The organism is Duganella sp. HH101, from assembly GCF_001758795.1.
Classification (GTDB): Bacteria; Pseudomonadota; Gammaproteobacteria; order Burkholderiales; family Burkholderiaceae_D; genus Rugamonas; species Rugamonas rivuli.
The window spans coordinates 57,672-513,188 of sequence record NZ_LRON01000003.1 but is presented as its reverse complement, the minus strand read 5'-3'; the positions used below and the strand labels follow the sequence as shown (position 1 = coordinate 513,188).

General features: G+C 63.6%; 427 protein-coding genes, 3 tRNA genes, 2 pseudogenes and 1 riboswitch (2 of these 433 running past the window's edge). Of the genes and pseudogenes, 220 read left to right on the top strand and 212 right to left on the bottom strand.

Translation table 11 applies throughout. The features are described from left to right. The 4 genes from DUGA2_RS07485 to DUGA2_RS07470 form a co-directional block, all read right to left on the bottom strand. Positions 1-1,889: the 5' portion of a TonB-dependent receptor gene (locus tag DUGA2_RS07485; RefSeq protein ID WP_070268317.1), read on the bottom strand. 571 nt of this gene lie to the left of the window's left edge; 1,889 of the gene's 2,460 nt are visible here — the first part of the coding sequence; its start codon is at positions 1,887-1,889; its stop codon lies beyond the left edge, outside the window. 83 nt (positions 1,890-1,972) lie between these two features. Continuing rightward, positions 1,973-2,926: a FecR domain-containing protein gene (locus DUGA2_RS07480; protein ID WP_083296241.1), complete on the bottom strand. Its 954-nt coding sequence runs from the start codon at positions 2,924-2,926 to the stop codon at positions 1,973-1,975. Between the two features lie 2 nt (positions 2,927-2,928). Further along, a complete protein-coding gene (locus tag DUGA2_RS07475) occupies positions 2,929-3,435 on the bottom strand; it encodes a sigma-70 family RNA polymerase sigma factor (RefSeq protein WP_070268313.1) in 507 nt (168 codons plus the stop codon). A 91-nt stretch (positions 3,436-3,526) separates the two neighbouring features. Next, a complete protein-coding gene (locus DUGA2_RS07470; RefSeq protein ID WP_070268311.1) occupies positions 3,527-4,351 on the bottom strand; it encodes an arylamine N-acetyltransferase in 825 nt (274 codons plus the stop codon). A 124-nt stretch (positions 4,352-4,475) separates the two neighbouring features. Here DUGA2_RS07470 and DUGA2_RS07465 point away from each other — a divergent pair, with 124 nt between their 5' ends. Continuing rightward, positions 4,476-5,375: a hypothetical protein gene (locus tag DUGA2_RS07465; RefSeq protein WP_070268310.1), complete on the top strand. Its 900-nt coding sequence runs from the start codon at positions 4,476-4,478 to the stop codon at positions 5,373-5,375. Positions 5,376-5,398: 23 nt separating this feature from the next. Here the strand turns inward: DUGA2_RS07465 and lnt are convergent, their stop codons facing one another. The 4 genes from lnt to DUGA2_RS34775 form a co-directional block, all read right to left on the bottom strand. Then, complete coding sequence (lnt, locus tag DUGA2_RS07460; protein WP_229214620.1) at positions 5,399-7,852, bottom strand: apolipoprotein N-acyltransferase; 2,454 nt, start codon at positions 7,850-7,852, stop codon at positions 5,399-5,401. A gap of 5 nt (positions 7,853-7,857) precedes the next feature. Continuing rightward, positions 7,858-8,505 carry a hypothetical protein gene (locus DUGA2_RS07455; RefSeq protein WP_070268307.1) on the bottom strand — a complete coding sequence of 216 codons (648 nt, stop codon included), beginning with the start codon at positions 8,503-8,505 and terminating at the stop codon, positions 7,858-7,860. Positions 8,506-8,525: 20 nt separating this feature from the next. Further along, positions 8,526-9,620, bottom strand: coding sequence for a hypothetical protein (locus DUGA2_RS07450; RefSeq protein WP_070268305.1), 1,095 nt, complete (start codon positions 9,618-9,620; stop codon positions 8,526-8,528). Positions 9,621-9,978: 358 nt separating this feature from the next. Next, complete coding sequence (locus tag DUGA2_RS34775) at positions 9,979-11,511, bottom strand: methyl-accepting chemotaxis protein (protein WP_070268304.1); 1,533 nt, start codon at positions 11,509-11,511, stop codon at positions 9,979-9,981. Positions 11,512-11,631: 120 nt separating this feature from the next. Here DUGA2_RS34775 and soxC point away from each other — a divergent pair, with 120 nt between their 5' ends. Genes soxC through DUGA2_RS07395 form a run of 10 tightly spaced genes read left to right on the top strand, consistent with a single transcriptional unit; the run spans position 11,632 to position 19,887 of the window. Then, positions 11,632-12,966, top strand: a complete 1,335-nt coding sequence (gene soxC, locus DUGA2_RS07440) for a sulfite dehydrogenase (protein ID WP_070268302.1) — start codon at positions 11,632-11,634, stop codon at positions 12,964-12,966. After that, complete coding sequence (locus DUGA2_RS07435; RefSeq protein WP_070268300.1) at positions 12,966-14,027, top strand: c-type cytochrome; 1,062 nt, start codon at positions 12,966-12,968, stop codon at positions 14,025-14,027. The genes soxC and DUGA2_RS07435 overlap by 1 nt, the downstream gene beginning before the upstream one ends. Positions 14,028-14,058: 31 nt before the next feature. Then, the gene (soxY, locus tag DUGA2_RS07430; protein WP_070268297.1) at positions 14,059-14,517 is read left to right on the top strand and encodes a thiosulfate oxidation carrier protein SoxY; all 459 of its coding nucleotides are present in this window, start codon (positions 14,059-14,061) and stop codon (positions 14,515-14,517) included. Positions 14,518-14,546: 29 nt separating this feature from the next. Then, entirely contained in the window at positions 14,547-14,858 is a 312-nt protein-coding gene (gene soxZ / locus DUGA2_RS07425) for a thiosulfate oxidation carrier complex protein SoxZ (protein ID WP_071658875.1), read from the top strand. A gap of 10 nt (positions 14,859-14,868) precedes the next feature. After that, positions 14,869-15,675 (top strand): sulfur oxidation c-type cytochrome SoxA, encoded by an 807-nt coding sequence (gene soxA, locus DUGA2_RS07420; protein ID WP_070268293.1) that lies wholly within the window; start codon positions 14,869-14,871, stop codon positions 15,673-15,675. Positions 15,676-15,687: 12 nt separating this feature from the next. Further along, on the top strand, positions 15,688-16,308 hold the full coding sequence (gene soxX / locus DUGA2_RS07415; RefSeq protein WP_070268292.1) for a sulfur oxidation c-type cytochrome SoxX: 621 nt from the start codon (positions 15,688-15,690) through the stop codon (positions 16,306-16,308). A gap of 23 nt (positions 16,309-16,331) precedes the next feature. Next, complete coding sequence (soxB, locus tag DUGA2_RS07410; protein WP_070268290.1) at positions 16,332-18,050, top strand: thiosulfohydrolase SoxB; 1,719 nt, start codon at positions 16,332-16,334, stop codon at positions 18,048-18,050. Between the two features lie 6 nt (positions 18,051-18,056). Then, a complete protein-coding gene (locus tag DUGA2_RS07405; RefSeq protein ID WP_070268289.1) occupies positions 18,057-18,494 on the top strand; it encodes a hypothetical protein in 438 nt (145 codons plus the stop codon). Beyond that, positions 18,491-19,465 (top strand): MBL fold metallo-hydrolase, encoded by a 975-nt coding sequence (locus DUGA2_RS07400; RefSeq protein ID WP_070268287.1) that lies wholly within the window; start codon positions 18,491-18,493, stop codon positions 19,463-19,465. Before DUGA2_RS07405 ends, DUGA2_RS07400 begins: the two co-directional genes overlap by 4 nt. After that, the gene (locus DUGA2_RS07395) at positions 19,462-19,887 is read left to right on the top strand and encodes a DsrE family protein (protein ID WP_070268286.1); all 426 of its coding nucleotides are present in this window, start codon (positions 19,462-19,464) and stop codon (positions 19,885-19,887) included. The genes DUGA2_RS07400 and DUGA2_RS07395 overlap by 4 nt, the downstream gene beginning before the upstream one ends. A gap of 21 nt (positions 19,888-19,908) precedes the next feature. Here DUGA2_RS07395 and DUGA2_RS07390 read toward each other — a convergent pair whose 3' ends face one another. Both DUGA2_RS07390 and DUGA2_RS07385 read right to left on the bottom strand, forming a co-directional pair. Continuing rightward, positions 19,909-20,298: a type II toxin-antitoxin system death-on-curing family toxin gene (locus DUGA2_RS07390; RefSeq protein WP_070268284.1), complete on the bottom strand. Its 390-nt coding sequence runs from the start codon at positions 20,296-20,298 to the stop codon at positions 19,909-19,911. Then, positions 20,295-20,522, bottom strand: a complete 228-nt coding sequence (locus tag DUGA2_RS07385) for a transcriptional regulator (RefSeq protein WP_070268401.1) — start codon at positions 20,520-20,522, stop codon at positions 20,295-20,297. The genes DUGA2_RS07390 and DUGA2_RS07385 overlap by 4 nt, the downstream gene beginning before the upstream one ends. Before the next feature lie 578 nt (positions 20,523-21,100). Here DUGA2_RS07385 and DUGA2_RS07380 point away from each other — a divergent pair. Together DUGA2_RS07380 and DUGA2_RS07375 are read left to right on the top strand one after the other, a co-directional pair. Continuing rightward, entirely contained in the window at positions 21,101-22,081 is a 981-nt protein-coding gene (locus DUGA2_RS07380; protein ID WP_229214619.1) for a porin, read from the top strand. Positions 22,082-22,174: 93 nt separating this feature from the next. Continuing rightward, complete coding sequence (locus DUGA2_RS07375; RefSeq protein ID WP_070268281.1) at positions 22,175-23,263, top strand: type II asparaginase; 1,089 nt, start codon at positions 22,175-22,177, stop codon at positions 23,261-23,263. Between the two features lie 123 nt (positions 23,264-23,386). On the opposite strand, the gene DUGA2_RS32545 is transcribed toward DUGA2_RS07375, so the two are convergent. Next, the gene (locus DUGA2_RS32545; RefSeq protein ID WP_071658881.1) at positions 23,387-24,019 is read right to left on the bottom strand and encodes a carbonic anhydrase; all 633 of its coding nucleotides are present in this window, start codon (positions 24,017-24,019) and stop codon (positions 23,387-23,389) included. 461 nt (positions 24,020-24,480) lie between these two features. Here DUGA2_RS32545 and DUGA2_RS07370 point away from each other — a divergent pair, with 461 nt between their 5' ends. After that, entirely contained in the window at positions 24,481-27,345 is a 2,865-nt protein-coding gene (locus DUGA2_RS07370; protein ID WP_083296240.1) for an EAL domain-containing protein, read from the top strand. A gap of 88 nt (positions 27,346-27,433) precedes the next feature. On the opposite strand, the gene DUGA2_RS07365 is transcribed toward DUGA2_RS07370, so the two are convergent. Further along, positions 27,434-27,509: transfer RNA gene (locus DUGA2_RS07365), tRNA-Arg, on the bottom strand. 204 nt (positions 27,510-27,713) lie between these two features. Here DUGA2_RS07365 and DUGA2_RS07360 point away from each other — a divergent pair. Next, positions 27,714-28,265, top strand: a complete 552-nt coding sequence (locus tag DUGA2_RS07360; RefSeq protein ID WP_070268279.1) for a cytochrome c5 family protein — start codon at positions 27,714-27,716, stop codon at positions 28,263-28,265. Between the two features lie 53 nt (positions 28,266-28,318). Here the strand turns inward: DUGA2_RS07360 and DUGA2_RS07355 are convergent, their stop codons facing one another. The 5 genes from DUGA2_RS07355 to DUGA2_RS07335 are packed head-to-tail and all read right to left on the bottom strand — an operon-like array spanning position 28,319 to position 34,052. Continuing rightward, positions 28,319-29,647: a sigma-54 dependent transcriptional regulator gene (locus tag DUGA2_RS07355; protein ID WP_070268277.1), complete on the bottom strand. Its 1,329-nt coding sequence runs from the start codon at positions 29,645-29,647 to the stop codon at positions 28,319-28,321. Position 29,648: 1 nt separating this feature from the next. After that, entirely contained in the window at positions 29,649-31,421 is a 1,773-nt protein-coding gene (locus DUGA2_RS07350; RefSeq protein ID WP_070268276.1) for an ATP-binding protein, read from the bottom strand. 22 nt (positions 31,422-31,443) lie between these two features. Continuing rightward, a complete protein-coding gene (locus tag DUGA2_RS07345) occupies positions 31,444-32,235 on the bottom strand; it encodes an ABC transporter ATP-binding protein (protein ID WP_070268274.1) in 792 nt (263 codons plus the stop codon). 1 nt (position 32,236) lies between these two features. Then, positions 32,237-33,058 (bottom strand): ABC transporter permease, encoded by an 822-nt coding sequence (locus tag DUGA2_RS07340; RefSeq protein ID WP_070268273.1) that lies wholly within the window; start codon positions 33,056-33,058, stop codon positions 32,237-32,239. A gap of 25 nt (positions 33,059-33,083) precedes the next feature. Then, positions 33,084-34,052: an ABC transporter substrate-binding protein gene (locus DUGA2_RS07335; RefSeq protein WP_070268272.1), complete on the bottom strand. Its 969-nt coding sequence runs from the start codon at positions 34,050-34,052 to the stop codon at positions 33,084-33,086. Between the two features lie 336 nt (positions 34,053-34,388). Here DUGA2_RS07335 and DUGA2_RS07330 point away from each other — a divergent pair, with 336 nt between their 5' ends. Together DUGA2_RS07330 and DUGA2_RS07325 are read left to right on the top strand one after the other, a co-directional pair. After that, entirely contained in the window at positions 34,389-34,862 is a 474-nt protein-coding gene (locus tag DUGA2_RS07330) for a helix-turn-helix domain-containing protein (protein ID WP_071658880.1), read from the top strand. Continuing rightward, positions 34,862-35,440 carry a putative toxin-antitoxin system toxin component, PIN family gene (locus DUGA2_RS07325; RefSeq protein WP_070268269.1) on the top strand — a complete coding sequence of 193 codons (579 nt, stop codon included), beginning with the start codon at positions 34,862-34,864 and terminating at the stop codon, positions 35,438-35,440. The genes DUGA2_RS07330 and DUGA2_RS07325 overlap by 1 nt, the downstream gene beginning before the upstream one ends. Positions 35,441-35,443: 3 nt before the next feature. On the opposite strand, the gene DUGA2_RS07320 is transcribed toward DUGA2_RS07325, so the two are convergent. The 6 genes from DUGA2_RS07320 to DUGA2_RS07295 form a co-directional block, all read right to left on the bottom strand. After that, positions 35,444-36,001: a hypothetical protein gene (locus DUGA2_RS07320; RefSeq protein ID WP_070268267.1), complete on the bottom strand. Its 558-nt coding sequence runs from the start codon at positions 35,999-36,001 to the stop codon at positions 35,444-35,446. Positions 36,002-36,095: 94 nt separating this feature from the next. After that, positions 36,096-38,162 (bottom strand): M13 family metallopeptidase, encoded by a 2,067-nt coding sequence (locus tag DUGA2_RS07315; RefSeq protein WP_070268266.1) that lies wholly within the window; start codon positions 38,160-38,162, stop codon positions 36,096-36,098. Positions 38,163-38,250: 88 nt separating this feature from the next. Next, on the bottom strand, positions 38,251-40,266 hold the full coding sequence (locus tag DUGA2_RS07310) for a M13 family metallopeptidase (RefSeq protein ID WP_070268264.1): 2,016 nt from the start codon (positions 40,264-40,266) through the stop codon (positions 38,251-38,253). 189 nt (positions 40,267-40,455) lie between these two features. Then, on the bottom strand, positions 40,456-42,453 hold the full coding sequence (locus tag DUGA2_RS07305; RefSeq protein WP_070268263.1) for a M13 family metallopeptidase: 1,998 nt from the start codon (positions 42,451-42,453) through the stop codon (positions 40,456-40,458). Positions 42,454-42,508: 55 nt separating this feature from the next. After that, positions 42,509-44,722, bottom strand: a complete 2,214-nt coding sequence (locus tag DUGA2_RS07300; RefSeq protein ID WP_070268261.1) for a TonB-dependent siderophore receptor — start codon at positions 44,720-44,722, stop codon at positions 42,509-42,511. 98 nt (positions 44,723-44,820) lie between these two features. Further along, positions 44,821-45,402 carry a hypothetical protein gene (locus DUGA2_RS07295; RefSeq protein ID WP_070268259.1) on the bottom strand — a complete coding sequence of 194 codons (582 nt, stop codon included), beginning with the start codon at positions 45,400-45,402 and terminating at the stop codon, positions 44,821-44,823. Between the two features lie 362 nt (positions 45,403-45,764). Between DUGA2_RS07295 and DUGA2_RS07290 the strand changes: the two genes are divergently transcribed. Together DUGA2_RS07290 and DUGA2_RS07285 are read left to right on the top strand one after the other, a co-directional pair. After that, the gene (locus DUGA2_RS07290) at positions 45,765-47,219 is read left to right on the top strand and encodes a S41 family peptidase (protein ID WP_070268257.1); all 1,455 of its coding nucleotides are present in this window, start codon (positions 45,765-45,767) and stop codon (positions 47,217-47,219) included. 205 nt (positions 47,220-47,424) lie between these two features. Beyond that, on the top strand, positions 47,425-48,546 hold the full coding sequence (locus DUGA2_RS07285; RefSeq protein WP_070268255.1) for a beta-ketoacyl-ACP synthase III: 1,122 nt from the start codon (positions 47,425-47,427) through the stop codon (positions 48,544-48,546). Here the strand turns inward: DUGA2_RS07285 and DUGA2_RS07280 are convergent. After that, a complete protein-coding gene (locus tag DUGA2_RS07280) occupies positions 48,543-49,160 on the bottom strand; it encodes an FMN-dependent NADH-azoreductase (protein WP_070268254.1) in 618 nt (205 codons plus the stop codon). The genes DUGA2_RS07285 and DUGA2_RS07280 overlap by 4 nt on opposite strands. Continuing rightward, a complete protein-coding gene (locus tag DUGA2_RS07275; protein WP_070268252.1) occupies positions 49,157-49,600 on the bottom strand; it encodes a GNAT family N-acetyltransferase in 444 nt (147 codons plus the stop codon). Before DUGA2_RS07275 ends, DUGA2_RS07280 begins: the two co-directional genes overlap by 4 nt. Before the next feature lie 79 nt (positions 49,601-49,679). Here DUGA2_RS07275 and DUGA2_RS07270 point away from each other — a divergent pair, with 79 nt between their 5' ends. The 4 genes from DUGA2_RS07270 (at position 49,680) to DUGA2_RS07255 (ending at position 55,150) form a co-directional block, all read left to right on the top strand. Next, positions 49,680-51,119 (top strand): PLP-dependent aminotransferase family protein, encoded by a 1,440-nt coding sequence (locus tag DUGA2_RS07270; protein ID WP_070268250.1) that lies wholly within the window; start codon positions 49,680-49,682, stop codon positions 51,117-51,119. A 93-nt stretch (positions 51,120-51,212) separates the two neighbouring features. Continuing rightward, the gene (locus DUGA2_RS07265) at positions 51,213-51,665 is read left to right on the top strand and encodes a carboxymuconolactone decarboxylase family protein (RefSeq protein WP_070268248.1); all 453 of its coding nucleotides are present in this window, start codon (positions 51,213-51,215) and stop codon (positions 51,663-51,665) included. Positions 51,666-51,737: 72 nt separating this feature from the next. Further along, positions 51,738-53,465: a YbaL family putative K(+) efflux transporter gene (gene ybaL, locus DUGA2_RS07260; protein WP_070268246.1), complete on the top strand. Its 1,728-nt coding sequence runs from the start codon at positions 51,738-51,740 to the stop codon at positions 53,463-53,465. A gap of 53 nt (positions 53,466-53,518) precedes the next feature. Next, positions 53,519-55,150, top strand: coding sequence for a hypothetical protein (locus DUGA2_RS07255; RefSeq protein WP_141753208.1), 1,632 nt, complete (start codon positions 53,519-53,521; stop codon positions 55,148-55,150). Here DUGA2_RS07255 and DUGA2_RS07250 read toward each other — a convergent pair whose 3' ends face one another. Next, positions 55,151-57,196: an NADPH-dependent 2,4-dienoyl-CoA reductase gene (locus DUGA2_RS07250; protein WP_070268242.1), complete on the bottom strand. Its 2,046-nt coding sequence runs from the start codon at positions 57,194-57,196 to the stop codon at positions 55,151-55,153. 211 nt (positions 57,197-57,407) lie between these two features. Here DUGA2_RS07250 and DUGA2_RS07245 point away from each other — a divergent pair, with 211 nt between their 5' ends. Further along, on the top strand, positions 57,408-57,935 hold the full coding sequence (locus DUGA2_RS07245; RefSeq protein ID WP_229214618.1) for an SRPBCC family protein: 528 nt from the start codon (positions 57,408-57,410) through the stop codon (positions 57,933-57,935). A gap of 71 nt (positions 57,936-58,006) precedes the next feature. Here DUGA2_RS07245 and DUGA2_RS07240 read toward each other — a convergent pair whose 3' ends face one another. The 6 genes from DUGA2_RS07240 to DUGA2_RS07215 all read right to left on the bottom strand — a co-directional run bounded on the left by DUGA2_RS07240 (position 58,007) and on the right by DUGA2_RS07215 (position 63,260). Beyond that, positions 58,007-58,459 (bottom strand): hypothetical protein, encoded by a 453-nt coding sequence (locus DUGA2_RS07240; RefSeq protein WP_008443635.1) that lies wholly within the window; start codon positions 58,457-58,459, stop codon positions 58,007-58,009. A 24-nt stretch (positions 58,460-58,483) separates the two neighbouring features. After that, on the bottom strand, positions 58,484-58,927 hold the full coding sequence (locus tag DUGA2_RS07235; protein WP_070268240.1) for a DUF2721 domain-containing protein: 444 nt from the start codon (positions 58,925-58,927) through the stop codon (positions 58,484-58,486). 81 nt (positions 58,928-59,008) lie between these two features. Further along, entirely contained in the window at positions 59,009-59,965 is a 957-nt protein-coding gene (pip, locus tag DUGA2_RS07230; protein ID WP_070268238.1) for a prolyl aminopeptidase, read from the bottom strand. 89 nt (positions 59,966-60,054) lie between these two features. Further along, positions 60,055-60,795, bottom strand: coding sequence for an acetoacetyl-CoA reductase (gene phbB, locus DUGA2_RS07225; protein ID WP_008443632.1), 741 nt, complete (start codon positions 60,793-60,795; stop codon positions 60,055-60,057). A gap of 105 nt (positions 60,796-60,900) precedes the next feature. Continuing rightward, positions 60,901-62,079, bottom strand: a complete 1,179-nt coding sequence (locus DUGA2_RS07220) for an acetyl-CoA C-acetyltransferase (RefSeq protein WP_070268237.1) — start codon at positions 62,077-62,079, stop codon at positions 60,901-60,903. A 272-nt stretch (positions 62,080-62,351) separates the two neighbouring features. Continuing rightward, positions 62,352-63,260 carry a LysR family transcriptional regulator gene (locus tag DUGA2_RS07215; RefSeq protein ID WP_070268236.1) on the bottom strand — a complete coding sequence of 303 codons (909 nt, stop codon included), beginning with the start codon at positions 63,258-63,260 and terminating at the stop codon, positions 62,352-62,354. Positions 63,261-63,366: 106 nt separating this feature from the next. Here DUGA2_RS07215 and metE point away from each other — a divergent pair, with 106 nt between their 5' ends. The 4 genes from metE (at position 63,367) to minE (ending at position 67,753) form a co-directional block, all read left to right on the top strand. Continuing rightward, the gene (gene metE, locus DUGA2_RS07210) at positions 63,367-65,742 is read left to right on the top strand and encodes a 5-methyltetrahydropteroyltriglutamate--homocysteine S-methyltransferase (RefSeq protein WP_070268235.1); all 2,376 of its coding nucleotides are present in this window, start codon (positions 63,367-63,369) and stop codon (positions 65,740-65,742) included. Between the two features lie 139 nt (positions 65,743-65,881). Continuing rightward, on the top strand, positions 65,882-66,655 hold the full coding sequence (minC, locus tag DUGA2_RS07205; RefSeq protein ID WP_070268232.1) for a septum site-determining protein MinC: 774 nt from the start codon (positions 65,882-65,884) through the stop codon (positions 66,653-66,655). A 28-nt stretch (positions 66,656-66,683) separates the two neighbouring features. Further along, positions 66,684-67,499 carry a septum site-determining protein MinD gene (gene minD / locus DUGA2_RS07200; protein WP_026334797.1) on the top strand — a complete coding sequence of 272 codons (816 nt, stop codon included), beginning with the start codon at positions 66,684-66,686 and terminating at the stop codon, positions 67,497-67,499. A gap of 2 nt (positions 67,500-67,501) precedes the next feature. Beyond that, positions 67,502-67,753 carry a cell division topological specificity factor MinE gene (minE, locus tag DUGA2_RS07195; RefSeq protein WP_008443622.1) on the top strand — a complete coding sequence of 84 codons (252 nt, stop codon included), beginning with the start codon at positions 67,502-67,504 and terminating at the stop codon, positions 67,751-67,753. Here minE and DUGA2_RS07190 read toward each other — a convergent pair whose 3' ends face one another. Next, the gene (locus DUGA2_RS07190; RefSeq protein ID WP_070268230.1) at positions 67,754-68,266 is read right to left on the bottom strand and encodes a hypothetical protein; all 513 of its coding nucleotides are present in this window, start codon (positions 68,264-68,266) and stop codon (positions 67,754-67,756) included. A gap of 238 nt (positions 68,267-68,504) precedes the next feature. Here DUGA2_RS07190 and DUGA2_RS07185 point away from each other — a divergent pair, with 238 nt between their 5' ends. From DUGA2_RS07185 to DUGA2_RS07155, 7 genes are all read left to right on the top strand, one after another. Beyond that, entirely contained in the window at positions 68,505-69,194 is a 690-nt protein-coding gene (locus tag DUGA2_RS07185) for a response regulator transcription factor (RefSeq protein ID WP_008443614.1), read from the top strand. Between the two features lie 106 nt (positions 69,195-69,300). Continuing rightward, complete coding sequence (gene hemA / locus DUGA2_RS07180; protein WP_070268224.1) at positions 69,301-70,575, top strand: glutamyl-tRNA reductase; 1,275 nt, start codon at positions 69,301-69,303, stop codon at positions 70,573-70,575. Between the two features lie 96 nt (positions 70,576-70,671). Further along, positions 70,672-71,748: a peptide chain release factor 1 gene (prfA, locus tag DUGA2_RS07175; protein WP_043480141.1), complete on the top strand. Its 1,077-nt coding sequence runs from the start codon at positions 70,672-70,674 to the stop codon at positions 71,746-71,748. Between the two features lie 97 nt (positions 71,749-71,845). Continuing rightward, positions 71,846-72,313: a disulfide bond formation protein B gene (locus DUGA2_RS07170; RefSeq protein WP_070268223.1), complete on the top strand. Its 468-nt coding sequence runs from the start codon at positions 71,846-71,848 to the stop codon at positions 72,311-72,313. Then, positions 72,313-73,152 (top strand): peptide chain release factor N(5)-glutamine methyltransferase, encoded by an 840-nt coding sequence (prmC, locus tag DUGA2_RS07165; protein WP_070268221.1) that lies wholly within the window; start codon positions 72,313-72,315, stop codon positions 73,150-73,152. The genes DUGA2_RS07170 and prmC overlap by 1 nt, the downstream gene beginning before the upstream one ends. A 181-nt stretch (positions 73,153-73,333) precedes the next feature. Next, on the top strand, positions 73,334-74,932 hold the full coding sequence (gene gshA / locus DUGA2_RS07160; protein ID WP_070268219.1) for a glutamate--cysteine ligase: 1,599 nt from the start codon (positions 73,334-73,336) through the stop codon (positions 74,930-74,932). A gap of 13 nt (positions 74,933-74,945) precedes the next feature. Continuing rightward, positions 74,946-75,989, top strand: coding sequence for a histone deacetylase family protein (locus tag DUGA2_RS07155; RefSeq protein ID WP_070268218.1), 1,044 nt, complete (start codon positions 74,946-74,948; stop codon positions 75,987-75,989). Here DUGA2_RS07155 and DUGA2_RS07150 read toward each other — a convergent pair. After that, positions 75,986-78,379, bottom strand: a complete 2,394-nt coding sequence (locus DUGA2_RS07150; RefSeq protein WP_070268216.1) for a sulfite reductase flavoprotein subunit alpha — start codon at positions 78,377-78,379, stop codon at positions 75,986-75,988. The two genes, DUGA2_RS07155 and DUGA2_RS07150, sit on opposite strands and share 4 nt — an antisense overlap. 122 nt (positions 78,380-78,501) lie before the next feature. Here DUGA2_RS07150 and DUGA2_RS07145 point away from each other — a divergent pair, with 122 nt between their 5' ends. Continuing rightward, complete coding sequence (locus tag DUGA2_RS07145; RefSeq protein ID WP_229214617.1) at positions 78,502-79,263, top strand: GGDEF domain-containing protein; 762 nt, start codon at positions 78,502-78,504, stop codon at positions 79,261-79,263. 6 nt (positions 79,264-79,269) lie between these two features. Here DUGA2_RS07145 and tolB read toward each other — a convergent pair whose 3' ends face one another. Then, positions 79,270-80,553 carry a Tol-Pal system beta propeller repeat protein TolB gene (tolB, locus tag DUGA2_RS07140; RefSeq protein ID WP_070268213.1) on the bottom strand — a complete coding sequence of 428 codons (1,284 nt, stop codon included), beginning with the start codon at positions 80,551-80,553 and terminating at the stop codon, positions 79,270-79,272. 104 nt (positions 80,554-80,657) lie between these two features. Between tolB and DUGA2_RS07135 the strand changes: the two genes are divergently transcribed. The 5 genes from DUGA2_RS07135 to DUGA2_RS07115 all read left to right on the top strand — a co-directional run bounded on the left by DUGA2_RS07135 (position 80,658) and on the right by DUGA2_RS07115 (position 84,561). After that, positions 80,658-81,350: a methyltransferase gene (locus DUGA2_RS07135; protein WP_070268212.1), complete on the top strand. Its 693-nt coding sequence runs from the start codon at positions 80,658-80,660 to the stop codon at positions 81,348-81,350. Next, positions 81,347-82,609: a sulfotransferase gene (locus tag DUGA2_RS07130; RefSeq protein WP_070268211.1), complete on the top strand. Its 1,263-nt coding sequence runs from the start codon at positions 81,347-81,349 to the stop codon at positions 82,607-82,609. The genes DUGA2_RS07135 and DUGA2_RS07130 overlap by 4 nt, the downstream gene beginning before the upstream one ends. Next, complete coding sequence (locus tag DUGA2_RS07125; protein ID WP_070268396.1) at positions 82,606-83,424, top strand: arginase family protein; 819 nt, start codon at positions 82,606-82,608, stop codon at positions 83,422-83,424. Before DUGA2_RS07130 ends, DUGA2_RS07125 begins: the two co-directional genes overlap by 4 nt. Positions 83,425-83,589: 165 nt before the next feature. After that, the gene (locus DUGA2_RS07120) at positions 83,590-84,015 is read left to right on the top strand and encodes an organic hydroperoxide resistance protein (protein WP_008443571.1); all 426 of its coding nucleotides are present in this window, start codon (positions 83,590-83,592) and stop codon (positions 84,013-84,015) included. A gap of 93 nt (positions 84,016-84,108) precedes the next feature. Then, complete coding sequence (locus DUGA2_RS07115) at positions 84,109-84,561, top strand: GNAT family N-acetyltransferase (RefSeq protein WP_070268209.1); 453 nt, start codon at positions 84,109-84,111, stop codon at positions 84,559-84,561. 10 nt (positions 84,562-84,571) lie between these two features. On the opposite strand, the gene DUGA2_RS34390 is transcribed toward DUGA2_RS07115, so the two are convergent. Beyond that, entirely contained in the window at positions 84,572-85,312 is a 741-nt protein-coding gene (locus tag DUGA2_RS34390; protein WP_229214616.1) for a PAS domain-containing sensor histidine kinase, read from the bottom strand. Here DUGA2_RS34390 and DUGA2_RS34385 point away from each other — a divergent pair. Further along, entirely contained in the window at positions 85,311-85,847 is a 537-nt protein-coding gene (locus tag DUGA2_RS34385; protein WP_229214615.1) for a hypothetical protein, read from the top strand. The genes DUGA2_RS34390 and DUGA2_RS34385 overlap by 2 nt on opposite strands. Here DUGA2_RS34385 and DUGA2_RS07105 read toward each other — a convergent pair. Then, positions 85,801-87,183 (bottom strand): sigma-54 dependent transcriptional regulator, encoded by a 1,383-nt coding sequence (locus DUGA2_RS07105; RefSeq protein ID WP_070268208.1) that lies wholly within the window; start codon positions 87,181-87,183, stop codon positions 85,801-85,803. The genes DUGA2_RS34385 and DUGA2_RS07105 overlap by 47 nt on opposite strands. 191 nt (positions 87,184-87,374) lie before the next feature. Between DUGA2_RS07105 and DUGA2_RS07100 the strand changes: the two genes are divergently transcribed. From DUGA2_RS07100 to DUGA2_RS07085, 4 genes are read left to right on the top strand one after another with little or no spacing between them, the layout of a single operon-like run. Next, the gene (locus DUGA2_RS07100; protein WP_229214614.1) at positions 87,375-88,679 is read left to right on the top strand and encodes an efflux RND transporter periplasmic adaptor subunit; all 1,305 of its coding nucleotides are present in this window, start codon (positions 87,375-87,377) and stop codon (positions 88,677-88,679) included. 31 nt (positions 88,680-88,710) lie between these two features. Beyond that, positions 88,711-89,391, top strand: a complete 681-nt coding sequence (locus tag DUGA2_RS07095) for an ABC transporter ATP-binding protein (protein ID WP_070268205.1) — start codon at positions 88,711-88,713, stop codon at positions 89,389-89,391. Positions 89,392-89,409: 18 nt separating this feature from the next. Next, positions 89,410-91,800: an ABC transporter permease gene (locus DUGA2_RS07090; protein ID WP_070268203.1), complete on the top strand. Its 2,391-nt coding sequence runs from the start codon at positions 89,410-89,412 to the stop codon at positions 91,798-91,800. A gap of 14 nt (positions 91,801-91,814) precedes the next feature. After that, positions 91,815-94,262 (top strand): ABC transporter permease, encoded by a 2,448-nt coding sequence (locus DUGA2_RS07085; RefSeq protein ID WP_070268202.1) that lies wholly within the window; start codon positions 91,815-91,817, stop codon positions 94,260-94,262. A 58-nt stretch (positions 94,263-94,320) separates the two neighbouring features. On the opposite strand, the gene DUGA2_RS07080 is transcribed toward DUGA2_RS07085, so the two are convergent. Beyond that, entirely contained in the window at positions 94,321-95,184 is an 864-nt protein-coding gene (locus DUGA2_RS07080; RefSeq protein WP_070268200.1) for an FKBP-type peptidyl-prolyl cis-trans isomerase, read from the bottom strand. 128 nt (positions 95,185-95,312) lie between these two features. Continuing rightward, positions 95,313-97,193, bottom strand: coding sequence for a potassium transporter Kup (locus DUGA2_RS07075; RefSeq protein ID WP_070268198.1), 1,881 nt, complete (start codon positions 97,191-97,193; stop codon positions 95,313-95,315). 227 nt (positions 97,194-97,420) lie between these two features. Between DUGA2_RS07075 and rarD the strand changes: the two genes are divergently transcribed. Both rarD and ettA read left to right on the top strand, forming a co-directional pair. Beyond that, positions 97,421-98,296: an EamA family transporter RarD gene (gene rarD / locus DUGA2_RS07070; protein WP_070268197.1), complete on the top strand. Its 876-nt coding sequence runs from the start codon at positions 97,421-97,423 to the stop codon at positions 98,294-98,296. A gap of 82 nt (positions 98,297-98,378) precedes the next feature. Further along, positions 98,379-100,046 (top strand): energy-dependent translational throttle protein EttA, encoded by a 1,668-nt coding sequence (gene ettA, locus DUGA2_RS07065; RefSeq protein WP_070268195.1) that lies wholly within the window; start codon positions 98,379-98,381, stop codon positions 100,044-100,046. Between the two features lie 50 nt (positions 100,047-100,096). Here ettA and DUGA2_RS07060 read toward each other — a convergent pair whose 3' ends face one another. Together DUGA2_RS07060 and DUGA2_RS07055 are read right to left on the bottom strand one after the other, a co-directional pair. After that, positions 100,097-100,693, bottom strand: a complete 597-nt coding sequence (locus DUGA2_RS07060) for an outer membrane beta-barrel protein (RefSeq protein WP_070268194.1) — start codon at positions 100,691-100,693, stop codon at positions 100,097-100,099. A 185-nt stretch (positions 100,694-100,878) separates the two neighbouring features. Then, positions 100,879-101,484, bottom strand: a complete 606-nt coding sequence (locus DUGA2_RS07055; protein ID WP_070268193.1) for an alpha-ketoglutarate-dependent dioxygenase AlkB — start codon at positions 101,482-101,484, stop codon at positions 100,879-100,881. Positions 101,485-101,527: 43 nt separating this feature from the next. On the opposite strand from DUGA2_RS07055, the gene DUGA2_RS07050 reads away from it, so the two are divergent. Continuing rightward, positions 101,528-102,118 (top strand): molybdopterin-dependent oxidoreductase, encoded by a 591-nt coding sequence (locus DUGA2_RS07050; protein WP_070268192.1) that lies wholly within the window; start codon positions 101,528-101,530, stop codon positions 102,116-102,118. 100 nt (positions 102,119-102,218) lie between these two features. Here the strand turns inward: DUGA2_RS07050 and DUGA2_RS07045 are convergent, their stop codons facing one another. The 7 genes from DUGA2_RS07045 to DUGA2_RS07015 form a co-directional block, all read right to left on the bottom strand. Then, positions 102,219-102,581: a hypothetical protein gene (locus DUGA2_RS07045; protein WP_070268190.1), complete on the bottom strand. Its 363-nt coding sequence runs from the start codon at positions 102,579-102,581 to the stop codon at positions 102,219-102,221. Between the two features lie 246 nt (positions 102,582-102,827). After that, positions 102,828-103,652, bottom strand: coding sequence for a Rossmann-like and DUF2520 domain-containing protein (locus DUGA2_RS07040; RefSeq protein ID WP_070268188.1), 825 nt, complete (start codon positions 103,650-103,652; stop codon positions 102,828-102,830). Then, positions 103,652-104,254 carry a DUF924 family protein gene (locus tag DUGA2_RS07035; RefSeq protein ID WP_070268187.1) on the bottom strand — a complete coding sequence of 201 codons (603 nt, stop codon included), beginning with the start codon at positions 104,252-104,254 and terminating at the stop codon, positions 103,652-103,654. The genes DUGA2_RS07040 and DUGA2_RS07035 overlap by 1 nt, the downstream gene beginning before the upstream one ends. 2 nt (positions 104,255-104,256) lie before the next feature. Next, a complete protein-coding gene (locus DUGA2_RS07030) occupies positions 104,257-105,003 on the bottom strand; it encodes an MgtC/SapB family protein (RefSeq protein ID WP_070268185.1) in 747 nt (248 codons plus the stop codon). A gap of 52 nt (positions 105,004-105,055) precedes the next feature. Next, positions 105,056-105,313 carry a hypothetical protein gene (locus DUGA2_RS07025; RefSeq protein WP_008443543.1) on the bottom strand — a complete coding sequence of 86 codons (258 nt, stop codon included), beginning with the start codon at positions 105,311-105,313 and terminating at the stop codon, positions 105,056-105,058. Beyond that, positions 105,310-107,127, bottom strand: a complete 1,818-nt coding sequence (locus tag DUGA2_RS07020) for an aminopeptidase P family protein (RefSeq protein WP_070268183.1) — start codon at positions 107,125-107,127, stop codon at positions 105,310-105,312. Before DUGA2_RS07020 ends, DUGA2_RS07025 begins: the two co-directional genes overlap by 4 nt. Positions 107,128-107,562: 435 nt before the next feature. Continuing rightward, on the bottom strand, positions 107,563-108,252 hold the full coding sequence (locus DUGA2_RS07015; protein WP_070268182.1) for a Crp/Fnr family transcriptional regulator: 690 nt from the start codon (positions 108,250-108,252) through the stop codon (positions 107,563-107,565). Between the two features lie 139 nt (positions 108,253-108,391). Here DUGA2_RS07015 and DUGA2_RS07010 point away from each other — a divergent pair, with 139 nt between their 5' ends. From DUGA2_RS07010 to DUGA2_RS06960, 11 genes are all read left to right on the top strand, one after another. Further along, a complete protein-coding gene (locus DUGA2_RS07010; RefSeq protein ID WP_373994824.1) occupies positions 108,392-110,338 on the top strand; it encodes an AMP-binding protein in 1,947 nt (648 codons plus the stop codon). Between the two features lie 14 nt (positions 110,339-110,352). Beyond that, positions 110,353-111,186 (top strand): ABC transporter ATP-binding protein, encoded by an 834-nt coding sequence (locus tag DUGA2_RS07005; RefSeq protein WP_051077218.1) that lies wholly within the window; start codon positions 110,353-110,355, stop codon positions 111,184-111,186. Positions 111,187-111,188: 2 nt separating this feature from the next. Further along, positions 111,189-112,085, top strand: a complete 897-nt coding sequence (locus DUGA2_RS07000) for a branched-chain amino acid ABC transporter permease (RefSeq protein ID WP_210402537.1) — start codon at positions 111,189-111,191, stop codon at positions 112,083-112,085. Positions 112,086-112,094: 9 nt separating this feature from the next. Beyond that, on the top strand, positions 112,095-113,153 hold the full coding sequence (locus tag DUGA2_RS06995; RefSeq protein WP_070268179.1) for a branched-chain amino acid ABC transporter permease: 1,059 nt from the start codon (positions 112,095-112,097) through the stop codon (positions 113,151-113,153). A 34-nt stretch (positions 113,154-113,187) separates the two neighbouring features. Next, positions 113,188-114,498, top strand: a complete 1,311-nt coding sequence (locus tag DUGA2_RS06990) for an ABC transporter substrate-binding protein (RefSeq protein ID WP_070268177.1) — start codon at positions 113,188-113,190, stop codon at positions 114,496-114,498. Further along, positions 114,495-115,334 carry an ABC transporter ATP-binding protein gene (locus DUGA2_RS06985; protein WP_070268176.1) on the top strand — a complete coding sequence of 280 codons (840 nt, stop codon included), beginning with the start codon at positions 114,495-114,497 and terminating at the stop codon, positions 115,332-115,334. The genes DUGA2_RS06990 and DUGA2_RS06985 overlap by 4 nt, the downstream gene beginning before the upstream one ends. Before the next feature lie 20 nt (positions 115,335-115,354). Beyond that, positions 115,355-115,702, top strand: a complete 348-nt coding sequence (locus DUGA2_RS06980; RefSeq protein ID WP_070268174.1) for an MmcQ/YjbR family DNA-binding protein — start codon at positions 115,355-115,357, stop codon at positions 115,700-115,702. A gap of 6 nt (positions 115,703-115,708) precedes the next feature. Then, the gene (locus DUGA2_RS06975) at positions 115,709-116,965 is read left to right on the top strand and encodes a phenylacetate--CoA ligase family protein (protein ID WP_070268172.1); all 1,257 of its coding nucleotides are present in this window, start codon (positions 115,709-115,711) and stop codon (positions 116,963-116,965) included. A 100-nt stretch (positions 116,966-117,065) separates the two neighbouring features. After that, entirely contained in the window at positions 117,066-117,635 is a 570-nt protein-coding gene (locus DUGA2_RS06970; protein WP_008443521.1) for a hypoxanthine-guanine phosphoribosyltransferase, read from the top strand. Positions 117,636-117,657: 22 nt separating this feature from the next. Then, on the top strand, positions 117,658-118,746 hold the full coding sequence (locus DUGA2_RS06965; RefSeq protein WP_229214613.1) for a helix-turn-helix transcriptional regulator: 1,089 nt from the start codon (positions 117,658-117,660) through the stop codon (positions 118,744-118,746). A gap of 90 nt (positions 118,747-118,836) precedes the next feature. Then, on the top strand, positions 118,837-120,309 hold the full coding sequence (locus DUGA2_RS06960; RefSeq protein WP_070268171.1) for an amidohydrolase family protein: 1,473 nt from the start codon (positions 118,837-118,839) through the stop codon (positions 120,307-120,309). A gap of 14 nt (positions 120,310-120,323) precedes the next feature. On the opposite strand, the gene DUGA2_RS06955 is transcribed toward DUGA2_RS06960, so the two are convergent. The 4 genes from DUGA2_RS06955 to DUGA2_RS06940 all read right to left on the bottom strand — a co-directional run bounded on the left by DUGA2_RS06955 (position 120,324) and on the right by DUGA2_RS06940 (position 123,035). Beyond that, positions 120,324-120,782 carry a hypothetical protein gene (locus tag DUGA2_RS06955; RefSeq protein ID WP_070268169.1) on the bottom strand — a complete coding sequence of 153 codons (459 nt, stop codon included), beginning with the start codon at positions 120,780-120,782 and terminating at the stop codon, positions 120,324-120,326. Between the two features lie 65 nt (positions 120,783-120,847). Continuing rightward, entirely contained in the window at positions 120,848-121,801 is a 954-nt protein-coding gene (locus tag DUGA2_RS06950) for a nitronate monooxygenase family protein (protein WP_070268166.1), read from the bottom strand. A 98-nt stretch (positions 121,802-121,899) separates the two neighbouring features. Then, positions 121,900-122,808, bottom strand: coding sequence for an MBL fold metallo-hydrolase (locus DUGA2_RS06945; protein WP_070268164.1), 909 nt, complete (start codon positions 122,806-122,808; stop codon positions 121,900-121,902). Then, positions 122,805-123,035 (bottom strand): DUF1289 domain-containing protein, encoded by a 231-nt coding sequence (locus tag DUGA2_RS06940; protein WP_070268163.1) that lies wholly within the window; start codon positions 123,033-123,035, stop codon positions 122,805-122,807. The genes DUGA2_RS06945 and DUGA2_RS06940 overlap by 4 nt, the downstream gene beginning before the upstream one ends. A gap of 86 nt (positions 123,036-123,121) precedes the next feature. Between DUGA2_RS06940 and DUGA2_RS06935 the strand changes: the two genes are divergently transcribed. Together DUGA2_RS06935 and DUGA2_RS06930 are read left to right on the top strand one after the other, a co-directional pair. Then, entirely contained in the window at positions 123,122-123,535 is a 414-nt protein-coding gene (locus DUGA2_RS06935; RefSeq protein WP_008443502.1) for a hypothetical protein, read from the top strand. Between the two features lie 33 nt (positions 123,536-123,568). Continuing rightward, entirely contained in the window at positions 123,569-124,762 is a 1,194-nt protein-coding gene (locus DUGA2_RS06930; RefSeq protein WP_070268161.1) for a PHB depolymerase family esterase, read from the top strand. Here the strand turns inward: DUGA2_RS06930 and DUGA2_RS06925 are convergent, their stop codons facing one another. From DUGA2_RS06925 to DUGA2_RS06905, 5 genes are read right to left on the bottom strand one after another with little or no spacing between them, the layout of a single operon-like run. Next, on the bottom strand, positions 124,763-125,896 hold the full coding sequence (locus DUGA2_RS06925; protein WP_070268392.1) for a two-component system response regulator: 1,134 nt from the start codon (positions 125,894-125,896) through the stop codon (positions 124,763-124,765). Between the two features lie 13 nt (positions 125,897-125,909). Further along, entirely contained in the window at positions 125,910-128,969 is a 3,060-nt protein-coding gene (locus DUGA2_RS06920) for a response regulator (protein ID WP_070268160.1), read from the bottom strand. Positions 128,970-128,985: 16 nt separating this feature from the next. Beyond that, complete coding sequence (locus tag DUGA2_RS06915) at positions 128,986-129,192, bottom strand: cysteine-rich CWC family protein (RefSeq protein WP_070268158.1); 207 nt, start codon at positions 129,190-129,192, stop codon at positions 128,986-128,988. 5 nt (positions 129,193-129,197) lie between these two features. Then, positions 129,198-129,449, bottom strand: coding sequence for a zf-HC2 domain-containing protein (locus DUGA2_RS06910; RefSeq protein WP_070268156.1), 252 nt, complete (start codon positions 129,447-129,449; stop codon positions 129,198-129,200). A gap of 36 nt (positions 129,450-129,485) precedes the next feature. Then, positions 129,486-130,061, bottom strand: coding sequence for a sigma-70 family RNA polymerase sigma factor (locus DUGA2_RS06905; RefSeq protein ID WP_070268155.1), 576 nt, complete (start codon positions 130,059-130,061; stop codon positions 129,486-129,488). Between the two features lie 143 nt (positions 130,062-130,204). On the opposite strand from DUGA2_RS06905, the gene argB reads away from it, so the two are divergent. Together argB and DUGA2_RS06895 are read left to right on the top strand one after the other, a co-directional pair. After that, a complete protein-coding gene (gene argB / locus DUGA2_RS06900) occupies positions 130,205-131,098 on the top strand; it encodes an acetylglutamate kinase (protein ID WP_085946284.1) in 894 nt (297 codons plus the stop codon). Positions 131,099-131,152: 54 nt separating this feature from the next. Further along, a tRNA-Thr gene (locus DUGA2_RS06895) sits at positions 131,153-131,227 on the top strand. A gap of 24 nt (positions 131,228-131,251) precedes the next feature. On the opposite strand, the gene DUGA2_RS06890 is transcribed toward DUGA2_RS06895, so the two are convergent. Then, a complete protein-coding gene (locus tag DUGA2_RS06890) occupies positions 131,252-132,139 on the bottom strand; it encodes a TraB/GumN family protein (RefSeq protein WP_229214612.1) in 888 nt (295 codons plus the stop codon). Positions 132,140-132,197: 58 nt separating this feature from the next. Here DUGA2_RS06890 and DUGA2_RS06885 point away from each other — a divergent pair, with 58 nt between their 5' ends. From DUGA2_RS06885 to DUGA2_RS06875, 3 genes are read left to right on the top strand one after another with little or no spacing between them, the layout of a single operon-like run. After that, complete coding sequence (locus DUGA2_RS06885; protein ID WP_070268153.1) at positions 132,198-132,926, top strand: HAD-IA family hydrolase; 729 nt, start codon at positions 132,198-132,200, stop codon at positions 132,924-132,926. Positions 132,927-132,968: 42 nt separating this feature from the next. After that, positions 132,969-133,544, top strand: a complete 576-nt coding sequence (gene slmA / locus DUGA2_RS06880; RefSeq protein ID WP_008443486.1) for a nucleoid occlusion factor SlmA — start codon at positions 132,969-132,971, stop codon at positions 133,542-133,544. Positions 133,545-133,551: 7 nt separating this feature from the next. Continuing rightward, positions 133,552-135,423 (top strand): chorismate-binding protein, encoded by a 1,872-nt coding sequence (locus DUGA2_RS06875; protein ID WP_070268385.1) that lies wholly within the window; start codon positions 133,552-133,554, stop codon positions 135,421-135,423. On the opposite strand, the gene DUGA2_RS06870 is transcribed toward DUGA2_RS06875, so the two are convergent. From DUGA2_RS06870 to ftrA, 3 genes are all read right to left on the bottom strand, one after another. Next, positions 135,420-135,881: a GNAT family N-acetyltransferase gene (locus DUGA2_RS06870; RefSeq protein ID WP_070268152.1), complete on the bottom strand. Its 462-nt coding sequence runs from the start codon at positions 135,879-135,881 to the stop codon at positions 135,420-135,422. The genes DUGA2_RS06875 and DUGA2_RS06870 overlap by 4 nt on opposite strands. Next, complete coding sequence (locus tag DUGA2_RS06865; RefSeq protein ID WP_070268150.1) at positions 135,882-136,241, bottom strand: DUF1428 domain-containing protein; 360 nt, start codon at positions 136,239-136,241, stop codon at positions 135,882-135,884. It abuts the gene before it with no gap. 66 nt (positions 136,242-136,307) lie between these two features. After that, entirely contained in the window at positions 136,308-137,264 is a 957-nt protein-coding gene (ftrA, locus tag DUGA2_RS06860; RefSeq protein WP_070268148.1) for a transcriptional regulator FtrA, read from the bottom strand. A gap of 97 nt (positions 137,265-137,361) precedes the next feature. On the opposite strand from ftrA, the gene DUGA2_RS06855 reads away from it, so the two are divergent. Next, positions 137,362-137,802, top strand: coding sequence for a rhodanese-like domain-containing protein (locus DUGA2_RS06855; RefSeq protein WP_070268383.1), 441 nt, complete (start codon positions 137,362-137,364; stop codon positions 137,800-137,802). Here DUGA2_RS06855 and DUGA2_RS06850 read toward each other — a convergent pair. Continuing rightward, positions 137,749-138,405, bottom strand: a complete 657-nt coding sequence (locus DUGA2_RS06850) for a class I SAM-dependent methyltransferase (protein ID WP_168167768.1) — start codon at positions 138,403-138,405, stop codon at positions 137,749-137,751. The two genes, DUGA2_RS06855 and DUGA2_RS06850, sit on opposite strands and share 54 nt — an antisense overlap. Positions 138,406-138,503: 98 nt before the next feature. Then, the gene (locus tag DUGA2_RS06845) at positions 138,504-138,794 is read right to left on the bottom strand and encodes a hypothetical protein (RefSeq protein ID WP_070268381.1); all 291 of its coding nucleotides are present in this window, start codon (positions 138,792-138,794) and stop codon (positions 138,504-138,506) included. Between the two features lie 94 nt (positions 138,795-138,888). Here DUGA2_RS06845 and DUGA2_RS06840 point away from each other — a divergent pair, with 94 nt between their 5' ends. Then, positions 138,889-139,704, top strand: coding sequence for an ABC transporter substrate-binding protein (locus DUGA2_RS06840; RefSeq protein ID WP_141753206.1), 816 nt, complete (start codon positions 138,889-138,891; stop codon positions 139,702-139,704). A gap of 11 nt (positions 139,705-139,715) precedes the next feature. Here the strand turns inward: DUGA2_RS06840 and DUGA2_RS33355 are convergent, their stop codons facing one another. The 3 genes from DUGA2_RS33355 to DUGA2_RS06830 form a co-directional block, all read right to left on the bottom strand. Continuing rightward, positions 139,716-140,342, bottom strand: a complete 627-nt coding sequence (locus tag DUGA2_RS33355; protein WP_141753205.1) for a toxin — start codon at positions 140,340-140,342, stop codon at positions 139,716-139,718. Next, entirely contained in the window at positions 140,326-140,646 is a 321-nt protein-coding gene (locus tag DUGA2_RS06835) for a hypothetical protein (protein WP_070268380.1), read from the bottom strand. Before DUGA2_RS06835 ends, DUGA2_RS33355 begins: the two co-directional genes overlap by 17 nt. An 82-nt stretch (positions 140,647-140,728) precedes the next feature. Next, positions 140,729-141,331, bottom strand: a complete 603-nt coding sequence (locus DUGA2_RS06830) for a glutathione peroxidase (RefSeq protein WP_070268377.1) — start codon at positions 141,329-141,331, stop codon at positions 140,729-140,731. Between the two features lie 167 nt (positions 141,332-141,498). On the opposite strand from DUGA2_RS06830, the gene DUGA2_RS06825 reads away from it, so the two are divergent. Next, positions 141,499-142,563 carry a PHB depolymerase family esterase gene (locus DUGA2_RS06825; protein WP_229214611.1) on the top strand — a complete coding sequence of 355 codons (1,065 nt, stop codon included), beginning with the start codon at positions 141,499-141,501 and terminating at the stop codon, positions 142,561-142,563. 4 nt (positions 142,564-142,567) lie between these two features. Here the strand turns inward: DUGA2_RS06825 and DUGA2_RS06820 are convergent, their stop codons facing one another. Genes DUGA2_RS06820 through DUGA2_RS06805 form a run of 4 tightly spaced genes read right to left on the bottom strand, consistent with a single transcriptional unit; the run spans position 142,568 to position 148,010 of the window. Then, positions 142,568-144,022, bottom strand: a complete 1,455-nt coding sequence (locus tag DUGA2_RS06820) for an NAD-dependent succinate-semialdehyde dehydrogenase (RefSeq protein ID WP_070268142.1) — start codon at positions 144,020-144,022, stop codon at positions 142,568-142,570. Positions 144,023-144,033: 11 nt separating this feature from the next. After that, positions 144,034-144,876: a polyphosphate kinase 2 family protein gene (locus DUGA2_RS06815; protein WP_070268140.1), complete on the bottom strand. Its 843-nt coding sequence runs from the start codon at positions 144,874-144,876 to the stop codon at positions 144,034-144,036. A gap of 12 nt (positions 144,877-144,888) precedes the next feature. Then, positions 144,889-146,499, bottom strand: a complete 1,611-nt coding sequence (locus DUGA2_RS06810) for an NAD(P)/FAD-dependent oxidoreductase (RefSeq protein WP_070268138.1) — start codon at positions 146,497-146,499, stop codon at positions 144,889-144,891. Next, entirely contained in the window at positions 146,499-148,010 is a 1,512-nt protein-coding gene (locus tag DUGA2_RS06805; RefSeq protein ID WP_070268136.1) for a polyamine aminopropyltransferase, read from the bottom strand. Before DUGA2_RS06805 ends, DUGA2_RS06810 begins: the two co-directional genes overlap by 1 nt. 65 nt (positions 148,011-148,075) lie before the next feature. Here DUGA2_RS06805 and DUGA2_RS06800 point away from each other — a divergent pair, with 65 nt between their 5' ends. The 5 genes from DUGA2_RS06800 to speD all read left to right on the top strand — a co-directional run bounded on the left by DUGA2_RS06800 (position 148,076) and on the right by speD (position 151,550). Further along, complete coding sequence (locus tag DUGA2_RS06800) at positions 148,076-148,462, top strand: DUF350 domain-containing protein (RefSeq protein ID WP_008443470.1); 387 nt, start codon at positions 148,076-148,078, stop codon at positions 148,460-148,462. Positions 148,463-148,481: 19 nt separating this feature from the next. Then, positions 148,482-149,510, top strand: a complete 1,029-nt coding sequence (locus DUGA2_RS06795; RefSeq protein ID WP_070268134.1) for an SPFH domain-containing protein — start codon at positions 148,482-148,484, stop codon at positions 149,508-149,510. Between the two features lie 62 nt (positions 149,511-149,572). Then, complete coding sequence (locus DUGA2_RS06790; RefSeq protein ID WP_229214610.1) at positions 149,573-150,973, top strand: DUF4178 domain-containing protein; 1,401 nt, start codon at positions 149,573-149,575, stop codon at positions 150,971-150,973. After that, the gene (locus DUGA2_RS06785; protein WP_070268132.1) at positions 150,970-151,152 is read left to right on the top strand and encodes a hypothetical protein; all 183 of its coding nucleotides are present in this window, start codon (positions 150,970-150,972) and stop codon (positions 151,150-151,152) included. Before DUGA2_RS06790 ends, DUGA2_RS06785 begins: the two co-directional genes overlap by 4 nt. After that, the gene (speD, locus tag DUGA2_RS06780) at positions 151,149-151,550 is read left to right on the top strand and encodes an adenosylmethionine decarboxylase (protein ID WP_083296237.1); all 402 of its coding nucleotides are present in this window, start codon (positions 151,149-151,151) and stop codon (positions 151,548-151,550) included. Before DUGA2_RS06785 ends, speD begins: the two co-directional genes overlap by 4 nt. Here the strand turns inward: speD and DUGA2_RS06775 are convergent. Continuing rightward, positions 151,543-152,013, bottom strand: a complete 471-nt coding sequence (locus DUGA2_RS06775; RefSeq protein ID WP_070268130.1) for a hypothetical protein — start codon at positions 152,011-152,013, stop codon at positions 151,543-151,545. The genes speD and DUGA2_RS06775 overlap by 8 nt on opposite strands. A gap of 86 nt (positions 152,014-152,099) precedes the next feature. On the opposite strand from DUGA2_RS06775, the gene DUGA2_RS06770 reads away from it, so the two are divergent. Next, positions 152,100-152,468 (top strand): VOC family protein, encoded by a 369-nt coding sequence (locus DUGA2_RS06770; protein WP_070268128.1) that lies wholly within the window; start codon positions 152,100-152,102, stop codon positions 152,466-152,468. Here DUGA2_RS06770 and DUGA2_RS06765 read toward each other — a convergent pair. Then, positions 152,465-153,097 carry a glutathione S-transferase family protein gene (locus DUGA2_RS06765; protein WP_070268126.1) on the bottom strand — a complete coding sequence of 211 codons (633 nt, stop codon included), beginning with the start codon at positions 153,095-153,097 and terminating at the stop codon, positions 152,465-152,467. The two genes, DUGA2_RS06770 and DUGA2_RS06765, sit on opposite strands and share 4 nt — an antisense overlap. Before the next feature lie 79 nt (positions 153,098-153,176). On the opposite strand from DUGA2_RS06765, the gene DUGA2_RS06760 reads away from it, so the two are divergent. The 6 genes from DUGA2_RS06760 to DUGA2_RS32525 all read left to right on the top strand — a co-directional run bounded on the left by DUGA2_RS06760 (position 153,177) and on the right by DUGA2_RS32525 (position 156,672). Then, on the top strand, positions 153,177-153,986 hold the full coding sequence (locus tag DUGA2_RS06760) for a DUF6597 domain-containing transcriptional factor (protein WP_070268124.1): 810 nt from the start codon (positions 153,177-153,179) through the stop codon (positions 153,984-153,986). A 175-nt stretch (positions 153,987-154,161) separates the two neighbouring features. Then, positions 154,162-154,470 (top strand): type II toxin-antitoxin system RelE/ParE family toxin, encoded by a 309-nt coding sequence (locus DUGA2_RS32540; RefSeq protein ID WP_071658873.1) that lies wholly within the window; start codon positions 154,162-154,164, stop codon positions 154,468-154,470. Next, complete coding sequence (locus DUGA2_RS32535; protein ID WP_070359495.1) at positions 154,457-154,786, top strand: DNA-binding transcriptional regulator; 330 nt, start codon at positions 154,457-154,459, stop codon at positions 154,784-154,786. The genes DUGA2_RS32540 and DUGA2_RS32535 overlap by 14 nt, the downstream gene beginning before the upstream one ends. A gap of 237 nt (positions 154,787-155,023) precedes the next feature. Further along, a complete protein-coding gene (gene rsgA / locus DUGA2_RS06755) occupies positions 155,024-156,076 on the top strand; it encodes a ribosome small subunit-dependent GTPase A (protein WP_070268122.1) in 1,053 nt (350 codons plus the stop codon). 72 nt (positions 156,077-156,148) lie between these two features. Next, positions 156,149-156,367 carry a DUF433 domain-containing protein gene (locus DUGA2_RS32530; protein WP_071658872.1) on the top strand — a complete coding sequence of 73 codons (219 nt, stop codon included), beginning with the start codon at positions 156,149-156,151 and terminating at the stop codon, positions 156,365-156,367. Further along, positions 156,352-156,672 carry a DUF5615 family PIN-like protein gene (locus tag DUGA2_RS32525; protein WP_071658871.1) on the top strand — a complete coding sequence of 107 codons (321 nt, stop codon included), beginning with the start codon at positions 156,352-156,354 and terminating at the stop codon, positions 156,670-156,672. Before DUGA2_RS32530 ends, DUGA2_RS32525 begins: the two co-directional genes overlap by 16 nt. 3 nt (positions 156,673-156,675) lie before the next feature. On the opposite strand, the gene tet is transcribed toward DUGA2_RS32525, so the two are convergent. Beyond that, positions 156,676-157,857: a Tet(A)/Tet(B)/Tet(C) family tetracycline efflux MFS transporter gene (gene tet, locus DUGA2_RS06750; protein WP_070268121.1), complete on the bottom strand. Its 1,182-nt coding sequence runs from the start codon at positions 157,855-157,857 to the stop codon at positions 156,676-156,678. Between the two features lie 196 nt (positions 157,858-158,053). On the opposite strand from tet, the gene DUGA2_RS34900 reads away from it, so the two are divergent. Beyond that, positions 158,054-158,311: a DNA-binding transcriptional regulator gene (locus DUGA2_RS34900; RefSeq protein ID WP_307169709.1), complete on the top strand. Its 258-nt coding sequence runs from the start codon at positions 158,054-158,056 to the stop codon at positions 158,309-158,311. A gap of 53 nt (positions 158,312-158,364) precedes the next feature. Here DUGA2_RS34900 and DUGA2_RS06745 read toward each other — a convergent pair whose 3' ends face one another. From DUGA2_RS06745 to DUGA2_RS06675, 15 genes are all read right to left on the bottom strand, one after another. Continuing rightward, positions 158,365-158,757 carry a hypothetical protein gene (locus tag DUGA2_RS06745; RefSeq protein ID WP_070268119.1) on the bottom strand — a complete coding sequence of 131 codons (393 nt, stop codon included), beginning with the start codon at positions 158,755-158,757 and terminating at the stop codon, positions 158,365-158,367. Positions 158,758-158,816: 59 nt separating this feature from the next. After that, positions 158,817-159,239: a F0F1 ATP synthase subunit epsilon gene (locus tag DUGA2_RS06740; RefSeq protein ID WP_008443442.1), complete on the bottom strand. Its 423-nt coding sequence runs from the start codon at positions 159,237-159,239 to the stop codon at positions 158,817-158,819. Positions 159,240-159,299: 60 nt separating this feature from the next. Further along, positions 159,300-160,700 carry a F0F1 ATP synthase subunit beta gene (atpD, locus tag DUGA2_RS06735; protein WP_008443440.1) on the bottom strand — a complete coding sequence of 467 codons (1,401 nt, stop codon included), beginning with the start codon at positions 160,698-160,700 and terminating at the stop codon, positions 159,300-159,302. A gap of 30 nt (positions 160,701-160,730) precedes the next feature. Next, on the bottom strand, positions 160,731-161,606 hold the full coding sequence (atpG, locus tag DUGA2_RS06730) for a F0F1 ATP synthase subunit gamma (protein WP_070268116.1): 876 nt from the start codon (positions 161,604-161,606) through the stop codon (positions 160,731-160,733). A 61-nt stretch (positions 161,607-161,667) separates the two neighbouring features. Then, entirely contained in the window at positions 161,668-163,209 is a 1,542-nt protein-coding gene (gene atpA, locus DUGA2_RS06725) for a F0F1 ATP synthase subunit alpha (RefSeq protein WP_070268114.1), read from the bottom strand. A gap of 62 nt (positions 163,210-163,271) precedes the next feature. After that, the gene (locus tag DUGA2_RS06720) at positions 163,272-163,817 is read right to left on the bottom strand and encodes a F0F1 ATP synthase subunit delta (RefSeq protein WP_008443436.1); all 546 of its coding nucleotides are present in this window, start codon (positions 163,815-163,817) and stop codon (positions 163,272-163,274) included. A 2-nt stretch (positions 163,818-163,819) separates the two neighbouring features. Continuing rightward, a complete protein-coding gene (locus DUGA2_RS06715; protein WP_008443434.1) occupies positions 163,820-164,290 on the bottom strand; it encodes a F0F1 ATP synthase subunit B in 471 nt (156 codons plus the stop codon). 42 nt (positions 164,291-164,332) lie between these two features. Beyond that, a complete protein-coding gene (atpE, locus tag DUGA2_RS06710) occupies positions 164,333-164,596 on the bottom strand; it encodes a F0F1 ATP synthase subunit C (protein WP_371875058.1) in 264 nt (87 codons plus the stop codon). A gap of 72 nt (positions 164,597-164,668) precedes the next feature. After that, positions 164,669-165,469, bottom strand: a complete 801-nt coding sequence (gene atpB / locus DUGA2_RS06705; protein WP_070268111.1) for a F0F1 ATP synthase subunit A — start codon at positions 165,467-165,469, stop codon at positions 164,669-164,671. A gap of 21 nt (positions 165,470-165,490) precedes the next feature. Further along, on the bottom strand, positions 165,491-165,856 hold the full coding sequence (locus tag DUGA2_RS06700) for an ATP synthase subunit I (RefSeq protein WP_070268109.1): 366 nt from the start codon (positions 165,854-165,856) through the stop codon (positions 165,491-165,493). 286 nt (positions 165,857-166,142) lie between these two features. Further along, positions 166,143-167,030 (bottom strand): ParB/RepB/Spo0J family partition protein, encoded by an 888-nt coding sequence (locus tag DUGA2_RS06695; protein WP_008443426.1) that lies wholly within the window; start codon positions 167,028-167,030, stop codon positions 166,143-166,145. Between the two features lie 9 nt (positions 167,031-167,039). Further along, positions 167,040-167,810, bottom strand: a complete 771-nt coding sequence (locus tag DUGA2_RS06690) for a ParA family protein (protein WP_070268108.1) — start codon at positions 167,808-167,810, stop codon at positions 167,040-167,042. Between the two features lie 111 nt (positions 167,811-167,921). Then, a complete protein-coding gene (rsmG, locus tag DUGA2_RS06685) occupies positions 167,922-168,572 on the bottom strand; it encodes a 16S rRNA (guanine(527)-N(7))-methyltransferase RsmG (protein WP_070268106.1) in 651 nt (216 codons plus the stop codon). Further along, on the bottom strand, positions 168,569-170,512 hold the full coding sequence (gene mnmG, locus DUGA2_RS06680; RefSeq protein ID WP_070268105.1) for a tRNA uridine-5-carboxymethylaminomethyl(34) synthesis enzyme MnmG: 1,944 nt from the start codon (positions 170,510-170,512) through the stop codon (positions 168,569-168,571). The genes rsmG and mnmG overlap by 4 nt, the downstream gene beginning before the upstream one ends. A 155-nt stretch (positions 170,513-170,667) precedes the next feature. Beyond that, positions 170,668-171,432 carry a TSUP family transporter gene (locus tag DUGA2_RS06675; protein WP_070268104.1) on the bottom strand — a complete coding sequence of 255 codons (765 nt, stop codon included), beginning with the start codon at positions 171,430-171,432 and terminating at the stop codon, positions 170,668-170,670. 143 nt (positions 171,433-171,575) lie between these two features. Here DUGA2_RS06675 and DUGA2_RS06670 point away from each other — a divergent pair, with 143 nt between their 5' ends. After that, positions 171,576-172,742, top strand: coding sequence for an iron-containing alcohol dehydrogenase (locus tag DUGA2_RS06670; RefSeq protein ID WP_070268102.1), 1,167 nt, complete (start codon positions 171,576-171,578; stop codon positions 172,740-172,742). Positions 172,743-172,745: 3 nt separating this feature from the next. Here DUGA2_RS06670 and DUGA2_RS06665 read toward each other — a convergent pair whose 3' ends face one another. From DUGA2_RS06665 to DUGA2_RS06630, 8 genes are all read right to left on the bottom strand, one after another. Then, a complete protein-coding gene (locus DUGA2_RS06665) occupies positions 172,746-174,806 on the bottom strand; it encodes a 3-hydroxybutyrate oligomer hydrolase family protein (RefSeq protein ID WP_070268370.1) in 2,061 nt (686 codons plus the stop codon). Between the two features lie 124 nt (positions 174,807-174,930). Further along, the gene (locus DUGA2_RS06660) at positions 174,931-175,914 is read right to left on the bottom strand and encodes a branched-chain amino acid ABC transporter permease (protein WP_070268101.1); all 984 of its coding nucleotides are present in this window, start codon (positions 175,912-175,914) and stop codon (positions 174,931-174,933) included. A 10-nt stretch (positions 175,915-175,924) separates the two neighbouring features. Then, positions 175,925-176,809, bottom strand: coding sequence for a branched-chain amino acid ABC transporter permease (locus DUGA2_RS06655; RefSeq protein ID WP_043479584.1), 885 nt, complete (start codon positions 176,807-176,809; stop codon positions 175,925-175,927). Positions 176,810-176,901: 92 nt separating this feature from the next. Continuing rightward, positions 176,902-178,110: an ABC transporter substrate-binding protein gene (locus DUGA2_RS06650; RefSeq protein ID WP_070268099.1), complete on the bottom strand. Its 1,209-nt coding sequence runs from the start codon at positions 178,108-178,110 to the stop codon at positions 176,902-176,904. A 63-nt stretch (positions 178,111-178,173) separates the two neighbouring features. After that, positions 178,174-178,881, bottom strand: coding sequence for an ABC transporter ATP-binding protein (locus DUGA2_RS06645; protein ID WP_070268097.1), 708 nt, complete (start codon positions 178,879-178,881; stop codon positions 178,174-178,176). After that, positions 178,881-179,651 carry an ABC transporter ATP-binding protein gene (locus DUGA2_RS06640; RefSeq protein WP_008443410.1) on the bottom strand — a complete coding sequence of 257 codons (771 nt, stop codon included), beginning with the start codon at positions 179,649-179,651 and terminating at the stop codon, positions 178,881-178,883. Before DUGA2_RS06640 ends, DUGA2_RS06645 begins: the two co-directional genes overlap by 1 nt. A 123-nt stretch (positions 179,652-179,774) precedes the next feature. Continuing rightward, the gene (locus DUGA2_RS06635) at positions 179,775-181,403 is read right to left on the bottom strand and encodes a GMC family oxidoreductase (protein ID WP_070268367.1); all 1,629 of its coding nucleotides are present in this window, start codon (positions 181,401-181,403) and stop codon (positions 179,775-179,777) included. 29 nt (positions 181,404-181,432) lie between these two features. Then, positions 181,433-182,470, bottom strand: a complete 1,038-nt coding sequence (locus DUGA2_RS06630) for a nitronate monooxygenase family protein (protein ID WP_070268096.1) — start codon at positions 182,468-182,470, stop codon at positions 181,433-181,435. 446 nt (positions 182,471-182,916) lie between these two features. On the opposite strand from DUGA2_RS06630, the gene DUGA2_RS06625 reads away from it, so the two are divergent. Together DUGA2_RS06625 and DUGA2_RS06620 are read left to right on the top strand one after the other, a co-directional pair. Further along, positions 182,917-185,652, top strand: coding sequence for an EAL domain-containing protein (locus DUGA2_RS06625; RefSeq protein WP_229214609.1), 2,736 nt, complete (start codon positions 182,917-182,919; stop codon positions 185,650-185,652). 363 nt (positions 185,653-186,015) lie between these two features. Further along, positions 186,016-186,702 carry a 5'-methylthioadenosine/adenosylhomocysteine nucleosidase gene (locus DUGA2_RS06620; protein ID WP_070268094.1) on the top strand — a complete coding sequence of 229 codons (687 nt, stop codon included), beginning with the start codon at positions 186,016-186,018 and terminating at the stop codon, positions 186,700-186,702. A 49-nt stretch (positions 186,703-186,751) separates the two neighbouring features. Here DUGA2_RS06620 and putA read toward each other — a convergent pair whose 3' ends face one another. Next, positions 186,752-190,408 carry a trifunctional transcriptional regulator/proline dehydrogenase/L-glutamate gamma-semialdehyde dehydrogenase gene (gene putA, locus DUGA2_RS06615; RefSeq protein WP_070268092.1) on the bottom strand — a complete coding sequence of 1,219 codons (3,657 nt, stop codon included), beginning with the start codon at positions 190,406-190,408 and terminating at the stop codon, positions 186,752-186,754. Between the two features lie 212 nt (positions 190,409-190,620). Between putA and DUGA2_RS06610 the strand changes: the two genes are divergently transcribed. After that, the gene (locus DUGA2_RS06610) at positions 190,621-191,076 is read left to right on the top strand and encodes an Lrp/AsnC ligand binding domain-containing protein (protein ID WP_008443393.1); all 456 of its coding nucleotides are present in this window, start codon (positions 190,621-190,623) and stop codon (positions 191,074-191,076) included. 57 nt (positions 191,077-191,133) lie between these two features. Next, on the top strand, positions 191,134-192,699 hold the full coding sequence (locus tag DUGA2_RS06605; RefSeq protein WP_070268091.1) for a methyl-accepting chemotaxis protein: 1,566 nt from the start codon (positions 191,134-191,136) through the stop codon (positions 192,697-192,699). On the opposite strand, the gene DUGA2_RS06600 is transcribed toward DUGA2_RS06605, so the two are convergent. After that, entirely contained in the window at positions 192,700-193,668 is a 969-nt protein-coding gene (locus DUGA2_RS06600; RefSeq protein WP_008443389.1) for a LysR family transcriptional regulator, read from the bottom strand. 171 nt (positions 193,669-193,839) lie between these two features. Here DUGA2_RS06600 and DUGA2_RS06595 point away from each other — a divergent pair, with 171 nt between their 5' ends. Beyond that, a complete protein-coding gene (locus tag DUGA2_RS06595; protein WP_229214608.1) occupies positions 193,840-194,115 on the top strand; it encodes a hypothetical protein in 276 nt (91 codons plus the stop codon). 52 nt (positions 194,116-194,167) lie between these two features. Here DUGA2_RS06595 and DUGA2_RS06590 read toward each other — a convergent pair whose 3' ends face one another. The 5 genes from DUGA2_RS06590 to DUGA2_RS06570 form a co-directional block, all read right to left on the bottom strand. Then, on the bottom strand, positions 194,168-194,761 hold the full coding sequence (locus DUGA2_RS06590; RefSeq protein WP_070268087.1) for a chalcone isomerase family protein: 594 nt from the start codon (positions 194,759-194,761) through the stop codon (positions 194,168-194,170). A gap of 113 nt (positions 194,762-194,874) precedes the next feature. Then, positions 194,875-195,129 carry a YfhL family 4Fe-4S dicluster ferredoxin gene (locus DUGA2_RS06585; protein ID WP_070268086.1) on the bottom strand — a complete coding sequence of 85 codons (255 nt, stop codon included), beginning with the start codon at positions 195,127-195,129 and terminating at the stop codon, positions 194,875-194,877. A gap of 12 nt (positions 195,130-195,141) precedes the next feature. Beyond that, the gene (gene coaD / locus DUGA2_RS06580; protein ID WP_070268084.1) at positions 195,142-195,639 is read right to left on the bottom strand and encodes a pantetheine-phosphate adenylyltransferase; all 498 of its coding nucleotides are present in this window, start codon (positions 195,637-195,639) and stop codon (positions 195,142-195,144) included. Between the two features lie 108 nt (positions 195,640-195,747). Further along, a complete protein-coding gene (gene rsmD, locus DUGA2_RS06575; RefSeq protein WP_070268083.1) occupies positions 195,748-196,404 on the bottom strand; it encodes a 16S rRNA (guanine(966)-N(2))-methyltransferase RsmD in 657 nt (218 codons plus the stop codon). Positions 196,405-196,457: 53 nt separating this feature from the next. Then, a complete protein-coding gene (locus DUGA2_RS06570; RefSeq protein WP_070268081.1) occupies positions 196,458-197,339 on the bottom strand; it encodes a DUF6279 family lipoprotein in 882 nt (293 codons plus the stop codon). Between the two features lie 41 nt (positions 197,340-197,380). Between DUGA2_RS06570 and glmU the strand changes: the two genes are divergently transcribed. Further along, positions 197,381-198,745, top strand: coding sequence for a bifunctional UDP-N-acetylglucosamine diphosphorylase/glucosamine-1-phosphate N-acetyltransferase GlmU (gene glmU / locus DUGA2_RS06565; RefSeq protein ID WP_070268080.1), 1,365 nt, complete (start codon positions 197,381-197,383; stop codon positions 198,743-198,745). A gap of 380 nt (positions 198,746-199,125) precedes the next feature. Here glmU and DUGA2_RS06560 read toward each other — a convergent pair whose 3' ends face one another. Next, positions 199,126-199,578 carry an Lrp/AsnC family transcriptional regulator gene (locus tag DUGA2_RS06560; protein WP_008443372.1) on the bottom strand — a complete coding sequence of 151 codons (453 nt, stop codon included), beginning with the start codon at positions 199,576-199,578 and terminating at the stop codon, positions 199,126-199,128. Between the two features lie 139 nt (positions 199,579-199,717). Between DUGA2_RS06560 and glmS the strand changes: the two genes are divergently transcribed. Both glmS and DUGA2_RS34375 read left to right on the top strand, forming a co-directional pair. After that, complete coding sequence (gene glmS, locus DUGA2_RS06555) at positions 199,718-201,547, top strand: glutamine--fructose-6-phosphate transaminase (isomerizing) (RefSeq protein WP_008443368.1); 1,830 nt, start codon at positions 199,718-199,720, stop codon at positions 201,545-201,547. A gap of 93 nt (positions 201,548-201,640) precedes the next feature. After that, positions 201,641-202,585, top strand: a pseudogene (locus DUGA2_RS34375) (acyltransferase family protein); the annotation flags it as partial. A 16-nt stretch (positions 202,586-202,601) separates the two neighbouring features. Here the strand turns inward: DUGA2_RS34375 and DUGA2_RS06545 are convergent. Next, entirely contained in the window at positions 202,602-203,837 is a 1,236-nt protein-coding gene (locus tag DUGA2_RS06545) for a glycosyltransferase (RefSeq protein WP_083296236.1), read from the bottom strand. Between the two features lie 145 nt (positions 203,838-203,982). After that, entirely contained in the window at positions 203,983-204,588 is a 606-nt protein-coding gene (locus tag DUGA2_RS06535; RefSeq protein ID WP_070268073.1) for a TetR/AcrR family transcriptional regulator, read from the bottom strand. 98 nt (positions 204,589-204,686) lie between these two features. On the opposite strand from DUGA2_RS06535, the gene DUGA2_RS06530 reads away from it, so the two are divergent. The 11 genes from DUGA2_RS06530 (at position 204,687) to DUGA2_RS06480 (ending at position 214,636) form a co-directional block, all read left to right on the top strand. Further along, positions 204,687-205,967, top strand: coding sequence for an NAD(P)/FAD-dependent oxidoreductase (locus tag DUGA2_RS06530; RefSeq protein WP_070268071.1), 1,281 nt, complete (start codon positions 204,687-204,689; stop codon positions 205,965-205,967). Continuing rightward, entirely contained in the window at positions 205,964-206,740 is a 777-nt protein-coding gene (locus tag DUGA2_RS06525) for a DUF1365 domain-containing protein (protein WP_070268364.1), read from the top strand. The genes DUGA2_RS06530 and DUGA2_RS06525 overlap by 4 nt, the downstream gene beginning before the upstream one ends. Then, a complete protein-coding gene (locus DUGA2_RS06520) occupies positions 206,737-207,942 on the top strand; it encodes a cyclopropane-fatty-acyl-phospholipid synthase family protein (RefSeq protein WP_070268069.1) in 1,206 nt (401 codons plus the stop codon). Before DUGA2_RS06525 ends, DUGA2_RS06520 begins: the two co-directional genes overlap by 4 nt. After that, entirely contained in the window at positions 207,911-208,477 is a 567-nt protein-coding gene (locus DUGA2_RS06515) for a chalcone isomerase family protein (protein ID WP_070268067.1), read from the top strand. Before DUGA2_RS06520 ends, DUGA2_RS06515 begins: the two co-directional genes overlap by 32 nt. Then, the gene (locus DUGA2_RS06510) at positions 208,474-209,760 is read left to right on the top strand and encodes an MFS transporter (RefSeq protein ID WP_070268066.1); all 1,287 of its coding nucleotides are present in this window, start codon (positions 208,474-208,476) and stop codon (positions 209,758-209,760) included. The genes DUGA2_RS06515 and DUGA2_RS06510 overlap by 4 nt, the downstream gene beginning before the upstream one ends. After that, positions 209,757-210,290, top strand: coding sequence for a DUF3833 domain-containing protein (locus DUGA2_RS06505; protein ID WP_070268064.1), 534 nt, complete (start codon positions 209,757-209,759; stop codon positions 210,288-210,290). Before DUGA2_RS06510 ends, DUGA2_RS06505 begins: the two co-directional genes overlap by 4 nt. After that, positions 210,278-211,057 (top strand): SDR family NAD(P)-dependent oxidoreductase, encoded by a 780-nt coding sequence (locus DUGA2_RS06500; protein WP_070268062.1) that lies wholly within the window; start codon positions 210,278-210,280, stop codon positions 211,055-211,057. The genes DUGA2_RS06505 and DUGA2_RS06500 overlap by 13 nt, the downstream gene beginning before the upstream one ends. Continuing rightward, positions 211,054-211,479 carry a nuclear transport factor 2 family protein gene (locus tag DUGA2_RS06495; protein ID WP_070268060.1) on the top strand — a complete coding sequence of 142 codons (426 nt, stop codon included), beginning with the start codon at positions 211,054-211,056 and terminating at the stop codon, positions 211,477-211,479. Before DUGA2_RS06500 ends, DUGA2_RS06495 begins: the two co-directional genes overlap by 4 nt. Before the next feature lie 2 nt (positions 211,480-211,481). Next, positions 211,482-213,014 carry a cryptochrome/photolyase family protein gene (locus DUGA2_RS06490; RefSeq protein ID WP_070268058.1) on the top strand — a complete coding sequence of 511 codons (1,533 nt, stop codon included), beginning with the start codon at positions 211,482-211,484 and terminating at the stop codon, positions 213,012-213,014. Between the two features lie 103 nt (positions 213,015-213,117). Further along, positions 213,118-213,885 carry a helix-turn-helix domain-containing protein gene (locus DUGA2_RS06485; RefSeq protein ID WP_070268057.1) on the top strand — a complete coding sequence of 256 codons (768 nt, stop codon included), beginning with the start codon at positions 213,118-213,120 and terminating at the stop codon, positions 213,883-213,885. 16 nt (positions 213,886-213,901) lie between these two features. Then, entirely contained in the window at positions 213,902-214,636 is a 735-nt protein-coding gene (locus DUGA2_RS06480; protein ID WP_070268055.1) for a hypothetical protein, read from the top strand. 3 nt (positions 214,637-214,639) lie between these two features. Here the strand turns inward: DUGA2_RS06480 and DUGA2_RS06475 are convergent, their stop codons facing one another. From DUGA2_RS06475 to DUGA2_RS06410, 14 genes are read right to left on the bottom strand one after another with little or no spacing between them, the layout of a single operon-like run. Continuing rightward, the gene (locus tag DUGA2_RS06475) at positions 214,640-214,987 is read right to left on the bottom strand and encodes a ferredoxin (protein ID WP_008443347.1); all 348 of its coding nucleotides are present in this window, start codon (positions 214,985-214,987) and stop codon (positions 214,640-214,642) included. Then, entirely contained in the window at positions 214,984-215,976 is a 993-nt protein-coding gene (gene cobJ, locus DUGA2_RS06470; RefSeq protein ID WP_083296235.1) for a precorrin-3B C(17)-methyltransferase, read from the bottom strand. Before cobJ ends, DUGA2_RS06475 begins: the two co-directional genes overlap by 4 nt. Further along, positions 215,973-216,377, bottom strand: coding sequence for a cobalamin biosynthesis protein (locus tag DUGA2_RS06465; protein WP_070268053.1), 405 nt, complete (start codon positions 216,375-216,377; stop codon positions 215,973-215,975). The genes cobJ and DUGA2_RS06465 overlap by 4 nt, the downstream gene beginning before the upstream one ends. Further along, entirely contained in the window at positions 216,374-217,135 is a 762-nt protein-coding gene (locus tag DUGA2_RS06460) for a cobalamin biosynthesis central domain-containing protein (protein ID WP_070268051.1), read from the bottom strand. The genes DUGA2_RS06465 and DUGA2_RS06460 overlap by 4 nt, the downstream gene beginning before the upstream one ends. Beyond that, positions 217,132-217,938 (bottom strand): precorrin-2 C(20)-methyltransferase, encoded by an 807-nt coding sequence (cobI, locus tag DUGA2_RS06455; RefSeq protein WP_070268049.1) that lies wholly within the window; start codon positions 217,936-217,938, stop codon positions 217,132-217,134. Before cobI ends, DUGA2_RS06460 begins: the two co-directional genes overlap by 4 nt. After that, a complete protein-coding gene (cbiE, locus tag DUGA2_RS06450) occupies positions 217,931-219,253 on the bottom strand; it encodes a precorrin-6y C5,15-methyltransferase (decarboxylating) subunit CbiE (protein ID WP_070268047.1) in 1,323 nt (440 codons plus the stop codon). The genes cobI and cbiE overlap by 8 nt, the downstream gene beginning before the upstream one ends. Before the next feature lie 2 nt (positions 219,254-219,255). After that, a complete protein-coding gene (locus DUGA2_RS06445) occupies positions 219,256-220,446 on the bottom strand; it encodes a cobalt-precorrin-5B (C(1))-methyltransferase (RefSeq protein ID WP_070268045.1) in 1,191 nt (396 codons plus the stop codon). After that, complete coding sequence (locus DUGA2_RS06440) at positions 220,443-221,120, bottom strand: precorrin-8X methylmutase (protein WP_008443337.1); 678 nt, start codon at positions 221,118-221,120, stop codon at positions 220,443-220,445. The genes DUGA2_RS06445 and DUGA2_RS06440 overlap by 4 nt, the downstream gene beginning before the upstream one ends. After that, positions 221,117-222,091, bottom strand: coding sequence for a sirohydrochlorin chelatase (locus DUGA2_RS06435; RefSeq protein ID WP_070268042.1), 975 nt, complete (start codon positions 222,089-222,091; stop codon positions 221,117-221,119). Before DUGA2_RS06435 ends, DUGA2_RS06440 begins: the two co-directional genes overlap by 4 nt. Further along, the gene (gene cobM / locus DUGA2_RS06430) at positions 222,088-222,882 is read right to left on the bottom strand and encodes a precorrin-4 C(11)-methyltransferase (protein WP_070268040.1); all 795 of its coding nucleotides are present in this window, start codon (positions 222,880-222,882) and stop codon (positions 222,088-222,090) included. Before cobM ends, DUGA2_RS06435 begins: the two co-directional genes overlap by 4 nt. After that, positions 222,879-223,745, bottom strand: coding sequence for an energy-coupling factor ABC transporter ATP-binding protein (locus DUGA2_RS06425; RefSeq protein ID WP_141753204.1), 867 nt, complete (start codon positions 223,743-223,745; stop codon positions 222,879-222,881). The genes cobM and DUGA2_RS06425 overlap by 4 nt, the downstream gene beginning before the upstream one ends. After that, positions 223,742-224,476 (bottom strand): cobalt ECF transporter T component CbiQ, encoded by a 735-nt coding sequence (gene cbiQ, locus DUGA2_RS06420; protein WP_070268362.1) that lies wholly within the window; start codon positions 224,474-224,476, stop codon positions 223,742-223,744. Before cbiQ ends, DUGA2_RS06425 begins: the two co-directional genes overlap by 4 nt. Beyond that, on the bottom strand, positions 224,466-224,813 hold the full coding sequence (locus DUGA2_RS06415) for an energy-coupling factor ABC transporter substrate-binding protein (protein ID WP_070268358.1): 348 nt from the start codon (positions 224,811-224,813) through the stop codon (positions 224,466-224,468). The genes cbiQ and DUGA2_RS06415 overlap by 11 nt, the downstream gene beginning before the upstream one ends. Continuing rightward, a complete protein-coding gene (locus DUGA2_RS06410) occupies positions 224,810-225,493 on the bottom strand; it encodes an energy-coupling factor ABC transporter permease (protein WP_070268038.1) in 684 nt (227 codons plus the stop codon). Before DUGA2_RS06410 ends, DUGA2_RS06415 begins: the two co-directional genes overlap by 4 nt. Positions 225,494-225,608: 115 nt before the next feature. Continuing rightward, a riboswitch (cobalamin riboswitch) is annotated at positions 225,609-225,802 on the bottom strand. A gap of 84 nt (positions 225,803-225,886) precedes the next feature. Here DUGA2_RS06410 and cobA point away from each other — a divergent pair. Continuing rightward, positions 225,887-226,606 carry a uroporphyrinogen-III C-methyltransferase gene (gene cobA / locus DUGA2_RS06405; RefSeq protein ID WP_070268036.1) on the top strand — a complete coding sequence of 240 codons (720 nt, stop codon included), beginning with the start codon at positions 225,887-225,889 and terminating at the stop codon, positions 226,604-226,606. 1 nt (position 226,607) lies between these two features. Here cobA and map read toward each other — a convergent pair whose 3' ends face one another. Both map and DUGA2_RS06395 read right to left on the bottom strand, forming a co-directional pair. After that, positions 226,608-227,375, bottom strand: a complete 768-nt coding sequence (map, locus tag DUGA2_RS06400) for a type I methionyl aminopeptidase (RefSeq protein ID WP_070268035.1) — start codon at positions 227,373-227,375, stop codon at positions 226,608-226,610. Further along, on the bottom strand, positions 227,372-227,584 hold the full coding sequence (locus tag DUGA2_RS06395; RefSeq protein WP_008443292.1) for a ParD-like family protein: 213 nt from the start codon (positions 227,582-227,584) through the stop codon (positions 227,372-227,374). The genes map and DUGA2_RS06395 overlap by 4 nt, the downstream gene beginning before the upstream one ends. 85 nt (positions 227,585-227,669) lie before the next feature. On the opposite strand from DUGA2_RS06395, the gene DUGA2_RS06390 reads away from it, so the two are divergent. After that, entirely contained in the window at positions 227,670-228,596 is a 927-nt protein-coding gene (locus DUGA2_RS06390) for an AraC family transcriptional regulator (RefSeq protein ID WP_070268033.1), read from the top strand. A 10-nt stretch (positions 228,597-228,606) separates the two neighbouring features. Here the strand turns inward: DUGA2_RS06390 and DUGA2_RS06385 are convergent, their stop codons facing one another. Together DUGA2_RS06385 and DUGA2_RS06380 are read right to left on the bottom strand one after the other, a co-directional pair. Beyond that, the gene (locus tag DUGA2_RS06385; RefSeq protein WP_070268031.1) at positions 228,607-231,843 is read right to left on the bottom strand and encodes a S41 family peptidase; all 3,237 of its coding nucleotides are present in this window, start codon (positions 231,841-231,843) and stop codon (positions 228,607-228,609) included. A gap of 137 nt (positions 231,844-231,980) precedes the next feature. Next, entirely contained in the window at positions 231,981-232,862 is an 882-nt protein-coding gene (locus tag DUGA2_RS06380) for an SDR family oxidoreductase (RefSeq protein ID WP_070268029.1), read from the bottom strand. Between the two features lie 242 nt (positions 232,863-233,104). On the opposite strand from DUGA2_RS06380, the gene DUGA2_RS06375 reads away from it, so the two are divergent. Together DUGA2_RS06375 and DUGA2_RS06370 are read left to right on the top strand one after the other, a co-directional pair. After that, positions 233,105-234,370 carry an MASE1 domain-containing protein gene (locus DUGA2_RS06375; protein WP_070268028.1) on the top strand — a complete coding sequence of 422 codons (1,266 nt, stop codon included), beginning with the start codon at positions 233,105-233,107 and terminating at the stop codon, positions 234,368-234,370. Continuing rightward, positions 234,363-235,841, top strand: a complete 1,479-nt coding sequence (locus DUGA2_RS06370) for an acyl-CoA-binding protein (protein ID WP_070268026.1) — start codon at positions 234,363-234,365, stop codon at positions 235,839-235,841. Before DUGA2_RS06375 ends, DUGA2_RS06370 begins: the two co-directional genes overlap by 8 nt. Here DUGA2_RS06370 and DUGA2_RS06365 read toward each other — a convergent pair. Both DUGA2_RS06365 and DUGA2_RS06360 read right to left on the bottom strand, forming a co-directional pair. Continuing rightward, entirely contained in the window at positions 235,838-237,097 is a 1,260-nt protein-coding gene (locus DUGA2_RS06365; RefSeq protein ID WP_070268025.1) for a DUF2268 domain-containing putative Zn-dependent protease, read from the bottom strand. The two genes, DUGA2_RS06370 and DUGA2_RS06365, sit on opposite strands and share 4 nt — an antisense overlap. Positions 237,098-237,107: 10 nt before the next feature. Further along, entirely contained in the window at positions 237,108-237,845 is a 738-nt protein-coding gene (locus DUGA2_RS06360; protein ID WP_070268023.1) for a hypothetical protein, read from the bottom strand. A gap of 109 nt (positions 237,846-237,954) precedes the next feature. Between DUGA2_RS06360 and DUGA2_RS06355 the strand changes: the two genes are divergently transcribed. Further along, positions 237,955-238,611: a response regulator transcription factor gene (locus tag DUGA2_RS06355; protein WP_070268022.1), complete on the top strand. Its 657-nt coding sequence runs from the start codon at positions 237,955-237,957 to the stop codon at positions 238,609-238,611. On the opposite strand, the gene DUGA2_RS06350 is transcribed toward DUGA2_RS06355, so the two are convergent. Further along, a complete protein-coding gene (locus DUGA2_RS06350) occupies positions 238,608-239,633 on the bottom strand; it encodes a YhcG family protein (protein WP_070268020.1) in 1,026 nt (341 codons plus the stop codon). The genes DUGA2_RS06355 and DUGA2_RS06350 overlap by 4 nt on opposite strands. A gap of 149 nt (positions 239,634-239,782) precedes the next feature. On the opposite strand from DUGA2_RS06350, the gene DUGA2_RS06345 reads away from it, so the two are divergent. Further along, positions 239,783-240,454 carry a TMEM175 family protein gene (locus tag DUGA2_RS06345; RefSeq protein ID WP_070268018.1) on the top strand — a complete coding sequence of 224 codons (672 nt, stop codon included), beginning with the start codon at positions 239,783-239,785 and terminating at the stop codon, positions 240,452-240,454. A gap of 4 nt (positions 240,455-240,458) precedes the next feature. Here the strand turns inward: DUGA2_RS06345 and DUGA2_RS06340 are convergent, their stop codons facing one another. The 4 genes from DUGA2_RS06340 to DUGA2_RS06325 all read right to left on the bottom strand — a co-directional run bounded on the left by DUGA2_RS06340 (position 240,459) and on the right by DUGA2_RS06325 (position 248,203). After that, on the bottom strand, positions 240,459-241,139 hold the full coding sequence (locus DUGA2_RS06340) for a Fe2+-dependent dioxygenase (protein WP_070268016.1): 681 nt from the start codon (positions 241,137-241,139) through the stop codon (positions 240,459-240,461). Between the two features lie 68 nt (positions 241,140-241,207). Beyond that, positions 241,208-243,583 carry a catecholate siderophore receptor Fiu gene (locus DUGA2_RS06335; protein ID WP_070268014.1) on the bottom strand — a complete coding sequence of 792 codons (2,376 nt, stop codon included), beginning with the start codon at positions 243,581-243,583 and terminating at the stop codon, positions 241,208-241,210. A 217-nt stretch (positions 243,584-243,800) separates the two neighbouring features. Further along, on the bottom strand, positions 243,801-247,364 hold the full coding sequence (locus DUGA2_RS06330; protein ID WP_070268013.1) for a response regulator: 3,564 nt from the start codon (positions 247,362-247,364) through the stop codon (positions 243,801-243,803). 92 nt (positions 247,365-247,456) lie between these two features. Then, positions 247,457-248,203, bottom strand: coding sequence for an alpha/beta fold hydrolase (locus tag DUGA2_RS06325; protein ID WP_070268011.1), 747 nt, complete (start codon positions 248,201-248,203; stop codon positions 247,457-247,459). Between the two features lie 198 nt (positions 248,204-248,401). Between DUGA2_RS06325 and DUGA2_RS06320 the strand changes: the two genes are divergently transcribed. From DUGA2_RS06320 to fnr, 3 genes are read left to right on the top strand one after another with little or no spacing between them, the layout of a single operon-like run. Beyond that, positions 248,402-248,632, top strand: coding sequence for a DUF2892 domain-containing protein (locus DUGA2_RS06320; protein ID WP_070268010.1), 231 nt, complete (start codon positions 248,402-248,404; stop codon positions 248,630-248,632). Next, positions 248,629-249,147, top strand: a complete 519-nt coding sequence (locus tag DUGA2_RS06315) for an RNA polymerase sigma factor (RefSeq protein WP_070268008.1) — start codon at positions 248,629-248,631, stop codon at positions 249,145-249,147. Before DUGA2_RS06320 ends, DUGA2_RS06315 begins: the two co-directional genes overlap by 4 nt. 46 nt (positions 249,148-249,193) lie before the next feature. Then, a complete protein-coding gene (fnr, locus tag DUGA2_RS06310) occupies positions 249,194-249,952 on the top strand; it encodes a fumarate/nitrate reduction transcriptional regulator Fnr (RefSeq protein ID WP_070268356.1) in 759 nt (252 codons plus the stop codon). Here fnr and DUGA2_RS06305 read toward each other — a convergent pair whose 3' ends face one another. The 11 genes from DUGA2_RS06305 to DUGA2_RS06255 form a co-directional block, all read right to left on the bottom strand. After that, a complete protein-coding gene (locus DUGA2_RS06305; RefSeq protein ID WP_070268007.1) occupies positions 249,953-250,477 on the bottom strand; it encodes a FixH family protein in 525 nt (174 codons plus the stop codon). It lies immediately after the preceding gene. A gap of 10 nt (positions 250,478-250,487) precedes the next feature. Then, complete coding sequence (ccoG, locus tag DUGA2_RS06300; protein ID WP_070268005.1) at positions 250,488-251,873, bottom strand: cytochrome c oxidase accessory protein CcoG; 1,386 nt, start codon at positions 251,871-251,873, stop codon at positions 250,488-250,490. After that, complete coding sequence (gene ccoP / locus DUGA2_RS06295; RefSeq protein ID WP_070268003.1) at positions 251,870-252,823, bottom strand: cytochrome-c oxidase, cbb3-type subunit III; 954 nt, start codon at positions 252,821-252,823, stop codon at positions 251,870-251,872. Before ccoP ends, ccoG begins: the two co-directional genes overlap by 4 nt. Further along, the gene (locus DUGA2_RS06290) at positions 252,816-252,986 is read right to left on the bottom strand and encodes a cbb3-type cytochrome c oxidase subunit 3 (protein WP_070268002.1); all 171 of its coding nucleotides are present in this window, start codon (positions 252,984-252,986) and stop codon (positions 252,816-252,818) included. The genes ccoP and DUGA2_RS06290 overlap by 8 nt, the downstream gene beginning before the upstream one ends. A gap of 1 nt (position 252,987) precedes the next feature. Then, positions 252,988-253,614: a cytochrome-c oxidase, cbb3-type subunit II gene (ccoO, locus tag DUGA2_RS06285; protein WP_070268000.1), complete on the bottom strand. Its 627-nt coding sequence runs from the start codon at positions 253,612-253,614 to the stop codon at positions 252,988-252,990. 14 nt (positions 253,615-253,628) lie between these two features. Then, positions 253,629-255,056 carry a cytochrome-c oxidase, cbb3-type subunit I gene (gene ccoN, locus DUGA2_RS06280; protein ID WP_008443253.1) on the bottom strand — a complete coding sequence of 476 codons (1,428 nt, stop codon included), beginning with the start codon at positions 255,054-255,056 and terminating at the stop codon, positions 253,629-253,631. 97 nt (positions 255,057-255,153) lie between these two features. Next, complete coding sequence (gene ccoS, locus DUGA2_RS06275; RefSeq protein WP_070268353.1) at positions 255,154-255,309, bottom strand: cbb3-type cytochrome oxidase assembly protein CcoS; 156 nt, start codon at positions 255,307-255,309, stop codon at positions 255,154-255,156. Beyond that, a complete protein-coding gene (locus DUGA2_RS06270) occupies positions 255,309-257,792 on the bottom strand; it encodes a heavy metal translocating P-type ATPase (protein ID WP_070267998.1) in 2,484 nt (827 codons plus the stop codon). The genes ccoS and DUGA2_RS06270 overlap by 1 nt, the downstream gene beginning before the upstream one ends. Then, entirely contained in the window at positions 257,771-258,547 is a 777-nt protein-coding gene (locus tag DUGA2_RS06265) for a sulfite exporter TauE/SafE family protein (protein ID WP_070267997.1), read from the bottom strand. Before DUGA2_RS06265 ends, DUGA2_RS06270 begins: the two co-directional genes overlap by 22 nt. A 7-nt stretch (positions 258,548-258,554) precedes the next feature. After that, positions 258,555-259,973 carry an oxygen-independent coproporphyrinogen III oxidase gene (hemN, locus tag DUGA2_RS06260; protein WP_141753203.1) on the bottom strand — a complete coding sequence of 473 codons (1,419 nt, stop codon included), beginning with the start codon at positions 259,971-259,973 and terminating at the stop codon, positions 258,555-258,557. After that, a complete protein-coding gene (locus DUGA2_RS06255) occupies positions 259,970-261,613 on the bottom strand; it encodes a PAS domain-containing methyl-accepting chemotaxis protein (RefSeq protein WP_070267995.1) in 1,644 nt (547 codons plus the stop codon). The genes hemN and DUGA2_RS06255 overlap by 4 nt, the downstream gene beginning before the upstream one ends. 136 nt (positions 261,614-261,749) lie before the next feature. On the opposite strand from DUGA2_RS06255, the gene DUGA2_RS06250 reads away from it, so the two are divergent. Next, the gene (locus tag DUGA2_RS06250; RefSeq protein ID WP_070267993.1) at positions 261,750-262,547 is read left to right on the top strand and encodes a glutamate racemase; all 798 of its coding nucleotides are present in this window, start codon (positions 261,750-261,752) and stop codon (positions 262,545-262,547) included. On the opposite strand, the gene DUGA2_RS06245 is transcribed toward DUGA2_RS06250, so the two are convergent. Continuing rightward, positions 262,544-264,634, bottom strand: a complete 2,091-nt coding sequence (locus DUGA2_RS06245) for an EAL domain-containing protein (protein ID WP_229214606.1) — start codon at positions 264,632-264,634, stop codon at positions 262,544-262,546. The two genes, DUGA2_RS06250 and DUGA2_RS06245, sit on opposite strands and share 4 nt — an antisense overlap. Before the next feature lie 87 nt (positions 264,635-264,721). After that, entirely contained in the window at positions 264,722-265,654 is a 933-nt protein-coding gene (locus DUGA2_RS06240) for a DUF808 domain-containing protein (protein WP_070267990.1), read from the bottom strand. Between the two features lie 155 nt (positions 265,655-265,809). Between DUGA2_RS06240 and DUGA2_RS06235 the strand changes: the two genes are divergently transcribed. Both DUGA2_RS06235 and DUGA2_RS06230 read left to right on the top strand, forming a co-directional pair. Further along, the gene (locus tag DUGA2_RS06235; RefSeq protein WP_070267988.1) at positions 265,810-266,451 is read left to right on the top strand and encodes a LysE family transporter; all 642 of its coding nucleotides are present in this window, start codon (positions 265,810-265,812) and stop codon (positions 266,449-266,451) included. Between the two features lie 89 nt (positions 266,452-266,540). Next, the gene (locus DUGA2_RS06230) at positions 266,541-268,535 is read left to right on the top strand and encodes a DUF6600 domain-containing protein (protein WP_070267986.1); all 1,995 of its coding nucleotides are present in this window, start codon (positions 266,541-266,543) and stop codon (positions 268,533-268,535) included. Between the two features lie 113 nt (positions 268,536-268,648). On the opposite strand, the gene DUGA2_RS06225 is transcribed toward DUGA2_RS06230, so the two are convergent. Then, positions 268,649-269,134: a phage regulatory CII family protein gene (locus DUGA2_RS06225; protein ID WP_070267984.1), complete on the bottom strand. Its 486-nt coding sequence runs from the start codon at positions 269,132-269,134 to the stop codon at positions 268,649-268,651. Positions 269,135-269,220: 86 nt separating this feature from the next. Between DUGA2_RS06225 and DUGA2_RS06220 the strand changes: the two genes are divergently transcribed. The 4 genes from DUGA2_RS06220 (at position 269,221) to DUGA2_RS06205 (ending at position 272,017) form a co-directional block, all read left to right on the top strand. Further along, positions 269,221-270,036: a hypothetical protein gene (locus DUGA2_RS06220; protein WP_070267983.1), complete on the top strand. Its 816-nt coding sequence runs from the start codon at positions 269,221-269,223 to the stop codon at positions 270,034-270,036. Between the two features lies 1 nt (position 270,037). Continuing rightward, the gene (locus DUGA2_RS06215; RefSeq protein WP_070267981.1) at positions 270,038-270,823 is read left to right on the top strand and encodes a DUF2491 family protein; all 786 of its coding nucleotides are present in this window, start codon (positions 270,038-270,040) and stop codon (positions 270,821-270,823) included. Positions 270,824-270,849: 26 nt separating this feature from the next. Beyond that, positions 270,850-271,662: a hypothetical protein gene (locus DUGA2_RS06210; RefSeq protein ID WP_070267979.1), complete on the top strand. Its 813-nt coding sequence runs from the start codon at positions 270,850-270,852 to the stop codon at positions 271,660-271,662. Positions 271,663-271,741: 79 nt separating this feature from the next. Next, on the top strand, positions 271,742-272,017 hold the full coding sequence (locus DUGA2_RS06205; RefSeq protein ID WP_070268351.1) for a DUF493 family protein: 276 nt from the start codon (positions 271,742-271,744) through the stop codon (positions 272,015-272,017). 1 nt (position 272,018) lies between these two features. Here DUGA2_RS06205 and gcvA read toward each other — a convergent pair whose 3' ends face one another. Next, positions 272,019-272,918 carry a transcriptional regulator GcvA gene (gcvA, locus tag DUGA2_RS06200; RefSeq protein WP_070267977.1) on the bottom strand — a complete coding sequence of 300 codons (900 nt, stop codon included), beginning with the start codon at positions 272,916-272,918 and terminating at the stop codon, positions 272,019-272,021. Between the two features lie 122 nt (positions 272,919-273,040). Between gcvA and yfcF the strand changes: the two genes are divergently transcribed. The 4 genes from yfcF to DUGA2_RS32510 all read left to right on the top strand — a co-directional run bounded on the left by yfcF (position 273,041) and on the right by DUGA2_RS32510 (position 276,686). Beyond that, positions 273,041-273,676 carry a glutathione transferase gene (gene yfcF / locus DUGA2_RS06195; protein ID WP_070267976.1) on the top strand — a complete coding sequence of 212 codons (636 nt, stop codon included), beginning with the start codon at positions 273,041-273,043 and terminating at the stop codon, positions 273,674-273,676. A gap of 90 nt (positions 273,677-273,766) precedes the next feature. Further along, entirely contained in the window at positions 273,767-274,453 is a 687-nt protein-coding gene (gene lipB, locus DUGA2_RS06190; protein ID WP_070267974.1) for a lipoyl(octanoyl) transferase LipB, read from the top strand. Positions 274,454-274,484: 31 nt separating this feature from the next. Continuing rightward, a complete protein-coding gene (gene lipA / locus DUGA2_RS06185; RefSeq protein WP_070267973.1) occupies positions 274,485-275,483 on the top strand; it encodes a lipoyl synthase in 999 nt (332 codons plus the stop codon). Positions 275,484-275,582: 99 nt separating this feature from the next. Then, positions 275,583-276,686, top strand: a complete 1,104-nt coding sequence (locus tag DUGA2_RS32510; protein WP_083296231.1) for a TniQ family protein — start codon at positions 275,583-275,585, stop codon at positions 276,684-276,686. 2 nt (positions 276,687-276,688) lie between these two features. Here DUGA2_RS32510 and DUGA2_RS32505 read toward each other — a convergent pair whose 3' ends face one another. Next, positions 276,689-277,243: an HAD domain-containing protein gene (locus DUGA2_RS32505; protein ID WP_071658868.1), complete on the bottom strand. Its 555-nt coding sequence runs from the start codon at positions 277,241-277,243 to the stop codon at positions 276,689-276,691. 535 nt (positions 277,244-277,778) lie between these two features. On the opposite strand from DUGA2_RS32505, the gene DUGA2_RS32500 reads away from it, so the two are divergent. From DUGA2_RS32500 to DUGA2_RS33350, 5 genes are all read left to right on the top strand, one after another. After that, a complete protein-coding gene (locus tag DUGA2_RS32500; protein ID WP_307169664.1) occupies positions 277,779-278,051 on the top strand; it encodes a helix-turn-helix domain-containing protein in 273 nt (90 codons plus the stop codon). 168 nt (positions 278,052-278,219) lie between these two features. Further along, positions 278,220-278,510, top strand: coding sequence for a type II toxin-antitoxin system VapB family antitoxin (vapB, locus tag DUGA2_RS06180; RefSeq protein ID WP_373994822.1), 291 nt, complete (start codon positions 278,220-278,222; stop codon positions 278,508-278,510). A 237-nt stretch (positions 278,511-278,747) separates the two neighbouring features. Beyond that, the gene (locus DUGA2_RS06175) at positions 278,748-281,693 is read left to right on the top strand and encodes a TrlF family AAA-like ATPase (RefSeq protein ID WP_210402536.1); all 2,946 of its coding nucleotides are present in this window, start codon (positions 278,748-278,750) and stop codon (positions 281,691-281,693) included. 310 nt (positions 281,694-282,003) lie between these two features. Further along, positions 282,004-284,046 (top strand): hypothetical protein, encoded by a 2,043-nt coding sequence (locus DUGA2_RS06170; protein ID WP_229214605.1) that lies wholly within the window; start codon positions 282,004-282,006, stop codon positions 284,044-284,046. Between the two features lie 265 nt (positions 284,047-284,311). After that, a complete protein-coding gene (locus tag DUGA2_RS33350) occupies positions 284,312-285,238 on the top strand; it encodes a hypothetical protein (RefSeq protein WP_070267969.1) in 927 nt (308 codons plus the stop codon). Positions 285,239-285,428: 190 nt separating this feature from the next. Here DUGA2_RS33350 and DUGA2_RS06160 read toward each other — a convergent pair whose 3' ends face one another. The 7 genes from DUGA2_RS06160 to DUGA2_RS06130 all read right to left on the bottom strand — a co-directional run bounded on the left by DUGA2_RS06160 (position 285,429) and on the right by DUGA2_RS06130 (position 297,372). Continuing rightward, positions 285,429-286,556, bottom strand: a complete 1,128-nt coding sequence (locus DUGA2_RS06160) for a DUF3800 domain-containing protein (protein WP_070267967.1) — start codon at positions 286,554-286,556, stop codon at positions 285,429-285,431. 107 nt (positions 286,557-286,663) lie between these two features. After that, complete coding sequence (locus DUGA2_RS06155) at positions 286,664-287,419, bottom strand: HNH endonuclease (RefSeq protein ID WP_070267965.1); 756 nt, start codon at positions 287,417-287,419, stop codon at positions 286,664-286,666. Further along, positions 287,419-288,810, bottom strand: a complete 1,392-nt coding sequence (locus DUGA2_RS06150) for an ATP-binding protein (protein WP_083296229.1) — start codon at positions 288,808-288,810, stop codon at positions 287,419-287,421. The genes DUGA2_RS06155 and DUGA2_RS06150 overlap by 1 nt, the downstream gene beginning before the upstream one ends. A gap of 142 nt (positions 288,811-288,952) precedes the next feature. Next, a complete protein-coding gene (locus DUGA2_RS06145; protein ID WP_070267962.1) occupies positions 288,953-293,464 on the bottom strand; it encodes a hypothetical protein in 4,512 nt (1,503 codons plus the stop codon). A gap of 90 nt (positions 293,465-293,554) precedes the next feature. Then, positions 293,555-294,589 (bottom strand): AAA family ATPase, encoded by a 1,035-nt coding sequence (locus tag DUGA2_RS06140; protein WP_070267961.1) that lies wholly within the window; start codon positions 294,587-294,589, stop codon positions 293,555-293,557. Further along, the gene (locus tag DUGA2_RS06135; protein ID WP_070267959.1) at positions 294,574-296,142 is read right to left on the bottom strand and encodes an ATP-dependent endonuclease; all 1,569 of its coding nucleotides are present in this window, start codon (positions 296,140-296,142) and stop codon (positions 294,574-294,576) included. The genes DUGA2_RS06140 and DUGA2_RS06135 overlap by 16 nt, the downstream gene beginning before the upstream one ends. Before the next feature lie 162 nt (positions 296,143-296,304). Next, complete coding sequence (locus tag DUGA2_RS06130; protein WP_141753201.1) at positions 296,305-297,372, bottom strand: hypothetical protein; 1,068 nt, start codon at positions 297,370-297,372, stop codon at positions 296,305-296,307. Positions 297,373-297,519: 147 nt separating this feature from the next. On the opposite strand from DUGA2_RS06130, the gene DUGA2_RS06125 reads away from it, so the two are divergent. From DUGA2_RS06125 to DUGA2_RS32495, 5 genes are all read left to right on the top strand, one after another. Further along, on the top strand, positions 297,520-297,747 hold the full coding sequence (locus tag DUGA2_RS06125; protein ID WP_070267955.1) for a hypothetical protein: 228 nt from the start codon (positions 297,520-297,522) through the stop codon (positions 297,745-297,747). Between the two features lie 121 nt (positions 297,748-297,868). Continuing rightward, a complete protein-coding gene (locus DUGA2_RS06120) occupies positions 297,869-298,984 on the top strand; it encodes a hypothetical protein (protein WP_070267954.1) in 1,116 nt (371 codons plus the stop codon). Between the two features lie 131 nt (positions 298,985-299,115). After that, complete coding sequence (locus DUGA2_RS06115) at positions 299,116-300,150, top strand: hypothetical protein (RefSeq protein ID WP_210402535.1); 1,035 nt, start codon at positions 299,116-299,118, stop codon at positions 300,148-300,150. A gap of 127 nt (positions 300,151-300,277) precedes the next feature. Continuing rightward, entirely contained in the window at positions 300,278-301,132 is an 855-nt protein-coding gene (locus tag DUGA2_RS06110) for a hypothetical protein (RefSeq protein ID WP_070267952.1), read from the top strand. A 159-nt stretch (positions 301,133-301,291) separates the two neighbouring features. Further along, on the top strand, positions 301,292-302,554 hold the full coding sequence (locus DUGA2_RS32495) for a YiiX/YebB-like N1pC/P60 family cysteine hydrolase (protein ID WP_210402534.1): 1,263 nt from the start codon (positions 301,292-301,294) through the stop codon (positions 302,552-302,554). 249 nt (positions 302,555-302,803) lie between these two features. Here DUGA2_RS32495 and DUGA2_RS33345 read toward each other — a convergent pair whose 3' ends face one another. From DUGA2_RS33345 to DUGA2_RS06095, 5 genes are read right to left on the bottom strand one after another with little or no spacing between them, the layout of a single operon-like run. Beyond that, positions 302,804-303,097: a hypothetical protein gene (locus tag DUGA2_RS33345; protein WP_141753200.1), complete on the bottom strand. Its 294-nt coding sequence runs from the start codon at positions 303,095-303,097 to the stop codon at positions 302,804-302,806. A gap of 10 nt (positions 303,098-303,107) precedes the next feature. Then, positions 303,108-304,490, bottom strand: coding sequence for a ThiF family adenylyltransferase (locus DUGA2_RS32490; RefSeq protein WP_071658866.1), 1,383 nt, complete (start codon positions 304,488-304,490; stop codon positions 303,108-303,110). Positions 304,491-304,503: 13 nt separating this feature from the next. Then, a complete protein-coding gene (locus DUGA2_RS06100) occupies positions 304,504-304,947 on the bottom strand; it encodes a Mov34/MPN/PAD-1 family protein (protein ID WP_070267949.1) in 444 nt (147 codons plus the stop codon). Next, entirely contained in the window at positions 304,944-305,378 is a 435-nt protein-coding gene (locus tag DUGA2_RS32485; protein WP_071658865.1) for a putative metal-binding protein, read from the bottom strand. Before DUGA2_RS32485 ends, DUGA2_RS06100 begins: the two co-directional genes overlap by 4 nt. Continuing rightward, positions 305,356-305,667 carry a hypothetical protein gene (locus DUGA2_RS06095; RefSeq protein WP_070267947.1) on the bottom strand — a complete coding sequence of 104 codons (312 nt, stop codon included), beginning with the start codon at positions 305,665-305,667 and terminating at the stop codon, positions 305,356-305,358. Before DUGA2_RS06095 ends, DUGA2_RS32485 begins: the two co-directional genes overlap by 23 nt. A gap of 159 nt (positions 305,668-305,826) precedes the next feature. On the opposite strand from DUGA2_RS06095, the gene DUGA2_RS34965 reads away from it, so the two are divergent. Next, positions 305,827-306,141, top strand: a complete 315-nt coding sequence (locus DUGA2_RS34965) for a helix-turn-helix transcriptional regulator (RefSeq protein WP_071658864.1) — start codon at positions 305,827-305,829, stop codon at positions 306,139-306,141. After that, complete coding sequence (locus DUGA2_RS32475; protein ID WP_071658863.1) at positions 306,138-306,683, top strand: ImmA/IrrE family metallo-endopeptidase; 546 nt, start codon at positions 306,138-306,140, stop codon at positions 306,681-306,683. Before DUGA2_RS34965 ends, DUGA2_RS32475 begins: the two co-directional genes overlap by 4 nt. A 522-nt stretch (positions 306,684-307,205) precedes the next feature. Here DUGA2_RS32475 and DUGA2_RS32465 read toward each other — a convergent pair. From DUGA2_RS32465 to DUGA2_RS06080, 4 genes are read right to left on the bottom strand one after another with little or no spacing between them, the layout of a single operon-like run. Next, positions 307,206-308,219, bottom strand: coding sequence for a TniQ family protein (locus DUGA2_RS32465; protein ID WP_071658862.1), 1,014 nt, complete (start codon positions 308,217-308,219; stop codon positions 307,206-307,208). 5 nt (positions 308,220-308,224) lie between these two features. After that, positions 308,225-309,124, bottom strand: coding sequence for a TniB family NTP-binding protein (locus tag DUGA2_RS32460; protein ID WP_071658861.1), 900 nt, complete (start codon positions 309,122-309,124; stop codon positions 308,225-308,227). Beyond that, positions 309,121-311,028 carry a Mu transposase C-terminal domain-containing protein gene (locus DUGA2_RS32455; protein ID WP_083296228.1) on the bottom strand — a complete coding sequence of 636 codons (1,908 nt, stop codon included), beginning with the start codon at positions 311,026-311,028 and terminating at the stop codon, positions 309,121-309,123. Before DUGA2_RS32455 ends, DUGA2_RS32460 begins: the two co-directional genes overlap by 4 nt. A gap of 9 nt (positions 311,029-311,037) precedes the next feature. After that, positions 311,038-311,688, bottom strand: a complete 651-nt coding sequence (locus DUGA2_RS06080) for a heteromeric transposase endonuclease subunit TnsA (RefSeq protein WP_070267943.1) — start codon at positions 311,686-311,688, stop codon at positions 311,038-311,040. A 278-nt stretch (positions 311,689-311,966) separates the two neighbouring features. Here DUGA2_RS06080 and DUGA2_RS06075 point away from each other — a divergent pair, with 278 nt between their 5' ends. The 3 genes and pseudogenes from DUGA2_RS06075 to DUGA2_RS06070 all read left to right on the top strand — a co-directional run. After that, positions 311,967-312,203: a type II toxin-antitoxin system Phd/YefM family antitoxin gene (locus DUGA2_RS06075; protein ID WP_070267941.1), complete on the top strand. Its 237-nt coding sequence runs from the start codon at positions 311,967-311,969 to the stop codon at positions 312,201-312,203. Further along, on the top strand, positions 312,203-312,454 hold the full coding sequence (locus tag DUGA2_RS34960; protein WP_071658860.1) for a type II toxin-antitoxin system VapC family toxin: 252 nt from the start codon (positions 312,203-312,205) through the stop codon (positions 312,452-312,454). Before DUGA2_RS06075 ends, DUGA2_RS34960 begins: the two co-directional genes overlap by 1 nt. Next, positions 312,390-312,950 (top strand): annotated as a pseudogene (locus DUGA2_RS06070) (uracil-DNA glycosylase); the annotation flags it as partial. The gene DUGA2_RS34960 and the pseudogene DUGA2_RS06070, both read left to right, overlap by 65 nt. Here the strand turns inward: DUGA2_RS06070 and DUGA2_RS06065 are convergent. The 5 genes from DUGA2_RS06065 to DUGA2_RS06045 all read right to left on the bottom strand — a co-directional run bounded on the left by DUGA2_RS06065 (position 312,951) and on the right by DUGA2_RS06045 (position 319,200). Beyond that, a complete protein-coding gene (locus tag DUGA2_RS06065; RefSeq protein WP_070267939.1) occupies positions 312,951-314,072 on the bottom strand; it encodes a HupE/UreJ family protein in 1,122 nt (373 codons plus the stop codon). It lies immediately after the preceding pseudogene. Continuing rightward, positions 314,069-315,244 carry a hypothetical protein gene (locus tag DUGA2_RS06060; RefSeq protein ID WP_070267937.1) on the bottom strand — a complete coding sequence of 392 codons (1,176 nt, stop codon included), beginning with the start codon at positions 315,242-315,244 and terminating at the stop codon, positions 314,069-314,071. Before DUGA2_RS06060 ends, DUGA2_RS06065 begins: the two co-directional genes overlap by 4 nt. Positions 315,245-315,303: 59 nt before the next feature. Next, the gene (locus tag DUGA2_RS06055; RefSeq protein ID WP_070267936.1) at positions 315,304-315,543 is read right to left on the bottom strand and encodes a hypothetical protein; all 240 of its coding nucleotides are present in this window, start codon (positions 315,541-315,543) and stop codon (positions 315,304-315,306) included. Then, on the bottom strand, positions 315,540-317,069 hold the full coding sequence (locus tag DUGA2_RS06050) for a DUF4331 domain-containing protein (protein WP_083296225.1): 1,530 nt from the start codon (positions 317,067-317,069) through the stop codon (positions 315,540-315,542). The genes DUGA2_RS06055 and DUGA2_RS06050 overlap by 4 nt, the downstream gene beginning before the upstream one ends. 109 nt (positions 317,070-317,178) lie before the next feature. Further along, complete coding sequence (locus DUGA2_RS06045) at positions 317,179-319,200, bottom strand: TonB-dependent receptor (protein WP_070267934.1); 2,022 nt, start codon at positions 319,198-319,200, stop codon at positions 317,179-317,181. 145 nt (positions 319,201-319,345) lie between these two features. On the opposite strand from DUGA2_RS06045, the gene DUGA2_RS06040 reads away from it, so the two are divergent. From DUGA2_RS06040 to DUGA2_RS06020, 5 genes are all read left to right on the top strand, one after another. Next, positions 319,346-319,933, top strand: coding sequence for a sigma-70 family RNA polymerase sigma factor (locus tag DUGA2_RS06040; RefSeq protein ID WP_070267932.1), 588 nt, complete (start codon positions 319,346-319,348; stop codon positions 319,931-319,933). Beyond that, positions 319,930-320,634: an anti-sigma factor domain-containing protein gene (locus tag DUGA2_RS06035; protein WP_070267930.1), complete on the top strand. Its 705-nt coding sequence runs from the start codon at positions 319,930-319,932 to the stop codon at positions 320,632-320,634. The genes DUGA2_RS06040 and DUGA2_RS06035 overlap by 4 nt, the downstream gene beginning before the upstream one ends. A gap of 61 nt (positions 320,635-320,695) precedes the next feature. Then, positions 320,696-321,118, top strand: coding sequence for a PaaI family thioesterase (locus tag DUGA2_RS06030; protein ID WP_070267929.1), 423 nt, complete (start codon positions 320,696-320,698; stop codon positions 321,116-321,118). A 46-nt stretch (positions 321,119-321,164) separates the two neighbouring features. Then, the gene (locus DUGA2_RS06025; protein WP_070267927.1) at positions 321,165-321,638 is read left to right on the top strand and encodes a group 1 truncated hemoglobin; all 474 of its coding nucleotides are present in this window, start codon (positions 321,165-321,167) and stop codon (positions 321,636-321,638) included. Positions 321,639-321,657: 19 nt separating this feature from the next. Further along, entirely contained in the window at positions 321,658-322,539 is an 882-nt protein-coding gene (locus DUGA2_RS06020) for a DUF3034 family protein (protein WP_070267925.1), read from the top strand. On the opposite strand, the gene DUGA2_RS06015 is transcribed toward DUGA2_RS06020, so the two are convergent. Genes DUGA2_RS06015 through DUGA2_RS05995 form a run of 5 tightly spaced genes read right to left on the bottom strand, consistent with a single transcriptional unit; the run spans position 322,536 to position 326,154 of the window. After that, positions 322,536-323,054 carry a peroxiredoxin gene (locus tag DUGA2_RS06015; RefSeq protein WP_070267923.1) on the bottom strand — a complete coding sequence of 173 codons (519 nt, stop codon included), beginning with the start codon at positions 323,052-323,054 and terminating at the stop codon, positions 322,536-322,538. The two genes, DUGA2_RS06020 and DUGA2_RS06015, sit on opposite strands and share 4 nt — an antisense overlap. A 50-nt stretch (positions 323,055-323,104) precedes the next feature. Next, entirely contained in the window at positions 323,105-323,755 is a 651-nt protein-coding gene (locus tag DUGA2_RS06010) for a BON domain-containing protein (protein WP_070267921.1), read from the bottom strand. Continuing rightward, positions 323,748-324,344, bottom strand: a complete 597-nt coding sequence (locus DUGA2_RS06005) for a phosphoheptose isomerase (RefSeq protein WP_008443191.1) — start codon at positions 324,342-324,344, stop codon at positions 323,748-323,750. Before DUGA2_RS06005 ends, DUGA2_RS06010 begins: the two co-directional genes overlap by 8 nt. Positions 324,345-324,401: 57 nt before the next feature. Next, the gene (locus tag DUGA2_RS06000) at positions 324,402-324,752 is read right to left on the bottom strand and encodes a YraN family protein (protein ID WP_070267920.1); all 351 of its coding nucleotides are present in this window, start codon (positions 324,750-324,752) and stop codon (positions 324,402-324,404) included. 7 nt (positions 324,753-324,759) lie between these two features. After that, complete coding sequence (locus tag DUGA2_RS05995) at positions 324,760-326,154, bottom strand: penicillin-binding protein activator (protein WP_071658859.1); 1,395 nt, start codon at positions 326,152-326,154, stop codon at positions 324,760-324,762. A 10-nt stretch (positions 326,155-326,164) separates the two neighbouring features. Between DUGA2_RS05995 and rsmI the strand changes: the two genes are divergently transcribed. Beyond that, positions 326,165-327,073, top strand: coding sequence for a 16S rRNA (cytidine(1402)-2'-O)-methyltransferase (gene rsmI, locus DUGA2_RS05990; RefSeq protein ID WP_070267916.1), 909 nt, complete (start codon positions 326,165-326,167; stop codon positions 327,071-327,073). On the opposite strand, the gene DUGA2_RS05985 is transcribed toward rsmI, so the two are convergent. Continuing rightward, positions 327,074-327,724, bottom strand: a complete 651-nt coding sequence (locus DUGA2_RS05985) for a hypothetical protein (RefSeq protein WP_070267915.1) — start codon at positions 327,722-327,724, stop codon at positions 327,074-327,076. Between the two features lie 123 nt (positions 327,725-327,847). Here DUGA2_RS05985 and DUGA2_RS05980 point away from each other — a divergent pair. The 6 genes from DUGA2_RS05980 to DUGA2_RS05955 all read left to right on the top strand — a co-directional run bounded on the left by DUGA2_RS05980 (position 327,848) and on the right by DUGA2_RS05955 (position 335,565). Then, positions 327,848-327,924, top strand: a tRNA-Pro gene (locus DUGA2_RS05980). A 112-nt stretch (positions 327,925-328,036) separates the two neighbouring features. Next, the gene (locus tag DUGA2_RS05975; RefSeq protein WP_070267913.1) at positions 328,037-328,510 is read left to right on the top strand and encodes a MarR family winged helix-turn-helix transcriptional regulator; all 474 of its coding nucleotides are present in this window, start codon (positions 328,037-328,039) and stop codon (positions 328,508-328,510) included. An 11-nt stretch (positions 328,511-328,521) separates the two neighbouring features. After that, entirely contained in the window at positions 328,522-329,367 is an 846-nt protein-coding gene (locus DUGA2_RS05970) for a CPBP family intramembrane glutamic endopeptidase (protein WP_070267912.1), read from the top strand. After that, positions 329,364-330,116, top strand: coding sequence for a hypothetical protein (locus DUGA2_RS05965; protein ID WP_141753199.1), 753 nt, complete (start codon positions 329,364-329,366; stop codon positions 330,114-330,116). Before DUGA2_RS05970 ends, DUGA2_RS05965 begins: the two co-directional genes overlap by 4 nt. Before the next feature lie 322 nt (positions 330,117-330,438). Next, complete coding sequence (locus tag DUGA2_RS05960) at positions 330,439-333,213, top strand: TonB-dependent receptor (protein WP_070267908.1); 2,775 nt, start codon at positions 330,439-330,441, stop codon at positions 333,211-333,213. Continuing rightward, positions 333,214-335,565 (top strand): beta-galactosidase, encoded by a 2,352-nt coding sequence (locus tag DUGA2_RS05955; protein WP_070267907.1) that lies wholly within the window; start codon positions 333,214-333,216, stop codon positions 335,563-335,565. A 2-nt stretch (positions 335,566-335,567) separates the two neighbouring features. On the opposite strand, the gene DUGA2_RS05950 is transcribed toward DUGA2_RS05955, so the two are convergent. From DUGA2_RS05950 to DUGA2_RS05900, 11 genes are all read right to left on the bottom strand, one after another. Beyond that, a complete protein-coding gene (locus DUGA2_RS05950; protein ID WP_070267906.1) occupies positions 335,568-336,479 on the bottom strand; it encodes a hydroxymethylglutaryl-CoA lyase in 912 nt (303 codons plus the stop codon). A gap of 1 nt (position 336,480) precedes the next feature. Beyond that, a complete protein-coding gene (locus DUGA2_RS05945) occupies positions 336,481-337,413 on the bottom strand; it encodes a glyoxylate/hydroxypyruvate reductase A (RefSeq protein WP_070267905.1) in 933 nt (310 codons plus the stop codon). A 10-nt stretch (positions 337,414-337,423) separates the two neighbouring features. Next, complete coding sequence (locus DUGA2_RS05940) at positions 337,424-339,460, bottom strand: acetyl/propionyl/methylcrotonyl-CoA carboxylase subunit alpha (RefSeq protein ID WP_070267904.1); 2,037 nt, start codon at positions 339,458-339,460, stop codon at positions 337,424-337,426. Between the two features lie 64 nt (positions 339,461-339,524). Beyond that, a complete protein-coding gene (gene bioB, locus DUGA2_RS05935) occupies positions 339,525-340,574 on the bottom strand; it encodes a biotin synthase BioB (RefSeq protein WP_070268341.1) in 1,050 nt (349 codons plus the stop codon). Between the two features lie 17 nt (positions 340,575-340,591). After that, the gene (gene bioD, locus DUGA2_RS05930) at positions 340,592-341,374 is read right to left on the bottom strand and encodes a dethiobiotin synthase (protein WP_070267903.1); all 783 of its coding nucleotides are present in this window, start codon (positions 341,372-341,374) and stop codon (positions 340,592-340,594) included. A gap of 1 nt (position 341,375) precedes the next feature. Further along, positions 341,376-342,569, bottom strand: a complete 1,194-nt coding sequence (gene bioF, locus DUGA2_RS05925) for an 8-amino-7-oxononanoate synthase (protein ID WP_070267902.1) — start codon at positions 342,567-342,569, stop codon at positions 341,376-341,378. A gap of 2 nt (positions 342,570-342,571) precedes the next feature. Beyond that, positions 342,572-343,900, bottom strand: coding sequence for an adenosylmethionine--8-amino-7-oxononanoate transaminase (bioA, locus tag DUGA2_RS05920; protein ID WP_070267901.1), 1,329 nt, complete (start codon positions 343,898-343,900; stop codon positions 342,572-342,574). Between the two features lie 51 nt (positions 343,901-343,951). Next, a complete protein-coding gene (locus tag DUGA2_RS05915) occupies positions 343,952-344,749 on the bottom strand; it encodes an enoyl-CoA hydratase/isomerase family protein (protein WP_070267899.1) in 798 nt (265 codons plus the stop codon). 2 nt (positions 344,750-344,751) lie between these two features. Further along, on the bottom strand, positions 344,752-345,621 hold the full coding sequence (locus DUGA2_RS05910) for a dienelactone hydrolase family protein (RefSeq protein ID WP_229214603.1): 870 nt from the start codon (positions 345,619-345,621) through the stop codon (positions 344,752-344,754). A 13-nt stretch (positions 345,622-345,634) separates the two neighbouring features. Then, positions 345,635-347,257, bottom strand: a complete 1,623-nt coding sequence (locus DUGA2_RS05905) for a carboxyl transferase domain-containing protein (RefSeq protein ID WP_070267895.1) — start codon at positions 347,255-347,257, stop codon at positions 345,635-345,637. Positions 347,258-347,299: 42 nt separating this feature from the next. Beyond that, positions 347,300-347,734 (bottom strand): YchJ family protein, encoded by a 435-nt coding sequence (locus DUGA2_RS05900; protein WP_070267893.1) that lies wholly within the window; start codon positions 347,732-347,734, stop codon positions 347,300-347,302. A gap of 164 nt (positions 347,735-347,898) precedes the next feature. Here DUGA2_RS05900 and DUGA2_RS05895 point away from each other — a divergent pair, with 164 nt between their 5' ends. The 7 genes from DUGA2_RS05895 (at position 347,899) to DUGA2_RS05865 (ending at position 355,028) form a co-directional block, all read left to right on the top strand. Beyond that, positions 347,899-348,639, top strand: a complete 741-nt coding sequence (locus DUGA2_RS05895) for a GntR family transcriptional regulator (RefSeq protein WP_008443158.1) — start codon at positions 347,899-347,901, stop codon at positions 348,637-348,639. 11 nt (positions 348,640-348,650) lie between these two features. Beyond that, positions 348,651-349,529, top strand: coding sequence for an N-acetylmuramic acid 6-phosphate etherase (locus DUGA2_RS05890; RefSeq protein ID WP_070267891.1), 879 nt, complete (start codon positions 348,651-348,653; stop codon positions 349,527-349,529). Positions 349,530-349,625: 96 nt separating this feature from the next. Continuing rightward, positions 349,626-350,888 (top strand): MFS transporter, encoded by a 1,263-nt coding sequence (locus tag DUGA2_RS05885; RefSeq protein WP_070267885.1) that lies wholly within the window; start codon positions 349,626-349,628, stop codon positions 350,886-350,888. A 42-nt stretch (positions 350,889-350,930) separates the two neighbouring features. Continuing rightward, on the top strand, positions 350,931-352,592 hold the full coding sequence (locus tag DUGA2_RS05880) for a glycoside hydrolase family 10 protein (RefSeq protein ID WP_070267883.1): 1,662 nt from the start codon (positions 350,931-350,933) through the stop codon (positions 352,590-352,592). A gap of 16 nt (positions 352,593-352,608) precedes the next feature. Continuing rightward, the gene (locus DUGA2_RS05875) at positions 352,609-353,508 is read left to right on the top strand and encodes an N-acetylglucosamine kinase (RefSeq protein WP_070267882.1); all 900 of its coding nucleotides are present in this window, start codon (positions 352,609-352,611) and stop codon (positions 353,506-353,508) included. Between the two features lie 22 nt (positions 353,509-353,530). Beyond that, the gene (locus tag DUGA2_RS05870) at positions 353,531-354,400 is read left to right on the top strand and encodes an N-acetylmuramoyl-L-alanine amidase (RefSeq protein WP_070268339.1); all 870 of its coding nucleotides are present in this window, start codon (positions 353,531-353,533) and stop codon (positions 354,398-354,400) included. Between the two features lie 16 nt (positions 354,401-354,416). Further along, the gene (locus DUGA2_RS05865) at positions 354,417-355,028 is read left to right on the top strand and encodes a M15 family metallopeptidase (protein ID WP_070267881.1); all 612 of its coding nucleotides are present in this window, start codon (positions 354,417-354,419) and stop codon (positions 355,026-355,028) included. Here DUGA2_RS05865 and DUGA2_RS05860 read toward each other — a convergent pair. Next, entirely contained in the window at positions 355,025-356,002 is a 978-nt protein-coding gene (locus tag DUGA2_RS05860; RefSeq protein WP_070267880.1) for an aldo/keto reductase, read from the bottom strand. The genes DUGA2_RS05865 and DUGA2_RS05860 overlap by 4 nt on opposite strands. 111 nt (positions 356,003-356,113) lie before the next feature. On the opposite strand from DUGA2_RS05860, the gene DUGA2_RS05855 reads away from it, so the two are divergent. The 5 genes from DUGA2_RS05855 to DUGA2_RS05835 all read left to right on the top strand — a co-directional run bounded on the left by DUGA2_RS05855 (position 356,114) and on the right by DUGA2_RS05835 (position 360,667). After that, complete coding sequence (locus DUGA2_RS05855) at positions 356,114-357,010, top strand: LysR family transcriptional regulator (RefSeq protein ID WP_070267879.1); 897 nt, start codon at positions 356,114-356,116, stop codon at positions 357,008-357,010. A 214-nt stretch (positions 357,011-357,224) separates the two neighbouring features. Further along, the gene (locus DUGA2_RS05850; RefSeq protein ID WP_070267878.1) at positions 357,225-357,986 is read left to right on the top strand and encodes a hypothetical protein; all 762 of its coding nucleotides are present in this window, start codon (positions 357,225-357,227) and stop codon (positions 357,984-357,986) included. 2 nt (positions 357,987-357,988) lie between these two features. After that, positions 357,989-358,714: a phosphatidylcholine/phosphatidylserine synthase gene (locus DUGA2_RS05845; RefSeq protein ID WP_168167766.1), complete on the top strand. Its 726-nt coding sequence runs from the start codon at positions 357,989-357,991 to the stop codon at positions 358,712-358,714. Then, positions 358,668-359,669 carry a fatty acid desaturase gene (locus DUGA2_RS05840; protein WP_083296223.1) on the top strand — a complete coding sequence of 334 codons (1,002 nt, stop codon included), beginning with the start codon at positions 358,668-358,670 and terminating at the stop codon, positions 359,667-359,669. The genes DUGA2_RS05845 and DUGA2_RS05840 overlap by 47 nt, the downstream gene beginning before the upstream one ends. Then, on the top strand, positions 359,666-360,667 hold the full coding sequence (locus DUGA2_RS05835; protein ID WP_070267875.1) for a Gfo/Idh/MocA family protein: 1,002 nt from the start codon (positions 359,666-359,668) through the stop codon (positions 360,665-360,667). Before DUGA2_RS05840 ends, DUGA2_RS05835 begins: the two co-directional genes overlap by 4 nt. Positions 360,668-360,679: 12 nt before the next feature. Here the strand turns inward: DUGA2_RS05835 and DUGA2_RS05830 are convergent, their stop codons facing one another. Both DUGA2_RS05830 and DUGA2_RS05825 read right to left on the bottom strand, forming a co-directional pair. After that, positions 360,680-362,236, bottom strand: a complete 1,557-nt coding sequence (locus tag DUGA2_RS05830; protein ID WP_070267874.1) for a D-alanyl-D-alanine carboxypeptidase/D-alanyl-D-alanine-endopeptidase — start codon at positions 362,234-362,236, stop codon at positions 360,680-360,682. An 11-nt stretch (positions 362,237-362,247) separates the two neighbouring features. Next, on the bottom strand, positions 362,248-363,486 hold the full coding sequence (locus tag DUGA2_RS05825; RefSeq protein ID WP_070267873.1) for a nucleoside recognition domain-containing protein: 1,239 nt from the start codon (positions 363,484-363,486) through the stop codon (positions 362,248-362,250). Between the two features lie 108 nt (positions 363,487-363,594). On the opposite strand from DUGA2_RS05825, the gene DUGA2_RS05820 reads away from it, so the two are divergent. The 6 genes from DUGA2_RS05820 to DUGA2_RS05795 all read left to right on the top strand — a co-directional run bounded on the left by DUGA2_RS05820 (position 363,595) and on the right by DUGA2_RS05795 (position 369,297). Further along, positions 363,595-365,325, top strand: a complete 1,731-nt coding sequence (locus tag DUGA2_RS05820) for an ABC transporter substrate-binding protein (protein WP_070267872.1) — start codon at positions 363,595-363,597, stop codon at positions 365,323-365,325. A 20-nt stretch (positions 365,326-365,345) separates the two neighbouring features. Beyond that, a complete protein-coding gene (locus DUGA2_RS05815; RefSeq protein WP_070267870.1) occupies positions 365,346-366,263 on the top strand; it encodes a YihY/virulence factor BrkB family protein in 918 nt (305 codons plus the stop codon). 372 nt (positions 366,264-366,635) lie between these two features. Further along, positions 366,636-366,950, top strand: a complete 315-nt coding sequence (locus tag DUGA2_RS05810) for a helix-turn-helix transcriptional regulator (RefSeq protein ID WP_070267868.1) — start codon at positions 366,636-366,638, stop codon at positions 366,948-366,950. Further along, positions 366,947-367,429: an arsenate reductase ArsC gene (locus DUGA2_RS05805; protein WP_070267864.1), complete on the top strand. Its 483-nt coding sequence runs from the start codon at positions 366,947-366,949 to the stop codon at positions 367,427-367,429. Before DUGA2_RS05810 ends, DUGA2_RS05805 begins: the two co-directional genes overlap by 4 nt. Then, positions 367,429-368,712 carry an arsenic transporter gene (locus DUGA2_RS05800; RefSeq protein ID WP_070267863.1) on the top strand — a complete coding sequence of 428 codons (1,284 nt, stop codon included), beginning with the start codon at positions 367,429-367,431 and terminating at the stop codon, positions 368,710-368,712. The genes DUGA2_RS05805 and DUGA2_RS05800 overlap by 1 nt, the downstream gene beginning before the upstream one ends. Before the next feature lie 9 nt (positions 368,713-368,721). Beyond that, positions 368,722-369,297, top strand: a complete 576-nt coding sequence (locus DUGA2_RS05795; RefSeq protein WP_070267862.1) for a flavin reductase family protein — start codon at positions 368,722-368,724, stop codon at positions 369,295-369,297. A gap of 95 nt (positions 369,298-369,392) precedes the next feature. Here the strand turns inward: DUGA2_RS05795 and DUGA2_RS05790 are convergent, their stop codons facing one another. The 6 genes from DUGA2_RS05790 to DUGA2_RS05765 all read right to left on the bottom strand — a co-directional run bounded on the left by DUGA2_RS05790 (position 369,393) and on the right by DUGA2_RS05765 (position 375,964). Next, positions 369,393-370,520, bottom strand: coding sequence for an acyl-CoA dehydrogenase family protein (locus tag DUGA2_RS05790; RefSeq protein ID WP_070267860.1), 1,128 nt, complete (start codon positions 370,518-370,520; stop codon positions 369,393-369,395). A 24-nt stretch (positions 370,521-370,544) separates the two neighbouring features. Next, positions 370,545-371,213, bottom strand: coding sequence for an SDR family oxidoreductase (locus tag DUGA2_RS05785; protein ID WP_070267859.1), 669 nt, complete (start codon positions 371,211-371,213; stop codon positions 370,545-370,547). A gap of 4 nt (positions 371,214-371,217) precedes the next feature. Next, positions 371,218-372,417 (bottom strand): acetyl-CoA C-acyltransferase, encoded by a 1,200-nt coding sequence (locus tag DUGA2_RS05780; RefSeq protein ID WP_070267857.1) that lies wholly within the window; start codon positions 372,415-372,417, stop codon positions 371,218-371,220. Continuing rightward, positions 372,410-374,233 (bottom strand): bifunctional isocitrate dehydrogenase kinase/phosphatase, encoded by a 1,824-nt coding sequence (aceK, locus tag DUGA2_RS05775; protein ID WP_070267855.1) that lies wholly within the window; start codon positions 374,231-374,233, stop codon positions 372,410-372,412. The genes DUGA2_RS05780 and aceK overlap by 8 nt, the downstream gene beginning before the upstream one ends. 74 nt (positions 374,234-374,307) lie before the next feature. Then, positions 374,308-375,492: an isovaleryl-CoA dehydrogenase gene (locus DUGA2_RS05770; protein ID WP_070267851.1), complete on the bottom strand. Its 1,185-nt coding sequence runs from the start codon at positions 375,490-375,492 to the stop codon at positions 374,308-374,310. Between the two features lie 76 nt (positions 375,493-375,568). After that, a complete protein-coding gene (locus DUGA2_RS05765) occupies positions 375,569-375,964 on the bottom strand; it encodes a MerR family DNA-binding transcriptional regulator (RefSeq protein WP_070267849.1) in 396 nt (131 codons plus the stop codon). An 87-nt stretch (positions 375,965-376,051) separates the two neighbouring features. Here DUGA2_RS05765 and DUGA2_RS05760 point away from each other — a divergent pair, with 87 nt between their 5' ends. The 3 genes from DUGA2_RS05760 (at position 376,052) to DUGA2_RS33980 (ending at position 378,161) form a co-directional block, all read left to right on the top strand. Next, on the top strand, positions 376,052-377,092 hold the full coding sequence (locus DUGA2_RS05760; protein ID WP_070267847.1) for an MBL fold metallo-hydrolase: 1,041 nt from the start codon (positions 376,052-376,054) through the stop codon (positions 377,090-377,092). Between the two features lie 243 nt (positions 377,093-377,335). Continuing rightward, on the top strand, positions 377,336-377,743 hold the full coding sequence (locus DUGA2_RS05755) for a hypothetical protein (protein WP_008443116.1): 408 nt from the start codon (positions 377,336-377,338) through the stop codon (positions 377,741-377,743). Between the two features lie 247 nt (positions 377,744-377,990). Beyond that, positions 377,991-378,161, top strand: a complete 171-nt coding sequence (locus DUGA2_RS33980) for a hypothetical protein (protein WP_008443115.1) — start codon at positions 377,991-377,993, stop codon at positions 378,159-378,161. Positions 378,162-378,191: 30 nt separating this feature from the next. On the opposite strand, the gene DUGA2_RS05750 is transcribed toward DUGA2_RS33980, so the two are convergent. From DUGA2_RS05750 to DUGA2_RS05740, 3 genes are all read right to left on the bottom strand, one after another. Further along, a complete protein-coding gene (locus DUGA2_RS05750; protein WP_070267846.1) occupies positions 378,192-378,788 on the bottom strand; it encodes a UbiX family flavin prenyltransferase in 597 nt (198 codons plus the stop codon). Next, positions 378,781-379,092 (bottom strand): Grx4 family monothiol glutaredoxin, encoded by a 312-nt coding sequence (gene grxD, locus DUGA2_RS05745; protein ID WP_008443113.1) that lies wholly within the window; start codon positions 379,090-379,092, stop codon positions 378,781-378,783. The genes DUGA2_RS05750 and grxD overlap by 8 nt, the downstream gene beginning before the upstream one ends. An 81-nt stretch (positions 379,093-379,173) precedes the next feature. After that, a complete protein-coding gene (locus DUGA2_RS05740; protein ID WP_070267844.1) occupies positions 379,174-381,522 on the bottom strand; it encodes a Tex family protein in 2,349 nt (782 codons plus the stop codon). A 216-nt stretch (positions 381,523-381,738) separates the two neighbouring features. On the opposite strand from DUGA2_RS05740, the gene DUGA2_RS05735 reads away from it, so the two are divergent. From DUGA2_RS05735 to tatC, 30 genes are all read left to right on the top strand, one after another. Then, entirely contained in the window at positions 381,739-384,888 is a 3,150-nt protein-coding gene (locus DUGA2_RS05735) for a DEAD/DEAH box helicase (protein WP_070267842.1), read from the top strand. After that, positions 384,889-386,022, top strand: coding sequence for a PAS domain-containing sensor histidine kinase (locus DUGA2_RS05730; protein WP_070267840.1), 1,134 nt, complete (start codon positions 384,889-384,891; stop codon positions 386,020-386,022). A gap of 55 nt (positions 386,023-386,077) precedes the next feature. Further along, positions 386,078-386,758: a response regulator transcription factor gene (locus tag DUGA2_RS05725; RefSeq protein ID WP_008443102.1), complete on the top strand. Its 681-nt coding sequence runs from the start codon at positions 386,078-386,080 to the stop codon at positions 386,756-386,758. A gap of 99 nt (positions 386,759-386,857) precedes the next feature. After that, positions 386,858-387,559: a transposase gene (locus tag DUGA2_RS05720; RefSeq protein ID WP_070267838.1), complete on the top strand. Its 702-nt coding sequence runs from the start codon at positions 386,858-386,860 to the stop codon at positions 387,557-387,559. 192 nt (positions 387,560-387,751) lie between these two features. Continuing rightward, complete coding sequence (locus DUGA2_RS05715; RefSeq protein ID WP_070267836.1) at positions 387,752-392,479, top strand: glutamate synthase-related protein; 4,728 nt, start codon at positions 387,752-387,754, stop codon at positions 392,477-392,479. A gap of 36 nt (positions 392,480-392,515) precedes the next feature. Continuing rightward, entirely contained in the window at positions 392,516-393,979 is a 1,464-nt protein-coding gene (locus tag DUGA2_RS05710) for a glutamate synthase subunit beta (protein WP_070267835.1), read from the top strand. Between the two features lie 245 nt (positions 393,980-394,224). Further along, positions 394,225-395,043, top strand: coding sequence for an ABC transporter ATP-binding protein (locus DUGA2_RS05705; protein WP_070267833.1), 819 nt, complete (start codon positions 394,225-394,227; stop codon positions 395,041-395,043). Next, positions 395,040-395,825, top strand: coding sequence for a lipid asymmetry maintenance ABC transporter permease subunit MlaE (gene mlaE / locus DUGA2_RS05700; RefSeq protein WP_070267831.1), 786 nt, complete (start codon positions 395,040-395,042; stop codon positions 395,823-395,825). The genes DUGA2_RS05705 and mlaE overlap by 4 nt, the downstream gene beginning before the upstream one ends. Positions 395,826-395,873: 48 nt before the next feature. Further along, positions 395,874-396,344, top strand: coding sequence for an outer membrane lipid asymmetry maintenance protein MlaD (gene mlaD / locus DUGA2_RS05695; RefSeq protein WP_070267829.1), 471 nt, complete (start codon positions 395,874-395,876; stop codon positions 396,342-396,344). After that, on the top strand, positions 396,341-397,204 hold the full coding sequence (locus DUGA2_RS05690) for a VacJ family lipoprotein (protein ID WP_070267827.1): 864 nt from the start codon (positions 396,341-396,343) through the stop codon (positions 397,202-397,204). Before mlaD ends, DUGA2_RS05690 begins: the two co-directional genes overlap by 4 nt. Positions 397,205-397,235: 31 nt before the next feature. Beyond that, positions 397,236-397,877, top strand: a complete 642-nt coding sequence (locus DUGA2_RS05685) for a phospholipid-binding protein MlaC (protein ID WP_070267825.1) — start codon at positions 397,236-397,238, stop codon at positions 397,875-397,877. 11 nt (positions 397,878-397,888) lie between these two features. Beyond that, the gene (locus tag DUGA2_RS05680) at positions 397,889-398,314 is read left to right on the top strand and encodes a lipid asymmetry maintenance protein MlaB (RefSeq protein WP_070267823.1); all 426 of its coding nucleotides are present in this window, start codon (positions 397,889-397,891) and stop codon (positions 398,312-398,314) included. A gap of 185 nt (positions 398,315-398,499) precedes the next feature. Further along, positions 398,500-399,414: an ABC transporter ATP-binding protein gene (locus tag DUGA2_RS05675; protein WP_070267821.1), complete on the top strand. Its 915-nt coding sequence runs from the start codon at positions 398,500-398,502 to the stop codon at positions 399,412-399,414. Further along, on the top strand, positions 399,411-400,178 hold the full coding sequence (locus tag DUGA2_RS05670) for an ABC transporter permease (protein WP_070267819.1): 768 nt from the start codon (positions 399,411-399,413) through the stop codon (positions 400,176-400,178). Before DUGA2_RS05675 ends, DUGA2_RS05670 begins: the two co-directional genes overlap by 4 nt. Positions 400,179-400,193: 15 nt before the next feature. Then, complete coding sequence (locus tag DUGA2_RS05665) at positions 400,194-400,430, top strand: BolA family protein (RefSeq protein ID WP_070267817.1); 237 nt, start codon at positions 400,194-400,196, stop codon at positions 400,428-400,430. A 6-nt stretch (positions 400,431-400,436) separates the two neighbouring features. Then, the gene (gene murA, locus DUGA2_RS05660; RefSeq protein WP_070267815.1) at positions 400,437-401,687 is read left to right on the top strand and encodes a UDP-N-acetylglucosamine 1-carboxyvinyltransferase; all 1,251 of its coding nucleotides are present in this window, start codon (positions 400,437-400,439) and stop codon (positions 401,685-401,687) included. Between the two features lies 1 nt (position 401,688). Continuing rightward, positions 401,689-402,351, top strand: coding sequence for an ATP phosphoribosyltransferase (gene hisG / locus DUGA2_RS05655; protein WP_008443069.1), 663 nt, complete (start codon positions 401,689-401,691; stop codon positions 402,349-402,351). Positions 402,352-402,357: 6 nt separating this feature from the next. Beyond that, positions 402,358-403,674 (top strand): histidinol dehydrogenase, encoded by a 1,317-nt coding sequence (gene hisD, locus DUGA2_RS05650; RefSeq protein ID WP_070267814.1) that lies wholly within the window; start codon positions 402,358-402,360, stop codon positions 403,672-403,674. Further along, a complete protein-coding gene (locus DUGA2_RS05645) occupies positions 403,671-404,489 on the top strand; it encodes a site-specific DNA-methyltransferase (RefSeq protein WP_070267811.1) in 819 nt (272 codons plus the stop codon). Before hisD ends, DUGA2_RS05645 begins: the two co-directional genes overlap by 4 nt. A 13-nt stretch (positions 404,490-404,502) precedes the next feature. Then, positions 404,503-405,603 carry a histidinol-phosphate transaminase gene (hisC, locus tag DUGA2_RS05640; protein WP_070267810.1) on the top strand — a complete coding sequence of 367 codons (1,101 nt, stop codon included), beginning with the start codon at positions 404,503-404,505 and terminating at the stop codon, positions 405,601-405,603. Between the two features lie 18 nt (positions 405,604-405,621). Beyond that, positions 405,622-406,212, top strand: a complete 591-nt coding sequence (gene hisB, locus DUGA2_RS05635; RefSeq protein WP_070267806.1) for an imidazoleglycerol-phosphate dehydratase HisB — start codon at positions 405,622-405,624, stop codon at positions 406,210-406,212. A 6-nt stretch (positions 406,213-406,218) separates the two neighbouring features. Further along, entirely contained in the window at positions 406,219-406,857 is a 639-nt protein-coding gene (gene hisH, locus DUGA2_RS05630) for an imidazole glycerol phosphate synthase subunit HisH (protein WP_071658857.1), read from the top strand. A gap of 32 nt (positions 406,858-406,889) precedes the next feature. Further along, complete coding sequence (gene hisA / locus DUGA2_RS05625) at positions 406,890-407,681, top strand: 1-(5-phosphoribosyl)-5-[(5-phosphoribosylamino)methylideneamino]imidazole-4-carboxamide isomerase (protein ID WP_070267801.1); 792 nt, start codon at positions 406,890-406,892, stop codon at positions 407,679-407,681. After that, complete coding sequence (hisF, locus tag DUGA2_RS05620; RefSeq protein ID WP_008443045.1) at positions 407,681-408,442, top strand: imidazole glycerol phosphate synthase subunit HisF; 762 nt, start codon at positions 407,681-407,683, stop codon at positions 408,440-408,442. Before hisA ends, hisF begins: the two co-directional genes overlap by 1 nt. A gap of 24 nt (positions 408,443-408,466) precedes the next feature. After that, positions 408,467-408,928, top strand: coding sequence for a phosphoribosyl-AMP cyclohydrolase (gene hisI, locus DUGA2_RS05615; RefSeq protein WP_070267799.1), 462 nt, complete (start codon positions 408,467-408,469; stop codon positions 408,926-408,928). Continuing rightward, a complete protein-coding gene (locus DUGA2_RS05610; RefSeq protein WP_008443043.1) occupies positions 408,925-409,263 on the top strand; it encodes a phosphoribosyl-ATP diphosphatase in 339 nt (112 codons plus the stop codon). Before hisI ends, DUGA2_RS05610 begins: the two co-directional genes overlap by 4 nt. Positions 409,264-409,285: 22 nt before the next feature. Further along, positions 409,286-409,657: a histidine triad nucleotide-binding protein gene (locus tag DUGA2_RS05605; RefSeq protein WP_008443042.1), complete on the top strand. Its 372-nt coding sequence runs from the start codon at positions 409,286-409,288 to the stop codon at positions 409,655-409,657. Positions 409,658-409,782: 125 nt separating this feature from the next. Next, complete coding sequence (tatA, locus tag DUGA2_RS05600; RefSeq protein WP_026334731.1) at positions 409,783-409,986, top strand: Sec-independent protein translocase subunit TatA; 204 nt, start codon at positions 409,783-409,785, stop codon at positions 409,984-409,986. Between the two features lie 40 nt (positions 409,987-410,026). After that, on the top strand, positions 410,027-410,521 hold the full coding sequence (gene tatB / locus DUGA2_RS05595; protein ID WP_070267797.1) for a Sec-independent protein translocase protein TatB: 495 nt from the start codon (positions 410,027-410,029) through the stop codon (positions 410,519-410,521). Continuing rightward, positions 410,522-411,277: a twin-arginine translocase subunit TatC gene (tatC, locus tag DUGA2_RS05590; RefSeq protein WP_008443039.1), complete on the top strand. Its 756-nt coding sequence runs from the start codon at positions 410,522-410,524 to the stop codon at positions 411,275-411,277. It begins immediately after the preceding gene. A 9-nt stretch (positions 411,278-411,286) separates the two neighbouring features. On the opposite strand, the gene DUGA2_RS05585 is transcribed toward tatC, so the two are convergent. From DUGA2_RS05585 to DUGA2_RS05565, 5 genes are all read right to left on the bottom strand, one after another. Next, positions 411,287-411,964: a coiled-coil domain-containing protein gene (locus DUGA2_RS05585; RefSeq protein ID WP_070267795.1), complete on the bottom strand. Its 678-nt coding sequence runs from the start codon at positions 411,962-411,964 to the stop codon at positions 411,287-411,289. Between the two features lie 119 nt (positions 411,965-412,083). Further along, positions 412,084-414,036: a DUF885 domain-containing protein gene (locus tag DUGA2_RS05580; protein WP_070267794.1), complete on the bottom strand. Its 1,953-nt coding sequence runs from the start codon at positions 414,034-414,036 to the stop codon at positions 412,084-412,086. Positions 414,037-414,183: 147 nt separating this feature from the next. Next, the gene (locus DUGA2_RS05575) at positions 414,184-414,639 is read right to left on the bottom strand and encodes a CBS domain-containing protein (protein WP_070267792.1); all 456 of its coding nucleotides are present in this window, start codon (positions 414,637-414,639) and stop codon (positions 414,184-414,186) included. Positions 414,640-414,713: 74 nt separating this feature from the next. After that, a complete protein-coding gene (locus DUGA2_RS05570) occupies positions 414,714-418,877 on the bottom strand; it encodes a DEAD/DEAH box helicase (protein ID WP_070267791.1) in 4,164 nt (1,387 codons plus the stop codon). Positions 418,878-418,883: 6 nt separating this feature from the next. Beyond that, a complete protein-coding gene (locus tag DUGA2_RS05565) occupies positions 418,884-420,857 on the bottom strand; it encodes a S9 family peptidase (protein WP_070267790.1) in 1,974 nt (657 codons plus the stop codon). 114 nt (positions 420,858-420,971) lie between these two features. Here DUGA2_RS05565 and hemE point away from each other — a divergent pair, with 114 nt between their 5' ends. Beyond that, complete coding sequence (gene hemE / locus DUGA2_RS05560; RefSeq protein WP_070267788.1) at positions 420,972-422,054, top strand: uroporphyrinogen decarboxylase; 1,083 nt, start codon at positions 420,972-420,974, stop codon at positions 422,052-422,054. Positions 422,055-422,837: 783 nt separating this feature from the next. Then, positions 422,838-424,871 (top strand): primosomal protein N', encoded by a 2,034-nt coding sequence (locus DUGA2_RS05555; protein ID WP_070267786.1) that lies wholly within the window; start codon positions 422,838-422,840, stop codon positions 424,869-424,871. Positions 424,872-424,967: 96 nt separating this feature from the next. Here the strand turns inward: DUGA2_RS05555 and DUGA2_RS05550 are convergent, their stop codons facing one another. Then, a complete protein-coding gene (locus DUGA2_RS05550; RefSeq protein WP_070267784.1) occupies positions 424,968-425,858 on the bottom strand; it encodes an ArgP/LysG family DNA-binding transcriptional regulator in 891 nt (296 codons plus the stop codon). Positions 425,859-426,002: 144 nt separating this feature from the next. Here DUGA2_RS05550 and DUGA2_RS05545 point away from each other — a divergent pair, with 144 nt between their 5' ends. Both DUGA2_RS05545 and DUGA2_RS05540 read left to right on the top strand, forming a co-directional pair. Beyond that, on the top strand, positions 426,003-427,445 hold the full coding sequence (locus DUGA2_RS05545; RefSeq protein WP_070267783.1) for a dihydrolipoyl dehydrogenase: 1,443 nt from the start codon (positions 426,003-426,005) through the stop codon (positions 427,443-427,445). 77 nt (positions 427,446-427,522) lie between these two features. Next, entirely contained in the window at positions 427,523-428,659 is a 1,137-nt protein-coding gene (locus DUGA2_RS05540) for an HD-GYP domain-containing protein (RefSeq protein WP_070267781.1), read from the top strand. Position 428,660: 1 nt separating this feature from the next. On the opposite strand, the gene DUGA2_RS05535 is transcribed toward DUGA2_RS05540, so the two are convergent. Both DUGA2_RS05535 and DUGA2_RS05530 read right to left on the bottom strand, forming a co-directional pair. Next, on the bottom strand, positions 428,661-429,143 hold the full coding sequence (locus DUGA2_RS05535; RefSeq protein WP_070267779.1) for an SRPBCC family protein: 483 nt from the start codon (positions 429,141-429,143) through the stop codon (positions 428,661-428,663). 82 nt (positions 429,144-429,225) lie between these two features. Beyond that, positions 429,226-430,134: a LysR family transcriptional regulator gene (locus DUGA2_RS05530; RefSeq protein WP_070267778.1), complete on the bottom strand. Its 909-nt coding sequence runs from the start codon at positions 430,132-430,134 to the stop codon at positions 429,226-429,228. Positions 430,135-430,235: 101 nt separating this feature from the next. Here DUGA2_RS05530 and DUGA2_RS05525 point away from each other — a divergent pair, with 101 nt between their 5' ends. The 4 genes from DUGA2_RS05525 (at position 430,236) to DUGA2_RS05510 (ending at position 434,114) form a co-directional block, all read left to right on the top strand. Continuing rightward, the gene (locus tag DUGA2_RS05525; protein WP_070267777.1) at positions 430,236-431,228 is read left to right on the top strand and encodes a zinc-binding alcohol dehydrogenase family protein; all 993 of its coding nucleotides are present in this window, start codon (positions 430,236-430,238) and stop codon (positions 431,226-431,228) included. Between the two features lie 52 nt (positions 431,229-431,280). Further along, complete coding sequence (locus tag DUGA2_RS05520; protein ID WP_071658856.1) at positions 431,281-433,341, top strand: UvrD-helicase domain-containing protein; 2,061 nt, start codon at positions 431,281-431,283, stop codon at positions 433,339-433,341. Between the two features lie 64 nt (positions 433,342-433,405). Next, positions 433,406-433,861 (top strand): cache domain-containing protein, encoded by a 456-nt coding sequence (locus tag DUGA2_RS05515; protein ID WP_229212258.1) that lies wholly within the window; start codon positions 433,406-433,408, stop codon positions 433,859-433,861. 37 nt (positions 433,862-433,898) lie between these two features. Continuing rightward, the gene (locus DUGA2_RS05510) at positions 433,899-434,114 is read left to right on the top strand and encodes a SlyX family protein (RefSeq protein WP_070267772.1); all 216 of its coding nucleotides are present in this window, start codon (positions 433,899-433,901) and stop codon (positions 434,112-434,114) included. On the opposite strand, the gene DUGA2_RS05505 is transcribed toward DUGA2_RS05510, so the two are convergent. Together DUGA2_RS05505 and DUGA2_RS05500 are read right to left on the bottom strand one after the other, a co-directional pair. Next, the gene (locus DUGA2_RS05505; RefSeq protein ID WP_070267770.1) at positions 434,115-434,582 is read right to left on the bottom strand and encodes a heme-degrading domain-containing protein; all 468 of its coding nucleotides are present in this window, start codon (positions 434,580-434,582) and stop codon (positions 434,115-434,117) included. A 49-nt stretch (positions 434,583-434,631) separates the two neighbouring features. Beyond that, positions 434,632-436,266, bottom strand: a complete 1,635-nt coding sequence (locus DUGA2_RS05500) for a TonB family protein (RefSeq protein ID WP_070267768.1) — start codon at positions 436,264-436,266, stop codon at positions 434,632-434,634. A 172-nt stretch (positions 436,267-436,438) separates the two neighbouring features. On the opposite strand from DUGA2_RS05500, the gene DUGA2_RS05495 reads away from it, so the two are divergent. Next, complete coding sequence (locus DUGA2_RS05495; protein WP_070267766.1) at positions 436,439-436,885, top strand: SRPBCC family protein; 447 nt, start codon at positions 436,439-436,441, stop codon at positions 436,883-436,885. A gap of 14 nt (positions 436,886-436,899) precedes the next feature. Here the strand turns inward: DUGA2_RS05495 and DUGA2_RS05490 are convergent, their stop codons facing one another. Further along, positions 436,900-437,256 carry a hypothetical protein gene (locus tag DUGA2_RS05490; protein WP_141753198.1) on the bottom strand — a complete coding sequence of 119 codons (357 nt, stop codon included), beginning with the start codon at positions 437,254-437,256 and terminating at the stop codon, positions 436,900-436,902. A gap of 217 nt (positions 437,257-437,473) precedes the next feature. Next, positions 437,474-437,746, bottom strand: coding sequence for a hypothetical protein (locus tag DUGA2_RS05485; protein WP_141753197.1), 273 nt, complete (start codon positions 437,744-437,746; stop codon positions 437,474-437,476). A 155-nt stretch (positions 437,747-437,901) separates the two neighbouring features. Between DUGA2_RS05485 and DUGA2_RS05480 the strand changes: the two genes are divergently transcribed. After that, positions 437,902-438,459: a TMEM175 family protein gene (locus tag DUGA2_RS05480; protein ID WP_070267759.1), complete on the top strand. Its 558-nt coding sequence runs from the start codon at positions 437,902-437,904 to the stop codon at positions 438,457-438,459. A gap of 1 nt (position 438,460) precedes the next feature. On the opposite strand, the gene DUGA2_RS05475 is transcribed toward DUGA2_RS05480, so the two are convergent. Both DUGA2_RS05475 and DUGA2_RS05470 read right to left on the bottom strand, forming a co-directional pair. Continuing rightward, on the bottom strand, positions 438,461-439,240 hold the full coding sequence (locus tag DUGA2_RS05475) for a hypothetical protein (RefSeq protein WP_070267757.1): 780 nt from the start codon (positions 439,238-439,240) through the stop codon (positions 438,461-438,463). After that, positions 439,233-439,598, bottom strand: a complete 366-nt coding sequence (locus tag DUGA2_RS05470; RefSeq protein WP_070267755.1) for an MmcQ/YjbR family DNA-binding protein — start codon at positions 439,596-439,598, stop codon at positions 439,233-439,235. The genes DUGA2_RS05475 and DUGA2_RS05470 overlap by 8 nt, the downstream gene beginning before the upstream one ends. A 215-nt stretch (positions 439,599-439,813) precedes the next feature. Between DUGA2_RS05470 and DUGA2_RS05465 the strand changes: the two genes are divergently transcribed. The 4 genes from DUGA2_RS05465 (at position 439,814) to DUGA2_RS05450 (ending at position 444,677) form a co-directional block, all read left to right on the top strand. Continuing rightward, complete coding sequence (locus DUGA2_RS05465) at positions 439,814-441,937, top strand: M3 family metallopeptidase (protein ID WP_229214602.1); 2,124 nt, start codon at positions 439,814-439,816, stop codon at positions 441,935-441,937. 25 nt (positions 441,938-441,962) lie between these two features. Continuing rightward, entirely contained in the window at positions 441,963-444,089 is a 2,127-nt protein-coding gene (locus tag DUGA2_RS05460) for a M3 family metallopeptidase (RefSeq protein WP_229212260.1), read from the top strand. Positions 444,090-444,176: 87 nt separating this feature from the next. Further along, positions 444,177-444,386 carry a VF530 family DNA-binding protein gene (locus tag DUGA2_RS05455; RefSeq protein ID WP_070267752.1) on the top strand — a complete coding sequence of 70 codons (210 nt, stop codon included), beginning with the start codon at positions 444,177-444,179 and terminating at the stop codon, positions 444,384-444,386. A 9-nt stretch (positions 444,387-444,395) separates the two neighbouring features. Further along, the gene (locus DUGA2_RS05450; protein WP_070267750.1) at positions 444,396-444,677 is read left to right on the top strand and encodes a DUF4404 family protein; all 282 of its coding nucleotides are present in this window, start codon (positions 444,396-444,398) and stop codon (positions 444,675-444,677) included. 64 nt (positions 444,678-444,741) lie between these two features. Here DUGA2_RS05450 and DUGA2_RS05445 read toward each other — a convergent pair whose 3' ends face one another. Then, on the bottom strand, positions 444,742-445,251 hold the full coding sequence (locus DUGA2_RS05445; protein ID WP_070267749.1) for a DUF1269 domain-containing protein: 510 nt from the start codon (positions 445,249-445,251) through the stop codon (positions 444,742-444,744). A 234-nt stretch (positions 445,252-445,485) separates the two neighbouring features. On the opposite strand from DUGA2_RS05445, the gene DUGA2_RS05440 reads away from it, so the two are divergent. The 5 genes from DUGA2_RS05440 to DUGA2_RS05420 all read left to right on the top strand — a co-directional run. Beyond that, on the top strand, positions 445,486-447,804 hold the full coding sequence (locus tag DUGA2_RS05440) for a YgiQ family radical SAM protein (protein WP_070267748.1): 2,319 nt from the start codon (positions 445,486-445,488) through the stop codon (positions 447,802-447,804). Between the two features lie 196 nt (positions 447,805-448,000). Beyond that, the gene (locus tag DUGA2_RS05435) at positions 448,001-449,416 is read left to right on the top strand and encodes a hypothetical protein (RefSeq protein ID WP_083296242.1); all 1,416 of its coding nucleotides are present in this window, start codon (positions 448,001-448,003) and stop codon (positions 449,414-449,416) included. Between the two features lie 159 nt (positions 449,417-449,575). Beyond that, positions 449,576-452,374: an EAL domain-containing protein gene (locus DUGA2_RS05430; RefSeq protein WP_070267747.1), complete on the top strand. Its 2,799-nt coding sequence runs from the start codon at positions 449,576-449,578 to the stop codon at positions 452,372-452,374. Positions 452,375-452,478: 104 nt separating this feature from the next. Next, positions 452,479-455,268, top strand: a complete 2,790-nt coding sequence (locus DUGA2_RS05425) for a type VI secretion system Vgr family protein (RefSeq protein ID WP_070267746.1) — start codon at positions 452,479-452,481, stop codon at positions 455,266-455,268. Continuing rightward, positions 455,258-455,517, top strand: partial view of a hypothetical protein gene (locus DUGA2_RS05420; protein ID WP_070267744.1) — the start only. It continues 706 nt past the right edge of the window; only the first 260 of its 966 coding nucleotides appear in the window; it begins with the start codon at positions 455,258-455,260; the stop codon falls past the right edge of the window. The genes DUGA2_RS05425 and DUGA2_RS05420 overlap by 11 nt, the downstream gene beginning before the upstream one ends.

Sequence of the window (455,517 nt, the reverse complement as noted above, 5' to 3'; positions counted from 1 at the left end):
TTGATGCCGAGCTCGGTGTTATTGCCTTCCAGTGGAGGCAGCAGGCTGTTGCTGCGGTCGCGGTAGGTTTGCGGCGAATAAATGCTGGTGTAGCTGGCGTAGGTCGACCAGTCCGGCGTCAGCGCGTAGACCGCGCCGACGTACGGGGTCAGCTTGCCGTTCTTGCTGAAGCTGTCGCTGACGGTGGGCGAGCCGAAGGACACGCTTTCCGTATCGCGCTTCCAGTTGGTGACGCGCATGCCCAGTATCAGCGACAGCGCATCAGTCGGCCGCAGGCGTACCGAGCCGTATCCGGCCAGCGAACGCTCCTTCTCCACATTGCTGCCGTTGATGGTGCCGTTGTAGTTGGGCGTGGGCGAGTTGCCGTTCCAGGTATAGAAGTTCGGCACCGTGGCGTCGTAGCCGGGCAGCGACCAGGCCGGGAAGGTCGGGCCGGTGGTCTTGGTGTTCGATGCGCTCATGCCGAACACCAGATCATGCTGGCGGCCGAAGGCGGTGAACGGTCCGCTGGCGTAGGCGTCAATCGACAACTGCCGGGGCTTGCTGTCCCACTTGGTCTGCCACAGCGACAGGCCGGCGCCGGTGCGCTTGTCCAGCTGGCCGCGCATGGCGTAGCCCTGTTCGGCGTCGTACTGGTTGGCGGCGTAGTTCAGCGCCAGCTTGGCGCTCCAGTCGTTGTCGAAGAAATGCTCCAGCGTGACAAAGCTCAGGCTTTGCTTGCGGTCGTAGAACGAAGCCTGGGAGGCGCTGTTGATCGAGCGCGGGAAGTCGGTCTGGCTGCCGTCGCTGTAGAAGCCGATGAAGCGGCGGCTGGCGCCGTTGAGGCGCTCGTGCTGATAGCTGAGGCCTGTGCTCAGCAGGGTTGAGTGGCCGAGATCGGCTTCAACGATGGCGTAGAACAAGTCCTTGTCCTGGCGGTAGCGGTCGATGAAGGAGCCCTGCTCCTGCTCGGCGACCACCACGCGGCCGCGCACGCTTTTATCGTCGCTCAGCGGCGCCGAGATATCGGCTTGGGCGCGATAGCGGTCCCAGCTGCCGGCCTGCAATTCGGCTTCGGCGCGCAGCTCGCGCGACGGGCGCTTGCGCACCAGGTTGATGGCGGCGGCGGGACTGCCGGTGCCGCCCATCAGGCCGGCGGCGCCGCGCACGATTTCGATGCGCTCGTAGATGTTGGCGTCGAAGCCGGTCGGCTCCACCAGCTTGGTTGTGGGAATGCCGTCGAACAGATAGGTGTCGACCGCGAATCCACGCGAGAACAGCTGGTCGGTCTCGCGGGTGGTGGAGGAATGGTCGAGCGTGATGCCGGTGGTCTGGGCGACCACGTCCTGCAAGGTCTCCAGGCCCTGGTCATGGATGCGCTGGCTGCCGATGACGCTCATGGCTTGCGGGGTGTCGCGGACGGACAGCTCCAGGCCGGTAGCGCCGCTGCTGCGGATCTTGCCTGGCGTGCCGTTGCCGCCTTCGCCCATGCCGTGCACTTCAACTTGCGCTAGCGTGGTGGCGCCGGCGATGGCGGTGGCCGAGGCGGCCGAGGTGGCCGGCGTCGGCGCGTGCTTTTGCAACGTCAGCGTGCCGTCGCTGCGGCCGACCAGCGCCAGGCCGCTGCCGGCCAGCAGCCGTTCCATCGCGGCGCGCGGCGTGTAGCTGCCCTTCAGCGCCGGGCTGTTCAGGCCGGCGGTCAGCGCCGGGTCGAAGGACAGCGGCATGCCGGCGCCCACCGCGATCGTGGACAGCGTGCGGCCCAGCGGGCCGGCATCGAGCTGATAGGTTTGCGGCGCGGGCTCGGCGGCAGCGGCGAGGCTGGCGGTGGCCAGCGACATGCTGAGCACGGCGATACGGACGGCGCGCGACAGGCGGCGCGCGGACGGGATGGCATGGGTATTCGACATTGCAGCGACTTCCTTTGTTTGGCAGATGAGAGGTTCAATCTCCTTGCCAGCCGAGCCGCCAAAAAGTATCAGGCGGACGGCAATTATTTTTCCTGGCGCGGGGCCAGCGTGATCCAGTAGCCGTTCAGGCGCGACAGCGCATCGACGGGATAGGTCGAAACCAGCATGTCCAGCGCGCGCTCGCTGTCGGCCACCGGGAAGGCGCCGGAGATGGGCAGGCCGGCCACGCGGGCGTCGACGCCAATGTGGCCGCCACGGTAGCGCGACAGTTCCGCCACCAGCCGGTCCAGGCGCATCCTATCGGCCAGCAGCATGCCGGTGGTCCAGGCGGAGCTGCCGGCGTCCAGCTCGCTCGGCGCCGCCGCGCCGCGCGCGGTGTAGCGGCTTTGCTGGCCGGCCGCGACCACCAGCCCTGGCCCATGTGTCGGCGAGATGCGCACGGCGCCCTGCTCCACCGCCAGCGCGGTGTCGTCGTCGTGCAGGCGGACGCTGAAGCGGGTGCCCAGCGCCTGCAAGGCGCCGTGCGCGGTCGCCACGCGGAACGGGCGGTTCGCGCCGTCGTGGCCGGTCTGGACCAGGATCTCGCCTTTGCGCAGCAGCAGCAGGCGTTCCGCGCCGGTGTAGCGGATATCGACGGCGCTGGCCGTGTTCAGCGTCAGCCGCGTGCCGTCGGCCAGCGTGACGCTGCGGCGTTCGCCGACGGCGGTGCCGACGTCGGGCGCCCAGGCTTGCGATTGCGCGTAGCGCCAGCCCAGCCAGCCTGCGGGGATGGCGGCGATGGCCGCAGCCACGCGGGCGACGGCGGCGCGGCGGCCGGCAGCAGCGGGGCGGTGCAGCGCCGGCATCGCCAGCGCCTTCGGCAGTCCGTCGAACTTGCCCAGCAGCGTGGCGGCGCGCTCCCAGGCCCGTGCGTTGTCGGGATCGCTGCGGCGCCACTGCTCGCAGGCCGCGTGATCGGCTTCGGTGGCGCCGTCCTGCAAGCGGACCAGCCATTCCGCCGCCTGCTCCAGCGCGCGCGGCGCTATCGGTGCGGCCATGGCTACGCGTTCTCCATCGCCAGCAGGCAGCGCAGGTAAGCCTGCTTCATGTAGCGCTTGATGGTGATGACCGACAGGCCCAGTTGCGCGGCGATCTCGTCGTAGCGCAAGCCCTCCAGCTGCGACATCAGGAAGGCTTGCTTGACCTTGGCCGGCAAGGCATCGAGCATGGCGTCGATTTCATGCAGGGTTTCAAGGATCAGCAATTGCTGTTCGGGGGAGATGGCTTCGGGCTCGGGCAGCGTGGCCAGCGCTTCCAGATAGGCGCGCTCCAGTGCCTGGCGCCGGTACCAGTTGATCAATATGCCCTTGGCGACGGTGCTCAGGAAGGCACGCGGCTCCTGGAGTGCAGGCAGGTCGCTGCGCCCCAGGATGCGGATGAAAGTGTCCTGCGCCAGGTCGGCGGCGTCGCCGACATTGCCCAGCTTGGCGTACAACCACCGCTGCAGCCAGCAGTGGTGCTCGCTGTACAAGGCGGTGAAGTTGAGTGACGTGTGCGTGGCCGGCATATGTGAGAATGGGAATTATTCTCATCTATTCTACAACCAAACGGCTAATGCCACAATCACGAATCCGGCGCGGGGGCTGCGGCGGCGTACATCAGCCGCCCTGCGGCTCCCATACCGCCGCCGCCGCGCGTTCGAGCACCGGGCGCCAGTCGGGCGTCACCGGCAGCAGGAAAATCTCGGCCAGCGCCGTTTCCAGCTCGTCGGCCGACAGGTAGCGGCGCTCGCCGCCGCCATCGGCACGGCGTATCGTCAGGCGGTTGCGCAGCAGCGCGTGGCGGGCCTCGGGTGTGCTGCGCGCGACGATCAGGTCGTGGCGGAAGTGCGACGACGGATAGGTCGACGAGTAGAAATTCGCCATCTCGTAGTCGCCCGCGCGGCACGGCGCCGGGGAGATCATGTAGACCGGCATCCAGTCATCGCCCAGCAGCGCCTCCAGCAGATGCTCGTTGCCCTGCGGCGTGAGACGGAAGCGCTCGTGCTGCGTGGACTGCGGCGTCGTCAGGTCGAAGCGGATGGGCGCGGTCAGCACGCAGCTGCCGAAGCCGACGTCGCAGAGCCACGGCTGGCCGTCCACCGTCACGCGCAGCACCATGTGGGTGCGCGGCCGGTACTGGGACTCGGGGCCGGCCATCCAGCGCACCTGGGCGATCAGGGGCTCCACCTCGAAGCCCAGCGCGGTCAGCACGCGCTGGAACAGGCTGTTCTGCTCGAAGCAGTAGCCGCCGCGCCCGGCGTGGATCAGCTTGGCATCCACCGCTTGCGGCGCCAGCAGCACCGGGCGGTCCAGCAGCACATCGATGGCTTCGAAGGGTATCGCGGCCGGGTGCAGCTGCTGCAGGGCGCGCAGCGTGTCCAGCGTGGCGGTGCGCGGGCCGGTGTAGCCGACGCGCGCGCAATATGCGTCCAGTAATTCCATGGTCTCACCTCATCATAATGTTGGCGAAAGAACCACCATCATAGCAGCCATGTTGAACCCGGATCTGGCATGCGCCGCGCAAAATATTGTACATTAACATTATCGAATAAATAAGGATGGAAGAATGAAAACCTCGGCACTCCTCATCGCCGCGCTGGCGTTGACGGCTTCGGCAGGAAGCCAAGCCAGCGGCGGCATCGACCTGAAACAGATCATCAAGCAAGGCGTGGACAAGGGCTTGGGCAAGGACCAGGCCAGCGCCACGGCCACCGCCAACGGCGGCGGTACGCAAGCCGCTGCCGCCACTGGCGGGAGCATGCCGGCGTCGCTGCTCAACTCAGGTGGACCGGATATCGCCGGCGTCCGGGTCGGCATCACCGCCAACGAAGCGCGACAGGCGGTGCAAAAGCTCAATCCCGGTTACAAGATCATCCCCATCATCCAGCATGGCTCGAAGCGGGAGATCGGCTTCCAGGCATCGGTCGGAGTCGGACGCAACGATCCCAAGGGCGCGGATTTCTTCAGTGTGCTGTTCAACGAGGGCGGCACAGTCTGGGCGGTCAGACGCGACCAATCCCTGCCACCGGACAGGGCTATACTGAAAGATACCCTGGTCCAGTCGCTGAAGACAAAATATGACCAACCCGGCGGCCAGGTCAAGTATCGCGACAAGATCACGGTCAACATGGCGTGGGTGTACGACATGGCGGGCAAGCAGATCGCGTCATTTTCTACCAGCTTCAATTACACGCCCTGCCCTGAAGTACCGTACTCGAGGTACTCACCGGTTTCGGACAACATGAGTGTTTATCATGAGTACGCGCCGACCTGCGCGATGACCATCACCATCGACACCTCGGCTTTGCGCACCGGCAATCCGGACATGCTCGACAGGTATGCGGTCCAAATCGTCGCGCCGCCACTGCAGCATGACGTCGGCACGCTCAATACCGAGGCGGCCGCACGCGAGCAACAGAAAAAGAATCTCGAAAATACCGTGCGCGACAACAAGCCGCAGTTGTAAGCATCCGGCAAGCGGCGAACCTGCTACGTCCCGTACAGGTTCGCCAGCAGCCACCCCGGCAGGCCGAGATACAAGGCCAGGCGGCCGGCGCGCTCCAGCCAGCCGCGCACTGCGATGGCTTGCCCGGGACGCAGCAGCGCCGCCATCAAGGCGCCGGCTTCGATCGCCGCCCGCAGCAAGGCCGCGCTCAACACGACGCCGATGGACCAAGCGGCCCACCACAATCCAAACGCCGTGAGATACGCCTTCAATCCGTAGGTGTAGTACTCGCCGAACGCGCTGCCGTAGGCGATATGCTGATGCAGGTGGAAGGCCGGTATCGCCAACGCCAGCGGCAGCAGCACGAACTTGGCCAGCGGCCGGTCGAGCTTGCGGCGGCGCAGCGCCAGGCGGGCACGTGCATACACGCCCATCACCGCACCCGGCTGCTCCTGCTTCAGTCCCAACGCGGCGGCGAACGCCATGGGGTTGGCCAGCGCCAGCCCATACTGCCAACGCTGGCCCGACGCCAGCCGCAGCGCGACACCGGCGGCCGGAATCGGCAAGCGCCATAACTCGACCGATGCAATCTCGCCGAGCGCCAGTTCGATGCGCTGCGCGCCCCGCGTCAACACCAGCGCGGCGCCATCGATCGACGCCTGCGCGGCAAACGCCAGCAGCACGCACCACGAGGCGATTTCCGGCGCGAGGAAGAGTCCGCTGAACAGGCGGATTTGCGCCAGGGTGTTGGTGCGCAAAGGTTCGTTCAGCAGCAGCGCCACGCAGATGCCGAGCAGGCCCGCGCGCGCCAAGGCGCGCAGCAACGCTGCGGCAAACCGGGCCGCCGGCGGCAGCACCGCGACACGAACCGGGAAACGCATGGCAGGCTGCGCTGGCGACAAGGCGCCCTCTCCTTCCGAACGCCAGGATGGAATGGCCGCCCTGGCCGCCAGCAACAGCAGGAAGGCGCAGGCCGCACGCCCTACCCAGTCGCCCCAACGGACCATCAAGGTCGGCGCCGGTTGGCCTGGCACAACGTCGGCGATCACCAGCGCGGGTTCGCCCATGCGCGTGCCGGCCAGCTGGCTGCCGGTGGCGTCGAACACCGCGCTGTAGCCGTTGGTGGTGACGCGCACTTGCGGCAGCCGCGTCTCGATGCTGCGGAACGCCGCCACCGTCTGGTGCAGGCGCGCGCCCTCGGGATCGGCGGTGAACCAGGAATCGTTCGACATCGTCATGATCGCCTGCGCGCCCAGCCTGGCGCCAGTGATCGCCAGGCCGGCATCGACATCGTCGAGGCAGATCAGCGGCAGCACCGGGATCTCGCGGCCGTCGGCGAGCTTCAGCGGGAAGACCCGCGCGCCATTGCCCGCGCGCCAGTTGCCGGTCCACGGCAACAGCTGCCGCAGGCGCGGTCCGTCCAGCCAGGCCGGCACGTATTCGGTGAACGGGAACAGCCGCGTCTTGCGGTACAGGCCTGCCAGGCCGGTGGCTGGCTGCACGAAGGCGGCCGCGTTGTATTCGCCGTCGCTGTCGATATCGTAGGTGCCGAACACGAAGGGCACGCCGGCGGCGCGGACATTGGCGAGGATCTCGCGGTCGAACTCCGCGCCGGCCGCGCTCTTAGGATGGCCGAAGGTGGTGGGATAGGCGGTCTCCGACCACAGCACCACTTCCGCATGGCGGCGCACCACCGCGTCGTAGCTCATGGCGAAGTGCGTGGCGAGCACTTCCTGCACCACGGCGCGGGCGCCCTTGTGGCGGCGCATGCCTTCATAGTCGACCAGGTTGGCCTGCACCAGGCCCACGCGCAGCGGCTTGCCGGCGGCGACGTTGCCATCCCTGTCCGGCAGCACGGCAAGGCCGTAGCCGGCCAGCAGCAGCGGTCCCAGCGCGGCCAACGCCAGCGGCTGGGCGATCGCGCGCCAGCCATCGCGACGCCGCGCCAGCGCGGCCACGGCGCCCTCGTTGGCCAGCAACAGCAACACGGTCAGGCCCGCGCCGCCAGCCACGGCGGCGCCCTGGCGCATCAGACGGGATGGATACAGTCCATAACCGAGCGTGTCGCCGAGCAGCTTGGGCAGCAGCCATTCCGCAGCCACCCACGCCGCCGCTGCGGCCAACGCGCGCAGCAGCGGGCCATGCCGGCGTCCGGCCACATGGCGCACCAGCGCGAACACCAGGAACTGCGGCTGGAACAGGGGCGCGGCCAGCAGCAGCACGGCCAGTCCCACGCCGGCGCCGGAGTGCGTGTAGCGTCCAAGCGCGGTGCCGAACCAGGGGAACACGGCCGCCGTGAAAGCCAGCGACATCAGGTAGGCCCAGCCCAGCGTTGCCGCCAGCGTCCGGCTGGCGTTGAGCACGAACAGCCACGGCGCCAGCATCACGAAGCCCAGCAGCCAGCCCGCGCCGCCGCGCGCATACAGCGCCGACAGCGCGGCGCTCGCCAGGATGCCGGCCACCATGCGAGTAGTGGAAGAAGTCAGTAGTTTTTGCATGCGAATCAACGGCCGGGACTGGCCGGGTCCACTGGTTTGGGAATGACGATGCGCCGGATCGGCAGGCCGGGCGGCGCCAGCTCAGGCGGCACGACGCGGTCCTTGGGCATGGCGATCGGCTGGTGGGCGGAGTCGTACAGTTGGAAATCCGGCGCGAACATCAGGATGGCTTCGATGCGCTGGCCATCGTCGGTGGCCTGGTGGTGGCGGACGTAGCCGGGCGGCAGCTCGAAGTTTTCCGGCACCGCCAGCCCGACCAGCGGCGGACGGGTGCCAGGCGGCGAAAATGCGCCGAGGCCGGTATATATGCCGCGCTCGTGCAGGCGCTCTATCACTTCGGGCATGGTGGGTTTCTCGCCACGGGCGACGTAGCTTTTCAGGTCGCGCGTCGGGTCGGCGTCACCTTCCGGTGCGCGCGCCGCCGGCGATGGTTGCGAAGCTTGCGCCGCAGCCTGCTGCATGGCTGGGGCAGGCTGCGCCCCGGCAGCCGGCGCCGCCCCGGCCTGCGCCGGCGGCGGCGTCGCAACGACGACCGGGTCGGGATCCGGCGTCGTCACCAGATAAACCAGCACGCCGCAACCGATCACGGCCAGCACCAGCGCGACGGCCAGATAGCCGGCGCGCGGATGCCAGGTGCGGGGAGGCTTATCCAAGGGAGTGGCTCAGCTGTGCCTCAAGGCGTGGCGACGTTGTAGGTCGACACCGCCCAGCCCATCCGCTCGTGGCCGTACTGGTTCCAGATCGGATTCTTACCGCCCGAGAAGGAGCTGTAGCGTGGCGCCCCCGTACCGGTGCTGCCGCCGAACAGACCTGCCGTTACCGTGCTGCCGCTGTAGGTCGGGTGGGTGTCGTCCGATTGGATATAGTCGTAGCTGCTGCCCGAAGACACGAAGTGCGTGTTGGCGTCGCGCAGCGTCGAGCGCAGCGTGCTGGTGATGCGGGTGACATAGCTGGCCTGGCTCTCGCCGCTCACATAGCGCAGCGCCTCGGAATCGATCTTGCCGTCGCCGTTGCTGTCATAGTCGGCGCCCATGTACTGGGCGAAGTTGTCGGCGCAGGCAAAGCCCTTCTGGCGCGCCAGGTCGCACATCGCGAAGTTGATGCGGACCAGGGACGGCAGGAATTTTTCCTGCATGTTCACGGTCTTGCCGGTGGATGGATCCTTGCAGGAGCTCTGGACGTTGTCCGCGGAGTAGCCAGGGTAGTGCAGGTTAGACACCAGCTTGAGCTTGACGCCGGAATAGGCGTTGGCGTTGATGTAGTCCATCGCGGCCCCGACATAGGTCTTGCAGCTGCTTTCCGCCGCGGTCAGCACGCTGTCGTCGCAGGTGCCGGTCTGGCTCTTGAAGGCGGTGCGGGCTTGCAAGCCGTCATTGCCGCACATTTCGAAGGCGACCACGCGGGTGTTACTGGCCTGCATATACGAACGCTCGGCCACGATCTTGTTGTTGTAGACGTCCGAGGCGACCGCGCCGGACTTGGTGCGGCGCACGCTCTCGATGTCGGCGTTCCACAGCGAGGACAGATACTCCGCGTCCACCGTCGGCGCCGAATACTTGGCGGCGCTGGTGACGGAGCCGTTGTAGCCGGCAAAGATGGAATCGCCGTAGGCCACCACGCGATAAACGGTGCTGGTGCCTGGCCGGTCGATGGTCCAGGAAACGTTTTGGTTCAGGGTGCTGGCGGCCGCATGGTTCCCAACGGCGAGCAAGACAAGGGTGGACAACAGCGTAGGCAACGACTTCTTGTGAAAGCGGGTGTACGACATGGGGTGTCTCCGATCAGAGTCTCTGCAAGATGGCTCATTTTGTGATTTTCTCGCACTACGACGTACAGCAGCCCCGGTCGCACGAGCCATCATAGCGCGGCGGTCAGGCTGCCATCGTTCCCATCAACTTCAAGTTAGCAAACAATTCATGTTACCTACGCCGGCAGCCGCACGATTCACCTGTGCGGCCACTGTCTCGCAAGGACACGAAAATGTCTCGCCGGGTCCGCTCACCTGTGGCGTGGGGATCACATGGACCGCAAACCCAGCCACAAGCAAGCGGCGCCAGGCGGCGCCATGCAATAATTATACTTTTGCATAATTACCAATTGATGACAGCGCGAATAAATGTGCCGGCCTAGCGGCGCAGCTTGAAGACGCTGACGGCGCCGGCCAGCGCGGCGGCCTGCTGCTGCATCGATTGCGCCGCCGCCGTGGCTTGCTCCACCAGCGCCGCATTCTGTTGCGTCACCTGGTCCATCTGGACGATGGCGTTGTTGACGTGCTCGATGCCCGAGGTCTGTTCTTCGCTGGCGTCGGCGATCTCGCCCATGATGGCGCTGACGCGATTGACGCTGGCCACGATCTCGTCCATCGTCGTGCCGGCCTGCTCGACCAGGCGCGCGCCTTGCTCCACGCTTTGCACGGACTCGCCGATCAGCTCCTTGATTTCCTTGGCGGCGGACGCCGACCGCTGGGCCAGGTTGCGCACCTCGGACGCCACCACGGCAAAGCCGCGTCCCTGCTCGCCGGCCCGCGCCGCTTCGACGGCCGCATTCAGCGCCAGGATATTGGTCTGGAAAGCGATGCCATCGATGACGCCGATGATGTCGACAATGCGGCGCGACGATTGATTGATCTCGCCCATGGTCGTCACCACCTCGGCCACCACCGTGCCGCCCTTGACCGCAACCGCCGCCGTCGCCGCCACCAGGCCGCTGGCCTGGCGCGCGCTGCCGGCATTCTGCTTGACCGTGGAGGTCAGCTCGTCCATCGCGCTGGCGGTCTGGCCCAGCGAGCTCGCTTGCTGCTCCGTGCGGTTGGACAGGTCCAGGTTGCCGTCGGCGATCTCGCTCGACGCCGTCGATATGGTGTCGGCGCCGCTGCGGATCTGCGCCACGATGTCGGCCAGGCTTTGCTGCATCGACTTCATGGCCGACAGCAGGCTGTCGCGATCGCCGCCGGTGGTCTGTATCTCTTCGGTGAAATCGCCGGCGGCGATGCGGCGCGCGATGTCGGCCGCATAGTCCGGTTCGCCGCCCAGCTGGCGCATCACATTGGCCGCCAGCCAGTATGTGACCAAGCCGGCCGCCACCAGCGTGGCCAGCGCCAGGCCCAGGCTGATCCACAGCGTGCGCTGGGTCGAGGCGATCACGCCCGCTTCGGCCTGTTTGACGTCGTCCTTCTTGGCCTTGAGGAAGTCCAGCAGATGGCCGCGCATGACGCGCCAGACCGGCGTTTCATCCTTGTTCAGCACCTGGATCGCGGCGGCCTGGTCGTCCTTGGCCAGCGCCATGATCTTCGTTTGCAGCCCGGCCTGTTTTTCGCGCAGTTGCGCCACGTCCGCGAACATCTTGCCGGCCTCGCTTTGCGGTGCGACCAGGCCTTGCGCCACCTGCATGTGTTCGGCGAAGGATTTGCTGGCGTCCTCGATATTCTTGAGCCCTGCCTTGTTGCTGGGATCGAGCACCACGTTGCGCAGCGCCTGTCCCATCTGCAAGCCTTGCGCGTACAGGTTGGTGGTGGTCTGCAACAAGGCCTGGTCCACTTCCAGGAATTGCTGGAACTGGTTGCGGGCGCTTTGCATGCCCATCAGCGCCACCCCCAGCGCGACAAGGAAAGCACAACATACTACAGCCATGCACAGCACCATCTTGTCGCGTAACTTCATCGATATTCTCCCCAGATTAAATTTTTAAATTTATGACAACAGTACGGGATAGGAAATCTCTTGCGTTGAGGAACTTGTACAGGCTAAGCTTATCCCCATAAAAACACAAGGAGACCGGCCGTGACGGATGTGCTACGCACTATCGGCAGGCTGTTGCAAGCCCCCGAGCATCATCTCGGCGAGGCGCAGCATGCACAGGCGCGTACAGCGCGCCGCAGCTTCATGGGTAAGGCCCTGGCCATGGGTGCCGGCGTCGCTGCGGGCGGCGTTGCCGCCGCACAGAGCGCGGCCGGCGACGACGCCATCCTGACCTTGCCTGCACACAGCAAGACCCTGGGCCAGCCGGTCGCCGCCCAGCCCTATGGCCAGCCGTCCAAGTGGGAGGGCAATGTGCTGCGCCGCGAAAGCCCGGGCCTGACCCGCGTGCGCCAGGCATCCGTCAGTTTTACGCCACTGCAAGGACTGTTCGGCATCATCACGCCCAGCGGCTTGCACTTCGAACGCCACCACCAGGGCTGGCATGACATCGACCCCAGCGGCCACCGCTTGATGATCAACGGCCTGGTGCGCGAGCCGCGCGTGTTCACCATGGACGACCTGATGCGCCTGCCGTCCGTGTCGCGCATCCACTTCATCGAATGCGGCGCCAATACCGGCGCCGAATGGGGCAATGTCGCGCTGCCGACGGTGCAATATACGCACGGCATGCTGGCCTGCTCGGAATACACGGGCGTGCTGCTGTCGACCCTGCTCGACATGTGCGGCATCGACCGCAAGCGCGCCCGTTTTGTATTGGCCGAAGGCGCCGACGGTTCCAGCATGACGCGCACCATCGCCATCGAACGGGCGCTGGACGATGTCATCGTGGCCTGGGGCCAGAACGGCGAAATGCTGCGGCCGGAAAACGGCTACCCGCTGCGCCTGGTGGTGCCGGGCGTGCAGGGCGTCAGCTGGGTCAAATATTTGCGCCGCATCGAGGTGGGCGACCAGCCGTGGGACACCAAGGATGAAACCATCCACTACGTCGACCTGATGCCGGACGGGCAGCATCGGCAGTACACCTCCATCCAGGAATGCAAGAGCGTGATCACCACGCCATCCGGCGGCCAGACCTTGCTCGATCGCGGCTACTACAACATCAGCGGCCTGGCCTGGTCGGGGCGCGGGCGCATCAAGCGCGTCGATGTCAGCACGGACGGCGGCCGCAACTGGCGCAGCGCCCGTATCGAAGGGCCGGTGCAGAACAAGGCGCTGACGCGATTTAATATCGACTGGGTGTGGGATGGCGGCAACGCCGTGCTGCAAAGCCGCGCCATCGACGACAGCGGCTACGTGCAGCCGAAGATCAACCAGCTGCGCGCCATGCGCGGCACGCGCTCCATTTATCACAACAACGCCATCCAGTCCTGGCTGGTGTCGCCGAACGGCGAAGTCTCCAACGTGCAGGTGAGCTGATGAAAAAAACGATCATCGCCGCCGCCGCGCTGTTGGGCGCCTGCCTGCTGGTGCAGGCCGCCGACGCGCCGTGGCAAGCCATCGGCCGCCCCGCCACGCCGGCTGAAATCAAGGCCTGGGATATCGACGTGCGCGCAGATTTCCAGGGGCTGCCGAAAGGCCGCGGTTCCGTCGCCCAGGGCGAGCAGATCTGGGAGAACCGCTGCGCCGGCTGCCACGGCAGCTTTGGCGAATCGAACGAGGTGTTCACGCCCATCGTCGGCGGCACCAGCGACGCCGATATCAAGAGCGGCCACGTGGCGGCCCTGTCCAACGGCAGCGTACCGCAGCGCACAACGCTGATGAAGGTGGCCCGGCTGTCCACGCTGTGGGACTACATCAACCGCGCCATGCCGTGGGATGCGCCCAAGTCGCTCAGCGCGGATGAGGTGTATGCCGTGACCGCACACATCCTGAACCTGGGCGGCGTCGTGCCGTCCGATTTCGTGCTGAGCAACGACAACATCGCCGACGTGCAGCAGCGCCTGCCCAACCGCAACGGCCTGGTGCGCCAGCCCGGCCTGTGGGACATCAAGGGCAAGCCCGATGTACTCAACACCGCCTGCATGACCAATTGCCCGACCGAGGCCAGGCAGACATCCAGCCTGCCCGACTTCGCCCGCAACGCGCATGGCAATCTGGCCGAGCAAAACCGTGCGCTGGGCGGCGTGCGCGGCACCGACACCACGCGGCCGGCGCGCGCCGTGCTGGCGCCGGCCGTTGCGGTCGCAGCAGCAGCGCCCGCAACGGCCAAGGCCGCCGCCGGCGGCGACGCGCAACAACTGCTGAACAAGAACGGCTGCCTGGCCTGTCACGGCGTGAGCAACAAAATTATCGGCCCCGCCCTGCGCGACATCGCCGCCAAGTACCAGGGCCGCGCCGACCGCGCAGCCTATTTGCAAGCCAAGATACGCAGCGGCGGCGCCGGCGCATGGGGCGCCATGCCCATGCCGCCGCAAAGCCAGTTGAAAGAAGCCGACATGCAAGCCATCGTTCAATGGCTGGCCAGCGGCGCGCAATGAGCGGGCCCACCCGCAACCACCAGGAGACTGCATGAACCCCACCCGTCGTACCGTATTGAAGACCAGCTCGGCCCTGGGCCTGCTGGTCGCCTGTGGCCTCGTGACCAGCCAGCAAGCGCTGGCCGCCACCGGCCGTGAAGGCTTCAGCGCCAAGTCCCTGGCCGATGCGCTGGCCGCCGTCGGCGGCACGCCGGCCGACAGCAAGGACATCGTCATCACCTCGCCCGACATCGCTGAGAACGGCGCCGTGGTGCCGGTGAGCGTGGCGTCCAATATTCCCGGCACCAGCGAAATCTACTTCTTCGTAGAAAAGAACCCGAATCCGCTGGCCGCCAAGTTCGTCATCCCGGAAGGCACCACCACCGCCGTGCAGAGCCGCCTGAAGATGGGCCAGAGCACCAACGTGGTGGCCGTGGTGAAGACCGCCGACGGCAAGCTGTACTCGGCGACCAAGGAAACCAAGGTCACGCTGGGCGGCTGCGGCGGCTGACCCCAATCAGAATCAGGACAGGAGCAGACATGGCAGATCCAATGAAAATCCGTGCCAACGCCGCCAATGGCGTCACGGAAGTAAAAGTACTGATGGCCCATCCGATGGAGGCCGGCATCCGCAAGGACGCGGCCGGCAACGTGGTGCCGGCGCACTACATCACCGACGTCACCGTCAAGCACGGCGAGCGCGTGGTGCTGCAATGCCTGTGGGGCCAGTCGGTCTCGCAAAACCCTTACCTCGCCTTCAAGTTCAAGGGCGGCGCCAAGGGCGACACGGTCAGCGTCAGCTGGCAGGACAATCTGGGCGAAAGCCGCACCGATCAAGTCACCGTAGCCTGAGGCCATCACCATGCCACTATCCCGTGTCACCTGGGCCAGCCTGTTGGGGCTGGTCATTGCAGGCAGCGCCCTCGCGCAAAGCACCAGCGATGAAATCGCCAAATACCGCGCCATGCTGGCCGACGGCAATCCCGCCGAGCTGGTCGAGGGCCAGGGCGAGGTACTGTGGACCACCAAGCGCGGCCCCAAGCAAGCCACGCTGGAGGGCTGCGACCTGGGCAAAGGCCCGGGCGTCATTGCCGGCGCCTACGCCGAGCTGCCGCGCTACTTCAAGGACACGGGCAAGGTGATGGACGCCGAAGCGCGCCTGGTGCATTGCATGGTGACGCTGCAGGGCATCGAGCGCGCCGACATCGTGCGCAAGCCGTTTTCCGAGCAGGGCGAGCGCGCCACCGACATGGAAGCGCTGGCGGCCTACGTGTCGGCCGCCTCGCGTGACGTGAAGATCAACCTGCCGCAACAACATGCCGAGGAAAAAGCCGCGTATGCACGCGGCAAGCAAGCGTTCTTCTACCGTGCCGGCCCGCATGATTTTTCCTGCGCCTCCTGCCACAGCAAGAACGACCAGCGCATCCGGCTGCAAGACCTGCCGAACCTGCAACAGGCGGCCGCCGCGCGCGGCGCCTTCGCCAGCTGGCCGGCCTACCGCGTCAGCCAGGGCGCGGTGCGCACCATGCAATGGCGCATGGCCGACTGCTTCCGCCAGCAGCGCTTCCCGCAACTGGAGTACAACTCCCAGGCAGCCATCGACCTGATCACTTACCTCGGCGTCAACGCCAAGGGCGGCGTGATGGCGGCGCCGGGCTTGAAACGCTGATACGGAGTGTCCATGCAAAGCAAATTCATCACCGCAGCCCTGTTGGGCGTGCTGGCCTCCAGCGTTGCACTGGCCGCCGGGCCGGCAGCCAAGGATAGCGCCGACCTGGCCGCGTTCAAGGCTTCGTTCCGCGACAAGAACGAAGCTACCGTCGAGCGCCTGGAACAGACCGAGGCGCAGCGCCTGTGCTCGCAGGATGCGCAACGCCCGCTGAAGCCCGCGCAACGCAAGCAGATCGAACAGCAGGCCACGGCCGCCGTGCGCTATCCGGCCGACGGCAACTACCTGGGCGACTGGAAGGAAGGCGAGAAGGTCGCGCAGAACGGCCGCGGCCTGCAATCGTCCGATCCGAAAGGGACGGCGGCCGGCGGCAATTGCTATGCCTGCCATCAGATGGACAAGAAGGAAATCGCCTTCGGCAATATCGGCCCCAGCTTGCAGCAGTACGGCAAGCTGCGCGGCGGCCCGACGCCGGAGATCCTCAAGTACACCTGGGCCAAGATCTACAACTCGCATGCTTTCCAGGCGTGCTCGGTGATGCCGCGCTTCGGCGCCGCCGGCATCCTGACGGAAAAGCAGATGCAGGACGTGATGGCGCTGCTGCTGGCGCCTGAATCGCCGGTCAACCAGTAATTCATCCTCAGCCGGGCTACCCCATGCAACGACGCGAATTCATGCAAATGCTGGCCATCGCCAGCGCCGGCGGCCTGGCTTTGGCCAGCAAGGATGGACTGGCCGCCACGCCCGGCGCCGCCGAGCAGCTGTATGCGGTGCCGAAGTTCGGCAACGTCAGCCTGCTGCACATCACCGATTGCCACGCCCAGCTGCGGCCGCTGTATTTCCGCGAGCCCAGCGTCAACCTCGGCATCGGCGAGGCGGCCGGCAAGGCGCCGCACCTGGTGGGCGATGCCTTGCTCAAGCAGTTCAAGATCGCGCCGAAGACGGCGCGCGCGCACGCCTTCACCTACCTCGATTTTGCCGCCGCCGCCAAGGTGTACGGCAAGGTCGGCGGCTTCGCCCATTTGTCGACGCTGGTCCAGCAGCTGCGCGCCAGCCGTCCGCACGCCGTGCTGTGCGACGGCGGCGACACCTGGCAGGGCTCGGCCACGGCGCTGTGGACTAACGGCCAGGACATGGTTGATGCCGCCAAGCTGCTGGGCGTGGAGATCATGGCGCCGCACTGGGAGTTCACGCTGGGCGCGCAGCGGGTGCAGGAAATCGTGCAGAAGGATTTCAAGGGCAAGGTGGATTTCGTCGCGCAGAACGTGGTGACGGCCGATTTCGGCGACGCCGTGTTCGCCCCCTACAGCTGGCGCGAAATGAACGGCGTGCCGGTGGCCGTGATCGGCCAGGCGTTCCCGTACACGCCGATCGCCAACCCGCGCTACCTGGTGCCGGACTGGAGCTTCGGCATCCAGGAAGAGCGCTTGCAGGCGCTGGTCAAGGAAGTGCGCGCCAAGGGCGCCAAGGTGGTGGTGCTGCTGTCGCACAACGGCATGGACGTGGACCTGAAGCTGGCCAGCCGTGTCAGCGGCATCGACGCCATCCTCGGCGGCCACACCCACGATGGCGTGCCGACGCCGGTGGTGGTGTCCAACCAGGGCGGCCAGACGCTGGTGACGAATGCCGGCTCGAACGGCAAGTTCCTCGGCGTGCTGGATTTCGACGTGCGCGACGGACGCATCCAGGGCTACCAGTACCGCCTGCTGCCGGTGTTCTCCAACCTGCTGCCGGCCGACCGCGCCATGCAGGCGCACATCGACGCGGTGCGTGCGCCGTTCCGCGCCAGGCTGGATGAAACGCTGGCCGTCACCGAAGGCTTGCTATACCGGCGCGGCAATTTCAACGGCAGCTGGGACCAGTTGATCGTCGACGGCCTGCTGGCGGTCAAGGGCGCCGACCTGGCGTTCTCGCCGGGCTTCCGCTGGGGGACGTCGCTGCTGCCGGGCGCGCCCATCACGCGCGGCGATTTGATGGACCAGCTGGCGATTACCTACCCGGCCACGACGCTGACCGAGATGACGGGCGCCACCATCAAGACCATCATGGAAGATGTGTGCGACAACCTGTTCCATCCGGATCCCTATTACCAGCAAGGCGGCGACATGGTGCGCGTGGGCGGCATGAGCTACACCTGCACGCCGGCCGCCGCCACCGGCCGGCGCATCAGCGACATGCGGCTGAACGGCAAGCTGCTCGATGCGGACAAGACCTACAAGGTGGCCGGCTGGGCCCCGGTGGCCGAGGGCGCCAGCGGCGCTCCGATCTGGGACGTGATGGAAACGTATCTGCGCGCCCACCCGGTGGTGCGCGCGCGCCGCCCCGACCAGCCGACGCTGGTGGGCACGGCCGGCAATCCCGGCATGGCTGGCTGAACCGCTGTGGCCGACGCCCCGCACGCGCCCTTGCTGCCGCCGCTGCTTGATCTGCGGATGGAACTGGCCGCGCTGGCGGCGTCACGGGCGGTGCTGGTATTGCTGGTGTCGCGCATGGACTGTCCGTATTGCCTGGAGGTGAGACGCAACTACCTTGCGCCGCTGCTGCGCGAAGGCGATCCGCGCCTGGTGCTGCGAGAGCTGGAAAGCGATACCGTGGATCAGTTGGTCGACGCGGCCGGACAGCAGCAGCCCATCGCCGAAGTGCTGCGCCAGCTGCATGTGAGTTTCTTCCCCACGGTATTATTTCTCGGCAGCGGAGGCCGCACGCTGGCCGCCCCCTTGCCCGGCCTGGACCAGGCGGGCTTCTACGGCGCCTATCTGGAGGGCCGCCTGCAACAGGCGCAAGCCGCCGCCCTCGCCTCGCCCAAGGAAACGATATGAATCATTTCCGCCGACTGCTGTTGCTGGCCGCGTTGTTGCCCGTGCTGCCGGCCCAGGCTGCGCCGGACATCGTCCTCAAGCCGGTCAAGGTCAGTCCCCATGTCTACTATTTCCAGGGCGAAGCCGGCATGGCCAGCCAGGCCAACCGGGGCTTCATGTCGAATGCCGGCTTTGTCGTCACGCCGGCCGGCGTGGTGGTGTACGACGCGCTGGCCACGCCGGCGCTGGGCGCCGCCATGATGCGGGCGATCCGCCTGGTGACGAAGGCCCCGCTGAAGATGGTGATCGTTGGGCACTACCACGCCGACCATTTCTACGGCCTGCAAGCGCTGCGCCAGCCCGGCGTGGCGATCGCCGCCCACCGCAACGGCCGCGACTACCTGCACTCGGACCTGGCGCGCGAACGGCTGGCGCAACGCCGCGCCGAACTGGCGCCGTGGGTGAACGAGCAAACGGAGCTGGTGTCGGCCGACCGCTGGCTCGACTTTGCCGATGGCCAGCCGTGGCGCTTCGAACTGGGTGGCCTGCACTTCCGCGTGATCGACAGCAGCGGCGCCCACTCGCCGGAAGACTTGCTGATGCTGGTGGAAGAAGACCACGTGCTGTTCGCAGGCGACCTGTTCTTCAGCGGCCGCCTGCCGTATGTCGGCGACGCGGACAGCAAGCGCTGGCTGCAGGCGCTGGACCGCATGCTCGATGCGCAGCCGTCCGTGGTGATCCCCGGCCACGGCCCGGCCTCGCGCGCGCCGCGCCAGGACATGCTGCTGACCCAGCGCTATCTGCGCTACCTGCGCGAACAGATGGGCAGTGCCGTGCAGGAACTGCTATCCTTCGATGAGGCCTATGCACGCACCGACTGGTCGGCGTTCAAGGACTATCCGGCCTTCAGCCAGGCCAACCGGCTCAACGCCTATGGCACTTATCTGCTGATGGAAAAAGAATCTCTAGAAACTGGCAAGGAATCCAAATGAAACTGTTCCGTATTTTGATGCTGCCCCTGCTGCTGCTGTGCGCCCAGGCGTCGCAGGCCGAGGCGCCGCGCGTGGAAAAAGTGGTCTATCACTTCAGCGAGGCCGGCAATGCCATGGGCGGCTTGCGCAACATCCGCAACCACCTGGACGCCAGTCCCAATGCGCAGATCGTGGTCGTGGCGCTGGGCGGGGGCATCGATTTCCTGCTCGACGGCGAGAAGGACAAGAACGGCAATCCGTATGAAGTGGTGGTGCAGGAACTGGCGGCCCGCCACGTGCAGTTCCGCGTCTGCAACAACACGCTGAAGGCGCGCAACATCAGCAAGGACAAGGTGCTGGCGGAAGCGACCATCGTCCCGTCCGGCGTGGCGGAAATCAGCCGTTTGCAGGCGCTGGAAGGCTATGCTTACATCAAGCCGTAGGCGTATTCGAGGGCGCGGGGATTATGCTGTGATAAGGCGCTGCCGTATCCAATCAGCCGCCTGCAGCTCCGTCATGTTGCCAGCGGCTATGGCCAGCATGAAATTGATGGCTTCGAACTCGCTGAACGCAAGCGTTTTACCGTTGATCGCCAGGAATAGACGGCCGATCACCCAGGCGGTACGCTTATTGCCGTCGCTGAATCCCTGGCTGGTGGCGATGCCGTAGATGTAGGCTGCCGCAAGATCGGCTACATCCGGCGGCGGATTGCCATAGGCATCGAGGTTCAGCGCCCGATTGAGCGCCGACTCCACGCTATTGAGGTCGCGTACACCAGCCAAGCCGCCGTGCACTGCTAGCTGTTTGTCGTGGACCGCAAAAACGGTATCTCGCACCACCCATTGCCAACTCATTTAGCGAGCACCCGCAGGATCTCGCGGTCATCGTGCATGATAGCCTCGGCCAAGAGCATCTGGCGCTCAAACTCAGGGTTATACGGCGTGATGCGCATCGCGCCGTCCGGGGCCTCGGTCAAATATAGGGTATCGCCTTTCTGCACGTTCAGGATGCGCCTGGCCTCCTTGTTCAAGATCAGCCCCTCAGATGCGCCTACTGTAGTTACCTTGACTGTCACCATGACGCCCCCTTTATATATAAGTTTTATTATATAAATGGCCCGAGATGTGTCAAGCAGCTTTACCACGGGGTTCGATCGCAGCGGCGGTAACGAAATTGATACTCAGCACGCGGTCCGAATATGACAATTCATACTCTGCTACCGGCACCTAGCCCTTCCAATCTCAAAAAAAACCATGTAATCAATGGTTTGACTGAATATTCCGGCTTGCCACTCCCATGGCACGGATAGTGCTATCTCTGTTGTGAAAAGCATATTCGATGGTGGTCATCCGCTTCGAATCGTTTTTTACTACACATAAAACGGAGACAACGAAAAATGAACAAACTAATTCCCGCCCTAACGCGCAGGCCAGCTTCCTGACGTAAGCGCCGGCGCCGCCTGTCTGGCGGGGCCGCTTGCGCGCCACTCCATCGCTAATTCACGGCTGACCGAGCCCGGACCTTGCTCCCGCAGGTCCGGCGGGTATCGCTGCGCCCTCGATTTTCCGGGTGCGGCGTTCCAGTGCCCGGTCGCGTGCTACCTATCACACAAACTTATTGGATCGTTTTATGAAAGCATCATTAGTAGCTAGTCTCTTGCTCGCCTCCACAGCGGGCGCCGCCTCGGCGCAATCCGGCGTCACCGTCTACGGCATACTGGACGCGGGCATCGCCCGCGAAACAGGGGGCGCCGATGGCGCAGTCACCAAACTGGCCACCGGCGTGCAGTCCGGCAGCCGGCTGGGCTTCAAGGGGCAGGAGGACCTGGGCAATGGCATGAACGCCCACTTCGTGCTGGAGAACGGGCTCGATCTCGACACCGGCAAGGCGCGCCAGAACGGCGCCTTGTTCGGCCGCCACGCCTATGTCGGCCTGACTACCAGCGCCGGTACCATCAACCTGGGCCGCCAATGCAACCCGATCTTCATCGCACTGGACGGCATCGACCCCTTTGAAACCGGCTTTACCGGCTCCGCCACCAATCTGATGAGCATCGGCACGGCACGTACCAATAACACCATCAGCTATGCAACGCCCAAGCTGAACGGACTGTCGGCCACCGCGATGTATGGTTTTGGCGAACAGGCCGGCGATAGCACCTTGGGCCGTACCATCGCTTTTTCCGTCGACTACGCCGCCGGCCCGTTGGTGGGAACCTTGGCATATGACAGCCTTAAGGTCACTTCTTTCAATACGTTGAAAGAGGTCCTGCTGGGCGCCAGCTACAACTTCGGCCCCGCGACCGTGCACGCCGCATTTGAAACCGAAAAGGACGACGTCGGCGGCGATTTCCGCGACTTCCTGCTGGGCGCCTCAGTGCCGCTCGGACAGGGCAAGCTGCTGGCCTCGTATGTGAAAAAGCAGGATCGTTCCGCGACCCAGCGGGGCGGAAGACAGTTTGCGGTCGGCTATACCTACGCTCTGTCCAAACGCACCAACCTCTACAGTTCATTCGGCACCATCCACAACGAGCCGGCCGCCACCAATGTGGTGGGCGATGCCTCCAGCGGCGGCAGCACGCCGTCTGCTGGAAATGGATCGCGAGCCCTGGCGCTCGGGATCCGGCACAAGTTCTGACATCCCGGCGCATACAACCCATAAAGCACCACCGGGGTCTGGCCCCTTTCGGGATCGGACCCTACCCCTTACCTTATCTTTCTTGGAGACTCTATGTCCGTTCCTATTTCCTCCCGTGTGTTGTCCGCACTGTGCGCCTTGACACTGCTGGCCTGTGCCGCTCCAGCGGTCCGCGCCGCTGACGCCGCGCCATCGGCCCATGTGACCATCCTGGCCACCGGCGGCACCATCGCCGGCAGCGGCGCCACCAGCACCACCACGGTCGGCTACACCGCCGCCACGGTCGGCGTGGACCGCCTGATCGCGGCCGTGCCGGAACTGGCCAAGGTGGCCCAGGTCAAAGGCGAGCAAGTGTTCCAGATCGCCAGCGAAAACATGAGCAACGAGCACTGGCTGACGCTGGCCAAGCGCGTCAACACGCTGCTGGCCCAGTCCGACGTGGACGGCGTCGTCATTACCCACGGCACCGACACGCTGGAAGAGACCGCCTACTTCCTGGACCTGGTGGTCAAGAGCCGCAAGCCGGTCGTGCTGGTGGGCGCGATGCGCCCGGGCACCGCGCTGTCGGCCGACGGCCCGATCAACCTGTACAACGCCGTGCTGCTGGCGGCCAGCCAGGAAGCCGTCGGCAAGGGCGTGCTGGTGGCGATGAACGACCAGATCCACGGCGCCCGCGACGTCACCAAGACCAACACCTCGACCCCGGACAGCTTCAAGACCCCGGAGCTGGGCATGCTGGGCTACTTCCAGGGCAACAAGCCCTACTTCTACCACGCGTCGACCCGCAAGCACACCATCGACACCGAGTTCGACATCAGCAAGCTCGACGCGCTGCCGCAGGTCGACATCGTCTACGGCTACGCCAACGTCAATCCGGTGGCGCTCAACGCGCTGGTGGGCGCCGGCGCCAAGGGCATCATCCACGCCGGCGTCGGCGACGGCAGCCTGGCGTCCAAGGTCTTGCCTTCGCTGACGGCGGCCCGCAAGCAAGGCGTGCTGATCGTGCGCTCGGCCCGCGTCGGCCAGGGCATCGTGGCGCGCAACGGCGAAGCCAATGACGACGAACTGGACTTCGTGGTTTCCGATACGCTGAACCCGCAAAAAGCGCGCATCCTGCTGATGCTGGCCCTGACCAAGACCAGCGACAGCAAGGACATCCAGCGCATGTTCTACACCTACTGACCCAAGGACGCATGCTGCACCGCTTAGGGGTAGGACCACGTACGGGGTCCGCCCCCGGCGGGGCCACGGACGCCTGGAAGCGTATCTTTGCCCAACGGCGAAGTTATTACAGAGTTTGCATGCTCAAACGCGAGAAGATGAGTGCTCGGCAAGTGGAACAAAACGCCCAGTCGACTCGTCGAGTGCATCCAGGGAACCCGACTCAATGTCGTAGACCCATCCATGAAGGTTTAGTCGTTTTTGCGCAATCCCCAAGGCCACAGATGGATGCGTACGGATATTGTTCAACTGCGCGATAACATTAGCTCGAACCATGCCATCGATGCGCTCCTGTTCAGTTGTGTGATGAAGCGATTCATTAATCATTCGCGCCGCATCGCTGTGCCGCAACCAATTTTTGACCGCAGGCATGTGGTCAAGGCAAGCACAGGTAGCAACGGCCTTCATCGCCCCACAATCGGAGTGGCCACAAATCACGATATCTGTAACTTTTAGGGCGGCAACCGCATATTCAACTGTCGCGCTCACCCCCCCGGGTTCCGGGCCAAACGATGGCACGATATTCCCGGCATTTCGGATTACGAAGAGCTCGCCTGGTTCGCGCTGCGTCACCAACTCCGGCACCATCCTGCTATCAGAGCAAGAAATGAATAAGGCCTTGGGAGTTTGCCCTGAGGCCAGCGTTTTGAACAACTCACGGCGTGTAGGAAAAATCTCTTTTTGGAAACGTAAGAAACCGGCAATGATATCGCGCATAGACAAAAACAGAGGAAGACGGGTAGCTGGATATTATCGCCGATTTCAGCAAGGACCGATTGAACTCCTGCTTATATCACTTATGTCAGCTGCCTACGGTGACTGGCGTGTATCTCGCAACTGGAACTCAACAACCGGGTACCGGCGGCCTCTCGTGGCTATCCATATTACGAGAAGCCGTCCAATGTAGAAGTCGGCAGTGCGCTCAACATTCGTGAGGAGACAAGCGCTCGGTAATATCCAGTCCGATTTCAGACCCCGATCGATATCGTTTTGAATGGCGTTAGCGGACAGCGGCAGGAGCTCAAAAATAATTTGCGCCGGTAAAAATGTGCAAGAATGAAAGATGCATTGGCGTTATCAATAATTTGACCGTCCATGACCAGCTTGGAAACTGTATCACTACACCATTTCCAATCTGCCCACCCGCTGAACCGCGTAGTCAGAACCAGGAGAGCGCAATGGAAAAGCTGATGCGGAGGGTGCGCTTTTCCGTGTCGCTGTCAGCCCTGCTGACGCTGCTCATCGGCCTGGCGTTGACGGCAGCCCTGTTCTTCACCGTCCGTCAATTCGAAGTGAACAGGCAAAACGCCCAGTTCCAACAAAACGCCAAGCTGCGCATTAATGCAGTGATCGGCGGCTTGCACGACGCGGTGGCCCAGATCGCGGTGCTCAATCAGTTGTTTTCCACCTTCGGCATCATCAGCCGGGAGCAGTTCCATCGCTTCACCGTGCCGTTGAGGGACCGCTCACCGCAAATACAGGCGCTGGCTTTTCAACGGCTGCTACAGTCCGGTGAACGTGCCGCCTATGAGGCAGCCATGCGGCGGCGCTTTCCGGGCTTTACGCTGACCGAAGTGGTGGACGGGAAGGTGCGCCACGCCGGCGTGCGCGACACCTACCTGGTCATCGATTACCTGGAGCCGCTGTTCGGAAATGAAAGCATGCTGGGACTGGATACGGCTCCCATGCCGGATTGGACCGAGGCCCGCCGCCTGTCGCGAGAGAGCGGCGGCATAGCCGCCAGCGGCATGCAGCCGCTGCTGTTCGCCAGCGGCCGCCAGGATGGCTTCCGCGTGCTGTCTCCGGTTTTCTGGCAGGGCGCTCCTATCGACACCGCCGCCGCGCGCCAACGCGCGGTCATCGGTGAAATCGCCGTCGAGTTCCGCGCCGACAGCCTGCTCGAACCGGTGCTGCAGGCGCAGGGCTTCCCGCCGCAGCAGGGTATGAGCATGTTGTTATATGCGACGCGGCCCGGCGCCGCACCGCGTCTGATCGCGCGTTACGGTGACGCCCGGGCCACTACGGCCGGCGTGGCCCCAGGGCGGTCAATGCTGCCGGCATGGCTGTTCTATAACCATCCGGAGCCAGTGAAACTGAACTTTGCGCTGGCCAACCAGACCTTGCTGGTCGAGGCCAGTCAAGCGGAAATATTCTTCGCCGACGGCCACAACGCTTCGCTGTACGCGCTGCTGGGCGGCTTGCTGTCGACCGCGCTGGCGTCCGCCTATGTGTATTCACTGGTGTCGCGCATCGCCACCATCGAGCGGGTCACGCGTGAACGCACGGCCACGCTGGAAATTGCTAATTTGCGCCTGGCCGAGGATATAGCTCAGCGCACCCAGACCGAACGAGGGCTGCGGCTGCGAGAGCGCGTGATCGAGGTGTCGGCCAACGCCATCATCCTTTGCAGCGCCCAGGCGCCGGAGTACCCGATTGAATACGTCAATCCGGCGTTCGAACGCATCACCGGATTCAGTGCGCAGGAGGCTCTCGGACGCAGCCTGGATTTCCTGCACGGCAGCCAGCAATATCAGGGCAATATCGATCAGATCCACACCGCCTTGCGTGAGCAGAAGGAAGGCCATGCGCTGGTGCGCCATCACCACAAGGATGGCAGAGGCTACTGGAGCGATCTGTTCGTGGCGCCGGTTCAGGACCAGAGCGGCACCGTAACTCATTTTGTCGTGGCCCAGTATGACATTTCGGCCGCGATAGGCTACGAGGCCGAGATTGAGTACCAAGCCACCCATGACAGCCTGACCGGCCTCGCCAACCGCAATCTGCTGCGGGAGCGCTTAAACGACGCGATCGCAGGCGCGCGGCGCAGGAGTAGCTCATTCTGGGTCGCCTTCCTCGACCTGGACCAGTTCAAGTTCGTCAATGATACGCTGGGCCACGAGGCGGGCGACAGTCTGCTGAAAATCGTTGCGGAGCGCCTACTGGCCTGCGTACGCGGAACGGACACCGTGGCGCGGCTCGGTGGAGATGAATTCGTGCTGGTACTGCCGGAGAATCCCGAGGACGGCACAGGTGTTGCAGTGCTGACGCGCATCATGGACGCGGTGGCGCTGCCGATCGTGGTGCAGGACCACGAGTTCTTCCTCACCTGCAGCGTGGGCGTCGCGACCTACCCAACCGACGGCGACAACGCCGAGAGCCTGACCCGTTGCGCCGACATCGCGATGTACCGGAGCAAGGAGCTGGGGCGCAATGCCTTCCAGTTCTACACCGCGCAGATGAACGAGCGCACACTGGACCGCCTGAAAATCGAAGCCGACCTGCGGCGCGCTCTGGAGCGCGATGAGTTCGTGCTGCACTACCAGCCGCAACTCAGCCTGAAGACCGGCCAGATCATCGGGATGGAGGCCTTGGTGCGCTGGAACCATCCGACCCAGGGCATGATCGCACCCACGCGCTTTATCGGCCTGGCCGAAGATATGGGGCTGATTATTCCAATCGGCGCGTGGGTGTTGCGCACCGCCTGCCTGCAGACCATGGCGTGGCAACGTGCCGGCTGGCCGGCGCTTCGAGTGGCGGTCAACCTGTCGCCGCGCCAGTTCACGCAGCAAACGCTGGTGCAATCGATCGCCGACTTGCTGCGAGAAACTGGCATGGCCCCACAGCTGCTGGAACTGGAATTGACGGAAGGTACCGTCATGAACGATGTGGACAGCGCGATCGAGATTCTGCGCGGTTTGAAGGCGCTCGGCGTCCATATCTCGATAGACGACTTCGGCACTGGTTATTCCAGCCTGTCTTATTTGCGGCGTTTTCCCATCGATGTGTTGAAAATAGATCAGTCCTTCGTGCGCGAACTGACCATCGACGCAGACGACGCGGCCATCGTTCGAGCGGTAGTCACGCTGGCGCATAGTTTAAGGCTGCAGGTGATCGCCGAAGGGGTCGAGAACGAAGCACAATTAGATTTTCTGAGGGCAGAGGGATGCGATCTAATGCAAGGCTATTACTACAGCCCGCCAGTCGATGCCAAACAATTCGAGCATCTCCTGAGGCAAGACCGGCGCCTCCCCATTAAACTATGACGAACTCGTACAGCGCCCGTGCAGTGGCCGGCCGATTTGTTGACGGGCCTGCGCGGCGCGCCGAAGCTATTGATTTATATGGGAATTTTGGTGCGGCTGGCGGGGATCGAACCCACGACCCTTGGCTTCGGAGGCCAATACTCTATCCACTGAGCTACAGCCGCGCTGGGGGAATTTCTGAAGTGTGCCGTAGGATACCGTTTTTATCGAGGCCCGTCCATGGAAAGTGTCGTTTTGAGCATCTTTGCGTTTCCATGCAGGCATTTTTGAGTCTATAATCGCCCGTTTGGTGAAGGTTTTGCAAGGCAGCTGGTTGATCCATTTCTTCTCACGCCACCCGGCTTCGAAATTAGTCTGTTAAGGAAATCATGAGCGACGCACATAACGAACACGAATCCGCCATCAGAACGCCCAAGCAGCTTGTTGCTGCCGTTATCGGCTTCTTTGGAGTCACAGTAATCGGTATCATCCTGTTGGTGCAGTTCGTGACCGCAGACAAATTAACCGGCGCCGGCTCCAACAGCCAGGCCGCTGAAGAAATCGCCACCCGTATCGCTCCCGTCGCCGACGCCGGCTTTACCCTGAAAGACTCGAACGCGCCGAAAGTGCTGCAAACCGGCGAAGCCATCTACACCTCGACCTGCGCAGCCTGCCACGGCGCCGGTGTCGCCGGTGCGCCGAAGTTCGCCGACAGCGGCGCCTGGAGCGCCCGTATCGCCCAGGGCTACGATACCGTCGTCAAGCACGCCATCGAAGGCCTGCGCGCCATGCCGGCCAAAGGCGGCAACCCGGACCTGGACGACGTCGAAGTCGCCCGCGCCGTGGTCTACATGGCCAACCAGTCCGGCGCCAAGTTCAAGGAGCCTGAAGTTCCGGCCCCGAAAGCAGCAGCACCAGAGGCTTCGGCGCCAGCCAAATAAGCACCGCCTCTCCAGAAGAACCGGCCCCAGCGGCCGGTTTTTTTACGCCCCGCCTATTTGCGGCCGGCGGCGATCTGGTATTTCTTCAGCTTGTCGTAGAGGGTTTTACGCGGCACCATCAGGTTGTCCGCCGCCAGCGCGACGTTGCCGTCGACGGCGGACAGCGCCTGCACGATCAGCTCGCGCTCGTGATGGTCGACCTGCTGCGGCAGCGACAGCGCCCCGCCCTCAGCCGCCGGCGCCGGCACGGCAACCGCCGCGGTGGCGGCGATGCCCAGCACCAGCCGCTCGGCGAAGTTGCGCAGTTCGCGCACATTGCCCGGCCAGTCCGCCGCCTGCCATTGCGCCATCTGCTGCGCGCTCCACGCCGGCAGCGGGCGCTGGTAGCGGGCCGCCGCCTCGGCGGCGAAGTGGGCCAGCAGCAGCGGGATGTCGTCGCGGCGGTCGCGCAGGCGCGGCAGGGCTATGCTGACCACGCTGAGGCGGTAGTACAAGTCTTCGCGGAACTGGCCCTGCGCGCTCAACTGTAATAGATCAAGTTTGGTCGCGGCGACCACCGTGCAATCGAGCGCGACCGTCTCATTGGCGCCCAATCTTTCCACGCGCCGCTCCTGCAGCACGCGCAGCAATTTGACCTGCAAGGCCATCGGCATGCTTTCGATCTCGTCGAGGAAGACGGTGCCACCCTGTGCGTACTCCAGCTTGCCGATGCGGCGCTTCTGCGCGCCGGTGAAGGCGCCCGCTTCGTGGCCGAAAATCTCGCTTTCGAACACGGACTCCGGCAGCGCGCCGCAGTTGATGGCGACGAAGTTGCCCTTGCGGCCGCTGGCCGCGTGCAACAGGCGCGCGGCCACTTCCTTGCCGGTGCCGGTCTGGCCGTTGATCAGCACGTCCACACCGGCCGGCGCGATGTTGCGTATCAGGACTTTCAACTGCTCGATGGCGGCCGAGCGGCCGACCAGGTCCGGCACGTCGGGATGCTGGGCGCGGGCAGTGCGCAGCTGGCGGTTTTCCAGCACCAGCCGGCGGCGTTCCTGCGCGCGCTTCACCGCATCCAGCAGGCGCTCGGCGGCGAAAGGTTTTTCGATGAAGTCGTAGGCGCTGCTGCGCATCGCGGCCACCGCCATCTCGACATCGCCATGGCCGGTGACTACGATCACCGGCAACTCCGCATCCATCGCGGCGGCCTGCGCCAGCAGCTCCAGGCCGGAGCGGCCCGGCAGCCGCACGTCGGTGACGATCACGCCGGGATAGTCGGCGCGCAGCAGCGCCTGCGCTTCCTCGGCGCTGGCGCAGGCCTGTACGCTGAAGCCGCCCAGTTCCAGCGTCTGGCTGGTGGCCAGGCGCAGCGCGGCTTCGTCTTCGATCAAAATAGCCTGCACTTTATGCTCCCTCGGTTTGCAGCGGTAGACGCAGCTCGAAGCGCGCTCCGCCGCCGGCTTGATTGTGTGCCGTCAATTGGCCGTTCATGGCCTGTACGATGGACGACGAGATCGCCAGCCCGAGTCCCAATCCCTTGCCGGACGGCTTGGTGGTGAAGAACGGTTCGAACAGATGCGCCACCACCTGCTCCGGTATGCCTTCGCCGCTGTCGCCGATGCTGACCAGCGCGCAAGCGCCATCGCGCTCCAGGCGGATGGCGACTTCGCGCCGCTCGGCCGTTTCCACCGCGTCGAGCGCGTTGCGCAGCAGGTTGATCAGCACCTGCTCGATGCGCACGCTGTCCCCGGTCACTCGGATACCGTCGGACGCGGCGATCTCCAGCGCGACGGCGTGGCGGCGGAATTCGCTTTCCAGCAAAAACGCCGAGGCCCGCACCGACGCCGCCAGGTCGACCGTGGCCACCGTTTCATCCTTGCGCGCAAAGCCCTTCAGCTGGCCGATGATGGCGCCCATGCGCGCGCTGGCCTCGCTGATATGGCCGAGATTGCCCGCGACCTGCTCGCCCTGCCCGCGCTCCAGGAACACGCGGGCGTTGTCGGCGAAGGCGCGGATCGCGGCCAGCGGCTGGTTCAGTTCATGGGTGATGCCTGCCGCCATCTGCCCCAGCATCGCCAGCTTGCCCGCCTGGACCAGCTCGTTCTGCGTGGAGCGCAGCAGGTGTTCGGTTTCCTGCAGCTTGGCGTACTTGCTCTCCAGATGCTGGTTGGTGGTGCGCAGCTGCCGCGTGCGCTCGACGATCTTGTCGTCCAGCTCGGCGGCGGCCTGGCGCAGCGCGGCGGCCGACGCCATGCGTTCCTCCAGTCGGCGGCGGCGCTGATGCATCGCCCAGCTCGACACGGCCGCGCAGGCCAGCAGCAGCGTGGCGGCGGCGGCCCATTGCGCACCGGCGCGCAACACGCGCGACTGGCCGGGGAACAGCATCAGCTGCCAGCCCAGCTGGCCCACCGATTGCGTGACGAACAGGTCGGCATGGCCGCGCAGCGGCGTGATCTTCTGCCCCGTGTATTGCTGGGTGTGCGCCAGCTGGCGTTCGGTGGCGGCGTCCAGCGCGTGCAGGCTGCGGTAGATCCAGTCCGGGCGGTTGCTGAGGAAAACCACGCCGCTGCTGTCGGCCAGCGCGATGGTGTCGTCGCTGCTGCGCCAGGTGCGTTCGAAATCGGCCAGGCTGATTTTCACCGCGACCACGCCGGTGACGGGGCCGCCCGCCGTGCCGTTGCGGTACACCGGCTGGGCGATGAAGTAGCCGGCCTCGCTGGTGCTGGTGCCGATGCCGTAGAAGCGCCCCGCCCTGCCGTGCAGCGCGGCGTCGAAGTAAGGGCGGTAGGAAAAGTTCTTGCCGACGAAGCCCAGCGGCTGGTCCCAGTTGCTGGCGCCTATGGTCAGGCCGTCGCGGTCCATCACGTAGATGGCGCCCACCTTGGCTTGCTGCTGGATGGTTTGCAGCGTGCTGTTGAGGCGGGTGATCGCCGACGCATCGGACGGATGCGCCAGCGCTTCGATCAGGTCGGGCTGGAAGCCCAGCACGAAAGGCAGGGTTTCATATTTTTGCAGCAGCGATTGCAGGTCCGGCGCCATCAGTTGCAGTTGGCGCTGGCCCTGCTGCCGTAGTTCTTCGCGCGCGCGCCAGGTGCCGGCCAGGTAGGAGCCGGCGATCGCGCCCAACGCGCATGCGAACGTGAAGGCGAACAGCAGCAGGTTTTTTTGGGCGCGCATACGCAGATTCTACTGCACCTGCTCAGTCCACCGCCGCCATGCGCATCTCGTCGTTGTGGTGGCGCTGCTGCTCTTCCATCACCAGCTGACCCAGCTCGCGCTTGAGGGCGTTGAACTCGGCGGCGGACGGGTCGCGCAGGCGCGGCAAGTCCACCATCAGGTCGCGCTTGACGGTGCCGGGGCGGTAGGTCATGACGACGATGCGGTCGGCCAGGTAGATCGCTTCCTCGATGCTGTGGGTGACGAAGATGATGGTCTTCTTCAGCTCGGCCCAGATGCGCAGCAATTCGTCCTGCAGGTTGCGGCGGGTCAGCGCATCGAGCGCGCCGAATGGCTCGTCCATCAGCATGATCGGCGAGTCCAGCGCCAGCACGCGGGCGATGGCAACCCGCTGGCGCATGCCGCCGGACAGGTCTTTCGGGAAGCGGTGCTTGAAGTCGCTCAGCGACAGCATGCCCAGCAGCTGGTCGACCTTGGCCGCGATCTCGGCCTGCGGCATGCCCTTGATTTCCAGGCCGAAGGCGATGTTCTTTTCCACCGTCATCCAGGGGAACAGTGCGTACTCCTGGAACACCATGCCGCGTTCCGGGCCGGGGCCGGTGACGAGCTTGCGGTCGGCCGTGATGGCGCCGGACGATGGCAGCGAGAAACCGGCGATGGCGTTCAGCAGCGTGGACTTGCCGCAGCCCGAAGGCCCGAGCAGGCAGACGAACTGGCCTTGCGGGATGTCGAGGTTGATGTCCTTGAGGGCGATCACTTCACGGCTGTCGGTCTTGAAGACCTTGTTGACGGCTTTGACTTCGATATGGGTCATCTTAATTCTCCAGGCCGCGGTGCCAGCGCAGCAAATGATTGTTCAGTTTGTTCATGCCGACGTCGATGATCAGGCCCAGCAAGCCGATGCTGATCATGCCGGCGATGATTTTGTCGGACCAGAAGTATTCGCGTGCTTCCAGGATGCGGAAGCCGAGGCCGTTGTTCACGGCGATCATCTCCGAGACGATGACCACGATGAAGGCGGTGCCGATGCCGATCCGCACGCCGGACAGGATGTAGGGCACGGCGGCCGGCAACATCACGCGGACAAACATGGTGCGCTGGCTGACGCCGAGATTGCGGGCGGCGCGGATATAGATGCCGTCCACCTGGCGCACGCCGGCGATGGTGTTGACCAGCACCGGGAAGAACGCGCCCAGCGCGATCAGGAACACGGCCGGCGCATTGCCCAGGCCGAACCATAAAATCGCCAGCGGAATGTAGGCGATCGGCGGAATCGGCCGCAGCACCTGCATCAGCGGATTGAACCACGCATACATGCGCTGGCTCGATCCCATCAGCAGGCCCAGCGGCAAGGCCAGGCCGGCGCCGATGGCGAAGCCGACCACCACGCGGTACATGCTGCTGAAGGTGTCGCCCAGCAGCTCGCCGGACAGCGCCCAGCCCAGCCACGATTGCGCGGCCGGATCGTAGGCGGTCAGCGGCAGCAGGTATTCGATCCACTTGTGCACCACCGCGAACGGCGACGGCAGCACTTGCGGATTGATCCAGCCCAGCATGGCGCTGGCTTGCCAGAAGGCGATGATAACAATGGGCACAACCGCGCCCGAGGCGGCTTGCCGCCAGTCTTGCTTGCTCATGGTGGGTCTCCGTTATTGGACGCAGTTATTGAATGCTCAGGCTTTTCTTGGCCGCTTCCAGCAGGTCGGTCTTGACCCAGTCCTTGGCGACGGGCGCGGCGCGCATCTTGCCGGTGCCGTGCTTGGCCATCACGTCGGTGGTGATCTGGATGTGCTCGGGGCTGATGTCGTAGCTGTACGGCGAGTTGCTGATGGCATCGTCGAAATCGTCCTTGGTGATCTGGTTCTTGAAGATCACTTCGCGCACATATTTCTCGGCCACCGGCTTGTTGTCGATGAACAGCTTGGTGGCCTGCACGAAGCAGTTCATGAACTTGGCGGCGGTGGCGCGGTGTTCCTTGTAGAACTTCTCGCTCATCACCATGGTGCGCACCGGGGCGCCGATCGGCGTGTCGTAGGGCTTCATCACCTCAACGCCGTAGCCTTTGTTGATGGCTTGCGAGGATTGCGGTTCGCTCTGCATGATGGCGTCGAGGTTCTTGCCCATCAGCGCCTGGTTGAGGTCGGCGAACGCCAGGAACACCAGTTGCACATCCTTGCCCGGCTGGTCGGAGGCGGTCAGGCCGGCCTGGGCCAGTTCGGCGATCAGCAGCACCTCGTGGATGCCGCCACGCGTGACGCCGACGCGCTTGCCCTTCAAATCCTTGATCGCCTTGATGTTGCTGTCGGGACGGGCGACCAGGCGCGCGCCGCCCTTGGCGAAGCCGGCCACCACGTAGATCGGCGCACCGTTGGCGCGGCCGGAGATGGCGGCCTCGGAAGCGGTGGCGCCGACGTCGAGCTCGCCGGCCAGGATGGCTTGCATCACGTCCGGGCCCTTGGCGAACACGTGTTCCTCCACCTTGATGCCGCACTTGGGCGCGATTTCCTTGATGTACGAGACGGCGCCGTAGTGGGCGAACTTGAGGTTGCCGAGGCGGACCACTTCCTGCGCTTGCGCGCCGGACGCGGCGGCCAGCGCGAGGGCCAGCGATAACAGACGGAACTTGGACATGCGTGTCTCCTTTGCGGTTGTAGTTACCGGGAGGCATTGCAGCTTCCGTGCCAAGCGGGGGCTGCGGTTCAAGTCCTTGATTTGTAAGGACGGGAAGATAAAACTGTTCGCATCTTTTGCGAGAATCCGCAATCTCAACCAGGAGTCGTGCGAAGTTTCGCCCAATCGTGTTGAAAAAATCTCATCGCACAATCCTTGAGAATTATTTTGTAGGATTTAGATTTATCTAAATTCCCGTTGCGGATATTTCGCTTATTTCGTAAGATTCACTTAGCTGTCTTTAACACTTTAGCTTCGGAGTGCTTTAAAAATGAGCACTAAATCCAGGAGAATATGATGTCAAACGTTCTAGATCGTGAAATGATCCTAGACAATAAAGAAGATGTTGAGCTGGCAAAAGCGGCTCAACGTTGCATAGTGAGTGCACTTGATCATTCTCACGCAGTTAATATTGCAATAATGGAAGATGGAGTTGAAAGAGTCGATGATCTTCCACTGTTAAAGTTGCCGCCTAAAGTACTTCGACTCTTTGCAGATATGTTGGGCTCCCTGGCACAAGGCAAAGCTGTGGCTATCATGCCTAAGGAGCTAGACGTGACTACGCAGGAAGCTGCCATGTTCCTGAATGTCTCACGGCCCTATCTTGTTCGTTTACTGGAAGAGGGAAAGATTCCCTTTCACAAGGTAGGAACACATCGCAGAATTCGATTCGAAGACGTTGTTCAATACAAAGAACAAAGACAAAAAATCTCTCAGGATGCACTCCAGCGGCTGGCGGATCAAGCTCAGGAGCTCAATATGGGCTACTAATGGCTGGTTACTATCGATATACGGCTATTCTGGATGCTTGCGTGCTGTACCCGGCGCCGCTGCGCGATCTGCTTATCAGCCTCGCGGTCGAGGGCGTATTTCGCGCACGATGGACCAATACGATTCAGGCTGAATGGATGCGGAATCTATCCGCGAACCGTCCAGATCTGCGCCGGGATGCGCTTGATCGAACTATCGCAACAATGAACGAAGTTGTTGATGATTGCCTTATCGAAAATTTTGAGTACTTGATTGAGAAGCTAATCCTACCCGACCCAAATGACAGACATGTCTTGGCCGCAGCGATCATAGGGCACGCGGACGCAATCGTAACTTTTAATCTTAAAGATTTTCCAGAAACAGATACTCGTCTACATGGCATCGAAATTTTGCATCCCGATGATTTCGTGGTCGCTCAATACGAACTTGATCCAATTCGCGTTCTAAAGACAATCAAGGCTGTTCGTGAACGGCTCAAATCCCCGCCCAAAACTGCACAAGAAATTATCGAGACCTACGAGTCTCAAGGGCTTCCTCAAACGTGCCAGATTCTACGAACAGCTATCGAGCTCATTTGACACCTAGCTGCACAAGCCGAAGGCCTTGCGGTCGGCGAAGTAGCGGTAGGTGAAGGTGCGCATCGGGTACTTGGTCAGCGCGATCTCGAAGGCGGGGGGGACGACGTCGAAACGCTCGGGTAGTTTTTCCTTCACGCGCAGGCGCACGCGCCAGATCGTATCGTCGCTGGTGGCGCCGGCAACCAGCATGTCCGGCACCTTGGGGATCACATCGACGATTTCCGGGCGCGAGTTGGTGGCGCGCTGGTAGAAGCTGACCAGTTCGGCCTTGGCCAGCACCGCTCCCTTGGGCGCGGTAACGTGGTAGTCGCGGGAGAGGAACATGGCACGCTCGCCGCGCGGCACCAGATAGACGAAGGTGAACTCGGCGCCGCCATCCGGCAGCGTCACCGGCGGCGTGGTCGACACGCTGATCCCGCGCGGCAGTTCGTAACGCGAGCCTTCCTGCCAGGCCGAGCACTCGGGCGTCCTGGCCATGTAGACGTCGACAGGCTTGAACGAATCGCCGCAAGCGGCCAGCAGCAGGGGCAAAACGATGAGTGCGGAATAACGCAAGCGCATGAGGGTACCGGTTTCTTATAAATCGAAGTCCGTAGTTTACTCTGAAATGAAAAAGGGCCGCATCGCTGCGGCCCTTCGTTGCGCTACGTGGTGATTACCACATGATCACGCGGTCTTTTGGTTCCAGGTACATCTTGTCGCCCGGCTTCACGTTGAAGGCGTCGTAGAAGCCTGGCTGGTTGCGCATCGGGCCGTTCGCGCGGAACTGGCCTGGCGAATGCGGATCGGTCTTGATCTGCACGATCTGCTGCGCTTCGCGCATCTTCAAGCGCCAAACCTGCGCAAAGCCCATGTAGAAGCGCTGGTCGCCGGTCAGGCCGTCGATCACAGGTGCTTCCTTGCCTCCCAGCGACAGCTTGTAAGCCTTGTACGCAATCGCGATGCCGCTGTTGTCGGCAATGTTCTCGCCCAGGGTCAGCTCGCCATTGACATGGTAGCCAGGCAGCGGGCTGAACTGGTTGTACTGCTCCACCAGCATCTTGGTCTTGGCCGCGAAGTTCTTGTGGTCCGCAGCGGTCCACCAGTCGCGCAGGTTGCCGTCGCCGTCGTACTGCGCGCCCTGGTCGTCGAAGCCGTGGCTGATTTCGTGGCCGATCACGCCGCCGATGGCGCCGTAGTTGACCGCGTCGTCCGCGTCAGCATTGAAGAACGGTGCTTGCAGGATCGAGGCCGGGAACACGATCTCGTTCATTTCCGGGTTGTAGTAGGCGTTGACGGTTTGCGGCGTCATGCCCCACTCTTCGCGGTCGATCGGCTTGCCCAGCTTGGCCAGTTCCTTGTTGTACTCGAACTCGCGCGAACGGATCACGTTGCCAACCAGGTCGTCCTTGGAAACGACCAGCTTGGAGTAGTCGCGCCAGTGGTTCGGGTACGCGATCTTGGTGGTGAACTTGGCCAGCTTCTCTTGCGCCTGTTTCTTGGTGACTGGGCTCATCCAGTCCAGCTGGTCGATGCTGGTCTTGTAGGCAGCCAGCAGATTGTTCACCAGCGCCTGCATGCGCGCCTTGCGCTCGGCCGGGAAGTTTTGCTCGACGTAGATCTTGCCGACTGCTTCGCCCAGCGCGCCTTCGGTGACGGAAACGCCGCGCTTCCAGCGTGGACGCTGTTCGGTAACGCCGCTCAGCACGGTGCCGTAGAAGGCGAAGTTTTCATCGACGTAGGCTTTGCTCAGGTAAGGCGCGCCCGAACGCAGCAGATGCCAGCGGAAGTAGGATTTCAGCGTGTCCAGATCGGTCTTGGCCAGCAGCGCGGTCATGCCCTTCAGGTAGCTAGGCTGGCCGACGATCACGTACTTGACCTTGCCGGCGATGCCGGCGTCGGCCAGGTAGGCGTTCCAGTCATAACCCGGCGCGACCTTGCCCAGCTTGGCGATGTCGACCTTGTTGTAGGCCTTGACCGGGTCGCGCAGTTCGACCTTGGTCCACTGGATTTTCGCCAGTTCTTTTTCAAACGCCACGATGGCGCGCGCATTGGCGTCGGCCTTGGCGTCGCCCGACAGCGTCAGGATCTTGGCGATGTGCAGCTCATACTTGGCCAGCGCGTCGGCCATTTTCTTGTCGTCGGCTTTCAGGTAGTAGTCGCGGTCAGGCAGACCGAGGCCATCCTGGCCGAAATCGACCACATACTTGGTCGAATCCTTGTTGTCCTGGTGGATGCCGTAGCCGTAAGGCGCGGTGACACCGATCTTGTTCAGGTGCGAGATCAGCGCCGGCAGCTGCTTCTTGTTCGACACGGCGGCGATCTTGGCCAGTTCCGCGTTCAGCGGGGTCAGGCCCAGCTGTTCCAGCTTGGCTTCGTCCATGAAGCTGCTGTAGAAATCGCCGATGCGCTGGGCTTCAGGGCCGCCTGCCTTGTTGGCGGCGGCGCCTTCGATGATGGCGCGCAGTTGCGGCTGGATGTCGTCGCGCAGCTTGGCAAACGAGCCCCAGCTCGCTTTGTCAGCCGGGATTTCGGTCGTGGCCAGCCATTTGCCGTTCATGTGGATGAACAGGTCGTCCTGCGCGCGTACCGCTGGATCGATGTATTCCACCGCAATGCCGGAAACCAGCTTGCCATTTGCTACTTGGGCGCTGGCCGGAGCTGCACTTGTGGTGCTGTCGGCGGCGCCCGCCAGGCCTGCGATCAGGCTCAGGGTCAATGCACTTACGAGATGACGTTTCACGAAAATATCCTCTTGATTGTATAAAGGCCAATCCACGATGTTTGGCCCTGTTGCGCTTTATATCACAGGGCCGCTACCGCATAAAGTGTTACCACATGTTGACGCGGTCTTTTGGCGCCAGATACATCTTGTCGCCCGGTTTTACGCCAAAAGCGTTGTAAAAACCCGGCTGATTGCGCACCGTGCCGTTGGCGCGGAACTGGTCCGGCGAGTGCGGGTCGGATTTGAGGTAAACGATTTGCTGGGCGTCGCGGATCTTGCTGCGCCACACCTGGCCGAAGCCCATGTAGAAGCGCTGCTCGCCGGTCAGGCCGTCGATCACCGGCGACGGCTGGCCGTTCAGCGAAATCCGGTAAGCCTTGAGCGCGATCGCCGCGCCCGAGTTGTCGGCGATGTTCTCGCCCAGGGTCAGCTCGCCGTTGACGTGGTAGCCCTTGACCGGGCTGAAGGCGTTGTACTGCTTGACCAGCATCTTGCTCTTGGCGGCGAAGTTCTTGTGATCGGCCTTGGTCCACCAGTCGCGCAGATTGCCGTCGCCGTCGTACTGGGCGCCCTGGTCGTCGAAGCCGTGGCTGATCTCGTGGCCGATCACCGCGCCGATGGCGCCGTAGTTGACGGCATCGTCGGCGTCGGCGTTGAAGAACGGCGGCTGCAGCATGGCGGCCGGGAACACGATCTCGTTCAACTCCGGGTTGTAGTAGGCGTTGATGGTTTGCGGCGTCATGCCCCATTCGTCGCGGTCGATAGGCTTGCCGAGCTTGTTCACTTCCTTGTCGTAGTCGAACGCGCGCGAGCGCTGGATATTGCCCACCAAGTCATCCTTGGCCACCACCAGCGGCGAATAGTCGCGCCATTTGTTCGGATAGCCGATCTTGACCATGAACTTGGCCAGCTTGGCCTGCGCCTGTTCCTTGGTGGCAGGGCCCATCCAGTCCAGCGTGTCGATGCTCTGCTTGAAGGCGGCCAGCAGGTTCTGCACCAGCGCCTCCATGCGCTGCTTGCGCTCGGCCGGGAAATGCTGCGCCACGTACAGCTTGCCCAGGCTCTCGCCCAGCGCGCCGTCGGTGGCGTTGACCGCGCGCTTCCAGCGCGGCTGCTGCTCCTTGATGTCGCTGAGCACGGTGCCGTAGAAGGCGAAGTTCTCCAGCGCGAAATCCTTGGACAGATAGGCCGCGTTGGCGTGGATCACCTGCCAGCGGAACCAGGCTTGCCAGGTCGCCAGCGGCGTCTTGTTCAGCACCTGGTTGAAGCCGGTGATGAAGCTCGGCTGGCTGACGATGACGTAGTCGACCTTGCCGGCGATGCCGGTGTCCTTGAGCCAGGTGGCCCAGTCATAGCCGGGCGCCAGCTTGGACAGCTTGTCCAGCGGCACCTTGTTGTAAGCCTTGACCGGGTCGCGCAGTTCAACCTTGGTCCACTGGATTTTCGCCAGCTCGGTTTCCAGCGCCACGATGGCCTTGGCGTCGGCCGCCGCGTTGGCGTTGCCGGCCAGGGTCAGCATCCGGGTCACATGCTGCTGGTACTTGGCCAGCGTGTCGGCCATCTTCTTGTCCGACTTCTTCAGGTAGTAGTCGCGGTCTGGCAGGCTCAGGCCGTCCTGGACGATGTCGGCCACGTACTTGGTGGAATCCTTGTTGTCCTGGTGGATGGCGAAGCCGTAGGGTGCGGTCACGCCGTAGCGGTTGAAGTGGGCGATCAGGGCCGGGATGTCTTTCTTGTCCTTGAGCGCGGCCACGCGGTCCAGCTCGGCGCGCAGCGGGCTCAGGCCCAGCTGCTCCAGCCTGGCCTCGTCCATGTAGCTGGCGAAGAAATCGCCGATGCGCTGGGCGTCCGAGCCGGGCGTCTTGTTCGGATCGGCGGCGGCGGCCTCGATGATGGCGCGCAGTTGCGGCTTGGTGTCGTCCTCCAGCTTTTCAAACGAGCCCCAGCTCGACTTGTCGGCCGGGATCTCGGTCTTGGCCAGCCACTTGCCGTTCAGGTTGAGGAAGAAGTCGTCCTGCGGGCGGACGGCGGCGTTGATCTCGGCCAGGTCGACGCCCGAGATTTTTTGTTGTGCCTGGACGCCGGCCGACGCCAGCAGCGCCAACATCAGCGCGCTTAACATATGTACTTTCAAGTCTATCTCCAATGATGGGGTCAAGTCTGACATTCGGACACGAGCCCGACCGTATGTCACTACTACGGAAGAGGTCGTGTCCAAATGTCAGACTTGACCCCGTTGTTACTTTGAAACAATAGCAAAAAGGCCACGCGAGGTGGCCTTTTTTTTGCGTTCTTCCCAGTGGTTAAGCGCTTACCAGATGATCACGCGCTGTTCCGGCGCAACATACATCTGGTCGCCCGGCTTCACGCCGAAGGCTTCGTAGAAGCCCGGCTGGTTGACCAAGGTGCCGTTGGCGCGGAACTGGCCCGGCGAATGCGGGTCGGTCTTGATCAGCACGATCTGCTGCTTGTCGCGCGTCTTGCTGCGCCATACCTGGGCAAAGCCCATGTAGAAGCGCTGGTCGCCCGTCAGGCCGTCGATGACCGGCGCCGGCTTGCCGCCCAGCGACAGCTTGTACGCCTTGTAGGCGATCGCCACGCCGCTGTTGTCGGCGATGTTCTCGCCCAGGGTCAGCGCTCCGTTGACGTGGTAGCCTTCGATCGGGCTGTAGCCGTCGTACTGCTTGGTCAGCGCGTCGGCCTTGGCCTTGAAGTTGGCGCGGTCTTCCTTGCTCCACCAGTCGCGCAGGTTGCCGTCGCCGTCGGACTGGCTGCCCTTGTCGTCGAAGCCGTGGCTGATTTCGTGGCCGATCACCGCGCCGATGGCGCCGTAGTTGACGGCGTCGTCGGCCTTGGCGTCAAAGAACGGCGGCTGCAGGATCGCTGCCGGGAACACGATCTCGTTCATCGTCGAATTGTAGTAGGCGTTGATGGTCTGCGGCGTCATGCCCCACTCTTCGCGGTCGATAGGCTTGCCCAGCTTGTTGATCATGCGCTGATGGCCGAACGCCGAGGCGCGCAGCACATTGCCCACCAGGTCGCCCTTGACGATGGCCAGCGACGAGTAGTCGCGCCATTTGTTCGGGTAGCCGATCTTGGGCGTGAACTTGGCCAGCTTGGCTTGCGCTTCCTTCTTGGTCTCCGGGCTCATCCAGTCCAGCGTGTCGATGCTGGTCTTGTACGACGCCAGCAGGTTCTTCACCAGCTCTTCCATGCGGGCCTTGCGCTCCGGCGGGAAGTACTGGCCCACGTACAGCTTGCCCAGCACTTCGCCCAGGCTGCCTTCGACCAGGCCGACCGCCGATTTCCAGCGCGGCGGCTTGACCTCGATGCCGGTCAGCACGGTGCTGTAGAAATCGAAGCTGGCGTCGGCGAAATCCTTCGACAGATACGGCGCGGCGCGGCGCAGCAGCTGCCATTCGAAGTAGGATTTCCAGGTCGCCAGGTCGGTCTTTTCCAGCTGCGCGTTGAAGCCGGCCAGGTAGCTCGGCTGGTTGACGATCACGTAGTCGACCTTGCTGGCCACGCCGGCCGCGGCCAGCGCGTGCTGCCAGTCATAGCCCGGCGCCAGTTCGGGCAGCTTGGCGATGGCGGTCTTGTTGTAGCGCTTGACCGGGTCGCGGTTCTCGACCTTGGTCCACTGCGCGGCGGCCAGCGCGGTTTCCAGCGCGACGACGGCCTTGGCGCTGGCGGCGGCGTGCTTGTCGCCGCCCAGGGCCAGGATCTTGGCCACATGCGCCTCGTACTTGGCCAGCGTGTCGACCATCTTGGCGTCGTCTTTTTTCAGGTAGTAGTCGCGGTCCGGCAGGCCCAGGCCGCTTTGCGAAATGCCGACCGCGTACCTGGTCGATTCGCGCGCATCCTGGCTGACGTAGACGCCGTACGGCGTGCTGACGCCGAGCTCGCTCAAGTGGGCGATCAGCATCGGGAAGGCTTTCTTGTCCTTGATCGCGCGGATGCGGTTGAGCTCGCCCGCCAGCGGCTTGGCGCCCAGCGTCTCCAGCTTTTTATCGTCCATGAAGCTGGCATACAGGTCGCCGATCTTTTGCGCGTCGCTGCCGGCCTTGCGGGCTTTATCGGCCTCGGCCGTTTCGATGATGCCGCGCAGTTGCGGCAGCACGTCGTCGCGCAGCTTGGCGAAGGTGCCCCAGCTCGATTTGTCTTCCGGGATTTGCGTGACCTTGAGCCACTCGCCGTTCAGGTGGCGATAGAAATCGTCTTGCGGACGCACGCTGGCGTCGATGTATTGGGTGTCGATGCCGGACACCGGGGCAGGATCGGCGGCGGCGGCGCCGGCGTAGGCGGTCATCAGGCTTAAGGCAAGCGTGCTCAGCAAGTATCGTTTCACTGCAATTCCCTCGTGGTTAAAACTTCATTTCATATTTGACGCTCCAGACGACGTACGTCTGGTTGGTCGTATCGGCCAATTGTGCCAGGCCGTTGGTGGTGACAACATTATTACCGAGGGCGTCTTCCGCCATCAGATTATTCGCAGAAATGCGGATTTGATGGCGCGCATCGAATTTCCACAGGCCGTAGGCGTCGAACGAACGCTTGCGGCTGGTGTACACCAGCTGCTCGGCGCTGCTCTGGATGAGGGTCGGCGGCGTCCAGTTGAGGCTGGCGCCCAGCGTCAGCGGCACCGGTTTCAGGCGGTAATCCAGGCCGACGTTGGCGGTCTGCCTCGGTTGCGCGTCGAGGCGGTTGTTGGGGCCGGGGATGCCGTCCACGCTGGACCAGAAGCGGCTGTAGTTGGAACGGAAGTCGATCGCCGGGCCGTCCGCCATCAACTCCTGCAACTGGAACTTGGCTTCCAGCTCGATGCCCTTGGTGCGCGCGTGGCCGATGTTGCCCGGTGTCGAGACCCAGCGCGGGCCGGTCGGCGTGTCCTGCAAGGTCAGCTCGCGGCGGATCAAGTCCTTGATGTCGCGGATGAAGCCGCCGGCAGTGACGATGCCGCTGCGACCGAGGTAGTGTTCGTAGGCGAAGTCCAGGCCGGTCGCCAGTTCGGGCTTCAGGTCCGGGTTGCCGGTGCGGTCGGGACGGGTGGCGCTGTTCAGGCGCGACAGCGACGGCAGCGCGATCAAGTCCTGGATGTTGGCGGCCTTGTAGCTCTTGGTCAGGCTGGCGCGGATCTGGTCCTTGTCGTGGCCGGGAATGCGGTAGACGCCGTGCAGCAGCGGGCTCAGCACGCTGCTGGTGTTGCCGATGTCCTGGCCGGCGCGCGTGCTGGTGGTGCGTATGCCTTCCCAGCGCAGGCCGGCGTAGCCCGACCACTGCTGGCTGATGTCCCACTCGTCCTGCGCGAACACGGCCAGGCGGCGGGTGTCGGCCGTCAGGTCGTTGCCGGAATCGCCGAACTGGGACACGCCGTTCTTGTCCAGCGAAGTCTTGGTCTCGGCGCGGTGGCCCAGCTCGATATCCCAGCCGGCCGCCAGCGCGTGTTCCTTGCCGAGCGGCGTGGTGTACTTGCCGCCGGTGCTGGCGCTGCGGTCGCGGACGGTGGAGTCGTCGGTGTAGCGCTGCAGCAGATTGCCGGCGTTGTCGTATTGATAGCGCAGCGAATCGCTGTCGCTGTGGCCGCTGCCGAAGCCGAACTTGACGTCCAGCTTGGCCGCGCCCTGCAGCTTGTGCACCCAGTTGCCGAAGCCGCGCAGGAAGGTCGATTCGGCGTGGGTGCCGGTCAGCGCCAGGTTGTATTCGGGCGGCTGCAGCAGCGCGGCCGGCACCAGGCCGGCGTTCTGCGTCAGGTCGCTGCGGCCGTCGCTGTCGCTGCGGTTGACCATCAGGAAGGGCTGGAAGTTCAGCGTATCGCCGTTGTCGAACTTGTACGACAGGCGCGGCGTCAGGTGGATGCCGCGCGAGCTGCGCCTGGTTTCGTCGAGGACGTCCTGGTCCTTAAGCACCACGCCGTCGCTGCGGGTGTCGCGGTTGACGGTTGCGGTCTGGTCGTGCTGGCGGTTTTCGAAGACCGAGCCGGTCAGCAGCCAGCTCAGGCTGCCGCTCTTGCCCGGCGCCGTCAGCGACAGATTGGGCGCGTGGCGGCCCTGCTCGATGCTGTCGGTGAACTTGAGCTGATTGTCTTTTTGCTGGTAGCCGTCGCGCAGGATGATGTTGATGGTGCCGGCGATGGCGCGCGTGCTGTGCTCGGCGATGGGGCCGCGCATCACTTCGATGCGCTCGACCTGGTCGGGCGCCAGCGATTCCATCGAGAAGCCGGCGGGCGGGCGTTCGCCGTTCAGCAGCACCTGGGTGTAGCCGTTGCCCATGCCACGCATGCGCACATCGCCGCCGCGGCCAGGCCGGCCGCCGATGGTGACGCCCGGCAGGCGCTTGAGGATGTCGCCGAGGTTGCTGTCGCCGTTGCGGTCGAGCTCCTCGCGGCCGTAGACCTGCTTGCCCGCCACCGAGTTGCGGCGCTCGTCCATATCGCCGGCGCGGCCGCCGCTGATGGTGATCTTGGGCAGCGGCTTGCCGTCCGGCCCGAGCACCGGCTGGGTGGGCGTCGCGCCGGTTTGTGCGGAGACATCGGCGGCGCCCAACAGGGCCAGGCAGGCTAAGGAGATCAGTTTATTCATAGGCTGGATATTCTACCGGCAGCCCTGCCTGCAAATTGATCAGCGGGCGGTTTTTTACTTTACGATACACACCGCCCCGCCCGCGCTAGGGGTATCCCTTAGCCGCCACCGCCGGGCAGGCTGATGCTGGCGCCGCCGGGCCCGCCAACGCCGCCGCCCATGCCGCTCTTGCGGCCGCCGCGATGCTGCTGCTCGCCGCCTTCCTGCTTGTGCGGCGCGGCGCCGTGGGCGCCGTTGTCCGGCACGCGCAGCAGTTGTTCGCCGACCAGTTGCACCACGCTCTGGCGCTGCGTTTCATTCAAGGCATCGTTGACGGTCAGCCACCATTCGCGCAGCAGCTTTTCCTCGCTGGCGGCGGCGGTGGCTTCCTCGTCGACCGCCTTGGCCAGGTCGCGCAGTTCGACGTTGGCGCCCTTGGTCGCTTCCAGCGTGGCCGCCTGCAGGCGCTCGCGGCGGGCCTGGCGCTCGCGCAGCAGGTTGCGCGTCTTGCTTTCGGTCTGCTGCCACAGGGTCTGCTGGTTGGCGTTGAGGTTCAGCGATTTTTTCAGCTCGGCCGCCATCGGCAGGAAATCCTCGGCGCGCATCTCCATGACAGGCAGGGCAAACGCCGGCGACAGCACGGCGCTCAAGGCCAACGCAGCGCTCAGGCGCTGCAACGTGGAACGGAAGTTAATACGCATGTAGGCTCCATGGATAAAAAAAAGCCTGCGCTTGGGGCGCAGGCGAAAACCACTTCAGGGTAGAGAGAAATACGAGTTCAGTTTAGGTCGCGCCCCCCGCCGTTACAGGACTTCTTACAATTGCTTACGGTCGTGAACGTGGGGGATACACTGCGTACAAAACGGCAAACTTGATACTTCGCAAGCAGGCGCTGGCGTGCTTTAAAAGTCAACGGCAAGCGTTGTAAATTCTCGTAAAGGTATAAATCATTTCGTGACGGCTACTACGTTTGCCGGGAATCAGGTTTATACTCAACTCAAGCACGTTGCGGCGGGAAGGCCCACCGGCGACGGCTGTCGGCAATAGCTTCGATAGGTGAAACATGGGCAAGAAACTAAAAAATTCCGGACTGGTCGGCCTGGGTGTCGTGGCCGGTGTCGCGATCTCGCTGCAGTTTTCCGCCATGGCGCAAAAGCCGGTGGACCCGCCGCTGCCGCTGGAAGAGCTGCGACAGCTGGCCGATGTGTTCGGCCTGATCAAATCCGACTACGTCGAAAAAGTCGAAGACAAGAAGCTGCTGACCGAAGCGATCTCCGGCATGGTGGCCTCGCTGGATCCGCACTCCGCCTACCTGGACAAGAAAGCCTACGCCGAACTGCGCGAAGGTTCGCAGGGCAAGTTCGTCGGCCTCGGCATCGAGATCGGCCAGAGCGAGGACGGCTACATCAAGATCGTCGCGCCGATCGAGGATTCGCCGGCCTGGCGCGCCGGCATCAAGGCGGGCGACCTGATCTCCCGGCTGGACAACACGCCGGTCAAGGGCCTGAGCCTGGACGAGTCGGTCAAGAAGATGCGCGGCGAGCCGCACACCAAGGTCAGCATGACCATCCTGCGCAAGGGCGAGGCCGAGCCGCTGGTGTTCAACATCACGCGCGAGGAAATCCACCAGAAGAGCGTCAAGGGCAAGCTCGTCGAGCCTGGTTACGCCTGGGTGCGCATCTCGCAGTTCCAGGAACCGACCGTCGACGACCTGGCCGCCAAGATTATCGAATTGTACAAACAGGACCCGAACATCAAGGGTCTGGTGCTGGACCTGCGCAACGACCCGGGCGGCGTGCTGCAAGGCGCGATCGGCGTGGCGGCGGCCTTCCTGCCCAAGGATGCAGCCATCGTCTCGACCAACGGCCAACTGCCGGACTCCAAGCAGATCTTCTACGGCCGTCCCGAGTACTACGCGCTGCGCAACGACAGCGACGCGCTGGCCAAGCTGCCGGCCGCGATCAAGCAGGTGCCGATGGCGGTGCTGGTCAACACCGGTTCGGCCTCGGCCTCGGAGATCGTCGCCGGCGCGCTGCAGGACTACAAGCGGGCCGAGATCATCGGCACCCAGACCTTCGGCAAGGGTTCGGTGCAAACCATCCGCCAGCTGACCGCCGACACCGCCGTCAAGCTGACCACGGCGCGCTATTACACGCCGAACGGGCGCTCGATCCAGGCCAAGGGCATCGTGCCCGACCTGGCGGTGGATGAGAACGCCGACGGCGACGGCCTGAACGCGCTGCGCACCCGCGAGGCCGACCTGGACAAACACCTGAGCAACGACCGCGACCAGGAAATCGCCAAGAGCAAGCGCGACGAGCTGGAAGAGCAGCTGCGCATCGTGGCGCTGGAGAAAAAGCGCAAGCCGCTGGAGTACGGCAGCGCCGACGATTTCCAGCTGGCGCAGGCGCTGAACCACCTGAAAGGCTTGCCGGTCCAGCTGGCCAAGCCGGAAACCACGGTGGTGCAGACCGAAGCCGCGCTCGGCGGCATCAAGAAGGATCTGGCCAAGAAATAAAACCTTGGGGTCAAGTCTGACATTTGGACACGGGCTCTACCGTAAAGCGCTTTACGGTAGAGCCCGTGTCCAAATGTCAGACTTGACCCCATTTTTTTCAGCGGCGCCGCAAGGGCGCCGCTTTTATTTTCGCCTAACGTGCAGCCATTGTGTAGAATTTGCCTCATTATTGGCGTGAGCCATTGCTAAATTTGAAAGTTTAAACATGAAACAAGCTGTCATCAGCGGTACCGGCCTCTTTACGCCAGCCCAGTCGATCTCCAATGAAGAGCTGGTGGAATGCTTCAACGCCTACGCCGAACAGTTCAACGCCGACAACGCCGCCGCCATCGCGGAAGGCACGGTCGCGGCGCTGGAAATGTCCAGCGTGGCCTTCATCGAAAAAGCCTCCGGCATCAAGTCGCGCTATGTGATGGAAAAGACCGGCATCCTGGACCCGGCGCGCATGGTGTCGCGCATTCCCGAGCGCGCGGACGAGGAACTGTCGCTGCAAGCCGAGATCTGCGTGGCCGCCGCCCGCCAGGCGCTGGACCGCGCCGGCCGCGTGCCGGCCGATATCGACATGGTGCTGGTGGCCTGCTCCAATATGCAACGCGGCTATCCGGCGATGGCGGTCGAAGTGCAAGGCGCGCTGGGCATCGAAGGCTACGGCTTCGACATGAACGTGGCCTGCTCGTCGGCCACCTTCGGCATCCAGCAGGCGGTGGCGGCGGTGCAGAGCGGCCAGGCGCGCGCGGTACTGGTGCTCAACCCCGAAATCACCAGCGGCCATTTGAACTGGCGCGACCGCGACAGCCACTTCATCTTCGGCGACGCCTGCACGGCGATGGTGATCGAGGCGGCCGACACGGCCAAGGGCTCGCACCGCTGGGAGATCGTCGAGACCAAGCTCAAGACCAGCTTCTCCAACAACATCCGCAACAACTTCGGCTTCCTGAACCGTTTCGATGAGGCGGGCATCGGCCAGCCGGACAAGCTGTTCCGCCAGCAGGGCCGCAAGGTGTTCAAGGACGTGTGCCCGATGGCCGCCGAGATGATCAAGAACACCATCACCGGCGCCGGGCTGGAAGTGCCGCAGGTGCGCCGCTACTGGCTGCACCAGGCCAACCTGAACATGAATCTGCTGATCAGCCGCATGGTGCTGGGCCGCGACGCCGAGCCCGGCGAAGCGCCGGTGATCCTGGACACCTACGCCAACACCTCGTCGGCCGGTTCGGTGATCGCCTTCCACAAGCACTCGGACGACATGGCCCCGGGCCAGCTGGGCGTGATCTGCTCCTTCGGCGCAGGCTACTCGATCGGCTGCGTGGTGGTGCGCCGGATTTAAGCGACGCAGGTTTCCAGCTCCCGCTCGACGGCCGCGAAAGCGGCCGTTGTCGCTTCCGGGCCGAATGCCGTGGCCTGGACGGAGAGGAAGCTGAGGCTCTTCAGGCCTATCGTCGGCAGGATGGCGCGCAGATAGGGTTCGAGGAAGTCGGGCTGACGGGCGCGCTCGCCGGTGCGGTAGCCGCCGGAGCTGACGGCGATGTACACCGGACGGTCCGCCAGCGTGCCGATCTTGCCCTCCGGCGTGGCGTTGAAGGTGACGCCGATGCGCACCACGTGGTCCAGCCACGCCTTCAACACCGACGGCACGGTGAAGTTGTGCATCGGCGTGGCGATGACCACGCAATCTGCATCGCGCAGCTCGGCGATCAAGCGGTCCGACAACGCCAGCGACGACAAGCCGCGTGCCGCGGCCGCCGATACCCGGTCACGCGTGCCGCCCAGGGCCGCCGCATACTCGCCGTCGATATGCGGCAGCGGCTCGGCCCACAGGTCGCGCGTGACGATCTGCGCGGCAGGGTGCCGCGACAACAGCCGGTCCATCACGCGCTGGGACAGGCGATAACTCACCGACTGCTGCCCGCGCGCGCTGCAAGTGATGTGCAGGATCTTCATGCCGCCCCCGCATTCAGGAATTTACCGAAACGCATGGCGCCCGTCAGCAGCCCCTGGCGGAAGTAGAAACGCTGCGCCAGCGCGTTCGCCATCCCGGTGTCGAGCACCAGCTTGACGCACGCCGCCTGTTCCGCATACACGGTCAGATGCTCCAGCAGCCGCGCACCCCAGCCCTGGCCGCGCGTCTTCTCGCCGGCCACCAGGTCGTCCACGTACATGAACTTGCCATACACCAGATTCTCCTCCAGCCGATAACCGGCCAGCGCCACCACTTCGCCCTCCTCCCATGCGGCCAGGATGCGATAACCCTGCTGCCCCATGCGCGTGACGCGGGCGACGAAATCGTCCTCGGTTTCCAGGTGCGGGCGCAGCTGCTTCATCACCGGGTAGCAGGCACGCAGCTGGTCCTCCGTCTCGACATCCCTCAGTTTTTCACTCATGGCCGATCCTTTCAAAACGCCATCTTATGAGCGCAATGGCATAATCTACAGAGCCATAAAACGACATTTCGACTAGGCCATGAAAAACCAGCCCGACTTCCTCCAGCTCGACACCACCGCCGCCGAACCGCTGTACCGGCAGATCTATACCCGCTTCCGCAACGCCATCGCGGAAGGCCTGCTGCTGCCGGAGGCCCGCATTCCTTCGGCTCGCGCATTGGCGCTGGAACTAGGACTGGCGCGTGGCACGGTGGAAGCGGCCTACTCGCTGCTGGTCGCCGAAGGCTATGTCGAAACGCGCGGCCAGGCCGGCACCGTGGTGACGCCGGCGCTGGCCCGCCATGCCTCGACGGCAACCACGCCAGCACCCGCACGCGCACCGCGAGCCCGCGCTCATCCCACGACATCGGCAGCGTCGGCGATGCCCACCCCGCTGAACCGCCCCTTCCAAATGGGCTTGCCGGCGCTGGACGCCTTCCCGCGCAAGGTGTGGGCGCGGCTGGCGGCACGCGCAATCCGCGCCACGCAAGCCGATGACATGGCCTACCCTGCCTTCGCCGGCCAGGCGCCGCTGCGCGCCGCCATCGCCACCTACCTGCAACTGTCGCGTGGCATCGACTGCGCGCCGTCGCAGGTGTTCATCACCTCCGGCTACCGCAACACGCTGGAGCTGGTGACGCGCGCCCTGCTACAACCGGGCGACGGCGTCTGGGTGGAAGACCCCGGCTTCCCGCCGACGAGCGAGCTGCTGAAACAGGCCGGCATGAAACTGGCCCCGGTGGCGGTGGACGCCGACGGACTGGTGGTATCGCACGGCGTGGCCACCGCGCCGCGCGCCAGGGCCGCCATCGTCACGCCCGCGCATCAAAGCCCACTGTGCGTCGCGCTGTCGCTGCCGCGCCGCCTGGCGCTGCTGGACTGGGCGAGGCAGGCCGGCGCCTGGATCGTGGAGGACGACTACGACGGCGAATACCGCTACGCCAGCCGCCCGCTGCCGGCGCTGCAAAGCCTGGACCGCGACGGCCGCGTGCTGTACGCCGGCACCTTCAGCAAGGTGCTGTTCCCGGCGGTGCGGCTGGCCTACCTGGTGGTGCCGCCGGCGCAGGTGGCGCGCTTCGAACAGATAAGCCAGACCTTCGCCGCCGCCGGCCCGGCGCTGATGCAAACCATCGTCAGCGATTTCATGAACGAAGGCCACTTCGCCCGCCACATCCAGCGCATGCGCCGCCTGTACGCGGAGCGCCGCCGGATCGCCGCCGAAGGACTGGGCGCGGTGCTGGGCAAGCACCTGCGCATCGATCCGCAGCCGGGCGGCATGCACCTGGTGCTGCGCATGAAGGGCCGCCACACCGACCGCGCACTGGCCGAGCGCATGCGGCAGGACGGCATGGCCGCGCTGGCGCTGTCCGAGCGCTGCGTGCTGCCGCATGCGGCGTCTGCGCTGCTGCTGGCCTTCACCAACATCGACACGCCGCAGCGGGCGCGGGAACTCGGCAGGCGGATACTCAGGCTGATGTAAACATGGCCTAGTCCGATAGCCCATTCTTGGCTCTTCACGGCTAGGCCATGCGCCAGCAGAATACGCTCATTCGCAATCAATCAAGGAAACGCCATGAGCAAGCGCCTCGAAGTATTCAAGCACGCCCCGGAAGCCTACAAGGGCTTCGCCGCCGTCAAGAGCTATGTGCAGACCTGCGGCCTGCCGGCCGAGCTGGTGGAGCTGGTCTACCTGCGCGTGTCGCAGATCAACGGCTGCGCCTACTGCATCGACATGCACACCCGCGACCTGCTGAGCCAGGGCGTCAAGATCGACAAGGTGGTGCTGGTGCCGGTGTGGGAAGAAGCGGCCGCGCTGTTCAGCGAGAAGGAGCGCGCCGCCCTGGCCTGGGCCGAAAGCGTGACCCGCGTGGCCCAGACCAATGTGCCGGACAGCGACTATCAAAAAGCGATCGCCATCCTCGGCGAAAAAGAACTGGCCGACCTGACGGTGGCGGTATCGCTGATGAACGCCTTCAACCGCTTCGGCGTCAGCATGCGCATGGCGCCGGCGGCATTGGCCAGCTGATCGGGCGATCCGTGTGGCGCGCGATTGTGCTACGCTAGGGTTCACCCACCCTCGCGCAGGAGCCCCGCACGCATGCCCCACAATATCAGCCTGATCACCACCATCGCGGCCGCACTGGGCTTCGGCCTTTTGTTCGGCTATGTCGCAACGCGCCTTAAACTGCCGGCGCTGGTGGGCTATCTGGCTGCGGGCATCATCATCGGCCCCGCCACGCCGGGCTTCGTGGCCGATACGGCGCTGGCCGGGCAGCTGGCCGAAATCGGCGTGATGCTGATGATGTTCGGCGTCGGCCTGCATTTTTCCCTCGACGATTTGTGGGCAGTGCGGCGCGTCGCGCTGCCGGGCGCGGTGCTGCAGATCGCGGTCGCCACCGCGCTGGGTATGGCGCTGGCGCACTTCTGGGGCTGGAGCATGGGCGGCGGGCTGGTATTCGGCCTGGCGCTGTCGGTGGCCAGCACCGTGGTGCTGTTGCGGGCGCTGGAGGAGCGCGGAATTCTCGACAGCTTCAACGGCCGCATCGCGGTCGGCTGGCTGGTGGTGGAAGACCTGGTGACGGTGCTGGTGCTGGTACTGCTGCCTGCGCTGGCAGGTTCGCTGGGCGGCGCGCACAGCGAAAGCCACGGCGTCACGGCCATGGGCGAAGCGAACCTGTGGACCACGCTGGCCATCACGCTGGGCCAGGTCGGCGCCTTCATCGCGCTGATGCTGGTGGTCGGCCGCAAGCTGTTCCCGTGGATTTTATGGCAGGTGGCGCGCACCGGCTCGCGCGAGCTGTTCACGCTGTGCGTGATCGCCGCCGCCGTCGGCATCGCCTACGCATCCACCCATTACTTCGGCGTGTCGTTCGCGCTGGGCGCCTTCTTCGCCGGCATGGTGCTGCGCGAATCCGAACTGGCGCACCGCGCCGCCGAGGAATCGCTGCCGCTGCGCGATGCGTTCGCGGTGCTGTTCTTCGTCTCGGTCGGCATGCTGTTCGAGCCGGCGATACTGGTCGAGCAGCCGCTCAAGCTGCTGGCGGTGGTCGCGATCATCGTGGTCGGCAAATCGGTGGCGGCCTTCCTGCTGGTGCTGCTGCTGCGCTACCCGGCCAAGACCGCGCTGATGGTGTCGGCCAGCCTGGCGCAGATCGGCGAGTTCTCCTTCATACTGGCGGCGCTGGGCCTGTCCCTGGGCCTGATGCCCGCCGAAGGCCAAAGCCTGATACTGGCCGGTGCGATCATCTCCATCGCGCTCAACCCGGTGGTGTTCCGCGTCACCAAGCCGCTGGAACGCTGGCTGGGACGGAACGCGTCGCTGGCGGCCAGGTTCGAACGCACCGCCGATCCGCTGGCCGAGCTGCCGACGTCCGTGCCGCAAGAGCATCTGGCCGGCCAGGTAGTGCTGGTCGGTTATGGCCGCGTGGGACGGCGCATCGCCGCCGCGCTGACCGAACGCGGCATCCCCTTCGTGGTGGCGGAACAGAACCGCGAGCTGGTGGACCAACTGCGCAAGGAAGGCGCGCACGCGGTGGCCGGCAACGCGGGCGAGCCGGCGGTGCTGATCCAGGCCCACATCGCGCGCGCCTCGATGCTGGTGATCGCCACGCCGGACACCTTCCACGTGCGGACCATGATCGAAACCGCGCGCGCGCTCAACCCCAACATCAAAACCGTGGTGCGCACCCACAGCGACGAAGAAGCGGAACTGCTGCGCGGCGAACGCGCGGGCGAAGTCTTCATCGGCGAGCAGGAACTGGCCAAGGGCATGACGGAATTCGTGCTGGCCAACCTGGCGAAGAGCGCAGGCCACCATGGTCACTAGGCGTTCGACCAGGCAGGCGCTCGCATGGTGAATCAACTTCAGGAGTAGCAGTATTGAAAAGTAGTTTATTGGTCCTGCTGTTGGCAGGGCCGGCGGTCGCGCAGTCCGTCACCGCCACGCTGAGCGCCACCGACAGCGCCAGCCTGGAACTGCGCTACGATATCCCCGCGACATGCGATGCGCTCAATTTCTCCAACCCCGGCATCGCTCCGCCAGCCGCCAGCGACATCCGCCGCGACTGGACCGCGCTCGACGACTGCGCAGAGGTCGACAGCCGGCAGGTCCGCCGCAAGGCCGCCTCCTGCACCAGCCTGCGCTTCCGCGTTCCGGCCGCCACGCGCAACCTCGACCGCGTTTATCCATGGGCCTATCCGATCGGCCAGGGCTTTTACGCGCATACCAGCGCCTACGCCGTCAGTCCCGCTTCCTGCGGCGCCGTGGACTGGAAATTCAGCGCGCCCGGAGGCGCGGTCGTGGTGGATGGCGTGCCTTCCGATGGCGAGGCCGCGCTGCCGTCCACCGCGCCCCAGGCGCATTACACGCCGGTGGCTTTACTGCTTGAGCCGCTGCCGCAAGGCCGCGCCGCCAAGATACACGTGGACCCAAGCCTGCCGGCGGCCGACGTGCGCTTCCTTGAGGGGACCATAGTCGACGCCACCGCCTACCTGTCCAAGGCGCTGCCGGACATCGACTTCCCCGTCCCCTACATCATCGCGGTGAAGTCGCCGGATGCGAACGGCTGGCGCGGCGACGTCGCCAACCGCAACACGATGCGGCTGACCATTTCGGCGGCCACGCCGGCCCGCACGCAGCCGGCGCTGCGCAGCTACCTCGCGCATGAAGTGAGCCACCTGCTGCAACCGTCCGGCTGGAAGGACGCATGGAAGGATGACCAGCCGATGATCAGCGAAGGCGGCGCCGACTTCCTCAGCTGGCGCACCAGCGCTGCGCTGGGCTGGCAAGACCGCGAAGCGCTGAAGGACGAACTGGAAAAGGCCGTCAACGGCTGCCTGGCCGCCGTCGGCGGCGCGAACTGGCGGCAGACCGCCAATCGCCAGCAGTGGCCAACGCCCTATGTCTGCGGACTGACCTTCCACGTCATCGGCCTCGCCAGCCGCGCCAACGACCGGCCGGCGATGCTGATGCTGCGCGACTACTACGGCGCGGCGCAGCGCACCGGCAAGACCGACTTCGCGCAGGCCCTGGAGTGCGGCGCGGCCGCCGGCTGCCAGCCGCGCTGGCTGTCGCGCGTGGCGGGCAAGGAGCCGCTGGCGGAAGTCGTGGCGGCCTACGCGCGCACGCCGGGGGCATTGTTCAAGCCTGCGGAAAAATGGAGCGCGGCGACCACCGCGGTGGTCGCGCATAAACTGGTGGAGCAACTGATGCGCGCCGATTGCGGCGGCGCCGTCAGCATCTACAACGAGCCGACGGCCGCGCGCATCGCCGCAGGCCCGGCCTGCAAGGCGCTGCGGCCCGGCATGGGCGTGGTCGGTGCGGAAGGCCGTCCGCTGTTCTCGGATCAGACAGCGGCGCGGGCGGTGATCGAGGCCTGTAGCGCGAAGCGCCAGGCCAGATTGGGGCTGGAGGATGGCGGCAGCGTCGATATCGCATGCGACGCCGCCACCGTCAGCCTGCCCGCCGAGCAGTACTCGGTGGACATCGACGCCGCGTTGAAGCGGCTGTAGTTACAGGCTGACCGCCAGCTCCGCGCCTTCCTTGATGGCGCGCTTGGCGTCCAGCTCCGCCGCCAGCGCGGCGCCGCCGATCTTGTGGAAGCGCGGCCAGGCTGCGTTGGCCTTGACCTCCTCTTCCGACGGCATCAACTCGGTCAGGCTGTCCTGGCCCGCGCAGACCACCACGTTATCCACCGACAGCAGGCGCTGCTCGCCGGCGATGGTCACGTGCAGGCCATGGTCGTCGATGCGGTCGTACTGCACGCCGGCCAGCATCACCACGCCGTTGCGCGCCAGGACCGCGCGGTGCACCCAGCCCGAGGTCTTGCCCAGGCCCGCGCCCAGCTTGGAGGTCTTGCGCTGCAACAGGTACAGCTGGCGCACCGGCTCCGGCGTCGCCACCGTCGTCAGGCCGCCCGGCGTGTCGCCCTTCATGTCCACGCCCCATTCCTTGGCCCAGACATCCAGCGCCAGCGGCAGCGGATGCTTGGGATCGTGCAGCAGGTATTCGCCGACGTCGAAGCCGATGCCGCCCGCGCCGATGATGGCCACGCGCTTGCCCACCGGCGCCTTGTTCTGCAGGACGTCGATATACGACAGCACCTTCGGATGGTTGATGCCTTCGATCGGCGGACGGCGCACCTTGATGCCGGTGGCGACCACCACGTCGTCGTAGCCCTCGGCGATCAGCTGCTCGCGCGTGACGCGCACGCCCAGCTTGACGGCGACGCCGGTCAGTTCCAGCTTGCGGCGGAAGTAGCGGATGGTCTCGGCGAATTCCTCCTTGCCCGGGATCTGCATGGCGATCTTGAACTGGCCGCCGACGCTGTCGCTGGAATCGAACAGGGTGACGTCATGGCCGCATTCCGCCGCCACCGTGGCCGCCGACAAACCGGCAGGCCCGGCGCCGACCACCGCCACGCGGCGCTTCTTCGCGGCCGGGGCGTAGACCAGCTCCGTCTCGTGGCAGGCGCGCGGATTCACCAGGCAGCTGGCGCGCTTGTTGGAGAAGGTGTGGTCCAGGCAGGCCTGGTTGCAGCCGATGCAGGTGTTGATTTCGTCGGTGCGGCCTTGCGCGGCCTTGATGACGAAGTGCGAGTCGGCCAGGAAGGGACGCGCCATCGAAATCATGTCGGCGTCGCCGCGCTGCAGGATGCCTTCCGCTTCGGCCGGCATGTTGATGCGGTTGGAGGCCACCACCGGTATCGTCACTTCGCGGCGCAGGCGTCCCGCCAGGCTGGCGAAGGCGCCGCGCGGCACCGAGGTGACGATGGTCGGCACCCGCGCCTCGTGCCAGCCGTAGCCGGTGTTGAGGATGGTGGCGCCGGCGTACTGCAGGGCCTTGGCCACCGCCACCACGTCGTCCCAGGTATTGCCGCCGTCGACCAGGTCCAGCAGCGAGTGGCGGTACATGATGATGAAGTCGTTGCCCACTTCGGCGCGGATGCGCTTGACGATTTCCACCGAGAGACGCATGCGGTTCTCGATGCTGCCGCCCCAGCGGTCGGTGCGCAGGTTGGTGCGGGCGCACAGGAACTGGTTGAGCAGATAGCCTTCGCTGCCCATCACCTCGACGCCGTCGTAGCCGGCGTCGCGCGCCAGTTTGGCGCAGCGGGCGTAGTCGCGGATGGTCGCTTCGATGCCGGCCTCGGTCAGCGCGCGCGGCTTGAACGGCGAGATCGGCGATTTCTTCTCCGACGCCGACACCACGAACGGCTGGTAGCCGTAGCGGCCAGCGTGCAGGATCTGCATCAGGATCTTGCCGCCCTCCTCGTGCACCGCGCTGGTGACGCGCCGGTGGTTGATCACGTCGCCCTTGAAGTTGAGCGTACCTCCAAAGGGGAGCAGCCACCCGGAGCGGTTGGGAGAGATGCCGCCGGTGACGATCAATCCCACCCCGCCGCGTGCGCGCTCGCGATAGAATGCCGCCAGTTTTCCATAGTTGTAGAAGCGGTCCTCAAGACCGGTGTGCATGGAACCCATGACGACGCGGTTGCGCAGCGTCGTGAAGCCAAGATCGAGTGGGGCCAGCAGGTGTGGGTATGGTGAAGTTGTCATTATGGTTCTTAGAGTCAGACGTTGGGTCGGGCATGTTGATGCCCGCATTAAAACTCAATTCTCTAGACCTGGGCTTCTAAAGTCCCGGCGCCCGCCTCCCGAAATGAGCGGTCGGTGCGGTAGCGCTCTTGTATTCTGCCACCCTTTCCCTTACGCTGGAAAGATGATGCGATTCCTTCTGTTTTTGTTGTTAGGTGTAGCGGCCCCGGTGATGGCGCAGGCACCTAAGCTTGAATTGCCCAAGCTGGAGGTGTCGGTCAACCGGGTTGAACTCGATGCGCTGCATATGTACGAAGTGGACGCCACCGGCACGGTGGCGGCGCCACTGCCGAAGGTATGGCGCATCCTGACGGGCTATGAACGCATGGCCGAATTCGTGCCCGACATGGAGTCGTGCAAGGTCTTGTCCCGCAACGGCAATGAGGTCATCGTCGAACAATTCGGCGTGGCGCGCTTCCTGTTCATGACCAAATCCATCCACCTGATCGTGCGCGCGACCGAGCAGCCGATGTCGTCGATCGACATTTCGCTGATCTCCGGCGACATGAAGCACTACGAATCGCATTGGGAATTGATACCGGTGCCCGAAACCGGCGGCACCAAGGTGGTCTACAGCGGCAAGCTGATACCGAACTTCTACGTGCCCGGCATCCTCGGCGCCAAGATGATACGCGGCGATATCGAGCGCATGATGAGCGCCGTGCTGGCGCGCCTCGACCGCCGCGAAGACGCTAAATAACCCGCATGCCCGCGTAATACGCCTGCTGCGCCGCATAGGGGTCGGACCCCGCTTGGCGGTGCGGGGTAAGCCTAAGCGAGGTAAGTGTCGCGGTCGCGCAGTTCGGCGAAGTTTTCCAGGCTGCCGATCTTCACCAGCACCGGATTGAGACTGAGCTTGGCCTGCATCGCGCGCCAGGCGAACTGCCATTCCTGCTCCTGCGCTTCGGCGGCCGTCTTGGTGAAGGCCACGCCCAGGGCCGCGCGGGTGCCGTATTCGACGGCGCCGTCGATGCCCGCCCAGCTAGGCAGGGTGCGCTGCACGGCGCGGTGCAGCCGCTCGCCGAATTCCTCGGTGTTGTGGATGACCAGGCAGCTGTCGGACGAAAACAGCTCGAAGAGCTTGCGGTCCCATACCTTGGAGAGGCTCAGCGTCAGGCAGCTGTTGGCCGGGGTCAGGATGAACTGGCCCTGGGTCAGCGCCAGTTCCAGGTCTTCGCGCACGCCGTAGCGATACAGGGTCGGAGGGCGTTGGTAATCGTGCATGTTGGTACTCTATTCTTTACAAAGTTATTTGAGCGGGCGGCGCACATGGCGGTGCGAACGCATCGCCGCCGAAGCGATGAAAATCTCCCGCAGCAGGTAGACGAAACTGCCGATCAGGGCCAGCATCGCCACCACGAACATGCCCGCGATGTACTTGTCCAACGAGATGTTGGTGATATCGCCCAGGAACAGCATCGCAATCACCAGGCAAATCAGCAGCCCGCAGGCGGTCGACAGCGTGATCGAGGCGTTGATCAGGTGCGATCTTCGGTAGAGCACATCGAGTTCGTTCAGGTAGACGTCGCTATAGCCGATATCGAGCCTGTCCTCCAGCACCCGCGAACGGTCGATGATGCGCGCCAGGCGGTTGGTCAGCACCATCAGGTTGGTGCATACGCCCGTCAACAGGAACACCGGCGCGATCGCCAGCTGGATGATATGGCCGATGTCGCCGACTTGTATATTCATGGATGCGTGGAAGCTGGAATTATCGATAGTGTATCAGCCCGCGCGCCATGCGGGCCGATTCCGGACGGCTTACACCCGGCGTCAGGCAAACCCGCGGCTGCGCTTGAACTGCTCGGTGGCTCCCACCAGCGCCCGCGAAATGCCTTTTTCCATGGCGCCGTGGCCTGCGTCGGGCACCATGTTCATCACCGATCCGGGCCAGGCCTGGTGCAGGCGCCAGGCCGATACCGGCGGGCAGATGACGTCGTAGCGGCCCTGCACGATCACCGCCGGCAGGTGGGCGATGCGGTCCATATTGCGCAGCAGCTGGTCCTCGCCGAAGAAGCCCAGGTTGGCCATGTAGTGCGATTCCAGCCGGCCCACGCCCAGGTCCAGCGTGTCGGACGGCGGATCTTCGGCCTGCGGCATCAGGAACACGCGGCGGCCTTCGAAACGGCTCCAGGCGCGCACCGCCGGCCAGTGGATCGCCGGGTCGTCGCTCATGATGCGGTTCACATAGGCTTGCAGCAGGTTGCCGCGCTCCGCCTCCGGGATCTGGGCGACGAATTCGGCGTGCACCTCGGGGTGGAACCACTGGGCGCCGTGCAGGAACCAGTCCACCTCCGCCTGCGTGCACAGGAAAATGCCGCGCAGGATGAAGCCCAGGCAGCGCTCGGGATGCGCCTGGCCGTAGGCCAGCGCCAGCGTCGAGCCCCAGGAGCCGCCGAACACCAGCCATTGCTCGATGCCGAACATGACGCGCAGGCGCTCGATGTCCTCGACCAGCAACTGGGTAGTGTTGGCGCGGCATTCGCCCAGCGGCAGCGACTTGCCGGCGCCGCGCTGGTCGAACAGGATCACGCGGTACTGGTCCGGGTCGAAGAAGCGGCGGTGCTGCGGCGACAGGCCGGCGCCCGGGCCGCCGTGCAGGAAGACCACCGGTATGCCTTGCGGATTGCCGACTTCTTCCCAGTAGATGGTGTGCAGGTCGTCGACCGCCAGCATGCCTTGGCGCGACGGCAGAACGGGCGGGAACAGGGGCGAGGTCGGGTCGAACATGGCTATCCTTTAGGCATCGATAGCAGATTGTACGAAAAAAAAGCCAGGATCGCGAACGATCCCGGCCTTGGGCTGGAATGCTTAGCCGCTTAGGACATGTGCTGGCCGCCGTTGATGGCGATATTGGCGCCGGTGACGAAAGCCGCTTCGTCCGACGACAGGTAGGCCACCAGGCCCGCGACTTCTTCCGGCTTGCCCAGGCGGGCCATCGGAATTTGCGGGATGATCTTGGTATCGAGCACCTCCTGGGGGATCTCCATCACCATTTTGGTGCCGATGTAGCCCGGCGAAATGGTGTTGACGGTCACGCCCTTGCGCGCCACTTCCAGCGCCAGCGCCTTGGTGAAGCCGTGCATGCCGGCCTTGGCGGCCGAATAGTTGGTCTGGCCGAAGGCGCCCTTCTGGCCGTTGACCGACGAAATATTGATGATGCGACCCCAACCGCGTTCCACCATGCCATCGCACACAGGCTTGGTCATGTTGAACACGGAGTCCAGATTGGTGGCCATGACGGCGTCCCAATTCGGCTTGTCCATCTTCTTGAAGGTCATGTCGCGGGTGATGCCGGCGTTGTTCACCAGCACGTCAATCGGACCGATATCTTTTTCGATAGCGGCCACGCACGCCTGGGCCGAATCGTAGTCGGCCACGTCGCACGGATAAGCGCGGAAATTAAAGCCCTGATCGCGGGTAGTTGCGAGCCATTGCTCGACCTTCGGATTGCCAGGGGAATACGTGGTGACGACGCAATAGCCTAATGCCGACAGTTTGAAACACACTGCTTCGCCCAGGCCACCCATACCACCGGTTACTAATGCAACTCTTGCCATTTTCGTCCCCTCTTTAATTGACACCAAAAATCATCTGACACCGCGCCGTCAGCAAGCCGGCGCGGCACTGCTACTGCTTGTTGCTGCGAATGTTGCGAGTGCTGCTTAAGCGCGTTCGATGGCCAGCGCCACGCCCATGCCGCCGCCGATGCACAGCGAGGCCAGGCCTTTCTTGGCATCGCGGCGCACCATTTCGTGGATCAGCGTGACCAGGATGCGGGCGCCGGAAGCGCCGATCGGGTGGCCGATGGCGATGGCCCCGCCGTTGACGTTGATCTTGCTGGTGTCCCAGCCCATTTCCTTGTTGACGGCCACGGCCTGGGCGGCGAAGGCTTCGTTAATTTCCAGCAGGTCCAGGTCGTCCGGGGTCCAGCCGGCCTTTTTCAGGCACAGGCGGGTGGCCGAGACCGGGCCCATGCCCATGAAGGCCGGGTCCAGGCCGGACGAGGCGTAGGCCTTGACCTTGGCCAGCACCGGCAGGCCCAGTTCCTTGGCCTTGGTGGCGGACATCATGATGACGGCGGCGGCGCCGTCGTTCAGGCCGGAGGCGTTGCCGGCGGTCACGCTACCTTCCTTGGCGAAGGCCGGGCGCAGGCCGGCCAGCGCTTCGATAGTCGAGCCTGGTTTGACGTATTCATCGCTGTCGAACACGATGCTGCCCTTCTTCTGGACGATTTCCAGCGGCAGGATCTCATCCTTGAACTTGCCGGCTTTTTGCGCGGCTTCCGCCTTCAGCTGCGAGTTCAGCGCGAACTCGTCCTGCTCGGTGCGGGAAATCTCGTATTTCTTCGCGACGTTCTCGGCGGTGGTGCCCATGTGGTACTGGTTGTAGGCGTCCCACAGGCCGTCGACGATCATGGAGTCGACCATTTTGAAGTCGCCCATGCGGAAGCCGTCGCGCGAACCGTTCATCACGTGCGGCGAGGCGCTCATGTTTTCCTGGCCGCCGGCGATGACGATGTCGGCGTCGCCGGCCTTGATCGCTTGCGCCGCCAGGTGGGTGGCTTTCAGGCCGCTGCCGCACACATGGTTGATGGTGAAGCCTGGAATGCTGTTCGGCAGGCCGGACTTGATGACGGCCTGGCGGGCCGGGTTCTGGCCGACGCCGGCGGTCAGCACCTGGCCGAGGATGGCTTCGCTGATCAGGTTGGGATCGATGCCGGTCTTGGCCAACAGGCCCTTGATCACATGCGCGCCCAGCTCGGAAGCCGGGGTCTTGGCCAGGCTGCCACCGAATTTGCCTACGCCGGTACGGCCAGCGGCCACGATAACTACATCATCCATGAGACTCTCCAATGCGCCGGCCACGGCCGGCTTAGTTTAGCAACAACTTTAGCAACAACACGAACTTCGATAATACGCTTCCGGCGATGAGGCCGTGCAGGGTTTCGATTGTGCGTCGCCGCGAGAACCTTCCCTCGTGCAAGGGTTTCTCTAGCAGCATCCATGCCAGCGGCCTGCAATCACTGGGCACCCATCGTAAGCGGCGACTTTGGCGAGACGCTTGATGTGCGTCAAACCCATCTCAATCATTTTGAAGAAATAGTGTCAATCTGTCACGATAATAATTTGATACCATCCAGCGTACTGGCGCACTGTTCCCGTATCACATTGACGAAGTCCAGCACGTAGGCTTTTTGCTTCTGCGCTTCCGGCACGGAGACGAACAGGTCGCTCCACAAGCCCTGCTCGCCGACCGGCTTGGCGATCACGTAGTCGTAGTCGACATAGTTCTTGATCGCCCAGTTCGGCAGCGCGGCGATGCCGCGGCGGCTGGCGACCAATTGCAGCACGGCCACCGTCAGTTCGGCGGTGCGGCGTTCGAAGTGGACGCCGGCCGGCTGCAGCACTTCGCGGATCAGGTCGATGCGGGTTTCCGGCACCGGGTAGGTGATCAGCGTTTCGCCTTCAAAATCAGTCGCTTGCAGGCGGCGCTGGGCGGCCAGCCGGTGTTTCTGCGCCATCACCACCAGGATTTCAAAGCGGAACAGCGGGAAGGTGGCGAAGTCCGGGCCGTAGGGCGAGCCGATCACCAGGTCGGCGGCGCCGCTGCGCAGCAGCTCGGCCGGCTCGCTGTGGAAGCCCGACACCAGGTCGATTTCCACTTCCGGCCAGCGCTTGCGGAATTCATCCATGACCGGCATCAGCCAGTCGAAGCAGGTATGGCACTCCAGCGCCACGCGCAGTTGGCCGGTATCGCCCTGGGTCAGGCGGGCCACTTCGCGCTCGGCCATCTCGATTTCCGGCAACAGCAGATCGGCCAGCTTGAGCAGCCGGGCGCCGGTGGCGGTAAAGCCGATCGGCACGGATTTTCGCTCAAAAAGCGGCCCGCCGTAGCGATCTTCCAGCAATTTGATTTGATGCGACAAGGCCGACTGCGTCAGGTTCAACAGTTGCGCAGCACGGACCAGGCTGCCGGCGGAGCGTAGGGCACTCAGGGTGCGAAGGTGGCGTATCTCTAGCATGGTCTATTAAATTTTTTCATGTGAAGCCGCAAAATCTTTCGTTTTGATTATAGACCGGATTGCCGCACACTTTATATCACCAATATTAAATGCGGATGACATCAAAATGACAACATCGAATAAAGCCATACAAAGCCACGTTCCGGGCTTTCCGCGCATCGGCGCGGCGCGCGAACTGAAATTTGCGCTGGAGGCCAACTGGCGCGGCGAATTGCCGGAAGCCGAACTGGAAACCGTCGGCCGCGACTTGCGCGCACGCCACTGGGCCTTGCAGCAGCAGGCCGGCCTGGACTTCGTCACGGTCGGCGATTTCGCCTTCTACGACCAGGTCGCCAACCACATCCAGCTGCTCGGTTGCGAACCGGCGCGCTACGGTTTCGGCGACGGCCAGTCGCAGCTGAGCCGCTACTTCACGATGGCGCGCGGCAAGAGCGGCGGCAAGCCCGCCGAGCCGGCCGCCTGCGGCCACGACCACGCGCACGACGCCCATGGCGAAGGCAATCTGCACGCCTCGGCCGCGCTGGAAATGACCAAGTGGTTTGACACCAATTACCACTATTTGGTGCCGGAGTTCACGCCGGAGACCGACTTCTCGCTGGCCTGCGAGCGCCTGTTCGACGAAGTGGCCGAGGCGCAGGCGCTGGGCCACGCGGTCAAGGCCGTGCTGCTGGGACCGTTGAGTTTCCTGTGGCTGGGCAAGGCCAAGGCCGACGGCGGCTTCGACCGCCTGGGCTTGCTGGACAAACTGCTGCCGGTCTACGGCCAGGTGCTGGACCGCTTGAAGACGCAGGGCGTGCAGTGGGTGCAGATCGACGAGCCCATCCTCGGCCTCGACCTGCCGGCGCCATGGCGCAGCGCCTTCGAGAACAGCTACTGGCAGTTGAACCAGGTCGGCGTGCCGCTGCTGCTGGCCACCTACTTCTCGCCGCTGGAAGAAAACCTGAGCCTGGCCTGCCGCCTGCCGGTGGCCGGCCTGCATGTCGATGGCGTGCGCGCGCCGCACGAACTGGCCAGCATCGCCGACTGGCTGCCGGTGCACAAGGTGCTGTCGGTCGGCATCGTCGACGGCCGCAACATCTGGCGCACCGACCTCGACGCCGCGCTGGCCACCTTATCGCCGATCGTGGAGAAGCGCGGCGGCAAGCTGTGGCTGTCGGCCTCGTGCTCGCTGCTGCACGTGCCGTTCACGCTGGCGGCCGAGACCGCGCTCGATGCTGAAATCCGCTCATGGCTATCCTTCGCCACCGAGAAGCTCGACGAGCTGTACGTGCTCAAGCAAGCGCTGCTGGGCGAATACGATGCAGCCACCGCGGGCGCGCTGGACGTATCCCGCGCCGCCATCGCCAGCCGCCGCGCCAGCCCGCGCGTGCACCAGGACGCCGTGCGCGAGCGCATCGCCGCCCTGCCCGCCGACGCCGACCGCCGCCGCTCGCCGTTCGCCCAGCGCCAGGCCGAGCAGCGCGCCCGCTTCCAGCTGCCGGCCTTCCCGACCACCACCATCGGCTCCTTCCCGCAGACGGCCGCCATCCGCGCCGCCCGCGCCGGCTTCAAGCGCGGCGAACTGAGCGTGGCCGACTACGAAACCAGGATGCGCGAGGAAATCGCCTACGCCGTGCGCCGCCAGGAAGACCTGGGCCTGGACGTGCTGGTCCACGGCGAAGCCGAGCGCAACGACATGGTCGAATACTTCGGCGAGCAGCTGGCCGGCTTCGCCTTCACGCAGCTGGGCTGGGTGCAATCGTATGGTTCGCGCTGCGTCAAGCCGCCCGTCATCTACGGCGATGTCAGCCGTCCGAAAGCGATGACGGTGGACTGGACCGTGCACGCGCAAAGCCTGACCGGCAAGCCGATGAAGGGCATGTTGACCGGCCCCATCACCATCCTGCAATGGTCCTTCGTGCGCGACGACCAGCCGCGTGCGCGCACCGCGCTGCAGATCGCGCTGGCGATCCGCGACGAGGTGGCCGACCTGGAACAGGCCGGCATCGGCATCATCCAGATCGACGAGCCGGCCGTGCGCGAAGGCTTGCCGCTGCGCCGCAGCCGCTGGGACGAGTACCTGGACTGGGCCACGCGCGCCTTCCGCGTGTCGGCCAGCGCGGCGGCCGACGGCACGCAGATCCACACGCATATGTGCTACGCCGAGTTCAACGACATCCTGCCGCAGATCGCCGCCATGGACGCCGACGTCATCACCATCGAGACCAGCCGCTCGGACATGGAGCTGTTGAACGGCTTCGGCCAGTTCCGCTATCCGAACGAGATCGGTCCCGGCGTGTACGACATCCACTCGCCGCGCGTGCCGGGCCAGGCCGAGATGGTGCGGCTGTTGCAGAAAGCCAGCGCGGTGATCCCGCCGGCCAATCTGTGGGTCAACCCGGATTGCGGACTGAAAACCCGCGGCTGGCCGGAAACCGAAACCGCGCTGCGCAACATGGTGGCCGCCGCCCGCCAGCTGCGCGCCGAACACGCGATCTACTAAGTCCCTCGGCGGCTCCGTTCCCCGGAGCCGCATTTTTACTGGCCCAGTACGGTGCCAGCCCTCCCCATCCGCCGTTTTCCACAGTAAAATGCTCGTGCCTGCGCATGCGCGCGAGGTTAACCCTCTAATACTGTCGCCCATGTCCAAGAGCCTGTTTCAAAAGCCCATAGAAATCAAGATTTCCACCGTAGTCGCAGTCTCCGCCATCCTGTCCACGGCGGACCGCCTGGCCCTCGATGCCGCGCTGGCCGAAATGACCGGCGGCACCACCGACTTCTTCGAAGACGACCTGACCGTGATCGACGTCGCCGCGCTGCCGGCCGGCAGCGGCCCGGTCGACTGGGCCGGCATCATCGCCCTGCTGAAAAAATACCGCCTGAATCCGGTCGCCGTGCGCAACGCGCCGCCGTCCATGGCCGCCGAGATCGCCGCCCACGGCCTGAGCCTGGAAACCGCGACCAAGCCGCGCGAAGAGGCCGAGGCCGCCGCACCGGCGCCCGCCAAAGCCGCCGCGCCGGCCGCGCCCGCTCCAGCAGCCCCGGCCGCCGAAGGCTTCCCCGGCAACGCCGGCGTGATGATCATCGACACCCCGGTGCGCGCCGGCCAGCGCATCTACGCGCGCGGCTGCGACCTGATCATCACCGCCGTGGTCAACAACGGCGCCGAAATCATCGCCGACGGCAGCATCCACGTGTACAACACGCTCAACGGCCGCGCGCTGGCGGGCGCTTCCGGCAACGCCGAGGCGCGCATCTTCGCCATGACGATGTCGCCGGAGTTAGTGTCGATTGCCGGCGTTTACCGCACATTTGAAGACGGCTTCCCGGCCGAATATGCACGTTCTCCAGCGCAAATCCGCCTGGTCGGCGACCGAATCGATATACTATCTGTCAATTCTGCTAACCGCGCTTGACTAGCAACTCTCTGAAAAGGACTTTTTTGTGGCGAGAATTATTGTTGTAACGTCCGGTAAGGGCGGTGTCGGTAAGACGACTTCCAGCGCCAGCTTCTCCACCGGCCTGGCCATGCGCGGCCATAAAACCGCCGTCATCGACTTCGACGTCGGCCTGCGCAACCTCGACCTGATCATGGGCTGCGAACGCCGCGTGGTGTACGACCTGATCAATGTGATCAACAAAGAGGCGTCGCTGACCCAGGCGCTGATCAAGGACAAGCACTGCGACAACCTGTTCATCCTGCCGGCGTCGCAGACGCGCGACAAGGATGCGCTGTCCGAAGACGGCGTGGAAGTCGTGCTGCACGAGCTGATCAACATGGGCTTCGAATTCATCATCTGCGATTCGCCGGCCGGCATCGAGCACGGCGCGCTGATGGCGCTGACCTTCGCCGACGAAGCCATCATCGTCACCAACCCGGAAGTATCGTCGGTGCGCGATTCGGACCGCATCCTCGGCATCATCCAGGCCAAGTCGCGCCGCGCCCAGACCGGCGGCGAGCCGGTCAAGGAGCACCTGCTGATCACCCGCTACTCGCCGAAACGCGTGGAAGCGGACGAAATGCTGTCGTACGAAGATGTGCAGGAAATCCTGCGCATACCACTGATCGGCATCATTCCCGAATCGGAATCGGTGCTGCATGCGTCGAACCAGGGCAATCCAGCGATTCACTTCAAGGGCACCGATGTTGCGGAAGCCTACGAAGATGTGGTGTCGCGCTTCCTCGGCCAGGAATTGCCGTTGCGCTTCACTAACTACGAGAAGCCTGGCCTGCTGCAGCGTATTTTCGGGAGCAAGTAATCATGGCCCTGCTTTCTTTCCTGTTCCCGCAAAAACCGAAAACCGCCACCGCGGCCAAGGAGCGGCTGCAGATCATCATCGCGCGCGAGCGCAACGGCCGCAGCGGCCCGGACTTCCTGCCGGCGCTGCACAAGGAGCTGATCGAGGTGATCTCGAAGTACACCAAGGTCAACGCCGACGACATCAAGATCTCGCTGGACCGCCAGGGCAACCTGGAGGTGCTGGACGTGAACGTGGTGCTGCCGGACGCGTAATCACGCCGGGCGGCCGATGCCGGCCGTCACCAGTTCCTGCGCCACCCTGGCGCAGGCATCCACATGCTGGTAGCCGATCTGGCGGAACGCCAGGAAGCCGATGCCGGCCGAGGCCAGTTGTCCGGCCAGCGGCACCAGCTTGCCGGCCTGGCGCGCCACCGCCTTCAGGCCGCTGCGCCGCAGCAGTTGCACCACCACTTCCCGCGTCACCAGCTTCCCCACCAGCATGCCGCCGACGCCGATCGCGGCCTCGTAGGCGATCAGCCGGAACTTCGGCTGCATGCGCTCGATCTGCTGCGCCGTCAGGCCGAATTCCTGGTTGATGTCGTCGATCAGCAGCGCGAACAGGCGCAGGTCGGACACCACGTCCAGGCCCGGGATCGGCACCGCCGCCACGCCGGCCGACACCATCGCGCGCCGCCGCACCAGCTTGCGGCAACGCTCGCGCACCGCTTCGATGTCACGTTCGGACCCCGGCACCAGCGTCCAATTTGTGTCTTTTTTCAGTCCCATGCGTGCTCCCTGCCGTCAGTTGGCGTTCTTTCCTTTTTTCAACTTCTTCATTGAATTCAGCGTTTTTCCAGTGTACCGTGTAATGGTTGTGCAAGCGCGCACGGTGAATTATTGAGTTGTCGTCAGGGAAATATTAGTGCATTAAGAAAAATAATTAGCCATTTTGCTAACTTTTTTTGTAAATCTCTGTTATATTTGTAGTGACTTCTCCTTAACATAATTTCCTACAGGCAGTAGTATGAGAATCGCCGTACTTGACAACGACCGCAGCCAAGCCGATCTGATCTGCCAGGTGCTGACCTCGGCAGGCCATGTCTGCCACAGCTTCCAGACCGCCAAGGACGTGCTGGCGCAATTGCGCAAGGATAGCTACGACATGCTGATTCTCGACTGGCAAGTGGTCGATCTCAGCGGTGCCGAAGTGCTGCGCCGCGCCCGCGAAAAACTGCCCGACAGCGCCCCGGTGCTGTTCCTGACCACCAGCTCCGGCGAGGACGATATCGTCGCCGGCCTGGCCGCCGGCGCCGACGACTACATGATCAAACCGCTGCGCCGCAGCGAAATGGTGGCCCGCGTGCAAGCCTTGTTGCGCCGCGCCTACCCGGCCCAGAACGGCGCCGAACAATTGCAATTCGGTCAATATGTGTTCGAAACCCGTCCCGGCCGGTTGCTGATGGATGGCATAGTGTTGGACGTCACCCACAAAGAGTTCTACCTGGCACTGTTATTTTTCCGCAACATCGGACGGCCGCTGTCGCGCGCCTACATCCATGAGGCGGTGTGGATACGCGAGACCGCCGTGCCGTCGCGCACCATGGACACCCACGTTTCCCGCGTGCGCAACAAATTGCAGCTGAAGCCGGAAAACGGCTTCCGCCTGGTGCCGGTGTACAGCTACGGCTACCGGCTGGAAAAACTGGGCGCCTGATCGGACCCGCGCTATGCACGGTATGCTGCCAACGGTATAGGCAGCCACAGGCAACCCACAGGTACAACACGGTATAATGTCCGCACACTCAACGCACGGACCCGAAATGCAGCTGCTCGCCGTCGGCCTCAACCATAACACCGCCCCCGTCTCGCTGCGCGAGCAGCTGGCGTTCGCCCCTGAGCAACTGGGCCAGGCGGTGGTGGCGGCACGGTCGTGGTTCGAGCGCATCGACCATCGCGGCAGCGACGAGGCGGCCATCCTGTCCACCTGCAACCGCACCGAACTCTACGCGGCCAGCCAGGTGCCCGACCCGCTCGACGCCGGCGCCCACTTCCTGGCCGATTTCCACAAACTGAACTACGCCGAGCTGCGCCCGCACCTGTACCTGCTGCCGCAGCACGACGCCGTGCGCCACACCTTCCGCGTCGCCTCCGGGCTCGATTCGATGGTGCTGGGCGAGACCCAGATCCTGGGCCAGATCAAGGACGCGATCCGCACCGCCGACGAAGCCGGCGGCCTGGGCACCTATCTGCACCAGCTGTTCCAGCGCTCGTTCTCGGTCGCCAAGGAAGTGCGCAGCACCACCGAGATCGGCGCGCACAGCGTGTCGATGGCGGCCGCCGCCGTGCGCCTGTCGCAGCGCATCTTCGACAAGATCGCCGAGCAGAACGTGCTGTTCATCGGCGCCGGCGAAATGATCGAGCTGTGCGCCACCCACTTCGCGGCGCAGAATCCCAAGACCATCACCATCGCCAACCGCACGCTGGACCGCGGCGAACTGCTGGCGCACCGCTTCGGCGGCCGCGCCATCCGCCTGGCCGAGCTGCAGGACAAGCTGCACCTGTACGACATCGTCATCTCCTGCACCGCCTCGTCGCTGCCGCTGATCGGCCTGGGCATGGTGGAGCGCGCGATCAAGGCGCGCCGCCACAAGCCGATGTTCATGGTCGACCTGGCCGTGCCGCGCGATATCGAACCGGAAGTGGGCCGCCTCAACGACGCCTTCCTGTACACCGTCGACGACCTGGGCAAAGTGGTCCAGACCGGCATGGAAAACCGCCAGGCCGCCGTGGCCCAGGCCGAGGCCATCATCGAAACCCGCGTGCAATCGTTCATGCACTGGATCGACGACCGCGCCGTGGTGCCGGTGATCCAGAGCCTGCAGGAAAACGGCGAGGCGCTGCGCCAGCTGGAGCTGGAACGCGCCCGCAAGATGCTGGCCAAGGGCGAAGATATCGACGCCGTGCTGGAAGCCCTGTCCAAGGGCCTGACCGCGAAATTCATGCACGGCCCGCAGCAGGCGCTGCACCGCGCGCAGGGCGAGGAACGCGCCCACCTGGCCGAACTGCTGCCGCAGCTGTTCCGCGGCCGCCGTTAGCGCCACTGCCCTACCCCGCGCCGCGCGCGCCACGCCGCCGCGCACTCCCCGCCGCCACTGCGCGGCATCTGCTTCAACTCCTTTACCGAATACGCTATGAAACCATCCATGCTGGCCAAGCTCGATCAACTGGCGAACCGCCTGGTCGAACTCGATGAATTGCTGATGTCCGAAGGCGCGACCAATAATATGGACGCCTACCGCAAGATGACCCGCGAGCACGCCGAACTCGGCCCGCTGGTGGCGCTGTACAAGTCCTACCAGGAAGCCATCGGCGACCTGGCCGCCGCGCAGGAGATGCTGGGCGATCCGGAGATGAAGGACTTCGCGCAGGATGAAATCGAAGCGGCCAAGACCCGCCTGGCGGAACTGGAACTGGAGCTGCAAAAAATGCTGCTGCCGAAGGACGCCAACGACGAGCGCAACATCTTCCTGGAGATCCGCGCCGGCACCGGCGGCGACGAGTCGGCGCTGTTCGCCGGCGACCTGCTGCGCATGTACACCCGCTTCGCCGAGCGCAATCGCTGGCAGGTGGAAGTGGTGTCGGAATCGGCGTCGGACCTGGGCGGCTACCGCGAGGTGATCGTGCGCCTGATCGGCAACAGCGTCTACTCCAAGCTGAAGTTCGAATCCGGCGGCCACCGCGTGCAGCGCGTGCCGGCCACCGAAACCCAGGGCCGCATCCACACCTCGGCCTGCACGGTGGCGGTGATGCCGGAAGCCGATGAGGTCGAGGACGTGAACATCAACCCGGCCGACCTGCGCATCGACACCTACCGCGCTTCCGGCGCCGGCGGCCAGCACATCAACAAGACCGATTCGGCCGTGCGCATCACCCACCTGCCGACCGGCATCGTGGTCGAGTGCCAGGACGACCGCTCGCAGCACAAGAACAAGGCGCAGGCGATGAGGGTGCTGGCCACGCGCATCAAGGACGTGCAGCTGCGCGAGCAGCAGTCGAAGGAAGCGGCCACGCGCAAGAGCCTGATCGGCTCGGGCGACCGCAGCGAACGTATCCGCACCTACAACTACCCGCAGGGCCGCATGACGGACCACCGCATCAACCTGACCTTGTACAAGCTGGACTTCATCATGGACGGCGACCTGACGGAACTGACCAATGCGCTGGCCGCCGAACACCAGGCCGAGCTGCTGGCGGCGCTGGGCGATTAAGCGGAAGTTAACACCGGCCTAAGGCTGAAGCGACAACTTTGTGCGAGAATTGCCCGCTACTTCTGACACCTTCACCGCCACCGAATCGGATCACCCCATGATACATACGCGTTCCCTGCTGCTGTCCATCGCCATCGCCTGCTTCGGCCTGATCGGGGTCGCCCTGTATTTGCAGATCGGCCTGGACATGCTGCCCTGCCCGCTGTGCGTGATCCAGCGCTACCTGTTCATCGCCATCGGCATCTGCTGCCTGGTCGGCGCCTACACCAAGCCCAAGCTGGGCACCGGCCTCGCGCTGATGGCCGCGCTGGGCGGCCTGTACACCGCCGGCAAGCACCTGTACATCCTGGCCCATCCCGGCCTGTCGTGCGGCATCGATCCGATGGAGACCTTCCTCAACAAGATCCCCACCGCGACCTACCTGCCCTTCCTGTTCCGCGCCGACGGCCTGTGCGAAGACGCGCTGGCGCCGTGGTTCGGCCTGTCGATCCCGCAGTGGTCCTTCCTCGGCTTCGGCCTGTGCACGCTGGGCCTGGCCTGGCTGCTGATCCGCCGCGCGCGCTGATGATCTCGGACATCGGCGCCATCGCCGCAGGCGTCACCATCGGCGCGCTGCAAGTGCAGTCCCTGCTGGACCCGCTGGACAACCGCGTGCTGCTGTGCCACGCGCTGGGCCTGTCGCGCGTGAGCCTGATCACCCAGTCCGAACGCGAGCTCGACGCCGAACAAGCCGCGCGCTTCGCCGCGCTGGTGCAGCGCCGCCTGGCCGGCGAACCGGTGGCCTACATCGTCGGCCAGCGCGAATTCTTCGGCCTGCCGTTTGAAGTCAACGGCGCCGTGCTGATTCCCCGTCCCGACACCGAACTGCTGGTCGAACTGGCGCTGGACCGCCTGCCGCCGCAAGGCCGCCTGCTGGACATGGGCACCGGCAGCGGCGCCATCGCCGTGGCGCTGGCCCACACCCGGCGCGACGCCGCCGTCACCGCGCTCGACGTCAGCCCCGAGGCGCTGGCCGTGGCCCGCCGCAACGCCGCCGCCAACGGCGCCCAGGTCAACTTCCTGCACAGCGACTGGTACGCCGCGCTGCAAGGCCAGCCGCCGTTCGACCTCATCGTCTCCAACCCGCCCTACATCGCCAGCGGCGACCGCCACCTGTCCGAGGGCGACCTGCGCTACGAACCGACCGGCGCGCTGACCGACCACGCCGACGGCCTGTCGGCGCTGCGCATCATCGTCGCCGGCGCCGCCGCCCATCTGAAGCCGCAAGGCTGGCTGCTGATGGAGCACGGCTACGACCAGGCGGCGGCGGTGCGCCAGTTGTTAACCGAACAAGGTTACAGCGAAGTGCAAAGCTGGACCGACCTGGCCGGCATCGAGCGCGTCACCGGTGCGCGGGCGCACTGACAGCGCCATCCCTGCGCGGTATTCTGGCTTTCGGCCACCCTTCCCAGTATTTGATAAACTAGCAAGCGATCTTCGGCTCCGGTGAAGTTAGGGCCGGCGCCGACGCGATTGTCCGTTTTCGGTTAATCTCGCACCTCACGCTTTGATGCAACACTAGCTGCACTACGAAAGGAAGATCCAATTGTCCAATCTATTGACTCGCCGCCTGGCCTTGCTGGCCCAGCCAGAGCACCGTCCGGTGCTGGGTGGCTTGCGTGGCATCGAACGCGAAACCCTGCGGGTGGACGCCAGCGGCCATCTGGCCGCGACCCCGCATCCGGTGGCCATGGGCTCGGCCCTGACGCATACGCAAATCACCACCGATTACGCCGAGACGCTGCTGGAGTTCATCACCCCGGCCGAGGCTGACATCGCCGTCACCCTGGAAAAGCTCGACGGCATCCACCGCTACGCCTACAGCAAGCTGGGCGACGAGCTGCTGTGGAGCCAGTCCATGCCCTGCCAGCTGCCGGGCGAGGAAGACATCGAGATCGCCTGGTACGGCACCTCCAACATGGGCACGCTCAAGCATGTGTACCGGCGCGGCCTGGCGCTGCGCTACGGCAAGGCCATGCAGTGCATCGCCGGCATCCACTACAACTACTCGCTGGACGAACGCCTGTGGCGCGTGCTGGCCGAGCATGAGGGCAACGCCAAGCGGCTGTCGCCGAAGTCCTTCCAGTCCGAAGCCTACCTGGCGACGATCCGCAACTTCCGCCGCTACAGCTGGCTGTTGATGTATCTGTTCGGCGCCTCGCCGGTATTGTCGAGCGGCTTCCTGCGCGGCCGTCCGCACAAGCTCGAAACGCTGTCCGACGACACGCTCTACCTGCCCTACGCCACCAGCCTGCGCATGAGCGACCTCGGTTATCAGAACGACGCGCAATCGGGACTGAGCCCGCACGAAAACTGTTTGGACAGCTACGTGGCCGCGTTGACCAAGGCCGTCAACCAGCCGTACGAACCGTATGCGGAACTGGGCACCAAGCGCGACGGCGAATGGATACAGCTGAGCACCAACGTGCTGCAGATCGAAAACGAGTACTACTCCACCATCCGCCCCAAGCGCGTGATCCAGACCGGCGAACGGCCGATCCAGGCGCTGTGCGCGCGCGGCGTGCAGTACATCGAAGTGCGCTGCATGGACGTCGACCCGTTCGAACCGGTCGGCATCAGCGTGCAGACCGGCCGCTTCCTCGACGCCTTCCTGCTGTTCTGCGCACTGGAGGAAAGCCCGGCCATCTCGCCGGAAGAAGGCCTGCGCCACACCGACAACTTCGCCCGCACCGTCAAGGAAGGCCGCCGTCCGGGCCTGACGTTGAACAGCGACGACGGCGCCATCAGCCTGCAAGCCTGGGGCCAGCAGCTGCTCGAACGCATCCGCCCGGTGGCGGCCCTGCTGGACGCGCAGCGCGGCGACAGCGTGCACGCCGACGCCATGGCGCAGCAGGCGGCCAAGCTGCTCGACGCCGACCTGACGCCGTCGGCCAAGGTGCTGGCGGCCCTGCGCGCCAACGGCAAATCGTTCGCCGCCTTCGGCCTGGCGCAGAGCAAGCAGCACGCCGCCTACTTCCGCAGCCACGCGCCGGACGCCGGCGAAGCGGCCTACTTCGACGGCCTGGCGGCGACCTCGCTGGCCGAGCAGGCGGAGATGGAAGCGGCGCCGCAATCGAGCTTCGACGACTACGTCGCCGCCTACCGCGCCAGCAATCTGTGCCACTCCAGCATGGACTGCGACTGAACCCGAGGCTTCCTTGCTCACCTTTTACAACGAACTGCACGCCCAGCACCACGGCCGCTTCGAGATCTTCCGCGGCGAGATGGTGCCCTGCTTCGAAAAGCCGGAGCGTGCCGACGCGGTGCTGGCGGAGCTGGGCCGGCGCGGGCTGGGCAAGATCGTCACGCCGCACGGCGTGCCTTTGATGTCGCTGGAGCGCATCCACACGCCGCGCTACCTGCACTTCCTGCGCGGCGCCTGGAGCGAATGGCTGGCGCTCGATCCGGCCAACGCCGGCAAGGACGCCTTCCCCGCCGTCTGGCCGATACGCTCGCTGCGCGACGACATCGAGCCGGACAACTTCTGCGCCAAACTGGGCTTGTATTCGATGGACAGCGGCACGCCGCTGACGGCCGGCACCTGGACCGCCGCCAAGACCGGCGCCGATTGCGCGGTCAACGCCGCGCACGCGCTGCGGCTGGGCGAGCGCGGCGCGTTTGTGTTGAGCCGTCCGCCGGGCCACCATGCGGGGGCCGATTTCTTCGGCGGCTACTGCTTCCTCAACAACGCCGCGCTGGCGGCGCAGCACATGCTGGACGACGGCGCGCGCAAGGTCGCCATCATCGACATCGACTACCACCACGGCAACGGCACGCAGAGCATCTTCTACAACCGCGACGACGTGCTGTTCATCTCCATCCACGCCGATCCGCGCAGCGAGTATCCGTTTTATCTGGGGCATGCCGACGAGCGCGGCGAAGGCGCGGGCATGGGCTACAACATGAACCTGCCGCTGGCGGCGGGCAGCTCGGTGCAGGCGTGGTTCGCGGCGCTGGAGACGGCCTGCATCCGCCTGGGCAGCTTTGCGCCGGATGCGCTGGTGGTGTCGCTGGGGGTGGACACCTTCGCCGGCGATCCGCTGTCGCGCTTCGCGCTGCAAAGCGCCGACTACCTGAAGATCGGCGAACGCCTGGCCTACCTGAACGTGCCGACCGCCTTCATCTTCGAAGGCGGCTACGCGGTCAAGGAGCTGGGCACCAACGTCGTCAACGTCCTCGAAGGCTACGAGACCGCGCTCTAATACACGTCGCGGCGATAGCGCCCGGTTTCGCGCAACTCGTCGAGGGCTGCGCTGCCGATGATGTCTTCCAGCGCGGCGTCGACGCCGCCTGCCATTCCCTGCAGGCTGCCGCACACGTAGATGACGGCGCCGTCGGCGATCCAGCTACGCACCTGATCTGCCTTGGCGCGCAGGCGGTCCTGCACGTACTGGCCATCGGCGTCGCGCGAGTAGACCAGATCCAGCTCCGGCAGATGCCCGCTCTCTCGCCAGCCATCGATTTCGGCCGCGCAGATGGAGTCGAACTCGCGCTGGCGTTCTCCGAACACCAGCCAGTTCCGCCGCTGTCCGCCGGCCACCCGCGCCCGCAAGTGCGAGCGCAAACCCGCCATGCCCGAACCGTTGCCGATGTAGACCGCAGGCTGCGCGCAGTCATGCATGTCGAAGGATGGATTGTCCACCAGGCGTATGCGCACTTCGTCGCCCGGCGCGGCTTGCACCGTCAGCCAGCCGGAAGCCAGGCCCATGCCCTGTTCGCCGCGGGCCTGGCGCACCAACAGCTGTATGCAGCCGTCCTGCGGCAGCGACGCCAGCGAATAACGCCGCGCCGATTGGCCAGGCGCGTAATGGCCCGGCCAGACATCGAGCAAGGCCCCCGGACGCCAGCTCGCACCATCGCCGCCGGTCAGCGTGATCTCGTACAGCTCCCCACCGGCGCTGCCGGGATTGAGCAGTTCGCGCCGCGCCAGATGGCAGCTGGTGTAGCCGCTGTCGGGCGCCGCAGCCGACAGTTCAGCGGATGGTGCATCGTCACCGATGCCGGCCAGCTCGCGCAAGGCCTGCGACCAGCGGGCCAGCGCACCGGCATCGCCGTTGTCGACTTCAATGATCGGATGCAGCGGCTGCGCGCCCAGCACGCGCAGGCGGCGGTCCAGCGTCTGGCCGAAGCCGCAGAATTGCAGATAATGGCGGTCGCCCAGCGCCAGCACGGCGTACTGCAGGTGCGCCAGCTCCCCGGCGGCGACATGCAGCAGGCGGCTGAAGCGGCGCGCGGTGTCCGGCGGTTCGCCCTCGCCGAAACTGCTGGCGACGAACAGCACGCGGCGGTAGCTGCCCAGCAGCGGCGGCGTCAGTTTTTCCAGCGACTGCACATGCACCGCCACGCCGGCCTGCTGCAGCACGGCCGCGCTTTGCAGAGCCAGCCGCTCGGCCGATCCGGTCTGGCTGGCGTAGGCCATCAGCACGGGGTCGGCGCTGTCGATGCGGCCGGCTTCAGCCAGCCTGGCGCGTTCGGCCTGCGCTGCGCGCTTCTGGCGGCGGCGCTTCAGGTACAACATCCAGCCCGTGACCGCGAAGCCAGGCAGCGCCAGGCTGGCGCAGAACATGAACAGACGCCCGGGCAAGCCGAAATACGTCCCCATGTGCAGCGGATAGAGCGTCGTCAGCGCGCGGGCGCCGACGCCCATCTGCACATACGGCTCGTTCTTGACGATGGCGCCGGTCTGCTGGTTGATCGACATGCGGCCACGCGCGCGTATGTGCGGCGCGTCGCTGGCGACCCACAGCACTTGCAGCGGCTGCGTGGCGCGCTCCGGCGGCCGCAGGGAGACCGTTCGCCATCCGGGCGCCTGCCGCTGGAAGGTGGACCAGGCCAGCGCCAGGTCGGCGGCTTCGGCAGGGGCTCCGACGCGCTTGGCGCCCGCGGGCTTGGGCGCGGCCGCTACGCGCGGCGGACGCCGCACGCCGGCCCAGCCATCGACCGTGTCGCGCACCACGTCATAGCTCCAGTACACGCCGCTGACGGTGAAGAGCAGGTAGGCCAGCAGCGCCCACGTGCCGGCCACCGAGTGCAAGCCCCACAGGAAGGAGCGGCCCTTGAGCCGCGTGTCGAAGGTCAGCCAGGTGCGCCAGTCCAGCGCGCGGCGCGGCCAGCGCAGATACAGGCCGCTCAGCGCAAGCCCCATCAGGCACACGGCCAGCGCGCCGGCCACCGGACGGCCGTCATCGCGCGGCAGCAGCAGATGGCGGTGCAGCGATTCGACCCATTCGAACACTTCGTCGTAATGCAGCGGCGGCAGCATGGCGCCGCTGTACGGATCGACGAAGACGGTCTCGCCATGCTGTGCGCCCGGCGCCGGCGCCAGGCCGACGCGCGCGGTGCTCCCCGGCTCGGCATCCAGGACGATGCTGGTGATGCGCGCCCCGGGATGCGCGCGCCGGACCGCTTCGGCCAGCTGCGGCGGCGCCAGCACGGGCGCCTGGCGCACCGCCACGCTGGTGACGCCGGGATTGAGCACGTCCAGCAGCTCGTCGCGGAAGGCGAGGATGGCGCCGGTCAGGCCGATGACGATCAAGACCGTGCCGGCGGTGATGCCGACCAGCCAGTGCAGCTGGAACCAGAGTTTTTTCACAATCGACCTTCAGCGTTAAGCGTGGCTATACCAGCGCTTATTCTACCAGTTAATAAGAATCATTATCAATTGGCGGAATGACACGGCTTGACGCCCGGGGTGGCCCCAACCATACTTGTCGAATGAACAAACCTTTGCCCTGGGCCGACGACACGCCGCGACTGAGCCTGTGGTGCGCCGTGCTGTTTTGCTGCTTCAGCGCCCTGCTGGCGGCGGTGTACCTGCAACCGCAGCTGGCCAGCCTGCTGTGCGTGGTGCCGGTGGCGTCTTACCTGATGCTGGGGCTACAGATGGGCATGGTGTACAGCATCGGCTGGTCGGTGCTGGGCATGGCCGTGCTGTGGCTGCGGCCGGGCAACGGCGGCGCCGCGCTGTCAGGCACCGCTGCCGCCTTGCTGGGCGCGGGCGTGCTGTCCCACCTGTTCGAGACCCGGCGCGTGGCGCTGGCGGCGGCCTTGCGCCGCACCGCCGCGCTCGATCCGCTGACCGGCCTGCACAACCACCTGTACCTGGCATCCATCTTCAGCCAGCTGACGCGCAGCCACCGGGGCAAGCCGCGGTCGGTGACGATGATGCTGCTCGCGCTGGCGCCCGGCGCCGGCGATGAACGGCTGGTCGACGTCGCGCGGCTGATCGAGGAAGTATGCCGCCCCAGCGACTGGGCCTTCCGCTTCGGCGACGAGCGCTTCTGCGTGCTGGTGCCGTGGGTGACGCAGGTGCAGGGCCAGCAGATCGCCGAGCGCCTGCTGGCCCGCGTCAACCCGGCGCAGCACCAGCAAGCCAGGCTGGGACTGGCCCGCTGGCCGGACGACGCGCAAACGCTGGCCGAACTTCACAAGATCGCCAGCTCTCAAATCAAGCATGAGCTCCATCCTGCTGCGTAAGCTGTGTCATTTCTGGCCCTGCAGGAAAGGCCCCCAGGCTGGCTGCCTGACATCGCCGTCCTGCGCGGTGAGGCGCTGCTTGACGCGGCCATCCACCGACACCACCGCCAGCGATTTGCGCCCGGCCGCCTCGGTGGCGTAGATGATGTACTTGCCGTTCGGCGCAAAGCTCGGCGACAGGTCGTCGGTGCTGTCGGACAGGCGCTGTTCCTGGCCGCTGGCCAGGTCCATCACGTACAGCTGGTAGTTGCCGTCGCGGAGGGAGATATAGGCCAGCGTCGCACCGTCGGGCGAGATGCGCGGGCTGATGTTGTAGCTGCCGGCAAACGTGATGCGCTTGACGTCCGTGCCGTCCACGTTCATGCGGTAGACCTGCGGACCGCCGCTGCGGTCGCTGACGAAGTAGAGGCTCCGGCCATCGGCTGAAAATTGTGCCTCGGTGTCGATGGCGGCGCCGGTGCCGTCGGACACGCGGCGCAAGCCGCTGCCGTCGGCGTTGACGATGTAGATCTGGGTATGGCCGTCCTTCGACAGCGACACCGCCAGGCGGCTGCCGTCCGGCGACCAGGCCGGCGACGAGTTGCTGCCTTTTTCATTGGCGACGACGACGCGCGCATGGGTCGCCAGGTCATGCACATACACCACCGGCTTTTTCTGCTCGAACGCCACGTAGGCCAGCTTGCCGCCATCGGGCGACCAGGTCGGCGAAATAATCGGATCGCTGGTGCTGCGCGCGGCCTGTTCGCCTTCGCCGTCGACATCGGCCACGACCAGCCGATAGCGGCCGCCCTCCTGCTTGACGTAGGCAATGCGGGTGGCGAACGCGCCGCGCACGCCGGTCAGCTTGAAGAACACATCGTCGGCGATCTTGTGCGCCGCCATCCGCGCTGCGTGGCCCGGCACCGACTGGTCCTGGCGCGACAACTGGCTGGCCTTGACGGTGTCGAACAATTTGTAGCGCACATCGTAGCGGCCGTCGGCCAGCGCCGACACGCTGCCCACCACCAGCGCATCGGCGCCCTTGGCCTTCCAGCCCGCGTAGTCGATGTTGTTGACGTCGGCGATGGCGCCGGCATCGATCACCTTGAACATGCCGCTGCGATCCAGGTCGGCCTTGATGATGGCGGAGATCTGCTGCGGGGCCAGCAGCTCGTCGGCAAAGCCGGCGACGGCGACGGGAATCTGGTTGCTGCCGACGCCGCTGATTTCCACCCGCATCTGCGCCCGCGCGACGTTGATGGAAGCGACGGCCAGGCCGGCGTAGAACAGGCAGTGCGTCAGTTTTTTCATCAGTTACTCATCCTATGCAATTTGTGCATCCCGTTGCAAATTATCGTAGTAGTATCGGTGCTGCATTCCTCGATTGTTTTTCCTTCATCCGATAGGTGATAGAAATGGACAATTCCCCAGGTAAGCATGCGCACATCGATCGCTGGCAAACCAACCGCCAGAAGGCTTTCAAGATAGTACCCGAGGATGGCAAGACGTTCCGCTATCTGGGCAAGGAGTTCCTCGTTTTCCCGAATACGTTCTGGCCCTACACGGACAGCCAGCCGCTGGTGCGCAGCCTGCGCGTACCGAAAGGCGGCAGCGTGCTCGATGTCGGCACCGGCTCGGGCGTCATCGCGGTATTCGCCTGCTACGCCGGCGCCGCCCGCGTACTGGCCGTCGACATCAACCCGGCGGCACTGAAAAGCGCCCAGCACAACGCCGCGGCGCATGGCTTCGGCGAGACGATGGAAGTGCGCTATTCCTGTCTGTTCGACGGCATCGGCAATGAGCAGTTCGACGTCATCACCGCCAATCTCCCCTTCCGCAACAAGGAGGCGCACGACGTGGTCGCACGTTCGCAATGGGACACGGACTTCCGCACCAACACCCAGTTCTTCCAACAGGCAGGCAAGTATCTGAAACGGGATGGCCGCATCTATTTTGCCCACTCCAATTTCGGCGCGGTCAAGGAAGTGCGCAGGCTGGCCAAGGAAAATGGCTACAGCATGCGCCTGCTGGCACGCGCCAGCGCGGACGAAACAAAAGAATTCTACGGGTTTCTCATCCAGAGAATGCGTCCAGCCGCGCCCGTATGAACGATTTACTGCATTCCATTGTCAAGCTGCGCGCCGTGGACCCTGCGCCGTGGCGCAGCAAAGTACGGCGGGTAGTCGTCATACTGAGCAGCTCGCGCGCGGGGTCCAGCCTGATCAAGCAGCTGCTGGCGCAACATCCAGACATCGCCTCGCTCGACGGGGAAATGGAACCCTATCTGGCGCTCACGCAGAATGTGTTCGGGCCGCACTCCGACAGCGACGCCGTCGGCACGCTGATGCAGCCGGACGTATTGGCCGACAACCTCTTCGCCGAACTCAGCGTACCCAGCCCGGCGCTGCCGAGCCCGCAGCAATTGAAAATCCGCTGGCAACGGCGCCTGCTGCTGCAGTTCCCGCTGCTGTTCATCGAGCCGGCGCAGCGGCAAAACCTCAGCGATGCGCTCGACGAAGCCATGCTGTGTCTGCACCGGGATGGCGGCCAGCAGACGGACGAAGCGCTGCAACGCATGATACTGGCGACCGTGTTTCGCCATCAGGCATGGCGCATGAATTTTTATGATGGGCAGCCGCCGTCGCCGCTGCCCGGTTCCGGCCCGGGCGCCAGCGGCTACTACGACGAGCCTCTGAAGCTTGAAGAGCCGCCCTTCGTGCTGCCGCGCAGCTATCGCCGGCAGTTCACCACCGATGATGCCGCCAGCAAGATCCTGCTGTTCAAATCGCCGAGCGACGCCTACCGCATCGGCATCCACGAGCAGCTTTTTCCCCGGGCCGAGATCCAGTACATACACCTCAGCCGGGGCTATGCGCAGACGGTCAATGGATTGATGGATGGCTGGCTGTCGCCCACAGGTTACTTCTCGCACGACATGGCGCGCACCGGCGCCGCATTGCAGATACGCGCCTACTCCGACGCCACGCCGTTCGGCCAGCGCTGGTGGAAGTTCGACCTGCCGCCCAACTGGCGCCTGTTCACCCAAGCCGACCTGGGCGATGTCTGCCTGAACCAATGGCTGGCGGCCCATGAGGCGATCCTGGCCAGCCGCGTGCCGGTGCTGCGCCTGAGGTTCGAGGATTTCATGGGCCAGCCGGCGGTGCAGTTCCAGCGCATCGTCGCCTTGCTTGGCTTGTCCGGCCTGCCGCTGCCCAGCAGACTGCCCGTCACCATGGCCACCGAAGCCCCCAGGGCGCTGCGCTGGCGCAAGCGCGAACCGGCGTTGCTGGACATGGGCCGGCGCCAGCCGGTGCGGACGATGATGGAGCGGCTGGGCTACTCGATGAATCCGGACACATGGACATGAACAATCGCATGCTGGTGCCCTTCCTGCTCGGACAGCGTCGCGACGGCCTGCGCCGCGCGGCCGACCTCGACCGCCATGACTGGCACATACTGGACGTGCCCGAGTTCCGGGAAGCCACTGTGAACGACCCCAACGAAAAGTTGCACAGGATGGGCAGGATATACGCGGGCCTGGCGGAGCGGGCGGGCCAGATCGCCAGTGCCGGCAAGGTCCCGGTCAGCATCGCCGGCGACTGCATGTCCACGCTCGGCATGCTGGGCGGCCTGCAACGCAGCGGATGCGAACCGGACCGGATATTGTGGCTCGACGCCCACGGCGACTTCCATACCTGGGAAACCACGCAGACCAAATATCTTGGCGGCATGCCGCTGGCCGTGCTGGTGGGGCGCGGCGACCGCCGCAGGCAAGGCCGCGATGCGATCGGCGCGATGCTGGCGACCATCGGCGTCGCGCCCTTCCCCGAAGAGCGCGTGGTGCTGTCCGATGCGCGCGATCTCGATCCGGGCGAACTGGAAGCGGTGCGCAGCTCCGGCATCGTCTGCTGCGGCATCGACCGGATCGGCGAGCACCTGAAGCCCGGCGAGCGCCTGTACCTGCACTTCGACAGCGACGTCATGGATGCGGAAGCGGAAATGCCGGCCTTGAAATACCATGTCAAGGCGGGGCCGAGTTTCGCCGACATCGCGGCGCTGTTCCGCTCGCTGCGCGGACCGGGCATCATCGCGGTATCGGTGTCGGCCTGGCATGAGGAAAAAGACCACGACAACAAGGCGGCGCAGGCTTGCCTGGCGCTGCTGGACGAACTGGAGAGGTAAGCGCCGCGCAACCCATTAAAAATATTCTCAAAAATCGCTTGCTATTCAATAGCACACGATTTATAGTGTGGTCATGGGCGCTGCAAACAGTGCCGGATAGTAGTACAAAGTAGCTAGCGATTTAATAGTCAACTAAGTATTCTCACTCACTGAAAAGGAATTATCATGTCGATCCAACAAGTTCTGTACCGCGCAAACGCAAAAGCAACCGGTGGCCGCGAAGGCCGTGCCGTCTCCTCGGACGGCGTGCTCGACGCCAAACTGACCACCCCGAAAGAACTGGGCGGCGCCGGCGCCGTCGGCACCAACCCTGAGCAGCTGTTCGCCGCCGGCTACTCGGCATGCTTCCTGGGCGCGATGAAATTCGTCGGCGGCCGCGACAAGATCGCCGTACCGGCTGACGTGTCGGTCGAAGGCACCGTCGGCATCGGTCCTATTCCTACCGGTTTCGGCATCGAAGTCGAACTGAAAATCTCGCTGCCAGGCCTGGACCGCGCCGAAGCCGAGAAACTGGTCGCCGCCGCCCACATCGTGTGCCCATACTCGAACGCCACCCGCGGCAACATCGACGTGACCCTGACCATCGTTTAAACGATACGGTCCTCCCGCCAAAGGCCGGCGCCCTCCAAGGCGCCGGCCTTTTTTCACATACAATCGATGTTTTGAACCGCACCGGGACACGCAATGATTGAGTGGCAATGGCTGGCCTTTGAAGACATCCCCCGCCAGGACTGGTACGAAGTACTGCTGCAGCGCCAGCAGGTATTCATCCTGGAGCAGACCTGCTTGTACCCCGACATCGACGGCGCCGATCCGCAATGCCATCACCTGATGGCGTGGCGCGAGATCGGCGGCAAGCGCACGCTGGCTGCGTATCTGCGCTGCGTGCCGCCGGGCGTGAAGTTCGATGAGATGTCGCTCGGCCGCGTGCTGACCACGCAGGCCGCGCGCGGCAGCGGCATCGGCCGCGAGCTGCTGGCCAAGGCGATTCCGCTGGCCGAGGCGCTGCATCCGGGCCACGCCTTCCGCATCGGCGCGCAAGCCCACCTGGAAAAATTCTACGCCAGCTTCGGTTTCAAGACCGTGACCGAGCCTTACGACGAAGACGGCATCATGCACATCGATATGGTGCGATGAGGCCCGTGCGCTAGAACGTCAACGTGAAGCGCGCGCCGGCGCTGACCGAGCGCGCATAACGCACCGTGCCACCGTTGGCGTGCACCAGGTGCCGCACCATCGCCAGGCCTATGCCCCGGCCCTGCTTCTTGGTCGAGAAGAAGGGCGTGAAGATGTGCGCGGCCAGCGCCTCCGGCACGCCGGGGCCGTTGTCCGACACTTCGATGCGCAGGCGGCCACCCCGGCTCAGGCGAGCGCGCACCTGCGCCTCCGGGGCCTTGCCGGTGATGGCTTCGGCCGCGTTCTTCAGCAGGTTGATGAGCGCCTGCTCCAGCTGCCCCGGATCGATCATCACCGCCAGCGACGCCGGTTCCACCGAAAACACCACGCGCCCGCCCAGCGCCTGCCACTGCGGCGCGAGCAGCATGGACAGGCGCTCGAACAAGTCCTCCAGCGGCACGCGCTGCGGCTGCGCCTGCGCCACGGTCGACAGGCTGCGGTAGCTGCCGACAAAATCCACCAGGCTGGCGGCGCGGCGCGAGATCGCGTCCAGCGCGGTGCCCAGGTCGGCGTGGATGTCGGCCGGCAGGCCTTCCGCCGCTTCGTCCAGCAGGCCGCAGGCGGTGCGCGACAGCGAGGCGACCGGGGTCAGGGAATTCATGATCTCGTGGGTCAGCACCTGCACCAGCTCGCGCCAGGCGTTCAGCGCCTCGGCTTCCAGCTCGCTCTCCACCGGCATCACGGCCGCCAGGCGCTGGGCCACGCCCTGCATGGTCAGCGCGGCGACGGCGACCAGTGCGCGCTCGACGCCGCGTTCGGTGTCGAAGCTGATCAGCTGCCGCTGGCCGGCGGCCGGCGGCCTGCGCGGCCAGCAACTGGTGCAGATCCTGCGGCGCGCTGGCGCGGCCCGGCGCCAGCAGACGGCGCGCGCTGGCGTTCAACGGCGCCACCGCACCGGCACCGGCCGCATTCCCGATGCTGAACAGGGCCATGGGCGCATGTTCGAGGCGCGCTTCCAGTGCGAGCAAGGCGTCGGACAGTTCGCGGCCGGGGGATGGAGCGCTGGCCTGCGGCTCCATGCGCGGAGCACGGGGCGCCAGCGCGCGCAGGCATTGCCACAGCACGGTGGCGGGGACCAGCCCGGCCAGGCCGCACAGGACGATGCGGCGCGCTTCCGGCGCGGCGGACATCACGTCGGCAACGGCGGTCAGCGCCATCAGCGCGCCGACGCTGGCGACGGCGCCCAGCTTGAGGGCGCGTTCAGATGCCATGCTTGCCCAGCTTGCGGTACAGCGCCGCGCGGCTGATGCCCAGCGTCTTGGCGGCGTGGCTGATGTTGCCGTTGAATTGAGACAGTGCCGAGGCGATGGCTTCGCGCTCCAGCGCATCGAGCGTCATGTCGCCGGCAGCGGCGGCGCGTGCCGGGCTTGCAGTGCCAGGCAGTGCCCATACCTGCGCGGCGGCTTCATCGCCGTCGACGGCTACGCCGCTGCCGGGCAGGCCGAAATCGCTGAGCGCATAGTCGGCGCCCTGCCCCAGAATCACGGCCCGTTCGCAGGCATGGCGCAGCGCGCGCACATTGCCCGGCCATTCGTAGCGCAGCAGGCCATCCATCGCCGCCGCGCTCACTTCGCGCGCCGGCCGTTCGTACTGCAAGGCATAGTGCGTCAGGTAGTGCGACAGCAGCAGAGGAATATCTTCGCGCCGTTCGCGCAGCGGCGGCACGCGGATCACGATGGTGTTCAGGCGGAATAGCAAATCCGGGCGGAACACGGCGGGATCGAACAGGCGCGTCTCCTCCAGGTTGGTGGCGCTGATGATGCGCACATCGATGGCCTCCGGCTTGTCGGCGCCGATGGGCGTCACCTCGCGCCGTTCCAGCGCGGTCAGCAGCTTGGCCTGCGCGACCAGCGGCATGTTGCCGATTTCGTCGAGGAACAGCGAGCCGCCGCGCGCGGCCTGGAAGCGCCCCGCCCTGTCGGCCTTGGCGTCGGTGAACGAACCTTTGCGATGGCCGAACAACTCGCTCTCGAAAGTCGATTCCGGCAGCGCCCCCATGTCCACCGCCAGCAGCGTGCCGGCCGAGCGGCGCGACAGCGCGTGGATGGCGCGCGCCACCAGCTCCTTGCCGACGCCGTTCTCGCCCAGCACCATCACATTCGCTTCGGTCGGCGCCACGCCTGCGATCAGGGCCTTCAGCTCGCGCATCGCCGCCGATTCGCCCATCAGGTCCGGCGCAGCAGCGGCCGGTCCGCGCAGGGCGGCGCGGCGCGCCAGCGCCTGGTCGATGGCGGCCACCAGCCGCGCGTTGTCCCAGGGCTTGGTGATGAAGTCTCCCGCGCCGCGCTTCAGCGCTTCCACCGCCAGCGGCACGTCGGCGTAGGCGGTCATGGCGATCACCGCCGGCGGCTGCGCCTGCGCGCGCAGCAGGTCGAGCAGCGCCAGGCCTTCGGCGCCGTCGATGAAGCCGGGCGTGAAGTTCAGGTCCAGCAGCACCACGTCGGGCACGCCCTGCGCCAGCAAGGCCGGCAGGCCGGCCGGGTCGCACAGCGTGGCGACCTTGCCATAGCGCCGCCGCAGCAGCAACTGGGCGGCAGTGGCGACATCGGCGTCATCATCGAGTATCAGTACATAGGCGGACATGCAGGCATTCTAGCAGCCGCCAACCGGCTTGGGACCGGCCCTCGGTCCGCGCTCCGCCCACGTTCGCCGCAAGTGTTCAGTTCCGAACATCGGCCACTGTTCATAAGCGGACACCTGGTGGACGACGCGGCCCGTATCGCCCGTCAAACCGGGCGATACGGGCATGGCACGGGCTTTGCTGTATGGCTGGCATGCACATCAAAAAAAATTTCGGCTCCCCTCCTTCTCCCCTGCCGTCCAGCGGCGCTGCGATGGACGTGGTGGTGCCCCGCAAACGCGGCAAGGCCATCGCCATCGGCGTGGCGGCCACGCTGGCCGTGGCGGCGGCCGGCTACGGGCTGTGGGCATGGATGCCGCGCGGCCTGCAGGTGGATGGCGCGGAGCTGCGCATCGGCCAGGCCACGCCCGGCATCTTCGTCGACGAAATCGTCGTGCGCGCCAATGCGGAGCCGCTCAATTCGGTGATACTCGACTCGGTCGAATCGGGCCGCGTCGAGGAAGTCTTCGCCATCGACGGCACGCTGGTGAAAAACGGACAGCTGCTGTTCCGCATCTCCAACCCGCAGCGCAACCTGGAACTGCTGGCGCGGCAGTCGGAGCACGCGGTCAGCATCTTCAACCTGTCCAACCTGCGCGTGGCGCAGGAAGCCAGCGCCAGCGACCACCAGCGGCGGCGCGAAGACCTCCAGTACGCGCTGGAACAGGTACGCAAGCAGCACGAGCGCAACGTCAGGCTGGCGGCGCAGGGCTACATCTCCGCCGTCGCGCTGGAGGAATCGGCGGACAAGCTGCAGCAGCAGCGCCGCCTGCTGGCGCAGGAGGAGCGCGCCACCGGCACCGAGGAAAACGTGCGCCGCAACGCCGCCCAACAGCTGGAATCGGCCATCGAAGGCCTGAACTCCGGCCTGAAGCTGGTCTCGGCCACGGTCGACGCGCTGGCCGTGCGGGCGCCGGTCGAAGGCCGCTTGACCAACTTCCGCCTGCAAGTGGGCGAATCGATCAGCACCGGCAAGAACATCGGCCGCATCGACGATCCGGCGCGCTTCAAGCTCTCCGCCAGCGTCGACGAGTACTACCTGAACCGCATGGCGGTGGGCCGCCACGGCAGCGTCAAGCAGGAGGAGCGCAGCTACGCGGTCGACATCCGCACCATCTACCCGCAGATCAAGGACGGCCGCTTCACGGTCGAACTGGTGTTCACCGGCGGCCAGCCGCCGGTGCTCAACCCCGGCCAGAGCCTGGACGCGCGCATCACGCTGGGCGAGCCGGCCAAGGCGCTGCTGCTGCCGAACGGCGCCTTCATCAACGACAGCGGCGGCGCCTGGGTCTATGTGCTCGACGCCGGCGGCCGCACGGCGCAGCGCCGCGCGGTGCGCATCGGCCGCCGCAACAACAGCCAGCTGGAAGTGCTGGACGGGCTGGCCGCAGGCGACAAGGTGCTGTTGTCCAGCTACGCGGCCTACGGAAATTCACCACGACTGCAAATTACGCAGTAAATTCTCACCACTATCATTAAAGGCGCACCCCATGCTCAAACTCGTCGGCATCAGCAAAATCCACCAGGCAGGAGAAATCCAGACCACGGCCCTGGACCGCATCGACCTGGAGATCGAAGCGGGCGAATACGTCGCCATCACCGGACCATCCGGCTGCGGCAAGTCGACCCTGCTGGGCATACTGGGCTTGCTGGATGTGCCCAACCACGGCGAGTACTGGTTCGAAGGCCAGAACGTGGCCGGCTGGAGCGAATCGAAACTGAACCAGCTGCGGCGCGGCCGCATCGGCTTCATCTTCCAGAGCTTCAACCTGATCGAAGAACTGACCGTCTTCGAGAACGTCGAACTGGCGCTGGAGTACAACGGCACACCGGCGCGCGAACGGCGCGAGCGCGTCACCGCGATGCTCAACAAACTGGGCGTGGGCCACCGCGCTTCGCACCGTCCTTCGCAACTGTCGGGCGGCCAGCAGCAGCGCGTGGCCATCGCGCGCGCGCTGGTGGCCGGCCCCGCCGTCCTGCTGGCCGACGAGCCGACCGGTAATCTGGACACGGCGCACGGCGACGAGGTCATGCGCCTGCTGCGCGAGATCAACGCCGAAGGCACCACCGTGGTCATGGTCACGCACTCGCCGGACCACGCCGCGCAGGCTTCGCGCACATTGAATCTGCTGGACGGCCGCATCATGGTCGACGTACTGCAAGCCGCTTAAAGCGTCAGGATCATTCACATGAACCTGCGCGACTTTCGCATAGGCTGGCGGCTGCTGTTGCAGCAGCCGGCCTACTCCGCCGTGGTGATAGGCGGTCTCGCCATCGGCTTCGCCGCCTGCTTTCTGCTGTTCGGCTTCGTCGATTTCTGCATCAACTTCAACAGCGCCATTCCCGACAACGACCGCGTGGTCGTCGTCAAGCAGCGCATCAACGTCTTCCCCCGGCCGGAATGGCAGGCATGGGCCTTCATGCCCTTACGCGATGTGGCGCTTGCCAGCGGCATGGTGTCGGAGGCCAGTATCGCCAAGCCGCTCGAAGTGCCGCTGGGCGTCGGCGGCGAGCTGCGTGCGGTGGACCTGCAGGTGGTCGATCCCGCTTTCGCCACCATGTTCGGCATCGCCGAGTTGCAGGGCGAGCTGGCTGCGGCGCTGGCCCGGCCGGACGGCCTGGCGCTGACGCGCGCCGGTGCACAGAAGCTGTTCGGCTCATCGCCCGCGATCGGCCAGACCGTCAGGATCGACGGCACCGTATTGCAGGTAAGAGCCCTGCTGCCCAATCCCCCGGCAAACAGCAGCCAGCAGTACGAGGCGCTGATCGGCACCGCCAGCAGCGCCTGGCCTGAACGCGAGACCGCGATCAGCAAATGGGGGCGCGGCACCGTCTACATGAAACTCAAACCCGGCGCATCGATGGCGGAATTGACCGCGCTGCTGCAGCAGGCCAGCGAAAAGTCGCCGATCAACCAGCGCGTCAAGACTGGCCCGATGGGCAAAGGCCTGAACGGGCGCAACGTCGCCGATATCAGCCTGCTGCCGCTGCGCGACGTCTACTTCGATGAAGGCCTGGCGAACAGCCGCGCCGGCGAAAACTACGGTCAGCGCGGCAGCGTGTTCGGGATGGCGGCGGCGGGCCTGCTGGTCCTGCTGCTGGCGGCGATCAACTACGTCAACCTGGCCACGGTGCGCACCCTGCGCCGCCAGCGCGAGATCGGCATCCGCAAGCTGCTGGGCGCCGGCGCGGCGCGGCTGGTGCGCCAGTTCCTCAGCGAGGCGGCGTTGACCTCGGTGCTGGCCGCAGCCGCCGGCCTGGTGCTGGCCTGGCTGCTGCTGCCGACCTTCGCCGATCTGGTGAACCGTCCGCTCGGTGGCACGTTCACGCCCTTGCGCTGCGTAATCGCGCTGGCGTTCGGTTTGTTCATCGGCGTATGCGCCGGCGCCTATCCCGCATGGCTGGCGCAGCATGCCTTGCCCGGCCCCGCGCTGGCGGGACGCGGCAACAGCGAAACCGCAGCCGGCCTGTGGGTGCGGCGCGTGCTGACCGTGGTGCAGTTCTCCAGCGCGATGGCCTTGTCGGCGTCGGCGCTGGCGGTCGGCTGGCAGACCTGGTTCGCCATGCATGCGTCGCCTGGCTTCGATCCGGCACACCTGCTGGTATTGGATTTGCCGTCCAATAGCGAAGGCAAGCCGGAGGCCGAGGCCTTCATCGAACAACTGGGCAGGCTGCCGCGCGTGGAGGGCGTGGCGTCCATCTCGGAGGCCGTCGGCCGCGACGGCATGAAGCTGATCAATACCGTCACCACCAGGGACGGCCGCGAGATCCCGCTGGAAGGCAAGAACGTCAGCGCCAACTGGTTTGAAGTGAGCCGCCTGCAGCCATTGCACGGACGCCTGTACAACGCGGCGCAGGACGTCGGCTACGACAAAGCCCCGCGCGCCGTGGTCAACACCGCCGCCGCGCTGGCGTTGGGTTATGCCTCGCCGCAGGATGCGGTCGGAAAGGCGGTACCGGGCGGGATGGAGATCGTCGGCGTCGCGCCGGACGTGCGCTTCCAGGGTTTGCACCAGCCGTCGAAAGCGGTGGTCTATTTCGTGCGCCCCGGCGGCGTGCTGACGATACGCACCCGCGACAGCCTGGAAACGGCCTACACCGAAATCGAGCCGCTGTGGCGCCGCCACTTCCCCAACGCCATCATGGAAATGAAAACGCAGCAGGGCGTGCTGGAAGAACGCTATGCCACCGAGGCGCGCCTGATACGGATACTGACGACCACCAGCGTGATCGCCATCGCGCTGGCGGCGTTCGGCATCTATGTGCTGTCGGCCTACAGCGTGCAGCGCAGCCGGCGCGAGATCGTGATGCGCAAGCTGCACGGCGCCGGCCGCGTCGACATCGCACTGATGATGGGCCGCGAATTCTCGGCGCTGGTGGGCGCCGGCGCGCTGATCGGCCTGCCGCTGGCGGCGGTGGCCATCCAGCGCTACCTGGCGCACTACACCGAGCACGCGCCCATCGGCATCTGGACGCTGGTGGCGGCGCTGGCGATGGCGATGCTGGTGGCGCTGCTGGCCACGACCCGCCACACGGCAACGGCCCTGCGCATGTCGCCAGCGCTGGCACTGCGCGACTGAACCGGAGGACTAGAATGAAAACCAGCGACTTCCGCATTGGCTGGCGCCTGATGTTGCGCCAGCCCTTCCACGCCGCCGTGGAGATACTCGGGCTGGCGACGGGCTTCGCCGTCTGCTTCCTGCTGCTCGGCTTCGTGGCCTACTCGTTCAGCTACGACAGCGACGTGCCGCAGCGCGAGCGCGTATTCCTCATCAAGCACCGCCTGAACTTCATTCCGCAACCGCAATGGATGGAGTACACCCCGTTCGCCCTGCGTGAAGTGGCCCTGCGCAGCGGGGTGGCGCTGGAGGCCAGCGCCTGGTGGCCGCGCCGGACCACGCTGCAACTGCAGGGGCGCGCGCAGGAACTGGAGGTGACGGCGGTCGATCCGGCGTTCCAGTCCATCAGCGGCCTGCAAGCGCTGGCCGGCGACCTGCGTGCGGCGCTGTCCCAACCCGACGGCCTGGCCGTGACGCGGCAGACCGCGCGGCGCCTGTTCGGCGACGCCGAGCCGCTGGGGCGCACCATCGAGATCAATCGCCAGGCGCTGCAGGTGCGCGCGGTGCTGGCGGACCGGCCGGCCAACAGCACGCTGCAGTTCAACGCGCTGGTCGGCGTGGGCAGCGCGCTATGGCCGCAGAAGGAGCGCGAGGACGCGCTGTCCAACTGGATGGGCATCGGCGGGCGCATCTACGTCAAGACCGCTCCCGGCGTCAGCCCGCAAGCCTTGCAGCGGGTGCTGCAGGACGCCATCGACCGCGCGCCATGGGCCGACATCGCGACGCCGGAAATGAAGGCGGCGCTGGGCCAGCGCAAGATGGTCGATATCGGCCTGGGCCCGCTGGCCGACGCCTACTTCGACCGCAGCGTCGCCAACACCATGGGCACCGGCCCGCGCGGCGACCTGCGCGTGGTGCTGGCGCTCGGCGCCACCGGCTTGCTGGTACTGTTCCTCGCGGTGGTCAACTACGTCAACCTGGCGACGGTGCGCAGCGTGCGCCGCCAGCGCGAGATCGCCGTACGCCGTGTGCTCGGCGCCAGCACCCATCAGCTGCTGACGCAGTTCATGGCCGAGGCCATGCTGCTGTCGGTGGCCGCCGCCGCGCTGGGCGTGCTGCTGGCGTGGCTGCTGCTGCCGCTGGCGTCCGACCTGCTGGAGCGCCGCCTCGACGGCATGTTCACGCCGTTGACGATCGGCCTGTGCCTGCTGTCCGGCGCCCTGGCTGGCGCGGCGGCCGGCGTCTATCCGGGCTGGCTGGCGCGCGGCGTCGACATGGGCGGCACGCTGGCCCACCGCAGCGGCGAAACCGCAGGCGGCGCCTGGCTGCGCCGCAGCTTGACGGCGGTGCAGTTCGGCGTCGCCATGAGCATGGGCAGCGTGGCGCTGGCGATCCTGTGGCAAACGCAGTTCGCCGCAGCGGCGCCGCCCGGCTTCGATCCCGCGCCCTTGCTGGTGGTGGAGATGAAGGACAACCTGCGCGACAGCCCCGCCGCCCGTTCGCTGCGCGACGCCATCGCGCAACTGCCCGGCGTGGCCGGCGTGGCGGACAGCCGCGACGTGCCGGGCCGCGACGACGGCACCGGCACCCACGGCAGCACCACGGTCAAGCGCGTGGACGGCACCAGTGCGTCGTTGGGCGTGCATTTTGTCGGCGCGGATTTCTTCAACGTCTATGGACTCAAGCCAGTGGCCGGACGCCTGTTCGATCCGCGCATCGAGACAGCGCCTGGCGATGGCGACGGCGAGCAGAACGTGGTGCTCAACCAGGCGGCGGTGCAGGCGCTGGGCTGGCCGTCCGCGCAGCAAGCCGTCGGCCAGCGCATCGGCGGCACGCAGTTCCGCATCGCCGGCGTGGCGCCGGACGTGCGCTGGGAAACGCTGCGCGATCCGGTGCGGCCGACCATGTACCAGATCGCGCGCGACAATCAGCTGCTGACCGTGCGCATGGGCGCTGCGGGCACACCTGGCGCCCGCAGCCGGGCCGCGCTGGAGCAGGACATCGCCACGGCATGGAGCCGCTACTTCCCCGCCGGCGAGCCGGTGATACGCGGCGGGGGCAGCTACTACGCGCAGGCTTATGCCGACGACGTGCGCATGGCCAGGCTGCTGGGCTGCGCCACGGCGGTGGTGTTCGCGCTGGCGGCTTTCGGCATGTACGTGCTGGCGGCGCACAGCGTGCAGCGGCGTTCGCGCGAGATCGTGCTGCGCAAGCTGCACGGCGCCGGCAATGCCGCGATTGCGGCGCTGGTCAGCCGCGAGTTCGTGCTGTTGACGGCGGTGGCCGGCGCGGTGGGGCTGCCCCTGGCCTGGATCGCCATCGAACGCTATCTGGCAGGCTACACCGCGCGCACGCCGCTGGGCGGCTGGGCGCCGGCGGCGGCGCTGGCGTTCGCGCTGCTGGTGGTGGCGGCCGCCACGCTGCGCCACACGTTGACGGCGATGCGCATCGCCCCCGCACAGGTGCTGCGCGACCAGGCCTAGCGAAACGGTGACGAAAAAAAAGCAGCCGAGGGCTGCTTTTTTAATGCGTGAACCGTTTTTATTTGATGCTTACCAGCTCGATATCGAAGATCAGCGTGGAGTTGGGAGGGATGGTCGCCGTTCCAGCCGCCTTGTACGCCAGCTCAGGCGGAACGAACAGGGTGCGCTTGCCGCCCACCTTCATGCCTGGAATGCCCTGGACCCAGCCGGCGATCACGCCGGTGGTGGTCGCGGTGCCTTCGACCAGAGGAAACTCGCGCGCCGTCGAGCCGACCGTCGTATCCTTGACCGCGCCACGGAAGTCCCCGCGGGTGCCATCGTACAGGTACAGCGTGTAGTTCGCGGTGATCGTCTGGCCGGCAGCGACCGTGGCGCCGGTGCCGATCACGGTATCCTTGATTTGCAGCGTGGTCGGCGGAGGCACGACCACCGGCGGTACGCTCGGCTTGACGACATCGATCAGCTCAATATCGTAGACCAGCGGCGAATTGGCTTCAATCGGCTGGTAGGTAAAGCCGGTCAGTTTCACTGCATCGCGCGCAGTGGCGCCATACGCCAAATTGGCCGGGAGGATGGCGGTGCGCTTGGCGCCCACCTTCATGCCGACGATGGTCTGGTCCCAGCCCGTTATCACGGTGCCCACGCCGACCACGAACGGCGTGGCAGGCTTGCCGGTATCGACCGAGCTTTCCACTTTGTCGCCCTTGAAATCGGCCTTGGCCGGGTTGTACAGGTAGCCGACGAAGTTGATCACCACCAGATCGCCCGTCGCAGCCTGGGTGCCGGTGCCGGCCAGGGTCTCGGTCACTTTGAATGCCGGTTGCGGCTTCACTTCCGCCGCAGTGTTTTTCGCACCGCCGCCGCAGGCCGTCAGGGCCGCTACGCAGGCAACGGCAGCAATAAATTGGAACATCGATTTCATGATTACCTTTGATGAGTGTTCGTATTGGGGCGCTGGCGCGCGCGCATTCGGAGCAGAAGTTTAGCAGACCTCGCAGCTTCCGCTCCATGCACTACATTCGGTTACATCTTTTAGCACCGCCCGTGTGCTTAAATTTCCACCTGCGTACCCAGCTCGATCACGCGGTTGGTGGGGATCTGGTAGTAGTCGGCGGCGCCGCGCGCATTGCGCGACATCGTCACAAACAGATGCTCGCGCCAGGTCGCCATGCCGGCGCCCGGGGTCGAGATCACCGTCTGGCGGGCGATGAAGAAGGAGGTCTCCATCATCTCGAACGGCAGGCCGAGGCAGTCGCACAAGGCCAGCGCGCGCGGGATGTCCGGTTCGTCCTTGAAGCCGTAGTAGACGTTGAGCTGGTAGCACTGGTGGCCCAGGTCCGTGACCTTGACCTGCTCGGCCTCGGGAACGTAGGGCTCTTCCACCACATGCACCGTGAAGAACACCACGCGTTCATGCAGCACCTTGTTGTGCGACAGGTTGTGCAGCAGCGCATGCGGCACGCCGTCGCTCTCGCCGCGCAGGAAGATGGCGGTGCCGTAGACGCGCGTCGGCGGCGCCACGAACAGCGAGGACAGGAAGTCCTCCAGCGGAATCGCATGCTTCTGCAGGTTCTGGAACACCAGCTCGCGGCCGCGCTTCCAGGTCAGCATGATGGTGAACAGCACGGCGCCGAGCAGCAGCGGGAACCAGCCGCCGTGGAACAGCTTGAGCGTGCTGGCCGAGAACAGCATGATGTCCATGATGATGAAGAAGCCGGTGGCGGCCAGGCACAGGGCCAGCGGCATGTGCCAGCGGTAGCGGGTGACGAAGAAGGTCAGGAAGGTGGTGGCCAGCATGGTCGCCGTCACCGCGATGCCGTAGGCGCCGGCCAGCTTGTCCGACGAACCGAAGCCCACCACGGCCAGCAGCACCACCGCCAGCTGCAGCCAGTTGACGGCCGGGATGTAGATCTGGCCGATTTCACGCTCGGACGTGTGCACCACGCGCATGCGCGGCAGCAGCCCCAGTGCGATGGCCTGCTTGGTCATCGAGAAGGTGCCGGAAATTGTGGCCTGCGAGGCGATCACCGTCGCCATCGTCGACAGCACCACCAGCGGGTAGACGCTCCACGCGCCCAGTTGCTGGAAGAAGGGATTGGAGATCGCTTCCGGATGCACCAGCAGCAGCGCGCCCTGGCCCAGGTAGTTCAGCGCCAGCGCGGGGAACACCACCAGGAACCAGGCGGCGCGGATCGGCTTCTTGCCGAAGTGGCCCATGTCGGCGTACAGCGCCTCGGCGCCGGTGAAGGCCAGCACCACGGCGCCCAGCGCGACGAAGGCGATCATGCGGTTCTGGATCATGAAGCGGAAGGCGTTCCACGGATTGAGCGCCCACAGGATCTGCGGCGCTTCGATGATGTTGATCAGGCCCATGACGGCCAGCGCGGCGAACCAGATCACCATCACCGGGCCGAACAGGCGGCCGATGCCGGCCGTGCCGTGGCGCTGCACCGCGTACAGCGTGACCAGCACGATGATGGTCAGCGGCACGATGTACTGTTCCAGGCCGGGCGCGGCCACTTCCAGGCCCTCCATCGCACTCAGCACCGAGATGGCGGGCGTGATGACGCTGTCGCCATAGAACATGGTGGCGCCGAACACGCCCAGCAGCATCAGCGGATAATGCCAGCGCGGCGCGGCCTTGCTGACCGAATTGAGCACCAGCGCCATCAGCGCCATGATGCCGCCCTCGCCGCGGTTGTCGGCGCGCAGCACCAGCGTGACGTATTTGAGCGAGACGATCATCGTCAGGCCCCAGAAAATCAGCGAAATGATGCCCAGCAGGTTGAACTCGCTCAGCGCCAGGCCGTGCTCGGGGTCGAAGATGGTCTTGAGGGTGTAGAGGGGACTGGTACCGATATCGCCGTAAACGATGCCTACCGCAGCCAGCGTCAGGGCGACGAGGCTGCTTTTCTTATGTTGCTCGGTCAAGATTGCACCTGTTGTTGTTTTGGTGCATTGCACAATAGGATAACTATTTGCAAAAGGCAAGGAGATTTTCGCATGGAATAGGATTCCAAATTTTCAATATCGCCAGTGTACGCCGCTGCGGCCTGAAGCGCGAGTTCGGCGGTCGGCCGTGCGGCGGGCCCGGCAGCGGCGGCCCGTCATTTCGGCGATAATGGCAGACCTTGCCCTCGTCCCCGCCGTCCGCCCTCATGAACACAGGTATTATTTACGCCACATTCGCGTTCTTCTGCTGGGGCCTGTTCCCGCTGTACTTCCACGCCATCGGCGAGGTGCCGGCGCTGGAAATCCTGGCCCACCGCATGCTGTGGTCGCTGCTGTTCCTGGGCCTGGTGCTGACGGCCCGCCAGCAATGGAAATGGCTGCCGCAAGTACTGCGCAAGCCGCGCGTGCTGGCCAGCTTTGTCGCCAGTTCGCTGCTGTTGACGGCCAACTGGTTCGTCTACATCTGGTCGGTCAACAACGGCCACGTCATCGACGCCAGCCTCGGCTACTTCATCAATCCGCTGATCAACGTGCTGCTCGGGCTGCTGGTGCTGAAGGAAAAACTGCGGCGCGGCCAGTGGCTGGCCATCGGCGTGGCCGCCAGCGGCGTGCTGTGGCTGACCTGGTCGGCCGGCCAGCTGCCGTGGATTGCCTTAATTTTGGGCATCACCTTCGGCGGCTACGGCCTGCTGCGCAAGACGGCGGCGCTGGCGGCGCTGGAGGGCTTGTCGCTGGAAACCATGCTGCTGTTCCCGCTGGCGCTGGCCTATGTGCTGTGGCTGACCCTGCACGGCCAGAACACCTTCCTCAACACGCCCTACGACAGCACCCGCTGGCTGCTGGCGGCGGCCGGGCCGATCACCGCGATCCCGCTGGTGATGTTCGCGGCCGGCGCGCGCAAGATACCGATGTCGGTGCTGGGCCTGCTGCAATACCTGTCGCCCACCATGCAGGCGCTGCTGGGCGTGTGGGTGTTCCATGAAACCTTCCCGCAGGCGCGGCTGATCGGCTTCGTCATCATCTGGGCCGCGCTGGCGCTGTACGTGGCCGAGGGCCTGTGGATGAGCAAACGCGCTAAATAGTGGGCGGGCGGCTGGATTTATCGTATCCTGTCGTCCTTCCTTGCATTTCTACGCAATTCAAAAATTCTGACTGAGATTCTCAATGGCAAATTACGTCTATACCATGAACCGCGTGGGCAAAATCGTCCCGCCCAAGCGCCAGATCCTGAAAGATATTTCGCTGTCCTTCTTCCCGGGCGCAAAGATCGGCGTGCTGGGCCTGAACGGCTCCGGTAAGTCGACCTTGCTGAAAATTATGGCAGGCATCGACACCGACATCCAGGGCGAAGCCGTGCCGATGCCGGGCCTGAACATCGGCTACCTGCCGCAGGAACCGCAACTGGATCCCGAAAAAACCGTGCGCCAGGAAGTCGAATCCGGCCTGGGCGAAGTGTTCGAGGCGCAAGCCAAGCTGGAAGCCGTGTACGCCGCCTATGCCGAGGAAGACGCCGACTTCGACGCGCTGGCCACCGAGCAGGCGCGTCTGGAGGCGATCATCTCGACCTCCGACGGCGGCAACCTGAACCTGCAACTGGAAATGGCCGCCGACGCGCTGCGCCTGCCGCCTTGGGACGCCAAGATCGGCGTGCTGTCCGGCGGCGAGAAGCGCCGCGTGGCGCTGTGCAAGCTGCTGCTGTCCAAGCCGGACATGCTGCTGCTCGACGAACCGACCAACCACCTGGACGCCGAGTCCGTCGAATGGCTCGAACAGTTCCTGCTGCGCTTCCCGGGCACCGTGGTCGGCATCACCCACGATCGCTACTTCCTCGACAACGCCGCCGAATGGATCCTGGAACTGGACCGCGGCCATGGCATTCCATGGAAGGGCAACTACTCGTCGTGGCTGGACCAGAAGGCCAACCGCCTGAAGCAGGAAGAATCGACCGAGTCCGCGCGCCAGAAAGCATTGGCCAAGGAACTGGAATGGTCGCGCCAGAATCCGAAAGCACGCCAGGCCAAGTCCAAGGCCCGCCTGGCCCGCTTCAACGAGCTGAGCGAGTACGAATACCAGAAGCGCAACGAGACCCAGGAGATTTTCATCCCTGTGGCCGAGCGTCTGGGCAATGAAGTGATCGAGTTCAAGAACGTCTCGAAAGCGTTCGGCGACCGCCTGCTGATCGACAATGTGTCGTTCACCATTCCGCCGGGCGCCATCGTCGGCATCATCGGCCCGAACGGCGCCGGCAAGTCGACCTTGTTCAAGATGATCGCCGGCCTCGACAAGCCGGACAGCGGCGAAGTGGTGATCGGCCAGACCGCCCGCATCTCGCTGGTGGACCAGAGCCGCGATACGCTGAGCGACAGCAAGAGCGTGTTCGAGGACGTGTCCGGCGGCGCCGACATGCTCAGCGTCGGCCGTTTCGACATGCCGTCGCGCGCCTACCTGGGCCGCTTCAACTTCAAGGGGTCGGACCAGCAGAAGATCGTCGGCAACCTGTCCGGCGGTGAACGCGGCCGTCTGCACCTGGCCAAGACGCTGCTCAAGGGCGGCAACGTGCTGCTGCTCGATGAACCGTCGAACGATCTGGACGTGGAAACCCTGCGCGCGCTGGAAGACGCGCTGCTGGAGTTCGCCGGCTCCGTGCTGGTGATCTCCCACGATCGCTGGTTCCTGGACCGTATCGCCACCCACATCCTGGCCTTCGAAGGCAACTCGCAAGTCACCTTCTTCGACGGTAACTACCAGGAATACGAAGCCGACAAGAAGAAACGCCTGGGCGAGGAAGGCGCGAAGCCGAAACGCATCCGCTACAAGCCACTGACCGTGTAAACGACGAAGGCCACCGCAAGGTGGCCTTTTTTTATTACTGCTAACCGGGTTTAGAAGTTGTAGCGCAGGCCTGCGGTGATCGCGCCGTTCTTGCGGCCCATGTCGATGTTGTTCTTGCCATAGTTTTCATACTCCAGCGAGACTTTCACCTGCTTGGAAATCGCATACTCGGCGCCGACCGAAGCGTACAGCGCGCTCTTGTTGGCGTCGCCGCTGACGGCAGCGATGCCGGTGGTGCTGACGGAGTTGTGGTTGCGCGCCACGCCCAGCTTGCCGAACACGGCGATCTGCTCGTTCACTGGCCAGGTGCCCTTGCCCGCAACGTAGAACGAATGCGCGTCGGACTTCACGCTGCCGGCAGCGCCGTTCACGGTGTAGTTGTAGTCTTGCTTGCCGAAGTTGGTGTAGCCGCCTTCAACCGCCCAGGTCTTGTCGATGTTGTAGCCGCCGTAGATCTTGCCGCCGGCCTTGGTGCCGCTGTTGCCGGAAGAGCTGGTGGCGTTGGGCACGTCGAACTTGTAGCGGCTGCCCAGTACGCCTACACCGACGTAGCCGGAGCCGGCATCATCGCCCAAATCGGCGGCGTAAGCGGAGGTGCCGGCCAGTGCGGCGGCGGTAGCGACTAATGCGAACAGAATTTTTTTCATGGTCTTGGATCTTTCAGCAAAAAATGAGTGTTGGACTTGCTTGGGATCGCAGTTCTCTGAAGTGCGATGGAATCAAGATAGCACTCGTGCCAACTGATGTCCGCACCGATTTAGTAAGAAGTGTGACAGGATGTAAGCCAAATAATGGATGGCTTAAATCAGCTTATTCCAAACTTAAGAGAGGCTTAAGGTTCGCGCAAAATATTGCGGAAAGTGAGGTTGACGCGCGGTCCGCGCGGCGCGCGTTCCTTGTTGATGCCGTGCTGCCAGTGATGCTGCAGGCTGCCCGCCATCAGCAGCAGGCAGCCGTCGCCCAGCGCCAGCTTGACGGTCTTGGGCAAGGTGCGGTGCTTGAGGATGAAGGTGCGCGGCGCACCGAAGCTGACCGAGGCGATGGCGGGATTCGGCCCCAGCGTCGGCTCGTTGTCGGCGTGGAAGCCCATGCTGTCGCGCTCGTCGCGGTAGTAGTTCAGCAGCAGGCTGTTGAACTGGCGGCCGGTGGCCTGCTCCACTGCCTGTTTGATGTGCAGCTGCAAAGGCGTGAACGGCAGCGGATGGAACAGCTTGCCGGAATAGCGGTAGCGGGCGTCGCCATGCCAGGCGCTCAGGCGCGGCTGCATGTGCAGCTTGCCCCAGACCTGGATCTGTTCCTCGCGCCAGTCGGTTTCGTCGAGCAGGCGCTGCATGGCTTCGGCCGGCGTCAGGTCCAGCGCCAGCCGCTGCTGGAACCACAGTTCGCCATCCTCGATAGGGATGGGCATCAAGGCGCTGTCGTCGGCAAATAGATCCATGCGCGGTATGATACCGGCACTACGTCAGCCAGGAGTATTCCGCATGAAAAAACGCCAGTTCCTCGGCCGCGCCGCATTGGCCGGCATGGCCGCCGCCGCCCTGCCCGCCACCGCGCAAGCCGCCGCGTCGAAATCCGCCGGGCCGGCGCTGCTGACCGTCACCGGCGCCATCGGCAAGGCCAACCGCGACCGCTTCGATCCGGTGCGTGACCAGATGATGTTCAAGCAAAAGCTCAGCTTCGACAAGGCGCACGCCTTCGACTTCGCGGCGCTGGCCGCGCTGCCGGCCATTACCATCGCGCCGACGCTGGAATACGACAACAAGGTGCACACGCTGCGGGGCCCGCTGCTGCTGGACGTGATGAAGGCGGCCGGCGCATCGCTGGGCGATAGCGGCAAGCTGGTGTTGCGTGCGGTGGATGGCTATGCGGCCACGGTGACAATGGCGCAGGCGCGCGCGCAGCGCTACATCGTCGCCACCCATCTGGATGGCGCGCCGATGGCGCTGGGCGGCTTGGGACCGCTATGGGCGATCTACGATGCCGACAAGGTCCACGAGATGGCCGTCAAACCGCTCGCCGAGCGGTTCGGTTCCTGCCCGTGGGCGCTGTATCACATCGAAGTGCAGGCTTAAAAAGTTGCCGTAAAATGAGCGCAGCTAGGCGTAGTGACGAAGACAGTGCGCTAGCACGGCGAGGAGCTACAACGACGCTGCGGTCTTTTTACGGCAACTTTTAGGCGTAGGCTTCGGCCAGGGTCATTACGCGTGGCGTGATGGTGATGCCGATGCCGCCGAACAGCGCGGTGATGGCGGCCATATTGGCTTCCATCTCTTCCGCTTTCCAGCCCTGGAACAGGTCGGTGCCGTCCTTCTGGAAGTGCAGGTCCAGCACCTTGCCGCGGTCCTTGTGGGTGTAGCCGCCGCTGTAGGTGTTCTTGAACCCCATCGCAGCCAGCGCCGCCAGCACTTCGGCCGGAGGATTGTCCGGATCGGTGGCCATGAACACGCCAAAGGTCTTGCCTGGCGGTTTAGCGGCGATATCTACGTCGTAAATCCCTGGCGCTTTCGTGACGGTCGTACTCTTCAGAAATAACATGTTCTTACCCCTATCCTATTGGTGCGCCGGCTTGATGTTTGATTCTTCAAGAAAACATTCTAAGAAACAAGCTTATTGCTAATTCCGGAGTTTGTCGACTAATCCTGAAACTTATTTGTGAATTCGTACCAATAAAACTGCAACGCCGACAGCCGTGGCCGTTCTGGACAAAGCATACACCTACTTAAAATATAGTTGTTAAGTAGTAATTTGCAAGGAGATAAGAGCCGTAGTCGTCACGACGTGCTATTTCCGTGGTTTTCGCCCCGCCAGTTCGACGGTGGGCGCCACCAGCGCCCGATACAGCTCGCCCGTGGCGGCATCCCACTGGCTGACCGCCCGTTGTTGGCGATCCACAGTAACCATGTCGCCGCGCGCGATCGGGCCCGTCAGCGCGGCGGCGGCGCCGAGGCGGAACACATTCGCCATCGATTCGGTGGCCAGCGGCTGCGCCATCTGCCGCGCCACCGGCTCCGGGATGCCGGCGGCCTGGTAGGCGCGCAGCGCGGCGTCCAGCACCGTCACCAGGTAGTTGCTGGCGAAGACGGCGGCCGCGTGATACACGGTCTTGGCCGATGCGTCGATCGGCACCGGCTGCGCGCCGATGGCCTGCAAGGCCGGGGTCAGCACGGCCAGCGCGGCGGCGTCGCCTTCGACGCCAAAGAAGGTGCCTGCAAATTGGGCAGCCACCACCGCCGGATCGGCAAAGCTACGGATCGGATGGGCGCTGGCCACCAGCGCGCCGGCGTCGCGCGCCGCCTGCAACTGGTCCGAGGCCAGCGCGCCGCTGCAATGGAACACCACGCTGCCGCGCAGCGGCACGGCCTGCGCCAGCGCCGCGCAGGCGGACTGGATCTGGTCGTCGCCGACGGCCAACAGGTGCACGGCGGCCGGCTGCAATTGATCGTAGCGCTCCACGGCCGCGCCGCTGCCGATGAAGTCCACGGCCGCCCGCGCCGAGGCGGCGGAGCGCGTCAGCACCTGCCGTACCTGGAAGCCGGCTTGCGCCGCCAGCAGGCGGCCCAGCACGCGGCCGACATGGCCGGCGCCGATCAGGTTCAGCGTCGCCATCAGAAACCGGACCCCGGCTGCTGCAGATACGCCTGTTCTTCCGGCGTCGATGCGCGGCCGAGGATGGCGTTGCGGTGTGGGAAGCGGCCGAAGCGGCGTATCACCTCGCGATGGCGATGGGCGTAATCGAGCATGCCGGCGATGCTGTTGGCGATGCCCGCCGGCGCCGTGGCGCGTATCGCATCGTGCATGCGCGTGTACAGGGCCACGGACTGCTCCTGCATCGCCATGTCCTCCGCGTGCTCGAAAGGCAGGTAGGCAAAGGCGCGCTGCAAGGGCGTCAGCGCCTGGTCCCGTTGCGCGCCGACCATGTGCCGCGCCGCCTGCAAAGCCTGCGGGTCGCCGGCAAAGGCCAGCGGCGTGCCGCGATGGACGTTGCGGCAGAATTGATCCAGCACCAGGATGCGCGCCAGCGCCGACCGCGGGCCTTCCTCGTCCCATTCGTGCAGGCCGCCGGCCAGCGCCTGTTCTATCAGCGCGCCGAAGCGGCTTGCGATCTCGCGGTCGAATGCTTCGTTCTTCTGGAACCACTCGCTGCGCGGCGCGTCGGCGGCCTGGAACCAGAAATCGAATACGGCTTGGGCTTGTGCGTTCATCGTCATGGTCAGTTACGTGCGTGGGACAGTTGGAAGCTATGGATGCCGTCGAACTGGGCCAGCTCCGCCGACAGCACCGACATCGGAGCGCCGCTACGCTTGCTCAGCGCGATGGCGACGAAGCGCCACTCCTGCATGCCGCCGTCGCTGCCTATCATCATCGAACCGCCGGCGATCTCGTAGCCGCGCTGCAGCGCCATCGCGCGCAGCACCGGCTCCTGCGGCAGGTAGCCCGCCTTGAAGCGCATGGTGATGGCGATCGCATGCCGCGACGGCAGCCAGGCCTCGACCTTGGTCAGCAGGATCATCGCGCCGGCGCACAGCACCGCCAGCCCCATCGCGCCCAGATAGAAGCCTATGCCGACCATTACACCGATCACCGACGAGGCCCAGATCGACGCCGCCGTGGTCAAGCCGCTGATGTTGAAGCCTTCGCGCATGATGACGCCCGCGCCGAGGAAGCCGATGCCGGTGACGATGCCCTGCACGATGCGGGTCGGGTCGGAGGTCAGGATGGTGTGGCCGGCGTGGCCGCCGAACCAGTCGCTGGGATAGCCGCCGATCACCGTCAGCGCGGCGGAGGCCATGCAAACCAGCCCGTAGGTGCGCATGCCGGCGGCGCGGCCATGGTACGAGCGCTCATAACCGACCATCAGTCCGAGCAGCAGCGCGCCCACCAGGTTCAGCAAAATCACGCCGTTGGTGGCGATTTCGTGGGCAGACCAGTAGGCAAACAGGAATTCTATCGACGGCATGCTCGGTCTCTCTCAGTGGTGGCGCGCCTTGCTACGGGCAGCGCGGCGGCGCTCAGGGCGCTTTTTTTATCAGCTGTTTTTCAAACGCGACATCGAGCTTGCTGACGCGCTTGGGCGGTCCGGGCGAGATGCCGTTGACGAAGGCGACAAAGTCGTCCAGCTCCAGCGGCGCGCACAGCGGCGGCTGGCCCGCGCCCTCGGTCAGGAAGAAATGGCCGCTGCCGGTGCGCGACATCGAGTATTTGGCATTGCCGCTGCGGACCTTGAGGCGGTCGACGGCGGACGTGGCCCGGGTGGCGCGGCCGCTCATGGCAGTGCCTCCGTACGGGTTTCCAGCCAGGCCAGCGCAGCGCCGGACACCAGCGGCCGCAGGCGCTTGCGCACCGTGGCGTGATAGTCGTTCAGCCAACGTTTCTCGTCGTCGCGCAGCAGCGCGGCGTCGATGCAGCGGGTGTCGATCGGGCACAGGGTCAGCGTTTCGAAATCGAGGAACTCGCCGAATTCGGTCTGGCCCGCAGGGCGGTTCAGCACCAGGTTTTCAATCCGGATGCCCCATTGGCCCGGGCGGTACAGCCCCGGTTCTATCGATGTAATCATGCCTGGCTCCATGGCGGTGTGCGGCTCCGGCATCGCCGATTGCGATATCGACTGCGGGCCTTCGTGCACGTTGAGGAAGTAGCCGACGCCGTGGCCGGTGCCGTGGCCGAAGTCCAGGCCTTCGGCCCACAATGGCGCGCGGGCGATGGCGTCGAGCATCGGCGAGCGGGTGCCGCGCGGGAAGCGCGCGCGGGACAGGGCGATCACACCCTTGAGCACCAGCGTGAAATCGCGTTTGTGGTCGGCCGTGATGGCGCCGACGCCGACCACGCGGGTGATGTCGGTGGTGCCGCCCACGTACTGGCCGCCGGAATCGATCAGCAGCAGGCCGTCGCCTTCGATGACGGAGTGCTGGGCGTCGGTGGCGCGGTAATGCATGATCGCGCCGTTGGAGCGGAAGCCGGCGATGGTCGAGAAGCTGGGGCTGACGAAGCCGGGACGGCGCGCGCGCGCCGCCGTGATGTGGTGGTCGATGGCCACTTCGGTCAGCGGGGCGCGCTGCGGGTCGGCCAGGGTCTGGTCCAGCCAGGTGAAGAATTCGCACAGGGCGGCGCCGTCCTGTTCCATCGTGGCGCGCACGTGTTCGGCGTCGGCCTCGCTTTTCTTCGATTTGGCGAAGGTGGTCGGGTTGATCGCCTCGATCACCTTGACCTTGGCCGGCACCCACTGGCGCGTGCCGTAGGTGAGGCGGCGCGGGTCGATCAGCAGCGTGCTGTCGGCGGGCAGCGCGGCCAGGGCGGCGGCGGCCGATTCGTAGGGTGCGACGTCGACGCCCTCCTCGGCCAGCGTGGCGCGCAGCGCCGGCGGGATCTTGCCGTCGGCGACGAACAGCGTGGCGCGGGTCGGCGCGATCAGCGCGTGCGACAGGAAGATCGGGTTGTAGTTGACGTCGGCGCCGCGCAGGTTGAACAGGTAGGCGATGTCGTCCAGCGTCGAAATCAGGTGGCGCTGGGCGCCAAGTTGCTTCATTGCAATGCGCAAATCGGCCAGTTTGCCGATGCGGGACTTGGAGGCGTAAGGCGGCAGGTGCTCGTAAATCGGCGCCATCGGCAGCGCTGGGCGGTCGGCCCAGACCTGGTCGAGCACGTCAATATCTGTGCGCAGCGCAACATCCTTGGCTTGCAGCGCCTGTTCCAGAAGACGGGCGATGGACAGCCCGAGCACGGCGCCGTCGACCGCCGCCGTCTGGCCGGATTTCAAATGGGCGGCCAGCCAGTCGACATATTGAACGCTGGCGCCGGAGGTCAGCTTCATTAACTGGATGCCGGTATTGGCCAGTTGCTGTTCGGCCTGGGTCCAATAACGGGCGTCGGTCCAGATGCCGGCGAATTCGGGCGTGATGATAAAAGTGCCGACCGAGCCGGTAAAACCCGACAGCCATTCACGGCCCTGCCATCGCGGCGGCAAATATTCGGACAAATGGGGATCGGCGGACGGCACGATCAACGCGTCGATCTGCTGCTGATGCATCGCCGCGCGCAGCAGTGCCAGGCGCTCTACAACGTGGGAGGTATCTGAATTAGGCATGGAATAAGTCGAAGTCCGGTGCGCCGCCGGTGCGGCATAGCTTACCGCTATGATACCGCGATTGCTGGGGATATACGTTTCGAACTTTGAACGTGTGCATTAATGGCACAGCTTGCTCTGCAACGCGCCGAAACCCGCAGTGATCATGATCGCCTCGTCTCCGCCAACGGAAAATAGCGTTCATTCGAACAAGAGGATTATCACCGGCGGCTACGCATAAGCCTCTTCATTCCTGGAATTATATTTACGGCCAAAGAAAATCAGCGCTACCAACGATAAGCCGAGCATTAAGCCTTCGTAGAAAAATAACAGCTTCAGCGACTCATTCGACTCGGCATTCAAAAGCTGAAATTTGGCATAAGCGCGCTAAAAACTAGCATGATTTGAAGGCAAAAACTGCCGTGATCGAAAACTGGCAAGGTGTGGGAGTGGTGCTCAGGCCTCGTAGCGGCGCAGGCCTTCGAGGTCGAGTATGCGGATGCCGCCGTAATCAAGACTTAATAAGCCTTGTTTCTCCAGCAGCTGTAATGCCTGATTGGCGCGCTGGCGCGAAGCGCCGGACAGCAGGCCTAATTCCTCCTGCGATATCTGCACCAGTTTCTCCAATCCCGGATAAAGATGGGAATTAAACATGGACACCAGACAACGCGCAACGCGCGTATCCGGATTTAATAGACGGTCATTTTCCACCATGCCGATAAACTGCCCCAAACGCTCATTCAATTGCATCAGCAAAAACCGCGTAAAAGGCAAACTCGTTTCCAGCAACCAATGAAAAGTAGAAATAGGCATACGGGCGGTACGGGTGTCGCGCAGGGCCATCGCATCGTATTTGAGTATTTCCTTCTTTAAAAGCGAACCCTCGCCAAACCAGCCGCCGGCCGGCACGCCGGTAAATGACACGCTTTTACCGGCCGCCGAGAAATTCGTCATCTTGACCATGCCGTCGATAATACCCAGCCAATTCTCCACCATCTCGCCTTTGCGGCAAACATAACCCCCCTTGGCGACAAAGGTTTCAAAGGTCTCGGCCTCCACGCGCGCCATTTGTTCCGGCGTCAGACCCTGGGCCCAGATCGCCGTGCGCAATGCTTCTTTGAGGCTAATTTGATGTTGGTTAGGCATTATTGCAACGCACCATGGAAAAGTCGGTCAAATGTCGCTGAAAAGACAACCTGACTTCCAGCGGCAGGCTAATATCATCACATAAAAAGGCTGCCGTATCAGAAGTTTAACAAGTACGAGCAAACAGCAACAGGAGACACTGGTGCATACACAGAACGAGACATTCCCGCGCTGGTTGCTGGCCCATGGCCGGCTCCGTCCGGGGAAACCCGCATTCCGCGAAAAATACCTGGGCATCTGGCAAAGCTGGACCTGGTCCCAGGTCAACGACGAAGTGCGCGCGCTGGCCTGCGGCCTGGCCGCCATCGGCTTCCAGCGCGGCATGAACCTGGCCATCATCGGCGACAACCGCCCCCGCCTCTACTGGTCCATGCTGGCCGCGCAATGCCTGGGCGGCGTGCCCGTGCCGCTGTACCAGGACGCTCCGGCCGCCGACATGGCCTACGTGCTGGAAAACGCCGAAATCCGCTACGCCATCGTCGAAGACCAGGAACAGGTCGACAAGTTGATGGAACTGCAAAGTTTATATCCGCACATCGAACACATCGCCTACGACGACGAACGCGGCATGCGCCACTATCGCCAGAAAGGCCTGCTGTCCTTCGCCCGCCTGCAGGAACTGGGCCGCGCCTGGGACCAGGCCAATCCCGGCATGTTCGACAACGCCGTCAAGGCCGGCCAGGGCAGCGACAACGCCATCATCCTGTACACCTCCGGCACCACCGGCAAGCCGAAAGGCGTGTGCCAGACCCACAACGCGCTGATCGCGGCCGGCACCGGCGGCGTCGGTTTCGAGAACCTCACCGACGCGGAAGACATCCTCTCCTACCTGCCGATGGCCTGGGTGGGCGACTGCCTGTTCTCCTTCGCCCAGGCGATGACGGCCGGCTTCACCGTCAACTGCCCCGAATCCGGCGACACCGTCATGACCGACATGCGCGAAATCGGCCCTACTTATTACTTCGCCCCGCCGCGCGTGTTCGAAAACATGCTGACCACCGTGATGATACGGATGGAAGACGCCGGCGCCATCAAGCGCCACATGTTCCACCACTTCATGGCGGTGGCCCGCCGCTGCGGCGCCGCCATCCTGGACGGCAAACCGGTGGCGCTGTCCGACCGCCTGGCCTACGCCGTCGGCCGGGTGCTGGTCTACGGGCCGCTGAAAAACGTGCTGGGCATGTCGCGCGTGCGGGTCGCCTACACCGCCGGCGCCGCGATCGGCCCCGACCTGTTCCGCTTCTACCGCTCCATCGGCGTCAACCTGAAGCAGTTCTACGGCTCCACCGAAACCTGCGCCTACATCTGCTTGCAGCCGGACGGCCAGATCAAGTTCGACAGCGTCGGCCTGCCGGCGCCCGGCGTCGAGGTCAAGCTGGCCGACAACGGCGAGGTGCTGGTCAGGTCGCCAACATTGATGGACTGTTATTACAAGCGTCCCGACGCCACCAGCGAAGCGATCGACGCCGAAGGCTACTTCCACACCGGCGACGCCGGCCTGTTCGACCACGAAGGCCACCTGAAGATCATCGACCGAGCGGCCGATGTCGGCAAGATGAACGGCGGCGCCATCTTCGCGCCCAACTACGTGGAGAACAAACTCAAGTTCTTCCCCTTCATCAAGGAGGCGGTGGTGTTCGGCGACCAGCGCGACGAGGTCTGCGCCTTCATCAATATCGACATGGAAGCCGTGGGCAACTGGGCCGAGCGCCGCAGCATCGCCTACTCCGGCTACACCGACCTGGCCGCGCATCCGCAGGTATATGGCCTGGTGCGCGACTGCATCGAGCAGGTCAACGCCGACCTGGCGGCCGAGCCGATGATGGGCGACACCCAGATCCACCGCTACCTGGTGCTGCACAAGGAGCTCGACCCCGACGACGATGAGCTGACCCGCACCCGCAAGGTTCGACGCAAATTCATCGCCGAGAAGTATGCGGTGCTGATCGCTGCGCTCTACAGCGGCAAGCAGTCGCAGTACATCGAAACGCAGGTCAAGTTCGAGGATGGACGCAGCGGGCTGGTGGCGGCGGACCTGAAGATCGAGCCTTGCAAGACCTTCCCTGCCATCCAGGCAGCGGCATGACGGAGGAAGCCACCATGCAAATGAACGAACCAGACACCCATTTCGGTGCCGACGCAGACCCCGACCGCCGCAAGATCGGCCCGGTGATCCTCGACCTGAAAAACATCTCGCTGTCGTTCGGCGGCGTGAAGGCGCTGACCGACATCTCCTTCGACGTCAAGCAGCACGAGATCCGCGCCATCATCGGTCCCAATGGCGCCGGCAAAAGCTCGATGCTCAACGTGATCAACGGCGTGTACCGCCCGCAGCTGGGGGAGATCATCTACCGCGGCGAGCATCGCAAGAATATGGACTGCCACGCCGCCGCCAAATCCGGCATCGCCCGCACCTTCCAGAATATCGCGCTGTTCAAGGGCATGACGGTCCTCGACAACATCATGACCGGCCGTAACCTGAAGATGAAATCGAACTTCCTGATGCAAGCCCTGTACTGGGGCCCGGCGCGGCGCGAGGAAATCGCCCACCGCGTCAAGGCGGAGGAGATCATCGACTTCCTGGAGATCCAGGCGATCCGCAAGACGCCGGTGGGCCGCCTGCCCTACGGCCTGCAGAAGCGCGTGGAGCTGGGCCGCGCGCTGGCGGCCGAACCGGAGATCCTGCTGCTGGACGAGCCGATGGCCGGCATGAACGTCGAAGAGAAGCAGGACATGTGCCGCTTCATCCTCGACGTCAACGACCAATTCGGCACCACCATCGTGCTGATCGAGCACGACATGGGCGTGGTGATGGACATCTCCGACCGCGTGGTGGTGCTCGACTACGGCAAGAAGATCGGCGACGGCACGCCTGACGACATCCGCTGCAACCAGGACGTGATCAACGCCTACCTCGGAAAGGCCTGCGAATGAACGTGAATTTTTTCTTTGAGGTGCTGATCGGCGGCCTGCTGTCCGGCGTGATGTACGCGCTGGTGGCGATCGGCTTTGTGCTCATCTACAAGGCCTCCGGCGTCTTCAACTTCGCCCAGGGCGCGATGGTGTTCTTCGCCGCGCTGACCTGCGTCGGCATCGTCGACAAGCTGGGCGTGTCGCTGTGGGTGGCGATCCCGCTGACCATCGTGATCATGATCGCACTCGGCTTCGCCATCGAGCGCGTGGTGCTGCGGCCTTTGGTGAACCAGCCGGAGATCACGCTGTTCATGGCCACCATCGGCCTGGCCTTCTTCATCGAAGGGCTGGCGCAACTGATGTGGGGCTCGCAGGTGCACAAGCTGGAGCTGCCCATCGAGGATGTGCCATCCGAATACCTGATGAACAAATTTAACATCCTGGTCTCGCAATTCGACATCATGGCGGCCGCCGTCTGCGGCCTGCTGGTGACGGCGCTGGCCCTGCTGTTCTCCAGGACCAAGGTAGGCCGCGCGCTGCGCGCGGTGGCGGACGACCACCAGGCAGCGCTGGCCGTCGGCATTCCATTGCAGCGCATCTGGGCGGTGCTGTGGGCGGTGGCGGGCCTGGTCGCGCTGGTGGCGGGCCTGCTGTGGGGCGCCCGCAACGGCGTGCAGTTCGCGCTGACCTTCGTGGCGCTGAAGGCGCTGCCGGTGCTGATACTCGGCGGCTTCACGTCGATGCCGGGCGCGATCGTCGGCGGCCTGATTATCGGCGCTTCCGAAAAACTGGCCGAGGTGTATATCGGCCCGCTGGTCGGCGGCGGCATCGAAGGCTGGTTCCCCTACGTGCTGGCGCTGATGTTCCTGCTGGTGCGGCCGGAAGGCCTGTTCGGCGAAAAAATCATCCGCAGAATCTGAGAGGCCATAATGCTCTACCGCGAAGCAGGACAATTTAAAACCAGCTATCAGGCCGACAACCAGATCTTCCCCATCCTGCAGGACCGCATCGCGCTGTTCGCGCTGCTGATGGTGGCGGTCGTGGTGGTGCCGCTGTTCGCATCGCCGTACACCTTGTCGGCGATCCTGATTCCCTTCCTGATTTTCTCGCTGGCCGCGCTGGGACTGAACATCCTGACCGGCTACGCGGGCCAGCTGTCGCTGGGCACGGCCGCCTTCATGGCGGTCGGCGCCTTCGCCTCGTACAACTTCCTGGCGCGCTTGCCCGGCCTGCCGGTGCTGCTGGCCTTCGTGCTGGGCGGCTTGAGCGCGGCGCTGGTCGGCATCGCCTTCGGCCTGCCGTCGCTGCGGATACGCGGCTTCTACCTGGCCGCGTCCACGCTGGCCACGCAGTTCTTCGTGGTCTGGTGCCTGACCAAGATCCCCTACCTGACCAACTACAGCAGCTCCGGCGTGATCACCGCGCAGAAGATCGTCATCCTCGGCTACCAGTTCGACACGCCGGACCGCAAATACCTGCTGGTGCTGGGCGTGGTGGCGGTGATGGCGCTGCTGGCCAAGAACATGATCCGCTCCAACGTCGGCCGCTCGTGGATGGCGGTGCGCGACATGGACGTGGCGGCCGAGGTGATCGGCTTCCGGCTGATGCGCACCAAGCTGCTGGCCTTCGCCGTCAGCTCCTTCTACTGCGGCGTGGCCGGTGCGCTGTATGCGTACGCCTACCTCGGCACCGTGGAACCGGAAGCCTACAACCTGGACCTGTCGTTCCGCATCCTGTTCATGGTGATCATCGGCGGCGTCGGTTCGGTGCTGGGTTCCTTCCTCGGCGCGGCCTTCATCGTGCTGCTGCCGGTGTTCCTGAACATCTTCGCCCACAGCCTGGCGCTGCCGACCAGCGTGGCGTCCAACCTGGAGCTGATGGTGTTCGGCGCCCTGATCATATTTTTCCTGATCGTGGAACCGCACGGTCTGGCACGTTTGTGGCAAATCGGTAAAGAGAAACTGCGTCTGTGGCCGTTCCCGCACTGAACGCATGAAAAACAATAACCTGGAGGAGTAGACAATGAAGCGCATCGCATCCCTGGCACTCGGACTCACACTGGTCGCATCCATGCCCGCATGGGCGCAGCCCGCGGTGGCCGATCAATATGTCGCCCTGCCCTCGTATCGCGTGGGCCCTTATGCGGCGGGCGGTTCCGGCTTCTACGGCGGCATTATCGATTACTTCAACCTAGTCAACCTGTCGGGCGGCGTCAACGGCGTGAAGATCTCCTGGGAAGAATGCGAAACCGAATACAACCCTTCGCGCGGCGTCGAATGCTACGAGCGCCTGAAGACCAAGAACGGCGGCGCCACCCTGGTCGAACCGCTGTCCACCGGCGTGGCCTACGGCGTGCTCGATCGCCTGCCGACCGATAAAATCCCGATGACGATGATAGGCTACGGCCGCTCGGACGCCGCCAACGGCAAGGTTTTCCCCTATGTGTTCCCGTTGATTACCAGCTACTGGAACCAGGCCGCCGCGATGATCAAATACCTCGGCGACAAGAACGGCGGCATGGACAAGCTGAAAGGCAAGAAGATCGCCTACCTGTACCACGACTCGGCCTTCGGCAAGGAACCCTTGCCGGTGCTGGACGCCTTGTCCAAGCAGTACGCCTTCGACCTGATCAAGATCCCCGTCACGCCGCCGGGCACCGAGCAGCAATCGCAGTGGCTGCAGATACGCCAGGCCAATCCCGACCACGTGATCCTGTGGGGCTGGGGTTCGATGAACGCGGTCGCCATCAAGACCGCGCAGCGCAACGGCGTACCGCGCGAGAAAATCCTGGGCGTGTGGTGGGCAGGCTCAGAGGAAGACACCGTGCCGGCCGGCGATGCCGCCAAGGGCTACAGCGCGATGACCTTCAACACGCCGGGCAACTACCCGGTGATGGACGAGATCCACAAAAAACTCTACGACGCCGGCAAGGGCAACCTGGCCGACCGCACCCGTATCGGTTCCGTCTACCACATGCGCGGCGTCAGCGCGGCCATCCTGTGGGTGGAGGCGATGCGCACCGCGCAGGAAAAATTCGGCAAGGGCAAACCGGTCAACGGCGAACAAATGCGCTGGGGCCTGGAGCACCTGAACGTCGACGAAGCCCGCCAGAAAGCCATCGGCGCCTTCGGCATGCTGCCGCCGGTGAAGACCAGCTGCGACGACCATGAAGGCTCGGGCGCGGTCAAGGTCCAGCAATGGGACGGCAAGAAGTGGAACGCCGTCACGCCGAACTGGATCGTCGGCGACAAGGCCCTGACCCGCAAGCTGCTGGAAGAAAGCTCCGCAGCCTACGCGGCCGAGAAAAAAATCACCCCAGCCTGCGCAAAATGACGATCGCCGCCAGCACAGCAGCCGCTCCGGCGGCGCCGCCCTACCTGTCCGTGAACAACGTGGAAGTGATCTACGACCACGTGATCCTGGTGCTCAAGGGCGTGTCCCTGCAAGTCCCGCAGGGGAAGATCGTGGCCCTGCTGGGCGCCAACGGCGCCGGCAAGTCCACCACGCTCAAGACCATCTCCACGCTGCTGCGCGGCGAGCGGGGCGACGTCACCAAGGGCGAGGTCCAGTTCAAGGGCGAGCGCATCGACCAGCTCACGCCCAATGAGCTGGTGCGGCGCGGCCTGTCGCAGGTGATGGAGGGCCGCCACTGCTTCGGCCACCTGACCATCGAAGAGAACCTGCTGACCGGCGCCTACACCCGCAGCGCATCGCGGGCGGAGCTGAAGGAATCGCTGGAGAAGGTCTACCACTACTTCCCGCGCCTGCGCGAGCGGCGCTCCAGCCAGGCCGGCTACACCTCCGGCGGCGAGCAGCAGATGTGCGCCATCGGCCGCGCGCTGATGGCCAAGCCGTCGATGATTCTGCTGGACGAGCCGTCGATGGGCATCGCGCCGCAGATCGTCGACGAAATCTTCGGCATCGTGAAGGACTTGAACAGCAAGGAGAACGTCTCCTTCCTGCTGGCCGAGCAGAACACCAGCATCGCGCTGCGCTACGCGGACTTCGGCTACATCCTGGAGAACGGCCGCGTGGTGATGGAGGGCGCGGCCTCCGAGCTGGCCAGCAATGAAGACGTCAAGGAGTTCTACCTCGGCGTTTCCGGCGCCGGCCGCAAGAGCTTCCGCGACATGAAATTTTACCGCCGCCGCAAACGCTGGCTGGCTTGAGGCACAGAGGAACACAGCGCATGAATATCAAGCAGGCCAAGGCCTTGTGCCGCACCTTTCCCGGCGCGACCGAGGATACCAAGTGGGGCGCGGACCTCGTGTTCTCCGTCGGCGCCAAGATGTTCGCCGTCACGGAGCTGGACGACAAGGCCAAGGGCATCAGCTTCAAGGTGGACGACGACCGCTTCCTGGAACTGACCGACCGCCCCGGCATCATCCCCGCACCCTACCTGGCCCGCGTGAAGTGGGTGCACGTCGAGGACTTGAAAACCCTCAGCGACATCGAGGCAAAGGAACTGCTGACGCGCTCTTACGAACTGGTGTTCGGCAAGCTGACCAAGAAGCTGCAACGCGAAATTCAAGGATAAACAACCATGGCCGATACCTACGACAGTCTCGAAACGCGCTCGCCCGAACAACGCGAGCGCGAGCTGATGGCGCGCCTGCCGCAACTGGTGGCGCGCGCCAAGGCCGCCGCCGGCTGGTCGCGCATCCTGCATGACATCAACGCCGCCGGCATCGACAGCCGCGCCGCGCTGGCGACGCTGCCGGTGACGCGCAAGTCCGACCTGCACGCGCTGCAGCAGAAGCAGGCGCCGTTCGGCGGGCTCAATACCACGCCGGTCGGCCAGCTGTCGCGGGTGTTCATGTCGCCCGGCCCCATCTTCGATCCCGAGGGGCGCGGCCAGGACTGGTGGCGTTTCGCCCGGCCCATGTACGCGGCCGGCGTGCGCGCCGGCGGCCTGCTGCAGAACTGCTTCTCCTACCATTTCACCCCGGCCGCCTTCATGGTCGAAGGCGGCGCCGCGCGCATAGGCTGCGCCGTGATACCGGCCGGCGCCGGCCAGACCGAGATGCAGGTGCAGGCCATCAGCCACCTGCGGCCCGACACCTACATCGGCACGCCATCCTTCCTGAAGATCATCGTCGAAAAAGCGCAGGAACTGGGCGCGGACGTCAGCAGCATCAGGCAGGCCCTGATGTCCGCCGAGGCGCTGCCCGAATCGCTGCGCAGCTGGTTCGTCGAACGCGGCGTGCCGCATGTGCTGCAATGCTATGCGTCGGCCGATGTCGGCAGCATCGCCTATGAAACCCAGACCGGCGGCGTGCGCGATCCCGGCATGGTGCTCGACGAGGACCTGATACTGGAAATCGTCCGCCCCGGCACCGGCGATCCCGTGCCCGACGGCGAGATCGGCGAAGTGGTGATCACCCTCTTCAATCCGGACTATCCGCTGATACGCTTCGCCACCGGCGACCTGTCGGCGGTGCTGACCGGCGTGGCGCCGTCGCCATGCGGCCGCACCAACACCCGCATCAAGGGCTGGATGGGCCGCGCCGATCAGACCACCAAGGTGCGCGCGATGTTCGTCCATCCGTCGCAGGTGCATGACGTCGCCCGCCGCCACCCGGAAATCGTCAAGGCGCGGCTGGTGGTCTCGGGCCATATGGCGCAGGACGTGATGACGCTGCACTGCGAGGTGGCCGATCCGAGCGCCGCCGCCAGCGCCGCCGCCATCACCGAATCGATACGCGACCTGACCAAATTGCGGGGCGAGGTGCGGTTTGCCGCCATCGGCAGCCTGCCCAACGACGGCAAGGTGATCGACGACGTGCGCGATTACAAATAGGCCGCGGGCGGCTGTGGCGGAAAACCAACTTCATGCTGCCGGCCCGGATATGGCGGATAATAGCGGCCTTACCCCCTGTTTTTAGAAGCCGAAGAAGACCATGCAAGACTTCCACCACAACCGCGCCCGCGCCCTGCTGGAGAACGCGGAAGAGCTGTTCACCAAACAAGACGTCGACAACGCCGTGACCGCGATGGCCGACACCCTCAACGCCCGTTTCGACCGGCCGGACAGCGAAACCTTCCCGCTGGTGCTGGGCGTGATGGGCGGCGCGGTGGTCTTCACCGGCAACCTGCTGCCGCAGCTGACCTTCCCGCTCGAATTCGACTACATCCACGTCAGCCGCTACGGCGACGACGACCAGGGCGGTCAAGTGGTGTGGAAAGTGGTGCCGCGTTCGAACGTGGCCGGCCGCGTGGTCATCGTGCTGGACGACATCCTGGACGAAGGCGAAACGCTGGCCCACGTCAAACAGCGCCTGCTGGACATGGGCGCCGCCGAAGTGGTGCTGGCCGTCTTCGCCGACAAGGCGATCGGCAAGGCCAAGCCGTGCAAGGCGGACATCGTCGGCATCACCATCCCCAACCGCTTCGTCGTCGGCTTCGGCATGGATGCCTATGGCTACTGGCGCAACCTGCCGGGCCTGTGGGCGATCCAGACCGAGAACTAAGCCCGACAGCAGCAGGCCATAGGTGATACTTTCGTGGCTGTTCCTGCTGGCGATAGGCCAGGCCTTCCTGATGACGCTGACGCTGCTCAGCGTCCGTCAGCCGGAGATGCGCACCGCCAACCGGCTGCTGTCCGCGCTGCTGCTGGTGTTCGCGGCCATCATCGGCCATAACTGGCTGGGGCTCAATCACCTCTACCGGCAATACCCGCACAGCGCGCTGGCCATCGTCACGCTGGGGCTGGCCGTCGGGCCGCTGCAATACCTCTATCTGCATGCGATGCTGTCCGATCAAAAGCTGGGGCGTCGCGCGCTGCTGCACTTCGCGCCGTTCGCCGTCGCCACGCTGACAATGACGCCGTTCTACCTGCAATCGGCCGAACAAAAGCTGGCATGGCTGAGTCGCTGGGACGGCTGGCCGTGGTACATGACCGTGGCGGGGCTGGCCAAGCTGGCCATCCTGCTGGCCTACATCCGCGCCACCTACCTGCTGGTGGGGCGGGTGCCCGCCGACTCCGACCTGGTGCGCGACCTGCGGCGCCTGATGGGCATGTGGCTGGTCAGCGCCGTGCTGAGCATCGTCGCGCTGGCGATGGCGGTGCTGGACGTGGAACAGCCGCTGTCGGCCGACGCGATGGATGGCATCTCGCTGATGCTGTTCGTGTTCGCGACCGCCTTCACGGCGATGCGGCTGCCGCTGGGCTATCGTCCGCGCACCCTGCCGCCACCGCCTCCGCCCAAGCCGCGCTACGCCGGCAGCCAGCTGTCCGCCGGCGACCGCGACGCCTTCCTGGCGCGGCTGAACGCCTGCATGGCGCAGGAACAGCCCTACCGCAACGGCGAATTGAAGCTGGAAGACCTGGCCGCGCAGGTGGCGATGACGCCGCATGAACTGTCCCAGCTGATCAACGAGCACTGCGGCGGCAATTTCGCCGATTACCTGAACCGGCACCGCGTCGAGGCCCTGAAACTGGCCCTGCGCGACCCCGGCCAGGCCGGTTCCAGCATCCTGGACCTGGCGCTGTTGGCTGGATTTAACAGTAAAAGCGCGATGAACCGCGTATTTAAGAAACACACCGGCATGACGCCGGGCGAGTTCCGCGACCAGGCCTGAACGCCCCCTGGCGGGGTGCCAGATCATCATTTGAGACGCAAAACCCGGCCTGCGGCGGCAAACTGGGCTCCTCACAACACGGAGCCCCGCATGAAAACCACCCGCATTCTCGCCAGCCTTTCCCTACTCCTCTGCGTCCAGGCCTGGGCCGGCACGCAGACCTGGATCACCAACGTCAAGCTGGTGTCGCCGGAAAAACTGGACCGCATCCAAACCGGCAGTGTGCTGATCGAGGACGAGCGCATCGTCCGGGTCGTGCGCGGCGCGGGGGGCAAGGCGCCTGCCGGCGCCCGCCGCGTCGACGGCATGGGCCAGTTCCTCACGCCCGGCCTGATCGACTCGCACGTCCACCTGTTCTCCGTGCCCGGCATGAGCTTCGAGCAGGCCGACCAGAAGCAGGCCATGGCCGCCGAATACTTCGCGCAGATGCCGCGCTCCTTCCTCTACTACGGCTACACCACGGTGATCGACCTGGCCGCCGGCAGCCGCGAATTCATCGACCGCGTCAAGGCCGCGCCGCTGCATCCGGACGTCTACGACTGCGGCGCGCCGCTGGTGTTCGCCAACGGCTATCCGTCCTCGTACGCGCCGCCGGAGACGCGCTTCGAGATGTTCTCCAACTTTATCTACGACCCGGCGCAGGCCGACAAGATCCCGGCCCGCTTCAAGCCGGAGGACTACACGCCGGCCAAGGGCGTGGCGCGGGTCAAGGCCGACCACGGCATCTGCGTCAAGACCCACTTCGAACACGGCTTCGGCACCATGCACAACCTGCCGGTGATGAGCCCCGCCGTGTACGCGGAGGTGCGAGCGGCGGCCAGCCGCGACAAGCTGGTGCTGGTGACGCACGGGAATTCGTTCGAGGCGCAGACCTTCGCCGTCGACGGCGGCGCCGATGTGCTGGCGCACGGCATGTGGCACTGGGGCGGGATGGACAAGGAAAAGGAACTGCCGCCGGCGATCAGGCAGCTGCTGGACAAGATCGCCGCGCGCAAGATCGGCTACCAGGCGACGATGCAGGTGCTGCATGGCCTGAACGCCTATTTCGACCCGGCCTATCTGAACCACCCGGCGCTGCCCAAGCTGCTGCCGCCTTCGATGCTGGCCTGGCTCAAGACGCCCGAAGGCCAATGGTTCAAGCAGGAGATCGCGGAAGATGAAACCGATGCCGCCGTGTTGAAGGGGATGGAAGCGCCGCTGCGGCGCCAGCGGCAGGTGGTGGCCTACCTGGCCGCCAAGGACGCCAACTTCGTGTTCGGCACCGACACGCCATCGTCGCCGACCTACGGCAACATCCCCGGCCTGAACGGCTACCTGGAGATGCAGCACCTGCACCAGGCCGGACTGTCGCTGGCGCAGCTGTTCAAGGCGGCGACCATCAACAACGCCCGCACCTTCAGGATCGATGAGCAGGTGGGCACCATCGAAGCGGGCAAGGTGGCGAATCTGGTGCTGATGAAGATGTCGCCGCTGGCCGATATCCGCGCCTACGACAGCGTGCAGACGGTCTGGGTGCGCGGCAAGGAGACGCCGCGCGACAGCCTGGCCGTCGGCGGCCGCTGAGGATTGGCGGGTGCTTATTGACCGGTGGTGGAAGGCGCGGCGGTAGCGGCGGCCGGATCGCTGTCGTCGGCGCGCTTGACGTGGCGGCTCATGTCGTGGACGTTGCGCTCGTCCCAGACGGCGGCGATGCCGTTGGCGCCCAGCGACAGGCGCGTGCGGCCGGCGGCCTGGATACTGCCGTAGCGGTTGGTGGCCGCGACCCAGTCATTGCGGCGGGCGACGATGTCGTCATAGGCTTTCTGCACCAGCGCGGCGGCGGCTTCGCTGCGGTCGCCGGTCTGGTAGTCGAGGGCGCACTGCTTCCATTCCGCGATGCGCTTCTCGACGCGGCGCACCGCGTCGTTGGAGGTGGAGACCGCCGGAATCTCCGGCGATTCGCAGGTGAACGCTGCCGGCGGCGGCGCGTCAGCCGCGGCCGCAGCCGCAGCAGCCGTGCCGGCCAGCCATAGCATTCCGATCAGCAGTGCCTTCATCGCGCCCCCAGTTATTTTTCAAGAAAATCATATTATCTGAAATATAACTTGGCGGCGCGGATTTTTTACAGCGCCAGACGCGCGCGGGCGGCGTCGTATTCCCGCTTCAGGCGGGCCACCATTTCGGCGGTGGTCGGCACGTCGTCCATCAGGCCCACGCCCTGGCCGGCGCCCCAGATGTCGCGCCATGCCTTGGCGCTGCTGGAGCCGAAGTTCATCGAGCTCTTGTCCGCCTGCGGCAGCGCGTCCGGGTCCAGGCCCGCGGCGACGATGGATTTTTTCAGGTAGTTGCCGTGCACGCCGGTGAACAGGTTCGAGTACACGATGTCCGCCGCCGTCGATTCCACGATGGCGTTGCGGTAGTCGTCGCTGACGTTCGATTCCTGCGTCGCCAGCCAGCGCGAACCGATGTACGCGAAGTCCGCGCCCATCGCCTGCGCAGCCAGGATCGCATCGCCGGTGGCGATGGAACCGGACAGCGCGATCGGGCCCTTGAAGAATTTGCGGATCTCGCCCACCAGCGCGAACGGCGACAAGGTGCCGGCATGGCCGCCGGCGCCGCTGGCCACCAGGATCAGGCCATCGACGCCCGCCTCCAGCGCCTTCTCGGCGTGGCGGATCGAAACCACGTCGTGCAGCACGATGCCGCCGTAGCTGTGGATCGCGTCCAGCATCTCTTTCGGCGGCGCGCGCAGCGAGGAGATGATGATGGGGATCTGGTGCTTGACGCAGACTTCCACGTCGTGCGCCAGGCGGTCGTTCGAGTGGTGCACGATCTGGTTGACGGCGATCGGGCCGACGCGCTTGTCCGGATTGGCGGCCTGGAACTCGGCCAGTTCCTTCTGCAGGTCGGTCAGCCACACATCCAGCAGTTCCGCCGGACGCGCGTTCAGCGCCGGGAAGGAACCGACGATGCCGGCCTTGCACTGCGCCGCGACCAGGGCCGGGCCGCTGGCGATGAACATCGGGGATGCGATGACTGGAAGAGAGAGATTTTGCAACGCTGCAGGCAGGGCCATGGCGAACTCACTGTGGGAGATGAAGGAAAATCGATTATAGATCGAAAATAGTACGACCGTGCCGAAAGTAGGCGAGTTCCTCTATATTTACTTCCGGGCTACTCGTTAAGTAAGTACTCGCCATCGATGCGGGCCGCGCCGGCTCGTACCAGCTGGCCGACTACCCAGGCGCCGAGCTGCTCCGGCGTCTGCTTCAGGAAGTTGGCGTTGGCCTTGGCGAACACCGGCATCGCCAGCAGCAGCTGCGGCACGTCCGCCAGCGCAATGCGCTGGCGCTCCAGCAGCAGGAACTTCAACAGCACCTTCAACGCGTTCTGCGCGTTACGCAGCGGATCGGCTTCCAGGTAGTCCAGCCGCGAACGGGCCCGCGCCAGCGCGCCGGCCACGTCGTCGAAAGGCTTGCCGTGGCCGGGGATCACCAGCCGCACATCCAGGCCCGCGATCAGGTCCAGCGTGGCGCGCTCCTCGGCGAAGCCGGACTGCCCGTCCAGCTCCGGGAAGATGATGCCGAAGCCGTTTTCCCACAACGCGTCCGCCGAAATCAGCAGCCGCTCCTGCGGGCAGTAGAAGATCAGCGAGTGCGGATCATGACCGGGGGCGGCCAGCGCCTGCCACTCCATGTCCGCCAGCGTCAGCACGTCGCCGGGAGCGATGGTGGCGTCGAAGGTAAAACGGTCGCAGCGCTGGCCGGTGGCCTTGAAGCTGAGCGCGTCCACGTCCCAGTGCCGCACCTTGTCCGCCTCCGCCACCGGTATCGAGGTGCGGCTGCCGAAATGCGCCTGCAAGGTGGCGTTGCCGCCGCAATGGTCGGAGTGCAGGTGGGTGTTGATGATCTGGTCGAGATGGCGGCCGTGCAGCGCATGGCGCACCAGCGCCAGCGTCTGAGGCGCGTGGCTGAGGTAGCCGGTATCGATGATGGCCGTGTCGTGGCGGCCCATCAGCATCACGTTGTTGGACGACAGCCAGCCCCGTTCGAAAACCTGGATAGCCTCCGGCAGCGCGCTCATTCGTCGTCGAAGCCGATCAGTTGTTCACGGCGGCGGATTTCCGCCCACACGCCGCGCTTGTAGTCGTCGTCGGCCTTGGACCAGGCGATGATCTCCGGGATGGTGCGCATGCACCCCAGGCAATAGAGGCGGTCGTCGTCCATTTTGCACAGGCTGACGCACGGCGACGGCACGGGCGTGGCCAGTTCCGGCGCGCCGGGCGGGATTAAGTTAGCGGTTTCACTCATGCCGCCATTATGCCGCGAACACGCTTGACTTGGTGGATTTCAGGTCTATACTACCATCCATGTAGATGGTATCCGGATGGAGACTTATGGCAAAGCAAGAATTAAAACTGAAGACCGCTGAATCGGAAAAGATCACGATCAACCTCGGCCCCATCGACCTGGGGCAGATCGATCTGCTGGTGCAGGAGGGGTTTTACTCCAATCGCACCGATCTGATACGCACGGCGATCCGCAATCAGTTGAACCAGCACGCCGACGTCGTCAAGCAGACGGTGGCGCGCAAAAGCCTGGTACTCGGAATGCAGCACTACTCACGCGCCGACCTGGAAGCGATCCAGGCGGCCGGGCAGCGGCTGCAAATCCAGGTACTGGGCCTGGCCAGCATCGCCAGCGACGTTTCCGTCGAACTGGCGCTGGCGACGATCGAATCCATTTTCGTATTGGGATCGCTGCACGCCAGCGCCGTGCTGAAAACCGCGCTGGCAAACCGCATCCATTAAGGAACTATCATGAAACTACCGCTTTTTTCACACATGCGCGAAGCGGCGCAAAAGCTGATGAACAGAAACACCTCGGCGGCCATCCAGCAAGCCATGGACAGCCTGCGCGGACATGCCGCCAAAGCTGCGGCGCCGGCGCAACCCGCCATGCGCGACATCAATCCGCCGCCGGGCCATGCCGCGCCATCCCGGCCCGCGCCGGAACCCGCACCCGAGGCCAAGGCCGCTCCCGAAGCGGCGGCGGCGCCGAATCCGGCCACCCATCCGGCCGAATTCGCGCAGGACATGTTGAACCGCATGGGCATCAAGGTCGACCTGCAAGCCAATCTCGATCGCGCCATCGACGTCGGCGCCTTCATGCATCCGACGCCGGAAGTGGCGCTGCCCGAAGGTGCGAAGTTCATCAAGGGCAGCTACACCAACCACGCCGGCACCCGCAACTACAAGCTGTACATCCCGGCCAGCTATCACGGCCAGGCGATGCCGCTGCTGGTGATGCTGCACGGCTGCACCCAGAACCCGGACGATTTCGCCAACGGCACGCAAATGAACCGGCTGGCCGAGGAAAACGAATGCTTCGTGGTCTACCCGGAGCAGACGCCCAACGCCAACCAGCATAAATGCTGGAACTGGTTCAACGCCATCGACCAGCAGCATGGGCAGGGCGAACCATCCATCATCGCCGGCATCGCCCAGCAGGTCATCGACGAATACCCGGTCAACGAGCGCCAGGTGTACGTGGCCGGGCTGTCCGCCGGCGGCGCGATGGCGGTCATCGTCGGCACGCTGTACCCGGAACTGTTCGCGGCGGTGGGCGTGCATTCGGGCTTGCCCTTCGCCTCGGCGCAGGACTTGCCGTCGGCGCTGACGGCGATGAAGCGCGGCGTCATGTCGCCGCGCAAGGCCGGCGATGGTTCGCAGCCCATCATCGTCTTCCACGGCGACAGCGACACCACCGTCAATCCGCGCAACGGCGAGCAGGTCATCGAGCAGCGCCTGCACGACCGGCATGGCAAGCCCTCGGTGCAATCGGGCACCGTGCCGAACGGGCACCGCTACACGCAGACCACGCACACCAGGTCGGACGGCAAGCCACTGGGCGAACACTGGGTGGTGCACGGCGCCGGCCATGCCTGGTCCGGCGGCAGCAACAGCGGCACCTACACCGACGCCAAGGGTCCGGACGCCAGCCGCGAGATGCTGCGCTTCTTCCGCACAGTCAGCTGACTAGCCGCTGAAACGCTCGATCTTTTCGCGGTGCTGCGTCATGTCATGGTCGGAATCGGCATAGCGTCTTGCGATGTCGATGAAGTCCTGCTGCAGCTCCATGAAGGCGTCGACCATGTCGGGATCGAAGTGCTGGCCGCGGCCTTCGGCGATGATGGCCACCGCCGCCTCGTGCGACATGCCGTCCTTGTAGACGCGGCGGCTGATCAGCGCGTCGTACACGTCGGCCACCGCCATCAGCCGCGCGGAGATCGGGATATTGTCGCCGCTCAGGCCTTCGGGATAGCCGCTGCCGTCCCATTTCTCCTGGTGGCCGTAGGCGATCTCCTTGGCGAACTTGAGGAAGTCCACTTCCAGTCCCAGCTCGCGCTCGGCCTGGCGGATCGCGTCGCGGCCCAGCGTGGTGTGGGTCTTCATGATCTCGAACTCGTTGCCCTCGAAGCGGCCCGGCTTGAGCAGGATGCGGTCGGGGATGCCGACCTTGCCGATGTCGTGCAACGGCGCGGACTTGAACAGCAGTTCGATATTCTTATCGGTCAAAAAATCGCTGAAGCGCGGATTGGTGCGCAGCTTTTCCGCCAGCGTCTTCACGTAGTGCGCGGTGCGGCGGATATGGTTGCCGGTTTCGCTGTCGCGCGTCTCGGCCAGCGAGGCCATGGTGTGGATGGTCACGTCCTGCAGCGCGACGATCTCGCGCGTGCGTTTTTCGATTTCCGTTTCGAGGAAGTTGTTCTGGTCGCGCAGGAAATCGTGCACCCGCTTCATCGACAGCTGGGTCTTGATGCGCGCCAGTACGATGGGCGCGGAGATCGGCTTGGTGATGTAGTCCGCCGCCCCCAGGCCCAGGCCGAGCTGCTCGTCCACCGTCTCGCTCATGGCGGTGACGAAGATCACCGGAATGTCGCGCGTGGCGGGATTGGCCTTGAGCGCCTTGCACACCTCGTAGCCGCTCATCCCCGGCATCATCACGTCGAGCAGGATCAGGTCCGGCTTGGAATCGCCGTTGGCGATCTTCAGCGCGCGCTCGCCGTTGACGGCGATCTTGGTGCGATAGTCGTCTTCCAGCACGGCGCACAGCAGATCGATGTTGTCCGGGATGTCGTCGACCACCAGGATCGTTGGTTTTACGTTCATCGGCATACTCTCTTCACAAAGCGATGTTCAGTGCGGCGGCGGCGGCCTTCAGTTCGTCCAGCGCCCCTTCGAAATCATATTGCCCCAGCATGCGGCGCAACTGGCGCGCGTGCTCGCCCTGCCCTGCGCCCGTCAGCGCGGCGCACAGGCGGTCCAGCAGCTTGACGGCGGCGCCGTCGTCCTGCGCCAGCAGGTGCGCCATTTCCTGCACCACCGCCTTCAACTCGGCCAGGTCGGCCGGTTGCGCGGCCGCGGGCGTGTCGTCGGCAGCAGCGACGGCGGCCGGCTTGTCGTCCATCGCCATCGCGATACGCGCCACCAGGTCGCTCAACTCGCCCGCCATGTCGAGAATGGCTTCGTCGCGGCCCTTGGTCGTGCCCATCGCCAGCATCTGCTCGACCTTCCCCGCCGCATCGGCCATGCCGGCGGCGCCGATATTGCCGGCCAATCCCTTGACAGTATGCGCCTCGCGCGTGGCGCCGGCCAGATCGTTGTTTTCGATGGCGGTGGCGATGCGGTGCATGGCGTCGATCTGGGTTTCGACAAAGCGCGACAGCAGCTTGCGCATCAGCTTAACATTGCCGCCCACACGCTGTAGCGCGGTTTCCATGCGCAGGCCGGCGATGACGGGCAGCGCCTCTTCCGCGGCGTCGGCCGGGGGCCCGGCGGCGGCGGCTTCCGCCGTCACCGGATTCTTCACCTTGACCCAGCGCGCCAGCGTGGTGAACAGTTGCGCCACGTCGATAGGCTTGGCGATGAAGTCGTTCATGCCCGCTTCCAGGCACTTCTCCTTGTCGCCGACCATGGCGTTGGCGGTCATCGCGATCACCGGCAGGCTGGCGTAGCGCGCGTCCTCGCGCAGCTTGCGGGTGGCGTCGTAGCCGTCCATCACCGGCATCTGGCAGTCCATCAGCACGCCGTCGTAGTCGGCCACCGCCAGCTTGGCCAGCGCCATGGCGCCGTTGGCGGCGATGTCGACGCGGATGCCGGCGTCGCTGAGGATCTGCTGCGCCACTTCCTGATTGACTTCGTTGTCCTCGACCAGCAGCATGTAGGCGCCGCGCACCGCTTCCTCGGCCGCCATGTAGTCGGCGCGGCGGCGCGTGCGGCGGCAGCTGCGCAGGTCCTTGCCGAACACGGTGGACACCGAATCGAGCAGCGTCGATGAGCTGACCGGCTTGTTCAGCATGGCGTCGATGGCGATGCCGCGCGCCTCGTCCATCAGCACGTCGCGGTTGTAGGCCGTGACCATGATGAAGGCCGGCGCATCGACGCCGTCGGCCTCCGCCTGCGCGCGGATCGTCTGCAGCGTCTCCAGCCCGTTCATGCCCGGCATCTGCCAGTCCAGCAGTACGATGTTGAACGGCCGGCCTTCGCTGCGCGCCTGCGCCACCATGTCGACGGCGCGCCGGCCGCCGTCGGCACAGGCGGCGGCGAACTGCATCGAAGACAGCATGCCCATGAAGATTTCGCGGGCGCTGGCGTTGTCGTCCACCACCAGCACGCGCAGGCCGGAAATGTCCGGCAGCGGCAGCGGCTCCTCGACGGCGCCGATGCCGAACACCGCGCTGAAATGGAAGGTGCTGCCCACGCCCGGCTGGCTTTCCAGCCCGATCTCGCCATCCATCAGTTCGACCAGGCGCTTGCTGATGGTCAGGCCCAGGCCCGTGCCGCCATGGTGGCGGGTGGTCGACGTGTCGGCCTGCGTGAAGGCCTGGAACAAGCGCGCCTGCTGCTCCGGCGTCAGCCCCGGCCCGGTGTCGCGCACGTCGATCCGCAGGCGCACCCGCTCGTCGGGCAGCCGCTCCAGCACGCGTATCGTCACCACGATCTCGCCCTGCTGCGTGAACTTGATGGCGTTGTTGGTCAGGTTGATCATCACCTGGCCGAAGCGCAGCGGATCGCCGACCAGCACCTGCGGCACGTCCGGCGCGATATCGAACAGCAGCTCCAGGCCCTTGTCCTGCGCCCGCATCACGGACAGGTCGGCGATATTCGCCATCACGTCCTCGACGTAGAAATCGACCTGCTCGAAGGCCAGCTTGCCGGCCTCGATCTTCGAGAAGTCCAGGATGTCGTTGATGATGCCCAGCAGGTTGCGGGCCGCCGACTCCACCTTCTCCAGGTAGTTGCGCTGCTTGGGCGAGAGCTCGGTTTGCAGCGCCAGGTGGGTCATGCCGATGATGCCGTTCATCGGCGTGCGGATCTCGTGCGACATATTGGCCAGGAAGTCGGACTTCATCTTGGTCGCGTCCTCCGCCGCCGTCACCGCGCGGCGCAGCTGCTGCTCGGCGGCCAGGCCGGCCGTCATCAGCTTGAGCGCGTGCAGCAGCTCGCCCGTCTCGTCCTGCGACTTCACTTCGATGACGGAGCTCAGGTCGCCCTGCCCGACCCGCTTGGCGATCGCGATCGCCTCCTCCAGCGGCCGCGTGATCGAGCGCGCCGACAGGCCGAAGCCTATCCCCACCAGCACCGCCGCGCCGCCCATCAGCGAAATCAGCATCAGCGAAAAATTGATGTCGGCGCGTGCGCGCGCGGCGCTGGCCATCACCTGGCTTTCCTGCAGCTTGTCCAGCGCCTTGATCTGCTCCAGCAGGTGGTCCAGCGCCGGCAGCGCCATCGCGTTCATTTTCGCCTCGGCGGCGTCGCGGTCCTCGGCCTCCACCATGTCCGCCACGGCGATGAAGCTGTCGTAGTAGGCGGCGCGCGCGCGCTTGACCTGCTCGATCTGCGCCCGCGCTTCCGGCGTGGCGTCGAGCTTGTCCAGCTGCTCCAGCTGGGCGTCGATATCGAGCTTGATGCGGTCGATGCGGCTGTAGCTGTCGACGCGGTGCTGCTGGTCCTTCTGGATGATCAGGGTGACGATGCGGGTGGCCGCCTCGCGCGACTGCGTGTCGATGGCGTTGATGGCGGCGCTGGCGGCCCAGTCCTGGTGCAGGATATGGTCGCTCTCGGCGCGGATGGCGTAGATGCGGTTCACGCCGACCAGGATCACGCCGACCATCAGCAGGATCAGGATGATGTAGCCGCTGCTGATGCGCGCGCGGATACCCATGTCGCTAAAACGGCGCATGCGTACTTCCTTCAGGCTAGCCGGCCGGTTTGGTATGGTCGGCGCGTTGGTCCAGGATATGCTGTTTCAGACAATCCGGGCACCAGCAGCTGGCGCCCGGCGCGGACGGCACCGGCAACGACGCCGGCAGATACGTGCACCAGCAAGGCTGCGCCGGCGCCGCCGGATCGGCATCCGCCATGGCGCAGCTGAAGGTTGCGCCGCAGCGCGAGCAGGTGCTCATGGCGCTTACGGGCGGCGGCGTTCGTGGTCGTCGTCGAGCGGCGCCGGGCCGGCGTCCGGCGCGTCGAAGGGGAAGCGGCGCATGGCCGTGCGCAGCAGCGACATCTGGCCGTTGAACCGGGTGCAGGCGTCGCACACCATCAAGTGCAGCCGCATGCGGGTGCGCTCGATGAAGGACAAGTCGCGGTCCATCCCCTCCGACACCAGCCGGTGCACTTCGCGGCAGGTGGGCTTCAAGCCGGTTTTATGTGGTTCCATAGTCGCTGACAGTAAGTGAGGCAATAAGTGGCGCGGTCACGTGGCCTGGCGGTTGCCAAACCAGTTCAAGTCCAGGCATTCGCGCAAACGCATGCGAGCCCGATACAAGAGCACCCAGGCATTAGACGTTGTAATCGCCAGTTCCTTACAAATTTCGTCGGTTTCCAGTTCCAGCCATTCGCGCATCATGAAAATGCGGGCGGTCTTGGCGGGCAGCTTTTCCAGGCAAATCTCCAGCACCTTGAAGAAATCCTTCTGCTCCAGCGTCGCATCCGGGTCGCCCCAGGCCATCGGCTGCTCGCGGGTGTGGCCGTCGGCCTTGAACAGCGAGTCGATGGCGTCGTCCTCGGACTGGTCCTCGGCGGTGTCGATCTGGCGCTCGCGCGAGCTGGCGCGCAGGCAGTCGATGATCTTGAACTTCAGGATACCCGTCACATAGGTGCGCAGCGACGATTGGCCGTTGAAGCGCTCCGGTTTTTCCAGCACCGCGATCAGCGCGTCCTGCACCGCATCCTCGGCCAGGGCCTGGTTCCGTATTTGCAACTGTGCAAATCGGACAAGCAGGGGACGCATGACTTCTAGCTGGCGGTGGAGGGTATCGGTGGCGGTCATAGCGGGGAGCGTATCGGATGATCCGGGAAAATACAACCGGATAGCCCTATAATGCGTAGTTGATTGCAGCATCAGGCTGTAAAATTGCACAAATTTTCTAAACCGGACTCGCCATGACCCAACTGACTAACCTTAACTTAGGCATGAATGACGACTTGACCGCGGTGGCGCCGCAGATCAAGGCGCAGATTCTGGCCGAGGCCCTGCCCTATATCCGTAATTTCCATGGCAAGACCATTGTCATCAAATACGGCGGCAACGCGATGACCGACGAGCGACTGAAGCACGGCTTCGCCCGCGATGTCATTTTGCTCAAACTGGTGGGCATGAACCCGGTCGTGGTGCACGGCGGCGGTCCGCAGATCGACAACGCGCTGAAAAAAATCGGCAAGCAAGGCACCTTCGTGCAGGGCATGCGCATCACCGACGAAGAAACCATGGAAGTGGTGGAGTGGGTGCTGGGCGGCGAAGTCCAGCAGGACATCGTCATGCTGATCAACCACTACGGCGGCCAGGCGGTGGGCCTGACCGGCAAGGACGGCGGCCTGATACGCGCCAAGAAAATGTCCATGCCGGACAAGGACAACCCGGGCCAGTTCCTCGACATCGGCTTCGTCGGCGAGATCGACGCGATCAACCCGGCCGTGGTCAAGGCGCTGCAGGACGACGCCTTCATTCCTATCATTTCGCCGATCGGCTTCGGCCAGGATGGCCAGGCTTACAACATCAACGCCGACGTCGTCGCCGGCAAGATCGCCGAGATCCTGAAGGCTGAAAAGCTGATCATGATGACCAACATCGCCGGCGTGCAGGACAAGCAGGGCAACCTCGTGACCGACCTGTCGGCCCGCGAGATCGACGAGATGTTCGCCGACGGGACGATTTCGGGCGGCATGCTGCCTAAAATTTCATCAGCCCTGGATGCCGCCAAGTCCGGCGTCAACACGGTACACATCATCGACGGGCGAATTGAACACAGTTTATTGCTCGAGGTGTTGACCGAACAGGCTTTTGGCACTATGATCCGGTCTCACTGAAAAAACGGCGATGCACGTTTAGCCGCGTTTTACAGTGCATCGCCATACCAGTACGCCCTTTTAGCTCAGTGGTAGAGCACTCCCTTGGTAAGGGAGAGGCCACGTGTTCAATCCACGTAAAGGGCACCATTCTTCCTGTAGCACCCTCCCCGCTTAGTACATCCGCTCTACCGTCATGCCGCGTTTGCGCAGCAGTTCCGGCACGCTACCCTTGCCGATCAAATGCAGTATGCCGATCGCCGCCACGCAGTTGTTCTCGCGCGCCAGCAGCTTGGCCATGCCGTCGGCCAGCGCCGGATTGCGGCCGTCCAGCAGCACCTTCTGCACGAAGCGGCCGGAAAAGCTGTCGTCCATCTCCGCCTTGAGCGCCAGCGCGTCCAGCGCAATCACATCGGCCTTGCGCCAGGCGTCGGCGATTTCGCGCGCCTGGTTGGCCTGTTCCTTATCCTCGATGCCGGCGATGGCCTCCTGCAGGAATTGCAGCTGCTCGGCGGCGCTCATCTGGTCGAACAGCGCCATCTGGCTCTCGGCCGACTCCAGCTCCACCACTTTCTGGCCGCGCCCGTGCGCCTGCCGGGACAGATGGGCGTCCACCGCCAGCGCCGCCTCGTAGCCCTGGGCCGAAAATTCGCTCACCGTCAGCAGGCTGGCCAGCAGCCATGGCTTCATCGCCGCCACCGTCTCCGCTTCGATGTTGTACTGCTTGAGCAGGCGGTCCAGCCGTTGCCGCCAGTCGGCCGACAGCTCAGGGCCGGCCGGGCCGCCACGCGTCAGCATGCCGTGGCGCTGCACGGCGCGCATCAGCTGCTGCTGGTCGCCCAGCGGATCGATCTCCAGCGCCAGCACCGGCGCCTTCTTCAGCGCGGCGGCGATGCGCGGCTCCAGCGGATAGAAATCCGCCGCGCCGACGTGAATGGTGCCGAACAGGTACAGTGTATGCCCGCCCTGCTGCACCTTGAACAAGGCGCCGTGGTTGGGCGCCTGGACTTTGTCCGCCGCCCACGCCGGCGCGAGGGTAAAACAGAGCAAAGTCCAGAACATCACTATAATCTGGCGCTGTATGGCTTCCCGCATGGCTTCCTTAGATGACTGACTTGAAGTGAACATTATTACCCGCAATTCCCCCGTGTGGCTATTCGATCTGGATAACACGCTGCACAACGCCTCGCACGCGATCTTCCCGGCGATCATGGCCAGCATGAACGTCTACATCGCCAATGTGCTGGGCGACGGCGTCACGCCCGCCGGCGAGGACGCGGTCAACGCCGCGCGCACGCTGTACTGGCGGCGCTACGGCGCGACGATGCTGGGACTGGTCAAGCACCATGGCGTAAAAGCCGCGCATTTTCTCGACGAGACCCACCGCTTCGAGCGGCTGGCCGACATGATCCGCGCCGAACGGGGACTGCGCCAGCTGCTGCGCCGCCTGCCCGGCCGCAAAATCCTGCTGACCAACGCGCCGCACCGCTATTCGACGCAGGTGCTGCGCCATTTGGGTTTGCAGCGCCAGTTCAGCCACCACGTATCGGTGGAGTCGATGGTGGTGCACCGGCAGATGCGGCCCAAGCCGTCCAAGCTGCTGCTGCGAAAACTGATGCGCCGCCACGGCCTGACGCCCAATCGCTGCGTGCTGGTCGAGGACACGCTGGCCAATCTGCGCAGCGCGCACGCGCTGGGCATGCGCACCGCCTGGGTCACGCAATACCTGGAAGTGGGCGACGCGGTCGGCCTGGCGCATCCGCAAAAAAGGTTAATTCGCCCCGCTTATGTCGATGTCAAAGTAAAATCTGTCAGGAATTTGCCGGCACGCCTGCATCATATGCGCTGAACGAAAAAATTCATCCACCCATACACTTATCCGCGAGATCACATGGCAAGCAACCCGCCGGGCCAGCGCCGCATGCAGATACTGCAGGCGCTGGCGGAGATGCTGGAACAACCCAAGGGCGACAAGATCACCACCGCCGCGCTGGCGCGCAAGCTGGAGTTCTCCGAGGCCGCGCTGTACCGCCACTTCGCCAGCAAGGCGCAGATGTTCGAGGGCTTGATCGAGTTTATCGAGTCGTCGGTGTTCGGCTTGATCAACCAGATCGCCGAACGCCAGAGCGACGGCCTGGCGCAGGCGCGCGACATCGTCGGCATGCTGCTCAATTTCGCCCTGCAGAACCCGGGCATGACGCGGGTGCTGATCGGCGAGGCGCTGGTCAACGAGGACGAGCGGCTGCAACTGCGCATGAACCAGTTCTACGACCGCGTCGAGCTGGCGCTGAAGCAGGCCTTGCGGCTGGCCGTGAGCGAAGGCCAGGCGCACGAGGCCGAGGTGCAGGCGCGCGCCGGCATGCTGGCCAGCTTCGTCATTGGCCGCTGGCACCGCTATGCCAAGAGTGGATTCAAGAATAGTCCGGCGCAGGACGCGCCTTTGCAAATTGCCCTGCTACTTGCCTGAGTTGACCATGAACGAAATTTTCGCACTGCTGGACGACGCCAGCCCGGAGGGCGCCCAGACTTCGGACGCGCGTTCGCGCCTGTACACCGGCCACACCGGCACGCTGCGCTGCGAGCACATCGGCCAGTGGCCGCAGTTGCTGGAACAAATGCAGGCGGCGCTGGAACGCGGCCAATACGCCGTCGCCCTTTGCAGCTACGAACTGGGCGCGGAGCTGCTGGAGCTGGGCGCCGCCGCCGCGCCACCGCCGTCGCCGTCGCCGTCGGCTCCACCGTTAGCTCAGATCCTGCTCTTCTCGCACTGCGCGCAACTGTCGCCGGCCGAAGTGGGCGACTGGCTGGCATCGCGCTCCTTCCCGATCGAACGCCCGTCGGGCATCGCCAACATCCGCGCCAACATCAGCCAGGACGCGTTCAGCGCGGCGCTGGCGCGCATCCGCGGCTACATCGAGGCCGGCGACACCTACCAGGTCAATTACACGTACAGGCTGCGTTTTGACGCGTTTGGCAGCATCCACGCCCTGTACGCCCGCCTGCGCGGACGCCAGCCCGTGCCCTACGGCGCGCTGGTGGGGCTGGAGGACGGCAGCGCCGTGCTGTCGCTGTCGCCCGAACTGTTCGTGCGCCACGAGAACGGCGTGCTGACCGCGCGGCCGATGAAGGGCACGGCGCCGGCCGCGCCGCCGGCGGAATCGACCGAGAACATCCTGCGCGGCACCACGCTGGCCGCCGACCCGAAGAACCGCGCCGAAAACCTGATGATCGTCGACCTGCTGCGCAACGACATCGCCCGCGTCGCCCAGACCGGCAGCGTCGAGGTGCCTGCGCTGTTCGAGGTGCACCGCTACAGCAGCGTGCTGCAAATGACCTCCACCATCACCGCCAGGCTGCGCGGCGACGCCACGCTGGCCGACATCTTCAACGCGCTGTACCCGTGCGGCTCGATCACCGGCGCCCCCAAGCGGCGCACCATGGAGATCATCCGCGAACTGGAGCCGGACCCGCGCGGCATCTACACCGGCGCCATCGGCTGGTTCGATCCGGTCAAGGACGAAGGCAAGGTCGGCGACTTCTGCATGTCGGTGCCGATCCGCACGCTGACGCTGCAGGCGCCGGCCAGCCCGAACGGCACGCGCCTCGGCGAGATGGGCGTGGGCGCGGGCATCGTCTTCGACAGCGACGCGCGGGAGGAATACGCCGAATGCCAGCTCAAGGCGCGCTTCCTGACCGGCCTGCAAAACGACTTCGAGATTTTCGAGACCATGCACGCCACGCGCGCGGACGGCGTGCGCCACCGCGAGCGCCATCTGAAGCGGCTGGCGGCATCGGCGGCCTGCTTCGGCTACGCCTGGGACGCGGCGGCGGCCGGCGCCTACCTCGACACCGCCTGCGCGATGCTGGAAGCCGATACCGGCTACCGGCTGCGGCTGGCGTTGAACGCGGCCGGCGCCTTCTCGGTGCAGCACGCGCCGGTAGCGCCGCTGGCGGAACCAGTGCGCGTGCTGCTGGCGCCGGACACCACCGAAGCGGGCGAACTGTTCCTGCGCCATAAGACCAGCAACCGCAGCCGCTACGACGCCGCCTGGCGCGAAGCGGAGGCGCAAGGCGCTTTCGATACGCTGTTCTTCAACGAGCGCGGCGAATTGACCGAAGGCGGCCGCACCAATGTGTTCGTGCGCATCGAGGGCCGCTGGCTGACGCCGCCGCTGGCCTGCGGCCTGCTGCCCGGCGTGATGCGCAGCGTGCTGCTGGACGATCCGCAATGGAAGGCCAGCGAAGCCGTCATCACGCGCGCGATGCTGGAAGCGGCTGAGGAAATCGTCGTCTGCAACGCGCTGCGCGGCGCGATGCGGGCCGTGCTGGCAAGCCAGGACGCCTAGGGCCGCCACTCCAGCAGGCGATACAGGCCGGCGTCGCCGGCGTCCTGAAAGCCCAAGCGGTCGTACAGCCGCTGCGCCGGATTGCTGCGATCCACATGCAAGCTGACATGCAAGCCGTCGCGTGCGGCCTGCCGCTGCACGCCGCGCAGCAGTTCGGCGCCGTAGCCCTGTCCCTGCCATGGCGGCAGCAGCGCGATGTCGATCACATGGAAAGCCTCCGGCTGCTGCGCAACGTAGAAGCGGCCTATCGGCGTGCCATCCAGTTCGACGATATCGAACCGGCCGTGCGGATAGTGCCCTCGAAAGTGGCGGTCCTGCGCGTCGAACTGCATGCGCAGGAAGATCTCGGCCTGGCTGGAGTGCCAGCCGAACAGGCTGATCTCGCCGGCGCGGGTGGATGCGTAAACGATGCGCAGAAAAGCCTCGTCCTGCGGCTGGCTGGGGCGCAGCGACAGCATCTACAGATCGATCATCATTTCAAAGCCGCCAAAGATCATGCGCTTGCCGTCGAAAGGCATGTTCTTCGGATCCATGTAGTGGGCGATGCGCGGATCCTTCATGACCTTGTCGTTGATCTCGTCGCGGGCGGCGCGGTTTGCGTAGACGATCCACGAAAACACCACGGCCTCGCCCTCCTTCAGGTCGACGCTGAGCGGGAACGACGTCACCTTGCCGGGCGGGACATCGTCGCCGATGCACTCGCGGAATTCCAGCGCGCCGTATTCCTTCCAGACCTTGCCGCATTCCAGCGACATTTTCTTGTATGCCTCCACATTTTCCTTCGGCACCGGAATCACAAAACCGTCTACATAGGACATGGTCGTCTCCTTTTCAGTGGGAGATTCAGGGTAGCCAAATATGGCCGAAATGACAAGCGGCGCGGCTTATATCGTGCCGGAAAAACGGCGCCGGTAAGCGCCGGGCGTGGTCGCGGCCAGGCGGCGGAAATGGTGGCGCAGCGATTCCTCCGAACCGAAGCCGGCGCGCTCGGCGATCTGCGCCAGCGGCACGTCCGGCACCTCCAGCATTTCCTTGACCAAGGCGACGCGTTCGCGGGTCAGCCATTCGACGGGGCCGAGGCCGGTGGCCTGCTGGAATTGTCGTTGCAGCGTGCGCGGACTCATCGCGGCGCGTTCGGCCATGCTGGCGACGGTGTGCTGCTGGCCCGGGTGGCTGCGCAGCCAGTCCATCAGGCGCGACAGCCGCCCCTGCTCGCCCTGCGCCATCGGGCGCGGCAGGAACTGCGCCTGGCCGCCTTCGCGGTGCGGCGCCACCACCAGCCGCTGCGCCACCTGATTGCCGACCTTGGCGCCATAGTCGCGCCGTACCAGGTGCAGCAGCATGTCGAGGCCGGCGGCGGAACCGGCGGCGGTGATGACCTGGCCGTTGTCCACGTACAGATGGTCAGGCTGGACCTGGATCTGAGGATAGCGCTGGGCCAGGCGGTCGGCATAGCGCCAGTGGGTGGTGGCGCGCTGGCCGTCCAGCACGCCGGCGGCGGCCAGTACGAACACGCCGGAGCAGATCGAGCACAGCCGCGCGCCGCGCCGGTGGGCGGCGCGTATCAGCTCCAGCATGGCGGGCGGCGGCAGTTCGTCGGCGTCGCGCCAGCCGGGGATGACGATGGTGTCGGCCCGCTCCAGCAGTTCGGGCGTGTACGGCGCCTGCACGGTGATGCCGCCGGCCGCGCGGATCGGGCCCGGCTCGACGGCGCAGACGGCGAAGTCGTACCAGTCCACCTCCAGCTCGGGGCGTTCCAGCGCGAACAGTTCGACCGTGCAGCCGAACTCGAAAGTGCACAGGCGGTCATAGGCCAGTGCGACAACCAGATGTTTTTTCATGGCGTAATCTTAACGCAGAATGGCTTGTGCGCCACTGCCGGCGATGGCGGCGGCGTCGCACAATGGCGTCACTGTCCACTCAATGAAGGAGAAAACCATGTCCGCCAAATCCCATGTCGCCGCCATTCCCGCCGCCGCCAGCAGCGATGCGCTGGCCCGCTTCGAAGCGAGCTTCAGCTATGAAACCGACTGCTGGGACGTGCACGATGCGCTGACCAACGGCCCGCAGGATTTCGTTCTGCTCGATGTGCGCGGCACGGAGAAGTACGCGGCCGGCCACGTGCCGGGCGCGCTGGACCTGGCGCACCGCAAGATCATCGGCTCCAAGCTGGCCGAGTTCCCGGCCGACACGCTGTTCGTCGTGTACTGCGCCGGCCCGCACTGCAACGGCGCGGCGCGCGCGGCGGTACGGCTGGCGCAACTGGGACGCCCGGTCAAACTGATGCCGGGCGGGATCACCGGCTGGGTGGATGAGGGCTTCGCGTTAAGCAAGCCGGCATTCAAAGGCATCGAATCGATGCCAGCGGAACACCAGTGAAAACGCGCCAGACTCCTGGAACACCTCTTCGTTTTGCAGGTAGAGATACAGGATGAAAATCTTGCGCTGCGACGCAGCTGCGGCTCGCCGGATATTGGCGAGCACCTGTCTCAGTACGATCTCATCGAAGGGGTTGAAAAAATACAGGATCAACGGCCCGTCAGGCAGGGGGAACTGCGTTGCATCGACATTGAGCGATTGGATGTGCGTGTCGTGCCTGGCCTTGTATCGCTGAATGTTGGCGACGGCATGCCGATGCAATTGCTCTCCGAATTCGACGCCGATAATGCGCTTGAACGGAAAGTCGCTCGCCATCAGCAGCGTGCGGCCTTTGCCGGAGCCAAAATCGATGAAGGTGTAGTCGGCAAGATTCACCTTCAGCTTTTTCAACACGCGCCGGAACGATACCGGGGGCGTGGCATGGTAGCGATTGCCGTGCAGCTTGTTGGGGCTGTCGATGTTCAGCTCGGACAGGTGGACATCGATTTGCGTGTCCACCCCATGCCTGCTGTCGAAGCGGTGCCGTTCGAATTTCTCGTACAGGTTCATCGGCGAGAAACGCCAGTGATTCCGCGCTATCCATGCAGCCATCTGCCTGATCATATTGCCTCCTGAATGACGTTCCACGTAACACCAGTGTAAGGACGATGAACGGCAAGGCATTGATATGGCTGGTGGTGCTGCGCGGAAGAGGCATGCGGTCACGGGACGGCGAAAAATTTCCCGCCTCTAAAATAGCCTCTCACCGCCCGGCCGTCCAGCTCGCGGATGAGCAAATTGGGGTCTTGCGGATCGGCGCGAAAAACCGGCGTGCCGGGCTCAAGGTCAAGATTGACGCCGGGAGCGACCAGCATATCGCCGCGCTCCCGCACCAGTTGCCAGGCGGTCGGCTTGTTCTCCGGGATGACTATGCCGCAAGCCGGGATATCGATCAGCTCGCTGGATTTTGGCGCGGCCCGTTGGGCCGCAACTTTTTTCACGATACGCGCCATAACGCCCTCCTCCATCGACAGTTGGGCCGCCGAGGCAGCCAATACTGGTAGACCTCTGCCGTATGCAAAAGTTCAGCGCGCCGGCGAAGCGCGTTTGGCTATACTATGGGCCCAACATCCGCACTGGGAGCGCCGCATGACCATCAACGCAGGCCGGCGGTTCACCGCTGCGCTGCTCGCTTGCCTGCTGGCGTCCTCGGGGCTGGCGCAAGCCGGGCCTCTGATCCGCCTGGGATCGGACGATTGGTGCCCGTTTGTGTGCGCTGCCGATGGCAAGCCTCCCAGTGGCTATCTGGTGGAGCTGGCCTCGATGGCGATGGCACAGCAAGGGTATCGGGTGGAGCCGGTGCTCATGCCGCTCAACCGGGCCATCACGCAAACGGTGCATGGCGATATCGAAGGCGTCTACGCTCCTCCGATCGACCGGCGTCTGCATCTGAGCGCGCCATTGGCGCAGTCGCGGGCCTGCTTCTATACACGGGCGGACGATGACTGGAGTTTCCACTCCATCGGCGCGCTTAAAACACTGGTGCTGGGTGTGATCGACGACTACGGCTACGATGACGGACCGATGGACGCCTACATTGCCGAGAACCGGCGCAAGCCTGCCCTGATCGCGCTCGCCTACGGCGCATCGGCCGGTACGACCAATGTGCAGAAGTTACTGGGCGGACGCTATCGTGTCATGCTGGAACATGCGGCCGTCATGGCGCAGTTGAGCAAGCGGCTCGATGTGGCCGGCCGTATCCGCCAGGCGGGTTGCCTGGACCATGAACTGCCGCTGACCATCGGTTTTGCGACGCAGGATATCCGCGCCGAAACCTGGATACGCGCACTGGCGGACGGCCTCCACAAGCTGGAAGCCTCCGGCGATCTGAAAGCGCTGCAGAAGCGCTACAAGATCGACTAGCCAATCGCACGTTACGGCAGCGGAGCCACCACATCCAGCCATTGCGTGATGGCATGCGGAGCACTCGCATTCAAGCGCATATCAAACAGAATTTGACGCTTTGCACGCACATGCACCGTAGTAAAAGCATTCCGCACAGAGCGACTGTTATCGCACAAGATACTGGCATCGGCGACATCCAGTGCGCTGCGGACAGCCAACTGGTTGCGTGAGAAACGCTGTAGAAGACGTTCCGGGTCGACCGCATGCCCTCCTCTTGCAATACGGCTCGCGACACGGCCTAGCGATAGATTGACGTTGGCAAGGCCAACAAACAGCAGAAGCACAAAATAGCCTGCTCGCTTCAGATCAGCAACGAGGTCAATTTTGCTTTGTACCCGGCCATCGGGCAGAACCAGCCAATGCGAGAAAACCGTCTCCATCGCGAACGGTACATTGCCCGCCACTGCATGAGCGACAAAACTTTCAACGCCCTTTTGAGCGACGCCCATCCAAACTAAGTCGTGGTCACGGATCTGAAACCGTTGTGCCCAGCTAAGACTATCGCCAGCGGCTGATTCATATTTTTTAACAGCGCATTCAGCATCATCCGCACAGAGGGCGTCCGACGAATGGCGGAAATCATATGACTTCCACAAATTTCCCGTCTTTGAAGTAGCCCCTCGCCGTTAGGCCGTCGAGTTCGCGGATCACCAGATTGGAATCTTGGGGATCGACGCTGAAAACAGGTATGCCGGGCTTGAAGGTCAGATTGACGCCCGGTTCGGCCAGTACGTTGGCCAGGGCGATGGCTGCACGTTTGCCATCGCTCCGCGCACGCGCCGACTGTTGGGCTGTCGGCCTTTTCGCACGAATGGCAATGCTGCCAACCGAGATATCAATCAAATCGTTGGCTTCAGATGCGGCCGATTCGGCCACCGCTTTCTTCGCAATACGCGCCATAGCATCCTCCTGCACCGGCGGTTGAGCCGCCGAGGCAGCCATTACTGGTAGACCTCGGCCATGCTCAAAAGTTCAGCGCAACTTACATCGCCAGCGCTTTCTCCACGGCGCCGACCAGTTGCTTGTCCGACGGCGTGACCTTGCTGCCGAAGTTGTCCACTACCTTGCCATTGCGGTCGATCAGGTATTTGTGGAAGTTCCAGGCCGGCGCCTTGCCGGTGATTTTGATCAGGTTGGCGAACAGCGGATTCGGCTCCTTGCCCGATACCACCGACTTGGCGAACATCGGGAACTTCACGCCGTAGGTGTTGTAGCAGAAATCGGCGATCTCCTTGCTGCTGCCCGGCTCCTGCTGGCCGAAGTCGTTCGACGGGAAGCCCAGCACCACCAGACCCTTGCCGCTGTATTTGGCGTACATCGCCTCCAGGCCTTCGTACTGGTTGGTGAAGCCGCAGTAGCTGGCCGTGTTGACCACCAGTATCACCTTGCCCGCGTACTGGCACAGGTCCTGCGGCGTATCGTCCTGCAGGCGCTTGAAGTTCTGCTTGAGGATGGCCGGGCAACTGCCCGCAGCCGCTGCCGGCGCGGCAGAGGGTGCGGCCGCCGGCGTCTGCGCAAACGCGGACGCGCTGGCCAGCAGGGTCAGCGAGGAAACTAGGCACAACTGGGCAAAGGTCTTGGACATGATGGTCGGCCGCAAAAGGTAAAAAATCATTTTATGCCAAACTCGCCGAACCTGCTTGCCGAGCCCGCGAATAGGCTTTTCCGCCCCGCGCACGATTGAGCGAAATTAAGCAAACCGCCAGCCCCTGCCCCACACTGAATCTCCATCCCGGCGCCTGGAGGCCTATCATGAAGATGCTGTGTTTGCTGTGCTTGTGGCTCATCGGCCTGTGGGGCGCGGCCGCCCGGGCGCAGGTGGTGGCGCTGCCGAACATGAGCACGACGCAGGTGACGGTGTCCGGCCTGTCCTCCGGCGCCTACATGGCGGTGCAGTTCGAGGTGGCGTTCTCGCAGACGGTGCGCGGTGCCGGCGTGATCGCCGGCGGGCCCTACTTCTGCTCGCAGGGCAGCGTGTTCACCGCCACCACCAGCTGCAGCTGCACCACCGAGCTGTTCGCCTGCCGGGTGCGCGCCGGCGGCACCCGCATCAGCGACCTGATCGCCTTCACCGACTGGTTCGCCGGCGCCGGCAGCATCGACCCGACCGCCGCGCTGGCCGGCCACCATGTCTGGATGCTGTCCGGCAGCGCCGATTCCGTCGTGCCGCAGCCGGTGATGACCGACCTGTATTTCTACTATCGCCACTACATCGACGCCGACCATATCTCCTACACCCGCAACCTGCCGGCCGAGCACGCGATGCCCACCGACCAGTACGGCAGCAGCTGCAACACGCTGGGCAGCCCCTACATCAACAACTGCGGCTACGATGCGGCCGGAGAACTGCTGCGCTGGCTGTACGGCCCGCTCACGCCGCGCAACAACGCCGCGCCAGGCGGACGCTTGATCGCTTTCGACCAGTCGGAATTTTTGGCGCTGCCGGGCTGGCACGGCATGGCCGGCACCGGCTACCTGTATGTGCCCAAGGCCTGCGACGGCAACAACGGCGCCGGCTGCAGGCTGCACGTGGCCTTTCATGGCTGCCTGCAAGACCTGGACAATATCGGCCCCGCCTTCGTCGAGCACGCCGGCTACAACGCCTGGGCCGACAGCAACAAGCTGGTGATCCTGTATCCGCAGGCGTCGGCGATCTACCCGTACACCAATCCCAATGCATGCTGGGACTGGTTCGCCTATGACGACCCGCGCTACGCGTTGCAATCGGGCCGCCAGATGGCGGCCGTCAAGCACATGGTCGACCGGCTGACCGGCGTCGCGCCGGCCACGGTGCTGGTGCGGCTGCGCGCCAGATAGGCGCTTAGATGCCGCCCATGCAGATGTATTTGATGACCAGGAAGTCATCCAGGCCATAGTGCGAACCCTCGCGCCCCAGGCCCGATTGCTTGACGCCGCCGAACGGCGCGATCTCGTTGGAGATCAGGCCGGTATTGACGCCGACCATGCCGCTCTCCAGCCCTTCCGCCACGCGCCAGATGCGGCCGATGTCCCGCGAATAGAAGTAGCTGGCCAGGCCGAACTCGGTGCTGTTGGCCAGCTCCACGGCTTCCTCGTCGGTGGTGAAGCGGAACAGCGGCGCCAGCGGGCCGAAGGTTTCCTCGGTGGCGACGATCATGTCGCTGGTGACGTCGGCGATCACGGTCGGCTCGAAGAAGCTGTGGCCCAGCGCATGGCGCTTGCCGCCCGCCAGCAGGCGGCCGCCCTTGGCCAGCGCGTCGGCCACGTGCTGCTCGACCTTCTGCACCGCCTTCTCGTCGATCAGCGGGCCTTGCGTGACGCCCTCCTCCGCACCGTTGCCGACCTTGAGCCTGGCCACGGCCGCCACCAGCTTGGCGGCGAACTGCTCGTACACGCCATCCTGCACGTAGAGGCGGTTGGCGCACACGCAGGTCTGGCCGGCGTTGCGGTACTTGGACGCCAGCGCGCCCTCCACCGCCGCATCGAGGTCGGCGTCGTCGAACACGATGAAGGGCGCGTTGCCGCCCAGTTCCAGCGATAGCTTCTTGATGGTCTTGGCGCTCTGCGCCATCAGCAGACGGCCGACAGCGGTCGAGCCGGTGAAGGTCAGCTTGCGCACGGTGGGGTTGGACGTCATCTCGCCGCCGATCTCCTTCGGCGTGCCCGTCACCACGCTGAAAACGCCGGCCGGCACGCCCGCGCGCTCGGCCAATACCGCCAGCGCCAGCGCGCAGTACGGCGTCGATTCCGCCGGCTTGAGCACCATCGGGCAGCCGGCGGCCAGCGCCGGGCCGGCCTTGCGGGTGATCATCGCGATCGGGAAGTTCCACGGCGTGATGGCGGCGCAGACGCCGATCGGCTCCTTCGTCACCAGCAGGCGGCGGTCCGGCCACGGCGAGGCCAGCGTTTCGCCGGCCACGCGCTTGGCTTCCTCGCCGAACCATTCGATGAAGGAGGCGCCATAAGCGACTTCGCCGCGCGATTCGGCCAGCGGCTTGCCCTGTTCGGCCGTCATTAGCTGCGCCAGGTCTTCGGTGTTTTCCAGGATCAGGTCATTCCACTTGCGCAGGATGGCGGCGCGCTCCTTGGCGCTCTTCTTGCGCCAGGCCGGCCACGCCGCGTTGGCGGCGGCGATGGCGCGGCGCGTCTCGGCCGCGCCCATCAGCGGCACGGTGCCGAGCTGCTCGCCGGTGGCGGGATTGGTGACAGCCAGCGTGGCGCCGCTGTCGGCGTCGCGCCATGCGCCGTCGATATAGGCTTGCTGGCGCAGCAGGGTGGGATCTTTCAGTTGCAGCATGGGTAGCTCCTTTACTCCACGGTGAACGAGGACAGGTCGGGATGCGGCTCGGGGTACGCCAGGTCCATGCCTTCCAAAGTCTCCAGCAGCAGGCTGGCGACCACCAGGTTGCGGTGGGTCTTGGAATTGGCCGGCACCACGTACCACGGCGCATGCGGCGCGTTGGTCTCGCGGATGGCCTGTTCGTAGGCGCGCTGGTAGTCGTTCCACTTCTTGCGCTGCTCGACGTCGGCCGGGTTGAATTTCCACTGCTTGTCGGGATCGTCCAGCCGCTCCTGCAGGCGCTCGCGCTGTTCTTCCTTCGAGATGTGCAGGAACACCTTGACGATCACCGTGCCGGTCTCCGCCAGCATGCGTTCGAAATCGCGGATCTGCGCGTAGCGGCGCTGGCATTCCTCGCCGTCGATCATGCCCTGCACCTTGGTGATCAACACGTCTTCGTAGTGGCTGCGGTTGAAGATGGCGATCTCGCCCTTGACCGGCACCTGCTGGTGCACGCGCCACAGGTAGTCGTGGGCCAGTTCGTTGTCGGTCGGCGCCTTGAAGGCGGCCGCGCGTATGCCCATCGGGCTGATGCCGTTGAACATGGCGCGTATCGTGCCGTCCTTGCCGGCGGTGTCCATGCCTTGCAGGATCAGCAGCACCTTCTGCTTGTGCTGGGCGTACAGCTTGTCCTGCAGGGCGCGAATGCGGTCGATCAGCGCGGCGATGCGCTTCAGGTCCAGCGCCTTGGCCTTGGACTTGCTCAGTTCAGGATTGGCGGAGCGGCTGGAGAAAGCCGCATCGTCTGCATATTTTTCGTGCAGTTTGAGTTTGGCGGTGGCGCGGAAGCGCTGGCGGGCGTTATGTGTCATCGGACTAGCTTATCACTTTGCGGCAAGGGTTGCGGCGCGATAGCCCCACCACGCGGCCTCCTCGAACACCGAGAAGCCCGACAGGTCGGCATGCGCGAACAGGATGGGGCCATCGGCCTCGCGCAAGGCCCTCATGCCGGCGTTGCTGCGGAAGTTGGGCCACGGCGCGGCCATCGCGTGCCCGCGCAGCGTGATGTCGACCCGCTCGACGCAGGACGCGAACTGCGGGCCGTAGGCTTCCTTCAGATCGGCGCTGGCCAGCGCCAGCAGCTCCTCCGGCCTGGCCGCCGCCATCCAGTGGCGCGCGGTGCCGGGCTTGCGGTCCGACAGCGCGACGTAGGCGCTGAACACGGTTTTCTCCGGCGGCCGCACGCGGATGTCCTGGTGCGTGGAGACGACGAAGCCCAGTCCCGGCTCGCTGTACACCACGTTGTCCCACGACAGCGGCTGGCTGGGGCGCTCCTCCGGGAAGCGCTTGAGCAGGAAGTTCGCCACCATCCACGGCGCGTATTCGGGGATGTGTTTGGCCGCGTCGAAGCCGTAGGCGGCGATGTTATCGACAACCCTTGCGGCTACGTAGATGGGCATCGCGCAGATCGCCTTGCGGGCGCGGACGAGATAGGTGGACGGCTTGCCGTTTTCCAGCTTGAAGCACAGCGCTTCGACGCCGTCCGCCGTTTTTTTCAGCGACACCGCGGTGCCGGCCGTGCGCTTGACGCCGGACGCGCGCTCGATGCCGGAAGCCAGCGGCTGCAAGCCTCCCGGCCAGGTGAGCCAGGCGCCGTTGCCGGCGTTGGCGGCCTGGCCCCAGCGGCTGCAATAGTAGTGCAGGCCGGCCCAGGCCGAGACCTGGTCGTAGCGCGTGCCGTAGTCGTCGCGGCAGCAGTAGTTCAGGTACCAGTGCAGCGTCGGCGATTTGTAGCCGCCCTGCTCCAGCCACTGCTTGAGCGTGATGCGGTCCAGCGCCTGCCACTGCGGGTCTTCCGACGACATCACGGTCGGGAACACGAACACGCGGCGGCCGTCGGCGCCGTGGGTCTGGCGCAGCCGCGCCACCTCGGCGAAGAAGCGCGCATGTTCGTCGCGCTCCCACTGCGGCACGCCGTCGGTGGGGATGAAGCCGTCCTGCCAGTGGCCGTTGAACAGCAGCCGTTCCTCCGGTCCGTGCAGGATGAAGCGCTCGTCGTAGTAGGGCTTCTCCGCGAACGGATCTTTCTGGATGATGCCCAGGTCGGCCAGGATTTCGCGCACATGCACCGATTCCGGCGACGGCAGCGGCAGATAGTGCGCGCCGGTCGGATATTCGAGGTCGCCGAAAGCGCCGCCGGCGGCGTTGCCGTGCGGCTGGGGGCCGTCGATCATCAGCATATCGGTCTTGCCGAGCTTATTGAGCTTCCACGCGGCGGTCAGGCCGGCCACGCCGGAGCCGAGGATGGCGATGTCGGTGTGGATAACTTGCGAGGGAGGCGGCAAGGCGCGGCGGTCGCGCAGGAAGTGGCCCTCGTCGCGGCCCGGGTAGTGAAGGGTTGGCGTGATTTCCTGCCAGCGTTGAAAACCGGCCACGCTGCCCGCCGCCACCACGCCGCTGGCGCCGGCCCACACGAGGAAGGAGCGGCGCAGCATCAGCGTATCACCCTGCGCCAGTCCTGCTCGAACTCGTGCACCAGCGATTGCGTGTTGAGGCGGTTCGGCTCCATCGGCAAGGCCTTCATATCCGGCGGGAAGATGAACATCTCGCGCGTGGTGTCGGCGTTCAGGTAGCGCATCGGCAAACGGTACTCGGTGGGCGGCTTGTACTGCGCCTGGGGCGTGGCGAGTATGAAGCCCCATTCGCCGAACGACGGCACGTAGGCGTGGTAGGGATGGGTTTTGAGGCCGACCTCGCGCAAGGTGGCGTCGATGGTCCAGTAGGCGTGCGGCGCGAAGAACGGCGACGTCGACTGCACCACCATCAGGCCATTGGCCGCCAGGTGCTTCTTCACCATGCCGTAGAACGGCACCGAGTACAGCTTGCCCAGCGCGAAGCTGGATGGATCGGGGAAGTCGACGATGACGGCGTCGAACATGTCGTCGCTGTGCTGCAGCCAGATCGCGGCGTCGGCGTTGATGACGCGCACCCGCCTGTCGCTGAAGGAGCCGTGATTGAGCTTGACTAGTTCCTCGCGCCTGGAGAAAGCGCCGGTCATCGCCGGGTCGAGGTCGACCAGCGTGACTTGTTCGATGTTCGGATAGCGCAGGATTTCGCGCAGCGCCAGGCCGTCGCCGCCGCCCAGCACCAGCACCCGTTTGGCCCAGGGCAGCGGTTGCAGCACCGGATGCACCAGCGCTTCGTGATAGCGGTACTCGTCGCGCGAGGAGAATTGCAGGTTGCCGTTGATGTACAGGCGCAGGTCGTCCTTCCACCGCGTGACCACCAGCCGCTGGTACGGCGTGGTGGTGGCGAACACGATCTCGTCGCCGAACAGGCCATGTTCGCCCCAGTAGGTCATCTTGTCGGCGAAGGCGAAGCCGAAGATCAGCACGCACATCACGCTGGCGGCGCGCAGCATGCGGCCGGTGACGTTTTTCAGCTCTGTGCGGAAAGCCATAATTGTCCACAGGGCGACGCCGACGTTGAGCATGCCGAACAAAAATCCGGTGCGCACCAGGCCCAGGTACGGCGCCAGCACCAGCGGGAACAGCAGCGACACCGCCAGCGCGCCCAGGTAGTCGAAGGTCAGCACGCGGCTGACCAGCTCATTGAACTCGGTCTTGCGCTCGTTCAGCGCGCGCATCACCAGCGGCACTTCCATGCCGACGAAGGCGCCGATCAGGAACACCATCACGTACAGCAGCGTGCGGAACGGCGCGGCCATCCACGAGAAGGTCAGGAACAGCACGGCCGCCGACAAACCGCCCACCAGGCCGACCGCCAGCTCGATATCGACGAAGCGCGCCAGCACATCCTCATCCCTGACATACTTGGAAAAGTGCGCGCCGACGCCCATCGCGAACAGGTAGCAGCCGATGATGGTGGAGAACTGCAGGATGGAGTCGCCCAGCAGATAACTGGACAGGGCGCCGGCGATCAACTCATACGCAAGGCCGCAGGAAGCGACGACGAAGACGGACAGGATCAGAATCTTTTTGGTCATTTAGCTCTTTTTGCTCTAATATGTTTCAGCGTTAGCAAGTTAACCACTTTAACCCAAGGTGCGCCGTGCCCGCCATCCTAAACTACCTGATCCATCTTTTGCTGGCCGCCGTGCTGCTGGCCGTCTTTTTCAAAGCCTACACGTGGATGACGCCTTTCAACGAGGTGCTGCTGATACGACAGGGGAATTTCGCCGCGGCGCTATCGCTGGGCGGGGCCCTGATAGGTTTTTCCATCACCATCGGTTCGGCGCTGGTGCATACTGCCGATTACCGCGAGTTCGCGGCCTGGGCCTTCGGCGCCATGGTGGTGCAGATGCTCTCCTACGCGATCGCGACACGCGTGCTGAACATGTCGAAAGACCAGATCGAAGCCAACAACGCCGCATTCGGCGGCCTGCTGGGCGCTATCTCCATTTCCATCGGCGTCATCAACGGCGCCTGCATTTCCTAATTTTTAAGCGAGGACCATCATGGGCTTAGGCAGCTTTATCAAGAAGCAGTTTATCGACGTACTTCAGTGGAACGAGGAAGTCGACGGCGTACTGGCGTGGCGTTATCCGATGCAGGACCAGGAGATCCAGAACGGTGGCGTGCTGGTGGTGCGTGAATCGCAGATGGCGGTGTTCGTCAACGAAGGCCAGATCGCCGACGTGTTCGGCCCCGGCACCCACAAGCTGACCACGCAAACCCTGCCGGTGCTGACCAACCTGAAAAACTGGGACAAGCTGTTCGATTCGCCGTTCAAGTCGGATGTCTATTATTTCAGCACCCGCGTGCAGACCGGCCGCAAATGGGGCACGCAGCAGCCGATCACCATCCGCGACAAGGACTTCGACATGGTGCGCGTGCGCGCCTTCGGCATGTACTCGTACCGCGTGGCCGATCCGCGCCTGTTCTTCAAGGAGATCAGCGGCACCCGCGAGGCCTACACCCGCGACGAGGTGGAAGACCAGCTGCGCGGCATCCTGACGGCGACCATGGCCAGCTCGCTGGGCAGCGCGCAGGTTCCCTTCCTCGACATGGCGGCCAACCAGGCGCTGATGGCGCAGCAGGTCAAGGGCGACCTGTCCACGGCCTTCGGCCGCTACGGCATCGGCCTCGATGAATTCAACGTCGCCAGCGTCAGCCTGCCGGAAGAACTGCAGGCCGCGCTGGACGAGCGCATCTCCGCCGGCATGAAGGGCGGTATGAGCGCCGACAAGATGGCCGGCTTCACCAAGTACCAGGCAGCCACCGCGATTCCGCTGGCGGCGCAGAACGAGGGCGGCATGGCCGGCATCGGCGTCGGCCTGGGCGCGGGCGTGCAGCTGGGCCAGGTGATGGGCCAGGCGCTCGGTTCCGCGCTGGCGCCGCAGGCTGCACCGGCTGCTGCCGCGCCGGCCGAGGATTCGATCGAGGCGCGCCTGGAAAAACTTAAAGGTCTGCTCGACAAGGGCTTGATCACGGCTACCGACTACGACAGCACCAAGGCCGAACTGCTGAAAAAACTGCTCGGCTAATGCAAATCGTTTCCTGTCCCAGCTGCGGCGCGGAAGTCAAATTCCGCTCGCATGCCTCGGTTATGGCTGTCTGCGAATACTGCAGCACCAGCGTGCTCAAGGACGCAGACTCGGTCAAGGACCTGGGCAAGATGTCGTCCGTGCTGGAGGATTATTCGCCGATCCAGATCGGCACCTCCGGGGTGCTGGGCAAGCGCCCGTTCACGGTGGTCGGCCGCATCCAGCTACGCTATGCGGCCGGCATGTGGAACGAGTGGTACCTGCTGTTCGACGACGGCGTCACCTCCTGGCTGGGCGATTCGTCCGGCATGTACACCATCACCGCGCAGTACAAGGGCGAAGGCGACATGCCGGCCTTCGAACAGCTGCAGCCCGGCCGCAACTACGCCATCAACGGCGCGCCCTACACCGCCGCCGAAATCCGCACCGCCGATTGCATAGGCGGCCAGGGCGAACTGCCGTTCAAGGTCGGCGAGGGCTACCAGGCCAAGGTGGCGGACTTCCGCCGTGGCGGCGAATTCATCACGCTCGATTATTCGGACGGGCCGCGGCCCGTGGTCTACACCGGCCTGGCCGTCACGCTGGAGGGCATGCAATGCCAGCTGCTGCGCGACGACGACACCATCCAGCGCGCGGCCGGCCGTTATCGCGGCAAGGTCGATGCGCTCGACTGCCCGTCCTGCGGCAGCGCGATCAAATACATCCCCGGCGTGACGGCGACGCTGGTGTGCCCGGCCTGCCAGGCGCAGATCGACGCCGCCAGCCCGAAGGCCGCAGTGCTGGCCGCCGGCGAGCGCGTGACGCGCTACGAGTCCACGCTGGAACTGGGCGCGACGGCCAGGATCAACAACCAGGACTTCACCATCATCGGCATGATGCGCCGCGCCGACGACGAGGGCACCGAGTGGAGCGAGTACCTGATGTACGGCACCCGCGCCGGCTTCTCGTGGCTGGTGGAGACCGACGAAGGCTGGTCCGGCTCCAACGTGATGGCCGAGTGGCCCATCTGGTACGCGCCCGGCTCGGAGCGGGTGACTGTGGACAAGGTCCAATATAACCGCCTGTACGACTACGGCTCGGTGGTGACGTTCGCCGCCGGCGCCTTCAACTGGCGGGTGGCGGCGGGCGACCGCACACGGGTGGAGGAATTTTCCGCCGGCCAGATCCGGCTGGCGTCCGAAACCTCCGAGCAGGAAATGACGTGGTCGCGCTCGTCGCCGGTATCGGTTGACCAGCTCAAGGCCTGGTTCGGCAAGCAGTTCAAGGGGCAGGTGGCGCCGGCGGCGGCCAAGGGCGGCAAGCGCCGCTACCGCGACACCGCCAAGTACATCATCTGGTTCATGCTGGCGATTAACGCGATTCCGCTGCTGATGAATTTTTCCGGCACCTGGTTCCTCAGCCTGATCGGTGCGGCGGCCATCTACCTGCCCGCCTGGTTTATGGATAACGAGGACAAGTCATGAGCAAATACTTCATCTACGCGGTCATCGTTTCCGTCGTCACGTCGGGCAGCAGCTGGATGCGCGCCACCAGCGGCAGCAACAACTACAGCAGCGGCTACCGGGGCAGCACCTGGAGCTCGAACACCGGCGGTGGCGGCGGCAGCTATGGCGGCGGCTCCGGCGGCGGAGGCCACAAGTGAAACGCGAAACGCTACCGCAGGCGGCGGCGCCCGGGCTGGTGCACCAGCCGGCCGGCACGCATCTGCTGGCGGACCTGGGCGGCATCGCTGCCGAAAAATTGGGCAATTGCGCCGAACTGGACGCGCTGCTGCGCTCGGCCGCCGAGGCCGCGGGCGCGCGCGTGCTGTTCAGTCATTTCCACGGTTTCGGGGAAGGCCAGGGCGTGACCGGGGTGGTGCTGCTGGCGGAATCGCACATCACGATCCATACCTGGCCCGAATGCGGCTTTGCCGCCGCCGACCTCTTCATGTGCGGCAGCGCGCGGCCTGAGTTAGCGCTCACCATCATTGAAACGGCGTTGCAGCCGACGTCCAGCCAGATCAACACGGTGCGGCGGGCGCCGCCCGCGATCAGTTGACCCTGGCGGCGCTCTGGCTCGGTGACATCAGCTTGAGCGGCACGTCCTCCAGCAGCGCGCTGGAGGTGATCGCGGGCGCGGCCAGCTGGCGCACCGTGACGACGATGTTCTGCGGGTAGTCGAAGCCGGCCCCGGTGCTGCGGTCGACGATGTAGCCGATGCCGCCGCCCACCAGGATATTGCCCCATACCGCGCCGTTGGCCTTGGATACGGCCGTGGCGTTGCCGACGTAGGCGTCCTGCTTGCAATTGATCGCCAGGTCCGCCGTGCTCTTGTGGATGATGACACTTGCCGGGCTGGTCAGCGACCAGTTGCCGGCGTCGTTGCTCAGGGTGCAACCGAAGCCGGCGACTTCCTTGCTGTCCAACACGGTCGTGACGGAGACCGGCTGCGTCTTCCCACTCAACACCGACGCGCAGCCGGTCAACGCCAACATCCCGGACAAAGCGAGTATTCTCTTCATGTGTTTTCCCTGATGGACTTCATGTCCGTCAAATTATCACTCGGGAAACAGAAGATGACAATGTGCAATTATCAAAGGAACGAAAAATGACGCTTTCCCGCATCGGGCAGATCGCCCTTCCCGTTTCCAACGCCGACCGTTCGGAGCAGTTCTACGGCGACAGCCTGGGACTGCCCAAGCTGTTCCGCTACGGCGAGCTGGTGTTTTTCGATTGCGGCGGCGTGCGCCTGATGCTGGAAGGTTCGGGCAAGGCGCCGGTGCAGGCCGGTACCGGCGTGTGCCACTATTTCAAGGTCGAGCAGATCGAGGCTGTGGCCGCCACGCTGCAGGCGAAAGGCGTGGTGTTCGAAGCGGCGCCGCACCTGGTCGCGAAGATGCCCGACCACGAGTTGTGGATGGGCTTTTTCCGCGACCCCGACGGCCATCTGCTGGCCGTGATGGAAGAGAAGCGCTAGGCGGCAGCGGCCTGGGCGGCGGCCAGTTCGCCGTCCTTGGCGTTGGCGGCGGCGAACGACGGGCGGCTCGTGACGCGGGCCACGTACTGCTCGATCACGGGCAGCTTGGGCAGCAGCTCGTACATGCCCATCCAGCCCATGGCCGATGCCCACAACACATCCAGCGCGCTGAACCGGTCGCCCAGCAGGTACGGCCCCTTGGACAACTGTTCGATCAGCGTGTTGAACATGGTGTCGAAGTCGCCGTAGTGGCAGGACGCTTTATCGGCCGGCGCATTCTTCATCCATTTGTCGACCACGGCCGGCTCGAAGCAGCTGCCGTAGAACGCCATCCAGCGCAGGTAGGGGCCGCGCAGCGGATCGCCCAGCGGCGGCGCCAGTTGGGCGTCGGGGAACAGGTCGGCCAGGTACAGGTAGATCGCCACCTGCTCGGTGATGACGGCGTCGCCGTGGCGCACCGCCGGCACCTTGCCCATCGGGTTGACGGCCAGGTAGGCGGCCTCGCGGTTCTCGCCCTTCTTCATGTTCATCACATGCAGGTCGTAGGGCGCATGCAGCTCTTCCAGCAAGGTCAGCACGCCGGTGGAGCGGGAATACGGGCAGTGGTACAAAGTCAGCTGTGGTGCCATGTTGTGTCTCCTGTATGGGGTGAAGAAACGCCACGATAACTCTTGCTATGATGGTGGTCTTGTAAAAACGCGAACAGCTATGCAAACCGTCACCAGCCGGCCCAAGGGCGTGGTCAATCCCGCCGCCGCGGAAAAAATCTTCCGGCTGGAACGCTACCTGCCCGAACCCGACCTCGCGCCTTTCATCGAGCACTTCTGGCTCGTGGCGTGGCAATTGCCGGACGGCGTGACGCACGTGCAGCGCACCCTGCCCTCGCCCTGCATTCACATGGTGTTCGACACCGGCCGCACGGCGGTGTTCGGCGTGATGACGGGCGCTTTCGAATATACGCTGAAAAACAGCGGCCGTATCCTGGGCGTGCGCTTCCTGCCGGGTGCCTTCCGCAGCTTCCTGAAGGGGCCGGTGCAGTCGGCGACGGATCGCGAATTGGCGCTGTCGTCGCTGTTCGATTGCGACGATGCCGAGGCCGAGCGCAGCGTGCTGACGGCGGACGACGACGCCGGCATGGTGGCGGCCGCCAGCGCCATCCTGCGCCGCGCCCTGCCCGCGCCCGATCCGCAGACCGCGCGCATCGCCGGGATACTGGAGGCGATCCAGCAGCAGCCCGGGATCACGCAGGTGCGGCAGTTGGCCGAGCACACCGGCGTCAGCGTGCGGAGCCTGCAAATCCTGTTCAAGGAATACGTGGGCGCCACGCCGAAATGGGTGATACGCCGCAACCGCCTGCTGGACGCGGCCGACCAGCTGGCGCACGGCAGCGATGTCGACCTGGCCTCGCTGGCGCAGGCGCTGGGCTATTACGACCAGGCCCACTTCACCACCGATTTTGAAAAACTGGTCGGCAAGCCGCCGGCCGACTACCGCCGCAGTTGCAAGGAGCAGGCATGAGCCGTCGTTTCAAGTAGGCTACCTCGACGGTGAGCCCTGGATAAGCGGCAACGTCGTCAGTTCAGTCGGCGGCATCATGCATCGTTGACAGTATCTAGCCAGCTTCCGCTCGAACAGCAGCAACCCTTTGACGCCAAGCCAAATCGACTATACTTCTTGAAGGTACAGTCGTTTCATGTACACCGTCATCGAAACGCCACTGTTCCAAAGCCGCTGGCCTCTGTATTGGAATGAGGACGAGCGGGGAACCTTTGCGGCATACATCTCCACGCACCCGTTGGCAGGCGACGTTGTGCCAGCAACCGGGGGCGTTCGCAAGGTTCGTTGGCGCCGAGCAGGGTCCGGTAAATCAGGTGGTGTGAGAGTGATTTACTTTACTCGTAACTCCGCTGACGAAATTGTTTTGTTGACGCTATACGCGAAGACAGAAACCGCAAATCTGTCCAGCGCAACATTAAAGGAAATTCGCCGTGTCTACGAATAGCAAACTGCCTCTCAGCGATGAAGAGCTTGCTGCCTTTGAAGCGACCCGCGACTTGGCTGCCGAGTTACTGCTAGCTGGCGAGCAAATGAAAGCCGGGCTGGGACGTGTGGTCTATTCGCCGCTGATCGCCGCACGAAAAAATACCGGGCTGACACCGGAGCAATTCGCAGCCTTGTTCGGTATTTCCGTCAGCACCTTGGAAAGCTGGGAACAAGACCGCAGTCCTCCGGTAGGCGCCGTACGAACTCTGATCGCCATTGCCCTCCACCATCCCGAAGCACTTGTCGCTATCGCAAACCAAACTCAAGAAGTATGAACACGATTGACGGCGCCGTCGTCCAATGAGACACTGCGATCCTTATCAAACCACAGGAGACCATAAAATGCGCCAAGTAGATACTGCCCTCCTGTCGGCTGCCTGATTACGTCGGTATCCCCTCCGTAGTGTATTGATCCGCGCGTTCTCGCGCAGCTGACTTCCCGTATTCGCCACCTGTTCGCTTTATCGCGAAGGGTATCGCTCGTCTTACCGGAATCAGGAAATACACACACCATGATCGACATCGATTTTGAATCGCTGCGCCTTATCGGCTTAACGCAAACCATCGCCAGCCAGCTTTACCAACTCCACGACGCGCCGGCCAACGCCAGCCTGGTGCGCATCACCGAAATCCAGCGCGACTGGCTCACCGTCCACGACGGCCAGGCCGAGTTCCGCGCGCGCGTGCTGCCGGCGCTGCACGACGAGGCGCTGGCCGTCGGCGACTGGGTGCTCAGCACCACGCTGGCGCACGACGAACGCTGGCTCAGCACGCTGCTGCCGCGCACCACGCACATCGCCAGGCGCGGCAACGACGGCCGGCATCACAGCCTGGTCAGCAATGTCGACACGGCGCTGCTGGTGATGGGGTTGGACCACGACTTCAACCCGCGCCGCCTGGAGCGCTACCTCGCCATCGTCAAGACGGCGGGCGTGGCGCCTGTGGTGGTGATGAGCAAGGCCGACCTCGGCGACGACGTCGAGCAGCGCATGGAGCTGCTGCGGCAACGCCTGCCGGCCAGCATCCCGCTGCTGGCCGTCAACACGCTGAGCGACGACGCGGCGGCGCAGCTGGCGCCGTGGCTGGGCGTCGGGCAGACGCTGGTGTTGCTGGGCTCTTCGGGCGCCGGCAAATCCACGCTGACCAACACGCTGACCCAAGCAGGCCAGCAAACCGGCGGCGTGCGCAAGGGCGATGGGCGGGGCCGCCACACGACCACGTCCCGTTCGCTGCACCTGTGCATGGACGGCGCCTGCATCATCGACACGCCGGGCCTGCGCAGCTGGCAGCCGGATGCCGACGAGGCCAGCCTGACGGCCGCCTTCGAAGACATCGACGCGCTGGCGGCGCTATGCCAGTTCCGCGATTGCCGCCACGCCGGCGAGCCCGGTTGCGCGGTGCGGGGCGCGGTCGATGATGATCGTCTGCTGAACTACCACAAGCTGATGCGCGAAGCACGCCGCAGCCAGCAAACGCCGCTGGACCGCATCGCCGAAGTCGCCAAATGGAAAGTCATGCAACGCGCCGCCGTGGCCCGCTCGAAGGACAAGCTCGGCAAGCGCTAACGCGCATTTGGTGCTCCGCCAGATCGGCTATACTGCCTTTAGGTATAGTCGATCTGCAGCGCAGGAGGGCATATGAACCAGCAAGTTATACATCGCGATCCGGAGATTTATAGCGGTGCGACCGTTTTCGTTGGCACGCGCGTGCCACTTTCGACACTCTTTGATTACTTGAAAGCAGGTGAATCTCTTCACGGTTTTCTTTCCGACTACCCATCGGTCTCAAAAAACGCAGCTATCGCAGCACTTGTGATCGCTGAACAATGTGCAGACCGACAATGCGCATCCTGCTAGATGAATCATTGCCGCGCAGATTCGCAGCAGAACTGCCTGGCCACCAGGTCAAAACTGTCGTTGACTGTGGCTGGGGAGGAGTAAAGAACGGTCAACTACTGACTTTGGCTGCCTCTGCTTTTGATGCCCTGATAACTGGCGACAGAAATATGCAATATCAGCAAAATCTCAACACGCTGCCAATAGCAGTAGTCGTCCTCGCCACTGCGGATAATCACCTCGACTCTTTGCGCAAGCTGGCACCCAAATTACTCAGTGTACTGACGAATCTCCCGCCTCGTGCGTTGATTGAACTTACACCCTAATGGCTACGATGACTGCGCAGCGACAGGCTTGCGCAGCAACAGCGGCAGGCACAGCACGTAGAGGCCGGCGCCGATCAGCCATACCAGGCCGGGGAAGCTGCCGCGCGACATGAAGTAGATCGTGCTGATCGCCACCGGCCCGATCACCGTCGCCAGGCTGGCGGCGCTGGCCAGCACGCCCTGCAGCTTGCCTTGCTGGTCCGGCCCCACGCTGCCGGACATGATCGCCTGCAAAGCCGGCGCGCCGATGCCGCCGATGCAGAACAAGGGCATCAACGCGAACAACATCCAACCCTGGTTGGCCAGCGCGATCAACACATACGCGCAAGTATCCGCCGTGACACCCACCATCAGCGCGCGGCGCTCGCCCCAGCGCTCGGAAATCGGGCCGACCACGAACGCCTGTGCCAGCGCGTGAAACGCGCCGAAGCCCGCCAGCGATATGCCGATGGTCAGCGTATCCCATGCGAACTTGTCTTCGCTGTACAGCACCCAGACCGTGCCGCCTATCTCGCCGATCAACACCAGCATGCCCGAGGCGAAGATCATCGGCAGCAGCGACTTGAAGCCGGCCGCCCAGCGCAAGTTGGCCAGCGGATTGAACGACATGTCCGACGCGGAGGCCGAACGTTCGGTATGCGATTCGCGCACCAGCAGCAAGGTCAGGATCAGGTTGACGGCGTTCATCGCCGCGGCCGCCAGGAACGGCGCCCTCACCCACCACGCGCCCAGCAAGCCGCCGATCACCGGCCCGATGATGAAGCCGATGCCGAAGCAGGCGCCCAGCTGGCCGTAGCGGCGCGAGCGCTGGTCTTCCGGCGTGACGTCGGCGATGTAGGCGTAGGTGACGGCGATGCTGGCGCCGCTGATGCCGGCGATCGCGCGGCCGATGAACAGCAAGGTCAGCGACGGCGCCATCGCCATGAACAGGTAATCGACCACCGCGCCCGCCAGCGACAGCAGCAGCACCGGCCGCCGGCCGATGCGGTCGCTCAGCACGCCGAGCACGGGCGAGAAGATGAACTGCATCAGCGCGTACAGGCCGGTGAAGGCGCCGAAGCGCCAGCCCAGTTCGGCCGTATGGCCGACGTCGCGCATCAGTTGCGGAATGATGGGCATGGTCAGCCCGATGCCGACGGCGCTCAGGACTACGGTGGAAAGTATGGTCAGCAGTGCTCGGTTCATCTGGCGCTCTTCAGGAAGTAGCCGCCAATTGTAAAGCGATCAATCTTGCACCGCTGTGCCCGCTGTCACAACTTGTCTGCGCACCTGGGCACTTTGGAACACGGCCGTCGAATGCGACAAATCAATTCAACTATACTTGGTGAAGGTAGCTTTGACCGATGCTTACCATCGCTGAATCCACTGGCTTCCAGAGGTTATGGCCGCGCTACTGGCAGAGTTCGAGGCGACGCGTGACTTGTACACGGAGTTGATGCAGGCGGCGAAGGATATTCAAGCAGGTTTGTGCCATGTGGTTTATTCCCCAGTTGCCGCTGCGCGAAAAAATACCGGTATGTCACCTGAGGAATTCGCTGAGCTCTTAGGAGTGCCTGTTTCCACACTTGAAGAATGGGAGCAAGGTCGCGCCCCCCCCGAACGGTCCCGCTCGCACGCTGGTGGCGGTCGCTCCCGATAATCCGCAAGCGATATTGGCGGCCCTGCCGCGCGCATCCATTACCGAATGACCGGTCAATGATTCTTGATTGCGTATTTCGTTAAGACATCCTGGTTATCGAAGTAAAAATCCAGGGTATCCGGATCGACGAAGGTCTGGCAATAGCCAAGCTCGTAAGAGGCTTCGCCGCCACGGTCATAATCCGGCTTGCCGAGCAGCGCGACCAGTTGGCTCTTCTGCATGCCGATCTGGACATGTTCTTTCAGCAGGCTGTCGACCATCGCGCCGCGCGCGCAGCTGTTGTCGGTGGCGGGGGTGATGAGGGCCCAGGCGCGCTGGTCGAAGTCCGCATGGGAAAACGGCGACGAAAACATCAGCCACCCGAGATAACCGACGATCAGCGTCACTGCGGCCACGCAGACGATCTCGGCTTTGACATACCATGCGGCGACGGTTTCTGTTTTCATGCTCACGCCAATAAAAAAGGCAGCCGAGGCTGCCTTTTTGCTGTGATGCTGTGCGTTGCTTAGTGCTTCGCGCGCAGTTTGGCGATCGCCGCCAGCTGGCCGATGGCCGCTGCCAGTTCGGCTTGCGCTTTCGCGTAGTCGATACCGGAGGTGTTGTTCGCCAGCGCTTCTTCGGCACGTTTCTTGGCCGCTGCCGCTTTGGCTTCGTCCAGATCCTTGCCGCGTATCGCGGTATCCGCCAGCACCGTCACGGCGCCCGGCTGCACTTCCAGCAGGCCGCCCGCGACGAAGACAAATTCTTCCTCGGCTTGACCTGGTACCTGGATGCGCACCGCGCCCGGACGGATGCGGGTGATCAGCGGCGTGTGCTTGGGGTAGATCCCCAGCTCGCCCTGCTCGCCCGGCAACGCGACGAATTCGGCTTCGCCCGAGTAGATCAACTCCTCGGCGGAAACCACGTCAACGTGAATAGTGTTTGCCATGTGTGTCCTGTCGGTGTGATGCGGCCCCGTTCGCACGGGGCCGCGATCGAAACTCAACGATTAGTTGAGCTTCTTGGCTTTTTCGATAGCTTCGTCGATCGTGCCGACCATGTAGAACGCTTGTTCTGGCAGGTGATCGAGTTCGCCGGAAGCGATCATTTTGAAGCCCTTGATCGTGTCTTTCAGCGAAACGTATTTACCTGGCGAACCGGTAAACACTTCAGCAACGTGGAATGGCTGCGACAGGAAACGCTGCATCTTACGTGCACGGGCCACCAGCAGTTTGTCTTCCGGCGCCAGTTCGTCCATACCCAGAATCGCGATAATGTCACGCAGTTCCTTGTAGCGCTGCAGGGTGCCCTGAACAGCGCGCGCGGTGTCGTAGTGCTCTTGGCCGACGACCAGCGGATCCAGCTGACGCGAGGTCGAATCCAGTGGGTCCACCGCAGGGTAGATACCCAGCGAGGCGATGTCACGCGACAGAACGACGGTCGAATCCAAGTGACCGAAGGTGGTCGCTGGCGATGGGTCGGTCAAGTCATCCGCTGGAACGTAGACGGCCTGGATCGAGGTGATCGAACCGGTCTTGGTCGAGGTGATGCGCTCTTGCAGACGGCCCATTTCTTCGGCCAGGGTAGGCTGGTAGCCCACTGCGGAAGGCATACGGCCCAGCAGTGCGGATACTTCGGTACCGGCCAGCGTGAAGCGGTAGATGTTATCCACGAAGAACAGAACGTCCTTGCCTTCGTCACGGAACGATTCCGCGATGGTCAGACCGGTCAGCGCGACGCGCAGACGGTTGCCCGGTGGTTCATTCATCTGACCGTAGACCATCGCTACTTTCGAGTTGGCCGGGTTTTCCAGGTCAACTACTTTAGCGTCAGCCATTTCGTGGTAGAAGTCGTTACCTTCGCGGGTACGCTCACCAACACCGGCGAACACGGACAGACCCGAGTGCGCTTTAGCGATGTTGTTGATCAGTTCCATCATGTTCACGGTCTTGCCCACACCTGCACCGCCGAACAGACCGACTTTACCGCCTTTGGCGAACGGGCACACCAGGTCAATCACCTTGATGCCGGTTTCCAGCAGATCCTGCGATGGCGACAGTTCGTCGTAGGCAGGAGGAGTGCGGTGGATCGAAGCGAGCTGGTCGTGAGCGACCGGGCCGCATTCGTCGATCGGGTTGCCCAGCACGTCCATGATGCGACCCAGGGTAGCTTTACCCACTGGCACCATGATCGGCTTGCCGGTGTTCTGGATCATCATGCCGCGGCGCAGGCCGTCGGACGAACCCAGAGCAATGGTACGGACCACGCCGTCGCCCAGCTGTTGTTGTACTTCCAGGGTCAGCTCGGAGCCTTCCATTTTCAAGGCATCAAATACCTTAGGCATCGCGTTGCGTGGAAACTCTACGTCCACCACAGCGCCGATACACTGAACGATTTTGCCATCAGCCATGTTCGTTCCTTCAAATATAGTTAAATTCGTTTAAACCGCAGCCGCACCGGCAACGATTTCGGAGAGTTCTTTGGTAATCGCAGCTTGGCGGGTCTTGTTGTAGATCAGCTTCAATTCGCCGATCACACTGCCGGCGTTGTCGCTTGCCGACTTCATCGCCACCATACGCGCCGATTGCTCGGACGCCAGGTTTTCCGCCACCGACTGGTACACCAGCGCTTCTACATAGCGCTCCAGCAGTTCGTCAATCACGGTCGCAGCGTCCGGCTCGTAGATGTAATCCCAGTTGTGATTACCCGCGTCGGCCTGCGTCTTCGCGGCTGGCAGTGGCAGCAACTGCTCCACGACCGGCTCTTGCTTCATCGTGTTGATGAACTTGGTGTAGCACAGGTAGACTGCGTCGACTTCACCGTTCTGGAACTTTTCGAGCATGACCTTGACAGGTCCGATCAGTTTTTCCAGGTGCGGCGTGTCGCCGATCTGCGTTACTTGCGCAACGACAGGAATGCCTACGCGATTCAAAAACCCCAAACCTTTGTTACCGATAGCTACCGCGGCAATCTTGTTGCCGGCTGTTTCCAGCTCACGGGTTTTCGCCGTCACCATGCGCAGGATGTTGGTGTTCATGCCGCCGCACAGACCTTTGTCGGTGGTGACGATCACGAAGCCAACTGCCTTCGCCGTGTCCTTTTGCTCTTCAGCCAGGAACGGGTGGGTGTATTCCGGATTTGCGGTAGCCAGATTGGCGGCGATATTGCGAATCTTTTCACTGTAGGGACGGGCGGCGCGCATGCGATCCTGCGCTTTGCGCATTTTCGATGCGGCGACCATTTCCATCGCCTTGGTGATCTTCTTCGTATTCTCTACGCTCTTGATCTTGCCACGTATCTCTTTGCCTACTGCCATGAGTCCTTACTCCTTCTGCGCGGAAGGCGTCCCGGGCGCTAACCCGGGGACGCCGATGTGCTTAAAATGCGCCGGATTTCTTGAAGTCCGCAACGGCTGCCGACAGCGTTGCTTCGCCATCTTTGTCCAGTTGCTTCGACGATTCAATCTTGGACAGCAGGTCAGCTTGCTTGGTCTTCAGGTAGGCATGCAGGCCGGCTTCGAACGGCAGTACTTTCTTGACTGGCACATCATCCAGGAAGCCCTTGTTCACTGCGAACAGCGAAGCGGCCATCAGGGAGATCGACAGTGGCGAGTACTGAGCCTGCTTCAGCAGTTCGGTCACGCGGGCGCCGCGGTCCAGCTGCTTGCGGGTCGATTCGTCCAGGTCGGAAGCGAACTGCGCGAACGCAGCCAGTTCACGGTACTGCGCCAAGTCGGTACGGATACCGCCGGACAGGTTTTTGATGACCTTGGTCTGAGCGGCGCCACCAACGCGCGATACCGAGATACCCGCGTTAATAGCAGGACGGATGCCCGAGTTGAACAGCGAGGTTTCCAGGAAGATCTGACCGTCGGTGATCGAAATCACGTTGGTTGGAACGAAGGCCGAAACGTCGCCAGCCTGAGTTTCAATGATCGGCAGTGCGGTCAGCGAGCCGGTCTTGCCTTTGACTGCGCCGCCGGTGAAGGCTTCGACGTAGTCGGCGTTGACGCGTGCTGCGCGTTCCAGCAGACGGGAGTGCAGGTAGAACACGTCGCCTGGGTAAGCTTCGCGGCCTGGTGGGCGGCGCAGCAGCAGGGAGATCTGACGGTAGGCTACAGCTTGCTTGGACAGGTCATCGTACACGATCAGCGCGTCTTCGCCGCGGTCGCGGAAGTACTCGCCCATGGTGCAACCCGAGTAAGCCGAGATGTACTGCATCGCTGCCGATTCGGCGGCCGATGCGGCGACAACAATGGTGTACTCCAGCGCGCCGTGCTGTTCCAGCGAACGCACGATGTTCTTGATCGTCGAGGCTTTTTGACCGATAGCCACGTAGATGCAGGTCATGCCCTGGCCTTTTTGGTTGATGATCGCATCAACCGCTACGGCGGACTTACCGGTTTGACGGTCGCCAATGATCAGCTCGCGCTGGCCACGGCCGATTGGTACCATCGCGTCGATCGATTTCAGACCGGTCTGCATAGGCTGCGAGACGGACTCACGGGCGATAACGCCTGGAGCGATCTTTTCGATTGGCGAGGTCAGCTTGGCGTCGATGGCGCCTTTGCCGTCGATAGGCTGGCCCAGGGCGTTGACCACACGGCCACGCAGTTCAGGACCGACTGGCACTTCCAGAATGCGGCCGGTGCACTTGACCGTGTCGCCTTCGGAGATGTGCTCGTAAGCACCCAGAATCACGGCGCCGACGGAGTCGCGCTCCAGGTTCATCGCCAGGCCAAAGGTGTTACCAGGGAATTCCAGCATTTCGCCCTGCATCACTTCGGACAGGCCGTGGATGCGGACGATACCGTCGGCGACGGAGATAACCGTGCCTTGGTTGCGTACTTCAGCGCCGCCATCAAGGCCTTCGATACGGCTCTTGATCAGCTCGCTGATTTCAGATGGGTTGAGTTGCATACTAACTCCTAAAAGTGTTTCTCTCAGCTTGCGCGAGATGAAGAATCTGTTCTAAGCGACGCTTATGCGACCAGTGCGACACGCATTTGCTGCAGCTTGGCGCGGACCGAAGTGTCCAGCACTTCATCGCCAACGACCACGCGCACGCCACCGATCAACGCTGGGTCCACGGTGACAACCGGGTTCAGCTTGCGGCTGAATTTCTTTTCCAGCGTGGCGACCAGCTCGCTCACTTGAGCCGAGCTCAGGTCGAATGCGCTGGTGATGTCGGCGTCTGCCGCACCTTCCTGGGCGTTTTTCAACGCCTGGAATTGCGCGCCGATTTCCGGCAGCAGACTGATGCGGCCGTTTTCGACCAGCATCGCCAGGAAGTTTTTCGCTTCCGTGTTCAACGGCGACTTCACCAGTGCCGTAATGGCGGCGCTCACATCGCTAGCCGAAGCTTTCGGGTTGCGGGCGAATGCTTGCACCTCGGGGTGGGCACCGATCTGGGCCAGTTCGGCCACCAGTTCGGACCACGCCGCGAGGTTGAACGATTCCTTACCTGCTTGGGCTACGCGGAACAAAGCTTCCGCGTAGGGACGGGCGACGGTTGCGTTTTCTGCCATGATTACAGCTCGACAGACAGGCGCGACAACAGATCGGCGTGAGCCGAGGCGTTGACTTCGCGCTTGAGGATTTGCTCGGCGCCCTTCACAGCCAGGTCAGCCACCTGAGCGCGCAGCGCTTCGCGCGCCTTGGCCAGTTGCTGATCGGCGTCGGCTTTAGCTTGCGCAATGATGCGGTCGGCTTCAGCTTGTGCATGTGCTTTGATTTCTTCCGCCACCAGTTGCGCGCGCTTTTCAGCGTCGGCAACGCGTTGCGAAGCTTCTTCGCGTGCACCGGCCAGCGCTTCGCTGGCGCGCTTCTCAGCAACTACCATCGCTTGCTGGCCTTGGTCGGCCGCAGCCAGACCGTCAGCGATACGCTTGGCACGCTCATCCAACGCTGCATTCAGCGAAGGAAATACGAACTTCATCGAAACCCAGACCAACACCGCGAAGGTGATCATCTGACCGATGAGAGACATATTGATGTCCATACCTTTGCTCCTAACTAAAAGTTTCTCCTAGAAGGGAGCGAATTAATGTGCCGCCAGAACTGCTGCCAGGAATGGGTTGCTGAAGGTGTACAGCAGAGCAACGCCGACGCCGATCATCGAGATCGCATCCAGCAGACCAGCGATAACGAACAGTTTGGTTTGCAGTTGTGGCATCAGTTCTGGTTGACGAGCCGAAGCTTCCAGGAATTTGCCGCCCAGAATTGCGAAACCGAGTGCGGTGCCGATAGCGGCCAGACCGATGATGATTGCTGCGGCCAGAACGGTCATGCTTTGTACTTGTGCGATCAGAGCTTGCATTGAATTTCTCCTAAGATTTTAAAAAAGACTACAGATACTAAAAAGTTAAAACTATGTTGCTTAGTGCTTCTCAACCGCGAGGCTCAGGTACACGACAGTCAACGCCATAAACACAAACGCTTGCAGGGTCACGACCAGGATGTGGAAGATAACCCAAGGACCACCCAGCAGCCACTGCGCCCACCATGGCAGCAGAGCGATCAGAATGAACAGCAGCTCACCGGCGTACATATTGCCGAAGAGTCGCAGCGACAGCGACAGTGGCTTAGCCAGCAACTCGATCATCTGGAAGACGAAGTTGACCGGGGCCAGCACGACGGCCATGAAGCCGTGGGCGTGGAACGGAGCGGTCAGCAACTCTTTACCCCAGCCGCCGAGACCTTTGGCTTTGATCGAGAAACCAATAATGCACAGCATGACGCCGAACGACATGCCGAAAGTGTGATTGACGTCCGCGGTCGGCACGACACGCAGCTTGTGAACGCCAAAGTAGCCAAGAATCTTAGGCAGCAGATCGACCGGCAGGAAGTCCATCGCGTTCATCAGCCAAACCCAGCAGAAGATCGTGATGGCCAGCGGCGCGATAACCTTGCTCTTGGCGTGGAATGCGGAATTGACCACTTCGTTGACCAGCTCCATGACGGCTTCGACGAAGTTTTGCAGCTTGCCCGGTACACCGGCGGTCGCGCGGCGCGACGCCATGTAGAACACACCGAGGAAAATCATGCCCAGAACGGCAGAAACCCAGAACGTGTCCAGGTTAAATGCGCCGTCGGCAGACTTCAGGTGCGACAGGTGATGCTGAATATACTCAATGGAGGTGGGCGCTTCGTGTGCCCCTACAGCGTTTTCTGTGGTCATAAAAGTATTAGATTTTGGTGATTAAATTGCGAGCAGTGAAAACCAATAAGCTAAGGTTGCCACCGCGAAACCCAAGATCAGCCATAACCAAGAGGCCGACTGAAACAGCGCCAGTGCCAAAACAAACAGCACTACCGTGATAAATATTTTCACTACTTCGGCGCGCACATGCGACCGGAAAGCTTTTTTGGCGTCATTTGTTCCGCCCGCAACAATCATCGCGTACATCAGACTCCCGATGACTGCGATTGCTCCGCCATAGGCGGCCGACCAAGCTTTGAGCACTCCACCCAAGTTCCAGGCGAGCAAGGCGAATCCAGTTGCGATGGCTAACTGGAGGGCGACGACTTTATACACCGGCTTGGAAATACTCGTCGAATCATTCATCTGGCGAGCTCCCAAAAAGCCGATAAAACCCAAAGACACGGGATTATATGTGTCTTTACTGTATCACGTCAAACATTGCTGCACCGCAGCAGAGCAATTGGTGCACGAAAGAGACGCTTTTATAAACATTTCCGCGCCGGTTGCACCAAGTTGGAACCAGTTAAGCGTTTTCGTTTTTTATTGGCTCCGCTGCAACATTGGGGTCAAGTCTGACATTCGGACACGGGCTCTGCCGCAATCCCGTAACGGCAGAGCTCGTGTCCAAATGTCAGACTTGACCCCAGGGTTAGGCGCGCAGGCGGGCCAGCACGCCGTCGAGGATGTCGAGGTCGGCGAAGTCGATGATCATCTGGCCGCGGCCCTTGGTGCCCATCTTGAACACCACCGGCGTCGCCAGCTTGTCCGACAGCTCCTCCTCCAGGCGCACGATGTCGCCGGACTTTTCCTTCTGGCGCGCTTCGGTCGGCGAGGCTTTTTGATCTTCCAGCGTTTTTGCCACCAACTTTTCAGTTTCACGCACCGATAACCGTTTGGCGACGACCATGTTCGCCAGGTTGATCTGCGTGGCCGCATCGACCGACAACAGCGCGCGCGCATGGCCCATGTCGATATCGCCAGCCATCAGCATGGTCTGCACCGGATTGGCCAGGTTCATCAAACGCAGCAGGTTGGACACCGCGCTGCGCGAACGGCCAACGGCCGTGGCCGCCTGTTCGTGCGTGAAACTGAAATCGGTGATTAGGCGATGGATGCCCTGCGCTTCTTCCAGCGGATTCAAATCCTCGCGCTGCATGTTCTCGATCAGCGCCATCGCGGCGGCGGCCTGGTCGTCGACATCGCGCACCAGCACCGGCAGCACTTCCAGGCCGGCCAGCTGCGCCGCGCGGAAGCGGCGCTCGCCGGCGATGATCTCGTACTTGATCGCGCCGGTCAGTTTATCCGTGCCGACCGGACGCACCAGGATGGGCTGCATGATGCCCTGGGTCTTGATCGATGCGGCCAGCTCCTGCAGGCCGCCCTCGTCCATGCGGGTACGCGGCTGGTACTTGCCCGCCTGCATTTGCGTGACCGGCAGTTCCGACGGCGTGTTGGCGTCCGGGGTGGTGATGTCGCCGTCGCCGCCGAGCAGCGCTTCCAGGCCGCGACCCAGGCCTTTGAGTTTTTTGGTTGCCATGTGATTGCCTTACATTTTCTTGATGCGCTTGACCATCTCGGCGCCGAAGGCGATATACGCCTGCGCCCCCTTGGAGGATGGATCGAAGGTGACGCCCGGCAGGCCGTAGGACGGCGCTTCGGCCAGGCGTACGTTGCGGGGGATGATGGTTTTGAAGACCTTGTCGCCGAAGTGCTGCTCCAGCTGGGCCGACACTTGCTGCGACAGCGTCATGCGCGGATCGAACATCACGCGCAGCAGGCCGATGATCTTCAGGTCCGGGTTCAGGTTGGCGTGCACCTTCTTGATGGTGTTGACCAGGTCGGACAAGCCTTCCAGCGCGTAGTACTCGCACTGCATAGGGATGATGACGCCGTGCGCGGCGCACAGGCCGTTCAGGGTCAGCATCGACAGCGCCGGCGGGCAGTCGATCAGGATGAAGTCGTACTCCTTGTCGACCAGCGCCAGCGCATCCTTCAGGCGGCGTTCGCGGTTCTCCAGCGAGACCATCTCGACTTCGGCGCCGGCCAGCTCGCGGTTGGAGGGCAGCACGTCGAACTGGCCGGGCTCCGAACGCTGGCGCGCGGTGGCGACGTCGGATTCGCCCAGCATCACCTCATAGGTCGACGCAGGCAGCCCTGCCTTGTTGATGCCCGCGCCCATCGTGGCGTTGCCCTGCGGGTCCAGGTCGACCAGCAATACCCGCTGGTCCAGCTTTGCCAATCCGGCGGCCAGGTTTACCGTCGTGGTGGTTTTCCCTACGCCACCCTTTTGATTCGCTACGCAAAAAATTTTCGCCATGTATTTCTTTGTGTTGTGCTTCTTAATTATTTATACTATTAAAACGATATAAACGATTTATACTGTTTATACAGAATAAACTGTATAAACTATTTATACCGTATAAATCATTTACTTGGTTTCGGCCTGGATGAATACCAGGTGGCGCTCCGCGTCCAGCCCCGGCACTTCCAAAGGTTCCAGTTTCTGCACTTTCCATGGCTCTGGCAGCCGCTCGCGCTCCTCTGCCGGCGCCGTTCCTTTCAGGGCGATGAATCGCCCGCCCTCTTGCAGCAGGTGCCCAGACCAGTTGACGAAGTCGGACAGGTCCGCGAAAGCCCGCGAGGTGATGACGTCGAACTTGGTCTTCACTTCCAGCTGCTCCACGCGCTTGGTGTACACCGTCACGTTGACCAGTTCCAGTTCCGCCTTCACCTGGTTGAGGAAGGCGGTCTTCTTGTGCACCGTGTCGATCATCGACACCTTCATGTCCGGGCGGCTGATCGCCAGCACCATGCCCGGCAGTCCGCCCCCTGCTCCCACGTCCAGCACATTCTGCGCGCCGGCGAAGGCCGGCACGGCGGCCAGCGAATCGAGCACATGCAGCGTCACCATCTGCATCGGATCGCGCACCGAGGTCAGGTTGTACACCGCATTCCACTTGTTCAGCAGCGCCAGGTAGTCCAGCAGTTTTTCCACCTGGGCTTCGTTCAGGTCCAGCTTCAGACTGGTGATGCCTTGTTTTAAAACATCCGCAATTGCTACACGGTCAAACACCTTCATTGAACAGCCTCATCTTTTTGCACGTTATCTGGACTAACAAAACCGCCGAAACCGGCCTTCTTCAGGTGCACCAGCAGCAGCGAAATCGCCGCCGGCGTCACGCCGGAAATGCGCGATGCCTGGCCCAGTGTTTCCGGACGCTGCGCATGCAGCTTCTGGCGCACTTCCACCGACAGCGCGGTGATGTCCAGATAGCTGAAACCTTCCGGCAATTTCAGGTTTTCATAGTGCTCGTGGCGCTCGACTTCCTTGGTCTGGCGGTCGATATAGCCCGAATATTTGAGCTGGATTTCGACCTGTTCGCGCACCGCGCCGTCGGCCACGCCGGGGCCGGCGAGGTCGCGGCCATCGATGCCGGACAGGCTCATCAGCTTGTCGTACTCGACGCCGGGACGGGCCAGCAGGTTGGCCAGCGAGTACTCGCGCTCGATCGCCTGACCGATGACGCGCTCGGATTCGGCCGCTTCCAGGATGCGTGGATTGACCCACGTGGAGCGCAGGCGCTCCAGTTCGCGCGCCACGGATTCGCGCTTGGTCTCGAATGCCTGCCACTGCGCATCGCCGACCACGCCCAGCTTGCGGCCGATTTCGGTCAGGCGCATGTCGGCATTGTCTTCGCGCAGGCTCAGGCGATACTCGGCCCGGCTGGTGAACATGCGATACGGCTCCATCACGCCTTGCGTGACCAGGTCGTCGACCATCACGCCCAGGTAGGCCTCCGAACGGGCCGGCGTCCAGGACTCGCGGCCCTGGGTTTGCAGCGCGGCGTTGATACCGGCCAGCATGCCCTGCGCCGCCGCCTCTTCGTAGCCGGTGGTACCGTTGATCTGGCCGGCGAAGTACAGGCCGTTGATGGCCTTGGTTTCCAGCGATGCCTTGAGGCCGCGCGGGTCGAAATAATCGTATTCGATGGCGTAGCCGGGACGCAGGATGTGGGCGTTTTCCATGCCCTTCATCGAGCGCACCAGGGCGATTTGTACGTCGAACGGCAGGCTGGTGGAGATGCCGTTTGGATAGAATTCGTTGGTCGTCAGGCCTTCCGGTTCCAGGAAAATCTGGTGCGATTCCTTGGCCGAGAAGCGGTGGATCTTGTCTTCGATCGACGGGCAATAGCGCGGGCCGACGCCTTCGATGACGCCGGTGTACATCGGGCTGCGGTCCAGGCCGGCGCGGATGATGTCGTGGGTCTGGCTGTTGGTGTGCGTGACCCAGCACGGCATTTGCTCAGGGTGCATGGACGCATTGCCCATCACCGAGAACACCGGCACCGGATCGAGGTCGCCAGGCTGCTCGGTCATCAGCGAGAAATCGATGCTGCGGCCGTCGATGCGCGGCGGCGTGCCGGTCTTCAGGCGGCCTTGCGGCAGCTTCAATTCCTTCAGGCGGGCCGACAGCGAGATGGCCGGAGGATCTCCGGCGCGGCCGGCCGAGTAGTTCTGCAGGCCGACGTGGATCTTACCGTCGAGGAAAGTGCCGGCGGTCAGCACCACGGCCGGCGCCAGGAACTTCAGGCCGATCTGGGTGACGGCGCCGACCACGCGGTCGCCCTCCACCATCAGGTCGTCCACGGCCTGCTGGAACAGCCACAGGTTCGGCTGGTTTTCCAGGCGCGAGCGGATGGCTTGCTTGTACAGGATGCGGTCGGCCTGGGCGCGGGTGGCGCGCACAGCAGGGCCCTTGGACGAGTTCAGGATACGGAACTGGATGCCCGACTCATCGGTGGCGATGGCCATGGCGCCGCCCATGGCGTCGACTTCCTTGACCAGATGGCCTTTGCCGATACCGCCGATGGATGGGTTGCACGACATCTGGCCCAGCGTCTCAATGTTATGCGTGAGCAGCAAAGTCTTCTGTCCCATGCGGGCGGAAGCGAGGGCAGCCTCGGTACCGGCGTGACCACCGCCGACAACGATGACGTCGAAATTTGTAGGAAATAGCATGTTGGAATTGGTTAAAGCGAAGGGATCAAGGTCAGATTATAGAGTCTTTTTGCTGCTGCGACTTTTTTAAGCAAAAAAATATCGGCAAATTGTTCCACGTGAAACATTGAAAAAGGGCTCCGAAGAGCCCTCTTTTTGTTCCACGTGAAACAGTGTCACCAACGCAACCATGCATCGTAGCCAGTTTTTATGATCAGTAACGTCACCACGACCAGGAACAGTTTGCGCACGAATCCGCTGCCGTGCTTCATCGCCATGCGCGAACCGATCAGCGAACCGGCGATCTGGCACACGGCCATGGTCGCGCCCAGTTGCCAGATCAGGTGGCCGCTGTAGCCGAACCAGATCAGCGCGGCAAAGTTGCAGGCCACGTTGACAACCTTGGCCACGGCCGAGGCGCCGAGGAAGTCGAAGCCGAAGATGCGTACGAACAGGAACACCAGGAAGCTGCCGGTGCCGGGGCCGAAGAAGCCGTCATAGAAACCGATGCCGGCGCCGATCACCAGCGCCAGCGTCTGCTCCCTGGCGCCCGAATGGATGGGGGCGTGCACGCTGCCGAACTCCTTCTTGGCGAAGGTGTAGACGGCGACCGCCACCAGCACCACCGGCAGCAGCAGGCGCATGAACTCGGCCGAGACCTTGGTGACGGTGTAGGCGCCGAGGAAGGCGAAGAACAGGGCGGCCAGCGCGGCCGGCGTGGCCACCGACCAGGCGATGGCGACCCGGCGCGCATAGCTCACCGCCGCCACGCCGGTGCCGAAGATGCTGGCCAGCTTGTTGGTGCCGATCAGCGTGGCCGGGGCCATGTTGGGAAACACCGAGAACATCGCCGGCAACTGTATCAGTCCCCCGCCCCCAACTACCGCGTCCACCAGTCCCGCGCCGAACGCCGCCACTCCCAACACCAGATAATCGACCATCGCCCTGCCATCCTTCCACATGCAAAGGCTACATTGTACGGAAGAAATTCAATACGGCTGATGCGCATCCTGCATAGATGGGCGCATGCGCAAGGCAGCCGCATGAGGTAAGCTTCACGTGAAATCCACCACCTGGAATCGCCATGCAAGACTTCCCAGCGTTTGCCTTCAGCACCGTCGCCCACATCGTTTCCGAGCTGGGCGCGGCCGGCCGGCTCGGCGAACATATCGCCCAGCGCTTCCCGACGGCCAGGCGCGCCCTGCTCGTCACCGATCCCGGCTTCCTGAAAACCGGCCTGGTCGATGCCCCGGCCGCGAGCCTGCGCGCCGCCGGGCTGGCGGTCGAGGTCTACTCGCAGGTGGTGGCGGACCCGCCGGAACAGGTGGTGCTGGATGCCGTGGACGCCGCCCGCACACACCGCAGCGACATCGTCATCGGCCTGGGCGGCGGCAGTTCGATGGACGTCGCCAAGCTGATCGCCGTGCTGGCCGGCAGCGACCAACCGCTCGCCGCGATCTACGGCATCGGCAATGTGAAGGGTGGACGGCTGCCGCTGGTGCAGATACCCACAACCGCCGGCACCGGCTCGGAAGTGACCAACGTGGCCATCGTCACCACCGGCGCTACCACAAAAATGGGCGTCGTCGCGCCGCAACTCTATGCCGATCTGGCATTGCTGGACGCCGAACTGACCATCGGCCTGCCGCCCATGGTGACGGCCGCCACCGGCATCGATGCGATGGTGCACGCCATCGAGGCCTACACCAGCCGCCACAAAAAGAACCCGCTGTCCGATATCCTGGCGCGCAAGGCGCTGGGGCTGCTGTCCGCCAACGTGATACGCGCCTGCGAAAACGGCCGCGACCTGGCGGCGCGGCAAGCCATGCTGCTCGGCGCGATGCTGGCGGGGCAGGCGTTTTCCAATGCGCCGGTGGCGGCCGTGCATGCGCTGGCCTATCCGATAGGCGGCATCTTCCACGTGCCACATGGGTTGTCGAACTCGCTGGTCTTGCCCCATGTGCTGCGCTTCAATGCGCCGGAGGCGGCGCCGTTGTATGCGGAACTGGCGGAGATCGTCGTGCCTCAGGCCAGCGGCAGCGCCGAGGCGAGGGCGGAGGCGTTGGTTGTTGCGATGCAACAAATAGCCATCATCACCGGGATAGAACGGACCTTGCAGCAGGTGGGGATCAGGGAAACGGATCTGGACCGGCTGGCGGATGACGCCATGCTCCAGACCCGTTTATTGGGGAACAACCCCCGCACCGTCACGCGCGACGATGCGAGGGCGATCTACGCGGCAGCCTTGTAGGCCTTAGTTCGGCACGTCGACCGTGGTGCCGCTGACCGTGATGGCGTTGGCGCCCGGCGCGGCCACCATAGGCGGCACGTTGGCGATGGTGATCAGCGAGGTGTTATCGAAGCGCGGCACCGTCCGCACCAGCTGCGACGGCGGCAGCGCCACCGACGAATTGCGCAGATTGGCCAGCATCGCATCGAGCGCGCGGAACAGGTAGACGTGCAGCGGCACGATGTTCGCCGGCAGGGCGTTGGTGAAGGAATCGAAGTGGTTGGCGTTGGTCACTTCGATGTAGCGCAGCTTGCTGGCCGCCCCTTCCACCGACGCGTTCAAGCCCACATACGAGCGCGACGCAAAGTTCACCGGGATCAGCGTATCGCTGCGTCCGTGCACGATGATGGCCGGCTTGCCGCGCAGATTGCCCGTTGCCGCCACCTCCGCCATGCCTGCTTTCACACGTGCGCTTTGCGCCGCCAGCGTCGCGCTCAAGGCGCCGCCCGTCACCGGATCGACGCCGGTCGCCAGCGAGCGCAGGCACAGGAAGCCGTCCAGCGACTGGTCCGCCAGGCTGCTGCTCGGCGACACGCCGAAGTTATACGCCTTGGCGCCGCCCACCGAATTCTCGTACACCACGCTGCCGACGATGCCGTTCTGCGTGGCGAAGCTGCTGGCTTTTTGCGCGCCGGTGAAGGCCACCGGCGTGCCCGTCGCGTCGGCCGGGGCGAAGGAGAATCCGCACACCTTGTCCGTGACGGAGAACTTGCCGTAGGCGTTGGCGTACGTTACCGCCACCAGGATGTTGGTACCGGCGTGGGCCGCCTGCAGGATGTCGGAATCGACCAGCCAGCCGTAGGCCTTCAGGCGGGCCTTGGCGTCGGCCTGCTGCGCCGGCAGGTCGGTGCCAGTCAACAAGCCTTTGGCGGCCAGCGCGGTGCAGCGCCCCGGCGCGGCGGCGGTCGAGGCGATGCAGGGCTGGTACAGCGCCGCATAGGTCGAGTAGTCGAACAGCGCCTTGCCCTGCCCCGTCGCGTTGACGCCGCCCTGGCGCACCGTGTAGCCGGTGGCGGCCTTGGGCTGCACCTGCGGCTCGGTGGCCGCCACGCCGCCGATCAGGCCCTTGGCGTCCTGCTCCGCCGCCAGCAGGGCCGAGCCGGCGCCGTTGGAGATGCTGGAGGCGATCGTCACCGTGTTCTTCGGCGTCAGGCGCACGATGTGGCTTTTGTTATCCTTGGCCAGCACGCCGTACTTTTCGTTGAGCACATAGAAGGCGAATTCCAGCGACTGCAGGGTGAACTTGCCCCAGTCCTTTTCCGGGTTCTGCTGCGAGTGGGCGTGCTTGAAGGCGATGCGGCCGGGCGACGCGGCGGCGAAGGCGGCGCGCTCGGCATCGCTCAGCGCCGGCGCGAACATGGCGTTCTTGGCGGCCGCGGTGCGGGTGGCGCGCACGCCGTTCTGCAGGTTCACGCTGTCGTCGTCGAAGGTGTAGAGGCCGGTGCCGCTGCCCTTGTCGGCATAGGCCACGGCGCAGTTGTTCTTCAAGCCCCATTCGCCGGCGCTGCCGATGGCGCCATAGATGCCGCGCGAGCCGCTCGACGTGCCGGTGACGATGCAGGGATTGTTGACGTCGAAGCCGGTCGGGATCTGCACCATCAGCGTGACGTTCTGGTTGCCGCTGCCGTCGTCCGAGTAGGCGATGTATTCGGTGCCGCCTACCATGCCCTGCCCCGACCCCGGCACGCCCTTGGCGTCCACGTTCGGGCCGTACAGCGTGCCGTAGCCGCTGTTGGCGGAGATGTCGAGCACGGCGCGGTAGTTGGCGTAGATCGCGTTGCGGCGCAGCTCGGCGGCGGTGGGATTGGCGGGATCGGCGTAGGCCGGCGCGGCGACGGCGGCCAGGCCGGTCGCGCCCAGCCCGGCGGTCAGCAAGTCATCGGTGGCGCCGTCGTAGGTCTTGCTGCTGATGGCGCCCAGATATGTCGGCAACACGTTCAAATCCTCTGCCGTGTTGTGCTCGTTGGCGCCGCAAGCGGTCAGCCCAATGGCGGCCAGCGCCAGCGAAATTTTCTTGATATGCATGTATGTCATCCTCTGTGTCGATAAAAGTTACGGACGGACTACTCCCACTCCGGCCGGCGGCCAGACGAAATGTACTACCGGTGAAATAAAAACGCCGGACAGAACGTCCGGCGTGTGCGCTACATCAAGCTGTCTTTTTGCCGCTGCTGAACGCGAACTTGGCGATGATCTCGCCGACGATGCCGCGCCGGAACAACAGCACGCAAACGATGAAGATAAAGCCGATCACCATGTTGACCGCTTCGCCGATGGTGTTGAACCATTCGATGCCGGTGTGGGCGACCATGAAGATGCCGAAGTCGCCCAGCTTGTTCTCCAGCGCGATGACGAGGATGGCGCCCAGCATCGGGCCGGCAAACGTGCCCATGCCGCCGACCAGGGTCATCAGGATCACCAGGCCCGACATGCTCCAGTGCACATCGGTCAGCGTCTCGAAGCCCTGCACCAGCATGTTGGACGCGCCCGCCAGGCCGGCCAGCGCGGCCGACAGCACGAAGGCCAGCAGCTTGTACTTGTCCACATCGTAGCCCAGCGAAATCGCGCGCGGCTCGTTTTCCTTGATCGCCTTCAGTACCTGGCCGAACGGCGAATGCACGGTGCGCACGATCAGCATGAACGCCAGCACGGCCACGCCCAGCACGAAGAAGTACAGCGCCGTATCGTTGGACAGGTCGACCAGGCCCAGCAATTTTCCACGTGGAACGCCTTGCAGGCCGTCCTCGCCGCCGGTGAATTCGCCGGCGCGCAGCGCGCCGAAGTACACCATCTGCGCCAGCGCCAGCGTGATCATCGAGAAGTAGATGCCCTGGCGGCGGATCGCCAGCGCGCCCATCACCAGGCCGATCAGGGCGCCGGCCGCGACGCCGGCCAGCATGCCCAGCTCGACCGGCCAGCCCCACACCTTCATCGCGTTGCCGGCCACGTAGCCGGCGGCGCCGAAGAAGGCCGCGTGGCCGAACGACAGCAGGCCGGTGAAGCCGATCAGCAAGTTGAAGGCGCTGGCGAACAGCGCAAAGCACAGCAGCTTGGCCAGGAAGATCGGATAGCCGACAAACGGCGCCGCCAGCGCGATGGCGAAAGCGACGATATAACCTATGTTTTTGTTCATCTGCGGCCTCTTATTTTTCTTTGCCGAACAAGCCGGCAGGACGGATCAGCAACACGATGACCATCACCAGGAACACCACCGTCGACGAAAACTCGGGGTAGAACACCTTGGTCAGGCCCTCGATCACGCCCAGGCCGAGGCCGGTCAGGATGGAGCCCATGATCGAACCCATGCCACCGATCACTACAACGGCGAATACGACGATAATCAGGTTCTGGCCCATCAGGGGCTGCACCTGGATCACCGGGGCCGCCAGCACCCCTGCAAAGCCCGCCAAAGCGACGCCGAAGCCATAGGTCAGCGTGACCATCAGCGGCACGTTGATGCCGAAGGCTTCGACCAGCTTGGGATTCTCGGTGCCGGCGCGCAAATAGGCGCCCAGTTTGGTCTTCTCGATGACGAACCAGGTCGACAGGCACACCGCCAGCGAAGCCACCACCACCCAGGCGCGGTAGTTCGGCAGCACCATGAAGCCGAGGTCGGTCGCACCGGCCAGCGCTTCCGGCACCTGGAACGGCTGCCCGGACACGCCGTAGAACGAGCGGAACACGCCCTCGACCAGCAGCGTGATGCCGAAGGTCAGCAGCAGGCCGTACAAATGGTCCAGCTTGTAGAGCCAGCGCAGCATGGTTTTTTCAATGACGATGCCGAACACGCCGACGATCAGCGGCGCCAGCACCAGCATCACCCAATAGTTCAGGCCGAGGTAGGCCATGCCCATCCACGCGACAAACGCGCCCATCATGTAGAGCGCGCCGTGCGAGAAGTTAATCACGTTCAGCAGGCCGAAGATCACGGCCAGGCCGAGCGACAGCATGGCATAGAAGGAGCCGTTGACCAGGCCCAGCATCAGCTGGCTCATAATCATGGGCAAGGGATAGCCGAATATTTCCATGAGATCACAATATAAAGATCGCCGTCCCGGACGGTGCGGCGCGACACCAGAAAAAGGCCGTGCACGGTGGCACGGCCTGTGTACAACTCAGCTTATTTCCACAGGGAGCACTTGGTCTCCGCCTTGGTGGCGTAAGCCTGGTCGCCCGGAATGGTGGCGACGATCTTGTAGTAGTCCCATGGATATTTCGATTCCGACTGCTTCTTCACTTCCATCAGGTACATATCGTGGACCATGCGGCCGTCCGGACGGATCACGCCGTTCTTGGCGAACATGTCGTTGATCTTGTTGGCTTTCAGGTAGGCCATGACCTTGTCGGTGTCGTCGCTGCCGACGGCCTTGACCGCCTTCAGGTAGTTGGCCGCCGCCGAGTAGTCGGCCGCCTGCAGCATCGACGGTTCCTTCTTCATCTTCTCGAAGTAGCGCTTCGACCAGGCGCGGGTCTCGGCGTTGGCGTCCCAGTACCAGCCGTCGGTCAGGTACATGCCCTGGGTCAGGTTCAGGCCCAGCGAGTGCACGTCGTTGATGAAGATCAGCAGGCCGGCCAGCTTCATTTTCTTGGTGATGCCGAACTCGTTGGCGGCCTTGATCGAGTTGATCGCGTCGCCGCCGGCGTTGGCCAGGCCGAGGATCTGCGCGCCCGACGATTGCGCCTGCAGCAGGAAGGACGAGAAGTCCGACGCCGACAGCGGATGCTTGACCGCGCCCAGCACCTTGCCGCCGTTGGCCTTCACCACTTCCGCCGTATCTTTTTCCAGCGACTGGCCGAAGGCATAGTCGGCGGTCATGAAGTACCAGCTCTTGCCGCCCTGCTTGACGATGGCGCCGCCGGTGCCGCGCGCCAGCGCGATGGTGTCGTAGGCGTAGTGGATCGTGTACGGCGTGCATTCCTCGTTGGTCAGGCGGGCCGAGCCGGCGCCGATCGAGATGAAGACTTTTTTCTTCTCGGCCGCGACCTTGGCCATGGCCAGGTTGGCGCCCGAGTTGGTGCCGCCGATCAGCATGTCGACGCCCTGCTGGTCGAACCATTCGCGCGCCTTGGAGGCGGCGATGTCGGCCTTGTTCTGGTGGTCGGCGGAGATGAACTCGACCTTCTTGCCGGCGATAACCACGCCCGCATCGGCAATCGCCATCTTGATGGCCTCGGCACCACCGGCGCCGTCGATGTCCGTGTACAGGCCGGACATGTCGGTGATCAGGCCGATCTTGATGGTGTCGCCTGAAACCTGGGCTTGGGCAGCAAAGGACAGGCCGAGTGCGCACACGGCGGTGGCTGCGATGGTGATGGCTTTAAGTTTCATTTTGTCTCCGTTGGTTCAAGAAATAGTGTTATTGCTTATTTTTTTACACTTGCCTTGCAAACTTCAGACACCCAGAAGCTCGGTCAATACCGGCATCTTGGCGCCCAATTCCGATGCAACAAAGGTCTCGACGATCTGACCGTGTTCCATCACATAAAACCGGTCCGCCAGCGGCGCGGCAAACCGGAAATTCTGTTCCACCATGACGATGGTGTAGCCCTTGGCTTTCAGCGTTGTGATCATGCGCGCCAGGCCCTGCACGATGACCGGCGCCAGGCCTTCGGAGATTTCATCGAGCAGCAGCAGGCGCGCGCCGGTGCGCAGGATGCGCGCCACCGCCAGCATCTGCTGCTCGCCGCCGGACAGCCGCGTGCCCTGGCTGTGCTTGCGCTCTTCCAGGTTGGGGAACATGGCGTAGATTTCCTCGACCGACATGCCCTGCTCGCCGGTCGACAACTGCGGCGGCAGCATCAGGTTTTCCTCGGTCGACAGCGACGAGAAAATGCCGCGCTCTTCCGGGCAATAGCCGATGCCGAGGTGGGCAATTTTATGCGTCGGCAAGCCTATCGCTTCCACGCCGTTGACCTTGATCGAACCCTTGCGGGCGCCGGTCAGGCCCATGATCGCGCGCAGCGTGGTGGTGCGGCCGGCGCCGTTGCGGCCCAGCAGCGTGACCACTTCGCCGGGCTGCACCGTCAGGTTCACGTCATGCAGAATATGCGATTCGCCATACCAGGTCTGCAGGTTGGAGATTTCCAGAGCGGCCGCCATCAGTGGGCTCCTTCCAGCACTGCGGCTTCGGTACCCATGTAGGCTTCCATTACTTGAGGATTGCTTGAAACTTCGGCGTACGTGCCTTCGGCCAGCATCGCGCCGCGCTGCAAAACGGAGATTTTGTCGCAGATGCCGGACACTACTTTCATATTGTGTTCGACCATCAGGATGGTGCGGCCGGCTGAAACTTTTTTAATCAGTTCCGTCACGCGGTGCACGTCTTCGTGGCCCATGCCCTGGGTCGGTTCATCCAGTAGCATCAGCTCAGGTTCCATCGCCAGCGTGGTGGCGATTTCCAAAGCGCGCTTGCGGCCGTAAGGCATATCGACGGTGACGGTGTCGGCGAACTCGGTCAGGTCGACCTCGGCCAGCAGTTGCATGGCGCGCTCGTTCAACTTGTCCAGCGACCGTTCGCTCTGCCAGAAGTTGAAGCTGGTGCCGAGCTGGCGCTGCAATCCGATACGGACATTCTGCAGCACCGTCAGGTGCGGGAAGACTGCGGAAATCTGGAACGACCGGATCACGCCCATGCGGGCGATCTGCGCCGGCTTGGCGGCGGTGATGTCTTTGCCGTTGAACAGTATCTGGCCCGAGGTGGGCACCAGGAATTTGGTGAGCAGGTTGAAGCACGTGGTTTTACCCGCGCCATTGGGACCGATCAGCGCGTGGATGTGGCCGCGCTGAACTTTTAAATTCACATCATTGACCGCGGTAAAACCCTTGAATTCCTTGGTCAAATGCTTTGTTTCCAAGATAACGCCGGACATCCTGTCTCCTTGTTATTCTTTTCAAACTACTAAATTTTTTTAGATCATACACAGTAACAAATTGGCTAACAATACAGTATAACTACGGTCGACTTTTGATCTGGACCTAGCGAACACGAGGTTTCATTTCCACTCTGAACGGATCAGTTCTGAAGCTTTCTCCGCGATCATGATGGTGGGCGAATTGGTATTGCCGGACGTGATGAAAGGCATGACGGAAGCGTCCACCACGCGCAGTCCTTGTATCCCAATTACACGCAGCGCGCTGTCGACCACGGCGGTCGGATCGTCGGCGCGGCCCATCTTGCAGGTGCCGACCGGATGGAAAATCGTGGTGCCGATCGCGCCCGCCGCCGCCGCCAATTCCTCCTCGGTGCGATAGTGGACGCCGGGCTTGTACTCTTCCGGCGCATAGCGCTGCAACGCCGGCGCGGCGACGATCTTGCGCGTCAGCGTCAGCGCGTCGGCGGCGACCTTGCGGTCTTCCGGCGTGCTCAGATACATCGGCGAAATCTTCGGCGGCGCGTAGGAATCGGCACTGGCGATGCGCACATGGCCGCGCGAGGTCGGCCGCAGATTGCACACGCTGGCCGTGAACGCCGGGAAGGCGTGCAAAGGATCGCCGAACTTTTCCAGCGACAAAGGCTGCACGTGGTACTGCAGATTCGGCGTGGCCTGCCCTGCATCGGAACGCGCAAAGGCGCCCAGCTGCGACGGCGCCATCGACATCGGCCCGCTCTGGAACAGCGCATATTGCAGGCCGATTTTCATCTTGCCGTACCAGCTGGACGCCATCGTGTTGAGCGTGCGGGCGCCGCCGCCGAGCTTGTAGATCATGCGCAGCTGCAGATGGTCCTGCAGGTTTTCGCCGACGCCGGGCAAGTCCGCCAACGGCTCGATGCCATGCTGATGCAAGCGCTCGGCCGAGCCTATGCCGGAGCATTGCAAAATCTGCGGAGAACCAACGGCGCCAGCCGCCAGCAGGGTTTCTTTCTCGGCCGTCGCGCTGAACTGCGTGCCGCCGCCGGTGAAAATCACGCCTTTGCACACGGGTCCGCGATCGCTCATTTCGATTTGCAGACGTTCCACGTGGCAGCCGGTCATGATGGTCAGGTTGGGCCGCATCGACACCGGTTTCAAAAACGCCTTCGCCGTGTTCCAGCGGATACCGCGTTTTTGATTGACCTCGAAATAGCCGCAGCCGGCGTTGTCGCCGCGATTGAAATCGTCGACCTTCTGGATGCCGGCCTGCTCCGCCGCATCGCGGAACGCGTCCAGTATCTTCCATGACAAGCGCTGTTTTTCCACGCGCCACGCACCGCCGGCGCCGTGCAGCTCGGAAGCGCCGCCGTGATAATCCTCGCTCTTTTTAAACAGCGGCAGCACCGAGGACCAGCGCCAGCTGTCGTCGCCGGTCAGCTCGGCCCAGCGGTCGTAATCGCCGGCCTGGCCGCGCATGTAGATCATGCCGTTGATGGAAGAACTGCCGCCCAGCACCTTGCCGCGCGGGTACAGCAAACTGCGTCCGCCCAGGCCGGCGTCGGCTTCGGTGCGGTACATCCAGTCGGTCCTCGGATTGTCGATGCAATGCAGATAGCCGACGGGAATGTGTATCCACACATAATCGTCTCTACCGCCCGCCTCGATCAGCAGAACATTCGCGTCCTTGTTTGCGCTGAGCCGGTTTGCCAATACGCAGCCCGCCGAGCCCGCCCCAATAATGATGTAATCGTAACTGCCTGCTGATTCCAAAAACTTCTCCTCCAAGAGCGGTGTTTCGGTCAGGCGGCTGCTATCTCCGCCAGCAAAGTCTCAACCAGTTTCGCCGCCGGCATCGGCCGTGCGCGTGCAACGCCGGTGCCGCACCACAGCGACATCAATTCCGTTTCGCCGCGCTTGCCTGCTTCGGCACGGATGGCGCCGGTCAATGCATTTTGTATCGGATACACGGGGATTTGTTTTTCCACCGCCGCCATCTCGCGCATGAAACGGTTCTCCAGTCCGCGCGCATAACGACCGGAAAAAGTGCGCGTCAGCCGGGTCGGGTGGTCGCCGGCCGTCAGCAGGCGCTGCTTGTAAAACGGATTGATAGACGATTCATCGCACACCAGGAATGCCGTGCCCATCTGCACCGCCTGGGCGCCGCCGTCCAGCGCGCGCTTGATGTCGGCGCCGTCCATGATGCCGCCGGCGGCGATCACCGGGATATTCACCGCCGCGACGATGGTCGGCAGCAGCTCGAACGTGGTCAATTTGGCGTCTTCCTGCGCGCCGATGAAGGTGCCTCGATGGCCGCCGGACTCGGTGCCGGAAGCGATCACCGCATCGGCGCCCCGGCTTTGCCAGGCCAACGCTTCGTCGGCGTGGGTGATCGTGCCGATGACGGCAATGCCGGCTTCATGCAGGCGCTTGATCTGCTCCACGCTGAGGATGCCGAACGTAAAACTGGCCACGGCGGGCCGCAATTCGATCAGCGCTTCAAACTGGGCGGCGAAGTCTTCGCACCATTTGGCGGGCGTGGGTAATTCCGTCCAGCCCAGCGACGACCAGGCCGGCTTGAGCCACTCAACGGCGCGGGCCACCTCGGCCGGATCCGGCGTCGGCGTCTCCAGGACGAAGAAATTCAGGCAAAAAGGTTGGTCTGTGAGGGCGCGGATTTGCGCGGTTTGCGTGCGGATGGTGTCGGGCGACAGCAGCGAACAAGCCAGCGAACCCAGGCCGCCTGCATTGGAAACCGCCGCTACTTGCGCCGGGGTATTGTTGCCGCCGGCAGTAGGTCCCTGAATGATGGGATGAGGAAAAATTGATGCCAAATTCATCTGATTTCTCACAAAAAATGGCGTTTACGACATGTGGATAAGTCTATGGATATCCACAGGCACCAAATGTGAGTAAACAAAAAAATTTTGGGGACCAATTTTCTTATCCCAAAACAGTTCTTTGCTCATACACGGCTTTCTCGCCTGCTTATGCAGCCCGTAAACGCCTGATTCTAATCCAAAATGAACACTTATCCACAGAAAAGTGTCTGCGTTAACAACTACTACTATTTTTATATCTACATCTTTAGAGTAAACCATAAACTCAAAAACCACAGGCGCACGCGCCGGAACCACCTGATACCCCACTGAAACGGAAATAAGATTTCGCCAACATCTGCTTTCCCCTATACTGAATTGGCAAACACACTGCACAAGCCGGAGACACTTTGGCCTCACAGCGCAAAAATCTGCGGTCGCCTGCATATCTGCGTTTTCGGCGACGCTTGATCACCGGCCTTTTGCTGATGGCAGCACTTGCCATTGCCGTCGTTGTCTCCCAATTCCGCACTGCCTACGTCGAACGCGAACTCGCGGTCAAAAACCAGACCGAGCATTTCGTCAAAGCGATGGAAGCCCACGTGCTGTACTCCATCGAATCCGTCGACCTGTCGCTGATTGGATTTGCCAACGCCATCAAAGTCCTGACTGCCCAACAACGGCATTCGCCGGAAACCATGTCGGAATTGCTGTCTTCGCGCGGCTCCAGTTTCAACAGCGAGTACTGGATCAGCTTTCTTGATGCCAAAGGCTATGCCATTGCCGCTTCAACCGGCAACAACATCACCGGCACCCAATATGGCGATCGCGATTATTTCAAAGCCCATCAGGATGTCGCCATGCGCGGCAAATTGTTCATCGGCGAACCATCGATAGGCCGGCGCAGCAGTCAAAAACTGTTTTTTCTCAGTCGCCGGGTAGAAAGCGCCAAGGGGGAATTCCTGGGAGTGATCGTCGCTCCGCTAAACGTCAGCCGCTATGTCACGGTGTTTGAAAATTCCCGTTTCAGCTCCGATATCTCGATCGCGCTGGTTCACGGCAACGGCAAAGTAATTGCCCGAGTGCCCAATTTTGAAGAATCGTTTGCCCGCAACCTGGGCACTACCGCCCTGTTCGACAATGTTCGCGTCGCCAATGCCGGCACATTCAAGGTCGTCAGCACCATCGACAAGATCGCGCGCGTGTTCAGCTATCGGGTATTCGACAACCTGCCGCTCATCATCGTCGTCGGCAGCAACGATGCGGAATCGGCCAGGCTGCTCCAGCAAAACTATCTGATTGCTGGCGCTGGCTTGATCATGCTGCTCATTTTGATGGCAGGCGCCGGCCATTTCTCGCTGCGCACTTACACCAAGCAGGAGGAACGCGAGCTGCGCTACCGCTCCCTGTATTCCGCCAGCCGGGAAATGGAACAAAAACTGCTGGCCAACGAGGAAGAGCGCAAGAAAAACGAAGAATCGATGAAATTGGCGGCCCTGTTATTCCAGAACAGCGGCGAAGGCATGATGGTGACGGACGCGGACGGACGCATCCTGACCGTGAACCCGGCTTTTTCCCTGCTGAGCGGCTACACCGAAAAAGAACTGATCGGCCACCGCGGCTATGAGTTGACGACCAGCCGCCAGGACATCAATTTCTTCATCCGCATGTTCGAATCGATCGCCCAGACCGGGCAATGGGAAGGCGAACTCTGGCACCAGCACAAGGATGGCGAGGAATACCTGGTGGCGATGCGTTTCAACACCGTCTACGACGAGCTGGGAAATCCCTTCCGCTACGTCGCGCTGCTGAGCGATATCACCAAGAAAAAAGCCTCGGAAGAATTGATCTGGCGCCAGGCCAACTTCGATGCGCTGACCGGCTTGCCGAACCGGCGCATGTTCCACGAGCATTTGCGCCAGGAAATGAAGAAAACCGACCGCTCGCACCTGCCGATGGCGCTGGTGTTCATGGATCTGGACCACTTCAAGGAAATCAACGACACCCTGGGCCACGATAAAGGCGATTTGCTGCTTAAAGAAGTGGCAAGCCGCTTGTCCAGCTCGGTGCGCGGCACCGACACGGTGGCCAGGCTGGGCGGCGACGAGTTCACCATCATCTTGAGCGAGCTGCGCAATGCAAGCGATGTGGTCCGCACGGCGCAGGAAATCCTCAAGCAGATGAGCACGCCGTTCAACCTGGGCGATGCCGGCGACCAGCATGTTGCCCATATTTCGAGCAGCATCGGCATCACGCTCTACCCCGAAGACGGCGCCGATGCTGAAACTTTAATCAAAAACGCCGACCAGGCGATGTACGCGGCCAAGCAGCAGGGCCGCAACCGCTTCAATTATTTCGCTCCGTTCATGCAGGAAGCCACGCGCGTGCGCATGACCCTGGTCAACGAATTGCGCGAAGCGGTCAACCACGATGAATTGAGAATCTTGTTCCAGCCGATTATCGACCTGGCCAGCGGCCAGATCTGCAAGGCGGAAGCGCTGGTCCGTTGGCAACATCCGGTACGGGGATTGCTCAATCCTGCTGAATTTATCAGCATCGCCGAGAGCAGCGGCATGATCGTCGGCATCGGTGACTGGGTTTTCAAGCAGGCGGCACGGGAAGTGCAGAAATTGCAGGCGCTGGGATTGCCGGATTTCCAGGTCAGCGTCAATAAATCGGCGTGGCAGTTCCGCGACGACGGCAGCAACTACCAGCAATGGCTGGATTTTCTGCAGGAACTGCACCTGAATGCCAACAGCATCATCATCGAAGTGACGGAAAACCTGCTGTTGGACACGGCCAACTCGGTTTCCGAGCGGATGTTGGCGTTCCAGCACGCCCATATGCAGATTTCGCTCGACGATTTCGGCACCGGCTACTGCTCGGTGGCGTTTTTAAAGCGTTTCGATATCGATTACATCAAAATCGACCCGACTTTCGTGTCGAATCTATCGGAAGGGACCGATGGCGTGGTGCTTTGCGAGGCAATTATCGCCATGGCGCACAAGCTGAACATCAAAGTGATCGCCGAAGGTATCGAAACACCTCAACAATTGGCCGCCTTGACGGCCGCCGGCTGCGATTTAGGGCAGGGATACCTGTTCTCCAGGCCCATTTCGGGCGAAGAACTGGAAAAACAGATCAAAAACGAGCAGTCACCTGTGAATAACTCGCTGGATATCCACAGGACGACTTGTGAGTAAGGACGAACTTGTCCAAAGGCCAGCATTTTATACAGAATTGCTCCTGAACTGGTACAACGCTTATGCATGTGCTTATCTTTCACGTAAACAAATGATTTGTAAACGTATACATGACTTATCCACAGGCTTTGGGTCGTTTACTATTACTACTATTTTTATATAAATCCTTTGTAAACTACTAAACCGTGAAAACGCGAAATCCGCAGGAAAAAGCCGAAAATTGAAGGCTTCTTCGCCTTCTGTAAGCACTTCTGACCACAAAAAACGCTTTAAAATCGATCGTTTTTTGTAAACCCCTGTGGAAAAGCAGCTCGAAATCCACAAGCTCCACCTCTGAACAACCTCTGGAAACCAAGGAAAAGTATGCGTTTAGGCATCATCAGCGCTTTGGCTGAAGAACAGCATGGGCTCATAGAAGCCCTTGAGAGCCCCTACAAGCTCGTCCACGGCATGCGGGAGTACACGGCCGGGAAACTCTGGGAAATCGACGCTGTGTGCGTTCTGTCGCGTATAGGCAAGGTTGCAGCAGCCATGACAGCTGCCATCCTTGTGGAAAAGTTCGGAGTTACCCACATCGTCTTCACCGGCGTTGCCGGTAGCGGGGATAAAAACGTCAAAGTCGGCGATATCGTCGTCGCTGAAGAACTGGTTCAGCATGATTTCGATGCCAGCCCGCTGTTTCCGCAGTTTGAAATCCCGCTGACCGGCCTGTCGCGTTTCGCGACCGACCGCGCTTTGACCGAGCGATTGGCTGGCGCTGCTGCGCAAACCACACGCGTCCACCGTGGTTTGATCGCCAGCGGTGATCAATTCATCGGCAAATTGACGCAAATTCAGGCACTGAAGACTGCTTTGCCCGATTTATTGGCAGTGGAGATGGAAGGCGCCGCCGTGGCGCAAGTGTGTTTCGAGCTGGGCATCCCGTTTGCCGTCATCCGCACCATTTCCGACAATGCCAACGATGATGCCGCCGTTGATTTCATGCATTTCATCAAAACCGTGGCCTCGCGTTATGCCTACGAAGTGATAGAGAACTTCTGCAAGGCATAAAAAAAGGGCCAGGTTTGACCCTGGCCCCCAAAACAACAACAGGTAATCGTTACGCGTCCAGCGTCATCAGGCTGGCGTTGCCGCCGGCTGCCGTCGTATTCACGCACAGGGCGCGCTCAGCGAGCAAACGCCACAGGGGGATGGCGCCATCCTCATTGGTGTCGATCAAGCCCACCAGCGCCCCGCTACGGGCCGCCAGCGAGGTGCGCAGGCCGCCAACCAGCATCGCCTCCACCAGCGCGATCTGGAAGTCGCCATTGAAGCTGTCGAGGCTGCCTATCGCCTGGATGCGGTCCTTGACCACCGCCGGCAAGTCGGCCGGCAGCAATTTCGACGATTCCGCCGTCACCAGCGCGATATTGCCGGTCGCCAGCGTCGCCGCCAGCTGGTTCAGCAGGCCGGCCTGGGTCGCGGCGGCGCACACCACGGAGCCGCGCGCGACCAGCGCCAGCGTGTTGCGTTCGCCCGTCGGGCCCGGCAGCACGGTCAGGTTGCCCAGCATCGTCGTGCGGCTGTATTGCTCCGCCAGCGTGGCGACACGCTCGTGGCCGTGCATTTTCGACCAGACCGCCAGCGCATCCAGGCCCGGCGTCGCCTGGCGTTCGTGGGTGGCGTTGGCGACAGCGCCGCGCTGCAAGCGTTTCAGGTACAGCGGACCGCCCGCTTTCGGGCCGGTGCCGGATTTGCCCTCGCCGCCGAACGGCTGTACGCCGACCGCGGCGCCGACGATGTTGCGGTTGACGTAAATGTTGCCCACATGCGCGCGCGAGGTGATGTAGTCGATGGTTTCATCGATGCGCGAATGCACGCCCAAGGTCAGGCCGTAGCCGCTTTCGTTGATTTGCTCGACCAGTTTCGGCAGGTCGGCGCGTTTGTAGCGGATCACGTGCAGAACCGGGCCGAACACTTCCTGCGTCAGCTCGGCCAGCGAGCGGATCTCCAGCACGGTCGGCGGCACGAAGGTGCCGGCCGTGGTCACGCTCGATGGCAGGTCCAGCGAGAAGTAGTTCAGCGCGGTCGCCTTCAGCTTGTTGATGTGGGCCAGCAGGTTTTGCTGGGCTTCGGCGTCGATCACCGGTCCGATGTCCGTCACCAGGCGGTCCGGGCAGCCCACTTTCAGCTCCTGCATCGCGCCCTTGAGCATTTTGATGGTCTTGTCGGCGATATCTTCCTGCAGGAACAGCACGCGCAGCGCCGAGCAGCGCTGGCCGGCGCTGTCGAAGGCCGACGAAATCGCATCCTGCACCACCTGCTCCGGCAGCGCCGACGAGTCGACGATCATGGCGTTCTGGCCGCCGGTCTCGGCGATCAGCGGGATGTCGGCGTTCTCGGCGACGGCGCGCTTGGCCAGCGTGCGATTGATCAGCTGCGCCACTTCGGTCGAGCCGGTGAAGATCACGCCCTTGACGCGCGCATCGGCGGTCAGCGCGGCGCCGACCACTTCGCCGCGGCCCGGCAGGAATTGCAGCGCGGCGCGCGGAATGCCTGCCTCGTGCAGCAGCTCGACGGCGCGGTGGGCGATCAGCGGCGTCTGCTCGGCCGGCTTGGCCAGCACCACGTTGCCGGCCGCCAGCGAGGCGGCCACCTGGCCGGTGAAGATCGCCAGCGGGAAGTTCCACGGGCTGATGCACGTCACCGGGCCCAGCGCCAGCGGATTGGTCGCGCCGTGCACTTCGCCGGCGTAGTAGCGCAGGAAGTCGACCGCCTCGCGCAGTTCGGCGATGGCGTTCGGCAGCGATTTGCCCGCTTCGCGGATGGCCAGGGTCATCAGTTCCATGGCGTTGGCTTCGAACAGGTCGGCGGCCCGGTTCAGCGCCGCGGCGCGTTGCGACGGTTCGGTGGTCTGCCAGTCCATGGCGAAGGTGCTGGCGCTGGTCAGCGCGGTTTCGACGTCGGCGGCGCTCGCTTCGACCAGCTGGCCGACGATGTCGCTGCGTTGCGCCGGGTTGGTGACGTCCTGCGTCGGCTGGCCCGCGCTCAGGCCGCCCGCCAGCAGCGGCGCGGCGTGCCAGCTGCGCGGCGTCGCCAGTTCTGCCGAAATTTTACGCAGCACATCTTCGTTGGCCAGGTCGAAACCGGCCGAGTTCTTGCGGTCGGCGCCGAACATGTCCAGCGGCAGGGCGATGCCGGTATGCGGCAGGCCGCCCTGTTCGCGCGCCTGCGCGACCGGGTCCTTGACCAGCGAGTCGACCGGGATCGCCTCGTCGACGATCTGGTTGACGAAGGAGGAGTTGGCGCCGTTTTCCAGCAGGCGGCGCACCAGGTAGGCCAGCAGCGTTTCGTGGGTGCCGACCGGCGCGTAGATGCGGCAAGGCTTGTCCAGGTTGTCCTTGCCGACCACCTGGTCGTACAGCGATTCGCCCATGCCGTGCAGGCACTGGAATTCGTAGTCGGTCACGCCGTCGCGCTTGGCCCAGGTGTAGATGGTCGACAGGGTCTGCGCGTTGTGGGTGGCGAACTGTGGATAGATCACGTCGGTCGCGGCCAGCAGCTTTTGCGCGCACACCAGGTAGGACACGTCGGTGTAGACCTTGCGGGTGTAGACCGGATAGCCGCTCATGCCGTCCACCTGGGCGCGCTTGATCTCGGCATCCCAATATGCGCCCTTGACCAGGCGCACCATGAACTTGCGGCCGCTGCGCTTGGCCAGGTCGATCAGGTAGTCGATAACGAACGGGCAACGTTTCTGGTAAGCCTGGACCACGATGCCGATGCCTTCGAAGCCGGCCAGCTCCGGGTCGTGCGCCAGCGCCTCGACCAGGTCCAGCGACAGTTCCAGACGATCGGCCTCTTCCGCGTCGATGTTCAGGCCGATGTTGTAGCGCTTGGCCAGCAGCATCAGTTCGCGCACGCGCGGCAGCAGTTCCTGCATCACGCGGGCGCGCTGGGCGCGGCTGTAGCGCGGGTGCAGCGCTGACAGTTTCACCGAAATGCCGGGACCGTTCTTGATACCGCGGCCGTTCGAGGCCTTGCCGATCGCGTGGATCGCGGTTTCGTAGGAAGCGTAGTAGTTCTTGGCGTCGGCCTCGGTCAGCGCCGCCTCGCCCAGCATGTCGTAGGAATAGCGGTAGCCGCGCGCCTCGTTGGACTGGCCGTTCTTGATCGCCTCGGCTATGGTCTGGCCGGTGACGAACTGGTTGCCTAGCATGCGCATCGCCAGGTCCACGCCTTTGCGGATCAGCGGTTCGCCGCCCTTGGAAATGAGCTTGGTCAGCGCCGAGCCCAGGCCGGTTTCGCTGCTGGTGGACACCAGTTTGCCGGTGATCAGCAAGCCCCAGGTGGCGGCGTTGACGAACAGTGAAGGCGATTCGCCCAAGTGCTTGCGCCAGTCGCCTTTGCTGATTTTGTCGGCGATCAGGCGGTCGGCGGTGGCGTTGTCGGGAATACGCAACAGTGCTTCGGCCAGGCACATCAGCGCCACACCCTCTTCCGAGGACAGCGAAAACTCGTGCATCAGGGCGTCGACGCCGGAAGCGCGGGTGCGCTGTTCGCGCACCGAGCTGACCAGTTTATGCGCCAGTTGCTGGGCCTGTTGCAGGGTGCCGGCGTCGTTGTTCTTGATCTGTTCCAGCAGCCACTGAACGGCGCTGATTTCATCGCGGCGGTAGGCCGCTGTCACTGCTGAGCGCAGGGGAATCGGGTCGCGCAGGATCTCGTCCTGCAGTGCGGCGAAAGGGGTAAAACCGGTGGCTGCTGCTGCTTGCATTGAATACTCTCAGAAGGGGAATTTTGGCGCCGCTGATTGCAAAAAAACGCCCGGCCGGCGGGTGCTGGCGAGCGTAAATCCGAGTCAACTGCTGATGATTCGATTGTAGTGGGATTTCTTCTGGATTAATTCTGGTATTGCAGGGGGCTAGCAATAGATTGTTTTTAGTGCGACAATTTAACCAAATAATATTTATTTGGGAGTTCCCGGAAATGTTAGACAAGATCAGCAAAAAAATCTTGATGGAATTGCAGAGCGATGGCCGCATCAGCAATGTGGAACTGGCGGCGCGGGTGAACCTGTCACCAGCCGCTTGCCTGGAACGCGTGCGCAAGTTGCACGAGTCCGGCTACATCATGGGCTACACCGCGCAACTGAACCCGCAGCTGCTGGATGTGTCCCTGCTCGTCTTTATCGAGGTAGTGCTCGATCGCACGACACCCGAAGTCTTCGACGCCTTCAAGCACAGCGTCCAGGTGATCCCGGAAGTGCTGGAGTGCCACATGGTTGCCGGCGGCTTCGACTATCTGGTCAAAGCCCGCGTCAAGGACATGGCGGCCTACCGCGAATTCCTGGGTAAAACCCTGCTCCAGAAGGGCGTGCGCGAAACCCACACCTACGCCGTTATGGAAGAGGTGAAGAATACCACCAAGTTGCCCATAAAATAGCAACAGGGCAATAAAATTAGTCGAGACGCCCAAGGCGCCTGGTAAAACGGGGGACAAATGAAGCTTTTGCAGCACAAGCTGGTGCAACGTGGATTATGGCTTTTGGGCGCGACGGCAGGCGGCACCTGCGTAGCGTATCTGTTCAAGCTGGCGGCCGGCGACGGCGCCACGCTGGTTTATACGGCGGCCCCGGCGGCGCTGGCCGGTGCAGCGGTGGCCTGGTGGGCCGCCCGCCAGAACGGCGACGAGGACGGCGTCAAACGCTTCGCCCATGTGGTCGGCGAGGAAATCGACGCCATCATGATCGGCGCGGCGGAAACCTCGTATTTCGTCGATTCGGTCAAAAAGAAAATCGAGCTCGACGTCGGCACCGCGAGCGGCATCGTCCGCAGCTCCGCCCACAATGCGCAGGCCACCGCCGCGATTGCGACCAACGCCGAGCGCGCCGCCAAGATCGCCGCCCAGGTGCGCGGCGAAACGGTGGCCGGCCGCGCCGAGGCCGACAACGGCCTGCAGCGCATCAACACCGCGCGCCAGGATGCGCAGACCGCGGCGGCCGTCATGGCCAGCCTGCAGACGAACTCCCGCAAAATCTATGGATTTACCGAGGCCATCAGCGAAATCTCGGCCCGCACCAACCTGCTGGCGCTGAACGCGGCCATCGAGGCGGCGCGCGCCGGCGAACAGGGGCGCGGCTTCGCCGTGGTCGCCAGCGAGGTGCGCCAGCTGGCCTTGCGCACCAAGGAAGCCACCGACGAGATCAGCACCATGGTGCGCGAGATTAACCAGCAGGCCGAGCAGGCAGCGTCCGGCATGAATTCGCTGGCGGCCAAGGTCAGCGAGGCGGCCGGCAATGTGGAAACCGTGCATGGCCTGCTGGGCAATATCGAGCGTTCTTCCGGCGTGTCGGAAGAGGAGATCGGCGAGATCGCCCGGGCCTCGCGCGAGCATGTCGCCACCACCGAGGACATCGCCACGGCCATCGCCAGCATCCGCGACAGCCTGTTATCCACAGAGAAGGAATTGCCGCGCGCCGCCAGTTCGGCGATGGCGCTGGCGGAGCGGGCCGAGGTCATCACCGGCGCGCTGGGCGAATCGTCGATCGCCACCTCGCACGACGCGATCCGCATCGCCGCGCAGCAGGCGGCGGCGGACGTGGGACGGATCTTCGAAGCGGCCATCGCCTCCGGCAAGATCACGCGCGAAGCGCTGTTCGACCGCAGCTACACGCCGATCCCGAACACCGACCCGCCCAAGCACAAGAGCCGCTTCGACGATTTCACCGACCGCGCGCTGCCGCAATTGCAGGAGGCCGTGCTGGCGGCGATGCCGCAGCTGGCCTACGCAGGCGCTGTGGATAACAATGGATATTTCCCCACCCACAACAAGAAGTTTTCGCAGCCGCTGACGGGCAATTACGATGTCGACATCGTCAACAACCGCACCAAGCGCATCTTCAGCGACCGCACCGGCAAGCGCTGCGGCTCGAACACCAAGCCCTTCCTGCTGCAAACCTACAAGCGCGATACCGGCGAGGTGATGCACGACCTGTCGGCGCCGATCTATGTGAACGGCAGGCACTGGGGCGGTTTCCGCATCGGCTACCGCTCCAGCCACCAGTGATCAGTACGTGTCGTTCTTCGGCGCCGTGCCCGGCGCGGTGCGCTGGGCCACGGTGTTCATGCCTTCCAGATGCATGCGCAGCCATTTGTGGGCCGGGCTGCGGGCATCGCGCTCGTGCCACAGCATGTCCAAGTGGACCGCCGGCAGCGTGAACGGCAATTCCTTGGAAATCAGCGCATCGGTCATGCCGGTCGAGGCGATCAGGTGGCGCGGCAGCACGGTGATCAAGTCCGAATTGGCCACCACGCGGCCGGCGGTGAAGAACTGGTTGACCGTCAGCAGGATGCGGCGCTCGCGCTGGATCTGCGCCAGCGCCTCGTCCACCAGGCCGTGGGCGCGGCCGGAGAAACTCACCAGCAGGTGATTGGCCTTGCAGTAGTTGTCCAGGGTCAGGTCGACCTTGGACAGCGGATGGTCGCGCCGCATCACGCACACATAGTGTCCCGAATACAGCCGCTCGTGGCGGATCGGCGAGCCGGTCTCGTACGACAGCTGCGCCGCCACGCCGGGGAAGAAGCCCACCGCCAGGTCGATATCGCCGCGCAGCAGCATGGGCCGCGGCTCGCGAGTGGTCAGCGGCACCATGCGCACGTTGACGCCCGGCGCCTCCCTCTCGATCGAACGCATCAGCGACGGCAGCCAGAAGGCGGCGGTGGCGTCGGCCATGGCCATGCGGAAGGTGGCGTGGGCAGCGGAGACGTCGAAAGTCTCCGGCGCCACCGCCGCTTCCAGGCTGGCCAGCGCGCTGCGCACCGACGGCCACAGCGCCTCGGCGCGCGGGGTCGGCTTGACGCCGTAGGCTGTGCGTATCAGCAATTCGTCGCCCAGGCTCTCGCGCAAGCGCTTGATGGCGTTGGAGACGGCGGGTTGGGTCATGGCCAGATGGCCGGCGGCGCGTGTCAGGTTCTGCTCTGTCATCACGGCGTCGAAGACGCGTAACAAATTCAAGTCCAGCGTCAAAAAGCTCATGTCGGCTCGGGATGTGGGGTTGGGGTCGGTACAGTATCGAGAAATATGGATTTCTCGTCAATGATAAGACATCCCATTCACCAAACGAATAATTGTTATCGGGGAAGTAAATTGGATACTTATGTTGCGCTGCACTATAGTTACACTTGATTCTAAATGCAGTGTTACAACATGTCTACCATCATCTCATTCGTACAAAATTTTTCCCTGGTCGCCGCCGGTGAGCTGGCGCTGGCCAGCGGCGCCGTTTGCGCGCTGCTCGTGCTGTTCAAACCGTTGCTGCGAGGCCTGGGCCGTGCAGCCATGCTGGTCGTCAAGCCTAAGCGCAGCAAGGAAGAGCTGCTCCAGCGCCGCCAGATGCGCGACGCCATGATGCTCAAGCGTATGCTGAACTCGGTGGAGCCCAGCCAGGCCGCCGAACTGCGCGCGATGGCAGCCCGTGCCTAAAATTTAAGCGACGGTACCGTGGGGACGCCCCCGCCGGTACCGCGCCGCAACATTACTTCTCGCCCAGCAGGGCAGGTTTCAGCGAACTGTCGACCGGATGGTCGCCCAGCCAGATGCGCAGCACGGCGTTGTAGAACGCCACGTCCGGCATCAATTCCCCGATTTTCTTACCGTTCAGATAGCACTGCGTGCCCTCGCCCGGGGTCCAGTCCAGCAGCATCTGGTCGCCTTTTTTCAGCGCCTGGATTTGCGCGAACACTTCGCCGAACTTCATCGTCTGCGGCAGGATCTTGCTGCGCTCGTTCTTGTCGGTGTTGTTGTTCAGGCCGTCCATGAAGGCCTTGCCGAAATCTTCCGAGCTCACTTCGCGCAGCATCGTGATCGCCACGCGGCGCGGGCCCTGGGTCGCCAGCACGTCCGGCACGGTGGTTTTCTTTTCGGTCAGGTAGAGGCCGGCGGCGTAGACCTTGAAGATGACCTTGGTGCGCAGACCGGCGCCGTTCAGCTTCAATTCTTTGCCGGCAACGCTGATGCTGTCGTCGAATTTAACGCCGGCCACGTCCACGGCGGCAAAGGCGGGCAGGCTGAAGCTGCCGGCCAGGAAGGCGGCTGCCATCAGGCTCTTGATGGTGTTTCTGCGATTCATGTGTAGTCTCCGAGGGCGCCCGCGAGTTAGGCGTTGGTGGAATATACCACCCGGAGGAGGACAGCAACACGCCGCGGCGCAAAATGGCCGCACGGTCATGCTTTTTTGGCTCGTCAGGCCTTGGCAGCCTGCAAACGTTCGAATTTGTCGCGCAACTGTTCTTCGCTCTCGCGCCAGGCGGGATTGAAGGGGATGCAGCTGACCGGGCACACCTGCTGGCACTGCGGCTCATTGAAATGGCCGACGCATTCGGTGCACTTGTCCGGGTCGATTTCGTAAATTTCCGCGCCCATGTAGATCGCGTCGTTCGGGCACTCAGGCTCGCAAACGTCGCAATTGATACAGTCGTCGGTGATCATCAAGGCCATGATAGAACTCGCTTATTGCTCGGCGGCCTGGTTGGCGGCAATTTTCTTTTGCAGCCAGCGGTCGACCGATGGGAAGACAAACTTCGACACGTCGCCGCCCAGCACCGCGATCTCGCGCACGATGGTGCCGGAGATGAACTGGTATTGGTCGGACGGCGTCAGGAACAGGGTTTCGACGTCGGGCAGCAGGTAGCGGTTCATGCCCGCCATCTGGAACTCGTATTCGAAGTCGGACACGGCGCGCAGGCCGCGCACGATGACGCGGGCGTCATGCTCGCGCACGAAATCCTTCAGCAGGCCGGAGAAGCTCTCGACCTTGACGTTGGGATAGTGGCCCAGGACTTCGTTGGCGATGGTCAGGCGCTCTTCCAGCGAGAAGAACGGTTTCTTGTTCTTGCTGTCGGCGACACCGACCACCAGCGTGTCGAACAGACCGGATGCGCGACGCACCAGATCTTCGTGACCACGGGTCAACGGATCAAAAGTTCCTGGATAAACGGCTACTACCATCGCGGCTCCTTGCAGTGCACCAATATAGAACGCGCATTATGCCTGAAAAACCCTGTTTGCCTTAATTTGGGGCGGCTTGCCGCCCTTTTAGCGGCAAATGGCGGGTGTTCAGGCAGCCGTTTGCCTGTGCTTTAACAAATGATAGAACACCATCCCGGCCTTGTCAGCCCGCAGCACTTCCCATGGCGCCATCCACTCCGGCGCCGCGCCTTCTTCGAACTCCAGCGCCAGGCCGGATTCGGCGTAGATCAGGCCGCCCTCTTTCAAGATGCGCGTGCACAGCGGCAGGCAGCGTTCAAGGAATTCCTGCTGGTAGGGCGGATCGAGGAAGATCAGGTCGTACTTCTGGCCGCGCGCGATGGCCGATTGCGCCACCGCCAGCGCGTCGGCGCGGATGATGTGCACGTTGTCGGCCTTCAGCTTGGCCTTGATGTCTTCCAGCTGGCGCACCACCGGCACCACGGTGTCGATCATCGTCACCGATTGCGCGCCGCGGCTGGCCGCCTCGAAACCCAGCGCGCCGCTGCCGGCGAACAAGTCCAGCACTTGCGCATCGGCCCAGTAGCCGTCGCGCTGGTGGTTGATCCAGTTGAACACGGTTTCGCGCACGCGGTCCGGCGTCGGGCGCAGGCCGGAGGCGCTCAGCACCGGCAGCGGCGTGCGCTTCCAGGCGCCGCCGATGATGCGCACCTGGTTGCTGTGCTGGGGACCGTGGACCGGGACTTTGGCTGGTTTCGCGGGCTTGTTGGCGGGCTTTTTTGGCATGTGGCTGTGTTCTAAGTCATTGATTCAACAGGGGCCACTATACCATACCGGCCCTAGCGGGGCTCCGCCGCCAGGCTGTTGAAGTCGTCGATCCAGCCCTGCATGCGCTTGTGCGCGTGGGCTTTCTGGGCCGGCGTCGCGATCTTGATGACGGTCAAGATAAGCTGCATGGTGGATTCATCGTAGGCATCGAAGAAGGGTTTGCGCTCGGAATGTTCGAGGCGCTCGAAGCTGTCCTTGATCAGCGTGTGGATCAGCGCCATCGTCGCCTCCTTGCTCAGCTTTTCGCGCTGCACTTTTTGCACCAGCGTCAAAATGTTTTTCTGGCGGCGCATGCGCTCGTCGAGCCAGATATCGTTGTCCAGCGGGCGGGCGTCGGAGGCGCGGCGGATCTGGGCTTCCTGCTCGGCGCTGAAGTTGCCGAACCACAGCTCGAACTGCTCCATCGATTTTTTATAGCGGAACTTTTGCTGGGCTTCCTTGTCGCCCTTCATATTCTTCTTGCGGAACTCGACGTTATTGGCGGCGAACTTTTTTTCCAGCGCGACGATCTGCTCCGGTTGCAGCGAACGCGCCAGGTCGGCCAGCTCCGGCAGGGCCTTGAACAGCAGCAGTTGGGTGCGGCGCTTGATTTCGTCGTAGTCGTTGGCCAGGTCGGCCACGGTGGGATTGCCGGCCAGCTGGCGCTGTCCGGTCTGCAGAATCTGCGTGTAGTCGTGCAACTGGGTCTTGCGATGCCAGCGGAACAGATCGTCGATATCCTTCTTGACCCAGACTTTCTGGTCGCTGTTGAGGTCGACGTAGGCGTCCAGCCACCAGTACAACAGCGTATCGCCGTGGTTGTAGGCCAGGCGCAGCGAGCTGCAACCGGCCAGCACCGCCATCAGGACGATCAGGAAAACCCGGCGCAGTGCGGGGCTGTGGATATCTGGCATGTTAAACTTTCGCATTGATTAACTTTCTTGATTTGGCACCTATGAATGTAGTTATCCTCGCAGCAGGCATGGGCAAGCGCATGCAATCGGCCTTGCCAAAAGTGTTGCATCCGCTGGCGGGCAAGCCGCTGTTGTCGCATGTTCTGGATACGGCGCGCAGCCTGTCTGCCAGCCGATTATGCGTGATTTACGGACATGGGGGCGCAGCCGTGCTGGACATGTTGGCCAAGCAACCCGAAAAGGTCGCCACCGCCCTGCAGGAACCGCAACTGGGCACGGGCCACGCCGTCATGCAGGCGCTGCCGGAGCTGGACGACAGCGCCGCCACCCTGATCCTGTACGGCGACGTGCCGCTGACCACCTCCGCCTCGCTGCAAGCGCTGGTGGACGTGGCCGGCAAGGACAAGCTGGGCATCCTGACCGTGGTGCAGGACGATCCGACCGGGCTCGGCCGCATCGTCCGTGAGAACGGCGAAATTGTCCGCATCGTCGAGCAAAAAGATGCGAACGAAGCCGAACGTGGCATCAAAGAGATCAACAGCGGCATCCTGGTGGTGCCGACCGCGCGTCTCAAGCAATGGCTGGGTGCGCTGAAGAACAACAATGCCCAGGGCGAGTACTACCTGACCGACATCGTCGCCATGGCGGTGGCGGACGGCGTGCCCGTGGTGTCGGCCCAGCCGTCGGCGCAGTGGGAAGTGGCCGGCGTCAACAGCAAGGTGCAACTGGCCGAGCTGGAGCGCATCCACCAGGGCAATATCGCCCTGAAACTGCTGGAACAGGGCGTGACGCTGATGGACCCTGCCCGCATCGACGTGCGTGGCGAACTGGTCTGCGGCCGCGACGTCACCATCGATGTCGGCTGCGTGTTCGAAGGTAGGGTTGAGCTGGCGGACGGCGTGCGCGTCGGCCCGCATAGCGTGATCATCAACTCCCGCATCCTGGCCGGCGCGCAGATCAAGCCGTTCTGCCATATCGAAGAGGCGGTGGTGGGCGAAGTGTCGATCATCGGCCCTTACGCGCGCCTGCGCCCCGGCACCGTGCTGGCCGAGGATGTGCATGTGGGTAACTTCGTCGAAATCAAAAACGGCCAGGTCGCCGCGCACAGCAAGGCCAACCACCTGGCCTACATCGGCGACGCCACCATCGGTTCGCGCGTCAATATCGGCGCCGGCACCATCACCTGCAATTACGACGGCGTCAACAAGTTCCGGACCGTGATCGAAGACGACGCCTTCATCGGCAGCGACAGCCAGCTGGTGGCGCCCGTCACCGTCGGCAAGGGCGCGACCCTGGGCGCCGGCACCACGCTGACCAAGGATGCGCCGGCCGGCAAGCTGACGATTTCGCGCGCGCGCCAGATCACCATCGACGGCTGGAGCCGCCCGGTGAAAAAGCCGAAGTAAGCGCTCAGCGCCTCAAGCAAAGCCGGGATACGTCCCGGCTTTTTTTACGCCCCGCATTGTGGATAAAGATGTGGAGAAGCCTGCGTACAAGCCCTGCAAAAGCCGCGTATAAGGTGGGGAAAAGTATGGGACAACCTTGCTTGCATGAGCAAAGCGACCCCGTGCCACGGCCTGCAGCCCCACTTCCGGCCATATTGTGGATAAGCCTGTGGGAAATCATGTGAGTAATTCAGGATAACTTTTTACTGTGGATAAGCTTGGGTATAAGCTCGTGCATAGTCCTTGGAAAAGCCGTGGAAAAGGCGGGGAAACATTTCCCGCTCTCGCTTCCGTGTGGATAAAGCTGTGCAAAAGTACCTGAACAAGCCGGGGATAAGCTGCTAAACCGCGATTCGCGTTTCGAATTTGCTGCGGAACGTGGAAAAATAGGCTTTGACGTTGCGCACATTGGTCTGCGTGGCGAACAAACGGTGGGCCAGCGCGTGGTAGGCCGGCATGTCCGCCACCTGGACGATCAGCACGAAGTCCGGCCCCGGCGCCACGCGGTAGCATTGCAGCACGGCGTCGTCGGCCGCCACATGGGCTTCGAACTCGGCCATGCGCTCCGCGGCCTGGATATCCAGCGAGATCTCCACAATCGCCGTCAGGCTGGGGCCGACCTTCTCCGGCGCCACGATGGCGACCTGGCGCTGGATCACGCCGCTTTCGGTCAGGTGCTTGACGCGGCGCAGGCAAGTCGGCGCCGATACGTGGACCGCCAGCGCCAGCTCGCTGTTTGTTTGTGATGAATCAACTTGCAGCGCATTCAAAATGCGACGATCTATCTCATCCATAAAATTTATCCTCGAAAATGAAATAATATTTCACAATATCAGTGTAGTGAAAGAATATTCCAAAATATACAGGATTTAGAAAGCTTATTTCATAAGTCCTGCTCTAGCATGGCTACACTTATTTTTAGCGAGGTTTTCCATGTGCGGCATTGTCGGCGCGGTAGCGCAGCGTAACATCACCCCTATCCTGATCGAAGGCCTGAAGCGCCTGGAATACCGCGGCTACGATTCCTGCGGCGTCGCCCTGCACGTGGACGGCCAGTTGCAGCGTTCGCGCAGCACCTCGCGCGTGGCCGACCTGGAAAAGCAGATCGCCGAAGTCGGCATGCAAGGCTTCACCGGCATCGCCCACACCCGCTGGGCCACGCACGGCGCCCCGGCGTCGCACAATGCCCACCCGCACTTCTCGCCGACCACCGAACAGGCGCGCATCGCCCTGGTCCACAACGGCATCATTGAAAACCACGACGAACTGCGCGCCGAACTGACCGCGCTCGGCTACGTCTTCCAGAGCCAGACCGACACCGAAGTGATCGCCCACCTGGTCGACCACATGTACAACGGCGACCTGTTCGACACCGTCCAGCAAGCCGTCAAGCGCCTGCATGGCGCGTATGCGATCGCCGTGTTCGCCCGTGAAGAGCCGCACCGCGTGGTCGCCGCGCGCCAGGGTTCGCCGCTGATCGTCGGCCTGGGCCAGGGTGAAAACTTCGTCGCTTCGGACGCGATGGCGCTGGCCGGCACCACCGACCAGATCATCTACCTGGAAGAAGGCGACGTGGTCGACCTGCAACTGGCGCGCACGTGGATCGTCGACGTCGACGGCAAGCCGGTCACGCGCGAAGTCAAGACCGTGCAGGCGCACACCGGCGCTGCCGAGCTGGGCCCGTACCGCCACTACATGCAGAAGGAAATCTTCGAACAGCCGCGCGTCATCGGCGACACGCTCGAAGGCGTGACCGGCATCATGCCGGAACTGTTCGGCGACGGCGCCTACAACGTCTTCAAGCAGATCGACCGCGTGCTGATCCTCGCTTGCGGCACCAGCTACTACTCCGGCCTGACCGCCAAGTACTGGATCGAATCGGTGGCCAAGATCCCGGTCAACGTCGAGATCGCCAGCGAATACCGCTACCGCGACAGCGTGCCGCACCCGAACACGCTGGTGGTGACGATCTCGCAAAGCGGCGAAACCGCCGACACCCTGGCCGCGCTGAAGCATGCGCGCAGCCTGGGCATGGAACACACGCTGACCATCTGCAACGTCGCCACCAGCGCCATGGTGCGCGAATGCAAACTGGCCTACATCACCCGCGCCGGCGTGGAAGTGGGCGTGGCCTCGACCAAGGCCTTCACCACGCAGCTGGCCGCACTGTTCCTGCTGACGCTGTCGCTGGCGCAAGTCAACGGCCGCCTGACTGACGAGGAAGAAGAGCAGCATCTGAAAGCCATGCGCCACCTGCCCGTCGCGATCTCGGCCGTGCTTGCGCTGGAGCCGCAGATCATCGCCTGGTCGGAAGATTTCGCCCGCAAGGAAAACGCGCTGTTCCTCGGCCGCGGCATGCACTACCCGATCGCCCTGGAAGGCGCGCTGAAGCTGAAAGAGATTTCCTACATCCACGCCGAAGCTTATCCGGCGGGTGAACTGAAGCACGGCCCGCTGGCGCTGGTGACGGAAGAAATGCCGGTCGTGACGATCGCGCCGAACGATGCGCTGATCGAGAAGCTGAAGTCCAACATGCAGGAAGTGCGCGCGCGCGGCGGCCAGCTGTACGTGTTTGCCGACGTCGACTCGCGCATCACCTCGGGCGAAGGCGTGCACGTGATCCGTCTGCCGGAGCACTACGGCCTGCTGTCGCCCATCCTGCACGTGGTGTCGTTGCAGCTGCTGGCCTACCACTCGGCGCTGGCACGCGGCACCGATGTGGACAAGCCGCGCAATCTGGCGAAGTCGGTCACGGTCGAGTAAGGCTGGCGACGGACCCTCACCAAAAACGCAGCCCCTCTCTCGGGCTGCGTTTTTTTTGTCGAGGCCCCCGGCATTCAATGTTAGTATTATTGCATGCTAAAAACACTACAAGCTGCGCGGGCGCTGGCCGCCATTAGTGTCGCCGCCTTTCATCTATCGATCGCCATGGGATTGCCGCGCTACGGCGGCGAGCAGGTTTTTTTCGACTGGACGCGCCACATAGGCGGGGTGCGGTTCTTCTTTGTTTTATCCGGCTTTATTATTCTGTTTGCCCATCACCGCGACATAGGCCAGCCGTCCGCGTGGTGGCCGTATATCTACCGGCGCTTCATTCGCCTGTACCCCATCTATTGGCTATATAACGTCCCGTTTTGCCTGCTGGTGGCGGCAGGCTTGGGCACCGATGCGCGCATTCCCTCCAGCTTGGGCGATTGGATAACCTCCTTCACCTTGATACGCTTCACCGCCGCCGTCACACCATTGACGGTGGCGTGGAGCTTGTTTCATGAGGTGGCCTTTTACGCCGTGTTCTCGCTGTTGATCTTGAACCGGCGCCTGGGCATGGCGGGATTTGCCGCGGCCACCCTGTTCTGCGTCATTTACTACAACTATCCGAGCGTAGCGGAGCGCAACGCGGGCAATGTCTATACCGCTGCCTTTAATTTGTATTTCCTGTTCGGCATGGGGGCGTTCTACCTGTACCGGCGCGACGGGCGCGGCTGGATCGAACTGGTGGCGGGCGTGGGGATATCGATAGCCGCGGTCGTGGCTCCGCCACTGCCCCACGAGCTGTCCTATCTGGTGCTGATACTGGGCTTTGCCTTCCTGCTGGCCGGTGCGGCCAAGCTGGAGACGGCACAATATCTCCGCGTGCCCGCCGTCCTGGTCGCACTGGGGAACGCGTCCTATACCATCTACCTGATCCACGAGCAGCTCCAGGGCTTGCTGCTGAAGCTGCTGATCAGGAGCCACCTGGCGGCGCTGGTCGGTCCCCGCTGCACCTATCTGCTGGTATTGCTGGGCGCCATAGGCCTGGGGTATGTGGTCTACCTGGCTATCGAGCGGCCGCTGACGGAGGCTTTGCGTCGACGCCATCGAGCAGCTCGCGGTAGCGGGAGTGTAGTCCAAGCAGTACCGTCTTCGCCGTGTACGGATCCGCCTGCTGCTGGCATGCCCAGGGATCGGACGGCTGCGACAAAATCTGCCTGATCGCCTGCATGAACGGCAGGGGCGCGTGCTCGCGGACCAGGCGTCCGATGCTGTCGTTGGGAATCAGGCGGGCCGCCTCGCCGGCATCGGTGCTGACCACCGGCACGCCGCAATACAGGGCTTCCACCAGAACCACCGGCATGCCCTCGAAGGCCGATGACAGGCACAGGCAATCGACGGCATTCATCCATTCTGAAATCCGCTGATGGGAACGGGGGGCGAGTATGCGGACGTCGGCCTCCAGTCCCTGCTCGCGGATAAAGCGTCGCATGTCCGATTCCAGCTCGCCCGCACCTATCATGACCAGAACGGTGTCGTCGCGATGGCGCTTGAACTCCTGATACGCCTGCAGTAACAACAGCGGGTCTTTTTGACCGACAAAGCGCCCCACGAACAGCAGTATTTTTTTGCCCCGGTCAAACTGGTGCTCTTGGGCGAACTGCTGTTTCAGCTGCGTGCGCCCGGTCGCCGGCAACGAACGGAAGACCGTCTCGTCGACCCAGGTGGGAATGAACTGGATGCAGTCGCGCATGGCCGGATAATGCTGCTGGTAGTGTGCGACCGCGTCGGCCCTGACGATGTAGACCTGCTTGACCCGTGCGATCAAATGGCGCTCCAGCCAGAAATAGACGGCCGGGAAGCGCGACCATTTCACTTCGGATTTCGGGTTGTAATAGTCTTTTCCGTGATGGCCATGCAGGAACAGGACTTTATGGTTGGACGCCAGCCAGAACACGGCGCTGGGCTCGATCCGGTGAAATTCCAGCAGGGCGCCGTGCAAGTCGATCTTTTTGCGATGGCGCCACAAGGCGTAGGTGAACTTGAGCGTGCGCGGTATCTTTTCGCGTCGGCCGACAGGCGCCTCCATGACCGGGAGAAAATGAAAACTGCGCCCATCCAGTTCCAGCTGCTGCCAGCGGCCGACCGGGTGGCGCCGGCTATCGACGCTGACGCCGACGAAATAGATATCGAAGTCCGGTGGCGCAAATTTGATCAGCGCGTGAATAACGCTGCCTATGCCGCCCACGTTGGGGTGGGTTGGGTCATAAGGATGAAACTGAATCACGCGTAGCTTGGCCATACTCGTCCCCCTCGATGGCCATTACAACAGACTGCGGTAGCGATGTAAATTTATTTATTAAATAGATAATGTATATTTATTTTCAATACCATCGCGCCGGGGATGAAGCACGCACAGCCCGGCTTTGCCGTGTCATTTATTTGATCTAGTGAAAGCCTTCGAACGACACTTTCAGCATATGGCGCACGATATCGTCGGTCGCCATCTTGCTGTACTTCTGCAGATACTCGACCGCCGGATCGCAGGTCCGCGCGTAGTAGCTGAACAGGATGACGTCGGTGGGCAGCTCGCGGTTGAGCTGCCCCTGCTGCTGCGCCTGTTTCACCAGGGCTTCCAGCTGCCGGTTCAGTTTCATGATGCGCAGCATGTACTTCACATTCCGTATCAACATATCGCGCACATAGGGGCTGGTCGACGGCAGGAAGGGCATGCCGCCCTCCAGACGCACCCGCAGCGCCCATTCCAATAGCGCCGACAATTTCTGCAACGAATTCAGCGCCGGATCGAGCGCAGCGATGTATTCCAGCGCGCCATCGAGCAGGCGTATCAGCGCCTCGCCCACCAGCTCCTCCTTCGACTTGAAGTGCTTGTACAGGCTGGGTTTGGAGATGCCCACCGCGCCTGCGACGTCATCCATGGTCATCAAGTCATAGCCTTTTTGGCTCAGCACGGCGGTCGCGGCATCGAGGATCGCATTTTCGCGCAGCTTAAATGCTTGATTTTTAAAGCTTAATCTGGGAAGGATACTCATTGGTAAATTTACGCTACTAATCAGTAGCTTTTGTTGTGTGGTGGTAGTAATATTAGCACGCCGGTACACCAGGCGGTCAAAATAACCATACAAACGACATGAATCTGCCACGCAAACGTATCGCCATTATCGGTTCAGGCATCTCCGGCCTGGCCAGCGCCTATTTCCTCAGCCGCAAACACGACGTCGTGCTGTTCGAGGCGGCGGGCTATCTCGGCGGCCATACCAACACCGTCGACGTCACGCTGGAGGGCCGCACCCACGGCGTCGACACCGGCTTCCTGGTGTACAACGAGCGCACCTACCCCAACCTGGTGGCCCTGTTCGACGAACTGGACGTGGCCAGCAACGCCAGCGACATGTCGTTCGCCGTCTCGATGGACGGCGGCGCGCTGGAGTGGGCGGGCACCAGCCTGGCCACCGTGTTCGCGCAGTTCGCCAACCTCGGCTCGCCGTCCTTCCTGCGCATGCTGTGGGATATCCTGCATTTCAACCGCAACGCCGAGCGCTTCCTGCAATTGTCCAGCCGGGACGACCTGACGCTGGGACAGCTGCTCCAGCAGCAGCGCTACGGCGCGCGCTTCCGCGACGCCTACCTGCTGCCGATGGCCGCCGCCATCTGGTCCAGTTCGCCGAACGACATCCTGAAATTCCCGGCGGCGACTTTCCTGCGCTTTTGCCTGAACCATGCGCTGCTGCAGGTCAACAACCGTCCGCAATGGCGCACGGTGGCGGGCGGCGCGCGCCATTACGTCGAGAAGATCGCCGCCGTGCTGCCGGACTGCCGCCTGAACACGCCCGTGCGCGCGGTGCTGCGCGAGGGCGGCAAGCTGATGGTCTCCACCGCCGGCGGCACCGAAGCCTTCGATGACGTGGTGTTCGCCACGCACGCGCCGACCACGCTGTCGCTGCTGCTCAATGCCGGCGAGGCCGAGCGCGCCATCCTCGGCGGCGTACGCTACCAGCCCAACACCGCCTACCTGCACACGGACGCCGGCCTGATGCCGCGCCGGCGCAAGGTCTGGGCCGCCTGGAACTACCTGGCCGGCGCGCAGTCGGCCGGACAGCGCCCCGTCTGCGTGAGCTACTGGCTGAACCAGTTGCAGGCGCTGCCGTTTGCGACGCCGGTCATCGTCACGCTCAATCCCTACACCCCGCCAGCCGCAGGCACGCTGCTGGCCAAGTTCGAATACGACCATCCGATCATGGACCAGGCCACCGTCCGCGCGCAGCAACAGCTGGCGCAGATACAGGGTAACGACGGCATCTGGTACGCCGGCGCCTGGACCGGCTACGGCTTCCACGAGGATGGCTTGAAATCGGCGCTGCGCATCGCGGCGGCCTTCGACGCCGCGCCCGCATGGACCACGCTGCCATGAAACAGTCCGCCGCCCAGCTGGTGCACGGCCAGGTGATGCACGCGCGCCTGCGCCCGGCGCCGCACCGTTTCGTCTATCCGCTGTTCTATGTGCGCCTGAACCTGGCCCGGCTGGACGCCTGCAACTCGCGCTGGTTCGGCGTGGACTGCTGGCGGCCGCTGTCGATCCGCCGCCGCGACTACGGCCCGCGCGACGGCTCCAGCCTGGAACAATGGATGCGCGCACTGCTGCGCGAACACCATATCGCCGCCGATGGCGAGATCTGGCTGCAAACTTTTCCCCGCGTTGCCGGCTACGCATTCAATCCCGTCAGCTTCTGGCACTGCCACGACGCCGCCGGCCGGCTGTGCGCCGTCCTGGCCGAGGTCAACAACACCTTCGGCGAAAGCCACCGCTACCTGATGCGCGTCGCCACTACGGACGGCGGCTCCGGCACCGCCCGCGCCGACAAGCAAATGCACGTGTCGCCGTTCTGCGAAGTCGAAGGGCACTACCGCTTCCGCTTCCGCCTCGGCGGCGCCAGCCACTGCACCGGCCTCGACTACTACGACGGCGACGGCCTGCTGCTGCGCACCGCGCTCAGCGGCCGTCCCGCCCCCATGACCGACCGCGCCCTGGCCGGCGCGCTGCTGCGCTATCCGCTGCTGGGGCTGGGCATTGTGTTCCGCATCCACTGGCAGGCGCTCAGGCTGTGGCTGAAGCGCGTCCCGTTCTTCAGCAAGCCGCCCGCCCCCGCCCATCACACCACCGTGCACCAGGAGACTGCCCGATGAACCGCACCTTATCCACCGCCACGCTGTCGGCGCCCGTCGGCGCCCGCATGTTCCTGGCGCTGCTCAACAATATCCGCCACGGCCACCTGGAGCTGATCACGCCCTGCAATACCCGCATGGTGTTCGGCGACGCCCATGCGCCCACCGGCGCCACGCTGCAACTGCACGACTGGCGCGCCTGCCAGCGCATCCTGCGCGCGGGCGACATCGGCTTTGCCGAGTCCTATGCGGCCGGATGGGTCGCCACGCCCGACCTGACCGCGCTGCTGCGCCTGGCGCTGCGCAACGAAGCGTCGCTGGACCAGCTGGTGTTCGGCGGCGCGCTGGCGCGTTGCTGGTACCGGCTGCGGCACTGGCTGCGGCCCAATACCCGCAAGGGCAGCCAGCGCAACATCCACGCCCACTACGACATCGGCAACGACTTCTACCAGCTGTGGCTCGATCCCAGCTGGACCTATTCCAGCGCGCTGTTCGACGGCGACTACAGCCTGTCGCTGCAGGATGCGCAGCGGCGCAAGTACCAGCGCATCATCGACACGCTGCAACTGCGGCCGGGCCAGCGCGTGCTGGAAATCGGTTGCGGCTGGGGCGGCTTCGCCGAGCAGGCCGCGCAGCAGGGCATCCACGTGCACGGCGTGACGATTTCGCCGTCGCAGCTGGAGGTGGCGCAGCGCCGCATGCAGGCGCAGGGCTTGCAGGACCGCGTCAAGCTGGAGCTGTGCGACTACCGCGACCTGCAGGGCGAATACGACGCGGTGGTGTCGATCGAAATGTTCGAGGCGGTGGGCGAGCAATACTGGCAGCAGTATTTCCACACCGTCGCGGCGCGGCTGAAGGCTGGCGGGCAGGCGCTGGTGCAGTCGATCACCATCGGCGAACAGTATTTCCCGCGCTACCGCAGCAGCGCCGACTTCATCCAGCAGTACATCTTCCCCGGCGGCATGCTGCCCAGCGTGGAGCGCTTCGAACGGCAGGCGGCCCGCTGCGGCCTGCAACCGCTGGCGCGCCACGCCTTCGGCCGCGACTATGCGGAAACGCTGCGCCGCTGGGACGTCCAGTGCCGCAACGCCCACCACCAGATCGCCGGCCAGGGCTTCGACGAGCACTTCCTGCGCATCTGGCATCTGTATTTCGCCTACTGCGAGGCCGCCTTTGACGAGGGACGCACCGATGTTGTCCAATTCCTGCTGCAAAAAGCCTGAACCCGCCTGGCTGCGGCTGGCCCTGCAAGGTGTGCTGCTATGCTGCTTTTTAGCGAGCGGCCTGTGCGGCGCCGCCAGCTGGCGCGACGAGCTGCCACGCGCCGAGGCGCTGGGCGACGGCGAACTGCGCTGGCTGGGTTTCCGCATCTACCGCGCCACGCTGTGGGCGGAGCAGCGGCCGTTCCAGCCCGAACGCGCGTTCGCGCTGCAACTGCACTACTACCGCAGCATCAGCCGCCAGCGCCTGGTGCAGACCAGCCTGGACGAAATCCAGCGCCTGAGCGGCGCCGCCATCGACGCCGCCACGCTGGCGCAATGGGACAAGTCGCTGAACCGCGCCTTCACCGACGTCGCGCCCGGCGAAGAATTGACCGGCGTGTATGTGCCCGGCCACGGCATGCGCTTCTACAACCAGCAGCGCCTGCTGGCGGACATCGACGACCTGCGGCTGGCGCGCGCCTTCTTCGGCATCTGGCTAGACGAGCGGACCCGCGACCAGGACTTGCGCCGCAAACTGATGGGAGCCCCGCAGTGACGCCCGCCGCCGCGCAGCCTGCCGGCCAGCCGTGCTGGTGGCGCCTGGCCGCCTACGGCCTGCTCGGCCTGCCGCTGGCCATGGCCGCGCTGCCCGTGTACGTGCAGGTGGGGGCGTACTACAGCATGTTGCGCGGCGTGCCGCTGGCGCAGCTGGGCTGGGTGCTGTTTGCCGCGCGCCTGCTCGACACCTTGCAAGACCCGCTGCAAGGCCACGTCATCGACCGCCTGCGCAACGGCATCGGGCGCTGGCTGGCGCTGGGCGGCGCCGTGCTCGCGCTGGCTTTCGCGGGCCTGTGGCAGCCGCCCGCCAGCGAACTGGCCGCAGCGGTGTGGCTGGGCGCCATGCTGGTGCTGGCCTACAGCGCCCACAGCATGTTGAACATCGCCTACCTGACGTGGGGCGCGCGCCTGGACGGCGGCGCCTTGCTGTCCGCTTCGGCCTGGCGCGAAGGCGCGGGCCTGGCGGGCATGATCGTCGCCAGCGTGATCCCCGCCACCATCATGAGCGGCGACGCCGAACGCATCCCCGCCCACATGGCGCTCTACAGCCTGGCGTTTGCCGCGCTGCTGCTGGCCGCCCTGTGGGCGCTGCTGAAACTGGCGCCCGCGTGGCCGGCCGTCGCCGAACGCGCCGGCGGCTGGCGCGCCACGCTGCGGCGCATGGCGTCGAACCGCGCCTTCCTGCGCCTGCTGGCGCCGTATTTCCTCAATGCCTGTTCGGTGTCGCTGCCGGCGACGCTGGCGCTGTTTTTCATCCGCGACCGGCTGCACGCGGCGCCGCTGGCCGGGGCCTTCCTCGGCTGCTATTTCATCGCCGCCGCCTGCGGCCTGCCGCTGTGGACCGCGCTGGCGCGCCGCATCGGCGTGCTGCCGTGCTGGCGTATCGGCATGGCGCTGGCCATCGCCAGCTTTGCCGGCGCCGGGCTGCTGGGCGAGGGCGATGTGCTGCCCTACTTTGCCGTCTGCATCGCCGCCGGCGCGGCGCTGGGCGCCGACCTGGCCATGCCGCCGGTGCTGCTGGCCGAACTGATCGGAGCCGGCGAGGCGGCCGGCGCCTACTACGGCGTGCTGACGCTGCTGGGCAAGCTGGCGCTGGCCTTGTCCGGGCTGGCGTTGCCGCTGCTGGCCGCGCTCGGATACCAGCCCGGCGTGGCCGGCGGCGCCGCGCTGGCGCTGGTGTACGCCGCCTTTCCCTGCCTGCTCAAACTGCTGGCGATGGCCGCGCTGTGGCGCTTCCATCCGGCATCCATGCCCGTCGTACGCTACTGGAGCTCACCATGAAAACCCTGTTCTGCGGCCTGCTGTTGGCCTTGCTTGCCGGCTGCGCCGGTCCCGACGTCCAGCAATACAAGGCGCAACAGCCCGCGCTCGACCTGGCCGCCTACTTCACCGGCACCACCGATGCCTGGGGCATGTTCCAGCGGCGCGGCGGCGCGGTGCAAAAGCGCTTCCACGTCGTCATCACCGGCACCAGCAGCGATGGTGTGCTGACGCTCGACGAACAGTTTCGCTACGACGACGGCAGCACCCAGCGCCGCGTATGGCGCCTGACGCGCGCAGCGGACGGCCGCTGGCGCGGACGCGCCGACGACGTCAAGGGCGAAGCGCTGGGCGAACTGGCCGGCAATGCGCTGCGCTGGCAATACACGCTGCTGCTGCCGGTCGACGGCAGCACCTACGAGATGGCCTTCGACGACTGGATGTTCCTGATCGACGACTGCACGATGATCAACCGCGCCAGCATGGCCAAGTTCGGCATCGAGCTGGGACAAGTGACGCTGATGTTCCGGAGGCGCGCATGCGGCCCCTGAACCGGACGATCACGGCCTGGGCCGACCGGCGCGTGTGGCTGGTCGGCGCCTCCAGCGGCATCGGCGCCGCGCTGGCGCAGGAGCTGCTGCAGGCGGGTGCGCGGGTGGCGCTGTCGGCCCGCCGCGCCGAGCTGCTGCAAGGCGTCGCCGCCGGACATCCGCAAGCCATCGTCGCGCCCTTCGACATCCTGGATCAGGATGCATGGGCCGAGCGCTACCAGTACATCTGCGAGCAGGCCGGCGGCGTCGACCTGATCGTGTTCTGCGCCGCCGCCTACCACCCCGAGCGCAGCTGGGATGTCAGCCCGGACGGCGCCGCCCACACGCTGGCCGTCAACCTGGGCAGCGTCTACACCGGATTGGCAACGGTGCTGCCCGCCATGCTGGCGCGCGGCAGCGGCGGCATCGCCATCGTCGCCAGCGTGGCCGGCTATGTCGGCCTGCCCAATGCCAGCGTGTACGGGCCCAGCAAAGCCGCGCTGATCAACCTGGCGGAACTGCTGTACACCGACCTGCAGCCGCGCGGGCTGGACGTCTATCTGATCAATCCCGGCTTCGTGCAGACGCCGCTGACCGCGCAGAACCAGTTCGCCATGCCGGCGTTGCAGACACCGCAGGCGGCGGCCAAGGCCATACGGCGCGGCTTCGCGGCCGGCCTGTTCGAAATTCATTTTCCGAAGCGCTTCACATTGATGCTCAAACTGCTACGCTGGCTGCCGTACCGCTGGCGCTTCGCCTTGATCACCCACTTCCTGATACCGCAATGACCGATCCCGAACCCCTGTTGGCCTGGTATGCCGCGCTGACGCCGCACACCGTCGCGCGGGCCGGCGAATTCTACGCAGCCGATGCGCAGTTCCGCGACCCCTTCAACGACGTGCGCGGCGTGCCCGCCATCGAGGCGATTTTCCGCCACATGTTTGTCCACACCGAGGAGCCGCGCTTCGTAATCGGCGAGCGCATCGTGCAGGGCGACCAGGCGTTCGTCACCTGGCTGTTTGTGTTCCGGCTGCGCGGCGTGCCGTATCAGATCGCCGGCGGCAGCCACCTGCGCTTCAACCGGGACGGCCTCGTGGTGCAGCACCGCGACTACTGGGACGCCGCCGAGGAACTGCTGGCCAAGCTGCCGCTCATTGGCGCGCCGATCCGCTGGCTGCGCGGCCGCTTCCGCGTTCCGATGCCGGACTGACCATGAGCACAACGCTGAAACTGATCCTCGGCGACCAGCTCAATTGCCGCCACAGCTGGTTCGCCCGGCCATGCCAGGACGTGGTGTTCGTGCTGATGGAAGTGCGCCAGGAGACCGACTACGTACTGCACCACGCGCAAAAGGTGATCGCCATCTTTGCCGCCATGCGCGACCTGGCGCGTCGGCTGCGCGAGGCCGGCCACCGCGTCCACTACCTGAGCATCGACGACCCGGACAACCGCCAATCGCTGCCCGCCAACCTGGACTATCTGCTGGCGCACTACGGAGCCGACAGCTTTGCCTGGCAGGCGCCGGACGAATGGCGGCTGGACCAGCAACTCGCCACCTACGCCGCCGGCCTGGACATCGCCACGCAGATGGACGACAGCGAACATTTCTATGCCGCCCGCCACGAGGCCGCCGCATTTTTCGAAGGCCGCGCCGCATGGGTCATGGAACCGTTCTATCGCCACATGCGCAAGCGCCACGATGTGCTGGTCTCGGAGACTGGAACGCCGGCAGGCGGCCAATGGAATTTCGACCACGACAACCGCGAAGCCTGGCCGGGCGTGCCGTGGGAACCCGCCGATTCGCGTCCGCGCCACGACCACAGCGCGCTATGGCAAACCATCGAAGCGGCGGGCGTGCGCACCTTCGGCGCTCCGCAGGCCGGCGATTTCGCGTGGCCGCTCAACCGCGAGGAGGCGCTGCTGCAACTGGACAGTTTCGTGCAGCACGCCTTGCCCCACTTCGGCCGCTACCAGGATGCGATGAACGTGCGCGCCTGGCGGCTGTTTCACTCGCTGCTGTCGTTCGCGATGAACACCAAGATGCTCGATCCGCGCACCGTGGTCGACCGGGTCGTGGCGGCCTGGCGCGAGGGCGCCGTGCCGCTGGCGTCGGCCGAGGGCTACATCCGGCAGATACTCGGCTGGCGCGAATACGTGCGCGGCGTCTACTGGCACCGCATGCCGGGCTATGACCAGCTCAACACCTTCGGCCATACGACGGCGCTGCCGCACTGGTTCTGGAGCGGGGACACGCGCATGCGCTGCGTGGCGGCGGCCATCGGCCAGTCGCTGGAGCACGCGCACAGCCACCACATCAACCGGCTCATGGTCATCGGCAATTTCTCGCTGCTGGCGGGGCTGTCGCCGCAGGAACTGCATCAATGGTATCTGGGCGTCTACATCGACGCCTTCGAATGGGTGGAACTGCCGAACACGCTGGGCATGAGCCAGTACGCCGATGGCGGCCTGCTGGCGACCAAGCCTTATGTTTCCAGCGCCGCCTATATCGACCGCATGAGCGATTATTGCAAAGGCTGTCACTACCAAAAGAAACAACGCATCGGCGAACGCGCCTGTCCCTACAACGCGCTGTACTGGGATTTTTTCCTTCGCAATGACAAGCAGCTGGGTAACAACCACCGCCTCGGCATGGTCTATCAGCAGCTGCGCCGCATGAGCGATGGCGACAAGCAGGCATTGCAGGAGCAGGCCGCCACCACCCGCGCCAACCTGGCCACTCTGTAGGAATCGAGGCCCAAAACGCAATATTCACCGGTATTCGCCGATATTCATCTTCTCATTCATTGAGGAATAGACAAGAATATGCCTATTCTCCTGGAAGAAAGGCATGTCCCCGATGAATTTTGGCGAACGACTCAAGCAAATCAGAACGGAAAGAAATCTCACGCAGCCGCAGATGTCGGCCGCGATCGGCATCGAGCAGTCCTACCTGTCCAAGCTGGAGAACGATAAGTCCCAGCCCTCGGCCGAGATGTTCAGCGCCATCGTCGCCGCGCTCGAACTCGACGCCAGGGAATTCCTGGGCGGTATCAACAAGCAGGCGCTGCAAACCTCGCTGCGCCATATACCGGAAGTTAGCCAGTTCCTCAACGGCACCGTCACCCGGCGCGTCCACGACGCCAGGAAATGGCTGTTCAGCGCCGCCGCCGCCGGCGCCCTCGGGTTCGCGCTGATGCTGGCGGCCAACGACGGCATTTTCTCTTCCAACATGCAGTACAAGTACGTGTCCAAAGGCGTGCTGCTGAAAAATGAGTCAGACAATCTCTTTGACCAGTTCAAGGAAATCCAGAACCTGAAGCTCGCCGCGAACACGATCAGCGCCGAAGAACACGCCAGATTGCTGGCCGCGTTCGAAGCCGACCGGGTCCGGCTGGCGACGGTCGAGTTCCCGGAAGACCGGGGCAGCGTGTTCTTCGAGAACGTCGAGAACGGCAAGCGCAAGTTCGAACTGATCAACACGCGCCATGCGCGTTCGCCGCTCAACCGGGTGTTGCAATACCTGGGCGGGCTGCTGGCGTTTTGCAGCGTGCTGATCTGTTTCGTCGAGTGGCGGATGCGCAAGGCAAGCGCGGCGATTAATAACGAGTTGAAATAAGCAAAGGAGAAGTAGCGTGTCGCAAATCAGAACATTTTTGGCGGGTGCAACGACGATGGCCAGCGCGCTGGCCGCAGTGTTTTTCCTGACCGGGGCCAAGGAGCCGATCAGGCATGAGAAGTTCGACGAGATCACGGTCGGCCGCATCAATATCGTCGAACCGGACGGCACCAAGCGCATCGTCATTTCCAACAAGGCGCAGTTCCCCGGCGATTTCATGCAGGGCAAGGAGGGCGCCCGTCCCGACCGCAACAGCTTTGCCGGCATGTTGTTCATCAACGAGGAAGGCACCGAGAATGGCGGCTTGATCCAGAAAGGCAGCATCGGCGCCGATGGCAAGATCGATTCCGGCCTGTCGCTGACCTTCGACCGCTTCCGCCAGGACCAGGCCCTGCAGTTGATGAACAACGACAGTGCGGGCCATCAGCAGACCGGCATCAGGATCAACGATGTGCCGCTGTACACGGTGACGTCGATGGAAGACATGAACCGCTTCGGCGAGGCGGCCAGCAAGCTGCCCAAAGCCGAACAGCGCGCCTATTGGCAGAAGCTGAGCGAGCAGGGCCGCCTGAGCAACAACCGCATCTGGCTGGGCAACACGCCCGGCAAGAGCTCGTCCCTGCAACTGAAGGATGCGCAAGGCCGGGTACGCATGATGCTGCTGGTCAGCGCGGACGGCAAGGCCGAAATCCAGATGCTGGACGAGGCCGGCAAGGTCAGCAAGACCATCTCGCCGACCTCCAAGGAATAAGGCTTACTGATCCTCTGCGCCAGCCTGGTGGAACACCAGTTCCTCCACCCGCTTGCCGTTGCACAGGTGGTCGTCGATGATGCGATCCATGTTCTCCGGCGTGACGTTGTAGTACCAGGTGCCGTCCGGCTGCACGCAGACGATGGGGCCGCCCTTGCAGGCGGCGAAACAACCGACGCGGCTGCGCTTGACGCGCAGTTCGCCGGCGTCGAGCCCGGCGGCCTTGAACTTGCCGCCCAGGCTGTCGAACAGCAGCTGCGAGGCGCCGTCCTCGCTGCAACGCGGGCCGGTGCAGATCAGCAGGTGGCGGTGGTAGTTGCCGATCTTCGGCTTGACGACGGCTTCACTCATGCTTCGGTCTCCTCGCTGGCGGCGGCTTCGGCTTCCACCGGTTCATTCAATGTATCGCGGATGTAGTCGGCCGGCAGGCGGTGGCGCGCCGCCAGCGTCTCGACGCTGTCGCCGGCCGCGTGCTCGGCCTGCAGCGTTTCCAGCCAGCCCAACAGGCCGGTGGACAGCGAACGGCCCGCACGCTCCCCCTCGCGCGTGGCGCCGCCCTCTTCCATGTCGTACTTGTTGGCGTAGCCGCGCGGCGTGACCATCAGGCCATGGCGCACGAAGGTGTTGCTGTTGCCGATCAGGACGGTGCTGAGCATGCCGATGTCGGCGTCCGCCATCGAATCGAGCGTGGTGAAGACGATGTTCTGGCGGCGGCGGTAGCCGCTTTTGACGATGGCCACCGGCGTATCCGGACGGCGATGGCGCAGGAACAGGCGCTGCGCTTCCAGGATCTGGCGCGTGCGGCGGCCGCTCTTCGGGTTGTACAGCGCGACGACGAAATCGGCCATCGCCACCGCGTCCAGGCGGCGCGCGATGGTCGGCCACGGCGTCAGCAGGTCCGACAGCGAGATCGCGCAGAAGTCGTGCGTCAGCGGAGCGCCGACCAGCGCCGCGCAGCTGTTGAGCGCCGAGGCGCCGGGGATGATCTCGACCTGCACCGCATCGTCCGGCGTCCAGCCGGACTGGAACAGCACCTCGAAGGTCGGCCCGGCCATGCCGTACACGCCGGCGTCGCCCGACGAAATCAGCGCCACCTTCTTGCCCGCGCGCGCAGCCTCCAGCGCGCTGACGGCGCGGTCCAGCTCTTCGGTCATCGACTTGCGGATGATCTCCTTGCCTTCGAGCAGATCCGCCACCAGCTTGATGTAGGTGACGTAGCCGATCACCACGTCGGCTTCGGCGATGGCGTCGCGCGCGCGCTTGGTCATGTGGTCGACGCTGCCGGGGCCTATGCCCACCAGCATGATCTTGCCGGCAGTCGGGACGTATGCTTCGTTCATGGTTGTTTCCTTGCGATGGAGACGGTGGCATTGCGGCCATCCGCTCCTTTGAGTTTATGTTTTTCGACGACCAGCGCGGTCATCGGCGTATTCGCTCCGGCGGCCAGCAGCGCCGCCGCTTCGCTCACCGACGGCGTGCCGGTGTAGCGGCGCACGGTTTCCGACGGGTGCGGCACTTCCACGGCGGCCAGCTGCTGCGCCTCGTAGAAATGCAGCGGCCAGCCGTTTTCCGCCGCCAGTGCCAGCAGCGCGGCTTCGTCCCGCTTCAGCGCGATGCTGGCGGCGGCCACCACTTGCCCGGCATGCGCGCCGGCGTCGGCCAGCGCCGCCTGCACGGCCTCGCGCAGCGTTTCCAGCAGCACGCCACGGTCGCAGCCGAGGCCCACGGTGAACTGCGTCATGCCGCGCCTTCCAGCGGCGGACGGTAGACCACCAGGCGTTCGGTCAGCGCATCCCAGCGTTCGGCTGGCACGTCGGCGTGCGTGACCCACAGCAGCGCCGCGTAGCGGTCCAGCGGCACGTCGTCGAAGCGCGCAAAGCGGTGGATGTTGTCGGGCACCGGGGTGGGACGGGTCCACCAGTCCGGGCTGCCCGCTTCCTGCACGAAGGCGATCGGTTCGCCGTTGACCACGTGGGCGGACACGCGCGTGATGTTGATCTTGGGCGCTTCCACTTTCCAGCCCAGGTGGCGGCCCAGGATATCGACCGGTATCGTGCGGCCGACGTCGGACGCGGTGGTCAGCACGGGCGCGGCGCCCAGCAGGTCGGCGACCCGCTCGCTCCACTCGTTGGCGCCGCCGACGTGGCCGGACAGCACCGGAATCACATACTGGCCGGCGTCGTCGACGACGATGATGCCCGGGTCTTCATCCTTGCTGCGCAGGTGAGGCGCGATCAGGCGCACCACGGCGCCCAGCGAAACGAAGAAGATGATCTGGTCGTAGCCGGCGAACAGCGGGCCGATCTCGTCGCGCAATGCGCCATCGTAAGCGCGCACGGTGTTGCTGGCTTCCGCAAACACGGCGGCGAATTTGGCCGAGGTGCAGATGTCGGCTTCCGGCAGGTCGGCGGCCAGGCGCGCGGCCTGCGCGGCGCCGTGCTTGGTGATGGCGACCAGGCATACGCGTGGTGCTTCGGTGGTGATAGGTGCGCTGCTCATGCGGTCTCCGTGACTTGGGGTTGGGGGCTGTCTTTCTTCAGGCAGCCTTTGATGCGTTCGCCGCGTATGCGGTGTCCGTGTTTGACGATCAGCAGCGACAGGTAGCTGACCTTGGTGCCGCGCAGGGCCAGGATGTCGTTGCCGCTGAAGCGGCGTTCGTCGGGTGCGCCGACGCGTTCGATGAAGTGGGCGCCGGCCAGCAGTTCGCGCCGTTCGAGCCAGTCGATCAGCTCATCCATCAACGGCTTCACCTTCATCAGCACCAGCGTGTCGAAGTCGGGCAGCAGGCGCTCGACCGCGCTGACGCCGTAGGCTGCGGGCACGATGGCGACCGTGTCATCCTGCTCGGCGAACGGCACCGGGACGTGCGCGCAGGCGGCGGTGAAGGCGTTGACGCCGGCGATGATCTTCACCGGCACGCCGGGGTCCAGCGCGTTCACCGTGCGGGCCAGGTGGCCGAAGGTGGCGTAGGTGCTGGCGTCGCCTTCGACCAGGAACAGCACGTCGCGGCCGGCGCGCAGCCATGGCAGCACGGTGTCGGCGGCCTTGAGCCATGCGCGGCCGAGTTTTTCGCCGTCGTGCGTCATCGGGAACAGCAACTGCGTGTGCTGCTCGGGCGGCGTCGCGCCGGCGCGTTGCACGATGTCGAAGGCGTAGCTGGGCGTCTTGCCGCTGCGCGCAGGGTAGACCCAGATCGTGTCGCGGCGTTGCAGCGCCTCCCACGCGGCGCGCGTGATCAGGCCGGGATCGCCGGGGCCGAGCGAAATGCCCCACAAGGTGCCTGGCTGGATGTGCTCACTCATCGCCAACCTCCTTGATTGACGCCTCGGCTCGGCGTGCGCATACGATCCACACCGGGTTCTCCGCCGCCATGCGGTGCATGTGCAGGATAGGCTTGCTGCGCGCCGCCTGCAGCTGCAGCACGTCCCAGTCGACGCCTTCCAGCGCCTGCAGCGTGGCGGTCGCGGTGGCCAGGTTTTCCAGCGTGACGAAGTTCATCACCAGCGCGCCGCCGGGACGCAGGCGCGACATCACGCCGCCGATCAGCGTCGCCAGCTCGCCGCCGGAGCCGCCGACGAAGACCGCGTCCGGGTCTGGCCAGGCGTCGAGTCCCTCCGGCGCCTTGCCGAGGAACAGGCTGTAGTTGCTGACGCCGAAGTTGGCGTGGTTCTGTCCCGCGATGGCGAAATCCGCCTCGTTTTTTTCCGTGGCGTAGACGTGGCCTTGCGGGCAAAGCCGCGCCGCCTCCAGGCCCACCGAGCCGGAACCGGCGCCGATGTCCCACACCACGCTGTCGGCCCGCAGTTGCAGGCGCGCCAGGCTGACAGCGCGCACTTCCTGCTTGGTGATCAAGCCTTTCTCCGGCTGCCGCTGCACGAACTGCGCATCGGCCAGGCCGAAACGCACCGGCCGCGCAGCCGGCGTCACGCGCCACAGCAGCACCACGTTGAGCGCGGCGAAGCGCATCTCGGATGCCTGTTGCGGCGTCAGTTCCGCCACTACGCGTTCTTCCGGTTGCAGCAGGTTTTCCGCCACCGCCATCAGGAAGTCGTCGCCCAATCCTTCGGCCAGCAGCAGGCGTGCGATCCGGTCAGGGCTGTTGTCAGGGCTGGTCAGTACCAGCAGGCGCGCGTGCTGGCGCGTGGCCTGCGCCAGCGCATACAGGCCATGGCCGGGCGTGCTGCCGCGCTGCCATTCGCCGGCATCCTTGGCGTGCACCGAGACGATGCGCGCATCCTGCCACGCCAGGCCGATGCGCGCACAAGCCAATTGCAGCGTCGACAGGTTGGGCAGGATGTCCAGCGCCTGCACGCACAGATGCTGCGCGAGATACGGCGCGATGCCGTGGCACAGCGGATCGCCGGTGGCCAGCACCACGCAGGACAAATGGTCGGCGCGGGCGGCACGCACCCATTCCGGCACTTCTTTCAGTTTTCCGGTGAGGTCGTGGCGCACGGCGCCGGGCTTGAACTCGGGCGCCAGCAAGGCCAGCGTGCGCGTGCCGCCGACGATCACGTCGGCGCTGCGCAGCAGGGCCAGCGCGGTCTGGTTCAAGCTGGCGATGCCATCGTCGAGCACACCGATCACGCGGCAGGGATTGGGGTCTTGTATTTCCATAGTCAGGATTCCGGTAAGTGGTCGATGCCGGTGCGGCCGGCGCTTGCCGGGCGTTCGTGCGGTTCGGCCGGTGCCGACCAGACGTCGGCCACTTGCACGCCGCTGAAGTCGCACACCAGCACGCGTATCTGGAAAGCGCGGCCGTAGCGGTCGGGCGCGGTCAGGGTATCGATGGCGGCTTGCGCCAACGCCTGGTGGAAGGCGTCGCCGAGGCCACGTTCGACCATCAGCTCGGCGCCGAAGCGCGCGGTTTCGGCGGCGGCCATCGCCGCGCAGTCTTCCGGCGTGGCGCCGATGCGGCGCGCGATCTCGGCCACCAGGTCGGTATCGACTTCGCTGCGGTTGGCGTGGGTGATGGTTTCGCCTTGCGCGATCTTGGTCAGTTTGCCGACCATCAGCGCCAGCACCACCAGGCCTATGCCTTGCGCCACCACTTCATCGAGCGCGTAGCGCAGGAAGTCGCCCATCTGCACGAAGCAGGCGGACGGCAGTTCCGGGCGCTCGGCGCGCAGGGCGGTCATGGCGAAGGTTTCGCTGCGGCCGCCCGTGGTCAGCGCGACCATGTCGTAGCCGGCGGTGGCGGCCACCTGCACGCCCTGCACCACGCTGGCGCGCCAGGCGGCCGTCGAATACGGCTTGACGATGCCGGTGGTGCCGAGAATGCTGATGCCGCCCAGGACGCCCAGGCGGGCGTTGGTAGTTTTCTTCGCCATCACCTGGCCGTCCGGCACGCTGATGGTGACTTCGATGCCGTCTTCGGCCAGCAGCGCGGGGGCGGCTTCGCGCAGGTTGTCGGCGATGTTACGGCGCGGGACCGGGTTGATGGCCGGCCCGCCCACTTCCAGGCCCAGGCCCTTCATGGTGACAGTGCCCACGCCGTCGCCTGCAACGTATGAAACCACGCCGGCTTCGCCCGGAAGCCGGCGCAGGTCGACCGTCATGTGGGCGCCGTCGGTGCAGTCCGGATCGTCGCCGGCGAATTTGATGACCATCGCGTGCGCGTGATCCGGCCCGCAGCGGCCGTCGTGGATGGCGAAACGCACCCGGCTGCCGTTGGGCAGCAGGCTTTCGATTTCTTCCGGCACCTGGCCGTGGGCGAGGCCCAGCACCGCCGCGCGGGCGGCGGCGGCGGCACAGGCGCCGGTGGTGAAGCCGGTACGGGTGCCACGTTCGGCAGCCGTTTTTTCCTTCATGGCTGGGCCTTTTGACGGGCTTCGGCCAGCGACAGCAGCGCGTGCAGGGTAGCCACCACCAGCGTCGAGCCGCCCTTGCGGCCACGGATGACGATCCACGGTACATCGTTCAGCGTGGCCATCAAGTCTTTGGACTCGGCGGCGGAGACGAAACCGACCGGCATGCCGACCACCAGTGCGGGGCGCGCACCTTCTTCGCGGATCAGGCGTACCAGTTCGATCAGCGCGGTGGGCGCGTTGCCGATGCCGACGATGGCGCGGTCCAGCAAGCCGAGTCGGTGCGCCTTGCGCATCGCTTGCACGGCGCGCGTGGTGTCTTCGGCCTTGGCGGTTTCGATGACGTCGGCGTCGCTGATGAACTGGTGGGTCTTCATGCCGAAGTGACCCAGGCGCGGTTGCGACAGGCCGGAGCAGATCATCTCGACATCCGCCACGACCGGCGTGCCGCCGGCCAGCATGGCGTTGATGCCGGCTTCCACTGCGTCTGTATGGAAGTCGGTCAGGCCGTTGAAGTCGAAGTCGGCGTTGGCGTGGATCATGCGGCGCACTATCGGCCATTGGGCTTCGGTGTAGGCGTGCGGGCCGACTTCGGCGTCGATGATGGCGAAGCTGTCGTGTTCAATGACCTGGCCGGCGCGCGTCAACTGCTCGGTGACGGTGTTCACGGTGCTCATGCTGGCTGGCCCTCGTGGTGGACGTGTTCGTGCGGGTGGCCATGGTCGTGCGCATGCTCGTGTCCATGCTCATGTCCGTGCTCATGTCCGTGATCGTGCGTCGGCGCGGCGGCGTGGTCGTGCGTGTGCGCGTGCGAATGGCCGTGGCCCAGGTCATGCGCGATCTCGCGATAGCTGCAACCGTCGCAAGGCAGGCGGCTATCGGGCACGCCGGCGCGCAGGTCTTCCACGCGCTGGTCCATCAGCTCGAAGATTTCCTTTTCAAAGCCGAAATGTTCGCCGCAGACAAAGCGCACTTGCGGATACTGGCCGCGCAGATGTTCGACCTGGCGATGGATGCGCTGCATCAGCGTGCCGGTGTACAGGTAGTACGGCAGCACCACGACCTGGCGCATGCCCAGCAGAACCTGGCGCTGCACCACCTTCTCCAGGCGCGGCCAGGTGATGCCGGTGAACGCCAGGTCGACCAGTTCGTGGTCGCCCTCTTCCAGCAGCCAGCGCGCCATCTTGGCCATTTCGCCGTTGGCGCCACGGTCGGACGAGCCGCGTCCCAGCACCACCACGCCGGTGGTGGTCGGATCGGGCATGTCCAGCGCGTTCATGCCCTTGCGCAGGCGGCGTTTCAGGATCGCCAGGACAGGGTCGCAAGCCGTCAGGTGCGGCGCCAGCATGATCTCGGTCTGCGGACAGGCCGCGCGTACCTGCTCGATCGCTTCCGGTATCTCCATCTTGACGTGGCCGGCCGCGTTCAAAATCAGCGGCACCACCAGCACGCGGCGCGAGCTGCGCGCTGCGCTCAGCAAGGCGGCGTTCATTTCAGGCGGCGCGAATTCGATGAAGCACAATTCGATGCGCCAGTCCGGACGGCGCGCGCGCCATTGCTCGGTGAATTCGCGTATCTCCTGGTTGCCGGAGTCCTCGCGGGAGCCGTGGCCGACAATCAGGATCGTCTCGTGGGGTACTGGGTTCATGCGCTCGCCTTTCTGAAACGATGGGTGAAGGTTGGGTCATACAATTTGGAGCGCGCCAGGGTTTCCCAGTGCAGCGCGCCCAACGTGGGGCTGGCGACGATCATCGCCTGGCTTGCGATACCGGCCTCCCGGCATCGCTGTTTGATATCGGCCAGCGTGCCGCGGACGATTTTCTGTTCGCCCGGCCAGCTGGCCTTGTGCACCACCAGCACCGGCGAGTCTTCGGCCCAGCCGGCGCTGCGCAGCGCGGTTTCCACCTTGTGCATCAAGGTGATCGACAGGAAGATGCAGATCGTGGTGCGGTGCGCGGCCAGGCTGGCGAGGTCTTCGCCGTCCGGCATCGGCGTGCGGCCTTCGACGCGGGTGAGGATCACGGTCTGCGTCACTTCCGGCAGCGTCATGGATTCGCCGGCCGCCGCCATCGAGGCCATTGCGGACGATACGCCCGGCACCACCGACCATTCGATGCCGGCGTCGCTCAATGGGCGCGCCAGCTCGATCAGCGCGCCATACAGCGCCGGGTCGCCGGTTTGCAGGCGCACCACCGTGGCGTGGCTGCGCGCCTGCTCGATCAGCCAGGCCGTCATCTCTTCCAGCGTCATGTCCTTGGAGTCGCGGATGGCGCAGCCGGGCGGCGCGTACAGCGTCACGGCGTGGTCGACCAGCGAACCGGCGAACAGCACCGCGCCGGCTTGCGACAGCAGCTTCTGGCCTTTGACTGTGATGAGTTCCGGGTCGCCGGGGCCGGCGCCTACGAACCAGATTTTTCCGAAGGGGGTCATGCCGGTCATGCGTTTGCTCCTGTTGGTTGTAGTGCGCGCAGCGCGTCCAGCAGCGCGTCGACGCTGCGTGGCGCGGGGCCTTGCGGCAGAACGCCGAGGGCGACCAGTTCCGCGTGCAGCGCCAGGGCGGCCGGCGGACGCTGGCCTGCTGCGCGCAGCATGTCGGTCTGCGCCGCCATGTGCTGCGCCGGGCCGGAGGCGATGCAGCGGCCGGCCGACATCACGTGGATGTCGTCGGCCCAGCGCAGCGCGAAGTCGATGTCGTGGGTGGACAGCAGTACTGTCACGCCGCGCGCGGCGAGGCGGTCCAGCAGCGCGGCCAGTTCGGTTTGCATGGGGGCGTCCAGGCCCGCCATGGGTTCGTCCAGCAGCAGCACGTCGGGTTCCATCGCCAGCACGCCGGCGATGCAGACGCGCTTCTTCTGGCCGAAGCTCAGTTGGTGCACGGCGCGGCGCGCGTGGCCGCGCAGGCCGACGGCGTCCAGCGCGGCGGCGACGCGGGTGCGCACTTCGGCGGCGTCCAGGCCGAGGTTCAAGGGGCCGAAGGAAACGTCTTCCTCGACCAGTGCGGAGAACAGCTGGCGGTCCGGGTTCTGGAACACCAGGCCCACGCGGCTGCGTAGCGCGGTGAGTCCCTGGCGGCTGTAATCGAAGGGCTGGCCGTCGACGCGCAGCGTGCCGGCGGTCGGGCGCAGCAAGCCGTTCAGGTGTTGCAGTACGGTGGTCTTGCCGGCGCCGTTGGCGCCCAGCAGCGCGTAGCGGCGGCCGCGTTGCAGCGCCAGCGTGCAGTCGCGCAGGCCGGTGCTGCCGTCCGGGTAGATATGGTCGACGGCTTGCAGCTCAAGCTGCGGCGTGCTCACGGGGGCGTTCACAGACGATCTCCCACGGCGATCGCCAGCATCAGCGCGCCTGCCAGCGCGGCCCACGCCTGCTGGCGCCGAGCCAGCGGATAGACGGCGGGCAGGAAGCGCAGCGTACCCTGGTAGGCGCGGGCGTCGGCGGCCATTTGCAGGGCGGCGGCGCGCTGCCACACCTGGACCGCCATCTGGCCCGCCAGCAGGCCGGTGGAGCGCCATGCCTGGCGCAAGTTGCGATAGCCGAGGCGCGCGCTCTGCGCGGTGATGCTTTCGTCCCAGGCCTGGCGCATAACGAAGAGCATGCGGTAGCAAAGCACCATCAGGTCGAGCAGCAGCTCGGGCGTGCGCAGGCGCCGCAGCAGGTTGAGCAGATCCGGCAGGGGCGTGGTCAGCACGAGGCCGAGCAGCGCGGCCAGCATGGCGAGCGAGCGCAGGGCGGTATGTTCGATGGTCGGCAGCATGGCGGTGGTGAGGCCCCACTGGCCATGGGCGTCGGGGCCGACCAGCATGGTCAGGCAGGACAGCAGCAGGAAGCCGAGCGGCGGCAGCGCCACTTGCAGGTAGGCGCGCGGGTTCACGCGTGCGCCGCACAGCGCGGCCAGCATCAGCAACGTCGCCAGTGCGCCCAGTGCGGCGGGACTGCGTGCAAGCCAGGCCGCGACGATGCCGGCCAGCGCAAACCACGCCTTGGCCGACGGCGCTACGTCGCGCCAGCGGCTCGCGTACGCCGACGCCTCAATCAGCACGGCGGTCCTGGGACGATCCGGCAGCAGCGTCCCGGCGCGCGCGTTCGCGGGCGAAGGACAGGCCAAGCCAGAAGCCGATCACGCCGGCGCCGGTGGCCGCTTGCAGCGCGAACAGCAGCGAGGCGATTTCCGGGCTGGCCGGCGAGAAGACTGGCGCGAACCACGGCTGGTAGCCGGGCGCGATATCGCCGATGGCCCGCTGTGCGCGGTCGTCGGCGCCGGCGAAGATCGCGGGTGCTTCAGAGCCGGGCGCCGCAGGCGGCGCGCTCACCAGCCATAGCGGCAGCACCGTCAGCAAAATGATCGCCAACCATAGCAGGCAGGTACGGGCCTTCATGCGCCCTCCTTCCGCGCGCTTAAACGCATCACCGGCAGCGCGCGCAGTTCGTGGGAATTGAAGCGCACCATGGCGTTCACCACCAGCACCGTCAGCAAGCCTTCGCTGATGGCGATCGGCACCTGCGTCAGCGCGAAGATGCCGGCGAACTTGAAGAACGATACGCCGAACCCGCCTGCCGCAGCAGGGAAGGCCAGCGCCAGTTGCGCCGAGGTGGTCACGTACGTGGCCAGGTCGCCGAGGCTGGCGGCGAGGAACACCGCCACGGAGCGCGACAGGCCCAGCGCCGATACGGCGCGCAGCACGCCGTAGGACACGAACGGCCCGACGATGGCCATCGAGAACAGGTTGGCGCCCAGCGTGGTCAGGCCGCCGTGCGCCATCAGCAGCGCCTGGAACAGCAGCACGACAAAGCCGACCGGCACCATCGCGGCGGGGCCGAACAGGGCGGCGCCGAGGCCCACTCCCGTCGGGTGCGAACAACTGCCCGTCACCGACGGCAGCTTGAGCGCCGACAGCAGGAAGGCGAATGCGGCGGCCACGCCCAGCAGCATGCGCCGCTCGGGATGGGCGTGCAGGTCGCGGCCGATGGCGCGCAAGCCCCAGGCCAGAAAAGGTAAGGAAACGGCTGCCCAGCCGAGCGCGTGCGCTGGCGGCAAAAAGCCTTCCATGATGTGCATTCGAAACCTCCCGTCGAATGGGCGATATGGACACCAAGGACAGGGGCAGGAGAGGACGGTCGACAGCAGCGCGGACGGAAAGCCGGTCGACAGCGGCTTCCCCTTACCCCGGAGAATGGTGCTGGACTTTTTGGGCCGGTATTCTGGCTCGCCTTCATCCTTCTCCGTGTCTTCCCGCGTGTTACGGCAGTGACGTGATGACGGAGTCGTCTGGCTTACAGCAGCGGGGGCTGCACCGGAATTACACCGGTTTCCCGTTTAACGCCTATCCCCGCAGGGATTCGGCGCACCCAAGCGTCGCATCTTACACTAGGCCCCATAGCGTGCCAAGCGAAACCCAAACCGTGCGGTAGCCGGTATCATTCGCCCTGGAACATCACTCAAAGGATAGCAATGGCAGCGCTGGGAAAAGTCTATTTGATCGGAGCGGGACCGGGCGCGGCCGACCTGATCACGGTGCGCGGCGCGCGTTTGCTGGCGCAGGCCGAGGTGGTTTTATACGACGCGCTGGTGACGCCGGAGATGCTGGCGCTGTGCGCGCAGGCGGAGCTGATTTCGGTCGGCAAGCGCTCGGGCCAGCGCTCCACCGCGCAGACGGCGATCAACCAGCAGCTGGTCGAATGCGCGCAGCGCTATCAAATGGTGGTGCGGCTCAAGGGCGGCGATCCGATGCTGTTCGGCCGTGCCGACGAGGAGTTGCGCGCACTGGAAGCGGAGGGCATCGAGGTCGAAGTCGTACCCGGCATCACCACCGCGCTGGCCGCCGCCGCCGCCACCAAGCAGCCGCTGACCCGGCGCGGTGTGGCCCGCAGCGTGGCCTTCTTCACCTCCAGCACCGCGCCCGGCGAGCCGGACCATCCCGCGCTGCCGGCGACGGACACGCTGGTTCAATACATGGGCGGCCGCGAAGCCGTCGGCACCGCCACCCGTTTGCTGGCCGAGGGACGCCGTCCCGATCTGCCGGTGGTGGTGGTGGAAAATTGCAGCCGCGCCGACCAGCGCATCCGGCGCCTGACGCTGTCGCGCCTGGGCGAAGGATTGGATGCGACGGAAGGGCCGGTGCTGGTGATGATCGGCGAGGCGCTGCAATTGCGCCAGCATCAACCGGTGTGATTTAGTTCGGCGATCTCTCTTCGGGGCGCAGCGTCAACACCTGCACGCCGTGCCGCGTCACCGCCACCGTATGCTCGAACTGCGCGGACAATTTTCCATCCGTGGTGACGACGGTCCAGCCGTCGTCTTCGGTATGCACGGTGCGGCGGCCCTGGTTGAGCATGGGCTCGATGGTGAACACCATCCCTTCCTGTAGCACCAGTCCGGTCTTCGGTTTGCCCCAATGCAGCACCTGCGGCGGTTCGTGCATTTCGCGGCCTATGCCGTGGCCGCAATATTCCTTGACCACCGTGTAGCCGGAGCGCCGCGCATGGCGCTCGATCGCGTGGCCCACGTCGCCCAGCCTGGCGCCCGGCCGCACGGTGCGGATGCCGTGCCACATCGCTTCGTAGGTCGTTTGCACCAGCCGCTTGGCCGATGCCGAGACGGCGCCGACGAAGTAGGTCTTGCTGGAGTCGGCGATGAAGCCGTTCTTCTCCAGCGTGATATCGAAGTTCACGATATCCCCGTCCTGCAGGATATCGCCGGCCGACGGCACGCCGTGGCACACCACGTGGTTGCGCGAGGAATTCAGCGCATAGGCATAGCCGTACTGCCCCTTGCTGGCCGGGCGCGCCTTGAGTTCGCTCACGATGTAGCGGTCGACCAGGTCGTTCACTTCCATGGTCGACATGCCGATCAGGTCCAGCTTGTCCAGCTGGCCGAACACGCTCGCCAGCAGCTTGCCCGATTCCGCCATCAAGGCGATTTCTTCCGGCCGCTTGGTCATGCGGCCGCCACCCGCAAGGGGGGTATCTCGACCCCGGCGGCCCGCATCTCCCGCGCCACGATCTCGTTGAACGTCAGCGTGGGATGCATTTCGCTCAGCATGCCCATCTTGACCCAGAAGGCCGCCTGGGCGTTGATGGAGCGGCAGCCTACGGTGCTGGCCTTGCGGATCTGGTCGTGCAGATCGTCGTCGATGTTAACTATGCCCATGATGTATCCTATATACGAAACGTATACGAATTATATATTCGTGTTGGCAAGCCGCGCAAGCGGCAAGATGTATTAAAGTAACGCCATGGACCCACTCTCGGATGTACTGTCATTGCTGAAACCGCGCAGCTATGTGTCCGCCGGCTTCGACGCGGGCGGGGACTGGTCCGTCCGTTTCTCGCAGCAGCAGAACTTCATCAAATGCTGCACGGTGGTGTCGGGCCAGTGCTGGCTGGCGGTGGATGGCGTGCCGGAGGCTATGCACCTGACGGCCGGCGATTGCTTCGTGCTGGGCAGCGGCCGCACGTTCCGGCTGGCCAGCGACCTGTCGCTGCCGGCCGTTGAATCCACGGCCGTGTTCTCGTCGGCGCAGGAAGGCGGCGTCGTCACCTACAACGGCGGCGGCGGCTTCTTCCTCGGCGGCAGCCGCTTCGCCGTCAATGGCGACTATGTGGGCATCCTGCTGGCCATGCTGCCGCCCGTCGTCCACCTGTGGAAGGAAAGCGACCGCGCCGCGCTGCGCTGGGCGGTCGAACGCATGGCGCAGGAGCTGCGCGAACGGCAGCCGGGCAATGACCTGGTGGTGCAGCAGCTGGCCCACATGATGCTGGTGCAGGCCCTGCGCCTCTACCTGTCCGACGAGCACGGCGGGCAGGCCGGCTGGCTGGGCGCGCTGGCCGACAAGCAGATCGGCGCGGCCATCAACGCCATCCACCAAGACCCCGCGCACCGCTGGACGCTGGCCGGGCTTGCCGGCCTGGCCGGCATGTCGCGCTCCATCTTCGCGCAGAGGTTCAAGCAGAAGGTCGGCACGCCGCCGATGGAATACCTGACCCGCTGGCGCATGCTGCTGGCCGCCGACCGGCTCGCCAATACCAGCGCGCCGATTGCGCGCGTGGCGCTGTCGCTCGGCTACGAATCGGAGAGCGCTTTTGGCGCGGCGTTCAAGCGCGTCATGGGCGGCTCGCCGCGCCAGTACAGCCTGGAGCGGCAGGCCGCAAGCCTCGGCTAGAGGCTGGAGCTTAGAGGCTGGGCCCCGGCACATCGCCCTCCTTCGGATACGACGGCAAGGCTGGCGGCGCAGGCGGCAGCACCGCCGGCTGACGGTCCAGTGCATCGACCAGCATGCGGATGGCCGCTTCCAGCTGGGCGTCCTTGCCCGCCAGCGTCTCGCCCGGCACGTCGTTGACTTCCACGTCGGGATCGGTGCCGTGGTTCTCGATCAGCCAGCGGCTGTCCGGGCTGTACAGCGCATCCTTGGGAATGGCCAGGTAGCCGCCGTCGGCCAGCTCCATCGCGCCGGTGACGCCGCGCACGCCGCCCCAGCTGCGCTGGCCGACGACCTTGCCGAGTCCGTAGTCGCGGAAGTAGTAGGCGAACTGGTCGCCGTCGGAACCGGTGAACTGGTTGGTCAGCGCCACCTTGGGGCCGATGATCTGCTGCGCCGGCAGCGTCTCGCGGCCGCCGGCGCGGTTCACGTACAGGCCCGCCACGTTGCGCCGCAAGCGCGCCAGGATCTGCTGGCTGGTGAAGCCGCCCAGGTTCCAGCGCACATCGAAGATCAGCGCCTGCTTGTCCATCTGCGGATAGAACTGGCGCACGAACTGCTCCGCGCCGGTTTGATGGAAGTCGCGCACGAAGACGTAGGCGACGCGTCCGCCGGACAACTGCTCCACCTTGCGGCGGTTTTGTTCGATCATGTATTCCTCGCGCAGCGCCATCTCGTTCCTGACCGGATCGACCGTGACCTGGCGCGGCGTGCCGTCCGGCTTGTCGGCGACAAGCAGGTCCAGCTTGCCGGTCAGGCCTTCCAGCAGTTCGTCTGGCGTGTGCGGCGCGGCCAGCGGCTTGCCGTTGATCGCCAGCAGATAGTCGCCTTCCTTCACATCGAGGCCGGGCTCGGCCAGCGGACTGCGCAGCGACGGCCGGGAGTTGTCGCCGGGGTAGATGCGCGCCAGGCGATAGCGGCCGCTGGCCTCGTCCAGCGCATAGTCCGCGCCCAGGCGCGGCGTCGCCGGCCGGTTCGGCGGCGGACCGAAATCGCCGCTGCCGTAGACCATGTGCGAGGTCGCCAGTTCGCCCTGCAACTGCCCGATCAGGTAGTTCAGGTCGTCCCGCGAGCCGAGCAGGGGCAGCAGGCGCGCGTAGGCCTTGCGCACCGCCGGCCAGTCGATGCCGTTCATCGTGGGGCTCAGATAGAAATCGCGGTCGAGGCGCCAGACCTTGTGGTACAGCGCGGCCCATTCTTCCTTGCGATTGATGGTGGCTGTCATGCCTTTGAACGACAGCGCCTGGCTGTCGGCGGCGCCGGCCGCCGTGGCGATCATCTTCCACTGGTCGCCCTGTTTGATCAGGACGCGGCGGCCGTCGCCGGACAGGCGGAACTGCTCCACATCCTGCTGCAGCACGCGGTCTTCGCCGCGCTGCATGTCGTACAGGTGCAGCGCGTTGTGCTGGCCCGGCAGCTCGCCGGCCACCAGCGGCATCGGCTGGCTGAGGTAGACAACGTTACCCTGCTTTACCGCCAGCCCCGAATAGTTGCCCGGCCCGACAGGCACCGGCACGGCGCGGCGCATCAGTCCCTCGACATCGATCTGGCCGTTCGCCGCCACAGCGCTGCCGGCCGGCGCGGAAGCGCGCAGCGCGCGCACGGCGGACGGCGCATGCTGCCGCAAGGTGGTGACGTAGATGCCGTGCGGGTTGACGGTCGCAAACGCTTCCTCGCTGCTGGACGATACCGGCAGCTCATGGCGCGACGACAGGAAGTACAGGTACTGGCCATCGTCCGAGAAGGCCGGCTTCCAGTCGCTGTTCATCGGCGAACTGACCACGCGGTCCTGCCCGGCCGCTATGTCGTACAGGTGGATGCCGCGCTGCTGGTTCTCGGCCTGCGTGCTGTAGGCCAGCCAGCGGCCGTCGGGCGAAAACGCGGCGTCGTCGATCACCCGATGCAGGTCGTGCGCGACATCGCGCAGCTTGCCGTCGGCCACGGTGAGCAGCCACAGGCGCTTGTCGCTGTCGGCGACGGCCAGCGTCTTGCCGTCCGGCGACCAGACCGGCGTGTAGTAGGCGCCGCGCGTGGAATGCGTCAGCAAGCGCTCCGCGCCGCCTTGCGCGGGACGCACGGCGACCTGCTGCTCGCCGTTGACGTCGGTGATGTAGGCCAGCAGCTTGCCGTCGGGCGAAAACGCCGGACGTTCTTCATCGGCGCCGCTGGTGGCGGTCAGCCTCGTCACGGCGTTGGCGCCGGTGGCCACCGCGAACAGATCGCCGCGCGCGGAAAACACCGCCGCGCCGCCGTCGGGCGCCAGGGCGAATTCGGCGTCGCCCTCGCGGATAAAGCGGGCGGCGTCGACTTCCTGCACCGGCGGGCTGTCGTCGGCCGGCAGCGTCACGCGGATTTCGTGCAGCCGCTCCGTCGGCAGGTCCAGCGCGTACAGCTTGCCACCCTGCTGGAAGGTGATCTGATTGCCGCCGAGCGCGGGGAAGTCGATGTCGAAATCCGTGAAGAAGGTCAGCTGGCGCGACTTGCCGCTGTCCTGGTCGTAGGCCCATAGGTTCATGCGGCGCTTGCTGTCGCTGTCGGACAAGTAGTAGATGCTGCGCCCGAACCACATCGGCGCCGTGTCGTTGCCCTTCCAGTGCGTGATCTTCCGGCTGGCGTGGGTGTCGAGGTCGTAGGTGTGGATGTCCTGCGCCAGGCCGCCGTCGTAGCGCTTGCGGGCGTCGAAATCGTTGAGCACCTGGGTGTAGGCGATGTGGCGCGCGTCGGCCGCGTAGCTCATCAGGCCGGCGTGCTCCATCGGCAGCGGCTGCGGCAGGCCGCCCTCGCGCGGCACCAGGAACATGCGGTAGCCCTTCTGGTTCCACGCCTGCATGCGCGAACCGAACACGATGTGGCGCGAGTCCGGCGTCCAGGTCACGACCATGTCGTCCTTTTGCTGGGCGGAGTTGGGATTGAAGGTCAGGCGGCGCGGCTCGCCGCCGGCGGCCGGCATCACGTAGACATCCTGGTGGCCGTCGCGCTGGGCGCTGAAGGCGATCCACTGTCCGTCCGGCGAAAAGCGCGGCATCACCGGCCGGGTGGCCCCCGGCGCCAGCTGGCTCGCCACGCCGCCGCCGCGGGCAACCTGCCACAGCTTGCCTTGGGCGACGAACACGATGCGCTCGGCGGATGCATGGGGGAAGCGCTTGAGCACGTCGCCTGCCTGCGCGGCGGACATGCATAAGGCCAGGGCCAGGGTGGTACGCAATTTCATCGGCTGTCTCCAATTGTTCGGAGGCGCCATGGTAAATCGATTAAACCAGATGAATTATGCCGCGACGACGCACTGCAGTTTGGCGGGAATAGAATGCAGAAAAGCCGTCGCGGGCGGCCCTGGCCGGGCCGGTCCGACTATGCGAAATAGTTTGCCTGCCGCAGGTCGGACAGCAGCTCCGGCTGTGCCGGCAGCCATCCCAGCGTTGCCCGCGTCCACGCGCTGGACGACGGAATATCCATCGCGGCAAAGTTGGCGAACCAGCCGAAATGGACGGCCGCTTCCTCCGCGTTCAGGCTGGCGACGGGCAGGCCCAGCTTGTCGCCGATGAGACCGGCGATGTCGCGGAAGGCCACGCCCTCCTCGGCGGCGGCGTGGTAGCGGCGGCCGGCTTCGCCCTGCTCCAGCGCCAGGCGGTAGAGTCGGGCCGCGTCGAGCCGGTGCACGGCGGGCCAGCGGTTCAGGCCACCGTCGACCATGGCGGAGACGCCGGTCCGGCGCGCCGTCTCGATCAGGATGGGCACGAAGCCGTGGTCGCCGGCGCCGTGCACCGACGGCGGCAGGCGCAGCACCGAGGCTTGCACCGCCCTGGCCAGCAAGGCATCGACCGCCTGTTCCGACGCGGCGCGCGGATGGCCGATGGGCGTCGACAGTTCGGTCGAGACCACGCCACGCGGCAGCACGCCCATGGCCGACGTCACGACCAGCGGCCGCGCGCTGCCTTCCAGCGCCGTGCCCAGGGCGTCGATGACGCGGCGGTCCATTTCGCAGCTGGCCTGGAATTTCGAGAAGTCGTGGTTGAAGCCGGTGTGGATGACGCCGTCCGCTTGTGCGGCGCCCTGGCGCAGGCTGTCGACATCTTCCAGGTCGCCCCGGTGCGCCTGCGCGCCGGCGGCGGCCAGCGCCTCGGCGGCGGCGTCGGAGCGGGCCAGCCCCGTCACCTGGTGGCCCGCAGCGATCAGTTCTGCTACAACGGCGGAGCCGACGAATCCCGTCGCTCCGGTAACGAATACGCGCATGTTCTGTTCCTTCGATGTGGATGAGGGAGACATGCTAAGCCGCCGGCTGCCGGCGGGCTATGCGTCGGCGTCCGGATTGATGTCGCGATCGTCCGGACCTGGCAAGCGCGCGAAAAATTATTCGGGTGACAATGATTTGTTTTCTATGACAGAATCGTCCAGGCAATGACGGGGTTGAATACTCACTCAATTTCAATGGACACCGGATGATCTCAGACTCCCACGATGGTATCGGACAGACGATGACGAACGCCGCCCTGGTGGCGGTATTGTGGCTGGCAGCGGCCTTGCTGTCGCAGGCGATGGCCCACGCCGCGACCCAGACCTTTGCCGTCTGGCTGAGCAGCGGAATCACCTTCGCGGCGTTGCTGGTCGGGGCGCGCTGGACCTGGCCGGCGCTGCTGGCCGGCGTCGCGCTGGCCGCCACGGCGTGGGGCATGATCGGGCACCAGCTCGCTGTCGGGCCGGCCCTGGCGTATGGCGGGGTCGAGGCATTGAGCATGGCGCTCGGCGCCTGGGTGGCAACGCTGGCGCGGCACGACCATACCTCGCCCCGGGGAGCGGCGGCGCTGCTGGCCGGCGCGCTGGTCGCCGCATCGACCGGCGCCACGCTGGCTGCCGCGATGTGGGTCTGGCTGCGGCCCGGCGCCGGGTTCGGCGTCGAATGGCGCACCTGGTTTTTGTCGACGCTGGTGGGTTTGCTGCTGATCGCGCCGCTGGTGACAGCCTTTCGCGGCTTCCGGGTGCGGCGCTCGGGCGGGCTGGCGATGGCGCCGTTCCTGGGCGGCGCCGCCGCCTTCGCCGTCTTCATCGCCGCCGTGCTGCTGGTGTTTGCGGATCATGCCCAACAGCGCTGGGGCGAGGTGGCGGCCACGCTGGCCTACCTGCCGATGCCCTTCCTGCTGGCGGCGTCGCTGCTGTGGGGGCCGCGAGGCGGCACGCTGGCCACGCTGCTGGGCGCGCTGCTGATCATCGGCCGCACCGCGCAGGGAGGCGGGCCGTTTGCCGTGCATGAGGGTTTCGCCGGCGAAGCCGTGATCGAGGTACAGGGCTTCGTGACCGCCTGGGTGATGGTGTTGTTGCTGACCCGCGCGCTGGCTGAAGGCCGCCGGGTGGCCCTGGCCCGGGCGCGCGAGTGGCAACTGCGCTACGAGCGCACGCTGCGCGCGGTCGGCGTCGCCAGCGTCGAGTACGACACGGTCAGCGGCAGCGCCACCTGGGGCGACGGCGTCGCCGATGTGCTGGGGCCGGCGGCGGCCCGGGCCGCGAGCTTGCAAGACTGGCTGGACCTGATCGATCCCGCCGAGCGCGGCCTGGTGCAGGCCGCCTGGCAGCAGGTGGCCGATGGCGCGCGCGCGGCCAGCGAACAGGCTTACCTGCTGCGTTTGCCCGGCGGCGCCACGCAGCGGGTGCGCGAGCGGCTGGCCGCGGTGCAGGGCGGCGACGGCCGCGTCGAGCGCATCGTGGCGCTGTTGGACCTGGTGGCGGAGGAAGCGCGCCATGGCTGAGCCGGCGGTGTTCCTGATTCACGGCCTGGGCGGCACCCAGTACGATCTCGGCTCGATGCACAAGCGGCTCAAGAACGCCGGCTTTGTCACCTATTCGATCACCCTGCCCGGCCACGGCGGACAACCGTCCGACCTGCTCGGCGTGCGCGCCGAAGACTGGCTGGAGGCGGTGCGCGTCAAGTACCGCGAGATCATCGGCCAGCACGAGGTGCTGCATTTGATGGGCATGTGCATGGGCTCGCTGCTGGCGATTGAAACCTGCAAGCGCGAGCAGCACAGCAAGGGGCGCCTGGTGGCGCTGGCGCCGCCGGTATTCATCGATGGCTGGTCGACGCCGTGGTACCGGGATCTGCGCCATCTGCTGTACCACGTGCCCGGCGTGGCGGACCGGATGCGGGTGGACGAGGAGGAGCCCTACGGCATCAAGAACGAACAATTGCGCGGCATCGTGCGCGCCAAGTTCGAACGCGGCGACGCCTTTGCCTACAGCTGGGTGCCGCTGGCCTGCATCCGCGAAGTGGACCGGCTGCGCCGCTACGTGAAGAAGGGCCTGGCGCGCATCCCCTGCCCCACCTTGATCATCCACGCGCGCGAGGACGAGTTGACCAGCCTGCGTTCAGCCAATTTTCTGGTCGAACACATCGGCGGCGGCAAGCGCGCGGGCCAGGCCCGCATGGTCATCCTGGAAAATAGCTACCACCTGATCTGCGTGGACAACGACAAGGAACTGCTGGCGCAGCGCACGCTGGAATTCTTCGGCGCCGGCGATCCGGGGCAGGGTGCGCGTGGCGACGATCCGGGCATGACGCCGGCCCAGATCGATGCGCTGCTGGCCGAGGCGCGCGGCGACCTCGAACGCGGCGACTTCGCCGCGCTGTATCGGCGCGGCATTCCCGACTTCGCCTGGTACCAGCCGGGCCATCACCGCGGCAGCGGCATTTTCCGCGGCGCCAAGGGCCTGGCCCGGCTGCAGGCCTGGGCCGGCGGGCTGGCCTTCACCGCCCTGGGCACGCCGGTGCACAACGCCGGCATGACGGTGATGCCGGCAACGCTGTGCAGCGGCAGCCTGGTCTCGCATGGCGTGCTGGAGTTCACGCTGCGCCAGGGGCGGCTGCTGGAAGCGCGCTGGTTCCCCGACGAAGCGGCGCTGGAAGACGCCCACTTCGGCGGCGAGCCGGTGGCCGACGGTCCCAGCGCGGCGGAAAAGGCGCTGGAGGCCGCCGCCGCCCTGTCCAAGACCTTAAGCAAGTCGCCCGGCGAGGAAACGCTGCTGCGGCTGTATGCGCTGTACAAGCAAGGCAGCGTCGGCGACGTCAGCGGCGAACGGCCGGGCCTGCTGGACGTGGTCGGCCGCGCCAAGTTCGACGCCTGGGCCAGCCGCAAGGGCCTGGCCCAGGAGCAGGCGATCAAGGAGTACGCGGCCCTGGTGCAGCAGCTCAAGGCGGCCGAGGCGCAGACTGCGGAAGCCTAGCGCGCGCCCTGGTAGCCGCTGTCGGCCAGCAGCCGGTTGAAGTCCCTGGTGTTGAGGATCTCGACGATGGCCTGCTTCTTGTCCTTGGCCTGCTGGTAGTAGGCCTGGCAGATGCGGAAGCCCATGAAGTAGCCGAGGTCGGCCGGACGCCCGCTGGCTTCGTCGGCGCCGCCGTACAGCCATTGGCTCGTGTCGCCGCCGTGCATGGCGGCGAAGAATTGCTGCTTCAGTTCGGCCTCGTGCGCGTAGCCGTAGGTGTAGATCTTCTGGTTGAAGTTGCCGTCGATGAGCAGCGACGTCAGGAAATCCGCGCCGCCTTCCTTGATGGCGTGGCCCAGCAGGGTTTGCGGCATCAGGTTTTGCTGGAAGTGCATCAGCTCGTGCGTCACCAGCGACGGCAGGGCGTCGAAGGAGTTGATCGATTTCTTGTGCCAGCCCGTCAGTTCGTCGGTGGGCACGCCCGGCCCCAGGCCGAACATGTCGACGCCGATCAGCAGGCCGTCCGGCGAAGAGGTGCCGCCGCTGTTCATCGCGCCGATCAGGAAGTAGACGTCGGGGAAGGTGGCCTTGTCGTACATGCCCTTGAACTTGCGCATCGCGCTGCGCAGCCCGGGTTCGATGCGGCCGGTTTGCAGCGTCTGCGGGCGGATCGCCGCGTAGTAGTTGGGCCGCTTGCTGATCGACGCGTACAGGTTGGCGCCGCTGCCGATGCGGTGCGGGATGAAGCCCTGCAGGCCGACGCTGCCGGCGTCCAGGTACTGCTGGTCGAGCAGCAGCGCCGGCGCGCTGGAGGCCGGCAGTTGCTCGAACACTTTCCAGAAGCGGTCGAGATCGCTGGTGATGAATTTGAATTGCTCGGGGCTGGCGTGCGCGGCTTGGTAGGCGGCTTCGTTGGCGGTGGCGCGCTGGACGATGGCCGGCCAGCGCGGGCTGCCGCGCAGCGGGGCCAGGTCCGGATCCTCTGCCAGGTAAGCGGCTAGGCGCATGCCTTCGGCCACGCCGCGCTCCAGCGCGCCCAGCGCCTCGGCTTCGTTGCCGGCCTTGAGGTGGGCGGTGGCCAGCTCGTACATCAGCGTCGCGTCGCGATAGCCGCCGTCGCGCGCGGCGCGGTAGCCGCTGACCGCCGCCGCGTAGTCCTTCTTCTCCAGCGCGGTGGCGGCGGCGTTGGCCAACTGGCGCGGCGATGGTTGCGCATAGGCGCAGGTCATGGTGGCGGACAGGCAGACGGCCATGCCCAGCAGGGTGTTCAATTTCATCGCTTGTCTCCTATTTTTTTTCCTGGGCCGCTGCCGGATATTCGTGGTCGATTTCCTTGATGATCTCCGCGCCCAGCGCGGCGTAGTCCTTGTAGCGGTCGTACAGCTGCGGGTAGGTCATGCGCTTGCGCAGCAGGCGCTTGCCCTTGGGCGCGGTGATCAGCCGGTAGCGCTCGGCGAGGCTGTCCTCGCCGGTCAGGCCGTTTTCGATGTAGGCGCGGTAGAGATCCTGGTTGTTGCGCCAGCCGGCCTCGGACGATTTGATGCCGGCGGTGTGGCGTTCGTACAACTCCAGTATCTTGTCCAGCAGGACTTCGTTCTCGATGTGCCCCAGCTTGCCGGAGGATTTGAAACCCTGGTAGCGGCTGACCAGCGGATTGAAGAAGTAGTTGTTGTCGGCGAGCTGGTAGGCGGCTTCGAAGGCTTGCGGCTCGGGCGCGCTGTGCGGATCGAGCTTGCCGAGGTAGTCGAAGTTGGCGTCGTACGCATGGTAGGCCTGATTGAGCTCCTTGATCATGTCGAGGTCGCTGCCGATATCGTGCCGCACGCCCAGCAGGAAGGCGCGCACCTGCTGCTGTTCATGGCGGTGTTCGCCCAGGCTGTGCAGCCAGATGCTGAGGCTGACCGCGAAGACGATGGTGACGATTTCCAGCCCCATCTCGCCCAGCTTGTGGCGCCAGCCGTGTTCGCTCTTGCCCATCAGTTGCACCACTTTCTTGGTGTGCTTTGCTATTTCCTGTTCGGCCATGTCATCCACAGTTGAAAAATAAAATAGCCGAAACTATAACGTATCGCCGTGCCGGGGGCGAAAAAAATCCGATAGCCGGGCTTAAGGTTGACGCCGTTATAATCGCCGCATGCACATCTTGATCATCGAAGACGACCTGGACCTGGGATTCGCGCTGCAGCAGGCGCTGAAGGCGGACGGCATCAGCAGCGAGTGGCTGCGCCGCGTGGCCGACGCGCCGCTGCTGGCGGCCGACCTGCCCTACGACTGCGCGCTGCTGGACATCTCGCTGCCCGACGGCAGCGGCCTGGACTTGCTGCTGCGCTGGCGCCAGTCCGGCGTCACGCTGCCCATCGTCATGATCACCGCGCGCTCGGCGCTGCACGACCGCCTGGCCGGGCTGGACGGCGGCGCCGACGATTTCATCATCAAGCCGTTTGCGATGGCCGAGCTGGTGTCGCGGCTGCGCGCGGTGCTGCGCCGCTACGCCCAGCAGGCCAGTCCGCTGTGGACCATCGGCGAGCTGCACATCGAGCCGCGCGGCTACAAGGCCTGGCTGGCCGGCGAGCTGCTGGACCTGTCGCCACGCGAATTCCGCCTGATGCTGGAGCTGGCGCGTGAGCCGGGGGTGGTGGTGCCCAAGGGCGCGCTGGCGCAGCGCCTGGAACCGCTGGGCGACGCGCTCGATTTCGGCGTGATCGAAGTCCACGTCTCCAACCTGCGGCGCAAGATCGGCGCCCAGCGCATCCGCACCGTGCGCGGCGTCGGCTACATGCTTGCCGCTTAGGACTTGTTGCGCAAGTGCGCGTTTGCTATCGCTTGATGCAGCTTTGCCTGCAATATCTCGCGCGGCGGCAATATGGTCAGGTATTCCGCCACGTGTATGCCGCAGTTATCGAGCTCCAGCAATTCAATCTGCTCTTGCTTTTTGCTCGCGCAAAGTATGACGCCGATCGGCGTCTGCTCATGAACTTCGATTTCATATTTCGCTAGCCAGCGAAGGTAAAGCTCCATCTGCCCTTTATATTCTGGTTTGAACTCACCCAGTTTGAGTTCCATTGCAATCAAACGCCGTAGTTTGCGGTTGTAAAAAAGCAGGTCAATGTAAAAGTCGTCGCTATCGATCTGGATACGTTTTTGTCTGGCGACGAAACAGAAACCCGTACCAAGTTCCAATAGAAATTGCTCCATCTCGCGCAAGATCGAATCCTCAAGGCTCTTTTCCAAGTAGTGATCATTCAGGCCAAGAAAGTCGAGCACGTGCGGATCTTTCAACAGCAGGTCCGGCGATATTGTTTGAGTATCTCGTAGCGACGCCAGTTCCTGACGTATCGTTTCTTCGGGCTTTTTTGAAATGGCGCTGCGTTCGAAGAGCAAGGAATTTATGCGTTCCTGTAGCTGACGCGAAGACCATTTTTCAAGGTGGCATAACTCGATGTAAAAGTCTCGCTTTAACTCATCGTCGATGTAGATCAGGGCCTTGATATGGCTCCAGCTTAATTGTCTCCGCACTGTGGAGACTATTGCTTCTGGAAATATCTCAGCACAGCGGAGACAATGACGGAGTTGTCTTTCGCTCCAGCCTCGCCCATATTCAGCGGTCAGCTGGGCAGCGAGGGTCTTAACGATACGCTGTCCATATGCAGCCTTGGTATTTTGCAGTACTTCCGTTCGAATGCGATTTCCCACCTGCCAATAAAGCAGCGTCAATTCCGCATTCATTACCATCGCGGCGCGACCGCGAGCGCTATTGATTAGGCGACGTACGTCTGCAATCAATGTAACAGTCAGGTCTGGGCGGGCCGGCATGTGAATAGTCCATGATGATGTCGAGCTTGAAAAGTATCAGCCCAATCTCATACGTGGCGTTGTGGCGGCTCAAACGAATGGCCTTCGATGTTGCAAACATTTTAATTTGCGGCAAGAATACGGCTCGTCCCCATCATCCCGGAGTACCTATGACCGACGTTAGCGCCGATGGCCAGCCGCAGCTGAGCAAACACCGTATCGAAGCCCTGATCGATGGCATCTTTGCCGTCGCCATGACCCTGCTGGTGATCGAGCTGCGCCTGCCCGAGCATGCGCACCTGGACAGCGAGGCGGCGCTGCGCGGCGCGCTGTTCGGGCTGCTTCCGAATCTGATTTCGTGGCTGGTCAGCTTTTTCGTGCTGGCGATCTTCTGGATCGCCAACCACCGCCTGTACAGCTACGTGCGCCATGCCGACCAGGGCTTGTTGTGGATGACCATCCTCGGCCTGGCCAGCGCCGCGCTGCTGCCGTTCGCGTCGGCGGTCAACGGCCAGTACGCGTCGATCACCGGGCAGGCGCTGTATTCCGGCGTGATGATCTGGCTCAGCGTGTCGACGCTGCTGCTGGCGCGCTACATTTACCGCCATCCCGGCCTGTGCGCGCATGCGATGTCGCTGGGCGCCTACCGCGCCACCGTGGCGCGCAGCTGCGGCGTGATGCTGATCGCCGCGCTGGCCGTCGCCATCAGCTACGCGGCGCCGGGCAAGGCCAACTGCGTGTTCGTGCTGATGTCGCTGATGCGCCCGATGGGGACGCGCATCGAGCGCCATTACGCGCAAGCCAAGGCCAAGGCGGACGCCGCGGCCCAGGCGCAAGCCTGAAGGCCTAGACCTCGCTCCACTGCCGCAGCAGGTTGTGGTAGTGGCCGGTGAGGCCGACCAGTTCCGGGCAGTCGCCCAGGCGCGCGCGCAGGCTCTGGATGTTCTGGTCCAGTTCCAGCAGCAGGCTGCGGCGCATGTCGTCGCGCACCATGCTCTGGGTCCAGAAGAAGGAACAGACCCGCGCCCCGCGCGTGACCGGCATGACCCGGTGCACGCTGGTCGACGGATAGACGATCAAATCCCCGGCCGGCAATTTCACTTCGTGTTCGCCATAGGCGTCGGTGACGATCAGCTCGCCGCCGTCGTAGTCCTCGGGATCGCACAGGAACAGCGTCGACGACACGTCGGTGCGCAGCCATTGCCCGCTGGACGCCACGCGCCGCAGCGCGCCGTCGACGTGGTCGCCGTAGTGCTCGCCGCCGGCATAGCGGTTGAACAGCGGCGGACAGGTGCGCAGCGGCAGCGCGGCCGAGAAGAACAAGGGGCTGCGCGCCAGCGCCGCTAGCACTTCCGCGCCCAGTTCCTGCGCCAGCGCCGAGCCTTCGGCCAGCTGGCGGTTTTGCTTGACCTGCGCGCCCTGGGCGCCGACCGTGGTGCGGCCGTCGACCCAGTCGGTCTGGTCCAGGCGCTGGCGCATGGCGGCCACCTGTTCGCGGCTCAGTACGCCGGGAATGTGCAACATCATGATGATACTCCTTGCAAAAAAAAGCCCCGCCGATGAGGGCGGGGCCAGCATAACAGCTGCGCTGTCGCTTAGAACTTGAAGTTGGCGGTCAGGCTGGCCGAGCGCGGTGCGCCCGGGGTGTAGCGGTAGCCCGACTTGTTGATCGCCTGCACGTACTGCTTGTCGGCCAGGTTGTAGACGTTCAGGCGCAGATCGACGTGCTTGTTGATCGGGTACGAAGCCATGGCGTCGTACACCCAGTACGCATCGGCGTAGGCCGGGGTGCCGACCGCGCCGTCGGTGCCGCGCATCAGTTTGTCGCTGAAGCGGGCGCCACCGCCGACTTGCAGGCCCATCGGCAGCGTGTACGAGGTCCACAGCGTGAACGCCTGTTTCGGCGTGTAGCTCAGCAGGTTCTCGCCGGCGGCGGTCACTACCTTGCCGGACACGACCTTGGTCGACATGCGGGTGTAGCCCGCGCTGACCAGCCAGTTGCGCATGATTTCGCCGGTCACGCCCAGCTCGACACCCTGCACGCGCTTCTTGCCGGTCTGGAAGAAGTTGGCGGCGTTGTTCGGGTCGACTTCGATCTCGTTGCGCACGTCGGTGCGGTAGGCTGCGGCCGACAGCGACAGTTTCTGTTTCAGCAGATCCCACTTGGTGCCCATCTCGTAGGTGGTGGTGATTTGCGGATCGTAGTTCGGGTTGGACGCGCTGTTGGCGGCCGAGCTCAGCGTGAAGTTGTTGCCGCCCGGTGGAGCTTTCGAGGTCGCGGCCAGCACGTAGACGCTGCTGTCGGCGGTCGGCTTGTACAGCGCCGACAGTTTGCCGTTGAGCAGGTTGTCCGACGCCGTCAGCGAGCTGCCCAGCAGCGTGCCGACCGGGATGGTCTGCGGCGTGGCCGTGCCCTGCACCGTGACGCCGTTGTAGGTGGTGTTGTAGTGATCCACACGCACGCCGGCGTTGAAGATCCACTGGTCGCCCAGCTTGGCGGTGTCGAACACATACAGGCTCTGGGTGTTGGTGGTGCCGTCGCCGCGGGCGCCGTTGCGCACGGTGCTCACCTGCGCGGCCGTCACCGGCTGGCTGGTGTTCGGGTGGTAGATGCTGACCAGCGGCAGGCCGGTCGCGCCCGGTGCGTTGACGTTGGTGTAGTTGGTCTGCTTCTCGTTGATCAGCTCGATGCCGCCGACCACGGTGTGCTTCATGCCGGCGCCGTCGAAGTCGGCGGTGACGGTGGTCTGGTTGGTCAGGATTTCGTTCAGCTGGTCTTTGTAGTTCAGGTTGGTGCGCGCCATCTGCCAGTTGTCCGGATTGGAACCGGCCACGACGCCGCGCAGGTTGGCGCCGGTCGACATGAAGGCGGTCAGCAGGTAGTCCTGCTTGGTGCGGCCGTAGCGGGTGGTGTTCTGCAGCTTGGCGCCGCCGGCGAAGTCATGCTCGATGCGGGCGGTGAACATGTCGGCCTTGACCTTGTCGAAGTCCAGCACCGAACCGTAGAAGTTCTTCGGATCGACCGGCTTGGCGCCGGCCATGAAGTCGAAGCTCGGGCCGAACACGGCCGGCTTGCCGTCCTTGGCCGGGGTGATGACGACCGGCGCCGGCGGGGTCCAGCCCGGCAGGCCGATGGTCAGCACGCCGCCGTCGGGGATGTTGTCCTGGCTGACGTGCAGGTAGTTCAGGTAGACGCGGGTCGGACCGTTCAGGCCGAAGGCGACCGACGGCGCGATGGCCCAGCGCTTGTTGTTGACCACGTCGCGCGCCGGGTTGCCGCTGTCCTGGTCGAGCAGGTTGAGGCGGAAGGCGGTGCCGGTGTCGGCGTTGATGACCTTGTTCAGGTCGGCGGTGGCGCGCTTCTGGCTGCCGCTGCCGACGGTGACGGAACCGAGGTAGGCGTCTTCCATCAGCGGCTTCTTGCTGACCAGGTTGATCGAGCCGGTCGGCGAGCTGCGGCCGTTGTCGGTGCCGGCCGGGCCTTTGAGCACGTCGATCTGTTCGATGTTGAAGGTGTCGCGCGAGATCGAGCCCACATCGCGCACGCCGTCCACGTAGATGCTGCTGGAGGCGTCGAAGCCGCGCATGTAGACGCCGTCGCCGGTGGTGGTGCTGCCGTTTTCGCCCAGGAAGAAGGCGCCCACGCCCGGGGTGTTGCGCAGCGCTTCGCTCAGCGTGACGGCGCCCTGCTGGTCGAACAGCTCTTTCTTGATGACGGTCAGGGTCTGGGCGGTGTCGACCAGTTTCTCGGTGTACTTGGCGGAAGAGGCTTTTTCAGCCTTGAAGTCGTTGATGGCGTTGCCGGTGACTTTGACTTCCTGCAGCGTCTGGTTGCTGCCGGCCACGATGACCGGATCGACACCGGCGTCGGCGGCGTGCGCGGCGACCGGGAGCAGCATCACGGCCAATGCCGCGCTCATTTGCTGGTTGAAGCGCGATTGCGCGTGTTTGCGACTCTTAATCATTTGCATCTTTCTTCCGAGAATGTAGGCGGCTGGCTGCGCTGAGGTGAAGCATTCTTGCGTCTGGCTGCCGGATCATGGCGATTTAATGCGTTAGATTGTAACAACTAAGCTCACATATGTAAATGCGAATTATTATCAATAGCGTTTCGTTATGTGAAAAAAGACAGCGCCCCGGGCCGTGGCCGGGGGCGCTGATGGTGACAAATGTAAAGATGGAGGGGGATTACAGCTGTTCGCGTTCCAGCCAGGCGCGGGCCTGGGCCAACGTCAGCTCCAGCTCGTCGCAGACGGTCTGGTAGCGCTGCGCCAGTTCTTCGTCGCGCTGTTCGTTGATGGCGTTCTCGGCGTCCACGGTGGCCTGGATCAGGCGCTTGGCGCCCAGCACGCCGACGGCGCCGCGCAGGCTGTGGAACAGGCGGGCGGCGTCGCGCAGCCGCCCTTCCTGCAGCGCCGCGCCGGCCTCCTCCACCGGCGTCATGCCGGTGTCGACGGCGCCGCGCACCATCTTGGCCATCACGGCGCGTCCCTTGGCGTCCTTGCCCATCACCCGCATCAGCGCATCCATGTTGAAGATGCTGGCTTCGCCGGCCGGCATGGCCGCCGCGGCGGGCTTGACCAGCACCGGTTCCGGCATCGGCGCCGGCACCGGCGCGGCGGCGGCGGCCATGGCGGCCAGCAGGTCGTCCTCGGCGGCTGTTGCCGCCGGCGCGGCCGGCGCGGGGACAGGCGCAGGAGCGGGGGCAGGCAGGTGGCGCAGCAGCACCTCCAGCATTTCCTCGACTTCGATCGGCTTGGGGATGAAATCGGTGATGCCGGCCTCCTGGCTGCGGTGGCGCTCGGAACCGAGCACGCCCGCCGTCATCGCGATGATGGGCAAGTCCAGGCGCAGCTGCTCGCGCAGGATGCGGGTGGCGGTGAAGCCGTCCATCACCGGCATCTGCATGTCCATCAGCACCAGGTCGTAGCGGCTGGCGCCGGCGCGCAGGCGCTCGACCGCCTGGCGGCCGTCGCCGACCACGTCCAGCGTCGCGCCCGCGTGTTCGAGGATGCCGCGCGCCACCACCTGGTTCAGCGCATTGTCTTCCACCAGCAGGAAGTGGCGGCCGGCCAGGCTGCCGGCGATGCTGGCGTCGGCCACCGGCTGCGGCTGGCCGTCGCTCTTGGCGACCAGCGCTTGGTGCAGCGCGTCGAACAGGTTGGAACTGGTGATGGGCTTGACCAGCACCACGTCGGCCTCCGGCGCGTTGGAGATTTCCTCCACATGGTCGCGGGCGAAGGCGTTGACCATCACCACGATGGGCTGCTTGTTGCCGGCCGCCGCCTCGCGGATGCCCTTGGCCGTGGCCAGCCCGTCCATGCCGGGCATGTGCCAGTCGGCCAGCACCACGTCGTAGGTCTGGTTCGACTGCTGGCTCTGGCGGTAGCGGTGCAGCGCGGCCGCGCCGGAATCGACCTCGTCCGCATGCCAGCCCCAGGCCCGTATCAGCTTGGCGATCACTTCGCGGCTGGTGCGGTTGTCGTCGGCCACCAGCAGGCGCAGATTGCCCAGCGCCGGCTTGCGGCGCTCGTCCGGCAGCTCCGGCAACACGTCGAACGGCAGGCTGAACCAGAAGGAAGTGCCGCGCCCCTGGGTGCTGCTGACGGCGATCTGCCCGCCCATCAGCTCGATCAAACGCTTGGTGATGGCCAGGCCCAGGCCGGTGCCGCCGAAGCGCCGCGTGATGCTCTGGTCGCCCTGCGAGAAGGCCTGGAACAATTGCCCCAGCTGGGTCTCGGTCATGCCCATGCCGGTGTCGCGCACCTCGAAGCGCAGCAGCGCGTGGTCCTCGTCGCGCGCGCTGAGCTCGACGCTGACCACCACCTCGCCCTGCTCGGTGAACTTGATGGCGTTGCCGGCCAGGTTGACCAGGACTTGCTGCAGCCGCATGGAATCGCCGCGCAGGTGGCGCGGCACGGCCGGGTCGACGCTGATCGCCAGCTCCAGCTCCTTGTCGCTGGCGTTCATGGTCATCAAGGTCGCCAGCGAGTTCATGGTGTCGTCCAGCGCGAAGTCCACCGGCGACAGTTCCATGTGGCGGGCCTCGATCTTGGAGAAATCCAGCACGTCGTTGAGGATGCCCAGCAGCGACTGGCCCGACACCCGCACCATGCTCAGGTATTTGCGCTGCTGCGGCGTCAGCGGCGTATTGCCGAGCAGGTAGACCATGCCCAGCACGGCGTTCATCGGCGTGCGGATCTCATGGCTCATATTGGCCACGAACTCGCTCTTGGCGCGGTTGGCCGCCTCGGCGCGGTCGCGCTCGCGCTCCAGCTCCTCGGCGCGCGCCTCCACTTCCAGCCGCAGCCGGTGGCGCTCGGTGATGTCGGAAATCACCGCCAGCACTTTCGTGCCCTGGTCGGTGCGCACCGCGCTCAGGTTGATCTCGACCGGGAACTCGCTGCCATCCCGGCGCAAGCCGTACAGCACGGTGCCGTCGCCCATGCGCACCGGCTCGGCGCTGAGGCGCTCGGCAAAGAATTTGACGCGGTGGCCGGCGTGCTGGCCGCGCAGGCGTTCCGGCACCAGCATTTCCAGCGGCTGGCCCAGCACGGCGTCGCGTTGGTAGCCGAAATAGCGCTCGCCTTCGCGGTTGAAGGTTTCGATGCGGCCATCGACGCCGACCACGACGATGGCGTTGGGCGCGAACTCGACCAGGCTTTGCAGGCGTGCGTCGGCCGCCAGGCGTTCGTGCATCAGTTCGTTGAAGGCGGTGGTCAGCTGGCCGACCTCGTCCTGTCCCTGGGTGGGCAGCGGCGTGAAGCGGCCGGGGTTGTCGCGCAGGGCGACGATGGCGTCGCGCAGCCGTATCAGCGGCGCCAGCAGGCGCAGCGTCAGCCAGCCGATCAGCGCGGCGGCCGCCAGCGAGGCCAGGCCGCCCCACAGCAGCAGCCGGTACAGCACGCCGTTGAAGGGTTCGAACGCTTCCTCGGCCGGCAGCGAGGCGGCCAGCACCCAGTCCACCGACTTCAGCGCCTTGTAGCTGTTGAGGGTGCGCTTGCCGGCGCCGTTGACGCTGTCGACCGTGCCTTCGAAGTCCTGCTCCAGCGCCTGGGTGGTGGCGGGGTTGGCGTTGGGCTGGCGCGGCTTGAGCAGGCGGCCCAGTTCGGGATGCAGCACGTACACCGGCTGCGGGCCGCGGGTCAGCGCGAAGTAGTAGCCGGTGCGGCCGACCTTGGCGTTGCGCAGGTGGCCCAGCAGATTGTCCTTGTACAGCCGCAGCACGCCGACCAGCAGGCACACCACCTCGCCGTTGGCGTCCAGCACCGGCGCCACCATCTGCACGATGGGCTGCTTGCCGGCGCGGCCGATCAGCGGCTCGGTGATCAGCGGCTTGCGGGCGCGCATCACGGTCTTGAAGTAGGCGCGGTCGGAGGCGTCGATGCCGGCGCGGCCCGGCACTTCGGGCAGGTCGGCGATCACCATGCCCTCGGGGTTGATCACCAGCAGGTCGTCGAACAGCGCCAGCACGGCGCGGTCCTGGTAGTAGGTGCGCAGTTGGCCGGGGTTGCGGGCGATGGCGGCCGGCGTGTTGCGCGCCGACACGGCGATGATATCGAGCAGCATCAACAGCTTGTCGTCGAGCTCCTCGGCCGTGCGGTTGATCAGCGCCGTCTGCTGCGTGAACAGCACCCTGGTGAAGTCGTCCTGCATGCGATGGGTTTGCACCACCGTCACCAGCGCGATCATCAGAACCGAGGTGATGCTGGTGGCCAGCGCAACTTTTGCCTTGATGCCAAGTGACTTCATTTCATCCTTAGTAGGCGAGGCCGGGCGGGATTGGAAAAAAATATGAAAATGCCAGCAAATTCTCCTATCAAAGCCCGGCCTTGGCAACAGGATTAACGCTGGGCGGCGGCGATGATCACCTCGGCGACCTTGGCCGGCTGCGAAACCATGGGCACATGGCTGGTTTTCAGCGTGACGGTGGTGGCGTTGAGCTTCCTGGCGAAGGCTTGCTGCAGCGCCGGCGCGATCATGCGGTCGTTGGCGGCGGCGATGTAGTAGTTGGGCTTGGTTTTCCACGCGGCCACGGTGGTGGCGTCGCCGAAGGCCTTGGCGTTGATCGGGCCCTGGGTGGCGGCGATCAGCGCGGCGGTGGCCGGCGGCACGTCCTGGGCGAAGTTCTTGGCGACCGAGTCGGCAGGAAGCCACAGGTAGCCGGCGGCGTCGGCCTGCAGGGTGGCGATGCCGGGCGGCACGGCGTAGTCCTTGCCCAGGTTGGCGGTGGCCTCGCCTTCGGACGGCGCGAACGCGGCCACATAGACCAGGGCCTTGATTTTATCGCTGGTGCCGGCCTGGGTGATGACGGTGCCGCCCCACGAGTGGCCGACCAGCACCACCTTGCCGGTTTGCGCATCGACCACGCGCTGGGTGGCGGCGACGTCGTCGGCCAGCGAGCTCAATGGGTTCTGCACGGCCACCACTTTCAAGCCCTTGGCCTGCAGCAGCGGAATGACCTTGTCCCAGCTGGAACCATCGGCGAACGCGCCGTGGACCAGGACGACGGTGGTGTCGGCGGCCGGGGCGGCGGCCTGGGCGGCGAATGCGGAAGCCAGCAGTGCGGTAGCGATCAGGGTGCGTTTCATGATGTTTTCTTTCAGTTGGGTAGTTGGCGATCAAATAGTGTGCTACTTGATGTGTTGAACTATAGCTCGCAATTTAATCGCGTGCAAGATAAAAATTCTAAATATTTTGTGATAATTCATCCGCAGCGCGAATCCAAACCGCGCCGGCCGCCCTCTTAGCAGCCGAGGGACTTCCTCTGCGACGAATTGGAGTGCACTATGTTCTATGTGAAAAATGTACCAAACTGGGAGCGCGCGCTGCGCGTGGTGGCCGGCCTGATCGCCGTCTGGATAGGCATAGTCGTGCTGGGCGGCATGTGGGGCATGGCGCTGGCGGCGTCGGCGGCGGGCATCGTCGGCTCCGGCCTGTTCGGCTTTTGCCCGATGTGCGCGCTGGTCGGCCGCCGGCTGGACAAGGCGCAGGCTGCCCAACATAACGGAAATCCATGACACTGGCGGCACACCATCTCCCCGTGCTGGACGCCGCCCACCGCGGCGATCCGGCGGCGCTGGCGCAGCTGCTGCGGCTGTGCCAGCCCGACATCCGCCGCTACGCCCAGCGCAACTGCCTGATCGGCGACGTCGACGACGCCGTGCAGGAAGCCTTGCTGGTGCTGTCGCGGCGGCTGTCGTCGGTGCGCCTGCTGGCGGCGTTTTCCGGCTGGCTGTTCCAGGTCGTCAAGCGCGAGTGCCACCGCCTCGGCCGCATGGCGCTGGGCCACGATCCGTGGGACGACGAGCGCGCCGAGCAGTGGCTGGCCAGCCAAGACACGGCCGGCCTGCGGCTGGAGCTGGTCAACGCGCTGGAATCGCTGCCGGCCGATTATCTGCAGGTGGTGCTGCTGCGCGACTTCGCCGAGCTGTCGATCGCCGAAATCGCCGCCGAAGTGGGCGACAGCAGCGCGGCGGTCAAGAGCCGCTTGCATCGTGCAAGGAAAATGGCGCGCGAATACTTGATCGGATGACTGCGGCATCGACCACAGATGACGACAAATGGTCTACACTGGCTGCATGATACGAGAACTTCCAGAGCTGGTCCTGCCCAGCGCCACCATCGAGATCCTCAAGGCCAGTTGTGCGACCTGCAGCATGCACCAACTGTGTTTGCCCATGGGGCTGGACAACAACGATATGGACCGGCTCGACCAGATCATAGGCCGCCGGCGTAAAGTGGCGCGCGGCGCCACGCTGTTCCGCATCGGCGATCCCTTCCAGAGCCTGTTTGCGATACGCCTGGGCCATTTCAAGACCTACCAGGTCAACCGCGAGGGCGCCGAACAGATCACCGGCTTCCAGATGGCCGGCGAACTGCTGGGCATGGACGCCATCAGCACCGACCTGCACCATTGCACCGCCGTGGCGCTGGAAGACAGCGAGGTGTGCGAGATTCCATTCGGCAGCCTGCAACAACTGCTGGCCGATATGCCGACGCTGCTGCGCCACTTCCACCGCATGATGAGCCAGGAAATCACGCGCGAGCAAAGCGTGATGCTGTTGCTGGGGAATATGCAGGCGACCCAGCGTTTTGCCGCCTTCCTGATCAACCTGTCGTCGCGCTACGAGGCGCGCGGCTACTCGCCCAACACCTTCCAGCTGCGCATGTCGCGCGAGGAAATCGGCAACTACCTGGGGCTGACGATCGAGAGCATCAGCCGCCTGCTGTCCAAGTTCAAGAAGGAAAGCCTGCTGCGCGTGAGCAACCGCGAAATCGAATTGCTCGACGTGCCGACGCTGAAAGCCATCACCGCCGGCATGCAGACCTGCGCCTGATTAGTTGTCGGCCTGCAGCGTCACTTGGCGCTGCGCCGGCCAGGTCCACGCGCCGGCCAGCCGCCAGTCGCGCTGCTCGCCCTCCACCAGCACCACCCAGCGGCTGCGCTCCAGCATCGGCAGATTGATCTGGAACGCGCCGAACTCGTCCGGCTGCACCACCAGCTGGATATCCTTCTCCGGCAGCGTCGCATGCGACAGGTGGACGAACAGCCGCTCGCTCCGGCCCTGGTCGCTGCTATTGCGCCGCAGCTGGCCGTTCAGCGTGCCGGTGGTGGCGTCGTAGCCCAGCGACATCGACAGGCCCAGCGTCGAGGCCAGGCGGTCGCGCCGCAAGTCCTGGTTGATGGCCTTGCCCTGCTTGTAGTAGTCGCCCACCACCAGCGCGTCCTGCTGCGACCAGGCCAGGTAGCCGGTATAGCTGCCGGCCACCACCACCACGGCCGGGCCGAGCATCAGCAGCCACGGCCAGCGCTGCTTCCACCACGGCGTCGCCGGCGCTTGCGCCATCATCGATACGCTCATCTTGCTCTCCTTAGCGCGGCACGAAAAATACCGCGTGTTCCTTCACATGCAGCGACGGCTGGTCGACTGCGGTCAGTTCGATTTCGATCTTGTTCGAGCCCGGCTGGCCGGCGCCGTGCTCGGTGCGCAGGCGGATCGGATAGGCCTTGGTCTCGGTGCCTTCCACCCGCACCTCTTCCGGCGTCACCTGCGACAGCGTGGGCAGGCCGCCGACGCGGATGCGGTAGGTGTGCGCCTGCTCGGTCGTGTTCATGATCTGCAGGCGGTAGACGTTTTCGATCATGCCCTCCTCGACCTCGCGCCCCATGGCGCCGCGGTCGCGTATCACGTCCAGCTTGAGCGGCGTGCGCAGCCACAGCGCGATGCCGACCGCCGCCACGATCAGCGCCAGGATGCCGGCGTAGATCTTCACCCGCGGCCGCAGCGTGCGCTGGCGGATCTCGGTCGGCGTGTAGTGCATCAGCAGCGCCCGCTCGGTGCTGTAGCGTATCAGGCCGCGCGGCTGGCCGATCTTGTCCATCACGCCGTTGCAGGCGTCGACGCAGGCGGCGCAGCCGATGCACTCGTACTGCAAGCCCTTGCGGATATCGATGCCGGTCGGGCACACCTGCACGCACAGGCTGCAGTCGATGCACGAGCCGCCGTTGACTACATCGCGCTTGTTGAGCGGCGCGCGCGGTTCGCCGCGTTCGCCGTCGTAGGTGATGATCAGCGTGTCGCGGTCGAACATCGAGCTCTGGAAGCGGGCGTACGGGCACATGTACTTGCACACCTGCTCGCGCAGCCAGCCGGCGTTGCCGTAGGTGGCCAGGCTGTAGAACACCACCCAGAACCATTCCCACGGGCCGAAGCTCAAGGTCAGCACCTCGTTGCCCAGCAGCTTGATCGGCGTGAAGTAGCCGACGAAGGTGAAGCCGGTCCACAGCGCCACCGCGCCCCAGGCCAGGTGCTTGGCGCTTTTCTTGCCGAACTTGGCGGCCGACATCGGCTGCCGGTCCAGCGCCATGCGGGCGCTGCGCTTGCCTTCGATCTTGCGTTCTATCCACAGGAAGATTTCGGTGTACACCGTTTGCGGACAGGCGAAGCCGCACCACACCCGCCCCGCCACCGCCGTGGCGAGGAACAGCAAATAGGCGCAGATGATCAGCAGCGCCGCCAGGTAGATGAAGTCCTGCGGCCACAAGACCAGGCCGAAGATGTAGAACTTGCGCGCCGCCAGGTCGAACAGCAGGGCCTGGCGTCCGTTCCACTGCATCCACGGCGTGCAGTAGAAGGCCAGCTGCGTCAGCCACAGGCACAGCCAGCGCAGGCGGGCGTAGCGGCCCGAGGTTTCGCGCGGATAGATTTCCTCGCGCGCCGCATACATCTTGATGACTTGTGGTGCAGGATCGTTCATTTTGCTGCCGTGGCGGTGTCTGTCGCCGCCGCGACCGGTGAGGGTTCAACATGGTTGACGTCGTTCGACAAGCTCCACACATAGGCGGCCAGCACGTGCACCTTGGCGTCGCCGAGGAAGTCCGCGAACGCCGGCATGGTGGTGCTGCGGCCCTTGCGGATGGTTTCCATGATGGTCTCGGCGCTGCCGCCGAACAGCCAGATCTTGTCGGTCAGATTCGGTGCGCCGAGGGCCTGGTTGCCGGTGCCGCTCGCGCTATGGCAAGCCATGCAGGCGCCGAACTTGTCCTTGCCGAACACCGCCTTGATCGGATCGGCGGTCGAGCCGGACAGGCTCAGCACGTAATGGGCGACGTTTTCCACATCCTTGTCCGAACCCAGCGCGGCGCCCATGGCCGGCATCACGCCGGTGCGGCCGTGCAGGATGGTTTCCTTGATGGTCTCGGGGGCGCCGCCGAACAGCCAGTCCTTGTCGGTCAGGTTGGGGAAGCCCTTGTTGCCGCGCGCATCGGAGCCGTGGCACTGCGCGCAGTAGGTCAGGAACAGGCGCTCGCCGATGGCGTGGGCCTTGGGATCGGCCGCCACCTGCTTCAGGTCCTGCTTCTGGTATTGCGCGAACAGCGGGCCGTAGTCGGCCTCGGCCTGCTTGAGCTCGGCCTGGTACTGGCCCGAGGATTTCCAGCCCAGCTTGCCGGCATAGCTGCCCAGGCCGGGATACAGGACCAGGTAGCCCAGGCCGAAGACGATGGTGATGTAGAACAGCCACATCCACCAGCGCGGCATCGGCGTGTTCAGCTCGCTCAAATCCTCGTCCCACACGTGGCCGGTGGTTTCGCCGGCCTTGCCCTTGATCTTCGATTGCGAGAACAGCAGCACGCCGCAGCCGACGATGCCGAGCAGGGTCAGCACGACGATGTACATGTCCCAGAAACCGTTGGTGAAATCAGCCATGGCTGTGCTCCTTCTCGTCGTCGTCGAACGGCAGCTGGGCCGCCGCCGCGAAGTCGGCTTCCTTGTTGTGGATAAAGGCCCACCACAGGATGCCGGCAAATGTGATGAAGGAAATCACCGTCATCACGCTGCTGGCGCGATCAAACAGGGTATCGATAGCCATGCTAGTTCCTCGTCTTGATTAATGTGCCCAGGCCTTGCAGATAGGCGACCAGGGCGTCTTCTTCGGTCTTGTCTTTGAGCTCCTCCGGCGCGGCGGCGATCTCGGCGTCGGTGTAGGGATCGCCCAGGCGCTTGAGCGCCTTCATCTTCGGCACGATCGATTCCGGCACCAGCGAGGTCTTCGCCAGCCATGGGTAGTTCGGCATGTTCGACTCGGGCACCACGTCGCGCGGATTGGCCAGGTGGGTGCGGTGCCATTCATCGCTGTAGCGGCCGCCCACGCGCGCCAGGTCCGGCCCGGTGCGCTTGGAACCCCACTGGAACGGCCGGTCGTAGACGAACTCGCCGGCGACCGAGTAGTGGCCGTAGCGTTCGGTCTCGGCGCGGAACGGACGCACCATCTGCGAGTGGCAGTTGTAGCAGCCTTCGCGCACATAGATGTCGCGGCCCGCCAGGCGCAGCGGCGAGTAGGGCTTCAGGCCCGCCACCGGCTCGGTGGTGGACTTCTGGAAGAACAGCGGCACGATCTCGACGGCGCCGCCGACGCTGACCACCAGCGTCACCAGCGCGATCAGCAGCCAGGGATTTTGTTCTATCCACGAATGTGTAAACTTCGGTGAAAATTTCATACTCAGCTCCGATATCAGGCGTGGCCGGCGGTCAGCGCGGGGATGCGCGCCACGGCGGTCTCGCGGTTACGCAAGGTCATCCAGGTGTTGTAGCCCATCACGCACATGCCGCTCAGGTACAGCAGGCCGCCGGCGAAGCGCACCACGTAGTACGGGTAGGTGGCTTTGACGCCTTCGACGAAGGTGTAGGTCAGCGTGCCGTCCGGATTGACCGCGCGCCACATCAGGCCCTGCATGACGCCGGCGATCCACATCGCGGCGATGTACAGCACGATGCCGATGGTGGCGACCCAGAAGTGCAGGTCGATCAGCTTGGTGCTATACATTTTTTGCTGACCGGCCAGGCGCGGCAGCAGGTAGTAGATCGAGCCCATGGTGATGAAGCCCACCCAGCCCAGTGCGCCGCCGTGGACGTGGGCGATGCCCCAGTCGGTGTAGTGCGACAGCGCGTTGACGGTCTTGATCGACATCATCGGGCCTTCGAAGGTGGCCATGCCGTAGAACGACAGCGAGACGATCATGAACTTCAGGATGGGGTCGGTGCGCAGCTTGTGCCAGGCGCCCGACAGGGTCATGATGCCGTTGATCATGCCGCCCCAGCTTGGCGCCAGCAGGATCAGCGAGAACACCATGCCGATCGATTGCGTCCAGTCCGGCAGCGCGGTGTAGTGCAGGTGGTGCGGGCCGGCCCACATATAGGTGAAGATCAGCGCCCAGAAGTGCACGATCGACAGGCGATACGAGTACACCGGACGTTCGGCCTGTTTCGGGATGAAGTAGTAGACCATGCCCAGGTAGCCGGCGGTCAGGATGAAGCCCACCGCGTTGTGGCCGTACCACCACTGGATCATGGCGTCCTGCACGCCGGAGTAGGCGGAGTAGGATTTGAACAAGGTTGCAGGCATGCTGGCGCCGTTGACCACGTGCAGGATCGTCACGGCGATGATGTAGCCGGCGAAGAACCAGTTGGCGACGTAGACGTGCTTGACCTTACGCGTCAGCAGCGTGCCGAAGAACACCACCGCGTAGGCGATCCACACCACGGCGATCAGCAGCGTGATCGGCCATTCCAGCTCGGCGTATTCCTTGCCGCGGGTCAGGCCCATCGGCAGCGTGACGACGGCGCTGACGATCACCGCTTGCCAGCCCCAGAAGGTGAAGGCGGCCAGCTTGTCCGAAAACAGCCGCACCTGGCAGGTGCGCTGCACGACGTAATAGGACGTCGCGAAAAGTCCGCAGATACCGAACGCGAAAATCACCGCGTTGGTGTGCAGGGGCCGCAGGCGGCCGTAGGTCAACCATGGTATGTCCAGGTTCAACGCCGGCCATGCCAGCTGGGCGGCGATAATCACGCCGACCAGCATGCCGATGATGCCCCAGACCACGGTGGCGATTGCGAATTGCTTCACAATCTTGTAGTTGTAGTTCTGTGCAAGGTCCACTTGAAGTTCTCCCAAGAACGCTTTAATGATGTGTATCAAAGGTTACTTTTGTGGGAGTGAAAAAACCTTGATGTGGATCAAAATTTCCCAGATCAAACTATTCTAGTGGCGGCTTGTCATCATCCTGGAGCACGCGCAGCGCCGGGCCGACCAGGTCGTCGAACTGGCCGCTGTCGGAGGCGCGGAAGAACACCCACAGCGCGGCAAACACCAGCACCACGCTGAGCGGAATGAGCAGGTAGAGCGCTTCCATCATGTCCCCCTTCTGAGGCGCAGCGCGTTGGCCACCACCACGGCGGAACTGAGCGCCATGCCGACGCCGGACAGCCACGGGTTGAGCAGGCCGGCCGCCGCCGCCGGGATCGCCAGCGCGTTGTAGACGCTGGCCCAGCCCAGGTTCTGGCGGATCACACCCATGGTGCGCGCCGCCACGCGGGCGCTGTCGGCGACGGCGCCGAGGCGGCCGCACAGCAGCACCGCGTCCGCATGGGCTTGCGCCAGTGCGGCGCCCGCGCCCATCGCGAAGGAGACGTCGGCCGCGCTCAGCACGGCGGCGTCGTTGATGCCGTCGCCGACCATCGCCACCACGGCGCCGGTCTGTTGCAGGCGCTTGACGAAGGCCAGCTTTTCATCGGGCAGGTAGCCGCCCACGGTGGTGCTGATGCCGAGCTGGTCGCCGACCTGGCGGGCCAGGTCGGCGTTGTCGCCGCTGAGCAGCACCACGGTCTTGCCGGCCTGGCGGAAGTAGTCGACCGTGGCTTGCGCATCGGGCCGCAAGCCGTCGCGCAAATGGAAGCAGGCCAGCCACTGGCCGGCGACGCCGAGGTAGACCGGCGTGACGCCATGGCCCGCATCATGCGGCGGCGCCGATCCGCTCAGTTCGGCGACGAAGCCGGCGCTGCCCAGGCGGTACAGGCGGTTGTGCAGCACGCCTTCGATGCCGCGCCCGGCGATTTCATCGACCGCCGTCGCCTGCCAGTCGGCGCGCGCGCCGCCCTGCGCCGCAGCGGCGGCGTCGACGATGGCGCGCGCCAGCGGATGGCCGCTGCCGGCATCCAGCGCGGCCGCCACTTGCAGGCAGAAGTCGGCCTGCATCAGGCCCAGTTGCACGGTCTGCTGCAAGGCCGGGCGGCCGAAGGTCAGCGTGCCGGTTTTGTCGAACACGATGTGGGTGGCGCGGTGCAGCGTCTCCAGCGTTTGCGGGCCGGTGATCAGCACGCCCTGGCGCAGCAGGCGGTCGGTGGCGGCGGCCAGCGCGGTCGGCGTCGCCAGCGACAGCGCGCACGGGCAGGACACCACCAGCACCGCGATGGCGATCGGCCAGGCGCGGGCGGCGCTGTCGCCGTCCATCCAGTACCAGAACACGAAGGTGGCCAGCGCGAACAGCAGCAGCGCCAGCACGAACCAGCCGGCGACGTCGTCGGCCCACTGGGCGATGCGCGGCTTGTCGCGGCCGGCGCGGTCGACCAGCTTGACCAGCTTGGACAAGGTGCTGTCCTGGGCGATGCGGGTCACGCGCGCCAGCACCACCGAGCCGGCGTTGATGGCGCCGCCCGGCAGGGCGTCGCCGCTGTCCTTGGCCACCGGCGCGCTTTCGCCGCTGAGCAGCGACAGGTCGAGCTGCGTGCGGCCGTCGACGATGACGCAGTCGGCCGCCACCGCCTCGCCGGGCTTGATCATGATGACCTGGCCCACCGCCAGCGCGGCGGCCGGCACCAGGGTGGCGGCGTGGCTGACCGGGTAGTCGTCGAGCAGCGTGGCCGATGCCGGCAGCGCGTGCTGCAGGCGCTCCAGCGCGGCGCCGGCCTTGCGGCGCGCGCGCAGCTCCAGGTGGCGGCTGCACAGCAGCAGGAAGATGAACATCGTCACCGAATCGAAATACACGTCGCCGTGGCCGCGCACCGTGGCCAGCACGCTGGCGCCGAAAGCGGCGGCGATGCCCAGCGCCACCGGCACGTCCATGCCCAAGGTGCCGGCGCGCAGGCTGGCCCAGGCGCCGCGCCAGAACGGCAGCGCCGAATAGCAGATGGCCGGCGCCGTCAGCAGCAGGCTGGCCCAGCGCATCAGCGCGGCCATGCTGTCGTCCAGCGTGCCGTCGTCCGCCAGGTAGGCCGGGGCCACGTACATCATCACCTGCATCATCGACAGGCCGGCGACGAACAGCTGGCGGCCCAGGGTCTTGGCGGCCTGGCGCTGCTGTTCGCCGTGGCGCTGCGCGTCGTAGGGATAGGCGGCGTAACCGATCGCGTGCAGCGCGGCCAGGATGTCGCCGGGCTGGCAATCGGCCGAGCGCCAGCGCACGTACAGGCGTTCGGTGGCGACGTTGAGCTGCGCGCTCTGCACGCCGGGCAGCTTGGCCAGGCGCTGTTCGATCAGCCACACGCAGGCGGCGCAGCGTATGCCTTCGACCGCCAGCGTGGTTTCGCGGCTGTCTTCATCGAGGGCGAAGCGCGGGTCGGCGTTGTCGTACAGGCGCAGTTCCGGCGGCAGCATTTGCGCGCCCTCGGCGCTGGCGGCGAAGGCCGAGCGCTCGTGGTAGTACGACGCCTGGCCCAGGTCGACAATGGTCTGCGCCACCGCCGCGCAGCCGGGGCAGCACATGGCGTGGTCGACGCCGGCTATGCGCACCTGCCATTCGGGCTTGGCGGCGGCCGGCAGCGGCTGGCCGCAGTGGTAGCAAATGTGCGCTTGCGCGCCGGGCGCCGTGTGGCGGTCTATTGATGTGGTGTCAGGCATAAGGTGTCCATCCAGTCTGGCGCGATGCCGCCGGCCGCGCGCGCCAGTCCCAGCACGCCGAAGGCCAACACCAGCAGGCCGCAGGCGATGCGCACGCGGCGCTGTTGCAGCACGCGTTGCAGGCGGGCGCCGGCCAGGCCCAGCGCGGTCAGCATGGGCAGCGTGCCCAGGCCGAAGGCCAGCATGACGGCGGCGCCGTCGCCGGCCGAGCCGCTCAGCATCGCGGTCAGCAGCACGCTGTAGACCATGCCGCACGGCAGCCAGCCCCACAGCGCGCCCAGCGCGAAGGCCTGGTGCGGGCGCCGGGCCGGCATCAGGGTTTTCATCATCGGCGCGATGGCCGGCTGCGCGCGCTGCCACAGCACGCGGCCGCCCTGCTCCAGCAGCGCCAGGCCGCGCCAGGCGTTCATCAGGTACAGGCCCAGCGCCACCAGCATCAGGTTGGCCAGCCAGTAGAACAGCAGCTGCACGCCGGCCAGCGCCGACAGGCTTTGCGCGCCGCCGGCCAGGCCGCCGGCCAGCGCGCCGGCCACCATGTAGCTGGCGATGCGGCCGGCGTTGTACGACAGCACGCGCGGCAAGGCGCTGGCGCCGGCGGGGGCCGGCATGGCGACGATAGGAATCACGCTACGCATCGGCGCTGGCGCCGCCGTGCCGACCGACAGCGCGCCGACGATGCCGCCGCACATGCCGATGCAGTGCACGCTGCCGGCCAGTCCGACCACCATCACCGGCAGTAGCTGAAGCAGGTTCATGGTGCGTTCATATGGTTTTCGAGTAGCGCAGCGGCTGCGGGCCGTCGACGCGCGGCATGCTCAGGTAGCGGTCGAACACCATGCAGATATTGCGTATCAGCAGACGGCCTTTCGGCGTCACGCTGATCCATTGCGGATCGATCTGCAGCAGGCCGTCGTCCTCGAAGGCCTTGAGCTTTTCCAGCTCGGCCGCGAAGTACAGCGGGAAGCGGATCGGGTAGGCCTGTTCGATCGACGAGATCGACAACTCGAAATTGCACATCAGTTTCTGGATCACGATGCGCCGCAGCAGGTCGTCGGTATCGAGCTTGATGCCGCGCGTGACCGGCAGCTTGCCGTCGTCGAGTTTTTCGTAATAGGCTTCCAGCGTTTTCTCGTTCTGGCTGTAGGTGGCGCCGACCGCGCTGATGGCCGAGACGCCGCACGAGATCAGGTCCGCCTCGGCACGCGTCGAATAGCCCTGGAAGTTGCGCTGCAAACGGCCCTGGCGCTGCGCCACCGCCAGCTCGTCGTCCGGCTTGGCGAAATGGTCCATGCCGATGTAGACATAGCCGGCCGCGCACAGGCGGCGGATGCACAGCGCCAGCAGGTCGAGCTTGACGGCGGCGGTCGGCAGGTCGGCGTCGGCGATGCGGCGCTGCGGCTTGAACAGGTGCGGCAGGTGGGCGTAGTTGTACAGCGCGATGCGGTCGGGGTCGGCGTCTATCACCTTGTCCAGCGTCCGCTCCATGCTGGCCATGGTCTGCTTGGGCAGGCCGTAGATCAGGTCGATGCTGATCGAGCGGAAGCCGGCGGCGCGCGCGGCGTCCATCACGGCGCGGGTTTCCGCTTCCGGCTGGATGCGGTTGACGGCCTTCTGCACCTCGGGGTCGAAGTCCTGCACGCCCAGGCTGATGCGGTTGAAGCCTTGCGCGCGCAGCGAGTGCACCCGCTCGACGCTGACGGTGCGCGGATCGATCTCGATCGAGTACTCGCCCTGCGCGTCCGGCACGAAGCTGAAGTTCTCGTGCAGGTGGGTCATCAGGTCGCCCATCTGGCGGTCGCTCAGGTAGGTCGGCGTGCCGCCGCCGAAGTGCAGCTGTTCGATCTCGCCCATGCCGGCGAACAGGCGGCCCTGCATGTCGATCTCCTGCTTCAGGTAGCCGAGGTAGGTGGCGGCCTTGCTGTGGTCCTTGGTGACGATCTTGTTGCAGCCGCAGTAGTAGCAGATGGTGTCGCAGAACGGAATGTGCACGTACAGCGACAAGGGCCGCTGGCTGCGGCGCATGCGCAGGCCGGCCACCGCTTCCAGGAACTGGCCGTAGCCGAAGTCCTGCTGGAAGCGGTCCGCGGTCGGATACGAGGTGTAGCGCGGGCCGGACTGGCTCAGTTTGCCGATGATCTCGGCGTCGAATTCCACGGCGGGGAAGGCGGTATTCATGTTCATGCTGCCAGGCGTTTCAAAGGCTGTTGACGATGGGCGGCGGCACGCGCGGGACGCGGCGTGCGCGTGCCCGTGCTGGTGCTGCCGAACTTGAACAGGCTGACCGCCTGCGTCAGGCCGCCCGCTTCCAGCGCCAGGCTGGCGGTGGCGGCGGCCGCTTCCTCGACCAGCGCGGCGTTCTGCTGCGTGACCTGGTCCATGTGGGCGATGGCGGCGTTGACCTGGTCGACGCCGATGCTCTGCTCGCGCGAGGCGACCGAGATTTCCTCCATGATGGCCGTCACCTGCTGCACCGAGGCCACCACTTCCTTCATGGTGGCGCCGGCGCGGTCGACCTGCACCATGCCGGCGCTGACCTTGCCGACCGAGACGTTGATCAGGTTCTTGATGTCCTTGGCGGCGGTGGCGCTGCGCTGGGCCAGGTTGCGCACCTCGCCAGCCACCACGGCGAAGCCGCGGCCCTGTTCGCCGGCCCGCGCCGCCTCGACGGCGGCGTTCAGCGCCAGGATGTTGGTCTGGAAGGCGATGCCTTCGATCAGGCCGATGATGTCGACGATCTGGCGCGACGAGGCGTTGATCTCGTCCATGGTGGCGATGACGTCGGCGACGATCTCGCCGCCCTGCACCGCGACGGTGGAGGCGTTCTGCGCCAGCTGGTTGGCCTGGGCCGAGTTGTCGGCGTTCTGCTTGACGGTGGACGAGAACTGCTCGACGCTGGACGCGGTCTCCTCCAGGCTGGCGGCCTGCGCCTCGGTGCGGCCGGACAGGTCGGCGTTGCCGGCGGCGATCTGGCGCGTGGCCACGGCCATGGTCTCGACATTGATGCGGACGTCGCGGATGGTGGCGATCAGGTTGCTGTTCATCTGCTGCAGCGCGCGCAGCAGCTGCCCCACTTCGTCGGTGGCCTCGGTGTCGAAGGAGCCCGACAGGTCGCCGGCGGCGATGGCGCGCGCGCCTTGCAAGGCGCGGTCCAGCGGCTGCAGCACCGAGGCGCGCAGCGTGTACCACAGGAAGACGTTGATCAGCAGGCCGAAGAAGGTGGCGAAGAAGATCGGGTAGTTGTTGGCGCCGCCGCTCATCAGCGCGGCGGCGCAGACGATCACCTGCAGCACGTTGACCACGCTGGTGGCCAGCCAGATGCGCATGGCCAGCGACACATGGCTCAGGCGCGACATCAGCGAGCCGGCGCCGGCCTGGATCACCTGGCCGTTCTTGATGCGGATGCCGTGGCGGCCGCCTTCGCGGATGGCGCGGTAGGCTTGTTCGGCCTTGGCGATCTGCTGGCGCTCGGCCTTGACCCGCACCGACATGTAGCCGGTGGTCTTGCCGTTGTCGCGGATCGGCGTGATGTTGGCGCGCACCCAGTAGTGGTCGCCGTTCTTGCAGCGGTTCTTGACGATGCCGGTCCACGGCGTGCCGCCCTTGATCGAGCTCCACAGGTCGGCGAAGGCGTCGGCCGGCATGTCCGGATGGCGCACGATGTTCTGCGGCGCACCCAGCAGCTCGGCCTCGCTGTAACCGCTGATTTGCGTAAAGTAGGGATTTACGTAGACAATGTTGCCATTTAAGTCAGTCTTGGAAACGATGGCCTGGTCGTCCAGGACTTCCACTTCGCGGTTGGTGACGGGCTGGTTGTTGCGCATTTCGTGACTCCAGGGTTGGGGCGGCTTGACCGTGTATTGCTCTATCGCAATTGATGTGTCCAGTTTACGGAGTCCGACCCGCAATTTTATTGATGTAGATCAAAATTCCCCGGATTGGGGATGGCTGAGGAAAACCATGGAACTTCAACGACCGGTCGGCATCTTCGACGCCGGCATCGGCAGCTATGCCATCGTCGAGCGCGTGCGCGCGGCCTTCCCGGCGCAGGACATCGTGTATTTCGCCGACCGCGCCAGTTTCCCCTACGGCGCCAAGACGCCGCAGCAGTTGCTGGCGTCGGTGCAACGTGCTACCGCCTACTTGCAGGCGCAGGGATGCGTGGCGGTGGTGCTGGCGTCGAACGCGCCCAGCGTGGTGGTGCTGGAGCCGCTGCGCGCGGCGGCTGCGGTGCCGGTGATCGGCATCTTCCCGCCGGTGGCCGAGGCGGTGCGGCATTCGGCCAGCGGTAAGGTGGCGGTGCTGGGCGTGCGCTCGATGGTGGGCAGCGCGGCCATGCAGGCCTATGCCGACGCCCATCGCGGCAGTGGCGAGGTGGTGCTGGTGAATGCCTCGGCGCTGGTGGACCTTGTGGAAAACTTCGCCTTTGTCCACAGGCCGCAGGCAACCCAGGCCGCCGTCAGCGGCTTCATCGCCGAGCTGCGCGCCGCCCATCCGCAGCTCGATGTGATGACGATGTCGTCCACCCACCTGCCGTGGCTCAAGCCCTTCTTCGAGGCGGCGGCGCCGGACGTGCAGTTCCTCGACCCGGCCGACGACGTGCTGCGGCAGCTGGCGCAGCACACCTCGGCCGGCGGCGGCCGCACGCGCTGCGTGGCCACCGCCAGCGCCGCGCTGAGTCTGGACGACTTCAACACGGCGCTGCGCGCGCTGGGCACGCCCTTGCAGGCCGAGCTGGTTGAGCTGGCCGTGGACTAAGCGCCGGCGCTGGCGCTGAGCGGCCGCAGCGTGCCGACCGCGTAGCCCTGGGCGTAGTCCAGGCCGAGCTCGCGCACCACGGCCAGCGTCGGTTCGTCCTCGACGTATTCGGCCACGGTGCTGAGGCCCATCACGTGGCCGACCTCGTTGATGGCCTTGATCATGGCGCGGTTGATGGCGTTGGTGGCGATGTCGCGGATGAACACGCCGTCGATCTTGAGGTAGTCCACCGGCAGCGCCCGCAGGTAGGCGAACGACGACAGGCCGCTGCCGAAATCGTCCAGCGAGAAGCTGCAGCCCAGCGCCTTCAACCCGGCCATGAAGTCCTGCGCCCTGACCAGGTTGGCGATCACCGCGGTCTCGGTGATTTCAAAGCAGATCTGCGCCGGCGCGATGCCGTGCTCGGCGAACTGCTCGACGATGTAGTCGTGCAGGCCCTCGTCGCCCAGCGAGGTGCCGGACAGGTTGACCGAGTACTGCGCCGGCGGCCGGCCGGCTGCCTCGCCCGCCTGCGGGCCCAGGCTGTGCAGGTGGCGGCAGACGGCGCGTATCACCCAGCGGTCGATCGCCGTCATCATGTCGTAGCGCTCGGCGGCGGGGATGAAGGCGCCGGGCAGGATCAGGTCGCCCTTGGCCGGCTGGATGCGGATCAGCACCTCGTCGTGCGCCTCCTCGTCGTGCCGGTCGAGGCGCACGATGGGCTGGGCGTACAGCCGGAAGTACTGGTGCTCGAAGGCTTCGTTCAGGCGCGACACCCATTGCATCTCGCCCTGGCGCCGCGCCAGCCGCAGGTCCGATTCCTGGTACAGGTGCACGCGGTTGCGGCCGCGCTCCTTGGCCAGGTAGCAGGCCTGGTCGGCGGCGATCAGCAGCTCGGTCATCGATTTGCTGTGGTGGTTGATCTCGACCAGGCCGATGCTCACGCCCAGCTCGAAGGTGTGGTCGTCCCACACGAAGCGGAAGTTCTTGATCGACTGGCGCAGCTCGTCGGCGATCAGCAGCGCCTGGTCCGGCGGGCAGTGCGGCAGCAGCACGCCGAGCTCGTCGCCGCCGAGGCGGGCCAGGATGTCGCTGTCGCGCATCTGCGTTTGCAGCATCTTGGACAGCAGCTGCAGCAGCAGGTCGCCGGCGCTGTGGCCGCAGGTGTCGTTGACGATCTTGAACTGGTCCAGGTCCATGTACAGCAGCGCGTGCACGTGGCCGTCCTGCTTGGCGCTGTGCAGCGCGGCGGCGATCTGCACTTCGAATTCGCGCCGGTTGATCAGGCCGGTGAGCGTGTCGTGGGTGGCGTTCCACGACAGTTGCTTGGTGAGCTTGCGTTCGTGGCTGACGTCGCGGAACACCACCACCGCGCCCAGCAGCTCGCCATCGTCGGACCAGATCGGCGCGGCCGATTCCTCGACCGCCACATGGCGGCCGTCGCGCGTGACCAGCTGGTTTTGCGACGACATGCCGATCGCCTGCCGCAGCCGCAGGCACTGCAGCGCCACGTGCTCCGGGATGGGGGCGCCGGCGTCGTCGACCAGCTTGAGCGTGGAGGCGATGTGCAGCCCGTGCGCTTCCTCGTGGGTCCAGCCGGTCAGCTGCTCGGCGATGTAGTTCAGGTAGTCGGTTTCGCCGTGGGCGTTGGTGGTGATCACGCCCTCGCCGATCGAGCGCAGCGTGACGGCGGCCAGCTCGCGCTGGCGCGCGGTGGTCTGCTCGCTGATCTTGCGTTCGGTGATGTCCCAGACCACGCCCAGCGTGCCGAGCGGCCGGCCGTCGTCGCCGTCGCAAAACACATGGGCCTTGGCGGCCAGCCAGTGGCGGCTGTGGTCGGGCCAGACCACGCGGTACTCGACTTCGTAGCTGTCGTGGTTGTCGACCGCGGTCTGCATGGTGTCGAGCAGCTGGTCGCGGTCTTCGGTGACGACGAACTGGAGAAAGATGGCAAACGGCTGCTTGAGGTCGCCGTACGGCAGGCCCAGCAAGGTGGCGCCCGCGCCAAACCATTTGACCGTGCTGTCGATGACGCGGCCATCGTTGAGCTCGGAATCCCAGATTGTCATGCGCGCGGCGTCCAGCGCCATGCGCAAGTGTCGCTGCATGTGCTCCATATCCTGCCTCCTTCGCCATTGGAGCGTAAGGCGGGGCGGAAGTTCCCGGAATTTTGCGCGGGCGCCAGCCAGCCGCGTCTATTTTTTAAGCAGGCTCCATAGTTTTCCGCCCAGCATGACCGCCGCCAGCGCCAGCGCGCCGGCGACGACGCCGGCCACCGCGTCCAGCGCGGCCGGCGTGGCCCAGGCCAGCAGCGGGCCCAGCACCGGCACCGTGGCGACCGCTTCGACCGCGTGGTGGACCAGCTCGTGCGTGCCCGGCAGGCCGTGCATCAGGATGCCGCCGCCGACCATGAACATGGCGGCCGTGCCGACCACGGACAGCAGCTTCATCAGCTTGGGCGCGGCCGCCAGCAGCACCCGGCCCAGCGCGCGCACGGCGCTGCCGCCGCGCTGGCTCAGGTAGAGCCCGGCGTCGTCCATCTTGACGATGCCGGCCACGATGCCGTACACGCCCACCGTCATCACCAGCGCGATGCCGACCACCACCGTCACCTGTTGCAGGAAGGGCGCGCCGGCCACCGTGCCCAGGGCGATGACGATGATCTCGGCCGACAGGATGAAGTCGGTGCGGATGGCGCCCTTGATCTTGTCCTTTTCCAGCGCCACCAGGTCGACGTCGGGATCGCTGACGGCGTCGGCCAGCTCGCCCAGGTGCTGGTCGGCTTCCTCGCGGTGCAGCAGCGTGTGGGTGATTTTCTCGAAGCCTTCGAAGCACAGGTAGAGGCCGCCCGCCATCAGCAGCGGCGTGATGGCCCACGGCGCGAAGGCGCTGATCGCCAGCGCCGCCGGCACCAGGATGGCTTTGTTCTTCAGCGAGCCGAGCGCCACCGCCCACACCACCGGCAGTTCGCGCTCGGCGCGCACGCCGGCCACTTGCTGGGCGTTCAGGGCCAGGTCGTCGCCCAGCACGCCGGCGGTTTTCTTGGCCGCCATCTTGCTCATCAGGGCGACGTCGTCGAGGATGGTGGCGATGTCATCGATCAGCGCCAGCAGGCTGGTGCCGGCCATCAGTGTTGCTCCGAGGGGAAATGTGGCTGGGTCATGGGGTATCCTTGGTTGATAAGCAATATTAACCGATGACGCGCCGGGCGGCGAGCCGCCAGCACCGCTACAATGTACTTTGCCCCGCAGCACGGTGCTGCGGCTGACCGCACGGGATAACTATGAGCTTCGCCACCTGGATCACCTTTTTCATCGCCGCCTGCATCATCGCCGTCTCGCCCGGATCGGGCGCGGTGCTGTCGATGTCGCACGGACTGTCGTACGGCGTGCGCCGCACCAGCGCCACCATCTTCGGCCTGCAGACCGGCCTGATGCTGATTTTCTGCATCGCCGGCGCGGGCGTCGGCTCGCTGCTGCTGGCGTCGGAGGTGGCGTTCAACATCGTCAAGACGGTGGGCGCGCTGTACCTGATTTATCTCGGCCTGAGCCAGTGGCGCGCCAAGGTCAGCGTCGGCGCCAGCCAGGACCGGGCGGAGCTGGTGGTGCCGACCGCCCGCAAACGCTTCCTGACCGGTTTCCTGACCAATGCCACCAACCCCAAGGGCATCATCTTCATGGTGGCGGTGCTGCCGCAGTTCATTACCCAGGGCTCGCCGCTGCTGCCGCAGCTGCTGATCCTGGCCGCCACGATGTGCTGCATCGACCTGGTGGTGATGCACAGCTACGCCTTCCTGGCGTCGTCGATGCAGCGCTATTTCCGCGACGCCGGCGCCGTCAAGAAGCAGAACCGGGTGTTCGGCGGCCTGCTGATGGCGGTCGGCGCGGCGCTGTTCTTCGTCAAGCGGGGCGGCGCCAGCGCCTGAAAAGATAGCTGATTTGTAACAGGGCGTTACCCCGGTAGGCGTATCCGCCGCCACGGCGTTAAATTGGAATACAACAAGGAGACGTCGTCATGGGCCGCAAGCTTATTCATTTCATCATGTTGGCCGCGCTGGTCGGCGCCAGCGCCTATGCGCTGGCCGACCCGCCCGCCACGGTGGGCCGCATTTCGGCGGTGCACGGCCAGGTCACGCTGGTCGGCGACGACGAGCCGGTGTCCGCCTCGCTGAACTGGCCCGTCACCGGCGCCAGCCACCTGACCACGGCCAGCGGCGCCCGCACCGAATTCCGCGTCGGTTCGACGGCGGTGCGGCTCGATGGCGATTCCGACCTGGAAATCAGCGACCTGGACGACGACCTGCTGCGCTTGCGCCTGAATTACGGCAGCATCAGCATCCGCGTGCGCAGCCCCGAGCTGCTGCGCGACTTCGAACTGAACACGCCCCAGGCCCGCATCACCTTGCTGGAGCCGGGCCTGCTGCGGGTGGATGTCGAGCGCGTGGCCGACACCAGCCAGGTCAGCGTGCTGGCCGGCAGCGCGCGGGTCGATGGCGCGGGCTCGTCGCTGACGGTCGGCCCCGGCCGCCATGTCGATGTCGGCAGCGCCGATGTCAACACCAGCGTGGCCCGGCGCGACGGTTTCGATATCTGGTCCGACGAACGCGACCGCGCCGCCGAGGTGGTGGTGAGCACGCGCTTTGTTTCCAGCGGCATCACCGGCTATGAAGAACTGGACCGCAACGGCAGCTGGACCGACAACGTCGAGTACGGCGCGCTGTGGACGCCGCGCAATGTCGCTTCCGACTGGGCGCCCTATCGCGACGGCCGCTGGATCTGGCTGGCGCCGTGGGGCTGGACCTGGGTCGACAACGCGCCGTGGGGCTATGCGCCTTCGCACTATGGCCGCTGGGTGGTGGTCAATCGCCGCTGGTGCTGGGCGCCGGGGCGGCCTGCCGGGCGTCCGGTGTGGGCGCCGGCGCTGGTGGGCTGGGTCGGCGGCGACCACTTCTCGCGCGATCGCCGGCCGGGGCTGGGCTGGTTTCCGCTGTCGCCGCGCGAGCGTTATGTGCCGAGTTACCGGGTGTCGTCCGAGCATGAGCGGCGCCTGGGCTGGACCCACAACGGCAAGCCGTTCGAGCCGCGCGCGCTGCCGCCGGGCCAGTTTGACCATCGTCGCGACGGCTTGACGGTGCTGCCGCGCGACCAGTTCGAAGGCCGCCACCGCAGCGTGCAAGTGCCGCGTGGCCCGCAAGTGATACCGGCTCCCGGCCTGGCGGCGACCGCCACCACGGTGGCGCCGCCGCAGCCGGCCGTCGCGCGCGCGCTGGACACCAACCGCCGGGGCTGGCAAGACCGCGACCATGACGGCCGCCCGGACCGTTCCGACCGCCCGGGCCGGGTGCTGACCGCGCCGTCGGTGCCGCAGCCGGTGACGCCGCCGCAGCAGCCTGGCCGTCCGCAGACCACGACCTCCACGCTGGCGCCGGGCCAGTTTGGCCGTCCCGACGCGCCGCCGCAGACCATCCAGCCAGGCGATATGCGCATCGAGTTGCGTCCGCACGGCCGTCCGGGTCAGGCGCCGAACCAGCCGGTGATGCCGGCGCCGCATATCCTGCAGGCCAATCCGGTGATCACGGCGACGCCGAATATCCAGCAGGCGAACCCGCCGATCACGGCGGCGCCGGTGGCGGCTCCGACCGTGCCGACGCCGTACCCGGCCGGCCGCGACCGCGCTGACCGCGAGCGTTACGAGCGCGACAGCCGCGAGCGCGACGACGGTCGCCGGTATCGCCAGCCGGAGGATCGGCGCCAGGTCCAGCAGCCGCAACCGGCGCAGCAGCCGCAACCGGTACAGCAACCACAACCGGTACAGCAACCACAACCGGTACAGCAGCCGCGTCCGCAGCCGGTCCAGCCGCAACCGCAGCCACCCCGCGCGGTGGTCGCGCCGCAGGCCCAGCCGCAGCCGCAACAAAACCGCGAAAGCGGCCACGACAAACAGCAGGAGCGCCGCAAGGAAGAAAGCCGCGACCGCAACGACAACAACCGTAACCAGAATCGCAATTAGCAGTGTTCAGGGCCGTCGAGCCCCCAACCTTTTTGCCCCAACTATTTTCCGGACTTCCGATCAGAGAATAGTTTTAGCCAGCCTCCGGGCTGGTTTTTTTTTGAGCAGGCGCTTCAGCCCTGCTCCGCTTTCAGGCGCAGCCGCGCCCGCCATTCGCCCAGCGCCGACAGTGCGCCCTGGAACTCGCGTTCGATCAGGTCGGCCTCGGCCGCCGTCACTTTGCCGTCCAGCAGCGCGGTCGATACCGCTTCCGCCACCGCGCCCACCTGGCTCATCACCTTGCACACGGTTTGCGACAGGTCGTCGTCGCCGATGTTTTCGGGCGTCGGCACCACGAAGGCCGCCATGCCGTGCCGCACCAGCAGCGCGTGCAGCGGCAGGTGGGCATCGGCCACGCCGGCCTTGTGGCACAGATCGACCACCGCCGAGACTTCCTCGAACGAGGGGTAGTGCGAGGCGATGGTCGGCGCCAGCTTGTTGCGCAGGACGTTGACCGAGATGCCCATCGCCTGGGCCAGCGCGTCGATGCCGCCGGGGTAGCCGCGCGCCACTTTGTAGAGCGCGTCGTGTTGATTCATGTCCAGGTATTTGCGTGTCATGGTGAAGCTAGCCTTTTATTACCGATGCAGTCGCCGACGCGCGGCGCTATGCTGATTTTCATTCAACTTCTTTGCGAAACGACATCATGAAGTCTTTTTATTCTGCGCTGTTACTGAGTTTGTGCCTTGCGCTGGCAAGCAATGTCTACGCCGACGCCCGCACGTCCTCGCATTCTGGCACATCGTCGTCGTACAAAAGTGGATTTTCTTCACAAAAGAACAACGCCAGGAGCCAGCCGGCGGCGCCGCCGGCCGGCCGCCAGAGCGGTCCCGGCGCTTTCGGCAAGGCGCCCGGCTCGCCGGCCTCGGCCACGCCGCGCAATACCTCGGCCGCCTCGCGCGACCTCGACCAGAGCGCGGCCCGGGCCAATGCGATGAGGACGCTGGATGCGCGCCGCAACGCCGCCGCCGTGCCGCCGCCACCGCCGCTGAACGATACGCCGGCGCGGCGGCAGCCGGCGCCGGCCTACCAGGCGCCGGGGTATCAAGCGCCGCCGGTGTACCAGCAGGCGCCGGTCATCGTGCAGCAGCCTAGCAACGGCCTGATGCACGGCGTGCTGGGCTTCATGCTGGGACGGGCGATGAGCCAGAGCCATCAGCCGGTGTCCTACCCGACCACGACGGCGCCAGCAGCCGGGACCGCAGCCACCGGCGGCAGCCCGGCCACCAGCGGCGACGCGCAGGCCGGCATGATCAACGGCATGCCGGGACTGGGCGCTCCGGTCCCGGCCGCCCCACCGGCGCCATCCTTCCTGGCCAGCGTGGCGCGCTGCATGGTCTGGCTGGGCGTGTTGGGGGCGATGGCCTGGGCGGTGGTGTACACGGTGCGCAAGCTGCGCCGCCTGCGGGCCGGCAACGGCGCGAATGGAAATGCCGCGAATTATTCATTTGAAAGGAATTGAGATGGGCTGGTCGGATGCATACAACTACCTGCGCAATGGCGCCGCCAGGCTGGGCGGGGCCGAGGCGCCGCGCACGGACCGCGATTTGCCGCTCGGTGCGCGCATCGGCAGCGTGATGCAGTTGCAGCAGTCGCCGCTGCTGCGCGCCGCCGGCGACGGTTCGCTGATCGCCCTGCCCGGCGAGGGCGACCCGTGCATCGTGGCGGTGTCGCAAATCCGCTTGCAGCAGAGCGGCGGCCTCTACCGCTACTACCTGGACACCGGCGAGCGCGACACGAAGGAGAGGTTTTTGCAGGTGTACCAGAACGCCCAGGGCCAGGTGGCCGAGCTGATGTACTGCACCCAGCTGGCCCGGGTGATCCCGGAAACGGCGGAAGACCAGGAAGCCTACATGGGCCTGGCCGGCGCCGGCCTGGGCGACCGCAGCTACACGCTGTGGCGCGAACAGCTGGGCGATGTGGGGCTGGACGAGGCCGACCTGGCGCTGGTGTTCGGCGACCGCGACGGTGTCGACTACTGGCGCGACGCCGGCGATCCGGATGCCGAGTTCGTCAAGCCGTTCTCGGGCACCGAGACCCGGCTGGACGACAGCAGCGGCCGCACCGGCCTGCGCCAGGAAATGTACTTCATGCCGTATGTGCGGGAATTGCGCGGCGGCGGCAAGGAATATCTGCTGATCACGACTGAAATCATCAACAGCGTGAACGGCGATGCATCAAAACGCGGGATCCACGTCGACTTCGTCATTGGCATCCCGGTTGAGCAGCAACGCATCGTTATCCAATGATGCGCAACTTGAAAAGGAAGACTGACATGAGCAACTTGAATGGCTGGGGTTTGACCGCGCGCCTGATTTCCAAACATTTTGGCGCGCTGGGCGACCGTGTTTCCGAAGCGATCGCCAATTTTGATCCGGAAACGGCCACCGAGGCCGACCGCGACCGGCTGGCCGACAGCCTGCGCCAGACCGCGCAGAAACTGGCCGCCGCCCGCAGCTCTTTCCAGAAAGAAGCGGACGACGTGGTCAAGCTGCGCCAGCTGATCGCCACCGACGAGCAGGCCGCCGGCACGCTGGGCGACCGCCTGGCCGCCGGCAAGATCTCGGAGGCGACCATCACCCTGTTCTGCGACGAGCTGGAGGCGAACAAGGCGCGCATGCCGCAGGAATTGCAGGAGGAGGCCGACGCCCGCCAGTACATGGACGAATTGCAAACCATCGTCGATGCGCTGTCCAAGCAGCTGGCCGACTTCGATTCGGCGGCGAAGAAGGCGATGCAGGCGCTGGCCTCGGCCCGCGCCCAGCAAGACCTGCAAAACCTGCGCGCCGAGCGCCAGGCCCAGCTGGCCGGCCTGTCCGGCATGCGCGGCAACTCCAGCGCGCTGAACGCGCTGACCCGCCGCGCCCAGGCCATCAGCAACGAGGCGGCCGGCCTGAAGATCGTCACCGACATCGGCCAGCGTCCGTACGAGCAGGCGGCCGAGCTGGAGGCGATCCGCAAGTCGGTCAGCCAGCCGGCCATCGCCAACGAATCGGCGCTGGCGCGCTTGCAGCGCCTGTCCGGCCAGCAGCCGGCCCAGCTGGCCGCGCCGGCGGAAACGGCCACGCTGGCGCTGGGCAAAGCATAAGCCTGCGCTGAATTGGCTACAATAGAGGCCGGTGGCGTCGCGTTGACGCCGCCGGTTTTCTTTTTTGATTGGAATGAATATGCAAGCGATCCCGCCGTCAGAGTCCCTCATCGAGTACCCGAGCGACTTCCCGATCAAGGTGATGGGCCCGACTCATATCGATTTCGCCCCGACCATCGTGCTGGTGGTGCAAAAGCACGACAAGGATTTTCATGAAGGCAAGATGGAAGTGCGGCCTTCGGCCAAGGGCAACTACACCGGCCTGACCGTGATCGTGCGCGCCATCAGCCGCGAGCAGCTGGACGCGCTGTATTCCGAACTGTCGGCTCACCCGATGGTCAAAATCGTCATGTAACTCACGCTTGCTGGCGCTGGAAGGCGGCAATCTCCTCCAGCAGCCAGTCGCGGAAGGCCTGCACCTGCGGCTTGCCGGCCGCACCGGGCGGCGACACGAAGAAATACTCGTCCGGGCACGGCGTGGCGGTATCGAACAGCCGCAGCAGCTGCCCGGAGGCGATCTCCTGCATCGCCACCACATGGCGCACCAGCGCCACGCCGTTGCCGTCGGCGGCGCAACGTATCAGCATCGACAAATCCTCGAACATCAGGCCGCCGGACGGCTCGGCCATATCGACCCCGGCCGCGTGCAGCCACGGCGACCACGGCTCGACCGAGCGCAGCAGCGTGTGCTGGCGCAAGTCCTGCGGCGTGGCCGGGCGCTGTCCACCACGATAGTAGGGACTCACTACCGGATAATACACATCGCCCATCAGCCGCTGCACCACCAGCCCCGGATAGTTACCGCGTCCGAAACGGATGCCGACATCGATGCCGTCGCGCGCCAGGTCCTGCAGCTGTCCGCTCGATTGCAGCACCACCTCGATATCCGGATGGCGGTCGATAAACCGGCCCAGCCGGGGCGCCAGCCAGCGCGCCGCGAACGAGGGAATCGATGAAATCGTCAGCCGCCGGTTGACGCTGGCGGCCCGCATGGCGTCCGCCGCAGCGGCGATGTCGGCAAAGGACTTGCCTAAAAACTGGGCAAATTTCAGCGCATCGCTAGTTATTTTCACCTGTCGGCCATTGCGCACGAACAGTTCCCGGCCCAACTCCTGCTCCAAAGCCCGCACCTGATGGCTGATCGCGCCATGCGTCAGATGCAACTCTTCCGCCGCCCGGGAAAAGTTCTCGTGGCGGGCCGCCGCCTCGAAGGCGCGCAGTGCGGAAAAATTGGGCAGGCGTCGGCTGGCGCTCATCAGGTCGGCATGCTGTGGATAACTATGTGAATAAAATTAGCAAGAATCACGAAAATATAACGTTATACAGGCGCTACGGCAAGGCTTACCATGTGAATAAATCTACACCAAGGGGAGCCGCCATGCCATTCACGCTGTACGTCGATAGCCTTTTCACCAGCCCATACGCCCTGTCCGCCTTCGTGGCGCTGACCGAAAAACGCCTGCCGTTCGCCATGCAGACCGTGGATCTGGAGGCCGGCCAGCAAAAACTGGGCGCCTACCGCGACCGCGCGCTGACCGCCCGCGTGCCGGCCTTGGTGGAGGATGGCGGCCCATCGCCGTTCGTGCTGACCGAATCGACGGCGATTACCGAATACCTGGAGGAGAGCTTCCCGGCGCCGGAATACCTCGCGCTGTATCCGCAGGACCGCCGCCAGCGCGCCCAGGCGCGGCAGGTGCAGGCCTGGCTGCGCAGCGACATGGTGCAATTGCGCGTCGAGCGGGATACGGAAACAGTGTTTTTTGGTAAAGCTTGCCAGCCGCTGAGCGAGGCCGGCCAGGCCGCCGCCGACAAGCTGCTGCACGCCGCCGACCGGCTGGTGCAGGGCCCCAACCTGTTCGGCGAGTGGTCGATCGCCGACGTCGACCTCGCTGTGATGCTGAACCGGCTGATCCTCAACGGCGACGAGGTGCCGCAGAAGCTGAAGGACTACGCCGCCGGCCAATGGCAGCGGCCGTCGATCCAGCAATGGCTGGCGCGCCACCAGCCCGGTTAACCCCGCCAGCCTGGGGTCTGACCCGGAGGGTCAGACCCCGACTGCTTGGGGGTTTCGGCCCCGTTTAGCGGGCTGATTTATAATGTCGGCATGACGTTCCCTACCCCTAGCGAGCCGGCGCTGATACGCCACCTGGGCCGCGCCGACTACGACAGCACCTTCGCCGCGATGCGCGCCTTCACCGACGCGCGCACGCCGGACACCCGCGACGAACTGTGGATCGTCGAGCACCCGCCCGTCTTCACCTTGGGCCTGGGCGCCGACCGTGGCCACTTGCTGGCCGGCGCGTCCGCCATCCCGGTGGTGCAGACCGACCGCGGCGGCGAAGTCACCTATCACGGCCCCGGCCAGGTGGTGATCTACATGCTGATGGACCTGCGCCGCAACAAGCCGGGCGGCAAGCTGTACGCCCGGCAATTCGTCCATAAAATCGAGCAGGCGATCATCAACGTGTTAGGGGCGTATAATCTCGCCGGTGAGCGCGTTGAAGGGGCGCCCGGCATCTACATGGCCGGCGGGCCCAAGCAAGGCGCCAAGATCGCCGCGCTCGGCCTGAAAGTGCGCGGCAACGGTTGTACCTATCATGGGCTGTCGCTGAATGTGGCGATGGATCTGGCCCCGTTTTCCTGGATTAACCCCTGCGGCTATGCCGGACTGGAAACAGTCGACATGCGCACCGTCGGCGCGACCGCCCAGTTGTCCGACGTGCAACAGCAGCTGGCCGAGGAGTTGATCCGCGTCCTGGCGCATGTTGCCGAACCAGCAGTACACGAATAACCAAACTTTGCCCGCGAGGGCACGCAGCCAAATGACTTCTGAAACCACTACCAGCGTTGCCCCGGCTTACAACCCGAGCGAAAAGCAAAAAGGCGCCAGCAAGACCGCGCGCATCCCGATCAAGATCGTGCCGATCGAGCAAGTTGAGCGGTTGAAGAAGCCGGACTGGATACGCGTCAAGGCGGCGTCGGCTTCGACCCGCTTCTACGAGATCAAGGACATCCTGCGCGAGAACAAGCTGGTGACGGTGTGCGAAGAAGCGAGCTGCCCGAACATCGGCGAATGCTTCGGCAAGGGCACGGCCACCTTCATGATCATGGGCGACAAGTGCACCCGCCGCTGCCCGTTCTGCGACGTCGGCCACGGCCGTCCCGATCCGCTGGACAAGGAAGAGCCGTTCAACCTGTCGAAGACCATCGCCGAGCTGCGCCTGAGCTACGTGGTGATCACCTCGGTCGACCGCGACGACTTGCGTGACGGCGGCGCCGGCCACTTCGTCGAGTGCATCCAGAACACCCGCGCGCTGTCGCCTAAGACCCAGATCGAAGTGCTGGTGCCGGACTTCCGCGGCCGCCTGCAAAAGGCGCTGGACATCTTCAAGGATGGCCTGCCGGACGTGATGAACCACAACCTGGAAACCGTGCCGCGCCTGTACAAGGAAGCGCGTCCGGGTTCGGACTACATGCACTCGCTGCAGCTGCTGAAGGAATTCAAGGAGCTGTATCCGGAGGTGAAGACCAAGTCCGGCATCATGGTCGGCCTGGGCGAGACCGACGAAGAGATCCTGCAGGTGATGCGCGACATGCGCGAGCACAACATCGACATGCTGACCATCGGCCAGTACCTGGCGCCGTCGAACAGCCACCTGCCGGTGCGCCGCTACGTGCACCCGGACGTGTTCAAGATGTTCGAAGCCGAAGCCTACAAAATGGGCTTCAAGCACGCCGCCGTCGGCGCCATGGTCCGCAGCTCCTACCACGCGGACGAGCAGGCGCACAACGTGCTGGCTGCCGGTGTGAATAACTCGTAGTTAATGCGAAATTTCGGTAGTTATTGCGACAAAATCGAAAGTTAGTGCGACAAATATTGAAAATTCATTTTGAAATCAAAGGATTAGCTGCTGCATTAATTGAAAGCAAATCGATTTGCGGCCAGTGTGGTCATCAAGGTTGTTCAATTGTCGAAGATTGATCGCTGGCTGATAAAATCCGAGCGTAAACGGATTGAATATTTACAGAACTATCCGCTGGGGGGCCAGCCATTCTCATCGCTTCCAGTGAGGCCTAGACCATTCGTCGATGAAACAATAAGCTCTTGGCTAGTGCGATTAATCGTAGCCAATGGCTTGACCCCGGCGGCTTTCGCTACAGAAGTGCTGAACCTTCCTACTCTTAGAGTGTTGGGAATAATTGATAGCGTTGAGAAGCCAGGCGTCATTGGTACGTTGGAAGGCCTAACTGGTATTTCAGCAGCGGATCTTCGAGAGTGTTCCTTTTATGACGTAAGCTGGGACATCCCAGGAATTGTATCCCAGGACGGAAGTTTGCTTTTCGGAGAAATGCGCTTTCATCCCATCCAGAACCATGATCCTGGATTAAGGGTTTCTGGGGCCTTTCGTGCGTGTCGGGAGTGCTGGCGCGAGGATTCCGTACCATATATACGTAAGAGTTGGCGGCAGTCCTTTACCACTGTTTGTCCCAAGCACAAATTGGTGTTGTCGCCTTGCTGCAAGCAATGCGGAAAACGATTCAATGCTTCTTTCGCAACAATCCTATCGCGAACCAAATATTTTATGGAAAGCTTGTGCATCTGCAGAAATTGCGGCGCGGATGTGCGACACCAATCGTTGTACTCGGTCGAAGATTATGTTTCCCCGAATCCTGAATGGACCACTGAACGTCTTAGAGAAGCAATAGATCATGCAGATCTTGACAACCATGTTGTGTTGGAGGCGCTCTTCGAGCGCTGCTTCCTCCAGGGATGGTTCTCTCTCGACGACGCTACGAAGTTGTCTGAAATAATAGGTTCCAGATTTGCGGCGTGGGATATTCGCCTTCACACGAATTTATATCCAGATATAGAAACGGCGTATTTGCGTTGGCCTCCTGATTGGTATGAGAATCAAGTTTCTAAATGGATGCAGCGTGAATTTCGTAAAGTGGGAACGACCGCAAGCGAAAGCAGCCTTTTACTTGACTGCTCTTTTGATCAACCATTTAAAGCGCGGTTGTGAGATCAACTACCAGAAGAGTGCACTTCGGCAAGCCAACTCTTAACCCGGTTTCGTGCTTCTGCTGTATTGATGCCTTGCTGTGCATCGAGTAAAACAAGATGCGGCTCCAATGTTAATACGCTCGTGCTTAAGTGGAACGCCCCGTAGACAGAGTCGTCAAGAGCCAACCAGTTCTTCAAACGATGTGCGAATACATACGAGCGAATGCGGTAGGTACGAGCAGAGCCGTCCTGTAAATAGCCGAAAGGCACCTTTATGTCATCGGTTGCACCGACTACGCGTTTGGCCAGTGATACAGGAAGGTATGAAATAACTTTTTCAAGAGGAAATGTGTCAAGCCAAGATGTCGTAAGTACGATTTCTACCTGTGGGTACGGTTTAAGAAGGTTGACCAAAAGAGGGGCAAATTCAAATAATGTATTCTCGGAGTCAAGCGACACTGTGCCGTCTTCATCAACTAACGCATGGCCACGGTGAAGCGTACCATCGTAGTCTAAAAAGATAGTAGGTGTTGGCTCGTCCAGAATCAGCAGCGGCCATTTTGACTTCTCGTTCATTGGTAATATGTAATAACTTAGACGTGACCTGACACACGGATCGAGCGGCGACAACCGCCCGCATGCTGAGTGCACTCACGCATTAAAGAAGCTTATTTAGCAGTAGTCTTAGTTGCCGAAAGGCATGCGCTCCAGCTTTCAAAAATACGTATCCGAGATACAGGTAGAACGGTATTACAAAAAATCGTTCATACCAATATGCACTCGACGGATTTATTCCTATAAAGAACAAGATCGAGAGAATTATCAAATGCCCGGACCAGTGCATTTGCCCGCCACTTTCATACATACACGTCCCACAAATCGGGCAGATATGCTGAGTCTTCATGTGCCGACAAGGAATTTGGGATCGGTAGTGCCAGAGCCTTGGCGTGACGGCACTACTGCAACTTTGGCAATTTACGGTCGTACTCATGGTTAGAGAATGGCTTTCTTCGACTATAAATGACGAAATATACTCAATAAATACCTTAATGTCACTTATAGTTTGCAAAATGTACCTCATACCTTGTAGACGATAGTCAAGGTGAGTTTGATGCTTGAGGCTATGGAAAAGACTCAAGCATGCCCGACACCTAGACAGATCTTCGGCACTAACCTTAGGCGTGCGCGCCGTCTGAAGGAGGTTTCGCAGGAGGAGTTGGCGCTTCGTTCAAACCTTAGTCGGACATACGTTAGCGAGGTCGAGCGTGGAATTCGTAACGTGTCGATCGACAACATGGGTCAGTTGGCGGAAGCTATCGGTGTGCCGCTTAAGGAATTAGTAGATCCTGCAATGTTTGCAGCTCTAGGAGAGAATTTGAGCTGATACCATGGTCCATCAACATCAATCGCCGCCTTCGCGAATTGAGTCCTTTGAACTGCGGAACGTATTTGGCCTCCGGCCGAACAGCACGCTTGTCCTGGTCTCCAATAGATAGCCTAGAAGCATCTGCACCAACCACAAAGCTGGCTTAGGCTTAGGCAAAGAGAAGTCTTGTATCTGCGCCAAATGGCTGTCATAGTGGATATGCTACTTATTTGTCGGGGTGACGTCATGCGTACTGTCTCAATCATCAAGAACGGTAAGAATCAAGCAATTCGCTTTCCCGCTGACATGTCTTATGACGGTGTCGAGGAGCTGGAAATTACGCGCAGCGGTGACACCACCACCCTACGCCCTGTTCGCCCGAGTTGGTTGTCGTTGCCGGAATTGCCTAAGGCTGATGCGGACTTTCTGCAAGAGCATCAGCGCATTATTAGCGATGAAGGTAGATTTAATCTTTGACCACGTACATGTTGGATACCTGTATTGGCTTTTATCATGCTCGAATGTTTGTTTGCGGGCAGGACTGAACTTCTCAATTTCCCCTTCCTCCATTCCCTTGCGAATGCCGCACTCATTTTAATGTCAAACAGCCGCTAAGCCACCCGCGTAACTTTCGCCCTCAAAGAAAACGCTTGCTAAACGGGCAAGAACGGGCAATATTACCGACAGTCAATCCTTACCCGAGAGCGCTGTCGAATGGAAAACTTTAAGGAATCAAGCTACCCCCGAGGGTCGGAATGGCGGCGGTGGGATCTGCACATCCACACTCCAGAAAGCAAGCTGGGAACATCGTTTCCCGGCATGGAGTGGGACGAGTACGTGACAGCGCTCGAAGTGGCGGCTCTCGCAAACGGTATTGCGGTGGTAGGAATAACGGACTACATGTCTATAGACGGTTACGAGAAAGCATTGGAATCGAAGGCTCATCCCACCAAGCCGCGTCTTGAGTCCGTTGCCCTGCTCATTCCGAATATCGAATTGCGCGTCCTTCCGGCAACGAAGGATAGCAAGGCCCTTAACGTTCATATCCTCGTTGATCCCACAGCCCCCGACCATGTGGACAGGATCAAGCGGGCCATGCGGCAGCTTCGAGTCAGGTACAACGGGGAAACTTACGGCTGCTGCAGGGACGAGCTCATCGAGTTCGCGAGAAAGCAGCAGGCCGATCTGGAAGACGAGGAAGTAGCCTACAAGTTTGGCATCGAGCAATTCAAGCCGTCGTACGAGGCCATTGCGGAATGGATCGCCAGTGAGAAATGGCTCAGGGACAACTGCTTGATCGGTGTGGCCAATGGCAAAGACGGAATTAGCGGCTTGCCCGCCGACGGCTTTTCCGCAACGAGGGACGAGTTGCTGAAATTGGCCCATTTCGTATTTTCGGGAAACCCGAAGGACCGCGACTATTACGTGGGGAAAAAATCCGGCGTGTCGGTCGCCGAAATCGTGCGCCAATACGGCTCCCTCAAGCCATGTCTTCACGGTTCAGACGCGCATTCAGTCACCACGCTTTTCAAGCCCGACGAGAACAGGTACTGTTGGATTAAGGGCGACCCGACCTTCGAAGGGCTGCGTCAAGTATTGTGGGAGCCGGAGGCGCGCGTCGCGATCGGCGCCTCTAAACCTGAGCAGTCGGACAGGAGCCGCGTAATATCCGAACTCCGCATTCCTTCGAAAAACTCGTGGTTTGCCCAATCCGCCATCCAGCTTAATCCCGGGCTGGTGGCCATAATCGGAGAGAAGGGGTCCGGCAAGACCGCAGTCGCCGACCTGATCGCTTTCGCGGCAGGTGCCTACAACGCGAAGGAGTCCCAGTCTTCCTTTATCGCGAAAGGCCGATTGCACCTCAACGGCATCGAGACGTGCCTGGCATGGGAAGCGGGAGATCCGACCAATGCGACCCTAACTGGAAGTCCTTACCGCGCGCAGCGCCCCCTTGTGCGCTACCTGTCGCAGGACTTTGTCGAACAGCTCTGCAGCAACGACCATGATGGCCACGAGCTTCAGCAGGCGATAGAAGAAGTCGTCTTCGCACATTTGGATGAAGGAAGCAAAGAAGGGTTTTCCTCTTTCGCGGAATTGCGCGCGTCGAGGGAATTCGCGTCCCAATCCCAGCGGGATATGATCCGGGGAGAGCTTGCCGCGACCCATCGGGAAATCGAGCGGATCATGCAGTCGATCGCACAGATACCTGCCAAGGCCGCGCTTAAGGAACAGGCCGAGACGCGCGTCGAAGAACTTAAGAAGCAGTTGCCGGAAGTCGAGGCGCTTGCAGATCAGACTATCCTCGAAAAGCTCGAAAAGGAAAAAGCCGAGGCCTTGTCCGTCGAGAAGCTTATAGCCGAGAAGTCGCGGCAGAGACGGGCGATTGATGACATGGCGAAAGCTTACGCACTCATCAAGGAACGCACCGGGAAGCAGATCGACGAGTTGACAGAGTCCGCCAAGGGGATCCCGCAATTGGCCCTAATGCTTGAAGCCGGGCTCCATCCCGTATGGAACGACAGCATAGAGCTCAGCCTTGCGGGCGTGGCCGAAGCGCTGGAAGCGGAGATAACCGCGTTAAAGGGGCCGGCAGAAGGAGCTCTTCCGGATGGCGTGTCGCTCGCGTCGAGAGCAGCGCGAATCAAGGGGCTGCAAGACTCCCTTTCCAAGGATGAGCAGAACCGTAAGCGCCTTTTGGACCTGCAGAAGCAAGTAGCCGACCAGGATGCGGCCATCGTGCGCATAGCGAAGGAAATATCCGAGCTAGAAGGCAAAGCCAGGAAGCAGCTCCTCGCCAAGCAAGTCGAGAGGAATGGACTATACGAGAGCTATTTCGAGGCCTTGGAGGAGGATGGAAAAGGACTGAGGGAACTCTATGCGCCGATGAAAAGCCAACTAGGCTCTCTCGGCTCGAAAATGCAGTTCGAACTATCTGCCGGCTATCGCGTGGACACCAAGGGATGGCTCGAAAAGGCATCGCGCTTCTACGATGGAAGAAAGTCCACGGCCTCTATCCTCAAGGATGCCGTGGAGAAATTCGCGCTCGATTCCCTGGCTCCAGCTTGGAAAACCGGGGATAACGCAAAAATCGCGGCAGCGTTCACCCAGTTCCACGACCTGATCGCGCCCGACTCGTTCATAGCTCTGCAAGCGACGCCGAGCCTCAAGCTGCTGGACCTGTTCGATTGGATGTACTCGACCGACCATGTGGACATCAGCTACAAGATCCTTTACGGAGGCACGGAACTCGAATACCTGTCCCCGGGCACGCGCGGAATCGCGCTCCTCGTGCTGTACCTCCTAATGGACGAAGACGACCGGCGTCCGCTGATCATCGACCAGCCGGAAGGCAATCTGGACAACTCGTCCATCTACGCGCAGCTCGTACCGTACATCAGGGCAGCAAAGGAGAAGCGACAGATCATCCTTGTCACCCATAACCCGAACCTCGTCGTGGCCACCGACGCAGAACAGGTCATCGTGGCGACAGCGGAAAGGCCGACGACCCAGCATTACCCAAGGATCACCTATCGCAGCGGCTCGTTAGAACACGCGCACAGCGACGAATCGCCGGGAATACGGCAGGCCGTCTGTACGCTCTTGGAAGGTGGTAAGCGGGCCTTCAAGGAACGAGAGGGCCGGTATTCGATCAAGGCCTGAGACGAGGTTCGCGCATAATGTCCTCTCCGAATTAAGCCTTTCGAAGTGCGAATAGATTGTCTATTAAACGGGTTTTTACATGTACGACTTACACCGTCTCGGATGGAACAGCTTTCAGCAGCTTTGCCTCACTATAGCTAGGGAGATACTTGGTCAGACGGTCCAGTCGTTTCTGGATTCTAACGACGCTGGAAGGGATGGCGCTTTCGCCGGGAACTGGACGCCAGCGCCAGGACAGCATCTCAGCGGGAATTTCGTAATCCAGTGCAAGTTTTCGGGCAAGCCTGGCTACCTCCTTAGCATGTCAGACATGGCCGACGAAACCCCCAAAGTGCGCAGTCTCGCAGACAAAGGGCTGTGCGACGTCTACGTGCTGATGACGAATGCAGGCGTGTCGGGTAAGCAGGACGCGCATATTAAATCGGTGCTGATGAGCGCGGGAGTCAAGCATGTCTTGATATACGGGGCTACTTGGATAGAGGACCAGATCAAAACAAACACGAGGCTTCGGATGCTCGTGCCCCGTTTATACGGACTTGGAGACCTGAGCCAGATCCTCGATGAACGCGCCTACGCACAGGCACGTGCCGTTCTCGAGTCGCTGCGAGAAGACTTGGCCAAGGTCGTCATCACGGACTCCTATCGCAAGGCAGTCAGCGCCTTGGACGAGCACAGTTTCGTACTGCTGATCGGCGAACCGGCGGCAGGGAAGACGACCATCGCCTCGATGTTGGCAATGGCAGCCGCCGACAAGTGGAAGTCATCGGTGCTCAAGCTCGCCGATCCGGCAAAGGTCGTCGAGCACTGGAACGTGGACGAACCGTCGCAGTTTTTCTGGATCGACGACGCGTTCGGCGTGACGCAGTACGAGTCAGATCTCGCGCACGGATGGAACCACTCGCTAGCGCAGGTAAGGGCGATGTTACATAAAGGGGCTAAGATCGTCATGACCTCGCGGGACTACATCTACAAGCGTGCTCGCCAGGACCTAAAGGAAAGCGCCTTTCCTCTCCTCAGCGAAAGCCAAGTCGTGATCGACCTCCACGACCTGTCCACCTTCGAAAGGGAACAGATCCTGTACAACCATCTGAAGTTGGGAAAACAGCCGCCCTCGTTTCGTGCGAAGATCGAGGACCATCTGGAATACGTGGCGGCACATGCGCGCTTTATCCCGGAAACGGCACGCCGTATCGCTGATCCTCTATTTACTAAGGGGCTTTATCTCAGCGAGTACCACCTGGGCCAGTTCGTGGAAAAGCGCGAGCAGCACCTGCTCGAAGTGATTCAGAGCCTGGACGCGAGCAGCAAGGCCGCGCTCGGCTTGGTCTACATGAGAAAAGACAACCTCGAAAGTCCCATTACTTTGGAAGACTCGGAGCGGTTGGCGCTGGAAATGCTCGGCAGCACGTTTGGGGACTGCATCGCGGCGCTCAATGCGCTAAATGGGAGTCTAGTGACCCAACTACAGGTTGACGACGAGTACGTTTGGCGTTTCAAGCATCCGACCATAGGCGACGCCTATGCGATGACACTAGCGTTCAGCTCGGATCTGCTCGGGATTTTCTTGAGCGGTAGTTCTGTGGAAAATCTTATTTCGCAGGTTACCTGCGGCAACGTCGATCTGGAGAAAGCGGTCGTCGTCCCGAAATCTCTTTTTCCAGCGATGCGCGCGCGCCTTCTCGAGTTCACAGCCAGCGACAAGTACAAAGTGCAGTGGGTGTCCTTGTGGGGAGCTAAAAGGGCGCTATATCAGTTTCTTGCGAACCGCTGTTCTAAGGACTTCCTCGCATTCTACCTTGAGCGGGATCTAGACATTACGAAGCGGGTATCGAAGCCAGGCCTTAGCCTCAGCGTAGTTGCTGAGGTCGAGCTGGCCGTGCGGCTACACGATTTCGGCCTCTTGCCCGAGGCGAGCCGCAAGGAGTTCGTCGAGACGGTTAGTAACTACGCGATTGAAGGTGAAGACATGCACGCCTTGGGCGATGTGGGCATACGCAGCGTTTTCACCGACAGCGAATTCGATCGCCTCTTGGAGACAGTGCGTACCGACCTTCTGCCGAAGCTAGCGGACGTGCGGCTTAAGGTGCAGCGCAGTCATGATCCCGAGGTTTCTCCTGACGAGCACATGCAGGATATGCTTGAATCGCTCCGCACGCTCCGGAAGCGATTCGAGGAAGATGAAAACGCGGCCAAGGTCATTGAAAGGGAGGTCGACCTTGCCAACGAGTGGATCGCCGAGACCGAGCCACCGGAGCCGAAAGTTAGTGCCCGGACTTTTGGAACCGTGGAACCCTCTGAGAAAAAGCACGGTACGAGAAGCATCTTTGACGACATCGCCGACGATGCTACCTAACGCCGCTGCCACGCTAGTTGGCGCTCTCCATATGCTCTACAACTGCTCAAACCAAGCAAAGGCACCAACGGCCCGAAGGCTAGCATTCCGCTAGTTAGGAAACTCCTTGCAAAATTCACTGGGACGCGAGATATTCCCTGGTGGAAATAATTTCCACGCAAGCGAAACCCGAAAAATTCCCGACGTATTGCAGTTGACACATATCAACAACCCGCCGCCGAACAGGCAGGGTAGACCACGAACCATCACGAAGGACTATTAGAAATTGGATACCGCACGCAACAAGAACACCTACGAGCTAGTCGAGGCGGAAGAGCTTTGGAGCATGACCGCGGTCGATAGCGAAGCCTATATCTGCCGCGGCTGCCCCACGCAGGTATTCCCCGCGTCCTATGACAAGTCGCGCAACAAGAAGCGCCCCTATTTCACGCTGGGACCTACCAATAAGCATATCGAATGCGACATAGATGGCCAAGAAAAGGTCGTCAAACGAGGCAAGAAGGAACGTGTTGGCACGCCCGAAGGATTCCCACTCCCGTTCCCAAACAAATTGACTCTGACGGACGAGCGTCCTACCCAGGCAGACCTAAACGGCTTGCCGGCCGGAATGGCAGAAGGCTCTCCGCGCAGCCGAGGTGGAAATGACGGTGAAGGACGTAGAAGGCACCATGGGCATACCGTAAAGACCATACGTTCGATGTGCCGTACCTTCATCAATTTCCCGAAGGACCGCGAATTCCTGCCCCTTGAGATCCCGGGCGTTCCTGGCGACACATACGCGCGGGTTTTCTCGTACTTGAGCGGCAGCAAAAAGCAGGTAGTGCTCGAATCCCCGACGCGCCTGTTTTACGCCGCCATCCGATGGACCGTGGATCCGGTCATCTCGCAAGCCCACTGCGACCTCACCCTTCACGCAGGGGAATGGGATCAAGAAAAGGGCGTGCACAAGCTCCTGTCCAGGCTCCGTGTGAACTGGTCGGACTGGAGCCAATCGCGTCGGGACACGCTGATTCGGGAATTCGAAACTACGCGCGAGGAGGCGCGCGAGGACGCCAAGGAAAACAAGTTGGCCAAAGGCTGGATCTTTTTCGTCGGCACCCAAGACGCCTCTGATTCAAGCCTCTTCCATGCCGATAACCGCCGACTAATCTGCTGCCTTTCCGGGGAAATTATATGGCCGTCCAAGAAGTAGCCTTCGGCTCGGCTAGCGCCAAAAAGAAGGCGCGGTAGCCTTACCGTCCGGGAGCCGTTTCCAAGAACATGGGTGCTGCTTGGCTCATGGCTCGATTGCCTGCCGACATCCTAGCCCATATGGCGCCCTCTGCGACATGGATCATGGTGCTGGCCAGGCATCCTCCTGTCCAGCACGACGACGCAAGTCGTCAGGCTGCAAGCAAGTGAGGCGGTGGCTCTCTCCCGAACAGGAAGGAGTCGCTCTTCCAGTCACTGTCCATGGTGGTAATGCGGTGCAGCAGGACGTTGCTGGCCTTGTCAGATATATCGATCAGCTGCGCAAGCAGCTCCAGATTGGCTGCTTGCATCCTCGTCAACTCCTTTCGCTTGCGCAGTAGCACCGGCAGCGGCGTCTGCTCGACGAAGGTGAAGTACTTTCCCAAAAAGCCCACGACGACGTCGGAAAGCTGTATTTCTCCCACTTTCTTCGAATCGACGAACGAGAAGGAAACTTCCCGGTTCCCATCTACTATTCTGATGCCGCCTATCGCCGCTTGGACGGTGGGTTCTTCGTCAAAGAAGTGCGTTGAGTTTCTGAAGTTGCAGATCCGGTGCAAGTAGAAATCCTCGAATCCCTCAATTAGGTAGTCCCGCTTTTTGTTTGCCAGGAAAGCCAGCTCCTGCGTCGATTGAGCGCGCAGCAGCATTTCGTTCAGCATTTCGGTCGCGGGGAATACGTGAACGGGCCAATGACTCTGTATGAACTGCCTTACTTCCGAGATGAAATGGCCAGCAGTGCCTTTCGTTAGGTCGGGATATCCGTAACGCCTCAGCATCGCAAGGAATGGTTGAAGGCCACTAAGGACGATGCGGTGCAACTCATTCTTCATTTCACGATGGAACGGAAGGAATTCGTTGAACCTCTCGTCGGCGACGACGGACTCCACGATGTCGAGTATCGACCAGTTCAGGATGTTGAGGTTATCGTAATGGATCCCGATGTCGCGCTCTAGCAGCCAGTGAAGCGTCTGCCCGAGCTTTCTCGAATCAAGGACCCGCTCGAAGCTCCCCTTGGCAACGAGGTCAAACTTAATTTCCTCCGCCGACTTCTGAATCCAGAGCACGCGTCGCAGCTCTTCAATGTCACCGATGTTCTGCCCCGGTCTCAGTACAATGCCGCCAAGCACGAAGTTGTCGTGCTTTGTTACGTTGAGACCCCTCTCGGTCAGGAGGAGTTTCCGGATGTTGTTGGTCTCATCATAGTACAGAGTGAACTCTTGATCGTTCCCGTATTGCCTTGGGTCTTCGGGCGCCAAGTCGCTAACATCGAAATCCATCGGTGATCCTTCTCGTACATGACCGTTTAGGGCGCCGGTGCTACCTTCGTCACGAATGTAGAACTCGCCTTAGTTCTTGAATCGCTTTGCCCTATGTCACCGGGTTTCTAAGGCCCGCTCGTAGCTACGGCAATCGTCTGAATGGCCGCGTGCGCGGCCCTTATAGCTGCCTCGGCCTTGGCTGGACTCCCTCCGCTCCCCATCATTTTCGATAGCAAGGGCGACAACTCCACGCATAGGGCGTCGAGTCCGACATCGCCTGCCATCTCGACTGCGCGAGGAAGCGCGGCGGCGAAGCCGTCAGAGGACTCGACGAGCATGCGGCGATTCGCGCGCTCGATCCCGCTTAGGAGAGCTAGCTTGCATTTCCCTATTACTGCGTCACCCTCCGGAGAACCGCCCTTCGCTTCGTAGACCCAAGCGTCATGGATCAATATGTGGTCGGAGTAATCGTGAAAGTGAGGATGGACCCAGAGGAACGTAGCAGCGGAGGTTGGATAGCGGCTGTTCGGTGGCAACTGCGCGCGCAAGACCGCCTTTTGGCCTTTTCCGTTGTTGCAGTCCTTGCACGACAAAGCCAAGTTTTTCAGGACGAACGTGAAATGCGCGTACGCTCCGCCGGCTGCCTTGCTTACCACGTGCTCGATTTCAACCGGCCCCTTGTCGAACCTGAGCGGACGCCTGCAGTAGCAACAGCGATCGCGCTGAAGCCTCCTCAGTTCTGTTTTCAGGTGCTCCTTCAGCCAACCGAAAGAGGAGTGGTTCCAAGCGAAGCCCCACTTGGCGATGCCATTCCTGAGTTTCGTGGCCTGTGCTGCCGTCAGGCTCAGCGCCGTGATCTTCTCGAATTTTGGATCTATCATTATTCGGCGGTTTTTGTATCCGGGTCATCCGAGAGAACGACCGATCGCAGGGTGGCAATTACGCTGCGTGCGACGTCTTCTTCAGGAAGGAACTTGGCGAATTCCGCTAGCTCGCGTACCAATTTCACAAGCGTAGGATTTCTCCTGTCTCCTTTTGCGAAAAGCTTCAGAGCTCGGTCCATTTCCGTCACGAAGAGCTGGCTGCGCGTCGAGCGGAGGCCGAATACTTTTTCAAGGATGTCGTCCGTCGTCCATCCGAACGGGCCGGCAGCCAGTTCTTTGGCTACTACGTTGCCGAACCTGGTCCGACCGAGCCGGATCACCTCTGCTTGGTCGGGGGGCAAGGACGACGCGACTAAAGGAGAATGTGTCGCAACGATCACGTGGACGCCGTCGCACGATGAAATCGCCTTCACGAACAGGTTCAGGTATTCTCGCTGCCACTGGGGGTGCAGGCTGTTTTCCGGTTCGTCAATCAGAATGAGAGTATCGTCTTCGACCGCGAGCGATACAAACAAGAGCGAGGAAAGGATATGCCATTGCCCGGAGCTGAACTCTGACAGGGAAAGCTGTCCGCCGGACTGCGTGAGCAAATAGGATTTGTCTAAAGATATGGCTCCGCATTCCAGAGCAAAGCCGAGCGCGGCGGCAGAGACCTTGCGCGAAAAGCCTGCCGATCCGATATCATCAAGGTCCAACGTGAGCCTGATTGTCTGTTTGGAGTTTAGTAGGTCAAGGCATTGCTCGCGTAGGGCGGCGTCGCCTTCCTCAAAGCGTCCGGCCTTCGCAGGCTCGGTGGACCGGAGGTGCTTTAGCAGGGACGCAGCGCTCCAAATCCCTTTAGTCTCTCCGTCCGTTCGCTTGAATTCGAAAAGACATCCTTTGGAAAATGGCAGAAGCTCGAAGGCTGACTTGAGTTCGCTAAGCCGATCTGGCACCCTGTCCAGATGTGCGATCAGGATACGGACAATCTCCAGAAGGCTCTGTGCTCGGCTGACGAGGTTGTTCTCGCTTCGCGGACCAATGTAGCGGTATATGTCTGTTCGGCCAGGTTTCCTTACTCGGCTAGTAAGCCGCGATGGGAACCTATCCGTGGCCACGCCCGACACGGCGATTATCTTCGTAGGGAGGACGCTGCGCTCTGAATTCCGGCTGCTCCAGTAAACTATCTCACCTTGCTTGCCCTCGAAAATGCGGCCGAGCTGGCGCACGCGCGCCACGGATGAGTAGCTTAGGTCGAGGATTGCGCGCAAGGATTGGCTCTTGCGGGTACCGTTTTCCCCGACAAGGATAGAGAAAAAATTGCCTCCCGTCGGATCTCGCTTTCCAAACTGGATTTTCAGGCCTGTACCTTGCTCTGGACCGGCTGCGGTCAATGTACGGATTCTCATATCGCTCAAGTTGATTGTTCAGCGGCAAAATGCCATAGGTTCCGAATAATATCCAACGCGCAGGACAAAGGCTACAGTGACCGTCCGCGAAACCTTCTATTCAAACTCAGTCGCGCGGGCGAGTATAGTGAAGGTCGTAAGCCTATTTCCCTTCTTTTTTTCTTGGACTTGTTCGCGATCCGCTATGAACTTCCCGGGCGGAGCCGTCGCGGTTCCATGTCTTGGTGGTAACATAGCTATCTTCGATCCATGCCAAGCCTTCGGCGCGGCGCCACGTTGCCGCAGCGTTGCTACCACCTGGCCAAGCATTGCGTTCCGCAACCAGGATCCACACGCAACTCAGCTCAGCTTCGCACCGCAGGCGCTCCAACGCGGTCTCCCTCAGAAGTACTACGTCATCTTCATTTGTCGACTTGCGCATCAAGATCGCCTCTCCATTGGAGTTGAGAATCGTGTCGTCTGCATTTGGTAACACGAGTAAGTCGAGCTTACTCGCTAACCATGGTGCAGGCAGGTACGATCGCGCACCGTCTGTAAGACTGAGATCGAGATGCGACTCCCATTTATACAGACAGATCGGGGATGCCAGGCGAGTGGTTGCTGGCAATCGAGCGCCTCTGTCCGACCACTGCGCCTGCGGTACAGTTTCTCGCCAAGGAATCTCGCCAAGGTACGGACCGTCTGTCAGATTAGGGACCTCCCAATGACTGACATTAATATTCTTGCTTTCCTGGATTGTCGCAACGAACTCCGCTAAGTGCGAATTTTCGACAAACACACTGAAGATGCGGCGAAATTCCTGCTGACGCATTCCATGTTCACCCTGCTTTTTGAGATATCTGTCTGTCCTGTGCGTGTGGTCGTAGAGGACAATCCATCTGCAGCCATCTGCGTCAACGCGTACTACATTATTGTTGAATTCCGCACAAGGAGCTGCTTGCCTTGGCCACGCGCTCAGCTCCTCCTCTGTGACCTCCTGAAGTGTAATATTCTTGCCGAACATCCAGTTGTCCTGTGCATGAGTAGGCGACTGCGGGGTGGGTGAAAGTACTGTAGGATCGATATCTCGGATAAGTCCCAAGTCAGTAGGGAAAGCGTAAGGCTGTAAAGTGCGGTCCTCCTGCGATCCGGACTCCAGACAAAACTCCGATGTTAAACCGCACAGCAGTTCACTTAGAGCGAGCCATTGATACTTCTTGCCCAGCCTTTCGATGATAGGCCGCTCGCTAATGGATGCAGAATGCCCCTCCACTTTGATGGCGGCCCCACCCAACTCAATAGCGCGCATCGCGACCCAAGCCTGACACTGTTTCACGTCAACACGCTCGGTCGGTTCCGAATAGCTGTCGGCAAGCCAGGGCGACGCGTTCTCACTGAAGCATTGAAATTCCTCTGGCGAGAGCAGGTCAATAAAATGCTGCAGTAAAACCTCTGCTCTATCGGTCTCGTGTTTCGATGGAGTCGCTCGCTCAAAAATGATTCCCCCAGCTCGGGTTACCAACTGCGGCATGCGCATCGCGCGCAGATGCTCGTGGAGTTCATAAAATGCGGCGATCCTATCTGTCCGGTCGGCCAGAACGGTTAATTTAAAATGCCTGAATGCCGATTCCTTGGTCGCGATGGGTAAATTCTTTAATGCGACATTAGTGATATCGTGTAAAGAAGGCTTTATCTCGTATGCGCCGAAGTCGCCGTAGTCCAGGCACGACGAAATAATGCGTTGCGCTTCGATGCTCAGGCTGGTTCTCGCCGCCGTCACGCTCAAATTTGGTGTGTCCGTCAGATTGATATACGACTCGGCATATGGGGGATTGCAAAGGCTTAATTCTCGATCCTCGAATACGATACCGCCATGGCTCGCCATTTCGATGATCGCTCGTGCATGATCTCTTAGCAGAAGACTCTTGCGGGGTGTAGAGGTGAAAACGGATTGAATGGCTGTCTCGGAATAGAGTTGAAGTCGTTCTATCGTCGGGGAATGAGTGCATGCGCCAAAGGCCGCTGCCCATAGGCGCTCGAGTACGTAGTTATCATCGACATTATTTAGCTTGTCGACTAGATAAGGCAGTAGATTCGTTTGCGCGAGCATCAGGTGCGATAGCGCTTTCGTCGCCATATCTCGAACGGGACGATTGGTTGATGTCAAGCACCATGCCAGCGCTAAAGCTGCGAGCTCTCGCGTCCGCGCGACTACCGACTTGGCCTCCGGACTTGCGCACCACCGGCACAGTACGTTTAGTCCATGACTATCGTCTTCGCGCTCGATCTCGTTGAGAGCGAGTGTCCACCTCAGATCTCGCTCTGGCATAGGAGTTACGTCAAGGCGAGCATGCATAGCCTCGGCATTCCAGGGATGATCAGTAATGGTCGCCAACTCAATGAGGAGTGAAGCAGCCCACCCTTCTTGCGCAATCCATTGTTCGAACAGTTCGGTAGTTCGCTCACTGAATGCTGTGGTCGCTCTCAGGCGAAGGCTGTCCACAAAGATCGGCTTCATCCCTGGAGAGTCCTTCCAGCAATTGAAGCCGCCAGGCATCACATCTATCAGTTCGCGCCCGTAGCGCTCTGGTATTTGAATAGCGAGAGCCCCAATAAGACCTGGGCCAACCATTGTCCATTGTTGCCGGTCGGCCAAGAATTGTAGCGAACCATCCGCTGCGAACGCCTCGTCGATTTCCTGGCTTTCCGCGAGCAGAGCTTCTGCCATCAGTTGGTCCTGGAATCGTTGAAATGAGAACCGCACGACATCGATACTTTCGGGTAGTGGGTCATCGAATTCTGCGACGAGCTCGGGGTCTGGGTCGAAGCGAACTAGACCGCTGCGATGGATCGCCTCCAACCAGGTTTGGTTATCGGGCTGCACGAAGGATGCGAAGGTTGCGCGTGCGATCCCGTCGGCATCATCTCGTGAAAGGTAATCACGCCGGTTGACTGCCATGGCGCGCGCGATCAATGTAAGTGCTGTTCGTGTCGACGTCACCAACGCGTCTGTACCATCATACGCTGGCGCGAGATGCCGGGCGACGCTGCCGATGTAGAATGCCAGAATTCTCTTGATGCCCACAAGCCCACGTGGGAACTCTTGCTTGCCCTCGCGTTGTAGAGCGACACAAACACTGCGCAAGAAAAGTGGATTCCGAAATTCCTCTGCCAGCCACGGTGAATTCGGTCGAGCGATTCCCTTCCGGTCCATGTAGACGCGGGCAGCTGCCTGCTGCTCCTCTGGCGATTCAAAGCCGCGAACTTCAAACTGTGAAAGTTTATCTGCGACTGTTTTCGGCAGCACATATGGCAAGTACTCCGACCGGCAACTGAGCGCGCACGCGATATTCGGGTACGGCCTGAAGGTCTCTAGAAAACTGGCAATTTGGTTTCGCCATAGACTTGCACCAGCTCCTTCGTTGAGCGCATCGACCAAAAAGAGCGCCCGCTTACCCGTCATCTCTGCAGCCGAGTCCAGCGCTTGCAGAAACTTCTCCGGCGTGCCATCGACGCCGAGTTGACTGAGGATCTGCGGCCAAATGGCGCTTGCGCGTAGATGTTGGCCTAGCACCAATACGACCGGCCGTCCCTCGTCCAGCGCGCGCTGGGCCTGGCCGGCAAGAAGATGTGACTTGCCGGAACCACCGCGGCCGGACAGTAGAATTGCCCGCTCCCTTTCGGCAATCATGATGCCGCTGGACCAAATTCTTTCGAGTCCAGCAATCTGGTTGACTAATTGCGCTAGGCCTTCCCTGACAGCTCGCGCGGTGTTGGGTGGGTTGGCTCCGCGTCTCGTTTCATCCCTGATTGAGGTCGCGAGCACAGATAAGCTTCCTTGTGCAAGCTTTGCAAGTTGCACCCAACTGCTTGCTTTCCAAGGTACCCAAGGTGGGGCATCTAGCTCGGACGCGACCGCCAGAACACGTGCAACATTGGCTCGTGCAAGGTCTGCAAAATCGCCCGTCGCCTGCTCAAGGTATCGGTGCGACAAGTCCTTGATGCGAACCAGTGGATGTCGAAAACGTTCCGTCGCCTTATCACTGCGGACCACCATATCGAACACCCGCTCGATATTCACTGGTACGTGATCTTCAGCGTGATAGCGTTCGTCTAAATTGGCGACCGCGCCTTTGATTCGCTCTGCGAGCCAGTCGGGCTCGATGGCCAGCTCGCCAAACCAGCGTGCCATCATACCCGCCATCGGCGGCAGACCCAGCATGTCGCGTAGTTCCCCCGCAGTCCAGAGCTCAAAGACGACTTCGTGGCCAAGCGCGCTCCTCGCTCGCGCTTCCCAGGCACTCTTGTGTTCGTCCCACTTTTCCCAGCCAGTCTTTCCTTTCCGCGCCGTTTTGTCTGTGAGGTCGCAAGCGAGCGCTATGACGAATGCGCTGAGCTTAGGGCGCAGCTTTAGAGCGGTCTGGACAGACTGGTCAATCGCGTTCCAGTTAACATCGCTGGAACGCAGATAGTACTTTGCTTGGTAGCCGACTTCACTACCATCCTCTAACACCCAGTAGGCTTCGATGCCGCCATCTCCCCCAGCACCGTGTATGCGCCTGAAATCGACAGCCTTGGACGGTTGACGGCGACGTGCCAGCTGGCACGTTAGCTCTTCAAATGCGTCGGCTTTGCCGCGGTCGGTCGGATGAATGTCGTCGAATCGAATAGGCATGTATATTTTCTTGTCTTATTGGTCAGGGCGGAATTTTTCCGTAATGCGCATAAAATGCCGAAAAACTTGGCCGTGTTGGCCCAGCTCGCGCTATGGCAACTTGAATTTCTTGTAAAGCTTCTCTGGAACGAGATACAGGTTCGCCCTGGTCCGCGAGCAGGCGACGTAGAACTTGTTCCTCGTGGTCGGCGTGAGCGCCTTCAGGGTGCCCGTCTTATATGCCTTCATGGTCTTGTCGTTCAGGACCACGCATACATCGGTGTAATGGTCATCGCCTTTCGAGCTTCCCCAGTTCTGCGAATAGCATCCGTACTTATCATGCTCCTTGTAGAAAAGTTTGACCGTTGTTCCATCCAAATACAACTCCTCCGCGCGTAGGGCCTCCTCGACGAGGGTCACATCGTGCTCGCCCATGCCGTGCGATTCGATGTCGATGCCCACGTTCTTCCGGATGAAGTCGCAGACGGTGGGCGGACACCGATGGCTTTTCTTCAACGTGTCGTCGTCGATGTCCAGTCCCATTGCCTTGAACCGTGCGCGATATTTGTGATAGTCATCGTGAAGGGTCCGGTTCGTCGCCCCGTCGCGGCTGGTATCAAACGTGTGCTGGTAGAAGTCGCCAACGAGCAAGACGCTTAGGGAGGAGGTCGCCAGCGTGGCCAGGAAGTTGAAATCGTGTCCAGCAAAATCTTGAACCTCGTCCACGCAGAGAACGTCGTAGTATTTCTCGATCCGCTCTATCGCTTCCGGAAGAGCACCCTGCGTTTCGAGCAGCTTCGCCAGCCGGCCTTTATACACTCTTCTCTTCGGGTCCAGGTAGTACCGCTCATCAGTCCGCACAAGCCTGGATGTCCAGTCCGGCGGTGGATACCAGTTCAGCCCCTTCGTCCTCATTCGCATGGCGAGGAGTGGACGGTAACAGAACGAATGGAGGAACGTAAAGTAGGTGAAGAGGCCGATGTTCCCGGGAAGGTATCCGAACTTCTCCACTATCTTCCGCCGGAGGTTGGCGAAGTTGTTGTCAGTGAAAGTAACAATGAGGAACCGCTTGTCCAGGCTGAGTCCGTCGACGAGCAGAGTAGTCTTCCCAGACCCTGCGACTGAGAATACTATGCTCTTACCCATTCGATGGCCTCTTGAATGTATTTCGGCGCGTTCAGTTCAGTAGCCTTCTTGTCCAGTAATTCGAACGCGACGTCCGCCTTGTTGGAGATCATGTAATCCTGCACGGTGAGCGTCCTGCGCCCGGCCTTGAAGAGCTCATCGCAGACCTCTGTATTATCCTGGTAGAAGCACACTTCAAAGGTATGGCGCCGATCGTCCGGATCGGAAAAGACCTTGATATGGTCGGCCAAGTGTCCTGCATAGCCGTCGATGCAGTTCTTCTGGTACTCCCCGTCGTTGTCGCGCACGACGGCGGTCCTGATCTTCAGTATTTTCGCCAGCTCTAGATACCGCTTGAAGCTGGTACCCCCGACGGAGATGACGTGGACGTCGTCGGCCTCCGGTGTACCGCCGGGAACGACTTTCCTGTACAGCGCTTCGATGAGTATGAATTCGGCGTCGCCCTCAACGAGGATCACCTTTTTGGAAAGGATGAATTCGAGGATATTGTTGTCCGGTGCTTTCATGAAAAAGTTCGCGGTGTCTTCAGCCAGTGTACCGAGCACGAGCGGGGAGGCACCGTTGCTGTTTAGCATAATCGTGCTTCTGAGGTCCAGCCGTGTGCATATGAGGTTGTTGTGTGTCGCGATGAATATCTGCTTCGTCTTGGAGCTCTCTATGCGCTTGATCAGCTTCTTTGTGTTGACGTGGCTCAGGTGGTTCTCGGGTTCCTCCAAGAGTAGCGAGTCGATCCTGTCGATACCATCATTCTTCCGGAGCGCGAATTCGGTCTTTATCAGACACTGCTTTCCCTTACCTTTGTTGTCGATTGGGATCCCATCCTCGGTTATGACGAGGTCAGTTTCCAGGTTTGATTTCGAATTGTTTCGGACGGAGAACTTGTATTCTTCCAGCTTGTCGTTGAGCTCGTTGAGGATGAGATCACGGAAGTTCCCCTTGTGCTTGCGATACTCGTTCTGGTACTTGTATTTCTGAAGCGTGTCGGCGTTCGCGCTGTATATGGACTTCGTATACTCCCTCGTGGCGTACTCGTTATTGATTTGCGAACTGTCTATCACCAGGTGTCTGACGAATCGGCTGTATCCAGAATACGCTTGGTCGGAGAACGTGGAGAATCTGATCGCGTAGTACTCGTAGGGGAAGTTGTCACCCTCCTGCGCGAGTATGGTCAAGATCTCCCTTTCATACTCCTGTATGGGCTCGCACGTCAGCCGCAGCCCGTCGCAGTTGGTCGCCTTTGAGTTACATTTTCCGAAAAGGTCCGGGTTGTTTTGCTCATTGAGGAAAACTTCGACGTACATGACAGGGAGGTCATCGAACTTCTTTTTACCTGTAAGGAACCGCTCGACGCACCGCGTATTCAGGAGGGACTCGATCCCGAGCGTCTCTACCTTCCCCTTGCTGCCGCTCAGGACGAGATCCAACGCGAGGAGAACCGAGCTTTTACCAGCCTCGTTGTCGCCGATTAATATGTTCATCTTTTCGTTGAAGTCGATCTCGAAATGCTCAAATTTCTTGAAATTGGAGAGGCGGATTTTCTTTACGGTTTTCATTGGGAATCCGTGGTTTTAGGTTGTGCTGGGGATGTGTCGTTTGCGCTAGGAAATCGCGTTCCTGTTTAGGTGGTTGGCCGGTGAGTTCAATACTTTCGAGGCGTTGGGGGATGCGCCGGCGCGGACTTGGCGATAGAACGATGATGCGTGTGAATGCCATTCCTATTGAGTCCAGCGCATCGTCGTGTCCCGTAGGGTGGAATGGCTCTCTGCTTTTGGCGCCGGGTTGTACAGGTTTTCCCATTCTTGGGCCGCAAGATGCCACCTATCGACAAGCCTCCGAGCTTCGGGGTCACCGGCGAGAATTGCCCTTGCCGAGCCAACAGTCCGGGAGTAGCTCTTTATGAAATGCGTCATGATTTGGAGGCCGAAGCCGAGGTTGACCTCCGCTAGCATCCGCTGGGCCGCAAGATCGCGCGCCTGCGCGCCTTGCATGGCGCTGATATAGCTGGAATGGCTGTATCCGCAGCAATGGCTGTACATGTTGTCGAAATAGGTTCTGTGGAATCCGGCAGAAACGGCGATGTCGCCCCAGTTGGTTCCTGTCTTCCAGTCGCCGTCAAGAAGCCTACGCTGCTGTTTCGTCGGATATGCCACGAAGTTCGGACTCGCCTCGATTTCGGCGCGCAGACGGCCGATTTCCAGCCTGTCGCCTGCTAACTGCGTATCGAACTCCGACCCAGAAGCCAGAGTCTTGAGCTTCTGGCGGTCGAGCAATCCGCCGAGATACCACGTGTTGTGGCGGAATTTAGACTTTGGCGGATCGTTTTCGCCGTAAACGTAAAAGTAGACGAGGAACGTCTCCATCGCCGCTCTCGTGATGACCTGGACCGACGAGTGGTCGATGTAAAGAACTGCCGGTACACCGGGCGGGCGGTCCTCGCGTGGCTCGCACAGCGACTTTATTGAAATAAGGTGGCGGAAGAGTTTGCGGCATAGCCATTGAGCCTCGCCCTGCCATTCGTCGCCTGGCGCGATTTTCTCTCCAGAACGTGATTGGACCAGCTGATAGAAAAGCGTGAGCAGCTCTGAGTAAGGCTGTTCATAGTTCGGTTTTGTCACACTGCGCCTTTCAAATGAATTTTGACGCCACCAAGGTTCCTGCTGGGTGTGAAAATACTTTTTTCCGCTCGCAACACATTTTTGTTTGTGATGCAACAACTGTCTACTTTTTAACAAATGTATTTTTAAATAATAATAGTTTATAGTCGTGCTGTAACGCAATAACAATTACGATGCTGAGTATGGCGAAATGCTGAAATATTTTGATTTTCCACTGGGGTTGTGCGCTGTTCATTCTGTAATTGGAAAAAATGAGCGACGAACTGCTCTTAACGCGAGAGCGGTAACTTTCAACTTAAAGAATGGGTCGACAAGATGCGAAAGCTAACTGACGAAGAAGATGAGGCATTTTCCAGCTTGGCGGAAATGGACCCTGAAGCTGCGGAGCGGATGGCTGATGCTTGGCGTTCGATGTCCGACGAGGGAAGGAAGCGGTTCGTGCGATTGTCCGAACGGGTCGCAGCTTTGCCTAAGGAATTGGAATTGACGACCGAGCAGCTACAAGCAATGGCCGATAACGATACAGACTATCCGTTCAATTGATTAATGGTGTTATGCAAATTCCGGAGATGGCCATCAGAAAAACTCAGCGCTAGTTTATGTAGCCTGCAGTAGCTCGTGTAACTATATCTCATAATTATCACCATACCTGATCGGTCGAACGATGAATTGTCAGAGCACTTCCACCCCCGATATTTCCACGAACGTTATTGCGTCGATTCCGGGTATCGCGAACAACTTAACTATCGAACAAACAAATTTTTTGGATGCGCTTTGGAATTTCTTTAGCGAGACCGGCTCATCGTTCCCGAAGCGGAATCTACTAGGTATCTTGGGCAAGCGGTCGTTCAATGACGTCATTGCAGGAATGGCGTCAGGGCTGATTGTAGAGCAATTCGAATCGGGCGAAAAAAGATATTCGCTGACGCTGCGGGGTGCGCTGTCGTCATCGAAAGGTGTCGCCTTGGTAGAGCTTTTCATACGCCTATTGGATCTGGTCAAAGCGCTGCACGAAGAGGATAGCGAAGTACGGCAAATCGACTCTGTTCTGATAGGCAGGAGACTTTTCTTATCAAGCGACGAAGCCGCACGACTTGCCGCAATCATGCGCATCACAAGTTTGCCGGGTGTGCCCTTCTATTTTTCAGGTCAATTGGAAGATCGGAGTAGATGGTTCCTTACAATTACAGAGGACGTAGTTGACCTTTTTAATGCATCGAACAGTAGGGAATTTTTATTTGAAAAGCTTAGAATGACTGCGATGCTGATCGAACCGCATCATGCCTGGTCATCAGTATTTTCTGGGCAACCTATGGAGTTATTGTGGAAAGGGGTGGACGCATCTGGCTCGGCGCAGGATCGCCGTGACGGTGACTTTGTAGCGGTGGAGCGCTTAGACGCTTTGCGAAAAATTGAGCATGCAGAGTTTGACTGCACACGCTTGGTTTGTCTCTGCGAAGAGTTGAACGTCTGTGCTGAGGCCCGTTGTGCGCATGCCGTCATATTGCTGACTAGGGCAATACTTGACCATATCCCGCCCGTATTCGGTTTAAACACGTTTGCAGAGGTTGCCTCCAACTACGGAGGAAAGTCATTCAAAGCTTCTGCTGATCGTCTGGAGAAGCATGCGCGGAAAGTGGCTGATCGGATGCTCCATCAAATGATTCGTGATCGTGAGGTTGCCCCCGAAATGAAGGAAGTGGCGTACCCACAGGAGTTGGAGACGGTTCTATCAGAGGTGTGCAGAATACTCAAGACGAACGTTTTGGCGAGCAAGTGAACGTCGCCGGCGCGAGCAAAGCCTGCACCAGATAATCGGCTGGAACAAGGTCGCATGAGGCCATCTGGAAGAGATTCAAGGAAAATTCTTTGTCTGGACCAGACAGGGCGTTTTAATGGTAGGACAATCACATGAACATGAAAAACGATCAAATACAGACTCTGAACTACTGCGCTCATGCGATCGAGGATTTGCGTGAGACTGCGGCAATGCTTCAGCGTGCGATGCCGCAATCCGCGAACGTGCTTTATCGACTGATCGCCATGCTGCAAAGCAGCGTGAAATTCATCCTCCCAAACTGTTGCAACCTGGTCGAACCGGACGAAGTGCGCCAAGCGCATATCGATTTGATGCGTTTGCCGTTCCCTTGCGTGGCGTTCGAGGCGCCGTGGGACAAAGGCCAGGAGGGACCTGAATATATTGGCGAATTCAAGCAGTCGGTCATGACGAAGCGCATCGCTCTGTGCTGGGACGCGCGCCAGTTTGAGCCCATGCCGGGACTTAACAGCCTGCTCGACGCCTTCAAAGACGGTGGCGTCTTCGTGCTGCCTATCTATTGGGGGCCAGAACACAAGAAGTGGACGGTGGCGCTTGGTGGCGCATTTGTTCCGTATGGCAGTGAACTGGATCGTGTGGATCTAGACACCGCACTGCCGGCGACGAAGATCGCCAACGCTGCGAAGATCGCGGCAGGCCACGCGCATGCGAAATCGATGCAATTTCGTTCTGAACCGTTTCCGATCTTGCCTGAGTTTTACGAGAACGCGATTGCCACCTATGGCAGTCGCGATAAGGCGGACGCGCAAATTCTCGTTGACGCGCACGATGAGGTCATGGTGCTGATTCAAGCCTGCAGTGTGATCAACTGCGCTAACGTGACGACATCAGATATCGATGCGCCGATTGTGCTCAACAAGAAGCGCGAGGCCAGCGGCAAACAGCCGTTCTTTTCGTACAAGGTGCTGGAACTGGCAGAGGAACGCAAAGCGCATGGTGGAAACGGAGCTGGCGGCCATCATGCGAGCCCCCGCATGCACCTGCGGCGCGGCCACCTGCGTCAGCTTGAACGCAAGGTTGTATGGGTGCGACCGGCGATGATCAATGCCGAGTCGCCGCGCGGCGTGGTGTACAAGGACTACAGTGTCGTCCCGCCTCGGTCTGAATAAGCAGTAGGGCCGTGCTGTCCCTGACGGTTCAGCTTCTGCGGTATCCGGCGCAAGATCGCCTGGAACAAGTCGCGCCCCCGAACTCGCCAGTGGACTTCTAAGTCCCATACAAAAGGGAAGAGTAGCAATGAATCAGATTGGATTTGACAAGAAATTCACCCTTCTCGCCCAAGAAGCACACCTTACGAAGAACACCATCCTTTCAGGTTTTGATCTCCTCCTGAAAGCCAATTTCTTCCAGGACAAGGACGGCTATTTCTACTCGTCCTTTTTTCACATCTCCATTGGCATGGAACGCCTTCTAAAGCTGGCTGTCGTCACTCACTACATGCTGACGAACAACTATTCCACACCGACGATCAAACAGCTAAAGAATCAGTTTGGGCATGACGTGAAGACCTTGTACGGCGAATGTGTAAAGCTCATGCCGACCTACCACTCCAAGCGAATCAAGCAACCAACCCTGGAGCCAGAGGACGAGGCTTTGATTGACTTCTTCACCGAGTACGCCACGAACTCCCGCTACTTCAATCTGAACGAGGTGTGTGAGGCCAAGTTGAGTCTCAGCCCGTTGGACAAGTGGCTGGAGATCGCTCGTACCGTATATGAGCGACACACACCGCACCAAGTCAGGCAAAAGTGTGCAATGGATCTTCTCTACAGCATGGACAGGACAGGACAGCTTAACGGCTTCACCATCCACTTGGACGAGTCAGGCCACCCCATGATGGTCTTTGACTGCTTGCACCGCCAGTATGTGATCGAGAAAAGTGCCCCGCTGATCATCTGGCGATTGGTGGAGGCCCTTCGCCCAATCCACCTACTGCTGGAGGCCATGGCTCACAAGGCAAGCGAGTACGAAAATAGTCAAGCCATAGCGACCATGGTCATTCCTCATTACGAGGACTTCTTCTACTTTCTTTTGGCCGACAAGACCACCATAAAACGGCGCAAGAGGTGGCTGGAGATTTTCAATAGCTAAAATGCTTTGTGCGGGGAGCAGCAATGAAAGCACCTTTCAAACCGCGAAATACGGTCACCCTAAAAATGAAAATATCACGGATGAAACAGAAGACGACGATTACAATCTGTTTGCCTGATGAGATACTGCGCCGAACTGTTGCTTAATACGGGCTATGAGATGAATAATTCGAAACTGCGGCCTCGCGTGTTTGTCGCCAACCTCATTCAGCCGGGCGATATCGTGATGACGACGACGCCTGAACTGGTTAGTCAAGCTATTCGTATAGTCACCGGTGCGGACATATCTCATGCCATGATTTGCATCGCTAAGTCGAGTGTGATTGATTCCACTGGCGACGGCGTTCACGCGCGCAATCTTGAGCGGCTAATTCTTGAGCCAGGTTGTGCTGGTCATGTGCTTCGGCCCGTAAAGCCGTTGACGACTGACCAATTGCGCTCCGTCGTCGCTTTCGCTAGAGCTGCGGTTGGTACTCGATACTCCATGGCGAGCGCCGCCCAGAGTGTATTGGCTGGTTTATTTGCTGGCCGCAGACAGTTCTGCTCACGTTTAGTCGCTCAAGCCTATCGTAATGCCGGCGCCAGCCTAGTGCCGGATGCTGACTTTTGCCACCCCGGAGAATTGCTGAAGAGCGCTGCGCTTGTTGAGGTGCCTAATGTGCTTAGGGATCTCAGTCCAGAAGAGGAGGCTGACCGGCGTGAGGATCTTGATACTGTTCAGGCCATGCGTGACTCAACTAATGCCTTGCTTCGGGAGGCCCGCAAACTATCCTCAGGGATTGAGTCGCTCAACGATATTGATGCCTATTTGATTGAGCATTCGGAGGGAGACGCTCACCTTGTACAGGCTCTGCGATCTTCGAGATACCTGGAATTGTGGCGAGATGAATTTGAACGGAATTCTTGGCAATACCACGTCGCATTAATGGAAGGACACGATGGCTCGGAAAAGCGCAAACGGAGGTACTGCGAAGAGCTACTGGTAGACGATAAATTGTGTCAAAACCGTTTTGTCCTGAACCACGCGGGTTACGTGACCATTAATACGTTGCACCCTCGTCAGTACTTCGGCCTCAAAATAGAGCTGTATGACCTCTTGACGCAGTTTCATGCTCGTCGCATTACGGCGGCAACAGCTTGGCTCGTGCGTAGGGGACTAGTTGAGTCCGTACCGCGCGAGCTACTCCGCCCCCACACGCCTGAGTGGTTTGCTTCGCTGCGCGAATGGAACCCCAAGCAGGCTGCAATATCGGAAGCCGCCATCAAGGCAACGGGAAATACAGATGTGTGTTCTGTCTGTGCGGATGATCCTACTCTAGACTACGCCATGGTACACATGCCGGCGGCTGGACCTGGGACGCTTCGGCTTTGCATCGACTGTTTTCATATCCGTTCCGTCGAAGATCCAATGAAACCTTTTTAGCCACGCTATTCTTCGACTTTCCGCTTGAGATGGGAATCAGTGTCCTCTTTGATGAGATACTCGATGGAAATTAGCTGAAGAGAGCCGCATGGCTAAAGGAATATCGACCGCCCCCAACGGCGGCAGTCCGGAAGCGGAAATTTGCCGGTCTCTCCAATTAGACAATTGTTCTGCGCCCTTTACATACCAAGCGTGCTGAGAATCGAGACTTTACAGCAGAAGTATATTTTTAAGCCAATTTTAGTGAGATCAGGGTTCGAGTCGCTGCTCGGACTGCTCATCGATTGCAGCTACCTGGAGGAGTATTTCTCGAAGGGAGTAGCGTTCGGTATCGATGATGCACATGCAGCCGTTGATGCTTTGGCTTTCTCCATGCACAGGTTCGATATCTGGACTGACAAGATCCATTACTTGACGGGCGATAGTTCGTTGTCGTACTCGACCGGAGGTGAAGACCACGACCCCCACTATTCGGAGCTGACGTGCCAGCAGCTCTGGAATGAGTCGGAACTTGCCGCCCTCTCGATAAATGTGAATGCTCATCGTCTCCCTTTTAAGTAGATGCATATTCTTCAGGCCATATCTCCTGCATGACTTGATGATTGAGTGGGTTAGAACAAAACTCGCAGTCAGTACGTTTAGTTTTTCGTAGTCGGGCTTTGCTATGAGGTGGGCGCCACGGATCCAGGCAAAGATAATTTGCCGTCGGGTGATAGGACGCACTCTTCGAACGGCGCAGCAACTCAATCACTAGAAGTGCACCGGCCAAGTGGGAAACGAAGGCGAGTGGCGCCAGAACCTGCTTAGTCTCTGGAGTGAGTAACACTCCTGATCCACACATCTCGCGGAAGAGACTGTCGAAGGCCATGTTGACCAAGGCCCTTTCTTGTAGGCTTGGGTGCAGTTGTGCCAGTTTTAATGCGACACGTTCACTAATCAATTGTTCTCTGACTTCATCGACAGTGAGGCCCAGGGTTTCTGCGATATGGCGTTCACGGCTCTCTTCTTCGGGGGCAAAGGTGTAAATACATGATAGGCAAGCGTCGTCAGTAGGTTGAGCTTCCGAGAAAGTTACAACTTCAGAAAGGTCGGTAGTCGATGCGTCGATAATTTCCAGTGGCAATTCGCTACGAATTGATCGCCTTACTCGGCGGCTATCGGTCGTAGTAATAGCTCGACGGACTCGGGTACGCTTCGCGACGACATCGGAGAAAGTACAAACCTCTGGCACCAGCTTCAATGTCGGATGGGCATACGTCTGTGCCAGGACTTGGGCCTTAGGAGTACCGACATCTTTGGGACCGAAAAATAGGCATCGATTAAGGTTTGAATCTGCCACTACTTTAGGATCAACGACGGTCAACGTGCCTGTCGCTTTCAACTCCTGCAGCGCCCAAAGAAGTCCGTTTGCGACACCGCCGGCTCCCACCAAAACTGCCTCATCAAGATCCAGAGGATGCCGCAGTTCTTCAACGCTTATGCCAAGTGCTTTGGCGGAAATAGGGAAAGCCCGGGACAGGAATGTACGATCTGAGCCAACAACGTGCGCTACTACTTGGCCGCAGATATAGCACGCAGCGATTTTCAGTAGGAGGTCCGGAATATCTTCCGAATGATCGAGTACACAGTTGTCACCATCCCCAAGCGACAACATGGTGATGCAATCCGTGCTGTCGATGCGGACCCGAACATGGATTGGTGCCTGCGCTGCCTCGTTGTCACCGATGGAAATATGAAGTGCGGCCGGCGTGGAGTTGTTCAGATTCTGGAAAGTGCATCCCACCATTTGTTGCACGTAACTCGCCAGCTTATGGCAAGCAGCTATCGAACCATGCGAAATAACGATCCCGGCCGTTAGGCGGTCCGAAATCTCCGTTTCAGATCCGCCAGTTAAGGCCATCAATGATTCAATGTTAGCTTTATGCGAGTCGGTCATGGTGGGATGGTTCCTATTGAATGGCGATGGCCTGATCAGAAGAAATCTGGACCCACTGATCAGATGCTGACAGAGAAAAAGCGGCGACTTCTTGCATGAAGTTGTCGACGGTTGTAGTGCGCGCAAACTCAGGCAGTACAAAGGACAAAGCTCCTTGATGACGTATGACGGCCCACTGATCATCGGCACGCGAATGAAATGCTTCGTTCGGGTGTGAATGAATTTGCGCCAGGATCTTCTTGCGATTTTGTCGTAAGTACGCCATCAGGTTACGCATAGCAGCCGGAGGCAAGTGAAACATATCAGCTCTTACGTTCTGTTCAGGGCGAAATACTTCGCTGATTTGGTTGTCTTTGCCAACCCAAAACACAACCGTCTCGCAGCCTACGCGACCGCCTTCTTGCAGCAACTCGAGGGTTTGCTGCAGTTCTGCCTGGGGGATCGTGATCTTGTTCATTTGGGGTACACCTTACGCCAAGCAGTTGAAATTTGGTCCAGCAAACCGACCAGACTATTCCCATCAGAGGACATGTGAGTATTCCAGTGCTCGCTCAGATGGCTAGGATGCGTGTGATATTCGCGGATTCCCCGCATGCAAATGAACGCAGGCGCCTGAGTTACAGGATGTGTGTTCGCGTTAAAAATCGTAAAACCTGGCATGTTCGGATACGGGTTTCCCGCGCTGTCCAACAGCTCTGCAGCTGGAGGTTGATCTGGCCAGCCATCGCACTTGAACTTGACGCGCAACGGCTGGGTTCCAACGAACGTTACATCGATGCATGGGTAGTCGAGTTGGTTGAGCACCCATGCCCGATTTTCTAAAAACCGATCCGTCAGATGTTTGACATCGTCCTCGAAATGACGCTTAGAGAGCAGTTCGTGCGCCACCGCCGCCCTCGCGCTTGTGCCATTCGATCTCGACGATACCGTGCAAGCCCTGGTGCTTGAAGGTTTGACCTGGATCGATTTCTTTGTTGTCGACGAATGCTACCCAGTCGCTGGTATTCGTCAGCTGCAGCGTTATCGCGGCGGCACGCAGAATCTCACTCACCAACGCGGATTCGAAGGCGCGACGGTAGTCGTCGTCGTTCGGAAACACGCCGCTTGGGGTGATAACTGCTACCGCGATTGGCTTGTCTTCGGGTTTCTTTTGTTGCTCTTCTTGCTGTGGTTGCATTTCGGGTTCCTCGTCGGGTTGTGCTCACTTGAGCTTGATTTGTAATGTACACCCACATTTTTCAGGTGTCAACATGGCAAACGTCAATTGCACAAACATGTGAGTGTGGTTGACATTTACCCACTTCTGTTTTAATCTGGGTGATTAAGGGGAGGTAAGATGGAGACAAGTTTGTTCTACAAGAAAGTTGGCTCAGCGATTCGAGGTGCTAGAGATGCGGCGGGCTTGACTCAAAGTGAACTTGCAAGCACAGTTGGTGTGTCGAGAACGTCGCTTACGAATATCGAGTTAGGTCGCCAACGTCTTTTAGTCGATCAACTTGTTGAAATTGCTATGGCGCTCCAAGTATCCGTCCCAGATTTACTACCTATGGATTCTCAAACGCATGAGGAGCCAGGTCCACATGAGTATGAGTCTCTTCCTGCGGTCTCAGATTTTTTGAGATCTGTTCGAAGCAATAGAGACATAGCATGAATACTTCTACTCGCCCCCGATACTCCCTTATCGTTCGAGAGGCTTCAGAACTTCTTGCGAAACTCGACATCACCAAACCTCCGATTGCTGTCGATCGAATTGCTGAGCATATCGGAGCAAAAATTGTTTATAACGATTTTCGGCAAGAGATCTCTGGTTTGTTAATGCGCAAAGGAGATCAGCTAATTATTGGTGTGGCCAGTGAGCAGTCTCAAGTAAGGCAAAGATTTACAATCGCTCACGAACTTGGGCATGCGCTTCTGCATAACATTCAGAATGTTCACGTTGATAAGGCCTTCAATGTCATGTTCAGATCGAGTGCATCGTCTGATGGGCAGGATGTCTTGGAAATTGAGGCAAATGCTTTTGCTGCTGAGCTTCTTATGCCCGAGGAGATGCTTAGTTCTGATCTGACAAATGTCCCTCTGGATATGGAAAACGGCGAGCAGCTTAGCCATTTTGCGAATAGATATGAGGTCAGCGTTCAAGCATTAACATATCGATTGTTAAATTTGATCTCTCGCAATCGGCTTCATTTGTAATGTGAATCCTTGTGACGATTTTCTTCAAATCATTGATTAGTTTTATCTGGCCTAGTGGAAGGCAAGACAGAACTTTGCATGTGTATTTGAAGCGCCATGATGGAATAGGGGATCCTCCCCCAGGCTTCTGGAAGGAATGCCATCCTTCTACAATCGCGCGGTTTAAGGCCACAATGACCTGTCCCAGTGGGCATGGAATGACTTTAAAAAAGCATTCGATTTCAGCAGACGGACGCGTGTCGCCTAGCGTGGTTTGCCGTTCGCCACGCTGCAGATTTCATAGCTACGTAGTGCTGAAGGGCTGGAGACAGGGAAGCGTTAAATAGTGCTCGTTTGTTTGCTGAAACTGCTCTTGCTAAGTTTGCCTCTTCTGTCTATCCGCGTGAATTATCCATCCCTGCCGAAGACTTAGTCTTTAATTTGTGCGATTAGTCCGGCCTACCTAATTTTTCAGTGATAAAAATATCTGAAATTTCCAATTCATGTTTCCTAAGATTCTCGCCAGAATCAAAGTGAGACAGCCTATCGGTCCCTCCAGTTTGACAAGGGTTTTACAATTTTTACATACCAAGCAGGAGGAGAGTCCAAACCTTTCAGCAACAGGTTGTACCGGATTGATCCAGCTTTCCAGGCATTAGTTAGTCTATAGTCGATATCGGCTAGCAACCAGGCGGCAAGTTGGATAAGATGCCGGCGCTCTTCCCACGGTCGTGCTTCTACAGATAGACCCTTCGGGTCAAGAATGATATCTTTAACACGCAATTGATCAGCAACATATTCACGTAGATAGTCATGTTGGTACCGAGCTGTCATTAACCCAGTTAAGTGTCTTAAGACCGCTAGCTCTTCGATCTCGACACGGGTCCATTGCACCGTGCCTGCCTCTAACTTTTGCTCAATTCTTGCTAAGAGCTGGCTAGCATCCTTTGCATAGCCGTAGATAGGTGACGTAATAGCAAGTGCAAGGTTGACCCCACAAGCGAAGCATTGTGAAAGCGGCGCACTTTCAGGTAGTGCTCCATTTCCCATATCCAAGCGATGCACTGCAATGGCATGTCCACACGCAGGGCATCGGTCAAGAAGGTGGCACCCATGCAATTGGCAGGTTGTATTAACCGCAATGCGCCATCGCTTGCGAAAATAGGGAACAGTGTCTTCCTTAAGGCATTGAGGACAAAACTGTAGACCAAACCCGTTGCGTTTTCGGTGGTACATTTGTTGTGTAAGTACCCATGGCAAATTTCCGGCTGTCCTAAATTTTGGATAAAACAAGCCTTCGTAGACTCGTAGTGTGCTATCTAAGGCTGTAGACATTGATACGCCGGTCCCAGTAGATAACCCCTCAATCAGCCAAGCTGGGGCAAGTCGATCAATATCGCGGTTCCAGACCTGATGTTCGTTCCCGAAGACTAAGTGACAAAACGACTGCGCTTTCAGTCCATGGAGGTGCGCCAGACGAACAAGCCATGATGATAAAAGCTCATCGGGTAGTGGTCTATCTCTCACAGGCCACAGTTTGGATGGCAGGTTCGACATAGTTCCTAGAATCGTTGATATTCTCGACGTTTGGAAGGAGGGATCCAATCAAATGATTTCGCGCGATCATTGGTAATGCGTTCTGCCTTGCTTCGAATTGCATCGACAGCCAATTCTTTCACTAAATCGCACATATCACCGATAGTCCCTTCACTGCGATTGTGCAGCGTAAGCACCATGCCTGGATCCTTTAAATTCGACGGATACTTCAACGGCATTCGATTTTCAAGGGTTGCCAGCAACGAGGCAAAGTTCTTGTCAGCTCGCCAGAGTGGTAGAGTGATTGGGGTGAATCGACTCGACATCTGCGGATCAGTGTTAAATGCATTAAGCGCTTCTTCAATCCCTGCTGCCACCATCACAACTCCCGTCTCGTTACCCAAACTTTTCAGTGCGTTACGAAATTCGCTTTGTCGAACCTTACCGCCGGAAATTAAATGCTGTATCTCATCGACGACTAGCATTTTGACGCCCATATTACGGAACAACGTTTTGATTTGAGAGTACTTCTCTCGATCAGTTGCATTGTGTCGATACGGTGCTTTTAGCCTATCGAGAATCCTTGTGTAAAAGTCGTTGATATCAGGCTTTGGCGGCATCTCTACCAGCACGACAGGATGGAGCGATACCTCTTTGGCCGGATCCTCATCAGGCGGGTGAAGAGCCTCAAATCGCTGAAGGATGGACGTTTTTCCATTAAAGGATGGAGCGACGAGGAGCAGGTTCGGCATTCTTGTAACTCGTGGATAGGAGAGCAAATCTTCCATATGCTTGATGACTCTTTTTGCATCTGGATAGGCAAGCCAAGTGCCTTCACGAATTGCATAAATTCGCTCTTCATCTGTGTGATGCAACAATGCAGAAGCGGTACTACTAAGGTGTGAAAAATTTGGAGCTACCGTCATTCATCCTCCAACAGAAAGACCGAGTCTGGGTCATAGCCAGGAATATCGGGCGTAGTTATTGAAGGTTCGACGGAGCTGATCTTCGGTAGATCTTCTTTCCGGTCTACTTTAGCTTTGGCGTTTTGAATACGGCGCTGCTGTTCTCGGCGAGCTACCTTGGTCTTTTCTGCCGCTTCTTCTTCGATTTTTCGCTGTTCGTTAATGATAGAAAATATGGCACGTTCGTCGTCGAGTGAGATGCGACGTTCGCTGGCCCTTCGATGGGCGTCCCTCAACTCCCAGATACTGACAGAAGGAAGACCTGTATTCCGGTACGGTATAGCGAAATACCGTTTTGCGTGCTCATCAAAAAAATATAGGATGCTGATATCGCGTGGATCTCGATGAAATCGGAAATTGCGTTTGTGCTTCTTGAAGTCTGGATGTGGCGTATTGATCCATGGGCGCAGAACGTCATGATAGTAATGAACGTGATCGAGAAGTACGCCATAGTTCTGGACGCTCCTCTCGAAGAACGGCATGAAATTGATTCTCAGCGTCTCCTCATCGAGACGCCGCGCCGGCAGGCCCCGACCTGGTTTTTCTTTTGTCCCTAGAAGCCCCTCACGCCATTTGGATAGTGGTGATGTAGCAATGCCGTTATGTGGCGCTTTGTGATATTTCGCAAAAAATAAAACTAACCAACGTTCCAGCTCGCTGAAGGTCATGCAAGCATTGCCCTCAGCATCGTATTCACCCTTTTCAGAAGGACCAGAAAATGTGGCACCTTTCAAGGTTTTTAGTCCTTGAGAAACAGTACCCATCAGTCGTTCAATGTGGGCGCCGTAGCGTGGTTTTTTGACGGGGCGTAGGTGAAGGTCGATGTCATACTCTTTGCATGCTAAGCGCAACATGTTTCCTCTGAATTCACGCGCATTGTCCATGTGAAGGATGCCCATGGTTCCCCAGGCAGGCCAGTCAACAGTGGTGATGCCGAGGCGACTTAGCCATCGTTCCTTAGGCAGAATTGCGTGCGAGACGCACATACCCGCAGACATGGCTGAAGGCGCATCTAAAGACAGATGCATTCCGAGACAAACACGGCTAAAGACATCGATCGCCAAAGTTATCCATACACGTCGTATTGATTTCCGATAAACGTCATCCACGATGATCACGGGTAGCTCGGTGTGATCCATTTGGACTACGGAGAGAGGCCACTCAGAATCAGGTACGCTGCCTTTGATAGGGTCGTAGCGTTGATAAGCTGCGGCCTCGCCTTTGCGTCGAAGAAGGCGCTCACGCCCGTCTGTCCATTCCAGTCTTTTTCTGATAGTACTGGCGCCAGGAAGCTTAAGATTTGCGTTGGAGCAGCGACGACGGATATCTGTAATTGTTTCAGCAATCGATTGGCATTGGTCCGTGTTGTGAAAATTCTTGATCGCGTCTTCGATGATTGCTTCAACATCAGAAGAAATTCTGCCCTTGCCTTTTCCTCCGCGTTCAAACGTGTTTGAAATGAGAGAGGAAAGCTGACCAGAAGAGCGGTACGCTGCTACCCATCGATAGATAGTAGCTCTGCTGACACCGGCCTCGGCAGCTATTTCGTTGGCTAAAGCACCTGAATGCCGATAGTGATTATTGACTAGCGGACTAATGAGACGGAGTTTCTCTTCAGCGAGCTCCCACGTTTCTGTCGGTATTGATACCAACTCGCGTCTTACAGGGGCGCGCTCGGGGCTGTCGCCGACGATCGTAGGCGGGCTTATGTCGCCAATTTTAATAAGCGCTTTGGTGTTGGTTCCGACCTCCTTGGCTAGCACCAAGTTGAGGTCGGCCACCGAGAGGATGACGTATTCCTTTCCATCATGTGAGATGGTTGCCCCTTCTCGTATATGTAGGAATTGTGGCTCTTGCATTTTCATTTCAGGGTCTCACGCTTGGGATAAGATGGAGTCATGGCTTATTGGCGTGTTTAGATCGGTAGTGAAGAAGCCACTTATGACCGCATGCCAAATAATTGGTAGCCAATACATGCGTTCATCATCAGTTGCCGCAAGGGTTTGCAGAAGTTGGTTAGCAGTAGCCTTGCCTTCCGTTGAGCAAATAACTTCTTCCAGAAGCGTTAGATCGTCGGTGGAGGGCTCAACACTTCTGTACTCCCTTAGGAATTTGAGATTTGTAAGCCGCGGAGTGCGGATGTCAATTTCAGTTACTTTTCTGAATTCCCAATCGAGCTCCTGAACAAAGGCTTCAGCTGCGGAAAATTTCGGTTTATATTTTTCCTCGTACTTTGTGAGGTACTCGGAATGTTTGACCTCGGCAAGTAGCGGTCTACGAGCGAAGTTGGTAGCGGGATCCGGTTTGAAGTGAATCAGGATGTCGGGGGTATAGCCTCTCGGAGTCCCTGGAACTGGGATTTTCACCGGTTGGACTTCGTAGTGAAGTACACTATTGTCAAAGTCGAGCAGTAGCATGTACTCCTTCTCCAGCAAGGACTCAAAAGCATTGGGTTCACGGTTCTTGCGGCCGGCGAAGCTACCGGTGACAACTAAGTAGTTCTTTGGTATTTTTCTAACTGGCACGATAGATTTTTCTTGGAGTTGATAAACCCAAAAATGGTCGCACTAATTTACGAAACTTGTCGCACGAACTAGCGGAGAAACAGGCAAAAATCCGACCTTTTGTCGCATGTACTTATGAACGTTCACAGCCGGCTAAAAATTCCGCAGTATCAAAAGAAGCAAGCCCTCGCGAGACGGCTTGCTTTTTTTTCGTTGAGCGATATCAGAGGATCGTCATATCGCTACCTTGTCATCATCTTTGCGCAAGCTAGACTGGAATTGTTTGCCCGGAGAAGAACATGGCGATATTCGATATTGATGAAGCGAAAATCAGGCTATCGACACTGATCGAAGATGCCTCCAATGGCCAGGAAGTCATCATCGCCACAGGTGGTAAACCTCTTGTCCGACTGGTGGCGATCCACGCTCATATGGCATTGCGAAAGCCCGGTTCCATGAAGGGAAAGATCTGGATCGCCGATGATTTTGATGGGCCACTCCCTGAAGACATACAGGCCGCATTCGAAGGCAAATAGTGCAGCTCCTACTAGATACCCATGTCTTGCTCTGGTGGCTGCAAGACAGTCGAAAGCTGCCTCGGCATTCGCGCGCCCGTATCGCGACAGCGCAGACTGTGTATGTGAGCAGCATCTCTATCTGGGAAACCGCGATCAAGGTCCAGGCTGGAAAACTAGACCTGGATATAAAGGGCCGAGTATGCCGCTTACCAGTGCTGCCCGGCCGGCAAGAGCATTTTCAGGGCCTTCGATCTGACGCCCTTCGATGACGTCAAAGTCGTCATCCTCGGCCAGGATCCCTATCACACGCCCAGCGCGGCGATGGGCTTTTGCTTCTCGGTCCCGGAAGGAAACCGCCCGCAACCGAGCCTGCAAAACATCTTCCAGGAACTGCACAACGACCTCGGCCTGGACCGCCGCCAGACCGATTTGACGGACTGGGCGCAGCAGGGCGTATTCCTGCTGAACAGCGTGCTCACCGTGCGCGCCCGCGAGCCCGGATCGCACGCCCACAAAGGCTGGGAGACCTTCACCGACAGCGCCATCCGCCATCTGTCCGAGCAACGCGAACGGCTGGCGTTCATCCTGTGGGGCAGCTACGCGATTTCAAAGAAAGCCTTTATCGACGGGCGAAAACACCTGGTCATCACCTCGCCGCATCCATCGCCGTTCTCAGCGCACAAGGGCTTCTTCGGCAGCAAGCCATTTTCGCGCGCGAACGACTACCTCATCGCCAACGGGAAAACGCCGATCCAGTGGGCCTGATCAGGCGCCGATCAGCTGGAGGTCGAACGCGCGCTCGACCAGCCATACCACCGCCAACAGCGCAATCGCCACCGAGCCGCCCGTCAGCAGCCGGCGGTAGAACCACGTGCCGCGCAACGCGAACGCCAGCGGCAGGAAGGCGGCGACAATGCACAACTGGCCGATCTCCACGCCCAGGTTGAAGCCGAATAAACTCGCCAGCAGCGCCCCCTGCGGCAAGCCCAGGTCGATCAACACGCTGGCGAAGCCGAAGCCGTGGATCAGCCCAAATACGAACGCCGCCAACGGCCGCCGCCCACGGAACAGCGGATAGACATTGTTCAACGCCGCCAGCACCACCGAGGCCGCGATCGCCGATTCCACCCAGCGCGACGGCAGCGCAATCAAGGACAGGCTGGCCAGCGTCAACGTCAGCGAATGCGCCAGCGTGAACGCCGTCACCACTTTCAGCACATCGATGAAGGACTCGCGCAGGCTGGCCGACGGCGTGCCGCGCGCGCCCAGCATCACCGCCGGCAGCAGCAGCGACAGCAGGAACAGGATATGGTCGTAGCCGATCCAGATGTGCCACACGCCGTCCTTCACGTAAGCGCCGAACTGCTGCAAGCGATCCGGCGACGATAGCGACAAACTCTGGCGCGCATGCGCGGGATCGAATATCGCCGTCGACGTCGCGCCGTCATGCACCAGGCGCAGCAAGCCTTTGTGCTGCGGATCGAGATCGGCGAACAGCCGGTAGTTGACGGTCAGCGCCGCCAGCGGGTTTGGGCACGTGACGTGGAAACGCAGCACGCTGTAGGCGCCGTCGGTGTGGTCGTCGATCAGTTGTTCGTCGGTGTCGATCAGGCAGGCGCCCTTGTCGGTGGCGATGCTCAGGCGCTCCAGCGCGTAGGCGGCAATCGCCGCATGCCGCGTGCGGATCTCGTCCCAGGTCAGCTTGCCGTCGCCATCCTGATCGAGGCCGATGGCGAAGTCCAGGTCGCGCAGCGCGATGTCCCACTGGCCGGCGATGCGTTCGCCCTGCACCTCCAGCGACAGGTAGCTGTCGCTCGGCTTGTGCGCCGAAGCAGGCAGCACAGCGCCGCACAGCAGCGCGAAGAATAAGAGCAGGCGTCCCATCATGTCCCCGTTTGCATTTGACGGACCAGGCGCGTTGCGGCCACGTCCTCGACGTGATGCAGCGCGATCCAGTCCAGCACCGGCTTGGCGGCGCCCGCATCGCGTGCCTGCGCCGCCGCTTCCAGGTAGATGCGGATGTCGGCCGGTTCTTTTTGCACCGCCCAGTTCTTGCGGGCCAGCGCCAGTGCGCCGGCCGGATCGTGGCGCAGCAGTAGTTCAAAGCGCGCCTGCTCGCGCTGGTGCACGGTGTCGCCGCGCCGGGCGGCGGCGTCGAAGCGGGCCGCCAGTTCCTTCACGTCTTCGGCCAGCGCCTTGCGGGCGTTGCCCTGCTGTTGCAAGGCCAATGCGCGGCGCAGCAGCAGCGCGTCGATGCGGGTCTGGTCCTTCAACAATGCGAGGACTTCGCCGGCGCGCCGCTGCTCCAGCAGGAAATCGGCATAGGCACCCAGCAGATAACTGTCGCGCGGGCTCAAGGCCAGGCCGCGTTTGTAGCGCGCCTCGGCGATGTCGGCCGCGCCGCGTCGCTGCGCCATTTCCGCCAGCAGCGTCAAGGCCCATACTTGCAGTCCGTCCGGCGCGTTGCTGCTGCGCTCCAGCGTCAGGTCCAGCAGTTGTTCGCTTTTCAGCGAGCGTCCCGTCACCGTGCCGACGTTGGCGATGCAGGTGATGGTGATCAGTTCTATCGACATCGACGACAGCCGCGCGCAGCTGGCGGAGGCGCCGGCGTAGTCGCCCTGTACGGTTTGCACGGTGGCCTGCGTCAGCCATGCCTGCGCGTTGGCCGGATCGGCCCCCAGTACGGCCTTCAGGTCCGCCATCGCCGGATCGAACTGGTGGGTGCTTTGCAGCAGCGTGGCGCGCAGCAGGCGCACCGGCGCCGGCGGCGATGTCAGCCACCACCACGGCGCCAGCGCCGCTTGTGCATAGCCGAGGTAGCGTGGATCGGTTTCGCTGCGCGCCAGCGTGATGTAGCGCGTGGCCAGCGTGGTGGCCAGCGCCATGTCGTTGGGATGGGCGTTCAATTCGCTGCGCATGCGGCGCAGCTCCTGCTGCACAGGATCGCCGCGGCGTGGCAGTGTCTCGATCACTTGCGCGCCACTGGCGGGAACGTACGGCGCCGCCTGGATGGCGGTGGCCGCAGCAAGCAGCAGCAAGGTGAAAATCGGCTTCTTCATATCGACCTCAAACGGAAAAACGGGCGGACGCACTCGCATCCGCCCTTGTGCTGCAAGGCTTACTTGTACGCGACCGGTTCCGTATCCTCCGGCGCGGTGGCGACGACGGTGTCCGTCCCCGCTGGTTCGGCGGAGCTTTCGCTGCCGTCGCCGATGAACGCCATGACGGCCGTGTAGAAAGCATCGAGCATCACCACCGGTGGTGGCGGCGGCGGTGTCACTGGCGTGTGGTCTTCATAGCTGGTGCTGCCTCCGCATGCGCTGAGCACCAGCAGCGCAATCAGGCCGAGGTACTTCATGGCTTGCTCCGTGCCGCCGAGGTCACGCCCGAGGTTTGCGGCGAACCGGCGATCGGCGTCTTCAGGTACGGGAAGGCGGCGGTGAAGTAGCTGTCGTCCAGATAGGCGCCGTCGGTGAAGTGCAGGCCGCCGGCCGGTGCGTCGGCCGGGGCGCAGCCCAGGTTGATCGTGCACAGTTTGCCCATCACCACGCGCAGCGCGATGTCGACCACGTCGTCGCCGGGACGGCGGCCGTTCGGGAAGCCGGCATTGTCGCCGCCGATCACGCCCAGGCGGTTCTGCGCGCCCATCGCGACGGCTGGCGTCGCGGTGTTCAGGCGCAGCATCTCGGAAGCGACCACGGTGGCCGGCTGGTTCAAGCCTTTGACGCCGGTCAGGAAGGCCGCCACCAGGTCGTTGCGCGGGAAGTTGGTGGGCGCTTTGGCGCCTGCGCTGCCGTACAGGATTTCAATCAGCGCCGGCAGCGTTGGATTGGTGACGTAGGTCGCGAACTGCGCGTCGCCGGAAGGCTTGCTGCTGTTGAAGGTGTCCTTGTCCTTCAGGCCGATGACGACTTCGTTCACCAGCGGCATGCCGAGGCGCGACACCTGCGTCCAGGCGCCGCCTTCTTTCGACGCGGTGCTGGTGTTCGGCGTCGGGTTCAGCAGGCGGGCCTGGCGCACGCTGGCGGTGGTCCAGCCACCGATGACGGGATCGCTGCTGCCGGCGGCGGTCAGGCAGGAGGCGGCGACTTCGATTTCGATGGATGTCACGTTCTTGTCGGCCAGGTCGTCCTTGGCGGCCTTCTCGGCGTTGGCGCTGAATTCGGTCGCCGGCGCCTTGATGTTGACCAGGTCGAAAGTCTCGCCGAGGTTGACCACGAACGGATCCTTGCGCTGGCCGACGAACATCCGCGCCGGCGTGCTGCAGCCGGGGATGTTGACGCTGTAGACATGCGCCGCCGCATAGGCCGCGTAATTCGGAATCGACTTGTTGCCGATGTTATCGAGCGGCTTGTCGAAGGTGCTGGTGCCATCGGCCGCGTTGGTGACGGCGGCCTTGGTGCCGCTGCGGCGGTCGCCGCGCACCACGCTGACGGAGTAGGTCTCGCGCACGTTGGCGCCGGGCGCGTTCGGGCCGGCGATGGCGCCGCCGTTGATCACCAGCGGTATCGATACCTGCTTGCCGCCGACGGTCAGCTTGGTGTCCTTGTTGGTGTTATTGAAGCGGAACTGGAAGGTCAGGTCTTCCTTGGCGTCGCCGTTGTTGTCGATGTGGATCTCGTACAGCGCGTTCGGGTCCATGGCGAAGTAGTTCGGGCCGCCGTAGGCATCCTGCAGCGGGATGTAGTTGGCGATCAGCGTGACGAAGTTGGCGCGGCCGCTTTCGTAGCTGCGGAACATATAGAAGTCGGTGCCGTCGACTTTGGGACTCTGCGTGACGAACGGTGCTTCGCGGTGGCTGGACGCCATGGCCGCCGGTGCGAATGCGCTGGCGATGGCGCCGATGACGGCCGCGCGCATTGCGTGTTTGACGATGGTTTGCATCTTGTATTCTCCCCTTCTAGGTTGATCTGGCAGGTACTGCACCGTGATATACGCGGCGCGATTCAAATCGGATTCAGGTTCGTCAATATTTATGTTTTAAAAATTCGTTTTAAAAATTCCGGCTCAGCGTCAGCCGCAGCGTGCGAGGTTCGACCGGATGGAAGTGCACGCCATTGACGCCTTCCGCCGGCTCGCCCGGCAGGCGCGAGGCGTAGTAGTAATCGATGTCGCTGGCGCGGCGGTCGAACAGGTTGAAGCCGTCCAGCGTCAGCCGGGTCTTGCGGTCCAGCTGCCAGGCGATGCGGCCGTAGGCCAGCGTGGTCGGGGCCGAGCGCACGCTGTTGTCCTCTATGAGCGGACGCGGGCCGAAGTAGCGCAGCTCGAAGCCGCCGGACCAGCGGCCGATGTCCTTGATCGTCACGCCGAACGAGGCCACCTTGTCCAGCGCCTCCGGCACGTGGTTGCCGGCCGGGTCGCCGCGGCGATAGCGCGCGTGCGATGCCGATAGATCCAGATCGAACAGCAGCCAGGGAGCGGCGATATAGTGGTTGCTCCACTCGACGCCACGGCGGCGGCTGGGGCGAGTCGCCTCGGTGTCGCCGCTGTCGCCGGCGAACACCAGTTCGGAATCGATATCCAGCGTCCACAGCGACAGGGAACTTTGCAGGCCGGGCAGCCATGCGCCGCGCACGCCCAGCTCCGCGCCGCGCGTGCCCACCAGCGGCGTGGCCGGGTCGGCGGCCTTGAGCACGCCCCGCGCATCGTTGCTGTGGAAGCCGGCGCCGTAGTTGACGAAGTACTCGGTGCTGCGCCACGGGCCGAAGATCAGCGACAGCTTGGGCGAGGTCTTGTGCGCCTGTGTGCCCGCGCCGTTGACGTTGAAGCGGTAGGCGTCGTGGCGCAGGCCGGCGATGCTGCGCAAGGTTGGCGACCAGTAGCTGGTGTTCTCCCAATACAGGCCGGCGCTGGCTTCGTTGACGCGGTCTTCGCTGACGGTGGCGATGCGCTGGCGCGCAACCGTGTGGTACAGGCCGAGCGGCGCGATGCGGTCGTAGCGCGTCTGCACGCCGAACTTGTTGCGCATGTCGACGCCGGCGAACCGGCTGACCCGCGTCCGGCTCGCGTTGAAGCCGGCCATCGTGCGGCGTTCGCTTTGCTGGAACTGGTCGCCGTTGACCGGGTCGTTGAGCAGGTAGGTGAAGTCGCTGTACAGGTCCAGGCTGGAGCGCACCAGATAGGCCGACGCTTCGGCGAGGCTGCCCTCGCCGCGGCTGTGCATGGCCCACGCCAGGCTGGTGCGCGAGGTGTCGCCGCCGTCGCTGGGGTTGGCGCTGCCGTAGCGGTCGAAGCTGCCGTCGTCCACCGCGCGCTGCGGCAGCTGGTCGGTGGCGTTCCAGCGGTTGCGGTAGGCCATGGCGGTGACGCTGTAGCCGTCCTGCGCGTCGCCGCGCGTGTAGCGCAGCGTGCCGCTGTATTTGCGCACCCGCTCCGGCGTCTGCCACGGGCCGTTGTTGCGGCTCAGCTCCAGGCCGTACAGCAGCGTGCCGCCGGCCGCCGCTAACGAGTCGGCCAGCACGCCGCGCTGGTAGCCGTAGCTGCCCAAGGTCAGGTTGGCGCTGCCCTGCGCCAGGCGGTCGGCCAGCCGGATGTGCGCCGCGCCGGCCGAGGAGAAATCGCCCTCGTCGGCGTAGTAGCTGCCCTTCTTGTAGTCGATGCGCTGCACCAGTTCCGGGATCAGGAAGTTCAGGTCCGAGTAGCCCTGGCCATGCGCGTTGCTGCGCAGGTTGACCGGCATGGCGTCGACATAGGTGGCGAAGTCGGTGCCGTGGTCGAGGTTGAAGCCGCGCAGGAAGTACTGGTTGGCCTTGCCGTCGCCGCTGTGCTGGGTGACGATCATGCCGGGCACGAACTCCAGCAGCTCGCCGGTGCGCAGCGCCGGCCGGCTGGCGATCAGCGCCGATGTGACCGTGCCCTGGCTGGCGGCGTCCGAGGTGCCGAGCGCGTTGTCGTAATGTGCCAACACGATCACGCGGGCGGCGGGCGCGTCGTTGGCGCCTGGTTCGGCCTCGGCCGCACCAGCGCAGCCCGCGATGGCGGCGGCGATCAGCCCGGCGATGCTGCGTTCGATCATGGTGTTGCCCTCGCAATGCGTTATCGATGGGGCATGTACGCAAGAAAGAACCGATCGGATTCAAAATATATTTGTGTTCGCGCGCGTGCGGTATATGGTATTTTTCTCACGCTTGCCCATTTCCTCCACTTCCCCAAGGCCCGCAGTGTCCGACGCGAATACTCTCGATCCCCAGCAGTTGCGCACCTGGCTGCACGGCGCGGCCAAACGCGATGCTGTCGCATTTCGTTCACTTTATGATGCGACCTCAGCGAAACTGTTTGGCTTCGCGCTGCGTATATTGATCAAGCGCGAACTGGCCGAAGAGGTGCTGCAAGAGAGTTTCGTCGCGATCTGGAACAACGCCGGCAGCTATCAGAGCCATTTGGCCGCACCGATGACCTGGATGACCACCATCGTCCGCAACAAGGCCTTCGACCTGCTGCGCCGTAGCGACGCCACCACCGAAATCGACGGGGAACAGTTTGACAGCGAGGTTATCAATGCACTGCACGATCCCGGAGCCACGCCCATCGAGGCACTCGAAATGAGCCGCGACGCCAAGGCGCTGGCCTATTGCATGTCCGCGCTGGAAGGGCTGCACCGGCAGGTGCTCGGCCTGGCCTTCTTCCATGACCTGTCGCACAGCGAAGTGGCGCAGCAGATGGCGCTGCCGATCGGCACCGTCAAGACCTGGATACGCCGCAGCCTGGAGAAGTTGAAGACTTGCCTGGCGAAGGGAGAGCGCCCTTGAACCTCCGCGACAACGCCCCGCTGCGCGAAAAGCTGGCAGCCGAATACGTGCTGGGCACGTTGAAGGGCGGCGCGCGCCGCCGCTTCGAAGGCTATCTGCACAATGACGCGGCGCTGCGCCGCATCGTCGTCGAATGGCAGGACAGGCTGACGCCGCTGGCCGAGTTCTCGACCGCGCAGGCGCCGCGCAAGCAGGTGTGGCGCGGCATCGAGCGCCGCCTGAACCTGCCGAGCGCCCATGCCGCCTGGCAGTTCTGGCGCAACGAGTCGGTGACGTTCTGGCGTTCGCTGGGCGTGGCGTCGAGCGCCGTCGCGGCGGTGCTGGTGGTGGTGGTGGCCACGCGTACGCTGGAGGCGCCGCAGCTCGACTACATCGCCACGCTGGCCGACGACAAGGCCCAGACCGCGCTGGTGCTGACCGGCGACAGCCGCCATCAGGCGATGACGGTGCGCGTGGTGGGCGCGGCGGCGGTGCCGGGCGATAAATCGCTGGAGCTGTGGGCGGTGCCGAAGTCGGGCAATCCGCGTTCGCTGGGCCTGGTGGGCGACCATGGCGAGGTCAGGCTGGCGATGACCAGCAAGGCCATCGGCGACGACGTGGCGCTGCTGGCGGTCACGCTGGAACCGAAGGGCGGCTCGCCGGATCCGAAAGGGCCGACCGGACCGATACTGTACAAAGGCAACTGGGTCCGTGTGATGTAGGGTGAAAGTTGCTATCATCGCTGGCGTCGGGCGCAAGCCCTCCCTCTCGCGAAAGACCGCCATGGACGCCAGCAAATTCAATCCGGAATATTTTAACCAGTTCGGCAAAGGCACTTTGCCCGACCACCTGGGCATCGTCATCACCGGCGTGGCCGAGGGCGAGATCGTGGCCGAGTTCGCGGTGACGCCGCGCCACCTGGCGCCGAACGGCTTCCTGCACGCCGGCAGCGTGGTGACGCTGGCCGATACCGCCTGCGGCTACGCCTGTTTCTCGCACCTGCCGGAAGGCGCGAACAGCTTTACCACGATCGAGTTGAAGTCCAACCACCTGGGCACGGCGCGCGATGGCGTCGTGGTGGCGACCGCGAAAGTGGTGCACCTGGGCCGCACCACGCAGGTGTGGGACGCCATCGTCACCAACAAGGCGACTGGTAAAACGATAGCGTTGTTCCGTTGCACACAGATGGTTTTGTATCCGAAATAACTGCTAAATTGTAGCCGGGCATGGACCCCGCTCATAAGGATACGACATGATGAAATTCTCCAGAGTGACCGCACTCGGTCTGCTGTTGGCCTCCTCGCTGGCCGCGGCGCAAACCCCCTACACCGACGATTCCACCTACCGCGGGCTGGGCGGCAAGGACGGCATCAAGAAGATCGTCGATACCTTTGTCCCCATGCTGCTGGCCGATCCGCGCATCAAGGACAGCTTCGCCGACTTCGACATGGTGCAGCTCAACGTGCGGCTGCAGGAGCAGTTCTGCGAGTTCGCCGGCGGCCCGTGCAAGTACACCGGCAAATACCGCGACAAGACGATGGACGGCGTCGGCACCGTGCGCGACATGGCCACCGTGCACCAGGATTTGAAGATCACCAACGCCATGTTCAACGCGCTGACGGAAGACTTGCAGATCGCGATGGAGCAGAACAATGTGCCCAGCAGCGTATCGAACAAGCTGATCGCGAAGCTGGCGCCGATGCAGCGCGCCATCGTGACCAAATAATCCCGCCAGGAGCAGAACAATGAAAAACATCATCCCAGCTTTGATCGCCGCGCTGGCTTGCGGCGGCGCGGCGGCGCAGGCCAGGCCGGACATGGGCAAGTTCCTCGCCACCGGCGGCGTCAGCCAGGTGGAGGGCGCGGGCGGCGGCGGCATCACGCCGTGGGCGCTGATCAGCGGCTACGGCACGCGCGACAGCTGGGGCGCGAACGCGCACTACACCTACGTCGACACCCAGGACTACAAGCTCAACAGCTACGGCGTGGCGGTGGGCATCGCCGACCGGCTGGAGATTTCGCTGGCCAAGCAGGAATTCAAGGGCAGCCTGGCGCCGTTGAACCTGCTGAACATCAAGCAGGACATCCTGGGCCTGAAGCTGAAGGTGGCGGGCGACGCCGTCTACGAGCAGGATAGCTGGATGCCGCAGGTGGCGATCGGCGTGCTGTACAAGCGCAACAAGGGCATCGCCGGGCTGGGCGCGCTGGGTGTGACCAATGTGACGCAGCTGGGCGCCAAGGACGACCATGGCTACGACTACTACGTGGCGGCCACCAAGATATTGTTCGAGCAGAGCCTGCTGCTGAACGGCACGCTGCGGGCGACCCGCGCCAACCAGATGGGGATATTGGGATTCGGCGGCGACAAGGGCGACAGCCAGCGGCTGATGCCGGAGGTGTCGGCGGCCTACCTGGTCAACCGCAAGCTGGCGGTGGGCGCCGAGTACCGGCGCAAGCCGCACAACCTGGGTGTGGACAACGAGAAGGCGTATTACGATGCCTTCGTGGCCTGGTTCCCGAGCAAGAACTTTTCAGTGACGGCCGCGTACGCGGAGCTGGGCGACATCACCATCTTCAATCCGAAGAAGCAGCACGGCTTGTACCTGTCGCTGCAGGCCGGCTTCTAGCCGTGCAGCGATGCTTCCAGCAGCTTGTGCAGGGCGGCGAAATCGGGTTCGCCCAGGTAGCGCTTGAGGATCTTGCCGTCCTTGCCGATGACGAAGGTGGTCGGCGTCATCGCCACGTTGCCGTAGGCTTTGGCGGCTGAGCCGTCGACGTCCAGCGCCACCTTGAACGGCAGCTGGCGGGTTTCAGCATAGTTCAGCACGTAGTTGGGCGGGTCGTAGTTCATCGCCACGGCGACGAACTCCAGGCCCTGCCCCTTGAACTTGTTGTAGGTGTCGACCATCTTCGGCATCTCGGCCACGCAGGTGGTGCACGAGGTGGCCCAGAAATTGACCATCACCACCTTGCCGCGCAGGCTGGCCGGCGAAATCTTTTCGCCCTTGATGCTGACGAAGGTGACGTCCGGCGCGCTCTGGCGCTGGTTCAGCATCAGGTAGCCGCCCAGGCCGATGGCGCCGATCAACACGGCGGCCACGACCGGCTTGACCCAGCCGGGGGAGGATTTGGTCTCTTGCATGATAAGCCCAGACATCGAAGAAGGTGAGGCCATTATAGACCTCCCCGCAATTACGAGTTGCCGGCCGGCTTGCTAGGCTGGTAGCTCTTCCACTCTTCTTCGGTGATGTACTCGAACACCTTGACCACCTTGTTCACGCCGCTGACGCCGCGCGCCACGTCGGCGCCGATCTGGCCTTCGCGCTGGGTCACGCGGCCCTGCAGGTAGACCACGCCGCGCTCCGTCACCACCTGGTAGGAGTTGGCCGAGATATCCTTCATGTCGACCAGGCTGGCCTTGACCTTGGTGGTGATCAGCGCATCGTTGGAACGCGAGGTGTAGCTCGACGGTCCGGCGATTTCCAGCTCGTTGATGACCGAGAGCACGCCCTCGATGCCGCGCAGTTCGCGCTCGGCGGCGGCCTTCATGGCCTCGTCGCGCACTTCGCCGGTCAGCAGGGCGCGGCGGTTGAAACTGTTGATATTGGTGTGACCCGCATTGCCGATGACGTTGTTGAGCTTGATGCCGCCCTTGACTTCGATCGCCCGGTCTTCCGTCTGCGCACCCAGGGTGCGGCGGTCGGTAGCGGCCAGCGTTCCGGAAATGGCGCCGCCCGCGACCAGCGCTACGCAGCCCGACAGCGACGCCAGCATGGCGCCGCACAGCACGCTCATGGCCAGCGGCCGTTGTACTTTTTTCCAGATAGCGCCGGGATTACTCATTCACATCTCCTCCGAATAGCGCGACGTCGATGCCGTCGCAAATGCAGTGTATCGTCACCAGATGGACTTCCTGGATGCGGGCAGTACGGTCGGCCGGCACGCAGATGTGCACGTCGGCGTCGGTCAACATTTTGCCGATGGCGCCGCCGCCCTTGCCGGTCATGGCCACCACGCGCATTTCGCGCTCCAGCGCCGCTTCGATCGCCGCCATCACGTTGGCCGAGTTGCCCGAGGTGGAGAACGCCAGCAGGATGTCGCCGGCCTGGCCGAACGCTTGCACCTGCTTGGAGAAGATCTCGCGGTAGCTGTAGTCGTTGGCCACCGCCGTCAGGATCGACGTATCGGTGGTCAGCGCCATGGCCGGCAGCGGGAAGCGCTCGCGCTCGAAGCGCCCGACCAGCTCGGCCGCGAAGTGCTGGGCGTCGGCGGCCGAACCGCCATTGCCGCACACCAGGATCTTGTTTCCGTTGGACAACGCCGAGAACATCAGCTCGATCGCTTGCGCGATGTGCGGAGCGAGGACGGTGGCGGACTGGATTTTGAGTTCGGCACTTTCGTGGAAGTGCGAGAGTATGCGTTGATTATTCATAGTGTGCTGATTATAGTGCAGCCGCTCAACGAGCCGGACAAGCGCTGTTAAAAATGCTTACATTTCGAGTGTGTTTTGCATCCATGACAACTTTTCGCCGTCGATGGCGACCAGGTCGAAGCGGCATGGCGGCAGGCTGGGATAGCGTAGCAGGTAAAACTGGGCGGCGTGGATCAGGCGCCGCTGCTTGGCCGGGGTGACGCTGGCGGCGGCCCCGCCGTAGCGGCCGCCCGCCCGGCGCCGCACTTCGACAAACACCAGGTGGGCGCCATGTTGCATGATCAGGTCGATCTCGCCCGCCTTGCAGAGGAAGTTGCGTTCGACCAGCACCAGGCCGTGCTGCAGCAAATGGGCCAGCGCGCGGTCTTCGCCGAGCCGGCCCAGGCGCTGTTGCTCGGTCCGCGGCATGGCGGCCTCACGGCGGCGTGACCGGCTTCGGCACGCCGTTCTTCACCACCGCCGACTGTTCGACGCGCTCGAAACTGGACGCGCCCTGGCCGAAATCGATGGTCAGCCGGCCGGTGACGCCGTCCAGGTGGAAGCGGCCGACCGGATGGCGGGCGATCTCGCGCGCCACGCGGTAGGCGTCGATGCCCAGCGCGTACAGGCGCTCGAGGTCGGCGCTGCCCGGCTGCGGCGGATGCGGGTAGACCATCACCGCCGGGTGGTCGCGCTGGATTTGCCACGGCAGGTCCAGCAGGCGCACGCCGTCGAGCTCCTGGGTCGGACTGTTGTTGCCGCTGCCCGCGTTCAGCGCCGAAGTGCCGTACACCGGCAGCGCGCGCAGCGGCCCGGCCGGCGCCGGCGCCGGTGGCGGCGGCAGCGCGTCGGCGGTGCTGAAGATGGGGTTGGCCGGCTCGCTGTTGACATTGTCGCCCAAGGCGGCGCGCAGCTGGCGGGTCTGGTCCGCGCCCATGGCGGAGAACAGCAGGCCCGGCAGGTCGTCGCGCAGGCGGGCGCGCAGTTGCACCAGTTCCGGATCGCTGAGGTAGCCGTCGGGCGCGCTCAGCTCGACCTGCTTGACCGGCAGGCCTTGGCGCTGCCACTGGGCGGCGAAGGCGGCCGCCACGCGGCGCTGCCATGGCGTGCTGGTGCTCAGCACCATGGCCGTGCTGCCCGGATGGTCGGCGGCTGCCCACTGGGCGGCCTGGCGCGCTTCTTCCTCGATGGACAGGCCCATCGCCAGCATGGACGGCGGCAGCGGCGCGGCGCCGGGCTGGCCGTGGCCTTCGGGATAGTTGAGCGTGATGGTCGGCTTTTGCGTCAGCGGACTTGCGGCGATGGCCGCCACGGCGGAACGCGCCAGCGGGCCGATGATCAGGTCGTCCTCTTGCTGGGCGCGGGCGTAGCTGGCCAGCACGTCCTGCGGCACGTCGCCGGTTTCGATCACGGTGACGGTGATGTTGTCGCGGTCGCGCTCCCAGGCCGCCAGAAAGCCGGCCCGCACCGATGACGCGGCCTGGCCCAGGGACTCGGAGCGCAGCGGCAGCAGCAGCGCCATGCGGATGGGCGCGTTGGACGGTTGCGCGGCCTCGTCGACTGCGCGGGGCGGGGTCTGCGCAGCGGCGGCAGGCGCGGCGGCGGCCATGCCCGGCAGCGTGACGGCGAAGGTTTCCGCCGGCGGCGGCGTCGGTTCAGGAGGCGGTTTGGGCAGCGGCGCGGGCCGGGCCGGCGGTGGCAGCGGCGGCGCCGCACTTGTATTTGATGAGCCGGGCGCGCACAATCCTCCGGGCGCGTTGCAGAAAGGCGTGCTGCACGCACTGACCAGTGCCGCGACCGCACACAGCAGCGACAACCTCACACTATTCATCCTACCCCCAATGACCGCACAAGAATCCAGCTCCATCGCCACCCTGCCCGTGATGGGCGAAATGACGCACCAGACCTATCCTAGCGCAACCTTGTACGTCGTGGCGACCCCGATCGGCAATGTGACGGATATTAGCCTGCGGGCGCTGCACGTCTTGAGCCTGGTCAATGCCGTGGCCTGCGAGGACACCCGCAACACCGCCCAGCTGATGACCCGTTTCGGCCTGCACAAGCCGCTGATCGCCGCCCACCAGCACAACGAGCGCGAAGTGGCGGACACGCTGATCGCCCGCCTGCAGGCCGGCGAGCGCATCGCGCTGGTGTCGGACGCGGGCACGCCGGCCGTGTCCGATCCGGGCGCGCGCATCGTCGACGCGGTGCGCGCGGCCGGTCTGCGCGTGCTGCCGCTGCCGGGCGCGTCGGCGGCGGTGACGGCCTTGTCGGCCAGCGGGCTGGTGAACGATCAGTTTTACTTCGTCGGCTTCCTGCCGGCCAAGGCCAAGCAGCGCGAGAACTTCCTCGGCACGCTGCGCGCGGTGACGGCCACCATGGTGTTCTACGAAGCGCCGCACCGCATCCTCGATTGCGCCACGGCGCTGGCGGCGGTGTTCGAGCCTGAGCGCCAGGTGGTGTTCGCGCGCGAGCTGACCAAGATGTTCGAGGAAATCCACCGCTGCCCGCTGTCCGAGGCGGAAGCGTGGATACGCGCCGATGCGCATCGCGAGAAGGGTGAGTTCGTGGTGCTGCTGGCCGGCGCACCGGCCGCCGAGGACGAGCAGGACGTGGAGGCGGAGCGCATCCTCAAGATTCTGCTGACCGAGTGCTCGGTCAAGCAGGCCGCCAACCTGGCGGCGCAGATCACCGGCCGCAAGAAGAATGCGCTCTACGACCGCGCCCTGCAGCTCAAGGGCGAGGAATAATCAGAATTTGCAGCCGCTGTCCTTCTTGTCCAGCAGCCAGAACAGCGGAGTCAGCAGGTTGCCGCCCTCCTTCAGGCAGCTTGGCCGGGCGGCGCCCTTGATGTCGCGCGCCAGCTTGCTATCCCGCTGCTCCGGATAGAGCGGATGGTCTTCCAGCTGCGCCACCGGCAGGCCGGCGCGGGCCGGGTCCTTGGCGTTGGCTTCCTTGCGGGCCGTTTTCAGCGCCGCGTTCATATCGAATTGCTTCGGTTGCAGCTCCGGGTGCAGCGGATCGGGCGCAGTGCTGGCCGGCGGCAGCGTGATCGCCTGGGCGGCGGCGGGCGCCGGGGTAGGCTCGGCCGCTGCCGCGATGACGGCTCTCGGCGGGCTGGCGCGTTCGGCCGCCTGGGGGCGTTCTTTCTTGCGCGGCTGGACAGGCTCCGGTTTTGGCGGCGGCGGTTCCACTTTGGCGACGATGGGCTTGGGCGGCGCTGGCGGCTGCAGCCAGACCGTCATGGCCTTGGCCGGGCGCGGCTCGTCCGGCGCGCTGGGCGCTGCCAGCCGCCAGCCGAAAATCAAGGCCGCATGCAGCACCAGCGAGACGGCAATGCCCGCGGCTATCCCCGGCCGGCGCATCGGCGCAGGCGGGACTTGGGTGAGGATCGCGCTCATGGTTGTTTAGATAAGGTCTGCACACCGCCATAATCTCACATTGAAAAAAAAGCGCCATGGTACATACTGATTTCATGGTGACACTTGACGGATACTGGAGCAGCTTGTATTATCTTGCTTCTTCGGAGTGTGGCGCAGCCCGGTAGCGCACCTGGTTTGGGACCAGGGGGTCCAAGGTTCGAATCCTTGTACTCCGACCAGATTCAAGAAAAAAGACTCAAGAGCTCAGGCTCTTGGGTCTTTTTTTTATCCTGAACGCATTTTTTTGAAAATATATATAAGCGCTTATATAAATAGTGCTACCATCGCTGCATGAAACAAGGACTCGGAACCCAACTACGACACCTGATCGAACTGCTGGACGGCGCGGTTCAACAGGCCTATACGGATGCAGGGCTGGATTACCGGCCCCGCTACACGCCGGTGATGCGCGCGCTGGCGCAGCAGCACAGCGCCACCATCGGCCAGCTGGCCGAGCTGGCCGGCATCACGCAGCCGGCGGTGACGCAGACGGTGGCGCTGATGAAAAAGGAAGGCCTGCTGCTGGTCGAGGCCAGCGGCGCGGACGGCCGCCAGCGCGTGGTGCGCCTGAGCAGCCACGGCGAGCTGCTGCTGCCCCGCCTGCAGGAATGCTGGCAAGCCACCAAGCGCGCGGCCGACAGCCTGGATGCGGACCTGGACTTCCCCTTGTCCCAGTGCCTGGCGCAAGCCATCGCCGTGCTGGAGCAGCGCTCCTTCGGCGACCGCATCCGCGCAGCAAACAACAAAACAACACCAACCCTTTGAGGAGAGAGACGATGGAAAACACCTTGAGCATGGCAAACGACAAACCCTCCCTGGCATCGCGCCTGATGGCCCATCCGCTGATCCGCATCGTGCTCGGCCTGGTGCTGACCTTTGCCGCCGTGCCGCTGACGATGATCGTCGCCTCGCAACTGGTGGCCAAGCCCTACCGCATCGTCTGGCCGCAGCTGCTGGCTGCGGTGCTGGTGTGGTTCGGCTACCGCTACTACCTGCGCCGCGTCGAAAAGCGGCAGCCGACCGAGCTGGCGACGGCCGGCATGGCGCGCGAACTGGGCGCCGGCCTGCTGCTCGGCGGCGCACTGGTGGCGCTGACCTTTGCGCTGCTGGGCGCGCTGGGCGTCTACCGCTTCGGCGGCGTCAATCCCTTCAGCGTCATGATGCTGGTGCCGCTGGCCGAGCTGGCGCTGGTCGGCCTGGCCGAGGAGGCGATGTTCCGCGGCGTGATCTTCGGCGTCACCGAACGTTCGCTGGGCAGCAAGGCCGCCCTCGTGATCTCGTCGCTGGTGTTCGGCCTGGGCCACTTGCCGAATGAAGGCGTGTCCTTCCTCGCTGTCGGCGTGATCACCGCATACGGCGTGCTGCAGGCCGCGCTCTACATGAAGACGCGCCGCCTGTGGGTCTGCATCGGCTCGCACGTGGCCTGGAACTACTGCGTCAGCACCGTGTTCTCGGCGACCGTCTCCGGCCATGCGGCCACGGACGGCCTGCTGCGCGGCGAGCTGGTGGGCAATACGCTGCTGACCGGCGGCGTCTTCGGCGTGGAAGGTTCGCTGATCCCGCTGCTGCTGATTACCGCCGCCGCCCTGTACTGCCTGCGCAACGCCTTCCGCCGCGCATGACGATGCGCGGCGTGCCGCTGGCCGGCTGGCTGCTGTTGCAAGGGCTGCTGATGAATCCCGCCTGCGCCGGGGATGCTCCGGCGGCGGTGGTCGTCAGCACCAGCAAGGATCCGGACTGGAAAACCTACCGCGCCTTCAATGCGGGACTGGACGTCTTCGACCAGCAGCACGGCATGGCGCCCACCGCGTCGCTGCGCTTCGTGCTGCTGCCCAAGGCGGCCGGTGCTTCGCTCAAGGACATCAAGCTGCGCGTGGCCGGCGACGACATCAGCATTCCGCTCGCGGTTGCGGAAGACGGCACCTTCGCCGTGCCGCGCAGCGAGGCGGCCCTCAAGGAGGATGCCGAGTTGATGCTCAACCGCAAACCGGGCACCTTCCGCTGGCGTCCCGACGTGCACACGCCCGGCGTGCCGCCGAATGCCCGCCGCCTGGGCGACCTGCGGCTGGAGTGCGCGGTGCGCTGGGCGGTCGAGCAATACGAGCTGCCCTATCTGTTCCGCAAGATGCTCAACGCGGCGGGCCAGCCCTGCGTGACGGCGCGGATCAAGGTCGACAACATCGCTCCGCGTCCCATCGCGGCGATGTACCTCAGCCTGAACGGCCGCCGCACCCAGTTGCCGTCCAGCCTGCTGGAAGATGGCGGCAAAGTCTACCTGGCGCCGGTCCACGACCAGGAGTGGCCGGACGACGCGCTGCTCGAATTCGAGTTCATCCAGCCGCCCGGCCAGGCAACGAGCTATACGAATTGATCATAGTTCCAGTTGAATACGCAATTGGTTGCTCATCCACATCTTGCGTACCATGGTTGTTAGCGCGGTGTAAAACGCGTAATAAAAGCAACTATGGAGATACCATGCAACAGACTACGTTCAACTGGCCCACGGCCAGCGTGTGCGCCATGACTTCGCAACTGGCCACGTCCCCACAGCAATCGGCCATGTCCGGCCTGGAGCGCAGCAGCTCCTGTTAGTTCGCCCCAGCGGCGATCGCCTGTTCCCGCAACATAAGAGCTTAGCGCCGTCACGGGAAGGCAGGCGTACGTCCGTCCAAAATCAAAAATACGGAGACACAATGAAAACGAATCAACCTGCTTTGCGTAGAACGGCCATGGCCGCCGTGATTGCCGAAATGCTGATGATGAGCGGCGCCTATGCGCAAACGTCCAGCGAGGCCAAGCCCGTCGATACCGGGGCGACCGTCATCGTCAGCGGCATCCGCGCCTCGCTGTCCTCGTCGCTGACCACCAAGCGCATACAGGACGGCGTGGTGGACGCGGTGTCGGCCGAAGACGCCGGCAAGTTCCCGGACACGAATATCGCCGAATCGCTGCAGCGCGTCACCGGCGTGCAAATCCAGCGCAACAACGGCGAAGGGCGCTACATCTCAGTGCGCGGCCTGGGGCCGGAGTTCAACAATGTGCTGGTCAACGGCCGCACCATGACCAGCGACACCGGCGGCCGCGAATTCTCCTTCGACCTGCTGTCCTCCGACCTGATCTCGAAGGCGCTGGTCTATAAAACATCGCAAGCCTTCCTGCCGGAGGGCGGCATCGGCTCGACGGTGGATATCCAGACCGCGCGGCCGCTGTCGGGAAAACTGGGCCACAGCTCGGTGGTCAATGTCTCGGACTCCTACGATACCAACTCCAAGAAGAACACGCCCAACATCAGCGGCATGTACTCGTTCGCCAATGAAGACCGGACCCTGGGCGTGACCGGATCGCTGTCCTACACCGACCGCGCTTCCAAGCAGAACAAGGCCGTCAACGACGCCTGGAACTATCGTGACGTGTCCATGATCAACGGCGACCTCAACTCCAAAGGGTTGACGATGGCCGACGTGACCACCAAAAAGCTCTACATGCCGCAGAGCTATGGCTTCCAGCAGGAGAACGAAAGCCGCAAGCGCCTGGTCGGCAATCTGACGGTGCAATACAACCCGTCGCCGACGTGGAAACTGACGGCGGACGCCCTGTACTCGCGCCTCGATCAAAAGAACGACGTGATCGCGTTCTCCGATTGGAACAATCCCCAACAGCTCGGCGTCAAGTATGACTCCAACAACCAAGTCACCAGCTTCCTGCGGCCGGGTTCGATCTTTTACGCCAACAACCCGGCGCTGGCCGGCAGCGGCAAGCTGCTGGGCGAAGCCAATTCGAACGACATGATCGTCAAGGGCGGCGATCGCCTGTCCACCACGCAGGCGTTCGGCCTGAACTCGAAATGGGCCGTGGCGCCGGAGCTGAAACTGGAAGGCGATATCTCCAGCTCCCGCACCACTTCCAAGTCGCCGAATATGTGGATCGTGGCCGGCATGGTGCCGAAAAATGGCGACACGCTGACCTTCGGCGCCACGCCCGGCCTGGTGTTCGGCGACGGCATCGCCGATCCGACCGCGGTGCGCGCGCACGCCGTATCGTATGGCGACATCCGCAATCTCGACGATCTGCAGGAAGGACGTTTCAGCCTGGCCTGGAATCACGAGATGGGCTATTTCAAGGGCATCGATAGCGGCATGGCCTACTCGCAGCGCAACGTCGAGCGGACCCAGTGGAATAACGACGCCTGGAATGCCTTCAGCGGCTACCACGTTGCCCTGCCATCGTCGTTGTTCACCGTGACGCCGATGGATAACTTCATGGGCAATGGCGCACAGATTCCAAGCGCCTATCTCCGCTTCAATCCGTATGAGTACATGAACTACCTGAACCAGCCTTCCCTGCTGGCGCAGTCCAACGACCCCGCCCTGTACCTGGACAAGACCAAGTACCCGAACGGTCCGATGGCGATCGACTACACCAAGCCGGACATGTGGGGCGTGAAGGAAAAAGTATCGAGCTTCTTCCTGGACTCCAAGTGGGAAGGCGCGGGCTGGTCGGCCAATGCGGGCCTGCGCGTGGTGCATGTGAACTCGGCGTCGACCGGCATCAGCCGCGTGCTGCTGTCGGCGACGAAAAGCCCCAACGATACGACCTACATCCTGAACTGGGGTCCGACCGCCGTCAACACCGTCACCAACAGCTACAACAGCTTCCTGCCATCGGCCAACCTGAAGTTCGACCTGACGTCCGACATGCTGCTGCGTTTGGCCGCATCGAAGACCGAGACCCGCCCTACCTTGAACCAGATGGGCGTGAGCAATTCCTACGGCGGCCGTTATGGCGACGTGCAGACCGGCGGCGGCAATCCCTACCTGAAGCCTATGCAGTCGAAGAACTACGACCTGTCGTATGAATGGTATCTGTCGAAGACCAACTACGTCAGTCTCGCCGTCTTCCGCAAGGACGTCTCCAACTTCCTGGAGACCAAGATGGTGGATATGAAAATCCCGCAGTACACTGAAGTGGTGCACGACACCCGCGTGCGCAACGGCCAGCAAGGCAAGATCAAGGGCGTGGAACTGGCCGGCCAGTACGCCTTCGACAACGGCATCTCCTGGTTGAAGGGCTTCGGCGTCGCCGCCAACTACACCTACGTGGACGCCAGTGCGACCCGCGACACCGACACCGGAGCGCCAGCTTGCGGCTATCCTGGTTTGTCGCCGCAGTCGTACAACGGCTCGGTGTTCTATGAAAACGACAAGTTCATGGCGCGGGTGAGCTATAACTGGCGTAACCACTTCTCCGTCGATTGCGGCGGCGGCAGCACCTTGCCGCGCACCCGCGCAGCCTACGGCCAGAGCGACGCCAGCCTGCGCTACAACATCACGCCGAAGATGGCGCTGTACGCGGACTTTATCAACTTGAACAACGCCCGGATGCGCGAATATGCCAACAATGAAACGCAGTTCCTTACCCTCGAAGATGTCGGCCGCCGCGCCAACGTCGGCCTGCGGGTGGCGTTCTAAATGATGCGTACAAACCTGCCCCGTCGCCGCCTGCTGCAAGGCGCCGCCGCCGCCCTGCTGCCGCTGCACGCCGTCGCCCAGGGCGGCGTATCGCCGCGCTTCGCGGTCGGCGCCAGCGATTTTCTGTTGGACGGCAAACCGCTGCAGATACGCTGCGGCGAGATGCACTTCGCCCGCGTTCCGCGCGAGTACTGGCCGCATCGCCTGAAGGCCATCAAGGCCATGGGCCTGAACACGGTGTGCGCCTACCTGTTCTGGAACTACCACGAATGGCGCGAAGGGAAGTTCGACTGGAGCGGCCAGCGCGACGCCGTCGAGTTCTGCCGCCTGGCGCAGCAGGAAGGGCTGTGGGTGATCCTGCGCCCCGGGCCGTACGCCTGCGCCGAGTGGGAGATGGGCGGCCTGCCATGGTGGCTGCTCAACAAGCATCCTGGCGACGCCTTCCTGCGCACGCGCGATCCGGCCTTTGTCGATCCGGCGCGGCGCTACCTGCGCGAAGTGGGCCGCGTGCTCGCGCCGATGCAGGTCACGCAGGGCGGCCCTATCCTGATGGTGCAGGTGGAGAACGAGTACGGCTTCTTCGGCGAAGACCTGGAGTACATGCGGACGATGCGCCAGGCCTTGCTCGACGCGCGTTTCGACGTGCCGCTATTCCAGTGCAACCCGACCAACGCGGTGGCGAAGACCCACTTGCCCGGCATGCTGACGGTGGCGAACTTCGGCAGCGATCCGGCCGGCGGCTTCAAGGCCCTGGCGGCTGTCCAGCAGGCGCCGTTGATGTGCGGCGAATACTACTCGGGCTGGTTCGACACCTGGGGCAATCCGCACCGCCGTGGCGACAATACGAGCGCGGTTGTCGACATCCAGGCCATGCTCAAGGCGAACGGTTCGTTCAGCCTTTACATGGCCCACGGCGGCACCACCTTCGGCCTGTGGGGCGGCTGCGACCGTCCCTTCCGGCCGGACACCACCAGCTACGACTACGACGCGCCGATCAGCGAGGCGGGCTGGGTGGGCGCCAAGTTCGACGCCTACCGCGAAGGCATGCGGCCATTCCTGGCGGCGGGCGAAGTGCTGCCCGAACCGCCGGCGCGCAATCCCGTCATGCGTATCGACGCGTTTGCGCTGAGCGAGTCGGCGCCGGTGCTGGCCAATCTGCCGCCACGCACGATCAAGGCGCGGACACCGGCGCCGATCGAACAGTACGACATCAGCCGCGGCCTGGTGGCCTACCGCGTGCAGCTGCCGGCCGGGCCGGCGGGCTTGCTGGCGGCCGCCAAGGTGCGCGACCTGGCCTGGGTCTACATCGACGGCAAGCAGGTGGGCACGATGGATACGCGCCATCGGCGCTTTTCGGTCGCGCTGCCGGCGCGCAGCAAGGCGGTGACGGTGGAGATCCTGTTGTACACCATCGCCCGCGTGAATTTCGGCGTGGAGGTGCACGACCGCAAGGGCCTGCACGGTCCGGTGACGTTCACGGCCAAGGGCGGCGCGGCGCAGGCGCTGGAAAACTGGGAGATACGCGCCATCGACTTCGATGCCGACGGCACGTTGCCGCCGCTGGCCTTCAAGCGCGGACGCGCCAAGGGCCCGGCCTTCTGGCGCGGCGGCTTCGAGGCCGGCAAGCAGGCCGACACCTTCCTCGACATGTCCAGCTGGGGACAGGGCATCGTATGGATCAACGGCCGCTGCCTTGGCCGCTACTGGAGCATCGGGCCGACGCAGACCATGTACCTGCCCGGCCCGTGGATCAACAAGGGCCGTAACGAAATCGTGGTGCTGGACCTGACCGGCCCGCGCAGCGCCCGCATCGCCGGGCTGACCGAGCCGATACTCGACCAGCTCAATCCCGAGCTGGATCTGGCGCGTCCCGCCAGCACGGTCAAGCCGGCGCTGGATGGCGTCGCACCGGCGCACGCGGGCGAATTCGCCCCCGGGGGCGCGACCCAGGATGTGCTGTTCGCCGCGCCGGTGAAGGGCCGCCAGTTCTGCCTGGAGTCGCTGAACGCCTTCGATGGCAAGCAATACGCGGCGGTGGCGGAGATTTCTTTGCTGGGCAAGGACGGCAAGACGATCAACCAGCAGTCGTGGACGATCGCCTACGCCAGCAGCGAGGAGTTGAAGAAGGAGGATGGTTCGGCGCTTAACGCCATCAATGGTCAGGCGTCGGATCACTGGCATACCGCGTTTTCGGGCGCGGCGGCCGGACATCCGCATCAGCTGATCATCGATCTGGGACAGCAGGTGGAAGTGGCGGGCGTGCGCTACACGCCGCGCCAGGGGGCCGACACCGTCACCGGGCGTATCAGGCAGTACCGCATGTACGTCGCGGACAAACTGGTCCGCGAATAAGGTCAGCCCGCGCGCTTGGCGGCGATGGCGTTGCCGGCGCGGCTGGCGCCTTTGCGGCCCAGGAACTGCGAGATGAACTGGCCGGCGTCGACCACGATATCGAGGTCGACGCCGGTTTCAATTCCCAGCCCCTGCATCATGTACAGCACGTCCTCGGTGGCCACGTTGCCGGTGGCGCCCTTGGCGTATGGGCAGCCGCCCAGGCCTGACACCGACGAGTGGTAAATCGCGATGCCCAGCTCCAGGCTGGCGTAGATGTTGGCCAGCGCCTGTCCATAGGTATCGTGGAAGTGGCCGGACAAGCCGTCCAGGCGGAAGGCGCGGATCGCCGTCTCCATCACCGCCTGCGTCTTGCGCGGCGTGGCCACGCCGATGGTGTCGGCGATGTCGATCTCGTCGCAACCCAGGTCGCGCATGCGGCCCACCACGTCGGCCACCGCCTCCAGCGGCACTTCGCCCTGGTACGGGCAGCCGAACGAGCAGCTGATGCTGCCGCGCAGGCGCAGGCCGTTGTCCTTGGCCGCTTTCGCCACGCCTTCGAAGCGCGCGATCGACTCGGCGATCGAGCAGTTGATGTTCTTTTGCGAGAACGCTTCCGACGCCGAGCCGAAGATCACCACCTCATCGGCTTGCGCGGCCAGCGCCGCTTCGAAGCCCTGCATGTTCGGCGTCAGCGCGGAGTAGATCACGCCCGGCTTGCGCGCGATCGCGGCCATCACCTCTTTGCTGGTGGCCATCTGCGGCACCCATTTCGGCGACACGAAGGACGCCGCTTCGATGTTCTGGAAACCGGCGCTGGTCAGGCGGTTCACCAGCTCGATCTTCACTTCGGCCGGTACGCTTTCTTTTTCATTCTGCAGGCCGTCGCGCGGGCCGACTTCGACGATCTTTACCTGTTTCGGCAAACTGTTCATATCAATATCCTCGGTTGCGGTCCACCACGCCGGCGACGGTTTCGCCCTGCGCGGTCTTGCGGATTTTTTCGGCGATCTGCTGCACGCTCTCGCGGCGCAGGGTCAGCGCCGAGATGTGCGGGGTGATCGTGATGCGCGGCTCCTGCCAGAACGGATGCTGCGCCGGCAAGGGCTCGTTGCGGAACACGTCCAGCGTGGCAGCGGCGATGTGGCCGGACTTGATCAAGGCCAGCAGGTCCGGCTCCGCCACATGCGCGCCGCGCGCCACGTTGATCAAGTACGAGCCTTGCGGCAGCTTGCTCATATTGGTGCGGTTGACCAGGTTGTTGGTATCCGGCGTCAGCGGCAGCATGCAGACCAGCACGCGGCTACCGCGCAGGAAGGTATCCAGGCCGTCGGCGCCGTGGAAGCACTGCACGCCAGCCATGGTCTTCTCGGTGCGGCTCCAGCCACGCAGCGGGAAGCCGAACGGCGCCAGCGCCTCCAGCACGCGCGTGCCCAGCACGCCCATGCCCAATACACCGACCGCGAAGTCTTCCTTCGGGTGCTGCGGCAGCGGCAGCCATTGCCCTGCGCGCGCCTGCGCTTCGTACTCGTCCAGGCGGCGGAAGTAGCGCAGCACCGAATGCGTCACGTATTCCGCCATTTGCAGCGCCATGCCGGCATCCTCCAGGCGAATGATGGGGATGTGCGACGGCAGCGCGTCGCTGAACTTGAGCAGCGAATCGACGCCGGCGCCGGTGACGAAGATCGCCTTTACCTGCGCCAGTTCCGGCAGCATGGCCTCCGGCGGCGACCACACGACGGCGTAGTCGCAAGCCTTGTTTTTTTCTCCCGCATGCCAGATTTCGACTTCGGCCTCCGGCAGGTACTTGGCAAAGTCCTTTATCCACGGCTCGGTCTTGCCGTCCGCCCGATGTAGAAGAATACGCATGATGTCCTCCTTACGCCGTCTTGAATGCCAGCAGCGGCGCACCGTCGGCGACCTGGTCGCCCACGCTGTACAGGATGTCGTCGATCACACCGTCGTGCGGCGCGGCGATGGTGTGCTCCATCTTCATCGCTTCCATGATGACCAGCGCGTCGCCCTTCTTCACTTCCTGGCCTTTGGCGGCCAGCACGGCCACCACCTTGCCCGGCATCGGCGCGGTCAGGCGTCCGCCTTCGGCTTCGGTCTCGCCGGCGTGGGCCATCGGATCGTTGTAGGCCAGCGGGTAGTGCGCGCCGTTGGTGAATACATGCAGCACGTCGCCGTCGCGGCGCACGGCGCCATGCACTGCCTGCTCGCCCAGTTTGATGCTGAAGTCATTACCGTCCTGCGACATCAGGCTCAATACCTGCGGCTGCGCGGCGCCGACGCTGAACAGCCAGTCGGCTGCGCGGTAGCTGATGTTGACCTTGTACGGCTGCTCCGCCGCGAACTCGTCGCCGAAGGACAGCGCGCGCAGATACGGATGGTTCATGCGCCAGCCCAGCGCCTGGCCCCACGGGTCGGCGGCGTTGGCGCCGGATTGTGCGGCCGAGCGGTCCTTCTCGGATTCGATCAGCGACACGGCGGCCAGCGCCAGCGCCGCATCCGGCGCCGCGTGGGCGGCCGGGAACAGCGCGTCGTGATTGCGTTCGATCAGGCCCGTGTCCAGGTCGGCCGTGGAGAAGGCCTGGCCTTCGACCAGGCGTTTCAGGAAGGCGATGTTGGTCGCCAGGCCGACGATCTGGTACTGCGACAGCGCCTGCGCCATGCGGGCCAAGGCCTGCTTGCGGTCCGCGCCCCAGACGATCAGCTTCGCGATCATCGGATCGTAGAACGGCGAGATGGCGTCGCCGGCGCGCACGCCGGAATCGATGCGCACGCCCGCCGGCAGGTTGATGGCGCCACCCAGTTCGAAGGAGACAGCGCCCGGCGTCTCCATGTGGCGCAGCGTGCCGATCGAAGGCAGGAAGCCTTTCTCCGGATTCTCCGCGTAGATGCGCGCTTCGATGGAGTGGCCGTTGATGGCCAGCTCGTGCTGCTGCTTGGGCAGCGGCTCGCCTGCGGCCACGCGCAGCTGCCATTCCACCAGGTCGGTCCCGGTGATCATTTCGGTGACGGGGTGTTCGACTTGCAGGCGGGTGTTCATCTCCATGAAGTAGAACGAGCCGTCCTGGTTGGCGATGAACTCCACCGTGCCGGCGCCCACGTAGCCGACGGCCTTGGCGGCGGCGACCGCCGCTTCGCCCATGGCTGCGCGGCGTTCGGGCGGCATGTTGGGCGCAGGCGCTTCTTCCAGCACCTTCTGGTGGCGGCGCTGCACCGAGCAATCGCGCTCGAACAGGTAGATGCAGTTGCCGAGGGTATCGGCAAACACCTGGATTTCAATGTGGCGCGGACGCTGGAGGTATTTCTCCGCCAGCACCTTGTCGTCGCCGAAGGAACTGATCGCCTCGCGCTTGCACGATGCCAGCGCGTCCTTGAACTGCGCCGAGTTCTCGATCACGCGCATGCCCTTGCCGCCGCCGCCGGCCGAAGCCTTCAGCAGTACCGGGTAGCCGATTTTGTCGGCTTGCGCGTGCAGGAAGTCGGCGTCCTGCTGTTCGCCGTGGTAGCCGGGCACCAGCGGTACGTTGGCCTTTTCCATCAGCTGCTTGGCGGCGGACTTGGAGCCCATCGCGCGCATCGCCGATGCAGGAGGGCCAATGAACACCAGGCCCGCTTCGGCGCAGGCGTCGGCGAATTCGGCGTTCTCGGACAGGAAGCCGTAGCCGGGGTGGATGGCTTGCGCGCCGGTGGCCTTGGCGACGGCGATGATTTTCTCGCCGCGCAGATAGCTTTCCTTGGCTGCGGCGGGGCCGATCAGCACCGCTTCATCGCACACCGCGACGTGCTTGGCATTGGCGTCCGCCTCCGAGTACACGGCGACGGTCTTGATGCCCATGCGGCGCGCGGTAGCGGCCACACGGCAGGCGATTTCACCACGGTTGGCGATCAGTATTTTTGTAAACATGGTCTCTCTCTTTGCAGCTTGTGGCTGGAAGTTTTTTTATCGTGTGGTGGAGCCTTGGGCTGGATCAGCAGCCGCACTTCTCCTTCGGCGCCGAGTCCAGCACGGCGCCACGGGTTTTCAGGCCCAGTTTGTTCAGCAGCGTGCGGTCGTCTTCCGCTTCCGGGTTATCGGTGGTCAGCAGCTTGTCGCCGTAGAAGATCGAATTGGCGCCGGCCAGGAAGCACATGGCTTGCACCGCTTCGCCCATCTGGCGGCGGCCTGCCGACAGACGCACGCGCGCCTTCGGCATCGTGATGCGGGCCACGGCGATGGTGCGCACGAATTCGAACGGGTCCAGCGGGTCCATGCCGTACAGCGGCGTGCCTTCCACCTGCACCAGGTGGTTGACCGGCACCGACTCAGGATACGGATTCAGGTTGGCCAGCTGCGCGATCAAACCGGCGCGTTGCAGGCGCGATTCGCCCATGCCGACGATGCCGCCGCAGCAGACCTTCAGGCCCGCTTCGCGGATGCGGCCCAGCGTGTCCAGGCGGTCCTGGTATTCGCGGGTGGAGATCACGTTGTCGTAGAACTCAGGTGCGGTGTCCAGGTTGTGGTTGTAGTAATCGAGGCCGGCGGCCTTCAGGCGCTCGGCCTGTTTTTCTTCCAGCATACCCAGCGTGGCGCAGGTCTCCAGGCCCAGCGCCTTCACTTCGCGCACCATCTCTTCGACCTTGTCCATGTCGCGGTCTTTCGGGCTGCGCCATGCCGCGCCCATGCAGAAGCGCGTCGCGCCGTTGTCCTTGGCCTGCCTGGCCGCGTCCAGCACGGTGTCGATGTCGAGGATCTTCTTGGCTTCGACGCCGGTGTCGTAGCGCGCCGCTTGCGGGCAGTAGCCGCAGTCTTCCTCGCAACCGCCGGTCTTGATCGACAGCAGCGTGGCCAGTTCGACGTCGCCGTCCGGGAAGTTGGCGCGATGCGTTTCCTGTGCGCGGAACATCAGGTCATTGAACGGCAGATCGAACAAGGCCATCACGTCGTCCAGCGGCCACGTCGCGGCGGGCGGCAAGGTGATGGCGGCCGTTGGACGGTGCAGCGCTACGGTTTTCGGTTCTTGCAGGGTGTTCAGGGACATCGTGATTCCTTCTTCGTTCAAAGTTTGTTCTGAGCTGGCCAGTTGGGCAGCTGCGTAAAGTCGATATATTCGGCGGCGGCGCGTGCGCCGGGTTCGGCCAGGCGTGGCACGCGGCCCAGCAGCGGTGCGCTGATGCGCTGTTCCAGCGCGGCGACGTTTTCGTCGGCGAAGGCCATGTCGGCCTGCGTTTCGTTGGCGACCCAGCCGGCCAGGCGCAGGCCGCGCGCCTCGATCGCTTCCACCGTCAGCAGCGCGTGGCTGATGCAGCCCAGCCGCAGGCCGACCACCAGCACCACCGGCAGGTCGAGCTGCTCGGCCAGGTCGGCGGTGTCGAAGTCGTCGTTCAGCGGCACGCGGAAACCGCCCACGCCTTCCACCACCGTGGCGTCGGAGGCGGCGTTGATCTCGATGTAGGCCGCCAGAATCGGCACCGGCGAAATGGTGACGCCTTCCAGCGCGGCGGCGATGTGCGGCGCGGCCGGTTCCCTCAGCAGGAACGGCGTTGTGATCGATTGCAGCAGGTGGACATTGCCGGCGGCGGCCAGCTGGTCGCAGTCGTCGTTGTGCCATTCGCCGTCGCGCAGTTCGGCGCCGGCGGCCACCGGCTTCATGCCGCAGGCGCGTACGCCGGCCTGCACCAGCGCGTACAGCATCGCAGATGAAATCAGCGTCTTGCCGATTTCGGTGTCGGTGCCGGTGACGAAGCAGCTGAAACGCGGCGGGATGCCGCTGGCGGCGGGCGCGGGCTGCGCCTGCGTCTGCGGTGCGGCCACGGTGATGACGGGATCGTCGAGACTCATATCAAGTCCTTTCCAATGCATTGATCGCAGCTATCAGCTTTGCGACTTCCATGCTGCTATGCCCTGCCGACAGCGTCACGCGCAGGCGCGAGGTGCCCGGCGCCACGGTCGGCGGACGGATGGTGCCGACCCACAGGCCCTGTTCGTACAAGGCCGCGCCGGCGCGCATGGTTTCGGCATTATCGCCTATCAGGATGGGCTGGATCGCAGTCATCGAGGGCAGGCGCTGCCAGCGCTTCAGCTGTAGTCCAACCCGGCCATCGTCCAATTGTGCCACCAAAGCCTGCAGCTGTGCGCGTCGCGCGCGGCCTTCTTCGCCTTCCAGCAGTTCAAGGCTGGTCAGCAGCGCGTGCGCCAGCGCCGGCGGCGTGGCGGTGGTGAAGATGTAGGGGCGGGCTTTCTGGATCAGCGTTTCGATCACCGTCTCGTGCGCGGCGACGAAAGCGCCGCTGACGCCGGCCGCCTTGCCCAGCGTGCCCATATAGACCAGGTTGGGCGAACGCAGATTGAAGTGCTCCAGCGCGCCGTGGCCGTTGTCGCCCAGCGTGCCGAAGCCGTGGGCGTCGTCCACCACCAGCCAGGCGCCGTGTTGTTCGCACAAGGCCAGCAGCTGCGGCAGCGGCGCCAGGTCGCCGTCCATGCTGAAGACGCTGTCCGTCACTACCAGCTTGGTAGCGGCCTTGGACGCGGCCAGCATCCGCGACAGCGCTTCCAGGTCGGCATGCGGGTAGACCTGGACGTTGGCGCGCGACAGGCGGGCGCCGTCGATCAGCGAGGCGTGGTTCAGCGATTCGGAGAAGATGTCGGCGTCGCGGTCGCCGGCGGTCAGGCCGGTGACGATGGCGAGGTTGGCCATGTAGCCGGTGCAGAAGGTGAGCGCGCGCGGCGACACAAGGTGCGCGCCGACGAATTCCACCAGCCGCTCTTCCAGCATGGCGTGGGCGCGGCCATGGCCGCTGATCAGGTGCGAGGCGCCGCTGCCGACGCCGTACATCGCCGCGCCTTCCTGCAGGGCGAGCTTGATGCTGCGGTGGTTGGCCAGGCCAAGGTAGTCGTTGGTGCAGAAGGCCAGCAGTTCGCGGCCGTCCACCGATACGCGGGGGCCGCAGGGCGTGTCGACGGTGCGGCGGGTGCGGATCAGGTCCTGTTCTTCCAGCGTTTGCAGCTGTTGGCTGAGGCGATTGAGCATGTCCATGGTCAGCCCGCCATCACTTTGTCGAACACGGCCAGCGTGTTGGCGGCGAGGCCGTCGATTTCCTCGTCGTTGAGGATATACGGCGGCATCATGTAGACGGTGGAACCGATGGGGCGCATCAGCAGCTCGTGCTCCACCGCCGTGGCGAAGAAGCGGCGCGAGAAGTCCGGCGTGGCGTCGATGGCGTCGAAGGCCCAGATCATGCCGCGCTGGCGGAAGTTGCGCACCTGCTGGTGCTGCGCCAGCGGTTGCAGCGCGGCGGTCAGGCGAGCGGCCTTCACGCGGTTGGTCGCCAGCACGTCGTCTTCCTCGAAGATTTGCAGCGTCGCCAGCGCGGCGCGGCAGGCCAGCGGGTTGCCGGTGTACGAGTGCGAGTGCAGGAAGCCGCGTGTGACGTCGCTGCTGTAGAAGGCTTCATAGATCTCGTTGCGCGTCATCACCAGCGACAGCGGCAGGTAGCCGCCGCTGATGCCCTTGGACAGGCACAGGAAGTCCGGCCACACGCCGGCCTGCTCGCAGGCGAAGAAGGTGCCGGTGCGGCCGCAGCCGACGGCGATTTCGTCGAGGATCAGGTGCACCGAGTGGCGGTCGCACAGCTCGCGCACCAGCTTCAGGTACAGCGGATCGTGCATCGCCATGCCGGTGGCGCATTGCACCAGCGGCTCGATGATGATGGCGGCGATCTTGTCGGCGCGTTCGCTGAACAGGCGCTCGACGTCGGCCGCTGCTTTGCGGGCCATGTCTTCGGCGGTTTCACCGGGGCCGGCATTGCGGGCGTCCGGCGACATCACCGTTTGCGAGGCGCGCAGCAGCGGGCCGTAGGCGTCCTTGAACAGGGCGACGTCGGTGACGGCCAATGCGCCTATGGTCTCGCCGTGGTAGCTGCCCTTGAGGCAGACGAATTCCTGCTTGCCGCTCTTGCCGTTGTTGCGCCAGGAGTGGAAGCTCATTTTCAGCGCGATTTCCACCGCCGATGCGCCGTCGCTGGCGTAGAAGCTGTGGCCGAGCACATGGCCGGTCAGCGCCGACAGCTTCTCGGACAATTCGATCACCGGTTCGTGCGTGAAGCCGGCGAGCATGGCGTGCTCCAGCGTGTCCAGCTGGTCCTTCAGCGCGGCGTTGATGCGCGGGTTGGCGTGGCCGAACAGGTTCACCCACCAGGAGCTGATCGCGTCCAGGTAGCGGCGGCCTTCATGGTCGTACAGCCACGCGCCCTTGCCGCTCTTGACCGGAATCAGGGGCACGGTTTCGTGGTGCTGCATCTGGGTGCACGGATGCCATACGCTGCGCAGGCTGCGTGCGACCCAGTCGCTTTGTTTATTCAATTCCAAAGAAGCTCCAAACTATTTTTTTGTTCTCCCCGCTGCGCGGGGAGAACGGTATTAACTCAGCCATGACGGCTTGCGCTTCTCCAGGAACGAGGCCACGCCTTCGCGGCCCTGTTCCGAGGCGCGGATATGGGCGATGCGCTCGGCGGTGTCGGCCAGCAGCGCATCGTTGACGGTTTGCCCGACCACGTCGCGCACCAGCGTCTTGGCTTGCCGCACGGCGTTCGGGCTGTTGTTGACCAGCGCCTTGACGATCTCCGCCACCTTGGCATCTAGCGCGTCGGCGGCCACCACTTCGTGCGCGAAGCCGATGCGCAGCGCTTCCTGCGCGCCGAATCGCTCGGCGGTGAGGAAGTAGCGGCGCGACGCGTTCTCGCCCATGGCCTTGATCACGTAAGGCGAAATGGTCGCGGGGATCAATCCCAGCTTCACTTCGCTCAGGCAGAAATTGGCCTGGTCGGCCGCGACGATGATGTCGCATGCGGCCACCAGGCCCATGCCGCCGGCGTAGCAATCGCCCTGCACCTTGGCCACCACGGGCTTGGGACACAGGTAGATCGTGCGCAGCATCTCCGCCAGTTGCAGAGCGTCGGCATGGTTTTCGGCGTGCGTGTAGCCCGCCATTTTTTTCATCCAGTTCAAGTCGGCGCCGGCGCAGAAGGCCGGGCCGTTCGCGGCCAGCACGATGGCGCGCAAGTCTTCTTCGGTACCCAGCTCGCCGAAGGCGCGCGTGATTTCGGCGATGGTCTCTTCGTTGAAGGCGTTGCGCACGTCCGGGCGGTTCAGCGTGACGGTGGCGACCTTGCCTTCGCGGCTGATGGTCAGCGTGGTAAAGCTGATCTCTAAGCTCATCTCTAGTCCTTGATGGTGTATTTGATTTCGGTCGGCATGCCCACGCCTTGCAGGAAGCGCATGGTCTCGGGCAGCCAGATGTGGACGCCGTCCGGGCTGGAGCTCATGCCGTGCGCATCGCGCTTGAACGGCCCGTAGGCCACCAGCTGCGCCTTGCCGCCGGCGCCGGTGTAGGCCGCGTACATGGCGGCAGCGAGAGTGGGGCCGAAGTGTTTGTCGTTGGCGCCGTAGAACCAGATGCTCGGCGTGGTGCCGACCGCGCCGTAGGCCTTGAAGGCGTCCACCAGCGCGGCCTGCCAGTTGCAGTGCGAGCGGCTGTTGACCCCTCCGGCGAAGTTGATCACGCCCTGCACGCCGCTGATGTTGTGGCTACCCGCTGCGATGGCCGTCAGGCCGCCATGCGACTGTCCTGCGATGATGACGTGCTGCTGGTCGGCCCACGGCTGCTTCATCACGTAGGTCATCGCGAAGTACAGCGATGAGGCTTGGTCCTCGCCGTTATGCCGGGCCTCGCAGTGGGAGTTGACGTAGGTCCCGCCCGAACCGGCAAAGCCCTGCCGCATCGGGATCACGACCGCGTAGCCGCGCTTGACGAATTCGCGGCTGATGACCGGATAGCGTGCGCGTTCCTGCTGGTGGGCGTCCCCGCCGTTTTTACCGTGGTTCATGAACAGCACCGGGAACGGGCCTTCGCCCGGCGGCTTGTAGATGGTGGTTTGCAGCGTGATGTCGGCGCCGCCTATTTTGGCGGGGATCGCGATCACCCGCTCGCCCATGCGCGCGTCGACCACCGGCAAGGGACCGGCGTGCGCCGCAGCGCATGCCGCTGCGAGCAGCGGCGCGGCCAGTCCTTGTCGGTATCGGGTCTGCATGGTCATCTTCTGCTTACATCCTGAAGACGCCGAACTTGGTGTCGGGGATTTCGGCATTGAGCGCGGCGGACAGGCCCAGGCCCAGCACCATGCGGGTGTCGGCCGGGTCGATCACGCCGTCGTCCCACAGGCGCGCGGTGGCGTAGTACGGGTGGCCCTGGTGTTCGTATTGATCCTTGATCGGCTGCTTGAACGCGGCTTCTTCTTCCGCCGTCCACGAGCCGCCCTTGCCTTCGATGCCGTCGCGCTTGACGGTGGCCAGCACCGATGCCGCCTGGTCGCCGCCCATGACGGAGATGCGGGCGTTAGGCCACATCCACATGAAGCGCGGCGAGAAGGCGCGGCCGCACATGCCGTAGTTGCCTGCGCCGAAGCTGCCGCCGATGATGACGGTGAACTTGGGCACGGCGGCGGTGGCGACAGCCGTCACCATCTTGGCGCCGTTGCGGGCGATGCCTTCGTTTTCGTACTTGCGGCCGACCATGAAGCCGGTGATATTTTGCAGGAACACCAGCGGGATCTTGCGTTGCGCGCACAGCTCGATGAAGTGCGCGCCCTTCAGCGCGGACTCGGAGAACAGGATGCCGTTGTTGGCGATGATGCCGACCTTCATGCCGAAGATGTGGGCAAAGCCGCAGATCAGCGTGGTGCCGTAGCGCGCCTTGAACTCATCGAACTCGCTGCCGTCGACGATGCGCGCGATGACCTCTCTCACATCGAACGGCTTGCGGGTGTCGACCGGGATCACGCCGTACAGTTCTTCGGTGGCGTACTTCGGTTCCACCGCTTCGCGCAACGCGCCCTGCTGGGGCTTGGTGCGGTTCAGATTGGAGACGATGGTGCGCGCCAGCGACAGCGCGTGCAGGTCGTTCTGCGCCAGGTGGTCGGCCACGCCGGACAGGCGGGTGTGGACATCGCCGCCGCCCAGGTCTTCGGCCGTCACCACTTCGCCGGTGGCGGCTTTGACCAGCGGCGGGCCGCCGAGGAAGATGGTGCCCTGTTCCTTGACGATGATCGATTCGTCGCTCATCGCCGGCACGTACGCGCCGCCGGCGGTGCAGGAGCCCATCACCACGGCGATCTGCGGGATGCCCTTGGCCGACAGGTTGGCCTGGTTGTAGAAGATGCGGCCGAAGTGGTCGCGGTCCGGGAAGACGTCGTCCTGGTTCGGCAGGTTGGCGCCGCCCGAGTCCACGAGGTAGATGCACGGCAGGTTGTTCTGGTCGGCGATTTCCTGTGCGCGCAGGTGCTTCTTGACCGTGATCGGGTAGTAGGTGCCGCCCTTGACGGTGGCGTCGTTACAGACGATCACGCATTCCTGGCCGGCCACGCGGCCGATGCCGGTGATGATGCCGGCGGCCGGCGCGGCGTCGACGCCGTTGGCGTCCTGGTACATGCCGTAGGCTGCCATCTGCGACAGTTCGAGGAAGGGCGTGCCGGGATCGAGCAGCATCTGCACGCGGTCGCGCGGCAGCAGTTTGCCGCGGGCGACGTGCTTGGCCGATGCCGCCTCGCCGCCGCCGAGGGCGATCTTGGCGACCTTGTCGCGCAAGTCATCGACGACGGCCTGCATGGCGGCTGCGTTGGCTTTGAAATCCTCGCTGCGGGGATTGAGTTTGCTTTCGATCTGCGGCATTGCTTTTCCTTTTGCGCGTGGTCTCGGACGCGTCGTAGTGATTTATTCTGGAAAACTACCGTCAACGTAAAACCAGCGCAGCCCGCCTTCGGCCGGTTCGCGCACAAAATTACTGATCTCGTGCAGACGCTGCGCCCGGCCATTGGTCTTGAACCGGGCGACAAACTCCACCGTATCCCTGGTCAGGTCGGCCTCCTCTGCTTTACGTTGACGTAAACGTAAAGCAGATTTTACCTCAAGTCCCAGCCACTGCAATTTTTCTTCCTTGCTCATAATCGGCTCGGCCGGACGGGTGCTGGCGTGCCAGGTGGCCATCAGGTAGGGCTCGTTGCGCTGCACATAGGCGGTATAGCGCGAACGCATCAGCGTTTCGGCTGTTGGCGGGATGGCGGCGCCGTCGATATACGGGCCGCAGCAGCTTGCCAGGGAAGGGCCGCCGCAGGGGCAGGCCGCGGTTGCGGTGGACTTCTTGGACATGTGCGGATGGTCGGGCTGATGTAACAATCCAGCATTATCCGCCAAATAGCCGCATTCCGCCGGGCTTGCCGTTATGCTATGGGTATAAATATTGTGACTTTCGGCGTCCTGATGCGTACATGTTTCGTGTAACACTATTACACTAGAGGCGTGAGGAGATTTGAATGAGCCAGACCAGTTTTGAATTCAAGGCGGATGCCAACGACAGTACGCCGCTGTACATGCAAATTGCCCGTAAATTGAGCGACGATGTGCACAACGGCCGCTACCAGGTGGACCAGGCGCTGCCGTCGGAGCGGACCCTGTCGGAGCTGTTGAACGTCTCGCGGGTGACTGCGCGCAAGGCGATCGACCAGCTGGTGGACCAGGGATTGGTGGTGCGCCGTCGCGGATCGGGCAACTATATTGCGCCGCGCATCGAGCAGCCGCTGTCCAACCTGACCAGTTTTTCCGAGCAGTTGCAGCAGCGCGGCCACATCCCCGGCTCGCGCTGGCTCAAGCGCGCGGTGGTGACGCCGACGCCGGAAGAACAGCTGAGCCTGGGCCTGTCGCCGTATTCCAAGGTGGCGCGGCTGGAGCGTTTGCGCCTGGCCGACGACGTGGTGATGGCGTATGAGGTGTCGGTGCTGCCGCAGACCGTGCTCAACGACCCGAACGCGGTCGGTGCCTCGCTGTACCAGTATCTGGAAAGCATAGGCCAGGCGCCGGCGCGCGCCTTGCAGCACATCCGCGCGATGAATGCGTCGGCCGAGCTGGCCAAGCAGCTGGGGGTGCCCGAAGGCCAGGCGGTGCTGTACATTACCCGTATTGCTTATCTGGAATCGGGCGAGGCGATGGAGCTGACCCATTCGTATTGCCACAGCGATCACTATGATTTCGTCGCGGAGATGCGTCGCGCAACGTAACAAAACTACCCATGCTAAAAACCGAAACGCCGAGTACGCAGCACGCGCAGCTGGATCAATATTCGGTTGAGGCATTGGTGGCGGCGCTGGTCGACGACCAGGCGCAAGCCGTGCAGGCGGTGCAAGCCGCCGAATCAAGCATCGTCGCGGCCGTGCGGGCGATGGCGCCGCGCATCGCCGCCGGCGGACGGCTGATCTATGTCGGCGCCGGTACATCCGGCCGGCTGGGCATACTCGACAGCGTGGAGTTGTTCCCCACCTTCTCCTGGCCGCATGAGCGCGCCATTGCGCTGCTGGCCGGCGGCCTCGGCGCCATGTTCGAGGCGGTGGAGGGGGCGGAGGACGACCGTTCCAAGGGGGCTTCCGACCTGCGGCTGCTCTATCCGGTCTACAACGATGTGGTGCTGCTGGTGGCGGCGTCGGGCACCACGCCCTATGTGCTGGGCGCGTTGCAGGCGGCGCGCACGGTGGGCGCCTTGACGGTCGGCATCGCCAACAACAGCGGCACGCCGCTGACGGCCGGGGCCGATATCGGCATCACCATCGACACCGGGGCCGAAGTGATCTCGGGCAGCACGCGGCTCAAGGCCGGCACGGCGCAGAAGATCGTGCTGAACACCTTGTCGAGCGCGCTGATGGTGAGGTTGAACAAAGTCTACGGCAACCTGATGGTGGACCTGCATGCCACCAACGCCAAGCTGGTCGAGCGGGCGGTGCGGCTGACCATGCACGCCACCGGGGTCGACGCCGTCATCGCGCGCGGCGTGCTGGAGCGCTGCCATTTCCAGGTCAAGGTCGCCATCGTCGCGCTGGTCAAAAACACCTCCATCGAAGCAGCCCAACACCTGCTCGACGAATCCGACGGCAACGTCCGCGCGGCACTTAAATAACTCCGGGGTCAAGTCTGACATTTGGACACGAGCTCAACCATTGTATGGTTGAGCTCGTGTCCAAATGTCAGACTTGACCCCGGATTGGAAGGATGTATGAAGCAACAAAGTAGCGCCTGGTTCTGGGTGCCCAGTATTTCATTCAGCCAGGCTGTGCCTTACGTCGCGGTGATGATGTTGTCGTCCGTGATGTACAAGAAGCTCGGCGTGTCCAATACCGACCTGGCGTTCTACACCGCCTGGTTGTACCTGCCCTGGGTGATCAAGCCGCTTTGGTCGCCTATCGTGGAGCTGTTCGGCACCAAGCGGCGCTGGATCGTGCTGCTGCAACTGCTGACCGGCGCGGCGCTGGCCAGCGTGGCGCTGACCCTGCACCTGCCGGAGTTCTTCCGCATGAGCCTGGCCGCGCTGTGGCTGATGGCCTTCAGCTCGGCCACCCACGATATCGCCTCCGACGGCTATTACATGCTGGGCCTGCCCACCCAGCACCAGCAGGCCGCCTTCGTCGGCGTGCGCAGCGCTTTCTACAAGCTGGCGATGATTTCGGGACAAGGCGGCCTGGTCTACCTCGCCGGCCGCCTGACCGCCAGCAGCGGCGATCCCGCCTGGGCCTGGTCCGTGGTGTTCGCCGCGATGGCGGCGCTGATGCTGGCGCTGGGCGCCTACCACCAGCTGATCCTGCCCCGCCCCGATACCGACCGCAGCCATGCCGGCGGCGGTGCGCTATGGAAGGATTTCATCCACACCTTCCGCAGCTTCTTCCAGAAACCTGGCATCAAGGCCACTATCGGCTTCCTGCTGCTGTACCGCCTGGGCGAGGCGCAGCTGCTGAAGATGGCCGTGCCCTTCCTGCTCGATCCGCGCGCCCAGGGCGGCCTGGGCTTGAGCACGGAAACCGTCGGCGTGGTCTACGGCACCGTCGGCGTGTGCGCGCTGGTGCTGGGCGGGCTGGCAGGCGGCGTGGTGATCGCCCGCTTCGGCCTCAAGCGCAGCCTGCTGCCGATGGTGTTCATCATGCACGTGCCGGACCTGGTGTTCGTCTACCTGGCCGCCGCGCAGCCGGCCAGCACCGTGCTGATCTCGGCCTGCCTGGCGGTGGAACAGTTCGGCTACGGCTTCGGCTTCTCGGCTTTCATGCTGTACATGGTGCTGGTGGCCGATGGCGAGCACAAGACCGCGCATTACGCGATCTGCACCGGTTTCATGGCCCTCGGCATGATGGTGCCTGGCATGGTCAGCGGCTGGATACAGCAGCAGCTGGGCTATCAGCATTTCTTCATCTGGGCCTGTGTCGCTACGCTGCCGGCGTTCTTCATGACGGCGCTGGTGCGGATCGATCCGCAATTCGGCAGGAAATAAACGCCCAGCGCATTACAATACGGTGCTCAACAGATTCGGGGAATGGTTTTGGTTTTTAATGCAAAGAAGCGGCTGACCTTGTCCGCCGGCGTGGCCGGCGCCCTGGCCGTGCTGCTGGACGGTTGTTCCAGCACACCGACAGCGCCCGCTCCGGAGGCCGGCGCCGCGCCGCGCCCACCGGCCCCTGGCGCCACCGTACCCATGGCGCCGCCTGCGCCGTTCGATATGCACCTGCCGCCGCCGGCGCCGCGCGAGTTCCGCGCCGCGTGGGTGTCGACCGTGGCGAATATCGATTGGCCCAGCCGTAACAACCTGACCATGGCCAAGCAGCAGGCCGAAGCCCTCGCCATCCTCGACCGCGCACAGGCGCTGAACCTGAACGCCATCGTGCTGCAAGTGCGGCCGAGCGCGGATGCGATCTATCCGTCCGAGCTGGAGCCGTGGTCCGAATTCCTGACCGGCCAGCAGGGCCGCGCCCCGGCCACGGCCTGGGATCCGCTGCAATTCTGGATCGAGCAGGCGCACGCGCGCGGGCTGCAGCTGCACGCGTGGTTCAACCCCTACCGCGCCCGCCACGCCACGGCCAAGTCGCCGCTGGCGCGCAGCCACATCGGCAGCACCCATCCGGAAGTGGTCAAGCCCTACGGCCGCTACCTGTGGATGGACCCGGGCGAAGCCGCCGCCTCGCAGCACACGCTGGACGTGGTGCTGGACGTGGTGCGCCGCTACGATATCGACGGCGTCCACATCGACGACTATTTCTATCCCTACCCGATCGACGCTTCGGCCAGTACGGCGGGCCCGGAAGGCGTGGCGCTGGACGCCGGCGTCGGCCAGAGGCAGGAACTGGAGTTCCCGGACCAGGCGTCGTGGCAGCACTATCTGTTGGGCGGCGGCACGCTGGACCGCGCCGGCTGGCGCCGCCAGAACGTCAACTCGCTGATCGAGGCGCTCTATCTCGGCATCCACAAGGAAAAGAGCTGGGTGCGCTTCGGCATCAGCCCGTTCGGCATCGGCCGTCCGGACCGCCGCCCGCCCGGCATCGTCGGTTTCAGCCAGTACGACAAGCTGTACGCGGACGCCGAGCTGTGGCTGGCCAACGGCTGGCTGGACTACCTGGCGCCGCAGCTGTACTGGCCGGTGGCGCAGGCGCCGCAAGCGTTCGACGTGCTGCTCGACTACTGGCTGGCGCAGAACACGCGTGCGCGCCATGTGTGGCCTGGCCTGTACACCAGCCGCATCGACAACAGCGCCAAGGCGTTTGCGCCGGAAGAGATCGTCAAGCAGATCGGCGTCACGCGCACCCGTGCCGGCGTGCAGGGACATCTGCACTTCAGCATCGCGGCGCTGATGGAAAATCGCAAGGGCATCGCCGACCAGCTGAAGGCGCAGGCCTACCAGACGGCGGCGCTGGCCCCTGCCAGTCCGTGGCTGGGATCGGAGCTGCCGCCGGCGCCGGCCGCGTCCGCGCGGCGCGAAAGCAATGGCGTGGGACTGCGGCTGTCCGCCGGCGCCGGCAAGCCGGTCGCGCATTACGCGATCTGGTCGCGCTACGGTTCGGAGTGGCGTTTCGCGCTGGCCCCGGCTTCGCGTCCCGTGCTGCTGCTGCCCGACGACGCGGCCGGCGGCTCGGCGCAGGCGGTGGTGGTCAGCGCGGTCGACCGCCTGGGCAATGAAAGCGAACGCGTCAGCGTCATGCGCTGACCATTAAGGAGCGATGATGGACGAGCTGGGACTGGGCATCGACGCCGGCGGCACGCAAACCCGCTGGGCCCTGGCCGACCGCGCCGGGACCATCGTCGCCGAGGGCGCCGTGGCCGGCCTGTCGGCCACGCAGATGGCCCATGCCGCCGGCCGCGACGCGGTGCGCGGCATCTTCTCGCTGCTGGCCGCGCAGGTGCTGGCGGCGGGCCGGCCGCAGGGCGTATGCGCGGGCCTGACCGGCTTCGACGGCCTGGCCACGCTGCCGGCGCAATGGCTGGCCCAACTGCTGCACATCGCGCCGCATGCCGTCACGCTGCGCAATGACGTGGAGATCGCCTACCTCGACAGTTTCGCGCCCGGCGAAGGCTATCTGGTCTACGCCGGCACCGGCTCGATCGCCGCCTGGATCGATGCGGACGGCGCCTTCCACCGCGCAGGCGGACGCGGCGTGACGCTGGACGATGGAGGCGGCGGTTTCTGGATCGCCCGCGAGGCGCTGCGCCACATCTGGCGGCGCGAGGACGAACAACCCGGCGCCTGGCGGCAATCGGCGCTGGCGCGCGCGGTGTTCGAACAGATAGGCGGCAGCGACTGGGCCTTGTCGCGCCAGTTCGTCTACGGCCAGGACCGGGGCGCCATCGGCCGCCTGGCGTTGGCCGTGGCCGCCAGCGCCGGGGCCGATCCGGTGGCACATGCCATCCTTGAGCAGGCCGGGCAGGAACTGGCGCGCATCGCGCTGGCGCTGGTGGGCCGCTATGGTCCGCGCCACATCGTGCTGAGCGGACGGGCCGCCGGCCTGCATCCGTCGATCGCCCAGGCGATGCGCGCTGCGCTGCCGGCGGAACTGTCGCTGCGACAAAAAGAAGCACAGGCGCACCACGCTGCGGCTCGCATTGCTCTACACTCACGGAATTGAAACGTTGCCGAGACCGCTAATGATGAAGCTACTGCCGCTTGCCGCCCTGTCCACCGCCGCCGCCCTGCTGGCCGGTTGTGCCACCGCTCCGCCCGCCGGGCCGCGTATCGATACCACGCTGAGCGCGCGCAGCCAGAGCGACCGCATCAAGTACATCATCCTGCACTACACGGTCAGCGACCTGCCGCGCTCGATCAAGATACTGACCCAGCAGGAAGTCAGCGCCCACTATCTGCTGACCGACACGGAGCAGCCCTTCTTCTACACGCTGGTGGACGAATCGCGCCAGGCCAACCACGCCGGGCTGAGCAGCTGGAAAATTTATAACCAGCTCAATTCGGCGTCGATCGGCATCGAGATCGTCAATCCCGGTTTTGTCGAGACGCCGCAGGGCCGCGTGTACGCGCCGTTCCCGCCGGCCCAGATCGACCAGCTGATTTTGCTGCTCAAGCAGATTGTCGCCCGCCACGACATCAAGCCGGAAAACATCCTCGGCCACAACGATATCGCGCCGCAGCGCAAGCAGGATCCCGGCCCGATGTTCCCGTGGAAGCGGCTGGCCGACGCCGGCCTGGTCGCGTGGCCGGAAGCGAGCCGCGTGGCGGCGCGCTTGCCGCTGTTCCAGGAACAGTTGCCGGACGTGGCCTGGTTCCAGCGCAAGCTGGCCCAGCATGGCTACGCGGTGCCGCAGACGGGCGAGCTGGACCAGGCTACCCGCAATGTGATGGTGGTGTTCCAGTCCAAGTATCGCCAGTCGCTGTATGACGGCGTGCCGGATGCGGAATCGGCGGCCATCCTCGATGTGCTGACCAGCCCGGTGCCGGTGATGGCGATCCCGCCGACCGTGATGCCGCAGCCGCAACCGGCGCCCGGCACGCTGCCGACCGAATAGCCCCGGGGAGCGTCGCATGGCTGTCACCATCACCTGTGAAGACATTGCCGGCCATGGCGATTTCCGGCGCCTCGACAGCATAGACGGCATCGCCGTCGACCTGCGCTATGCCACGCCGGACAACTTCGTCGGCCGTGATTTGTACTCGCCGCTCGATTGCGGCTGGCTGCACATCCATGCGGCGGCGGCGCTGGAGCGGGTGGTGGCGTGGCTGGCCGAACGGCGGCCAGATTGCCAGGTGCTGGTGCTGGATGCGCTGCGTCCGCAACGCGTGCAGGAGCAGCTGTGGCTGGCGCTGCAAGGCACCGAGCTGCTGGGCTACATCGCCGATCCGGTGCGCGGTTCGATCCACTCCTTCGGCATGGCGCTGGACTTGACCTTGCTCGATGCGCACGGCCGCGAGCTGGACATGGGCACCGGTTTCGATGACTTGTCGGAACGCTCGCATCCGGCGCTGGAGGCCGAGCTGCTGGCGCGCGGCGAGCTGACCACGCAGCAGATCGCCAACCGCAGCCTGCTGCGCGACGCGATGTTCCAGGCCGGCTGGGTCGGCATCAACAGCGAGTGGTGGCACTTCGATTGCGGCGACCGCTTGCTGGTGCGCCGCGATTACATCCGAGTACTCTAGCGATCCACCATCGCCATGCGCTCCTTGCTGTAGCGCAGGCCGGACACCTGCTTCAGCGCGTTATCCAGCACCGCCATCTCGGTTTCATCCAGCGTGATTTCCGCGGCAGCCACGTTCTGCTCCAGGAAAGTGCGGCGGCGCGTGCCGGGGATGGTGACGATATCGTCGCCCTTGTGCATGGCCCAGGCCAGCGCGATCTGCCCCGGCGTCACCAGGCGGTGATCGGCCAGCTCGCGCACGATGGCGGCCGCTTCCATGTTGCGGTCGAAGTTCTGCCCTTGCAGGCGCGGATCCAGATGGCGGAAATCGCTGGGCGGATACTCTTCCGCGCGCTTGGCGGTACCGGCCAGGAAACCCCGTCCCAGCGGGCTGAACGCCACCAGGCCGATGCCCAGTTCGCGCAGCGCCGGCAGCACGTCGGCCTCCAGGTTGCGCTCCCACAGCGAATACTCGCTTTGCAGCACGCTGATCGGATGCACCGCATGGGCGCGGCGGATATTGGCCACGCCCGCCTCGGACAGGCCGAGGTAGCGCACCTTGCCCTCGCGCACCAGGTCGGCCATCACGCCCACCACGTCCTCGACCGGCACCAGCGGATCGATGCGGTGCTGGTACAGCAGGTCGAGGTAGTCGGTGTTCAAACGGCGCAGCGAGCCTTCGACCTTTGTGCGGATATGGGCCGGGTCGCTGGTCACGCCGACGGTCTTGCCGTCGCGGATATCGAAGCCGAACTTGGTAGCGAGGATGACCTCGCTGCGGCGGCCGGTGAAGGCGCGGCCCAGCAGGGCTTCGTTGTCATAGGGACCGTATTGCTCGGCCGTGTCGAAGAAGTCGATGCCCAGCTCCAGCGCGCGGTGCAGCGTGGCGACCGCTTCGGTCTGGTCGGCCGGCCCGTAGGTATTGCTCATGCCCATGCAGCCCAAGCCCTGCGCCGATACCGTCAGACCCTGGCTGCCCAAAATGCGTTGTTTCATGATGACTCCCTGCGTGATGTGGTGCTTTGAGTATCGGTCCTGCACAAAAAATACACAATCCGCTTAAAATGCAAAGCATTGTTGATGTAGCTGCAACGGCGGAGCGATGCGATGGAAATGTTGAAGGAGATGGCCATCTTTGCACAGGTGGTCGACAGCGGCGGTTTTTCTGCGGCGGCGCGGCAGCTGGAGCTGACCACGTCGGCGGTCAGCCGCCACGTGTCGCGGCTGGAGGCGCACATGGGGGGACGGCTGCTGCACCGGACCACGCGGTCGCTGTCGCTGACCGAGCTGGGCCAGCAGGTGCACGCGGCCTGCGTGCGCATGGTCAGCACGGCGCGCGAGGTGCATGCGCTGGCCGGCAGCTACAGCGCGCGGCCGAACGGCACGATACGCGTCAGCGCGCCCATCGTGCTGGGCCAGGTGTGGCTGGCGCCCAGGCTGCCCGGCTTCCTGGCGCGCTATCCGGAGGTGAATGTCGAGTTGCAGCTGATGGACCGCAAGATCGACCTGATCGAGGAAGGCATGGACCTGGCGGTCCGCATCGCCACCGAGCTGGCGCCGGGCCTGGCGGCGCGCACGCTGGGGCCGGTGACTTATGTGCTGGTGGCCACGCAGCAGTACCTGGATGCGCATGGCGAGCCGCAATCGCCGCAGGAATTGCCGGCGCATCAGTGCAGCTATCTGGGCTACGCCCGTTTCGGCGACGCCTGGAGCTTGCGGCGCGGCAGCGAGACGGCCAGCGTCCGCGTGCCATCGCGGCTGACGATCAACAACAGCGCGGCGCTGATGGCGGTGGTGGAGGCGGGCGGCGGCATCGGCCTGGTGCCGGATTTCACGGCGCGTCCGGCGCTGGCGCAAGGGCGGGTGCGGCAGGTGCTGCCGGAGTGGGTATTCGACGAGCCGTATGCCGGCACCGTGCACGCGGTCTACATGCCCGGTCCCCACCTGGCGCTGAAGGTGCGGGCGTTTATCGACTATCTGGTGGAGCAGGGACTGCCAGGATGATGCATAAATGACACGCAATTGTTAATTTATCGAGATTGCATACTTACCAATGTTAAATGTGACAATCCGATAGATTCTTAGTTGACACTTTACTTACACTCACGGTTGATGCAGCAGTGCCACGTAAATTTTAGCGAGGCTTAAAAAAACCGTGAATAAAAACCATCCACACAGATTTACCTGTATCGCCTGGGCTTCCGGCCCCTACAAGGCGATGTTCAAAAATTTGCAGGCTGATTGCGAACGGTTCGGCTACCCCAGCCACCTGTACGAAATCGACCAGGATTATTCCAGTCTGCTGCAAGCGTGGTGCAATCATCCGCGCATCATCCGACAGGGGGTGGAGGACTTCGGTACCGTGCTCTACATGGATGTCGAGTGCCGCATCGTGGCGCCGATACCGGAGTCATGGCAGGCGCCGCTGGTGTCGATCCGCTGGCCGGAACAGAAATTCTGGATACGCTACAACTCCGGCACCGTCATGGCCGACGAAAGCTGCATCCCCTGGCTGGACGCCTGGATACGCATCATCGACGAATGGAAGCTGGGCGACCTGGCGCGCGAAGACCACGTGCACTGGCCGGGCGATCTGTGCGATGAACTCGGCATGGCCGCGGCCTTGAGCGCCTTCGGCGTGCGCGTGCAGACGCCGCGCCTGGAGTACGTCGACCGCGATACCGATGCGGAACTGGCGCGCGGCCTGTGGAGCAACCGCCACACCATCATCCAGCATCCGACCCAGCACCACTGGCCCAAGGAGGCCGACCCGGTCGAGTGCAAAAAGCTCTTCGTGCAGAACTACCCGGGCAATCCGCTCGACGCCACCGGCATTTTTTCCGGCGACGGCGACGTCCAGACGCATCTGGGCTGGGTGTTCCATCCCGAGCAGCGTACCTATGCGCCGACGGAATTCTGGCCCGAACATGCGCGGCCATGGATCGAGGAAACTGTGCAGTTGACCTCGGCTCAGCGATGAGCATGCGTTGGTTTGCCTGGTGCGTGCACGCGTTCACCGCCAGTGGCGTCGTGCTGGGCCTGCTGGCCCTGCTCGCGGTGGAACAAGGCGATTGGCAGGTGGTGTTCGGCTGGCTGCTGCTGGCGCTGGTGATCGATGCCGTCGATGGCCCGATCGCCCGCCTGATACGCATCAAGACCGTGCTGCCCCGCTTCGACGGCAGCACGCTCGATCTGCTGGTGGACTACCTGACCTTCGTCATCGTGCCGGCGCTGGTGCTGTGCCACTCGACGATCCTGCCGGAATCGCTGCGCATTGCCGGCGCGGCCGCCATCCTGGTGACGGCGCTGCATCACTACTGCAACCTCGACATCAAGACCGAGGACGGCTACTTCGTCGGCTTTCCTGCGTTCTGGAATATCGCGGTGTTCTATCTGTATCGCTTTCCAGTGTCGCCGACGGCGGCTGCGGCCATCGTCGCCGTGCTGTGTGTGCTGACCTGCGTGCCGATCAAAGTGGTGCACCCTTTGCGCGTCAAAAAGTTCCGGGTGTTTTCCTTTGCCTTCCTCGCGCTGTGGCTGGTGGTGGGCGGCTTCGCCCTGTTGCGGCCTGACCTGAACGGCAATTGGCTGCTGGTGCCCAATCTGGTGCCGCTGGCGTATTTCACCCTGATCAGCATCCGCCGCACCGTGGCCGGGGTGGATGTCGAGCATGCGGACCATGTCGCAGCCGACCCCCAAAATGCCTGAGCTGTTCGTCGTCACGCAACGCCGTGACCCGCACATACAAAGGCGCAGGGACATGTTGCGCGCCCATCCGCAGATACGCGGCCTGTTCGGGCCCAACCCGTGGTCGTTGGGATTGACGGCCGCGCTGGTGGCTTTGCAGCTGGGCCTGGCGTCGCTGGCGCAGCAGGCCGCGTGGTGGCAGATGCTGCTGCTGGCGTGGCTGGCCGGCGCCTATGTCGCCGCCTGCCTGTTCGCGATGATTCACGACGCCAGCCATTTGCTGATCCTGCGCGGGCGCGCGGCCAATCATCTGGCCGCCTGTTGCGCCAATCTGCCGCTGGTCATGTGGAGCGCCGTACCGTTTTTCCGCTATCACCTCTGGCACCATCGCGGCCTGGGCGATTATGAGCGCGACGTCGGCGTGCCGACGGAGGCCGAGGCTGTGTGGGTCGGCAACAGCGCGTGGCGCAAGGCCGCGTGGCTGGCTTTCTTTTCCATCGTCCAGGCGTTGAGGACGCGTAAGTTCCCGGAGACCAAAGCCTATTGGAGCGGCTGGATGGTGTTCAATGCCGCGCTCCAGCTCGCGGTGGATATGCTGATCGTGCAGCTGCTCGGCTGGCAGGCCTTGCTGTACCTGGGGTTGTCGATTTTTTTTGCGCTGGGCTTCCATCCGCTGGGCACGCGTGTGGTGCAAGAGCATTTCGTCGTCGCCGACGGCCAGGAGACGAATAATTTCACCGGCTGGGCCAATGTCTTCGAGTGCAATTTCGGCTACCACATCGAGCATCATGACTTTCCCAATATCCCCTGGAACCGGCTGCCCCGCCTGCGCCGCATCGCGCCCGAGTTCTATGCCGGCCAGGCCGGATTTTCTTCCCGCCTGCAATTGATGGTGCGGTTCATCTTCGATCCGCGCTGGACGGTGTTTCGCAATACCGTCCGCTTGCGGGCGCCGTCTGACGGCGGCATCACATGAGCCGCATGCTGCGTCTGGCGGTCATCGGCGCCGGCATGATGGCGGGGCGCCGCTCGCGGGCGTTTGCCGCCACCGGGCGGGCGCAGATCGTGGGCATCGCCGCGCGCCGGCTGTCCAGTGCGCAGGCCATGGGCGCGGCGCTGGACTGCACGCATTGCTACGACGATTACCGCCGCCTGCTCGACTGCGAGCCGGATGCCGTGCTGATCGAAGTGCCGCATCAAGGCCAGGATGAACTGGTGTTATGGGCTATCGGACAGGGGCTGCCCACGCTGATCGGCGGCCCGCTGGCCGCTTCCGTGCAGGGCGGCGAGGCGATACTGCGCTCGGCACGGCAGGCCGGGGTGCCGGTCGAGTGCGGTTTCGAGGCGCGCTACAAGGCGGTGTGGGAAACCGCGAAGGCATTGCTGCATGCCGGACGCATCGGCCGGCCGATTGCCGTGCAATCGATGGCCTTGTGGGATGGCGATCCGGACAGCTGGTACTACAACCAGGCGGCCAGCGGGGGCATGCCTTTGACCCACATGAGCTATACCTTCATCAATCCCTTGCGGTGGATGTTGGGCGAACCGCTGCGGGTCTCGGCCTTTGCCAATCGCATCAAGCATACCGCTGCCCATCATGTGCGCGAGGAGACCTGCGTCGCGCATCTGCAGTTTCCGAACGAGGTCATGTGCTCGATGCTGGCCGGCTATGTCAAGCCGGGCAGTTGCGACGCATGGCGGCTGACCATCGTCGGCACCGAGGGCGTGATGGAGTTGCAGCCGACGGAAATGGATAACGGTTGCCTGCGGGTCTCGCACGGCAATGAAATCGATACGTATGAGTTTGCCGAGGCGCCGGATGCGTTTGTGTCGCAGGCCCACGCGTTCATCGATCTGGCCTGGGGCGGGCCCTTTGGCCGCAATGCCCCCGAGGATAGCCTGCGCGATGTGCAAGTGGCGCAGGCGATCAGCGATTCGGCGCGGGAAGGACGGTCCATCGAGCTGCTGGCTTGATGGATGCTCGGCTTACCTGGAGCGGGCCACCCAGTCGATAACACCGTCCAGCACGGTGCGGCCCGCGCCGTTGGCGACGTGTTCGTCGTTCAGGATGGCGACCACGATGCAGGGCTGGTTGTTGGCGTCGGTGACGTAGCCGGCGATGGCGATCACGCTTTTCAGGCTGCCGGTCTTGATGCGGGCGCGCAGGGCGGCCGGGCTGTCCTTCAGGCGCTTGCGCATGGTGCCGTCGGTGGCGGCGATCGGCAGGCTGGACAGGAACTCGGGCATCCACAGGCTCTTCAGGCCGGCCTGCAGCACGCCGGCCAGCTGCGCCGGCGTGGCGCGCTCGGTGCGCGACAGGCCGGAACCGTTGTCGAAGACCAGGCCGTTGGCGTCGATGCGCTGGGTTTGCAGCCAGGCGCGGATCGCGCTTTCTGCGCGCATCGGGGTGCTGGCCAGGTTGCCGTCGGGCGGGAGCGGGCGGCTGCCCAGCACGGGGTCGGCTTCCAGGCTGCCCAGCATCAGGAACACCGTGCGGGCCAGGGTGTTGTCGGAGAATTTGTTGATGTCGCGGAGGATTTCCGGCAGCGGGCGGGAGACGTGTTCGGCCAGCAGGCGCGTGGCCGGAGCGGACGCCGCCGCGGATGCGGAAACCGCCGCGGCCGGAGCGTCGCCATCAGCGGCCGGGATGGCTGGCGTGGCGCTGGCGGCCGGCGCGGCCGGCATCGCGGGCGCGGCCGGCGCGGCGGCCTCGCGCACCTCGCCGCTGATGCTCCCGCCCAGCTTGCGCCAGGTGGCGCGCAGCAGGCGTTCCAGGTAGTCGTGGTGGTCCAGCACGTCGACGCTGGTCGACTTGCTGCAATTCTTAGGGAAGCTGCCATGCAGCACCACGTCGATCTTGTCGCCATGGCGCGAGGCGTCCGGCGAACGCCAGCCCTGCTCCCACGACGCGCACGGCGCATCGCTGAGCTTCATCTCCGAGCGGATGCCGACCTTGTCCATCTCCGGCATCACCACCAGCCCCACCTTGCTGCCGGTCGAGCGCATTTCCACTTTCAGCAGATTGGTGCCGGTCAGCAGCGCATCGGGGATCACGTTGTAGTAGGCCCATGGGTACTCGTCGAACGGCGGCTGCCCCACATCGGGCCGCGCCGGCTGGAACAGCTGGCGGTCGAGGATCACGTCGCCCTTGATCTTCTGGATGCCCTGGTTGCGCAGCGCTTGCAGCATGTGCAGCAGCACGTCCTCGTTCAGGTCGACATCGGCGCCGCCGCGCAGGACCAGGTCGCCTTGCAGCACGCCGTTGACCACTTCGGCGCTGGTGCGGAATTCGGTGCGTGCGCGGAAGGCCGGCCCCAGTTGCTCCAGCGCCGTCAGCGTGGTGAACAGCTTCATGGTCGATGCCGGCTGCATGCTCTGCTGGGCGTTGTGCGAGACCAGCGTGGCGTCGCCGCGCATGACGACGATGCCGGCGCCTTCCGGCGGAATGTGCGCCGCTTGCAGCAGGGCGCTGATGGGTTCCGGCAGTTCGGCGTGGGCGGTGCCGGCGGCAAGCAGCGCGGCGAGGATGAGGCGACGAAGCATGGCGGCCCTGTTCAATGGAAGAAGAGGTAGGAGACGAAGATGGCGGCGATCACGCCGGCCAGGTCGGCGATCAGGCCGCAGGAAATCGCGTAGCGCGTCTTGCGTATGCCCACCGAGCCGAAGTACAGCGCGACGATGTAGAAGGTGGTGTCGGCCGAGCCGTTGAACACGCAGGCCAGGCGGCCGACAAACGAATCCACGCCGTAGGTGCGCATGGTGTCGATCATCATGGCCTTGGCGGCGCTGCCGCTGAGCGGCTTCATCAGCGCGGTCGGCAGCGACGGCACGAAATCGGTGTTGAAGCCCAGGTGGCCGAACAGCCAGCTGAAGCCCTCCACGACGAAGGTGAACACGCCGGCGTTGCGGATCACGCTGATCGCCACCAGCATGCCGACCAGATAGGGGATCACGGTGATCGAAGTCTGGATGCCGCCCTTGGCGCCTTCGATAAACGCCTCATACACATTGACCTTGCGCCGCAGCGCGCCGATGATGAAGCCGGCGATCACCACCATCAGCACCAGGTTGCTGAAGACCTTGGAGAACAGTTCGATCTCGATCTTGGTCAGGTAGTGCGTGAAGTAGAAGACCATGCCGGCGATGGCTGCCGTCATCCCGCCCAGCCAGCTGAGCACCACGCCGTTGAACAGGTTGATGCGCTGGCGGATGGCGACGGCGATGATGCCGGTCACGGTGGCCACATAGGTCGCGATCATGCAGGGGATGAAGATGTCGGACGGATCGGCCGCGCCCAGGATGGAGCGCTGCGCCATGATGGCCAGCGGGATCAGGGTCAGGCCCGAGGTGTGCAGCACCAGGAACATGATCTGCGCGTCGGTCGGCTCGTCCTTGCTGGGGTTGAGGGTTTGCAGGCTTTCCATGGCCTTCAGGCCGAACGGCGTGGCGGCGTTGTCCAGGCCCAGCAGGTTGGCCGAGAAGTTCATCACCATGTGGCCGGTGGCCGGGTGGTTCTTCGGCACGCCGGGGAAGATGCGCGAGAAGAACGGCGCGATCAGCCGCGCCAGCAGGTCGATGGCGCCGGCTTTCTCGCCGATGTTCATGATGCCCAGCCACAGCGTCATCACGCCGGCCAGCGGCAGCGCGATGTCCATCACACCGGCCTTGGCGGAGTCGAAGGTGCCGTCGATGATGCGCTTGAAGATCTCGGTGTCGCCCGTCAGCAGGAACTGCGCCAGCGCGGCCGCAAAGCCGACCAGGAAGAAGCCGGACCAGATGTAATTGAGCGACATGGGTAGAGATTTTCCTGAAAGCAGTGGGCGATTTGCAAAGTATAGCGGGTAAGCCGGTGAAAAAAGTTATAAGCTGCCGCTTTACGTATGCGATGTGGAAGGGACCTGATGCCCAAAAGTTATGCCGCAGCCCTGCTGGCGCTGGTGTTGAGCGCGTTGCCGGCCGCTGCTGCGCCGGTCGCCGCCAGCGGCTCCGCGCCCAAAGTCCTGCACGCCTTCCTCAGCACCGGCGAGACCGGCCTCGACCCGGCGGTGGCTTCCGATATCGCCAGCCTCAGCCTGCTGGAAAACCTGTTCGATCCGCTGCTGCGCTACGACTACCTGGCCCGCCCCGTCAAGCTGCAAGCCAACACGCTGAGCGCCATGCCGACCGTGGAAGACAATGGCTTGAGCTTTACTTTTCATCTGCGGCAGGATGTCTACTTCACGCCCGACCCGGCGTTCAAGGGCGTGCACCGCCAGGTCACGGCGCAGGACTACGTCTACAGCCTGAAGCGCCTGTACGATCCGCTATTGAAATCGCCGTGGTTGTTTCTGCTGGAGGGCAAGATCGCCGGCGACGAGGCGCTGAAGACCGCCTTCAGCTACGACAGCAGCATCCCCGGTCTGCAAGCCGTGGACAAGTTCACGCTGCGTATCAAGCTCAAGGCCGCCGATCCCAACTTCCTGTTCTACCTGGCGACGCCGTCCACCGGCGTGGTCGCGCGCGAGGTGATCGAGGCCTACGGCGCGCAGGCCGGCAACCATCCGGTCGGCAGCGGCCCCTTCTTGATGGGGCGGTGGAAGCACAGCGACCAGATCACGCTGCTGGCCAACCGCGATTTCCGGCCGACGATGTTCGAGGGCCGCCGCCTGCCGCTGCTGGACCAGGTCGAGATCAAGATCGTCGAGGAATACCAGTCGCGCGTGCTGGGCTTCCTGAACGGCGAATTCGATTTCCTCGAACAGCTGCCGGAATCGATGAAGGACATGGTGCTGACCGGCGACCTCAAGCCCACGCTGAAACCGGCGCTGGTGAAGCAGGGCATGGTGCTGTCGCCCTTCCCCGTGCTGCAAACCTACTACATGTGGATGAACATGGAAGATCCGCTGATCGGCGGCTACAGCAAGGAGAAGGTGGCCTTGCGGCGCGCCATCGCGCTGGGCTACAACAGCGGCGAGGACGTGGCGCTGATGAAGAAGGGCCTGGCCCTGCCGGCCGTCACGCCGCTGCCGCCGAACGTGCTGGGCTACGATCAGGGCTACCGCAGTCCGGTCGCCTACGACCCCGCGCTGGCCAACGCGCTGCTGGACCGCTACGGCTACCGCAAGGCTGCCGACGGTTTCCGCACCCAGCCCGGCGGCAAGCCGCTGACCTTGGTGATGCACAGCGAATCGTCCACCGTCGGCCGGCTGCGGGACGAGCTGTGGCGCAAGAATTTGAACGCCATCGGCCTCAACGTCATCTTCAAGAGCGACAAGAAAACCGAGATCATCAAGGCCTCACGCCTCGGCTCGGTGATGATGTTCGAAACCAACTGGGTGGCCGACTTCCCCGACGGCGAGAATTTCTACCAGTTGCTGTACGGCCCCAACAGCGGCCGCGCCAACTACGCCCGTTTCAACCTGCCGGCCTACAACCAGCGCTACGAGCAGAGCCGCAGCATGGGCGACACCCCGCAGCGCACCGCGCTGTACAACGAGATGGCGCAGCTGATCCATGCCTACACGCCCTGGGTGTTGCTGACCCATCCGATCTCCGCCGATCTGCAGCAGCCGTGGCTCAGGCATTACCGGCGCCATCCGGTGGAACTGACCAACTGGCGCTATCTGGACGTAGACGCACATAACCCGCGCTGATCCATGCGTACAATGGGCGGATGAACCTATTTAACCGCAGGGCGCTGCTGCATGTCAGCGCGCACCCATTGGACTTCCTGCTGCAATGCCTGAAGGGCTTCCGCGCCAACCAGGGCTTGCTGCTGGCGGGCGCGGTCGCCTATTACTCGCTGCTGTCCATCGTGCCGCTGGTGATGCTGGTGGTGGTGGCCTTGTCGCACTTCATCGCCCAGGACGAGCTGCTGGCCACGCTGGGCCGTTATCTGAACTGGCTGGTGCCTGGGCAGGCCAAGCCCATCGTCACCGAGGTCGGGCATTTCCTCGATCACCGCGATTTGATCGGCGGCGTGCTGGTGGTCAGCATGATCTTCTTCAGCTCGCTGGCCTTCACGGTGCTGGAAAACGCCATGTGCGTGATCTTCAAGCACCGGGTCGAGATACGGCGGCGGCATTTCATGATCTCGGCCATCATGCCCTACTGCTACATCTTGTCGCTGGGCGTGGGCATGCTGCTGGTGACGCTGGTCGCGGGCAGCTTGCAGGTGCTGGGCGAGGAGAGCGTGCAATTCCTCGGCTACAGCTGGTCGCTGCACGGCGTCTCCGGCGTGTTGTTGTACCTGCTGGGCCTGGGCGGCGAGGTGCTGGTGCTCACTTCGATCTATCTGGTCATGCCGGTGGGCCGGCTGTCGCTGTCGCACGCGCTGATCGGCGGGGTGACGGCGGCGCTGCTGTGGGAGCTGGCGCGCCGCATTCTGGTTTGGTATTTTTCAACCTTGTCGCAGGTGAATGTGGTGTACGGCTCGATGACCACCGCCATCATCGTCATGTTCAGCCTGGAAATCGGCGCCACGCTGCTGCTGTTCGGCGCGCAGGTGATTTCGGAGTTCGAGCGGGTCGGCCGCCACCGCCCGCAGCGCGCAGCGACGCCGATGACCACCCAAGCTACAGAAATAAAATAATTTGTGCGTCGCACAAAGAACTGTGTTACACTACGTCCGTGGTTGAGGTTGTACGGGAGGAATCCCGCAAAACAGTCCCACGTCCGAGAGGCGCGCCGCAGTTCGATATGTGTAAGACCGAACCGCAGTTGACGCGAAACTTGGAGTTGTAATTCCGGATACGATGGTCGATTTACACGTTGGAGGCACCTTGCAGATAGCATGGGCGTCCGAGACTCTGGAGTCACTTTGCAGATAGCACTGGACACCGGCATACGATTAAAGCATTGGTAATACATTGGAACGAAGCCCGCTGAGATGCGGGCTTTTTTTTATTGCCTCTTCATTTCGATATTATTTGAAATGTCGAATCGTTTACGTTAGCATGGCCGCATGGATACTAAACAAGCTCTGGCGGCGTTATCGTCGCTGGCCCAGGAAAGCCGGCTGGCCGTGTTCCGGCTGCTGGTGCAGGCGGGGCCGGATGGCATGGCGGCCAGCAAAATCGCCGAGCGGCTGGCGATTTCGCCATCGTCGCTGTCCTTCCACTTGAAGGAGCTCAGCCACGCGGGCATGGTCGATGCGCGCCAGGATGGCCGTTTCGTCATCTACACGGCCGAGGTGGGCGCCATGAACGGCCTGATCGGCTTCCTTACCGAAAACTGCTGCGGCGGCCTGCCCTGCGGCGTCAACGAATGCACCCCATGAATGTTCTTTTCCTGTGTACCGGTAATTCCTGCCGCTCGGTGTTGAGCGAAGGCGTTTTCAACCATCTGGCGCCTGAAGGCTGGCGCGCGCTGAGCGCCGGCAGCCAGCCGGCGGGCGCCTTGCATCCGCGCGCGGTGGCGCTGCTGGCGCGCAAGGGCATCTCCACCGAAGGCTACTACAGCAAGTCGTGGAACGATTTGCCGGCGACGCCGGATATCGTCATCACCGTCTGCGGCAGCGCGGCCGGCGAGACTTGCCCCGCCTATCTGGGCCAGGTGCTGCGCGCGCATTGGGGCGTGGACGATCCCAGCCATGTGGTCGGCACTGAAGAAGAAATCGAGACGGCGTTCGAGCTGGCTTACCGCATCATCCGCGCGCGCATCGAGGCTTTCCTGGCCTTGCCGCTGGCGCAGCTGGCGGCCGACAAGCCTGCGTTCAAACTGGAGCTGGACCGCATCGGCGGCCTGGGCGCGGCCTGATGCTGGCCGCCTTCCTGATCTTCCTGGCGACGCTGACCCTGGTCATCTGGCAGCCGCGTGGCCTGGGCATAGGCTGGAGCGCGGTGGCCGGCGCCTGCGTGGCGCTGCTGGCCGGCGTGATCCACGTCGGCGACATTCCTGTGGTGTGGCACATCGTATGGAACGCCACCGGCACCTTTGTCGCGATCATCATCATCAGCCTGTTGCTGGACAAGGCCGGCTTCTTCGAGTGGGCCGCGCTGCACGTGGCACGCTGGGGACGCGGCAGCGGCAAGCTGCTGTTCTCGATGTTCGTGCTGCTGGGCGCGGCGGTGTCGGCGCTGTTCGCCAATGACGGCGCGGCGCTGATCCTCACGCCCATCGTCATCGCCATGCTGCGCGAGCTGAAGTTCTCGGGCAAGGCCACGCTGGCCTTCGTGATGGCGGCCGGCTTCGTCGCCGACACGGCCAGCTTGCCGCTGGTGGTGTCCAACCTAGTCAACATCGTTTCGGCGGACTACTTCAACGTCAGCTTCGCGCGCTATGCGGCGGTGATGGTGCCGGTGAATTTTGTCGCCGTGGCGGCCACGCTGGCGGTGCTGCTGTGGTTCTTCCGCCGCGATATCCCGGCCGACTACGACATGGCGCAGGTCAAGCGTCCTGAAGACGCGATCCATGACCGCGCGACCTTCATCACCGGCTGGTGGGTGTTGGGCTTGTTGCTGATCGGCTTCTTCTGGCTGGAGGATCTGGGCGTGCCGATCAGCGCCACTTCCGCCGTCGGCGCGGTCATGCTGCTGGTGGTGGCGGCGCGCGGCCATCGCATTTCCACGCGCGAGGTCATCGGCAATGCGCCGTGGCAGATCGTGGTGTTCTCGCTGGGCATGTACCTGGTGGTGTACGGCTTGCGCAACGCCGGATTGACCGACTACCTGACGGCCGCGCTCAACGCCTGCGCGCAGCATGGCGTCTGGGGTGCGGCGATGGGCACCGGCATCATCACGGCCATCCTGTCGTCGATCATGAACAACCTGCCGACGGTGCTGATCGGCGCGCTGTCCATCGACGCCACCACGGCGCAGGGCGCGGTGCGCGAGGCCATGGTGTATGCCAACGTCATCGGCAGCGACCTGGGGCCGAAGATCACGCCCATCGGCAGCCTGGCCACGCTGCTGTGGCTGCATGTGCTGGCGAACAAGGGCGTGCGCATATCGTGGGGCTACTATTTCCGCGTCGGCATCTGCCTGACCTTGCCGGTGTTGCTGGTGACGCTGGCGGCCCTGGCCTTGCGCTTGAATTTTTGAGGGGGATGCATGGACGAACATATTCTTCCGGTGACGCTGGAAAAAGCCTACCGTCTGTTGAACCACGGCCCGACGGTGCTGGTGTCGGCCACGCACGGCGGCGTGACCGACGTGATGGCGGCGGCATGGTCGTGCGCGCTGGATTTCATGCCGCCGAAGATCACGGTGGTGCTGGACAAGGCGACCAGCACGCGCGGGTTGGTGGAGCAGAGCGGGTATTTCGCGATCCAGGTGCCGAACATGGCGCAGATCGATTTGACGTACGCGGTCGGCAGCAAGAGCCTGGCCGACACGCCGGACAAGCTGGCGCAATGCGGCGTGGAGATCTTCCACGTGGAGGGCCACGAGACGCCGCTGGTGGCGGGTTGTTCTGGCTGGCTGATCTGCAAAGTGGTCCCGGAGCCGCACAACCAGCAGACCTACGACCTGTTCATCGGCGAGGTGGTATCGGCCTGGGCCGATGTCCGCGTGTTCCGCAACGGCCATTGGGAATTCGAAACGGCAGATCCGCGCTGGCGCAGCCTGCACTACATCGCCGGAGGCACCTTCTATGCGATCGGCGAACGCGCCACAGTCAAAACCTAAACCGGGGGTCAAGTCTGACATTTGGACACGACCTCCACCGTAAGCGCTGCTTAGAGCAGAGCTCGTGTCCAAATGTCAGACTTGACCCCGGAGTGTTACAGCGCGCGGGCGATCAGCAGTTTCTGGATGTCGCTGGTGCCTTCGTAGATCTGGCACACGCGCACGTCGCGGTAGATGCGCTCCACCGGGAAGTCCGACACGTAGCCGTAGCCGCCGTGGACCTGGATGGCGTCGGAGCAAACCTTCTCCGCCATCTCGGAGGCGAACAGCTTGGCCATCGCCGCTTCCTTCAAACACGGCAAACCCGCATCCTTCATCGACGCCGCATGGCGGATCAGCTGGCGGGCCGCTTCGATCTGCGTCGCCATATCCGACAAACGGAACTGCACCGCCTGGTGCTCGAAGATCGGCTTGCCGAAACTCTCGCGATCCCTTGCATACGCCAGCGCCGCCTCATACGCCGCGCGCGCCATGCCCACCGCCTGCGAGGCGATGCCGATGCGGCCGCCTTCCAGTCCCGACAAAGCGATCTTGTAACCCTGGCCTTCTTCACCGATCAAATTCTCGGCCGGAATGCGGCAGTTCTCGAACAGGATCTGCGCCGTATCCGACGAGTGCTGGCCCATCTTCTGCTCCAGCCCGGCCACGATGTAGCCCGGCGCCGAGGTCGGCACCCAGAAGGCGCTGATGCCCTTCTTGCCGGCCGCCTTGTCGGTGACGGCCATGACGATGGCCACGTCCGCATACTTGCCGCTGGTGATGAACTGCTTGACGCCGTTGATCACATACTCGTCGCCGTCGCGCGTGGCGGTGGTGCGCAGGGCGGCGGCGTCGCTGCCGGTGTGCGGCTCGGTCAGGCAGAAGGCGCCCAGCATCTCGCCCTGTGCCAGCGGACGCAGCCACTGCTCTTTCTGCTTGTCGTTGGCATACATCATGGCGATGCTGCACACCGGGCAGTTGTTGACGGAGATGATGGTGGACGTGCCGCCATCGCCCGCCGCGATCTCTTCCAATACCAAGGCGAGCGACACGTAATCCATGCCGGCGCCGCCCAGCGCCTCCGGCACCGCGACGCCGAACGCACCCAGCGCGGCCAGCTCCTTCAACTCCTCTTTCGGGAAGTGATGTTCCTTGTCCCAGCGGGCCGCGTTGGGCGCCAGGCGCTCCCGCGCAAAGGTGCGCAGGGCGTCGCGTATCATTTCGTGTTCTTCGCTCAGTATCATATAGTCTCGTTTATCGTTATTGAATCACCAACCGATGCTTGTGCCATCGTAGTCGCGATATACCGCCAGCTCGGACGCGGGTAGCGCCGCCAGCGTTGCGCGGATGCCGGCAGCGCTTTCCTCCACCGACAGATCGGCCTCGCTGCCGCCCATGTCCGTGCGTACCCAGCCCGGATGCAGGGCGACGCAGGTGGCGCCCTGCTTGCCGAAGGTCAGCGCGGTGTCGATCAGCACCGAGTTCAGCGCCGCCTTGCTGGCGCGGTACAGCGATCCGACAGGATTGCCGCGCTCGCTCAGCGAACCCATTCTCGACGACACCACCGCCAGCTTGCCGCGCACCGCGCACACCATCGGCGCGATGATGGGCAGCAGCCGCATCGCCGCCAGCACGTTGGTGTGCATCACGCTGTCGAAGTCCGACTGCAGCGGGAAGCCTTCATGGCGCGGGCCGTACACGCCGGCGTTGAGGATGGCCACGTTGAGCTCCTCGCCGTCCAGCTTCCAGCCCAGGCCGGCCACGGCTTCGACATTGGTCACGTCCAGCCCATGGGCTTCGGCGCCCATGGCGGACAGCGTGTCCACATCTTCCGCCTTGCGCGCGGTGGCGATCACGCGCCAGCCGTCGGCCAGGTACTGGCGCGCCAGTTCCAGGCCGATGCCGCGCGAGGCGCCGATGATCAGTGCCGTCGCCATCCGCTTACACCAGCTCGATCGCCATCGCGGTCGCCTCGCCGCCGCCGATGCACAGCGCCGCCACACCCTTCTTGCCGCCGGTGCGTTTCAGCGCGCCGATCAGGGTGACGATGATGCGCGCGCCGGATGCGCCGATCGGGTGGCCCAGCGCGCAGGCGCCACCGTGGATGTTGACCTTGTCGTGCGGGATGTCGAGGTCGCGCATGGCGGCCATCGGCACGGCGGCAAACGCTTCGTTGATCTCGAACAGATCGACGTCCTTGCTGCCCCAGCCGATTTTCTTGTACAGCTTTTCGACCGCGCCGATCGGTGCGGTGGTGAACAGGTTGGGTTCCTGCGCGAAGGTGGCGTGGCCGTGGATCTTGGCGATGATGGTGGCGCCCAGTTTCTTGGCGGTCGATTCGCGCATCATGACCAGCGCGGCGGCGCCGTCGTTGATCGACGACGACGAGGCGGCGGTGATGGTGCCGTCTTTCTTGAACGCGGCGCGCAGCGTCGGGATCTTTTCGACCTTGGCCTTGAGCGGGCCTTCATCCTGGTCGATGACGGTGTCGCCGGCGCGGCTGCTGACGGTGACGGGCGCGATTTCCCACTTGAACCAGCCTTCCTTGGTGGCGACCTGTGCGCGCTTGACCGATTCGATGGCGAAGTTGTCCTGCGCTTCGCGAGTGAACTCGTACTTGGCCGAGCACTCTTCGGCGAAGGTGCCCATCGAGCGGCCTTCGCCGGTTTTCTCGTTGCGCGAGTAGGCGTCTTCCAGGCCGTCGTACATCATGTGGTCGAACAGCATGCCGTGGCCGATGCGGTAGCCGCCGCGCGCCTTCGGCACCAGGTAGGGCGCGTTGGTCATCGATTCCATGCCGCCGGCGATCACCACTTCGGCGCTGCCCGCGACCAGCTGGTCGTGGGCGAAGATCGCGGCCTGCATGGCCGAGCCGCACATCTTGGACAGGGTCACGGCGCCGGTCGAAGTCGGCAGGCCGGCCTTCAACAGCGCCTGGCGCGCAGGCGCCTGGCCCTGGCCCGCCATCAGGCAGTTGCCGAAGTAGACGTGCTCGACCAGCTTGCCATCGATGCCGGAGCGTTCGACGGCGGCCTGGATCGCGACTGCGCCCAGGTCGTGCGCGGCCTTGCCGGAGAAGTCGCCCTGGAAGGCGCCCATGGGGGTGCGGGCTGCACCGACGATTACGATAGGATCATTCATTTTCTAAGGTCTCCATAAATGGCGGCTGGATCGCCGCCGGTGGGGTGGTGTGCTGATTGCAAAAACGGATGTGTTGCGGATACGGGAACACGTCTTCCACGTAGCCGTCGAGGATGCGCTGCTTGCGCGCCTGCCACCACGCCTGCGTCAGCAGGTCGCTGTGGTGCTTCATAAAATATTTTCGGATCTTGGCGTTCCCCAGCAGGAAGCGGCCGAACTGCTCGGGGAAGACGTCGTATTTGCCGATCGGGTACCACGGTTCGGAGGCCATTTCCTCTTCTTCCGTGCGGGCTTCCGGGATCACGCGGAAATTGCAGTCGGTGATGTATTCGATTTCGTCGTAGTCGTAGAACACCACGCGCTGGTGGCGCGTGACGCCGAAGTTCTTGTACAGCATATCGCCGGGGAAGATGTTGGCCGCCACCAGTTCCTTGATGGCGTTGCCATACTCCAGCACGCCGTGTTCGATCTGGACTTCGTCGTTGTCCTGGTCGGCGTTGGTCAGCCACATGTTCAGCGGCACCATGCGGCGCTCGATGTACAGGTGCTTGATGATCAGCTGGTCGCCCTCTTCTTCCAGCAGCGACGGCGCGAAGTGCCTGAGCTCGGCGATCAGCTCTTCGCTGAAGCGGTGGCGCGGGAAGGCGACGTTGGAATACTCCAGCGTGTCGGCCATGCGGCCGACGCGGTCGTGGTGTTTGACCAGCAGGTATTTTTCCTTGATCAGCGCGCGCGTGGTTTCCTTCGGCGACGGGAAGAAATCCTTGATGACCTTGAACACGTACGGGAAGGATGGCAGCGCGAACACCAGCATCACCAGGCCGCGGATGCCGGGCGCGATGTCGAACAGGTCGGACGAATGCTTGAGGTGCTGCAGGTAGTCGCGGTAGAACAGCGTCTTGCCCTGCTTCTGCAGGCCGAGGATGGTGTAGATCTCGCTGCGCGGCTTGCGCGGCAGCAGCGTGCGCAGGAACTGCACATAGGCCGACGGCACTTCCATGTCGACCAGGAAGTAGGCGCGCGTGAACGAGAACAGGATGGTGATCTGCTCGTGGTCGAACAGCACCGTGTCGAGGATCAGCTCGCCGTGCTTGTTGTGCAGGATGGGCACGACGAAGGGGTATTCCTTGTTGCCGTTGATGCCCTTGCCGACGATGTAGGCGCCCTTGTTGCGGAAGAACAGGCTCGACAGCACATGGATCTGGTGGTTGGGCTCCAGCTTGATGCCGCCGAACAGCGTGCGCAAGCGGCCTTCGATCTGCGCCACGTCGCGCGTCAGGTTGGCGAACCTGGTCGCCAGCTGGAAGTTGGTGATGACGCGCTTGAGCGTGTAGTGCAGGCCGTCGGTGCCCGGGTAGTAGACGCGGTAGGTCGGCGCGATTTCCTCGGTCTCGATGTACTCGGTGGAGACCACCGGGCGCACGAAGATGAATTCGTTGTGGAAGTAGCTGCGGTGCAGGATGTTGCAGCAGACCGAATTGAAGAAGGTTTCGGCCAGCTCCGGCTGCTTGTGGTCGGACAGCATGCCGATGTAGTGCAGCTTGAGTTCGCGCCACACTTCATCGGTCAGCTCGGCCGGGTCGTACTCGTCTTCCAGCGTGTGCACGCATTCCTGCACGCGCTGGTCGTAGAAGCCGATGCGCTCGCGCGCGACCCGCTGCGATTCGCCCCAGGCGCCCTGCTCGAACAGCTGCCGCGCCCGCTGGCTGGTCTGGCGGAACAAGCGGTAGTGCTTGTCGAAACCGTCGCGGATGGTGCGGGCGATGTCGAACGCGATCTGCGAGCGCAGCAGTTTGGGGAAAGCAGCCTGGATCATGGGTCAGCCCTGGTGTGCGTTAGCTGGCTATCAGCGGAATACAGCCTCCGGGCCAGCCCACGCACACGCCATGCTTACTTGGTTTCCGCGAACAGTTCGCGGCCGATCAGCATGCGGCGGATTTCGCTGGTGCCGGCGCCGATTTCATACAACTTGGCGTCGCGCCACAGGCGGCCAACCGGATACTCGTTGATGTAGCCGTTGCCGCCCAGCGTCTGGATCGCCTCGCCGGCCATCCAGGTCGCTTTTTCTGCGCTATACAAAATGGCTCCCGCTGCATCCTTGCGCAACTGGCGGACCGCTTCCGGGGTTTTGGCCCGGTCGCAGGCCTGACCGACGGCGTACACATATGCCTTGCACGCCATCATGGTCGAGTACATGTCCGCAATCTTACCCTGCATCAGCTGGAACTCGCCGATCGGCTGGCCGAATTGCTTGCGGTCGTGGATGTAGGGCACCACAGCATCCATGCAAGCCTGCATGATGCCCAGCGGGCCGCCGGACAGCACGGTGCGCTCGAAGTCCAGGCCGGACATCAGCACGTTGACGCCCTTGCCCAGGCCGCCCAGCACGTTCTCGGCCGGTACTTCGCAATCTTCGAACACCAGCTCGCCGGTGTGGGAGCCGCGCATGCCCAGCTTGTCGAGCTTCTGGGCCACGGAGAAGCCCTTGAAGCCTTTTTCGATCAGGAAGGCGGTCATGCCTTTCGGGCCGGCTTCCAGGTCGTTCTTGGCGTAGACCACCAGCACGTCGGCGTCGGGGCCGTTGGTGATCCACATCTTTGTGCCGTTCAGCACCCAGCGGTCGCCCTTGAAGTCGGCGCGCAGCTTCATGCTGACCACGTCGGAACCGGCGTTCGGCTCGGACATCGCCAGTGCGCCGACGTGTTCGCCGGAAATCAGTTTCGGCAGGTATTTTTGTTTTTGCTCTTCGGTGCCGTTGCGCTTGATCTGGTTGACGCACAGATTCGAGTGGGCGCCGTAGGACAGGCCGACCGAGGCCGACGCGCGCGAGATTTCTTCCATCGCGACGATGTGGGCCAGGTAGCCCATGTTGGCGCCGCCGTATTCTTCGCCGACGGTGATGCCGAGCACGCCCAGATCGCCCATCTTGCGCCACAGATCCATCGGGAACTGGTCGCTGCGGTCGATTTCGGCGGCGCGCGGGGCGATTTCCACGGCGGCGAACTGTTGCACGGCTTCGCGCAGGGCGGCGATGTCTTCGCCGTGGTCAAAGGTCAGGCCTGGGAGATGGAGCATGTCGTCCTCATTCTTGTGTTTTGATTGAAGCGTCAATAATACGCGGGTGTGACGTTAACGTAAACGTAAAGTAAGCTCAGGCGCCCTCGCCGATGGCCGCCAGCAGGCGCTTGCATTCGTCTTCGTGGGCGGTGATCTCGGCCAGCGACATTTCGATGTCCTCGCGCTGCTGTTCCAGCGTCTCGCGGTGCTGGGCCAGCACGCCCAGGAAGCGGTTCATCTGGGCGCTGGTGTCTTTCGGCGATTCGTACATGTCGACCAGGCTCTTGATCTCCGACAGCGACAGCCCCAGGCGCTTGCCGCGCAGGGTCAGCTTGAGGCGGGTGCGGTCGCGCGGCGTGTAGACCCGGTTGCGGCCGCCCGCGCCTTCGCGGGACGGGCTCAGCAAGCCCTGGTCTTCGTAAAAGCGGATCGCGCGCGCCGTGATGTCGAATTCACGGGCCAGTTCGGTAATGGTGTAGGTGGTGGGCATCTCAGGGTGTGCGGTAAAGTCGTACAATTTCCGTTTACGTCAACGTCAATCGCATTGTAGCGCGCCTGCCCATCGGAGAGAACAAATATGAACCTGCTCGAATCGCAACTGGACTACCCGCTGGGCGACACCATCCCTGCCGCCGGCGCCGCGCACGAGATCGTCCCTAGCCTGCGCTGGCTGCGCATGCCGCTGCCGTTTGCGCTCGATCATATCAACCTCTGGCTGCTGCGCGACGGCGACGGCTGGAGCGCGGTCGACTGCGGCGTGGCCGGCGACGCCACCCGCGCGGCCTGGGAAACCGTGTTCGAGACCGGCCTGGACGGCTTGCCGCTGCGGCGCGTGTTCGCCACCCATTGCCATCCCGACCACATCGGCCTGGCCGACTGGCTGTGCCGCCGCTGGGACGCGCCGCTGTGGACCACCACCGGCGAATACGCGTTCGCGCGCATGATGTCGGCCGCCCTGCCTGGCGTGGACGGCCCGGCGGCGCTGCCGCACTTCCAGCGCCACGGCCTGCGCGATCGCGACATGCTGGAAAAGATGGCCGGCCGGAAGAATTACTATCCGACGCTGGTACCGTCGGTACCAACGGCCTACACCCGCATCCAGGATGGACAGTTGGTCGCAATTGGCGACCATCAATGGCAGGTCATCACCGGCTTCGGCCATGCTCCCGAGCACGCGTCGCTGTATTGCGCGGCGCTCAATGTGCTGATCGCCGGCGATATGGTGCTGCCGCGCATCTCCACCAATGTGTCGGTTTTCGCCGTCGAGCCGGAATCGAACCCGTTGACGCTGTATCTGGATTCATTGGCCAAGTTTGTTGACTTGCCGAACGATGTATTGGTCTTGCCCTCGCACGGCAAGCCTTTCCGCGGACTGCATACGCGTATTGCACAATTGCAACAACATCATGCCGAGCGGCTGGCCGAGGTGGTCGACGCCTGCGGCGGCTGGCAGTCGGCGGCCGACATCGTGCCGCTGATGTTCAAACGGCCGCTGGACGCCCACCAGCTTGGCTTTGCGCTGGGCGAGGCGCTGGCCCACCTGCACAAATTGTGGCACGACGGTATCGTGCGCCGTGAAACAGGGGCCGACGGCATCATACGCTTCCGCCTCAAGTAACGCTTAAAGTCTGGCCGTAAACTAGCAGTAGTGTTATTGTAATAACTTCACTATTTCCGCTGAAAATGGCGCCAAGTCTTGGCTTTGTTTTGCTGCGGGAAACCGAATATAGTTCGGCGCAGCCGGTAAGGCGCGCTTGCACTTACAGAGGATAAAGTGTTAATTAAAAAATCCCATCACGTCACAATCAAGTCTTAAAAACAAGAGACTGACTTTCATGACGCAACGTGAAATAGTGCAATTATGAATTCTTCTAATGAACGCGAAAGCTTTAGCCAGCGCTTGCAACAGGCTCTCAAAAACGCCCACTACTCCCCCGACAGCCCGACTCGATTGGCGCGGGAATTCAATATCCGCTTCGATGGCCGACCCATCACCGTCCACGCCGCCCGCAAATGGCTGGTAGGCGAGGCGATTCCGACCCAGGAAAAGCTGCGCATGATCGCCCAGTGGCTGGGCGTGCCGGCCGAATGGCTGCGCTTTGGCGGCGCCGAAGCCGATGCGCCGGCCGGCGAAGGCGGCAACGGCCTGTCGCGCTTCGAGTCGGCCGACGTCAAGTTAATCGCCGATTTGCAACGCCTGGACGAGCATCACCGCCAGATTGCACGCGAATTTATCCGCATGCTGGTGCGGATTAACTACCAAAAGTAGTCATTTTACGTACTACTACGGAGTTATTTTTACCGTTTGTGGCTGACGTTTAGAGTGTTTCCATGTGAAACTAGTTTCACGCTTCAACCAGTTTTTGTTCGGATAGGGCGCTCCCAAGGGGGCGCCCTTTTTATTTTCGCAGGCTTTACGAATTGTCATAGTTTCGACATGGATTTGAGGCACAATAGGTGGTCAGCACCGCTGATGCGCAGCATTTACTTCGGGAGTCCAGCTTTTGAGCCGTCTTATGAAAAGTAACTACAGCAACGTCGCGCAGCTAAAAGATTTGATGACCGCCCCCCCGATGACCGCCGCCCAGCACGCGGAAGTAATGCGCAAGCGCATTGCCCACCGCCGCATGGTCGAGGAAGCACGGGATTTGAAAAAAGCTAGCGGATCGCAGTTCGATAAACGCTAGGCTGAAGCAGCAGGGGCAGTACGGCTGGACTTAGTTGGATACGCTGACGGGCTTCATGCCGTTCCAGCGCGGGGCCAACGCATGCTCGATGCCGAACAAATCGATGACCCGGCCGACCGTGTGGTCGACCATCTCCGCAATGCTTTGCGGGTTGTGATAAAAGCTGGGCAGCGGCGGGAAGATGATCCCGCCCATTTCCGTCACCGCCGTCATATTGCGCAAGTGCGCCAGGTTGAACGGCGTTTCCCTCACCATCAGCACCAGCCGGCGGCGCTCCTTGAGCACCACGTCGGCCGCGCGCGCGACCAGGTTGTCCGACAGGCCGTGCGCCACGGACGCCAGCGTCTTCATCGAGCATGGCGCGACGATCATCCCATCCGACTGGAAAGAACCGCTGGCGATCGAGGCGCCGACGTCGCGCACCTTGTGCACCACGTGGGCCAGCGCTTCGACTTCGCGCCGCTGCAGGCCGGTTTCCTGGTGCAGCGTGAGGACCGCGGCGTCGGAGACGATCAGATGCGTCTCCACGCCGGCGGTATGTTGCAACTGTTGCAGCAGACGCACGCCATACACCGCGCCCGTGGCGCCGGTGATGGCGATAATGATCCGCTGCGGCCGATCAGGCATCCAGCAAGGCCTTCAGCTCGCCCGACTCGAACATCTCGTTCATGATGTCCGAACCGCCGATGAACTCGCCCTTGACGTAGAGCTGGGGGATGGTCGGCCAGTTCGAGTAGTCCTTGATGCCTTGGCGCACTTCCGGATCTTCCAGCACGTTCACGGTGGCGATGTTCTCAACGCCGCAAGCTTTCAGGATCTGGATGGCGCGGCCGGAAAAGCCGCATTGCGGGAACTGGGCGGTGCCCTTCATGAACAGCACCACCGGGGTGTTGGTCACGGTTTCTTTGATCCAGGTTTGTACGTCGCTCATAGCTGCCTCAGTGAAAAGATGTAAATAGATGCCGTCATTTTATAAGAAAATGCCGGCACCGGTATTTTTATGGCCGTTGGATCAGCCGCGCAGCTTGGCGAACGCCGCCGCCATGCTGCCGCCGACAGGCTCGGACTTGGCGGCCTGCTTCTGGTGCTGGCCCATGCTCTTGCGGTCGTTGCGGTCGCCGCGCTGCTGCGGCTGCGAGCCGGCTTGCGGCGCGCTGTCGCTCAGGCGCATGGTCAGGGCGATGCGCTTGCGCTTCTCGTCCACTTCCAGCACTTTCACCTTGACCACCTGGCCGGCCTTGACCACCGTGTGCGGATCCTTGACGAAGGTGTTCGACAGCGCCGAGATGTGCACCAGGCCGTCCTGGTGCACGCCGATGTCGACGAAGGCGCCGAAGGCCGCCACGTTGGTGACGACGCCTTCCAAAATCATGTCCGGGCGCAGGTCGCGGATTTCCTCCACGCCTTCCTTGAAGGTGGCGGTGGTGAACTCGGGACGCGGATCGCGGCCCGGCTTCTCCAGCTCCTTCAGGATGTCGGTGATGGTCGGCACGCCGAATTTGTCGTCGGCGTACTTGGCCGGGTTCAGCGTCTTGATCAGCGCGGTTTCGCCGATGACGGCCTTGATGTCCTTCTTGATGTCGCCGAGGATTTTTTCCACCAGCGGATACGATTCCGGGTGCACCGCCGAGGCGTCCAGCGGATTCTCGCCGCCCATCACGCGCAGGAAGCCGGCCGCCTGCTCGAAGGTCTTGTCGCCCAGGCGCGGCACGGCTTTCAGGCCGGCGCGCGAGGTGAAGGCGCCCTTCGCGTCGCGGTAGGTGACGATGGCCTGCGCCACCGTCGACGACAGCCCCGACACGCGCGCCAGCAGCGGCGCCGAGGCGGTGTTGACGTCCACGCCGACCGCGTTCACGCAATCCTCGACCACCGCGTCCAGCGAGCGGGCCAGCTGGGTCTGCGAGACGTCGTGCTGGTACTGGCCGACGCCGATCGATTTCGGATCGATCTTGACCAGCTCGGCCAGCGGATCCTGCAGGCGGCGGGCGATCGACACCGCGCCGCGCAGCGACACGTCCATGTCCGGCAGTTCGCGCGAGGCGAATTCCGACGCCGAGTACACCGACGCGCCCGCTTCCGAGACGACGATCTTGCTCATTTTTTGATCGGGGAATTGCTTGATCAAGTCCTGCGCCAGCTTGTCGGTTTCGCGCGAGGCGGTGCCGTTGCCGATCGAAATCAGCGATACATTGTGCTTGGCCGCCAGCTTGCCCAGCGTGTGCAGCGAGCCGTCCCAGTCGTTCTTCGGCTGGTGCGGGTAGATGACGGCGGTATCGACCACCTTGCCGGTGGCGTCCACCACGGCCACCTTGACGCCGGTGCGCAGGCCCGGGTCCAGGCCCATGGTGGCGCGCTGGCCGGCCGGCGCGGCCAGCAGCAGCGCCTTCAGGTTGGTGGCGAAGACGTTGATCGCGTCCAGCTCGGAACGCTCGCGCAGTGCGCCCATCAGTTCCGTTTCCAGGTGCATGAAGCTCTTCACGCGCCAGGTCCAGCGGGCGGTGTCGCCCAGCCATTTGTCGGCCGGACGGCCCTGGTTCTTGATGCCGAAACGGGCGGCGATGCGGCCTTCGCACGGGTTGTGCGGCGCGTCCCACTTCGGTTTCTCGGCTTCGGTGTCCAGCCGCAGCGTGACGTCGAGGATGCCTTCGCGGCGGCCGCGCAGCAGGGCCAGCGCGCGGTGCGACGGCACGGTGCCTAGGGTTTCGGAATAATCGAAGTAGTCGGCGAATTTTTCGCCTTCGTCCTGCTTGCCGTCGACGACCTTGGATTCAACAATGCCGTGATCGAGCACGTATTCGCGCAAGGATTGCAGCAAGGTTGCATCTTCGGCAAAACGTTCCATCAGGATCTGGCGCGCGCCGTCCAGCGCCGCCTTGGTGTCGGCCACGCCCGGATTGTTGCCCTCGGCGGTGGTGAAGGCTTCGCGCAGGAACTTGTTGGCTTCCATCTCGGGATTCAGTTCCGGATTGGCCAGGAGGCCGTCGGCCAGCGGCGCCAGGCCCGCCTCGATGGCGATTTGCGCCTTGGTGCGGCGTTTTTGCTTGTATGGCAGGTATAAGTCTTCAAGACGGGTCTTGTCTTCTGCATGCATGACAGCATCTAACAGTTCCGGCGTCATTTTGTTCTGCTCGGTGATCGACGCCACGATGGCGGCGCGGCGGTCTTCCAGCTCGCGCAGGTAGCGCAGCCGTTCTTCGAGCAGGCGCAGTTGAATGTCGTCCGAGCCTCCGGTGGCTTCTTTCCGGTAGCGGGCGATGAAGGGTACCGTGGCGCCTTCGTCCAACAGGGCGATGGCGGCGGCGACCTGCACCGGTTTGGCGTTCAGTTCCAGGGCAAGACGTTGTTCGATAGAAGGCAACATGTGGGCGATTCCTAAGCAGTCAAGCCCGGAATCATACGCAATCGGCGCGAATGTGCCAGTCTTGACAGTCCAAAAGGACTGTGCACGCCCCGGAGAACGCCGAAGTAACACGTTTACATGCGGGTTTTATGAAGAATCCGCAAACACGAACGCGTGTATGGCGGATAATATCGCCTGTTGCCGTTTTTGAACCATCTTTGACCAACAATGCGACCTATGGATTTTACCCGCGACGACGCCACCGACGATGTTCCCGCCAAGCCAGCTGCTCCGGCCGCCCCAGCATCTCCCGCACGCCCTGCGCCGCCCGCGAATCAATTGTCGTACGCCGTAGCCACCTGGCTGCAGCGTGTGGATGCGGCAGCGCATCCCAAAGCCAAACTGAACGCGCCGCCGGTCGATAGCGATCCGAAGCAACAAACCCAATACAAGCTGATCTACGTGATGGCGCCCACCAGCGGCGGCCGCCATGTGGCGCTGTGCCTGTACAAGGCCCGCCTGCGCTCGAACGGCGACGTTGCCGCGGCCAGTCCGGTCAGCGAAGTGTTTTCGCTGCTGTCGGCGCCGCCGAGCTTCCTCGCGGCCGGCGACGAGGACTTGATCCGTTTCTTCGTTGCCATGCGCAGCGGACAGAATTCCCAGACCGGCTCCGCCACCGAGCCGCGCGGCAAGATCGGCGCGGCCCTGCTGAACATGCTGGCCGAACAGGATAAATTGCTCTGGGCGAATTCCTGGGCCGATGTCGGCAACGGCCTGGTCTACCCGCTCAAGGGCGGCGTGATGCGCGAAGCCAACCTGGCCTGGCGCGAAGAAGGCAAGGGCCTGCGGCTGGGCTGGCAGGTGCAGGCGCCGCCGAACGCCAAGCATGTCGGCGCCGACCAGGTCGACTACATGCTGCCGACCGATCCGCCGTGGTACATCGACAACCTGTCCTGCGGCGTGCTGCAGCTGAACCAGGGCGGCGCCTCGATCCCGCTGGCCGATCTGCAGGCGCTGGTGGCGCAAGCGCCGCTGCTGACCAACAACGACAAGATGCGCGTGTCGCAACTGCTGCTGGCGCACGGCCTGCAACAGCTGATGCCGCTGCCGCAACCGCTGCCGCAACGCGTGCGCGACGACGTCAAGCCGCGTCCGGTGCTGACCCTGGACGCCGCCATGCTGGCCGACGGCTCGCTGCAGCGCTGGCACGATTTCGCCGTGCTGTCCTTCGACTACGACGGCGAGCGCGTGTCCTTCGATCCGTCGCAGCGCGTGGTGCGCCAGAAGGGCGAAGTGACCGAGATCATCCAGCGCGACGCCGCCTCCGAAGAGCTGGCGCTGGCGCTGCTGACCGAACGCCATTTCCTGCCGCCGGCCACGCTGCCGCTGAGCAGCGTCAAGGGCGGCCTGCTGCTGCCTTCCCAGGCCGAATGGCTGCGCTTCGCCCGCGACGGCGTCGCCGCGCTGAAGGACGCCGGCTGGAAAGTGGAAAAAACCGTCAAGTACCGCTACGACGTCACCGAAGTCGGCGACTGGTATGCGGAAGTGACGGAAGATCCGGCCGATGGCGGCCGCGCCTGGTTCGAACTGGAACTGGGCATCATGGTCGGCCCTGACCGCGTGCCGCTGCTGCCGGTGCTGGTGCAGATGATCCGCAGCGCGCCCAACGATTTCAATCCCAAGACCATCGCCCAGCACGGCGACGAAGACCAGATGCTGGCCACGCTGCCCGACGGCAGCCGGGTCGCGCTGCCCTGGGGCCGCGTCAAGCCCATCCTGACCACGCTGGGCGAGTTGTATTTCAGCGACAAGATCAAGACTTCGCTGCGCATGGCCACGCTGGACGCCGCGCGTCTGGACGAGCTGGCCCGCAACGTCGAGCTGAACTGGCACGGCGGCGAGGAGCTGCGCGAAATGGGCGCGCGCCTGAACCAGTTCGGCGCCGTCAAGCGCATCGCCACGCCGGCCGGCCTGCAAGCCACGCTGCGCGACTACCAGACCGACGGCCTGTCGTGGATGCAATTCCTGCGGGAATACAACTTCGCCGGCATCCTGGCCGACGACATGGGCCTGGGCAAGACCGTGCAGACGCTGGCCCACATCCTGGTCGAGAAGGAAGCCGGCCGCCTGACCGCGCCGGCGCTGGTGATCGCGCCGACCAGCCTGATGGGCAACTGGCAGGAAGAGGCGGCGCGCTTCGCGCCCGGCCTGCGCGTGTTGCTGCTGCAAGGCAAGGACCGCATGGGCCAGTTCGACCAGATCGATGAAGCCGACCTGGTGCTGACCACCTACGCGCTGCTGCCGCGCGACGAGGAAAAACTGCGCGAGCACGATTTCCACCTGGTCATCCTGGACGAGTCGCACTACATCAAGAACACCCGCAGCAAGGCCGCGCAAAGCGCCGGCCTGTTGCGCGCGCGCCACCGGCTGTGCCTGTCCGGCACGCCGCTGGAAAACCACCTGGGCGAGCTGTGGTCGCAATTCCACTTCCTGCTGCCGGGCCTGCTCGGCGACGAGAAGGGTTTCAACACCGTGTTCCGCCATCCGATCGAGCGCCAGGACGACCCGCTGCGGCGCGCGCTGCTGAACCGCCGCATCAAGCCCTTCCTGCTGCGCCGGACCAAGGACAACGTGGCCAAGGAACTGCCGCCCAAGACCGAGATGGTGCGCAAGGTCGAACTGACCGGCGCCCAGCGCGACCTGTACGAGACCGTGCGCCTGGCCATGGACCAGAAGGTGCGCGAGGAAATCGACCGCAAGGGCGTGGCGCGCAGCCAGATCGTCATTCTGGAGGCGCTGCTCAAGCTGCGCCAGGTGTGCTGCGATCCGCGCCTGGTCAAGTCGCTGCCGTCGAAGAAGCAGACGGCAGGCTCGGCCAAGCTGGTCGACCTGATGCAGATGGTCGAGGATTTGCTGGAGGAAAACCGCAAGATCCTGGTGTTCTCGCAGTTCACCAGCATGCTGGAGCTGATCGAGGAGGAACTGGAGGCGCGCGATATCCCGTATGCGCTGCTGACCGGCGAGACCAAGGACCGCAGCGCGCAGGTGGCGGCCTTCCAGCAGGGCGCGGTGCCGATCTTCCTGATCAGCCTGAAGGCCGGCGGCGTCGGCCTGAACCTGACGGCGGCCGACACCGTGATCCACTACGATCCGTGGTGGAACCCGGCGGCGGAAAACCAGGCCACCGACCGCGCCTGGCGCATCGGCCAGGACAAGCCGGTGTTCGTCTACAAGCTGATCGCCAAGGGCACGCTGGAGGAAAAAATCCAGGTGCTGCAGCAGAAGAAATCCGATCTGGCGCAATCCATCCTGGCCGAAGGCGAGTCGCAGAAAATGGCGCTCACCCAGGAGGATTTGCAGCAGATCTTCGCGCCGCTGGTGGAATAAGTGGCGACCGTCGCCGAACTGCAAGCGGCATTGCGCCAGTCGCAGGCGGAGGCGGAGCGCTATCGCCTGCTGCTCCAGCACAGCGGCGAGGTCAGCTGGATGGCCGATTGCGCCAGCCTCAAGCTTTCCTGGCTCAGTCCGGCCGCAGAACGCCAGTTCGGCTACACGCTGGACTCGGCGCAGGCGCTGGCGGCCGGCCTGTTGCAGCAGCTGCCCGCCAGGCTGGAACGCCACGCTGCCGGCGACGCGAGCCGCCGGCGCCTCCTGCGCGAAACCGAGCTGCCGCATGCCGACGGCCGCCTGCTGCCGGTGGAAATCGAATCGACGCTGATCGTCGACGAGCACGGCGTCGCCGTCAGCGTGGTCGGTGTGGTGCGCGACCTGAGCGCGCGGCGCGAACTGGCCGCGCAGCAGAAAAAATTCGCGTCCATGCTGTCGCACGAATTCCGCACGCCGCTGTCGACCATCGACGGCGCCGTGCAGCGCCTGGAAATGACCGGCGCCCATCACGACGAAGGCACCCGCAAGCGCTACCGCAAGATCCAGACCGCGGTCGACCGCATGCTGGCGATGCTGGACGAATACCTGTCGCCCGAGCGCATGGCCAGCATCGGCCGCGAGCGCCAGCCCAATGAAATTTCCCCCGCCGCGCTGCTGGAGGCGGTGGCCGAGCAGGCCCGCAGCCGCCGCGGCGGCATCATGCTGCGGCTGGAAACGCTGCCCCAGTGGATGCGCTGCGACCCCGCCGGTGTGCGCTTATGCCTAGAAATTTTGCTGGACAATGCAATTAAGTACACAGACGCTCATACTCCGATAGAATTGATAGGCAAAATGGCAAGCGAGGGCGGCGTCGAGTTCTTGGTCCGCGATCGTGGAACCGGTTTGCCGGCGGCGGAATGGGCGCAGGTGTTCGACAAATCCTTCCGTGGCAGCAACGCTGCCGGCATCGCCGGATCGGGCCTGGGCTTGTACATGGCGCGCGCGGTGGTGGACGTGCATGGCGGCACCTTGACGGCAACAAATGTTTCTGAAAGCGGCACGGAATTTCGGATTTGGCTGCCCGTGGCGGCCAGCGCCGGGAAAAGCCTTGCGCGGGCGGATGGCAGCAGTGATAATTCCTTGGACGCAAGCTGAAGCAGCAGGGCAGGACTGAGCACCGTTGCTCAATAATCGATCGAATGGCGCATCAATGACGCAAATACTCATCGTGGAAGACAATCTGGACTATGCCGAGGAAATGGCAGAGTTCTTGACTGAGCTTGAACACGAAGTGCACATCACCAACAATGCCAGCGATATGTGGTCCGCCCTGAGCCAGGGCAACGTGGGCGTGGTGGTGCTGGACCTGGGCTTGCCGGACGAAGACGGTTTCAATGTGATACCCCGGATGCGCCAGCTTTACCCGCAAATCGGCCTGCTGGTGCTGACCGGCCGCGTCGCTTTCGACAACCGCATCCTCGGCCTGCGCCTCGGCGCCGACCACTATCTGACCAAGCCGATCAAATTCCCGGAACTGGCCGCCCACATCGAGGCGCTGGACCGCCGCGTCGGTCCGCAGGAAACCATCCCGGCGCCGAGCAAGTGGACGTTGAAGGTCAGCGCCCGCCAGCTGGAGCTGCAAGGCATGGCGATCACGCTGACTGAAAAGGAATGCAATTTCCTGCATCTGCTGACGATCAACACCCGTCCCGTGCCGCGCCAGGTCATCGTGGCCGGTATCGGCGGCGACGATCCGGACGCCGGCCGCCGCGTCGACATGCTGGTGTACCGCCTGCGCAAGAAGGCCCGCACCGGCCTGGGCCAGGACCTGCCGCTGCGCAGCGCGTATGGCGAAGGCTACAGCCTGTCCGCTAGCTTCAACCTCTCCTGAAAAAATAGGGTCAGAGTCGCGCCGGTTTTTCGGCGCGCCTGAATAATCGGGGACAGAGTGGTGTAGAATCGGTGCATCCGATATCTTCTGCTCAAAATTATGGCACGTCTACCCCGCTTGATCGTCCCTGGCCAGCCTCATCACGTCATCCAGACCGGCAATAACAACCAGCCGGTGTTCCAGGATGCCGAAGACTATCAAACCTTCCTCGGCTGGCTGCGCACCGCCGCCAAAAACTACAAAGTGGCCGTGCACGCCTATGTTTTGATGCCGAATCACCTGCATTTGCTGGTCACGCCGGCCGATGCGGACGGCCTGGGGCAGATGATGCAGTGGATAGGCCGCTACTACGTGCCCTATTTCAACCAGAAATATGGCCGCAGCGGCACTTTGTGGAACGGACGCTACAAAACCTCGCTCATCGACGCCGAGCAATACTTCATGTCTTGCAGCCGTTATATCGAGTTCAACCCGGTGCGCAACGGCATGGTGGGGCGGGCCGAGGATTATCCGTGGTCCAGCTATCCGCACCACGCCGGGCTGCGCCCGGACGGCCTGATCGTCGACCATCCGAAGTTCTGGGAGCTGGGCAACACGCCGTTCCAGCGCGAGGCGGCATATATCGCGCTGGCCGAGCCGTCCTTGAGCGAGGAAGAGGTGGCGCATATCAGCAAGGCGCTGCTGAAAGGCTGGCCGCTGGGCAGCGAGCAGTTCAAGACGGCGCTGCAGCACAAGGTCAAGCGCCAAGTGCTGCCCGCCAAGCGCGGCCGGCCGTTCAAAATCAAGCCGGAAGCCGCCTGAACAGCTGGCGGATGCCGCAGGAATCGCCGGTTCCTGCGGTTTTTTTACTCCCGGCATCACTCTGTCCCTAATTAAAAATTCGGCGGACTTTGGAAAAATTAATCCGACTCCGACCCTAATTGTTATTGTTGAATTTTCTGCTGCATTGCACTACTCTAGTTTTTCGTTAGTCAAAATTGCAGTGGAGAGCCCATGAAAGCCCAAGGTCTGTACGATCCGTCCAATGAACACGATGCCTGCGGCGTCGGTTTCGTCGCCCATATCAAGGGCAACAAGAGCCACTCCATCGTGGAACAGGGTCTGCTGATCCTGAAAAACCTCGATCACCGGGGCGCCGTCGGCGCCGATGCGCTGATGGGCGATGGCGCCGGCATCCTGATCCAGATCCCGGACCAGTACTACCGCGACGAAATGGCCAAGCAAGGCGTGGAACTGCCGCCGCCAGGCGAATACGGCGTCGGCATGGTGTTCCTGCCTAAAGAAAATGCATCGCGCATCGCCTGCGAACAGGAAATCGAGCGCGCCGTGCGCGCCGAAGGCCAGGTCGTGCTGGGCTGGCGCAATGTGCCGGTGGACTGCGACATGCCGATGTCCCCTACCGTGCGCGCCAAGGAACCGGTCATCCGCCAGATCTTCATCGGCCGCGGCGCCGACATCATGGTGACGGACGCGCTGGAGCGCAAACTGTACGTGATCCGCAAATCGTCGGGCCACGCCATCCAGGCGCTGAAGCTGATCCACGGTAAGGAATTCTTCGTGGCCTCGCTGTCGGCCCGCACCATCGTCTACAAAGGCCTGCTGCTGGCGGACCAGGTCGGCGTCTACTACAAGGACCTGCAGGATGCGCGCTGCGTTTCCGCGCTGGCGCTGGTGCACCAGCGTTTCTCGACCAACACCTTCCCGGAATGGCCGCTGGCCCACCCGTACCGCCTGATCGCCCACAACGGCGAGATCAACACCGTCAAAGGCAACTTCAACTGGATGCGCGCCCGCGAAGGCGTGATGAAGTCGGCCGTGCTGGGCGAAGATCTGCAGAAACTGTTCCCGCTGATCTACGAAGGCCAGTCGGACACCGCCTGCTTCGACAACGCGCTGGAACTGCTGCTGATGGCAGGCTATCCGATCGCCCAGGCGATGATGATGATGATTCCGGAAGCCTGGGAAAATCACGGCACGATGGACGACAATCGCCGCGCGTTCTACGAATATCACGCCGCCATGATGGAACCGTGGGATGGCCCGGCCGCCATGGCCTTCACCGACGGCCGCTACATCGGCGGCACGCTGGACAGGAACGGATTGCGGCCTGCGCGATATATCGTCACCGACGACGACTTGGTGGTGATGGCCTCGGAATCGGGCGTGCTGCCGATTCCCGAATCCAAGATCATCCAGAAATGGCGTCTGCAGCCAGGCAAGATGTTCCTGATCGACCTGGAAGCCGGCCGCATCATCGACGATAAAGAGCTGAAGGACACCTACGCCAACGCCAAGCCGTACAAGGCGTGGATCAACGCGGTGCGCATCAAGCTCAACGAAATCAAGCTGAGCGAAAGCCAGCTGGCGCACAACCGCGCCAAGGACATCGCGCCGGCCCAGGGCGAAAAAGCCCTGCCGTCGCTGCTGGACCGCCAGCAAGCCTTCGGCTACACCCAGGAAGATTTGAAATTCCTGATGGCGCCGATGGCCGCCGCCGGCGAAGAAGCCACCGGCTCGATGGGCAACGACTCGCCGCTGGCCGTCATGTCCAACAAGCTCAAGCCGCTGTACAACTACTTCAAGCAGCTGTTCGCGCAAGTGACCAACCCGCCGATCGACCCGATCCGCGAAGCGATGGTGATGTCGCTGGTGTCCTTCATCGGCCCCAAGCCCAACCTGCTCGACACCAACAACGTCAACCCGCCGATGCGCCTCGAAGTGTCGCAGCCGGTGCTGGGCTTCGACGACATGGCCCGCCTGCGCGGCATCAGCCTGCACACCGGCGGCAAGTTTAAGTCTTACGAGCTCAACATCTGCTACCCGCTGGCCTGGGGCAAGGAAGGCGTGGAAGCATGCCTGGCCTCGCTGTGCGCCGAGGCGGTCGATGCGGTCAAGTCCGGCCACAACATCCTGATCGTGTCGGACCGCTCGGTTGGCGCCGATCGTGTCGCCATCCCCGCGCTTCTGGCCACATCCACCATCCATCAGCACCTGGTGAGCAAGGGCTTGCGCGCTTCCACCGGCCTCGTCGTGGAAACCGGCTCGGCCCGCGAAACCCACCACTTCGCGCTGCTGGCCGGCTATGGCGCCGAAGCCATCCACCCTTACCTGGCGATGGAAACCCTGGTCGAGATGGCGCACGGCATGCCGGGCGATATGTCGGGCGACAAGGCGGTCTACAACTACACCAAGGCCATCGGCAAGGGCCTGATGAAGGTCATGTCCAAGATGGGCATCTCGACCTATATGTCCTACTGCGGCGCGCAGATCTTCGAAGCCGTCGGCCTGAACAAGTCGCTGGTCGACAAATACTTCAAGGGCACGGCTTCCAACGTCGAGGGCATCGGCGTGTTCGAAGTGGCGGAAGAGGCGCTGCGCCTGCATAACCTGGCCTTCGGCAACGATCCAGTACTGGAAAACCACCTGGACGCCGGTGGCGAATACGCCTACCGCGTGCGCGGCGAAGACCACCTGTGGACCCCGGATGCGATCGCCAAGTTGCAGCATTCGACCCGCAGCAACAACTTCTCCAGCTATAAAGAGTACGCCCAGATCATCAACGACCAGAGCAAGCGCCACCTGACCCTGCGCGGCCTGTTCGAGTTCAAGCTCGATCCGTCGAAGGCGATCCCGCTGGACGAAGTCGAGCCGGCCAAGGAAATCGTCAAGCGCTTCGCGACCGGCGCGATGTCCATGGGTTCGATCTCGACCGAAGCCCACGCCACGCTGGCGGTGGCGATGAACCGCATCGGCGGCAAGTCCAACACCGGCGAAGGCGGCGAAGATCCATCGCGCTACACGATGGAGCTGAAAGGCATCAAGATCAAGCAGGGCGAGACCATGGCTTCGGTCATGGGCAAGGAACAGATGGTGGTCGACATTCCGCTGCAGGAAGGCGATTCGCTGCGTTCGCGCATCAAGCAGGTGGCGTCCGGCCGTTTCGGCGTGACCGCGGCCTACCTGAACTCGGCCGACCAGATTCAAATCAAGATGGCCCAGGGCGCCAAGCCTGGCGAAGGCGGCCAGCTGCCCGGCCATAAAGTGTCGGAATACATCGCCACCCTGCGCTTCTCGGTGCCGGGCGTGGGGCTGATTTCGCCGCCGCCGCACCACGATATTTATTCGATCGAAGACTTGGCCCAGCTGATCCACGACTTGAAGAACGCCAATCCGCGCGCTTCGATCTCGGTCAAGCTGGTGTCGGAAGTCGGTATCGGCACCGTGGCCGCGGGCGTTACCAAGGCCAAGGCCGATCACGTGGTGGTGGCCGGCCATGACGGCGGCACCGGCGCTTCGCCGCTGTCGTCGGTCAAGCATGCAGGCACGCCGTGGGAGCTGGGCCTGGCTGAAACCCAGCAAACGCTGGTGCTGAACGGCCTGCGCAGCCGCATCCGCGTTCAGGCCGACGGCCAGATGCGTACCGGCCGCGACGTCGTCATCGCCGCCATGCTGGGCGCGGATGAAATCGGCTTCGCCACCGCGCCGCTGGTGGTCGAGGGGTGCATCATGATGCGCAAATGCCACCTGAACACTTGCCCGGTCGGCGTCGCCACGCAGGATCCTGTGCTGCGCGCCAAGTTCTCCGGCAAGCCTGAGTACGTCGTGAACTACTTCTTCTTCGTCGCCGAAGAGGCCCGCCAGCTGATGGCGCAACTGGGCATCCGCACCTATGACGAGCTGATCGGCCGCGTCGACCTGCTGGACAAGTCCAAGGCGATCACGCACTGGAAAGCCAAGGGCCTGGACTTCAGCAACATCTTCTACCAGCCGGAAGTGCAGGAAGGTCATTCGATCTACCACACGATGGAACAGGACCACGGCCTCGACAAGGCGCTCGATCACAAGCTGATCGCGCAAGCCAAGGCGGCGCTGGAAAAAGGCGAGCGCGTGTCCTTCATCTCGCCGGTGAAGAACTTGAACCGCACCGTCGGCACCATGTTGTCGGGCGAAGTGGCCAAGCGCTACGGCCACGCCGGCCTGCCGGACGACACCATCCACATTCAGCTGCAAGGCACGGCGGGCCAGTCGGCCTGCGCCTTCCTGGCGCACGGCATCACCATCGACCTGGTCGGCGAGGGTAACGATTACGTCGGCAAGGGCTTGTCGGGCGGCCGCATCATCGTGCGTCCGAACACCGAGTTCCGTGGCTGGGCGGTGAACAACATCATCATCGGCAACACCGTGCTGTACGGCGCGATCAGCGGCGAAGCCTTCTTCAACGGCGTGGCCGGCGAGCGTTTCGCCGTGCGCAACTCGGGCGCCACCGCCATCGTCGAAGGCACGGGCGACCACGGTTGCGAATACATGACTGGCGGCACCGTGGTGGTGCTGGGCGCCACCGGCCGCAACTTCGCGGCGGGCATGTCGGGCGGCATCGCCTACGTGTACGACCCGGAGGGCGATTTCGAAGCCCGCTGCAACACCGCGATGGTGACGCTGGAGCCGGTGCTGACCGCCAAGGAGCAGGAAGCCCAGAGCGAGACCTGGCACGTGCAGCACAAGGACCATGGCCGCGAGGCGGACGAGGTGATCCTGAAGCGTTTGATCGAGCGCCACTTCAAGCACACCGGCAGCACCCGTGCCCGCCTGTTGCTGGACAACTGGGCCGAAGGCCGCGGCAAATTCGTCAAGGTCTTCCCGAGCGAATACAAGCGCGCCCTGATCGAAATGGCCGAAGACGTGGCGAACGAAGCCGCCGTCGTCCAGCCGATCGCAGCCTGATGCTTGACCGTACAGAACAATATTTAAGGACTTATCGTGGGTAAAATCACCGGCTTCATGGAATTCAAGCGTCAGGACGAGAGCTATTTGCCGCCTGCTACGCGTTTGAAAAACTATTCCGAATTCGTCATCACCCTGACCAATGAACAGGCCAAGGTGCAGGGCGCGCGCTGCATGGATTGCGGCATCCCGTTCTGCAACACCGGCTGCCCGGTCAACAACATCATCCCGGACTGGAACGACCTGGTCTATCGCGGCAACTACCGCGAGGCGCTGGACACCCTGCACTCGACCAACAACTTCCCGGAATTCACCGGCCGCATCTGCCCTGCGCCGTGCGAAGCCGCCTGCACGCTGGGCATCAACAACGATCCGGTCGGCATCAAGTCGATCGAGCACAAGATCATCGACGAAGGCTGGGAACACGGCTGGGTCGTGCCGCAGCCTGCGGCCAAGCAGAGCGGCAAGAAGGTCGCCATCGTCGGCTCCGGTCCTGCCGGCCTGGCGGCGGCGCAACAGCTGGCGCGCGCCGGCCACGCCGTGACCGTGTTCGAGAAGAGCGACCGCGTCGGCGGCCTGCTGCGCTACGGCATTCCTGACTTCAAGATGGAAAAGTCGCACATCGACCGCCGCATCAAGCAGATGGAAGCCGAGGGCGTGGTGTTCCGCACCAGCGTACTGGTCGGCAAGGACTTCCCGGCCAACGTCAACAACTGGGCCAAGGAAACCATCTTCCCGGAAGACCTGGAGAAGGAATTCGACGCCGTAGTGCTGGCCGGCGGCGCCGAGCAGCCGCGCGACCTGCCGGTGCCGGGCCGCGAGCTGAAGGGCGTGCATTTCGCCATGGACTTCCTGCCGCTGCAAAACAAGGTCAACGCCGGCGACAAGGTCAAGGACCAGCTGAAAGCCACCGGCAAGCATGTGGTGGTGATCGGCGGCGGCGACACCGGTTCCGACTGCGTCGGCACCTCGAACCGCCACGGCGCGGCTTCGGTCACGCAGTTCGAGCTGATGCCCATGCCGCCGGAGCAAGAGAACAAGCCGCTGGTGTGGCCGTACTGGCCGACCAAGCTGCGCACCTCCTCGTCGCACGAGGAAGGCTGCGAGCGCGACTGGGCGGTGGCCACCAAGCGCCTGGAAGGCAAGAACGGCAAGGTCGAGAAACTGGTCGCCTGCCGCGTCGAGTGGAAAGACGGCAAGATGAGCGAAGTGCCGAACTCGGAATTCGAGATGAAGGCCGACCTGGTGCTGCTGGCCATGGGCTTTGTATCGCCGGTGGCCAATGTGCTGGACGCATTCGGCATCGAGAAAGATGCACGCGGCAACGCCAAGGCCAGCACCGACGGCGAAGGCTGCTACAAGACTTCCGCCTCCAAGGTATTTGCCGCCGGCGATGTGCGCCGCGGCCAGTCGCTGGTGGTGTGGGCGATCCGCGAAGGCCGCCAGTGCGCGCGCGCGGTCGATGAGTTTTTGATGGGTTCGTCGGAACTGCCGCGCTAATCCCAGCGCACCGCGACAGCCTGCCTCCCGCCGGTGGCGAACGGGTGATCCCCGTTGCCACCGGTTTTTTTACGTCCATGGCTTGTGCAATGCAGCAATGTAACAATTCTTGATAGGTGTAAATTGCTGACTTTAGGTTCAGTAGTGTTGTATTATCTGCTACTTACAATGCCTCTCTCTGTCGCAAAAGAGGGGGGCGCCAGCAGAGATTAACCTTTCTGCACTACAATACGGCATTAAAAACAATGAGTTCAGTCGTGGCTAATCTAGTCGAAATCCGTGATCTACACTTTTCCTATGGAAAGCGCGCCATCCTGTCGGGCCTCCAGATGGATTTCCCACGCGGGAAAGTGATCGCTGTGATGGGCGGCTCGGGCAGCGGCAAGACCACGGTATTGCGCCTGATCGGCGGCCAGATCCGCCCGCAACGCGGCCATGTCAAGGTCCAGGGCCAGATCGTGCACAAGCTCAATACCGCCGGCTTGTACCTGCTGCGGCGCAAGATGGGCATGCTGTTCCAGCATGGCGCGCTGTTTACCGACCTCACCGTCTTTGAAAACGTCGCCTTCCCGCTGCGCGAGCATACCGACTTGCCGGAAGAGCTGATCCGCAACCTGGTGCTGATGAAACTGCACGCGGTCGGCCTGCGCAACGCCGCCAAGCTGAAACCGGGCGAAATCTCCGGCGGCATGGCGCGCCGCGTGGCGCTCGCCCGCTCGATCGCGCTGGACCCGGAACTGATCATGTACGACGAGCCCTTCGCCGGCCTCGACCCGATCTCGATGGGCGTTACCGCCAACCTGATCCGCAACCTGAATACCGCGCTGGGTTCGACCACCGTGCTGGTCTCGCACGACGTCAAGGAATGCTTCGCCATCGCCGACTACGTCTACTTCCTGTCGCAGGGCAAGATCGTCGCGCACGGCACGCCGGCCGACATGATGGTGTCGACCGATCCGTATGTGAAGCAGTTCGTCAACGCCGAGGCCGACGGTCCGGTACCCTTCCACTATCCGGGCAAGTCCCTGGCCGATGACCTGGGCCTGGGAGTGCAAGTCTTATGAGCGTCAAGAACTGGTTGTCCAAGCTGGGCGCGCCGCTGCGCGACTACGTCGAAAGCATAGGCTACGGCGCCCGCACCTTCGCCAATATGCTGGGCGTGTCGCCCGGCCTGCTGCGCCGCCCGGCGCTGCTGGTCGAGCAGCTGCACTTCATCGGCAATTATTCGATGCTGATCATCACCCTGTCCGGCTTGTTCGTCGGCATGGTGCTGGGCCTGCAGGGCTACTACACGCTCAACAAATACGGCGCCGAGCAGTCGCTGGGCCTGCTGGTGGCCCTGGGCCTGACCCGCGAACTGGGCCCGGTCATCACCGCGCTGCTGTTTGCCGGCCGCGCCGGCACCTCGCTGACGGCCGAAATCGGCCTGATGAAGGCGGGCGAGCAGCTGTCGGCGATGGAAATGATGGCCGTCAACCCTATCCAGCGCGTGCTGGCGCCCCGCTTCTGGGCCGGCGTGATCGCGGTGCCGCTGCTGGCCTCGGTGTTCAGCGCGGTCGGCGTGCTGGGCGGCTGGCTGGTCGGCGTGCAGCTGATCGGCGTCGATGACGGCGCGTTCTGGTCGCAGATGCAGGGCGGCGTCGACATCTGGAAAGATATTTTCAACGGTTTTGCCAAGAGCGTGGTGTTCGGTATCGCCATCACCTTCATTGCGCTGTACCAGGGCTATGAAGCCCAGCCGACCCCGGAAGACGTGGCGCGCGCCACCACCCGCACGGTCGTGATCTCATCGCTGATGATCTGGTGGCTGGACTTCATGATGACGGCGCTGATGTTCAGCAAGTAAGCGACGCAGCACAAGATAAAGCACAAGATAAGAAACTAAGGAATCGCTATGCAACGTAAATCTCTGGATGTCTGGGTCGGTCTGTTCATCGTCGTCGGCGTCGCCGCACTGATGTTTCTGGCGCTGAAGGCCGGCAACATGGGTTCCATGTCCTTCGGCAAGGTGTATCCGATCACCGCCAAGTTCGACAACATCGGCAGCCTGCGCCCGCAAGCGGCCGTCAAGGCGGCCGGCGTGGTGGTAGGCCGTGTGGGAGAGATCAAGTTTGATGACAAGAGTTACCAGGCACTGGTAACCTTGAACATGGAAGAAGGTTACAAATTCCCCAAAGACAGTTCGGCCAAGATCCTGACCGCCGGCCTGTTGGGCGAACAATACGTGGGCATCGAAGCCGGCGGCGACACCAATAACCTGGCCGCCGGCGACAAGATTGCCCGTACCCAATCGGCCGCCGTGCTGGAAGACTTGATCAATCAGTTCATCTACAGCAAGGCTGCAGAAGGAAAGGACAGCAAATGACGCACCGTACTCCGCAACACCTCCGCCGTGCCGCACTGGCGCTGGGCGTCACCGTGCTGCTGGCCGGCTGCGCCGGCCCGAACCCGCGCGATCCGTACGAAGGCTTCAACCGCGCCATGTTCAGCTTTAACGATACGGTCGACACCTACGCGCTGAAACCGGCCGCGACGGCCTACCGCAACGTGCTGCCGAATTTCGTGCAGACCGGCGTCAACAACTTCTTCGGCAACCTGGCCGATGCCTGGACCGGCGTCAATAACCTGCTGCAAGGCAAGGGCGAAGCCGGCATGTCGGACGTCACCCGCTTCGCGCTGAACTCCACGCTGGGCATCGTCGGCCTGTTCGACATCGCCTCGGAAGCCGGCCTGCAAAAGCACAAGGAAGACTTCGGCCAGACGCTGGGCACCTGGGGCGTGCCGTCCGGCCCCTACCTGATGCTGCCGCTGCTGGGCCCATCGACCGTGCGCGACACGGTGGCCCTGCCGCTGGATATCAAGGGCGACATCTGGGGCTACAAGGAACCGGTCTACATCCGCAACACCGGCACCGCGCTGCGCGTGGTCGACCAGCGCTCCAACCTGCTCAACGCCACCAGCCTGCTGGAAGACGCCGCACTGGACCGCTACGAATTCATCCGCGACGGCTTCCTGCAGCGCCGCGAGAACCAGATTCATCCCGACAGCGACGATGCTCCGCGCAAGTCCAAGAAGGACGATGCGGCGGAAATCGACGCCAAACCGGCTGCTGCGCCCGCCGTTGCGACGATGGCCGCCGCACAAACTTCTGCCCCCGTGTCATCCGAATCGGCGCCAAAAGAGTTAAACTCTGGCGCACCGGCTGCAAGCAACGTCAGCCCGTGACCCCGAAGAACCACACAAAGGTAACGACAACATGAAATTGATCAAACAACTTATCGCTGTAGCAACTGTTGCCATGGCCGTCAACGCCCAGGCCGCAGCGCCCGCCAACGAAGCGCCGGACGTCCTGGTCAAGCGCATCAGCCAGGAAGTAATCGACACCGCCAAGTCGGACAAGGCGATCCAGTCGGGCGACCAGAAAAAAGTGCTGGACCTGGTCGAAAGCAAGATCCTGCCTTACGTCGATTCGCAGCGCATGACCGCGCTGGCGGCCGGCCGTTTCTGGCGCGACGCCTCGCCCGAGCAGCAAAAAGCGCTGTCGGACCAGTTCCGCACGCTGCTGATCTTCACCTACTCGGGCGCGCTGTCGCAGATTAAGAACGAAACCATCGAGTTCAAGCCGATGCGTTCCGATCCTAGCGACAACGAAGTCGAAGTGCGTTCGCAGGTCAACGTCGCCCGCGGCGAACCGATCCCGCTGAACTACCGCGTGGCCAAGACGCCTGCCGGCTGGAAGATCTACGACATCAACGTGCTGGGCGCGTGGCTGGTCGAGACCTACAAGGGCACGTTCGCTTCCGAAATCGGCAAGGGCGGCATCGACGGCCTGATCAAGACGCTGACGGAAAAGAACAAGTCGCTGGCCAACAAACCACTGAAAACCGTTGCTAAATAAGCCATAACGCCATGTCTACCGCCGTCTCCGAACCCCTCGACAACCTGCAGTCGCTCACGACCCTGACCGTGCTCAACGCCTCCGTGGCGCTGGAGCGCGGCCTGGCGGCCCTCAAGGCCGGCCAGACCGTGTTCGACCTGCGCCATGTGTTGACGGTGGATTCGGTGGCGGTGTCCGTCATGCTGGCGTGGCAGCGCGCCGCCCAGGACGCCGGCGTCAAGCTGGAACTGAAAAACCTGCCGCCGGCGCTGCAAAGCCTGACCAAGCTGTACGGCGTATGCTCGCTGCTGTTCCCGCCGTCGGTCGCGCTCGAGCCGGGTGCGCCCGCCGCGCCGAATCCGCTGCACGAAGAATTTGCCCCGGTCAATGCACCGGAAACCTTCTTCACCAAGAAGACCGGTCTCGCCGACGACTCGGCCTCGCACCACCATCATTGACCCTCGCCCCACCCCCGCCGCCCGTAGTACTTCTGGTAAATAGCCAGTCCGGCTCTGCCGATCCGAATTTCCAATATAATTGAACGTTGCCGCTGCCTGAGAGCCGCGGCGCCCGCAGCATCTTCCGCCACGTTTAGGCCACACCGCGCCGGCTCGCGCCGCCGCACCTTACAGATAAGTCAAGCATGACAGCGATCCAAATAAGCAATGTCGAGAAGCGCTACAAGTCGCTCCAGGCACTGGGCGGCGTGTCCCTTTCGATCGAAGAGGGCGAGTTTTTCGGTCTGCTGGGCCCCAACGGCGCCGGCAAGACCACCTTGATTTCCATCATCGCCGGCCTGATCCGGCCTGACGCCGGCAAAGTCACCATCCACGGCCATGACGTCACCGGCGATTTCCGCGCCGCGCGCAAGAAGCTGGGCGTGGTGCCGCAGGAGCTGGTGTTCGACCCCTTCTTCACGGTGCGCGAGACGCTGCGCCTGCAATCGGGCTACTTCGGCCTGCCGAACAACGACGCCTGGATCGACGAGGTGATGCACAACCTCGACCTGACCAACAAGGCCGACGTCAACATGCGCGCCCTGTCCGGCGGCATGAAGCGCCGCGTGCTGGTGGCGCAGGCGCTGGTGCACAAGCCGCCCGTCATCGTGCTCGACGAGCCGACCGCCGGCGTCGACGTCGAACTGCGCCAGACGCTGTGGAAGTTCATCTCGCGCCTGAACCGCGAAGGCCATACCGTGGTGCTGACCACCCACTACCTGGAAGAAGCGCAAGCCATGTGCAAGCGCGTGGCGATGCTCAAGAGCGGCAAGGTCGTCGCGCTGGACACGATGGCGTCGCTGATACGCCGCATCTCCGGCTCGCAGCTGACCGTGAACCTGAGCAGCGGCGAGCTGCCGCAAGACCTGCGCCACCTGGTCACGCACCCGGAGCAGTCGGAGCACGGCAAGAAGTACAGCCTGCGCATCAACGAATACGCTGAAGTCGAAACCATCCTGACGCGCCTGCGCGAGTCCGGCGCCGTGATCGACGAAATGCAACTGCAACAAGCGGATCTGGAAGATATCTTCTTGCAGATCATGGATAAGGGCACCGTATGAACTTCATCTCCACCGGCTTCCGCACCCTGGTCTACAAGGAGACGCTGCGCTTCTGGAAGGTCGCCACGCAAACCGTCGCCGCGCCCATCCTGACGGCGATGCTGTACCTGCTGATCTTCGGCCACGTGCTCGAAGGCCGCGTCACCGTCTACGCGGACGTCAGCTACACCGCCTTCCTGATCCCCGGCCTGGTGATGATGAGCGTTCTGCAGAACTCTTTCGCCAATTCGTCGTCCTCGCTGATCCAGTCCAAGATCACCGGCAACCTGGTGTTCGTGCTGCTGACGCCCCTGTCGCACTGGGAGATCTTCTCGGCCTACGTGATCGCCGCCATGGTGCGCGGCATCGTGGTCGGCTTCGGCGTGTTCGTGGTGACGGCGTGGTTCGCCCACCTGTCGTTCACGGCGCCGCTGTGGATCGTGGTGTTCGCGCTGCTGGGCGCCGCCATCCTCGGCACCATGGGCCTGATCGCCGGCATCTGGGCCGAGAAATTCGACCAGCTGGCCGCGTTCCAGAACTTCCTGATCATGCCGCTGACCTTCCTGTCCGGCGTGTTCTACTCGATCCATTCGCTGCCGCCGTTCTGGCTGACGGTATCGCATCTGAACCCGTTCTTCTACATGATCGACGGTTTCCGCTACGGTTTCTTCGGCCAGTCGGACGTCAACCCGCTGGTCAGCGTGAGCATCGTCTCCGCCTTCCTCGTCGCGTTGGCGTTGCTGGCGATTCGTTTGCTGCGCAGCGGTTATCGTCTGCGTCACTAATTCCAAGGACTTATCATGACCACTACTCCAGAACTGATCCACGGCTACCTGAGCGCCGGCCTCGAATGCACCCACCTCGAAGTGGAGGGCGACGGCCAGCACTTCCAGGCCATCATCGTCTCGCCGGCCTTCGTCGGCAAGCGTTTGATCCAGCGCCACCAGATCGTGTACGCCGCGCTGGGCGACCGCATGCGCGAAGAGATCCACGCGCTATCGATGAAAACCCTCACCCCTGACGAATACCAAGGATAAGCAAGCATGGACAAGCTCCTCATACAAGGCGGCAACCGCCTGAACGGCGACATCAACATCTCCGGCGCGAAGAACGCGGCGCTGCCTATCCTGTGCGCCGGCCTGCTGACGTCGGGCGACGTCGAACTGTCCAACGTGCCGCACCTGCACGACGTGGCGACCATCCTCAAGCTGCTGGGCCAGACCGGCCTCAAAGTGACGCAGGACGGCGACAAGGTCACGCTGAATGGTTCCGCCATCGACAAGCTGGAAGCCCCGTATGAGCTGGTGAAAACCATGCGCGCATCGATCCTGGTGCTCGGTCCATTGCTGGCGCGCTTCGGCGAAGCCAAGGTCTCGCTGCCGGGCGGCTGCGCCATCGGCTCGCGTCCGGTGGACCAGCACATCAAGGGCCTGCAAGCGCTGGGCGCGGACATCACCGTCGAAGGCGGCTACATCTACGCCAAGTGCAAAAAGCTCAAGGGCGCGCGCATCGTCACCGACATGATCACCGTGACCGGCACCGAGAACCTGCTGATGGCAGCAACGCTGGCCGAAGGCGAGACCGTGCTGGAAAACGCCGCCTGCGAACCTGAAGTGACCGACCTCGCCAACCTGCTGGTGGCGATGGGCGCGAAGATCGAAGGCATAGGCACCAACCGCCTCGTGATTCAAGGCGTGGCCGAACTGCACGGCGCCAAGCACGCTGTCATCTCCGACCGTATCGAAGCGGCGACCTTCCTGTGCGCCGTCGCGGCGACCGGCGGCGACATCACGATCCGCAACACCCGTGTCGACATCATGGATGCCGCGCTGGACAAGCTGCGCGAGATCGGCCTGCAAATGACCATCGGCGACAATTGGATCCGCGCGCAGATGGACAAGCGCCCGACGCCTGTGACCTTCCGCACCACCGAATACCCGGGCTTCCCGACCGACATGCAGGCGCAGTTCATGGCGGTGAACACCATCGCCGACGGCGCCAGCCGCGTGACCGAAACGATCTTCGAAAACCGCTTCATGCACGTGCAGGAGATGAACCGTCTCGGCGCGTCGATTGAAACCGACGGCAACACGGCCTTCATCAAAGGCGTCGAGCAGCTGGTGGGCGCGCCTGTGATGGCGACCGACCTGCGCGCCTCTGCATCGCTGGTGATCGCGGCGCTGACCGCGCGCGGCGAAACGCTGATCGACCGCATCTACCACCTCGACCGCGGCTACGACCAGATGGAAGTGAAGCTGTCCGCAGTGGGCGCCAACATCAAACGGATCAAATAACATGAGCGCATTCCAGGCCAACTCGCAGCTGATCCTCGCGCTGTCGAAGGGACGTATTTTCGAGGACACCCTGCCGCTGCTGGAAGCGGCCGGCATCACCGTCACCGAAAACCCGGAAACTTCGCGCAAGCTGATCCTGTCGACCAACGATCCCGACGTGCGCGTCATCATCGTGCGCGCCACCGACGTGCCGACCTATGTGCAGCACGGCGCGGCGGACTTCGGCGTGGCCGGCAAGGACGTGCTGCTTGAGCACGGCGGCGAAGGCCTGTACCAGCCTATCGATTTGAACATCGCGGCCTGCCGCATGTCGGTCGCGGTGCGCAACGGCTTCGATTACGAAACCGCCGTGCGCCAGGGCGCGCGCCTGCGCGTGGCCACCAAGTTCGTGGAGACCGCGCGCGAGCATTTCGCCAAGAAGGGCGTGCACGTCGACCTGATCAAGCTGTACGGCTCGATGGAGCTGGCGCCGCTGGTCGGCCTGTCGGACGCCATCGTCGACGTGGTCAGCACCGGCAACACGCTGCGCGCCAACGACCTGAAAGAGGTCGAAGCGATCATGGACATCTCGTCGCGCCTGATCGTCAACCAGGCCGCCCTGAAGCTCAAGCGCGCCCGCCTGCAACCGATCATCGAAGCATTCGAACGCGCCTCTAAAAAGTAAATCATCATGCCGATTCAAATTACCAAGCTCGATTCCACCCAAGCCGATTTCAAAAAGTCCCTGGATGCCCTGCTGGCATTTGAAGCGAGCACCGATGAAGCGATCGAACGCGCCGTCGCCGGCATCCTCGCCGACGTCAAAGCGCGCGGCGACGCCGCCGTGCTGGAATACACCAACCGCTTCGACCGCATCCCGAACGGCGGCGCCTCCAGCATGGCCGCCTTCGATATTCCCGAAGCCGAACTGCAGGCCGCGCTGGCCGCCATCCCTGAAGCGCAGCGCAACGCGCTGCACATCGCCGCACAACGCATCCGCGTATTCCACGAGCGCCAGAAGCAGGAACTGAACGGCTTCACCTACACCGAAGCCGATGGCACGGTGCTGGGCCAGAAGGTCACGCCGCTGGACCGCGTGGGCATCTACGTCCCGGGCGGCAAGGCCGCCTATCCTTCGTCGGTGCTGATGAACGCGATTCCCGCGCATGTCGCCGGCGTACAGGAAATCATCATGGTCGTGCCGACCCCGGACGGCGTGAAAAACCAGATGGTGCTGGCCGCCGCCGCGATTGCCGGCGTCACCCGCGTCATCACCATCGGCGGCGCGCAGGCTGTGGCCGCGCTGGCGCACGGCACCGAGACCATCGCCCCTGTCGACAAGATCGTCGGCCCCGGCAACGCCTACGTGGCCGCCGCCAAGCGCCGCGTGTTCGGCATCGTCGGCATCGACATGATCGCCGGCCCTTCCGAAATACTGATCGTCTGCGACGGCACCACCGATCCGGACTGGGTGGCGATGGACCTGTTCTCGCAGGCCGAGCACGACGAGCTGGCGCAAGCCATCCTGCTGTGCCCCGACGCCGACTACATCGCCAAGGTGGAAGCAAGCATAGAAAAATTACTGCCCCAGATGCCGCGCGCGGAAACCATCCGTACTTCGTTGACCGACCGCGGCGCGCTGGTCAAAGTGCGCGACATGGCCGAAGCCTGCGCCATCGCCAACAGCATCGCCGCCGAACACCTGGAAATCTCGGCCGAGAACCCGCAGCAATGGGCCGACCAGATCCGCCACGCCGGCGCCATGTTCCTCGGCCGCTATTCGTCCGAATCGCTGGGCGACTACTGCTGCGGCCCGAACCACGTGCTGCCGACGTCGCGCACCGCGCGCTTCTCGTCGCCGCTGGGCGTGTACGATTTCCAGAAGCGTTCGTCGATCATCCACGTCAGCGAAGCCGGCGCGCAAACGCTGGGCAAGGTCGCGGCCGAACTGGCCTACGGCGAAGGTCTGCAGGCCCACGCCCGCAGCGCGGAGCTGCGCCTCAAATGAGTGAAGCCTGGATCAATCAGGTCTTCTGTGAGGATGCGCTGGCCGGCCTGGCGCGCATCCCGGACGGTTCCATCGACCTGATTTTGACCGACCCGCCGTACAACCTGGGCAAGGACTACGGCAACGACTCGGATTCGCAAACGGTGGAAGACTACCTGCGCTGGACCGAGCAGTGGATCGACGCCGCCCTGCCCAAGCTCAAGCCCAACGGCAGCCTGTACATCTTCCTGACTTGGCGCTTTTCTCCGGAGATCTTCGTGCTGCTGAAAAAGCGCATGACGATGATGAACGAAATTATCTGGGACCGCCGCGTGCCGTCGATGGGCGGCAGCGTGCGCAGCTACTCGTCGGTGCACGACACCATCGGCTTCTTCGTGCGCCGCAAGGACTACTACTTCGACCTGGACTCGGTGCGCATACCCTACGACGCCGAAACCAAGAAAGCCCGTTCGCGCTCGATCTTCATCGGCGCCAAGTGGCTGGAAGTGGGCTACAACCCCAAGGATTTGTGGAGCGTGTCGCGCCTGCACCGTGAGCATCCCGAGCGCGCCGACCATCCGACGCAAAAGCCGCTGGAGATCATCGAACGCATGGTCAAGGCCTCGTGCCCGCCGGACGGCGTGGTGCTCGACCTGTTCATGGGCAGCGGCACGACGGCCATTGCGGCCAAGCGCTGCGGCCGCAATTTCGTCGGCTTCGAATTGAATCCCGACTACTGCGCCATCATCGCCGAACGCCTTGCCATGCCGGAGGTGCCAGCACCGCCGGAGAAGAAGAAAAAACCCGCTGTCAAACGAAGTTTAGTCAACTCATAGGAGCCTTAGTAAGATGTCTTCCATCGACACCCTGGTCAACACCACCATCCGCTCCGACGTGCGCGCCATCCATGGCTACCATGTCGCCGACGCGAGTGGCTATATCAAACTGGATGCGATGGAGAACCCTTACCACCTGCCGCATCATCTGCGCGAGGAACTGGCGCGGCGACTGGTCGAGGTGACGCTGAACCGTTATCCGGTCGCCTCCTACGCCACCATCAAGCAAAGCGTGTGCGCCAAGTTGGGCGTGCCGGCCGGATACGACGTCATGCTGGGCAACGGCTCCGACGAGTTGATCTCCATCCTGTGCATGGGCTGCGCGCTGCAGGACCGCCGCGCCGTGGTGCTGGCGCCGACGCCGTCCTTCGTCATGTACCAGCGCTCGGCGCAGTTCGCCGGCATGGATTATGTCGGCGTGCCGCTCAAGGCCGACCTGACGCTGGATATGCCGGCCATGCTGGCCGCGATCAAGCAGCACAAGCCGTCGCTGGTGTTCCTGTCCTACCCGAACAACCCGACCGGCAACCTGTTCGCCGAAGACGACATCGTCGCCATCATCAAGGCGCTGGACGAGAATGGTTTCGGCCTGGCCGTGGTCGACGAAGCCTACGAGCCGTTCGCGCAGCAGACCTTTATGCACCGCCTGCCGGAGTTCGAGAACCTGGTGGTGATGCGCACCGTGTCCAAGCTGGGCCTGGCCGGCATCCGCCTCGGCTACATGTCGGCGGCGCCGCAGTTGCTGGCGGAGTTCGACAAAGTGCGGCCTCCTTACAACATCAACGTATTGACGCAGGCAGCGGCCGAATTCGCGCTCGACCACGTGGAGGTGCTGAACCAGCAGGCCACCGCTTTGCGCGCCGCACGCGCCGATCTGGCGGCTGCATTGGCCGCCATGCCCGGCGTCGAGGTATTTCCGTCGGCGGCGAATTTTATCTTGATACGGGTGCCAAATTCCGACGATGCCTACGCGAAACTGCTGTCCCGCAAGGTATTAATCAAAAATGTAGGTAAAATGCACGAGGTGCTGGCCAATTGTTTACGTATCACGGTTAGTACCCCGGAAGAGAATTCCGCCTTCCTCGATGCCTTCGCCGCATCGCTGGCATCCTGAGACCATCGCGAGCCCTTCATGAACCGCATTGCAGAAATTATCCGCAACACCAACGAGACGCAAGTCCGCGTTTCGATCAACCTTGACGGCACCGGCCAGCAAAAGCTGAACACCGGCGTGCCCTTCCTGGACCACATGCTGGACCAGATCGCCCGTCACGGCCTGTTCGACCTGGACGTGGAAGCCACCGGCGACATCCATATCGACAACCACCACACGGTGGAAGACGTCGGCATCACGCTGGGCATGGCCGTGGCCAAGGCCATCGGCGACCGCAAGGGCATCGTCCGCTACGGCCACTCGTATGTGCCGCTGGACGAGGCGCTGTCGCGCGTGGTGCTGGATTTCTCCGGCCGTCCAGGCATCGAATACCACATCCCGTTCACGCGCGCGATGATCGGCACCTTCGACGTCGACCTGACCCTGGAATTCTTCCGCGGCTTCGTCAACCACGCGCTGGTGACGCTGCACATCGATAACCTGCGCGGCACCAACGCCCACCATCAATGCGAGACCGTGTTCAAGGCTTTCGGCCGCGCGCTGCGCATGGCCTCGGAGCTCGATCCACGTGCCGCCGGCACCATCCCGTCGACCAAGGGCAGCCTCTAAAACGTCATGAAAAAAATCGTAGTAGTTGATTACGGCATGGGTAATCTGCGCTCGGTCGCGCAGGCCCTGCGCGCCGTCGCGCCTGAAGCCAATGTGCTGATCTCCGGCGAAGTGGCCGACATCGAAACCGCCGACCGCATCGTGCTGCCCGGCCAGGGCGCCATGCCGGACTGCATGCGCAGCCTGCGCGAGTCCGGCGTGCAGGAAGCGCTGCTGGTGGCCGCCAGGACCAAGCCGCTGATGGGCGTCTGCATCGGCGAGCAGATGCTGTTCGACGGCAGCGAGGAAGGCAATGCCGCCGGCCTCGGCCTGTTGCCGGGCAAGGTGGTGCGCTTCCAGCTGGACGGCCAGGTGCAGGAAGACGGCTCGCGCTTCAAGGTGCCGCAGATGGGCTGGAACCAAGTCCACCAGAATGCGTCTCACCCGATGTGGCAGGATATCGCGGACAACAGTTACTTCTATTTCGTGCACAGCTATTTCGCCCAGCCGGAGCGGGCCGAGCACACCGTGGGACAAACTGTCTACGGTGCGGCGTTCAGCTGTGCCGTCGCCCGTGATAATATTTTTGCGACCCAGTTCCACCCGGAGAAAAGCGCCGCGGCCGGATTGCAGTTGTATAAAAATTTCGTTCACTGGAACCCTTGATTTCACTTACCCTCTAATCTACTGAAACCATCATGCTGCTCATTCCTGCCATCGACCTCAAAGACGGTCACTGCGTTCGCTTGAAACAAGGCGATATGGAACTCGCCACCGTATTCTCCGAAGACCCGGCCGACATGGCCCTGCATTGGCTGAAGCAAGGCGCGCGCCGCCTGCACCTGGTCGACCTGAACGGCGCCTTCGCCGGCAAGCCGAAGAACGAAGCCGCAGTCAAGGCCATCCTGCAAGTGGTGCAGGAGTACGCCGAAGAAAACGACCTGGACGAAATCCCCGTGCAGCTGGGCGGCGGCATCCGCGACCTCGACACCATCGAGCGCTACCTGGACGCCGGCATCAGCTACGTCATCATCGGCACCGCCGCGGTGAAGGAGCCGGGCTTCCTGCACGATGCCTGCGGCGCCTTCCCTGGCCACATCATCGTCGGCCTGGACGCCAAGGACGGCAAGGTCGCCACCGACGGCTGGAGCAAGATGTCCGGCCACGAAGTGATCGACCTGGCCAAGAAGTTCGAGGCCTACGGCGTCGAATCGATCATCTACACCGACATCGGCCGCGACGGCATGATGGGCGGCGTGAACATCGAAGCCACGGTCAAGCTGGCGCAGGCGGTCAAGATCCCGGTCATCGCCTCGGGCGGCCTGCACAACCTGGGTGACGTGGAAGCGCTGTGCGCTGTCCAGGACGAGGGCATCGAAGGCGTGATCTGCGGCCGTTCGATTTACGAAGGCACGATCGACCTGGCGTCGGCGCAATTGCGCGCGGACGAACTGAGCGGCGATCTGATCGAAGAAGACACGGAAGAATAATGCTCGCTAAACGCATCATCCCCTGCCTGGACGTGACCGATGGCCGCGTCGTCAAAGGCGTCAATTTCACCGAGCTGCGTGACGCCGGCGACCCGGTGGAAATCGCCCGCCGCTACGACGAGCAGGGCGCCGATGAGCTGACCTTCCTCGACATCACCGCCACCAGCGACAACCGCGGCCTGATCCTGGACATCATCGAAGCCGTCGCTTCGCAGGTGTTCATCCCGCTGACGGTGGGCGGCGGCGTGCGCGAGGTGGCCGATGTGCGCCGCCTGCTCAACGCCGGCGCGGACAAGGTCAGCATGAACTCGTCGGCGGTGTCGAATCCGCAGCTGGTGTTCGACGCATCGCAAAAGCACGGCTCGCAATGCATCGTGGTGGCGATCGACGCCAAGCAGGTCGCGCCCGGCAAGTGGGAAGTGTTCACCCACGGCGGCCGCAAGGCCACCGGCATCGACGCCATCGAATGGGCGAAGAAAATGGAGCAGATGGGCGCCGGCGAAATCCTGCTGACCAGCATGGACCGCGACGGCACCAAGTCCGGCTTCGACCTGGGCCTGACGCGCGGCGTGTCCGACGCCATCGGCATACCGGTGATCGCCTCAGGCGGCGTCGGCGGCCTGCAGGACCTGGCCGACGGCATCAAGCTGGGCAAGGCCGACGCAGTGCTGGCGGCCAGTATCTTCCACTACGGCCAGCACACGGTGCAGGAAGCCAAGCGTTTCATGGCGCAACAGGGCATTCCGATGCGCCTGGCGTAGTTTTTAACCGCATGGAAAAGTAAGATGTCGACCACCGCAAGCGCCTTGGCCAAGGCTAAATGGCTGAAGAAAATCCAATGGGACGAGCACGGCCTGGTGCCGGTCATCGCCCAGGAAGCGGGCAGCAACGATGTGCTGATGTTCGCCTGGATGAACCGCGACGCCCTGGCCAAGACGGTCGAGCTGGGCGAGGCCGTCTACTGGAGCCGCTCGCGCAAGAAGCTGTGGCACAAGGGCGAAGAGTCCGGCCATGTGCAGAAGGTGCTGGAAATCCGCCTCGACTGCGACGAGGACGTGGTGCTGCTGAAGATCGAGCAGGCCGGCGGCATCGCCTGCCACACCGGCCGCCATTCCTGCTTCTTCCAGAAGTTCGAAGGCGATGCGCTGGAAGGCGACTGGCAGAACACCGAGCCGGTGCTGAAAGACCCGACGGAAATCTACACCCCCGCCACCGTGGCGAAAACCAAAGCAAAGAAATCGACATGAGCACTATCCTGGACCGCCTGGCCGACATCATCGAATCGCGCAAACTGGCCAATGGAGGCGATCCCGCGACGTCCTACACGTCCAAGCTGTTCTCCAAGGGCGATGACGCCATCCTGAAGAAAATCGGCGAGGAAGCCACCGAGACCGTCATGGCCGCCAAGGATGCGCGCGCCGGCGGCGACAGCGGCAAGGTGCTGTACGAGGTGGCCGACTTGTGGTTCCATACGCTGGTGCTGCTGGCCCAGTTCGATCTGAAGCCGCAGCAGGTGCTCGACGAGCTGGCGCGCCGCGAGGGCGTTTCCGGCATCGACGAAAAAGCCGCCCGCAAAGAATAATCCCCCCATTTACGGAGTCGTTGTGGAAAACTGCCTGTTTTGCAAAATAGCCGAAAAGAAAATTCCATCGTCCATCGTCTATGAGGACGAGGACTTGCTGGCCTTCAAGGACATCAACCCGGCCGCGCCGGTGCATTTGTTGGTGATCCCGAAGAAACATTTCGCCACCTTGTCGGATTGCAGCGCCAACGAAGCGCCGCTGCTGGGCAAGATGCTGGCGCTGGCCCCCCGTCTGGCAGAGGAAGCCGGCTGCGGCGTCGGCTATGATGCGGACGGTTCGCCGACCGGCGGTTACAAGACGCTGATCAACAGTGGACCGAACGGCGGCCAGGAGGTGTACCATCTACATCTGCACGTGATCGGCGGCCCGCACCCATGGCGCGGACAGCGCTAAGCACGGCAGCGTTATATCGATAGCTGCATGACATCTACATGACACGCGGCGGTTCGCTTATACTGTCGCAGCAGTTCTCGAATCAACGGACAATTGGGGCGCGCGCGCCTTGCAAGGGGAATATGATGGGTTCATTCAGTATTTGGCATTGGTTAATCGTTCTGGTCATCGTAATGCTGGTCTTCGGTACCAAAAAACTGGGCAATATGGGTTCGGACATCGGCAAGGCCGTTAAAGGCTTCAAGGACGGCGTCAAGGGCGACGACGACAAGCCGGCCGCGCCAGCCGCTCCGGGCACCATCGACGTCGACGCTAAAGAGAAGAAGTAAGCTTGGGGGAGCAGCGCTCCCTTCACGCTGAAACACCCTTATGATCGATCTCGGTCTTACCAAACTTGCTGTGATCGGCGTGGTTGCGCTGGTCGTCATCGGTCCTGAAAAGCTGCCCAAGGTGGCTCGCATGGCCGGGACGCTGTACGGCCGCGCCCAGCGCTACCTGAACGAAGTCAAAACCGAAGTCTCGCGCGAAATCGAACTGGAAGAGTTGAAAAACCTCCAGAAGGAAGTGCAGTCGGCGGCGGAAAGCGTGAAGGCGGACGTCGAGAGTTCGATGTCGCAGCATGTGGCCGAGGTGGAAAACGCCTGGCACGATACGCCGACCATCCACGCGCCGAGCATCAGCCACGTCACCACCGACGACCTGTCGCGCAAGGCGCGCGAGTTCCGCCGCAAGAAGCTGGTGCGCAATTCGGCCATACCCGGCTGGTACAAGCAGCGCCACGGCGGCAAGATGCACGTGACTTCCGGCGCCGCGCGCGTGGCGCGCTTCCGCCCCGGCAGCAACTCCTCTTCTTCGTTCTACTAAATGACTACACCTGAAAAGGGCGAAGAGACCTTTATCTCTCACCTGATCGAGCTGCGTGACCGTCTGGTCAAGGCGTCGATCGGCATTGCCATCGTCTGCATCGCGCTGATGATCTGGCCTGGTCCGTCGCAGATCTACGATTACATCGCGCGGCCGATGATCGCTTCGCTGCCGGTCGGCTCGAAGATGATCGCCACCGGCGTGATCTCGCCCTTCCTGGTGCCGATGAAGGTGACGCTGGTCATTTCCATCATCCTGTCGCTGCCGTGGGTGCTGTACCAGCTGTGGGCCTTCGTGGCGCCCGGCCTGTACGCGCACGAGAAGCGCCTGATCGCGCCGCTGGTGATTTCGTCGTCGGTGCTGTTCATGTCCGGCGTGGCGTTTTGCTACTTCCTGGTGTTCGGGCGCGTGTTCCAGTTCATCTCGGAGTTTTCGCCGCAGTCGATCGCGGTGACGCCGGATATCGAGAACTATCTCGATTTTGTCATGTCGATGTGTCTGGCGTTTGGCGCGACCTTCGAGGTGCCGGTGGTGGTGGTGATCCTGGTGCGCATGGGCTTGGTGACGGTGGCCAAGCTGAAAGAGATACGGCCTTACGCCATCGTGGGGGCTTTCGTGATTGCCGCGATCGTCACGCCGCCCGATGCGGTCAGCATGTTCTCGCTGGCGGTTCCGATGTGCCTGCTGTTCGAACTGGGCCTGCTGGTAGCGCCGATGTTCGTGCGCATGTCGACGGCGCCGGAAGAAAAGGCCTGAGCTATCTGGCTATGGCAGCCGGCTCAATATTTTGAAGAGCACGCCGAGCGTTACTCCATGTAGCACCAAGGATAGTCCGGTCAGCATGTAAAGCACGTTGAACCGGACGTTCATGTGCGCTTTCAATTCGACGATCTGTGCTTTCAGTTCGACGATCTGTGCTTTCAATTCGACGATCTGTGCTTTCAGTTCGACGATCTGCGCTTTCAACGCGTCGATCTGCGCTTGCATATCACTACGCAATTTTTCGATTTGCCCTTGCAAGTCATTACGTAGTGTCTCGATCTGCCCTTGTATCTCATTACGCAGCTTATCGATTTGTGCTTGCACATCACTACGCAGCCGTTCAATCTGCGCTTGCACATCGGTACGCAGCCTTTCAATCTGGGCTTGCACGTCGGTACGCAGCTTCTCAATCTCCGCTTGTACATCACTACGCAGCTTCTCAACCTCGACTTGTACATCACTACGCAGCTTATCGATCTGCGCGTGCACATCGCTGCGCACTATTTCCAGTCGGGCGACGAGGTCGGTTTTCAGCAATAGCATATCGCCGGGCGTTACCGTGGATTCGGCTAGCGCGTCGCGCAGGGCCAGCGACTGGGCCTCGGCTTGCTGCTGAGGCAGCCCTGCTTCCTCAAGTTTTCTAGCGTATGAAAGAGTGTCGAATTTGATAGGCATGTTCATGACCGCTCCTTGATTTAATCGTAGCAGAAACCGCCCCGAATGCGAGCCGGCCCACTAGCGTATCGAATCAATGGATGAGTCGTTTGCGCGCACTCAAGTGCGCGCAACCCCATGCATTTTTACTGCGTCATCAAGCCCTTGATTACGCGCACCGGCGCGCTGCCGTAGCTCAGGAATTGCTCGTGGAATTCCTTCAGGTTGAACTTCGCGCCCAGCTGCTGCTTGCGCTGCTCGCGCAATTCCATGATCTCGCTGTAGCCGCTGAAATAGCTGGTCAGCTGCACCGACGACACCTGCACCCGATGCCACTTCTCCACCGCCTCGCTGCGCGTCTGGAAGGCCTGGCGCGTCAGCAGATCGATGGCCTGCTCCTCGGTCATGCCCAGCACATGCACGCTGTAATCGAGGATGGTGTTGGTGACGCTGCGCAGGTTCCACTTCGAATACATCAGCCACATCTCCGGCGCGTTGTCGCCGTAGCCGGACTCCAGCATCATGCGCTCGCCGTACACCGCCCAGCCCTCCACCATCGCGCCATTGCCGAAGATGGATTTGACGATGGACGGCGACTTGTTCGCATACACCAGCTGCGCATAGTGCCCCGGTATCGCCTCGTGGATATTCAGGATCTGCAAGATCCAGTGGTTGTACTCGCGCAAGCTGCTCTCTGCCGCTTCCGCCGTCGCGCCATCGAGCGGCGTCACGTTGTAGTAGGTGCGGTCCTGCGGACGATACGGTCCCGGCGCATCGATGCTGGCGCCCGCCACGCCGGCCTGGTAGGCAGGCGTCGCGCGCACTTCCAGCTGCTTCTTCGGATCCAGCGTCAACAGGTTGTGGCTGATCACCCAGTCCTGCAGCACCGGCACCTGGCGGCGGATCTCGGCGAAGAAATCCTCGCGCTTCACGTGGCGCTCGGACAGCTTGTCGATCACCTTGCCGATCTTGGCAAAGCGGTCGGCCGGCTTGACGGCGACGCCCATGGTCTTTTCCCACAGCTCGTCCGAGATGCGGTCCATATTGGCCAGCAGTTCCTCGCGCGCGGCCAAGGCCTTCTGGTAGGTCTGCTCGGCGCTGCTGCCGGACTGGATGTCGAAGGCGAATTTTTTCTCGTACAGCTCTTTGCCCAGACGGAAGCTGCGGCGGCCGTTGGCGTCCATCTGCTTGTCCATCTCGGTCAGGAAGGCGACATAGCTGTCCACCGCCGTCAGCGCCGCGTTGACGCGCTGCGTGAACAACTGCTTCTCCACCGGCGTCAGGATCGACGCTTGCGCCGCCTTGTCCACATCGGTCAGCAGCGTCTGCACGCCGGGCGCTTGGGCGATCGCCAGACGCGTGTGCTCGCGCGTCGGATTGACGATGTTGGCGCGCGCCGCCTCGTAGTAAGCCGGGATGCCGGAGATGCGCTTGAGCAGCGTGCGCAGGCGCTGCGGCTGGGCCGCGTATTCGGTGTTCAGGATCAGGTCGATCGGGCCGGCCACGTTGTAGCTGGCCGGGTTCCATTCGTATTCCTTCAGCGTGGTCAGGCGGAAGCGGTCGCTGTCGAGTTTGTTGATCAGCAGCGCCAGGTCGGTGCGCTGCTTGGCCGACAGCTGGCTGGCGTTGATCGCGCCGAAGCGCTGCTTCCATTCATCGATGAAGGCCAGCTCCCTGGCCTGGCCCGCCTTGTCCGGGATCGACAGCGTGGCGGCGGTATCGTACTTGCCGGCATAGATCGCGCTTTCCGAATCGATGCGCCACAGCGCGTTGAGGAACTGGCTGCTCTGGCCGTCGAAGGAACGGTCCTGGCGGCGCTCCGGCGTGCCGGAAGGCTTCAGCGATGGCGCGGCTACTGCGGCCACGGCAGCGGTGGCGGCGACGGCTTTCGCCTTGCCATGCTTGCCGCTGGATTTGCCGCTGCTCTTGCCGCCCTTGGCGCCGCTCTTGGCGTGCGCAGCGTGGGTGGCGTGCGAGGATTTGCCGCCGCTCTTGCTCTTGGCCGAGGTGCTGGCCGCCTTGTGGTGCGTGGTGGCGCCGGCTGGTGCGACGGCGAGCGTCGTCATCAATACAGCCAGTGCGATTTTAGTCTTGATCATCGTGATATGTCGCCTCGTGTTTATTTTGACAAGGCACGCCCATACCGCAGGCGGGCTCGGTCGAAGCGTGGGAGATTATCACTAATCGACCCGCTTGAGAGCGCCCGTTACAAGACTATACGTGGAAACCACCCTTTTCCGGCAGTCTCACTGCGGCGACGTCGACGGCTGGCCCGGTGGCAAGGGGGACGAGATATCGCGCAGGGTCTCCACGGTTTTCCCGTCATCGGTGTCGTCCAGCACCAGGTCCGCCATCGAGACGATGCCGACCAGCTTGTGGTCGTCCCGGCTCACGACTGGCACCCGGCGGACCTGGATGTCGCGCATGTCCTCCATCACTTCCTCGACGCTCTGGTCTTCGTAGCAATGACAGACATCCTCGGTCATCACCTCGTCCACCAGCGTCTCCTCAGGCCCCAGGCCGGCGGCGGTGGCGCGGATGGTGATGTCGCGGTCGGTGACCATGCCGGTCAGGCGATTGCCTTCGGTGACTGGCAGCGCGCCGACATCGAGATCATCCATCAGCTCGGCGGCGTGGCGAATAGTATCGTCCGGCGACACGCTGGTCACGTCGCGGCTCATTACGTCTGCTATGGTTTTCATGGTCGTCTCTCCTCTCCAGAAGGCCCCCGCGTGGGGGCATGGCATTAAGACGGAGCGCAACGGCCAAAGTTCACCTAGTTTTTCAAACCCTCTTGCAGCATGCCGAGCATTTCGCTGGCCGACATGCGGCCGCTGACGTCGCTGCCTTCGAGCAGGCTGTCGGCCAGGTCGCGCTTGTGCTGGTGCAGGTCGACGATGCCTTCCTCGATGGTGTGGCGCGCCACCAGCCGGTAGATCGTCACCGGCCGCAGCTGGCCCATGCGGTGCGCGCGATCCGACGCCTGGTCTTCCACCGCCGGATTCCACCACGGATCCATGTGGATCACGTAGTCGGCCGCTGTCAGGTTGATGCCGACGCCGCCCGCCTTCAGGCTGATGAGGAACACATCGCCCTCGCCGGCCTGGAACAGGTCGACGCGCTTTTTGCGCTCGGCCATGGGCGTGGAGCCGTCCAGGTATTGATAGCCGATGTTGTTGGCGTCCAGGTGCTCGCGGATCAGCGACAGGTGGTCGACGAACTGGCTGAACACCAGCACCTTGTGGCGGTTCTCCAGCAAGCCTTCCAGCAGGTGGGCGAAGGCCGCCAGCTTGCTGCTCTTCAGGCCCAGCTCCGCCGCCACCAGGTTCGGGTTGCAGCAGGCGCGGCGCAGCCGCATGATCTCGGCCAGGATCTGGATCGACTTCTTCTCGGCCGGGCCTTCGACGGCGGCCAGGTTCTCCAGCGCGGCGCGGCGCAGCGATTCGTACAGCGCGGTTTCCTCGGCAGACAGGTCCACTTCCAGCGTGATCTCGGTGCGCGACGGCAGCTCGGTCAGCACCTGGGCCTTGGTCCGGCGCAGCATGAAGGGCTGGATCAAACGGCGCAGGCGGCTGCGCGCGCCCACTTCGGCGCGGTGGTCCTGCGGCTTTTCAATCGGCGCGGCGAAGCGCAGGTTGAACTGCTCGATGCTGCCCAGCAGACCAGGATTGATGAAGCGGAACAGGTTCCACAACTCGCCCAAGTGGTTCTCCAGCGGCGTGCCGGTGGCGATCATGCGGAAGTCGCCCTTCAATGCCATCACGGCCTGCGAGCGCTTGGTGGCGCCGTTCTTGATGGCCTGCGCTTCGTCGAGCACGATGGTGTTCCACTGCACGCCGGCGAACAGCGCGGACTCCAGCTGCAACAGGCCGTAGCTTGTCACCACCAGGTCGTAGGGCTGCAAGGTGGACAAGGTTTCGGCGCGGTCGCCGGCGCCGAACAGCTTGACGTTCAGCGTAGGCGCGAAGCGCGCCGCTTCGCTGATCCAGTTCATGCACACCGAGGTCGGCGCCACCACCAGCGTAGGGCCTTGCGGCGCGCGCGACAGGATCAGCGCCAGTGCTTGCAGCGTCTTGCCCAGGCCCATATCGTCGGCCAGGCAGGCACCCACGCCCCAGCTGGCGAGGCGCGACAGCCAGTTGAAACCTTCCAGCTGGTAATCGCGCAGCTCCGCCTGCAGCGTCGTTGGCAGCTGCGGCACGAAGGCCGCCTGCGCCTCCATGCGCGCCAGGTGCTCCTTCCACAGCTTGTCCGATTTCAAGCCGCCGATATCGTCGGCCAGCTCCTCCAGCGCGAACGACGCCAGTGGATGCAGGCGCACGCCGTCCCCGGTGATCTCGCCGTAGACCGAGACTTCCATCAGCCGGCGGTGCAGTTCCTCGGTCAGCGCCAGGTAGCGGTTCTCGCCCAACTCCACGAAGCGGCTCTGGCTCTTCTGCATCAGCTCCAGCAGCGTTTTCAGATCCATGACCTTGCCTTCATCGATCTGCAATTCGCCGCTGGCCGCGAACCAGTCCTTGTTGCTCTTGATGGCCAGGCGCAGCTGCTTGGTTTCCACCTTGGCGGTCACGCGGAAGCTTTCGCCTTCCGGCCAGGCCAGCACGATGCCGTCGGCCGGCATCTCCTGAAGTTCCACCAGCAGTTGCAGGCACAGCGCCGGTTGGCCCAGCAGCCATTCGCCGTGTTCCTGCTCGGCCGACTCCAGCACCGGGCATTTGGCGATCAGTTCGCGCTCGGCGTCGCGCTCGTCGATCAGCTTGCGGCGTGCCTGTACCGGCTTGCCGTTGACGTCGGCGATCACGCTGTCCGCGCCGGCGCCGGGCGCGTAGTAGGCGCCGTTTGCCAGCGGACGCACCAGCACCTGCATCTTCAGGCCATGCTGATACGGCAGCAGGTGCAGGTGCAGGCGCATGTCGGCTTCCACCTGTTCCATGTCCGGCGCGGCGCCGCCGATTTCCGACTGCACCGTCACCAGCGACGAGATGGAGCTGATCGCGTGCAGCACTTGCTGCTCCGCGTGCGCCGGCACGCTCAGGCCATCGCCGACGATGGCGGCGATGCGGCGGTGTTCGTCGAGGATGTTCACCACGCGCAGGCGGGTCGGCGTCTCCTTGCTGACGATGACGGATGAACTGTCGTCCGGTATCGGCGGGTGCAGCTTCAGTTCCAGGTTGCCCGGGCTTTTCTTGATCAGCAGTTCGGGTTCGCCGGCCAGCATCTCCACCCGCGTGTCCGGCGCATCGGCCCAGAACAGCAGCGGGTGGCCGATCAGCGCCGATGCGGCGCGCTGCGGATCGATCTCGTAAGCCAGGCCGCTGGACTGGTAGCTGCGGTGCGCCACCGAGATCGCCTCGGAGGCGCGGATGTCCTGCGGCGTCAGGAAGTCGAACTGCTCGGCCTCGAAGCGTAGACGTTTCAGGCCGACGGCGCGGCCCTTGCTCCACAGGCCGCGCGCATCGCGCTTCTGCTCGACCGGCGCGACGTCGGTCAGGCCGTGGCGGTTGTCGTAGTTGAGCATCCACACCAGGCGCGTGCTGCCGGCGGCATCGGCGGTGGCGGGCTGCTGGAGGTTGATCAGCGCCGTCAACTGCCGCTGCCATGCTTCCTGCCGCTCGAACCACACGCTCAGGTCGGGATAGCCGAGGCGTGCGCGCAGCGCGTTCGCGTGGCGCTGCTGCTCGACGTCGCCCAGGTGGCCCAGCAGGCAGGCGGCCTGCCCGGCGATGAACAGATAGCCCGCGCGTTCGGCGTTCTGCGCCAGTTCCTGCAACTGTGCCTTGCGCTCGGACAGCTGCGGCAGCGACAACCAGAAGAACAGCAGGCACTGGAACATCTGCGTTTGCAGGCTGTTGTCCCAGGCCAGCGCGGCGACGGCGTCGGTCTGCATGGTGCCGGCGCGGATCTGGCGCAGCATGTCGATCTGCTGGATGACGGCGGTGTCGTGGTTCTGCGGCATGCGCACCGCGATTTCGAGATAGGCTTCGGCCGCCTTCAGGTGCTTGGCGTCGCCGCTGCGCAGCATCGACAACAGGTACAGGTAGCCGGACATGCCGGTGAACAGGTGCTTGCGTTTGCCGGTGTCGCGGCGCAGCGTTTTCAGCGCCGCGTCGAAGCCGACGATGGCCGCGCCGCTTGCGCCGCGCAGCAGCACCACGGCGCTGGCGAGGTATTGGCTCTGCGGACCTGCGGTGCGCTCCAGGTAGCGCTTGGCGTCGTCGAGGCGGCCGCACAGGATGGCGTCTTCCGCCAGCGCCATGCGCAGCTCTGGGCTGATGTCATCCTTGGCCGCCAGGCGGCGCTGCATGTGCTGTTCGCAGAATTCGCGTATCACCGGCACGGTCAGGAATTCATGCTGGGCGTTTTGCAGCAGCACCATCAGCACGTCGTCCTGCAGCAGCGGATGCACGCGCGCCAGCATGCCCGGTTCGAACGGACGGCCGAAGATGTCGACAATCGGGTGCAGTTGCGCTGCTTCGTAGCTGCCCAGGCAGAACGCCAGTATCGGCTGGATCTGCTGCGGCGCCACGCCGCGCAGGAGGCCCATGCGCAGGCGCGCCATGCCGGCGCGGTAGCTGCGCGGCTCGAAGCTGTTCCAGGTCTGGCGCATCGGCACCAGCTCGTCGTAGGCGCTGCACAAGTCGTCCAGCGCGTGCGTGCCGATGGAGGCGCGTATCGCCGGCCAGCGCAGCTTGGGGTTGCAGACAAAGCCCCGTCCCGTCACGACGCTGACGAAGGCCAGCCGCTCTAGCTTGCGCATCGACTCGTCCAGCGTGCCGACGCCGTAGGGATTGCCGTCCTTGTCTTCGATGCGGGCGTGGTTCAGGTGATCGAGGATGGCCGTGCGTCCCACCGGCTCGCCGATCAGGGCGAGCAGCGCCAGTATCATTTTTTCGTTGAATTCAAGCGCGTCAAATTCGGCGAGCAGCTTTGCGTCGGCCATGCGGGGTCAGTCTTTCAGGTTATCGATGTGTACCGGCGGCGTGGCGGCCGGATCGTGCAGGCCAAACATCCGCTGGTAGAAGTACAGTTCCGCCTCCAGCGTGCGAACGATGTTCTCGCCCTTGCGGAAGCCATGGCCTTCGCCTGCCAAAGGCACGTAGGCCACCGGTACGCCGCGCGCCTTCAGCGCCTCGACCATCATCTCCGATTGCTGCGGCGGCACGACCTTGTCGTCCAGGCCCTGGAAGAAGATCATCGGGCGCGCAAGCTTGCCGGTGTGGTTGATCGGCGAGCGGGCCTGGTACAGCGCCTCGGCCTGCGGCTGCGGCGCGATCAGGTACTCATTGTAGTGCGATTCGAATTTGTGCGAGTCCTGGTCCAGGCCTTTGAGGTCGGACACGCCGTAGTAGCTGGCGCCCACCTTGAACACATTGTGGAAGGTCAGCGCGCACAGCGTGGTCAGGCCGCCGGCGCTGCCGCCACGGATGATCAGGCGCTCGCCGTCGGCCAGGCCGCGTTCGACCAGCGCCTGCGCGCCGGCCACGCAGTCCTCGACGTCGACGATGCCCCACTGGCCCTTGAGCAGGTCGCGGTAGGCGCGGCCGAAGCCGGTGCTGCCGCCGTAGTTCACATCGAGCACGCCGAAGCCGCGGCTGGTCCAGTACTGGGTCTTCAGGTTCAGCGTGTTGACGGTCATGCCGGTCGGGCCACCGTGGCTGATGACGATCACCGGCGGCTTGCTGCCCTCGGGCGCTTGCACGTCGCGGTTGCGCGGCGGGTAGAAGAAAGCGTGCGAGGTGCGGCCGTTGGCGCTCGGATAGCTGATGCTGGTCGGGATGGACAGGTAGTCTTCGTCCGGCAGCTCCTCGATCGACTGCGCCAGGATTTCCACGCCCTCCTCGGTGAAGTCGATGCGCGCCAGTTCCATCGGGATGGTCGGGCCGCCGGCCAGCATGGCGATGTAGCCCTTGGCCACGCGCAGTTCGCGGATTTCCTCGTAGGGGTTGGCGATCGCTTCGAGCTTGCCGCTGCCCGGCAGCAGGCGCGCCAGGCGGCTCACGCCCTTGTCGATGTAGGTGCAGATGATTTCGGAGGCCGAGCGGAAGCCGTACATCGAGTTCCCGAAGGTCCAGTGCGGCGAGGCGAATTCCGCCTCCATCGGGCACAGGCCCTCGGTGCGGTCGCGCTCGCGGCACAAGCGGTACAGGTTCCACCAGCCGCTGCGGTCGGAGACGAAGTGCAGCAGGCCGTCCGGCGACCATTCGGGCTGGCAGATGGATTCCTCGGCGCCGCCGGCGATGCGCTTCGGAGCGGACGGCAGGCCGTCGTCGCCGATGTCGGCCAGCCACAGGGTCGTGCCCTGCCACGGCATGCGCGGATGGTCCCAACTGAGCCAGGCCAGCGAGCGGCCGTCCGGCGACAGGCGCGGCGACGAGTAGAAATCGGCGCCCTGCGCCAGCACGGTCTCGCTGCCGTTGGCGTCGATGGCGCACAGGGTGTTGGCCGGCTGCGCGTGCGGATCGTCGCCATGAAGCTCGCGTACGGCGATCAGGCGATCGCGCGCGCGGTCCACCACGAAGTCGGCGAAGCGCTGCTTGCCGGGCGTGGTCAGCGCCATGGGGGCTGCGCCATCGTCGGCTACATCAAGTTTATAGACGACGTTGTCGGCGAAATGCGAAAAATAGATGGTATCGCCGTCCACCGCATAGGCGCCGCCGCCGTATTCGTGTACGCGGCTGCGCACATTGAAGGGGGCCGGCGTCAGTTCGCCGGTGGTCACGCCATGGTGGCGCAGCAGGGTGTTGCGGCCCGCTTCGGCGGCGCGGCCCGCCAACCAGAAGATATCGCTGCCATCGGCGCCTCCCAGCATCAGCGTGGACAGGGGCGTGGCGCCGGCGGCCACGCGCGCGGCGCTGATGGTCGATGGCCAGGCGCCGTAGGGCGCGGTGATAGGGCTCATTTTCAATTCAGCTGATGTCATGGCGTCTCCAAAGTCGGGTGCTACGCATGATAGTGAATGAACGGCCTATCATCCAGCAAAAAAAATCCGCGCAGGATGCGATAATAGTCTTTTGACCGATTTCGATTGCCTTCCATGCCACAATTTGCCCCGCTCCAGAACGACACCTTCTTGCGCGCGTTGTTGCGCCAGCCGACCGATCACACGCCTGTGTGGCTGATGCGCCAGGCGGGGCGATACCTGCCGGAATACCGCGCCACACGCGCCAAGGCCGGCTCCTTCATGGGCCTGGCCACCAATCCCGACTACGCCACCGAAGTCACCCTGCAGCCGCTGGACCGCTTCCCGCTGGACGCCGCCATCCTGTTCTCGGACATCCTGACGGTGCCGGACGCGATGGGCCTGGGCCTGTACTTCGTCGAAGGCGAAGGCCCGAAATTCGAGCGTCCGCTGAAAACCGAAGCCGACGTGCTGGCCCTGCGCGCGCCGGAACTGGGCTCGCTGGACTATGTGTTCAAGGCCGTGACCCAGATCCGCACCGAGTTGAACGGCCGCGTGCCGCTGATCGGCTTCTCCGGCAGCCCGTGGACGCTGGCCTGCTACATGGTCGAAGGCCAGGGCTCGCGCGAGTTCCACACCATCAAGAAGATGCTGTACAACCGCCCGGACTTGATGCACCACATCCTCTCCATCAACGCCAAGGCCGTGGCGGAGTACCTGAACGCCCAGATCGACGCCGGCGCCCAGGCGGTGATGGTGTTCGACTCGTGGGGCGGCGCCCTGGCCGACGGCGCCTACCAGGAGTTCTCGCTGAAATACATGCAGCAGGTGGTTTCCCTGCTGAAACGTGACAAAGACGGCGTCAAGATCCCGGCCATCGTCTTCACCAAGGGCGGCGGCCAGTGGATCGAGCAGATCGCCGACATCGGCGCCGACGCGGTCGGCCTGGACTGGACCGTCAACCTGACCCAGGCGCGCAAGCTGGTCGGCCACAAGGTCGGCCTGCAGGGCAACCTGGACCCGGCCATCCTGTTCGCCAGCCCGGACCAGATCCGCGCCGAAGTCCACAAGGTGCTGGACGCCTACGGCAAGCCGACCGACGGCAATGGCCATGTATTCAACCTGGGCCACGGCATCTCGCAGTTCACGCCGCCGGAGAACGTCGCCGCCATGGTCGAAGCTGTTCACAGCCATAGCAAGGCTCAGCGCGCCGGTTGATGTAGTCTGCGAACAAAGGGCACGTTTCGCAAGAGGCGTGCCCTTTTTCATTGGTGCGCGGGGGAAAGCAATACCGACTTATGCACAATTTTTTTTGCTGCGGAAATAATAGGCAGTGCTTTTTTCGTAGCCCGTGGAGACTGCGCAAGTCGTTGATTATGAACGGTTAATTTTTTTGCCGAAGAGGCAATAGATAGCAAGTCGTAAACCTTGACGGGGGACTGAAACTAGTTTATTTCCTCATTGTCCACAAAGTTATCCACAAAAACTGTGGATAAAAAATAAAAGTACTTAGTAAACCGTGACTTAGCCATAATGTTGCTGTTTTGCCTGAGCTTTATGTTGCGTTGCACGATTTTTAGGCAAAGTTTTGGCCGTGATAACGAAGTTGCGAACAGACAAACCTCACACATAAGGTATCTGTATTGCAGTCCACTGAACGTACCGTGTTGTGCTTTGCAATATCGGTGGATAAGTTCTAAAAAATGCTTGATTTCGCCAAAAAAACCATCCTAAATACTTCACTTATGCACAGCGGCGGAGAAAAAACGCGAATTTTTCTTCTCCTAGGAAGCATTTTCCAAGTGTTTGATTTTAAAGAGAAATAATTTTGAATTTTTGCCCGGTTTACGACGATACCAAGTTTGATGTCTATGCTTTCCGGGGATTAAGATTCCTTTGTCCACAAAGTTATCCACAAAAACTGTGGATACATCAAAGCGCCCCAGTCGGGGCGGTATTTGCGCCCAATTGCCGCAAGAATTTTCTACTGTGACGGGATCTATGCAGGGCCTTTTCCACCATTGCATTCTTCAGATTGCGCTCGACACGCCGTTGAACGCGATTTTCGACTACCGCTGGCATTGCGACGCGGCAGAGCAGCCGCAGGTCGGCCAGCTGGCGCTGGTGCCGTTCGGCCGCCGCGAGGTGATGGGCCTGATCGTCGGCGTCGCGGCCGAGACCGATGTGCCGGTGGATAAGTTGAAGGATGCGCTGGCCGTGCGCAGCCAGCTGGGGCCGCTGTCGCCGCAGTGGCTGGCGCTGGCCGGCTTTGCCGCCGACTATTACCAGCGTCCGCTGGGCGAGGTGGCGCTGCCGGGCTTGCCGAAGAATCTGCGCGTGCTGACCACGGTGGCGCTGGACCGGGCGCTGAAGAAGCTGGCCAAGCTGGATACGCCGCACGACGGCACGCCACTGAACATGCCGCAGCTCAATCCCTCGCAGCAGGCGGCGGCGGACGCCATCGGCGGCGCTCAAGGGTTTAAGCCAACGCTGCTGTACGGCGTGACCGGCAGCGGCAAGACCGAGGTCTACCTGCAATCCTGCGCGCAGGTGCTGGCGCGCGACGCCGACGCCCAGATCCTGATCCTGGTGCCGGAAATTAATCTGACGCCCCAGCTGGAGGGCAATATCCGCGCGCGCTTCCCGGGCGTGATGCTGGCGACCTTGCACAGCAGCTTGTCCGAAGGCGAGCGCATGCTGCACTGGCTGGCGGCGCACCAGGGCAAGGCGCGCATCGTGCTGGGCACGCGGCTGGCGATCCTGGCGTCGCTGCCGAACCTGAAGCTGATCGTCATCGACGAGGAGCATGACCCTTCGTACAAGCAGCAGGAAGGCTTGCGCTACTCGGCGCGCGACCTGGCCGTGTGGCGGGCGTGGCAGCTGGGCATCCCCATCGTGCTGGGGTCGGCCACGCCGTCGCTGGAGAGCTGGCACCACGCGCAGTCGGGCCGCTACCGCAAGCTGGAATTGCGCGAGCGCGCCGTCAAGGACGCGGTGCTGCCGCAGGTCAAGCTGCTGGACATGGAGCGCGACAAGCCCAAGGACGGGCTGACGTCCCATTTAATCGCGGCGATCAGGCAGCGCATGGAGCGCGGCGAGCAGTCGCTGCTGTTCCTGAACCGGCGCGGTTATGCGCCGGTGATCTGCTGCGAATCCTGCGGCTGGATCAGCGAATGCACGCGCTGCACCTCGTTCATGGTGCTGCACCGCCCGGAGCACCGGCTGCGCTGCCACCATTGCAGCCTGGAGATGCGTATCCCGCGCCATTGCCCCACCTGCGGCAATGTCGACCTGCAACCGCTGGGGCGCGGCACGCAGCGCGTGGAGGAGGGCTTGCAAGCGATGTTCCCGGAAGCGCGGGTGTTGCGCATCGACGCCGATTCCACCCGCAAGAAGGGTAGCGCGCAGGCGGCCTTCGATACCGTGCACCGGGGCGAGGTCGATATCCTGATCGGCACGCAGATGGTGGCCAAGGGGCATGACTTTAAAAGGCTGACGCTGGTGGGCATTCTGAATCCGGACACGGCGCTGTTTTCGCAGGACTACCGCGCCAGCGAGCGCCTGTTCGCGCAATTGATGCAGGTGGCGGGCCGCGCCGGCCGCGCCGCCCGCACCGAAGGCGGCAGCGCCAGCGAGGTGCTGATCCAGACCCGCTATCCGCAGCATCCGCTGTACGGCGCGGTGGTGAACCATGATTACGACCACTTCGCGTCGGCGCTGCTGGAGGAGCGCGAGCAGGCCGCCTTGCCGCCCTATCTGTTCCAGGCGCTGCTGCGGGCCGAGGCGCCGGAGCTGGCCACGGCCATCGAATTCCTGACCATCGCCCGCGATTGCGTCGAGCATCCGGGCATCACGATCAACGATCCGATTCCGATGAGCATGACGCGAGTGCACAACGTCGACCGCGCCCAGTTGCTGGTGGAGTCGGCGTCGAGGCCCATGCTGCAAGCGTTTCTGAGGGAGTGGTTACTCACTCTGCGGGAAATGAAGAGCCGCGTGAAGTGGTCGCTGGAAGTCGATCCGCTGGATATTTAACTTTGGGGTCAAGTCTGACATTTGGACACGAGCTCATGAGTCAAGAGCGATAACGGCTGGGTCCGTGTCCAAATGTCAGACTTGACCCCAATCTGTTTAAAGCAAGAAGCGCCTGGCGGTGGCGACGATCTGCTCGGTCAGCGCGCGGGTGAACGGGGTGTCCAGGTTCCAGGCGTGCCAGTTCAGCGCCACGTCGACGTAGTGTCCGGGCGCCAGGTCGACCAGGCGGTCGTTGGCCAGCGCGCTGGACACCTGGATCTGCGGCATCAGCCCGTAGGCCAGGCTGCCGTGGATGCACTCGGTCACGGCGGCCGACTGCGGCATGGTGTGGTGCGGATACGGGCCGTTCAGGTCCAGCACCGTGCGCAGGAAGCCGGCCATCATGTCCTGGTCGCTGACCACGGCCGGCGCCAGCCGCGCCGCCTCCAGCGAGAAACCATCGCCAAACCAGTGGCCGGCAAACGCCGGCGTCGCCACGCACACATAGCGCAGCTTGCCCAGCGGGGTCACGTCCGGGCCGTTGGCGTGCGGGTCGGGATGCTCCTGGGCGGCGGCGATGCTGCCGAACACGCTACCCTCCTGCACCAGATGCAGGGCCATGCGCTGGTCGGCCAGCTGCACCTTCAACTGGCAGCGCGGCGGCGACAGCAGGGGCTGCAAGCTCATGGGGAACCAGGTCGCCAGGCTGGCGGCGTCGACCGCCAGCGCGATTTCCGGCATGCTGACCTTGTGCCCGAGGTCGATATCCAGCGCCGCCTCCATCAGCTTGACGTTGCGGTGGTGCGACACCAATCGCTGGCCCAGCCCGGTCGGCACGGCCGGCTGGCCGCGCACGATCAGCAGGCGCCCGGCCGCGTCCTCCAGCGCCTTGATGCGCTGGGACACGGCGGATTGGCTGATGCCCAGCGCCAGGGCGGCTTTTTCGAAGCTGCCCTGGCTGGCGACGGCGTCCAGCACGGCGAGTGCGCGATAGTCCAGTGTTCCCATAAGCTGCACTTATAAAAATTTGAAACGATAAGAGATACTAATACTCTTTTGCTCTGAAGTAAAACTCGATTACAAGCAATCGTGCGCGGCCGCCGGATTTGCCCGCCGCCGATGCCCATCGGCCAAACGGTGTAGACTTTACGCATGAAAACGCTACACACCGAAGTCGCCGTCATCGGCGCCGGCACCGCCGGCATGACCGCCTACCGCGCCGCCACCACCGGCGGCAAAAAAACGCTGCTGATCGAATCCCACGTCTACGGCACCACCTGCGCCCGTGTCGGCTGCATGCCCAGCAAGCTGCTGATCGCAGCGGCCGAGGCGGCGCATGCGCTGCAGGCGGCGCCGGCCTTCGGCGTGCATGCCGGTGAAGTGCGCATCGACGGCAAGGCCGTGATGGCGCGCGTGCGCAGCGAGCGCGACCGGTTTGTCGGCTTTGTCGTCGACAGCGTCAACGGCTATCCGGCCGAGGACAAGATCCATGGCCATGCGCGCTTCGTCAGCGCGACCCAATTGCAGATCGACGAGCACACGCTGGTCGAGGCCGGGCGCTTCGTCATCGCCACCGGCTCGACGCCCATCGTGCCGGACGAGTGGCGCGCGGCCGGCCCGCGCGTGATCACCAGCGACGAGGTGTTTTACTGGGACGACCTGCCGGAATCGATCGCCGTGGCCGGCACCGGCGTCATCGGCCTGGAGCTGGGCCAGGCGCTGGCGCGTCTGGGCGTGCGCGTGACCGTGTTCGGCCGCGGCGGCAGCGTCGCCCAGCTGAGCGATCCCGAGGTGCTGGACGTGGCGCGCCGCGCCATGGCGGACGAGCTCGACGTGCGCTTCAAGACCAAGGTAGTGCAGGTGGTGCAGCGCGATGACGGCCTGGACGTGACCAGCGAGGACGCCGGCGGCCAGCGCCGCACCGAGCATTTCAGCTACCTGCTGTCGGCGATAGGACGGCGCCCGAATGTGCACAAGCTGGGCCTGGAGAACACCGGGCTGGAGCGCGACCACCAGGGCATACCGTTGTATGACAAGCAGACGATGCAGTGTGGCCGGAGCGCCATCTTCATCGCCGGCGACGCCGACAACGAACGCCCGCAATTGCCGGAAGCGGCCGACCAGGGCCGCATCGCCGGCGACAACGCGGCGCGCCACCCGGCCGTGCAGGCCGGCCTGCGCCGCACGCCGCTGACCATCGCCTTCACCGAACCGCAGATCGCCACGCTGGGCGCCAGCTACGAGGAATTGTGCGCCTCCCATGCCGGCCGTTTCGCCGTCGGCAAGGTGTCGTTTGAAAACCAGGGCCGCAGCCGCGTGATGTTGCAGAACAAGGGCATGCTGCGCGTGTACGCCGCGTACGACACCGGCCGCTTCCTGGGCGCCGAGATGCTCGGCCCGCGCGCCGAGCACGTCGGCCACCTGCTGTCCTGGGCTTGCCAGGCCGGGCTGACCGTCAGCGCCATGCTGGACATGCCGTTCTACCACCCGGTGGTGGAGGAAGGCGTGCGCACCGCGCTGCGCGACCTGGCGCACCAGCTGGCCAACGCGCCGGCCCACGATTGCGCCTGCGTCGATTGCACGCCCGGGCCCTAGGCTCAAAATACAACAAACTCACACATTCTCACCGAAACCCCGTATGCTGCTGGCTCGATAGTTTTTTATCAACGGCAATGAAGATACGTAAAGTGACGGCGGCCGATCTGAAACTGGGCATGCTGATACCGTGGAATGTGTACGGTGAGAATGGCGCGCTGCTGGTCCGCAAAGGTCATATGATCGCCAGCGCCAATCAGATCGATTATCTGGTGGAGCGTGGTTCCTTCGAGGATCACAGCGGCGGGCAGGATGCGGCCAGGGAGCCGGACTCGGCGCTGCGCAAGCTCAACGCCGCCAGCCTGGCGTTGCAGACCCTGCTGCCATCGCTGGCCGCGCACGCCGCGCCGCCCGATCTGCGCCGCCGCCTGGAAGAGGTGGCCCTGCTGGTCGCCGACGCCGTGGCCGTCAACGTCGATGCCGCCACCGCCACCCTGCTGCACAATCAAACGGCCACGCCGTACGCGGTGCGCCACAGCATCGACACCGCCGTCATCGCGCAGGTGCTGGCGAAGGCGAAGCAGCTGTCGCCGGAAGATACGCTGAGCCTGACGCTGGCTGCGCTGACCATGAATGTCGCCATGCTGGCGCAACACCAGCGCCTGCAGGACAGCCGCGCCGAACCCAACGCCGCCGACCGCGCCGCGCTGCTGGCCCATCCCGAGGCAGGCGTGCTGCTGCTGCGCCAGGCCGGCATCAGCGACCAGGCCTGGCTGGACTGCATCCTGTACCACCATGAAAACGAAGACGGCAGCGGCTATCCGCTGCACAAGTCGGGCGCGCAGATTCCACCGCTGGCGCGCCTGCTGGCGCTGGCCGACCGTTACGCGGCCCGCGTCGCCGAGCGCGTCTGGCGCAAGACGCTGGCGCCGCACGCGGCCTTGCGCGATCTGTTGCTGGAGTCGAACGTCACCATCGACGGCAATCTGGTGACGCTGCTGATACGCGAGCTGGGCATCTACCCCATCGGCACCTGGGTGCGCTTGATCAACGGTGAGATCGGCGTGGTGTCGCGCCGGGGGCTGCAATCGACCACGCCGCATGTGACGTCGGTGATCGGTCCGCGCGGTGCGCCGCTGGAGCTGTTCCTGCAGCGCGACACGCGCGGCGAACTGCACGCCATCCGCGAAGTGCTGGGCACGGCCCAGGTGGCCGCGCTGCAGGCGCCGCCGCTGCGCATGGAACAGGTGTGGGGCCGCACCGCGGCGGTCTGAATCAGTTCAGCAGCGCGTCCAGCCGGCCCTGCTGCGCCAGGTCGCGCAGCACGCGGATGGTGTCGATATCCGATTCCTGGTAGGCCGAGCGGCGGAAATCGTCGTACATCGCGTTGGCGGCGTCGGTCGCCGCATCGTGGCCGTCGTCGTACTGGAAGCGCACGTACAGCGTGTCGGCGGTCGGCGTTTCGATGGTCATCGTCAGGCTGGACTGGCTGATGTCCTGCTGCGCCGCCACCTCGTAGCGCACCTGGCGCATCGGTTCCAGCACCACGCGGTCGTCGATGACCAGCTCGCCGTAGCGCAGGCTGCGGCTGAAGCCGTTTTCGCTGCGGTCGGTGATGGTGCATTCGTCCAGGTGGGGCACGAACAGCTTGGGCGATTCGGCGCGCAGCACCAGGCCGCTCCACAGTTGCTTGATGCTCAGCGCGTCCAACAGCGGGTTGAGCGGGTCGTTGATTTCTATCAGATGTTCGAATTTCATAGGAAAACCATGTCAAAGCCAGGCGCACGCGCGCCTCATCCCCGCATGGTAACGCATCTGTCACAAAGACGACTGCGCCGGCTCAGGCGATGTCCTCGTCCCAGTACGGTTCCGGCCCGAAGCGCCGGCTGAAGAAGTCGATGAAGGCCTGGCTCTTGGGCGGCAGGAAACGGCGGTTCAGGTAGACGGCGGAAATCACCGAATCGGTGGTCTGGTAGCCCGGCAACACCCGCACCAATGCGCCGCTGCGCAGCTGTTCCGCCACCAGCCAGGTCGACGACAGGCCGATGCCCAGGCCGGCGATGGCGGCGTCGCGCAGCGCCTCGCCGTTGTCGCTGCGGAAGCGGCCGCTCACGCGCACCAATAGCTCGCTGCCGTCGCGCTCGCGCAAGCGCCACGGGTTCATCGCCTGCAGCACCAGGCATTCGTGCTGCAGCAGGTCGGACGGCTGCTGCGGCACGCCGCGCTGGCGCAGGTAGTCGGGCGAGGCGCACAACACCAGCTTGCTCGGCGCCAGCGGCCGCGCCACCAGCGCCGAATCGCGCAGCGGGCCGATGCGGATGGCGACGTCGATGCCGTCCGCCGCCAGGTCGTGCGTGCTGTCGGACAGGCGCAAGTCCAGCTGCACGCCGGGATGCTCCTTCAGGAACTGCGGCACCTCCGGCACCAGGTAGAGCCGGCCGAACGTCACCGAGGCCGCCACCCGCAGCAAGCCCTGCGGCTGGGCGTTGCCGTGGCCGACCGCCGCCGACGCCTGCTCGGCCGCGTCCAGCAGCGCCATCGCCCGTTCGAGGAAGACTTCGCCGTCCTGCGTCAGCGTGATCTGGCGCGTGGTCCGGTGCAGCAGGCGCGCGCCCAGCTGCTTTTCCAGCTGCGCCATGCGGGTGCTGGAGGCGGCCGGCGACAGGCCGAATTCGCGCCCGGCGGCGGACAGGTTGCGGGTCGCGCACACCCGCACGAATAGCGCCACGTCGGTCAGGTCCAGAGCCATTTGATTGTTTTGATGAAGAATGATTTCATCATTATGCCAATTATCAAATCAAATGCGGCAATTCATACTGCGTCCATCCAAACTTATTTCAAGGAAACGCCATGAAAGCCATCGCCGTCACCAGCACCGCCCTGCAAGACGTGGAAATCGCCGTGCCTGCCGCCAGCGGCCACGATCTGCTGGTCAAGATCGAAGCCATTTCTGTCAATCCGGTCGACACCAAGGTGCGCGCCGGCGAAGCGGGCGACGCCGCCCCGCGCGTGCTGGGCTGGGATGCCGCCGGCACCGTCACCGCCGTCGGCCCGGACGTGACGCTGTTCAAGGTCGGCGACACCGTCTACTACGCCGGCAGCATCACCCGCCCCGGCGCCAACAGCGAATTCCATCTGGTCGATGAACGCATCGTCGGCCGCAAGCCGGCCAGCCTGGACTTCAGCCACGCCGCCGCCCTGCCGCTGACCTCGATCACCGCGTGGGAAGCGCTGTTCGACCGCCTGGCGATCAGCCGCGACGGCGCCGACGCCGGCAAGCGCGTGCTGGTGATCGGCGGCGCCGGCGGCGTCGGCTCGATCGCCATCCAGCTGGCCAAGCAGCTGGCCGGGCTGACCGTGATCGCCACCGCCTCGCGTCCCGAGTCGGCCAAGTGGGTGCGCGAGCTGGGCGCCGACCATGTGATCGACCACAACGGCGACATGGCGGCGCAGCTGCTGGCGCTGGAGATCGCCGGCGTCGACTACGTGCTGTGCCTGAGCGACACCGATCCGCACTTCGACGCCATCGCCCAGGTGGTGGCGCCGCAGGGCAAGGTGGCCAGCATCGTCCACAACACCGCGCCGCTGGACATGGACAAGCTGTTCGCCAAGAGCGTGACCTGGGTGTGGGAAATGATGTTCACCCGCTCGATGTTCGGCACGCCGGACATGATCGAACAGCACAAGCTGCTCAATGAGGTGGCAGCGCTGATCGACGCCGGCAAGCTGAAAACCACGCTCGGCGAGGTCTACGGCAAGATCAGCGCCGCCAACCTGCGCCGCGCGCACGAGGCGCTGGAAGGCCGCCGCACCATCGGCAAGATCGTGTTGTCGGGCTTCTAAGCGGCCGGGGGCTGTACAATGACTGGCTGTTCCCTAGCCAGATCGTCGCCCGATGTCCAAAGCCCCCCAATTCGGTCTTAATGTCCCGCAAAGCGAGGCCGTCATGTACCTGGACGGCCCATGCCTGGTGCTGGCCGGCGCGGGCTCGGGCAAGACGCGCGTGATCACCCAGAAGATCGCCCACCTGATCGAGGACCGGGGCTACGATCCGCGCACCATCGCCGCGCTGACCTTCACCAACAAGGCCGCGCTGGAGATGCAGGAGCGTATCGCCAAGCTGCTCAAGCAACCGCGCCAGGCCAAGCAGCTGACGGTGTCGACCTTCCACTCGCTGGGCGTGAAGATCCTGCGCCAGGAAGCCAACGGCGTCGGCCTCAAGGACCGCTTCTCCATCATGGACGCCGACGATTGCGGCTCGCTGATCCAGGATCTGGCCATCACCACCGACAAGCAGGTGGTGCGGCGCATCCAGACCGACATCTCGCTGTGGAAGAACGGCCTGGTCGATCCGATGATCGCGCTGGACAAGGCCAAGGACGAGGACGAGGCGCAATCGGCGCGCATCTACGCCAGCTACGTGGCCACGCTGTCGGCCTACCAGGCGGTGGACTTCGACGACCTGATCCGCCTGCCGGTGGAACTGTTCCGCAACAACGAGCCGATCCGCGACAAGTGGCAGCGCCGCCTGCGCTACCTGCTGATGGACGAGTACCAGGACACCAACACCTGCCAGTACGAGCTGGTCAAGCTGATGGTGACGGGCGTCGGCAAGAAGCCGATGTTCACCGCCGTGGGCGACGACGACCAGGCGATCTACGCCTGGCGCGGCGCGTCGGTGGAAAACCTGAAGACGCTGCAGACCGACTTCCCCGACCTGGCGGTGATCAAGCTGGAGCAGAACTACCGCTCCACCACCCGCATCCTGCAGGCGGCCAACGCGGTGATCGGCAACAACCCCAAGCTGTTCGAGAAATCGCTGTGGTCCGAGCACGGCCTCGGCGAGCCGATCAAGGTGCTGGGCATGGCCAACGACGACCAGGAAGCCGAGCAGGTGGCGATCATGATTTCGGCCGACCATTTCGAGCGCAAGAACAAGTGGTCGGACTACGCCATTCTGTACCGCGGCAACCACCAGGCCCGCATCATCGAGCAGTCGCTGCGCAAGGAGCGCATTCCGTACACGATCTCCGGCGGCCAGAGCTTCTTCGACAAGGCCGAGATCAAGGACATCATCAGCTACCTGCGCCTGCTGGCCAACACCGACGACGATCCGGCCTTTATCCGCGCCGTCACCACGCCACGGCGCGGCGTCGGCCAGTCGACCATGGAAACGCTGGGCACCTTCTCCGGTCAATGGCAGTGCTCGCTGTTCGAGGCGGTGTTCAAGGGCGGCATCGAAGCCCTGCTGACCGACCGGCAGCTGGGCCCGCTGCGCGACTTCTGCAACTTCATCAACAACCTCGAAGCGCGCGCCAGCCGGCCCGGCCCGAGCGGCAGCGGCGACAACGCGGCCCAGGTGCTGGACGACCTGCTGGAAGCGATCAACTACGAATCCTATCTGTACGATATGTTCGACGAGCGCGCCGCCCAGGGCAAGTGGCAGAACGTGCTGGAGTTCACCAACTGGCTGAAGGAGCGCGGCCGTGGCGGCAAGGACCGCGACGGCGAGGAAAAGAACGTGCTGGAGCTGACGCAGATGGTGGCGCTGATGTCCATGCTCGAAGGCCAGGACGAAGACCCGGACGCGGTGCGCATGTCGACGCTGCACGCGTCGAAGGGGCTGGAGTATCCGCACGTGTTCCTGGTCGGCGTCGAGGAAGGCATCCTGCCGCACAAGGGCGACGCCGATGCGCCGGCCGAGACCATCGCCGCCCGCGTGCAGGAAGAGCGGCGCCTGATGTACGTTGGCATCACGCGCGCGCAGCGCACGCTGCAGATCACCTGGTGCAAGAAGCGCAAGCGCGCGGGCGAACAGGTGCATTGCGATCCGTCGCGCTTCATCAAGGAGATGGAGCTCGACGTCGGCACCGCCGTGCCGGCCGAGTCCGAAGTGATGACGCCGAAAGAGCGGCTGGCACGGATGAAGGAACTATTAACCACACCGAAGACGTAATCGGGCCGGCCTTGTGCTAGCATCGGCTTGTGCCGTTCCGGCGCGATACCGACGGAGGTGATTCTTGCGTACCCAACTCATTGCGTCTCTTGTTTTCGCCTGCGCCCTGCTGCCGATGGCACATGCCGCAGACTTCGCCACCAAGCCGGAAGCCGAGGCGATGGTGAACAAAGGCTTGAAGTTTTTGAAGGCCAACGGCAAGGAAAAAACCTACGCCGAGATCAACAAGAAGGATGGCCAGTTCACTGACCGCGACCTGTATCTGACCGTGTACGGCCTGGACGGCGTGGTGCGCGCGCACGGCGCCAACGCCAAGATGATCGGCAAGAACCTGCTGGAAATTAAGGACGTGGACGGCAAGGCCTTCGTCAAGGAGCGCGTCGAGCTGGCGAAGAAAAAGCAGCCGTTCTGGCAGGACTACAAGTTCACCAATCCGACCAGCGGCCAGATCGAGCCGAAGTCCATGTATTGCGTGCCGGAAGACGACATGGTGGTCTGCGGCGGGGTCTACCTCAAGTGAGGCTGTAGAATGCGTGCTTTCCAGCAGGGAGTATGCCGTGAGCACCACCGAAGACCGCTTCATCGATATTGAAACCAAACTGGCGCACCAGGAGTACATCGTGGAGTCGCTGAACCAGCGCGTCTACGAGCAACAGCAGCAGATCGACAAGCTGGAGCAGATGTGCGCGGCGCTGGTCCAGCATGTGCGCGACCAGGCCCAGGGTAGCGGAGGCGGCGGCGCCTTGGCGCACGAACCGCCGCCGCATTACTGATCAGGCCAGCACGGCCCGCAGCGCCTCGACCACGATGGCATGGTCTTCCGCCTGGCGCAGGCCGGAGACGGTGGCCGTGCCGATCAGGCCGACATTCTTGACCACGACCGGGAAGGAACCGCCGTACGGCGCGTATTCCTTCGGGTCCAGATACTTCACGTCCTCGAACACCACGCCGCGATTTTTATAATCGGTGCCGATGTGGAAGGAGCAGCGGCCGAAGCGCGTCACCACATTGCTCTTGCGGCGTATCCAGTCGGCCTGGTCCGGCGTGGCGCCCTGCATCGCGTGATGGAACAGCACCTTGCCGTTGACGGTGACGTTGACCGTGACGCTCTTGTCGCGCTGCCTGGCCAGCTCGATCACTTTCAAGCCCAGCGCCAGCGCGGTGTCGCTGGTGAAGGTGGTGAATTGCAATTCCTTTTCCTGCTGCGCCAGGGTTTCCAGCAGCTCGGCGTAATTTTCCATACTTGATCCTAGTCCGGTACAAGACGGCAGTGTAGCCGAGCCGCCCGGATTAGCGGAAGACGAATCGCGGGGCGGCTGCCCGCTGCTCGGCCTTCTCCCGCCACTGCTGGGCCTGCGCCGCATCCGGCTTGAGCCCCAGCTCGCCTTTTTCGTAAGCGGTGGCCAGGCGGCGCATGGCGGACAGGAAATTCAGCTCGGCCGAGCGCCGGTACAGATCGACCGCGTCCGACGCGCTTTGCGGCACGGCGCGGCCGGCCTCGGTCAGCGTCGCCAGGCGATACAGGCCGTCCGGATTGTTTTGCGCGGCGGAAGCCTGGTACAGCGAGGCTGCCTTGCTCAAGTCCTTGGCCATGCCCTTGCCCTGTTCGTACATGTGGCCCAGCGCCGCCTGCGCATTGCCGTTGCCCTGGGCGACAGCGCGCGTGTACCAGTCGCGCGCGGCGGCATAGTCCTGCGCCACGCCGCTGCCGATCTCGAAGGCATAGCCGATGTTGTTCTGGGCGGTGGCATTGCCGGTCTTGGCGGCGATGCGCTGGAAGACCAGGCCCTGGACCGGATCGGCCTTCTCGCCGAGCAGGCCGTAGGTCAGCACGAGGCCCCAGCGGATCTGCGAGGCGGTGTCGCCATCCTGCGCGGCCCGGCGCAGGTAGAGGGCGCCTTCCTCGTCGCTGTGGAACACGCCTTCGCCGCGCAGGTACATCGTGGACAGATCGCGCTCGGCGGCGGGATTGTGCTGGGCCGCCGCCCGTTCCAGCCATTGCTGCGCCAGCGGCAGGTCTTTCTCCACGCCCCGGCCGTACAGGTAGAACATGCCCAGATTGGCCTGGCCCCAGGCATGGCCGCCTTCGGCCGCCTTGCGGTACCACTCGGCCGCGACGGCGCGGTCGAGCGGCACGCCACGGCCGTAGGCGTGCAACAGGCCGATATTGTTTTCCGCCTGATGGTCGCCTTGCCCGGCCGCCTTCAGATACCAGTCCATCGCCTGCGCGTAGTCTTGCGCGACGCCATTGCCGCGTTCGTAGCGGTAGCCCGTTTCAACCTGTGCCCGCACGTGGCCGGCTTCGGCGGCCTTGTGGTACCAGACCGCCGCTTCGATCTGGTTGGATGGCGCGCTGTGGCCGATGGCCAGCCGCAAGCCCAGCAGGTACTGTGCTTCCGGCAGGCTGTGGTCCAGCACCGTGCGGAACTGGCCCAGCGTGACGGCCTGGTTGGCTTCGCCATTGCTGTAGGCCTTGGCCAATTGGTACAGCGCATCGGCATCGCCGGCCAGCGCGGCGTCGCGGTACTGGTTGACCGCCGCCAGGTCGGGCTTCAATGAGGACGGGCCGTCCAGCGTCCAGACATACTGCATCTGCTGCCAGGCGCTGACCGGCTTGCCGTCCACCATGCCGGGCTTGAAGCGGCAGGAGCGCAGGCCGGCCACCGCCGCGTCGTCCAGCAGCGGGAAGCCGCTGGAGCGGGTGATTTTGGCGTCGGCGACGTTGCCGTCGGTGCCGATCAGGAAGGCCAGCGTGACGGTGCCGGTCTGTTCCTTGCGCAGTGCTTCCTTCGGCCAGACCGGCTTGGCGCAGCCCTGGAAATCCGCGGTGCTGAGCTTGGGCGCATCCGCGGCGCAAGCGCCCAGCGAGATCGTGGCGCCCAGTGCCGCGGCCAGCAAGCCTTTGGTGGAAAAAGTCCGGGCCATAGCGTATCCTTAATGTTTCATATTTGAAAACAGGCAGGATAGGTGCAAAGTCCTTCCTTGTCCATTACGGACAGGATAGGTGCGGCCACCGTCATCCCGCGTGTCGAATTGTCTGGGCGTCGTTCGTCGTATGGATGGAGGGACGTCCTCTACACTCACAGGAGCAACGATCATGACGACGAATACCGTACAACTGCACCGCGTTTTCAAATCCAAGGCCGACCGCGTCTACCGCGCCTTCCTGGACGCCGCCGCGATGGCCAAGTGGCTGCCACCGCATGGCTTTACCAACACCGTGCATGAGCTGGACGCCAGGGTAGGCGGCCACTACCGCATGTCGTTCACCAACTTCACCACCGGCGGACAGCACAGCTTCGGCGGCGAGTATCTGGAACTGGTGCCGAACGAGCGCCTGGTCTACACCGGTACGTTTGAAGACCCGAATCTGCCGGGCTCGATGAAGACCACGGTGACGCTGCGCGACGTGTTCTGCGGCGTGGAGGTGAAGGTGGTACAGGAAGGCATCCCGGCGGTGATTCCGGTGGAGGCGTGTTATCTGGGCTGGCAGGAATCGCTGGTGCTGCTGGCGCAGCTGGTGGAGCCCGAGATACGCGAGTGATGGCGGCCAGCGCATTAGAGCAGGCCGAAGAGTTTCACGACCAAGCTCATCGTGCCTAGGGCTGTGCTCAGGCAGATGCTTAGCAGAATGCGGAAGTCGACGGTGCGTATCTTTGTCAGTTGCTCATGCACGCGAACAAACTCGGCATGTACACGAGCAAATTCGGCATCCGCACGAGTGAAGTTGGCATCCACACGAACGAAGCCGATGTCCGTACGAACGAAGCCGGCGTCCGTACGGACGAAGCCAGCCAGCATTTCCTCGCGTAGCCGGGATATGGCCTGGCCTTGGTAGTCGATTGCGGTCTCAAGATGCGCAACATGCTCGGCGATGTGGTGCAGTTCCTGCTGGGGCTGATGATTGCCATTCATGGTGAGCTCCTCGGAGGCATTCGCCACTCTACGCCGGCGTGCATGCGCAGCATAGCGCGCACGATTGATGCAGGTCTCAACGGAACGGCGACCTCGGCAGTGAAGAAAACATTCAGGCGGTGTTGCAATAAAAGTGAGGCGGGCCTAAGCTACCTGTTGCCTTTTTGGGAGCATATTCGGCTCGCTTTCTTACGCTAGCGGATGAGATGTAGCGTGACTAGAGCAGACCAAAGACTTTGATGACCAGGCCGACGGTACCCAGAGCCGTGCCCAGGCCGATACTCAACAGGATGCGGAAATCCGTGGTGCGTATCTTCATCAGTTGCTCATGCATGCGAACGAACTCGGCGTCGTTGCGGGTGAACCCAGCCCGCATTTCCTCGCGCAGATCCTGTACGGCCTTGCCTTGGTAGTCGATCGCCGTCTCAAGGTGCGCAACACGTTCGGCGATGCGGTGTTGTTCCTGCTGGGGCTGATGATTGCCATTCATGGTGGACTCCTCTGCGGCATCCTCCACTTTACGCCAGCATGCATGCGCAGCATAGCGCGCACGATTGATGCAGCTCTGAACGCTACGGCTGTCCCCGGCAGTGAAGGATTCGGTTAAGCTTGCCGTAATTTTTTTTAGACAAGTGGGGAGCAGGCATGGGCAAGGGCAGGTTGGAGGCATTCAGCGATGGCGTCATCGCCATCATCATCACCATCATGGTGCTGGAACTGAAGGTGCCGCATGGCGCGGACTGGGCGGCGTTGCAGCCTTTGTGGCCGGTGTTCCTCAGCTATGTGCTGAGCTTTATCTACGTTGGGATTTATTGGAACAACCATCATCACTTGATACACACCGTCAGCCAGATCACCGGCGGCGCGCTGTGGGGCAATCTGCATTTGCTGTTCTGGCTGTCGCTGGTGCCGTTCGTCACCAGCTGGGTCGGCGAGAACCATTTCGCCGCACTGCCGCTGGCCTGCTATGGCTTCATCCTGTTCATGTCCAGCAGCGCCTACTTCATCCTGGCCAAGTGCCTGGCGAATAACAACGAGGCGCTGCGCGTTGCGCTGGGCAAGGACCGCAAGGGCAAGCTGTCCTCGCTGCTGTATTTGATCGGCATCGGCGTTTCCCTGCTCGCACCGATGGCCGGCTTTGCCATCTATGTGGCCGTGGCGATGCTGTGGTTCATCCCTGACCGCCGCTTCGAACGCCGCTGATCTAGCTGCCGCAGTGCTCGGCAATGCGCGTCCATACGCGGCGCGCATCGGCCTGCATGCGGACTCCCGTTTGCCCCATCGCCTGCATGGCCTTGGCCACGGCCGCCGCCTCTTGCGGCGTCTTGGCGCCGGCCTGCGCTTTGGCCAGCGCCGCCATGGCTTGCGCGCGCCCGGCGTCCATCGCCGCCTGCTGCTGAGGCAGAGCCGCCAGCGCTTGCTGCGCTTTGGCGCGCTCCTCCGGCGTGCCGTTCTTCGCCATCTGCTCCATCATCGGCCGCAGCGCTTCCATGCTGGGTGCGCCTGGCGTGGGCGCCAGGTCGGCCTGGTCGATGAATTCCCAGGTGTTTTCGCTCAGGCGGCGCACCGTCAGCTGGTAGCGCCCTGCTGCGCACTGGGCGATGTGGACGATGCTGTCGGCGCCGCCAGTGGTCGACAGCGTCTTGCAGGCTGCCGCCCCCAAGTTCGGCGGCAGCACCGGCGCGCCGGCCGGACGCGCCGGCACGCAAAAGCGGATCGGGCCGTCGCCCTTGAAGTCCTGCCGGGCTTTCCCGCCGGGGACGGTGGTGGTGGCCGTGACGTCGCCGCTGGCGCCGTCCGTTTGCTGGCGGGCGCTGGCGCCGGAGCCGGGCATGCGCATCGTGCCGTCGGTATCGATCTGGTACAGGCCCGGCGGCGGCATCACTTGCTTGAAGGTGGAGACGGAGACGGCCGCGGCGCAGCAGCCGGCGGCCAGCAGGCCGGCCAGGGGAAGCAGGCGGAACATGGGCTTGTCCTTATTCATCGTGCGTTGCCAACGCCTTTTGCCTGGCCTTGCTGAGCGACTCCACCGCGCGGCGGTACGACGCCGCCACCAGCTCGGCCAGGTAGTCGGCCGGGAACTGGCCCACATCGACGATCGTCACCCAGTGAAAGCGGCCCATGTAGCGGGCCGGCTTCACGCCCGGGCGGTCGGTCAGCTCCAGGAAGCGGTCCGGCGTCACGCGCAGGCTGAAGCGCCATTGCTCAGGCTCGCTGGTCTTGAAATACGCGAAGGTCTTGTCCTCGACCTTGTAGACCAGGATATTCGATGGTTCTCCATGCAGGGTTTCCACCGCGCCGGGGTACTGCCGGCAATGCCGTTTCAGCTGTTCAGTATTCATGTGTATGGCCACGTTGCATCGAAACGTCAGTGTAGCTGCAAAAATGACAATTCGGCAAAGCTTTCTTCGGGAAATGCCCCCGCTTTCCAACCAAGTGCAGTGCAGCATTTTTTGCCAGTGACTGCCGCCATGTCACCCTGATATGATCTTGCGCTTCCATGCTGCGCTTCGCTGCGTCAGCATTTTCCTTCGTCGTTTAAATGAAAGATGTGATCATGTCCCGTCCTCAGATGCTCGTTATCGCGGCCGCCCTCGGCCTGGCTTTCACCCAGACCGTGCTGGCTGCTCCCGCTGCCGCGCTGGCCGGCAATCCGCTGGCCGTCGCCAGCAAGCTGCCGTTCCACTACCCGGCGTTCGACCAGATCAAGGACGAGCACTTCAAGCCGGCCTTCGTCGAAGGCATGCGCATCCAGCTGAAGGAAATCGAGGCGATCGCCAACAACAAGCAGCCGGCCACCTTCGAGAACACCGTGGTCGCGATGGAAAAATCCGGCGAGCTGCTGACCCGCGTGCAGACCACCTTCGGCAACCTGCAGGGCGCCAACACCAACGACAAGCTCGACGCCATCGACAGCGAAATGTCGCCGAAGCTGGCCGCCCACGGCGACGCCATCTACCTGAACGCCAAGCTGTACGCCCGCGTCAAGTCGCTGTACGACAAGCGCGACAAGCTCAAGCTCGATGCCGAATCCAAGCATCTGCTGGAACGCTATCACACCGATTTCGTCCGCGCCGGCGCCCAGCTGTCCGCCGCCGACAAGGAAAAACTGAAGACCATCAACGGCACCATCGCCACGCTGCAAACCACCTTCACCCAGAACGTACTGAAGGAAACCAATGCCTCGGCGCTGGTGGTCGACACCCGCGAAGAGCTGGCCGGCATGACCGACGCCGCCATCGACGCCGCCGCGGCGGCCGCCAAGGCCAAGGGCCTGGACGGCAAGTTCCTGGTCGCCATCGTCAACACCAGCGGCCAGCCGCCGCTGGCCGTGCTGACCAACCGCGCCGTGCGCGAGCGCCTGATGGCCGCGTCGCTGACGCGCGGCAGCCACGGCGGCGAATTCGACAGCCGTGAAACAGTGCTGAAAATCGCCAAGGCCCGCGCCGAGAAAGCCACGCTGCTGGGTTACGCCAACTTCGCCGCCTACTCGCTGGAAGACCAGACCGCGCACGACACCAGCGCCGTCAACAAGCTGCTGGGCGAGCTGGCCAAGCCCGCCGTCAACAACGCCAAGAAGGAAGCGGCCGACCTGCAAGCCGTGGTCGACGCCGACAAGGGCGGCTTCCAGATCGACGCTTCCGACTGGGCCTTCTACACCGACAAGGTGCGCGCCCAGCGCTTCGCCTTCGACGAGAACCAGCTCAAGCCTTACTTCGAACTGGACAACGTGCTGGTCAACGGCGTGTTCTACGCCGCCGGCAAGCTGTACGGCCTGTCGTTCAAGGAGCGCAAGGATCTGCCGGTGTACAACCCGGACGTGCGCGTGTTCGACGTGTTCGACGCCGACGGCAAGCAACTGGCCATCTTCCTGGCCGATATGTACGCCCGCAGCAACAAGCAGGGCGGCGCCTGGATGAACGAGTACAGCTCGCAGTCGACGCTGCTGGGCACGCACTCGGTGGTGGCCAACCACCTCAATATTCCCAAGCCGCCCGCAGGCGAGCCGACGCTGCTGACCTACGATGAAGTCAAGACCGCCTTCCACGAGTTCGGCCACGCGCTGCACGGCATGTTCTCCAACGTGAAGTACCCGCGCTTCTCCGGCACCAGCGTGCCGCGCGACTTCGTCGAATACCCGTCGCAAGTGAACGAGATGTGGGCCGTGTGGCCGGAAGTGCTGGCCAACTACGCCAAGCACTACAAGACCGGCGCGCCTATGCCCAAGGATCTGCTGGACAAGGTCATCGCCTCGAAGAAATTCAACCAGGGCTTCCTGACCACCGAGTACCTGTCGGCCTCGCTGCTGGACCAGCGCTGGCACCAGCTGACCCCGGCGCAAATCCCTAGCGACGTGCTGGGCTTCGAAGCGGCATCGCTGAAGGACATGGGCGTGGACTTCGCGCCGGTGCCGCCGCGCTACCGCACCACCTACTTCTCGCACAGCTTCAGCGGCGGCTACTCGGCCGGCTACTACGCCTACCTGTGGTCCGAGAAGCTGGACGCCGACACCGTCGAATGGTTCAAGGAAAAAGGCGGCCTGAAGCGCGAAAACGGCGACTGGTTCCGCGCCAAGCTGCTGTCGCGCGGCGGCACCGACGATGCGATGAATTTGTTCCGCAACTTCCGCGGCCGCGATCCTATCATCGAGCCGCTGCTGGACCGTCGCGGCCTGAAATAAGATAAACCGTTTATAAGAAAACCAGATGAACACCAATATGATTATCGCCGCCGGCGTGGCGGCCATTTGCAGCGTCGCGCATGCGGCCGAGCCGGCTTCCATGCTGCCGGCCAGTAATGCCTTCGCCAAGGCCAGCACGCTGCCGTTCGGCTACCCGCCGTTCGACCAGATCAAGAACGAAGACTACGGCCCGGCCTTCGCCGAAGGCATGCGCATCAACGCCGCCGAAATCGAAGCCATCGCCAACAACAAGCAGCCGGCCACGTTCGAGAACACCATCGTCGCGATGGAGAAATCCGGCCAGCTGCTGTCGCGCGTGTCCAGCGTGTTCGGCAACCTGTCCGGCGCCAACACCAACGACAGCTTCAAGGCGCTGGAGCGCGAGCTCTCGCCCAAGCTGGCGGCCCACAGCGACGCCATCCGCCTGAACGCCAAGCTGTACGCCCGCATCAAGTCGCTGTACGACAAGCGCGCCAAGCTGCACCTGGACGCCGAGTCGCTGTACCTGCTGGAACGCTACAACACCGACTTCGTGCGCGCCGGCGCCAAGCTGTCCAACGCCAACAAGGAAAAGCTGAAGGCGCTCAACGGCGAGCTGGCCAAGCTGTCCACCAGCTTCGCCCAGAACGTGCTGGAAGAAGCCAACGCTTCGGCGCTGATCGTCGACACCCGCGAAGAGCTGGCCGGCATGTCGGACAAGGCGATCGACGCCGCCGCCGCCGTCGCCAAGGCGCGCGGACTGGAAGGCAAGTTCGCCATCCCGGTCGTCAACACCACCGGCCAAGCCAACCTGTCGGTGCTGACCAACCGCGCCGTGCGCGAACGGCTGATGGCCGCCTCGCTGGCGCGCGGCAGCCATGGCGGCAAGTTCGACAACACGCAAGTCGTGCTGAAGACGGCCCAGCTGCGCGCCGACAAGGCCGCGCTGCTGGGTTACGCCAACTTCGCCGCCTACTCGCTGGAAGACCAGACCGCGCACACGCCGGAAGCGGTCAACAAGATGCTGTCCGAGTTCGCCCGTCCGGCCGTCGCCAACGCCAGGAAGGAAGGCGCCGAGATCCAGGCTGTGATCGACAAGGAACAAGGCGGCTTCCAGCTGGCCGCGCACGACTGGTCGTTCTACAGCGACAAGGTGCGCGCCGAGCGCTTCAACTTCGACCAGAACCAGCTCAAGCCCTACTTCGAGCTGAACAACGTGCTGGTCAACGGCGTGTTCTTCGCCGCCAACAAGGTCTACGGCCTGACCTTCAAGGAGCGCAAGGATTTGCCGGTCTACGATCCGGACGTGCGCGTGTGGGACGTGTTCGACGCCGACGGCAAGCAGCTGGCCATCTTCATCGGCGATTACTATGCGCGCAGCAATAAGCGCGGTGGTGCCTGGATGAATGCCTATGTGTCGCAGTCCAAGCTGATGGGCACGCATCCGGTGATCGCCAACCACCTCAACATTCCCAAGCCGAACGCCGGCGAGCCGACGCTGCTGACCTACGACGAGCTGCGCACCACCTTCCACGAGTTCGGCCATGCGCTGCACGGCATGTTCTCCGACGTGAACTATCCACGCTTCGCCGGCACCCGCGTGCCGCGCGACTTCGTTGAGTTCCCGTCGCAGGTCAACGAAATGTGGTCGGTATGGCCGGAGGTGCTCGCCAACTACGCCAAGCACTACCAGACCGGCGCGCCTATGCCGCAGGAATTGCTGGACAAGGTGATCGCGTCGAAGAAATTCAACGAGGGCTACCGCACCACCGAGTACCTGGCCGCTTCCATCCTGGACCAGAAATGGCACCAGCTGGGCGCGCAGCAGATCCCGGCCGATGTGCTGGGCTTCGAGGCGGCATCGCTGAAGGCCGCCGGCGTCGACTACGCGCCGGTGCCGCCGCGCTACCGCACCACCTACTTCTCGCACGTGTTCGCGGGCGGCTACTCGGCCGGCTACTACGGCTACCTATGGTCGGAGAAGCTCGATGCCGACACCGTCAACTGGTTCACCGAAAACGGCGGCATGCTGCGCAAGAACGGCGACTGGTTCCGCAAGATGCTGTTGTCGCGCGGCGGCACCATGGATGCGATGCAAATGTTCCGCAACTTCCGCGGCCGCGATGCGCAGATCGAACCGCTGCTGGAGCGCCGTGGCCTGACTGAAAAGTAAGCTGCCGTTCAGCAAGGAACATGGGGCCGGGCTCGATTTGTGTAAGAATCGAGTCCGGCCCTTTCATTTTGTGAGTAAGATAGAACTATGAGTAACGAACTGCACGGCGTGACGCTGGAAGCCATCGTGACCCGTTTGCACGCGCATTACGGCTGGGAACAGCTGGGCCAACGGATCGATATCAACTGCTTCATCAGCGATCCCAGCGTCAAGTCCAGCCTGAAGTTTTTGCGCAAGACGCCGTGGGCCCGCGCTAAAGTCGAAGAGCTTTACGTCGCCACGCAATTTACCGACTAGGGGACTATTATGGACAGCAACCTGAAGGCATCACTGAGTTCTCTGCGCTCCAACCTGGCCAGCGCCGGGCCGATCGACGAGGAATTGCAGGATTTGCTGAAGCAGCTCGACGGCGATATCCGGCAGCTGCTGGAGCGCCGCGCCGCCGCCGAGGCCGCGCCGGGCGAGAGCACCACCTACGGCCTGGCCGAGCGCACCCAGGAAATTTCCGCCAAATTCGCGGCCCAGCATCCAAAACTGGAGCCGGCCCTGCGCGAATTGGGCAATATCCTGTCCAGCATGGGCATCTGAACCCGCCCTGCGGCACGGCAAGTGTTCGAGGACCCGGGGAACCCAGGTCCCCGGGCAGCCGGCGTTACGGAAACGCCAGCATCGGCGGTTCCATACCGCCAAAGCTGATTTCGGGATGACGCTTGGCGATCATCTCTTCGATTTCGTCGACGCGCCCCACGGGCACATCGACGATCAACAAAACCTGGCCCTGTTCGATGCGTTCGGCGAAGGGCTTGAGCCGCGTGTTCGGCACGGCCGCCGCATTCATGCCCGAGGCCCAGCCGCCGAAAATCGCCCCGCCCAGCGCCACCAGCAGGATGGCGGCGGTGCGCAAGGTCATGCCGTCCACCGGGAACATGGTGAGGAAGATGCCCGCCCCGAGGCCGACGATGGCGCCGATCACCACGCCCAGCTGGGCGCCGTGCACCAGATCGGTTTTCTGCATGAAGCTGACGTCCGGCATGTCCGACGGCAGCGCGTCCCTGGCCATGAAGCGCATGTGGCCGATTTCGATACGGGCCAGCAGCAGCTCGTCCAGCATGGAACGGGCGCTCGGTACGTCCGGCAGCATGAAATACAGTCGACGTCGCATGATGGTCTCCTGACGATGGGTATCTCTCCGTTATAGCAAAGCTGCCGGGCAAAGCAATGTAAATCCGTCATCATTTACACACAAGTGTTTGAATACTAAAAGAATTTTTCTTTCCATCATGAGCGGAGCGGGGGCATTTCCGGTACAATGCTGTCCGATATGAACACCCCTACCAATTTATTTGCGGCCGTCCCCAAGCGGTCTGCCCGCGCTGCCACAGCGCCTTTCCTTCCCATGTCCCGCGCCGAGATGGACGTGCTGGGCTGGGATCAGTGCGACGTCATCCTTGTCACCGGCGACGCCTACATCGACCATCCGAGTTTCGGCATGGCCCTGGTCGGCCGCCTGCTGGAGGCGCAAGGCTTCCGCGTCGGCATCATCGCCCAGCCGGACTGGCACTCGGCCGACGCCTTCCGCACGCTCGGCAAGCCGCGCCTGTACTACGGCGTCACCGCCGGCAACATGGATTCCATGGTCAACCGCTACACGGCCGACCGCAAGCCGCGTTCCGACGACGCCTACACGCCCAACGGCGAGCCGAACAAGCGCCCCGACCGCGCCGTCTCGGTCTACGCCCAGCGCTGCCGCGAAGCCTTCCCCGGCACGCCGGTGGTGATCGGCTCGATCGAAGCGTCGCTGCGCCGCATCGCCCACTACGATTACTGGTCGGACAAGGTGCGCCGTTCGGTGCTGTTCGAATCCAAGGCCGACATGCTGATCTTCGGTAACGCCGAGCGCGCGCTGGTCGACCTGACCCGCCGCATGGCCGACGGCGAGAGCATCAAGACCATCCGCGACCTGCGCGGCACGTCCTTCCTGGTGCCGGCCGGCTGGATGCCGAGCGAGGAGTGGGGCGTGCACAACAGTACCCGCGTCGACATGCCGGGCAAGATCGACCAGCATATCGACCCCTACCTGATGGTCGACAAGAGCTCGCCGACGACCTGCGCGACCGGCAACAAACCTGCCGACGATGTGAATCCGGCCATGGTCGAGCCGACCAAGGCCGCCCTCATGGCCGAGCCGGCGCCTGCGCCGGCCGAGGTGTACAAGCCGATCCGCATCATGAGCCGCGAGGAACGCCGCGCGATGGAGCTGGAAAAGCACCACAAGACCGTGGTGCGCCTGCCGTCGTTCGAAACCGTCAGCGCCGATCCGGTGATGTACGCGCACGCCTCGCGCGTGTTCCATCTGGAATCGAATCCCGGCAATGCGCGCGCGCTGGTGCAGGGCCACGGCGACCGCGACGTCTGGATGAACCCGCCGCCGCTGCCGCTGCAGATGGACGAGATGGACAACGTCTACGACATGAACTACGCGCGCGCCCCGCACCCGAGCTACGGCGGCGCCAACATCCCGGCGTGGGAAATGATACGCTTCTCGGTCAACATCATGCGCGGCTGCTTCGGCGGCTGCACCTTCTGCTCGATCACCGAGCACGAGGGCCGCATCATCCAGAGCCGCTCGGAACCGTCGATCCTGCGCGAGATCGAGCACATCCGCGACAAGACCAAGGGCTTCACCGGCATCATCTCCGACCTCGGCGGCCCGACCGCGAATATGTACCGCCTGGCCTGCAAGGACAAGGAAATCGAGACCACCTGCCGCCGCCTGTCGTGCGTCTACCCGTCGATCTGCGTCAACCTGGGCACCAACCACAACCCGCTGATCAAGCTGTACCGCAAGGCGCGCGCCATCCCGGGCGTGAAGAAAATCCTGATCCAGTCCGGCCTGCGCTACGACCTGGCCGTGCGTTCGCCCGAGTACGTCAAGGAACTGGTCACGCACCACGTCGGCGGCCTGCTGAAGATCGCGCCCGAGCACACCGAGCCGGACGTGCTGAGCAAGATGATGAAGCCGGGCATCGGCGCCTACGACGAGTTCAAGGCGATGTTCGAGAAGTATTCGCTGGAGGCGGGCAAGAAGCAGTACCTGATCCCCTACTTCATCGCGGCCCACCCGGGCACCACCGACGAGGACATGCTGAACCTGGCGCTGTGGCTGAAGAAAAACAACTTCCGCCTGGACCAGGTGCAGACCTTCATGCCGACGCCGATGGCCATGGCCAGCGCCATGTACCACTCGCGCAAGAACCCGCTGAAGAAAGTGACCGACGATTCGGAAGTGGTGGAAACCCCGCGCAGCCTGAAGCAGCGCCAGTCGCACAAGGCTTTCCTGCGCTATTACGATCCGAAGAACTGGCCCATCCTGCGCGAAACGCTGCGCCGCATGGGACGCGGCGACCTGATCGGCACCGGCGAGCGCCACCTGATCCCGCCGTACGTGGTCGGCGAGGAAAACTTCAAGTCGTCGCAGGGCAAGCGCGCGATGCCGATGCTGGCCCCGGGCGCGGACAAGCGCGGCGGCAAGCTGGCGCCGCCGGCCGGCGCCGGCCGCGGCAAGGCCAATGCGCTGACCGGTTCGCTGACGGCGCGCGCCTCGCTCGACACCAAGCCGCGCGCTTCCATTCTTGACACCATCAAGATCAAGAAGCCGGCCGCGATGGCGCCGGTCAAGGCCAAGGCCGCGAGGCCTTCGCGCAGCGGCAAGTAAGCCGCCCGCTCCGTCCCAAAAAGCAGCGCCCCGCACCGGCGCTGCTTTTTTTTCGCCAATTCCTTTAAAGAAATGTTGTTAAATACCCCCATCGGTGCAATTACATGGATAATTCAGTCCTGCTCCGGCGATGTGCGCAGCCCGCTTGCGGCTACACTGATTGCTCCGCAGACCTCATTCTGTGAACTGGAAGATCATGAAAAATTTTAAATTCTCGACCCTGTTGATGATCCCCGTGCTGGCCGTGCTGGCGGCCTGCGGCGGCGGCGGCGGCGGTTCGTCCACCGCCACGCCTACGCTGCAGAGCATCACCATCGGCAGCTCCGACAACGCCACCACCATCGCCATCGGCGCGGCCGCCAAGCAGCTGATCGCCACCGGCCGCTATTCGGACGGCAGCAGCAAGGCGCTGTCCTCGACCGGCGGCCTGGTCTGGGGACCGTCGAATTCCACGGTGCTGCAGGTTTCCACCAGCGGCACCGTGACCGGCAAGCTGGTCGGCACCGACACCATCACCGCCACGCAGGACAGCGTGGTCGGCAAGCTGGCCATCACCGTCACGGCGCCATGGGGCAGCGTGGTGGCCGGCGGCTACCAGACCATCGCCCGCAAGGCCGACGGCAATCTGTACAGCTGGGGCGAGAACATCAAGGGCCAGCTGGGCGACAGCACCACCATCAACCGCAGCGCGCCGGTGCTGGTGTCCGGCGGCGGCACCAGCTGGAAACAGGTGGCGCTGGGCGACCAGTTCGCGGTGGCGATCCGCACCGACGGCACGCTGTGGGCCTGGGGCTACAACCAGGACGGCCAGCTGGGCGACGGCACCCAGATCAACCGCACCGCGCCGACCCAGATCGGCAAGGACAAGGATTGGAACCTGGTGGCGGCCGGCAAGGCGCATGCGCTGGCGGTCAAGACCAGCGGCGCCCTGTACGCCTGGGGCCGCAACGACCGCGGCCAGCTGGGCGACGGCACCGCGATCAACCGCACCGCGCCGCTGAAGATCGGCCTGCTGCTGTGGTCGGCGATCTCGGCCGGCGAAACCCATACGATGGCGATCCAGCGCGACACCAACGACTTGTACGGCTGGGGCGGCAACACCTACGGCCAGGTCGGCAACCTGCTCAAGGTCGACGTGCCGGCGCCGGTCAAGATCGGCACGCTGAAATGGACCTCGCTGTCGGCCGGCGCCTTCCACACCGCCGCCATCACCAACTCGGGCACGCTGTACGCCTGGGGCCAGAACACCTACGGCCAGCTGGGCAACAACGGTTCGCTCGACCTGACCTCGCCGGCGCAGATCGGCACCGACAGCAACTGGTCGCAGATCGCGGCCGGCACCCAGCACACCCTCGGCCTGCGCAACGACGGCACGCTGTGGAGCTGGGGCGCCAACACCGAAGGCCAGCTGGGCACCGGCGGCACCGATGTCGTCACGCCGCAGCAGGTGGGCACCGGCAACAACTGGAAATCCGTGGCGGCCGGCAAAGCGCACAGCTTCGGCCTGAAGACCGACGATACGCTGTGGGGCTGGGGCCGCAACCAGGAAGGCCAGCTGGGCAACGGCCAGACCGCGGCCTACGCACCGATCCCGGTCAACGTGCCGAACTAGGCGGACCAGCCGGCGCCGTTCGCGGCCACACTGCAACGGACGGCGGGCGCAAGCCCGGCCGTCCGTTGCTTTTTCTGCCTGATTATTGTCAGATTGCGACGATATCCGCGCCCGAAGCGGCTACAATTTGAACTAGTTCGTTTCCCCTCTGGAACCCTAGTGCCTTTACGCGCCTCCGTCTTCCTCTCCGTTCGCCTGCTGCGCCGCTGCTGCGTCACCGCGGCCTTGCTGCCGGCCTGCTGGCTGGCGCCCGCCGCCGCCCAGGATCCGGTCACGCTGCAGCTCAAGCATAGCCACCAGTTCCAGTTCGCCGGCTACTACGCCGCCGTCGAGCAGGGCTATTACCGCGAGGCGGGGCTGGACGTGACCATCCTCGAAGGCTCGGACGGCAACGAGCCGGAGCGCGACGTCGTGTCCGGCAAGGCCGAGTACGGCGTCGGCGCCAGCAGCCTGCTGCTGGCGCGGCTGGCCGGCAAGCCGGTGGTGGTGCTGGGCGTGGTGTTCCAGCATTCGCCGTACGCGCTGGCGATGCGCCAGACCAGCGCCGAGCCCGACATCCGCCGCATCATCGGCAAGCGCGCGATGATCGGCTCGCTGACCGATGAACTGGGCAACGCCGACGAGCTGCTGGCCTACCTGATCAAGGAAGGCATCCCCGCCAGCAGTTTCCAGCGGGTCGAGCCGACCTACAACACGGCCGACCTAATCAGCGGCAAGGTGGACGCCATCGCGGTCTACACCACCAACGAGCCCGACACCTTCGACCGCCTCGGCTTCCCCTACGACATCTACAGCCCGCGCGCGGTCGGCATCGACTTTTACGGCGACAACCTGTTCACCAGCGAGCGCGAGATCGCCAACCATCCGGCCCGGGTGCAGGCCTTCCGCGCCGCCAGCATGCGCGGCTGGCAGTGGGCGATGAGCCACCAGGAGGAGATGGCCGACATCATCCTCAACAAGTATTCGCGCCGCAGCGACCGCGCCCACCTGCTGTACGAAGCGCGCCAGATGGTGCCGCTGGTGCAGCCGGTGCTGGTCGAGATCGGCTACCAGAACCCGGAGCGCTGGCGCCACATCGCCGACGTCTACGCCGGCCTGGGCATGGTGCCCAAGCATGCCAATTTCGACGGCTTCATGTACCGCGTCGAGTCCGGCGGCACCAGCCTGCTGTGGCTGTACCGCGTGCTGGGCGGCGCGGCGCTGGCGCTGGTGCTGGGCGCGGCCATCCATTTCAGCCTGCTGGCGCGCGTGCGGCGCCGCGCCAGCGCCGCCATCCGCACCGGCGAGCAGCGCTTCCGCACCATGTTCGAAGCCTCGCCGCTGGGCATCGCGCTGGTCGATTCGATCACCTACGAATACCGCGACATCAACCCGCGCTACCAGGAAATCGTCGGCCGCTCGCAGGCCGAGCTCAACGCCATGCGCTGGCTGGAGGCCGGCCATCCGGAGGACGTGGCCCAGGTCAAGCTGCAGATGGGCCGCCTGACCGCGCACGAGATCGGCAGCTTCAAAGTCACCAACCGGCTGTTCCGTCCGGACGGCGAGCTGGTGTGGATCGAAGTGTCGGTGACGGCCATCGAGACCGAGGCCGGCAGCCACCCGCACCACCTGTGCATGATCGAGGACGTGACCGACAAGAAGCAGAGCGAGGCGCTGATCTGGCAGCAGGCCAACTTCGACCCGCTGACGCAGCTGCCCAACCGCCGCATGTTCCACGACCGCCTGGCGCACGACATGCTCAAGAGCCAGCGCGACCGCTCGCGCATCGCCATCCTGTTCATCGACCTCGACCACTTCAAGGAAGTCAACGACACGCTCGGCCACCACCAGGGCGACATCCTGCTGGTCGACGCCGCCCGCCGCATCAGCGCCTGCGTGCGCAAGTCGGACACGGTGGCGCGGCTGGGCGGCGACGAGTTCACCGTCATCCTGTCCGAGCTGGAGGGCACCGAGCGGGTCGAGCACATCGCCCAGCACATCATCGACAGCCTGCGCCTGCCGTTCCCGCTGGGCCAGGAGCAAGCCTTCGTCTCGGCCAGCATCGGCATCACGCTGTACCCGGACGACGCGCTCGACATCGACGACCTGCTCAAGCACGCCGACCAGGCCATGTACGCCGCCAAGGGCGCCGGGCGCAACCGCTACAGCTATTTCACGCCGACGCTGCAGGTGGCCGCGCTCAACCGCATGCGCCTGACCAACGACTTGCGCGGCGCCCTCAAGGCCGAGCAGTTCGAGCTGTACTTCCAGCCCATCGTCCACCTGAAAAGCGGCCGCATCCACAAGGCCGAGGCGCTGATACGCTGGAACCACCCGCAGCGCGGCGTGGTCAGCCCGCTGGAATTCATCCCGCTGGCCGAGGCCAGCGGCCTGATCGCCGACATCGGCGAATGGGTGTTCCGCGAGTCGGCGCGCTGCGTGCAGCGCTGGCGCCAGCAGCACCATCCGGAATTCCAGGTCAGCGTCAACCAGTCGCCGCTGGAGTTCCAGCGCGAGGACGGCGCCTACGACGCCTGGCTGCGCCATCTGCAGTCGCTGAACCTGCCGGGACAGTCGGTGGTGGTGGAAATCACCGAGGGATTGTTGCTTGACGCCAACGCCACGGTCAGCAACAAGCTGCTGCAGCTGCGCGACGCCGGCATCCAGGTGGCGCTGGACGATTTCGGCACCGGCTACTCGTCGCTGTCCTACCTGAAGAAGTTCGACATCGACTACCTGAAGATCGACCGCTCCTTCACCCGCAACCTGGCGCCCGATTCCAGCGACATGGCGCTGTCGGACGCGATCATCGTCATGGCCCACAAGCTGGGGCTGCGGGTCATCGCCGAGGGCGTGGAGACGCCGGAGCAGCGCGACCTGCTGGCCGCCGCCGGCTGCGACTACGGCCAGGGCTATTTGTTCGCCCGCCCGATGCCGGCCGCGCAGTTCGACCAGCTGCTGCGCCAGCAAGCCGGCTGATTTCAATCGTATCACTCTTGCCCAACTGAGCTAACTCAGGTGTAATGCCGGATAAATCATAGTAATTTACTAATTCCGGCATCACATTTGAAGGGCTGCGATCCATGTTTGCGCTGTTAGACAGTTTGACCCAGGACCACCGTATCCTCCGGCTGACCACGCCGTTGGGGGCCGACACCCTGGTGGCCGAATGCCTGCGCGGCGAGGAGGCGCTGAGCCAGCCCTACCGGCTGACGGTGACGGCGCTGTCGTCCGACGCGGCCATCCCCTTGAAATCGCTGCTGGGCCAGCCGGTGCTGCTGGAACTGATGACGGCCGCCAGCCGCGACCAGCTGCGGCCCTTCCACGGCCACGTGACGGCGCTGCGCATGCTGGGCGCCGACGGCGGCCTGGCGCGCTACGAGCTGAGCATCGGCCCGTGGTACGCCTTCCTCGCGGCCGGGCGCGACAGCCGGGTGTTCCAGGACCAGACTGTGTTCGACATCCTCGACGCCGTGTTCCATGGCTGGCAGGACGCCGGCAAGCTGGTGCCGCAGTGGCGCTACGATATCGCCGACCGCGCCATCTATCCGAAGCGCTCGCTGACCTGCCAGTACCAGGAATCGAACCTGGCCTTCGCCGAGCGGCTGATGCGCGAGGAAGGCTTGTTCTACTACTTCGAGCACAGCGGCGACGCCGCCAGCCCCGGCCTGGGCAGCCACACCATGGTGATCGCCGACCACAACGGCAGCTTCCAGCCCAACGCCCAGGCCACGGTGCGCTACACGCAGCCGGGCGCGGTGATGAAGGAAGACGCCATCGACCGCTGGCGCAGCGAGCTGCGCTGGACCGCCGGCGGCGCCGACCTCGCCAGCTGGGATTACCGCAGCAATGGCACGCGGCCGGTGTCGGCCGCCAGCGTCAGCGCCGACCCGGCCGCGCCGGCCTGCCGCGACGCGCCGGGCGCCTACGCCTACAGCTCGCGCGAGCACGGCCAGCGCATCGCCGAGCGCCAGGTCGAGGCGCTGGAGGCCGGCCGGGAAATCTACACCGGCGCCGGCACCGTGCGCACGCTCAGCCCCGGCACCACCTTCACGCTGGAGGGCCAGGCCGTGCTCGACGCCGACGAAGGCGGCGAGCGCAGCTTCGCCATCACCCGCGTGCTGCACCTGGCGCACAACAACCTCAGCACCGACATCCAGCACGCGGCCACGCAGGCGCTGGGCGTCAGCGCGCTGGCCGAGGCGATCGCGCGCGAACAGGGCGGCAGCCTGCACGCGGTCGGCGCCGCCAAGGGCGAGCGGCCGCTGTACCGCAACCGCATCGACGCCATCCGCAGCAAGCTGCCCTACCGCAGCAGCGACGCCGACGGCCACGGCCTGCTGCTGCATCCCAAGCCGACCGTGCGCGGCCAGCAGACCGCCATCGTGGTCGGCCCGGCCGGCGCGGTGATCCACACCGACCGCGACCACCGCATCAAGGTGCAGTTCCACTGGCAGCGCGGCGAGCAAAGCCACAGCCGCCTGGCGCATCCGGCGCCGGACGGCCACAGCGGCGCGCCGGCCGACGACCAGGCCGGCACCTGGGTGCGCATCGCCACCTCGATGGCGGCGGTGGCCGGCGCCAACTGGGGCGCGGTGGCGGTGCCGCGCGTCGGCAGCGAGGTGCTGATCGACTTCATCGACGGCGACATCGACCGGCCGGTGGTGATCGGCAGCGTCTACAACGGCAGCGGCGCGCGCGACGCGCAGAACAACCAGGTCGGCCAGGGCGCCGGCGTGGCGACCGGCAACGCCCCGGCCTGGTTCCCCGGCGAGGGCGGCGCGCACGCGCATCCGGCCGCGCTGTCGGGCATCAAATCGCAGGCCATGAACGCCAGCCAGAGCGGCGCCGGCGCCTACAGCCAGCTGGTGTTCGACGACCATCCGGGCGAACCGCGCGTGGCGCTGCAGCGGCACGCCTCGCCGCACGCCGGCACGGACGAGCTGAACCTGGGGCATCTGCGCCACCAGAGCGATAACCAGCGCCTGCAGACGGCCGGCTTCGGCGCCGAGCTGAAGACCGCGCACAGCGCCGCGCTGCGCGCCGGCCAGGGCTTGCTGCTGTCGGCCGACGCCCGCAGCGGCGCCAGCGGCAGCCAGCTCGACTCGCGCGAGGCGCAGGCGCAGATCGAGCAGAGCCGGGAGTTGCAGCTGTCGCTGGCCGAGACCGCGCAAAAGCACAACGCCAAGCTCAAGGATGAAGCGGAACCGGCCAAGCTGGCCGCGCTGGCGCAGATGGAGAACAGCGGCAAGGTGGTGCAGGCCACCACGGCAGGTGCTGGCGGCGAGCATGGCGGCGACGGCAATGTGACGGCCTACAGCGAGCAGCATCTGCAGTTGTCTAGCCCGGCCGGCATCGCGGCCGTGACGCCGGCCAGCGCGCTGCTGGCGGCGGGCGGCACCAGCAGCCTGAGCGCCGGGCAGGACATCAATTTCGCCGCGCAGGGCAATGCGCTGCACCTGGTGGGCAAGGGCATCAGCCTGTTCACCTACGGCAAGGCCAGCAGCGCCGACAAGCCCAACCAGGAAACCGGCATCAAGCTGCACGCGGCCAGCGGCAAGGTCAGCGTGCAGAGCCAGTCGGACGCGACCAAGCTGACGGCCGACAAGCTGATCACCGTGGCCAGCGTCGGCAAGAGCGTCACGGTCGGCGCCAAGGAGCATGTGATGCTGACGGCGCAGGGCGCCTTCCTCAAGCTCGAAGGCGGCAACATCATGCTGCACGGGCCGGGCACGATGACGTTCAAGGCCAGCATGAAGGAGTTGACCGGGCCGGCCAGCGCATCCAGCCAGGCGACGCTGCCAACCGGCAAGCTGGCTGAATGTCCATCCGCGCTGTCCGACGCCGCCAGCGGAGGCGCCAGTGCCATCTAAGCTGGAGCAACTGCGCAGCGGCATCGACCGTCTGACGCCGCTGTTTGTCTTGATCGATCCGATGGTGGGCGAACCCTTGCCGGGCATCGGCGCGCCGGAGCCCGGCGCCGATATGAACCTGCTGCGCAAGCAGCTGTGGCAGAGGGAAATTGTCGGGACCGCGTTGGCGAAGGCGATCGCCCTGCCGCCGCATTTGCATCCGTATCTGGTGCAGTTGCATGGCCCGGACGATCCGCTGCTGGGTTTGAC

Coding starts and splice junctions, on each gene's coding strand:
- DUGA2_RS07480 (WP_083296241.1), bottom strand. CDS start 2,926: ATGGCCGCACCGATAGCGCCGCGCGCGCTGGAGCAGGCGGCGGAATGG.
- DUGA2_RS07475 (WP_070268313.1), bottom strand. CDS start 3,435: ATGCCGGCCACGCACACGTCACTCAACTTCACCGCCTTGTACAGCGAG.
- DUGA2_RS07470 (WP_070268311.1), bottom strand. CDS start 4,351: ATGGAATTACTGGACGCATATTGCGCGCGCGTCGGCTACACCGGCCCG.
- DUGA2_RS07465 (WP_070268310.1), top strand. CDS start 4,476: ATGAAAACCTCGGCACTCCTCATCGCCGCGCTGGCGTTGACGGCTTCG.
- lnt (WP_229214620.1), bottom strand. CDS start 7,852: ATGCAAAAACTACTGACTTCTTCCACTACTCGCATGGTGGCCGGCATC.
- DUGA2_RS07450 (WP_070268305.1), bottom strand. CDS start 9,620: ATGTCGTACACCCGCTTTCACAAGAAGTCGTTGCCTACGCTGTTGTCC.
- DUGA2_RS34775 (WP_070268304.1), bottom strand. CDS start 11,511: ATGAAGTTACGCGACAAGATGGTGCTGTGCATGGCTGTAGTATGTTGT.
- DUGA2_RS07435 (WP_070268300.1), top strand. CDS start 12,966: ATGAAAAAAACGATCATCGCCGCCGCCGCGCTGTTGGGCGCCTGCCTG.
- soxY (WP_070268297.1), top strand. CDS start 14,059: ATGAACCCCACCCGTCGTACCGTATTGAAGACCAGCTCGGCCCTGGGC.
- soxZ (WP_071658875.1), top strand. CDS start 14,547: ATGGCAGATCCAATGAAAATCCGTGCCAACGCCGCCAATGGCGTCACG.
- soxA (WP_070268293.1), top strand. CDS start 14,869: ATGCCACTATCCCGTGTCACCTGGGCCAGCCTGTTGGGGCTGGTCATT.
- soxX (WP_070268292.1), top strand. CDS start 15,688: ATGCAAAGCAAATTCATCACCGCAGCCCTGTTGGGCGTGCTGGCCTCC.
- soxB (WP_070268290.1), top strand. CDS start 16,332: ATGCAACGACGCGAATTCATGCAAATGCTGGCCATCGCCAGCGCCGGC.
- DUGA2_RS07400 (WP_070268287.1), top strand. CDS start 18,491: ATGAATCATTTCCGCCGACTGCTGTTGCTGGCCGCGTTGTTGCCCGTG.
- DUGA2_RS07395 (WP_070268286.1), top strand. CDS start 19,462: ATGAAACTGTTCCGTATTTTGATGCTGCCCCTGCTGCTGCTGTGCGCC.
- DUGA2_RS07390 (WP_070268284.1), bottom strand. CDS start 20,298: ATGAGTTGGCAATGGGTGGTGCGAGATACCGTTTTTGCGGTCCACGAC.
- DUGA2_RS07385 (WP_070268401.1), bottom strand. CDS start 20,522: ATGGTGACAGTCAAGGTAACTACAGTAGGCGCATCTGAGGGGCTGATC.
- DUGA2_RS07375 (WP_070268281.1), top strand. CDS start 22,175: ATGTCCGTTCCTATTTCCTCCCGTGTGTTGTCCGCACTGTGCGCCTTG.
- DUGA2_RS32545 (WP_071658881.1), bottom strand. CDS start 24,019: ATGCGCGATATCATTGCCGGTTTCTTACGTTTCCAAAAAGAGATTTTT.
- DUGA2_RS07370 (WP_083296240.1), top strand. CDS start 24,481: ATGGAAAAGCTGATGCGGAGGGTGCGCTTTTCCGTGTCGCTGTCAGCC.
- DUGA2_RS07360 (WP_070268279.1), top strand. CDS start 27,714: ATGAGCGACGCACATAACGAACACGAATCCGCCATCAGAACGCCCAAG.
- DUGA2_RS07350 (WP_070268276.1), bottom strand. CDS start 31,421: ATGCGCGCCCAAAAAAACCTGCTGCTGTTCGCCTTCACGTTCGCATGC.
- DUGA2_RS07345 (WP_070268274.1), bottom strand. CDS start 32,235: ATGACCCATATCGAAGTCAAAGCCGTCAACAAGGTCTTCAAGACCGAC.
- DUGA2_RS07340 (WP_070268273.1), bottom strand. CDS start 33,058: ATGAGCAAGCAAGACTGGCGGCAAGCCGCCTCGGGCGCGGTTGTGCCC.
- DUGA2_RS07335 (WP_070268272.1), bottom strand. CDS start 34,052: ATGTCCAAGTTCCGTCTGTTATCGCTGGCCCTCGCGCTGGCCGCCGCG.
- DUGA2_RS07330 (WP_071658880.1), top strand. CDS start 34,389: ATGTCAAACGTTCTAGATCGTGAAATGATCCTAGACAATAAAGAAGAT.
- DUGA2_RS07325 (WP_070268269.1), top strand. CDS start 34,862: ATGGCTGGTTACTATCGATATACGGCTATTCTGGATGCTTGCGTGCTG.
- DUGA2_RS07320 (WP_070268267.1), bottom strand. CDS start 36,001: ATGCGCTTGCGTTATTCCGCACTCATCGTTTTGCCCCTGCTGCTGGCC.
- DUGA2_RS07310 (WP_070268264.1), bottom strand. CDS start 40,266: ATGTTAAGCGCGCTGATGTTGGCGCTGCTGGCGTCGGCCGGCGTCCAG.
- DUGA2_RS07305 (WP_070268263.1), bottom strand. CDS start 42,453: ATGACCGCCTACGCCGGCGCCGCCGCCGCCGATCCTGCCCCGGTGTCC.
- DUGA2_RS07300 (WP_070268261.1), bottom strand. CDS start 44,722: ATGAATAAACTGATCTCCTTAGCCTGCCTGGCCCTGTTGGGCGCCGCC.
- DUGA2_RS07295 (WP_070268259.1), bottom strand. CDS start 45,402: ATGCGTATTAACTTCCGTTCCACGTTGCAGCGCCTGAGCGCTGCGTTG.
- DUGA2_RS07290 (WP_070268257.1), top strand. CDS start 45,765: ATGGGCAAGAAACTAAAAAATTCCGGACTGGTCGGCCTGGGTGTCGTG.
- DUGA2_RS07285 (WP_070268255.1), top strand. CDS start 47,425: ATGAAACAAGCTGTCATCAGCGGTACCGGCCTCTTTACGCCAGCCCAG.
- DUGA2_RS07280 (WP_070268254.1), bottom strand. CDS start 49,160: ATGAAGATCCTGCACATCACTTGCAGCGCGCGCGGGCAGCAGTCGGTG.
- DUGA2_RS07275 (WP_070268252.1), bottom strand. CDS start 49,600: ATGAGTGAAAAACTGAGGGATGTCGAGACGGAGGACCAGCTGCGTGCC.
- DUGA2_RS07270 (WP_070268250.1), top strand. CDS start 49,680: ATGAAAAACCAGCCCGACTTCCTCCAGCTCGACACCACCGCCGCCGAA.
- DUGA2_RS07265 (WP_070268248.1), top strand. CDS start 51,213: ATGAGCAAGCGCCTCGAAGTATTCAAGCACGCCCCGGAAGCCTACAAG.
- ybaL (WP_070268246.1), top strand. CDS start 51,738: ATGCCCCACAATATCAGCCTGATCACCACCATCGCGGCCGCACTGGGC.
- DUGA2_RS07250 (WP_070268242.1), bottom strand. CDS start 57,196: ATGACAACTTCACCATACCCACACCTGCTGGCCCCACTCGATCTTGGC.
- DUGA2_RS07245 (WP_229214618.1), top strand. CDS start 57,408: ATGGCGCAGGCACCTAAGCTTGAATTGCCCAAGCTGGAGGTGTCGGTC.
- DUGA2_RS07240 (WP_008443635.1), bottom strand. CDS start 58,459: ATGCACGATTACCAACGCCCTCCGACCCTGTATCGCTACGGCGTGCGC.
- DUGA2_RS07235 (WP_070268240.1), bottom strand. CDS start 58,927: ATGAATATACAAGTCGGCGACATCGGCCATATCATCCAGCTGGCGATC.
- pip (WP_070268238.1), bottom strand. CDS start 59,965: ATGTTCGACCCGACCTCGCCCCTGTTCCCGCCCGTTCTGCCGTCGCGC.
- phbB (WP_008443632.1), bottom strand. CDS start 60,795: ATGGCAAGAGTTGCATTAGTAACCGGTGGTATGGGTGGCCTGGGCGAA.
- DUGA2_RS07220 (WP_070268237.1), bottom strand. CDS start 62,079: ATGGATGATGTAGTTATCGTGGCCGCTGGCCGTACCGGCGTAGGCAAA.
- DUGA2_RS07215 (WP_070268236.1), bottom strand. CDS start 63,260: ATGCTAGAGATACGCCACCTTCGCACCCTGAGTGCCCTACGCTCCGCC.
- metE (WP_070268235.1), top strand. CDS start 63,367: ATGACAACATCGAATAAAGCCATACAAAGCCACGTTCCGGGCTTTCCG.
- minC (WP_070268232.1), top strand. CDS start 65,882: ATGTCCAAGAGCCTGTTTCAAAAGCCCATAGAAATCAAGATTTCCACC.
- minE (WP_008443622.1), top strand. CDS start 67,502: ATGGCCCTGCTTTCTTTCCTGTTCCCGCAAAAACCGAAAACCGCCACC.
- DUGA2_RS07190 (WP_070268230.1), bottom strand. CDS start 68,266: ATGGGACTGAAAAAAGACACAAATTGGACGCTGGTGCCGGGGTCCGAA.
- DUGA2_RS07185 (WP_008443614.1), top strand. CDS start 68,505: ATGAGAATCGCCGTACTTGACAACGACCGCAGCCAAGCCGATCTGATC.
- hemA (WP_070268224.1), top strand. CDS start 69,301: ATGCAGCTGCTCGCCGTCGGCCTCAACCATAACACCGCCCCCGTCTCG.
- prfA (WP_043480141.1), top strand. CDS start 70,672: ATGAAACCATCCATGCTGGCCAAGCTCGATCAACTGGCGAACCGCCTG.
- DUGA2_RS07170 (WP_070268223.1), top strand. CDS start 71,846: ATGATACATACGCGTTCCCTGCTGCTGTCCATCGCCATCGCCTGCTTC.
- prmC (WP_070268221.1), top strand. CDS start 72,313: ATGATCTCGGACATCGGCGCCATCGCCGCAGGCGTCACCATCGGCGCG.
- DUGA2_RS07145 (WP_229214617.1), top strand. CDS start 78,502: ATGAACAAACCTTTGCCCTGGGCCGACGACACGCCGCGACTGAGCCTG.
- tolB (WP_070268213.1), bottom strand. CDS start 80,553: ATGAAAAAACTGACGCACTGCCTGTTCTACGCCGGCCTGGCCGTCGCT.
- DUGA2_RS07135 (WP_070268212.1), top strand. CDS start 80,658: ATGGACAATTCCCCAGGTAAGCATGCGCACATCGATCGCTGGCAAACC.
- DUGA2_RS07130 (WP_070268211.1), top strand. CDS start 81,347: ATGAACGATTTACTGCATTCCATTGTCAAGCTGCGCGCCGTGGACCCT.
- DUGA2_RS07125 (WP_070268396.1), top strand. CDS start 82,606: ATGAACAATCGCATGCTGGTGCCCTTCCTGCTCGGACAGCGTCGCGAC.
- DUGA2_RS07120 (WP_008443571.1), top strand. CDS start 83,590: ATGTCGATCCAACAAGTTCTGTACCGCGCAAACGCAAAAGCAACCGGT.
- DUGA2_RS07115 (WP_070268209.1), top strand. CDS start 84,109: ATGATTGAGTGGCAATGGCTGGCCTTTGAAGACATCCCCCGCCAGGAC.
- DUGA2_RS34385 (WP_229214615.1), top strand. CDS start 85,311: ATGGTCAGCGCGGCGACGGCGACCAGTGCGCGCTCGACGCCGCGTTCG.
- DUGA2_RS34390 (WP_229214616.1), bottom strand. CDS start 85,312: ATGCAGGGCGTGGCCCAGCGCCTGGCGGCCGTGATGCCGGTGGAGAGC.
- DUGA2_RS07105 (WP_070268208.1), bottom strand. CDS start 87,183: ATGTCCGCCTATGTACTGATACTCGATGATGACGCCGATGTCGCCACT.
- DUGA2_RS07100 (WP_229214614.1), top strand. CDS start 87,375: ATGCACATCAAAAAAAATTTCGGCTCCCCTCCTTCTCCCCTGCCGTCC.
- DUGA2_RS07095 (WP_070268205.1), top strand. CDS start 88,711: ATGCTCAAACTCGTCGGCATCAGCAAAATCCACCAGGCAGGAGAAATC.
- DUGA2_RS07090 (WP_070268203.1), top strand. CDS start 89,410: ATGAACCTGCGCGACTTTCGCATAGGCTGGCGGCTGCTGTTGCAGCAG.
- DUGA2_RS07085 (WP_070268202.1), top strand. CDS start 91,815: ATGAAAACCAGCGACTTCCGCATTGGCTGGCGCCTGATGTTGCGCCAG.
- DUGA2_RS07080 (WP_070268200.1), bottom strand. CDS start 95,184: ATGAAATCGATGTTCCAATTTATTGCTGCCGTTGCCTGCGTAGCGGCC.
- rarD (WP_070268197.1), top strand. CDS start 97,421: ATGAACACAGGTATTATTTACGCCACATTCGCGTTCTTCTGCTGGGGC.
- ettA (WP_070268195.1), top strand. CDS start 98,379: ATGGCAAATTACGTCTATACCATGAACCGCGTGGGCAAAATCGTCCCG.
- DUGA2_RS07060 (WP_070268194.1), bottom strand. CDS start 100,693: ATGAAAAAAATTCTGTTCGCATTAGTCGCTACCGCCGCCGCACTGGCC.
- DUGA2_RS07055 (WP_070268193.1), bottom strand. CDS start 101,484: ATGGATCTATTTGCCGACGACAGCGCCTTGATGCCCATCCCTATCGAG.
- DUGA2_RS07050 (WP_070268192.1), top strand. CDS start 101,528: ATGAAAAAACGCCAGTTCCTCGGCCGCGCCGCATTGGCCGGCATGGCC.
- DUGA2_RS07045 (WP_070268190.1), bottom strand. CDS start 102,581: ATGTTATTTCTGAAGAGTACGACCGTCACGAAAGCGCCAGGGATTTAC.
- DUGA2_RS07040 (WP_070268188.1), bottom strand. CDS start 103,652: ATGGCGACGCTGAACCTGATCGGCGCCGGCCATGTCGGCCGCGTGCTG.
- DUGA2_RS07035 (WP_070268187.1), bottom strand. CDS start 104,254: ATGACGATGAACGCACAAGCCCAAGCCGTATTCGATTTCTGGTTCCAG.
- DUGA2_RS07030 (WP_070268185.1), bottom strand. CDS start 105,003: ATGCCGTCGATAGAATTCCTGTTTGCCTACTGGTCTGCCCACGAAATC.
- DUGA2_RS07025 (WP_008443543.1), bottom strand. CDS start 105,313: ATGAGCGGCCGCGCCACCCGGGCCACGTCCGCCGTCGACCGCCTCAAG.
- DUGA2_RS07020 (WP_070268183.1), bottom strand. CDS start 107,127: ATGCCTAATTCAGATACCTCCCACGTTGTAGAGCGCCTGGCACTGCTG.
- DUGA2_RS07015 (WP_070268182.1), bottom strand. CDS start 108,252: ATGCCTAACCAACATCAAATTAGCCTCAAAGAAGCATTGCGCACGGCG.
- DUGA2_RS07005 (WP_051077218.1), top strand. CDS start 110,353: ATGCAAATGAACGAACCAGACACCCATTTCGGTGCCGACGCAGACCCC.
- DUGA2_RS06995 (WP_070268179.1), top strand. CDS start 112,095: ATGCTCTACCGCGAAGCAGGACAATTTAAAACCAGCTATCAGGCCGAC.
- DUGA2_RS06990 (WP_070268177.1), top strand. CDS start 113,188: ATGAAGCGCATCGCATCCCTGGCACTCGGACTCACACTGGTCGCATCC.
- DUGA2_RS06985 (WP_070268176.1), top strand. CDS start 114,495: ATGACGATCGCCGCCAGCACAGCAGCCGCTCCGGCGGCGCCGCCCTAC.
- DUGA2_RS06980 (WP_070268174.1), top strand. CDS start 115,355: ATGAATATCAAGCAGGCCAAGGCCTTGTGCCGCACCTTTCCCGGCGCG.
- DUGA2_RS06975 (WP_070268172.1), top strand. CDS start 115,709: ATGGCCGATACCTACGACAGTCTCGAAACGCGCTCGCCCGAACAACGC.
- DUGA2_RS06970 (WP_008443521.1), top strand. CDS start 117,066: ATGCAAGACTTCCACCACAACCGCGCCCGCGCCCTGCTGGAGAACGCG.
- DUGA2_RS06960 (WP_070268171.1), top strand. CDS start 118,837: ATGAAAACCACCCGCATTCTCGCCAGCCTTTCCCTACTCCTCTGCGTC.
- DUGA2_RS06955 (WP_070268169.1), bottom strand. CDS start 120,782: ATGAAGGCACTGCTGATCGGAATGCTATGGCTGGCCGGCACGGCTGCT.
- DUGA2_RS06950 (WP_070268166.1), bottom strand. CDS start 121,801: ATGGCCCTGCCTGCAGCGTTGCAAAATCTCTCTCTTCCAGTCATCGCA.
- DUGA2_RS06945 (WP_070268164.1), bottom strand. CDS start 122,808: ATGAGCGCGCTGCCGGAGGCTATCCAGGTTTTCGAACGGGGCTGGCTG.
- DUGA2_RS06940 (WP_070268163.1), bottom strand. CDS start 123,035: ATGAGTGAAACCGCTAACTTAATCCCGCCCGGCGCGCCGGAACTGGCC.
- DUGA2_RS06935 (WP_008443502.1), top strand. CDS start 123,122: ATGGCAAAGCAAGAATTAAAACTGAAGACCGCTGAATCGGAAAAGATC.
- DUGA2_RS06930 (WP_070268161.1), top strand. CDS start 123,569: ATGCGCGAAGCGGCGCAAAAGCTGATGAACAGAAACACCTCGGCGGCC.
- DUGA2_RS06925 (WP_070268392.1), bottom strand. CDS start 125,896: ATGAACGTAAAACCAACGATCCTGGTGGTCGACGACATCCCGGACAAC.
- DUGA2_RS06920 (WP_070268160.1), bottom strand. CDS start 128,969: ATGCGCCGTTTTAGCGACATGGGTATCCGCGCGCGCATCAGCAGCGGC.
- DUGA2_RS06915 (WP_070268158.1), bottom strand. CDS start 129,192: ATGAGCACCTGCTCGCGCTGCGGCGCAACCTTCAGCTGCGCCATGGCG.
- DUGA2_RS06910 (WP_070268156.1), bottom strand. CDS start 129,449: ATGGAACCACATAAAACCGGCTTGAAGCCCACCTGCCGCGAAGTGCAC.
- DUGA2_RS06905 (WP_070268155.1), bottom strand. CDS start 130,061: ATGACCGCCACCGATACCCTCCACCGCCAGCTAGAAGTCATGCGTCCC.
- argB (WP_085946284.1), top strand. CDS start 130,205: ATGAATGACGACTTGACCGCGGTGGCGCCGCAGATCAAGGCGCAGATT.
- DUGA2_RS06890 (WP_229214612.1), bottom strand. CDS start 132,139: ATGTTCTGGACTTTGCTCTGTTTTACCCTCGCGCCGGCGTGGGCGGCG.
- slmA (WP_008443486.1), top strand. CDS start 132,969: ATGGCAAGCAACCCGCCGGGCCAGCGCCGCATGCAGATACTGCAGGCG.
- DUGA2_RS06875 (WP_070268385.1), top strand. CDS start 133,552: ATGAACGAAATTTTCGCACTGCTGGACGACGCCAGCCCGGAGGGCGCC.
- DUGA2_RS06870 (WP_070268152.1), bottom strand. CDS start 135,881: ATGCTGTCGCTGCGCCCCAGCCAGCCGCAGGACGAGGCTTTTCTGCGC.
- DUGA2_RS06865 (WP_070268150.1), bottom strand. CDS start 136,241: ATGTCCTATGTAGACGGTTTTGTGATTCCGGTGCCGAAGGAAAATGTG.
- ftrA (WP_070268148.1), bottom strand. CDS start 137,264: ATGAAAAAACATCTGGTTGTCGCACTGGCCTATGACCGCCTGTGCACT.
- DUGA2_RS06855 (WP_070268383.1), top strand. CDS start 137,362: ATGTCCGCCAAATCCCATGTCGCCGCCATTCCCGCCGCCGCCAGCAGC.
- DUGA2_RS06850 (WP_168167768.1), bottom strand. CDS start 138,405: ATGATCAGGCAGATGGCTGCATGGATAGCGCGGAATCACTGGCGTTTC.
- DUGA2_RS06845 (WP_070268381.1), bottom strand. CDS start 138,794: ATGGCGCGTATCGTGAAAAAAGTTGCGGCCCAACGGGCCGCGCCAAAA.
- DUGA2_RS06835 (WP_070268380.1), bottom strand. CDS start 140,646: ATGGCGCGTATTGCGAAGAAAGCGGTGGCCGAATCGGCCGCATCTGAA.
- DUGA2_RS06830 (WP_070268377.1), bottom strand. CDS start 141,331: ATGTCCAAGACCTTTGCCCAGTTGTGCCTAGTTTCCTCGCTGACCCTG.
- DUGA2_RS06825 (WP_229214611.1), top strand. CDS start 141,499: ATGAAGATGCTGTGTTTGCTGTGCTTGTGGCTCATCGGCCTGTGGGGC.
- DUGA2_RS06820 (WP_070268142.1), bottom strand. CDS start 144,022: ATGCTGCAACTGAAAGATCCCACCCTGCTGCGCCAGCAAGCCTATATC.
- DUGA2_RS06815 (WP_070268140.1), bottom strand. CDS start 144,876: ATGACACATAACGCCCGCCAGCGCTTCCGCGCCACCGCCAAACTCAAA.
- DUGA2_RS06810 (WP_070268138.1), bottom strand. CDS start 146,499: ATGCTGCGCCGCTCCTTCCTCGTGTGGGCCGGCGCCAGCGGCGTGGTG.
- DUGA2_RS06805 (WP_070268136.1), bottom strand. CDS start 148,010: ATGACCAAAAAGATTCTGATCCTGTCCGTCTTCGTCGTCGCTTCCTGC.
- DUGA2_RS06795 (WP_070268134.1), top strand. CDS start 148,482: ATGGGCTTAGGCAGCTTTATCAAGAAGCAGTTTATCGACGTACTTCAG.
- DUGA2_RS06790 (WP_229214610.1), top strand. CDS start 149,573: ATGGCTGTCTGCGAATACTGCAGCACCAGCGTGCTCAAGGACGCAGAC.
- DUGA2_RS06785 (WP_070268132.1), top strand. CDS start 150,970: ATGAGCAAATACTTCATCTACGCGGTCATCGTTTCCGTCGTCACGTCG.
- DUGA2_RS06775 (WP_070268130.1), bottom strand. CDS start 152,013: ATGAAGAGAATACTCGCTTTGTCCGGGATGTTGGCGTTGACCGGCTGC.
- DUGA2_RS06770 (WP_070268128.1), top strand. CDS start 152,100: ATGACGCTTTCCCGCATCGGGCAGATCGCCCTTCCCGTTTCCAACGCC.
- DUGA2_RS06765 (WP_070268126.1), bottom strand. CDS start 153,097: ATGGCACCACAGCTGACTTTGTACCACTGCCCGTATTCCCGCTCCACC.
- DUGA2_RS06760 (WP_070268124.1), top strand. CDS start 153,177: ATGCAAACCGTCACCAGCCGGCCCAAGGGCGTGGTCAATCCCGCCGCC.
- DUGA2_RS32540 (WP_071658873.1), top strand. CDS start 154,162: ATGTACACCGTCATCGAAACGCCACTGTTCCAAAGCCGCTGGCCTCTG.
- rsgA (WP_070268122.1), top strand. CDS start 155,024: ATGATCGACATCGATTTTGAATCGCTGCGCCTTATCGGCTTAACGCAA.
- DUGA2_RS32530 (WP_071658872.1), top strand. CDS start 156,149: ATGAACCAGCAAGTTATACATCGCGATCCGGAGATTTATAGCGGTGCG.
- DUGA2_RS32525 (WP_071658871.1), top strand. CDS start 156,352: ATGCGCATCCTGCTAGATGAATCATTGCCGCGCAGATTCGCAGCAGAA.
- tet (WP_070268121.1), bottom strand. CDS start 157,857: ATGAACCGAGCACTGCTGACCATACTTTCCACCGTAGTCCTGAGCGCC.
- DUGA2_RS34900 (WP_307169709.1), top strand. CDS start 158,054: ATGGCCGCGCTACTGGCAGAGTTCGAGGCGACGCGTGACTTGTACACG.
- DUGA2_RS06745 (WP_070268119.1), bottom strand. CDS start 158,757: ATGAAAACAGAAACCGTCGCCGCATGGTATGTCAAAGCCGAGATCGTC.
- DUGA2_RS06740 (WP_008443442.1), bottom strand. CDS start 159,239: ATGGCAAACACTATTCACGTTGACGTGGTTTCCGCCGAGGAGTTGATC.
- atpD (WP_008443440.1), bottom strand. CDS start 160,700: ATGGCTGATGGCAAAATCGTTCAGTGTATCGGCGCTGTGGTGGACGTA.
- atpG (WP_070268116.1), bottom strand. CDS start 161,606: ATGGCAGTAGGCAAAGAGATACGTGGCAAGATCAAGAGCGTAGAGAAT.
- atpA (WP_070268114.1), bottom strand. CDS start 163,209: ATGCAACTCAACCCATCTGAAATCAGCGAGCTGATCAAGAGCCGTATC.
- DUGA2_RS06720 (WP_008443436.1), bottom strand. CDS start 163,817: ATGGCAGAAAACGCAACCGTCGCCCGTCCCTACGCGGAAGCTTTGTTC.
- DUGA2_RS06715 (WP_008443434.1), bottom strand. CDS start 164,290: ATGGACATCAATATGTCTCTCATCGGTCAGATGATCACCTTCGCGGTG.
- atpB (WP_070268111.1), bottom strand. CDS start 165,469: ATGACCACAGAAAACGCTGTAGGGGCACACGAAGCGCCCACCTCCATT.
- DUGA2_RS06700 (WP_070268109.1), bottom strand. CDS start 165,856: ATGAATGATTCGACGAGTATTTCCAAGCCGGTGTATAAAGTCGTCGCC.
- DUGA2_RS06695 (WP_008443426.1), bottom strand. CDS start 167,030: ATGGCAACCAAAAAACTCAAAGGCCTGGGTCGCGGCCTGGAAGCGCTG.
- DUGA2_RS06690 (WP_070268108.1), bottom strand. CDS start 167,810: ATGGCGAAAATTTTTTGCGTAGCGAATCAAAAGGGTGGCGTAGGGAAA.
- rsmG (WP_070268106.1), bottom strand. CDS start 168,572: ATGAAGGTGTTTGACCGTGTAGCAATTGCGGATGTTTTAAAACAAGGC.
- mnmG (WP_070268105.1), bottom strand. CDS start 170,512: ATGCTATTTCCTACAAATTTCGACGTCATCGTTGTCGGCGGTGGTCAC.
- DUGA2_RS06675 (WP_070268104.1), bottom strand. CDS start 171,432: ATGGTCGATTATCTGGTGTTGGGAGTGGCGGCGTTCGGCGCGGGACTG.
- DUGA2_RS06670 (WP_070268102.1), top strand. CDS start 171,576: ATGCAAGACTTCCCAGCGTTTGCCTTCAGCACCGTCGCCCACATCGTT.
- DUGA2_RS06665 (WP_070268370.1), bottom strand. CDS start 174,806: ATGCATATCAAGAAAATTTCGCTGGCGCTGGCCGCCATTGGGCTGACC.
- DUGA2_RS06660 (WP_070268101.1), bottom strand. CDS start 175,914: ATGAACAAAAACATAGGTTATATCGTCGCTTTCGCCATCGCGCTGGCG.
- DUGA2_RS06655 (WP_043479584.1), bottom strand. CDS start 176,809: ATGGAAATATTCGGCTATCCCTTGCCCATGATTATGAGCCAGCTGATG.
- DUGA2_RS06650 (WP_070268099.1), bottom strand. CDS start 178,110: ATGAAACTTAAAGCCATCACCATCGCAGCCACCGCCGTGTGCGCACTC.
- DUGA2_RS06645 (WP_070268097.1), bottom strand. CDS start 178,881: ATGGCGGCCGCTCTGGAAATCTCCAACCTGCAGACCTGGTATGGCGAA.
- DUGA2_RS06640 (WP_008443410.1), bottom strand. CDS start 179,651: ATGTCCGGCGTTATCTTGGAAACAAAGCATTTGACCAAGGAATTCAAG.
- DUGA2_RS06630 (WP_070268096.1), bottom strand. CDS start 182,470: ATGAATTTGGCATCAATTTTTCCTCATCCCATCATTCAGGGACCTACT.
- DUGA2_RS06620 (WP_070268094.1), top strand. CDS start 186,016: ATGCGTTTAGGCATCATCAGCGCTTTGGCTGAAGAACAGCATGGGCTC.
- putA (WP_070268092.1), bottom strand. CDS start 190,408: ATGCAAGCAGCAGCAGCCACCGGTTTTACCCCTTTCGCCGCACTGCAG.
- DUGA2_RS06610 (WP_008443393.1), top strand. CDS start 190,621: ATGTTAGACAAGATCAGCAAAAAAATCTTGATGGAATTGCAGAGCGAT.
- DUGA2_RS06605 (WP_070268091.1), top strand. CDS start 191,134: ATGAAGCTTTTGCAGCACAAGCTGGTGCAACGTGGATTATGGCTTTTG.
- DUGA2_RS06600 (WP_008443389.1), bottom strand. CDS start 193,668: ATGAGCTTTTTGACGCTGGACTTGAATTTGTTACGCGTCTTCGACGCC.
- DUGA2_RS06595 (WP_229214608.1), top strand. CDS start 193,840: ATGTCTACCATCATCTCATTCGTACAAAATTTTTCCCTGGTCGCCGCC.
- DUGA2_RS06590 (WP_070268087.1), bottom strand. CDS start 194,761: ATGAATCGCAGAAACACCATCAAGAGCCTGATGGCAGCCGCCTTCCTG.
- DUGA2_RS06585 (WP_070268086.1), bottom strand. CDS start 195,129: ATGGCCTTGATGATCACCGACGACTGTATCAATTGCGACGTTTGCGAG.
- coaD (WP_070268084.1), bottom strand. CDS start 195,639: ATGGTAGTAGCCGTTTATCCAGGAACTTTTGATCCGTTGACCCGTGGT.
- rsmD (WP_070268083.1), bottom strand. CDS start 196,404: ATGCCAAAAAAGCCCGCCAACAAGCCCGCGAAACCAGCCAAAGTCCCG.
- DUGA2_RS06570 (WP_070268081.1), bottom strand. CDS start 197,339: ATGCCAGATATCCACAGCCCCGCACTGCGCCGGGTTTTCCTGATCGTC.
- glmU (WP_070268080.1), top strand. CDS start 197,381: ATGAATGTAGTTATCCTCGCAGCAGGCATGGGCAAGCGCATGCAATCG.
- DUGA2_RS06560 (WP_008443372.1), bottom strand. CDS start 199,578: ATGGATGAGATAGATCGTCGCATTTTGAATGCGCTGCAAGTTGATTCA.
- glmS (WP_008443368.1), top strand. CDS start 199,718: ATGTGCGGCATTGTCGGCGCGGTAGCGCAGCGTAACATCACCCCTATC.
- DUGA2_RS06545 (WP_083296236.1), bottom strand. CDS start 203,837: ATGGCCAAGCTACGCGTGATTCAGTTTCATCCTTATGACCCAACCCAC.
- DUGA2_RS06535 (WP_070268073.1), bottom strand. CDS start 204,588: ATGAGTATCCTTCCCAGATTAAGCTTTAAAAATCAAGCATTTAAGCTG.
- DUGA2_RS06530 (WP_070268071.1), top strand. CDS start 204,687: ATGAATCTGCCACGCAAACGTATCGCCATTATCGGTTCAGGCATCTCC.
- DUGA2_RS06525 (WP_070268364.1), top strand. CDS start 205,964: ATGAAACAGTCCGCCGCCCAGCTGGTGCACGGCCAGGTGATGCACGCG.
- DUGA2_RS06520 (WP_070268069.1), top strand. CDS start 206,737: ATGAACCGCACCTTATCCACCGCCACGCTGTCGGCGCCCGTCGGCGCC.
- DUGA2_RS06515 (WP_070268067.1), top strand. CDS start 207,911: ATGTTGTCCAATTCCTGCTGCAAAAAGCCTGAACCCGCCTGGCTGCGG.
- DUGA2_RS06505 (WP_070268064.1), top strand. CDS start 209,757: ATGAAAACCCTGTTCTGCGGCCTGCTGTTGGCCTTGCTTGCCGGCTGC.
- DUGA2_RS06500 (WP_070268062.1), top strand. CDS start 210,278: ATGCGGCCCCTGAACCGGACGATCACGGCCTGGGCCGACCGGCGCGTG.
- DUGA2_RS06495 (WP_070268060.1), top strand. CDS start 211,054: ATGACCGATCCCGAACCCCTGTTGGCCTGGTATGCCGCGCTGACGCCG.
- DUGA2_RS06490 (WP_070268058.1), top strand. CDS start 211,482: ATGAGCACAACGCTGAAACTGATCCTCGGCGACCAGCTCAATTGCCGC.
- DUGA2_RS06485 (WP_070268057.1), top strand. CDS start 213,118: ATGTCCCCGATGAATTTTGGCGAACGACTCAAGCAAATCAGAACGGAA.
- DUGA2_RS06475 (WP_008443347.1), bottom strand. CDS start 214,987: ATGAGTGAAGCCGTCGTCAAGCCGAAGATCGGCAACTACCACCGCCAC.
- cobJ (WP_083296235.1), bottom strand. CDS start 215,976: ATGAACGAAGCATACGTCCCGACTGCCGGCAAGATCATGCTGGTGGGC.
- DUGA2_RS06465 (WP_070268053.1), bottom strand. CDS start 216,377: ATGACGCAGTTCACCGTGGGCCTCGGCTGCGACCGTGGCGTGCTGCTG.
- DUGA2_RS06460 (WP_070268051.1), bottom strand. CDS start 217,135: ATGAGCAGCGCACCTATCACCACCGAAGCACCACGCGTATGCCTGGTC.
- cobI (WP_070268049.1), bottom strand. CDS start 217,938: ATGAGTGAGCACATCCAGCCAGGCACCTTGTGGGGCATTTCGCTCGGC.
- cbiE (WP_070268047.1), bottom strand. CDS start 219,253: ATGGAAATACAAGACCCCAATCCCTGCCGCGTGATCGGTGTGCTCGAC.
- DUGA2_RS06445 (WP_070268045.1), bottom strand. CDS start 220,446: ATGAAGGAAAAAACGGCTGCCGAACGTGGCACCCGTACCGGCTTCACC.
- DUGA2_RS06440 (WP_008443337.1), bottom strand. CDS start 221,120: ATGAGCACCGTGAACACCGTCACCGAGCAGTTGACGCGCGCCGGCCAG.
- DUGA2_RS06435 (WP_070268042.1), bottom strand. CDS start 222,091: ATGAACCCAGTACCCCACGAGACGATCCTGATTGTCGGCCACGGCTCC.
- cobM (WP_070268040.1), bottom strand. CDS start 222,882: ATGACCGGCATGACCCCCTTCGGAAAAATCTGGTTCGTAGGCGCCGGC.
- DUGA2_RS06415 (WP_070268358.1), bottom strand. CDS start 224,813: ATGAAGGCCCGTACCTGCCTGCTATGGTTGGCGATCATTTTGCTGACG.
- DUGA2_RS06410 (WP_070268038.1), bottom strand. CDS start 225,493: ATGCACATCATGGAAGGCTTTTTGCCGCCAGCGCACGCGCTCGGCTGG.
- cobA (WP_070268036.1), top strand. CDS start 225,887: ATGGCAGCGCTGGGAAAAGTCTATTTGATCGGAGCGGGACCGGGCGCG.
- map (WP_070268035.1), bottom strand. CDS start 227,375: ATGACCAAGCGGCCGGAAGAAATCGCCTTGATGGCGGAATCGGGCAAG.
- DUGA2_RS06395 (WP_008443292.1), bottom strand. CDS start 227,584: ATGGGCATAGTTAACATCGACGACGATCTGCACGACCAGATCCGCAAG.
- DUGA2_RS06390 (WP_070268033.1), top strand. CDS start 227,670: ATGGACCCACTCTCGGATGTACTGTCATTGCTGAAACCGCGCAGCTAT.
- DUGA2_RS06385 (WP_070268031.1), bottom strand. CDS start 231,843: ATGAAATTGCGTACCACCCTGGCCCTGGCCTTATGCATGTCCGCCGCG.
- DUGA2_RS06380 (WP_070268029.1), bottom strand. CDS start 232,862: ATGCGCGTATTCGTTACCGGAGCGACGGGATTCGTCGGCTCCGCCGTT.
- DUGA2_RS06375 (WP_070268028.1), top strand. CDS start 233,105: ATGACGAACGCCGCCCTGGTGGCGGTATTGTGGCTGGCAGCGGCCTTG.
- DUGA2_RS06370 (WP_070268026.1), top strand. CDS start 234,363: ATGGCTGAGCCGGCGGTGTTCCTGATTCACGGCCTGGGCGGCACCCAG.
- DUGA2_RS06365 (WP_070268025.1), bottom strand. CDS start 237,097: ATGAAATTGAACACCCTGCTGGGCATGGCCGTCTGCCTGTCCGCCACC.
- DUGA2_RS06360 (WP_070268023.1), bottom strand. CDS start 237,845: ATGGCCGAACAGGAAATAGCAAAGCACACCAAGAAAGTGGTGCAACTG.
- DUGA2_RS06355 (WP_070268022.1), top strand. CDS start 237,955: ATGCACATCTTGATCATCGAAGACGACCTGGACCTGGGATTCGCGCTG.
- DUGA2_RS06350 (WP_070268020.1), bottom strand. CDS start 239,633: ATGCCGGCCCGCCCAGACCTGACTGTTACATTGATTGCAGACGTACGT.
- DUGA2_RS06345 (WP_070268018.1), top strand. CDS start 239,783: ATGACCGACGTTAGCGCCGATGGCCAGCCGCAGCTGAGCAAACACCGT.
- DUGA2_RS06340 (WP_070268016.1), bottom strand. CDS start 241,139: ATGATGTTGCACATTCCCGGCGTACTGAGCCGCGAACAGGTGGCCGCC.
- DUGA2_RS06335 (WP_070268014.1), bottom strand. CDS start 243,583: ATGCAAATGATTAAGAGTCGCAAACACGCGCAATCGCGCTTCAACCAG.
- DUGA2_RS06330 (WP_070268013.1), bottom strand. CDS start 247,364: ATGAAGTCACTTGGCATCAAGGCAAAAGTTGCGCTGGCCACCAGCATC.
- DUGA2_RS06325 (WP_070268011.1), bottom strand. CDS start 248,203: ATGAAACGCACCCTGATCGCTACCGCACTGCTGGCTTCCGCATTCGCC.
- DUGA2_RS06320 (WP_070268010.1), top strand. CDS start 248,402: ATGTTCTATGTGAAAAATGTACCAAACTGGGAGCGCGCGCTGCGCGTG.
- DUGA2_RS06315 (WP_070268008.1), top strand. CDS start 248,629: ATGACACTGGCGGCACACCATCTCCCCGTGCTGGACGCCGCCCACCGC.
- fnr (WP_070268356.1), top strand. CDS start 249,194: ATGATACGAGAACTTCCAGAGCTGGTCCTGCCCAGCGCCACCATCGAG.
- DUGA2_RS06305 (WP_070268007.1), bottom strand. CDS start 250,477: ATGAGCGTATCGATGATGGCGCAAGCGCCGGCGACGCCGTGGTGGAAG.
- ccoG (WP_070268005.1), bottom strand. CDS start 251,873: ATGAACGATCCTGCACCACAAGTCATCAAGATGTATGCGGCGCGCGAG.
- ccoP (WP_070268003.1), bottom strand. CDS start 252,823: ATGGCTGATTTCACCAACGGTTTCTGGGACATGTACATCGTCGTGCTG.
- DUGA2_RS06290 (WP_070268002.1), bottom strand. CDS start 252,986: ATGGCTATCGATACCCTGTTTGATCGCGCCAGCAGCGTGATGACGGTG.
- ccoO (WP_070268000.1), bottom strand. CDS start 253,614: ATGAAATTTTCACCGAAGTTTACACATTCGTGGATAGAACAAAATCCC.
- ccoS (WP_070268353.1), bottom strand. CDS start 255,309: ATGGAAGCGCTCTACCTGCTCATTCCGCTCAGCGTGGTGCTGGTGTTT.
- DUGA2_RS06270 (WP_070267998.1), bottom strand. CDS start 257,792: ATGCCTGACACCACATCAATAGACCGCCACACGGCGCCCGGCGCGCAA.
- DUGA2_RS06265 (WP_070267997.1), bottom strand. CDS start 258,547: ATGAACCTGCTTCAGCTACTGCCGGTGATGGTGGTCGGACTGGCCGGC.
- hemN (WP_141753203.1), bottom strand. CDS start 259,973: ATGAACATGAATACCGCCTTCCCCGCCGTGGAATTCGACGCCGAGATC.
- DUGA2_RS06255 (WP_070267995.1), bottom strand. CDS start 261,613: ATGCGCAACAACCAGCCCGTCACCAACCGCGAAGTGGAAGTCCTGGAC.
- DUGA2_RS06250 (WP_070267993.1), top strand. CDS start 261,750: ATGGAACTTCAACGACCGGTCGGCATCTTCGACGCCGGCATCGGCAGC.
- DUGA2_RS06245 (WP_229214606.1), bottom strand. CDS start 264,634: ATGCAGCGACACTTGCGCATGGCGCTGGACGCCGCGCGCATGACAATC.
- DUGA2_RS06240 (WP_070267990.1), bottom strand. CDS start 265,654: ATGGCCGGCACCAGCCTGCTGGCGCTGATCGATGACATCGCCACCATC.
- DUGA2_RS06235 (WP_070267988.1), top strand. CDS start 265,810: ATGAGCTTCGCCACCTGGATCACCTTTTTCATCGCCGCCTGCATCATC.
- DUGA2_RS06230 (WP_070267986.1), top strand. CDS start 266,541: ATGGGCCGCAAGCTTATTCATTTCATCATGTTGGCCGCGCTGGTCGGC.
- DUGA2_RS06225 (WP_070267984.1), bottom strand. CDS start 269,134: ATGACACGCAAATACCTGGACATGAATCAACACGACGCGCTCTACAAA.
- DUGA2_RS06220 (WP_070267983.1), top strand. CDS start 269,221: ATGAAGTCTTTTTATTCTGCGCTGTTACTGAGTTTGTGCCTTGCGCTG.
- DUGA2_RS06215 (WP_070267981.1), top strand. CDS start 270,038: ATGGGCTGGTCGGATGCATACAACTACCTGCGCAATGGCGCCGCCAGG.
- DUGA2_RS06210 (WP_070267979.1), top strand. CDS start 270,850: ATGAGCAACTTGAATGGCTGGGGTTTGACCGCGCGCCTGATTTCCAAA.
- DUGA2_RS06205 (WP_070268351.1), top strand. CDS start 271,742: ATGCAAGCGATCCCGCCGTCAGAGTCCCTCATCGAGTACCCGAGCGAC.
- gcvA (WP_070267977.1), bottom strand. CDS start 272,918: ATGAGCGCCAGCCGACGCCTGCCCAATTTTTCCGCACTGCGCGCCTTC.
- yfcF (WP_070267976.1), top strand. CDS start 273,041: ATGCCATTCACGCTGTACGTCGATAGCCTTTTCACCAGCCCATACGCC.
- lipB (WP_070267974.1), top strand. CDS start 273,767: ATGACGTTCCCTACCCCTAGCGAGCCGGCGCTGATACGCCACCTGGGC.
- lipA (WP_070267973.1), top strand. CDS start 274,485: ATGACTTCTGAAACCACTACCAGCGTTGCCCCGGCTTACAACCCGAGC.
- DUGA2_RS32505 (WP_071658868.1), bottom strand. CDS start 277,243: ATGAACGAGAAGTCAAAATGGCCGCTGCTGATTCTGGACGAGCCAACA.
- DUGA2_RS32500 (WP_307169664.1), top strand. CDS start 277,779: ATGCTTGAGGCTATGGAAAAGACTCAAGCATGCCCGACACCTAGACAG.
- DUGA2_RS06175 (WP_210402536.1), top strand. CDS start 278,748: ATGGAAAACTTTAAGGAATCAAGCTACCCCCGAGGGTCGGAATGGCGG.
- DUGA2_RS06170 (WP_229214605.1), top strand. CDS start 282,004: ATGGCCGACGAAACCCCCAAAGTGCGCAGTCTCGCAGACAAAGGGCTG.
- DUGA2_RS06160 (WP_070267967.1), bottom strand. CDS start 286,556: ATGGATTTCGATGTTAGCGACTTGGCGCCCGAAGACCCAAGGCAATAC.
- DUGA2_RS06155 (WP_070267965.1), bottom strand. CDS start 287,419: ATGATAGATCCAAAATTCGAGAAGATCACGGCGCTGAGCCTGACGGCA.
- DUGA2_RS06150 (WP_083296229.1), bottom strand. CDS start 288,810: ATGAGAATCCGTACATTGACCGCAGCCGGTCCAGAGCAAGGTACAGGC.
- DUGA2_RS06145 (WP_070267962.1), bottom strand. CDS start 293,464: ATGCCTATTCGATTCGACGACATTCATCCGACCGACCGCGGCAAAGCC.
- DUGA2_RS06140 (WP_070267961.1), bottom strand. CDS start 294,589: ATGGGTAAGAGCATAGTATTCTCAGTCGCAGGGTCTGGGAAGACTACT.
- DUGA2_RS06135 (WP_070267959.1), bottom strand. CDS start 296,142: ATGAAAACCGTAAAGAAAATCCGCCTCTCCAATTTCAAGAAATTTGAG.
- DUGA2_RS06125 (WP_070267955.1), top strand. CDS start 297,520: ATGCGAAAGCTAACTGACGAAGAAGATGAGGCATTTTCCAGCTTGGCG.
- DUGA2_RS06120 (WP_070267954.1), top strand. CDS start 297,869: ATGAATTGTCAGAGCACTTCCACCCCCGATATTTCCACGAACGTTATT.
- DUGA2_RS06115 (WP_210402535.1), top strand. CDS start 299,116: ATGAACATGAAAAACGATCAAATACAGACTCTGAACTACTGCGCTCAT.
- DUGA2_RS06110 (WP_070267952.1), top strand. CDS start 300,278: ATGAATCAGATTGGATTTGACAAGAAATTCACCCTTCTCGCCCAAGAA.
- DUGA2_RS32495 (WP_210402534.1), top strand. CDS start 301,292: ATGAATAATTCGAAACTGCGGCCTCGCGTGTTTGTCGCCAACCTCATT.
- DUGA2_RS33345 (WP_141753200.1), bottom strand. CDS start 303,097: ATGAGCATTCACATTTATCGAGAGGGCGGCAAGTTCCGACTCATTCCA.
- DUGA2_RS32490 (WP_071658866.1), bottom strand. CDS start 304,490: ATGACCGACTCGCATAAAGCTAACATTGAATCATTGATGGCCTTAACT.
- DUGA2_RS06100 (WP_070267949.1), bottom strand. CDS start 304,947: ATGAACAAGATCACGATCCCCCAGGCAGAACTGCAGCAAACCCTCGAG.
- DUGA2_RS06095 (WP_070267947.1), bottom strand. CDS start 305,667: ATGCAACCACAGCAAGAAGAGCAACAAAAGAAACCCGAAGACAAGCCA.
- DUGA2_RS34965 (WP_071658864.1), top strand. CDS start 305,827: ATGGAGACAAGTTTGTTCTACAAGAAAGTTGGCTCAGCGATTCGAGGT.
- DUGA2_RS32475 (WP_071658863.1), top strand. CDS start 306,138: ATGAATACTTCTACTCGCCCCCGATACTCCCTTATCGTTCGAGAGGCT.
- DUGA2_RS32465 (WP_071658862.1), bottom strand. CDS start 308,219: ATGTCGAACCTGCCATCCAAACTGTGGCCTGTGAGAGATAGACCACTA.
- DUGA2_RS32460 (WP_071658861.1), bottom strand. CDS start 309,124: ATGACGGTAGCTCCAAATTTTTCACACCTTAGTAGTACCGCTTCTGCA.
- DUGA2_RS32455 (WP_083296228.1), bottom strand. CDS start 311,028: ATGAAAATGCAAGAGCCACAATTCCTACATATACGAGAAGGGGCAACC.
- DUGA2_RS06075 (WP_070267941.1), top strand. CDS start 311,967: ATGGCGATATTCGATATTGATGAAGCGAAAATCAGGCTATCGACACTG.
- DUGA2_RS06065 (WP_070267939.1), bottom strand. CDS start 314,072: ATGATGGGACGCCTGCTCTTATTCTTCGCGCTGCTGTGCGGCGCTGTG.
- DUGA2_RS06060 (WP_070267937.1), bottom strand. CDS start 315,244: ATGAAGAAGCCGATTTTCACCTTGCTGCTGCTTGCTGCGGCCACCGCC.
- DUGA2_RS06055 (WP_070267936.1), bottom strand. CDS start 315,543: ATGAAGTACCTCGGCCTGATTGCGCTGCTGGTGCTCAGCGCATGCGGA.
- DUGA2_RS06050 (WP_083296225.1), bottom strand. CDS start 317,069: ATGCAAACCATCGTCAAACACGCAATGCGCGCGGCCGTCATCGGCGCC.
- DUGA2_RS06045 (WP_070267934.1), bottom strand. CDS start 319,200: ATGATCGAACGCAGCATCGCCGGGCTGATCGCCGCCGCCATCGCGGGC.
- DUGA2_RS06030 (WP_070267929.1), top strand. CDS start 320,696: ATGGACGCCAGCAAATTCAATCCGGAATATTTTAACCAGTTCGGCAAA.
- DUGA2_RS06025 (WP_070267927.1), top strand. CDS start 321,165: ATGATGAAATTCTCCAGAGTGACCGCACTCGGTCTGCTGTTGGCCTCC.
- DUGA2_RS06020 (WP_070267925.1), top strand. CDS start 321,658: ATGAAAAACATCATCCCAGCTTTGATCGCCGCGCTGGCTTGCGGCGGC.
- DUGA2_RS06015 (WP_070267923.1), bottom strand. CDS start 323,054: ATGCAAGAGACCAAATCCTCCCCCGGCTGGGTCAAGCCGGTCGTGGCC.
- DUGA2_RS06010 (WP_070267921.1), bottom strand. CDS start 323,755: ATGAGTAATCCCGGCGCTATCTGGAAAAAAGTACAACGGCCGCTGGCC.
- DUGA2_RS06005 (WP_008443191.1), bottom strand. CDS start 324,344: ATGAATAATCAACGCATACTCTCGCACTTCCACGAAAGTGCCGAACTC.
- DUGA2_RS06000 (WP_070267920.1), bottom strand. CDS start 324,752: ATGCCGCGGACCGAGCAACAGCGCCTGGGCCGGCTCGGCGAAGACCGC.
- DUGA2_RS05995 (WP_071658859.1), bottom strand. CDS start 326,154: ATGAATAGTGTGAGGTTGTCGCTGCTGTGTGCGGTCGCGGCACTGGTC.
- rsmI (WP_070267916.1), top strand. CDS start 326,165: ATGACCGCACAAGAATCCAGCTCCATCGCCACCCTGCCCGTGATGGGC.
- DUGA2_RS05985 (WP_070267915.1), bottom strand. CDS start 327,724: ATGAGCGCGATCCTCACCCAAGTCCCGCCTGCGCCGATGCGCCGGCCG.
- DUGA2_RS05975 (WP_070267913.1), top strand. CDS start 328,037: ATGAAACAAGGACTCGGAACCCAACTACGACACCTGATCGAACTGCTG.
- DUGA2_RS05970 (WP_070267912.1), top strand. CDS start 328,522: ATGGAAAACACCTTGAGCATGGCAAACGACAAACCCTCCCTGGCATCG.
- DUGA2_RS05965 (WP_141753199.1), top strand. CDS start 329,364: ATGACGATGCGCGGCGTGCCGCTGGCCGGCTGGCTGCTGTTGCAAGGG.
- DUGA2_RS05960 (WP_070267908.1), top strand. CDS start 330,439: ATGAAAACGAATCAACCTGCTTTGCGTAGAACGGCCATGGCCGCCGTG.
- DUGA2_RS05955 (WP_070267907.1), top strand. CDS start 333,214: ATGATGCGTACAAACCTGCCCCGTCGCCGCCTGCTGCAAGGCGCCGCC.
- DUGA2_RS05950 (WP_070267906.1), bottom strand. CDS start 336,479: ATGAACAGTTTGCCGAAACAGGTAAAGATCGTCGAAGTCGGCCCGCGC.
- DUGA2_RS05945 (WP_070267905.1), bottom strand. CDS start 337,413: ATGCGTATTCTTCTACATCGGGCGGACGGCAAGACCGAGCCGTGGATA.
- DUGA2_RS05940 (WP_070267904.1), bottom strand. CDS start 339,460: ATGTTTACAAAAATACTGATCGCCAACCGTGGTGAAATCGCCTGCCGT.
- bioB (WP_070268341.1), bottom strand. CDS start 340,574: ATGTCCCTGAACACCCTGCAAGAACCGAAAACCGTAGCGCTGCACCGT.
- bioD (WP_070267903.1), bottom strand. CDS start 341,374: ATGAGTCTCGACGATCCCGTCATCACCGTGGCCGCACCGCAGACGCAG.
- bioF (WP_070267902.1), bottom strand. CDS start 342,569: ATGGACATGCTCAATCGCCTCAGCCAACAGCTGCAAACGCTGGAAGAA.
- DUGA2_RS05915 (WP_070267899.1), bottom strand. CDS start 344,749: ATGAGCTTAGAGATCAGCTTTACCACGCTGACCATCAGCCGCGAAGGC.
- DUGA2_RS05910 (WP_229214603.1), bottom strand. CDS start 345,621: ATGCAGACCCGATACCGACAAGGACTGGCCGCGCCGCTGCTCGCAGCG.
- DUGA2_RS05905 (WP_070267895.1), bottom strand. CDS start 347,257: ATGCCGCAGATCGAAAGCAAACTCAATCCCCGCAGCGAGGATTTCAAA.
- DUGA2_RS05900 (WP_070267893.1), bottom strand. CDS start 347,734: ATGTCCAAGAAGTCCACCGCAACCGCGGCCTGCCCCTGCGGCGGCCCT.
- DUGA2_RS05895 (WP_008443158.1), top strand. CDS start 347,899: ATGAGCCAGACCAGTTTTGAATTCAAGGCGGATGCCAACGACAGTACG.
- DUGA2_RS05890 (WP_070267891.1), top strand. CDS start 348,651: ATGCTAAAAACCGAAACGCCGAGTACGCAGCACGCGCAGCTGGATCAA.
- DUGA2_RS05885 (WP_070267885.1), top strand. CDS start 349,626: ATGAAGCAACAAAGTAGCGCCTGGTTCTGGGTGCCCAGTATTTCATTC.
- DUGA2_RS05880 (WP_070267883.1), top strand. CDS start 350,931: ATGGTTTTGGTTTTTAATGCAAAGAAGCGGCTGACCTTGTCCGCCGGC.
- DUGA2_RS05875 (WP_070267882.1), top strand. CDS start 352,609: ATGGACGAGCTGGGACTGGGCATCGACGCCGGCGGCACGCAAACCCGC.
- DUGA2_RS05870 (WP_070268339.1), top strand. CDS start 353,531: ATGAAGCTACTGCCGCTTGCCGCCCTGTCCACCGCCGCCGCCCTGCTG.
- DUGA2_RS05865 (WP_070267881.1), top strand. CDS start 354,417: ATGGCTGTCACCATCACCTGTGAAGACATTGCCGGCCATGGCGATTTC.
- DUGA2_RS05860 (WP_070267880.1), bottom strand. CDS start 356,002: ATGAAACAACGCATTTTGGGCAGCCAGGGTCTGACGGTATCGGCGCAG.
- DUGA2_RS05855 (WP_070267879.1), top strand. CDS start 356,114: ATGGAAATGTTGAAGGAGATGGCCATCTTTGCACAGGTGGTCGACAGC.
- DUGA2_RS05850 (WP_070267878.1), top strand. CDS start 357,225: ATGTTCAAAAATTTGCAGGCTGATTGCGAACGGTTCGGCTACCCCAGC.
- DUGA2_RS05845 (WP_168167766.1), top strand. CDS start 357,989: ATGCGTTGGTTTGCCTGGTGCGTGCACGCGTTCACCGCCAGTGGCGTC.
- DUGA2_RS05840 (WP_083296223.1), top strand. CDS start 358,668: ATGTCGAGCATGCGGACCATGTCGCAGCCGACCCCCAAAATGCCTGAG.
- DUGA2_RS05835 (WP_070267875.1), top strand. CDS start 359,666: ATGAGCCGCATGCTGCGTCTGGCGGTCATCGGCGCCGGCATGATGGCG.
- DUGA2_RS05830 (WP_070267874.1), bottom strand. CDS start 362,236: ATGCTTCGTCGCCTCATCCTCGCCGCGCTGCTTGCCGCCGGCACCGCC.
- DUGA2_RS05825 (WP_070267873.1), bottom strand. CDS start 363,486: ATGTCGCTCAATTACATCTGGTCCGGCTTCTTCCTGGTCGGCTTTGCG.
- DUGA2_RS05820 (WP_070267872.1), top strand. CDS start 363,595: ATGCCCAAAAGTTATGCCGCAGCCCTGCTGGCGCTGGTGTTGAGCGCG.
- DUGA2_RS05815 (WP_070267870.1), top strand. CDS start 365,346: ATGAACCTATTTAACCGCAGGGCGCTGCTGCATGTCAGCGCGCACCCA.
- DUGA2_RS05810 (WP_070267868.1), top strand. CDS start 366,636: ATGGATACTAAACAAGCTCTGGCGGCGTTATCGTCGCTGGCCCAGGAA.
- DUGA2_RS05805 (WP_070267864.1), top strand. CDS start 366,947: ATGAATGTTCTTTTCCTGTGTACCGGTAATTCCTGCCGCTCGGTGTTG.
- DUGA2_RS05800 (WP_070267863.1), top strand. CDS start 367,429: ATGCTGGCCGCCTTCCTGATCTTCCTGGCGACGCTGACCCTGGTCATC.
- DUGA2_RS05795 (WP_070267862.1), top strand. CDS start 368,722: ATGGACGAACATATTCTTCCGGTGACGCTGGAAAAAGCCTACCGTCTG.
- DUGA2_RS05790 (WP_070267860.1), bottom strand. CDS start 370,520: ATGATACTGAGCGAAGAACACGAAATGATACGCGACGCCCTGCGCACC.
- DUGA2_RS05785 (WP_070267859.1), bottom strand. CDS start 371,213: ATGGCGACGGCACTGATCATCGGCGCCTCGCGCGGCATCGGCCTGGAA.
- DUGA2_RS05780 (WP_070267857.1), bottom strand. CDS start 372,417: ATGAATGATCCTATCGTAATCGTCGGTGCAGCCCGCACCCCCATGGGC.
- aceK (WP_070267855.1), bottom strand. CDS start 374,233: ATGATCCAGGCTGCTTTCCCCAAACTGCTGCGCTCGCAGATCGCGTTC.
- DUGA2_RS05770 (WP_070267851.1), bottom strand. CDS start 375,492: ATGCTCCATCTCCCAGGCCTGACCTTTGACCACGGCGAAGACATCGCC.
- DUGA2_RS05765 (WP_070267849.1), bottom strand. CDS start 375,964: ATGCCCACCACCTACACCATTACCGAACTGGCCCGTGAATTCGACATC.
- DUGA2_RS05760 (WP_070267847.1), top strand. CDS start 376,052: ATGAACCTGCTCGAATCGCAACTGGACTACCCGCTGGGCGACACCATC.
- DUGA2_RS05755 (WP_008443116.1), top strand. CDS start 377,336: ATGAATTCTTCTAATGAACGCGAAAGCTTTAGCCAGCGCTTGCAACAG.
- DUGA2_RS33980 (WP_008443115.1), top strand. CDS start 377,991: ATGAAAAGTAACTACAGCAACGTCGCGCAGCTAAAAGATTTGATGACC.
- DUGA2_RS05750 (WP_070267846.1), bottom strand. CDS start 378,788: ATGCCTGATCGGCCGCAGCGGATCATTATCGCCATCACCGGCGCCACG.
- grxD (WP_008443113.1), bottom strand. CDS start 379,092: ATGAGCGACGTACAAACCTGGATCAAAGAAACCGTGACCAACACCCCG.
- DUGA2_RS05740 (WP_070267844.1), bottom strand. CDS start 381,522: ATGTTGCCTTCTATCGAACAACGTCTTGCCCTGGAACTGAACGCCAAA.
- DUGA2_RS05735 (WP_070267842.1), top strand. CDS start 381,739: ATGGATTTTACCCGCGACGACGCCACCGACGATGTTCCCGCCAAGCCA.
- DUGA2_RS05725 (WP_008443102.1), top strand. CDS start 386,078: ATGACGCAAATACTCATCGTGGAAGACAATCTGGACTATGCCGAGGAA.
- DUGA2_RS05720 (WP_070267838.1), top strand. CDS start 386,858: ATGGCACGTCTACCCCGCTTGATCGTCCCTGGCCAGCCTCATCACGTC.
- DUGA2_RS05715 (WP_070267836.1), top strand. CDS start 387,752: ATGAAAGCCCAAGGTCTGTACGATCCGTCCAATGAACACGATGCCTGC.
- DUGA2_RS05705 (WP_070267833.1), top strand. CDS start 394,225: ATGAGTTCAGTCGTGGCTAATCTAGTCGAAATCCGTGATCTACACTTT.
- mlaE (WP_070267831.1), top strand. CDS start 395,040: ATGAGCGTCAAGAACTGGTTGTCCAAGCTGGGCGCGCCGCTGCGCGAC.
- mlaD (WP_070267829.1), top strand. CDS start 395,874: ATGCAACGTAAATCTCTGGATGTCTGGGTCGGTCTGTTCATCGTCGTC.
- DUGA2_RS05690 (WP_070267827.1), top strand. CDS start 396,341: ATGACGCACCGTACTCCGCAACACCTCCGCCGTGCCGCACTGGCGCTG.
- DUGA2_RS05685 (WP_070267825.1), top strand. CDS start 397,236: ATGAAATTGATCAAACAACTTATCGCTGTAGCAACTGTTGCCATGGCC.
- DUGA2_RS05680 (WP_070267823.1), top strand. CDS start 397,889: ATGTCTACCGCCGTCTCCGAACCCCTCGACAACCTGCAGTCGCTCACG.
- DUGA2_RS05675 (WP_070267821.1), top strand. CDS start 398,500: ATGACAGCGATCCAAATAAGCAATGTCGAGAAGCGCTACAAGTCGCTC.
- DUGA2_RS05670 (WP_070267819.1), top strand. CDS start 399,411: ATGAACTTCATCTCCACCGGCTTCCGCACCCTGGTCTACAAGGAGACG.
- DUGA2_RS05665 (WP_070267817.1), top strand. CDS start 400,194: ATGACCACTACTCCAGAACTGATCCACGGCTACCTGAGCGCCGGCCTC.
- murA (WP_070267815.1), top strand. CDS start 400,437: ATGGACAAGCTCCTCATACAAGGCGGCAACCGCCTGAACGGCGACATC.
- hisG (WP_008443069.1), top strand. CDS start 401,689: ATGAGCGCATTCCAGGCCAACTCGCAGCTGATCCTCGCGCTGTCGAAG.
- hisD (WP_070267814.1), top strand. CDS start 402,358: ATGCCGATTCAAATTACCAAGCTCGATTCCACCCAAGCCGATTTCAAA.
- DUGA2_RS05645 (WP_070267811.1), top strand. CDS start 403,671: ATGAGTGAAGCCTGGATCAATCAGGTCTTCTGTGAGGATGCGCTGGCC.
- hisC (WP_070267810.1), top strand. CDS start 404,503: ATGTCTTCCATCGACACCCTGGTCAACACCACCATCCGCTCCGACGTG.
- hisB (WP_070267806.1), top strand. CDS start 405,622: ATGAACCGCATTGCAGAAATTATCCGCAACACCAACGAGACGCAAGTC.
- hisH (WP_071658857.1), top strand. CDS start 406,219: ATGAAAAAAATCGTAGTAGTTGATTACGGCATGGGTAATCTGCGCTCG.
- hisA (WP_070267801.1), top strand. CDS start 406,890: ATGCTGCTCATTCCTGCCATCGACCTCAAAGACGGTCACTGCGTTCGC.
- hisF (WP_008443045.1), top strand. CDS start 407,681: ATGCTCGCTAAACGCATCATCCCCTGCCTGGACGTGACCGATGGCCGC.
- hisI (WP_070267799.1), top strand. CDS start 408,467: ATGTCGACCACCGCAAGCGCCTTGGCCAAGGCTAAATGGCTGAAGAAA.
- DUGA2_RS05610 (WP_008443043.1), top strand. CDS start 408,925: ATGAGCACTATCCTGGACCGCCTGGCCGACATCATCGAATCGCGCAAA.
- tatA (WP_026334731.1), top strand. CDS start 409,783: ATGGGTTCATTCAGTATTTGGCATTGGTTAATCGTTCTGGTCATCGTA.
- tatB (WP_070267797.1), top strand. CDS start 410,027: ATGATCGATCTCGGTCTTACCAAACTTGCTGTGATCGGCGTGGTTGCG.
- tatC (WP_008443039.1), top strand. CDS start 410,522: ATGACTACACCTGAAAAGGGCGAAGAGACCTTTATCTCTCACCTGATC.
- DUGA2_RS05585 (WP_070267795.1), bottom strand. CDS start 411,964: ATGAACATGCCTATCAAATTCGACACTCTTTCATACGCTAGAAAACTT.
- DUGA2_RS05580 (WP_070267794.1), bottom strand. CDS start 414,036: ATGATCAAGACTAAAATCGCACTGGCTGTATTGATGACGACGCTCGCC.
- DUGA2_RS05575 (WP_070267792.1), bottom strand. CDS start 414,639: ATGAAAACCATAGCAGACGTAATGAGCCGCGACGTGACCAGCGTGTCG.
- DUGA2_RS05570 (WP_070267791.1), bottom strand. CDS start 418,877: ATGGCCGACGCAAAGCTGCTCGCCGAATTTGACGCGCTTGAATTCAAC.
- DUGA2_RS05565 (WP_070267790.1), bottom strand. CDS start 420,857: ATGACATCAGCTGAATTGAAAATGAGCCCTATCACCGCGCCCTACGGC.
- hemE (WP_070267788.1), top strand. CDS start 420,972: ATGCCACAATTTGCCCCGCTCCAGAACGACACCTTCTTGCGCGCGTTG.
- DUGA2_RS05555 (WP_070267786.1), top strand. CDS start 422,838: ATGCAGGGCCTTTTCCACCATTGCATTCTTCAGATTGCGCTCGACACG.
- DUGA2_RS05550 (WP_070267784.1), bottom strand. CDS start 425,858: ATGGGAACACTGGACTATCGCGCACTCGCCGTGCTGGACGCCGTCGCC.
- DUGA2_RS05545 (WP_070267783.1), top strand. CDS start 426,003: ATGAAAACGCTACACACCGAAGTCGCCGTCATCGGCGCCGGCACCGCC.
- DUGA2_RS05540 (WP_070267781.1), top strand. CDS start 427,523: ATGAAGATACGTAAAGTGACGGCGGCCGATCTGAAACTGGGCATGCTG.
- DUGA2_RS05535 (WP_070267779.1), bottom strand. CDS start 429,143: ATGAAATTCGAACATCTGATAGAAATCAACGACCCGCTCAACCCGCTG.
- DUGA2_RS05530 (WP_070267778.1), bottom strand. CDS start 430,134: ATGGCTCTGGACCTGACCGACGTGGCGCTATTCGTGCGGGTGTGCGCG.
- DUGA2_RS05525 (WP_070267777.1), top strand. CDS start 430,236: ATGAAAGCCATCGCCGTCACCAGCACCGCCCTGCAAGACGTGGAAATC.
- DUGA2_RS05520 (WP_071658856.1), top strand. CDS start 431,281: ATGTCCAAAGCCCCCCAATTCGGTCTTAATGTCCCGCAAAGCGAGGCC.
- DUGA2_RS05505 (WP_070267770.1), bottom strand. CDS start 434,582: ATGGAAAATTACGCCGAGCTGCTGGAAACCCTGGCGCAGCAGGAAAAG.
- DUGA2_RS05500 (WP_070267768.1), bottom strand. CDS start 436,266: ATGGCCCGGACTTTTTCCACCAAAGGCTTGCTGGCCGCGGCACTGGGC.
- DUGA2_RS05495 (WP_070267766.1), top strand. CDS start 436,439: ATGACGACGAATACCGTACAACTGCACCGCGTTTTCAAATCCAAGGCC.
- DUGA2_RS05490 (WP_141753198.1), bottom strand. CDS start 437,256: ATGAATGGCAATCATCAGCCCCAGCAGGAACTGCACCACATCGCCGAG.
- DUGA2_RS05485 (WP_141753197.1), bottom strand. CDS start 437,746: ATGAATGGCAATCATCAGCCCCAGCAGGAACAACACCGCATCGCCGAA.
- DUGA2_RS05480 (WP_070267759.1), top strand. CDS start 437,902: ATGGGCAAGGGCAGGTTGGAGGCATTCAGCGATGGCGTCATCGCCATC.
- DUGA2_RS05475 (WP_070267757.1), bottom strand. CDS start 439,240: ATGAATAAGGACAAGCCCATGTTCCGCCTGCTTCCCCTGGCCGGCCTG.
- DUGA2_RS05470 (WP_070267755.1), bottom strand. CDS start 439,598: ATGAATACTGAACAGCTGAAACGGCATTGCCGGCAGTACCCCGGCGCG.
- DUGA2_RS05465 (WP_229214602.1), top strand. CDS start 439,814: ATGTCCCGTCCTCAGATGCTCGTTATCGCGGCCGCCCTCGGCCTGGCT.
- DUGA2_RS05460 (WP_229212260.1), top strand. CDS start 441,963: ATGAACACCAATATGATTATCGCCGCCGGCGTGGCGGCCATTTGCAGC.
- DUGA2_RS05455 (WP_070267752.1), top strand. CDS start 444,177: ATGAGTAACGAACTGCACGGCGTGACGCTGGAAGCCATCGTGACCCGT.
- DUGA2_RS05450 (WP_070267750.1), top strand. CDS start 444,396: ATGGACAGCAACCTGAAGGCATCACTGAGTTCTCTGCGCTCCAACCTG.
- DUGA2_RS05445 (WP_070267749.1), bottom strand. CDS start 445,251: ATGCGACGTCGACTGTATTTCATGCTGCCGGACGTACCGAGCGCCCGT.
- DUGA2_RS05440 (WP_070267748.1), top strand. CDS start 445,486: ATGTCCCGCGCCGAGATGGACGTGCTGGGCTGGGATCAGTGCGACGTC.
- DUGA2_RS05435 (WP_083296242.1), top strand. CDS start 448,001: ATGAAAAATTTTAAATTCTCGACCCTGTTGATGATCCCCGTGCTGGCC.
- DUGA2_RS05425 (WP_070267746.1), top strand. CDS start 452,479: ATGTTTGCGCTGTTAGACAGTTTGACCCAGGACCACCGTATCCTCCGG.